The organism is Paraburkholderia sp. GAS199, from assembly GCF_050436585.1.
In the GTDB taxonomy this organism is placed as follows: domain Bacteria; phylum Pseudomonadota; class Gammaproteobacteria; order Burkholderiales; family Burkholderiaceae; genus Paraburkholderia.
Genome location: NZ_JBNDMM010000005.1, coordinates 170614 through 559810 on the forward strand (window position 1 = coordinate 170614; position 389197 = coordinate 559810).

The 389197-nt window shown below is 62.4% G+C and carries 341 protein-coding genes, 2 tRNA genes and 2 pseudogenes (1 of these 345 cut by a window edge); 129 read left to right on the plus strand and 216 right to left on the minus strand.

Features of this window, described 5'->3' with window-relative positions; translation table 11 throughout:
* The 3 genes in view from P3T18_RS20295 to aepX are tightly spaced (at most 13 nt apart) and all read right to left on the minus strand, a layout consistent with a single transcriptional unit that may run on beyond the window.
* On the minus strand, window positions 1-106 hold the 5' portion of the coding sequence (locus P3T18_RS20295) for a 2-aminoethylphosphonate aminotransferase (RefSeq protein ID WP_429301749.1). It extends 962 nt beyond the left edge of the window; only the first 106 of its 1068 coding nucleotides appear in the window; it begins with the start codon at window positions 104-106; the stop codon falls past the left edge of the window.
* Between the two features lie 13 nt (window positions 107-119).
* On the minus strand, window positions 120-1292 hold the full coding sequence (gene aepY, locus P3T18_RS20300; RefSeq protein ID WP_429301750.1) for a phosphonopyruvate decarboxylase: 1173 nt from the start codon (window positions 1290-1292) through the stop codon (window positions 120-122).
* The gene (aepX, locus tag P3T18_RS20305) at window positions 1289-3010 is read right to left on the minus strand and encodes a phosphoenolpyruvate mutase (protein ID WP_429301751.1); all 1722 of its coding nucleotides are present in this window, start codon (window positions 3008-3010) and stop codon (window positions 1289-1291) included. The genes aepY and aepX overlap by 4 nt, the downstream gene beginning before the upstream one ends.
* Window positions 3011-3015: 5 nt before the next feature.
* Between aepX and P3T18_RS20310 the strand changes: the two genes are divergently transcribed.
* Window positions 3016-3441, plus strand: a complete 426-nt coding sequence (locus P3T18_RS20310) for a hypothetical protein (RefSeq protein ID WP_429301752.1) — start codon at window positions 3016-3018, stop codon at window positions 3439-3441.
* A 340-nt stretch (window positions 3442-3781) separates the two neighbouring features.
* Here the strand turns inward: P3T18_RS20310 and P3T18_RS20315 are convergent, their stop codons facing one another.
* Window positions 3782-4090: a hypothetical protein gene (locus P3T18_RS20315; RefSeq protein WP_429301753.1), complete on the minus strand. Its 309-nt coding sequence runs from the start codon at window positions 4088-4090 to the stop codon at window positions 3782-3784.
* Between the two features lie 68 nt (window positions 4091-4158).
* Here P3T18_RS20315 and P3T18_RS20320 point away from each other — a divergent pair, with 68 nt between their 5' ends.
* On the plus strand, window positions 4159-5700 hold the full coding sequence (locus P3T18_RS20320) for a methyl-accepting chemotaxis protein (RefSeq protein ID WP_429301754.1): 1542 nt from the start codon (window positions 4159-4161) through the stop codon (window positions 5698-5700).
* Window positions 5701-6021: 321 nt separating this feature from the next.
* Window positions 6022-7752, plus strand: a complete 1731-nt coding sequence (locus P3T18_RS20325) for a peptidoglycan D,D-transpeptidase FtsI family protein (protein ID WP_429301755.1) — start codon at window positions 6022-6024, stop codon at window positions 7750-7752.
* A 28-nt stretch (window positions 7753-7780) separates the two neighbouring features.
* Here P3T18_RS20325 and P3T18_RS20330 read toward each other — a convergent pair whose 3' ends face one another.
* Complete coding sequence (locus tag P3T18_RS20330) at window positions 7781-8896, minus strand: DUF484 family protein (RefSeq protein WP_429301756.1); 1116 nt, start codon at window positions 8894-8896, stop codon at window positions 7781-7783.
* Window positions 8897-9162: 266 nt separating this feature from the next.
* On the opposite strand from P3T18_RS20330, the gene P3T18_RS20335 reads away from it, so the two are divergent.
* A complete protein-coding gene (locus tag P3T18_RS20335) occupies window positions 9163-9420 on the plus strand; it encodes a DUF2866 domain-containing protein (protein ID WP_429301757.1) in 258 nt (85 codons plus the stop codon).
* A gap of 56 nt (window positions 9421-9476) precedes the next feature.
* Here the strand turns inward: P3T18_RS20335 and P3T18_RS20340 are convergent, their stop codons facing one another.
* Window positions 9477-10112 carry a 2-hydroxychromene-2-carboxylate isomerase gene (locus P3T18_RS20340; protein ID WP_429301758.1) on the minus strand — a complete coding sequence of 212 codons (636 nt, stop codon included), beginning with the start codon at window positions 10110-10112 and terminating at the stop codon, window positions 9477-9479.
* Window positions 10113-10414: 302 nt separating this feature from the next.
* Here P3T18_RS20340 and P3T18_RS20345 point away from each other — a divergent pair, with 302 nt between their 5' ends.
* The gene (locus tag P3T18_RS20345; RefSeq protein ID WP_429301759.1) at window positions 10415-10783 is read left to right on the plus strand and encodes a hypothetical protein; all 369 of its coding nucleotides are present in this window, start codon (window positions 10415-10417) and stop codon (window positions 10781-10783) included.
* Between the two features lie 40 nt (window positions 10784-10823).
* Here P3T18_RS20345 and P3T18_RS20350 read toward each other — a convergent pair whose 3' ends face one another.
* Entirely contained in the window at window positions 10824-11450 is a 627-nt protein-coding gene (locus tag P3T18_RS20350) for a LysE family translocator (protein WP_429301760.1), read from the minus strand.
* Between the two features lie 384 nt (window positions 11451-11834).
* On the opposite strand from P3T18_RS20350, the gene P3T18_RS20355 reads away from it, so the two are divergent.
* The 3 genes from P3T18_RS20355 to P3T18_RS20365 all read left to right on the plus strand — a co-directional run bounded on the left by P3T18_RS20355 (window position 11835) and on the right by P3T18_RS20365 (window position 14350).
* The gene (locus P3T18_RS20355) at window positions 11835-12419 is read left to right on the plus strand and encodes an IMPACT family protein (protein ID WP_429301761.1); all 585 of its coding nucleotides are present in this window, start codon (window positions 11835-11837) and stop codon (window positions 12417-12419) included.
* Between the two features lie 205 nt (window positions 12420-12624).
* Window positions 12625-13179, plus strand: coding sequence for a hypothetical protein (locus P3T18_RS20360; protein ID WP_429301762.1), 555 nt, complete (start codon window positions 12625-12627; stop codon window positions 13177-13179).
* A 193-nt stretch (window positions 13180-13372) separates the two neighbouring features.
* On the plus strand, window positions 13373-14350 hold the full coding sequence (locus P3T18_RS20365; protein WP_429301763.1) for a 2-dehydropantoate 2-reductase: 978 nt from the start codon (window positions 13373-13375) through the stop codon (window positions 14348-14350).
* Window positions 14351-14415: 65 nt separating this feature from the next.
* Here P3T18_RS20365 and P3T18_RS20370 read toward each other — a convergent pair whose 3' ends face one another.
* The 3 genes from P3T18_RS20370 to oxlT form a co-directional block, all read right to left on the minus strand.
* On the minus strand, window positions 14416-15867 hold the full coding sequence (locus P3T18_RS20370; RefSeq protein WP_429301764.1) for an aldehyde dehydrogenase family protein: 1452 nt from the start codon (window positions 15865-15867) through the stop codon (window positions 14416-14418).
* Window positions 15868-15942: 75 nt separating this feature from the next.
* The gene (locus P3T18_RS20375) at window positions 15943-16998 is read right to left on the minus strand and encodes a LysR family transcriptional regulator (RefSeq protein WP_429301765.1); all 1056 of its coding nucleotides are present in this window, start codon (window positions 16996-16998) and stop codon (window positions 15943-15945) included.
* A gap of 30 nt (window positions 16999-17028) precedes the next feature.
* Window positions 17029-18369, minus strand: coding sequence for an oxalate/formate MFS antiporter (oxlT, locus tag P3T18_RS20380; protein WP_429301766.1), 1341 nt, complete (start codon window positions 18367-18369; stop codon window positions 17029-17031).
* A 407-nt stretch (window positions 18370-18776) separates the two neighbouring features.
* On the opposite strand from oxlT, the gene P3T18_RS20385 reads away from it, so the two are divergent.
* Both P3T18_RS20385 and P3T18_RS20390 read left to right on the plus strand, forming a co-directional pair.
* Window positions 18777-19724, plus strand: a complete 948-nt coding sequence (locus P3T18_RS20385; RefSeq protein WP_429301767.1) for a LysR family transcriptional regulator — start codon at window positions 18777-18779, stop codon at window positions 19722-19724.
* A gap of 132 nt (window positions 19725-19856) precedes the next feature.
* Window positions 19857-20162 (plus strand): hypothetical protein, encoded by a 306-nt coding sequence (locus P3T18_RS20390; RefSeq protein ID WP_429301768.1) that lies wholly within the window; start codon window positions 19857-19859, stop codon window positions 20160-20162.
* Between the two features lie 71 nt (window positions 20163-20233).
* Here the strand turns inward: P3T18_RS20390 and P3T18_RS20395 are convergent, their stop codons facing one another.
* The 5 genes from P3T18_RS20395 to P3T18_RS20415 form a co-directional block, all read right to left on the minus strand.
* Entirely contained in the window at window positions 20234-21049 is an 816-nt protein-coding gene (locus P3T18_RS20395; protein ID WP_429301769.1) for an NAD(P)(+) transhydrogenase (Re/Si-specific) subunit beta, read from the minus strand.
* Between the two features lie 90 nt (window positions 21050-21139).
* A complete protein-coding gene (locus P3T18_RS20400; RefSeq protein ID WP_429301770.1) occupies window positions 21140-21958 on the minus strand; it encodes a fumarylacetoacetate hydrolase family protein in 819 nt (272 codons plus the stop codon).
* A 32-nt stretch (window positions 21959-21990) separates the two neighbouring features.
* A complete protein-coding gene (gene frc / locus P3T18_RS20405; protein ID WP_429301771.1) occupies window positions 21991-23238 on the minus strand; it encodes a formyl-CoA transferase in 1248 nt (415 codons plus the stop codon).
* 344 nt (window positions 23239-23582) lie between these two features.
* A complete protein-coding gene (locus tag P3T18_RS20410; RefSeq protein ID WP_429301772.1) occupies window positions 23583-24302 on the minus strand; it encodes a GntR family transcriptional regulator in 720 nt (239 codons plus the stop codon).
* The gene (locus P3T18_RS20415; protein ID WP_429301773.1) at window positions 24292-24501 is read right to left on the minus strand and encodes a hypothetical protein; all 210 of its coding nucleotides are present in this window, start codon (window positions 24499-24501) and stop codon (window positions 24292-24294) included. The genes P3T18_RS20410 and P3T18_RS20415 overlap by 11 nt, the downstream gene beginning before the upstream one ends.
* A 374-nt stretch (window positions 24502-24875) precedes the next feature.
* On the opposite strand from P3T18_RS20415, the gene shiA reads away from it, so the two are divergent.
* The 3 genes from shiA to P3T18_RS20430 all read left to right on the plus strand — a co-directional run bounded on the left by shiA (window position 24876) and on the right by P3T18_RS20430 (window position 28150).
* Complete coding sequence (gene shiA, locus P3T18_RS20420; protein WP_429301774.1) at window positions 24876-26195, plus strand: shikimate transporter; 1320 nt, start codon at window positions 24876-24878, stop codon at window positions 26193-26195.
* A gap of 412 nt (window positions 26196-26607) precedes the next feature.
* Window positions 26608-28011: an L-lactate MFS transporter gene (locus P3T18_RS20425; protein ID WP_429301775.1), complete on the plus strand. Its 1404-nt coding sequence runs from the start codon at window positions 26608-26610 to the stop codon at window positions 28009-28011.
* A 10-nt stretch (window positions 28012-28021) separates the two neighbouring features.
* Entirely contained in the window at window positions 28022-28150 is a 129-nt protein-coding gene (locus P3T18_RS20430) for an MFS transporter small subunit (protein WP_429301776.1), read from the plus strand.
* 200 nt (window positions 28151-28350) lie between these two features.
* Here the strand turns inward: P3T18_RS20430 and P3T18_RS20435 are convergent, their stop codons facing one another.
* The 4 genes from P3T18_RS20435 to P3T18_RS20450 form a co-directional block, all read right to left on the minus strand.
* Window positions 28351-31194, minus strand: coding sequence for a YadA-like family protein (locus P3T18_RS20435; RefSeq protein WP_429301777.1), 2844 nt, complete (start codon window positions 31192-31194; stop codon window positions 28351-28353).
* A gap of 360 nt (window positions 31195-31554) precedes the next feature.
* Window positions 31555-32772 carry a sensor histidine kinase gene (locus tag P3T18_RS20440; protein ID WP_429301778.1) on the minus strand — a complete coding sequence of 406 codons (1218 nt, stop codon included), beginning with the start codon at window positions 32770-32772 and terminating at the stop codon, window positions 31555-31557.
* A gap of 127 nt (window positions 32773-32899) precedes the next feature.
* Window positions 32900-33325, minus strand: a complete 426-nt coding sequence (locus tag P3T18_RS20445) for a DUF3830 family protein (protein ID WP_429301779.1) — start codon at window positions 33323-33325, stop codon at window positions 32900-32902.
* A gap of 519 nt (window positions 33326-33844) precedes the next feature.
* Entirely contained in the window at window positions 33845-34756 is a 912-nt protein-coding gene (locus P3T18_RS20450; protein WP_429301780.1) for a helix-turn-helix domain-containing protein, read from the minus strand.
* Between the two features lie 211 nt (window positions 34757-34967).
* On the opposite strand from P3T18_RS20450, the gene P3T18_RS20455 reads away from it, so the two are divergent.
* Window positions 34968-35969, plus strand: a complete 1002-nt coding sequence (locus P3T18_RS20455) for a helix-turn-helix transcriptional regulator (protein ID WP_429301781.1) — start codon at window positions 34968-34970, stop codon at window positions 35967-35969.
* Window positions 35970-36063: 94 nt separating this feature from the next.
* On the opposite strand, the gene P3T18_RS20460 is transcribed toward P3T18_RS20455, so the two are convergent.
* Together P3T18_RS20460 and P3T18_RS20465 are read right to left on the minus strand one after the other, a co-directional pair.
* Window positions 36064-36825, minus strand: a complete 762-nt coding sequence (locus P3T18_RS20460; RefSeq protein ID WP_323045436.1) for an ABC transporter permease — start codon at window positions 36823-36825, stop codon at window positions 36064-36066.
* Window positions 36822-37748, minus strand: coding sequence for an ABC transporter ATP-binding protein (locus P3T18_RS20465; RefSeq protein WP_429301782.1), 927 nt, complete (start codon window positions 37746-37748; stop codon window positions 36822-36824). The genes P3T18_RS20460 and P3T18_RS20465 overlap by 4 nt, the downstream gene beginning before the upstream one ends.
* A gap of 256 nt (window positions 37749-38004) precedes the next feature.
* Between P3T18_RS20465 and P3T18_RS20470 the strand changes: the two genes are divergently transcribed.
* On the plus strand, window positions 38005-38421 hold the full coding sequence (locus P3T18_RS20470; protein WP_429301783.1) for a hypothetical protein: 417 nt from the start codon (window positions 38005-38007) through the stop codon (window positions 38419-38421).
* Window positions 38422-38607: 186 nt separating this feature from the next.
* On the opposite strand, the gene P3T18_RS20475 is transcribed toward P3T18_RS20470, so the two are convergent.
* Window positions 38608-40278 carry a tannase/feruloyl esterase family alpha/beta hydrolase gene (locus P3T18_RS20475; protein WP_429301784.1) on the minus strand — a complete coding sequence of 557 codons (1671 nt, stop codon included), beginning with the start codon at window positions 40276-40278 and terminating at the stop codon, window positions 38608-38610.
* Window positions 40275-41381, minus strand: a complete 1107-nt coding sequence (locus P3T18_RS20480) for an OpgC domain-containing protein (RefSeq protein WP_429301785.1) — start codon at window positions 41379-41381, stop codon at window positions 40275-40277. The genes P3T18_RS20475 and P3T18_RS20480 overlap by 4 nt, the downstream gene beginning before the upstream one ends.
* Window positions 41382-41965: 584 nt before the next feature.
* On the opposite strand from P3T18_RS20480, the gene P3T18_RS20485 reads away from it, so the two are divergent.
* The 3 genes from P3T18_RS20485 to P3T18_RS20495 all read left to right on the plus strand — a co-directional run bounded on the left by P3T18_RS20485 (window position 41966) and on the right by P3T18_RS20495 (window position 44492).
* Complete coding sequence (locus tag P3T18_RS20485) at window positions 41966-43162, plus strand: acyltransferase family protein (protein WP_429301786.1); 1197 nt, start codon at window positions 41966-41968, stop codon at window positions 43160-43162.
* 208 nt (window positions 43163-43370) lie between these two features.
* Window positions 43371-44165, plus strand: coding sequence for a sulfite exporter TauE/SafE family protein (locus P3T18_RS20490; RefSeq protein WP_429301787.1), 795 nt, complete (start codon window positions 43371-43373; stop codon window positions 44163-44165).
* Between the two features lie 57 nt (window positions 44166-44222).
* Complete coding sequence (locus P3T18_RS20495) at window positions 44223-44492, plus strand: hypothetical protein (RefSeq protein WP_429301788.1); 270 nt, start codon at window positions 44223-44225, stop codon at window positions 44490-44492.
* Window positions 44493-44722: 230 nt separating this feature from the next.
* On the opposite strand, the gene P3T18_RS20500 is transcribed toward P3T18_RS20495, so the two are convergent.
* Window positions 44723-46627, minus strand: a complete 1905-nt coding sequence (locus tag P3T18_RS20500; protein ID WP_429301789.1) for an ATP-dependent metallopeptidase FtsH/Yme1/Tma family protein — start codon at window positions 46625-46627, stop codon at window positions 44723-44725.
* Window positions 46628-47194: 567 nt separating this feature from the next.
* On the opposite strand from P3T18_RS20500, the gene P3T18_RS20505 reads away from it, so the two are divergent.
* A complete protein-coding gene (locus P3T18_RS20505; RefSeq protein ID WP_429301790.1) occupies window positions 47195-47818 on the plus strand; it encodes an ATP-binding cassette domain-containing protein in 624 nt (207 codons plus the stop codon).
* A gap of 25 nt (window positions 47819-47843) precedes the next feature.
* Here the strand turns inward: P3T18_RS20505 and P3T18_RS20510 are convergent, their stop codons facing one another.
* Together P3T18_RS20510 and P3T18_RS20515 are read right to left on the minus strand one after the other, a co-directional pair.
* The gene (locus P3T18_RS20510; RefSeq protein WP_429301791.1) at window positions 47844-48851 is read right to left on the minus strand and encodes a zinc-dependent alcohol dehydrogenase family protein; all 1008 of its coding nucleotides are present in this window, start codon (window positions 48849-48851) and stop codon (window positions 47844-47846) included.
* Between the two features lie 139 nt (window positions 48852-48990).
* Window positions 48991-49950, minus strand: a complete 960-nt coding sequence (locus P3T18_RS20515) for a hypothetical protein (protein WP_429301792.1) — start codon at window positions 49948-49950, stop codon at window positions 48991-48993.
* A gap of 304 nt (window positions 49951-50254) precedes the next feature.
* On the opposite strand from P3T18_RS20515, the gene P3T18_RS20520 reads away from it, so the two are divergent.
* Together P3T18_RS20520 and copM are read left to right on the plus strand one after the other, a co-directional pair.
* Window positions 50255-50452 carry a heavy-metal-associated domain-containing protein gene (locus P3T18_RS20520; RefSeq protein WP_429301793.1) on the plus strand — a complete coding sequence of 66 codons (198 nt, stop codon included), beginning with the start codon at window positions 50255-50257 and terminating at the stop codon, window positions 50450-50452.
* A gap of 71 nt (window positions 50453-50523) precedes the next feature.
* Window positions 50524-50922, plus strand: a complete 399-nt coding sequence (gene copM / locus P3T18_RS20525; RefSeq protein ID WP_429301794.1) for a CopM family metallochaperone — start codon at window positions 50524-50526, stop codon at window positions 50920-50922.
* Window positions 50923-51063: 141 nt separating this feature from the next.
* On the opposite strand, the gene P3T18_RS20530 is transcribed toward copM, so the two are convergent.
* The 5 genes from P3T18_RS20530 to P3T18_RS20550 form a co-directional block, all read right to left on the minus strand.
* Complete coding sequence (locus tag P3T18_RS20530) at window positions 51064-52098, minus strand: NAD(P)-dependent alcohol dehydrogenase (protein WP_429301795.1); 1035 nt, start codon at window positions 52096-52098, stop codon at window positions 51064-51066.
* 58 nt (window positions 52099-52156) lie between these two features.
* Entirely contained in the window at window positions 52157-53137 is a 981-nt protein-coding gene (locus tag P3T18_RS20535; RefSeq protein ID WP_429301796.1) for a sugar-binding transcriptional regulator, read from the minus strand.
* Between the two features lie 25 nt (window positions 53138-53162).
* A complete protein-coding gene (locus P3T18_RS20540; RefSeq protein WP_429301797.1) occupies window positions 53163-54053 on the minus strand; it encodes a carbohydrate ABC transporter permease in 891 nt (296 codons plus the stop codon).
* Window positions 54050-54988: a carbohydrate ABC transporter permease gene (locus P3T18_RS20545; RefSeq protein WP_429301798.1), complete on the minus strand. Its 939-nt coding sequence runs from the start codon at window positions 54986-54988 to the stop codon at window positions 54050-54052. Before P3T18_RS20545 ends, P3T18_RS20540 begins: the two co-directional genes overlap by 4 nt.
* Window positions 54989-55067: 79 nt before the next feature.
* Window positions 55068-56420: an ABC transporter substrate-binding protein gene (locus tag P3T18_RS20550; RefSeq protein ID WP_429301799.1), complete on the minus strand. Its 1353-nt coding sequence runs from the start codon at window positions 56418-56420 to the stop codon at window positions 55068-55070.
* Between the two features lie 262 nt (window positions 56421-56682).
* Here P3T18_RS20550 and P3T18_RS20555 point away from each other — a divergent pair, with 262 nt between their 5' ends.
* Window positions 56683-57822 carry an ABC transporter ATP-binding protein gene (locus tag P3T18_RS20555; RefSeq protein WP_429301800.1) on the plus strand — a complete coding sequence of 380 codons (1140 nt, stop codon included), beginning with the start codon at window positions 56683-56685 and terminating at the stop codon, window positions 57820-57822.
* Between the two features lie 83 nt (window positions 57823-57905).
* Here the strand turns inward: P3T18_RS20555 and P3T18_RS20560 are convergent, their stop codons facing one another.
* The 4 genes from P3T18_RS20560 to prpC all read right to left on the minus strand — a co-directional run bounded on the left by P3T18_RS20560 (window position 57906) and on the right by prpC (window position 63549).
* Window positions 57906-58238, minus strand: coding sequence for a DUF2322 family protein (locus P3T18_RS20560; RefSeq protein WP_429301801.1), 333 nt, complete (start codon window positions 58236-58238; stop codon window positions 57906-57908).
* Between the two features lie 88 nt (window positions 58239-58326).
* Window positions 58327-59508, minus strand: a complete 1182-nt coding sequence (gene prpF, locus P3T18_RS20565; protein ID WP_429301802.1) for a 2-methylaconitate cis-trans isomerase PrpF — start codon at window positions 59506-59508, stop codon at window positions 58327-58329.
* Window positions 59509-59589: 81 nt separating this feature from the next.
* On the minus strand, window positions 59590-62187 hold the full coding sequence (acnD, locus tag P3T18_RS20570) for a Fe/S-dependent 2-methylisocitrate dehydratase AcnD (RefSeq protein WP_429301803.1): 2598 nt from the start codon (window positions 62185-62187) through the stop codon (window positions 59590-59592).
* A 192-nt stretch (window positions 62188-62379) separates the two neighbouring features.
* Window positions 62380-63549 (minus strand): bifunctional 2-methylcitrate synthase/citrate synthase, encoded by a 1170-nt coding sequence (gene prpC / locus P3T18_RS20575; RefSeq protein WP_429301804.1) that lies wholly within the window; start codon window positions 63547-63549, stop codon window positions 62380-62382.
* A 241-nt stretch (window positions 63550-63790) separates the two neighbouring features.
* Here prpC and prpR point away from each other — a divergent pair, with 241 nt between their 5' ends.
* The 6 genes from prpR to P3T18_RS20605 all read left to right on the plus strand — a co-directional run bounded on the left by prpR (window position 63791) and on the right by P3T18_RS20605 (window position 71468).
* Window positions 63791-65806, plus strand: a complete 2016-nt coding sequence (gene prpR / locus P3T18_RS20580) for a propionate catabolism operon regulatory protein PrpR (protein ID WP_429301805.1) — start codon at window positions 63791-63793, stop codon at window positions 65804-65806.
* A 57-nt stretch (window positions 65807-65863) separates the two neighbouring features.
* Window positions 65864-66952 (plus strand): tartrate dehydrogenase, encoded by a 1089-nt coding sequence (locus P3T18_RS20585; RefSeq protein WP_429301806.1) that lies wholly within the window; start codon window positions 65864-65866, stop codon window positions 66950-66952.
* Window positions 66953-66963: 11 nt separating this feature from the next.
* Window positions 66964-67953: a succinylglutamate desuccinylase gene (locus P3T18_RS20590; protein WP_429301807.1), complete on the plus strand. Its 990-nt coding sequence runs from the start codon at window positions 66964-66966 to the stop codon at window positions 67951-67953.
* Between the two features lie 312 nt (window positions 67954-68265).
* Complete coding sequence (locus tag P3T18_RS20595; RefSeq protein WP_429301808.1) at window positions 68266-69483, plus strand: porin; 1218 nt, start codon at window positions 68266-68268, stop codon at window positions 69481-69483.
* Between the two features lie 104 nt (window positions 69484-69587).
* Window positions 69588-70946 (plus strand): MFS transporter, encoded by a 1359-nt coding sequence (locus tag P3T18_RS20600; RefSeq protein ID WP_429301809.1) that lies wholly within the window; start codon window positions 69588-69590, stop codon window positions 70944-70946.
* Window positions 70947-71138: 192 nt separating this feature from the next.
* Entirely contained in the window at window positions 71139-71468 is a 330-nt protein-coding gene (locus tag P3T18_RS20605; RefSeq protein WP_429301810.1) for a hypothetical protein, read from the plus strand.
* Between the two features lie 75 nt (window positions 71469-71543).
* Here P3T18_RS20605 and P3T18_RS20610 read toward each other — a convergent pair whose 3' ends face one another.
* The 5 genes from P3T18_RS20610 to P3T18_RS20630 form a co-directional block, all read right to left on the minus strand.
* Window positions 71544-73529 (minus strand): beta-galactosidase, encoded by a 1986-nt coding sequence (locus P3T18_RS20610; RefSeq protein ID WP_429301811.1) that lies wholly within the window; start codon window positions 73527-73529, stop codon window positions 71544-71546.
* 59 nt (window positions 73530-73588) lie between these two features.
* Window positions 73589-74440, minus strand: coding sequence for a carbohydrate ABC transporter permease (locus tag P3T18_RS20615; protein ID WP_429301812.1), 852 nt, complete (start codon window positions 74438-74440; stop codon window positions 73589-73591).
* Between the two features lie 19 nt (window positions 74441-74459).
* Window positions 74460-75365: a carbohydrate ABC transporter permease gene (locus P3T18_RS20620; RefSeq protein ID WP_429301813.1), complete on the minus strand. Its 906-nt coding sequence runs from the start codon at window positions 75363-75365 to the stop codon at window positions 74460-74462.
* 66 nt (window positions 75366-75431) lie between these two features.
* Window positions 75432-76691: an ABC transporter substrate-binding protein gene (locus tag P3T18_RS20625; protein WP_429301814.1), complete on the minus strand. Its 1260-nt coding sequence runs from the start codon at window positions 76689-76691 to the stop codon at window positions 75432-75434.
* 100 nt (window positions 76692-76791) lie between these two features.
* A complete protein-coding gene (locus tag P3T18_RS20630; RefSeq protein ID WP_429301815.1) occupies window positions 76792-77931 on the minus strand; it encodes an ABC transporter ATP-binding protein in 1140 nt (379 codons plus the stop codon).
* 203 nt (window positions 77932-78134) lie between these two features.
* On the opposite strand from P3T18_RS20630, the gene P3T18_RS20635 reads away from it, so the two are divergent.
* Window positions 78135-79157 carry a LacI family DNA-binding transcriptional regulator gene (locus P3T18_RS20635; RefSeq protein ID WP_429301816.1) on the plus strand — a complete coding sequence of 341 codons (1023 nt, stop codon included), beginning with the start codon at window positions 78135-78137 and terminating at the stop codon, window positions 79155-79157.
* Here P3T18_RS20635 and P3T18_RS20640 read toward each other — a convergent pair.
* The 4 genes from P3T18_RS20640 to P3T18_RS20655 form a co-directional block, all read right to left on the minus strand.
* A complete protein-coding gene (locus P3T18_RS20640) occupies window positions 79145-79879 on the minus strand; it encodes a haloacid dehalogenase type II (RefSeq protein ID WP_429301817.1) in 735 nt (244 codons plus the stop codon). The two genes, P3T18_RS20635 and P3T18_RS20640, sit on opposite strands and share 13 nt — an antisense overlap.
* A gap of 79 nt (window positions 79880-79958) precedes the next feature.
* A complete protein-coding gene (locus P3T18_RS20645; protein ID WP_429302085.1) occupies window positions 79959-80726 on the minus strand; it encodes a hypothetical protein in 768 nt (255 codons plus the stop codon).
* 181 nt (window positions 80727-80907) lie between these two features.
* Complete coding sequence (locus tag P3T18_RS20650; RefSeq protein ID WP_429301818.1) at window positions 80908-81498, minus strand: tetratricopeptide repeat protein; 591 nt, start codon at window positions 81496-81498, stop codon at window positions 80908-80910.
* Between the two features lie 208 nt (window positions 81499-81706).
* Window positions 81707-82750, minus strand: a complete 1044-nt coding sequence (locus P3T18_RS20655) for a helix-turn-helix domain-containing protein (RefSeq protein WP_429301819.1) — start codon at window positions 82748-82750, stop codon at window positions 81707-81709.
* Between the two features lie 276 nt (window positions 82751-83026).
* Here P3T18_RS20655 and P3T18_RS20660 point away from each other — a divergent pair, with 276 nt between their 5' ends.
* Complete coding sequence (locus tag P3T18_RS20660) at window positions 83027-83488, plus strand: TerB family tellurite resistance protein (protein ID WP_429301820.1); 462 nt, start codon at window positions 83027-83029, stop codon at window positions 83486-83488.
* Here the strand turns inward: P3T18_RS20660 and P3T18_RS20665 are convergent.
* Window positions 83464-84342: a LysR family transcriptional regulator gene (locus P3T18_RS20665; RefSeq protein WP_429301821.1), complete on the minus strand. Its 879-nt coding sequence runs from the start codon at window positions 84340-84342 to the stop codon at window positions 83464-83466. The genes P3T18_RS20660 and P3T18_RS20665 overlap by 25 nt on opposite strands.
* A gap of 143 nt (window positions 84343-84485) precedes the next feature.
* On the opposite strand from P3T18_RS20665, the gene P3T18_RS20670 reads away from it, so the two are divergent.
* On the plus strand, window positions 84486-85238 hold the full coding sequence (locus tag P3T18_RS20670; RefSeq protein WP_429301822.1) for a TerC family protein: 753 nt from the start codon (window positions 84486-84488) through the stop codon (window positions 85236-85238).
* A 65-nt stretch (window positions 85239-85303) separates the two neighbouring features.
* On the opposite strand, the gene P3T18_RS20675 is transcribed toward P3T18_RS20670, so the two are convergent.
* From P3T18_RS20675 to P3T18_RS20690, 4 genes are read right to left on the minus strand one after another with little or no spacing between them, the layout of a single operon-like run.
* Window positions 85304-86182, minus strand: a complete 879-nt coding sequence (locus tag P3T18_RS20675; RefSeq protein ID WP_429301823.1) for an ABC transporter permease — start codon at window positions 86180-86182, stop codon at window positions 85304-85306.
* Window positions 86179-87027: an ABC transporter ATP-binding protein gene (locus tag P3T18_RS20680; protein WP_429301824.1), complete on the minus strand. Its 849-nt coding sequence runs from the start codon at window positions 87025-87027 to the stop codon at window positions 86179-86181. Before P3T18_RS20680 ends, P3T18_RS20675 begins: the two co-directional genes overlap by 4 nt.
* Before the next feature lie 40 nt (window positions 87028-87067).
* Window positions 87068-88120 (minus strand): ABC transporter substrate-binding protein, encoded by a 1053-nt coding sequence (locus P3T18_RS20685; protein ID WP_429301825.1) that lies wholly within the window; start codon window positions 88118-88120, stop codon window positions 87068-87070.
* 56 nt (window positions 88121-88176) lie between these two features.
* Complete coding sequence (locus P3T18_RS20690; RefSeq protein WP_429302086.1) at window positions 88177-89016, minus strand: TauD/TfdA dioxygenase family protein; 840 nt, start codon at window positions 89014-89016, stop codon at window positions 88177-88179.
* 341 nt (window positions 89017-89357) lie between these two features.
* Between P3T18_RS20690 and P3T18_RS20695 the strand changes: the two genes are divergently transcribed.
* Together P3T18_RS20695 and P3T18_RS20700 are read left to right on the plus strand one after the other, a co-directional pair.
* On the plus strand, window positions 89358-89996 hold the full coding sequence (locus P3T18_RS20695) for a TetR/AcrR family transcriptional regulator (protein ID WP_429301826.1): 639 nt from the start codon (window positions 89358-89360) through the stop codon (window positions 89994-89996).
* Between the two features lie 42 nt (window positions 89997-90038).
* Window positions 90039-90530, plus strand: a complete 492-nt coding sequence (locus tag P3T18_RS20700; RefSeq protein ID WP_429301827.1) for a hypothetical protein — start codon at window positions 90039-90041, stop codon at window positions 90528-90530.
* Between the two features lie 45 nt (window positions 90531-90575).
* Here the strand turns inward: P3T18_RS20700 and P3T18_RS20705 are convergent, their stop codons facing one another.
* Entirely contained in the window at window positions 90576-91982 is a 1407-nt protein-coding gene (locus tag P3T18_RS20705; protein ID WP_429301828.1) for a sugar porter family MFS transporter, read from the minus strand.
* Window positions 91983-92219: 237 nt separating this feature from the next.
* Between P3T18_RS20705 and P3T18_RS20710 the strand changes: the two genes are divergently transcribed.
* Together P3T18_RS20710 and P3T18_RS20715 are read left to right on the plus strand one after the other, a co-directional pair.
* The gene (locus tag P3T18_RS20710; protein ID WP_429301829.1) at window positions 92220-92504 is read left to right on the plus strand and encodes a hypothetical protein; all 285 of its coding nucleotides are present in this window, start codon (window positions 92220-92222) and stop codon (window positions 92502-92504) included.
* 103 nt (window positions 92505-92607) lie between these two features.
* Entirely contained in the window at window positions 92608-92988 is a 381-nt protein-coding gene (locus tag P3T18_RS20715) for a hypothetical protein (protein ID WP_429301830.1), read from the plus strand.
* Here the strand turns inward: P3T18_RS20715 and P3T18_RS20720 are convergent.
* The 3 genes from P3T18_RS20720 to P3T18_RS20730 all read right to left on the minus strand — a co-directional run bounded on the left by P3T18_RS20720 (window position 92985) and on the right by P3T18_RS20730 (window position 99859).
* Window positions 92985-95945 carry a bifunctional diguanylate cyclase/phosphodiesterase gene (locus tag P3T18_RS20720; RefSeq protein WP_429301831.1) on the minus strand — a complete coding sequence of 987 codons (2961 nt, stop codon included), beginning with the start codon at window positions 95943-95945 and terminating at the stop codon, window positions 92985-92987. The two genes, P3T18_RS20715 and P3T18_RS20720, sit on opposite strands and share 4 nt — an antisense overlap.
* Window positions 95942-97237 (minus strand): ABC transporter substrate-binding protein, encoded by a 1296-nt coding sequence (locus tag P3T18_RS20725; RefSeq protein ID WP_429302087.1) that lies wholly within the window; start codon window positions 97235-97237, stop codon window positions 95942-95944. Before P3T18_RS20725 ends, P3T18_RS20720 begins: the two co-directional genes overlap by 4 nt.
* 315 nt (window positions 97238-97552) lie before the next feature.
* On the minus strand, window positions 97553-99859 hold the full coding sequence (locus P3T18_RS20730; protein ID WP_429301832.1) for a hypothetical protein: 2307 nt from the start codon (window positions 99857-99859) through the stop codon (window positions 97553-97555).
* A gap of 1273 nt (window positions 99860-101132) precedes the next feature.
* On the opposite strand from P3T18_RS20730, the gene P3T18_RS20735 reads away from it, so the two are divergent.
* Window positions 101133-102374: an NAD(P)/FAD-dependent oxidoreductase gene (locus P3T18_RS20735; protein WP_429302088.1), complete on the plus strand. Its 1242-nt coding sequence runs from the start codon at window positions 101133-101135 to the stop codon at window positions 102372-102374.
* 17 nt (window positions 102375-102391) lie between these two features.
* Here P3T18_RS20735 and P3T18_RS20740 read toward each other — a convergent pair whose 3' ends face one another.
* The 9 genes from P3T18_RS20740 to P3T18_RS20780 all read right to left on the minus strand — a co-directional run bounded on the left by P3T18_RS20740 (window position 102392) and on the right by P3T18_RS20780 (window position 111663).
* The gene (locus P3T18_RS20740) at window positions 102392-103603 is read right to left on the minus strand and encodes an ABC transporter substrate-binding protein (RefSeq protein ID WP_429301833.1); all 1212 of its coding nucleotides are present in this window, start codon (window positions 103601-103603) and stop codon (window positions 102392-102394) included.
* Between the two features lie 106 nt (window positions 103604-103709).
* Complete coding sequence (locus tag P3T18_RS20745) at window positions 103710-104423, minus strand: ABC transporter ATP-binding protein (protein WP_429301834.1); 714 nt, start codon at window positions 104421-104423, stop codon at window positions 103710-103712.
* Window positions 104420-105253 carry an ABC transporter ATP-binding protein gene (locus P3T18_RS20750; RefSeq protein ID WP_429301835.1) on the minus strand — a complete coding sequence of 278 codons (834 nt, stop codon included), beginning with the start codon at window positions 105251-105253 and terminating at the stop codon, window positions 104420-104422. The genes P3T18_RS20745 and P3T18_RS20750 overlap by 4 nt, the downstream gene beginning before the upstream one ends.
* The gene (locus P3T18_RS20755; RefSeq protein ID WP_429301836.1) at window positions 105250-107193 is read right to left on the minus strand and encodes an ABC transporter permease; all 1944 of its coding nucleotides are present in this window, start codon (window positions 107191-107193) and stop codon (window positions 105250-105252) included. Before P3T18_RS20755 ends, P3T18_RS20750 begins: the two co-directional genes overlap by 4 nt.
* A 174-nt stretch (window positions 107194-107367) precedes the next feature.
* Window positions 107368-107757: a 4-carboxymuconolactone decarboxylase gene (gene pcaC, locus P3T18_RS20760; RefSeq protein WP_429301837.1), complete on the minus strand. Its 390-nt coding sequence runs from the start codon at window positions 107755-107757 to the stop codon at window positions 107368-107370.
* A complete protein-coding gene (gene pcaD / locus P3T18_RS20765; RefSeq protein WP_429301838.1) occupies window positions 107754-108545 on the minus strand; it encodes a 3-oxoadipate enol-lactonase in 792 nt (263 codons plus the stop codon). Before pcaD ends, pcaC begins: the two co-directional genes overlap by 4 nt.
* 5 nt (window positions 108546-108550) lie before the next feature.
* Window positions 108551-109930 (minus strand): 3-carboxy-cis,cis-muconate cycloisomerase, encoded by a 1380-nt coding sequence (locus P3T18_RS20770; protein WP_429301839.1) that lies wholly within the window; start codon window positions 109928-109930, stop codon window positions 108551-108553.
* A gap of 358 nt (window positions 109931-110288) precedes the next feature.
* On the minus strand, window positions 110289-110948 hold the full coding sequence (locus P3T18_RS20775) for a 3-oxoacid CoA-transferase subunit B (protein WP_429301840.1): 660 nt from the start codon (window positions 110946-110948) through the stop codon (window positions 110289-110291).
* 10 nt (window positions 110949-110958) lie between these two features.
* Window positions 110959-111663, minus strand: a complete 705-nt coding sequence (locus P3T18_RS20780; protein ID WP_429301841.1) for a 3-oxoacid CoA-transferase subunit A — start codon at window positions 111661-111663, stop codon at window positions 110959-110961.
* 393 nt (window positions 111664-112056) lie between these two features.
* Between P3T18_RS20780 and P3T18_RS20785 the strand changes: the two genes are divergently transcribed.
* Window positions 112057-112986 (plus strand): LysR family transcriptional regulator, encoded by a 930-nt coding sequence (locus P3T18_RS20785; protein WP_429301842.1) that lies wholly within the window; start codon window positions 112057-112059, stop codon window positions 112984-112986.
* Window positions 112987-113116: 130 nt separating this feature from the next.
* Window positions 113117-113773, plus strand: a complete 657-nt coding sequence (gene folE, locus P3T18_RS20790; protein WP_429301843.1) for a GTP cyclohydrolase I FolE — start codon at window positions 113117-113119, stop codon at window positions 113771-113773.
* A gap of 64 nt (window positions 113774-113837) precedes the next feature.
* On the opposite strand, the gene P3T18_RS20795 is transcribed toward folE, so the two are convergent.
* The gene (locus P3T18_RS20795) at window positions 113838-114752 is read right to left on the minus strand and encodes a DMT family transporter (RefSeq protein WP_429301844.1); all 915 of its coding nucleotides are present in this window, start codon (window positions 114750-114752) and stop codon (window positions 113838-113840) included.
* Between the two features lie 306 nt (window positions 114753-115058).
* On the opposite strand from P3T18_RS20795, the gene P3T18_RS20800 reads away from it, so the two are divergent.
* The gene (locus P3T18_RS20800; protein WP_429301845.1) at window positions 115059-116147 is read left to right on the plus strand and encodes a VTT domain-containing protein; all 1089 of its coding nucleotides are present in this window, start codon (window positions 115059-115061) and stop codon (window positions 116145-116147) included.
* A 128-nt stretch (window positions 116148-116275) separates the two neighbouring features.
* Here the strand turns inward: P3T18_RS20800 and P3T18_RS20805 are convergent, their stop codons facing one another.
* Together P3T18_RS20805 and P3T18_RS20810 are read right to left on the minus strand one after the other, a co-directional pair.
* Window positions 116276-117847 (minus strand): sensor domain-containing diguanylate cyclase, encoded by a 1572-nt coding sequence (locus tag P3T18_RS20805; RefSeq protein ID WP_429301846.1) that lies wholly within the window; start codon window positions 117845-117847, stop codon window positions 116276-116278.
* Between the two features lie 149 nt (window positions 117848-117996).
* A complete protein-coding gene (locus P3T18_RS20810; RefSeq protein ID WP_429301847.1) occupies window positions 117997-118905 on the minus strand; it encodes a CHAD domain-containing protein in 909 nt (302 codons plus the stop codon).
* A 307-nt stretch (window positions 118906-119212) separates the two neighbouring features.
* On the opposite strand from P3T18_RS20810, the gene P3T18_RS20815 reads away from it, so the two are divergent.
* Window positions 119213-120799 carry an inorganic phosphate transporter gene (locus tag P3T18_RS20815; RefSeq protein WP_429301848.1) on the plus strand — a complete coding sequence of 529 codons (1587 nt, stop codon included), beginning with the start codon at window positions 119213-119215 and terminating at the stop codon, window positions 120797-120799.
* A gap of 187 nt (window positions 120800-120986) precedes the next feature.
* Here the strand turns inward: P3T18_RS20815 and ppk2 are convergent, their stop codons facing one another.
* Window positions 120987-121913, minus strand: a complete 927-nt coding sequence (gene ppk2 / locus P3T18_RS20820; protein WP_429301849.1) for a polyphosphate kinase 2 — start codon at window positions 121911-121913, stop codon at window positions 120987-120989.
* A 200-nt stretch (window positions 121914-122113) separates the two neighbouring features.
* Window positions 122114-122542: a VOC family protein gene (locus P3T18_RS20825; protein WP_429301850.1), complete on the minus strand. Its 429-nt coding sequence runs from the start codon at window positions 122540-122542 to the stop codon at window positions 122114-122116.
* Window positions 122543-122768: 226 nt separating this feature from the next.
* Between P3T18_RS20825 and P3T18_RS20830 the strand changes: the two genes are divergently transcribed.
* On the plus strand, window positions 122769-123821 hold the full coding sequence (locus P3T18_RS20830) for a S1C family serine protease (RefSeq protein WP_429301851.1): 1053 nt from the start codon (window positions 122769-122771) through the stop codon (window positions 123819-123821).
* 124 nt (window positions 123822-123945) lie between these two features.
* On the opposite strand, the gene ggt is transcribed toward P3T18_RS20830, so the two are convergent.
* From ggt to P3T18_RS20860, 6 genes are all read right to left on the minus strand, one after another.
* The gene (ggt, locus tag P3T18_RS20835) at window positions 123946-125679 is read right to left on the minus strand and encodes a gamma-glutamyltransferase (protein ID WP_429301852.1); all 1734 of its coding nucleotides are present in this window, start codon (window positions 125677-125679) and stop codon (window positions 123946-123948) included.
* A 230-nt stretch (window positions 125680-125909) separates the two neighbouring features.
* Window positions 125910-127313 carry an MFS transporter gene (locus P3T18_RS20840; RefSeq protein WP_429301853.1) on the minus strand — a complete coding sequence of 468 codons (1404 nt, stop codon included), beginning with the start codon at window positions 127311-127313 and terminating at the stop codon, window positions 125910-125912.
* A gap of 149 nt (window positions 127314-127462) precedes the next feature.
* On the minus strand, window positions 127463-128227 hold the full coding sequence (locus tag P3T18_RS20845) for an NTP transferase domain-containing protein (RefSeq protein ID WP_429301854.1): 765 nt from the start codon (window positions 128225-128227) through the stop codon (window positions 127463-127465).
* Between the two features lie 24 nt (window positions 128228-128251).
* A complete protein-coding gene (locus P3T18_RS20850) occupies window positions 128252-129271 on the minus strand; it encodes a flippase-like domain-containing protein (protein ID WP_429301855.1) in 1020 nt (339 codons plus the stop codon).
* Window positions 129268-130125, minus strand: coding sequence for a HalD/BesD family halogenase (locus P3T18_RS20855; RefSeq protein WP_429301856.1), 858 nt, complete (start codon window positions 130123-130125; stop codon window positions 129268-129270). The genes P3T18_RS20850 and P3T18_RS20855 overlap by 4 nt, the downstream gene beginning before the upstream one ends.
* Entirely contained in the window at window positions 130122-130820 is a 699-nt protein-coding gene (locus P3T18_RS20860) for a CDP-alcohol phosphatidyltransferase family protein (protein ID WP_429301857.1), read from the minus strand. The genes P3T18_RS20855 and P3T18_RS20860 overlap by 4 nt, the downstream gene beginning before the upstream one ends.
* 245 nt (window positions 130821-131065) lie before the next feature.
* Between P3T18_RS20860 and P3T18_RS20865 the strand changes: the two genes are divergently transcribed.
* The gene (locus tag P3T18_RS20865) at window positions 131066-131500 is read left to right on the plus strand and encodes a hypothetical protein (protein ID WP_429301858.1); all 435 of its coding nucleotides are present in this window, start codon (window positions 131066-131068) and stop codon (window positions 131498-131500) included.
* A gap of 68 nt (window positions 131501-131568) precedes the next feature.
* On the opposite strand, the gene P3T18_RS20870 is transcribed toward P3T18_RS20865, so the two are convergent.
* Window positions 131569-132147, minus strand: coding sequence for a hypothetical protein (locus P3T18_RS20870; protein WP_429301859.1), 579 nt, complete (start codon window positions 132145-132147; stop codon window positions 131569-131571).
* 638 nt (window positions 132148-132785) lie between these two features.
* Between P3T18_RS20870 and P3T18_RS20875 the strand changes: the two genes are divergently transcribed.
* The 3 genes from P3T18_RS20875 (at window position 132786) to P3T18_RS20885 (ending at window position 135272) form a co-directional block, all read left to right on the plus strand.
* Complete coding sequence (locus P3T18_RS20875; RefSeq protein WP_429301860.1) at window positions 132786-133937, plus strand: porin; 1152 nt, start codon at window positions 132786-132788, stop codon at window positions 133935-133937.
* A gap of 323 nt (window positions 133938-134260) precedes the next feature.
* Complete coding sequence (locus P3T18_RS20880; protein WP_429301861.1) at window positions 134261-134614, plus strand: sugar ABC transporter ATPase; 354 nt, start codon at window positions 134261-134263, stop codon at window positions 134612-134614.
* Window positions 134615-134756: 142 nt separating this feature from the next.
* On the plus strand, window positions 134757-135272 hold the full coding sequence (locus P3T18_RS20885) for a metal-dependent hydrolase (RefSeq protein ID WP_429301862.1): 516 nt from the start codon (window positions 134757-134759) through the stop codon (window positions 135270-135272).
* A 15-nt stretch (window positions 135273-135287) separates the two neighbouring features.
* On the opposite strand, the gene P3T18_RS20890 is transcribed toward P3T18_RS20885, so the two are convergent.
* The 3 genes from P3T18_RS20890 to P3T18_RS20900 form a co-directional block, all read right to left on the minus strand.
* Window positions 135288-136109 (minus strand): AraC family transcriptional regulator, encoded by an 822-nt coding sequence (locus tag P3T18_RS20890; protein ID WP_429301863.1) that lies wholly within the window; start codon window positions 136107-136109, stop codon window positions 135288-135290.
* A gap of 120 nt (window positions 136110-136229) precedes the next feature.
* On the minus strand, window positions 136230-137156 hold the full coding sequence (epsC, locus tag P3T18_RS20895; RefSeq protein WP_429301864.1) for a serine O-acetyltransferase EpsC: 927 nt from the start codon (window positions 137154-137156) through the stop codon (window positions 136230-136232).
* A gap of 138 nt (window positions 137157-137294) precedes the next feature.
* Window positions 137295-137528 carry a hypothetical protein gene (locus P3T18_RS20900; protein WP_429301865.1) on the minus strand — a complete coding sequence of 78 codons (234 nt, stop codon included), beginning with the start codon at window positions 137526-137528 and terminating at the stop codon, window positions 137295-137297.
* A gap of 294 nt (window positions 137529-137822) precedes the next feature.
* Between P3T18_RS20900 and P3T18_RS20905 the strand changes: the two genes are divergently transcribed.
* On the plus strand, window positions 137823-138263 hold the full coding sequence (locus tag P3T18_RS20905) for a DUF3005 domain-containing protein (protein ID WP_429302089.1): 441 nt from the start codon (window positions 137823-137825) through the stop codon (window positions 138261-138263).
* A 286-nt stretch (window positions 138264-138549) separates the two neighbouring features.
* Window positions 138550-139155, plus strand: coding sequence for a short chain dehydrogenase (locus tag P3T18_RS20910; protein ID WP_429301866.1), 606 nt, complete (start codon window positions 138550-138552; stop codon window positions 139153-139155).
* Here the strand turns inward: P3T18_RS20910 and P3T18_RS20915 are convergent.
* A pseudogene (locus P3T18_RS20915) lies at window positions 139152-139311 on the minus strand (spermidine/putrescine ABC transporter ATP-binding protein); the annotation flags it as partial. The gene P3T18_RS20910 and the pseudogene P3T18_RS20915 overlap by 4 nt on opposite strands.
* Window positions 139312-139324: 13 nt before the next feature.
* Complete coding sequence (locus P3T18_RS20920) at window positions 139325-140263, minus strand: SMP-30/gluconolactonase/LRE family protein (protein WP_429301867.1); 939 nt, start codon at window positions 140261-140263, stop codon at window positions 139325-139327.
* A 630-nt stretch (window positions 140264-140893) separates the two neighbouring features.
* Between P3T18_RS20920 and P3T18_RS20925 the strand changes: the two genes are divergently transcribed.
* On the plus strand, window positions 140894-141598 hold the full coding sequence (locus P3T18_RS20925; protein ID WP_429301868.1) for a LuxR family transcriptional regulator: 705 nt from the start codon (window positions 140894-140896) through the stop codon (window positions 141596-141598).
* On the opposite strand, the gene P3T18_RS20930 is transcribed toward P3T18_RS20925, so the two are convergent.
* Both P3T18_RS20930 and P3T18_RS20935 read right to left on the minus strand, forming a co-directional pair.
* Window positions 141582-141899 (minus strand): XRE family transcriptional regulator, encoded by a 318-nt coding sequence (locus tag P3T18_RS20930; RefSeq protein WP_429301869.1) that lies wholly within the window; start codon window positions 141897-141899, stop codon window positions 141582-141584. The two genes, P3T18_RS20925 and P3T18_RS20930, sit on opposite strands and share 17 nt — an antisense overlap.
* A 161-nt stretch (window positions 141900-142060) precedes the next feature.
* The gene (locus tag P3T18_RS20935) at window positions 142061-142750 is read right to left on the minus strand and encodes a FadR/GntR family transcriptional regulator (RefSeq protein ID WP_429301870.1); all 690 of its coding nucleotides are present in this window, start codon (window positions 142748-142750) and stop codon (window positions 142061-142063) included.
* Window positions 142751-143057: 307 nt separating this feature from the next.
* Between P3T18_RS20935 and P3T18_RS20940 the strand changes: the two genes are divergently transcribed.
* Window positions 143058-143405: a DUF4148 domain-containing protein gene (locus P3T18_RS20940; protein WP_429301871.1), complete on the plus strand. Its 348-nt coding sequence runs from the start codon at window positions 143058-143060 to the stop codon at window positions 143403-143405.
* Window positions 143406-143457: 52 nt separating this feature from the next.
* Here the strand turns inward: P3T18_RS20940 and P3T18_RS20945 are convergent, their stop codons facing one another.
* From P3T18_RS20945 to P3T18_RS20955, 3 genes are all read right to left on the minus strand, one after another.
* Window positions 143458-145659: a PAS domain S-box protein gene (locus tag P3T18_RS20945; RefSeq protein WP_429301872.1), complete on the minus strand. Its 2202-nt coding sequence runs from the start codon at window positions 145657-145659 to the stop codon at window positions 143458-143460.
* Window positions 145660-145886: 227 nt separating this feature from the next.
* Complete coding sequence (locus tag P3T18_RS20950) at window positions 145887-146285, minus strand: response regulator transcription factor (RefSeq protein WP_429301873.1); 399 nt, start codon at window positions 146283-146285, stop codon at window positions 145887-145889.
* Between the two features lie 163 nt (window positions 146286-146448).
* Window positions 146449-147114, minus strand: coding sequence for a response regulator transcription factor (locus P3T18_RS20955; RefSeq protein WP_429301874.1), 666 nt, complete (start codon window positions 147112-147114; stop codon window positions 146449-146451).
* A gap of 446 nt (window positions 147115-147560) precedes the next feature.
* Between P3T18_RS20955 and P3T18_RS20960 the strand changes: the two genes are divergently transcribed.
* From P3T18_RS20960 to P3T18_RS20970, 3 genes are all read left to right on the plus strand, one after another.
* Window positions 147561-148025, plus strand: coding sequence for a universal stress protein (locus tag P3T18_RS20960; RefSeq protein ID WP_429301875.1), 465 nt, complete (start codon window positions 147561-147563; stop codon window positions 148023-148025).
* Between the two features lie 105 nt (window positions 148026-148130).
* On the plus strand, window positions 148131-148925 hold the full coding sequence (gene fnr, locus P3T18_RS20965) for a fumarate/nitrate reduction transcriptional regulator Fnr (protein WP_429301876.1): 795 nt from the start codon (window positions 148131-148133) through the stop codon (window positions 148923-148925).
* Between the two features lie 131 nt (window positions 148926-149056).
* Window positions 149057-150376 (plus strand): SUMF1/EgtB/PvdO family nonheme iron enzyme, encoded by a 1320-nt coding sequence (locus P3T18_RS20970; RefSeq protein ID WP_429301877.1) that lies wholly within the window; start codon window positions 149057-149059, stop codon window positions 150374-150376.
* A 52-nt stretch (window positions 150377-150428) separates the two neighbouring features.
* On the opposite strand, the gene P3T18_RS20975 is transcribed toward P3T18_RS20970, so the two are convergent.
* From P3T18_RS20975 to P3T18_RS21005, 7 genes are all read right to left on the minus strand, one after another.
* Complete coding sequence (locus tag P3T18_RS20975) at window positions 150429-150752, minus strand: hypothetical protein (protein WP_429301878.1); 324 nt, start codon at window positions 150750-150752, stop codon at window positions 150429-150431.
* Between the two features lie 68 nt (window positions 150753-150820).
* Entirely contained in the window at window positions 150821-152077 is a 1257-nt protein-coding gene (locus tag P3T18_RS20980; RefSeq protein WP_429301879.1) for a hydantoinase/carbamoylase family amidase, read from the minus strand.
* A 10-nt stretch (window positions 152078-152087) separates the two neighbouring features.
* Window positions 152088-152822 (minus strand): amino acid ABC transporter ATP-binding protein, encoded by a 735-nt coding sequence (locus tag P3T18_RS20985; RefSeq protein WP_429301880.1) that lies wholly within the window; start codon window positions 152820-152822, stop codon window positions 152088-152090.
* Window positions 152803-153456: an amino acid ABC transporter permease gene (locus P3T18_RS20990; RefSeq protein ID WP_429301881.1), complete on the minus strand. Its 654-nt coding sequence runs from the start codon at window positions 153454-153456 to the stop codon at window positions 152803-152805. Before P3T18_RS20990 ends, P3T18_RS20985 begins: the two co-directional genes overlap by 20 nt.
* A 4-nt stretch (window positions 153457-153460) precedes the next feature.
* The gene (locus tag P3T18_RS20995; RefSeq protein WP_429301882.1) at window positions 153461-154204 is read right to left on the minus strand and encodes an amino acid ABC transporter permease; all 744 of its coding nucleotides are present in this window, start codon (window positions 154202-154204) and stop codon (window positions 153461-153463) included.
* A gap of 122 nt (window positions 154205-154326) precedes the next feature.
* Entirely contained in the window at window positions 154327-155142 is an 816-nt protein-coding gene (locus P3T18_RS21000; protein ID WP_429301883.1) for a transporter substrate-binding domain-containing protein, read from the minus strand.
* A gap of 4 nt (window positions 155143-155146) precedes the next feature.
* Window positions 155147-155917 (minus strand): alpha/beta fold hydrolase, encoded by a 771-nt coding sequence (locus P3T18_RS21005; RefSeq protein ID WP_429301884.1) that lies wholly within the window; start codon window positions 155915-155917, stop codon window positions 155147-155149.
* A 139-nt stretch (window positions 155918-156056) separates the two neighbouring features.
* Between P3T18_RS21005 and P3T18_RS21010 the strand changes: the two genes are divergently transcribed.
* From P3T18_RS21010 to P3T18_RS21020, 3 genes are all read left to right on the plus strand, one after another.
* Window positions 156057-156926: a helix-turn-helix domain-containing protein gene (locus P3T18_RS21010; protein ID WP_429301885.1), complete on the plus strand. Its 870-nt coding sequence runs from the start codon at window positions 156057-156059 to the stop codon at window positions 156924-156926.
* Window positions 156927-157033: 107 nt separating this feature from the next.
* A complete protein-coding gene (locus P3T18_RS21015) occupies window positions 157034-157621 on the plus strand; it encodes a TetR/AcrR family transcriptional regulator (RefSeq protein ID WP_429301886.1) in 588 nt (195 codons plus the stop codon).
* Between the two features lie 133 nt (window positions 157622-157754).
* Window positions 157755-158270 (plus strand): hypothetical protein, encoded by a 516-nt coding sequence (locus tag P3T18_RS21020; protein WP_429301887.1) that lies wholly within the window; start codon window positions 157755-157757, stop codon window positions 158268-158270.
* Between the two features lie 25 nt (window positions 158271-158295).
* On the opposite strand, the gene P3T18_RS21025 is transcribed toward P3T18_RS21020, so the two are convergent.
* On the minus strand, window positions 158296-160491 hold the full coding sequence (locus P3T18_RS21025; protein WP_429301888.1) for a GAF domain-containing protein: 2196 nt from the start codon (window positions 160489-160491) through the stop codon (window positions 158296-158298).
* Between the two features lie 428 nt (window positions 160492-160919).
* On the opposite strand from P3T18_RS21025, the gene P3T18_RS21030 reads away from it, so the two are divergent.
* Window positions 160920-161531 carry a LysE family translocator gene (locus P3T18_RS21030; RefSeq protein ID WP_429301889.1) on the plus strand — a complete coding sequence of 204 codons (612 nt, stop codon included), beginning with the start codon at window positions 160920-160922 and terminating at the stop codon, window positions 161529-161531.
* A 14-nt stretch (window positions 161532-161545) separates the two neighbouring features.
* Here the strand turns inward: P3T18_RS21030 and P3T18_RS21035 are convergent, their stop codons facing one another.
* The gene (locus P3T18_RS21035; RefSeq protein WP_429301890.1) at window positions 161546-161947 is read right to left on the minus strand and encodes a hypothetical protein; all 402 of its coding nucleotides are present in this window, start codon (window positions 161945-161947) and stop codon (window positions 161546-161548) included.
* A gap of 224 nt (window positions 161948-162171) precedes the next feature.
* Between P3T18_RS21035 and P3T18_RS21040 the strand changes: the two genes are divergently transcribed.
* The gene (locus P3T18_RS21040) at window positions 162172-162579 is read left to right on the plus strand and encodes an MAPEG family protein (protein WP_429301891.1); all 408 of its coding nucleotides are present in this window, start codon (window positions 162172-162174) and stop codon (window positions 162577-162579) included.
* 121 nt (window positions 162580-162700) lie between these two features.
* The gene (locus tag P3T18_RS21045) at window positions 162701-163630 is read left to right on the plus strand and encodes a LysR substrate-binding domain-containing protein (RefSeq protein WP_429301892.1); all 930 of its coding nucleotides are present in this window, start codon (window positions 162701-162703) and stop codon (window positions 163628-163630) included.
* Here the strand turns inward: P3T18_RS21045 and P3T18_RS21050 are convergent.
* Complete coding sequence (locus P3T18_RS21050) at window positions 163609-164244, minus strand: cupin domain-containing protein (RefSeq protein ID WP_429301893.1); 636 nt, start codon at window positions 164242-164244, stop codon at window positions 163609-163611. The genes P3T18_RS21045 and P3T18_RS21050 overlap by 22 nt on opposite strands.
* Window positions 164245-164570: 326 nt before the next feature.
* Here P3T18_RS21050 and P3T18_RS21055 point away from each other — a divergent pair, with 326 nt between their 5' ends.
* The 3 genes from P3T18_RS21055 (at window position 164571) to P3T18_RS21065 (ending at window position 168078) form a co-directional block, all read left to right on the plus strand.
* Window positions 164571-165476, plus strand: a complete 906-nt coding sequence (locus tag P3T18_RS21055; RefSeq protein ID WP_429301894.1) for a DMT family transporter — start codon at window positions 164571-164573, stop codon at window positions 165474-165476.
* Between the two features lie 184 nt (window positions 165477-165660).
* The gene (locus P3T18_RS21060) at window positions 165661-166125 is read left to right on the plus strand and encodes an RcnB family protein (protein WP_429301895.1); all 465 of its coding nucleotides are present in this window, start codon (window positions 165661-165663) and stop codon (window positions 166123-166125) included.
* Between the two features lie 276 nt (window positions 166126-166401).
* Window positions 166402-168078: a rhodanese-like domain-containing protein gene (locus P3T18_RS21065; protein WP_429301896.1), complete on the plus strand. Its 1677-nt coding sequence runs from the start codon at window positions 166402-166404 to the stop codon at window positions 168076-168078.
* Between the two features lie 61 nt (window positions 168079-168139).
* Here P3T18_RS21065 and P3T18_RS21070 read toward each other — a convergent pair whose 3' ends face one another.
* From P3T18_RS21070 to P3T18_RS21100, 7 genes are read right to left on the minus strand one after another with little or no spacing between them, the layout of a single operon-like run.
* Complete coding sequence (locus P3T18_RS21070) at window positions 168140-169585, minus strand: NAD(P)-binding domain-containing protein (RefSeq protein WP_429301897.1); 1446 nt, start codon at window positions 169583-169585, stop codon at window positions 168140-168142.
* 3 nt (window positions 169586-169588) lie between these two features.
* The gene (locus tag P3T18_RS21075; protein ID WP_429301898.1) at window positions 169589-170443 is read right to left on the minus strand and encodes a transporter substrate-binding domain-containing protein; all 855 of its coding nucleotides are present in this window, start codon (window positions 170441-170443) and stop codon (window positions 169589-169591) included.
* Window positions 170444-170453: 10 nt separating this feature from the next.
* Entirely contained in the window at window positions 170454-172106 is a 1653-nt protein-coding gene (locus P3T18_RS21080) for a rhodanese-like domain-containing protein (protein ID WP_429301899.1), read from the minus strand.
* Between the two features lie 44 nt (window positions 172107-172150).
* Entirely contained in the window at window positions 172151-173341 is a 1191-nt protein-coding gene (gene metC / locus P3T18_RS21085) for a cystathionine beta-lyase (protein WP_429301900.1), read from the minus strand.
* Entirely contained in the window at window positions 173341-174003 is a 663-nt protein-coding gene (locus tag P3T18_RS21090) for a cysteine dioxygenase (protein WP_429301901.1), read from the minus strand. Before P3T18_RS21090 ends, metC begins: the two co-directional genes overlap by 1 nt.
* A 51-nt stretch (window positions 174004-174054) precedes the next feature.
* Complete coding sequence (locus P3T18_RS21095) at window positions 174055-174876, minus strand: amino acid ABC transporter ATP-binding protein (RefSeq protein ID WP_429301902.1); 822 nt, start codon at window positions 174874-174876, stop codon at window positions 174055-174057.
* On the minus strand, window positions 174873-176132 hold the full coding sequence (locus P3T18_RS21100; protein WP_429301903.1) for an aminotransferase class I/II-fold pyridoxal phosphate-dependent enzyme: 1260 nt from the start codon (window positions 176130-176132) through the stop codon (window positions 174873-174875). The genes P3T18_RS21095 and P3T18_RS21100 overlap by 4 nt, the downstream gene beginning before the upstream one ends.
* Window positions 176133-176481: 349 nt before the next feature.
* Here P3T18_RS21100 and P3T18_RS21105 point away from each other — a divergent pair, with 349 nt between their 5' ends.
* From P3T18_RS21105 to P3T18_RS21115, 3 genes are read left to right on the plus strand one after another with little or no spacing between them, the layout of a single operon-like run.
* Window positions 176482-177336 carry a transporter substrate-binding domain-containing protein gene (locus P3T18_RS21105; RefSeq protein ID WP_429301904.1) on the plus strand — a complete coding sequence of 285 codons (855 nt, stop codon included), beginning with the start codon at window positions 176482-176484 and terminating at the stop codon, window positions 177334-177336.
* A gap of 2 nt (window positions 177337-177338) precedes the next feature.
* Entirely contained in the window at window positions 177339-178082 is a 744-nt protein-coding gene (locus P3T18_RS21110; RefSeq protein ID WP_429301905.1) for an amino acid ABC transporter permease, read from the plus strand.
* A gap of 4 nt (window positions 178083-178086) precedes the next feature.
* Window positions 178087-178920, plus strand: coding sequence for an amino acid ABC transporter permease (locus P3T18_RS21115; RefSeq protein WP_429301906.1), 834 nt, complete (start codon window positions 178087-178089; stop codon window positions 178918-178920).
* 59 nt (window positions 178921-178979) lie between these two features.
* Here P3T18_RS21115 and P3T18_RS21120 read toward each other — a convergent pair whose 3' ends face one another.
* The 3 genes from P3T18_RS21120 to P3T18_RS21130 form a co-directional block, all read right to left on the minus strand.
* Complete coding sequence (locus P3T18_RS21120) at window positions 178980-181100, minus strand: TonB-dependent receptor (protein ID WP_429301907.1); 2121 nt, start codon at window positions 181098-181100, stop codon at window positions 178980-178982.
* Window positions 181101-181479: 379 nt separating this feature from the next.
* Window positions 181480-181980: an MgtC/SapB family protein gene (locus tag P3T18_RS21125; RefSeq protein ID WP_429301908.1), complete on the minus strand. Its 501-nt coding sequence runs from the start codon at window positions 181978-181980 to the stop codon at window positions 181480-181482.
* Between the two features lie 42 nt (window positions 181981-182022).
* The gene (locus tag P3T18_RS21130) at window positions 182023-183675 is read right to left on the minus strand and encodes a methyl-accepting chemotaxis protein (RefSeq protein WP_429301909.1); all 1653 of its coding nucleotides are present in this window, start codon (window positions 183673-183675) and stop codon (window positions 182023-182025) included.
* A gap of 304 nt (window positions 183676-183979) precedes the next feature.
* On the opposite strand from P3T18_RS21130, the gene P3T18_RS21135 reads away from it, so the two are divergent.
* The 5 genes from P3T18_RS21135 to P3T18_RS21155 all read left to right on the plus strand — a co-directional run bounded on the left by P3T18_RS21135 (window position 183980) and on the right by P3T18_RS21155 (window position 188783).
* The gene (locus tag P3T18_RS21135; protein ID WP_429301910.1) at window positions 183980-184819 is read left to right on the plus strand and encodes an ABC transporter permease subunit; all 840 of its coding nucleotides are present in this window, start codon (window positions 183980-183982) and stop codon (window positions 184817-184819) included.
* Window positions 184816-185559 carry an ABC transporter ATP-binding protein gene (locus P3T18_RS21140; protein ID WP_429301911.1) on the plus strand — a complete coding sequence of 248 codons (744 nt, stop codon included), beginning with the start codon at window positions 184816-184818 and terminating at the stop codon, window positions 185557-185559. The genes P3T18_RS21135 and P3T18_RS21140 overlap by 4 nt, the downstream gene beginning before the upstream one ends.
* A 34-nt stretch (window positions 185560-185593) precedes the next feature.
* The gene (locus P3T18_RS21145; protein WP_429301912.1) at window positions 185594-186598 is read left to right on the plus strand and encodes an NrtA/SsuA/CpmA family ABC transporter substrate-binding protein; all 1005 of its coding nucleotides are present in this window, start codon (window positions 185594-185596) and stop codon (window positions 186596-186598) included.
* A gap of 11 nt (window positions 186599-186609) precedes the next feature.
* Window positions 186610-187824, plus strand: a complete 1215-nt coding sequence (locus P3T18_RS21150; RefSeq protein WP_429301913.1) for an acyl-CoA dehydrogenase family protein — start codon at window positions 186610-186612, stop codon at window positions 187822-187824.
* A 131-nt stretch (window positions 187825-187955) separates the two neighbouring features.
* Entirely contained in the window at window positions 187956-188783 is an 828-nt protein-coding gene (locus P3T18_RS21155) for a MetQ/NlpA family lipoprotein (RefSeq protein ID WP_429301914.1), read from the plus strand.
* Between the two features lie 69 nt (window positions 188784-188852).
* On the opposite strand, the gene P3T18_RS21160 is transcribed toward P3T18_RS21155, so the two are convergent.
* The 9 genes from P3T18_RS21160 to P3T18_RS21200 form a co-directional block, all read right to left on the minus strand.
* A complete protein-coding gene (locus P3T18_RS21160) occupies window positions 188853-190733 on the minus strand; it encodes a TRAP transporter large permease subunit (RefSeq protein ID WP_429301915.1) in 1881 nt (626 codons plus the stop codon).
* Between the two features lie 3 nt (window positions 190734-190736).
* Window positions 190737-191738 carry a TRAP transporter substrate-binding protein gene (locus P3T18_RS21165; protein WP_429301916.1) on the minus strand — a complete coding sequence of 334 codons (1002 nt, stop codon included), beginning with the start codon at window positions 191736-191738 and terminating at the stop codon, window positions 190737-190739.
* Between the two features lie 83 nt (window positions 191739-191821).
* On the minus strand, window positions 191822-192856 hold the full coding sequence (locus tag P3T18_RS21170; RefSeq protein WP_429301917.1) for a Gfo/Idh/MocA family protein: 1035 nt from the start codon (window positions 192854-192856) through the stop codon (window positions 191822-191824).
* On the minus strand, window positions 192853-193707 hold the full coding sequence (locus tag P3T18_RS21175) for a phosphoenolpyruvate hydrolase family protein (RefSeq protein ID WP_429301918.1): 855 nt from the start codon (window positions 193705-193707) through the stop codon (window positions 192853-192855). The genes P3T18_RS21170 and P3T18_RS21175 overlap by 4 nt, the downstream gene beginning before the upstream one ends.
* A gap of 7 nt (window positions 193708-193714) precedes the next feature.
* A complete protein-coding gene (locus P3T18_RS21180; RefSeq protein WP_429301919.1) occupies window positions 193715-194962 on the minus strand; it encodes a Tm-1-like ATP-binding domain-containing protein in 1248 nt (415 codons plus the stop codon).
* Window positions 194963-195000: 38 nt separating this feature from the next.
* Window positions 195001-195747 carry an SDR family NAD(P)-dependent oxidoreductase gene (locus tag P3T18_RS21185; RefSeq protein WP_429301920.1) on the minus strand — a complete coding sequence of 249 codons (747 nt, stop codon included), beginning with the start codon at window positions 195745-195747 and terminating at the stop codon, window positions 195001-195003.
* A 63-nt stretch (window positions 195748-195810) separates the two neighbouring features.
* Window positions 195811-196566: an SDR family NAD(P)-dependent oxidoreductase gene (locus P3T18_RS21190; protein ID WP_429301921.1), complete on the minus strand. Its 756-nt coding sequence runs from the start codon at window positions 196564-196566 to the stop codon at window positions 195811-195813.
* On the minus strand, window positions 196563-197468 hold the full coding sequence (locus P3T18_RS21195; protein WP_429301922.1) for a sugar phosphate isomerase/epimerase family protein: 906 nt from the start codon (window positions 197466-197468) through the stop codon (window positions 196563-196565). Before P3T18_RS21195 ends, P3T18_RS21190 begins: the two co-directional genes overlap by 4 nt.
* The gene (locus P3T18_RS21200) at window positions 197465-198529 is read right to left on the minus strand and encodes a LacI family DNA-binding transcriptional regulator (protein WP_429301923.1); all 1065 of its coding nucleotides are present in this window, start codon (window positions 198527-198529) and stop codon (window positions 197465-197467) included. The genes P3T18_RS21195 and P3T18_RS21200 overlap by 4 nt, the downstream gene beginning before the upstream one ends.
* A gap of 225 nt (window positions 198530-198754) precedes the next feature.
* On the opposite strand from P3T18_RS21200, the gene P3T18_RS21205 reads away from it, so the two are divergent.
* Entirely contained in the window at window positions 198755-199675 is a 921-nt protein-coding gene (locus tag P3T18_RS21205) for a DMT family transporter (protein WP_429301924.1), read from the plus strand.
* Window positions 199676-199703: 28 nt separating this feature from the next.
* Here P3T18_RS21205 and P3T18_RS21210 read toward each other — a convergent pair whose 3' ends face one another.
* From P3T18_RS21210 to P3T18_RS21235, 6 genes are all read right to left on the minus strand, one after another.
* Window positions 199704-201182 carry a YncE family protein gene (locus P3T18_RS21210; RefSeq protein ID WP_429301925.1) on the minus strand — a complete coding sequence of 493 codons (1479 nt, stop codon included), beginning with the start codon at window positions 201180-201182 and terminating at the stop codon, window positions 199704-199706.
* On the minus strand, window positions 201182-201682 hold the full coding sequence (locus tag P3T18_RS21215) for a DUF305 domain-containing protein (RefSeq protein ID WP_429301926.1): 501 nt from the start codon (window positions 201680-201682) through the stop codon (window positions 201182-201184). The genes P3T18_RS21210 and P3T18_RS21215 overlap by 1 nt, the downstream gene beginning before the upstream one ends.
* Before the next feature lie 276 nt (window positions 201683-201958).
* Entirely contained in the window at window positions 201959-202909 is a 951-nt protein-coding gene (locus P3T18_RS21220; protein ID WP_429301927.1) for a dimethyl sulfoxide reductase anchor subunit family protein, read from the minus strand.
* Window positions 202910-202938: 29 nt separating this feature from the next.
* Window positions 202939-203694 (minus strand): 4Fe-4S dicluster domain-containing protein, encoded by a 756-nt coding sequence (locus P3T18_RS21225; protein WP_429301928.1) that lies wholly within the window; start codon window positions 203692-203694, stop codon window positions 202939-202941.
* A 27-nt stretch (window positions 203695-203721) separates the two neighbouring features.
* On the minus strand, window positions 203722-206646 hold the full coding sequence (locus P3T18_RS21230; RefSeq protein ID WP_429301929.1) for a molybdopterin-dependent oxidoreductase: 2925 nt from the start codon (window positions 206644-206646) through the stop codon (window positions 203722-203724).
* A 216-nt stretch (window positions 206647-206862) separates the two neighbouring features.
* The gene (locus tag P3T18_RS21235) at window positions 206863-207012 is read right to left on the minus strand and encodes a hypothetical protein (RefSeq protein ID WP_429301930.1); all 150 of its coding nucleotides are present in this window, start codon (window positions 207010-207012) and stop codon (window positions 206863-206865) included.
* A 36-nt stretch (window positions 207013-207048) separates the two neighbouring features.
* Here P3T18_RS21235 and P3T18_RS21240 point away from each other — a divergent pair, with 36 nt between their 5' ends.
* Window positions 207049-207279, plus strand: a complete 231-nt coding sequence (locus P3T18_RS21240; RefSeq protein ID WP_429301931.1) for a UTRA domain-containing protein — start codon at window positions 207049-207051, stop codon at window positions 207277-207279.
* 36 nt (window positions 207280-207315) lie between these two features.
* On the opposite strand, the gene P3T18_RS21245 is transcribed toward P3T18_RS21240, so the two are convergent.
* The 10 genes from P3T18_RS21245 to P3T18_RS21290 all read right to left on the minus strand — a co-directional run bounded on the left by P3T18_RS21245 (window position 207316) and on the right by P3T18_RS21290 (window position 217549).
* Window positions 207316-208626 (minus strand): MFS transporter, encoded by a 1311-nt coding sequence (locus P3T18_RS21245; protein WP_429301932.1) that lies wholly within the window; start codon window positions 208624-208626, stop codon window positions 207316-207318.
* A gap of 101 nt (window positions 208627-208727) precedes the next feature.
* Window positions 208728-209792, minus strand: a complete 1065-nt coding sequence (locus tag P3T18_RS21250; protein WP_429301933.1) for an amidohydrolase family protein — start codon at window positions 209790-209792, stop codon at window positions 208728-208730.
* A gap of 9 nt (window positions 209793-209801) precedes the next feature.
* Window positions 209802-210347: a flavin reductase family protein gene (locus tag P3T18_RS21255; RefSeq protein WP_429301934.1), complete on the minus strand. Its 546-nt coding sequence runs from the start codon at window positions 210345-210347 to the stop codon at window positions 209802-209804.
* A complete protein-coding gene (locus tag P3T18_RS21260) occupies window positions 210344-210673 on the minus strand; it encodes a DUF4387 domain-containing protein (protein ID WP_429301935.1) in 330 nt (109 codons plus the stop codon). Before P3T18_RS21260 ends, P3T18_RS21255 begins: the two co-directional genes overlap by 4 nt.
* Window positions 210660-212057 (minus strand): acyclic terpene utilization AtuA family protein, encoded by a 1398-nt coding sequence (locus tag P3T18_RS21265; protein WP_429301936.1) that lies wholly within the window; start codon window positions 212055-212057, stop codon window positions 210660-210662. Before P3T18_RS21265 ends, P3T18_RS21260 begins: the two co-directional genes overlap by 14 nt.
* 189 nt (window positions 212058-212246) lie before the next feature.
* On the minus strand, window positions 212247-212972 hold the full coding sequence (locus tag P3T18_RS21270) for a GntR family transcriptional regulator (protein ID WP_429301937.1): 726 nt from the start codon (window positions 212970-212972) through the stop codon (window positions 212247-212249).
* 58 nt (window positions 212973-213030) lie between these two features.
* Window positions 213031-214272, minus strand: coding sequence for a CaiB/BaiF CoA transferase family protein (locus P3T18_RS21275; protein WP_429301938.1), 1242 nt, complete (start codon window positions 214270-214272; stop codon window positions 213031-213033).
* A 32-nt stretch (window positions 214273-214304) separates the two neighbouring features.
* Window positions 214305-215207, minus strand: a complete 903-nt coding sequence (locus P3T18_RS21280) for an HpcH/HpaI aldolase/citrate lyase family protein (protein ID WP_429301939.1) — start codon at window positions 215205-215207, stop codon at window positions 214305-214307.
* 21 nt (window positions 215208-215228) lie between these two features.
* Window positions 215229-216647, minus strand: a complete 1419-nt coding sequence (locus P3T18_RS21285; RefSeq protein ID WP_429301940.1) for an MFS transporter — start codon at window positions 216645-216647, stop codon at window positions 215229-215231.
* A complete protein-coding gene (locus P3T18_RS21290; protein WP_429301941.1) occupies window positions 216644-217549 on the minus strand; it encodes an HpcH/HpaI aldolase/citrate lyase family protein in 906 nt (301 codons plus the stop codon). The genes P3T18_RS21285 and P3T18_RS21290 overlap by 4 nt, the downstream gene beginning before the upstream one ends.
* Before the next feature lie 463 nt (window positions 217550-218012).
* Between P3T18_RS21290 and P3T18_RS21295 the strand changes: the two genes are divergently transcribed.
* The gene (locus tag P3T18_RS21295) at window positions 218013-219407 is read left to right on the plus strand and encodes an MFS transporter (protein WP_429301942.1); all 1395 of its coding nucleotides are present in this window, start codon (window positions 218013-218015) and stop codon (window positions 219405-219407) included.
* Window positions 219408-219425: 18 nt separating this feature from the next.
* Here the strand turns inward: P3T18_RS21295 and P3T18_RS21300 are convergent, their stop codons facing one another.
* On the minus strand, window positions 219426-220349 hold the full coding sequence (locus P3T18_RS21300; protein ID WP_429301943.1) for a LysR family transcriptional regulator: 924 nt from the start codon (window positions 220347-220349) through the stop codon (window positions 219426-219428).
* Between the two features lie 152 nt (window positions 220350-220501).
* On the opposite strand from P3T18_RS21300, the gene P3T18_RS21305 reads away from it, so the two are divergent.
* Complete coding sequence (locus tag P3T18_RS21305) at window positions 220502-221275, plus strand: SDR family NAD(P)-dependent oxidoreductase (RefSeq protein WP_429301944.1); 774 nt, start codon at window positions 220502-220504, stop codon at window positions 221273-221275.
* Window positions 221276-221303: 28 nt separating this feature from the next.
* Window positions 221304-222266, plus strand: a complete 963-nt coding sequence (locus P3T18_RS21310; protein ID WP_429301945.1) for a 3-hydroxyacyl-CoA dehydrogenase — start codon at window positions 221304-221306, stop codon at window positions 222264-222266.
* A 35-nt stretch (window positions 222267-222301) separates the two neighbouring features.
* On the opposite strand, the gene P3T18_RS21315 is transcribed toward P3T18_RS21310, so the two are convergent.
* The 7 genes from P3T18_RS21315 to P3T18_RS21345 all read right to left on the minus strand — a co-directional run bounded on the left by P3T18_RS21315 (window position 222302) and on the right by P3T18_RS21345 (window position 230691).
* Window positions 222302-223768 (minus strand): NAD-dependent succinate-semialdehyde dehydrogenase, encoded by a 1467-nt coding sequence (locus tag P3T18_RS21315; RefSeq protein WP_429301946.1) that lies wholly within the window; start codon window positions 223766-223768, stop codon window positions 222302-222304.
* A gap of 20 nt (window positions 223769-223788) precedes the next feature.
* Window positions 223789-224670, minus strand: a complete 882-nt coding sequence (locus P3T18_RS21320) for an MBL fold metallo-hydrolase (RefSeq protein WP_429301947.1) — start codon at window positions 224668-224670, stop codon at window positions 223789-223791.
* Window positions 224667-226031, minus strand: a complete 1365-nt coding sequence (locus P3T18_RS21325) for an MFS transporter (RefSeq protein ID WP_429301948.1) — start codon at window positions 226029-226031, stop codon at window positions 224667-224669. The genes P3T18_RS21320 and P3T18_RS21325 overlap by 4 nt, the downstream gene beginning before the upstream one ends.
* Window positions 226032-226102: 71 nt before the next feature.
* On the minus strand, window positions 226103-227446 hold the full coding sequence (locus P3T18_RS21330; protein WP_429301949.1) for an MFS transporter: 1344 nt from the start codon (window positions 227444-227446) through the stop codon (window positions 226103-226105).
* Between the two features lie 110 nt (window positions 227447-227556).
* Window positions 227557-228963, minus strand: coding sequence for an LLM class flavin-dependent oxidoreductase (locus tag P3T18_RS21335; protein WP_429301950.1), 1407 nt, complete (start codon window positions 228961-228963; stop codon window positions 227557-227559).
* A gap of 25 nt (window positions 228964-228988) precedes the next feature.
* Entirely contained in the window at window positions 228989-229327 is a 339-nt protein-coding gene (locus tag P3T18_RS21340; protein ID WP_429301951.1) for a DUF4387 domain-containing protein, read from the minus strand.
* A 2-nt stretch (window positions 229328-229329) separates the two neighbouring features.
* Complete coding sequence (locus tag P3T18_RS21345; protein ID WP_429301952.1) at window positions 229330-230691, minus strand: acyclic terpene utilization AtuA family protein; 1362 nt, start codon at window positions 230689-230691, stop codon at window positions 229330-229332.
* A 224-nt stretch (window positions 230692-230915) separates the two neighbouring features.
* Between P3T18_RS21345 and P3T18_RS21350 the strand changes: the two genes are divergently transcribed.
* The 4 genes from P3T18_RS21350 (at window position 230916) to P3T18_RS21365 (ending at window position 234163) form a co-directional block, all read left to right on the plus strand.
* Entirely contained in the window at window positions 230916-231893 is a 978-nt protein-coding gene (locus P3T18_RS21350) for a LysR family transcriptional regulator (RefSeq protein ID WP_429301953.1), read from the plus strand.
* Window positions 231894-232023: 130 nt separating this feature from the next.
* Window positions 232024-232533: a flavin reductase family protein gene (locus tag P3T18_RS21355; RefSeq protein ID WP_429301954.1), complete on the plus strand. Its 510-nt coding sequence runs from the start codon at window positions 232024-232026 to the stop codon at window positions 232531-232533.
* 26 nt (window positions 232534-232559) lie between these two features.
* Window positions 232560-233720, plus strand: coding sequence for an iron-containing alcohol dehydrogenase (locus tag P3T18_RS21360; RefSeq protein WP_429301955.1), 1161 nt, complete (start codon window positions 232560-232562; stop codon window positions 233718-233720).
* Window positions 233717-234163 (plus strand): 6,7-dimethyl-8-ribityllumazine synthase, encoded by a 447-nt coding sequence (locus P3T18_RS21365; protein ID WP_429301956.1) that lies wholly within the window; start codon window positions 233717-233719, stop codon window positions 234161-234163. The genes P3T18_RS21360 and P3T18_RS21365 overlap by 4 nt, the downstream gene beginning before the upstream one ends.
* A gap of 45 nt (window positions 234164-234208) precedes the next feature.
* On the opposite strand, the gene P3T18_RS21370 is transcribed toward P3T18_RS21365, so the two are convergent.
* Window positions 234209-235234, minus strand: a complete 1026-nt coding sequence (locus P3T18_RS21370) for a 2-hydroxyacid dehydrogenase (protein WP_429301957.1) — start codon at window positions 235232-235234, stop codon at window positions 234209-234211.
* A 158-nt stretch (window positions 235235-235392) separates the two neighbouring features.
* On the opposite strand from P3T18_RS21370, the gene P3T18_RS21375 reads away from it, so the two are divergent.
* Complete coding sequence (locus P3T18_RS21375; RefSeq protein WP_429301958.1) at window positions 235393-236364, plus strand: LysR family transcriptional regulator; 972 nt, start codon at window positions 235393-235395, stop codon at window positions 236362-236364.
* A gap of 70 nt (window positions 236365-236434) precedes the next feature.
* On the opposite strand, the gene P3T18_RS21380 is transcribed toward P3T18_RS21375, so the two are convergent.
* The 8 genes from P3T18_RS21380 to P3T18_RS21415 form a co-directional block, all read right to left on the minus strand.
* Entirely contained in the window at window positions 236435-236806 is a 372-nt protein-coding gene (locus P3T18_RS21380) for a BON domain-containing protein (RefSeq protein ID WP_429301959.1), read from the minus strand.
* 28 nt (window positions 236807-236834) lie between these two features.
* Window positions 236835-237980 (minus strand): porin, encoded by a 1146-nt coding sequence (locus P3T18_RS21385; RefSeq protein WP_429301960.1) that lies wholly within the window; start codon window positions 237978-237980, stop codon window positions 236835-236837.
* 88 nt (window positions 237981-238068) lie between these two features.
* Window positions 238069-239697 carry a 3-(methylthio)propionyl-CoA ligase gene (locus P3T18_RS21390; protein WP_429301961.1) on the minus strand — a complete coding sequence of 543 codons (1629 nt, stop codon included), beginning with the start codon at window positions 239695-239697 and terminating at the stop codon, window positions 238069-238071.
* Window positions 239698-239709: 12 nt separating this feature from the next.
* Window positions 239710-240270 carry an RBBP9/YdeN family alpha/beta hydrolase gene (locus P3T18_RS21395; RefSeq protein WP_429301962.1) on the minus strand — a complete coding sequence of 187 codons (561 nt, stop codon included), beginning with the start codon at window positions 240268-240270 and terminating at the stop codon, window positions 239710-239712.
* Between the two features lie 19 nt (window positions 240271-240289).
* Window positions 240290-241138, minus strand: a complete 849-nt coding sequence (locus P3T18_RS21400; RefSeq protein WP_429301963.1) for a TauD/TfdA dioxygenase family protein — start codon at window positions 241136-241138, stop codon at window positions 240290-240292.
* Window positions 241139-241148: 10 nt separating this feature from the next.
* Window positions 241149-242129, minus strand: a complete 981-nt coding sequence (locus P3T18_RS21405) for a quinone oxidoreductase family protein (protein WP_429301964.1) — start codon at window positions 242127-242129, stop codon at window positions 241149-241151.
* A 91-nt stretch (window positions 242130-242220) separates the two neighbouring features.
* Window positions 242221-243540 carry an MFS transporter gene (locus tag P3T18_RS21410; protein WP_429301965.1) on the minus strand — a complete coding sequence of 440 codons (1320 nt, stop codon included), beginning with the start codon at window positions 243538-243540 and terminating at the stop codon, window positions 242221-242223.
* 86 nt (window positions 243541-243626) lie between these two features.
* Entirely contained in the window at window positions 243627-244685 is a 1059-nt protein-coding gene (locus tag P3T18_RS21415; RefSeq protein ID WP_429301966.1) for a 3-keto-5-aminohexanoate cleavage protein, read from the minus strand.
* 144 nt (window positions 244686-244829) lie between these two features.
* Here P3T18_RS21415 and P3T18_RS21420 point away from each other — a divergent pair, with 144 nt between their 5' ends.
* Window positions 244830-245876: an AraC family transcriptional regulator gene (locus tag P3T18_RS21420; RefSeq protein WP_429301967.1), complete on the plus strand. Its 1047-nt coding sequence runs from the start codon at window positions 244830-244832 to the stop codon at window positions 245874-245876.
* Between the two features lie 20 nt (window positions 245877-245896).
* Here the strand turns inward: P3T18_RS21420 and gcvA are convergent, their stop codons facing one another.
* On the minus strand, window positions 245897-246823 hold the full coding sequence (gene gcvA / locus P3T18_RS21425; RefSeq protein WP_429301968.1) for a transcriptional regulator GcvA: 927 nt from the start codon (window positions 246821-246823) through the stop codon (window positions 245897-245899).
* A gap of 139 nt (window positions 246824-246962) precedes the next feature.
* Between gcvA and P3T18_RS21430 the strand changes: the two genes are divergently transcribed.
* Both P3T18_RS21430 and P3T18_RS21435 read left to right on the plus strand, forming a co-directional pair.
* Complete coding sequence (locus tag P3T18_RS21430) at window positions 246963-247739, plus strand: SDR family NAD(P)-dependent oxidoreductase (protein WP_429301969.1); 777 nt, start codon at window positions 246963-246965, stop codon at window positions 247737-247739.
* 56 nt (window positions 247740-247795) lie between these two features.
* Window positions 247796-248139, plus strand: a pseudogene (locus tag P3T18_RS21435) (carboxymuconolactone decarboxylase family protein).
* Between the two features lie 92 nt (window positions 248140-248231).
* Here the strand turns inward: P3T18_RS21435 and P3T18_RS21440 are convergent.
* Window positions 248232-248888, minus strand: coding sequence for a response regulator transcription factor (locus P3T18_RS21440; protein ID WP_429301970.1), 657 nt, complete (start codon window positions 248886-248888; stop codon window positions 248232-248234).
* 272 nt (window positions 248889-249160) lie between these two features.
* Here P3T18_RS21440 and P3T18_RS21445 point away from each other — a divergent pair, with 272 nt between their 5' ends.
* Together P3T18_RS21445 and P3T18_RS21450 are read left to right on the plus strand one after the other, a co-directional pair.
* On the plus strand, window positions 249161-249706 hold the full coding sequence (locus tag P3T18_RS21445; RefSeq protein WP_429301971.1) for an Lrp/AsnC family transcriptional regulator: 546 nt from the start codon (window positions 249161-249163) through the stop codon (window positions 249704-249706).
* Between the two features lie 176 nt (window positions 249707-249882).
* Window positions 249883-250278, plus strand: a complete 396-nt coding sequence (locus P3T18_RS21450; protein WP_429301972.1) for a response regulator transcription factor — start codon at window positions 249883-249885, stop codon at window positions 250276-250278.
* Window positions 250279-250372: 94 nt separating this feature from the next.
* On the opposite strand, the gene P3T18_RS21455 is transcribed toward P3T18_RS21450, so the two are convergent.
* The 4 genes from P3T18_RS21455 to P3T18_RS21470 form a co-directional block, all read right to left on the minus strand.
* On the minus strand, window positions 250373-250786 hold the full coding sequence (locus P3T18_RS21455) for a GFA family protein (RefSeq protein WP_429301973.1): 414 nt from the start codon (window positions 250784-250786) through the stop codon (window positions 250373-250375).
* Window positions 250787-250840: 54 nt separating this feature from the next.
* Window positions 250841-251683 (minus strand): SDR family NAD(P)-dependent oxidoreductase, encoded by an 843-nt coding sequence (locus P3T18_RS21460; RefSeq protein ID WP_429301974.1) that lies wholly within the window; start codon window positions 251681-251683, stop codon window positions 250841-250843.
* A 336-nt stretch (window positions 251684-252019) separates the two neighbouring features.
* Entirely contained in the window at window positions 252020-253015 is a 996-nt protein-coding gene (locus P3T18_RS21465) for an aldo/keto reductase (RefSeq protein WP_429301975.1), read from the minus strand.
* A gap of 216 nt (window positions 253016-253231) precedes the next feature.
* Complete coding sequence (locus P3T18_RS21470) at window positions 253232-254017, minus strand: enoyl-CoA hydratase/isomerase family protein (protein ID WP_429301976.1); 786 nt, start codon at window positions 254015-254017, stop codon at window positions 253232-253234.
* Between the two features lie 598 nt (window positions 254018-254615).
* Between P3T18_RS21470 and P3T18_RS21475 the strand changes: the two genes are divergently transcribed.
* From P3T18_RS21475 to P3T18_RS21500, 6 genes are all read left to right on the plus strand, one after another.
* Window positions 254616-255917, plus strand: coding sequence for an ABC transporter substrate-binding protein (locus P3T18_RS21475; protein WP_429301977.1), 1302 nt, complete (start codon window positions 254616-254618; stop codon window positions 255915-255917).
* A gap of 63 nt (window positions 255918-255980) precedes the next feature.
* Window positions 255981-256976: a carbohydrate ABC transporter permease gene (locus P3T18_RS21480; RefSeq protein WP_429301978.1), complete on the plus strand. Its 996-nt coding sequence runs from the start codon at window positions 255981-255983 to the stop codon at window positions 256974-256976.
* Window positions 256973-257794 (plus strand): carbohydrate ABC transporter permease, encoded by an 822-nt coding sequence (locus tag P3T18_RS21485; protein ID WP_429301979.1) that lies wholly within the window; start codon window positions 256973-256975, stop codon window positions 257792-257794. The genes P3T18_RS21480 and P3T18_RS21485 overlap by 4 nt, the downstream gene beginning before the upstream one ends.
* Before the next feature lie 4 nt (window positions 257795-257798).
* On the plus strand, window positions 257799-259859 hold the full coding sequence (locus P3T18_RS21490; RefSeq protein WP_429301980.1) for an alpha-amylase family protein: 2061 nt from the start codon (window positions 257799-257801) through the stop codon (window positions 259857-259859).
* Between the two features lie 25 nt (window positions 259860-259884).
* The gene (locus tag P3T18_RS21495) at window positions 259885-260919 is read left to right on the plus strand and encodes a LacI family DNA-binding transcriptional regulator (RefSeq protein ID WP_429301981.1); all 1035 of its coding nucleotides are present in this window, start codon (window positions 259885-259887) and stop codon (window positions 260917-260919) included.
* A 37-nt stretch (window positions 260920-260956) separates the two neighbouring features.
* Window positions 260957-261817, plus strand: a complete 861-nt coding sequence (locus P3T18_RS21500) for a type 1 glutamine amidotransferase domain-containing protein (protein ID WP_429301982.1) — start codon at window positions 260957-260959, stop codon at window positions 261815-261817.
* A gap of 23 nt (window positions 261818-261840) precedes the next feature.
* Here the strand turns inward: P3T18_RS21500 and katG are convergent, their stop codons facing one another.
* From katG to P3T18_RS21515, 3 genes are all read right to left on the minus strand, one after another.
* Entirely contained in the window at window positions 261841-264021 is a 2181-nt protein-coding gene (gene katG, locus P3T18_RS21505; protein ID WP_429301983.1) for a catalase/peroxidase HPI, read from the minus strand.
* 55 nt (window positions 264022-264076) lie between these two features.
* Window positions 264077-265189, minus strand: coding sequence for an alkene reductase (locus tag P3T18_RS21510; RefSeq protein WP_429301984.1), 1113 nt, complete (start codon window positions 265187-265189; stop codon window positions 264077-264079).
* A gap of 218 nt (window positions 265190-265407) precedes the next feature.
* Window positions 265408-267537 (minus strand): FUSC family protein, encoded by a 2130-nt coding sequence (locus tag P3T18_RS21515; RefSeq protein ID WP_429301985.1) that lies wholly within the window; start codon window positions 267535-267537, stop codon window positions 265408-265410.
* Between the two features lie 298 nt (window positions 267538-267835).
* On the opposite strand from P3T18_RS21515, the gene P3T18_RS21520 reads away from it, so the two are divergent.
* The 3 genes from P3T18_RS21520 to P3T18_RS21530 all read left to right on the plus strand — a co-directional run bounded on the left by P3T18_RS21520 (window position 267836) and on the right by P3T18_RS21530 (window position 270323).
* Window positions 267836-268765: a LysR family transcriptional regulator gene (locus P3T18_RS21520; protein ID WP_429301986.1), complete on the plus strand. Its 930-nt coding sequence runs from the start codon at window positions 267836-267838 to the stop codon at window positions 268763-268765.
* 144 nt (window positions 268766-268909) lie between these two features.
* Window positions 268910-269599 (plus strand): RibD family protein, encoded by a 690-nt coding sequence (locus tag P3T18_RS21525; protein ID WP_429301987.1) that lies wholly within the window; start codon window positions 268910-268912, stop codon window positions 269597-269599.
* 82 nt (window positions 269600-269681) lie between these two features.
* Complete coding sequence (locus P3T18_RS21530; protein ID WP_429301988.1) at window positions 269682-270323, plus strand: SDR family oxidoreductase; 642 nt, start codon at window positions 269682-269684, stop codon at window positions 270321-270323.
* A 15-nt stretch (window positions 270324-270338) separates the two neighbouring features.
* Here the strand turns inward: P3T18_RS21530 and P3T18_RS21535 are convergent, their stop codons facing one another.
* Window positions 270339-270611 carry a DUF1488 family protein gene (locus P3T18_RS21535; RefSeq protein WP_429301989.1) on the minus strand — a complete coding sequence of 91 codons (273 nt, stop codon included), beginning with the start codon at window positions 270609-270611 and terminating at the stop codon, window positions 270339-270341.
* 33 nt (window positions 270612-270644) lie between these two features.
* Entirely contained in the window at window positions 270645-273269 is a 2625-nt protein-coding gene (locus tag P3T18_RS21540) for an MMPL family transporter (RefSeq protein WP_429301990.1), read from the minus strand.
* 334 nt (window positions 273270-273603) lie between these two features.
* Between P3T18_RS21540 and P3T18_RS21545 the strand changes: the two genes are divergently transcribed.
* The gene (locus tag P3T18_RS21545; protein ID WP_429301991.1) at window positions 273604-274659 is read left to right on the plus strand and encodes an NAD(P)-dependent alcohol dehydrogenase; all 1056 of its coding nucleotides are present in this window, start codon (window positions 273604-273606) and stop codon (window positions 274657-274659) included.
* A gap of 64 nt (window positions 274660-274723) precedes the next feature.
* Here P3T18_RS21545 and P3T18_RS21550 read toward each other — a convergent pair whose 3' ends face one another.
* The 3 genes from P3T18_RS21550 to P3T18_RS21560 form a co-directional block, all read right to left on the minus strand.
* Entirely contained in the window at window positions 274724-280312 is a 5589-nt protein-coding gene (locus tag P3T18_RS21550; RefSeq protein ID WP_429301992.1) for a trifunctional serine/threonine-protein kinase/ATP-binding protein/sensor histidine kinase, read from the minus strand.
* Between the two features lie 444 nt (window positions 280313-280756).
* Window positions 280757-281095 (minus strand): BON domain-containing protein, encoded by a 339-nt coding sequence (locus P3T18_RS21555; RefSeq protein ID WP_429301993.1) that lies wholly within the window; start codon window positions 281093-281095, stop codon window positions 280757-280759.
* Between the two features lie 38 nt (window positions 281096-281133).
* On the minus strand, window positions 281134-281661 hold the full coding sequence (locus tag P3T18_RS21560; protein WP_429301994.1) for a DsbA family protein: 528 nt from the start codon (window positions 281659-281661) through the stop codon (window positions 281134-281136).
* Window positions 281662-282442: 781 nt separating this feature from the next.
* Here P3T18_RS21560 and P3T18_RS21565 point away from each other — a divergent pair.
* Entirely contained in the window at window positions 282443-283420 is a 978-nt protein-coding gene (locus tag P3T18_RS21565; protein ID WP_429301995.1) for an alpha/beta fold hydrolase, read from the plus strand.
* A gap of 91 nt (window positions 283421-283511) precedes the next feature.
* A complete protein-coding gene (locus tag P3T18_RS21570; RefSeq protein WP_429301996.1) occupies window positions 283512-283937 on the plus strand; it encodes a phosphate-starvation-inducible protein PsiE in 426 nt (141 codons plus the stop codon).
* A 33-nt stretch (window positions 283938-283970) separates the two neighbouring features.
* Here P3T18_RS21570 and P3T18_RS21575 read toward each other — a convergent pair whose 3' ends face one another.
* From P3T18_RS21575 to P3T18_RS21585, 3 genes are all read right to left on the minus strand, one after another.
* On the minus strand, window positions 283971-285200 hold the full coding sequence (locus P3T18_RS21575) for an MFS transporter (protein WP_429301997.1): 1230 nt from the start codon (window positions 285198-285200) through the stop codon (window positions 283971-283973).
* Window positions 285201-285517: 317 nt separating this feature from the next.
* The gene (locus P3T18_RS21580) at window positions 285518-286312 is read right to left on the minus strand and encodes an SDR family NAD(P)-dependent oxidoreductase (protein WP_429301998.1); all 795 of its coding nucleotides are present in this window, start codon (window positions 286310-286312) and stop codon (window positions 285518-285520) included.
* Window positions 286313-286449: 137 nt separating this feature from the next.
* Complete coding sequence (locus tag P3T18_RS21585) at window positions 286450-287472, minus strand: aldo/keto reductase (RefSeq protein ID WP_429301999.1); 1023 nt, start codon at window positions 287470-287472, stop codon at window positions 286450-286452.
* Between the two features lie 102 nt (window positions 287473-287574).
* On the opposite strand from P3T18_RS21585, the gene P3T18_RS21590 reads away from it, so the two are divergent.
* From P3T18_RS21590 to P3T18_RS21600, 3 genes are all read left to right on the plus strand, one after another.
* Entirely contained in the window at window positions 287575-288534 is a 960-nt protein-coding gene (locus P3T18_RS21590; protein WP_429302000.1) for a LysR family transcriptional regulator, read from the plus strand.
* Window positions 288535-288800: 266 nt separating this feature from the next.
* Complete coding sequence (locus tag P3T18_RS21595) at window positions 288801-289034, plus strand: hypothetical protein (protein ID WP_429302001.1); 234 nt, start codon at window positions 288801-288803, stop codon at window positions 289032-289034.
* A 69-nt stretch (window positions 289035-289103) separates the two neighbouring features.
* Window positions 289104-290213 (plus strand): NADH:flavin oxidoreductase/NADH oxidase, encoded by a 1110-nt coding sequence (locus P3T18_RS21600; protein ID WP_429302002.1) that lies wholly within the window; start codon window positions 289104-289106, stop codon window positions 290211-290213.
* Between the two features lie 53 nt (window positions 290214-290266).
* Here the strand turns inward: P3T18_RS21600 and P3T18_RS21605 are convergent, their stop codons facing one another.
* The 7 genes from P3T18_RS21605 to P3T18_RS21635 form a co-directional block, all read right to left on the minus strand.
* A complete protein-coding gene (locus P3T18_RS21605; RefSeq protein WP_429302003.1) occupies window positions 290267-291544 on the minus strand; it encodes a c-type cytochrome in 1278 nt (425 codons plus the stop codon).
* Between the two features lie 13 nt (window positions 291545-291557).
* Window positions 291558-293804 carry a molybdopterin cofactor-binding domain-containing protein gene (locus P3T18_RS21610; protein ID WP_429302004.1) on the minus strand — a complete coding sequence of 749 codons (2247 nt, stop codon included), beginning with the start codon at window positions 293802-293804 and terminating at the stop codon, window positions 291558-291560.
* 1 nt (window position 293805) lies between these two features.
* Window positions 293806-294261: a (2Fe-2S)-binding protein gene (locus P3T18_RS21615; protein WP_429302005.1), complete on the minus strand. Its 456-nt coding sequence runs from the start codon at window positions 294259-294261 to the stop codon at window positions 293806-293808.
* 141 nt (window positions 294262-294402) lie between these two features.
* Window positions 294403-295188, minus strand: a complete 786-nt coding sequence (locus P3T18_RS21620; RefSeq protein WP_429302006.1) for a type 1 glutamine amidotransferase domain-containing protein — start codon at window positions 295186-295188, stop codon at window positions 294403-294405.
* Between the two features lie 167 nt (window positions 295189-295355).
* Window positions 295356-296789: an aldehyde dehydrogenase family protein gene (locus P3T18_RS21625; RefSeq protein ID WP_429302007.1), complete on the minus strand. Its 1434-nt coding sequence runs from the start codon at window positions 296787-296789 to the stop codon at window positions 295356-295358.
* Between the two features lie 241 nt (window positions 296790-297030).
* Window positions 297031-297993: a biotin/lipoyl-binding protein gene (locus P3T18_RS21630; protein ID WP_429302008.1), complete on the minus strand. Its 963-nt coding sequence runs from the start codon at window positions 297991-297993 to the stop codon at window positions 297031-297033.
* A gap of 46 nt (window positions 297994-298039) precedes the next feature.
* Window positions 298040-298243 carry a DUF1656 domain-containing protein gene (locus P3T18_RS21635; RefSeq protein WP_429302009.1) on the minus strand — a complete coding sequence of 68 codons (204 nt, stop codon included), beginning with the start codon at window positions 298241-298243 and terminating at the stop codon, window positions 298040-298042.
* 256 nt (window positions 298244-298499) lie between these two features.
* Here P3T18_RS21635 and P3T18_RS21640 point away from each other — a divergent pair, with 256 nt between their 5' ends.
* Window positions 298500-298799 carry a DUF4148 domain-containing protein gene (locus P3T18_RS21640; protein ID WP_429302010.1) on the plus strand — a complete coding sequence of 100 codons (300 nt, stop codon included), beginning with the start codon at window positions 298500-298502 and terminating at the stop codon, window positions 298797-298799.
* A gap of 37 nt (window positions 298800-298836) precedes the next feature.
* On the plus strand, window positions 298837-299181 hold the full coding sequence (locus P3T18_RS21645; protein ID WP_429302011.1) for a DUF4148 domain-containing protein: 345 nt from the start codon (window positions 298837-298839) through the stop codon (window positions 299179-299181).
* A 413-nt stretch (window positions 299182-299594) separates the two neighbouring features.
* On the opposite strand, the gene P3T18_RS21650 is transcribed toward P3T18_RS21645, so the two are convergent.
* Complete coding sequence (locus P3T18_RS21650; RefSeq protein WP_429302012.1) at window positions 299595-300845, minus strand: MFS transporter; 1251 nt, start codon at window positions 300843-300845, stop codon at window positions 299595-299597.
* A 113-nt stretch (window positions 300846-300958) separates the two neighbouring features.
* Between P3T18_RS21650 and P3T18_RS21655 the strand changes: the two genes are divergently transcribed.
* A complete protein-coding gene (locus tag P3T18_RS21655) occupies window positions 300959-301840 on the plus strand; it encodes a LysR substrate-binding domain-containing protein (RefSeq protein ID WP_429302013.1) in 882 nt (293 codons plus the stop codon).
* A gap of 51 nt (window positions 301841-301891) precedes the next feature.
* Here P3T18_RS21655 and P3T18_RS21660 read toward each other — a convergent pair whose 3' ends face one another.
* The gene (locus tag P3T18_RS21660) at window positions 301892-302383 is read right to left on the minus strand and encodes a DUF3331 domain-containing protein (protein WP_429302014.1); all 492 of its coding nucleotides are present in this window, start codon (window positions 302381-302383) and stop codon (window positions 301892-301894) included.
* Between the two features lie 607 nt (window positions 302384-302990).
* Here P3T18_RS21660 and P3T18_RS21665 point away from each other — a divergent pair.
* The 6 genes from P3T18_RS21665 (at window position 302991) to P3T18_RS21690 (ending at window position 310448) form a co-directional block, all read left to right on the plus strand.
* Window positions 302991-304415: a cytochrome ubiquinol oxidase subunit I gene (locus P3T18_RS21665; protein WP_429302015.1), complete on the plus strand. Its 1425-nt coding sequence runs from the start codon at window positions 302991-302993 to the stop codon at window positions 304413-304415.
* Between the two features lie 40 nt (window positions 304416-304455).
* A complete protein-coding gene (gene cydB / locus P3T18_RS21670; RefSeq protein WP_429302016.1) occupies window positions 304456-305454 on the plus strand; it encodes a cytochrome d ubiquinol oxidase subunit II in 999 nt (332 codons plus the stop codon).
* 13 nt (window positions 305455-305467) lie between these two features.
* Window positions 305468-305611 (plus strand): hypothetical protein, encoded by a 144-nt coding sequence (locus tag P3T18_RS21675; protein WP_429302017.1) that lies wholly within the window; start codon window positions 305468-305470, stop codon window positions 305609-305611.
* A gap of 198 nt (window positions 305612-305809) precedes the next feature.
* On the plus strand, window positions 305810-308878 hold the full coding sequence (gene fdnG / locus P3T18_RS21680; protein ID WP_429302018.1) for a formate dehydrogenase-N subunit alpha: 3069 nt from the start codon (window positions 305810-305812) through the stop codon (window positions 308876-308878).
* 9 nt (window positions 308879-308887) lie between these two features.
* Window positions 308888-309811, plus strand: coding sequence for a formate dehydrogenase subunit beta (fdxH, locus tag P3T18_RS21685; protein WP_429302019.1), 924 nt, complete (start codon window positions 308888-308890; stop codon window positions 309809-309811).
* Window positions 309798-310448 (plus strand): formate dehydrogenase subunit gamma, encoded by a 651-nt coding sequence (locus P3T18_RS21690; protein WP_429302020.1) that lies wholly within the window; start codon window positions 309798-309800, stop codon window positions 310446-310448. Before fdxH (P3T18_RS21685) ends, P3T18_RS21690 begins: the two co-directional genes overlap by 14 nt.
* An 82-nt stretch (window positions 310449-310530) precedes the next feature.
* Here the strand turns inward: P3T18_RS21690 and P3T18_RS21695 are convergent, their stop codons facing one another.
* Window positions 310531-310950: a GlcG/HbpS family heme-binding protein gene (locus P3T18_RS21695; RefSeq protein ID WP_429302021.1), complete on the minus strand. Its 420-nt coding sequence runs from the start codon at window positions 310948-310950 to the stop codon at window positions 310531-310533.
* 291 nt (window positions 310951-311241) lie between these two features.
* Here P3T18_RS21695 and glyA point away from each other — a divergent pair, with 291 nt between their 5' ends.
* Complete coding sequence (glyA, locus tag P3T18_RS21700) at window positions 311242-312489, plus strand: serine hydroxymethyltransferase (protein ID WP_429302022.1); 1248 nt, start codon at window positions 311242-311244, stop codon at window positions 312487-312489.
* A 22-nt stretch (window positions 312490-312511) separates the two neighbouring features.
* Here glyA and P3T18_RS21705 read toward each other — a convergent pair whose 3' ends face one another.
* From P3T18_RS21705 to P3T18_RS21750, 10 genes are all read right to left on the minus strand, one after another.
* Complete coding sequence (locus tag P3T18_RS21705) at window positions 312512-313645, minus strand: NADH:flavin oxidoreductase/NADH oxidase (protein ID WP_429302023.1); 1134 nt, start codon at window positions 313643-313645, stop codon at window positions 312512-312514.
* A gap of 66 nt (window positions 313646-313711) precedes the next feature.
* Complete coding sequence (locus P3T18_RS21710) at window positions 313712-315295, minus strand: gamma-glutamyltransferase (RefSeq protein WP_429302024.1); 1584 nt, start codon at window positions 315293-315295, stop codon at window positions 313712-313714.
* 22 nt (window positions 315296-315317) lie between these two features.
* Window positions 315318-316226, minus strand: coding sequence for a polysaccharide deacetylase family protein (locus P3T18_RS21715; protein WP_429302025.1), 909 nt, complete (start codon window positions 316224-316226; stop codon window positions 315318-315320).
* A 62-nt stretch (window positions 316227-316288) separates the two neighbouring features.
* Complete coding sequence (locus tag P3T18_RS21720; RefSeq protein ID WP_429302026.1) at window positions 316289-317041, minus strand: SDR family NAD(P)-dependent oxidoreductase; 753 nt, start codon at window positions 317039-317041, stop codon at window positions 316289-316291.
* Window positions 317038-318057, minus strand: a complete 1020-nt coding sequence (locus P3T18_RS21725; protein ID WP_429302027.1) for a ketopantoate reductase family protein — start codon at window positions 318055-318057, stop codon at window positions 317038-317040. Before P3T18_RS21725 ends, P3T18_RS21720 begins: the two co-directional genes overlap by 4 nt.
* 18 nt (window positions 318058-318075) lie before the next feature.
* Complete coding sequence (locus tag P3T18_RS21730; RefSeq protein WP_429302028.1) at window positions 318076-319386, minus strand: MFS transporter; 1311 nt, start codon at window positions 319384-319386, stop codon at window positions 318076-318078.
* A gap of 57 nt (window positions 319387-319443) precedes the next feature.
* On the minus strand, window positions 319444-320241 hold the full coding sequence (locus tag P3T18_RS21735) for an IclR family transcriptional regulator (protein WP_429302029.1): 798 nt from the start codon (window positions 320239-320241) through the stop codon (window positions 319444-319446).
* Between the two features lie 239 nt (window positions 320242-320480).
* On the minus strand, window positions 320481-321944 hold the full coding sequence (locus P3T18_RS21740) for a mechanosensitive ion channel domain-containing protein (protein WP_429302030.1): 1464 nt from the start codon (window positions 321942-321944) through the stop codon (window positions 320481-320483).
* A 411-nt stretch (window positions 321945-322355) separates the two neighbouring features.
* The gene (locus P3T18_RS21745; RefSeq protein ID WP_429302031.1) at window positions 322356-327896 is read right to left on the minus strand and encodes a trifunctional serine/threonine-protein kinase/ATP-binding protein/sensor histidine kinase; all 5541 of its coding nucleotides are present in this window, start codon (window positions 327894-327896) and stop codon (window positions 322356-322358) included.
* A 423-nt stretch (window positions 327897-328319) separates the two neighbouring features.
* Window positions 328320-329819: an efflux transporter outer membrane subunit gene (locus tag P3T18_RS21750; protein WP_429302032.1), complete on the minus strand. Its 1500-nt coding sequence runs from the start codon at window positions 329817-329819 to the stop codon at window positions 328320-328322.
* Between the two features lie 319 nt (window positions 329820-330138).
* On the opposite strand from P3T18_RS21750, the gene P3T18_RS21755 reads away from it, so the two are divergent.
* Both P3T18_RS21755 and P3T18_RS21760 read left to right on the plus strand, forming a co-directional pair.
* The gene (locus P3T18_RS21755) at window positions 330139-330498 is read left to right on the plus strand and encodes a BON domain-containing protein (RefSeq protein ID WP_429302033.1); all 360 of its coding nucleotides are present in this window, start codon (window positions 330139-330141) and stop codon (window positions 330496-330498) included.
* A 379-nt stretch (window positions 330499-330877) separates the two neighbouring features.
* Window positions 330878-332149, plus strand: coding sequence for an ATP-binding protein (locus tag P3T18_RS21760; protein WP_429302090.1), 1272 nt, complete (start codon window positions 330878-330880; stop codon window positions 332147-332149).
* A 13-nt stretch (window positions 332150-332162) separates the two neighbouring features.
* On the opposite strand, the gene P3T18_RS21765 is transcribed toward P3T18_RS21760, so the two are convergent.
* Complete coding sequence (locus tag P3T18_RS21765) at window positions 332163-332810, minus strand: response regulator transcription factor (RefSeq protein ID WP_429302034.1); 648 nt, start codon at window positions 332808-332810, stop codon at window positions 332163-332165.
* Window positions 332811-332925: 115 nt separating this feature from the next.
* On the minus strand, window positions 332926-333588 hold the full coding sequence (locus tag P3T18_RS21770; protein ID WP_429302035.1) for a response regulator transcription factor: 663 nt from the start codon (window positions 333586-333588) through the stop codon (window positions 332926-332928).
* Between the two features lie 337 nt (window positions 333589-333925).
* On the opposite strand from P3T18_RS21770, the gene P3T18_RS21775 reads away from it, so the two are divergent.
* Window positions 333926-334297: a response regulator transcription factor gene (locus tag P3T18_RS21775; protein ID WP_429302036.1), complete on the plus strand. Its 372-nt coding sequence runs from the start codon at window positions 333926-333928 to the stop codon at window positions 334295-334297.
* A gap of 232 nt (window positions 334298-334529) precedes the next feature.
* Here P3T18_RS21775 and P3T18_RS21780 read toward each other — a convergent pair whose 3' ends face one another.
* The 4 genes from P3T18_RS21780 to P3T18_RS21795 all read right to left on the minus strand — a co-directional run bounded on the left by P3T18_RS21780 (window position 334530) and on the right by P3T18_RS21795 (window position 338492).
* Entirely contained in the window at window positions 334530-335540 is a 1011-nt protein-coding gene (locus P3T18_RS21780; RefSeq protein WP_429302037.1) for a helix-turn-helix domain-containing protein, read from the minus strand.
* A gap of 237 nt (window positions 335541-335777) precedes the next feature.
* Window positions 335778-336086: a putative quinol monooxygenase gene (locus tag P3T18_RS21785; RefSeq protein WP_429302038.1), complete on the minus strand. Its 309-nt coding sequence runs from the start codon at window positions 336084-336086 to the stop codon at window positions 335778-335780.
* A 66-nt stretch (window positions 336087-336152) separates the two neighbouring features.
* Complete coding sequence (locus P3T18_RS21790; RefSeq protein ID WP_429302039.1) at window positions 336153-338186, minus strand: FAD-dependent oxidoreductase; 2034 nt, start codon at window positions 338184-338186, stop codon at window positions 336153-336155.
* Window positions 338187-338270: 84 nt separating this feature from the next.
* Window positions 338271-338492 (minus strand): hypothetical protein, encoded by a 222-nt coding sequence (locus P3T18_RS21795; protein ID WP_429302040.1) that lies wholly within the window; start codon window positions 338490-338492, stop codon window positions 338271-338273.
* 290 nt (window positions 338493-338782) lie between these two features.
* On the opposite strand from P3T18_RS21795, the gene P3T18_RS21800 reads away from it, so the two are divergent.
* Entirely contained in the window at window positions 338783-339961 is a 1179-nt protein-coding gene (locus P3T18_RS21800; RefSeq protein WP_429302091.1) for a porin, read from the plus strand.
* Window positions 339962-340032: 71 nt separating this feature from the next.
* Here P3T18_RS21800 and P3T18_RS21805 read toward each other — a convergent pair whose 3' ends face one another.
* Window positions 340033-341430 (minus strand): NAD-dependent succinate-semialdehyde dehydrogenase, encoded by a 1398-nt coding sequence (locus P3T18_RS21805; protein WP_429302041.1) that lies wholly within the window; start codon window positions 341428-341430, stop codon window positions 340033-340035.
* A gap of 365 nt (window positions 341431-341795) precedes the next feature.
* On the opposite strand from P3T18_RS21805, the gene P3T18_RS21810 reads away from it, so the two are divergent.
* Complete coding sequence (locus P3T18_RS21810; protein ID WP_429302042.1) at window positions 341796-342119, plus strand: MoaF-related domain-containing protein; 324 nt, start codon at window positions 341796-341798, stop codon at window positions 342117-342119.
* Here P3T18_RS21810 and P3T18_RS21815 read toward each other — a convergent pair whose 3' ends face one another.
* The 5 genes from P3T18_RS21815 to P3T18_RS21835 form a co-directional block, all read right to left on the minus strand.
* On the minus strand, window positions 342120-343097 hold the full coding sequence (locus tag P3T18_RS21815) for a molybdopterin-binding oxidoreductase (protein WP_429302043.1): 978 nt from the start codon (window positions 343095-343097) through the stop codon (window positions 342120-342122). It lies immediately after the preceding gene.
* Between the two features lie 189 nt (window positions 343098-343286).
* A complete protein-coding gene (locus tag P3T18_RS21820) occupies window positions 343287-343709 on the minus strand; it encodes an SRPBCC family protein (RefSeq protein ID WP_429302044.1) in 423 nt (140 codons plus the stop codon).
* 9 nt (window positions 343710-343718) lie between these two features.
* Entirely contained in the window at window positions 343719-344735 is a 1017-nt protein-coding gene (locus P3T18_RS21825; protein WP_429302092.1) for an aldo/keto reductase, read from the minus strand.
* Between the two features lie 162 nt (window positions 344736-344897).
* Complete coding sequence (locus P3T18_RS21830) at window positions 344898-347138, minus strand: ATP-binding protein (RefSeq protein WP_429302045.1); 2241 nt, start codon at window positions 347136-347138, stop codon at window positions 344898-344900.
* A complete protein-coding gene (locus P3T18_RS21835; protein ID WP_429302046.1) occupies window positions 347056-347808 on the minus strand; it encodes a phosphate/phosphite/phosphonate ABC transporter substrate-binding protein in 753 nt (250 codons plus the stop codon). The genes P3T18_RS21830 and P3T18_RS21835 overlap by 83 nt, the downstream gene beginning before the upstream one ends.
* Before the next feature lie 320 nt (window positions 347809-348128).
* Between P3T18_RS21835 and P3T18_RS21840 the strand changes: the two genes are divergently transcribed.
* From P3T18_RS21840 to P3T18_RS21850, 3 genes are all read left to right on the plus strand, one after another.
* On the plus strand, window positions 348129-348938 hold the full coding sequence (locus tag P3T18_RS21840) for a helix-turn-helix transcriptional regulator (RefSeq protein ID WP_429302047.1): 810 nt from the start codon (window positions 348129-348131) through the stop codon (window positions 348936-348938).
* A gap of 97 nt (window positions 348939-349035) precedes the next feature.
* The gene (locus P3T18_RS21845) at window positions 349036-350451 is read left to right on the plus strand and encodes an NAD-dependent succinate-semialdehyde dehydrogenase (protein ID WP_429302048.1); all 1416 of its coding nucleotides are present in this window, start codon (window positions 349036-349038) and stop codon (window positions 350449-350451) included.
* A gap of 54 nt (window positions 350452-350505) precedes the next feature.
* Window positions 350506-351603: an alkene reductase gene (locus tag P3T18_RS21850; RefSeq protein WP_429302049.1), complete on the plus strand. Its 1098-nt coding sequence runs from the start codon at window positions 350506-350508 to the stop codon at window positions 351601-351603.
* Between the two features lie 36 nt (window positions 351604-351639).
* Here the strand turns inward: P3T18_RS21850 and P3T18_RS21855 are convergent, their stop codons facing one another.
* From P3T18_RS21855 to P3T18_RS21865, 3 genes are all read right to left on the minus strand, one after another.
* Window positions 351640-353049: an FAD-binding oxidoreductase gene (locus P3T18_RS21855; protein ID WP_429302050.1), complete on the minus strand. Its 1410-nt coding sequence runs from the start codon at window positions 353047-353049 to the stop codon at window positions 351640-351642.
* Between the two features lie 29 nt (window positions 353050-353078).
* Entirely contained in the window at window positions 353079-354383 is a 1305-nt protein-coding gene (locus tag P3T18_RS21860) for an MFS transporter (protein WP_429302051.1), read from the minus strand.
* Window positions 354384-354451: 68 nt separating this feature from the next.
* Window positions 354452-355882 (minus strand): sulfatase-like hydrolase/transferase, encoded by a 1431-nt coding sequence (locus P3T18_RS21865; RefSeq protein WP_429302052.1) that lies wholly within the window; start codon window positions 355880-355882, stop codon window positions 354452-354454.
* Between the two features lie 129 nt (window positions 355883-356011).
* Between P3T18_RS21865 and P3T18_RS21870 the strand changes: the two genes are divergently transcribed.
* The gene (locus P3T18_RS21870; protein WP_429302053.1) at window positions 356012-356962 is read left to right on the plus strand and encodes a LysR family transcriptional regulator; all 951 of its coding nucleotides are present in this window, start codon (window positions 356012-356014) and stop codon (window positions 356960-356962) included.
* Between the two features lie 130 nt (window positions 356963-357092).
* Window positions 357093-357734, plus strand: a complete 642-nt coding sequence (locus P3T18_RS21875; RefSeq protein ID WP_429302054.1) for a dihydrofolate reductase family protein — start codon at window positions 357093-357095, stop codon at window positions 357732-357734.
* A gap of 13 nt (window positions 357735-357747) precedes the next feature.
* Here the strand turns inward: P3T18_RS21875 and P3T18_RS21880 are convergent, their stop codons facing one another.
* Both P3T18_RS21880 and P3T18_RS21885 read right to left on the minus strand, forming a co-directional pair.
* Window positions 357748-358464 (minus strand): enoyl-CoA hydratase/isomerase family protein, encoded by a 717-nt coding sequence (locus tag P3T18_RS21880; RefSeq protein WP_429302055.1) that lies wholly within the window; start codon window positions 358462-358464, stop codon window positions 357748-357750.
* Between the two features lie 85 nt (window positions 358465-358549).
* Window positions 358550-359941, minus strand: coding sequence for an MFS transporter (locus tag P3T18_RS21885; protein WP_429302056.1), 1392 nt, complete (start codon window positions 359939-359941; stop codon window positions 358550-358552).
* Between the two features lie 277 nt (window positions 359942-360218).
* On the opposite strand from P3T18_RS21885, the gene P3T18_RS21890 reads away from it, so the two are divergent.
* Both P3T18_RS21890 and hpnR read left to right on the plus strand, forming a co-directional pair.
* Window positions 360219-361094: a LysR family transcriptional regulator gene (locus P3T18_RS21890; RefSeq protein WP_429302057.1), complete on the plus strand. Its 876-nt coding sequence runs from the start codon at window positions 360219-360221 to the stop codon at window positions 361092-361094.
* Between the two features lie 174 nt (window positions 361095-361268).
* On the plus strand, window positions 361269-362807 hold the full coding sequence (gene hpnR, locus P3T18_RS21895) for a hopanoid C-3 methylase HpnR (protein WP_429302058.1): 1539 nt from the start codon (window positions 361269-361271) through the stop codon (window positions 362805-362807).
* Here hpnR and P3T18_RS21900 read toward each other — a convergent pair whose 3' ends face one another.
* The gene (locus P3T18_RS21900) at window positions 362808-363506 is read right to left on the minus strand and encodes a maleate cis-trans isomerase family protein (RefSeq protein ID WP_429302093.1); all 699 of its coding nucleotides are present in this window, start codon (window positions 363504-363506) and stop codon (window positions 362808-362810) included.
* Between the two features lie 306 nt (window positions 363507-363812).
* Here P3T18_RS21900 and P3T18_RS21905 point away from each other — a divergent pair, with 306 nt between their 5' ends.
* Complete coding sequence (locus P3T18_RS21905) at window positions 363813-364718, plus strand: LysR family transcriptional regulator (protein ID WP_429302059.1); 906 nt, start codon at window positions 363813-363815, stop codon at window positions 364716-364718.
* Window positions 364719-364793: 75 nt separating this feature from the next.
* On the opposite strand, the gene P3T18_RS21910 is transcribed toward P3T18_RS21905, so the two are convergent.
* The 7 genes from P3T18_RS21910 to fdnG (P3T18_RS21940) form a co-directional block, all read right to left on the minus strand.
* Window positions 364794-364889, minus strand: a tRNA-Sec gene (locus tag P3T18_RS21910).
* Window positions 364890-364930: 41 nt separating this feature from the next.
* Entirely contained in the window at window positions 364931-366850 is a 1920-nt protein-coding gene (gene selB, locus P3T18_RS21915) for a selenocysteine-specific translation elongation factor (protein ID WP_429302060.1), read from the minus strand.
* Window positions 366847-368313, minus strand: coding sequence for an L-seryl-tRNA(Sec) selenium transferase (selA, locus tag P3T18_RS21920; RefSeq protein WP_429302061.1), 1467 nt, complete (start codon window positions 368311-368313; stop codon window positions 366847-366849). Before selA ends, selB begins: the two co-directional genes overlap by 4 nt.
* A gap of 101 nt (window positions 368314-368414) precedes the next feature.
* Window positions 368415-369422, minus strand: a complete 1008-nt coding sequence (gene fdhE / locus P3T18_RS21925) for a formate dehydrogenase accessory protein FdhE (protein ID WP_429302062.1) — start codon at window positions 369420-369422, stop codon at window positions 368415-368417.
* A 96-nt stretch (window positions 369423-369518) separates the two neighbouring features.
* Complete coding sequence (locus P3T18_RS21930) at window positions 369519-370202, minus strand: formate dehydrogenase subunit gamma (RefSeq protein ID WP_429302063.1); 684 nt, start codon at window positions 370200-370202, stop codon at window positions 369519-369521.
* Window positions 370189-371121, minus strand: coding sequence for a formate dehydrogenase subunit beta (fdxH, locus tag P3T18_RS21935; RefSeq protein WP_429302064.1), 933 nt, complete (start codon window positions 371119-371121; stop codon window positions 370189-370191). The genes P3T18_RS21930 and fdxH (P3T18_RS21935) overlap by 14 nt, the downstream gene beginning before the upstream one ends.
* Window positions 371122-371130: 9 nt before the next feature.
* Window positions 371131-374199, minus strand: coding sequence for a formate dehydrogenase-N subunit alpha (gene fdnG, locus P3T18_RS21940; protein ID WP_429302065.1), 3069 nt, complete (start codon window positions 374197-374199; stop codon window positions 371131-371133).
* Window positions 374200-374547: 348 nt separating this feature from the next.
* On the opposite strand from fdnG (P3T18_RS21940), the gene P3T18_RS21945 reads away from it, so the two are divergent.
* The 5 genes from P3T18_RS21945 (at window position 374548) to P3T18_RS21965 (ending at window position 378415) form a co-directional block, all read left to right on the plus strand.
* On the plus strand, window positions 374548-374796 hold the full coding sequence (locus P3T18_RS21945; RefSeq protein WP_429302066.1) for a beta-xylosidase: 249 nt from the start codon (window positions 374548-374550) through the stop codon (window positions 374794-374796).
* A 135-nt stretch (window positions 374797-374931) separates the two neighbouring features.
* Window positions 374932-375996: a selenide, water dikinase SelD gene (selD, locus tag P3T18_RS21950; protein WP_429302067.1), complete on the plus strand. Its 1065-nt coding sequence runs from the start codon at window positions 374932-374934 to the stop codon at window positions 375994-375996.
* A gap of 117 nt (window positions 375997-376113) precedes the next feature.
* Window positions 376114-377181, plus strand: a complete 1068-nt coding sequence (mnmH, locus tag P3T18_RS21955) for a tRNA 2-selenouridine(34) synthase MnmH (protein ID WP_429302068.1) — start codon at window positions 376114-376116, stop codon at window positions 377179-377181.
* A gap of 31 nt (window positions 377182-377212) precedes the next feature.
* Entirely contained in the window at window positions 377213-378277 is a 1065-nt protein-coding gene (locus P3T18_RS21960) for a permease (protein WP_429302069.1), read from the plus strand.
* A gap of 3 nt (window positions 378278-378280) precedes the next feature.
* Window positions 378281-378415, plus strand: a complete 135-nt coding sequence (locus P3T18_RS21965; protein WP_429302070.1) for a hypothetical protein — start codon at window positions 378281-378283, stop codon at window positions 378413-378415.
* A 255-nt stretch (window positions 378416-378670) separates the two neighbouring features.
* Here the strand turns inward: P3T18_RS21965 and P3T18_RS21970 are convergent.
* From P3T18_RS21970 to P3T18_RS22005, 8 genes are all read right to left on the minus strand, one after another.
* Window positions 378671-378747, minus strand: a tRNA-Val gene (locus P3T18_RS21970).
* Window positions 378748-378804: 57 nt separating this feature from the next.
* Window positions 378805-380295, minus strand: a complete 1491-nt coding sequence (locus P3T18_RS21975; protein WP_429302071.1) for a M81 family metallopeptidase — start codon at window positions 380293-380295, stop codon at window positions 378805-378807.
* Entirely contained in the window at window positions 380292-381584 is a 1293-nt protein-coding gene (locus P3T18_RS21980) for a Zn-dependent hydrolase (protein WP_429302072.1), read from the minus strand. Before P3T18_RS21980 ends, P3T18_RS21975 begins: the two co-directional genes overlap by 4 nt.
* 33 nt (window positions 381585-381617) lie before the next feature.
* Window positions 381618-382319, minus strand: coding sequence for an ABC transporter ATP-binding protein (locus tag P3T18_RS21985; protein ID WP_429302073.1), 702 nt, complete (start codon window positions 382317-382319; stop codon window positions 381618-381620).
* Window positions 382316-383083: an ABC transporter ATP-binding protein gene (locus P3T18_RS21990; protein WP_429302074.1), complete on the minus strand. Its 768-nt coding sequence runs from the start codon at window positions 383081-383083 to the stop codon at window positions 382316-382318. The genes P3T18_RS21985 and P3T18_RS21990 overlap by 4 nt, the downstream gene beginning before the upstream one ends.
* The gene (locus P3T18_RS21995; protein WP_429302075.1) at window positions 383080-384159 is read right to left on the minus strand and encodes a branched-chain amino acid ABC transporter permease; all 1080 of its coding nucleotides are present in this window, start codon (window positions 384157-384159) and stop codon (window positions 383080-383082) included. Before P3T18_RS21995 ends, P3T18_RS21990 begins: the two co-directional genes overlap by 4 nt.
* Window positions 384156-385016: a branched-chain amino acid ABC transporter permease gene (locus P3T18_RS22000; protein WP_106314729.1), complete on the minus strand. Its 861-nt coding sequence runs from the start codon at window positions 385014-385016 to the stop codon at window positions 384156-384158. The genes P3T18_RS21995 and P3T18_RS22000 overlap by 4 nt, the downstream gene beginning before the upstream one ends.
* An 89-nt stretch (window positions 385017-385105) precedes the next feature.
* Window positions 385106-386314 carry an ABC transporter substrate-binding protein gene (locus P3T18_RS22005; RefSeq protein ID WP_429302076.1) on the minus strand — a complete coding sequence of 403 codons (1209 nt, stop codon included), beginning with the start codon at window positions 386312-386314 and terminating at the stop codon, window positions 385106-385108.
* Window positions 386315-386561: 247 nt separating this feature from the next.
* Between P3T18_RS22005 and P3T18_RS22010 the strand changes: the two genes are divergently transcribed.
* A complete protein-coding gene (locus P3T18_RS22010) occupies window positions 386562-387407 on the plus strand; it encodes a FadR/GntR family transcriptional regulator (protein ID WP_429302094.1) in 846 nt (281 codons plus the stop codon).
* A gap of 910 nt (window positions 387408-388317) precedes the next feature.
* Entirely contained in the window at window positions 388318-388782 is a 465-nt protein-coding gene (locus P3T18_RS22015; protein WP_429302077.1) for a hypothetical protein, read from the plus strand.
* Window positions 388783-389197: the final 415 nt, after the last annotated feature.

Sequence of the window (389197 nt, forward strand, 5' to 3'; positions counted from 1 at the left end):
CCTGCAGATCGAAAAATTCGCTTTCGCGATGGCACAGGTCCGTTTGCAATAGCGCGTGACGCACGCGCTCGGTGAGCGTCACCGGACCGGGATTGAGCAGCAACATGAAGCGCTCTCCTTCAGGCGGCGCCGATGTGGCGCATCAAACGCGTCTTCACATCGGGCGGAGTAATGGTGGGACGCGGCAAGCCGTCGGGCGTGCCACGGCGGATCGCGAGCCGCGCGAAACGTGGGCCGCGTTGACCGTTCTGCGCCGGCGCGTCGAACAGCGCGTCGATCACGTTCAGGTCGTCGCTTTCCACGGCCGACGCATAACCGCACGCCGCCGCCACACCCGCGAACGACACCTGCGAAGACACCGTCGCCTGGCCGCCGGTCGAATCGTGCGCGCCGTTATCGAGCAGGATGTGCGTGAGATTCGCGCCGCCGTACGCGCCGAGCGTCGCGAATGCGCCCATGCGCATCAGCGCCGCACCGTCGCCGTCGAGCGCGACCACGTGCAGGTCCGGACGCGAGAGCGCCAGACCCAGCGCGAACGGCGTCACACAGCCCATCGAGCCGACCATGTACAACTGGTTGGGCCGGTCGTCGATCGCGTAGAGTTCGCGGCCGCAGAACCCGGTCGACGCGAGCACCACCGTCGATTCGAGCGGCGTGCGCGCGATCACCTTTTGCAAAGCCTCGTGCCGCGACGGCAATTCGTCCGGCGTCACACCGCCGAACTGCGCAAGCGGCGCGACCGGCGTGCGACGCGCGACGCTGCTGCCGTCCTTCAATTCGTAGGGCGCCACGCTGCCTTTTTGCATCACGAGCGCATACGGACGACCGGTTTCGTCCATGTGGGCGATTGCGCGATCCAGCGCCGGACCGATGGCATCCGCTTCGGTCGGGAAGGTTTCCCACGGAATTTCCATGGTGTCGAGCATCGCGGGCGTGACGGGTCCCATCAGCGCATGCTGCGGTTCGTCGGCGACACCCGGCTGGCCGCGCCACGTGACGATCAGCAATTGCGGCAGACGGAAGGTCCACGTGAGCGACGTCAACGGGCTCACGGCGTTGCCGAGGCCCGAGTTCTGCATCATGGTGATGCCGCGCCGGCCGTTCTGCGCGCCGAGCGTGACGCCGGCGATCAACGCCACCGCGTCGCCTTCATTGGCCGCCGATACGTAGTGCAGCGATTCGTCCTGCACCACGTAGTTGATGAACGGCGTGAGATACGAGCACGGCACACCGGCATACCAGTCGAAGCCGCGCTCGCGCGCCGCCTCGACGAACTGTGCTGCCTCGATCATTGTGCGGCTCCGCCCGCTGCTTCCGATGCGCCGCCGACGGCTGCCGCGAACGGCGCCTGTCCGTGAGCGAAATCGCCCGCGCGACGGAAATCTTCCAGGTCGTTCACACCGCGCCAGTGGCCGTGCACGTATTGCACCTCGATCGACTCGCCGGCTTCGATCAGCGCATTGAGCAGCGCCGGCATGTCGAGCGTGTCGAAATCGGCGCGCGTCTGCAACTGGCCGAGCACGGTCTGCAGACGCTCGCGGCCGGCTTCACGCACGTTCAGCAAACCGACCCAGCGGCCATGCGGCGTTTGCGAAGCAATGGCCGACGCGGCGTCCTGCCCGCTCGACACGTGACGCAAGGTGACCTTGTTGCCGAACAGACCGCGGTCGTCGGCGGCGGAGCACCACGCGAAATCGCGCACGCTGGCGTTTTCCGCGTCGGTGAGCGACGAATCGACCACCACGCTGAACGCCGCTTCGCTCTCGACCAGATCGCGCAGGATGTAGCTGCGGAACAGCAGATCGCCGTAGGAGACGACCGTGTCGCCCGCGACGTTGCCGATCGCACAGGCGAGCGACGCGAGTTCGCCGGTTTGCGCGTGGCGTTCGTTGACTACGAGCTTGATGCCGGCGGTGTCGATCGCATCCGCGCGATAACCGCCCACCACGGTGATGTCGTTCACGCCCTGCTTCTTGAACGCATCGACCAGCCAGCGCAGCAGCGGCTTGCCTGCGATCGGCAGCATGACTTTCGGACGGTCTTCCGTGACGGCTTCCAGGCCCGCGCCGCGGCTCGCCGCGAGCACGACGGCGGCGCTTGCCGCGCGGCCGCTCGTCAGGTAACGGTCTTCGGCTTCCGAGTATTCGTCGGCGTCCTGCAGGCGGAAAATTTCGTTGACCGAAGCAATGCTGTCTTCCACGTTGACGAGCGTTTCGCTCGAATGGATTTCCTTGGCAACTGCCTGCATGGCCGAGGTGGCCGCGCGGATCAGATGGTTGGCCCAGATCACTGTGCTGATGCCGGCTTCGCGGAACACTTCCGTGGGCGTGCTGTAGTACTTGGTCGGCACGATCACGAGCGGACCGCGCCCGGCCCATTCGCGCGCGAATTCGAGAATTTCGTCGGGACGCGAAAGCTTCGAGTGGATCAGGATCGCGTCCGCGCCGGCCTGGCGATACGCTTCCGCGCGACGCAGCGCTTCGTCCATGCCCCAACCGGCGATGAGCGCTTCCACGCGCGCGACGATCGAGAAGTTTTCATCCGACTGCGAGTCTTTACCGGCTTTGATCTTGCCGCAGAACTCGTCCATATCGGCGAGCGGTTGCGCTTCGCCGTTGATGAAGCTGTTCGTCTTCGGGAACTGCTTGTCTTCGATACAGACGCCGGCGATGCCGCGCTGTTCGAGCTTGCGCACCAGACGGCGCACGTTGTTGAAGTTGCCGTAGCCCGTATCGCCATCGAGCAGGATGGGCAGGTCGCTGGCGTCGGCCATGAATTCGAGGTTATCGACGACCTGGGTCCAGCTTGCTTCGTTGTTGTCGCGCACACCGAATTGCGCCGAGATCGCGAGCCCCGAACCCCAGATCGCCTTGAAGCCGGCTTCGCGGACGATACGCGCCGACAGACCGTTATGCGCCTCCATCATGAATTCGAGTTCGCTGCTGACGAGCATCTGGCGCAGACGCGCGCTACGGGAAGTGGGAACGAATGCAGGTTCGCGGGCGTTCATGGTTTGTGTCTACTCCTGTTGACGGGCTATTGATGTGGTCTTTGCCCGGCGTTTTGGCCCGGATCCGGGCCTGGAAAATGGCGACTATAGCGGAATTTATTTTTATTTGTCGTTTGGGTGACTTATTCGGTTTGATATGTGTTATTGCGTGGAAAAATGTGTTTATTTTTTGCAGTTGGATTGCGCGGAGCGCTGTTATTTTGTGCGTGAAGCGCTGTGGTTTTTTGTTTTTGTTTTTTGGCGTTTTGTGGCGTTGGGGCCTTGCCGGGGGCTGGTTTTGGGTTTTTGGATTTTCTGTTTTCATTATTGGTCTTTTGCTTTTCTTTATTTTGTTTATTCTGTTTTTTGGTTATCTATTGAGTTATTGGTCTATTAGTGTTGCCCCTGTGCGGGGCGGCACTTACTTTCTTTGCCGCGGCAAAGAAAGCTAAGCAAAGAAAGCCGCTCAAACCGCTAATGCTATTCGTTATCGGTGGCACTTCTCTGCGGCGGTGGCCCCGGAGCGTCCGGCGCGTCGCGCACTCCGCGTGAGTGACAAGGCCGTCATCAGTTCCGGCGGCGCTTCGCGCGCCGAGGGGCACATTAAGGGAAACCGAAGGTTTCCATTGAGCTTCTCGCCGAGGCAAAGCCGATGGCTGGTAAAGCAAAAAACGAAGTGATTGGTTTGGTGAAGTACCGCTCCGGCGCGCGCAGCGTCGCCGGAACGGATGACTGCTGTACCACTACGAATAACGATCCACGGTCGGCCCTATCGGTCTCCACTCCGTGTGGTTATGAGAGGTGCCCGCTTAGGGTTAGCGGTGTGAGCGGCTTTCTTTGCTTACCTTTCTTTGCCGCGGCAAAGAAAGTAAGTGCCGCCCCGCACAGGGGCAACACTAATAGACCAATAACGCAAAGAAAGAGCGCCGCCGCAGGCAAACAACAAAAACCAATAAGAAAAGAAACACCACCGCCACAGGCAAACAACAAAAAAACCAAAAAATGAGAAAAAGAAAAATATCTATATAAATCATACAAATACCCCAAGGGTTTTCCCTCCCTCCACCCCCAGCCTAACAAAGCCGTAAACACATCCAGCAAAGCCACTCGCTGCAAAGCGAAAAAACCCCCAGCAAAACCCCAGCCGCCACCGCGTAAAAAATCCCTTTATGACTTTGAATAAAAAACTCACATCGATGATCGCGGTCCTCTGGATTGGACTGATCCTGATCGGCGGCTTCGGTGCGTGGCAAAACCGCGCGTCGATGATCTCGGATCGCCGCGATCAACTCGCCTCGCTGATCGACCAGGCCAACCACGTAGTCAATCGCTATTACACGCTCGCGCAGCAACACGTCATCACCGAAGACGAAGCGAAAAAGCAGGCACTCGATACGCTCGCGGCCATGCGCTACGGCAAGGACGGCTACATCTCCGTCAACGACTCGCAGCCGGTCATGCTGATGCATCCGTTCAAGAAGGAAATGGTCGGCAAAAACCTCGCGCAATTCGCCGACCCCGCCGGCAATCATCTGTTCGTCGATATCGTCAACGCGGGCAATCACGACGGCGGCGGCTTCGTCGACTATCTGTGGGCCAAGCCCGGCAGCGAACAGCCGGTTGCGAAGACGAGTTTCTCCATCCGCTTCGCGCCGTGGGACTGGTACATCGTCACCGGCATGTACATGGACGACGTGCAGAACGCGTTCTACGCCAACCTGCTGCGCTGGCTGGTCATCACGGTGACGCTCGGCGCCATCGCCACGGCGGTCATGCTGATCGTGCTGCGCAGTATCCGCCGCTCGCTCGGCGGCGACCTGGAAGTGGCGGTCGAAGCGGCGCAGTCGATGGCGCGCGGCAATCTCGCCACGCGCGTGCCGGTGCAAGGCAACGACGCAGGCAGCCTGCTGCACGCGCTCCACACGATGCAGGCGGGCCTGGTGGACACGGTCTCGCGCGTACGTCTCGGCACGGACAACATCAACATCGGCGCGACCGAAATTGCCGCGGGCAATACGGACCTCTCGCAACGCACCGAAGAACAGGCGGCGGCGCTCGTCGAAACGGCGTCGAGCATGGACCAGATGACAGTGAACGTGAAGCAGAACGCCGACAGCGCCCTGCAGGCCGCGCAACTCGCCGGTCAGGCGGCGGACGTCGCCACGCGCGGCAGCCGCGTGGTGGACGACGTGGTGCGCACGATGGGCGAAATCACCCATAGCTCGCGGCAGATCGGCGACATCATCGGTGTGATCGACGGCATCGCGTTCCAGACCAATATTCTCGCGCTCAACGCGGCCGTCGAAGCGGCGCGCGCTGGGGAACAGGGACGCGGCTTCGCCGTGGTCGCCGCTGAAGTGCGCAGCCTCGCGCAGCGCTCGGCCACGGCGGCGAAGGAAATCAAGGCGCTGATCGAAACCTCGACCGATACCGTCGAAGCCGGCGCCTCGCTCGTCGCCAACGCGGGTTCGACGATGGGCGAGATCGTGCAGTCGGTGCGCCGCGTCAACGAGATTCTCGAAGAGATCAGCAATGCGTCGCGCGAACAGAGCGCGGGCATCGAGCAGGTCAATCGCGCAGTCGGCGAGATGGATCAGGTGACGCAGCAGAACGCGGCGCTGGTGGAACAGGCGGCCGCCGCGGCGCACTCGCTGAAGGATCAGGTGGGCGTGCTGCGCGAAGCGATTTCGAGCTTCGCCCTGCCCGCCTGAAGTTGCACATCGGCTGCCGATCGGCCGCATCGAAACAGAAACAGAGCCAGCAAAAAAAGAAGGCGCTCCACAGGCAGGGGGCGCCTCTTTAACACGCCGCGTCGGACTCGACGCATCAATCGAACGAATCAGCCGCGCGGATTTTGCAAAGTCCGCGCGGCTTTTTTTCGTGCCGGCGCACGTCCGGATGCCGCGCCTCTTACGCGAAGCTCGCCACGACATTACGTTATGTTTACAATCTGACCGTCACATCGAGCGTCGCCAGCCGTGCGGCGCGGACCAGTCCATCGTTTTTCCATCGGCAACCATGAGTCGGCTCACATGACCCAGAAGAAGCAATCCCAGTCGCGCGATCCGTACGCGCCCGTCACGAAGAATCCGCTGCTGAGCGCGCGCTTGCCGATGTGGCGCTCGAAGTTCGTCGTGCTGCTGGTGTTCGCCGCGTTCGCGTCGCTCGCGGGGCGCGCATTCTGGGTGCAGGTGGTCAACCAGGACTTCTACGTCGACCAGGGCCAGAAACGCTATCAGCGCACCCTCGAACTCGACGCGATGCGCGGGCGGATCGTCGATCGCAACGGCTCGATGCTCGCCGTCAGCCTCGCCACCTACGAAATCTGGGCGAGTCCGAAGTTGCTCGACGAAGCCGCCCTGCCGCCGCTGTCGAAGCTGCTGGACCTGCCGCTCGCGGAATTGCGCCGGCGTCTGAACGGCGACAAGACCTTCGTGCTGCTCAAGCGCCAGGTGGACGCGGAGACCGCCGGCCATCTCGGCAAGCTGGGTCTCGCGGGCATCACCCAGATCGCGGACTCGAAGCGCTTCTATCCCGAGGGCGAATCGGCGGCCCACGTGGTGGGCTTCACGGATATCGAGGACAACGGCCAGGAAGGGGTCGAACTCGCCGCCAACGAACAGTTGCTCGGCGTGCCGGGGCAACGCGAAGTGATCCGCGACCGGCTCGGCCGCGTCGTCTCCGAAACGCGGCCGCTGGTGCCGGCGCAGAACGGCGACACGATCCATCTGACGATCGATCGGCGCATCCAGCAACTGGCCTACGCGCAGCTCAAGGCCGCGATCGCGCAACACCATGCGGAAGCGGGCAGCGTCGTGGTGCTCGACGCACGCAACGGCGAGATTCTCGCGCTCGCCAACTATCCGAGTTTCGATCCGAACGATCGCGCGCGTCTGACTGGGCGGCAATTGCGCAATCGCGCGGTGGTAGACACCTTCGAACCCGGCTCGACGATCAAGCCGCTCGTCGTGGCGCTCTCCATCGACGAAGGCCGTGTGCGGCCGCAAAGCCTGATCGATACCGCGCCGGGCTGGTACAAGATCGGTCCGGCCGTAATTCACGACACGTCCAATCACGGCATGATGACCGTGTCCGAAGCGGTGCAGAAGTCGAGCAACATCGCGCTCGCCAAACTCGCGCTGAATCTGCCGGCCGAAACGATCTGGAACAAGTATCAGGAATACGGGCTCGGCGTGCGGCCCGAACTCACCTTCCCTGGCGTGGCGTCGGGAAAGGTGCGTCCGCATAAACGCTGGCGCCCGATCGAACAGGCGACCATGGCGTACGGCTACGGTTTGTCCGCGTCGCTATTGCAGATTGCGCAGGTTTATACGGCCTATGCGGGCGACGGCACGATGCATCCGGTGAAACTGCTGCGGCATGACGCGAACACGAACACGGGAAGCGGAACCGTGCCGCCAGGCCATGCGGTGACGACGCCGTCCACGGCCCGCGCGATCCGCTCGATGCTGGAAATGGCCACCGGTCCCGGCGGCACGGGACGCGCCGCCGCCGTCGAGGGCTACCGGATCGGCGGCAAAACCGGCACGGCGCGCAAGCAGGTCGGCGCGAGCTATGCGAAGAACCGCTATCGCGCGCTGTTCGTCGGCATGGCGCCGATGAGCGATCCACGCCTGATCGTCGCGGTGATGATCGACGATCCGGCCGGCAAGGCGTTTTATGGCGGCACCGTGGCCGGTCCCGTATTCGGTTCGGTGACGGGCGGCGCCCTGCAATTGCTCGGCGTGCCGCCGGACGCCTGATCGCGCCGGCCAGCACGACGACTCGCCATCAACGCTGCGCCGATTCGTCCGGCATTTTGACCAAAGCCTCGATGCGGTTACGGCCATTGCGCTTGGCCTGATACATCGCGCGATCGGCCTCTTCCATCATCGCGAGACCGAGCGTGGCCGCTTCGGCAGGCGTGCCGCTCACCGTGCGCGCCGCTACGCCGATCGACACCGTCAACGCGATGCGCTCGCCGTGATCGTCCTGTAGTTCGAGACGTTCCACCGCGAGGCGCACGCGCTCGGCCACTGTCAGCGCGTCGGCGCGATCTCCCTGCAGCAAGGCGGCGAACTCTTCACCGCCGTAGCGCGCCACCGTATCGCCCAGACGCACCTGTTGCCGCACACAGGCGGCGACGATTGCCAGCGCGCGGTCGCCGGTCTGATGGCCGTAGGTGTCGTTGATGCGCTTGAAACTGTCGATGTCGATAAACAGACAGGACACCGGCACGCCATAGCGAACCGCGCGCATGATCTCCTCGCGCAGCCGTTCGTCGAAATAGCGGCGGTTGGCGAGTCCGGTCAGCGAATCGGTCATGCCGAGTTGCTTGAGGCGCTCGCGATGCGCCACGTTGTCGAGGCTCGCCGTGACGATGCTCGCGAAACGCTCGAGGATGTCGGTGCCCATGCCCTCGGCGAAACGCGACGGGTCGTCGCTGCCGAGACACAGATAGCCGCTCACCGTGTTGCCCGCGGCGAGCGGCAGCAGAATCGCGCTTGCGGGCGCATCGGCGTTGCCGAAGAACGCGCGCGTGAGCGCTTCGTCGAGTTCGACGCCGCGACCGAGCCACGGACGGCCGTCGCCGCACAAACCTTGCGCGGCCAGGCCGCCCTCGCGCGACGTCTTCAGGCCGCTTCGGCCCAGCGCATCCAGTGCTTTGGGTTCGAGCAGTTCGAGCAGCATCGGCGCCCGGTCGTCGAGCCAGAGCGTCACGCCCGCCAGCGCAAACTCCTGCGGCAGATGACTGAACAGCGTGTCGAGAAACGAGGGGAAATCCTGCGCGCCGATCAAACGCAACTCGACGTTCTGGAAGCGACGCAAGGTGCGCTCGTTGTGCTGCACGGTATCGACGAGCGAGCGCAGGCGGTCGGAGAGCGGCGTTTGGGCGAGGTTCGTCACGTTTGAGTGTGCGGCCCGAAGGCGAAACGGGGCTGCGGCCCCAACCGCTTTAATAACGGCCGATTCGGCAAGCTCTTGAGGGTACGGCCGCGCGGTGCGACTCGACACACTCTTACGCGCTCTTAAGGCTGGCTTAATTCTTTGCTGCAACTATGGCGCACAACATCCCCTGTTGAAAGCCGCCAGAACATCGGCGGCGCTTTTTCTCCGGGATGTCGCCGACGCGCCGAGGATGCACTGCCTGCCAGCGAAGAAGGAGTAGAACAATGGTTGAAGACACCGTATTCGAGCATCTGCGCGCCATGCCCGGCAACGAATGGGTACGCCAGATCCACTCGTGCAAAGTCTCCGATCCGTTGCAACCGCCGTGGGGACGTTCCTATCGCCTCGTCGAATGGACCATGAAGCACGCGCCCGAAGCGAGCCGCCGCGTGGTGCCTGCCGAAAGCACGCCGCTCGAAATCGCTCAGGCCATGGCGTCGCACGTACCGGGACGCCGCTTCTGCCAGCACGGCGACGAATGATTTCCGCGGCTCTCTAGCGCGCAGATAGCCTGCCGCTTGCGAGGTGCCAGCTACCGCTATCCGGCCGTGGCGGGACGGCAGTATGCCAGCGCGTCGTCCAGCCGGTCGTCGCCCCAGAACATGTCGTCGCCGACAAAAAATGTCGGTGCACCGAAAATGCCTTTCGACGCAGCCTGCTGGGTTTGCTCGCGCAAACGCAGCTTGTTGGCGTCGCTTTGCGCTTCGCCGATGATCTGCGCCGCCGGCAAGCCGAGTTGATCGAGCGCCTCGCTAACCACATCGGCCGAGCCGATATCGCGGTCGTGCACGAAGTTCAGCTGCATGATGCTGCGGCAGAACGCCCCCATCCACGGTTGGTCCGCGCCGAGCAGCGCCACGCGCATCGCGAGCAACGCGGCACGCGGGAACGTGCTCGGACGCGTCAGCGCAAGGCCGTATTTGCGGCATTGCCGCTCCATGTCTTTCCACACGTACGCGCCTTTTTCCTTCTGCGAAACGAAGGGCGACGTGTCGTAGCCGAGCTCGCGAAAAATCGGCCCCAGCAAAAACGGCCGCCATTCGATTCGCACGCCTTGCGCGTCGGCCAGCGCTTCGATACGCATGGTGCTGAGGTAGCTATAGTTGCTGCCGAAATCGAACCAGAATTCGATTTCGTGCGGATGGGAAGCGCCGGAAAGCGCGGCGTCGTTCATGTGCGGGTCTCCCGTTGAAAGCGGCTGACATTGCTTGACAGTCGTGCCGCGGACTTCTGCCTATGATGGCTCATCCGTCAGCCACGCATTGGATCAGGACATGAGTTATCCGTACGACATCCTCACTGCAACCTGCCTTTTCATCATCGTGATTTCCACCTCGATCATGCTCGCTTTGTCGTGAGCGGTCGGTCCTGCATGGACCGCCTGCCCGCAGCCGCATGCTCTGAAACACACCAGACGCCCGCGCGAAAAAAGACGCGATATACTGTACAAATATACAGTACTTTTACGTCTGAGCAATGCGCCTTCCACCTTTCGAACCGCCCACGCTCGTCGAACTGCGCGCCTGGTGGCGCACGCGCGACGAACAGGCCGTGCAGCGGCTGATTCTCGAAATCCAGCGTCAGCGGCTCACGCTGCTGGAGCTACGCACGCTCATCGACAACGGCGTCCAGCAGGCGCGCGCCGCCGACCGTACGCTGGTGGAACGCGGCGAGCCGCTGATGACCCTGCGCATCCGGCTCGCGCAGGAAGTGCTACGTGTCGGTGAAATCGACGATACGCGGCGCCTGAGCCGCAGCGAGCAGGAACGGATTGCCGCGCGCATTCAAGGTCAGATGGAATATGCCGGCGAAGGCCGCCTCAAGCGACAGCGCCGCAACATCTGATCGCCGGCGCGGCCGTCAGGTCCGCGCCGCGCACCGACGTTCAGCGGGTTTGCGCCGCGACCCGCAGGCCGAGCGAAATGAACAGCACGCCGATGATCTTGTTCTGCCAGCGCGCCAGCCACGTCAAACGCTTGACGAAGCGGCCGAGCGGACGAATCGTCAATACGATGAAGGTCGTGTAAAGCGCGCTCATGCCGACGAAAATCAGCCCGAGCGTGGAGAATTGCAGGAAGGTCGAACCGTGTTCGGGATGAACGAACTGCGGCAGAAAAGCGAGAAAGAAAAGCGCCGTCTTGGGGTTCAGCACTTCGGCGGGAATGGCCTGAAAGAACGCTTTCGACGCCGACACCGGCGGCACGGTGGGCAGATGCGCACTCGTCTGCTTTTCGCGCAGTGCACGCACGCCCAGATAGATCAGGTATGCCGCTCCGACGAATTTCACCGCGTTGAACGCGAGCGCCGAGGTCATCAGCAGCGCCGACAGGCCGACCGATGCAGCCAGCGTGTGAACGAAGTCGCCCGCCGCAATGCCCAGACCGGTGAGGATGCCGGCCTTGCGCCCGCCGTGCACCGTACGCGTCAACACCAGCAGCACGGCCGGACCGGGAATCAGAAAGAGCCCGAGTACAACGGCAACGAAGGTTCCCAGCGTGGAAAGATCAAGCATGTCGTCTCCTTGATGACGCCTTGTGCGCGCCGTCGGCGCGGGCGCGTTCAGACGACGATTGTAGACGAATGGTGGGGAGGCGTTGCGGACCCTGCGTGCGGAAAAACGTGACGAACCACAGATGAGGAGTCTGGTTTCGCCCCAGCCGGGCTAGATCCGTCACGCAAGCCATTATGCGGCGCGGCGTGCGCGCCGTCATCGCATCGCTTTGCAATGGACCCTTACCGGATCGGCGACAATCGCGGGCAATCTTGTTGCACGAAGAACAACGAAAGACGCCCGCGCGCGTCCACGGAAGCTCGACGGTCCGCACGCAGCGATCCGTTACCATGACGGACACCGCGCGGCACGGCCGCGCCTTTCTCACCGACCAGACTCCTCGCTTTGCCCACCTACACCCTCCCCGCGGCGCTGACCGCGGAACTCGACATCCGCAAGAGCCGCTTCATCGCGTACGCGATTCCGGTCGCCGATCGCGATGCCGCGATGGCGGAACTGCGTCGTCTGCGCGACGAACATCCGGCCGCCACGCACGTCTGCTGGGCCTTGCTGGCGGGCGGCCAGTCGGGCATGTCCGACGACGGCGAACCGTCCGGCACGGCCGGCCGGCCGATTCTCGAAGTCCTGCGTCACCACGACCTCGATGGCGTGCTTGCCGCCGTGGTGCGCTACTACGGCGGCGTCAAACTCGGCGCGGGCGGCCTCGTGCGCGCCTACACCGACGCGATCGCTTCCGCCTTGCTCGACGCACCGAGAATCGAGCGGATCGCGCAGGTTTCGCTGACCGTCGAAGTGTCGTACGGCGACGAAGCGCGCGTACGCCGCTGGGTCGAAGCCGAGGCCTATGCGCTGCTCGAATGCACGTACGGCATGCTCGTGAAAATGACGATCCGCCTGCCCGTGAATGCCGTCGACGAAGCCAGGCTGGCGCTCGTGGACATGACCCAGGGGAAGGCCGGCTTCTTCTGAGCGGCGGCGTAAAAATTCGAAAACATGGCGCGGGAAAAATGTCCGGTGTCGGCGCACTGTTACCATGCTGTTCTGCAGAGGAATCACGCGTTCAACTTTAAAGGCACCCGCTCTGACATCGACTGCCGTTTCTTCCCGCACAGCGCCTGAGCCGCGTTCGCCCAGTCCGACTGCCCGGCAATCGCTCAACCCCGCACGTTCGAGCATGCGCGGCGTGGTGCTCAAGGGCTGCGGCGTGGTCGCGTTGCCGCTCATGCTGTCGGCCTGCTCGTGGTCGTGGTTCGGATTGAACAGCCACGCGCGCACGGCGCCCGTACATGCCACCGGCTCGCTGAGCGTCGCGCCCGCGCGCGATTTCGCCTATATGCCCGCACGCAACGGCCGCGTCTCGCCCAACCGGATCGAGAACAGCGCGATGACCGGTATCGTCCTGAAAACGGATATCAACGAAGCAGTGCGCAACAGCGTCGAGAGCCGATTGAAAATCGCCGGCTTTCATCTCGACGCGGGCACGAAAATCCTGAGCGGCAGCATCGAAGACTTCACGGTGGACGACGAACGCTCGCCGGCCTACTGGACCCTGAAAATGCGCTATGTCGTGATCGACGCCACGACGCGCAAAGTGGTCTTCGCGACCACCAAGACGGTGCGTCAGAAGTCGCCGAAATTCACCAGCAATACCGTGGCGATCGAAGACACGGTCAAGCTGAGCGTCGATGCGCTCATCGGCGATCCGGGCTTCGTCCGATCGGTGAACTGACTGTCAACCGAATGTTGCGCCGCGCGTCCGCCGTCGCACTGCGGATGCATAAGCAATGCTGAATAGCTCGGCGCAGAAACTTTAACTATCAGCAATCGTCCGACGCCCCTATGCTCGAACAATGACCCGCCGCCGCGCCTTTGTGCGCCGCGGTATCGGGCGAGCGACTTCTCATAGTCACAGGGGCGGCATCATGAAAATCTGTATCTTCGGAGCAGGTGCGATCGGCGGTCTGATGGGCGTGCAAATGGCGCGCGCGGGGGCGGACGTCAGTTTCGTCGCGCGCGGCGCGAATCTCGCGGCCATGCGCGAACACGGCGCGCGGCTCATTATGGATGGCGAAACAATTACGGCACCGGTGCGTTGCACGTCCGACCCGCGCGAACTCGGCGTACAGGACTTCGTGATCATCACGTTGAAGGCGCACTCGCTGCCGGGCGTGGTGGAATCCATGCAGCCGCTGCTCGGCAAACACACGGCCATCGTCACCGGCGTGAACGGCATTCCCTACTGGTACTTCTATCAGCACGGCGGCAAGTTCGCGGGCACGCGACTCACGAGCATCGACCCGGACGGCAGCCAGTGGAATCGCCTCGGGCCGGAGCGCGCGATCGGTTGCGTGCTCTACCCGGCTGCGGAGCTGATCGAGCCCGGCGTCATCAAGCACGTGTACGGCAAGAAATTCCCGATCGGCGAGCCGAGCGGCGAACGCACGCCACGCATCCAGCAGTTGCATGAAATCATGCAGGCCGCCGGTTTCGACGCGCCGATCCGCGACAATATCCGCGACGAAATCTGGCTCAAGCTGTGGGGCAATCTCTGCTTCAACCCGATCAGCGCGCTGACGCACGCCACGCTCGACGTCCTCACCAGCGATCCGGGCACGCGCGCGGTATCGCGCACGATGATGCTGGAGGCCAAGCGCATCGCCGATCAGTTCGGCGTGCATTTTCGCGTCGACGTGGAAAAACGCATCGACGGCGCGGGCGCGGTGGGCGCGCACAAGACCTCGACGCTGGTCGATCTGGAGCACCGTCGTCCGATGGAAATCGATCCGCTGCTGACGGTCGTGCAGGAGATGGGACGCCTCGTCGCCGAGCCGACCCCGACCATCGACACCGTGCTCGCGCTGATCAAACTGCGCGAGAAGATGGCATTGCAGGAAAGCTAGGCGGCAAGGTAAAAAAAGAGGCTCGGGTGCGAAAGCGCCCGAGCCTCTTTTGATTTGCGTAACGGCTATTGATCGATGGCGAGCCACACCGCTTTCGGTTCGGTGAAGTTCTCGATCGCGACGTCGCCGTGTTCGCGGCCGAAGCCCGAGTCGCCGGAACCGCCCCACGGCAAACGCACATCCGTGTAGCCGTACGTGTTGATCCACACGGTCCCCGCCTTGAGATCGCGCGCCACGCGATGCACGCGGCCGATGTCCGCGCTCCACACGCCGGCGGCGAGGCTGAACAGCGTGCCGTTGGCGATGCGCAGGGCGTCGGCTTCGTCCTCGAAACGGATGACGCTGGCCACCGGGCCGAAAATCTCCTCCTGCGAAATACGCATCTCGTGCTCGACGTTGGCGAACACCGTCGGCTCGACAAAGAAACCGCGCTCGCCGATGCGCGCGCCGCCGGTCACGAGCGACGCGCCTTCGGCCCTGCCCGCTTCCACGTAACCGAGCACGGTCTTCATCTGCGCCGCCGAAATCAGCGGACCCATCGAGGTTTCGCGCGACGCCGGATCGCCGATCTTGATCGACTTCGCGCGCGCAGCCAGCCGCTCGACGACTTCGTCGTACACGTCGCGATGCGCGAGAATGCGCGAGCCCGCCGAGCACACCTGTCCCGTGTTGAAGAAGATGCCGGACGCAGCCGCGCGCACCGCGTTGTCGAGATTGGCATCCGGAAAGATCAGGTTGGCGGACTTGCCGCCGAGCTCCAGCGTCACGCGCTTGAAATTGCCTGCCGCGCCCTGCAGAATGCCGCGTCCCACGGACGGCGAGCCGGTGAACGTGACCTTGTCGACGCCGGGATGGCCGACCAGCGCATCGCCCACCACGCGCCCTTTGCCGGTGACGATATTCAGCACGCCGGGCGGCACGCCCGCTTCGAGCGCGAGTTCGCCGATACGCAGCGCGCTGAGCGGCGTGATCTCCGCGGGCTTGACGATCAACGTGCAGCCGCATGCTAGCGCGGGCGCGATTTTCCACATGCCGATCATCAGCGGGAAATTCCACGGCACGATGGCGGCCACGACGCCGACCGGCTCGCGCAAGGTGTACGTCAATGCGTCGGGACGCGCCGGTATGACCTGGCCGTTGATCTTGTCGCACCAGCCTGCGTAGTATTCGAGCGTATCGATCGCGGCCGGCACGTCCTGGCGCATCACGGCCGCGATCGGCTTGCCCGCGTCGAGACTTTCGAGCGCGGCGATCTCGTCCTGGTTGGCGCGCAACAGTCCCGCGAAGCGCATCAGAATGCGGCCGCGTTCGGCGGCCCGCATGGCGTTCCACACTTTCAACGCGGCGCGCGCGGCGTGCACCGCCGTGTCCACGTCGGCGGCACTGCCCTGCGCGACCAGCGCGATCGGTTCCTCGGTCGCGGGGTTGATGTCGACGGAATATTCGCCTGTGCCGGGCGGCAAACGCTTGCCGTCGATCAGCAGGTCATGGCGCCTGAGGTCGGTGTCAGTTTCCATCTTGAGTCTCCTTGCATGGGGTATGACGTGAGCTGACCGGCTGCAATGCGGCCGGAGCCGGAGCGAGGGCTGTCGCTAGGGTTCGTGGAGTATCGGGCGGCCGGCCGGGGCAGCGGGCCACGTGGACGCGCGCGCGCCGCACGATGTCGACGCATTCAAACTGGCGGGCGCGCTGGAATCCGGATTGGGGCCTGGGTTCGTCCTTGCGCTCGGGCTGGCGCAAACTGTCACGCCCGGCTGCGCGCCGGCAAGGCTGCAGAACTGCGCCCAGACCGCCGCGGCGTTGGGCCGCAAAGAGCGGTTGCGGCGATGCACGAGCATCGTCGTCAGATGCATGGCGGGGACCAACGGACGGCTGACGAGCGACGTCTGCAGCGCCGGCCAGTGCGGGCCGACCGGCAAGACCCCGACGCCGAGTCCCAGTTCGACCATGCGCGACACGCCCGCCACGTGCCCCAGTTCCTGCACGGAACGCCGCTTCAACCCATGTGCATGGAAGGCGAGATCGAGCGCACTGCGCACGCCCGTGTCGGCATTCAGCGTGACCAGCGCCCACTCCTGCAAGCTGCTCCACGGCAAACTCGTGTGCCGCGCGAGCGGATGCGTGGGCGGCATCACGACCTCCAGCGGAGTCGCGAAAAGCGGTTGCGCGTGCAGCAGTTCGCTCGTGAACGGCTCGGCCATCGAGACCACGCCGAAGTCCACTTCGCCCTGCTCGACACTCGCCAGCACGCCGCTCTGTGGCTGGTCTCTCACCGACACGATCAGTTCGGGAAACGCGGATGCGCAACGCGCCAGTCCCTCCGCCACCCAGCCCGACGACAACACCGGATTGCTCGCCAGCACGACCACGCCGGTATGGCCTTCGTACGCGGCGCGCTCTTCCCGCAAGGTCAGTTCGATTTCATCCAGCAGACGGCCGATTCTGCGTTCGAGACTCGCGCCCGCATTGGTCAGTTCTACCTGGCGAGTCGTGCGGTCGAACAGTTTCACTTCCACTGCGTCTTCGAGTTCGCGCACGCAGCGGCTCACCGCCGACTGCGTGAGATCGAACTGGCGCGCCGCGCGCGTGAAACTCCGCTCACGCGCGACGGCGACGAAGACCTTGAGCTGCTGCAACGAAACATTCATGACGTCGCTGCCAGGACAACACGGTTCACGCTATTCACCTGTCTGCTCCGGCCAGTGGCTCATGCGCGAAGACTTGCTGCCGGCCACCGCCAGCACGCCTTGCGGCTCGTTGCTGGATTCGATCCAGCGGGCCCGCATCGGTGCAAGAATGAACTTGGCCGAGACGCCCGCCGCGATCGTCACGACAGCCGAGACGATGAACACCAGGTTCCAGCCGCCGGTTGCCGAGAGTACCGAAGCCACCGGCACCAGCAGCGAGGCCGTGCCCTTCGCGGTGTACAGCGTGCCGGCGTTGGCCGCGGCGTATTTGCTGCCGAATGTATCGGCGCAGATGGCCGGAAAGATCGAGAAGATCTCGCCCCAGAACAGGAAGATCAGCGCGGCGAAAGTCATGAACGCATACGGGTTGGTGCCGTACTGCATCAGACCCAGCAAGGCCAGCCCTTCGCCGATGAAGATCACGAACATCGTGTTCTCGCGGCCGAGTTTGTCGGAAATGAAGCCGCACAGCGGACGCGTGAAGCCGTTGCAGACGTTGTCGATGGAGAGCGTGGCGGTGAGCAGCGGCAAGGTCATGCCGAAGATCGTCATCGGGATGCGCGCGAGCCCCCAGTCCTTCGCGATCGGACCGATCTGCGCGGTCGCCATCAGGCCGCCGGCAGCCACGGCAACGAAGGAAACGTAAATCACCCAGAACACCGGCGCCTTGATCATCTGGCCAGGCGTGTAATCGACCTTGGTGACGGCGAACTTCTTTTTCGGCGCGGCCTGCGCACGCAGATTCGGTTTCTTCAGCAGCAGCGCGAGAACGAAAATGCAGGCGCCCTGCAGAATGCCGAAGAACAGGAAGGTGTGCTCGTAACCCGAGCGCGTAATCATGTTCGCAATCGGAATGACCGTCACCGCAGCGCCCGCGCCGAAGCCCGCCGCGGTCAGACCGGCAGCGAGACCGCGCCGGTCCGGAAACCATTTCAGCGCATTGCCCACGCACGTGCCGTACACGCCGCCCGCACCGATCCCGGCGATGACCGCCGAGACGTAGAGCATCGGCAAGGTGGTGATCATCGAGTTCATCACCCACGCGACACCGGCGCAGATCGCGCCGCCGGCCACCACCGGACGCGGCCCGAACTTGTCGACGAGCCAGCCTTCCACGGGCACGAGCCACGTTTCCGTCAGAATGAAAATGGCGAACGCGAGCTGAATGGATGCTTCGCCCCAGTGATGGCGCGAATTCATCGGCGTGACGAAGAGCGTCCATGCGTACTGCAGATTGGCGACCAGCGCCATACACATCATGCCGATGACTAGCTGCCACCAGCGGTTCGCCCAGAATACGCGGGCCGTGGTCTGCTGATTGATCTCGTCCATGAGCCTTGTCTCCGCTATCTATTAGCTATTAGCTATTAGCGCGACGGCAAAAAATGCCGCGCTGTATGTGTCCTACCTTATGGTCAAGACCCGGAAAGCCGTGCAATCCGGGAATAATCAATATCTGCCGCTTTAAAGCCGATTGCTTTTAAGACCACCATCCTCGTGATTCCCGGCTTTTTGCTTTTTGTGCCGATTTTTCGAAAAATTCTTTAATCCGATCAATTCAATTACCGGAACGTCCTTCTGGTGCGGCGTTTGCCGCTTTTCTACTGGAAAACAGGCGTTAACCCGAATGACGCACCGCTAATTCCCCTCTCTTATACGAGTCATGCTAGGGTCAATGCTGAATTACTAATAATTAAAGTTTGTTATTATGTCGATTCACGTTTGCTTATACATCGACCATGACGATGCGCAATGCGACCCTGCGGCAGTTGAAGGTTTTCGAAACGGTGGCGCGTCACCTGAGCTTTTCGCGCGCGGCCGAAGAATTGCACCTCACCCAGCCCGCCGTTTCCACTCAGGTCAGGCAACTCGAAGAACATGCGGGGCTGCCGCTGTTCGAGCAGCTCGGCAAAAAGATCTATCTGACGCCGGCCGGCACCGAAATGCTTCACTACAGCCGCGCGATCATTCAGCAGTTCCATGAAGTCGACGAGGCGATGGGGCAGCTCAAAGGCGTCTCGGGCGGCAAGCTGAATGTCGCGGTAATCAGCGCCGGCGACTACTTCTTCCCGCGCCTGCTGGCCGAATTCACGCGGCGCTATTCCGGTGTCGTGCTCAATCTCGCCGTGCACAACCGCGAAGAACTGCTGCATCAACTCGCCACCAATCAGACAGATCTCGCGGTCATGGTGCGTCCGCCGCACGAAACCGACGCGACCAACGAGCCTTTCGCGCCGCACCCGTATGTGATCGTGGCGGCGCCCACGCATCCGCTCGCGCACAAGCGCAACATCCGCATGAGCCAGCTCGCGAGCGAGGCGTTCATCGTGCGCGAGCGCGGTTCGGATACCTGGAATTCGATGGAAGAAGGTTTCGCCGGGCGTCTCGCGAATCTGAAGATCGCCATGGAAATCAAAAGTACGGAGACGATCAAGCAGGCCGTGATTGCCGGCATGGGCATCGCGTTTCTCTCCGCGCACACCATCAGTCTCGAACTGCAACTCGGCCATCTCGTCGTGCTGGATGTCGAGAGCTTTCCGGTCATGCTCAACTGGTACGTGGTGCACCGGAAGAACAAGCGTCTTCCGCCGGTTGCCGTCGCCTTCAAACGCTTCCTGATGGAAGAAGGCGCGAACCTGATCGAGAAGATCACGCGCGCGAAGGAATTGAGCGTCTATAAGCAGTAGGCTATGGCCATCCAATAAAACTTTAACTATTGGAAATCGGTTAGCGTCCCTATGCTGCAAGCGGGTTCCGCCGAACGTTCGCCCTGAACTTTCTCGCGGATTTTCTTCGCCTGTCAGCCGGGGAGGCCGATCATGAATCCCGTTTCGCACGCGTCGCACGTCGACGCACGCACCTCGCGTGTTGCCGGTGCCAGCGCCGACGACGCGCATCTGAGTGCCTATAACGCCGCGTTCAGCGATCTCGGACTGCGCTTTCGCTGGGACCAGGCCACGCTCGACGTCCTCAAGGAATTCCATAGCGAGGCGGCTCGCATCACCGCCTATATCGAGCGCTTTCACGCGCATCTGCATCGCGCCTACGACTCGGAATTTCTCGCCCAGATGATCCTGCAGAAGAAGGCGCGCTATTACAGCGAGTTTTGTACAACTGACGAATGAGCGGTCGAGCGAAAGCGGCGGCGATGCGATCGCGCCGCTTCGCGCATGGCCGGGTCGCGCGATTCGCGTGTTCATGATCGACGCGCTCCGGTGCCGCGAGTGGATGCGCGAAAGATGTGCGCTTGCATGCGCGCAGACGCATTGCCATAGCGGCTGCGATGTCGTGCTGCATGCGGCGCGCTATCCTGCCCGATTCGCCATTCGCTATGCCGATGCGTCGCCGATCGCACCGCCAGCGTCGGCGAATCCCGAAGCGGCCAGACGAACTCGCTCGCGTCCTGCTGATCGAGCCAGCCGGACGACGGATCGCGCGGTGGCGGCGCATAGCCATGCGAGCGTCCCGCAAATGCGAAGGTGGCGGACTGCGCGGCATGGCCCGCAGTTCTGCCGCGATCGACGAGCATCACATGCACGCCCAATGCCGCGGACAGCACGCTCGCCGCCAGCAGCGCCGCGAGACCCGAGGGCTGCGCCTGTCCGGTGATAAAGCCGAAGCCGAGCCACGCGCACAACGACAGCGCGAGCAGATTGACGCCGTCGTGGCCGGGACGTGCCGCTTCACGCGCACCGACGACATCGAACAGGCCGCGCAACTTGCAGAGCGCAACGAGCGATGTCGCGAACACGAGCGCGCCGCCGGACACCGCTGCATACAGTTCGGCGCGCGCCAGATTCGCGAACGCGGTTGCCGACAACAGATAGCTCGCCAGACCGCCGCCCATCGCAGTCAATCCGACGACGCTGCCGAGGGACGCGATCAGCCACGAACGCCGCGCCCTGCCGCGCACTCCGCCGCACGCGGCAACCGCCGCCATCAAGGCGATGGCAAGCAGGCCGGCCATCGGCACGGCGCCTGTCCACACGGCACTGTCAGACGCTTGCAGCATGCGTGCTCCTCCGTTCCGTGTTGCCCGTTGCAGTTCATGCGCTACGTGACGCTGTTCGACATCGCGCGATATCACGCGACACGTGAGCGTCTAGACAGCGCTCGCTGCGACCGCGGGCGGTAGTAGTGCTTCGGCGTCGCGCGTGGCGAGCAGGGTATTGCTGAGCGTGCCGATACCGTCGATGGTGATCGTCACGGTCGAGCCGTCCTTGATCGAGCCGACGCCGACCGAGGTGCCGCATGCGATCACGTCGCCCGGTTCGAGCGTGAGGTCCTGCGAGATCAGACTCACCTGCTCGGCGGGCGAAAACACCATGTCGGCGAGCGGATAGTTTTGCCGCTCGACGCCGTCGACTTTCGTCACGAGATGCGCGTGATGCCAGTCGAAACCGGAGACGATCGCGGGACCGATACAGCAGAACGTGTCGAAGCCTTTGGCACGGCACCACTGCGGAAAATGCGGGTTCTCGTTCAGCAGTTCGGCTGCCGTGACGTCGTTGACCAGCGTGTAGCCGAAGATCGCCTGCGCGGCCTCCTCGACGCTCGCATCGCGCACGCGGCGCCCGATCACGATGCCGAGTTCGCCTTCGTAGGCGATCTTTCCCGCGTAGCTGACGGGCCGATGAATCGCTTCGCCGGAACCGATCACGCTGCCCGCTGGCTTCAGCAAAAACAGCGGATGCGAAGGCACGGGTTTATCGAGTTTCGCCGCCAGCGCGTGAAAGTTATTCCACAGCGCGACGACCTTGCCGGGCGCGCACGGCGCGAGCGGCGTCAGCGCGCGAGTCGACAGAACCGCGCCGGTCGGCACCGGTTGATCGAGACCCGCGTATTCGTGCAGATAACCGCCTTCCACCCGTCCGAACACGATGCCGCCATCGCCGGACATGAACCGCATCCATGAATCCATACGTCGCTCCTCGATTGTTCTGTTGATGACGTCTAGATCGCGCCGGCCATGCGCAACGCGCTGATCTGCTCGACGGAATAGCCGAGTTCGGCCATCACCTCGTCGGTGTGTTCACCGAGCAATGGCGAGCGCGTCACTTCGGTCGGGCTATCGGATAATTTGATAGGATTGCCAACTGTCAGGTATTTGCCGCGAGTCGGATGGTCCACTTCGACGATCGTGCCGGTCTTGCGCAACGAAGGCTCTTCGGCAATCTCCTTCATCGAGAGAATCGGGCCGCACGGAATGTCGTACTTGTTGAGAATCTCCATGGCTTCGAACTTGGTCTTGGTCATGGTCCAGCGTTCGATCTCGGCAAAGATGTCCTTCAGATGCGGCAGGCGCGCAGCCGGCGTCGCGTAGTCCGGGTCGGTGGCCCACTCCTCCTTGCCGATCACGTTGCAGATCTTCGTCCACACCGGCGCCTGCGTGATGAAGTAGATGTACGCGTTCGGGTCCGTCTCCCAGCCTTTGCATTTGAGAATCCAGCCAGGCTGGCCGCCACCCGATGCATTGCCCGCGCGCGGCACGGCCTCGCCAAAGGTTCCGTTCGGGTATTGCGGGTATTCCTTCATCGTGCCGGTGCGCTCGAGCCGCTGCTGGTCGCGCAGTTTCACGCGGCAGAGATTGAGCACGCCGTCCTGCATCGCGGCCAGCACGCGCTGACCACGACCCGTCATGGTGCGTTGATAGAGCGCCGTGACGATGCCGAGCGCGAGATGCAGGCCCGTGCCGCTGTCGCCGATCTGCGCACCGCTCACCACCGGCGGGCCGTCGTCGAAACCGGTGGTGGAGGCCGCCCCGCCCGCGCACTGCGCGACGTTCTCGTAGACCTTGCAGTCTTCGTAGGGTCCAGGGCCGAAGCCTTTGACGGACGCCACGATCATGCGCGGATTCAGCTCCTGAATCCGCTCCCATGTGAAGCCCATGCGATCGAGCGCGCCCGGCGCGAAATTCTCGACCAGCACATCGCATTTCTGGATCAGCGCTTCGAGCACCAGCTTCCCTTCCGGATTCTTGGTGTCGATCGTGACCGAGCGCTTGTTGTGGTTGAGCATCGTGAAATACAGGCTGTCGACGTCGGGGATATCGCGCAACTGCTCGCGCGTGATGTCGCCGGCACCGGCCCGCTCAACCTTGATCACGTCCGCGCCGAACCACGCGAGCAACTGTGTGCAGGTCGGTCCCGACTGCACGTGCGTGAAGTCGAGAATGCGCACACCGTCGAGTGCTTTGCCCATTTCATGTCTCCTGAAGGTCCGCTCGTTTTGCTTGTGAAACGAATGCTGAGATCGCTTTAGCCTTGCCTCAAGTCAGCCTTGATACATACAGTATGTGGTATATCACATTCAAGCAAGCGCAATTTTGGACTGCGGGAAACCGCGGAGTTTGGCCGGAGAGCCTTGTCTGGCTTGGGGCTGGCGCGAGTTCGAGCTATTGCGCGGGAGGAAGGACGAGGGAAAACACCGAGGCGCGAACGCGCTCTCTATTACGGCCGGCCGTTCGCCACAGGACGAGAAAAAGGCCCATGGCGCGCGTTGCACCACGGGCCTTCTAGCCTTCTAATCAGCCATCCGGACGGACGTCAGTCGAGAAAGTCGCAGTTCGCTTCGACGAACGCCGCGAGATCGAGCGAATGCTGCCGCGTAAGACGCTCAGCCAGCTCGGTATCGCGCTGTTCCAGCGCTTCGATAATGCGCAGATGGTCGACGATCGAACGCGACGCGCGATCGCTCTGCGAAATCGTCATGCGGCGGATGGCGCGCACGTGGATGAAGATGTTCTTGATCGTGTCGAGAATGATCTGCGACTTCGACAATTCGACGATCGCCTGATGGAACGCAATGTTGGCGTCCGAGTATTCGGCGATGTGCTCGGCCGGCGTGGCGTCGCGGAAACTGTCGAACATGTGACGCAGACGGGCGATCTCCTCGTCCGTTGCGTGCAGCGTAGCGAGGCGCGCCGCCATGCTTTCGAGCGCGGCCCACATCTGGATCATCTCGACGATCTCGCGCTTGCTCTTGCGCACGATGTAGATACCGCGCCGCGGCACCATGCGCAGAAAGCCTTCCTGCTCGAGCAGCGTCATCGCCTCGCGCACCGGCGTGCGGCTGACGCCCAGCGATTCGCTCAGCACGCGTTCGTCGAGGCGGATTTCCTCGCGCGACTGATAGATGTCCGCGTCGGCGATGGCCTGCCGGAGCATGGCGTAAGCCTGATCGCGCAAGCTCGCGCTTGCGCCGATCGGCTGGAGAGTCAAGGTCAAAGGTGTAGCCATTGCTTCAGGTTGAAGTTCAGACGACATTCATCCCCTCTTGTGGAACACGCGCACGATACGGCGCCGCCGCGGACGCAACCGGCGGTTCGCCCAGACCGACGAAGCGGCCGTGTTGCGCTGCAAGCTGCGCGACCGGCTGCGGAATCCAGCGGGTGAGCAGAACGGTGGCGGCAGCGCCCAAGCCTACGAAAGCCACGGCAAACAGCGCGAGAGGAACAAATTCCATTTGTAACTCCGAATGATTGAGTGAAGGAATGACTCAATCATATGCTGCATTGCCGCATTAATCAATATTCAGTATGTGATATATCAAAGACTGTTGTTTTTAGGATTGCACGCTCAAGGTAGCACGGGACGACGCCTCGCGGGCTAACCGCACCTTCATCGCGACGTCGAGTGGCCGCGAGGCTCCGTGTAAACGCGCAAAACGCGCGCTATTCGCGCAGTTACGCGCGCCAATCGCGCAATTTTCGCTCGATGCGGATTGTGAGAACCGGCTCACATCATTAACCTTCGGGGATTCCTGCGTCGACACGCACGCCAGCAGATGGCCTGCGCCGCCGATCTCAAGCAGACCGAGCGTTCCAAGGAGACATCGTCATGAGCACTACCCTCTCGACAGCCGCCACGGCTGATAACCGCAAGGCGCGCAATCGCGCCCGCCAGGCCGCGCTCGGCAGTTTCGTCGGCGCCGTGGTCGACTGGTACGACTTCCTGCTGTACGGCATCGTCGCGGCGCTGGTTTTCAACGCCGAGTTCTTCCCCAAAGTCAGCCCGGCGATGGGCACGCTCGCCGCTTTCGCCACCTTCGGCGTAGGCTTCCTGTTCCGGCCGCTCGGCGGCTTCGTGTTCGGTCACTACGGCGACCGCCTCGGCCGCAAGCGCATGCTGGTGCTCACCGTGATGATGATGGGCCTCTCCACGGCGGCGATCGGTCTGCTGCCCGCCTTCTCCAGCATCGGCTGGTGGGCGCCGGTGCTGCTCGTCACCTTGCGCGCGATCCAGGGCTTCGCGGTCGGCGGCGAATGGGGCGGCGCGGCCTTGATGGCGGTCGAAAGCGCGCCGGAGAAGAAGAAGGCGTTCTACAGCAGCGGCGTGCAGGTCGGCTACGGTGTAGGGCTCGTGCTGTCCACCGGTCTGGTGGCGATCATCAGCCGTTCGATGGACAACGCTTCGTTCCTGAACTGGGGCTGGCGTCTGCCCTTCCTGTTTAGTGTGGTGCTGGTGCTGATCGCGTTGTGGATTCGTTCCAGCATGGAGGAGTCGAAGGAATTCGTGGAGAAGGTCGGCGAGAAAGGCGAGCGCAGCGTGCGTCTGCCGATCGTCGAAGCCTTGCTGAAACACCCGAAGGCATTTCTGCTGATCATCGCGCTGCGGCTTGCCGAACTCTTCACGATGTATATCGTCACGGCTTTCGCCCTGAACTACTCCACGGCCAATCTGCACATGCCGCGCGAGTTCTTCCTCTCGATCGGCCTGCTGGTCGGCGCGGTGAGTTGCGTGACGATCCCCTGCTTCGCCTGGCTCGCGGACCGCTACGGCCGCCGCCGCGTGTATATCGTCGGGGCGCTGGTCGGCATGTTCAGCGCGGTGCCGTTCTTCCTCGCGCTGGAAGCCCGCTCGACCGTCTGGATCGTGATCTTCGCGGTGATGTTGGCGAACGTCGCGCACGACATGGTGGTGAGTGTGCAGCAGCCGATGTTCACCGAACTCTTCGGCACCGAGTACCGCTACAGCGGCGCGGGCGTCGGCTATCAGGTGGCGAGCGTGGTGGGCGGCGGCTTCACGCCGTTCATCGCCGTGGCGCTGGTGAGCTTCGCCGGCGGCTCCTGGCATCCGGTGGCGGCGTATCTGGCGGTCGGCTGCCTGATCTCGGTGCTGGTCGCGGCCAGAATGAAAACCGGCCGCACGGTCTCCTGATCCACGGCGCGAGCGCCTGAATCCAGTACGAATCAAGAAGTGTCGGGAAGGGCCGGAGTGGCAATGCCACTGCCGGCCCTTCTTTTTTCCAGCGCATGGAATGCCGGCGACGCGCCATGCGTTTATGTAGCCATGCTGCAATGCCGCGTTCTGTTTCGTGCCATCGCGCGCCAATCGAGTTTACGGTCGTATTTCACCAGGCGTAGTACTTATGCATATGCATCTCATATTGCAAATGCGACTTTCGCGAACTATCGTTCGCCCAAGCAGGTTTCATACCGAACGGCCAGTCATCATATGAAACGCATAATCATATTTCGACATCGGAAAAACTTGCGAACTTTACGACGCAGCCCCTTCAGCATTTGTAATAAGCGCCGATAACAAAGACTTCGTTTTCTGGAGACCGACCATGAGTAGCATCACCGAGCCGACGGGTAACAACGGCTCTGCCCCATTCTTTTCCAAGCAGGCTACCGTCGCGAAACCGGGATTTTCGCGCTGGATGGTTCCTCCCGCGGCGCTCGCCGTCCACCTTTGTATCGGCCAGGCTTACGCGTTCTCCGTGTTCAACGGTCCGCTGACCAAGGTTATCGGCATCACGCAATCGAGCGCCGACGACTGGTCGCTCACTTCGCTCGGCTGGATCTTCTCGCTGGCCATCGTGTTCCTGGGTTTGTCGGCGGCATTCGCGGGCAAGTGGCTCGAACACGTCGGTCCGCGCCGCACCATGTTTACGGCGGCATGCTGCTTCGGCGGCGGCTTCCTGGTTTCCGCGCTGGGCGTTTATCTGCATCAGATCGCCCTGCTCTATCTCGGCTATGGCGTGATCGGCGGCATCGGACTCGGGCTGGGTTATGTGTCGCCGGTGTCGACGCTGATCCGCTGGTTCCCGGACCGTCGCGGCATGGCGACCGGCATGGCGATCATGGGCTTCGGCGGCGGCGCGATGATCGCCGCTCCCTTGTCCGTCGCGCTGATGAACCACTTCCGCAGCGCCACCAGCATCGGCGTGGCTGAAACCTTCATCGTGCTGGGCATTGCCTACTTCATTTCGATGTCGATCGGCGCACTGGCGATTCGCGTTCCGCCGGCCGACTGGAAACCGGCCGGCTGGACGCCGCCCGCGACCAATCAGAAGAAGATGATTTCGCGCAATCACGTGCACATCGATCAGGCGTTGAAGACGCCGCAGTTCTATCTGATCTGGCTGGTGCTGTTCCTGAACGTAACGGCCGGCATCGGCATTCTCGGCCAGGCCTCGGTGATGATCCAGGAAAGCTTCAAGGACTCGGTGAGCGCCGCCGCAGCGGCAGGCTTCGTCGGTCTGTTGTCGCTCTTCAACATGGGCGGCCGTTTCGTGTGGGCGTCCGCGTCGGACTGGGTGGGTCGCAAGAACACCTATTTCATTTTCTTCGCGCTCGGCGCGGTGCTGTACTACCTCGTGCCCGGCTTTGCGTCGTCCGGCCAGATCGCGCTCTTCGTGCTGGCCTACTGCGTGATCCTGTCGATGTACGGCGGCGGTTTCGCCACCGTGCCCGCCTATCTCGCGGACATGTTCGGCACGGCCTTCGTCGGCGGCATTCACGGCCGTCTGCTGACCGCGTGGGCCGCGGCCGGCGTCGCAGGCCCGGTGCTGGTGAACTACATCCGCGCCTATCAGGTGGCGCACGGCGTGGCCAAGGCCGACGCCTACACCATGACGATCCACATCATGGTCGTGCTGCTCGTGATCGGCTTCGTCTGCAACCTGCTGGTCAAGCGTGTGAACGAGAAACATCACATGACCGACGCACAACTCGCCAAAGGCGCCTAAGGAGATTCTCATGTCGACCGTTCAGACAGCGCACCCGACCAACAAGATCAAGCTCGCCGTCTTCTGGCTTTACGTGACGATTCCGCTCGCGTGGGGCGTAGTGAATACGCTTTCGCAAGCGCTCAAGCTGTTCAAGTAAGCGATGGAGCCGTATGCCGCGCGATTCGCGCGGCATACGGACGCTGCCGGCAACCGCAGCAGTAACAGCGGCTGTGACGATGGCAGTAACCGCAACAGTCACCACAGCGGTCACACCGGCAACCGTCACGGCCGTGACACCGCCTCTATGCGCGCAACTCAGACGCGCGCATCAGCCTTTCTCCCTTTTCCTGCCTCCACTCAGGACTGGTACGCGGCACCCGCGCCGACCGTCGTCGTGGCGGAGCTGATACCCGCGCCCACTTTGACCTTCAGACTCGGCGTGACACGCGCCGACAGGCCGACCGCCACCGCCTGATAGCCCTTGTAGCCCGCCGTACCGACGCCGATGGCCAGGTTCTTGCCCATGTCGACTTCCGGCACCATGGTCAGCGCGATTGCCGACGCCGTGCCCGAATAGGCGTTACGCGCGATTTCATTCATGCCGCCCTGAAACTGCTGCATATTGACGGCATCGGTCGGCGCCTGACCGGCCGCGACATTGGTGATGCGCCGCTCGCTGCCGTTCGAACCGACCGACACCGTGTTTACCTGATCGGCCACCGAACCCTCGCCGATCGCTACCGAGCCCGGCGCACTCGCCACCGCGCCGCCGCCAATCGCCACCGTGCCGTTACCGATAGCCTGCGCCGCGTTGCCCGTACTGTTGACGGAAACATACGCGCTGCCGGACACGGCATTGTTCTTCACGACCTGGTTGAGGTTGCCGATCTGCTGGTTGGTATCCCAGAGTTGCGCGCCCGTGACGGCGTCGGTGCTGGTGGCCGACAGTTCGCCGTTCTGCAGGTTGGTGAGCGTGACTTTCGGCGCGTTGGCCGCCGTGCCGCCGAGCGTCACCTTGTTATGCGCCGACGTGTCGTACTGCACGGCGTTCGCCACCGATCCGCTGATGGTGTTGACGGTGCTCTGCAGGCCGGCGATATCGCTCGTGTTCTGCGTCACGCGACCATCGAGATTGGTGATCGCGCTGCCGACGTTGTTCACCACCGTCCCGCCGACGCTGTACGACGGTGCGGCGATCGTGCCGTCCGCATTCACAGTCGAGCCGCCGCCGAGCGCCACCGCCGTACTCGCCGCGTGCGCGTAGAGTTGCGCACCGTTCACGGCGTCCGTGCTGGCCGCGCTGACCGCACCCGACGCCACGCCCGTCACGACGCGATTGCCCGCCGTGCCCGCCATGTCGACGAGCATGCCGTCCGTCGTGCCGCCGACGCTGATGACGCGCGACATCGGGTCTTGCGTCACGAGACCAATGCCGCCGGCTTCCACGTTTTTCTGCAAGGTGGAAAGCCCGGAGTCGAGCGAGCCGAGCGCATCGCCCACCGTGTTCTGTACGCCGCCTTGCACGTGATACGTGGGGCCGGTGACCGAGCCGTCCGCGTTGACCTGCGCGCCGCCGCCGAGCGCCGTCACCATCGGCTTCACCTGACCGAGATTCACCGCCGACGAATCCGCGGTGCCCGCCGCGATACCCGTCAACTCGCGCACGCCGCCCGAGCCGGTGAAATCGACACTGGCGCCGTCGCTGTCTTTGGCAACCGTGATCTGACGCGTGGCCGGGTCCTGCTGCACGAGACCGATCTCGCCGTTCGTGATGCGGTTCGTGATGTTGGTCACGTCGCCTTCGATCGACGTCGTGCGTGCATCGATGTTGCTGATGCTGGTGGTGTTGTCCGTCACACGCTGATCGATATTGTCGATTTTGACGGTGTTGCCGGCGATGTCGCTGGTGTTCTTCGCCACGTTCTCGTTGGTCGCGAAAAGCTGCGCGCCGTTGACAGCGTCGGCGCTGTCCGCGGCGAGATCGGCAGCCGCCACGTTGGTGATCCTGACCGCGCTGCCGGTCTTGCCGAGCGTGACGGTGTCGTGCAGGCTGGAGTCGTACTGGACTGCATCCGCCACCGCCGCCGCGCCGCCTGCGGAGAGCGCCGACAACGCGGAGCCCACGTCGCCATAGGTCGTGCCGCCGATCAGATACGCGGGTTTCGTGACACTGCCGTCCGCCGCCACCGCCGCGCCGCCGCCCAGCGCGGCCGTGGCGCCCTTCAGTTGCGCGACCGTCACCACGTCGTTGTTCTGTGTTCCGGCCGCGACGTTGACGATCTGACGCTGCGCACTGTCGTTGCCGACGGAAACCACGTTATCGCGCTCGGCGGTCGAATCGGCACCGAGTGCGACCGAGCCTGCTGCACTCGCCGAAGCTCCCGAGCCGAACGCGATCGCCTTGGTGGCGGCCGCCGCAATGAACGCATTGCTGCCGGCCGCGATGGAATCTTTTGCGTTGGTCTGCACGTTCGTGCCGAGCGCCAATGCATCGGCACTCTGCACATTGGCCAGATAACCGATCGCCACGCCGTTCTCGGCGGTACTGCTGGTCGACGCGCCCGCGCCGACCACGGTCGAGTTGACCGCCAGCGCGGCCGCCGCCGAACCCACGGCCGTGCTCATGTCGAGCGACGCGCCCGAACTCGCGCCGACCGCCAGCGCGCCGTTGCCCAGCGCGCTCGCCCCGACACCGACGGCCATCGCGTTCTCGCCATACAGCGCGGTGGTGGTGAGCGCCGGCGTCACGATCGGGCTGACGGCGATGAACTGGCCGGCCCAACTGCTATCGGCGCTCGTGGCGGGAGTCGTCTGCAATGCGCGGCTGCTCGCAGCGGAAACCATGGGCTGCGAAAGCGTTGCATCGGACGAGCGGTTCGCATACAGCGCGGCCGCTGCCGAAGGTGGTTTCTTGCCCGAAGCGGCGGACGCTGCGGCCTCGCCGTAAGTGGCGACATTGACGGCGGGCATGGCGAGCGCGGCCTCGATATCACCACATGATGCCGCGACATCGCACACGGCGGCCGTTGCCGGCAACGCGGGCAACGCAAAGACCAGCGCGCCCAGCACGCCGGCGCGAGCAGCCGTCAGCACCGAGCCCGCCGACGTGCCGCATGCCCCATGACCTGCCGATTTCTCCGATGCCGCGACATGCGTGCGGGTCGATTTATTCCAGACTGTCTTATACGTTTTGTTCAACATTCCTCCCAATTATTTTTTGCGATTCCATTCGCCGATATTTTTCTTATGCCATCCTAATTATTTGGCTTTTAATGCCACATAACTAGGAATGCATCGCGCCGCTCTGAATTGCAAAAACGCGAGCCATCAGTCTGCCGTGGCTTCGCAGCGAGACGAATACGAATAATCCTAAAAGCTAAAAGTTAGCCTGAATGCGCACAAACGGCATAATGGCTTTAAGGCGAAAAGTGCCAAATATCTGAATCACTTAACGCGACGATTAAGCCGCATTAAGACGATCTCTTGAGCACTCTTAAATTGGAAAAAATTAATCGGACTGACGTCGCGATTACGCAGCGTGCCGACGTGCCGGCGCGTCGTTCAGCTTGCGGACGGCAGGCGCATGGGGAAGGTGATCTCGAATACGGTGCCCTCGTCTTCGTGCGAATCGAAGCGAATCTCACCGCCCAGCATGCGGCATAGTTCCTTGACGATCGCGAGGCCGAGCCCGGCGCCCGGAATGTCTTCGTCGGTGGCGCGCTCGAATTCCTTGAACACGCGTTCGCGGTCCGACGACGAAATGCCCACGCCCGTGTCCGATACCCGCAAGCGCCAGTGGTCCTCGTCCACGGCGGCCATGGTCAGTTCGATCTGCCCGGCTTTGGTGTATTTCGCCGCGTTGGTCATGAGGTTCAACGCGATCTGTTTGAGCTTGAGCCGGTTGGACACTACATCGTCCAGGCCGCCGTCGAAGCCGGCCTCCAGACGCAGCCCCTTCGCTTCGATCACCGGGCGGCACGACGCCACGAGTTCGTCGAACAGTTCGCGCAGACTGAAGGTTTCGAGCGCGAGCGGATTACTGTCGCCCAGCACGACCGAGTATTCGACCAGTTCGTCGACCAGCGTCTTCATGTCGGCCGCCTGACGGTTCGCGAGCGCGAGCGCCGCTTCGAGTCTGGCGGGCGCGCGGCTCATCAGTTGCAGCGCCATGGAAAACACGTTGAGGAAGTTGCGCAGATCGTGCACCACGCTGCGCGTGATCTGCATGCGCGATTCGTAGAGATCGCCGACCAGCTTCTGCTTAAGCGTCAGTTCGTGATTGGCGTGTTCGAGCCGGCCGGTGTAGTCCTCGATCTTCCTGTCGCGCTCGCTGACAACTTCGCGAATCGACGTGAGCGTGACGAAGCTGACGGCTTCGTCGATGAAATGGCGGGCCCGTTCTTCGTGCCGGCGCGTGAAAAACGGCCGGTTTTCGCTGAATTCGACGATCGCGCCGGTCAGCATCTGGCGGAACAGATCGAGTTCGCGCACCAGTTCGTCGATCCGGTAGCCCTGCTTCCAGCGCAACTCGCCATGCAGACGCGCGTCGCGCTCGATCGCGGGCTCGGCGTGATCGAGATCCTGATGTTCGAGCACGCTGCAGATTTCGTCGAGGATGTTCGGAATGTGGTCCGCGAGTTGCTCGTAAGTCAGGCGGTCCGACTCGGTCAATTCGGCGTCGTGAAAGACGGCCTTCATCCAGCGCTCGGTCAGATCGACCTGACGCAGGCGCAACTGCGCGGCAAAGGCGGCCAGCGGAAGGAGATGCGAATCCGTCATGTAGGAGACCCGAACGCGAGCGGCCGACGAGCCGCTCCGGCGCCTCCAGTATGCTTGAATTACGCGGGAAAAATTAACCAGGGTTAGGACGCGTGGCGCTCAGGCGTCCTGCGGGTGCTGCGGCCGCCTAGATCTTTTCGAACAGCACGTCCTGCGCGCCTTCCCACAGCACCTTGGTGCCGAGTTCGCGCAATTTCTCCTTGCCTTCGACGATGGTCAGGAAGTGGTTGCCCGCGAGCTGCCCCATCTTGCTCGCGAAACAGCACGAGCCGTACGCCAGAATGATCTCGGTTTCGCTGTAGCCGCCCGGATAGAACAGGATGTCGCCCACGGACGGATGGCTGGTGTGATTCTCGAAGCCGACCGCCGCGCCGTCGTTTTCGAGCTTGAATTCGCCGAGCGGTACCCAGCAGCCCTCGCCGCTCCAGCGTACGTGGATGAGCTTCTGGCGGTACGGCAGCAGCTTGAGGAATGCCGCCACGGTTTGCGGCGCGTCGGGATGCGTTTCGGCAGTGAAAACGTGGCCGGCGGAGGTGATTCGGAGTCGGGTCATCGCTGGATATCCGGTAGACAGGTTGATGGAGTGGTCGGTCAGACGCCGGCTAGGGCCAAGCCATGGCGCGTTATTCTGTCGTCCCGTGCAAGCCTTCGACAGATACAGTTGCCGAGCATCCGGTCAGGCCAGTTCCCGGGCTGCGGCACGTGGGCGAGCGAGCCGTCGCGATACACGGCCTGGCGAAGGCAAAACAGCCCCTTGGCCCCGCCATGCCAGATGTGCAGAACCGCGCGCCACGAAAGTTCGTAGTTTGCAAGCCGCGCAATGCGCAGCACACTGCGAAAAGTGCGTGATCTCGCCTGTTGCGCGGTGCTGGTCGGCCGATGCCACTCTGTCGAACCTTACCCTCGATCGTCCGGCGTCACCAGTCACGGTTGGGCCGCGCGAACACCGCGAGGCTCATGCGTGTCGGATAGCGGCCCCAAACCTGCCTCGCATCCGGCCTTCATCCGCAACGCATCGGCGGTCGGTCCGCGCGCCGCACGAGCCGCGCAGGAATCCGCATGAAATCGATTCTCAGCCGCGCAGCCGGTATGCCAGCGGCGTCACCCCAAAACTACGCTTGAACTGCACGGAGAAATGACTGGCATTCTCGAAACCTACCGCAATGGCAATTTGCAGCACCGTTTGACGGGTGGTGCGCAGCAGCCGCCCCGCTTCCTCGAGCCTCAGGCGCGTCACGAACTGATGCGGCGTTTCGCCAACGGCCTCGCGGAACACGCGGGCAAAATGGAAACTGCTTAAGCCGGCTTGCGCCGCCAGTTCGGTGATGGACAGGTCGGCGGCAAGATTGGCCCGAATGAACTCCGTGACCCGGCGCACGCGGCGCGGCAGCAGCGGTTCGAGCGGCGTCGGCGAAAGCTTGCCGGCGCGGCGGCCGCGCGTGTAGTGCTGCAACAGGTGCGCGGCCAGCGCATGCACCAGAGCGTCGACGTAGAGCCGCGAGTCGGCGGGATCGCCCGCGGCGCGATGCAGGGCGCCGAGCGTGGCGGCAATCAGCGGGTCGTGAAACTGCATGGCGTCGCCGAGCGACAGCTCGCACGAACCGTCCAGCGCCATCTGCGCAGCGACACGGTCGATCAGGCTGCGTTCGATATGCAGATGCACCGTCGACAGCGGCTCGTCGGCGATGGAATGCCAGCGCCAGGAAATCGGCGCCGGCGGCACGAACCAGACGTCGCCCACGCGCAGATTCGCGCTTTCCCAGCGTCCGTTCAGGTTGCGCTCCAGATGTTCGGCGCCGCTTGCAAGCGTCATTAGCGTGACGTCCTGCAAGCCCGGCGCTTCCAGCAGTTCCCGCTCGGCCGGTTCGAGATACGAGCGCAGTACCACGTGCCGCCAGCGCCGATCCACGCTCGATACGAGCTTCTGCCCCGCCATGTAGCGGTCGTAAGCGAGCGTGGTGGTCTGCTTTGGAATTCTAGCCATCGCTTCTTCCAGGAGGTGCCCGATGCAAACGAATCAGCCTCGCCCATCCGTCAGGCTAATCGCGGATCGTCGCAAGATCCCGAAAATGATAGCAAGGAACCGGCTACCGGAATTTCGGGAAATCGCTAATCATTCAGCCTGTCGTCCCTGAAGTCTGCTCGAAGTGTGCTTATCGTCTTTCATGCGTCTCGAACGCCGGAGCTACCGTTTCATGGAACACGAATGCGATACGCTGCCGCATTGGCTGACCGGCTCGCCGCAAGGCGAAGCCGGCCAGGCGTCGGCGGCTTTCAAACCTGCTGTATCCGCGCAACCGGCCTACCCGGCCGGCATGCGGCACGGCGGGAAATCGGCCCACGCGGCCGAAGCATCCAGAACATCGACCCGCAACGCGCCCGGCGCGGCGCCGGCGGGCTTTCTCACGCTCTTTACCGAAGAGGAGATCGGCACACCTTCGCCGGCCGCGCGCCGGGCGGCGCCGGTTATCAGTCCGCTGGTGCGTTTCGGCAGCGCACAGGACCGCATCGAATTCGTGCGGCGGCGCATCAGGCAACTCGGTTTCGACTCGTTCAGCTATTCGGCCACGCGCACCACGGCTCACCACAAAACGATGTTCGTGCTGACCAGCTACGAGTCGCAGACATGGCTGACGCGCTATTTCCGCGAGCGCTATTTCGAACTCGATCCGCGCGTCGCGCTGGCATCGCCGACCGGCCTGCCGTTCCTCTGGAACACGGCCGACATGCGCGCCGATCTGCCGCGCGCGCAGTTGCGCAGCGAGCGTCTGTCGGGGTTGATCGACATGCTGGAGGCGACCGGTCGCAAAAGCGGCATTCTCACGCGCATGCCCTTGCCCGAGCCGGAACTGAGCGCGAGCCTGTGCTTCAACTCGGAGATCGGCAACCCACGCTGGATGACGGAATCGATCGTGGCGGAAACGCTGATGTTCGCGCACATGATTCACGAATTCATCTGGACGCATGCGCGCAGCGTGATCGGCATAGCGCCGCAGCAGACGCCGCGCGTGACGCTGAGCGAGTTGCAGCACGCGGTGCTGAAGGCCGTCGTGCAAGGTCAGCGCGACAAGGAAATCGCCTACTTTCTCGGGCTGTCGCCGCACAACGTCGACTATCACCTGCGACGCTTGCGGCAACTCTTCAACGTGCGCAATCGCGTGCAACTGATCAATGTCGCGCAGGCTTACGTGAGTTGAATGCAGGTCGATGGGATTGCTTCGAGGCCGTGGCGGCACGGCCTTGAAGCGATAAAACCGGGAGACCGCGCGAGCAATACGCTCGCACCGCCGCTCAACTCTTCAGGCGATAACCCGTCTTGAAGATCCACGCCACGATCACGAGGAACACTGCGAGGAACAACGCCGTCATGCCGAGACTCACGGCCACGTCCACATCGGCGAGACCATAAAAACTCCAGCGGAAGCCGCTCACCAGATACACGATCGGATTGAACAGCGTGACCACTTTCCAGAACGGCGGCAGCATGTTCACGGCGTAGAAACTGCCGCCGAGAAACGTGAGCGGCGTGATGATCAGCAGCGGCACGAGTTGCAGCTTTTCGAAGCTGTCCGCCCAGATGCCGATGATGAATCCGAGCAGGCTGAACGTGACCGCCGTCAGCACCAGAAACAGGATCATCCAGAACGGATGCTGAACCTGCAAGGGCACGAACAGACCGGCGGTGGCGAGAATGATGAGGCCGAGCAGGATCGACTTCGTCGCCGCCGCGCCCACGTAACTCACCACGATCTCCAGATACGAGACCGGTGCGGACAGCAATTCGTAGATCGTGCCCGTAAAGCGCGGAAAGTAGATGCCGAACGATGCATTCGAAATGCTCTGCGAGAGCAACGACAACATGATCAGACCCGGCACGATGAACGCGCCGTAACTGATGCCGTCCACTTCCTTGATGCGCGAGCCGATCGCCGCGCCGAACACGACGAAATAGAGCGAGGTGGAAATCACCGGCGCGATGATGCTTTGCATCAGGGTGCGCCACGTGCGCGCCATTTCGAACTTGTAGATCGCGCGAATCGCGTAGATGTTCATTGATTGCCTCGCAGCAGACTGACGAAGATGTCTTCGAGCGAACTCTGCGTGGTGTGCAGGTCCTTGAAACGGATGCCGGCGTCGTCGAGCGCCTTCAGCAGCGCGATGATGTCGGTGCGGCCGCCCTCGGCTTCGTACGTGTAGATCAACTCGTTGCCGCCCTTCGCCACGTCCAGTGCATAACCGGCCAGCGATTCGGGCACGCGTTCGAGCGGACTCTCCAGTTGCAAGGTGAGCTGCTTCTTGCCGAGCTTGCGCATCAGCTCGGTTTTCTCTTCCACCAGCATGATCTCGCCGGCATTGATGACGCCGATGCGGTCGGCCATCTCCTCGGCTTCGTCGATGTAGTGCGTGGTGAGGATGATGGTCACGCCGCTCGCGGCAAGGCCGCGCACCAGCTTCCACATGTCGCGGCGCAACTCGACGTCGACACCGGCCGTGGGTTCGTCGAGAAACAGCACGCGCGGTTCGTGCGAGAGCGCCTTGGCGATCAGCACGCGGCGCTTCATGCCGCCCGACAGCGTGATGATCTTGCTATTGCGCTTTTCCCACAGCGAGAGATCGCGCAACACCTTTTCGACGTACGCCGGATTCTTCGGCTTGCCGAACAGACCGCGGCTGAACGAAACCGTGGCCCAGACGGTTTCGAAGGAGTCCGTGGTGAGTTCCTGCGGCACGAGCCCGATCAGCGAGCGCGCGCCGCGATAGTCGGCCGCGATGTCGCGGCCGTCCACCGTCACGCTGCCGGTGCTTGCGTTGACGATGCCGCAGATGATGCTGATGAGCGTGGTTTTGCCCGCGCCGTTCGGCCCGAGCAGCGCGAAGATTTCTCCCCGGTTGATGGCCAGATTGATGTTCTTGAGCGCATGAAAACCCGTGGCATAAGTTTTCGACAGATTCGTGACCGAGACGATTGGCTGCATGGATTCGACGATGGCAGACACCGTTTGTTTGATTGGAAGGATCGGCGCGAAAGCGCCGCCGCACCCGCAATGTAATGGAAAGTGGCGAAGCGTGCAGCCCATCGTTGCTGCCGGGTACGCGCCATGCTCGACATCAGGTACACCGCAAGCGCGCCCGCTGAGGCACACCGCTTGCGGCAATCGAGGTGTGAGCGACTTGCGCTTGCGTGACATTCACAGCAATCAATCCGGTCATCCGGATCTTTGGAGGCAAATCATGAAACACATTACCAGGACGATTTTCGCGTCGGCGCTCGTGATGGCGCTTTCGGGCGGAGTCTATGCCCAGGCGGGCGGCGGGGGCGGCGCAGGTGCGGGTGCGGGCGGCACGGGCGGCGGCGGAACGGGGGTCGGCGCGGGCGGCGGCACGACGGGTGGCGCGGGCGGGACAGCCGCGCCGGGCGTCGGTGCGGGGTCGATGAAGAGCCCGAACAGCTCGGGCTATGGCTCGCCGGGCGTGACCGGTACGGGCGGCGGCATGGGAACGGGGACGGGCGCATCGCCCAATAGTCCTTCGATGAACCGCTCGAACGGCACCATGAGCAACGGCACCAGCAATGGGATGAACAACGGCATGAACAACGGGACCACCGGCAACAACATGAACGGCAATATGAAGAACGGCGGGCAATGACGGCCGCGTCAAGCGACGTAGCGACCGCGAACTCTAGCGGATCGCTGCTGCGGCAAAACCGTTGCATGAAGTATGAGTCACTGGATCATCAGTCACTCGCAGCCGGGCGGCGACGCATCGAACGATGCGCCGCCGCCCTTTTTCATGTGCAGAGGCTCAATGCGACCTGCCCGAGCGCCCAGACACTCAAGGCTCGGCGCAGACGAAGCTGCTGGCCAGATTCAGGTTGCCCTTGCCGCTATAGCGCGGAAACAGCGGATAGCGGCACAGCGGACGCGAGCGGCCGTTGGTGGCCGCGGCGATGTCGGTTGCGTTGAGCGTTTCGGGAGCCGTGCCGCGCGTCACCCAGTTATCGAGCGCGCCGAGCAGATCCACCGACGGAATGAACACGCCGCTGCCATGCTGGAAGCCCGGCACCATGTAGAGCCGCATGAATCCGTTCACCTCGCCGCTGCCGTAGCGGTCGATCAGCGCCTGGTAATAGGCGATGGTCTGATTCGGGCTGATGACTTCGTCGGCGAGACCTTGCAATGTAATGAGCTTGCCGCCGCGCGCGATGAAGCGTGTGAGGTCGGGGTTCATCGCGCCGATGGTCTGCGAAAGCGTCACCAGTTGCGCGCGATATTTACCGGGATGTTGCAGATCGAACCTGAGCGAATCGAAATTGGCGTCGTGCGCCACGAAGTAACGCAGATAACCGTCGCCTTGCGCGAACAGGTAGCCGTTGGCAAAAAAGGTCGGCACCGGCAGGCGTTCCGGCTGATGCGCCAGTCCGAGCAGGCCGGTCAGATGCGTGCCCTGGAAGATGTTGTAGCCGCTATAGCCCGCCACGTTCCATGCAAGCTTGTAGGGCAGCGACAGGCCGTCGCGCATCACGAGCAGCGTGGCGAGTTGCGCGTCGGTGAGGCATTCGTCGTGCGCCGGCGTGTGGCCGGTACAGCGCAACGAGGCAATGATGTCCGCCTCGTGCTCGCGACACGATGCGACGTCGCTGACAATGCCGTCTGCCGCGCCGTCGAGCCTGTCGCAGACGGCGAGCGTGCGCTGGTAGACGTGCTCCAGCAGCAAGGGCGGAATGAAGCCGCCCGGTGTCAGATATTCCGCTTGTCCGAGCTTCACGCCGATCAGACGCACGCCGGAAAAATTCAGCGCGGGGGAATTGGCGATCACGCCGTCGTAGTCGTCCGGATAGCGCTGCATGACGGTATAACCTTCCCGCCCGCCCGTCGAGCCGCCCGCGAAATACATGCGCTGCGGCGGCCGGCCGTAGGCGCGCGCGATCAGCGCGAGCGCGGCGTCGTGGGTCTTCTTCAGATGCGCGTAGCCGAAGTTCGTCACCGCTTCGTCGAGCAGACCGAACACCGCGAGCGAGGAGTCGCCCACGTGGCCGGAGTCGTCGCCGAATGTCACGTAGCCTTGCGCGAGCGGCGCGCGGTCCGGCGAAAACGGCATGACGCCGGTGCCGCTCACCACTACGCCGTTATAGCCTCCGCCGCCGATCTGCAGCGCGCGGCCGTTCCAGCGGCGCGGCAGATTCAAGTCGAAGCGGATGTCCGGCGTGGTGGCTTCGAGCGCCTTGATGCGCCCGGTGATGCGGCAGTATTCGCCGCCCTGCTGATTGCCCGGCGCGGTGGCGCCGACCATGCCGGCGGTCTCGATCTGCACGCCCGCCGTGGGCAAGGCGATCAGTTCGGGCGGCAGCACGGCGCCGGCCAGTTCGCCGCAGCGCATCGCCAGCGGCGCATCTTTCGGCGCGGCCTGCGCCGCCGGCGCGGCGAGCCAGAGCGCCGCGCCCGCCGTCATGACGACCAGGCGCCCGAGCACTGCCTTGCGCAGACCGCGCGGGCGCGCCCTCATCCGTAACCTGCGCCGTTCGCGGCGGCGCCCGGCTGATGCCCTTTCCAGTCGTTCCAGCCGCGCGCGATCATCAGCACCGCGCCGATCGCGACGAGATCGCCGCCGAGCCCGATCAGCACGCCACGAAAGCCGTGGAAGGTGTGCGGCGTGGCCGTATCGACGATCAGCGACACCAGCGTGCCGGTGACGAAACACACGAGCCCGGTGCGCCCGACCGTCACCACGGCAGGCAGACGCTGGGCGAGCCACGCAATGCTGCCCATGCGCACGAATTGCGCGGCCACCCAGGCAATGACGACGAAGTTGATCACACGGTCCACGGAAAGGTTCTGTTTGAGCGCGCCGGGTAAAGGTTGCGTGAGCACGAAAAGTTTAACGATAGCAAAGCTCAGCACCGCGACGACCGCGGCCCGCGTGAGCCAGTGCGCCGTGCGGCTCGCGTGAAAGCGTTCGCCGATGGGCTGCACGCGGCATAGTATGCCGAGTACGAACATGAGTTGCCAGGCAAACGGATTAAAAGCCCAGTCGGCGACGTCGTCAATGCTGAACAATGCGGCCAGCGGCCGGGCGAAGGCCCAGATCACGACGCTCAGGATGAGCGCGCTCAACCACGAGCGGCGCGCGAGCGGCACCGCGAACGGCACGCACAATGCGAAGATCACGTACATCGGCAACACGCTGGACAGATACGGTTGACGCCGCAGCAAGGCGATGTCGAGTGCCTGCCGCAGCGGCTGGATCGCGAACGGCGGCCAGCCGGTCAGCTCGACCATCGGCCGGTTCAGATGCAGCAAGGCCAGCACGGCGCCGGACACCAGCGTCAAGATCGCCGTCAGCAGATAGGCCCGATAGATTTCCCAGCAGCGTTTGACGAAGCGCATTTTCGCCGCGTGTTCACCGCGGCTCGCGAGCACCGCCGTATAGGCCGCGGCCGACGCATAGCCGCCGAGAAACACGAACACTTCGGCCGAGTCGCACAGCGCGTAAGCGTGCAACATGAGATGCGAAAGCGTGCTGCCTGGAATGTGGTCCAGCACGATGACTATCAGCACGATGCCGCGGAAAAAATCCACTTCGATCGAGCGTCCGCGGCGGCTGTCCATTCGAGTTCTCGCAAGTTGGCGCAGTAGCGTTGCGCCGTGGAAGGCGGTGTGGAACCGCTGTTCCTCGTAGGAACATAATGAGAATAAATCGTTCCCATCCACGCCGTGCGCGCCTCTCTCACACGCTGACAGGCGACTGCCAGACATGCCCTCAATGGCAGCGAGATGAAATGCAGTTGTGGGTCAGCGGTAAGACCGAGTCATTGTGTCCTGGCCTTTTCCGGAAAGTTTTGCGACTTTGAACACGGTGAGAAGAAACGAATCGGTAAGCCGCGTCGAAATAAATTTTTTGACTGCGATACACGATTTCTTTCCACTTTTTTTATCGTACGATGAGTCCATGTACGCCGCATGGCCATCGCATGTCGATGACTTCGACTCGATGTCACGCCTCTCGCGGCAACTCATGTGGACCGGGAATATCGGCCGCACGATCAACGATCGGCGGCCCGTCGATGCGAGCATCGCCTTGTGCATGCTCTATCTCGTTGCTGCCGGAACCGGCGTTCGGCCAGCCCTGGTCCTTCCACTATCGCCCTGAAGCGCAGCGTCTTGCACGCCGCCTTGCTCTGGAAGAAGACCACATGAATAAAAGGATTGCTGGTTTCGATGGACTGCGCGCGATCGCGGTCGTCATGGTGTTTTTTCAGCATCGCATCTTCGGTGACATCGGCGAGATCGGTCACCTCGGCGTATGGATTTTCTTCGCGCTGAGCGGCTTTCTGATCATCGGAATTCTGTCTGCGCAACGCGAGCGCATCGAGCAGCGCGCGAGCCGTTTCGGCGCCGAGCTCAAGCGCTTTCTGTTTCGCCGCACTGTGCGCATCTTCCCGATCTATTACCTGATGCTGATCGTGATGTGCGGGTTGATGGCATTCGGTTTCGGCAGTCCCGAACTCGCGGGCGGCATGCCGTATCACTTCGCGTACCTGTCGAACATCTGGATCGGCTCGGTGTTGCACAGTTGGCCCGGCCGATACTCGCATCTATGGAGCCTTGCGATCGAGGAGCAGTTCTATCTGGTGTTCGCGCCGCTTCTGCTGCTGCTTGCCACGCGGCGGCATCTCGTGGCGTGTGCGACGGTCGTGGTGACGGGACTCGTCGCGCTGGCGGCCATGCGCGCGGCGCATTATGCGGACATCACCATCTACACGAATCCGCTGACCAACTTCTGGCTGCTTGCGCTCGGCGGCATCGGCGGCCTGCTGATCGCCGACGACACGAGCCCACTGCGCGCATGGCTCGGCCACAGCCTCACGCTGCCCCTCCTGACGGCCTGCCTCGTCGCCTTCTGCGCGACCGAACCCGCATGGAGCCGCCTGCACGATCCGCTCGCCTTCACGGGCGTCAGCGCCGCATACGGTCTGTGCATCGCCGCGCTGGTGTGCGCCATTGCATGCTGCCGCAGCGCGCTGGTGATCGGCATGCTGGAAACGGGCTGGCTCGTGAGTTTCGGCCGCATCAGTTACGGCTTTTATCTCTATCACAACCTCATTCCCGATCCGAGCAGAACCCATCACGTCATCGCGCTATTCGGCGGCACGGTGCCAGCCTGGGCGCACGTGCTCGGCACAGTCGCGTCGTTCGTCATTTCGCTGACCATCGCGATCCTGTCATGGCGTCTGATCGAAGCGCCGATTCTGCGTCTGAAGACGCGTGGCGCCGCGAGCGGTCAAACGGCGCCGGTCAAGGCGCCGGGTCTTGCCAGCCGCAACGCGGCGGTCGATGCGCTTCGCTATGGCGCCCAGCGCGACGAGCAGACTGCCTCCGACGCGGTTTGAAGCGCGCGCTTGGTCGTCTTTGCGCGCGCTTGCATTTCGTCGGCGGGCAGCCTGGCGAGGCTCACGGTATGATGCGGCCTCACCTTGACCGGCTGCGTCAGCCCTCGCCGCGTACCGCGGTAGTGAAACAGCCGGGACCATAAAAATAGCCCGCGGCGTGCGAAGTCTGCTTCGCCCGTCCGCGCGGCCGGTTCGCGGACCTCGACCCATGTTGCATTTCAATTTCGCCGACGGCGTGCTCGGCTCCAGCCTGCAGGCGCTCGACCTCGCTGCGTTGCTCGGTATCGTTGCCGCCCTGCTGCTCGGCGGCATGGTGAAGGGCGTGGTCAGCATCGGCGTGCCGCTCGTGGCGATGCCGATCCTCAGTCACTTCCTGCCGATCAAACAGGCGGTCCTGCTGCTCTCGATGCCGATCATTCTCGGCAACATTCCGCAAGCGCTCGAAGGCGGCCAGATGCTGCCGACCATCAAACGCATCGCCGCGCCGCTGATCGGCACGATAGTCGGCAACATCGTTGGAGTGAGCGTGCTCATTTCGCTGGCGCCGCATCGCGCGCAGGCCGCCGCCGGCGCCTTGCTGATGCTCGCCGCCCTGCTGCTGCTCGCTTCGCCACGGCTGACGCTCTCGCCCACGTGGGCGAGGCCTGCCGGCTTCGTGCTGGGGTTCGGTGCGGCCGTGATGGAAAGCATCGCGTCGGTGCCCGGTCCGTTGCTCGCCATGTATCTGATCGCGACGGGCGCGACCGGCAAAGCCTTCACCAAGCAGATCGCGATCATTCTGGTGGTTTCGATCATTACGCTGGTAGCGGCATTCAGCGGCGGCGCGCATGCGAGCTGGAGCGATCTGGTGATTTCCGCGTGCGCCAGCGTGCCGGTCATCGTCGGCATGCTGCTGGTCAGGCCGCTGCGCGATCGCCTGCCGCCGGCCGCGTTCCGCATGCTGGTGCTGGTGTTCGTGGTCGCCGCGGCCGCACAGATGATCTGGAAGTCCGGCGTGCTCTAAAAGGAGTGGTATGCCGCTTGCTGCGGATTCCCTACGTTCCATCAACAGGGAGACGGCATGACGACCACGACCAAGCCCACGGCGGAACCCGCCAACGTGCCGGAAGAAGATCCGGGCGGCCCGCCCACCGAAGTCTCCAAGCCCATCGGCGATGCGATTCCCACGCCGGTCGAACCGGGTCTGGATCAACCGCTGCCGAAAAAAGGTGAGACCTTGGAGGGAGATGCCGGCGCGAAAAACCCGGCCAGCGGTCAGGCCGGCGCCGTGATCGGCGACACGGATACGCCGCCGGGCGTGCCGGAGCCGGGTCCGTCGGATTTTGCGTGAGATTGATTGCGCGTGTTTCGATTGAAGCAAGGCGGCGGCGCTCGTTTAGAGCGCCGCTTTGGATGGCATGAGGGAAAGCTGGCGAGTCTGCCGAGGAATGTTGCTGCGCAGTTGTTTACGGACTACGTGTGAAGCGGATACGTTGACCGGTTATTTAAAGCTGACCGTGCGGCGGAGCGACCTCGACGTCACATGACGCCGCGATGTCTGCTTGCCAGCTTCCGTTACCACTACGCCGCAGCCGGCTCGTGAACGATGGTCAGCGCGCCCTTATGCTCCTTGATCAGCCGATACACCGTCTCGCCAGGCACCGTCTCGTGTTCGAGCAATTCGTCGGCGATGGCGCGCAGCACGGGCTGGTAGGCTTGCAACAGCTCGAAACACTGCGTATTCAGTTCCTTGAGCAGGACGTTGGCGTGTTCGATCGCGCCTTTCATCTGCAAACCCGCATACTGCGACGGCAGCGCCGCCAGGCTGAACAGATCGCCGTCGCTATTGAAACCAAACTTCGACACCATATCCAGGCTGATGCGCGAGGCTTCCTGCAGATCGGACGCCGCGCCGCTCGATGCCTCGGAGAACGTCAGAATTTCAGCATTACGCCCGCCCAGCAGCACCTGAATCTCGTTGCGGATTTCGGTCTCGCGATAAAGATGCTTGTCTTGCGCCTTGGTGATGAGCGCCACGCCCAACGCGCCGCCGCGCGGCAGGATCGTGACTTCTTCCAGCACGCCGGTCCCGAGTACGGCGGCCACCAGACCGTGCCCCGCCTCGTGCACGGCGATGCGGGTGCGCTCGTCTTCGCTCAGCGCGCGCTCGGCGCCGCTGACGTCGCCGATACGGGCAATCTTGATCGCTTCCATGAAGTGCTTCGCGGCGATTTCCGTGTCGCCCGCCTTGCGCGCCACCAGCCCCGCCTGATTGACCACCATTGCGACAGTTGCCGGCGACAAGCCCGTGGTCAGGCGCGCCAGCTGGTCGTAGTCGATGTCGGCAGCCTTCGCTTTCAGCTTCTCGGCATAGAAACGGAAAATCTTCGCGCGATCTTCGCGGTCCGGCAAACGGACCTGCACCGTACGGTCGAAACGCCCCGGACGGCGCAGCGCTTCGTCCAGATTGTCGGGATGGTTGGTGGCCGCAACGATGATGACGCCCTCGTTCGACGCAAAACCATCCATTTCCGCGAGCAGTTGATTGATGATGCGGTTGCTTTCCGCTTCGACCGGGCCGCCGCCGGTGTCGGTGCGTTTGGCGAGGCCGTCGGCTTCGTCGATGAAGATGACCGTGGGCGCATTCTTGCGCGCCAGTTCGAACAGATGCTTGACCTTCTGGATACCGACGCCGTAGTACTTGGCGCTGAAATAGCTGCCGGTGATCGAGATGAAACTCGCGCCGCACTCGCCGGCGAGCGCCTGCGCGAGGCGCGTCTTGCCGACGCCGGGACCGCCCACCATCAGGATGCCGCACGGCGCACGCACGCCCATCGAGGTGAACTGCTTGGGGTCGGACAGGTAGCCGCGGATGTCCGCGAGCGCCGCCTTCGCTTCGCCCGCGCCGATCACGTCGTCGAAACACAGGGCGGGCGAGCGTTCCAGCAGCTTCGCGCCACCGCGCATTTCGCGGCGCATGAACCACACCATGCCGCCGATGAGGAACAGCGGCAGCAGCACGCTGATCGCGTCGCGCACCTGATCGAAAGCCTGGCCCCAGCGCGACGCGTTCGAACGGATATCGGCGTCCGGCAGCCATACAAGCTGATACGACGACGCCTGATCGGTCTTCGGCTCGCCGAGCAGCAAGGCATGCGAGAAAGTCGCGTTGTGGTCGGTGACGAAGTATTTGGTTCCGTCACGGCGGGACACCAGAATCGCATTCGGGCTGACGCCGATCGCGGCGACATTGGCCGCGTGAATGTCGCGTAGCATGGCCGACGCGTCTTTCTCGTCGTGGGTCCACGCCGAGGCGTCCTGACGCATCTGGCTCGCCACGCCCGTCAGCGCCGGCGCCGACTGCGCCTCGCGACGCTGATAATGCCACACGCTCAGCGCGAGCACGACGACGATCAACGCAGCGCCCGCCGCAATGGCAAGGTTGCGGACACGGCGGTTTCCAAGCGAATTCTTTCCCGGCTTCATAAGTCACTTCCAAAAACGGGCCGCGAGCGGCCCCGATACTGTCTGAATCAGAGGGTGGTAGGCGAGAGTAATTCGCTGGCGCGATGTCGTAATGGCACGCGAACCGGAAGGAAGGACACCCAAGCATGTGTCCCTTAAGACGATCCGCCCAATACGCAGTATGGCGGCCCGTCAAACATTCCAAATCACTGAAAAAGCCCTGTTCTACCGTCGAATCCGGCCTGTTGAAGGGTCCGGATTCACGGAACGAATCGTGCAGAAAAACGCTGTCCCTGCGCGCAGTTTACCAGCGCTAAATTCGCCGTGTATTTTGCACACCTATAATTAACCATACCCTAATTAAAGCGGTCAAAATTGCCGGAAAATGTGGGGAATTTGTGACGCCAATAAGCGCACACTTTGTTCAGCGGAATTCGGACAACACTCGGGAGAAAACAGGCGGCGCCGGTCATGCCGGCGAACGTAGGAGGCGCACTGGTAAACTGCCCACGCTCGTCATTGCCCTTATTGCATTTCACTCAGTCAACGAACTCGCGCCAGCGCGCCGCATCGCTCATTCCTTCACTCATGCTTCGATTCGAAAACCTGTCCAAACGTTACAGCGAACGCGTCCTGTTTCAGAATCTGCACTTCGACTGCACCACGGGCTGCGTGGCGCTGGACGACGAATCCGGCAGCGGCAAATCCACCTTGCTCGCGATTCTCTCGGGCACGCTCGAACCCGATTCCGGCGAAGTGTGGATAGGCGGACACTCGTTGAGCCGCGCGCCGCGCGAGTCTCAAGCCGGGCTCATGTTCGTTCCCGAAGACTGCATGATCCATCCGGACCAGAGCGGGCGCGAATTTCTCGCCCGCGTCGCGGCGGAACGCAATGTGTCGGTCGATGAACGTACCGACGAACTCGCCGGGCGCTTCGGCCTCGACCCGCATCTCGACAAGCGTTTCGAGCAGATGTCGTTCGGCACGCGCAAAAAGTTTTTCCTGACGGCCGCGGCGCTCGGCGAGATCGACGTGCTGATCGCCGACGAACCGGTCGGCGGACTCGATGCTTCGGCGCGCGCCGTGCTGGTCGATCTGTTCATCACGCTCGGCAAGACGCGCACCGTGTTTTTCTCGAGCTACGACGCGGCGTTCACCGAGGCGTGCGGCGCAAAAAAGATCAGCTTCGCCGATCTCGCCGCAAAGAGCTGAACGGGCCGCGCCGAACCGCAGCCACTCAGATCGTCACGCAGATCTTCCCGAAATGCGCGCCGGCTTCCTCGTGCGCGAACGCGTCGGCGAGTTTTGCCAGTTCGAAATGACTGTCGATGACCGGTTTGATGCCGGTCACTTCCAGCGCACGGATCATGTCCTGCTGATCCTGCCGGCTGCCGACGATCAATCCCTGCAGCCGCTGCTGCCGCGCCATCAGGGCGGCGGTCGGCACCGGGCCCGCGCGGCCGGTCAGCACGCCGATCAGCGCAAGGTGGCCGCCGATCCGGCAAGCCGTGATGGATTGCGGCAAGGTGCCCGGACCGCCCACTTCGATGACGTGATCCACACCGCGCCCGTTCGTCAACGCCCTGACCTGCTTGCCCCACTCCGGCTCGGTGCGATAGTTGATGGTGTGGTCCGCGCCGAGTTCGCGCAACTTCTCCAGCTTCGCATCCGACGACGACGTGGCGATCACGCTCGCCCCCATCGCTCTGGCAATCTGCAAAGCGAAAATCGATACGCCGCCGGTGCCGAGCACGAGCACGCTGTCGCCCGCCTTCAGCTGGCCGTCGACGATGAGCGCGCGCCATGCCGTCAGCCCGGCCGTGGTGAGCGTGGCGGATTCGGCGTGACTGTAGCCGCGCGGCGCCAAGGTGAAGTAATGACCCGGCAGAACCACGGTTTCGCGTGCATAGCCGTCCACGCCGTCACCGGGTGTGGTGGAAAAGTCGGCGATCGCGGGCGGTCCGTTTTCCCAGAACGGGAAGAAGCACGACACGACATGATCGCCGGCCTTGAAGCGGGTCACGTCCGGCCCGACCGCTTCGACGACGCCCGCGCCGTCGGCCAGCGGAATGCGGCCCGCTTCGGTCGGCAGATTGCCCGTGGCAACACCGTAGTCGTGAAAGTTGAGGGAACTGGCGTGGATGCGAACGCGGATCTGACCCGCCGCCGGCTGGCCGGGATCGGCGATATCGACGACCTCGAGCGTTTTCAGCGTGGCGGGTGAACCGACTTTGACGGCTTTCATGTGTTCCATCCTCTGTGAGTGACGTGGCACTTCACAGGGGCGCAGCCATGCGCGGCAAGCGCAATGGGCATGGTCACGGCCGCCTGCGAAGCGAGGTGCCTGCCAGAATACCGCAAGCCTCGCTCACGCAGGCGAACGCTCAAGCCGCCTTTTCCTGTTCTTCCTGTTCGAGCCAGAGCCGGCTGTCGGGAAACCAGAAAGCGTCCGGGCGCGGCGGCGACACCAGCTTCACCCGCAATTCCGGATTGAATATCTTCGACCACGCGGACAGATAGGACGGTGTCTTGACCAGCATGCCGCAACGCGCGAGCAGCAGACTCGACACCAGCGCTTCGCGGCCGATCGCAAGCCCTGGATAGCCGCTGAAATGCACCGGCGTCTCGCCGGTTGCGAGCCATTTTGCGGGCGCGACCTTGACCGGCCGGCTGAACGGCCAGGCCGCGAAGAAATCGAGGAAAGCCTGCTCGTCGCTGGAGATGAACAGATTCGTCAGGTGAGGATTTTCCGCGAGCGTCTGCTCGACCATGCGGCAAAAGTGTCCCCACGAAACCGGCACGGCTTCCTGTGCTTTGTCGGTGCCGCGAAAATGCGCGCCGAGCGTCGTCGCGCCGATGCCGAGGCGCTCGCAGTTCGCGTCGACCTCGTCGACGATATGCGCGGCCGGCCGATAGTGCTCGAAGAACAGCTCGCTCGCGGGCCGCAATTGCAGTTGCGATTCGTAGCGCTGCCGAAAACCGAGTTGCACCAGATCACGCACCGTGGACGTTCGCACCTTGTGTAACGCCGTGACCGCCGACGTTTTACCCACGGGTTCGAAAAACGCGGAAAACCAGTCGAGCTTGCCCTGCGGATCGCCATACAAACCGCCGCGCGCGCTGATGCACGGCGTCAGGCACTTCTCTTCGCAATACATCAGAATGAACAGCACCATTTGCATCACGGAGAAGAAGCCGGAGTTCTCCTGGATTTCAATGGCGAATACGCCGCGATTCAGACGCTGCGTGGCATGCAACGAGATGCGGCGAGGCGTGGCAACGGAATGCTTGAATCCTTCACTGCGTCGGATCTGCTTCGCCCGATCGACTACCCTTCTGAGCATGCCGCCTCCTAATTCATTAGGTATTCTTCGAAAAGCACTCGCTGGTTTTAAACCGCTTCGAGGTCAGTCGAGCATAACATTCAGCTTGCAGCTTTCGGGCAGAAGTAACCTGTCTGCGTGAGCTAGCGCACAGAGGCCCGGTAAGGATTTCCTGAACGACGTCCGGGCTCGCGCGCTACGACGGCCGGCGCATTGGTCAGACGCTTTCGTCGAGGCCGGATCGTTGACGACGCATCGACCTGCTTGACCTTCCCCCCGTGGGAAGGTCGAGACTCCTGTCATGGTCAACTGACGGAGGCGGCAAATGCAATTCGATATTCCCGACATGACGTGCGGCGGCTGCGCCAACGCCATCGCGCGCGCGGTGAACGCGCTGGATCCCGCGGCCACGCTGCGGGCCGACGTCCCCGTTAAAATCGTGTCGATCGACTCGACGCTGCCGCAGGCGAGGCTCGTCGAAGTCATCGAAGCAGCGGGCTTCCATCCGTCGCCGCGAGCCTGAGCCGTTCACGCGGAGCCGGCTCGCGAGAATCGAAGCCGGTTCGATACCTCTTCCAACCACGGGAACATCCCATGAAAAACCTTCGCGCATGGCGCGCTCTTTGTCTCTTCAGCGGTATGGCGATCACGGTCGCGGCGGCGCCCGTCCACGCCCAGCAGCATGCCTCGATGCCCGGCATGAGCATGCCCGCGTCAGCGGACATGGGCAGCGGCGACTCGACCCAGGCCTTCAAGGACGCCGACGAGAAAATGATGAAGGGAATGGATGCGTCCGCCTACACCGGCGACGCGGACAAGGACTTCGTCGCGCACATGATCCCGCATCACGACGGGGCGATCGCAATGGCGCAGGTGGAACTGAAGTACGGCAAGGATCCCGAGTTGAAGCGCCTCGCGCGCAACATCATCAAGGCGCAACACGACGAGATCGCGTTCATGCAACGCTGGCAGGCCAAGCACGCAGCGAAGTGAGCGTGCAATAAGGTCAATGCGGCGTGGAAGCGACGCAGAAGCAACGCCTGACTGAAAAAGCACAACGGGCGCGGCATGAATGCCGCGCCCGTTGTGCGTTAACTGCCTGAAGTCTTATCCCGGCGCGCCGACCTTAAAAGCTTATTCCAGCACGATCTGCACTTTCACGTCGGTCGGCTTGCCGCTCGCCGCTTCCTCGAATGCTTCGATACCGTCCGCGAAGGCGAACGAGCGCGAGATGAACGGCTTGATATCGAGCCGCCCCGAGGCGATCAACTGGATCGCGCGCGGGAACATGTTGGCGTAGCGGAACACCGACTCGATCCGCACTTCCTTGATCTGCACGGCCACGATGTCGATCGGCACGGCGCGCTGCGGCATGCCGACCAGCACGAGACAGCCCCCCGGACACAACAGGTCGACGATACCGTCGAACGCTTTCTCGTTGCCGCTCGCCTCAAACACGACGTTCGCGCCCCAGCCTTCGGTGAGTTCGGCCACCACGTCTTTCACCTGTCGGTCGCGGATATTCACCGCCGTCACACCCTGCACGCCGCCGATCAACGCCAGCTTCTCCGGCACCAGATCGCATACGATCGCGCGACTGCAACCGCCCGCCAGCGCCGCGAGCGCGCACATCATGCCGATCGTGCCCGCGCCGAGAATCACCGCCACGTCGCCCGGTTTGATCTTCGCCTTGGTGGCAGCCTGCATGCCGATTGCCAGCGGCTCGACGATCGCGCCTTCGGCGAAACTGACGTTGTCCGGCAGCTTGAACGTGAAGGCCGCAGGATGAACCACGAACGGCGTGAGGCAACCGTGAACCGGTGGCGTCGCCCAGAAGCGCACGCTCGGATCGAGGTTATAGAGCCCTTCACGCGACGCGCGCGATTCCATGTCCGGCACGCCCGGCTCCATGCAGACGCGGTCGCCTTCCTTCAGATGCTTGACCTCCTCGCCGACCTGCACCACCGTGCCGGCCGCTTCGTGACCGAGCACCATCGGCTCGTTGACTACGAACGGCCCGATGCGGCCATGCTGGTAGTAATGAATGTCGCTGCCGCAAATGCCGACCGTATTGATGCGGATGCGCACGTCGCGCGGACCCACGACCTGCGGCAAGGTGAACGGGCGCAAGCTGATGCGGCGCGCTTCTTCGAGAACCAGTGCTTCCATGATTGCAGCCCTCTGCCAGGGAATGAAGAAAATGGCGTATCAAAACGCTATCGTGTTTTTACGGTTCTTCGCACAGACGCTGCGCGGTTTCTTCGTCGGTGACCAGCACCGACGGATAGCGTCCACGCAACGCGGCGCGCGTCACCGCGAATTTTTTTGCGCCGCCGCTCACCAGAACCACGCGCTGGATCTTGCGCAGATCGTCGAGCGTGACGGCAACGGTGCGGCGATTCAACGGATGGTCGATGGCTTCGCCGTCGGCGTCCATGAAGTGACCGAGCATGTCGCCCACCGCGCCCGCCCGTTCCAGTTCGCGCACCTGTTGCGGATCGTTGATGCCGTACGTCACCACCAGCGACTCCGTCAGGTCGCCGCAGGTGAGCACCGCGAGATCCGACTGACGCGCCCGCTCGTAGGTCTCGCGCACGGCGTCTTCCTGCAGCAGCGTGTCGCGCACGGCCTGACTGCTGACGTAGATCGGCACCGGAAACAGAAAGCCGTCGGCCTGACACAGATTGGCGAAGTCGGAGACGATGTCGAAGGTATTGATGCTCGGGCAATGCGACAAGCCGCCCTGCAACGACACCGCCGCGAGCGGTCCGTACGCGCGTTGCGGCATGGCGCGCAACACGGCGCGTATCGTGCGGCCCCAACCCAGCCCGACGGTCTGCCCGGTCTCGATCTGCCGCGACAGATAATTGGCCGCGCCGATGCCGATCGCCGCCATGTTCGATTCGGTATCGGCACCGGCCGGCACCACCACCGCCGCTTCCAGTCCGAAGCGCTTGGCGAGCGCCTCTTCCAGCGCGACGCACGGCGCCAGGCGGCTATTGATGGTGATCTGCACCATGCCCGATTCGCGACTCGCGGCGAGCAGCCGGTTCACACGCACGCGGTTGCTGCCGATGCGATGCGCGATTTCCTGCTGCGTCAGATTGCCGACGTAGTAATGCCACGCCACGCGCGCCTGCAACTCCTCTTCGGTGTCGACAGGCGGTTCGGTCAAGGGCGTGACGGTGGACGGTGCGGATCGGTTCATAGGCTTGATGAGTGGTTCAGTGTTGTCATTTCACCGCGCCCATTGTCAGGCCCTGAACGAGACGTCCCGACACCGCCAGCGCGAACACCACCATCGGCAGGACGATCAGCGTGCCGGTGGCCATGATCTCGCCCCACGGCAACTCGTAGCCGCTCATGTAACTCGTGGCGGCCACCGGCGACGTAATCGCGTCCGTGCGGGTCAGCACGAGCGCATACAGCAGGTCGTTCCACGAGAAAATGAACGCGAAAATCGCGGACACCACGATGCCGGGCATGGCGAGCGGCAGGTTGATACGCCAGAACACGCGCCACGGCGACGCGCCGTCCAGACGCGCGGCTTCGTCGAGTTCGACCGGAATATTGCGGAACTGGTCAGTGCAGATCCACACCACGATCGGCAGCGAAAACGTCAGATACAGCAGGATCAGGACGATGTGCGTATCCACGAGATCAAGCTTCGTCGCGATCAGGAAGAACGGCACCGCGAGCACCACCGGACTCACCATGCGGTTCGAGATGAACCAGAACCACAGGTCTTCCTTGCCGCGAAACTCGAATCGGGCCAGCGCGTATGCCGCCGGCGCGCCGAGCAGGATCGAGAGAAAGGTGGCACTGCTCGCCACGATCAGCGAATTCAGCAGGCTCGCCGCCACATCGTGCTCGAACAGCGCGTCGGTGTAGTGCGCGAGCGTAGGCGTGAAGAACCACACGGGCGGCACCGCGAGTGCATCGGCCTGGCTTTTCAGGCTCGTCGTCACCATCCAGTAGAACGGGAAAACGGAGGTGAGGAACACGATCAGCAAACCGATGGCATGCCAGACCGTGGCACGGCGGCGTGCATTTTTAGCGCGGCGCGCACGCGGCGAAAGCGACGCGGCCTGCGCCTGAATGGTGGTGTCCGTCGATGTACTCACACGGCCTCCCGATAGACGAAACGAATGTAGAGCCGCGAGAGCACGATCGTGAGAATCAGCAGCAGGATGGCCTGCGCCGATGCCATGCCCTGATCGAACAGACGGAAGGCGACGCGCTGGATGTAAATGCTGATGAATTCCGTCGCCGTGCCGGGACCGCCACGCGTCATGGTGAAAACCGCGTCGAACATCTTGAGCATATCGGCGGAACGCAGAATGAGAATGGCCGTGAGACCCGGCAACAGATACGGCCGTTGCAGATGCCACAGAATCTTGCTCCACTTCGGCGTTTCCAGACGCGCGGCCTCTTCCGCTTCCTTGGGCACCATCGCCAGACCCGCGAGCAGGATCAACGCGCAGAACGGCGTCCATTGCCAGATGTCCATGATCATCACCGACACCACGGCGAGCGTGGGGTCGGCGAGCCAGTCGAGCGGCGGCATGCCGAAGAAGCCGAGCAGATAGTTCACCACGCCGAACTGGCGGTTGAAGATCAGCCGGCCGATCAGACCGACCACCGCATAAGTGGTCGCCATCGGAATCACGAGCCCGACGCGCGCCGCGACCCGCAGCCATGGCAAGGCCGTGCGATGCAGCATCAGCGCCGCGAACAGCCCCAGCGCGACTTCGATCGGCAAGGTCATGCAGAGAAACAACACCGTTCGGCCGAGCGCGCCCCAGAAGGACGGATCGGTCAACGTGGCGATGTAGTTGTCGAGCCCGACGAAGGGCGTGCCGCCGGCGAGATCGGCGAGCTTGTAGCGGTGAAACGAGTTGTATAGCGCGAGCAGCAGCGGATAGATGCCGATGATCGCCAGCGCCGCGACGGCCGGAAACAGAAACCAGAACGCGGGCGAATGCGGCACGAAGCGAAAGCGCGCGCGCGGCCGCGGGCGCATCGCGCCGCTTGCGGGTGAAACCGTGGACTTCAGCATGAAACGTCTCCGCGGGTTGGAACTGCGGCGAGCGAGGCATCGCGCACGCTGCCTCGCTCGCACCGGTGCGATGCCGGTGTTATTTCAGCAAGGGCTTCTTGCCGTCGTAATAGCCCGCTTTCTGCAGAATCTCTTCTGTCTTGGTACCGATGGTTTGCGCGCCATCCTTCACCGAGACCTGACCGAGCATGATCTTGCTACCCCACTCGCCGATCACTTCGGACACCGCCGGCCATTCCGGGAAACGCGGACGGTAGTCCGGTACGCCGCCCTGCCACGATTCCACCATCGGCTTCACGAACGGGTACTTGGCCTGCACCGCCGGATCCTTGTACACCGACATACGTCCGCTCACGCCGCCGGCTTCCAGATACGGTTTGGCTTCTTCTTCGGAGGTGATCCATTGAATGAAGAGCCATGCAGCGGCCTGCTTCTTCGCATTCGACTTGGCGTTCACCGCGAGCGAGAAGCCGCCCAACGCGGGCTTCAACCCGGCCGGACCTTTCGGCTCGGTGGTAATGGCCAGACAGTTGCCGATTTTCGATTTGCTCGGATCGGTCAAGGTGGGATAGAACGCCGACCATTCGGTGATCATCGCGACCTGCCCTTGCGCAAGCGCATTCACCGACTCCGCGTGATCGAAGTCGACGATACCTGGCGGCATGTACTTCATCAGCTTCTGCCGGTATTCCAGACCCGCCTGCGATTGCGCCGACATCAGGTTGGACTTGAACTTCGCATCCAGCAGCGAGCCGCCGTTCGGCCACAGCATGCGCATGAAGCTGTCCGCTGATTGCGTTTCACCGCGACGCGATTGCAGCGCGAAAGCGAACTGGTTCTTGTCGGCCTTGGTGAGTTTCGGCGCGTAGACGTTGAGCAATTCGTCCCATGTTTTCGGCGGACCGCTGAAACCGGCGTCTTTCAACATGCACGAGTTGTAGAACATCAGGCCCGAGTAGTTATCGAACGGCAGGCCGTAAGTGGTTTTGTCCCACGTGCCGAACGAATCGAGCAGGATCGGGAAAAAGCCCGGCAGATTGAGCTTGGGGTCGGCGAGCTTGGGGTTGTCCGTGAAGGTCTTGATCGGCACCAGCCACTTGTTGCTCGCGAACTCGCCGATCCACACCACGTCGACCAGCACGATGTCCTGATCGCCGCCGCCGACGAAGTTCAACACCTCTTTTTCACGGGTGTTTTCGTACGGCACGACTTCTGTGCGTACCTTGATGCCGGTTTCCTTCTCGAACTGGGGAATCAGTTTCGCGGCCGCCTTGTAGCCCGGACGGTCGAGAAAAATCGCCTTGATGGTGGTGCCCGAATAGGGTTCCGCCGCCTCCTTGAGCGTCCATGCGTACGCGTTGGACGCCGCCAGCAAGGACGCCGTAACGCCCAGCAGCGCGAACGCCGCAGCCTGCGTGTAATGCTTCTTCATGCCTGTCTCCTGGGTAGTTCTTCTTGAGATGCCCAAAACGGTCGACGCCCGCCGGGGCCGTTCCACCACGCATGCTTTCCATGCGTCCCGCCAAGTTCGTTTCACTTGTAATTTCAGTTTTACAATTGTATATTTGGACGCGAACTGGTTGTCAAGAACAAATTCGATAAGGGGTCCATGCTGCGTTGCATGACGAACGCCCCATTGACCCGTTACCTTGTGCGCGCCGCGCGGCGAGCGCGCGCATCAGCAGGAGACACGCATGAGTGCAGTTCAGTTGCAGCAGATCCGCAAGGCGTTTGCCGGGACGGAAGTGTTGAAGAGCGTCGACATCTCGGTGGCCGACCGCGAATTCATGGTGTTCGTCGGGCCGTCGGGCTGCGGGAAGTCCACGCTGCTGCGCACCATTGCCGGACTCGAGCGCAGCGACTCAGGGCAAGTGCTGATCGGCGGCGAAGACGTCACGGAACTCGAACCATCGCAACGCGGCGTGGCCATGGTGTTCCAGTCGTATGCGCTGTATCCGCATATGTCGGTCTACGAGAATATTGCGTTCGGACTCCGTATGATCAAATTGCCGGAGGCGCAGATCAAGGAACGCGTGCAGCGCGCCGCGCAGATTCTGCAGATCGGGCAATTACTCGAACGCAAGCCGCGCGCGCTATCGGGCGGGCAGCGTCAGCGGGTAGCGATCGGACGCTCGATCGTGCGCGAACCCAAGGTGTTTCTGTTCGACGAACCGCTGTCGAATCTCGACGCCGCCTTGCGCGTCCAGATGCGGCTCGAACTCATCAAGCTGCACAAGCAGCTGAACGCCACCATGATCTACGTGACGCACGACCAGACGGAAGCCATGACCATGGCGGACCGCATCGTCGTGCTGAATCACGGCAAAGTCGAGCAGATCGGTTCGCCGCTGGAGTTGTACAGAACGCCGGTGAACCGCTTCGTGGCGGGTTTCATCGGTTCGCCAAAAATGAACTTCCTGCCGGTGAAGGTGGAACGCGCCGACAGCGCGGGCGTCACGGTCGGGCTTCCTGGCGGCTCGTCGATCACCCTGCCGTTCGTGGCGGGCGACCTTAAAGCGGGCGACACGCTCACGTTCGGCATTCGCCCCGAGCATCTGTCCGAAACCGTCACGGGCGACGTGGAAGGCAAGCTATCGGGCAGCGTGATCGTGGTCGAGCACCTGGGCGGCGAGACTTTGCTGCACGTGAATCTCGCTAACGACGTAGAAACTCAGGACGTGGTGATTCAGGTAAAGGGTTCGGGCGAGTCGACCACCTCCGACGGTCAAAGCATCGACGCGCATTTCGGCCTGCGTCATGTGCATCTGTTCCGCGAGAATGGCGACGCCTTGCAGCGTCTGCGAACCGTACGCGAAACCGCGGCGACCGCCTGAAAAAAAACAGGCCGGCAAAATTCACCGGCCTGCTTGCGGAAAACGAAGCATTCGCGCTTCGCTGCTCTATTCATCCAGCTTCTTCAAGCCTTCGCCACCACGTCGATACGCAGCGCTTCGCCGCCCGCGACGATGGCGAGCAAACGGTCGACGTTCGGGTGCGCGCCCGGACGATTGCGCGCGTCCGCCGTGTGCTCGGCGAACACCGCGAGGCCGTGTTCGGCTGCGGCCGCGTTCAGCGTGCCGAAGGCCTGCTGCAGATAGTTGTACACCGCCACCGAGCCCTGCTTGCCGGGTTGGTTTTCGATGCTGGCCACCACGGCGCCCTGTCCGTCCACCAGGTCGATATGGTCGATGTCGCCGATGGCCGGCAGTTGCGCGAGGTTGTCCTTGAATACGTTGCTCGGTTGAATCACTGAAAAAGCTCCTTCTGTTCGGATTGACGTGGCGGCCCGCATTTTATCCGATGCTTATCCGACGAGTGATCCGATACCGATGCGACACCTAGGCCGGCACCCGCACCCAGCCTTCCATCAGCACGCGCGCGCTGCGGCTCATGATGGCCTTGGTGACGGTCCACTCGCCGCCTTCCTCGCGCGCCTCGGCGCCCACGCGCAAGGTGCCGGACGGATGCCCGAAACGCACGGCCTCGCGCGCGCCGCCGCCCGCGGCGAGGTTCACCAGCGTGCCGGAAACGGCCGCTGCGGTGCCGATCGCCACGGCCGCCGTGCCCATCATCGCGTGGTGCAGTTTGCCCATCGACATCGCCCGCACCAGCAGGTCCACGTCGCCCGCCCCGATCGCCTTGCCGCTCGACGCCACGTACTCCGCCGGCTTCGCGACGAACGCCACTTTCGGCGTGTGCTGACGCGTGGCGATCTCGTCGAGATGTTTGATGAGGCCCATGCGCAAGGCGCCGTGCGCGCGGATCGTCTCGAACTTCGCGAGCGCTTTTTCGTCGCTATTGATGGCGTCCTGCAACTCGGTGCCCGTGTAGCCGATATCCGCCGCGTTCACGAAAATCGTCGGAATGCCCGCGTTGATCATGGTGGCCTTCAGCGTGCCGACACCCGGCACTTCCAGATCGTCGACGAGATTGCCGGTCGGGAACATCGCGCCGCCCGCGCCCTCTTCTTCCGCTGCCGGGTTCATGAATTCGAGCTGCACTTCGGCCGCCGGAAACGTCACGCCGTCGAGTTCGAAGTCGCCGGTTTCCTGCACGGCGCCGTCGGTCATCGGCACGTGCGCAATGATCGTCTTGCCGATATTCGCCTGCCAGATACGCACGATCGCCACGCCGTCGCGCGGCACACGGCTCGCGTCCACCAAGCCGGCGCTGATCGAGAACGGCCCGACCGCCGCCGAAAGATTGCCGCAGTTGCCGCTCCAGTCCACGAACGCGCGGTCGATCGAGACCTGACCGAACAGATAATCCACGTCGTGATCGGGCCGACTGCTCTTCGCGATGATGACCGTCTTGCTGGTGCTCGACGTGGCGCCGCCCATGCCGTCGATCTGCTTGCCGTACGGATCGGGACTGCCGATTACGCGCATCAGCAGCGCGTCGCGCGCGGCGCCCGGCACCTGCGCGGCTTCGGGCAGGTCCTGCAGACGGAAGAACACGCCTTTGCTGGTGCCGCCGCGCATGTAGGTGGCGGGAATGCGGATCTGGGGTCGATGAGTCATGAAGTGATGTCCTGGTGAAAACGGCCGGCAGGTTCGTTTATTCCGAAGCCCGACCGGCCGACACGGTTGCCAATCTGCGGATCAGGCCGCGGCCCGGGTCGATTCGAGGAAGTCCTGCGCGAAGCGCTGCAACACGCCGCCGGCTTCGTAGATCGAGACTTCTTCGGCTGTGTCGAGACGACACGTCACCGGCACGTTCACCTGTTCGCCGTTCTTGCGGTGGATCACCAGCGTGAGATCGGCGCGCGGTTTGCGCTCGCCGATCACGTCGAAGGTTTCGGTGCCGTCGATGCCGAGTGTCAGACGGTTCACGCCCGGCTTGAACTCCAGCGGCAACACGCCCATACCGACGAGATTGGTGCGGTGAATCCGCTCGAAACCTTCGGCGACGATCGCCTCGGCGCCCGCGAGCCGCACGCCCTTGGCCGCCCAGTCGCGCGACGAACCCTGGCCGTAATCGGCGCCGGCGATCACGATGAGCGGCTGCTTGCGCTCCATGTAGGTCTCGATGGCTTCCCACATGCGCGTGATCTTGCCTTCGGGTTCGATACGCGCCAGCGAGCCGGCCTTCACCTTGCCGTCTTCCAGCACCATCTCGTTCTTCAGCGTCGGGTTCGCGAAGGTGGCGCGTTGCGCGGTGAGGTGGTCGCCGCGATGCGTCGCGTAAGAGTTGAAGTCTTCTTCCGGCAGACCCATTTTCGCGAGATATTCGCCCGACGCGCTGTCCGGCAGAATCGCATTCGATGGCGAGAGATGATCCGTGGTGATGTTGTCGCCCAGCACGGCGAGCGCGCGCATGCCCTTGAGCGTGCGTTCGCCCGCCAGCGCGCCTTCCCAATACGGCGGACGGCGAATGTACGTGCTCATCGGCCGCCAGTCGTACAGCGGATCGGCCTTCTCGCCGGTATCGACCGTCACCGCGAACATCGGCTCGTACACCTTGCGGAACTGCTCGGGCTTCACGCTCGCCGTCACGATTGCGTCGATCTCCGCGTCGGAGGGCCACAGGTCTTTCAGGCGAATCTCGTTGCCGTTCGCATCCGTGCCAAGCACGTCTTTTTCGATGTCGAAGCGGATCGTGCCCGCAATCGCGTACGCCACCACCAGCGGCGGCGACGCGAGAAACGCCTGCTTGGCATACGGATGAATCCGGCCGTCGAAGTTGCGGTTGCCGGACAGCACGGCGGTCGCATACAGATCGCGCTCGACGATTTCCTTCTGGATGACCGGATCGAGCGCGCCCGACATGCCGTTGCACGACGTACACGCGTAAGCCACCACGCCGAAGCCCAGTTGCTCCAGTTCGGGCAGCAGACCGGCCTCTTCCAGATACAGCGTCACGGCCTTCGAGCCCGGCGCGAGCGACGTCTTGGCCCACGGTTTGCGCGTGAGCCCGGCGCGGTTCGCATTGCGCGCCAGCAATCCCGCCGCGATCATGTTGCGCGGATTGTTGGTGTTGGTGCAGCTCGTGATGGCCGCGATAATCACCGCGCCGTCCGGCATCAGACCCGGTTCGTTTTCCACCGTGCCGCTGATGCCGCGCGCGGCGAGATCGGCGACCGGCAAGCGTCGATGCGGATTGGACGGACCGGCGAGCGTGCGCACCACGGTCGAGAGATCGAACTTGAGCACACGCTCGTATTCCGCGTTCGCGAGCGTATCGCCCCAGAGCCCGGTCTGTTTCGCGTAGGTCTCGACCAGCTTGACGAGTTCGTCGTCGCGGCCCGTGAGCTTGAGGTACTTGATGGTTTGTTCGTCGATGTAGAACATCGCGGCCGTCGCGCCGAATTCCGGCGCCATGTTGGCGATGGTCGCGCGGTCGCCGAGCGTCAACCTGGCCGTGCCTTCGCCGTAGAACTCCAGGTACGCGCCCACCACTTTTTCCTTGCGCAGGAATTCGGTAAGCGAGAGCACCACGTCGGTCGCGGTGATGCCTTCGCCGGGCTTGCCCGTCAGTTCCACGCCGACGATATCCGGCAGGCGCATATACGAGGCGCGGCCGAGCATCACGCTCTCCGCTTCGAGGCCGCCCACGCCGATGGCGATCACGCCGAGCGCGTCCACCATCGGCGTATGCGAATCGGTGCCGACCAGCGTATCGGGAAACGCCACGCCGTCTTTCACCTGAACGACCGGGCTCATCCGTTCGAGGTTGATCTGGTGAAGGATGCCGTTGCCCGGCGGAATCACGTCCACGTTGCGGAAGGCGCGCTTGGTCCAGTTGATGAAGTCGAAGCGGTCTTCGTTGCGGCGATCTTCGATCGCGCGATTCTTCGCGAAGGCGTCGGGATCGAAACCGCCGCATTCCACCGCGAGCGAGTGATCCACCACGAGTTGCGTCGGCACCACCGGATTTACCAACGCCGGATCGCCGCCTTGCGCAGCAATGGCGTCACGCAGACCGGCGAGATCAACCAGCGCGGTCTGGCCGAGAATGTCGTGACACACCACGCGCGCCGGAAACCACGGGAAATCGAGTTCGCGTTTGCGCTGGATGATCTGTTCCAGCGAGGCGTTCAGCGTGGCCGGCTCGCAACGGCGCACCAGATTTTCCGCCAGCACGCGCGAGGTGTACGGCAGCTTGTCGTAAGCGCCCGGTTCAATGGCGTCGACAGCGGCGCGCGTGTCGAAGAAATCCAGCTCGGTGCCGGGAAGGCGTTTGCGGTTCGCAGTATTCATGGCTTGGGGACAACCTTAGGGGACAACCTCGGGGACCAGCAAAGGTCATGCGGGAACGATATCGCGGCGGCCGGGCTTCGCGGCAAGCGGCCCGGCTCTCTGGCCGCGTGTTCTTATGCAGTGTAGCGCGCTGCGCCGGAACTGCGCGACGCGTTACACACGCGCTTTACATGCGCGCTTTATATACGCGAGTTAAACACGCTTCGCGAGCGGCACGAACTTCAGATTGTCCGGCCCCGTGTAATTCGCACTCGGACGGATGATCTTGTTATCGACCCGCTGCTCGATGATGTGCGCGCTCCAGCCGGCCGTACGGGCGATCACGAAGAGCGGCGTGAACATCGCCGTCGGCACGCCCATCATGTGATACGAGACCGCGCTGAACCAGTCGAGGTTCGGGAACATCTTCTTCGCTTCCCACATCACCGACTCCAGCCGCTCGGCGATGCTGAAGAGCTTGGTGTTGCCCGCTTCCTTCGAGAGCTTCTTCGCGATGTCCTTGATGACCTTGTTGCGCGGGTCGGAGATCGTGTACACCGGATGACCGAAGCCGATCACCACTTCCTTGTTCTCGACACGCTTGCGAATATCCGCTTCGGCTTCGTCCGCGTTCTGGTAGCGCGACTGGATCTCGAACGCGACTTCGTTGGCGCCGCCGTGCTTCGGACCGCGCAGCGCGCCGATCGCGCCGGTGATGGCCGAGTACATGTCCGAGCCCGTGCCCGCGATCACGCGGCCGGTGAAGGTCGAGGCGTTGAATTCGTGCTCGGCGTACAGGTTCAGCGACACGTGCATCGCGTCGACCCACGCCTTCGACGGCTCCGTGCCGTGCAGCAGATGCAGGAAGTGGCCGCCGATCGAGTCGTCGTCGGTTTCCACTTCGATGCGCTTGCCGTTGTGCGAGTAGTGATACCAGTACAGCAGCATCGAGCCGAGCGAGGCCATCAGCTTGTCGGCGATATCGCGCGCGCCCGGCAGATTGTGGTCGTCCTTCTCGGGCAGCACGGTGCCGAGCACCGAGACGCCGGTGCGCATCACGTCCATCGGGTGCGCTGCGGCCGGAATCCATTCCAGCGCGGCTTTCACGTTGGCGGGCAGGCCGCGCATGCCCTTGAGCTTCGTTTTATAGGCCGTGAGTTCGGCCGCGGTCGGCAGCTTTTCGTGAACCAGCAGGTAAGCGATTTCCTCGAACTCGCAGGCGCCCGCGATATCGAGAATGTCGTAGCCACGGTAGTGCAGATCGTTGCCGGTCTTGCCGACCGTGCACAACGCCGTGTTGCCCGCGGTCACGCCGGACAGCGCGACGGACTTTTTGGGTTTGAATGCGCCTGCGGCCGGCGTGCTGTTGTCTGCTTCGCTCATGAGTTCGTCTCCAGTTGGCATGGCGGGAATCTTTTAACCGAAGGCTGAAATGCAAAGAACGGGCCAGCCGCACTGCCCAACGCTAAGTGTCTGATTTGATGAAAATCGCCACGCGGCGACGCAGTTCATTTCATTTCACATATGAAATTGCAATTTCAATATCGAAACGGAAGCGGGCATAATATGGCCTGATAGTGATTACTTCGCCATCCCTCTCACCCTTTCGCGCGAGCCGTCCGCCGTGAGCACACCGCCCTTCGAACCCGCCCAGCGCCCACGCATCTGGGCGGTCAGCATCAGCCGCCTGCGCGATCTGTTCTTCGACATCGCCGGAGAATACGTCGAGCGCGCGGACCTGCGTATCGTCTCGCACGGCTTCGAAGACGCCGTGCGTGAAATCGAGGCGGCCGGCGCCGGGCGGCCGGACGTCGTGATCGCCGGCGGCTCGAACGGCGCCTATCTGAAGACACGCGTCGCCGTGCCGGTCGTGCTGATCAGTCCGACCGGCTTCGACGTGATGCATGCGCTCGCGCGCGCCCGGCGCGACGGCGCCTCGGTCGCGCTCGTCACACACGGCGACACGCCCGACGAAGTACGGCGCTTCAGCACGGCCTTCGGACTCGACGTGACCTTCGCCTCGTATCAGTCGGCGCAGGACGCCGAAAGCGTCGTGCTCGATCTGCGCGATCGCGGCGTGGACGTAGTAGTGGGCCCCGGTCTCGTCACCGATCTCGCGGCCAGCGCGGGCATGGGCGCGGTGTTTCTGTATTCGCGTGCCTCGGTGCGCGCGGCCTTCGACACTGCGCTCGAAGTCGCCCAGGCCACGCGCCGCGAATCGATCCGCCGGCAACGTCTCGACAATCTGCTGCAGCATCTGCGCGACGGCGTCGTCGCACTCGACGCCCAAGGCCGCGTCGAGGCGATGAACCAGCGGCTCGCGACTGTGCTCGGCGTCGACGCGTCGAAGGCGCTCGGCCGGGTTCTGCTCGACCTCGCGCCCGATCTCGCGGGCGCCCTGCCCGACGCCGACGGCGATACCTTCAGCACGGTGCGTGGCGTCAGCTACGTCGTGCATCGCGGACCACTCGCCAGCGCGTCGGGTGCGGGCACCGTGCTGACGTTCCAGGAATCGCGCGCCGTCGAACGGCTCGACCGCACGCTGCGCTCGCGTCAGCGCGTGCAACAGTTCACCGCGCGCTACCGGCTCGACGACATCGTCGGCACGTGCGACTCGATCGAACGCGTGCGCGCCCTCGTGCAACGCTATGCACGGTCCGACGCGACCGTGCTGATTCTCGGCGAGAGCGGCACCGGCAAGGAAATGGTCGCGCAAAGCATGCATCAGCTGAGCGCGCGGCGCGACTTCGCCTTCGTCGCGATCAATTGCGGCGCGTTCCCCGAGGCCTTGCTCGAAAGCGAACTGTTCGGCTACGAGGAAGGTGCGTTCACCGGCGCGCGCAAAGGCGGCAAGGCCGGCCTGATCGAAGTGGCGCATCGCGGCACGCTGTTTCTCGATGAAATCGCGGAAATGCCGCTGTCGTTGCAAAGCCGGTTGCTGCGCGTATTGCAGGAACGCGAAGTGGTGCGGCTCGGCTCGACGGAACCGACGCGCGTCGACATTCGCGTCGTCGCGGCGACGCACCGCGCGCTGACCGAAGCGATTGCGGCGGGCCGCTTTCGCGCCGACCTCTACTACCGGCTGAACATTCTGAGTATCGCGCTGCCGCCGCTACGCGAGCGCGCGGCGGATCTATTGCCGCTCGCGGACGAACTGCTGCTGCAGGCGGCCGCACGTGAACCGCGACTGGCCGCGCGTTTGCCCGACGCCGCGGCCGCACGTCGCGCGCTCGTGAATCTCGGCGAACCCTTGCAGCATTACGCGTGGCCCGGCAACGTGCGCGAATTGCAGAACGTGATCGAGCGGATCGCGGTGGAACTGGCCGACGCGCCCGACGACGGCAATGCGGATAACACCCTCACGCGCGACATGCTGCGCGCGATCGCGCCGGAAATCTTCGCGGCATCGGCACACGCGGGACATGCCATGCAGGACGAGATGCATGACGAAGCGCAAGACCGTGTACACGCCGCGAACCGCGTCGCGCCCACCTTGCGCGAGCGCAGCCGTCACGTGGAAGCCGATCAGATTCGCGCGGCGCTCGCCACCTTCGACGGCGATCGCGACGCAGCCTGCAAGGCGCTCGGCATCAGCAAGACGACCTTATGGCGAAAACTGAACGCCGGCAAACGAAGCTAGCGCAGGACTAGAATAGGCGCGATCGAATCGTCTGGACATCCAACGGAGGAGCGGAACATGTCGAAGAAGTATCGGATTGCAGTCATTCCCGGCGACGGCATCGGTGTGGAAGTGATGCCCGAAGCCATTCGCGCGCTGGACGCCGTGCAAAAACGCTTTGGCATCGAACTGGAGTACCAGCACATCGAATGGGCGAGTTGCGACTACTACGCGAAGCACGGCAAGATGATGCCGGACGACTGGAAAGCGCAACTGCAATCCGCCGACGCAATTCTGTTCGGCGCGGTCGGCTGGCCCGACACCGTGCCCGACCATATTTCCCTCTGGGGCTCGCTGCTCAAATTCCGCCGCGAATTCGACCAGTACATCAATCTGCGCCCGGCGCGTCTGTTCGCCGGCGTGCCTTCACCGCTCGCGGGCCGCAAGGCGGGCGACATCGACTTCTGGATCGTGCGCGAAAACACCGAGGGCGAATACTCGTCGGTGGGCGGCGTGATGTTCGAAGGCACCGAGCGCGAATTCGTGCTGCAGGAATCGGTGTTCACGCGGCACGGCAGCGAACGCGTGCTGAAGTTCGCGTTCGACCTCGCGCAGCGCCGCAAGCGCAAGAAGATCACGGTTGCCACCAAGAGCAACGGTATCGCGATCAGCATGCCGTGGTGGGACAAAGTCGCGGCGGATATCGCCGCGCAGTATCCGGACGTCGCGTGGGACAAGCAGCACATCGACATTCTGTGCGCGCGCTTCGTGCTGAATCCGGATCGCTTCGACGTGGTGGTGGCCACCAATCTGTTCGGCGACATCCTCTCCGATCTCGGACCGGCGTGCACGGGCACCATCGGACTCGCGCCTTCCGGCAATCTGAATCCCGATCGAAAGTTTCCTTCGTTGTTCGAGCCCGTGCACGGCTCGGCGCCGGACATCGCGGGCAAGAACATCGCCAATCCGATCGCGATGATCTGGTCGGCGGCAATGATGCTCGACTTCCTCGGCAATCACGCAGGCAAGGAGCGCGAGGCGCACGACGCGATGCTTGCCGCGATCGAAGCGACCTTGATCGAAGGTCCGCACACCGGCGACCTCGGCGGCAAGGCGAGCACCAGCGAAGTCGGTCAGGTGATCGCGCAGAAACTCGCGCAAGCCTGAAGGAGCGATCGATGAGCGCCCAGACGAATAACCACGCCTATCCCATCGAAGTCGAATTCCCCGATATATCCGTGCACCGGCACGCCGCGTCGGGCATCGACTATCTGCATACGTTCGATTCGGGCCTGCCCGGGCCGCACGTCATGATCAACGCGCTCACGCACGGCAACGAAGTGTGCGGCGCGATCGTGGTCGACGAATTGCTGCGGCGTGAATTGCGGCCGCGGCGCGGACGCCTGACGCTCGGTTTCGCCAACGTCGCGGCTTATCTGAGCTTCGATCCGGCGAAGCCGGACGCGGCGCGTTTCGTCGATCAGGACTTCAACCGCGTGTGGACCGACACGGTGCTCGACGACACGTCCCGCACCTCCAGCGAACTGACGCGCGCCCGCGCGATGCGTCCGCTGATCGACACCGTCGACGCCCTGCTCGATCTGCATTCGATGCACGAAAAGAGCGCGCCGCTGATCGTCGCCGGACCGCTGCAAAAAGGCATCGACCTCGCCGCTCGACTCGGCACGCCCGCCACGGTGATCTGCGACGAAGGCCATCCGGAAGGCCGCAGAATGCGCGATTACGAAGGCTTCGGCCGCGAGTCGAGCCCGAAGAACGCCTTGCTGATCGAATGCGGCCAGCACTGGGAAAAGAGCGCCGTGAGCGTGGCGCGCGACACCACCGCGCGCTTTCTGCTGCTCGCCGGTGTGGTGGACGAAGCCGATCTGCCCGAGGGCTGGCTCGCGCCGTTGCCGCCCACGCAGCACATCGTTCGCGTGACGCAACCGGTGGTGGCGACCAGCATGGACTTCCGCTTCGCCGCGCCCTTCACCGGACTCGAAATTTTCCCCGACGCCGGCACGGTGATCGGCTGGTCGAATGGCGAAGCCGTCACCACGCCTTACGACAACTGCATGCTCGTGATGCCCTCGCTGCGGCAATTGCGCCCCGGCGTCACCGTCGTGCGGCTCGGCAAGGTCGAACAGACTCGCAGCAACCTCTCCTAAGCCGGGTCGGGCGTCGCGCCACGGCGCCCGATTCGCGCATCTCAGCAGCGTCTTTTCTTACCGTTTCTTGTGCACTGCGGCATCGCCTCTCGCCCTCGCCTCGCCTAATTCTGAAGTCCCTTAATTCCCGCTGACGCGCACCCGCAACATGCTGGGGTTATCCCGCGTTGTCCGTTCATAGCAAACTCCTTACAGTGCCGACTGTTCGCATAAAGAATCACAGTTCTATATGCGAACAATTTCCACCGATAAAAAACCACGATTACCGACCCGGTCGCCAGACTTCTCGCAGGTCGATTTGGAGAACAAGCTATGCCTCGCATCATCAGCCCGACGCGCATCGCGTGCGCGGTCCTTGCGCTCGCCAGCGCCCCGGTTTTCGCGCAAAGCAGCGTGACGTTGTACGGTATCGTCGATACGGGTATCGGCTATCAATCGAGCGCGAGCACGCTCGGTTCGACGTCGGGCGGAAAGTCCAAAGTGAACATGATCAACGGCGTGTGGGCGGGCAGCCGCTTCGGCCTCAAAGGCGGCGAAGATCTGGGCGGCGGCACCAAGGCCATCTTCCAGCTCGAATCGGGCTTCAATTCCAGCACCGGCGCGCAGCAATACACGAATGCGATGTTCGGCCGTCAGGCATGGGTCGGCGTGACGAACAACACCTACGGTACGTTCACGGCCGGACGTCAGTACACGGCCTATTACTCGCTGCTCTCGCCGTACAGCCCGACCACGTGGATCACCGGCTACTACGGCGCGCATCCGGGCGACGTCGACGCACTCGACACGATCTATCGCGCCAACAACTCGCTGGTGTACACATCGCCGAAACTGTACGGCTTCACGTTCAGCGGCTCGTATGCGCTCGGCGGCGTGCCGGGCAGCCTGAATCGGGGCTCGACGTGGAGCGGCGCCGTGCAGTACCTCAACGGTCCGGTCGGCATCGCGGTGGGCTTCATGCGCATCAATAATTCGACGCTGGGCGGCGGCGCCTACGGCGCGGACTCGACCGTGTCGAACAACGGCGCGCAGCCGGGCGTCTCGGCGGTCACCAATGGATACCAGACCGCGCAGGCGCAACAGCGCTTTGCCGTGACCGGCGGCTACAACTTCGGCAACGGCTGGGACGTGTCCGCCGTCTACTCGAATGTGCAGTACATTCCGGGTGTGGGATCGAGCTTCCGCGACACGGCGATCTTCAACACGGCCGGCGCCGTGCTGCACTGGAAGCCGACTGTATCGTGGGACTTCGCGACGGGCTACAGCTACACGCGCGCCACCAAAGCGAACGGCATCACCAGCTCGGCGCAGTACCAGCAGTTCAACCTGTCCGAGTACTATTCGTTGTCCAAGCGCACTGGCCTGTATGCGCTGCAGGCGTTCCAGCGCACCAACGGCAACACGCTCGGCACGGCGGGTTCGGGGCATATCATTGCCGCTACCGCCAGCATCGGCGACGGCTTCCAGAGCGCGCCGTCGTCGTCGCGCAGCCAGTTCGCGGCCGGCGTGGGCATCGTGCACCGGTTCTAGGCGGCGCACGAAAACACAAAAGAGGAAGGCTCGCCGCGCCGCAGCGCGGTGCAGGCGAAAGCCGAAGGCGAGACCTTCCATATTGCGAAGCAAGGAGACACGACATGAGCCGCAGTCCTGCTGTGAACGTTCAGACCTTCATCAACGAACACCCCTTCTCGCCGTTCCAGTGGCTCATCTTTTTCATGTGTTTCGTGATCGTCCTGCTGGACGGTTTCGACACCGCCGCCATCGGTTTCATCGCGCCCTCGCTGATCGCCGAATGGGGCATTTCCAAACCCGCGCTCGCGCCCGTGCTGAGCGCGGCGCTGTTCGGTCTCGCGTGCGGCGCGCTCGGTTCGGGTCCGCTGTCCGACCGGCTCGGCCGCCGCTCGATGCTGCTGGCCTCGGTGCTGCTGTTCGGGGTCGCGTGCCTCGGCTCCGCTTTTTCCAGCAGCATCGGCCAGCTCACGGTGCTGCGCTTCATTACCGGCGTGGGACTCGGCGCCGCCATGCCGAACGCGGTCACGATGATGGGCGAGTACTGCCCGGACCGCCGCCGCGCGACGGTCATCAACCTGATGTTCTGCGGCTTCCCACTGGGTGCGGCGTTCGGCGGCTTCCTCGCCGCATGGATGATTCCGCAGTTCGGCTGGCGCAGCGTGCTGATCCTCGGCGGCGTCACGCCGCTGCTGCTGATGATTCTGCTGTTGCTGCAGATGCCCGAGTCGGTGCGCTACATGGTCGCCAACAGCCAGCCCGTCGAACGGATTCGCGCGGCGCTCGCGCGCATTTCGGCCGAAGCGTCGCAAGCCGGCAGTTTCATGATGACCGAAACCGCGCCGCAAACCGGCGGCAAGGGACTCGGCGTGGTGCTCTCGCGCTCGTACATCATCGGCTCGGTGATGCTGTGGATCGCGTACTTCATGGGTCTCGTGATTTTCTACGCGTCGATCAACTGGATGCCGATCCTGCTGAAAGACGCCGGCCTCACGCCGCAACGCGCGACGCTGATCTCGGCGCTGTTCCCGCTCGGCGGCGTGGGCGCCGTGCTGTGCGGCGTGCTGATGGACCGCTTCAACGCCAACCGCATCATCGCGGCCTGTTACGCCCTGACCGCCGTGAGCGTGTACTTCATCGGCCAGGCGGTGGGCAACGTGGGCGCGCTGGTGTTCATCGTGTTCGTGGCGGGCGTGCTGATGAATACCGCGCAATCGTCCATGCCGGCGCTCGCCGCCGCGTTCTACCCGACTCAGGGCCGCGGCACGGGCGTCGCGTGGATGCTGGGCATCGGGCGCTTCGGCGGCATCGCGGGATCGTTCCTCGTCGCCGAACTGACGCGCCGTCACTTCACGTTTGCCGGCATCTTCGCGATGGTCGCGGTTGCCGGTCTGATTGCCTGCGTCGCGCTGCTCATCAAGCAGGCGGCCCGGCCGCACGTGGCGACGCCGGTGGCGTCGAAAACGGAGTCGTTCGGGCATTGAACGGCGCGCACGTTCGGTCGCGTCACACGTAAAAAAGCCGCCCTCGCCGGGCGGCTTTTTCGTTGGCGCTGCGCGGGCCGCAGCGCCTCGCGCGGCAGTTCCGATAAACTACGCGCTTATCGCGTCGCCGGGACGCCGTGACGACGGATGTCGTCTCGAACCCGGCGCCGCTCCAACAACAGGATTCGAGTAATGAAACGCGTAGTCGTATCGGCCATGCTTGCAGTGTGCCTCGCGCAGCCGGCCGCGCAAGCCGTCGCCCAGACGGTGAACGATCAATGCTTTGCGCTCGGCGACATCGCCGGGCAAGTGGCGTCGTGGCGCAGCCACAAGAAGACCAAGGCGCAAGCGCTGACCCAGGCCGCCAAGTACTATAAAAACGACGCGGACCGCGCGGCGATCAACGCCATCATCGAAAAGATTTACAGCCCGGATACGCCGAAAATGACGCCGGACCAGGCCAGCATGGCCGTGACCGCGGAATGCGCGAATCAGCACAAGACGCCGGCGCAAAGCCAGTAAAACGCCAGACTTTCCGCGGCGCCCGACGCTTGTCATGCAAGTTGCCGGGCGCCGCGCTGTTACTTCGAAATTTACTTAGGCATCCTTCCAGACACATAGCTCCGCTCTGTTCAGACGAGAGTTGCCGAGCACGAAGACCGCATTCGCGGGAACCGGCACGTCGACCTGCTGCTCGCCGAAATTGAACGCGAAACTCAGGCCGGCGCGGCGGCGAATGCGCAGTCCGTCGGGCAGGCGTTGTGTTTCGATGCCTGCTTCTTTCGCAATCTGCGCGAGCAGGCTGCGATGCAGATCGTGCGAGAGCCAGGCCGCCACGTAGCGAATCCGCCCGTGCCTGAGCACGGCAGGCCAGCCGTCGTGAGGTGTGACGCAAGCTTCGTCGAATCGTGTGTCGACTTGTGTCGCGCCGTTAGCGCGAACGTGTTCGCGCCAATGAAGCGCCGTCCCTTGCGTGTCGCCGATGCGCAAGGCAGGCGCGAGCGTCGGCCGCAGTGTTTCCACTTCCAGCACCTGCAACGGCAGAACGCGCTGCAACGCGCCCGGCGGCAGGTTGCCGGGAATCGCAAACCCGGTCGTCTTCGAGCCGCTGCGTGGGCCGAAAACCCATTGCGCCGTACTCTTTTCGATCTGCTCGACGAGTGAATCGCCGATCACCGCGAGACTCGGCACGACCACCATGCGATAGCCCGTCAGGTCGGCTGTTGCCGGCACGATATCGACATCGAGTCCGAGTTCGCGCAAGGCTTCGTAGTAGTCGAACACGAGCGTCTGATAATCGAAGCTCTTGCCGTGACGCTGGATCTCGAACATCCACTGCGTCTCGTAGTCGAAAAGAATCGCGACCGCCGCACGCGACGGCGCACCGAGCCCGGCAAAGGCCGCCGTCTCCGCAATCTCACGCGCCGCCTGCTCGACTTCGAGACCACCCGGCGACAACTCGTTATTCGGCAGATTGAGCCCGGAATGCATCTGCTCCTGCGCGTACGGACACTGGCGCCAGCGGAAGTACGACACGAGTTCCGCACCGTGTGCGAACGCCTCGTACGCCCACAGTCTCACCATGCCGCTTGCCGGAACCGGATTCCACGGCGCCCAGTTCACCGGACCGGCCTGCTGCTCCATCACCCAGAAGCGGCCACGGCCGATCGCGCGGTAGCGGTCGTGATCGAACGCGGACACATCGGGATGCGCGGTGCGCGCATAACGCGCCTTCTGTTCATCGGGCAGCGCGATCGACTCGGTTCGCGCAATCGGATAACTGTCCCACGCGGCGACGTCGAGCGCATTGTCCGCCGCGAACCGGTAATGGTCAAAGGTCGTGAAAAAACCCATGAAGTTGTGCAGCAGGTCTGCATGCGGTGCATGCTCGCGCAGCACGTCGATCTGTTCGCGATGAAAGCTCGCCACTTCGTCGGACATGAAACGGCGGAAGTCGAGCAGATGAATCGGATTGGCGTCGGTGGGCGTGAGGTTCGGCAGATTGATCGCGTCGAACGACGGATACTCCATGCTCCAGAATACGTTGCCCCAAGCTTCGTTGAGTGCCGCGACCGTGTTATAGCGATGCCTCAGCCAGACGCGGAAGCGTTGCAGCGCTGCCGGCGAATAGCTCGGCACGGTGTCGTGACAGCCGAGTTCGTTATCCGTCTGCCAGGCGACGATCGACGGATGCCGCCCATAACGCGCCGCCATCGCCGTGACGATGCGCAGGCATTCGCGCCGATACGTCTCGCTGGAAATATCGTAATGACGACGCGAGCCAAAGTTCCAGCGCGTACCGTCCGCGCGCACCGGCAAGACGTCCGGATGCGCGTCGATCAACCACTTGGGCGGCGAGGCCGTCGGCGTGCCGAGCACGAGTTTCAGTCCCGCTGCGGCCAGCGTGTCGACCGCCTCGTCGAGCCATTCCCAGACCCATTCACCGGCACGCGGCTCCATCCGGCTCCACGCGAATTCGGCGATCCGCACATGTGTAATGCCGAGTTCGACCATCCGTTTCGCGTCGTCGGCCCACATCGAGCGGGGCCATTGTTCCGGGTAATAGCAGACACCGAGTTGCATGAGTAAAGTCTCGTGAGAAGTTGAAGACGGACCAAAGGACTGTGAGCGCAGAGCTACATTCAGCCTTTGCTGGCTCCGAAGGTGAGGCCCGCGACGAAGTGCTTCTGCATCGCGAAGAACATCAGCACGGACGGCAGCGCGGCCAGCACCGAACCGGCCGCGACCAGATTCCACGCCGTGGTCCACTGCCCCTTGAGCGCGGCGACACCCACCGTAATCGGCGCAGCCTCGTCGCCTTGCGTCAGACAGAGCGCCCAGAAGTAGTCGTTCCAGACGAAGGTGAAAACAAGAATGCCGAGTGCGGCGAGCGCGGGCCGGATCAGCGGCAACACGATGCGCAGATAGATGGTCCACTCGCTCGCGCCTTCCACGCGCGCCGCCTCGATCATCTCGAAGGGCAACTGCTTGATGAAATTGCGCAGGAACAGCGTGCAGAAGCCGGTCTGAAACGAAACATGAAAAATCACCAGCGCCCACACGCTATTGAACAGCCCCACCTTCAGCGCCATGTCGCGCATGGGAATCATCAGGATCTGGATCGGCACGAAGTTACCGGCCACGAACGCGAACAGCACCAGCGTATTGCCCGGAAAACGATACGTGGCGAGCGCGAAGCCGGCCATCGAAGCAAGCACGATCGCACCAAGCACCGAGGGCACGGTAATCAGCACGCTATTGGCGAAGTAATGCAGCATGGGCGTTTGCGTCAGCGCGGTGCCGTAGTTCTCCAGCAGTGCGAAGTGCTTCGGCCAGCCCCAGTAGTCTCCGCGAGAAAGCTCGTCGGACGAGCGGATAGAGGTCACCAGAACGGCCAGCATCGGCAACAGCCAGATGAGCAAGGCGAGCGGCAGCGAGGCTTTGTAGAGCGCGCGATTGAACGGTTTCCAGCGTTCGACGGGAAGCGGATACATGACACGTACCTCCTGAAAATCAGCGTTCTTCGCGCAGCATGCGGCGCAGGTGGAACACGATGTAGACGAGCATGATGGCGAACAGCACGACCGCAATCGCGGCGGAATAGCCTTCCCGGTAGTATTTGATCGCCTGGTCGTACATGTAGTAGGCGAGCACGGTGGAACTGTCGAACGGGCCGCCGCCGCTCATCACCGCGATCAGGTCGAAGCTGCGCAGCGCGCCGATCACCGTCAGCACCACTGCCATGAAAGTGGCCGGGCGCAGTTGCGGAAGAATCACGTGCCACAGCAGGCGCACGCCGCTCGCGCCTTCCATGCGCGCCGCCTCCACCACCTCGGGATTGATGCCCGTGAGCCCGGTGAGATACAGCACCATGCAGAACGGTGTTTGCGGCCAGAGCGCGGCGAAGATGATTCCGAACGTGACCGTATGCGGGTCGCCCAGCACTGGAATGCCGTGTCCGACGATCAGCCTCAGCAGGCCGAAGCCGGGGTCGTAGAACCAGCTGAACACGAGCCCGACCACCACGCCCGAAAGCACGAAAGGCGCGAAAAACAGCGACTTCACGACACGCATGCCGCGGATGTGCTGGTTCAGGTACAACGCGAACACGAGGCCGAGCGGCGGCGCCAGCAGAAAGAGTGCGAGCCAGATCAGGTTGTTTTTCAGCGCCGTGTAGAAAGTGTCGGCATGAAACAACTCAATGTAGTTGTCGAAGCCCGCGAAGGTCTTCGGCGTCATGCCGTCCCAGTTATAGAAACTGAGCGAAATGCTGCTGATGATCGGATAAACCACGCACAGGCAGAACAGTACGCAACCCGGCAACAGGAAGAAAAGCGCCGCACGATGCTGGTGCCGGCGCGTCGTCGAGACGTGACGATGCCGGGCCGCGGGTAAGCGGCGCGCTGCGGAATGGGACATGATCGTGCCTCGTCGGAATTCGAAGGCGAGCGCCGGACATAGCCACCTGTCCGGCGCTGCGGGGACTTACTTCTTGTAGATGCGCTTGCGGGTCGCTTCGAGTCGCGTGAGTACGGCGTCGAGTTGCGACGGGTCGCTATAGAACTGCTGCATCGCCTTCATGCCTTCGTCGGCCATTTCCTTGGTCATGTCGCGGTCGTAGAACTGCGCAATACCGCCCTGCGTATTCGCGAGTGTCTGGAAGCCGACTTTCGAAATCGCGTCTTCAGGTTCGGGCGATTTGCTGTTCGACGGCAACTGTCCCCAGCCTTTCGCGAGATCGGCGTTGATCTCCGGGCTTTCCATGAAGGCCAGCAGCTTGTGGGCGTCGGCCTTGTTCTTCGCCTTGGCCGGAATCAGCAGGACGTTCACCGGACCGTCTTCGGCGAGCGGAACGCTGGCGTCGATCACCGGGAAACGGAAGAAGCCCGTCTCGGGTTTGACCGACGGCGGAATGCTCGCCGAGAAGAACGTGCCCATCAGCATCATCGCGGCCTTGCCGTTCACGAGAAACGGCGCGATCGAATCGAGATCGTAGGAGAGCGCGTTGTCGATGAAGTAATGATCGTCGATCAATGTCTTCCACGCGGTATAGACCTTCTTCACGCGCGGATCGGTGTACGGAATTTCTCCCGCCATCAACTGCTGATGAAACTTGTTGCCGTTGATACGCAGGTCCAGATAGTCGAACCATGCAGCCAGCGTCCAGCTGTCGCGCGCGGCCACGGCAATCGGTGCAACGCCGCTCGCTTTCAGCTTCTTGCAGGCGTCGAGAAACTCGTCCCAGGTTTTCGGCTCACCCTTGATGCCGGCCTTCTCGAACAGATCCTTGCGATAGAAGAACCCGTACGCGTCGTAGCCGAGCGGCGCGGCGTACTGCTTGCCCTTGAACGTCGATGCTTCCTTCACCGATGCGTACTGCTGCGACCAGCCATTCCTGCTCCAGTCCGGCGAGAGATCTTCGAGCAGGCCGCGTTGCGCGTAGTAGGCCATGCGCTCGCCGTCGTGCCACGACACCACGTCCGGCGGATCGGTAGCAAGCCAGCCGCCCATCTGCACCTTGTACGCTTCTTCGGTGATATAGGTCACTTTCAGATCGACATCGGGATTGGCTTTCTTGAACTTGTCGAACGCGTCCTGCCAGGTCGAGCGCTGGTTTCCGCGCGCCGACACGTTCACGTTCAGCGTGGCGGCGTCGGCCGCGCTGCCGGCAAGCACGCCGGCCACCAGTACCGCCGCCGCGGACAACTGCGCCAGCCGGTGAAAGCGAAGGCGAAAAGCAATCATGTTTTGTCTCCTTGACTACCTGTTGGCTGGCAGCACACCGCTGCCAGACGATGTAACCCGCTCTGTGGCGGAATCCGGTTGTGCGCTTGCTGTCAAGCTATCAAGCCGCGGCGCGCTCGGGCGCGAACGCATGACGCGGCAGCGCAATGCCGTCCGCGTCGAACAGATGACACGCGGACGGCGGAACGTGAATGCGCAGGCGTTCGCCCGGTCCGATCGGCGTATCGCCCTCGGCCTTCGCGACCAGCGAGCCGTCCGCGTGGTCCGCGTGAATGTAGCTGTGTTCGCCGAGCCGTTCGGACAGCACCGTGACGCACTGAATCGACTGATCGTCGCCGGCGAGACGCAGATGTTCGGGACGCACGCCGAGCGTGACCGCTTGCGCGCGCTGCAAACGCCGGCCGTCCACCGCCGCCGTGATCGTCTCGCCGCTTTTCGCGAGCCGGACCGTGACGCCGCCGGCGCCCGTCGCCTCGACGGTTGCGTCGACGAAATTCATGCGCGGCGACCCGATGAAGCCGGCCACGAAGCGCGACTTCGGATGGTGGTACAGATCGAGCGGCGCACCGCTCTGCGCGATGCTGCCGAAACGTTCCGCGTCGGCGCCGGCATGCAGCAGCACGATGCGATCGGCGAGCGTCATCGCTTCCACCTGATCGTGCGTCACGTAGACCACGCTCGCGCTGGCAAAGCGCTGATGCAGCCGCGCGATCTCGACGCGCGTCTGGCCACGCAGCGCGGCATCGAGATTGGACAACGGTTCGTCGAAGAGAAACACGCCGGGCTCGCGCACGATCGCGCGGCCGATCGCCACCCGTTGCCGCTGGCCGCCGGACAGCGCTTTCGGATAACGGTCGAGCAAGCTGTCGAGTTGCAGGATGCGCGCAGCTTCGCGCACTTTCGTGCCGATCACGTCTTTGGGTTGCTTCGCGAGTTTCAGACCGAAGGCCATGTTGTCGAACACGGTCATGTGTGGAAACAGCGCGTAGCTCTGAAACACCATGGCGACGCCGCGCTGCGCGGCCGGCACGTCGTTCACGAGACGGCCGCCGATGTGCAGTTCGCCGTCGCTCAGGTCTTCGAGTCCGGCGATCATGCGCAGCAGCGTGGACTTGCCACACCCCGAAGGTCCGAGGAACACGCAGAACTCGTGCTGCGCGATATCCAGGTTGACGCGCCTGATCACCGGCGGGTGGTCCCCGTATGACTTCTCCACGTTCGTCAAGCGAATCGTTGCCATGTCGCCTCCGGATTTAAACGCTTAAATTTTTTGCGAAAAATAACTGGCCGGCTCTTGTGCGGCAGGCATTTAATCGCTTAAATTCGGGAACGGTGTAAGAATTCATGATGGGTGTCTCCGCTGTGTTTTCAGCAAGGTATCACAACCCCGCCCACCGTTTGCAACATCTGAATGACATTCCCTAAATATGGGATAAAGCGAAAATGGTCACCCTTTCCGAAGTCGCCAAGCGCGCGCACGTCACGGCCGCGACCGTTTCGAACGTGCTGCGCAACCGCGAAAAAGTGCGCCCGGAAACCGCCGAGCGCGTGCTCAAAGCGATCGCCGATCTTGGTTATCGGCCGAACCTGAATGCGCGCGCGCTGGCGGAGGGACGCTCGTCGACACTCGCGCTGATGCTCTCGAACATCTCGAATCCGTTCTATCCGGAGTTCGTGCTCGCCGCCGAGCGCGCGGCCCGCAAAGCGGGCCACTTCCTGATGGTCTGCAACACCGACGACGACGCCGAGATCGGCCGCGCGTATCTGAACCAGATTGCGGGCACGCTGGCCGACGGCGTGCTCGTGATGAACACCGACATCACGATCAACGATTTGTGCGCGTCGGCCCTGCACAGCGCGCCGATTCTGCTGGCCATGTGGGAACACCCCGAGACGCCACCGGCTTTACCGTGCGTTGCCGTGGACTTCGCGCGTGCGGGTGAACTGGCCGCGCGTCATCTGCTCGAACTCGGGCATCGCGAGATTGGTCTTTTGATCGGCGATGGTTGCGGCGGATTGCAGGATGCGCGCTCCAACGGATTCCGCGCGGCAATGCGCGAGGCGCAAGTGGAAGCCGACGCCGGCGCCGTGCTGCAGATCCGCGATTCGATCGACGCCGGTTACGCGGCCTGTATGCAATTGATGGCTAACCGCCCTCACCTCACCGCCATTTTCGCGACCAACGACCTGCTCGCGATCGGCGCCGTGCAAGCGCTCATCACGCTCGGCCGCAAGGTGCCCGACGATGTTTCGGTCATTGGCATTACTGACATTCAACTGGCGCATCAGGTGCATCCGGCGCTCACCACGGTCGCGATCCAGACCACCGCCATTGCCGAATTGTCGATCGAGAGTCTGATCCGGCTGATCCACTCGCCGGCTCAGCAACCCTCGATGGTACTGGCACCGCCGCCGCAACTCGTCGTGCGCGCGTCGACCGGACCTCGCCCCCCTCAATCGCGATGATCGCCCTGCAGAGCCCGACGATGCGCATCGACGAAATCGGCCATGCTCTCGAAGCGAAAATCCACCTTCGGCTGCGTGCCGGGGTCCATGGTCGCGCCAAAACCTTGCTTGCCGTGCCGGCGATGAATCCAGCACGTCGCGAGGCCGAATTTTCCCGCCGGCTGATGATCGTGAAAGAGGCTTTCGGCGGTGTGCAGAATGCGGTTCTTTGCGATACCGCGCTCGCCCAGTTTCTCCAGCATGTACTCGAAATTGCGCGGCGACGGCTTGTATGAGCCGATGTCTTCAGCGGTCATGACGGCGTCGAATTCGACCTGCAATTTCGCGTTGCTATGAGAGAAACTTTCGTTGTCGACATTCGAGAGAATCACGAGCTTGTAGTGCTGCTTGAGATATTGAAGCGCCGCCGCCGAATCGGCGAATGCCGGCCAGTTGCGGATCGACTGGCCGTAGGCGATGCAGTCTTCGAGCGTGCACGGAACGCCCCATTCTTCGGCGAGACGCTTGTAGACCACCGGCAACAATGCCTGATAGCGCGTGGCCGGTGTATAGCGCTGCTGCGCCGACTCGTGCCGCGCATGAGCTTCCAGCACCTGATCGCGCGTGAGGGGCGGCTCGACGCGCGACAGAAGCGGTCGCAGCCCTTCGAAAATACCGGTTTCCCAGTCGATCAGGGTGCCGTAACAGTCGAAGGTCAGCGTGTCGAAATCGGTGAGATGCATGGCGGTTCCCTCTGTTGGTCTCGCGTCGAGATACACAGTGTAGGGACCGCGAGCATCGCAGTCGAGTTCACCGATGCGCTCAATTCACCTGCAACTGACCGCCGCGTCCGAGACCGCCCTTGACGTCCTGTGCCTTGTAGCTGCGCAGCGCAACGACCATCTTGTTGTACGCGTCGATGAACGCGGCGACCGTCGCCTTGCCTTCCGGCGTCTTCGAAAATCCGCCGAGGCCGCCGCCCGCGGTGCCGCCGAGGCCCGCGATGGCCGCGCCGTAGTTGGTCGCCGTGGAGTTGCCTTCGGCTGCGGAAATCTGCACGGCCGAGCGCACGTCGAACAGCGTGAGCGTGACCACCGAGGCCTTCGACTGCATGCCGCCCGCGATCTTGCCGAATGCGTTGCCGCCGACGAGTCCGCCCAGCACGCCCGTCACACTGCCGATAGCCGAATCGTTGATGACGATTTGCGGCTCCATGTAGTAATCCGCCGCGACCCGCTGTCCTTTCTGCTGCTTCGAGCCCGCGCGATATTCACCGGAATTGCGTTGCAGCGAGGTGATGCGCGAAAGCCGCGCATCGGTTTTCTGATTGCCCACCGACGTAATGACGAAGCAGTTGGATTGCTGGACCGCGAGTCGCAACAACGGCTCGATCGTGGTCACCTGCGTTGCGCTGCCGAACGGACCGAACCAGTCGGCGTTACGGCCGTCGTCTACGGCGATCGTGCCGAGCGGCGCGGCGCACCGTTCGAGCGTTTCGTCCGCGCCCGCACTGACTGCGCCGCCTGCGGCACCCGATACGCCCGCGCTTTGGCCGCCGGTCGACACCATGCCGCCGCACGCGGTCAGCATTCCAATTGAGAGGATTCCGAACAGATACCGAACACCCGATTGCTTCAGGATAATAGTCATAATTGTGCGTACGTAGTGAGTTTTACGAAGTGCGTGCCGGGTGCCGGCATGCAAAGCAGTTCTCTCAGGTTCTTCGCGCGGCTACCGTTTCGCCGCCGTCCGGTTATTGCGGGCGTGCTGCTTATTGCCAGTACCAGTTCCGTTCGCGCCAGTCACCCCGGTACGGATAGCCCGAATACCAGTAACCGTAGTAAAGCGAGCGCGACTCGTTTAGCCAGCGGTAATCGTCTTCGTCGGATTTCTTTGCGGCTCTGGCCTGTTCGAGCAATTTCTTCGACTCCTGATCGCCGCGCCCCGCCGCGATCGATAACCACTTTTCCGCTTCACGCGGATCGGAGCCCATCTCTTCGAGTCCGAACAGATAGAAACTGCCCAATGCTTTTTGCGCCTGCAAATCGCCACGCTCGGCCGCCTTGCGCATCCAGACCAGCGCCTGATAGCTGTCCTGCGGCACGCCGTCGCCGCGGAAATAGCGCAAGCCCAGATCGTAGGCCGCACGCGGGTTGGTCTCCCCGGCTTCTTTGAGCGCAGCGATGCGCCCGTCCGTGTCTGTTTGCTGTGCGTTGCCGGCTAGGTTGGCCGTAATCTGGTTCTTCGGCCGGTCAGCGCATCCGTGCTCGTCGCAAATCCGCACCAGCGGACTCGCCGACGGATTGTGCGCGCACGCGGCCAAGGCCAGAACGGCCCATGGTGCGAGCAGGCGGTACTTCATTCTCGATCCCCGATTCCAGTGGCGAATGGGCGTCGGCCATGCAGGCTGTTGTGTGAATAGAGCACGTGGCGACGCGGTTTTCCCGACCTGATTCGCTTATAAATCAGGCGAGAAAATGGTAGCAGTTGCGCGTTGCGCGCTTTTGCCCCAGCGTCTCCAATACTTGCCTGAGCGTCTCAGCGTTCACATCGCCGGACACATCGCGCGCTCATGGATCGAGTCTGTCGAGCACGTCGCGCAGCGAGCCGGCGGCACGGCCGGCCTGGCGTGCAGATGGCGCGCGGGTAGCCGGCGACGCGGCACGGTCCCGTGCTTCGCTTGGCGAATAGCCGAAGGCCTGTTTGAAGCTGCGGCTGAAGTGGGACTCGCTTTTGAATCCGTATTGAAACGCCAACGTCGATACGCGCTGTTTTCGCCCTGCGGCGCTTTCGAGAATCTGCCGGATCTTCGCGAGGCGGCGCTGCTGGATATACGCGGCAACGCCGCTTTCGCGCGAGAACAGCCGATACAGTTGCGCGCGGGAAATGCCGACGTCGCGGCAGATCTGCAAGGGCGTCAGGTCCGGCGAACTCAGATGCTGGTCGATATAGGCGCGCACGCGCTGCATTACCGCCTCGTTGATCTCGGTCTCCGCGTCCGCGAGTGTTTGCACCGAGGGCGCCAGCGCCGCCGACACCAGCGCGAGTGTCGCCTGCTCGATATACGGCATGTCGGCGGGCGTCAGGTGGGCCAACTGGCGGCGCAAGGCGAATAAATGATCGCCCAGCAGACTGCTTAACGGCCCCTGTAAAACCAGTCCGTGCAGATCCGCCGAACGAATAGCCGGCGCCAATGAATCGCGCGCAATGGTCAGAATCAGCGTATCACCGGCGACGATTTCCGAATCGAGTTCGCGCGCCAGATCGAGCACATAGATTTTCGAGGCTTCCGCATTAATCGGCGTACGCGCCGCATAACCGGCCAGTGAATGCGTAATGCCGAGGCAAAGATAATAATGATCGAGACCGTCGCGGCGAATCATCTGCGATGAACGCTTGACGCCGTAGGGAACCGGCTCGCGCTGACCGGCCCACGTTCCGCAGCCCATCAACAGTGAGCCGATATAACCGGTGGCAAGGTCGTAATTGAAGCTGGGCGATAAGCTCTTGTCGATTTCAACGTCGAATATCGCATTGACCTCGTCTCGCCACACTTCGAATCGTTGTTCAGTCGGGTATGCGTCCGTGCAAAAGCGATAGAAATAGGGATTCAATCTCGACACTCCATCCACTGGCCAGTTTTACCGCATTTATTATTAACGCCCGAAGAATGCGCAACTTTTACGGATTGAGGCGCATCACAAATGAATTAAACGCCGTAGATAATAAACTTTTCAATAAGACAGAATGCGACGCTCGCACGCACTTCGCGGAACACTCCGGTTTTTTCGAAGTATTCGTCCTGGAATAGCAGGTTTATCCGAGGTCATGTCTCACGCAGACTGAGGCTCATCACCACTGCGGACACCGTCCGCCACAGGAGCCCGACCATGCGAACCTATCCGCGCAACAGCCCGCAAGCCGCCGCACGAATCGTCGCCCTCGCGCTGATCTCCGATGGCCACGTGTGCAGTTCGGAAGAACGCGCGCTCGACAAACTCGACATTGCCGGAGAGCTCGGACTCGCGCCGACGCAGTTCGCGCAGATCGTACAAACGCTGTGCGAGGATCTTTCGATCACGCACGCCACCTTCGAACCGTCGGCGGGACGCATCGATCCGAGCATTCTCGGCCCGCTGATCGAGGAGATCGACGACCCCGTACTGCGCCGCAAGGTCGTACGTCTCTGCGTGGCGGTGACAGCCGCCGACAACTTTCTGGCCGACGGTGAACTCGCCTTGCTCGCTGCCGTGCTGGACGCATGGGGGCCTTCGCTGAAGCCCGCAGCGCGCCGCTCCGACGACGTCGTGCGCACCTTGCGCGCGCACTATCGCACGGCCGCGACCACCTGAGAGGCCAAAGCGTGATGCTGCCCGCGCCGCGAACGGATGGCGTGTATCTCTTCGAGCACGCCTTCCGCGCGGCCTAGCCAGCGCAAGCCTCGCAACAGGGACAGGTCTTCCGCGCCGAGTTCCGCGAGCGGAAACACGCCGAGGCCGCGCGCGGCGAACACGGCCATCAACGCACTGTCTTCGAATTCGCCGACGATGCGCGGCCGGATGCCGATCGTGTCGAACCAGCGGTCGAGTCGCGCGCGCAAAGCGCCGTGCCCGGTCGGCAGCAGCACGGGAATATCGGCGAGACATTGCGGGAATCCGGCGCGAGTCGCCTTGCGCACGATTTCCGTGGGACCGTACCAGTCGACCGGCGAACCGATGAGACGCTGGCTGACGAGACGCAGATCGGCGTTAGGCGGCGCCGGCTGACACGCCAGGACCAGATCGAGCCGGTGCAGCGCGAGTTCGGACAACAGCTGCGCGGGCTCGCCCTCGTGACACAGCAGCCTGAGCGACGGCGTGCCGAGCACCGGCGCGAGCAAGGCATGCGCCGCGAGCTTCGAGATACCATCCGATAAACCGACTGCAAGCCGTGCCGTGCGCTCGCCGCCGGCCTCGCGCATTTCGTCCAGCAACGCCTCGCCGATCTGGAAGATCTGCTCCGCGCGGCCGAAGGCCGCCTCGCCGGCTTCGGTCATGGCGACGCCGCGCCCGGCGGGTTTGAGCAACTGACGCCCGATCGATTTTTCCAGCTCACGCACCTGTGCGCTGATAGTCTGAACCGCCATGTCGAGACGTTCGGCCGCGCGCGCGAAGCCGCCCTCTTTCACGACGATCCAGAAATAGTACAGATGGCGATAGTTGAGCATGCCGACGACACTCGCAGAGACACTTGGTGACACTTCGAAAAATACGAAACGTGACTCAGCATATCACCTATTTATTCGAACCCCAGAACAGGCGATGATGACGCTAACCCAACGTCATTGCCTCTCTTTTCGCCACGCACGCCATGGACTATCTGCTCGCACTCGTCTCCGATCCCGCCGCCTGGGCGGCCCTTCTCACGCTCGTGGTGATGGAGGTGGTACTCGGCATCGACAACCTGATTTTCATCTCGCTGCTCAGCAACAAACTGCCGCCCGAGCAGCGCGCCCGCACCCAGCGCCTGGGCATCCTGCTCGCGCTGGTGTTGCGGCTCGGCTTGCTGGGTACGGTGGCATGGATCGCGCAACTCACCGAACCCGCCGTGACGCTGTTCGGGCACGCGTTTTCATGGCGTGATCTGATCCTGGTGGGCGGTGGCCTGTTCCTCGTCTGGAAGGCGACCACTGAAATGCACCACCACGTCGCGCCTGTCAGCGAAACGCGCAGCACCACGAGCAAGGTCGTGCAACTGACCGCGTGGGCGGCAATCAGCCAGATCCTGCTGCTCGACATCGTGTTTTCCGTGGACAGCATCATTACGGCAGTGGGCATGACCGAGCACATGCCGATCATGTTCGTCGCGGTTATCACGGCTGTTCTGGCGATGCTGTTCGCAGCGCAACCGCTGTCGCGCTTTATCGACCGCAACCCGACTATCGTCACGCTGGCGCTGAGCTTCCTGCTCGTGATCGGCATGACGCTGATCGCGGAAGGTTTCGGCACGCACGTTCCGAAGGCCTACATCTACGCGGCGATGGCGTTTAGCGGATTCGTCGAGGCGATGAACATGCTGTCCCGACGCGCGAAATCCAAACGTGTCGAAGGAAGCCACGAGTAACGCACAAGCAAAACGGCCCGCGGTGAAGACCGCGGGCCGCAAACTGTCGGCCAAAATCGAAGCGCTTATTGCTGCACGCCCCAGCGGCGCACCGTGACGCGTTCGAGCGTGTCGAATACCAGATGTTCGATCAGCAGACCGATCACGATCACGGCGGCAAGGCCCGCGAAAACGCGATCCGTGTACAACTCGTTGCGATTCTGGAAGATGTACCAGCCCAGCCCGCCGCTACCCGAACTCGCACCGAACACTAGTTCCGCGGCGATCAGCGTGCGCCACGCAAACGCCCAACCTACCCGCAAGCCCGCGAGTATCGACGGCAACGCGGCCGGCACCAGAATCAGCAGAACGTGGCGCATGCCCGTCAGTCCGTAATTGCGGCCTGTCATGCGCAAGGTGGCCGGCACCGACTGAAATCCCGAATACGTATTGAGCGCGAGTGGCCATAGCACCGAATGCACCAGCACGAACAGCAGGCTGCCAGTGCCGAGGCCGAACCAGAGCAAGGCGAGCGGCAGCAGCGCGATGGACGGCAGCGGATTGAACATCGCGGTGAGCATCGAGAGAAAATCGCGCCCGACACGCGTCGAAACGGCCAGCGAGGTCAGCACGAAAGCCAGCGCAGCGCCGAGCAGATAACCGCGCAGCAGTACGGACATCGAGACCGCTGTTTTCTGTAGCAACTCGCCTGACCAGACGCCTTGCACGAAGGCGCTGAACGTCGCGCCGAAAGTCGGCAGCAGCAGATCGTTGTCGACGGCGCGCGCGGCGATTTCCCATCCCGCGATCAACACGAGCGCGATCAGCGTCTTGCGCAGCCAGCCTTGCGCCATCAGACGCTTGCCAAGCGGCAACGGCGCTTCGAGCACCAGTTCGCCGAGTGGTTCGAGCGGCCTTTCGTATTCCGCGCGAACCGGTGGAAGCAAAGTAGCGGGAGCACTCATTGCACGGCCTCCGTGGTTTCGGCGGGTTCATTCTGTTCGAACAGCAGATGATGAATACGCGCGACGCTGTGCTGAAAATCGCTGCGCCCGAAACTGTCCTGCCCGTATTGATGACTGTTGAGTTCGGCGCGTACGCGGCCGGGATGCGGAGACAGCAGCAGAATGCGGTTGCCCACCACCAGTGCTTCTTCAATCGAATGCGTGACGAACAGCAGCGTGAAGTTCACCTCTTCCCATAGACGCAGCAACTCCTCCTGCATTTTGCGGCGCGTCAGCGCGTCGAGCGCGGCGAACGGTTCGTCCATCAGCAGCACGCGCGGTTGCATCGCCAGCGCGCGGGCAATCGCCACGCGTTGCTTCATGCCACCGGAGAGCGTGTGCGGATAGGCATTCGCAAACGAAGCAAGCCCGACCTTCTCCAGATAATGCAGCGCGCGCTCTTTGGCCTCCGCGCGCGAGAGTTTCTTCGCCACGCGCAGTGGAAACGCGACGTTCTGCAGCACCGTCTTCCACGGCGGCAACTGGTCGAATTCCTGGAACACGACGATGCGATCCGCGCCGGGGCCACGCACGATCTGTCCGTCGAGCGAAATACTGCCCGACGTCGGCTCGATAAATCCGGCCACTGCCTTGAGCAAAGTGGATTTGCCGCAGCCGGACGGTCCCAGCAGCACGAAGCGATCGCCGCCGTACACGTCGAAACTGACGTCGTGCGTAGCGCGAACGATGCGCTCGCGCGTGCGGTATTCGAGGTTCACGTTTTCGACTGCGAGCAGGCGCTCGCTGGTCGCGGCGCTGCTTTGTGCTGCCCGATCGGGAAACAGCAGCGTGGGATTGGCCACCATCAGATCACTCCGTGCAAATACGTCATGAAGTACGTCATGTTCAGCTTCCCGCGGCCGTGGCCGGGTCGTCGAAGAAATAGTCCTTCCATGATTTCGGCTCGTTCCGGATAGCGCCGACGCGATACATGAATTGCGCGAGTCCGAACGTATTCTGCGGCGCGACCTTGAATTGCACCTGCGGATTGCGGATGACTTTCAGCAGCAGATCGCGATCGATCTTCGACTGATTCGTGCGAATGTAGATGTCGGCGGCGGCGTCCGGATTGGCCGTAATGAAGCGGGCCGCGTCGGCGAGCGCGTCGACGAAAGCGCGATAGGTCTTCGGGTTGTTGTCACGGAATTTTTCGGTGGCGTATAGCACGGTTGCCGAACTCGGTCCGCCCAGCACGTCGTACGAATTCAGCACGATGTGCGCCTTCGGATTGCCCGCAAGTTCCTGTTCCTGAAACGGCGGATTACCGAAATGGCCCGTAATTTCCGTGCCGCCCGCGATGATCGCCGCAGCCGCGTCGGGATGCGGCAACGCCTGCGTGAATTTGTCGAGACGGTTGTACTCCTTGTCGCCCCACCGTTTGGCCGCTGCGTATTGCAGCACGCGCGATTGAACCGACACGTTGACGGCCGGCACCGCGATACGGTCTTTCGCGCTGAAGTCGGCAATCGTCTTCACGTCCGGATTGTTACTCACCAGGTAATACGGCAGATTGCCGAGCGACGCCACGCCCTTCACGTTCTGCTTGCCGTGCGTGCGGTCCCAGATGGTCAGCAACGGGCCGACGCCCGCGCCCGCAATATCCACTGCACCGGACAACAGCGCGTCGTTCACAGCGGCGCCGCCCGAGAGCTTCACCCAGTCGACCTTGATATCGAGGCCCTGTTTGCGGCCTTCTTTCTCGACGAACTGCTGGTCACGCGCCACGTTCAACAGCAGATAAACGACGCCGAACTGTTCGGCAATACGGATCTGCCCTTCTGCGTGTGCGGGCGTCGCGGCGCCCAGTGCGGCAGCAGTCACCGACACGGTGAGCAGCGTTGCAGTGAAACGGCGTGCAAAGGACGGCCGCGTGGCGGTCGGGCGAAACTTGGAGAACATCGAAACTCCGGTCGGCGTGAGGCGTGAAATTGAGTAAATAGCGGGCGCGCTTGCCGTCAGAACGGCACGTCGCCTTCGATCGTCGTGCGATACATCTTGCGGCGCAGTTCGTCGGGCGTACCGGCGGCAAGGTGCATCAGCGAGCGGTTGTCCCAGAAGACCATGTCGTGTTCGGCCCATTGATGCCGGTACAGATGTTCGGGGCGAACGCTATGCGCGAATAGTTCGTCGAGCAACTGCTTGCTCTCGTCTTCCGGCAAGCCGATCACGCGCGTCGTGAAATGCTCGCTGACGAATAGCGCCTTGCGACCCGTTTCCGGATGCGTACGCACGATCGGATGCTCGACCGGCTTCACCTGCGCGATCTGCTCGGCGGAAAGATTCGGCCGCCATGGACTGCGTTTCTGCAATTCCGCGTATTTCGCGAGGTACGTATGCTCTGCCGTGCGCCCGTCGATCGCGCTGCGCAAATGCGCTGGCAACGTGTCGAACGCGAGGTGCATGTTGGCGAATAGCGTGTCGCCGCCTTCGGCGGGCAACTCCTGCGCATGCAGCAGCGAGCCGAGGCTCGGCTTCTCCTTGTACGAGAGATCCGAATGCCAGAAATGACCAGCATCGCCGAGACCGATCGGCTTGCCGTTTTCGAGGATGTTCGACACGATCAGCACTTCCGGATAGCCGGCCAGCTGAAACTGATGCAGCACGTGAATCTGCAACGGACCGAAACGGCGGCTGAACGCGATCTGCTGATCGGGCGTGATGCGCTGGTCGCGAAACACCAGAACGTGATGGTCGAGATGCGCGCGGTGAATTCGCGCGAAGTCGGTTTGACTCAGCGGCTGGGCGAGATCGAGACCGAGTACTTCGGCGCCGACCGGTCCGTCGAAAGCGCGGATGTCGAGCTGCGGATTCGGGTTGACGTGGCCGGTATCGCTGCCGGCGGTGGATGCAAGGGGTGCAAATGCAGTCGTCACAGGAAACTCTTCGTCGATCTGTTCGGAGGACGCCGCGAAGGCGCAGTCAGACGAATTTACCGGCACGCACACGCGCCGACAACGAAGCAAATCCGATACGGTTATCTGCTGGAGTGATAAACCCGATGCTTTAACGCGCTGCGGCAGATTCGCATGCGCAAATCCGCGCGCGCGACGGTGTGACCACGATCCATTCCTCCGACAAAAAGTGGTGGTAACACCCCCACTTGACGGTGAATCTCTCACATGACAGCATCGCCGCCATGAATTCCACCATCGACGATGTGCAGCCACCCGGTCTGCGCGACCGCCATAAGCTCAGAACCCGCGAGGCGATTCTGGACGCCGTGGCACGCTGCCTCGAAAGCGACGGACTCGCCAATCTGAGCTTTGCACAGATTGCGCGCGAGGCCGGTGTGGGCGAGAGCACGGCGTTTCGCTATTTCCCGACCAAGGAAGCGCTGCTCGACGCCTTCTGGAAGTGGGCGCCCAAAGCGATCAGTCGCGACCAGTTTCCGCGTACGTACGAGGAACTGAGCGCGCGCCTCGGGCCAGATTTCGCCAGGTTCGACGCGCGCGAAACGCTGATTCGCGGCATGCTGGCTTCGCCCGTCGGCCGCGAGGCGCGGCGTCATGCCAATGCCGAGCGTCAGAAGGCATTCGCCGAACTCGTGGATCGCGAAGTCGGGCCGATGCCGGAGGCCGAGCGCAGGAATCTGTGCGCGGCCATGCAGTTGCTTTACTCGGCCAGCGCCTGGGCCGCATTCAAGGACTACTGGGATATGGACGGCCGCGAGGCCGCCGCCGCAGCGACCCAGGCGATCGGCGCATTACTGGACGACGCCCGCCGGCGCATGCGTCAACAGAAAAAGACCGGCTCGAAACCGGCTTGCAACACATAACGGGACCAAACTTTCCATGTAAATTTTCGACAGAGGTTTCTCATGCTGTTTCATGCTTCCATCCCTGCCCGACATCCGGAAAACGTCGCCCGCGTCATTGCCGAATTGTGGGGCGGATTTCACGCACCGTTTCCTTCCTTCCCGGATTCGTGGATGGCCATTGCGGGTGACGAGCGCGGCTCGATCATCGAGACCTATCCGAGCGACCGCGTGATTTGCCCCGGTGAAGCGCACAGCGCTTTCGTGCCGGGCGATAGCAAAACGGCGCAATACAGCGCATTTCATATTGCCGTTGCAAGCAGGTTGACGCCCGACGAGGTATTTGCAATCGGTGCGCGCGAAGGCTGGCGCGCGGTTCGCTGCACACGCGGCCAGAACTTCTTCGACGTGATCGAGTTGTGGATCGAAGACACGACACTGATCGAAGTACTCACCCAGGAAATGCAGGAACAGTACCTCGCATTCGCCACACCGGAGAACTTTCGTGCATTCGCCGCTGCCGCGGCAGCGCGGACAGCGGCGGTGAGTGCGTAAAACGCGCGGGTCGCGTCGCGGCTTATTGCCCGCATATTTGCCCGCTTATTGCCCGATGCGACGCAGCGCTTTGCCTGCCATCAGATTACGTTCGATCTGTTCGAGCGACACGCCCTTTGTTTCCGGCACGATCCAGAGTGTCATCAACAGGAATGCCGCGTTGAGCGCAGCATAAAGCCAGAACGTTTGCGCATGGCCCAGCGTATTCAGCAGCGTCAGAAACGTGGCGCCGGCAATCGTGTTGGCCACCCAGTTCACGAACGTCGAGACGGCAATACCGAAGTCGCGCCCTTTGATCGGCTGGATCTCCGCGCAGAGAATCCAGATCATCGGACCGGCCGACATCGCGAAGCCTGCGATGAAAACGAGCAGCGCGGCGACTGCGGCATACTGATGCGACGGTGACGTAATGCCGACATGCATGAGCGTACCGAGTGAAGCCAGCGCAATCGCCATGACGCTAAAGCCCGTGTAGAGAATCGGCTTGCGGCCCCAGCGGTCCACGAGACCGATTGCAACGAAGGTTGCGGCCACGTTGACGGCCCCCACGATCACGGTGCCCCACAATTGATCGTGCGCACTGCCATAACCCGCCAGACCGAAGATACGCGGCGCGTAGTACATCACTACGTTGATGCCGGTAAGCTGCTGCGCAATCTGCAGCAGCACGCCGAGCCACACCGAGCGGCGGAAGTTTTTGTTGCCGCGGAAAAGGCTCCAGCCTTCGAATTCGACTTTCAATTGCTCGTCGATTTCGCGCATTTCTGTCTGGATAGTCTGTTCATCACCACGCAGTTTCTTGAGTACTGCAAGTGCCTCTTCGCGTCGGCCGACACTCATCAGCCAGCGCGGACTGCGCGGCAAAAAGATCAGGCCGACCAGCATCGCAATCGCGGGGAATGCAATCACGCCGAGCATCCAGCGCCAGTCGCCCGCGCCGCTGAATGCCGTGTTCGACAGAAACGCGGCGAGAATACCGATGGTCACCATCAACTGATGCAGCGAAATCAGTGCGCCACGCATGGTGCGCGGTGCGATTTCGGACAGATAGAGCGGCGCCGTAAACGAGGCAATGCCGACTGCCAGACCGAGCAGCACGCGGCCCGCGATCAACATTGCGGGGTTCAGTGCAAATGCGCAGATGGCAGATGCGCCGGCGAACAAGGCTGCCGCGATCATCAGCGAAACCTTGCGGCCGATCACGCGCGACACCCAGCCCGATCCGAGTGCGCCCACTGCGGCGCCCACCATCATCGAACTGACGATCCATTCCTGCATCTGGTCGCCGACCTGAAAGTTCTTCGCGATGAACGGCAGCGCGCCGGAAATGACACCGATATCGAGGCCGAATAACAAACCGGCCAGTGCGGCAATCGCGCTGGTGAGCACAATATGAACGCGACTGTATGAACTCGCGCCGGAACGCGCGGTGGGGTGGAGTGTTGTCGACATGTTCTTTTTCCTTCCAGCTTTCTTGTTCGTTTCCTTGACGGCGGTTCTTTACGGTTTCATTTCGATCCGCTCGCCGCCCTGTACTGAGGGCCATTAGCACGCGACGTGCCCGAGTGCCCGAACCGCGCCAGTGCTGCGGTTCAGGTACATCGCCATCCAGGGAAGTTTTTATGGCCCGGCAAAAAATCGTCACATTCACTTGCTATACATGAATGGCAACTTTCATAGGAGACCAATTTGGACATCCGCAAGCCAGCGCTGCACGCCGGGGGCGCGACGAAACACCCTTTTGAAAGCTGCTTCGTCGATCTGGGCGGTTACTCGGCAGAGCGGGCGCTGTCGCTACTGACTGCCGCGGTGCATGCGTCCCAGCGCGAAATGAATGCGCTGGACTGGATTACCGGTGCATTGCCCGGCGCCACACTCAAACCCGCGCTGGCCATCGGCACGGTCGGCGAGTTGTATCGTACGTACACACGGCCGGCGGAGTTGGGTCGTTTGAAGGGCGTATTGCGCGTCTGACGCAGAAGCGGTCTCGTGGTGGGCATCGAGTATCGTCGTGCGCGTCGAGCAGGCCAGGTAAGATGGAGCTTCGACATTCGCACTGCTGCCGGGAGCGCCCTCCATGCCCTCTTCCGTCCGGAATTCGCTGCTCTGGATATTCGACGCCTTCGAGCGTGAGCCGACCTATGTCTGCAAGCGCATGTTCGGCTGTGACGCCGCCTACGTGGACGGTCTGCTGTGCCTGATCGCCGCCGATCGGGCCAAGCCCTGGAACGGCTTGCTGGTGTGCACCTCGCATGAACGCCAGGCTGCGCTCATCGAAGAATTGCCGGCACTGCGCGTGCATCCGGTGCTCGGCAAATGGCTCTACGTGCCGCAGGAAGACCCGGCCTTCGAAACGGCCGCCGAGGCCCTGACGACGCTCGTGCTGGCGCGCGACCCGCGCATTGGCGTCGAGCCCAAACCGCGCCGCGCGCGCAAGCAGTCGATGCTGCCGCGTTAGACGGTTTCGACGCGCCGGTTATCCGACTTCGTTGCGGATGCGGGCCACACGAGTCTTTCGAACTGATCGGGCGGTACGGGCATGGAGTACAGATAGCCTTGCGCGTAATCGCAGCCCACGTCACGCAGAAAATCGCGCTGCTCGACCGTTTCCACGCCTTCCGCAATCACTTTCAAACCGAGCTTGTGCGCCAGTACCACCATGGCCTCGCACAGCGCCTGGTTGTCGGCGTCGGTGCCGAGATTGTGAACGAACGAGCGATCGATCTTCAGATAGTCGATATCGAAACGCTTGAGATACGCGAGCGATGAATAGCCGGTGCCGAAGTCGTCGATCGACACGCGGATACCCGCGTCACGGAAAGTCAGCAGCTTGCCGTTCAATTCCGCATCCAGTAGCAGGCCCTCGGTGATCTCCACCGCAATGCTCTGGCCCGGCATGCCTTCCCGCAAAAGATAGTCCGACCACTGCTCGCATACCATGGTGTCCTGACGAATCTGCACCGGCGACATGTTCACGCTGATCTGGAAACACGAATGAAAGCGGCTGCGCCACTCGCGCACCTGTTGCACCGCCTGCCTGAACACCCAGTCGCCGATTGGCACGATGAGTCCCGTATCTTCAGCCAATGCGATGAAATCCAGCGGGCTGATCGTGCCGCGCTCGGGATGAATCCAGCGGATCAATGCTTCCGCCTTATAGATTTCACCGGATGCCAGATCGACGATCGGCTGGTAATGCACCTGGAACTGCTCGCCTTGCAAGGCGATGCGCAGATCGCTCGTCAAACGCAGGCGCCGCTCCGCCGCCACTTGCAGATCCGGCGTGAAGTAGCTGAAGCGGTTGCGCCCGGCATTCTTCGCGGCATACATGGCCTGGTCGGCGTTCTTGAACAGCACGTCGAGCTCGGTCGCGTCGTTCGGGTACAGCGTCACGCCGACGCTGGCCGAGATGAACGCTTCGTCCGTGCCGAAGCGGAACGGCTCGGCCAGTTTGTCGATGATCGCGCGGGCAATCCGTTCGAGTTTCTCGTTGCAATCGAGGTCGGGCAGAATCACCGTGAATTCATCGCCGCCAAGACGCGCCACCGTATCGGATTCGCGCACGCAGGCCGTGATGCGGCGCGCCGCCTCGATCAGCAGAATGTCGCCGGTATCGTGCCCGAGCGAGTCGTTGACCTCCTTGAAGCGGTCGAGGTCGATCAGCATGAGCGCCATCGATTGGCCGGAACGATGCGACATTCTCGCTTCATCCTCGAGGCGGTCATGGAACATCTGGCGGTTCGGCAAATGCGTCAAGGCATCGAAATTGGCCTGCCTCCAGATGGTCGCTTCGAAGGCCATACGATCGGACAAATCGCGCCCGACCGCCAGCACCGAATTCACCCTGCCCGTATGATCGATTTCCGGCGTGAGGCGAATGTGCGTGCATTGTTCCTGCGCGTCCTTGCTGAGCCAGCGCAATTCGAATTGCGCGCTCTTTCCGCTTGCAATCGCTTCGAGAATCTTTCGTTCGTAGATCAATGCATTCGAACCACCCGGAACCTCGGAAGGCCGCTTGCCGAGCGATTCGGCCAGACTGAATCCTGCCGACGTGCAAAAAGCCGGATTGGCGTAAGTACGGCGCATTTCGCGGTCGTAGCGCGTAATCGTGTCAGGCGAATTCTCGATCAACGTGCGCGACTCCTGCTCGCGGCTCACCAGCTCCGCCGTGCGCGTAATCACCGTCTGCTCCAGCGACGCATTGATCTCGTTGATCTTCTGGATCTTCTGCCCGATCGCCGTACTCATCCGTTCGAAACGCCGCGACAGTCGGCCGAGTTCGTCTTTGGCGCCGGACGTAGCCGTACTTTGCGCGAGTTCATCCTCCAAGCCGTCTGCTTTGGCGTCTGCTTCGGCGCCGGCATCGTTGCCGGTGGCGTGCATCTTTCGCACCAGTTCGATGAGGGGCGCGGAAATACTGTGAGAAATAAAGTACGCCAGAAAGATCGATAGCAGGAAGCCGGAAATGCCCACCAGCACGATCTGATTGCGCACCGACTGCACCTGCGCGGTCAGCTTCTTTTCGGGAATCGTGCTGACCACGTACCACGTGGTGCCGGGAATATTCGTGTACGCGGCGAGATAGCGGCCACCATGCCTGCCGTCGAAATCGACGAAACTGTCGGGCCGGTCGCTCGCGATCTTTCTCGCCAGATCGGGCTCGGCCGTTGCGTCGGCATCCGCTGAGGCGCCGTCGGGGCGCACGATCAGTTTGTTGTTGCTGGCGTCCAGCACGTAAATTTCGGTGCCGCTGCCGAGGGCGACGTCGTTGAAGATGGTCGAGAAATGTTCGGGGCTGATCACCAGCACCAGATTACCGATCTTGCGATTACTGCTCTTGCCGACAATGGCGCTCACCATGCCGATGTTCTGCTGCCCCACGCCGCTGTCGTAGCTTCCCCAATACGGTTTGGCGCCGCACTCCGGCGCCTGCGCGACGAGCCGCATCACACCTTGCGTCAGTTGCGCGAACGCCTGGGTATCCATGATGCGGTCGGTCCGGTCCAGCACGTATTTCTCGTTGATGAAATCGACCGATCCATAGTGCTCCAGAAGCAGGCGGGTCATATCCTCGCGCGCTTCGCTCTGCTCCTTCGGGCTGCCATTGGCCACTTTCGTGAGACCGCTCTGGATGCGCTCGGAAAGCGTCAGAAGATTGCTCTCCGTTTCGATCTGCTCCATGCGTAGCGAGATGTTTCTCGATACCTGCCTGACCACTTCTTTCGAAAAGATCTCGGCGTTTTCCTTGATAGCCGCCGTCGACTCCACATACGATATGTAGCCCGAAATAAGTATCGGGATCAGAGAAAGCAGAATGAACGCGGCAATCAGGCGATAGCGGATTTCGACCCGACGCAACAGGTCGAGCGAGAGATAAGCGAAGGCGCGTCGTAGCGGATCGATGAGCGATTTCATTTGTAGTGCATTTTCGCTTCGTGCTTGACGGACTCGTCGAGAAGGCGTGCGGCCTGGTTCGGGCTGATCTTCCTGAGCAGCACGTCCTGCATCAAACGATGCAGCCGTTCGATCGAGTTGGAGGGCAAGACCGAATAGTACGGGCTGGCAGTCACCGGATAATGACTCACCGTGTCCGTATAAGCCACGATCTCCTGATCGCTGACGATATCCCCGGGTGCCTGCTTGAAGGGCGCAATGTTGTGGCGCTTTCTCTGGAGAATCGGATAGCCGCGGCCGGTGATGAACTCCAGGAAGCGCATGGCTGCCGCCTTATTGGGCGTCTCGCACACCGCAAAGCCGGTCTCGCTGCCGATCACGGGCACCACTCGCTCGCCCGGCGCGTTCCATGGCGGAATGAACACGCCGGCGCGGAACCGGTTGCCGTGCAGCAGCAGTCCCGCGGCCCAGCTTCCGTGAAAAGCCATGGCGACCTTGCCCTGCTTGAATAGCCTGATGCCCTGATCGTAGTCGGTCGCCATGAATCCTTCCTGTACGAAACCGTGCTCCGGCATCGCCACGATCCGCGAAAAGATTTCCGCGACTTGCGGCGTGTTCAGATCCAGCGTGCCGTCGCCGATTTTTCGCTTCCAGTCGGGCTCATGCGCTACGACGTTATTGGCAAAGCCGGAACTGAACGGTCCATTGCCGAGCATGTTGGGAAAGCCGCCGTTCCACATGATCGGGGTGAAGCCGGCACGCCTGAGTTGCTCGCAGACTTTCAGAAACTCGGGGAAATTCGTCGGCAGATCCTTGATGCCGGCCTTCTCGAACATCTCCTGGTTGTAATAGATCAGCGTGGTCGCAACACCCGCGGGTATGCCGAAATTTTTCGACCGGCGACTGGTCCAGTCGTCTTTGAGCGGGTCGAGCATGTTGCGCCAGGCCGACGTGGCGCGCACGTCCGCGAGCAAACCCTGATCTGCCAGATCCGCAGCATAAGCGTTCGGGTTGACGCTCATCAGGTCCGGCAAGTTGCCGGAAGCAATGCGCGGCTTGATGTTCTCCTCGACCGAATTGCCGATCATGAACTGCACGTTCACGTGCACATCCGGATTGAGTTTGCTGAACTCGGCGGCGATCTGCAGCATTTCTTCGGGCCAGTCCGGCGCCCAGATCAACGCGGTAATCGTGGTTGCGTGCGGTTGCACCGCGCTCGCGGGCGCGTGATCCTGTTGCCTGCATCCGCATAGGAACAACAGCACAAGGCCGGCAAGGCCTGCAAGCAGGGAGGCAAACTCAATTCGTCGCACTTGCGGTTCACTCATCGGTTTCGGGACGGATCAGGCAGCCGGCGGCAGACCGGACGAACCGGCGCCTACTGCCTATATCGGCAAAACAGGTGAATTCTTTAGACCGCTAGCCGGCGGGGCTGGCTGGCGCGTGCGAGGCCTTCAAGGCCGGAGGATCGGTGCGGGGAATGGCGGAGAAGACGCGAACGGCATGCGGACGATGCGATGCGCCGGGTTGCCGCCGTGAGAATGGTGAGAAGACGGCGGGGAGAGAGATTGCAAAAAAAACGGCGCGCTGCGAACGAGGTTCGCAGCGCGCCGGCTCTTCAGTAAAGCTTACTGGCCCGTGTAACCGACCGGCGTCGTCGCGTTCGACTTCGCCAGCGAGGCGTTGTTGGACACGATGTACTGCGGCACTTCGGTCAGCGTCAGGTTGGCGACACCGTTGGTGTAGGCAACCGTGCTGATGTTGCCGTAGCCGTCGATCTTCGTCACGTTACCCGACGTACCCGGACTGTCGACCTGCAGCGAATAGCTGGTCGAGTAAGTCTGGCTATACAGACCGTTGCTGGCCGGCCATTGCGCGTTGCTATGCGCCCATGCCGCCGTCACGACCTTGCCGTTGCCGAGTTGCTGGAAGGCGTAGGCGTAGATGCCCGCTGCCGTACCCTTGACGCGGCCCAGCGTGTTCGTGCCGTCCAGCGCACGTGTCATCGCGGCGAATGCCATGGCTTCGGGCTTCGGCGAGAGATTGTTCGCACCGTAAGCACCTTGCGCGTCGTTCAGATCGAAGAACGAACCGTAGCCGACTTCGCCCGGATAATCCGCGCCGTAGAACAGCGTGGTCATCTGTGCACCGCCGCCGAGCACGATGATGTGCGAACGAACGCCCACCGCTGCATGCGCAAACAACTGGTTCTGCGACGGACCCGTCGAGCCGTAATTGATGCCCGGATCGTAGCTCGTGCCCGCTTCGGTGAAGAAGAGCTTCATGTTCGGCTTGCCGGCCTGCATCACCGAACGCAGCTGCGAAACGAGGTTGTCGAGCGCGTTAGCCTGATTGGCCGGATTCGGATCGGAATCCTGCAACTCGGGCGGATGCGCCGGATACGTACCCGCGTTCCAGTAGCCGTGCGTCGACACCGCGTCGATGTAATTCCACAGACCCAGCGCACCGAACTTCTGCAGATAGCCCGTGGTACAGGTGTCGCAATTCGCCGGGAACGGGTTGCCCGTGCCCATCACGATCGCATTCGGATCGGTCGAGTGAATGCCCTGATAAGCCGCCTTGTACATGGCGACGAAATTCGCGTCGCTGTCGGCCCAGCCGAGGCTCGGCTCCCACGTCACCTGGTAGTAGTTGCTTTGCTGATTCGGATAATACGCAGAGCGGATCAGGCTGGTATCCGTACCGACCTTGGCCATGAAGCTCTGGAACTCGGGCATGTTCGTCGGCGCGTAGTAGCTGTCGTTGAACTGACCGGTCTTCGAATCCCAAGCGGGAAGTCCGTCCAGACGAATGATGCGCATCTGATCCGGATTGGCCTTGTAGAACGGATCGAGGTCGTTCACGCTCGGCGTGTACGTGTTCGGACCATTGGGTTCCATCGCGGAAATCTGGCGGTCGTCGATCGTCCACGAAATACCGAGGTCGTGCAGCGCCGCGATATTGCCGTTGAAGCCTTGCATGCCGAAGCGATGCTGGTCCTGATGCGCGTAGCTGACCGTTCCGAGCACGGACGTCAGGTTCGGCAGCACGCCGAACGTCGCGATACCCGTGGGACGCGTTCCGCTCATCGGCAGCGTGCCGCCGTTCGTGCGCAATGTCGCGGTGAGCGCGCCATAGCCGGACCACGTCGACGTACACGGGATGGTGTTGGTCTGCACGCCGGCGCTGACGGCGAAATTGCCCTGCGCCTTGATCGCGCCATTCGAATCCGCGACGGACCAGACTACCGTGTCCGCGCTCGGTGCGTTCGTCGTGATGGCGAGCTTGAACGGTGCGTTGTTCTGGAAGATACGCAGGCCGTCGGTGGTCGGCGTGTCCGCACTGATGATGCCATTAGCCGTGCCGCCGGCCGTGTGAGTCGGCGTTCCGCACGAGAGCGTCGATGCACCCGGTGTCGGGGTGGGCGTCGGTGTGGGCGTCGGTGTGGGCGTCGGGGTTGGCGTGGGCGTCGGTGTAGGCGTCGGCGTGGGGGTCGGCGTAGGCGTCGGTGCAGGAGCCGGCGTGGGGGTCGGCGTAGGCGTAGGCGTCGGCGTCGGCGTCGGTGTCGGCGTCGGTGTCGGCGTCGGGGTGGGCGTCGGGGTGGGCGTCGGCGTCGCGGCGGTCGCTCTCACCCAGCAGGATTTGCCATAGCCGTACGCGGGATCGACCTGCGAAACCGCGCCGACGTAACAACCTACGCCATTGCTGAAAGTACGCGGAGCCGTCAGCATCACCGACGGCGAATTCGGCGGGACCGCGCCGAACACGACGGACCCCGTTCCAAGGAATTTACAGGTGCCGTTCTCTTGTCCGCACAACGTGTATTGCAGACCCGACACAGTGATGGTGGTCGATTGAGCCTGCGCGCTCTGCGCACCGAACCACGCGAATAGCGTTGCTGCCGCAACGCCCAGAATTTTCAAATTACTCGTCATTGACCGTCGTATCGCTAGGAAGCAGGTTATCCCCGAGGATGAGCAAGATCGATCTACGCCGTCCCGCTTTTGCGTTATTGATGACAAACAGAGGTGAAACACGACACACACGTGTCACCGGACTTCTGTCCGCAACGACGACCCGCGCAAACGGACCATCGCCTATTTATTACGGATTACTTACTATTAGGTCGCATGATGCACACGACCGCTTACGCGAAATGCCAGGCAACAGCTCGCCCGCGCTGCAAAAAGCAGCGTGATCAAACGCACATGCGAGTGAAAAACGGACAGAGAGGAAGAACGTTTCGCCGACGACACAGCCCTTGCATCCCGCACAAGGAACTCACCGGCAGTCCGGCCCGGACAAATGAAAAACGGATGTGACGGGCGTCTGCAAAGGGTGAGAAATTGGAGCGTTGCCGGAATTACGACAACCCTGCCGATTTCGTGTCCAGCGGTCCGCCTGCGGTTGAATCGGCACTGCAGATTCGCCCGCACGGTCGTTCGCCGGTGCAACGCTCGTGCATGCAAGCTTTACTGGAATCAATCCGCTACTGCGAAATCCCGGTACTACTTACAGCCCTAAATTTGGCAGACGAATTATAAACGTTTCATCCGTGTAACGTGGACGTGGCTCGGCACGATAAGTAGCAGTTCAAATAATATGAGATGGAACGCGGCCAGCGGTTTTTCGATGCCGGGCAAAAGAAAAATCTCTGCCTCAGTGAAGCGCGCAAAACGAAAATGTTTCGCTTTCTTACCTTGAAAAATAATTCGGACACAGGCGGCGCACGCCGCTTTTGTAATATGAATATCAATGCAAAATGGCGTCGGATTGGTTTTCGCGCTTCTGGTGCACGAGTGCACTTTTTTCTATTCTTCACACGAAGACTCGCACCAGTGCCAATGCGCGGAGAATGTCAGTCGTCAGTCAACAACGGGGTCGCGTTTGCACTCCTCCGCACTCGTCTGCGCACGACCGTGCGGCGCCAGAAATTGTGCATGATCTCCCGTAGTACGCCCATCGTAATAAATTTATTCAGTTCTGCTTTTCTAATTTTCCAGCCCTGAATGCAGCGCACTTATTCCTCTTCGAGTGCAAAGAATCCGTCCACGCGATCGACGCCAGCACCCCGATCCCGCCACGAAATAGCACACACCTATACACTGCTGAACGATGAATACAGAACCACCGTCGGTACACATACCGGATTGCGCAAGTACTCTGGAATCAGCGGACTTGAGTGGACAATAGAGCTCTATGAAACCGATCAGATTCGATACCGTTGTACTCGGCGCGGGGATCGTCGGCGTGTCCGTCGCGGTGCATCTTCAGAAGCGCGGCCGTGCCGTTGCGCTGGTGGATCGCAAAGCGCCGGGCAACGAGACGTCGTTCGGCAATGCCGGGTTGATCCAGCGCGAGGGCGTCTATCCGTATGCCTTTCCGCGCGATCTGGGCACCTTGTTGCGCTACGCGCGCAACCGGTCGCTGGACGTGCGCTATCACGCGGATGCCATCCTCCAGGTCGCACCGTTTCTATGGCAGTACTGGCGCAATTCGCATCCGGCGAGGCACGCGGCGATCGCACGCAGTTACGCCACGCTGATCGAACATTGCGTCAGTGAGCATCGCGCACTCGCGGCGGATGCGGGCGCCAGTGCATTGCTGCGCCCAATCGGCTGGATGAAGGTCTTTCGCAGCGAGTCGAAGCACGAGGCCGAATTGCGCGTGGCAGAAAAATGGCGCCGCGAATACGGCGTGGCATTCGAATCGCTCGATCCCCGTGCCTTGCAGCAAACCGAACCCGCGCTCGACAAAAAACTGATCGGCGGCGTGCGCTATCCGCAATCCGATTCCGTGAGCGATCCGAACGCGCTCGTCTCGGCCTACGCCAACTATTTCGAAGCAATCGGCGGACGCTTTTTCAACGGCGACGCGAATTCGCTGCGTCAGTCCGGCGAGCAGTGGCAAGTCGACACGACCGCCGGCACGCTCGCCGCTGCGTCGACGGTAATCGCTTTGGGACCGTGGTCGGATGTGTTGAGTGCGCGGCTCGGTTATCGCCTGCCGTTCGCGGTCAAACGCGGCTACCACATGCACTATGCGCCGCACGGTGACGCACGCCTGAACCAGCCGGTGCTGGACGCGGAGAACGGCTATGTATTAGCGCCCATGAGCCGCGGCATCCGGTTGACTACCGGCGCGGAGATTGCGCGATGCGATGCGCCGAAGTCGCCCGTGCAACTGGCCGAGACCGAGCCAGTCGCGCGTACGCTGTTCCCATTGGGCGAGCGCCTGGACGACGAACCGTGGATGGGCCGCCGTCCCTGCACCGTCGATATGATGCCGGTCATCGGACCGGCCAGCACGCGCCGCGATGTATGGTTCGCCTTCGGTCACGCGCATCACGGGCTCACACTCGGCCCGATCACGGGCCGACTGATTGCCGAGATGATGACGGGCGAGCAAACCATCGTCGACCCGACACCGTTCCGCGCAGACCGCTTTTAACGGGCGCAAATAAACCCTTACTGCCCCGCCGGCCTCAACTTCATCACCTCGGCGTCCGAGGGCTGCACGCTTGCACCGTCGACATACCGGTACGTCGTCATCACGCCCTTGCCGTCTTTCACGCCCGTCACGCCGACGTATTCGCCCATGGTCGACTGGTTGTCCTGCGCGCGGTAGCTGATCGGCCCGAACGGCGTATCCACCGCGAGGCCCTTGAATGCGGCAGCGAGCTTGTCAGGATCGGTCGTGCCAGCCTTCTTCAATCCGTTGGCAATCGACATCATCGCCGAATAGCCCACCACCGATCCGAGGCGCGGATAGTCGTGGTATTTGGCCTGATACGCGTCGACGAATTTCTTGTTGGCCGCAGTATCGATCGAATACCACGGGTAGCCCGTCACGATCCAGCCGGTCGGCGCTTCGACACCCAGTGGATCGAGGTATTCGGGTTCGCCCGTCAGCACCGAGACCACGCTGCGATCCTTGAACAGACCGCGCGTATTGCCTTCGCGCACGAACTTGCCGAGGTCGGCGCCGAACAGCACGTTGAAGATCGCGTCCGGCTTCGCGTCGGCAATCGCCTGCGACACCGCGCCGGCGTCCACGTTGCCGAGCGGCGTAGCCTGCTCCGCGACGAACTGCACGTCCGGTTGCGCAGCGCTCAGGAGCTTCTTGAAAGTGGCGACAGCGGATTGCCCGTACTCGTAATTCGGATACACGATCGCCCAGCGCTTTTTCTTCAGCTTCGCGGCTTCCGGCACCAGCATCGCGACGAGCATGTAGGTCGAAGGACGCAAACGGTACGTGTATTTGTTGCCGTCGGCCCAGACGATCTTGTCGGTCAGCGGCTCGGCGGCGAGGAAGAAAATCTTCTTCTGCTTCGCGAAGTCGGTGAGTGCCAGTCCGGTGTTCGACAGGAAGCCGCCGAACAGCAGTTGCACCTGTTCGCGCGCGATCAGTTCCTGCGCGACGCGAATCGTGTCGCCCGGATTGCCGTTGTCGTCGCGCGACACGACTTCGAGTTTTTTGCCCTGCACGCCGCCCGCCGCGTTCACCTGGTCGAGCGCCAGATTCCAGCCGTTCTTGTAAGGGCCGAGAAAGGCGGGCTGCGCCTTGTAGCTGTTGATCTCGCCGATCTTGATGGTCTGCTGCGCGTTCGCGCCCAAAGCCGTCAGCGAGACGACCGTGGAAACCGTGAGGCGAGAGATCCATCCTGCGCGCGTGGTCATGCGTTTCTCCGTGTCAGTGGATTGCGGAATTGGTGTAATAGGCCGGCATCGTACCGAGTTCGGGCGGGTTGCGTCGAGCGTCACACACTCATCTCACACACTCATCTCACACACTCAGATACGCGCGCCTGAGCGCTTCGTCGCGCGCCAGTTCGTCGATCGTGCCGCTAAAACGGATCTGCCCTTTCTCGAGCACATACGCGCGGTCGCTGACCAGTTCGGCAAAGCGCAGATTCTGCTCGGACAAGAGTATCGACAAACCCTCGCGTTTGAGTTCGAGAATCATGTTCGCCATCTGCTCGACGATGACCGGAGCCACGCCCTCGGAAGGTTCGTCGAGCAGCACAAGGTACGGATTGCCCATCAGCGTGCGCGAGACGGTCAGCATCTGCTGCTCGCCGCCGCTCATCTGTCCGCCGGGACGCGACGGCATTTCGCCGAGATTGGGAAAGAGGCGGAACAGTTTGTCGGGCGTCCAGTGCGGCGCATCTTCGCGCGGCGGCTGACGGCCGGTATCCAGATTTTCCATGACCGTGAGATCGGCAAACACGCGACGATCTTCCGGCACGAAACCCATGCCCATGCGCGCGATTCTGTACGGCGGCAATGCGGCAATGTTCTGACCGCGAAACTGCACGTCGCCATGGCAACGCGGCAGCAGGCCCATGATGGCCTTCATCGTGGTCGATTTGCCTGCGCCATTGCGACCCAGCAGCGCCACCACTTCGCCGCGGCCCACTTCGAGACCGACGTCGAACAGGATATGCGCGCGGCCATAAAACGCGTTGAGGCCGGACACCTTCAGCAGCGGCCCGCTCATTGCGATGCCCCACGTTCCGCGGACTCGCGGGCCGCGTCGTGCGGCGCGAGCGAAGCAGCCGACGCCCACGACGCCTGCGGCCGGAACGTCTTGCCCGTGCCGAAGTAGACCTCCTGCACGCGCGCGTCGTTGCGGATCGTCTCGGCGTCGCCCTCGGCAATCAGCTTGCCGCGCGCGAGCACGAGCATGCGATCGGCGTAGGCGAACACCACGTCCATGCTGTGCTCGGTGAACAGCACGCCGATCCTGTGTTCATTGACGAGGCGCCGTGTCAGCGCCATCAGCGCGTGGCGCTCCTGCGGCGCCATGCCGGCCGTGGGTTCGTCCATCAGGAGCAGCTTCGGCCGGTTGGCGAGCGCGATGGCGAGTTCCACGCGCTTCACGTCGCCATAGGCGAGCACGCCGCAGGCACGCTGCGCGTGCGCCGCCATGCCGACCTGCTCCAGCAACGCGAGCGCTTCGTCCGCGTAGCGCGAGCCGGCGGACCGCCACAGCGCGAAGGTCTTGCGTTCGCGCGAAACCAGCGCCATCTGCACGTTTTCGAGCACGGTCATCGAATTGAAGGTGGCGGCGATCTGGAACGTGCGCCCCACGCCGAGCCGCCAGATCGCGCGCGGACGCATGCCGACGAGTTCCTGTCCGTCGAGTTGGATCGAACCGGCGGACGGCGCCAGTTGCCCGTTGACCATGTTGAAGCAGGTGGACTTGCCCGCGCCGTTCGGGCCGAGCAGCGCGAGCAGTTGCCCGGCTTCGAGATCGAAGGAGACATCGTCGACCGCCTTCACGCCGCCGAACGATTTGCTGAGGCCCGCCACGCGCAGCAAGCTCATAGCCGCTCCTCGATTGCCGCAGCCGTCGCGGATGACGCGGCGCTGCCCACCTCGCCGGGGTCGGCGACGTGGTCGCCGAAACGCGTGCGCACGAAGCCGACGATGCCCTGCGGAAACGCGATCACCAGCAGCAGGATTGCGACGCCGAGCAAGGCCTGCCAGTAGTCGGTCTGACGCGCGACGGTGTCCTGCAGCCACGTGAAAACCGCCGCGCCGACGAGCGGCCCGCTCAAGGTCTGCAAGCCGCCCAGCAGCACCATCACGAGGCCGTCCACGGAACGGCTCACGCTGATGACCTCCGGCGAGATCGTGCCTTTCGAGAACGCATACAACGACCCGGCGAGACCGCAGAACAGCGACGCGATCACGAACGCCGCCCACTGCACGCGCTTGACGTCGATGCCGATCGCCTCGGCGCGCAACACGGAATCGCGCGACGCGCGCAACGCGTAACCCAGCGGCGAGAACAGCATCTTGCGCAGCAGCCACACGCCGAGCACGGCGCACACCAGCGTGACGTAATAGAAGGCCACCGGCGAGGCCAGCCAGTTCGACGGCCACAGGCCGAGGATGCCGTTGCTGCCGCCGGTGACATCGTCCCATTGATACACGACCGACCAGACGATCTGCGCGAACGCCAGCGTGAGCATGGCGAGATAGACGCCCGAGAGCCGCACGCAAAACCAGCCGAACACCAGCGCGCCGGCCACCGCGAGGAGCGGCCCGAGCAGCAGCGCGGCTTCCATCGGCAGATTCAGGACCTTCAGGAAAAGTGCCGCGCCGTAGGCGCCGAGTCCGAAGTAAGCGGCGTGTCCGAACGAATGCAGGCCGCCCGGTCCCATGATGAAGTGCAGACTCGCTGCGAACAGAACCGCGATCAGAATTTCGACGAGCAGCACCGGCACATACGGAAACGCGTTGGCCGCGAGCGGCGCCAGAACCAGCACGAGCAGCGTGAGCGCCGCCAGCCATTTGACGCGCTTGCCGGCGAGCCTGAGCGGCGTCTCCGGCGCGGCCATGCCGCGCACCGTCGCGCTCGCCTTGCCGAGCAGACCCCACGGGCGCACCACCAGCACCGCGGCCATGACGACGAACTCCGCCACCAGCGTGAAGCGGCTCAACGACAGCCCGACACCGAACAGCGTGACATGGCCGATGCCGATGCACAGCGCCTTGATCTCCGCGATGATGAGCGCGGCCACGAACGCCCCCGGTATGGAACCCATGCCGCCGACCACCACCACCACGAACGCATTGCCGATGGTCTCCAGATCGAGCGACAGGTTGGCCGACATGCGTGGCCCCTGCAGCGCGCCGCCGAGTCCGGCGAGAAAAGCGCCGGCGAAGAACACGCCGGTGAACAACCACGTCTGGTTGATGCCGAGCGCGCCGAGCATCTCACGGTCTTGTGTCGCGGCGCGCACCAGCGTGCCCCAGCGCGTACGCGTCAGCGCATACCAGAGCAGCAGCAGCACCAGCGGACCGATCACGATGAGCGCGAGGTCGTAAGTGGGCACGGGATGGCCCAGCAGATCGACCGCGCCGGCCAGATGCGGCGCGCGCGGTCCGAACAGGTCTTCCGGGCCCCACAGCCAGAGCGCGGCGTCGCGAAAGATCAGGACGAGGGCGAAGGTGGCAAGCAGATGAAACAGTTCGGGCGCCTGGTAAATGCGCCGCAGCACGACCGTTTCCACCAGCGCACCGAGCACGCCGATCGCCAGCGCCGCCGCCAGCACCGACAACCAGAAGCCGCCCGACGTGTGCCCGAAGCGGCTGGTCAGGCTGTACGCGACGTAAATGCCGAGCATGTAGAACGAGCCATGCGCGAAGTTAACAATACGCGTCACGCCGAAAATCAACGACAGGCCGGCGGCGACGAGAAACAGCGTCGACGCGTCGGCGAGTCCGTTGACCATCTGTACCAGCAGATTCGAAAGCATTGCAACCCTTGAATGACTTGGCGCGAACCGTCGTGCGCGGTGCCAAGAGTACCCAATTTTTTGCCGCTGACACTAGCAGCCGGGCATAAAAAAAACGCGCGCTGGAACCACCAGCGCGCGCTCTTCATATTACAACGCTAAAAAACAGTCTGCTGACCGCCTGAGCGGACAGGCTTACGGTTTGGCCGCGTCTTCCTCGCGGAACAGCTTGTCGGCCAGATGGAAAGCCGAATTGGCCGCCGGCACGCCGCAATAGATCGCGGTCTGCATCAGCACTTCCTTGATCTGCTCGCGCGTCACGCCATTGTTTTTGGCGGCGCGCAGATGCAGCGCCAGTTCTTCGCTGCGGTTGAGCGCCACCATCATCGCGATGGTCAGCAGGCTGCGCGTGTGACGCGGCAGGCCTTCGCGCGTCCAGATTTCGCCCCACGCATAGCGCGTGATGAGATTCTGGAATTCGTCGGTCAATTCGGTGCGGTTCGCCAGCGAGCGGTCGACGTGCGCGTCGCCGAGCACCGCGCGACGCACGCCGAGTCCGGCTTCGTAGCGGTCTTCGTCGTTCATTTCTGCTCCGTGAGGAAATCGAGCACGGTCTTCGTGAAGGCATCCACCTGCTCGATGTTGGAAATATGCGAGGCGTCCAGTTCGACGTAGCGCGCGCCGGGAATCGACTGCGCGAGTTCGCGGCCCTGCGCCGGCGTCGCCGCAAGATCGTGCGTGCCGCTGATGACGAGCGTCGGCAGCTTGATGCCGGGCGCTTCGGGGCGCAGGTCGGTGGCGTCGATGGCCTCGCAGTTCGACGCGTAGCCTTCCTTGTCCGTATGCACGAAGACATCGCGGATCATGGCCAGCACCACCGGCTCGCGCTGCATGTACTCGGCCGTGAACCAGCGCGGCAGCACGGCGTCGGCCAATGCATTCATGCCTTCCGTGCGGGCTTTCGCAGCGCGCGGCACCCACACTTCGGGCGAGCCGATGCGCGCGGCCGTATTGCACAGCACGACGCGCTCGAAGCGGCTGCCGTGACGTGCCGCGAGCGCCACGCCGGTCAGACCGCCCATCGACAGGCCGCAAAAATTCGCCCGCGCGATCTTCAACGTGTCCATCAGACCGAGCACGTCGCCGGCGAGCTGTTCGATCGTGTACGGTCCCTTGGGCGCTTCCGAGTGACCATGGCCGCGCGTGTCGTAGCGCAGCACGCGGAAGTGCTTCGCGAGCGCCGCGACTTGCGGCGTCCACATCGACAGATCGCTGCCGAGCGAATTCGACAGCACGATCCACGGCGCGTTGCCGTGACGGTCGCCGTCGATGCGATAGTGAAGCTCGGTGCCGTTGACTGCGGCGTAGGGCATACCGGTTACTCCTTTGAGGTCGCGCGGCTGGCGCGCGATTGATGAAGTGTCAGCGCGGCGTCTACGTAGGCATGCGCCTGGCCGACATATTGAGCGGGATCGAGCAGCTGTTCGAGACGCGCGGGCGGCAGATGCGCCGTGACCGTGGCGTCGGCGGACAACACTTGCAGCAGCGTCTTCCTGTCGGCAATGGCCGCTTTCGACGCGCGTTCGACCAGATGATGCGCGTCGAGCCGGCCGATGCTGTCGCCGAGCGCGAGCATCACGGCCTCGCCGAGAATCAGGCCATGCGTGGCGTCGAGGTTCTTCACGAGACCCGGCACGTTGACGATCAGGCCCACGGCGATCTGTTCGATGTTGGCGAGCGCGCCGCCCGCGAGGCGGGCGAGATCCGGCAGCGCGTCCCATTCGGCCTGCCAGCCGCCGAGCGCGCGCTCGTGCTCCTGCACCATGCCGGCGAACACCGTGGCGACCAGACCCGGCGCGCGCGTCGCGGCGGTCAGCACGGCGGCGCAGCCAACCGGATTGCGTTTGTGCGGCATGGTCGACGAACCGCCCTTGCCTGCCGCCGCGGGTTCGGCGAGTTCGTCCACTTCGGTCTGCATCTGCAGCGAGATGTCGCGTGCGATCTTGCCGAGCGTGCCGATCAGCATGCCGAACAGCGAAGCGGTCTCGGCGATGCGATCGCGCTGCGTGTGCCATGGCAACGTGGGCACGGCGAGCGAGAGTTCCTGCGCGAGCGCCTGCGTGACCTGCGGCGCGGCTTCACGCAGACTCGCCAGCGTGCCGGCCGCGCCGCCGAATTGCAGCACCAGCACGCGAGCGCGCAGCGCGTCGAGGCGGTCACGATGACGCAGCAGCGCGTCGAGCCATTGCGCGAATTTCAGACCGAGCGTGATCGGCAGCGCCTGTTGCAGCCAGGTGCGGCCGATCATCGGCGTGGCGCGGTGCGTGGCGGCGAGTTTCGCGAGCGCGTCGCAGGTTGCCGCGAGGCCGGCGTCGAGCAGGTCGAAGGTGTCGCGCAACTGCAGCACCGTCGCGGTGTCGATGATGTCCTGACTCGTCGCGCCCCAATGCACGTACTTCGCCGCTTCGGCGTCGGCCGCCTTGACGCGCGCGGTGAGTTGCTTGACGAGCGGAATCGCCAGATTGCCGCCGAGCGCCGCGTCGCGCGCGAGCGCTTCGGCGTCGAGTTGATCGGCCTGGCAGGCAGCCTCGATCGCCGGCACGGCGTCCGGCGGAATCACGTGATGCGCCGCCGACGCACGCGCGAGCGCCGCTTCGACGTCGAGCATGCGCTGCAGCGTGGCACGCGGCGCCCAGATGTCGTTCATCGGCTGCGTGCCGCAGAGAAGGCCAGTCAGGCGGGCGCTGGAGTCGAGCATGTTGGCGTCGAGGTTCGGGAGAGTCGGATTTGAGTTTCGTGGCAGGCCCGGATCGCGCCCGCGCCGATGTGTCGGGCGTTGCGGGCCGGCTCGGGCATGAACCGTCAACACGCGTCGCGTGGCTGACGTTGCGCTGTATTGTGCGCTGAACGCGACGAATCCGTCACGTCATGCGGCAAGCCGGGCCGGCTGGATGATGACGCGGGGCGACGCTGCGGGCCGTAGCGGCGGGCCGAAGCGAAGGCGTCCGGCGTGAGGTCGAGGTCGGCGCGCGGTGCAAAGTCCGCTGCCACGCACGACGTCACGTCCCGAGCCGCACTTCCCCCCTCGCCCGTGACCGCGCCCGCGATCGCCGCGTTCAGGCCGCTCGCGCGGCCTGGGTGCCGTCGATCAACGGCACGCCCGTCAGTTTGAGCAGCGCGTCGAAGTCGATGTCCGAGAAAATTTCCCGCACCACGAGTCCGTCCTGCGTCACGTCGATCATCGCGAGGTCCGTATAGATGCGATCGACACAGGCCACGCCCGTGACCGGATACGTGCATTCGGCAGCGATCTTGCTCTCGCCCTGCTTGGTGAGGTGCTCCATCATCACGTAGACCTGCTTCGCGCCAATCGCGAGATCCATTGCGCCGCCGACCGCCGGAATAGCGTCGGGCGCGCCGGTATGCCAGTTCGCGAGATCACCCTTCGCCGACACCTGGAACGCGCCGAGCACGCAGAAGTCGAGGTGGCCGCCGCGCATCATCGCGAACGAGTCCGAATGGTGGAAGAACGCGCCGCCCGTGAGTAACGTGACGTGCTGCTTGCCGGCGTTGATGAGTTCGTCGTCTTCCTCGCCTTTGGCGGGCGCCGGGCCCATGCCCAGCAGACCGTTTTCGCTGTGCAGGAAAATTTCCTTGTCGGCGGCGAGGTGGTTGGCCACCAGCGTGGGGACGCCGATGCCGAGGTTCACATAAGCGCCTTCAGGAATGTCCTGGGCAACGCGCTTGGCCATTTCATCGCGGGTCAGTTTTTTCATGTCGGTCTCCTCAGGCGGCTGTCGCGGATGCAAGTTCGGCTTGATGCGTCGCTTGCGGCACTTCGATCACACGCTGCACGAAGATGCCCGGCGTGACGATGTTTTCCGGATCGAGTTCGCCGAGCGGCACGACTTTCGACACCTGCACGATGGCGGTTTTCGCCGCGCTCGCCATGATCGGGCCGAAGTTGCGGGCCGTCTTGCGATACACCAGATTGCCCCAGCGGTCGCCCTTGAACGCCTTGATGAGCGCGAAGTCCGCATGCAGCGGCGCTTCGAGCACGTAATGCCGGCCGTCGATCAGACGGGTTTCCTTGCCCTCGGCCAGCTTCGTGCCGTAGGCGGTGGGCGTGAAGAAACCGCCGATGCCGGCGCCCGCGGCACGGATGCGCTCGGCGAGATTGCCCTGCGGCACCAGTTCCAGTTCGATTTCGCCGGCGCGATACAGCGCGTCGAAAACATAGGAATCAGTCTGACGCGGAAACGAGCAGATGATCTTGCGCACGCGCTTCGCCTTCAGCAGCGCGGCGAGGCCGATGTCGCCGTTGCCGGCGTTGTTGTTGACGATGGTCAGCTCGCGCGCGCCCTGTTCGATGAGCGCGTCGATCAGTTCGGACGGCATGCCGGCCGTGCCGAAGCCGCCGATCATGACGGTCGCGCCGTCGTGGACATCGGCGACCGCCGACTGAAGTGACTCGAAAATCTTGTTGATCATGTCGAATTTCCTTTTGGGGCGCTGCGAGCCGCCAGGTTGCCGCCCGCTGTGCGGGGCACCTCGCGGACGGTCTCCGGCCTGTTGCTGGCGGCGGCTCGCCGCACGGAGATGCAAGCTGGCGCCTTGGGTCGTCCGCTTCGAAATTTGTTCGTTATATGAACATGGATTCGTTTAGCGAACGTTCTCGCAGATTATGGTTGCGCTTCGGCCGCATTGTCAAGGCGGGGGATTTCCCTTAATCATAGGTTTTCGACGCGGCAGCGGCAGATCGCAGCACGGTTTTTATCCACCGGAGCGGCACGACCACTATCGGCAAAGCGCATTATTACGCTACCCTCTATCGACTTAGCCCATACGCCAATCTCCCGATCAACCCGAGTGCCGCCGCCGAACATGCCCGAGACAACCCTGGATCTGAACCTGATCCCTTATCTGGTCGCGATGGAGGACACCCGCAACGTCAGCCGCGCGGCCGAGCAGCTCGGCGTGAGCCAGCCGCGCGTGAGCACGGCGCTGGGACGGCTGCGCGAGTATTTCGACGACCCGCTGTTCGTGCGGACCTCGAAGGGCATGGAGCCGACGCCGCGCGCGCTCGCCATCCTGCCGGCCGCGCGCGACGCGCTGCTGCGCATCGAAAAAGGCATGCTCGAAGCGCAGCATTTCGACCCGGACACCAGCACGCACACCTTTTCCATCGCGCTTTCCGATGTCGGCGAGATCGTGTTTCTGCCGCGTCTTCTGCAACGGTTCGCCGAGCTCGCGCCGCACGCGAATCTGCGTTCGGTGTCGTTACGGCCGTCGGACGTGGAGCGCGGCCTCGAATCGGGCGACGTCGATCTTGCAGTCGGCTATTTCCCGGACCTGGCGGGCAACAACTTCTTCCAGCAGCGCCTCTTCACGCACCGTTTCATCTGCCTGATGCGCACCGGCCACCCACTGGCGCAGGCGCCGCTCACGCTGGCGCAATACGTGGCCGCCGGGCACGCGGTCGTGCGCGCCGAAGGACGCAGCCAGGAAGTCCTCGAGCACTATCTGGAAAAGAAGCGCATCAAGCGGCGCGCCGTACTCGAAACGCCGCACTTCATGAGCCTGCCGTTCATTCTGGCGCGCACCGATCTGCTTGCCACGGTGCCGCACGCCATCGGCTTCGCGTATGTGTCGGAGCATGCGTCAATCACGCTGGTCGAGCCGCCGCTGCCCTTGCCGCCGTTCGATCTGCGGCAGCACTGGCACCGCAAGTTTCATAACGACCCGCGCGGCACCTGGCTGCGCGGCGTGGTGGCCGAGCTTTTCAACGACGCCGAGGACGAGTGGCCAAAGTGAGCCCAAATGAGCCGGGCCCCTTTGCGCACAGGGACATCGACACGGCTCGTCGCAAAACATGGAACAATGGCCGCACTCATTGAACCCGCGCTGCGCGAAGCGTCGAGGCGCGATCCCGGAGGAGCGACGGATGCCCAGCAGTAAATCGAAGAAAACCAAACCCGCAGTCACGGCGGCGCCCGCAGACAATGTGGCCCGTCCGAGCCGCGATGAAGCTGAAGCAGCCGTACGCGTGCTGTTGCGCTGGGCCGGCGACGATCCCACGCGCGAAGGCCTGATCGACACGCCCGCACGCGTGGTGCGCTCCTACGAGGAGTTCTACGCCGGCTACCAGATCGATCCGCGCGAGATCCTGTCGCGCACTTTCTCGGAAGTAGACGGCTACGACGAAATGATCGTGCTGAAAGACATCCGCTTCGAAAGCTACTGCGAGCACCACATGGTGCCGATCATCGGGCGGGCGCACGTCGCCTATCTGCCGAACCACCGCGTCGTCGGCATTTCGAAGCTGGCGCGGCTCGTCGATGCATTCGCCAAGCGTCTGCAGATTCAGGAAAAAATGACGGTGCAGATCGCCGACACGCTGAACGACGTGCTGCAACCGGCCGGCGTCGGCGTGATTCTCGAGGCCGCGCATCAGTGCATGTCCACTCGGGGCGTGCACAAGGCCGGCGTGACGATGGTTACCTCGCGCATGCTCGGCACGTTCCGCACCGATCCGTCGACACGCCGCGAGTTTTTGTCGATCGTCGGCAATCCTGGCGTGGTGGCGATTGCCAACACCTGAGGCTCGAGGGTTTTTGCGTCACGCGACGCCGCTGAGTGTGCGTCACGCAACGATCGCATCGAACTCACGCGGCGGCCCGCAGCGCCCGCCTCTGGCCGAAACTCGCAAGCAGCACGGCGCCGAGCACGCACGCCACGCCCGCCAGTTGCGCGACACCGACCGGTTCGCGTAACACGCAGGCCGCCAGCGTCACCGCGCTCACCGGCACGAGCGCGGTCATCAGTCCCGCTTCGGCGCCGCTGATGCGCGCCGCGCCGGCATACCAGAGCGCGAAGCCGGCCACCGTCGGCACCAGCGCGTAGTAGAGCACGCCGCCGATCCCGGCCAGCAGGTTCGCGTCGAACGGCAGTCGCCAGGGCGCCTCGAAACACGCCGGCACGATGGCCACCAGGAAGCCGATCCCGCACATCAGCGCGGACAGCGGCAGTGGCGCGACCGGCTTGCGCAGTTTGCGGTTAAGCAGGATGAACACTGCCTCGCACACGATCGCGCCGAACACCAGCGCGTCGCCCGCGAGCGAATGTGCGCCGCGAGTCGACGCGGTCTCGTCGGGATGCGCGGTGCAGACGAGCACGCCCACGGTGGCCAGCACGACCGCACCCAGCACCGCTGGTTTCGGCCGCTCCCCCAGCGCCAGCACGGCGAACAGTGCGGACACGGCCGGCAGGCTTCCCGCGATCACGCCGGCGTCGGTTGCCGACGCGAGCTTCATGCCGCTGATGAGCAGCACCGTATAGCCGACACTGCCCGCGCCCGCCTGCGCGATCACGAGCCACGCATCACGCCCGCTGAGACGCGGCCAGCGCACGCCGCGCCAACGCATGAGCAGCGCGAATACCGGAAACGCCATGGCAAAACGCAGCGCGGTGGCGCTAAAAGGCGGCAGCGCCGCCGCGATCGTTTTGCTGACCACCACCGTGCTGCCGACACCGATCATCGCCAGCGCACAGAACAGGTATCCGACGTGTTTCGCATTCATATCGCTTGATCGCCGTCCAGGTTCAAATCGAACCCGCAGCTTAGGACCGGCGCACGGCGCGAGTCTTGAACGAAATTGCAGAAGCGGCGCGCTTTTGAATGGCGGATGCGACAGCGAGGATCCGCGCGAACCAATCGGGTATCCTCATCGACATGGATGGCCCGCGCACGAAGCGAAGGCGTCGGGAACGAACCTTGCGAGCGGTCACGATTGATGTCGCTATCGATGCGTCGGCAAGCCGTATGACCGCCGTGTGCTGGATCGCCCGCCGCCTGCCGGCCTAACCGCTTTTGCCAGGAGTCCCAATTGTTCGAGCTCCCGCCGTCGGCGATCACCACCTGGGGCGGCGCTATCGTATTTCTCAACGTCCTGCTGACCCGTCTTGGCGTGCCGATTCCCGCGGTGCCCATCCTGCTCTTCGCGGGCTCGGCCATCGCGGCCGGCACGCTCTCCTTCTGGCCGACGCTATGCGCCGCCGTGCTCGGCGCCCTGCTCGGCGACGCCGCCTGGTTCACCGCCGGCCGTATCTATGGACGCAAACTGATGGCCGCGCTCGGCCGTATCGCACCGGCCGCCGACGCCCGCCTCGACACGGCCCGCTCGATGTTCGAGCGTTTCGGTGTGCCGCTCGTCGCGATCTCGAAGTTCGTTCCCGGTCTCGGCCTCATCACGCCGCCGCTGATGGGCACGACGGCGGTCGACATTCGTATTTACGCGGCGTGGGACGTGGCGGGCGCCGTCGCGTGGGCGACTTTCTGGCTGCTCGGCGGCGCGGCGGCCGAACGCGAGTTGCACATGCTGCTCGCGTTCGTCAGGGCGCGCGGCGGCACGGTGGTCGATGTCCTGCTGGCCGTGGCGCTGCTCTATCTCGCCTACCGCCTGTATCAGCGACGCCGCGCCCGCCTGCACCCAACCGGCGCGGCAACCGAAACACGCGAAGCAACGACAGACGCCACAGTGGACACCGCAGCCTCGCGCGGCTGGCGCGGGCGGCGCGGCTGGCGGCAGCGGCGCGCGGCCATGCTGCCGCGCGTGCTCGATGCGCGTCCGCAAGCGCTGGCCAACGGCGCACGCAGCGGCATACCCGGCGCGCTGCCGCTCGATCCGCACTCGCCCGAACAGGTGAACGGCGCCTTGCACGCTTACGACATGGTGATCTACTGCATCTGTCCGGATAGCGCGACCGCCGTCGACATCACGCAATGCATGCGCCGCAACGGCTACACGCGAATCCGCGCCCTACGCGGCGGACTCGACGCGTGGCAACGGCGCGGTTTTCCGGTGACGTCGCTCTCGCCGGTGGACGAGATGATCGCGGGTCAGCCGTCGTGGGCTTCGGCCGGTGACGCGCGCGGCGCCGTCACGTTGCGTGGACTGGCGCCGAAGCGCGCTTAGGCTAGACCGCAGCGATGCGGGCGTCCGGTGGCGCCTCAAAGCTCGCCGCATGTCGATGCCGGGCAGCAGCCCGAACTGCTGCGCGCTCCGTTCGACACCCTGACTTCCGTCACGGCTCGCCGCCGCCATCAAGGCGCGTTCTGCGTTTCCGTCCCGACTTCCCAGACCGCAGCATGCACGCGATTGCGGCCGGCCGCCTTCGCCGCGTAGAGTTGCCGGTCGGCGGCGGCGAGCAGATCGAGCGCGCTCGCGCCTTCGGCCGGCACGCAGGTCGCGCAGCCGATACTGACCGTCACCTCGCTGGTGTCGCCGTCGCCGCGCACCACACCCGCGCTTTGCACCGTACGGCGAATTTTTTCCGCGACCACCAGGGCGCCCGCGCTCGTCGTTTCCGGCAGCACCACCGAAAATTCCTCGCCGCCATAGCGCGCGACCAGATCGACCGAGCGCCGCACCGTCGCTGAAATGCTCTCGGCCACCGCCACGAGCGCCTCGTCGCCGCTGGCGTGGCCGTGCGTGTCGTTGAACCGCTTGAAGTGATCGATGTCGATGAACAGCACCGACAGCGGATTGCCGTTGCGGCGCGCGCGCCGCCATTCTTCGTCGAGACGCTTGTCCAGCACGCGGCGGTTGGAGAGGCCGGTAAGCGGGTCGGTCGCGGCGAGACGCATGAGCGCGTCCTGTGCGCGCGATTTGTCACGCAGGGCGAACGCCAGCAGCCACGACACCATGATGAAGACCGCGCCGAAGGTGAAGGTCAGCAGGCCGGCGATCCGGCTGCGATGACGCCAGGGCGCGAGCACGTCGTCGACGGCCGGCGCGACCACGGCGATCAGCGGCGTGCCCGGCACGCGCGCATAGCTGTACATGCGCCGCACGCCGTCGAGCGCCGATACCGCGACGTACGAGCCGGACGTATGCGCCACCATGGTCTGGAAAGTCGGCGATTTCGCAATGCTGTTGCCGATATCGCGCGCGGCGAACGGCTTGCGCGCGAGCAGCGTGCCGTCTTCGGTGACGATGAAGACCGAGCCTTTCGCGCCGGTATTGATGCGGTCGAGCAGACGCTGGAAGTACTCGATGCGGATGGCCAGCAGCGCCACGCCGCCGAATTCGCCGTCGGGTTTGTCCACGCGACGCGTCAGGCCGATCGACAGTTTGCCGTCGCGCAGCCGCGAGCGGAACGGATGCGAAAAGTACAGGCCGGCATTCGCGCTGCGCTGATGCACCAGAAAATAATCGCGGTCGGCGAAACCGATCGTTTTATTCACGTCGCCATGTTGCGATGCAATGACGTGCGCGTCCGGTCCGATGACATACGCGCCGCCGAGATAGGCGGCCGTGGTGGCGCGATCGAACAGCACGGCCTGCCGCACATCCGCGGGCAAGGTCCACGTGACGGGATTACGCGCGCCGTCGGCCATGGCCTGCAGCGACAGATCGTAAATTTCGACGTTGCGTTCCAGGTCGGTCGAAATGATCGACACGAGGTTCTGCGCCGTTTCGCGCGCGTGATCGAGCGCATCGGTGCGGCCGTTGCTGAGTGCAAGGAGCGTGAGGCCGGCCATCGACACGGCCACCAGCGAGCCCGCCACGCCCGCGAGAAACGGATGATTGCCGACATAGCGCGACACAGCGTTGCCCGCTGCGCGCAAGCGCTTGCGCAACCGTCGGCGCAGCGTGAGCGTTCGATGTGCCACGTGCGCACTTCCTCCTTTACCGGTCATCTGCTTACCCGCCGATGCTGCCGAATTCGTGTCGAACGACAGCGGATTTTGTTATCAGGCGCGAGCGGCCGAAGCCACGATCTCGAGCCCGCGAGCGGCACTGGCCACGCCGCGTAGACAGTCTAGTGCTTGCGCAATAATCCGGCAGCCGCGCGCACACGGCGCTTGCGTTCCTTTGCAAGCCGCTGGAGCGCGCCGGCCGTGCCGTGTTCATCGGCTAGAAGACCCGTATTCTCGCGAAGCAAGGTTTCGCTCGCTACGATGTCGTTCAGCTTACCGAAGTGTTTTTGAATCTTCTTCAGACGCTTCAGGCTGCGTTTTTGGCTGCTCTTAGAACCGCCACGCAGGTCGGGACCAAAAAATTCCAGCAGATAGCGTAGCTTCTTGCCCGCTTTCCTGACGTCGTGAAAGGCGGCGTAGTTCGAACGCTTCGCCTTGCTCGCCCGCTTCATACGCTTTTTCAGCGATCGCCCGGACGCCGCCACGCGGCGCGTCGCAAACTTGCGCAACGCGACGCGCTCGTGCGAAGTATTGAGTTCTTTGCTGGTACTCGTGAGCGTGTCGTGCAGCAGATGTTTGACGTCCGCGTTGGCGAGGGTTTCGCGGCTCGTGGCGAGCGCGTCGCCACGCGCGGCTTCGAGTTGCGCGTGCAGCGGACTCTCGCTCTCGCCTTTGCCGTTCCCATCGCTGGCGACAAGTTCGATCAGGATGTCCCAATCGCGCGTTTTGCCCGCGGCCGTGGCCAGATATTTGTAGAGCGCCTGCTGACGGATATTTTCCGGCTTGTCGAGCAAGGGCTGGAACGCCCACCACAACGAACGCAGCCGGCGCAGCGAGACACGCAGCGCATGCAGGGCTTCGGGCGACGCATCGTCGCGCACCACGTCGGCGAACGCGATCGCGTGGTCGATCAGCGGCGAGGCGTACGACGCGAAAGCAGCCTGCGCGGTGCGGTCCTTGGCGGCTGGCTTACGTGACTTGCGCGGCTTTTGCGCAGCGTTTTTCGCGGCGTCGGCACTGTCCGGGTTCATCGAAGGTCCTTAACAATCCTTTAATCCAGAGTAGCAAATTAAGGACCCGATGAGTATCGGCGACAGCCCCACGCGGCCTGCTCACTATGTGGTCAGCGCATCTAGCCAAGGCGTCTAGTCACTATCCGACCGCGATTCGCCGGAACTCGCCAAAGCCGTTTTGCGCAACGCGCAAAAGTGGTCTCGCACGACCCGTGAAAAGCCCGCAAACGCCCGCCACGCATAAGCGTCATCGCGCTGTCATCATTGCGACACACACCGGCAGCAGGATCGGATGTTCCGCGACAAACTTTTTGGGGCACACGCCATGCCGGAACTTTCGTACCAACAACCGGGCGCAACAGGAGGGAAAGGGCGCAATATCGGCCTGATCATTTTCCTGATTGTGATCGTGATCGGCGCGGTCTATTGCGCCTCGCATCTGCTGGACGACCTGCAACCGGTCCGCGAAGGTTCGATTCTTCCTTATCTGCTGCTGGGCGTCGCGCTGCTCATCGCGCTGGGTTTTGAATTCGTCAACGGGTTTCACGACACGGCCAACGCGGTCGCCACCGTGATCTACACCCACTCGCTCGCGCCGAATATCGCCGTGGTCTGGTCGGGCGGCTGGAACTTCCTCGGCGTGCTGACTTCGAGCGGCGCGGTCGCTTTCGGCATCCTGCAACTGCTGCCGGTCGAACTGATCCTGCAGGTCGGCAGCAGCGCCGGCTTCGCGATGGTCTTCGCGCTGCTGATCGCGGCGATCATCTGGAATCTCGGCACCTGGTACTTCGGTTTGCCGTCGTCCAGTTCGCACACGCTGATCGGCTCGATCATCGGCGTCGGCCTGATGAACCAGCTGATGCACGGCGCGAGCGGCACCAGCGGCGTGGACTGGGGTCAGGCGCTCGGCGTGGGTAAATCGCTGCTGTTTTCGCCTCTGGTCGGCTTCCTTCTTGCCGGCCTGCTCCTGCTGATCCTCAAGGCCGTGGTCCGCGTGCCGGCGCTGTACGCCGAGCCCAAGGGCAAAGAACCGCCGCCGTTCTGGATCCGCTGCCTGCTGATCCTCACCTGCACGGGCGTTTCGTTCGCGCACGGTTCGAACGACGGCCAGAAAGGCATGGGTCTCATCATGCTGATCCTGATCGGCACGGTGCCGACCGCCTACGCGCTGAACAAGGCGGTCACGCCGGCCGAAACGCAAACCTTCCTCGCAGTGGCGCACGAAACGTCGGCCACGCTCGCCAAATACACTCAGGGCGCCGCGCCGTCGGCCAACCCGCGCGGCGACGTCGAAGCCTACGTGCGTACGCGCCAACTGACGCCGGCCACCCTGCCCGCCTTGCAGCAGCTCACCGACGGTATCGCCCAGCAGGTCGGCTCGTCGGGCTCGCTGGCGAACGTGCCGCAGAGCGTCGTCGATAACGTGCGCAACAACATGTATGTCGCGTCCGAAGCGATCCGTCTGATGGACAAGGCCAAGCAGCCGGCCTTCTCCGCCGACGACCGCAAGGTCATCGACAACTTCAAGGCGCAGACCGACCACGCCACCAAGTTCATCCCGACGTGGGTGAAGGTTGCCGTGGCCATCGCGCTCGGTCTCGGCACCATGGTGGGCTGGAAGCGCATCGTCGTGACAGTGGGCGAGAAGATCGGCAAGCAGCATCTGACCTACGGCCAGGGCGCATCGGCCGAACTCGTGGCCATGCTGACGATCGGTGCCGCCGACGCCTACGGGCTGCCGGTGTCGACCACGCACGTGCTGTCGTCCGGCGTGGCCGGCACGATGGCCGCCAACGGCTCGGGCCTGCAATGGGGCACGGTGCGCAGCCTGATCCTCGCCTGGGTGCTGACCCTGCCGGTTTCGATCGCGCTGGCGGCGGGCTTGTACTGGGTGTTCCGGATGGTGTTTTGATACGTCATGCCGGCGCTGTAAGCCGGCAGTGACGGTTTAATGTGTCGTACAGGATACGTTAGCGGACAAACGTCGGTTAATGTGCCTTATACGACACACGAAACAAGGCTTCAAACGAAAAAGGCGCGGACCCGGTCCGCGCCTTTTTTCTACCTCAAGCGCCCCACTCAGGCGCGCCCCAACCCGCTCAATACACTTCCGGCACGATCATCGAAGACGGCACCGGCTGACGGCTGTATTCGTCGTGATAAACGCGCGCCGGCAATTCGATCTGCGAGTGCTCGATCTCGTGGTACGGCACCTGGCTCAACAGATGTTGAATGCAGTTCAGACGCGCGCGTTTCTTGTCCACGGCCTGCACCACCCACCACGGCGCCTCGGGAATATGCGAGCGCTGCAGCATCACTTCCTTGGCCTGCGTATAGGCTTCCCAGCGACGGCGGCTTTCCAGGTCCATCGGACTGAGCTTCCACTGCTTCAACGGATCGTGGATGCGGTTCTGGAAGCGGATTTCCTGCTCTTCGTCGGTGATCGAGAACCAGTACTTGAGAATCTGCACGCCGCTGCGGGCCAGCATCTTCTCGAACTCCGGCACCGAACGGAAAAACTCTTCGTACTCTTCGTCCGTGCAGAAATTCATCACGCGCTCGACGCCGGCGCGGTTGTACCAGCTGCGGTCGAACAGCACCATCTCGCCGCCCGCGGGCAAATGCGACACATACCGCTGGAAATACCATTGCGTGCGCTCACGATTGTTCGGCGCGGGCAACGCCGCCACGCGGCACACGCGCGGATTGAGCCGCTGCGTGATGCGCTTGATCGCGCCGCCCTTACCCGCCGCATCGCGCCCTTCGAAAATCACCACGAGCCGGTGGCCGGTCTGCACGATCCAGTCCTGCAGCTTGACGAGTTCGCCCTGCAGGCGGAACAGCTCGCGGAAATACATCTTGCGCGCTTCGCGATGCTCCGCCGTGAAGCCTTCGGCGCCGTCGATGATGCGGTCGTCGACCTCCATTTCGAGTTCCTCGTCGTGGGCGTCGATGAGGTCTTCCTCAAAACGGCGTTGCCGTTCGGCCAGAATTTCGGCTTCAGGTCTCGGATCCAGCTCTTTCATTGCGCTTCTCCTGGCAACGGAAATAGATAGGCACGCGGCGCCTGCGCGCCACGATCGCGCTCCGATTATCGAAGCGCCAAATGTCAGCCGTGTTACCGGCGCGGCCGCGAGTGCGGTTGCGGCTGTCCGGCCGGCCGCCCGCGCGCCGTTTATGTGCCTCGTTGCCGATCATGATAGCGAGTTTTGCGCGGCATTCCGCGCTAACGCAGCGGCCTGGCAAAACTCAGTTCGTGGCCGTCCGGGTCGCTGATGTGAAAATAACGCTCGCCCCACGGGGCGTCCGCGGGCTCGCGCGAAGGCTTCAGGCCGGCCGCCAGCGCGCGACCGTAGAGCGCGTCGACATCGGACACGTAGACGATCACGCGGCCCCACCAGTTGACCGGCGCGCGCGTATCGACGATCAGATTCAGAAACGATCCGCCGAATGCGAACGACGTGAACGCCTCCTGCGGGCCGCCGAATTTCAGCGGAAAACCGAGCGCTTCGTAAAATTGCACGGCCCGCGCCATGTCGTGCGTCGCGAGCGTGATGGCGCTGAGCGATTCGATACTCGGCGCGGACTGTGGGTCGCGTGCGTCGTGTGCATCCGGCGCGGCAGCCGAAACCGGCTGATTCGTGGGCGAATTCATGGCAAAAGTCTCCTTTTTCGTGACTGGCGCAGCGTGCGCTTCACGTGTGATTTATTCAGACGACCGTGAAATTGAACGGACCGGCGCGCAGGCCCCGTGTTCGCAGTGTCGGCTTTCGCCATCATTCAAGCAAACGGCTCGCCAGCCCGACACGCGCGGCGCGGACCGCACTTGAAAACCCTCCGGCCGTCCCGCATCTCCTGATCCGTTTATCCGGAGCATCGCCATGGGAAGCCGCCCACGCTTCATCGATGACCTGTCGCGCGCCGCACCCGACGCCCCCGGTCCAGATCTGCTTACGTCACCGTCCGACGACGCCCTGCTCGACGCCTATTCCCGCACCGTGATCGGCGCGCTGGAACGCGTGCAGCAGGCGGTCGCCTTCATCTCCGTCGAACGCCGCCTGCCCGGCGCGAACGGCCAGCCCGCCGGCCGCGACGGCCATGCGCGCGGCGGCACCGGCTCGGGCTTCCTGTTCACGCCGGACGGCTATCTGCTCACCAATAGCCACGTCGTCCATGGCGCCACGCACATTCAGGTGACGCTCGCCGACGGCGCGAAATTCGACGCGGACCTCGTCGGCGACGATCCCGGCAGCGACCTCGCCGTGTTGCGGATCGGCTCGCCGGAACCGTTGCCGCACGTCGAACTCGGCGAATCGTCGAAGCTGCGCGTCGGGCAGATTGCAATCGCCGTCGGCAATCCGCTCGGGCTTGCGCAAACCGTCACGACCGGCGTGGTGTCCGCGCTCGGCCGCTCGCTGCGCTCGAATTCCGGCCGTATGATCTACGACGTGATCCAGACCGACGCCGCGCTCAATCCCGGCAATTCGGGCGGACCGCTGATCAATTCGGCAGGCCAGGTGATCGGCGTGAACACCGCGATCATTCCGGGCGCGCAGGCGATCTGTTTCGCCACCGCCATCGACACCGCGAAGTGGGTCATCATGCAAATCTTCGCGCATGGCCGCGTCCGGCGCGCGTACATCGGCGTGGCGGGCACCACGACGCCGATATCGCGCCGTGTGCAGCGCTACTTCGGTCTGAGTTCGGAAAGCGGCGTCTACGTGATGGAGGTCGTCAAAGGCAGCCCGGCCGCGCTCGGCGGCCTGCGCACCGACGACACGATCGTCGCCATCGATGCGCTGCCCGTGCAGGACGTCGACAGTCTGCAACGCGTGCTCGACGCCTCGCGCATCGATAAGCCCGTCAACGTGACGGTGCTGCGCGGCGCGCAGCGGCGCGAACTGACGCTCACACCGGTCGAGCAAACCAGCTGATTCAGCGCGGCTCGTCGAATTGAAAAGCCCATGAAAAAAGCCTCGCGCATGAAACGGCGCGAGGCTTTCGGGTTTGCGCGCAGCGCCTCTGCAAGCAGCGCGCCGCGGCGTGTCGATCGAACGCTTACTGGATGATGCGCGTCACACCGCGGCCGCGCGGATCGGCGGCGGCGTCCGGCGTATCGCCGTTGACCTTGATCGCCTGAATGTCGCCGCTGAAATCCTGACCCTGCAACTTGTAGCCCTTCGCTTCGATCTGCTGGGCGAGTTCGCCGTCGATCGGCTTGTACGGCTCCCAGAAAATCGTGTTCGGCGGCAACAGCTGGTGATGGAAGCGCATGGCGGCAACCGCATCCTGCAACGGCATGTTGAAGTCGTAGACGTTGTTGATGACCTGGAAGATCGACGTGAAGATGCGCGAGCCGCCCGGCGTGCCGATCACCAGCGAGACCTTGCCGTCCTTCGTGAGAATGGTCGGGCTCATCGACGAGAGCGGGCGCTTCTTCGGTTCGATCGCGTTCGCATCGCTGCCCACCACGCCGAACATATTGGCCACGCCCGGCTTCGCGGAGAAGTCGTCCATCTCGTCGTTCAGCACGATGCCGGTGCGGTCCGCCACCACGCCCGAGCCGAAGTAACCGTTGATGGTGTACGTGTTCGAGACGGCGTTACCCCACTTGTCGATCACCGAGAAGTGCGTGGTTTCGGCTTTTTCAGGCATCGACGTGCCGAGACCCGGCTGCACGCTCTTCGTGTCCGACGGCGTGTTCGGATTGACCTCGGCGGCGCGCTTGGCGATGTAAGCGTCGTCGGTCAACTGTGCGACCGGCACTTTGTAGAAGTCGGGATCGCCGAGATATTGCGCACGATCGGCGAACACGCGCTTTTCGATTTCCGCGATCAGGTGCACGTATTGCGGCGAATTGAGCGTCACGCCCTTGAAGTCGTCCGCGAGGTCCGCTTTCATTTTCAGCAGCTGGACCAGACCGATGCCGCCCGAACTCGGAGGCGGCGCGGTAATCACGCGATAGCCGTTCCAGTCGGCCTGAATCGGCTGACGCCAGACGGCCTTGTACTGCTGAAGATCGGCCTTCGTAATCAGACCGTGACCGCGCATGGAGGCGGCAATCAGATCGGCCGTCTTGCCCTGGTAGAAGTCTTTCGCGCCCTGATCCGAAATGCGCTGAAGCACGGCGGCCAGATCCGGCTGCTTGAAGTTGACGCCGTTCTTCAGGTTTCCGAAATAAGTATCGAAGTTGGTTTTGCCCGCGAAATCTTTCGCGGCGGCGTCGCGACGCGACTGCAACTGCTCGTCGACGATGAAGCCGTCACGCGCATAGTGAACTGCCGGCGCCAGCACCTGCTTCCACTTGAGTTTGCCGAAACGGCGCTGCGCCTGCCACATACCGTCCACCGTGCCCGGCACGCCCACGGCGCGATAGCCGAACAGGCTCATGCCCTTGATGACCTCGCCTTTGTCGTCGAGATACATGTTGCGGGTCGCGGCCAGCGGCGCGCGCTCGCGGTAGTCGAGAAAGTACGGCTTGCCGTCGACGTAGAGCGTCATGAAACCGCCGCCACCGATGTTGCCCGCTTCCGGATAGGTCACGGCAAGCGTGAAGGCGATGGCGACGGCTGCGTCGACGGCGTTTCCGCCTTCCTTGAAAATCTGCTCGGCGGCGTCTGCGCTGTATTTGTCGGCGACGGCAATGGCTGAAGCGGAGAGTACGGCCTGTTGCGCTTTGGCGGGTGCCTTGGCGAATGCGGGAGTGGCTTCGAGAAAGCCCGTGGATACGGAAACGAGTGCGACGATTGCGAGTCCGCTAGCGGACGTTCTGGCGTGTTGAAACAACTTCATTGACTATCCCCCAAGACGATTCTTTCATCCGACGATAATTCGAGCTGTCTTGGGCTTATATCATGGCCGGCGACGCGAGGCCAAGCCGCCGCACGAAAATGGTGCATGCCGCGGCGCACAAAACGCGGCAACAGCCTTTCGCGAAAATCGGGTTTCGGTGGGATTTGCAGCGCAATCAGGCCGTTTAAAGCGCGGGATTCGCTCTCTGTGCGGCGCATCATGCGCCGCACTCAGGCGCGGCCGCGGCTTCCGCGAGCGATCTCGTCGCCCGCGTCCTGCGGCAAACGCGCCGTGACCGGAATCGAAAGAAACGAGAACAGGCCGACCGCGAGAAAGGCCGGCCAGAAATCCGAGAACACGATGCTCGTATGACCTTGCACGTTATGCGAGATCTGCAGCACGATCCCGGCGATCGTCACGCCGAGGCCGAGCGAAAGCTGCTGGATCACGCTCGCGACACTGGTCGCGCGGCCGACGTCGCGACTCGGAATATCGGCGTAGGCCAGCGTGTTCAGCGACGTGAATTGCAGCGACGGGAAGAAGCCGCCGAACAGCACGACGAACCAGATCAGCCAATGCGGCGTGCCCGGAAAGAACAGGCCATACACCGCGATTGCCAGTCCCGCGCAACCCGCGTTGAACATCAGCACCGTACGAAAGCCGAAGCGGCCGAGAATGCGCGAGGCCGCCGCCTTCATGAAGATCGAGCCGAACGCAGACGCGCAGGTAATGGAACCGGACTTGAACGCGGTCATGCCCAAGCCTTCCTGCAACGCGAGCGGCAGCAGAAACGGCACGGCGCCGAGACCGATGCGGAACAGCGAGCCGCCCACCACGCTCGCGTGAAAGCTCGGAATGCGCAACAGCCGCAGATCGAGCACGGGCTTCTCCACGCGGTTCGCGTAGAACACGTAGAGCACCAGCAGCACGACGCCGAGCACGCACATGCCGAGCGACGTTTTGTTCGATACCAGTTCGCCGCCCACCAGCGACAGCCCCAGCATGAACAGCGATGCGCCGCTCGCCGAAAGCACGAAACCGGTCCAGTCGAGCCGGCCGGGATGCGCCTCGCGCACGTTGGCGATGTGCTTGTTGGCAAGCCAGATGCCGAGCAGCCCGATCGGAATGTTGACGAAGAAGATCAGCCGCCAGTGCAGATACGTCGTGATGAAGCCGCCGAGCGGTGGACCGACCACCGGTCCGAGCAGCGCGGGGACTGTCAGGTAATTGACCGCGCGGATGAAGTCCGACTTCGGCACCGAACGGAAAATGATGATGCGTCCGACCGGCACCATCATCGCGCCACCGATGCCCTGCACGAAACGCGCAACCACGAACATGCCGAGCGAAGTGGACGCCGCGCACATCAGCGAACCCGCCATGAAGACGCCGATGGCCGTGCGGAACACGGTGCGCGAACCGAAGCGGTCGGCCACCCAGCCGCAGATCGGGATGAACACGCCGAGGCCGATCACGTAGGCGGTGACGGCGAGCTTGAGTGTGATGGGATCCTGACCGAGGTCACGCGCCAGAACCGGCAGCGAGGTCACGATGACCGTGCCGTCCACGTTTTCCATGAACATCGCGCACGCGACGATCAGTGGAACGATGAATGCGCCTAAAGCCAGAGGCATTGTCAGGAGAGACCGGGGACGCCGGGGGAAGATGGTGAAAAGCCGCCCGAAAGCGGCTTCCCATGCGATGCTGATTCGCCAATTGCGTTGCCGACGCGTGGCAACACATCTGGCAACACGACCGGCGACCGGGCTTTCGCCCGGCAGCCTCAACGCGATGCGCTGACGAGCGGTTGCAGTTGCGGCAGGATTTCCGCGGCAGCGCGGGCGACGTCGTTCGGGAAGTCGATTTCGATCCACGGCGCGCCGGTCACGTCGGCCGTATCGAACACCTGGCTGCGCTCCAGCAGCAGGTCGCGCACGGCTTCTTCGTGCGGCATGTTGGAGCGGCCGCTCTCGACGTAGCCCGCCACGATCTGCGCGAAACGCTGCGCGGTTTCATCGCGGAAGCGGAAGAAACCCACCGATTCCCCGATCGTGTCGTAGTCGAGATTGACGGCCAGCTGCTTGCGAAGCTCGACCGGCACCCCGTCTTTCAGACACAGCTTGACGGGTTCGTCGCCGGCTTCGAAGTCGCGGTCGATCAACAGACGGTTGACCGTTTCGCCCGCCACCAGCGCGTTCAGAATGCGTTCGTCGTAGAGCACGTCGGCGTCCATCAGCAGGACATCGCCGCCGCGTGTGAGCGCGTCGGCCACCGTATGCACCGTCAACACGCTGCCCAGATCGAAGCGCGTGTTGATCACCGTTTCCACCGCGTGCGGCCAGTTGATGCGCTCCAGTTCCGCCTGCACCGATTCCGGCTGGAAGCCGAGCGCCAGCACGACGTCCGTCACGCCGGCGGTTTCGAGCATCTGCAGATGCCGTTCGAGCAGGCTCATGCCGTCGAACTGCAACAGGCATTTCGGGAACTGTGCCTGCGGCGGTTGCTGGAGACGCAGGCCGAGGCCCGCTGCGAGGATGATGGCACGCATGCGCGGTCCTTTCAAAAAGACGGATTAATCGGCAATCGAAACACGCCCGAGAGCGCGCCGCCGTTGCCAGCTTCGTTCGCTGAAATGCAAAACCAGCAGACCGGGCAAGCCTAGCAGGATTTCACGTGCGCGCTTGGCGAGCGACAACGCCAGCGCGGCATCGGGCGGCAAACCGACGAGCGGGGCGAGCAGCAGATAACCGCCCTCCTGCACGCCGAGCGAACCCGGAATCATAAACGCTGCGCCGCGAATTGCCTGCCCCAGACTTTCCAGCAGAAGCGCGTCGACCCAGTCGACCGGATGACCGAGAAAGCGCAGCGCGAGCCACACTTCCACCGTTCCGACGATCCAGCCGAGCAGGCTCAGCAGAAAGCTCACCGCGACGCGGCCGCGTTCGCGGTACATGGCTTGCACGGCGGCATCGACGGCTTCGGCGCGCGTCATGAGCGACGACCAGTCGCGCTTGCCGAACAGCCGCGACACCACGCCGAGCAGCTTGCCGAACAGGCCGCGCCGCTGCGCGTAATAGAAGCCGACGATCATGGCGCCGAGCACGCCGGTGGCGATCAGCGTCGCGGTCTGCAGATCGTGCAGCGCGCCGTGCGCGGCGTAGGCGCCGAACAGCAGCAGCCCGGCGAGCGCAAACAGGATTTGTGCGAGCGCCTGCGCCGTCGTGCTGACGGTGATCGCCGCGGCGGCGTCGCGCATGCGCATGCCACGCTGCGACAACTGGCGCACCATCACGACAGGTCCGCCGATCTGGCCGGCCGGCAAAAGACTATTGACCGATTCGCCGATCCAGCGCGCGAACAACGCGTCGCGCAACGAGAGCGCGCGCGGCGCGCCGTCACGTTGATCCTGGAACAGCACGGAGATGGCGCCCGCGTCCAGCACGAGCGGCACCACGTGGAACGCCGCGACGAGCGCGAGTCCCCAGCCGGCTGCGAGCAAGGTGGACGCGACCGAACCGAAACCCTGCCACGCGAGCAGTCCGACAAACAGCGCCGTCCCGATCGACAGCAGAATCAGGGCAGCGCGACTCATGCGCGATCCTTGCCGCGTGACGTCATCTGGCGGAACACCTGACGGAAACCGAAGTACGCAATCGCGTCCTTCATGTTCGAGATGAAGCGGCGCCACGGCCGCATGTTCGGATCGGTGACGTATTCGAACGTGAGCGACACGCGCATTTCGTTCGGACCGGCCGGCGTGATGCGATGGCGCAGTTTGTCGCCGTCGAAAAAGACCAGGCCGCCCGGCGGAATCTGCACCGAACCCGGTTGATCCGGCACGTCCGGATTGCGGGTATGAAGCTCGTAATCGAGTCGGCACGACGACTCGTCGATCACGCCGAGCAGCAGCGTGTAGCGGCGGCCGTCATAGTACGAAGTATCGTAGTGCCAGCCGATATGGTCGCCCGGCCGCGTGTAGTAGTAGAGCGCGTAAGCGTGCGGATCGTCGGCGGGCGAGACCTGCAGTTTGTCGCCGCTCAGCTGCTCGAGCCAGCCGATCAGTTCCTTCGAGCGATACAGCTCGGCGATGAACGGCGCGAGCTGGTCGATGGTATGGCGGCTCACGCTGCCGCCCTGCTTGTGGCCCGGCAGATAGTTGCGGTTCACTTCGTCGAGCAGCCCGCGGGCGCTCTGCACGAGTTGCGCGGTGACTTCAGGCGCGAGGAAGTCTTCCATGTACAGGAAGTCACCCTGCGACGCGAAATCTTTGCGCAGGCGCGGATTGTCGAAAGCGCGGGTACGGCTTGCGACAGCCTGATCGGCATTCGGCGCCGGGGTGGAAGCAAACGCGGAAGCAGAAGCAGAAGCGGAAACGGCCGGCGACATGCCCGGCACGTGTGCAGCGGAAACTGGCGAGGCCACGTCGTTTTCGGCGTGCGTACTCATTCACTGGCCCACATTTGACTGGTTTCGGAAGCTTTGGCGGTGACCGCCGGACGGGCCGCGCGGCGCGCGACACGCCAGTAATCGACCATGACCCACACGGCGAAGAGCGGCGCGCCGATCGAGGCGACCACCACGAAAGGCAGCACTACGCTCGTCAACGTCACGATGGGAAGCAGGTACAGCACGTCTTCGGTTTCGAATCCGCCCACCGATGCCTGCTTCGTGCCCGCCTTGCCCGCCATTTCTTCGATGCGCATGCGCAGGAAGAAAATCAATGCGATCGCGACGCCGGCCATGGCACCGAGCCAACCCGGTGCAACAGTCAATTCCCCAAAATGCGCTAATCCTGCACCGACCCCCATGCCGATGAACAGCGCAACGGTCACAATCGCGTCGCACGCAAGGTCGTAAAAATGACCGATACGGCTCGACTTGCCGCCGATGCGCGCGAGTTCACCGTCCGTGTGATCGACGAAGTTCGACAGGACGATCAGGAAGGCCCCGGCATTGGCCCAGGCGAACCCGCCGTGAGCCAGACACAGCGCGCCTGCGAGCCCGATCAGCAGACGCAGTGTGGTCAGGTGATTCGGTGTTACCCACGTGTTCACGAGTGGCGTAACGAGTCGGCGGGCGAGCCGCGCATCCCATGTTCTGGGCGGCGGAACGTTGATTGGAGTTTGCGGTCGCGAAGTCATAACCCGGAAATATATACGGGATCGAAAAAGATTGCTTTCTTCCCGCACGTTTCTTTGTGATTGCACGATTACCGACGCGTGGTAAGTGGAAAGCAAGATTTGCCGAATCAGGATAAAGTGCGAAGCCAGTTGCGCCTGTCACGCCTCATCGCTCGATGCGCAACGTTCTGCTGGGCCGCGCTCTCGCGCCGCCGCCCGTTGCGAACACACTACATCGATTCGATCACGGCTCGCCGTTCATGCACATGAAACGCTTCTTTTCGTTGGTACTCCTTGCACTCGCTGCCGCGGTGTTTCCCCTGACCATCCAGGCCGCCACGCTCGACGCACCGCTCGTCTGCAACGAGAGTGGTCATCAGTTCATCGCCGACCTCGCTCAGCAGCAGTTGATCGACCCGAAACCGATGCGCGTGGAAAGCAATTCGATCAACGCATTTTCACCGGCCCACGGCGCCGAACTCACCGCCTTCGGCTTCCGCGTATTCGCGGTGGTCGGCTATGAAAAAGACGACCCGATGTTTCGCGTCGGCGACGGCGAGCCGGTCGCGCGTTCGGCCTATGGCGTAGTGGTGTTCGGCGGCGAGACGAAAGTGCAGAACGCGATCGCGGACGCCGGCAGCACGGCCATCGTGCATCGTGTCGCGCCGCTCGTCACCGCGATTTTCTGCAAGCGGAGCTAAGGCGTAAGCGCAAGACCGCTTCGCTTCCTGCTTTCACGTTCTAACCGCCCGCCCTACTGCCCAACCCATCAACCCGGGCGGCGAAACTCGTTCTCCACCCACGCCGCCGCGCTCGCCTTGCTGAGCTTGAAATTCGGTGCGACCTGCACTTGCGCCAGCTGTTCGCCGAAGGTGTCGAGCGCCGTGAGCAACGCGTAGGGCTCGATTTCGTCCGGCACGATGTCGAGCGTGATGTCGAGTTCGTCGTTGCCGTCCGCGGTCGCCACGCGCACTTCCTTGTGCAGTTGCGCACGCAGTTGCTGCTCGTGCCGGCGCAAAACCTCGGACGCGGTTTTCACCAGCGTATTGAAGGCCGACGTATCGAGCGGCTTGGGATCCTTCTTGTTGCGGCCCATGGTCCACGGACCGACCAGCGCCGGTTCCGCCTCGCCATCCTTGATCATCTCCACCGCCCAGCCTTCGTCGTCCTCGTTCTTGATGACGCGCGCGGTCCAGCCGTCGTCGCGCCACAGACGCGCTTCGTGCTGCGTCTCGGGCTCAGCGTGTTCGACGTGGTCGGCGTGCTCGATCCCGGGCGCGCCAACCGGCGTGCCTTCCGTCGTGATATCGGTAGCGGCGTCGGACGATGGGAGGGAGGGTTGGGTCATTACAGGTTTACTCACGGTCGCAGGGCAAAAATACTTCTCGAACGCGCAATTCTACCTGCCTCGCACCGCTCGAACCCTGCCCTATGACGATCGGACAAGTCACGGGCCATCGGTCCGTCCGACAGTGACCGCATACGGCCTTTAATGCAAAAACCCAAAGCCGGATAAAAAAAACGCGGCTCGAAAGCCGCGTATGAGAAAAAACAAGAATGAAAAAGACAACCCCTGGTCGAGGGATAAACCCATTGTATAAGCGCGAATCACGCCGAAACACAACGCAATCCGGAACAATGATTTGCCGAAAAGCACGGCAATATAAATTGAACCAATTCCATTTTATAAATCATCCAAAACTCGCGCTTTCAGGCCGTCGCAAGCCAGCAACACAGTCGAATTGACATGACAACCCGCCATTGCCGGCCTCGCCTTTTTCCTCTTTATTTACGAGCACTTGCATCGCCCGCTCGCATCTTTCCTAATTCATAAATTCATTCTTGCGTTAATCGCAGTTATAGCGCGAATTAGCGGGAATACACTGCGCAGCGAGTTGCCGTCGAGAGCGCCATCCACGCAATCCATCGTATTGACGGCATTCACCGCAATTCGCTTCTCCACGCACAGTTTCGGAGTGAACCACCATGAAAAAAACTCTCATCGCAGCGGGTCTGCTCGGCGCATGCGCCATCAACGCTCACGCGCAAAGCAGCGTAACGCTCTACGGCACACTGGACGCCGGCCTCGTCTACTCGAACAACCAGGGCGGTCATAGCAACTGGCAGCAAGGCAGCGGCTCGGTGTCGAACACCTACTTCGGCTTGCGCGGCAGCGAAGACCTGGGCGGCGGTCTGCACGCCATCTTCACATTGGAAAGCGGCTTCAATCTGAACAACGGCCGCTTCTCCGAAAACAACACGATGTTCAACCGTCAGGCTTTCGTCGGTCTGAAGAGCGATCAATACGGCACGCTGACGCTCGGCCGTCAGTACGACTCCGTGGTCGACTATCTCGCGCCGCTCTCCGAAGCGGGCGCGGGCTACGGCAATAACCTGGCCGCGCATCCGTTCGACAACGACAACCTCGACAACTCGTTCTCGGTCAAGAACGCCGTGAAGTACACGAGCGCTAATTACGCCGGCCTGAAATTCGGCGGCCTCTACGGCTTCAGCAACTCGGCCGGCCAGTTCTCGAACAATCGCGCGTGGAGTGCCGGCGCTTCGTACGACAACGGTCCGCTGAGCGTAGCCGCCGCCTACCTGCAACTGAACAACTCCGGTAGTGCGAACCTCGGCGGCGCAGTGTCGCAAGGCGATGGCACCGCGGCCGTGGCGGCCAATCTGCAGCGCACGTTCGGCGCGGGTATCAACTACACCTACGGTCCGGCGACGGCCGGCTTCGTGTACACGCACACGCAACTCGACGGCATCACCGGCGTGGACGTCGGCGGCGCGACGCTGCCGGGCGTGGCCGGCACCAATCTTCATCTCGACAACTACGAGCTGAACGGCAAATACGCGCTCACGCCGGCACTAAGTCTCGCCGCGTCGTACACGTTCACGGACGGCAAGATGTCGGGCTCGAACGGCTCGGGCGATCCGAAGTGGCACACCGTCTCGCTACAAGGCGACTACTCGCTGAGCAAGCGCACGGACGTCTACGTGGAAGGCGTCTATCAGCACGCGTCGGGCGAACTCGGCAACTTCGGTTCGAACGTGGCCGCGATCAACACGCTGGCGCCGTCGAGCACGGGCAACCAGGTCGCCGCGGCCGTCGGTCTGCGTCATCGCTTCTAAGCCCGCGCTTCTAACCCACGTTTCTAAGCCCGCGCTTTTAAGCCCGCTCGCTGCACGCGCGGTGACCCACCGCGCCGTGCAGAAAAAACCCGCGCCCGATCGTGCACGGGTTTTTTTCATCGCAGATACGTTCGGTTACGAAGCGCGTGACGATTCCAGCAGGCGCCAGGTATACTGAGTCGCGCTGCCTTCCTCGCTGCTTCTGCGCGGCGGCTGAACGGCGGCTTCGTCGCGAAGCACGACCTCATACGCAGTTGCGTCGCGTTGCGCTTCGCCCGCGCCCCAAGTTCCCGCACCTGACCGGGGACGCCGACGACCGGACCATGAAACGAATCTTCCTTGCTGTTCCCGTTGTTGCACTCACCGCCGCACTCGCCGCTTGCGGCTCTTCCAGCGGCCCCGCCCGCGACGCCTCCTTACCGCTGGTCTACGTGTCGTCGCAACGTACGCCGGCCTACATCGCGAACTGTCTGCAGGACCGCCTCTCGCGCGTGCGCGCGTCGAGCGTCGGCGGCGCAACCGAACTGGCCGTCGGTTCCGATTCGAACAACTCGTATTTCGTCACGCTCACGCCGTCCAACTCGGGCTCCGTCATCAAGGTAATGCATCCCGCGAATGCGCCGGACGATCCACCCGAGCCGGAAATGCGTTTCGACATTGCACGCTGCGCGACCTGAATTTTTAATCTCGCTGTCGGGCTGTTGAAGGCCACGCCGATGCGCATTTTTTTATCTTGCGCATCGGCTATTTTTTTATCGACGCATCTGCGAACATAGCCGCCCTTTGTGTTTCGGGCGGCACGTTCAGCCGCGAGTTTCGATGGCATCCAGCAAGGCACATCACGCGACGGGTTTCGCCGCCGGCGCAATCGCGGCAGCAATCGTCGCGCGCATCAGCGGTGGCGGCGAATTTCATTTCGGCGTGCTGCTGAGTTTCATCGCCGGCGTGGCGGGAAGCACCGCGCCCGACTGGCTCGAAGTGGCGTGGTGGTCGCGCGCGCGGCGTCTGTGGATCACGCATCGAACCCTCACTCACTGGGGCGTGGGCTGGCTCGCGCTACTCGCGTTTTCCTATCACTGGCTGGGTCATTCGCTGTATGCCGCGCCCGCTTTCGGATTCGCGTGCGGCGGGCTGATGCATCTGCTCGCGGATTGGCCTAATCCACTCGGCGTGCCGTGGGTCGCGGGCCGTCATTCGCTCAATTTATGGAACAGCGGCCATTGCGATCTGATCGTCGTCGCGGCGTCGTGGGCGGCGGCGTGGTTCATCGGCCAGCACGTCTGGCTGCACGGCATGAGCGGCGCGTCGATACTGCATTACCTGCGAACCAGTTGAGGTGATCCCGTCGCGTCAGGCTTTCGCGGCCGCGTAGTTCGCGGGCGTGACGCCGAGCAATCTGACGAACGCGCGCGTCATGTGACTCTGATCGGCGAATCCCGCCGCCGCTGCGGCGTCCGCCAGCGGCGTGCCGCGTGCGATCAACTGTCTTGCGAGCGCCACCCGCCGCTGCATGCGATAAGCGTGCGGCGGCAAACCGGTTTGCTGCGCAAAACTTCGCAGCAACTGGAAGCGGCTCATACCCGCATCGCGCGCGAGATCGGCGAGCGTCAGCGGAGTGACAGGGTCGTCGTCGATACGCGCCTTCGCTCGCGCAACGGGGCTCGATGCTTCGGCGAAACGCGGCCTCGCATTTGCCGTGGCGTGATGCCGCAATAGATAGCCAAGCAGGTCGAGCAGGCCCTCTTCCTGCACGAGATTATCGAGCACACGAGGCGCCTCGACCGACACCGCAAAGACGCGCTCGAACAGCAGCTTCAACGCCGGATCGTGCGTAACAGGCCGCGTCAATTCGATGCCGCGCGCGCCCGCCTCGCCCAACTCGCGCGCCGCGGCTTCCACCAACGCAGGTTCGACGTACATCATGCGCCACGCGCGTCCGCGCTCGTCGAGCGGACTGCCGTCATGCACTTCGCCGGGATTGACCATGATCGCGTCGTTCGCACGCGCCTCGACCACGCCGCATCCGCTCGCAGAGCGATGACCGCCGCGCACGATCACGCCGATACCGTAGCGATCGTGTGAGTGACGGGGAAACGAATGCGCGGTTTCGGCGACGGTGGCCTCGACGCCGACGAGCGCGCAACGAGGCATGAGGACGCGGCCGCGTTGCATGGATCGGCGCCTAACCGAAATGCCGCACGCGGCGCGCGGCCGCGCAGGCCGGCCGGCGAGCGTGTCGGACGGCGCGATCGGAGCGACCGGCGCGATCGACACGACACGCCGGCGAGTGCATCAGCGGCCGCCTTCGTCCGAGCGCTCGCCTTCGCGAATCTTGCCTTGCGAGACGCTGCTGCCCGGCGGCACGCTATGCGTCAGCCAGACATTGCCGCCGATCACCGAGCCGCGGCCGATCGTGACGCGGCCGAGAATGGTCGCGCCCGCGTAGATCACCACGTCGTCCTCGACAATCGGATGCCGCGCGTTGCCTTTGATCAGCGTGCCGTCGAGGTCGGCCGCGAAACTCTTCGCGCCGAGCGTGACGGCCTGATAGACACGCACGCGTTCGCCGATGATCGCGGTCTCGCCGATCACGACACCCGTGCCATGGTCGATGAAAAAGCTCGGGCCGATCGTCGCGCCAGGGTGAATGTCGATGCCGGTTGCCGAATGCGCGATCTCGTTGATGAAGCGCGCGAGCAGCGGCACGCCGAGGCGATGCAGCGCGTGCGCGAGCCGGTGATGCGTCATGGCCCACACGCCCGGATAGCACAGCAGAATCTCGGTGATGTGCTGCGCGGCGGGGTCGCCGGTGAACGCTGCCTGAATGTCGCTGACGAGCAGCGCGCGGATGGCCGGCAACTGCGTGGCGAATTCGCGCGCGACGTCGAAGGCACTCTCCTTGAGTTCCGCGTCCGGCGTTTCGCCGAAGCCCGGCAGAAAACGCAGCGCACGGCGAATCTGCTCGGCGAGCAGACGCAGCGTGCTTTCGAGCGTGTGGCCGACGTAGTAGTCGACGGTTTCGTCGGTCAGATCGGGCGCGCCGTAATGCGTGGGAAACAGCGCCGCGCGCAGGCCGGCGACGATTCCCACCACCGCTTCACGCGACGGCAGTTCACGAATGCCGAGCGGATGCCGCGTGCGATGCAGTTGTTCACGCGAGGCACGCAGATCAGCGACGATCTGTTCGAGACCCCAGTTCTGGGAAGGCACGTTAGGCATAAAAGGACAGCGCCGTGCGGGAGCACGGTTCAGAGTGATTGTCCCGAGAGATTACCGCGTTTTGTCGAGGCTCGCGCAAGGTGCTCGCGCCGCGCCGACAGCAGATGCAGGCGCGAGCGCTGTACTTTGGCAGACGGTTCAGATGGTGACGCTGCTCGCGTCGATCCAGCGCACGGCCCAATCGCGCGCGTGGGCGATCGCGGCGGCTTCGTCGGGAAAGCGCAGTTCAGTGGGAAAGAAACGGTTGGCGACGAGTTCGCCGTCGCTCGAACGGGAGATGACCACATAAGGTTGCCAACTGCCGTCGCCGGCACGCGCCGGTGCGCAATTCAGCAAATAACCGCGATGTGTGAATGCAGCATCGAAGTGCATGTATCACCCGCCCTGACGGCCCCGTAAAGTTTTTGAGTAGCGCGGCCGTTGGAACCGGTCAGAAAAAATGACCGGCACGTCTCGTCAATTTAACCGCACTTCGCTCGTCGGAGTAAGATCATACTCTGTAGAAAATACGCGTCCATTAAAAAAATCGAAAAGAATGCGGGACGCAATCGCCATGCGAAAACACGCTGCATCGGCGGCAACGCGCATACTAAATGCAGTGCGCCGGCATGGCGGAACGAGTATTGCTGAGCTTCACCCATGTCCCTCTTCAACGGAGAACGCATGATGAACAGCACAGGAATCGACAAGCCAGCAGACGCGGCGTCCGGTCCGAGTTCCACGGAACTGCACAACGATCGCACGCACGACAGCACCGTGGACACCGACGGCAAGAACCTCGAAGCAGCCCGCATTGCCGGCTACAGTCCGATTGCGCCCGACGAGATCACCGCCTCCAACGCCACGCTCACCAACAGCGTGCCCGAAGCACGCGATGGTATGGCGGGTTTCGACAGCCGCGTCGGCGGCAATCATCTGCTGCTCGCGCTCGAACCTGGCTATGTCGTGATCGACAAAGGCATGGTCGAGCCGCAGGGAGCGGAGTCGACCGACCGGCTGTTCGACGACGCCGTGCCGATGGCATTTCATCGCGACCGCGGCCGCGTTCATTACGCGCTCAATCATCTACGGCCGACGCGCGTGATCGAATTACATCGGGTGAAATAAATATTCGCCCTTCGCGTATTGGCGCGGTTTTCAAGCATCGTTTTTACGCGCGGTTTTCGCGCCCGGCGTCTGTTTGAAGCGCGCCGCTCGCGCCGATTAACTGAGGAATACCCAGGCGCACGCCGTTTGAATAACGGCGTGCGCCTTGTCACGATTATTCGCGTGATTAGAAACCCGCAGTTGCAAGACCTGCTCGTCAGGACGCCTTTTTCAAAACGTCAAAACTCGGGACAATTCGGCCACGTTCAATCCGCAACGCACCATTGCACTCAAAACGGAGCAGCCTATGAAGAAGATCGTGGTGATCGGCGCAACCGGTACGCTCGGCCAGGCCGTGGCCGCCGAACTGAAGGCGCGGCACGAAGTCATCGAAGTCGGCGCGACACGCGGCCAATACCAGGTGGACAGCACCGATGTTGCCAGCGTCGAGCGGCTGTTTCGCGAGATCGGCAAGGTGGACGGCGTAGTGACGACCATCGGCAAGGTGCATTTCGGCCCGCTGCAGGACATGACGAGCGAGCAGTTCTGGGTCGGTCTGCGCGACAAGCTGATGGGTCAGATCAACGTCGTGCTTGCCGGCCGGCAGTACGTGAACGACGGCGGCTCGTTCACCTTGACGAGCGGCATCATCGCCGACGAACCGATTCGCGAAGGCACCAATGCGACCACCGTCAACCTCGCGCTGGAAGGTTTCGTGCGCGGCGCGGCGATCGAATTGCCGCGCGGCATCCGCATCAACGTGGTGAGTCCGACCGTGCTGAGCGAGTCGCTGGACGCTTACGCCCCCTACTTCCGCGGCTTCGAAGCGGTCACGGCGCAACGTGCCGCGCTGGCTTATCTGCGCAGCGTGGAAGGCGCGCAAACCGGCCGCGTGTATCGCGTGGGCTATTGAAACGAAGTAAAACGCGCGACGTGCAGCTCGCGTAATCGCTTCACCATCTCGATGGACGCGGCGACCTGTTTGCACGACGCCCTCTTTCATCACCACGATGCGATCGCCCATCGAAAGCGCTTCGTCCTGATCGTGGGTCATGTAGAGGGTCATGCGTTACAACCGCCGACTAGCCGCCCTGCACGCCCTGCGCGTTCACATAGAGCGAATACAGGCCGTGACTCGCCGCCATGAAAAGGCGATTGCGATGCCGTCCGCCGAAGCAGACGTTCGCGCAGCGCTCCGGCAACGCGATGTGGCCGAGCACCTCGCCCTGCGCGGTGAACACGCGTACGCCGTCGAGTTCGTCCGTGCCCATGCCCCAGCCGCACCACAGGTTGCCTTGCGTGTCCACGCGAAAGCCGTCCGGCGTGCCGGCGCCGGCGTCGATCAATACACGGTTGTTCGACAGCGTCACGCCGTCGCTCGCCACGTCGAACGCGCGAATCTTGCGCGGCTCGCCTCGCGACTCGACCACGTACAACACCGACTCGTCCGGCGAAAAAGCGAGGCCGTTCGGACCGAGCACGTCGTCGATCACCATCGTGATCTCGCCGCTCTGTCCGTCGACGCGATACACGCAGGCCGGCAACTCGGACACCTGGCGCTCGCCCTCGTAAAAGCTGTCGATGCCGAAGGTCGGGTCGGTGAACCAGATCGAGCCATCCGATTTGACGATCACGTCGTTCGGCGAATTGAAGCGCTTGCCGCGATAACGATCGGCCAGCACGGTGATCGAGCCGTCGTATTCGGTGCGCGTCACGCGGCGGGTGAGATGCTCGCAGGTGACGAGCCGGCCTTGCCGGTCGCGCGTATTGCCGTTCGCATTGTTCGACGACTGGCGGTACGGCGTGACCGTTCCGCTCGCTTCGTCCCAGCGCAGCATGCGGTCGTTGGGGATGTCGCTCCACAGCAGATAGCGGCCGTCGCCGAACCAGACCGGCCCTTCCGACCAGCGCGCGCCCTGATAAAGACACTCCACGGAGGCCGACGCCAGAATCAGCGACTTGAAACGCGGGTCGAATACGCGAATGGAAGGATCGGGATAGCGTCGGCTGTTGTCAGTCATGCGTGTGTGGTCGGCGTGTGGAGTCAGTGAAGGATCGAAGCCGCGAACCGTTGCCCGGCTTCGGACGGCGTGCGCGCGGCATTCGCGATCTTCGCACGATGAGCGGGCGGCGTCGAACCGGCCGGCCTCGCAACGCACCCGTTGGGATTCACCCTGATTTGTCAAACAACCCGGCGCTTGCTACTTTCCTGTGTGAATCGTGAGTGACAGCGCAAAGTAAAAGCGCTGCAAACACTCTTTCATATGACAATATAGGGCAGGTTCGAGGGGTGTACTTCGCCGGTGACGCGGTTCGTCATGCCGGATACAGCCATTCATATCGGCGAAAGACTCGATACAGAAAATATGCAAACCAGATGCATCATTATGTCGCGATCAGAAAATTAGCCGATCTGTTCACAGCTGATTACGAATTTCACGAAAGACCGGATATAAAGCGCAAATCGTGCGATGGGTCGAAGACGCACAGCCGGCGCGCTTTCTTTCGAAATGACCGGCTAATTTGTGAAATAATTTTTAGTGATAGATTGTGCGGAAAAACAACTGGCCGCAAGGCCGGATCGCGATTAACCGCAACGGGATGTTTGCGAGTCTGAGAGAACCAAATTGTCGCTACATTTTATCGAGCAGATGGCACCGTTACTGAACGCCGCGGACGAAGCGGAATGGTTCAGCAGAATCGCGGGCCTCGCCGACTCGTGGGGTTTCGACAGGCTGATGGTGGCGATGGTGCCGCGCCCGACAATCCGTCGCGAAGACGCCTACCTGCGCAGCACGTATTCGCCTGACTGGCAGCGCGCCTACGACGAACAGGGCATGGTGCATATCGATCCGACGGTTGCGCATTGCGCCACGCGTTCGTCGCCGCTGATGTGGGCGCCGGACATTTTCACGACCGAACCGCAGCAATCGATGTATGAAGTGGCCCGCGCGCACGGGCTGCGCGCCGGCGTGACCTTGCCGATTCACGGGCCGAATCAGGAGGCCGGCATGATGTGCTTCGTGAACGACTGCGAGCCGAACGAAGCCTTCTGGCGCCACGTCGACGCCGCCTTGCCGAAACTGGTGTTATTGCGCGATATGGTGATCGACACCGCCCAGCGGCATCTGGAATCGCACGCTCAGACCTTGCTGCCCAAGCTCACGCCGCGTGAGCGCGAATGCCTGAAATGGACGGCGCGCGGCAAATCCACGTGGGAGATATCCCAGATCCTGAGCTGTTCGGAAGCCGTGGTGAACTTCCACATGAAAAACATCAGGACCAAATTCGGCGTGAATTCGCGCCGCGCGGCAGCCGTGATTGCCACGCAACTCGGGCTTATTGACCCGGATTGAGCAGCGCCGCGGCGTCGCGGCTGAACAGCACGCGCTCGGCACGGCCGAGGTCGGCGTCGGAAACCGTCTTGGTGAAGTACAGGCCGAGCAGGATCGAGACCGGCGCCGGAATCTCCGCGCCCGATTCGAACCGGCTGCCGCGCGACTGCGTCACGCCGAAACGTGCCCAGAAGCGGCGCTGGCTTTCCTTCTTCTTCTTGCGATAAGCAATGATCAGAACGCGATCCACCGCGGAAGCAGGCTCAGCCACACGCGTGTGGAGGCCGGTTTGCGGTTGCCAATGATTTTCTAGGAGTTCCATGGTCGATCCCGTCGGTTGATTGCAAAGTGTTGGCTCATTCTGCGTTACCCGATAAGCATGCGCACCTATCCAGGTAGGTAGGTGGCAGAACCATTCAAATTGCATGAGTTTTCCCGCGGACCGGGCCATCCGGCCCAATCGGGCGACAGTGAAACGGGGTTTCAGGAACCGAACATCCGGTCCAGCGCGTTTTGCAGATGCGCCTGCATGGCGCCGGCGGCGCCCGGGCCATCCTTGCGCCGGATCGCTTCCAGCACGGCCAGATGCTCGCGTTGCACGAGCCGTTGCCGCTCCACGGTCTTGACCAGCGACAGGTTGCGCGACAGGTTCATGCTGAACATGATCTGCTCTTCGATGAACGACATGACCGTGATGAAAAACGGGTTCTTCGACGCCCGCGCCACGGCCAGATGGAACTGGAAATCGTCGGCGGCGCCGATGCCCTGCGCCTCGACGATACGCTCCAGTTCTTCCCACGCGTGCTGGATCGCGGCGATGTCGTCGGCGTCGGCTTTGAGCGCCGCCTGCGCGGCCGCACCCGCTTCGGTAACCATCCGGAATTCGTAGCAGCGACGGATATCGGAAAGCGTTTCGAGCGGCGCGAAACGGCGCACGTCCGGATCGGGACGCCGCGCGACCGTGGTGCCGGAGCCGTGCCGCGTCATGATGATGCCGTCGGCCCGCAACCGCGCCAGCGCCTCGCGCACCGTAGGCCGCGACGTGGCGAAGCGCTCCGCGAGCGCGTGCTCGGTCGGCAAACGCTCGCCCTCCTTGTATTCGCCCTCGAGTATGCGATTGAGGATATCGCCGTAAATTTTCTCGGGCAGACCGGTGGTTTTGCGCTCGTTCATCAGCGGACTGGAACTTGTCTGGTTAGCGTCCGATTGTAAGGCAAACATCACGCCGGTCGGCCCGCGAAACATGGCTGACAACGGCGTCGAAAAAAAATTGTGGATGGCGGGGAATAACGGCAATCGCGCCGTGTTCGCCCTCACATGAACCCAGACGTCCCAGACAGATTGATACGGACACCGAATCATACTTCGGTATGAAACTGTTATCGCAAGGTTTCGGATCACGCGATCGGGACGGATTCATCCGCATTGGGCAGCACGTGCTTTTTGCCCATCCACAACGTGTACTGAAGGAGTTTCAATCATGAAAAAGATCCTCGCTGGTTTCGCACTCGCCGCCGCTTCGTTGGCCGCTCCCGCTCTCAGCTTCGCGCAATCGAGCGCGCCGGTCAGCCGCGCCGAAGTTCGCGCCGACCTCGTGCGCCTCGAACAGGCCGGCTACCGCATCGGCGACGGCGACAGCACGACCTATCCCGCCGCCATCCAGGCAGCCGAAGCCAAGGTCGCCGCGCAAGGCGAGCAGTCCGCATCGACCAGCGGATACGGCGGCGTCGCGCAGCCCCGCACTTCGTCGGGCGCGCCGATGCGCACGAGCATGCAGCCGGCCTGCGTCGGTCCGGTCAGCTTCTGCAACATCTATGCGGGAAGTTAAGTGGTGCGTTGCCTCGCTCGTGCTGCCGGTCTGGCGGCACGGGCGCGCAAGCTCATAGCGGGTCGGCAGACGGCTCGTCGACGGGCAAAACGAATTGCATCAGCGTGCCTCGCCCTTCCTGCGATTGAGCCCAGATTCGCCCGCCGTGCGCTTCGACAATCGACCGGCAGATCGACAGGCCCATGCCCATGCCTTCGCTTTTCGTCGTGAAAAACGCATTGAACAGACGCTGCGCGTTTTCTTCGCTGATACCCGTGCCGGAATCTTCGACGATCACGGCGACGTGCTGCTCGTCGAATTGCTGCGTCTGAACGCGCAAACGACGCGCGCGGTCCGCGACGCCGGACATGGCCTGAATGGCGTTCATCATCAGATTGATGAGAACCTGCTGAAGCTGCACACGATCGCCGCAAATCTGCGGAGGCGGTGCGAGATATCGGGCATCGACTTCCACGCGTTGCCCCTCCAGTTCGCGTCGCAGCAGTTCGACGGTCTCCACCACGACGGCGTTCAGATCGAGCGGCACGCGGGTCGGATTGCGCTTCTGCGCCATCGCGCGAATCTGACGGATGATGCCGGTTGCGCGCCGCGCGTCGCGGGTCATCTGACCGATCGACTGCCCGACCTCTTCCAGCGCGGGCTGTGGCCGGTTGAGCCAGCGTAGCGCGGCATCGCCGGCCGTTGCGATGGCCGCGAGCGGCTGCGTCACTTCATGGGCGATCGAAGCGGCGAGTTCGCCGAGCATCGTGACCCGTGTGACGTGCTCCAGTTCGGCCGTGGAGCGATCGAGCGCCTGCTGCGCGCTCACGCGTTCGGTCACGTCCATCAGCGCGCCCACGTATTCGACTTCCGAGGAGCCGGGCGAAGCGAGATGCGCCACGTAGTGAACATATTTGATCGACCCGTCGGCCATCGACAGACGATGCTCCGTGTCGATATACGGCTGCGCGGCAATCGCCTGCTCGTAGGTTTGCCGGACGAGCGGCACGTCGTCGGGATGCGTGCGCGACAGGACGAGATCGATGTTCGGTGTGACATCGTGCGGCACGTCGAAAATACGATACGCCTCTTCCGACCACCACATCGCGCCGTCCGGCAGACGCGTCGCGATACTGCCCGTGTGGCTCAGACGTTGCGCGTCCGACAGAAACGCCTCGCTGCGTTCGAGCGCCTGCTCGGCCTGCTTGCGCTCCTCGATATCCGTATTCACGCCGTACCAGCGCAGAATCTGCCCGCCCGCGTCGCGCAGCGGCTCCGCGCCGATGTGCATCCAGCGGTACACGCCGTCGCTGCGCCGCATGCGCGCGATGCTTTCGAACGGGTCGCCGCTGGCGAGCGATTCGCGCCACGCCAGTTGCATGGCCGGGAAATCGTCGGGGTGAATGATCGAATGCCAGATGTCCTCGCCACCGTCGGCGAGCTTCACGCCATATTCGGTCCAGCGGCGGTTGATGTAGATGAGACGGCCGTCGTTCGATGCGCTCCACACCATGCCCGGAATCGCGTTGATGGTGGCGCGCAACTCGTCCTGCTGCCGTTGCAACTCGGCTTCCATGCGCTTTTGCGCGGTGATGTCGTTGTTGGTGGCGAGAATCGCCAGCGGCCGGCCTTTTTCGTCGCGCCAGAGTGTCCAGCGGCTCGACACGGTCACCGCCCCGCCGTCTTTGCGCGCGCGTTGCAACTCGCCCTGCCAGTGTCCGACCCGAACCGTTTCATTGCGGATTTCGTCGATCGGTTTAGACGCGTGAGTTTGCGTGAGTTCGTGAATCGGCTGACCCAGCGCCTGTTTCGCGCTCCAGCCATAGAGCCGCTCGGCACCCTGATTCCAGAACGTGATGCGATCGTTCATGTCGTACGCCACGATCGCATCGTGCGTGAGGTTGAGCAATTCCACCTGTTCGCGCAGCGTCTTGTTGATGCTCTGGTTTCGCAACGCGAGCACCGAGGTAGTGGCCACGCCGAGTATGCTGACCGCGCAGCGCGCGAAGGCGCTGCCTGAGTAATCGACGTCATGCGACAGAAAAAAACCCAGCACGGTGAGCGCCACGCAACCCCAGGCCGTCGCGATGGTCGCGGCACGCGAACCGGTGCTCGCCACCAGCAAAACCACTACCACGTAGAGCACGGCGATCGCGATATCGAGCGGCGTAAATGCGTCGATCACGAACACGGTCAACGCGACGACGAAAGCCAGCGAATACAGCGCGCGGACGTTCTTCCGCCACGGTTTTGCGGCGACCTGATCGAGCATCATGATAGAACTCGCGCGGCGCGCGACGGTGCGGGAAAGCCTGGAAACGGCCGGAAGAATGCGGCGCCTGGAGACGAGAATCTGACGACGCCCAGCACGCCCATGATCGGTTCCTGTCGCAATGATGTTGCGGGTTCTGACACGCGAAAAGCGGGACCTTGACGGGCCCCGCTTCGGGCGGTTCGAGTATTTGCCTCGCGGCAAACCGATGTGTGCAGACCCGCGAACGCTCAGGACGTCATGCCGCGAGACACGGGGGCGCCGCCCGCTTTCAGATCGTCCAGCCAGCCCGACACTTCCGTGGCGTCGATCGGTTTGCTGAGCACGCATAACGCGCCGGACGCAGCCGCCTGTTGCCGTACCGAGTCAGAGGCGAAAGCCGAGATGAAGATAATGGGCAACGTGACACCGCGCGCGAGTAGCTGACGATGCATCTCGATCCCGGACATGCCCGGCATCTGCACGTCCGAAATAATACACGTTATGTCCCCCATGTAAGCGGACTGAAGGAAGTCTTCGGCCGACGCGTAAAGCCGAACATCCCAGCCGAGCGAGCGGACCAGGCTCGAGGTCGCGACGCGGACGGATTCATCGTCGTCGATGATCGAAACGATTGAGTGGGTAGGCACGCTGCGGGTCCTCGGCAAAAAACGAAATGGCGGGAGCCGGCCTTCCGGCAAACTCACCAGTCCATCTTAAGTAAAAACGCCGTTCGCGAATATCATATGTGAGTATGGGCTGTCACACCGGAACGTGTTCCGCGATGCCGCCCGAGTTCGCGCAAGCGACCTGCTATTTGCGCGCTTGCGCCCCTGCACCCGGCGCTCCGTTGAGTCCGAGTGCTTCGGCTTTCAGCACGAAATCCGCCACCGAGCGCGATTCCATTTTCTTCATGGCCTGGCCGCGGTGAATCTTGACCGTGATCTCGCTCAGATTCAGTTCGGCGGCAATCTGCTTGTTCATCAGGCCTTTCGCGACGAAGGCCATGACCTCGCGTTCGCGCGGCGTCAGCAATTCGTAACAGCGGCGCAGATCGGCTTTGGAACGGTCCACGTTGCGTTGCGCCTCGTGCTGCGCCAGCGCGCCCGAAACGGCGTCCAGCATGTCCTGATCGCGGAACGGCTTGGCGAGAAAATCCATCGCGCCGGCTTTCATGGCCTTGACCGACATGGAGATGTCGCCGTGCGCCGTCATGAAGATGATCGGCACGCTCAGTTCGCCCGCCGCGATCTGCTCCTGAACCGCGAGGCCGCTTTGACCTTTGAGCCGCACGTCGAGAATCAGGCAACTCGGGACGTCGGGCTTGTCGAAGTCGAGGAAGGCCTGAGCCGTGGCGAACGCTTCCACCCGCAGTCCGACGGATCGAAGCAACAAGCTGACGGCGGCGCGCATCGAATCGTCGTCGTCGACGACATAGGCGATGGATTGCTCGGCCGTATTTCCCGCTTCACCCTGCATCGCGCATTTCCTTATCGAGCGTTGAGACGAGTTGCGCAAGCGGCGCCACGACGTTCGGCGAAGCTGCGATTTGTGCGGTGCGACATGTCGGACTGGAAACCGCGAGGCCGCAAGATCAAGCACGGCCGCCCCGGGCACGCCAACAATATATTCGAAATCGGCACGACGGCGCGCAGCGCCCGAGCCGTGACATGGAAATTAAAGGATGTCGCCGCGCATGCCTAGCCATACATCCGGCTTGACGCCGCGCCGGATCGGTGCGACGGATCATACGAAGGTTTAATCGGCCGCGTAGCCAGCGCTTCGCAAACTGTCAAGAGCGCTGTGTCAAGAACCAGGCGATCAAAACATGATCTATCGCAAGCTTCCGTCAACGTTCGGGAACTCATTCCGCCTGCTCCGCTAGAATAATTAAACAAACGGTTCGTAACGCGATAGGAGTTGATATGTACACACGCATCCTCGTAGCGGTCGACGGCAGCAACACTTCCCGCCGCGCGTTCGAAGCGGCGCTCGCACTGGCCAAGTCGAGCGGCGCAGTACTGCAACCGTTGTACGTCGTGGAAAACACGCCGATGTACTTCGAGGCGCCGGGTTACGACCCGTCCATCCTGCGCAACCGTCTGGTGGAAGAAGGCAAGGAACTCGGCGCGGAATTCGCGAAAGCGATGGCCGAGCAAGGCGTGCAAGGCGCACTCGTCGTCGACGACGCAAGCTCGCTCGACGACGTCTCCGTTGCCGTGCTGAAAGCGGCTGCCGCCTTCAACGCCGACCTGCTGGTCATGGGCACGCACGGCCGGCGCGGCTTTCAGCGTCTGATTCTCGGCTCGGTGGCCGAGCGCTGCATCCGTCAGGCGAACCTGCCGGTGCTGCTGATCCCGTCGGCGGCGGGCAAACCCGACGAGGCATGACCCGCGTGCGCGCCACGCCCACCGCGCTGGCGCGTCATTTTGACCCGGCTGGGACAAAATGCCCGGTGGGACAATGAATCACTCTCCTGACAACGGCTGCAGATCATGCTAACTCCAACCGCAGTGACCCGCACCACGCAGCCCGCCGCCAGCGTGGACATCGCCCCGTCGCCGGCGGCACGTCGGCGCACTTCACCGGTACGGGCAAGCTCGCGCAGTTCGGCGCATTGTTCCAGTTGTTCCATGCGCCAGCTCTGCATGCCTCAGGGCCTCGCGGGAGAGGAACTCGCCAAACTCGAAACGCTCATCTGCAGCGCGCGCTCGGTCCCGCGCGGCAAGGCGCTGTATCGCAGCGGAGATAGCTTCGAGAACATCTACGCCGTGCGCTCCGGTTCGATGAAAACCGTCATGGCGCATCGCGACGGCCGCGAACAGGTCACCGGTCTGCGGCTCGCGGGCGAAACGCTCGGCCTCGACGGCATCAGCGACGACGTCCACGCCTGCAGTGCGCTCGCGCTCGAAGACAGCACGGTCTGCATCGTCCCCTACACCGCGCTCAAAACGCTGTGCCGCGAAATCGGCTCCATGCAGGACCGTTTGCACAAGCTGATGGGCGAACAGATCGTGCGCAAAGATGCGCAGATGATGGTGCTCGGCTCCCTCTCGGCGGACGAACGGGTGGCCGCGTTTCTGCTCGACGTCTCGGAGCGCAACGCCCAGCGCGGTTATTCGTCGGCGGAATTCAACCTGCGCATGACGCGCGACGACATGGGCAGCTACCTCGGCCTGACGCTCGAAACCGTCAGCCGTACCCTGTCAAGATTTCAAAAGCGCGGCCTCATTGACACGCAGGGCAAACACATCCGCATCGTCGATCTGGAAGGCTTGCGGCAAATCTGAACGCCGTACGCCTGCCGCACCGCGCGCCGCCGGTTTGCGGCGCGCCGGCGTGGTGCATGCTTTCGTCTTGGCACGACCCGTGCAAAGGGGTTACAGTCTTTAGTCCGTCCCCCGCAAGGAGACCCGGCGAAATGAACCGCGACCCCGCTCCGCATCACCCGCTCGTCCAGCGTCTGATCGACGCGCGCCACGTTACCGACGCCCTGTTTTCCATCGTCAAGCCCGAGTTCCTGTACGAACGTCCGATTCGCGAGCGCCATCGCATCGTGTTCTATATCGGCCATCTGGAGGCTTTCGACCGGAATCTGTTCGACGGCCGCCTGTGCGACCTGCCCGCCTTCGACCCGCAACTCGACCAGTTGTTTGCCTTCGGCATCGACCCCGTCGACGGCGGATTCCCGACCGATCAACCCGGCGACTGGCCTTCGCTCGACACCGTGCGCGGCTACGCGCAACGTGCTCGCGAGCAGATCGACCGCGAACTGGATGCGCTGGGCGACTCCGGCCAGATCGGCCGCGACCGCCAGGCTGCCGGTGCCAACGCCGACGCGAGCGCCGAACAACTGCTGAACGTCGCGATCGAGCATCGTCTGATGCACGCCGAGACGCTCGCCTACATGCTCCATCAGTTGCCGCTCGAGCAGAAAATCGCCGCACCGCTCGCGCCGTCTTATGAGCGGCCCGAGCGCGACAACGCGCAACCGTCGATGGTCAGCGTGCCGGCCGGCACCGCCGTGCTCGGCATGACACGCGAAAGCGGCCGCTTCGGTTGGGACAACGAGTTCGGCGAAGTGCGCGTGGACGTGCCGGCCTTCCAGATCGACCGTCATATGGTGACGAACGGCGCCTTCCTCGGCTTCATCAACGCCGGTGGTTACAACGAACCGAAATGGTGGTCGGAGAAAGACTGGGCGTGGAAGGAAGCGGAACACATCGCGCATCCCGCCGGCTGGTCGAAACAGAACGGCGCCTGGTCGTTCAGAACCATGTTCGACGACGTGCCGCTGCCGCTCGACTGGCCCGTCTATGTGAGCCAGGCCGAAGCGAGCGCCTACGCGCGCTGGGCCGGCAAGTCGCTGCCCACGGAAGCGCAGTGGCAACGCGCCGCTCAGGGCGCGCCGCACGCCGCCTCGGGCAACTTCGATTTCCGCAGCTGGGACCCGTCGCCGGTGGATGTGCATCCGGAGAACGTCAGCGCTTTCGGCGTGGAAGGGCAATTCGGCAACGGATGGGAATGGACCTCCACGGTATTCGACGCGCTGCCCGGCTTCGAAGCGTTTCCGTTCTATCTGGGCTATTCGGCCAACTTCTTCGACGGTCAGCATTACGTGTTGAAGGGCGGCTCGGCGCGGACCGCGCAGTGCATGTTGCGCCCGGCATTCCGAAACTGGTTTCAGGCGCATTACCAGTACGTGTATGCGGGATTCCGCTGTGTGGGGCCCGCACAGTAAAGTCCAGGCCACGCGTTCTGACCTGCGCTCGCAGGTCAGAACGCCGCCGCCATCAGATCACCACGTCGGCCGAAAAGTCCACGCAAAAGGCGTTGAGCGCCGCGAGAAAGGCCGTGTCGCCTGAACTCGCTGCCTGACGCAGACGCTCCGCATCTTCCGCCAGTCGCTCGACGAACGCATGCAGCGCCTCGTTCGTCATGGCAATGCCTTCGTGACGTTCGAAGAAGCTCATGGCTTTTTCCGCCAGCAGAATGAGCGCGGCCGCCTCTTTCGGCTGGTCCGTCGCGGCGTCCCGGCATTGCAGCGCAAACTGCCGGACATCCGACAAGCCGAGTCCGCCTCGTGCCAGCATGGCACCCGTCAATTGCAGGTTCATCGTGTTTCTCCCTTGAGTTTCGGCTCGCATGACGAGCCACGTGCGTCACGATCGCGGATCGCGACCGCTCAAACGAACGCGTTGACGCCTTCGTATAGAAGCTCGACGCCGTCCATGAAATCGGCGAGGCGCATCGCCTCGTCGGGATTGTGCGAACCGTTCTGGTTGCGCACGAAAATCATTGCGCTGCGAATGCCGGCGTCGGCGAACATGGCGGCGTCGTGGCCCGCGCCGCTCGGCAAATGCTGCGTCGGCAGATCCAGTTGCGTGGCGGCCTGTTCGAGCACGGCGATCCAGTCGGCGTCCATCGTCGCGGGCGCCGTTTGCAACAGCGAGCCTGTTTCGAAGCGCACGCCGTATTCCTCCGCGGTCCGTTTCAGCGTGGCGTCGAACGCCGCCAACGCGCCCGTCAGAACGTCGTGATCGGCGCTGCGTGCCTCGAAGCTGAAATCGACCTCGCCCGGAATGCGTGAAATCGCGTGTTCCTCGGCGCGCGTACCGAACACGCCGCACGTCATCACCAGGTCGGCGCCCGCGTTCAGCATGGTCTTCCAGTACTCGTCGAGTTCGTTGATCACATGCGCGGCCGCAAACAACGCGTCGTGGCGATGTTCGCGCGGCACGGCGCCGGAGTGACCGGCCTGCCCGATGCAACGGATATTCCGGTAGCGCACATTGCCGCGAATCGACGGCACGATTGCCACCGCACGACGCGCGTCGTCCAGCACCGCGCCCTGCTCGATATGCAACTCGATGTAGCCCGCCACGGCGTGACTCGCCAGCAGAACCTCGCCGGCCGCGATTGCATCGACGTCGGCGCCGACCTCGCGCATGCACGCCGCGAGCGTCGCCCCGCTCGTGCGGTGCCGTGCGTCGAGCAGCGAACGCGGCAAGCGACCGAACAAGGCACTCGAACCGAGGTAAGCCTTGCCGAACCACGCGCTCTCTTCGCCGCGCAAGGCCAGCACGCGCAACGGATGCAAGCCGCGCCGCCCTTCGTCGCGTTGCCGCAGCAAACACAGCAGACCTGCGACGACACCCGCGAGTCCGTCGAAGTTGCCGCCTTCCGGCACGGAATCCATGTGCGATCCGCACAGAACCGGCCTTTCGCGACGAATCTCGGCCAGCGAGAACGTCACGTTGCCCGCGCGATCGACGTACGTGACGAAACCGTTGGCGCGCGCGAACTCCGTCAGGATGCCGATCGCGCGGCTTTCGCCGGCGCCGTACGACTCGCGCGTCACGCCGAGGCGACTGGCCGTCGCCGCGCGCACGTCGTCGAAAAGCCGTTGGGCGATGGGTGCGTAATGAGCCGATGCTTTCATACGATCGCGCTCATGCTGCGTGCGCCGCAGCCAGAAACTGGCGCAACTCGTCGGTCTGCGGACTACGGAAGAGCGCCTCGGGCGCTCCGCTTTCGTGGATACGTCCGCGATGCAGAAACACCACCCGGTCGCACACTTCACGCGCAAAGCGCATCTCGTGCGTCACCATCACGAGCGTCATGCCGCCTGCCGCCAGTTCCTTGATGACCGCGAGCACTTCCTGCACGAGTTCGGGATCGAGTGCGGAAGTGATCTCGTCGCACAACAGCGCTTTGGGTGACATGCTCAGCGCGCGCGCGATCGCCACGCGCTGCTGCTGACCACCCGAGAGCTGATCGGGGAAAGCGTCGATCTTGTGCTTCAGCCCGACCCGATCCAGTTGCATTTCGGCCTGCCGGCGCGCCTCGTCCACTTTCATGCCGAGCACGATCATCGGCGCGAGCATCACGTTGCGCCCGATCGTGAGATGCGGGAACAGGTTGAATTGCTGGAAGATCATGCCGACTTCCAGCCGCAGCCGCTTGAGCGCGGCTTCGTCGTCCGACAGACGCACGCCGGCCACGTCGATGCTGCCGCCGTCGATGGTTTCGAGTCCGTTGATACAGCGCAGCAGCGTGCTTTTGCCGGAGCCGCTTTTGCCGATCAGCGAAATCACTTCGCCTGCGCCGATGTTCAGGTCGATACCGTTGAGCACTTCGTTGTCGCCGAAGCGCTTGGTAACCCGGTCAATTTCGATAAGGGGCATTGAAATGGTTCTCCAGATGACGGCTCAGGATGGAAAGCGGCCAGCACAACAGGAAGTAAAGCAGCGCGACGAGTCCGAAGGTTTCGAGCGGCCGGAACGTGGTGTTGCTGATCATCGAGCCCGCCTTGGTCAGTTCGACGAAACCGATGATCGACGTGACCGAGGTGTTCTTGACGATCTGCACGCAGAAGCCGACCGTCGGCGCGATGGCGAGACGGCATGCTTGCGGCAGCACGATATGGCGGTATTGCTGCAAGCGTGTCATCGCCAGCGACGCCGACGACTCCCACTGTCCGCGCGGCACCGCCTCGATACAGCCGCGCCAGATTTCGGCCAGAAACGCCGCGGACCACGCCGTCACCGCCACGCCTGCCGCGAGCCAGCCCGGCACGTCGAGGCCAAACAGCGCCAGTCCGAAAAACACGATGAACAGTTGCATCAGCAACGGCGTGCCCTGAAACAGTTCGACGAAGCCCGCCGCCACGTAACGCGCGCTCTTCTGCGAAGCGAGCCGCAGCCAGACGATTGCCAACGCCAGCGCGCCGCCGCAAACGAACGCCACACACGAAAGCAGCACGGTCCAGCGCAGCGACGCGAGCAGCGCGCGAAGGATGTCCCACCAGGTAAAGTCCATTGCCTTATCTCCCTGCGCCGGCTGCGCCCGTCGCAGCCTTGCCACAACATGCACGGTCGGCGCGACGTTTTGCCAGGCGCGATTCGCCGCGCGCCGTCACGAACCGCGTGCCGAATGCGCGTAACGCCCGGCGCACCAGAATCGCCAGCAACAGATAGACGACCGTCGCCACCGCATACGTCTCGAAGGAGCGAAACGTGCGGCCCTGAATGAAGTCGGACACGTGCGAGATTTCCATCAGCGCGATCTGCGAGCACACGGAGGTGGTCAGCATCACGATCACGAACTGGCTCGTCAGCGCGGGCCAGACCTTCTGCAACGCGGGCCGCAGCAACACATGACGGAACGTCTGCATGCGCGTCATCGCGAGACTCGCAGCCGCTTCACGCTGACCGCGCGGTGTCGCGGCGATCGCGCCACGCAGAATCTCGGTGCCGTACGCGCCGAAATTGATGACGACGGCGATCAGCGACGCCTCGACGGCGTCGAGCTTGATATGCCATTGCGGCAGACCGAAAAAGATGAAACACAACTGGATCAGAAACGGCGTGTTGCGAAAGACTTCCACATACGCTCGCATGATCGAACGTGCCAGCGGGCTGCCTTCGGTGAAGACCCACGCGCCGGTTACGCTCAGCGCAAAGCCGCCCGCGCCGCCCACGACACTGATCACGAGCGTCATCAGCACGCCCTGGGCGAGCAACGGCAGATACGGCACGATGGCACCGAAATCGAATTGATAAGGCATGACGGATGGCGTCCGGTGACGAAAGCAGCGGGCAACGGTCCGCCGCCTCACTCTCCCATGCTGGCGAGCGAGGCAGCAACCGCAACGAACGGGTGGATCAGAAGCGTGCGGATCAGGTGCGATCAGTGCGCGGCGTCGAGCGGCTGTTTCAGCCACTGGCGCGAGAGAGCGTCCAGTTGTCCGCCCGACTTCTCTGCTTCGAAGACCTTGTTGACGGCATCGAGCATGGCGCTGTCGCCTTTGCGCACCGCTGCGCAGACGGGCGAATTCATCAACAGGAGCTTCTGCGCCAGATGTTTCTGCGGATTATCGGCAAGCAGTTTTGCCCCGACGATATTGCCCGTCGCGAGAAACTCCGTCTGCCCCGACAGAAACGCCGCGACCGCCGAACTGTTGTCCTGATAGCGGAAAAACTGCGTGCCGGCGCCTGCGTTCTTCGTGATGAAGAGGTCTTCCTGCGAGCCCGTGACGACACCGATCTTCTTGCCCTTCAACGCACCGACGTCCGCCAGCGGCTCGGCCTGCGGTCCGAACACCGCCGTGTAGTACGGCGCATACGGCTCGGTAAAGTCGATCACTTCGGCGCGTTGCGGATTCTTGCCGAGATTGAGCACGAGATCGACCTTGTTGGTGACGAGGTACGGAATCTTGTTGGCCATCGTCACCGGCACGATCTGCAGCTTCACGTGCAGCGCCGCGGCGGTCAGCTTCGCCACCTCGGCGTCGTAGCCCTTCAGTTCCATGTCGCTACCCACCGAACCGAATGGCGCGTAGTCCTGCGGAACGGCAATGCGGATCACGCCGGCTTTCTTGACGCTATCGAGCGTATCGGCTCGCGCGTCACGCGTATGAAACGCCACGCAGCTCAGACCGAGCGTGCAGACAATCGACAACATGAAGGCACCGGTGCGGCGCGCAAAATTGGCAGTGGATTTCATCGGGCTACTCCGGAATGGAATTCAGAAAGCCGTGGAATGCGGCGTCGAAAGCCTCGGGCGTTTCCAGCATGGGCGAGTGGCCGCTCTCGGTCATCTCGGCGAGCACGCTGTTGCGCAGACCGTCGAGCAGCCGCTGCGCATGTTCCATCGTACGTCCCGCGTCGTGTGCGCCCCATACGATCAAGGCCGGCAGGCCGACGTTGGGCAGATGCGGACGCATGTCGGTTTCGATCAGCGAAGCCTGAATATCGATCATGGCCGACAGCGGCGCCGCCTTGGCCCGCTCCACGTAGCCGTCGAAGAACGGCTGCGGCAGTTCGCGGAACCAGTGCGCGCTGATCTCGCGCATCGTGTCGATACCTTCGGTTTCCAGCTGGCCGAGCAACGCGCGGCCGAGCGCATGGTTGGTCATCGAGGGGCCCGTGCAGACCAGCACGATGCCGCCGAGCTTTTCCGGATAACGGACGGCCGTCATCTGGGTGACGACGCCGCCCATCGAGTGACCCACGATAATCGGCCGGTCGAGTTCCAGACGGTCGATGAAAGCCGCGACGCGGCAGGCGAGCGAGGTGATCGTGTAGCCGCCGGGAGGCGCGTCCGAGCGCAGGAAGTTGTCGATGGCGAGGCCGCGAAAACCGGACGGCAGCGCGTCGATCGTGCGTTGCCAGAGTTCCGACGAACTGCCGAAACCGCCATGCAGGAAAATAACCGGACGACCGGTACCGCCGCTATCCGTGTAGTGAACGCGGGCACCGTCGAGTCGAATGATAGGCATGTAGGGCTCCTTGTTTGGTTGAATCGAGTATCGGGTGGCAAAACCCTGGAGCCAACGCTCATTTTTATTATTTGACGCATATTTATGGTGTGTGTAACTTTTTTGAGTCACCACCGCGCACTCGAATGAGTCGAGCCAAATGGAAAGTTTTCGCGCCATCGGCGAACGCCTGAAAGCGTATCGCCACCAGCTGAACATGACCGCCGACGAAGTCGCCGAAGCGATCGGCGTATCGCGGGCGCTGCTGCATCGCTACGAGTCCGGCAATATCGTGAAGCTCGAAACGCTGGAGAAGTTTGCTCGCGTGTATGGCATGTCGCCGAGTACCTTGCTCGGTCTGGGCACCGAGTATCTGACCGACGGTTTCCGCTTTTTCGAACGCGTCGCCAACCTCGAAGAGCAGGCGGACCGGGTCTCCGTGGTGTTCGGTCCCCTCATCTACGTGCTGAGTTCGCCTGGCTACGACCGGTCGCTGGGACGCAGCCTGCACGATCCTCAAGATATCGATCCGCTCAGTCCCGCCGAAGGCAAACGTCTGCTTCAGGTGCTGGAGCGGCGCAAGGCGATCTTCCGTTTCAGGCAACCGTCGATGGTCAATATCGTGCCGCTCGGCAGCATCGAACGCTATCTGGCCAACGGGCTGGCCGTGACCGCCGACAAGCCTTACTCGGAGCGCGCCGAACTCAGGCGCGAGGCAGCGCGCGAGATCGGTCATATGGCCGAAATGATCGCGCACCCGCCCTTGCACGTGCAGATCGGGTTGACGCCGCGGCCCTTGCCCACCGCCGGGTATCAGATCATTCATGCGAAGGGACGCCGCTATCTCGTCAACAGCCCGTTCCGGATCGGCCAGCCGACCAATCTGCGTTACGGCGTAGGCACGATCACCGAAGATCCCGAGGCGCTGGAGAAACACGACCACCTGACGAGCACGCTCTGGGAGTCTGCGCTGAAGGGCAGCGAGGCCGTTCACGAACTCGAACGCCTGATCCGGCGCTACGCGGATTGATCGTCCGACGACATCGGGTTACTCGACGAAGCGACTTGACGCAACAACCATCCTACTAGTAGGATGCATGCAATTTCACGTGTGCATTGCTTTCAGGAGCCGTCGAGATGGACGCGGAGCTTTCCCCCAAGGCAGTCGAAATTGCCGCCTACGCCCAGTCGTTGCTGGCGGACGGCGGATACGACAGCTTTAGTTACGCCGACATCTCCGATCACGTCGGCATTACCAAGGCGAGTATTCATCATCACTTCCCGAGCAAGGCGGAACTGGTTCGCGTGGTGGTGGCACGGTATCGCGAGCAGGCACGCGAAGGTCTGGCCGCCCTCGACAAACAGATTGCCGATCCGCTCGCCGAGCTTCACGCGTATATCGATTACTGGTCCACGTGTATTCGCGGCAACGTCTCGTCGTTCTGTATTTGCGCCATGCTCGCCGCCGAAATGAAAAAGATTCCCGACGAGGTTGCCGGGGAAGTCCACGGCCATTTCGAAGATCTCGCGGCCTGGCTCACCTCGGTGCTTAAAAAAGGCGCGGCCAAAGGACAGTTCAGTCTGCAAGGCAGCGCGGCCGTCGAGGCCAAAGCGTTCATGTCTTCCGTACACGGCGCCATGCTCGCCGCACGAGGATTCGGCGACCCCAAAACCTTCGACGCCATCGTGCATCTGTCCATGAAACGACTGACTTCGCACAGCTGATTCGCCCTGCCCGGACCGGTCTTTCGAGGCCGGCTTTTTTTAAACCCGTTTATCTACCTACTAGTTGGTTGAATAAATCATTGTACGCGCACCACGGTGCCGATCTTTTCCCTTTCTTCAAGAAGGCAATGCCATGACCCACCCTATTACGTCTCTTGGTGTACTCCATACCGCCGTCAGCCTCGTTCCGATCATTGCGGGCATCTACAGCTTTGCCCGCTATCGCAAGATCGATCCGGCGAAACGTTCGGGGATGGTGTATCTGATCGGCACGACGCTGGCGGTCATTACGTCGTTTGGCGTGTCGAGTACCGGCGGCCTGAATGCCGGACATGCCTTCGGCGTTCTGGTGCTGATCGCCGCGCTCGGCGGTGCTTACGCACCCAACATCCGGTTCCTCGGAAAGGCTCGCCCCTATCTTTCCGTGTTCGGGCTGTCCTTCAGCTTCCTGCTCTCGCTGGTTCCGGGCACGAACGAAACGCTGTCCCGACTGCCGCCGTCGCATCCGTTGGCAAACGGTCCGACTTCGCCGGCGGTGCAGGCAACCTTGCTGGTCTGGCTGGTGATTTTCATTGCGGGATTCGCGACGCAATGCTGGCGCATCAAGTCGCGCAATGGGTCGGGCATGAACGGCGCAGCGCGCGGATAAAACGCGCGTCAGACGGAGGCGCCGCTCATCCCTCCGTCAACGTGATGAAAATCCGCGCGTCCGTCTCGGCAAAGCTGCCGCTCAGCTTCGCGTCGTGGCCTTTGATAATCGCGCTGGCGATATAAAGCCCGAGCCCGAGGCCGCCGCGATTATTCGGATTGTCGAGCGAGCCGCTTTTGAACGGATCGGTGAGCCGCTCGAACGAAGCCGTGGGCTTTTTCAGAAGACGGTTGCGCACTTCGATGGTTCTCGTCTTACCCTCGACGCTGGCCAGCAGTTCGATCGGGAAGCTCGTGTCGCCGTGCTGGCGCGCATTGCTGATGAGATTGGTCAGCGCCTGGTTGAAGCGGTCGGGATCGACCAGCACGTCGCCCAGATCGGCCGGCAACTGCGTGACGATCGTGACGTTGGGATGCGCCAGCCGGTTCTGTTCGACGGTCGATTCCAGCAATTCGCCCAGCGCCACGCGCTCGCGCGTGAGACCCAGACCCACGCCGGAACGGATGCGGCTCACGTCGAGGATGTAGTTGATGAGCGACTGCATGCGCCGCGTCGACCCTTCCACGCGTTTGGCCGTATCGTTCGACGTGGCGAGGCCGCGCCCCATCAGTTGCACGGCCATGTTGATCGCCTGCAACGGATTGCGCAGATCGTGACCCAAGGTGGCGAGCAAGGTGGTTCTCGCGCGCTCGGCCTCGCGCATGCGCTGCAAGGCGACGTCCTGCAAAATCACCCTGAGTTCGCGGGCCGCCGTGCGGTCCATCGACGACCACTCGCGGCTGCGGCCTCGCACGGTCTGCTTCCACACTTCGAACGACCCGCGCGGCGTGAGACGCGCGCCGTTCGGTCCCGACGCGATCACCTTGTCGGGCGGGCCGGCCCAGTTGATCGTCTCGACCAGTTCGCGCCGCAACCACATGATGGTGATGCGCGCATCGCCGACCATCTGGATGGCGAGACATCCGGCTATCGGCCCTTCCGACGTGCTGATGACCGGCAACTCCGGCAACTCGTTACTGAGCGATTGCGTGACGAGCGTATCCTGCCGCGTCGACGTCATGTGATCGGCAAGCGCCCGCAAGGCGTCGATGTTGGTGGCCTTGCTGCTGCCGAGCGCAATCACCTCGTGATCGACCACGGCCATGATGCACTCGCAGTCGATCAGCGAGGAAACGTCGGCCGACGCCGCCAGCAGACCCATCAACGCCTCTTCGGCATGCGCGAGTTCCGTCGCGATCTGGGCCCGCAACTCGTGCACGCGCCGCTCGTCGAGTGAACGCACGCGCGATTCGATCTGCGAAATCAGAATGGACACGACCTGCGTGAGCACCGTGCACGACAGGCGCACGGCGTGCGAGGTGCGATGCGCGGTCATGTGGTGACAGGCGAACAATCCCCAGAGCTGTCCGTCGACGACGATCGACACGCTCATCGACGCGCCCACGCCCATATTCTTCAGGTACTCGATGTGAATCGGCGAGACGCTGCGCAGCACGGCGTAGCTGAGGTCGTACGGCGCGTTCGTGTGCGGATGCAACGACGGCTGGATCGTGACCGCGCTGGCGTCGACCGAAGCGATCTGGCGGATCGGATTCAGCACGTACAGACGCCGCGCCTGCGCCGGAATATCGCCGGCGGGATAGCGCTGATGCAGATACGGCGGCAGGTCGTCGCGGCGCGCTTCGCCGATCACTTCGCCGCTGCCGTCCGAGAGAAAGCGATAACCCATCACGCGATCGAAACCGGTCATTGCGCGGATCGTTTCGGCGGCGGCCTGCAGGAGATCGTCGGGCTTCGAGAACTGGTTCGTCTGCAGGCGTTGAATGGCCCGCTGCGCGTATAACGCGAACTGCGAAGCGGGCGGCGCATCCGCCGCAACCTGCTCGAATTCGGCAATCAGCGTGTCGCCCGACCAATGCGTGATCAGGTCGAAGCGCTCGCCGTTCGCGCCATCGCATTCGACGGCGTCCGAGAGCCGGCTGGGATCGGCCAGCGCGTCGCGCACGGTCTGCAGGGCAAGCGGCGTTAAATGATCGTCCGACAGCAGACCGCCGGTTTCCGGCAGCGCGCCGAGCAGGGCCGGCGCGTTGGTGCTGGCGGCCACGAGGCGCCCCGCGCGGTCGAGGCAAAGCAGCGCGCCGTGCGGTTGAACCAGACCGAGTGCGTGAATCGGCTCCTGATCGCAGTTCGCCACGATTTCGGAAAGCGGTTTGTTTTCCATGAACAGCTCAGCCCCCGGCAACGCGCGCACGCGGTAGATATAGGCGCACAGTTTGCCACAAAGCATTGGGCCGTTTGCCGCGAAAGCGGCCGCCGGTGCTTATCGTCGGCAGAAGCGTCGTCCGATAAAGCGACGACGCAGCGACTCGCCGGCAGCGCGCGCGGCATCGATAAACCGCCGATTGCCTGTCCATTCTCGCCATGCCGTTAAGCCCGACGAGTTCCGCTCGTCCTGCTCCTGCATCGCGACTCGCTGCGACCCGCTGCGCTGCCATGCAATGGGTTCGCGGCTGCCGCGCGATAAAAAAGTTCTTTCGACAGCCGGGAATAAACGGCGGCGCCGTCCGGTCTTGCACTCACACCCGATTTGCCGGATGCGATCGCGTGCGAGACCGGTTCTTTGAATGAAGTGCTGTCACAGGAGCTGCCATGCTGACAAATCCGCTCATTTCGTTCGCGTTGGCATCGGCTGCCTGCACGATCTCGCCGGGGCCGAACGCCATGCTGATGATTCGCAACACGGCGGCATTGGGCGCGAGATCGATACTGCCGACACTCGCTGGCCAGCTCGCCGCGCGCCTGTTGCTGGCACTCGCCGTGGTGCTGGGACTGAGCGCCCTGCTGTTGGCGAATCCGACGATGGCAGGCGCGCTAAAAATCGTCGGCGGCGCCTATCTCGCGTATATCGGACTGCGGGCGCTCGCGGCCAGCGACGCGCCGCCCGCCCGGATTGCCGAACGCGAAACCGGGTCGCGCCGCGCGCTGGCACTCGAAGCCGCCCTGATCAGCGGCCTCAATCCGAATACGCTGGCCTTTCTCGCGGCGGCGCTGCCGCAAGTGCTCAATGCCGGCCAGCCCATCGCGAACCAGTTGCCCGCCATTCTGCTGATCGACGAGACGACGCTGCTGGTCGTGATGTCCGGCTATTCTGTATTGACTTGCATGGTGGCGAGCCGGCTCATGCACGGAAAATGGCGGCTCAAACTCAAACGGACCGGTGGCGCGGTCATGTTGCTGTTCGCAGCCGGCACGCTGGCCTGACAACAACGCTCACGTCATCCGACAAGCCGGGTCCAGATTGCGCGAAGCCGTCGCGCGCGGTCTTCGAAAAGAAAGGACGCGGCCAGCGCCAGCAGACCTGAAACCACACCCGTGAAGAGGTGCTCGACATAGGGATGGTGATAGTGACTCGCGTGGGAATATACGTCGCCAATGGTGGTGAGAATGCCGACAATCAGCGCATTGCCGTACCGGTTCGTGTAGAGCCTCGCCGCGGGCGTGAACGTCAGGAACACGGCGAGCAAGCCGGTGAGCAGACCGGTATGGAAAGCGATCGTCCAGTGACCGAGGCTCATGATGTTGCCCCAACTGCCGGGCATGCACGTCATGCAGGCGCTGGTCGGTTGCCAGAAACGCTGGATGAACAGCCGCAGGCGCCGCTTCCATTCTGTCGACATGACAAGTTTCCGATCGACGCCGTTCGGGCACGCGGCGCAGGGTAATCACACGGTCAGGAGAAATACTATACCGCGCGACCTGGCGCCTCGCGCCGCCGCAGCGCCGGTTTCATCAAACCGGACGCAAAGAGTGCCATACTTGAAGAAAGCGTCGAAGAACGCGTCAAAGAAAGCGGTTACCCGGCGCAGCGCGGCCGGCCAGCAGGAACCGGCGTGGAGACATCATGAAGCCGACATCCGAACTCTATTACCTGACGCTCGTCGCCATGGCCACCATCCTGATGTGGATTCCCTATACGCTGGCGAGAGTATTGACGCGCGGCCTGATGGCGACGCTCGGCAATCCCGACCCGACCCTGCCGCCCGATCCCGCCTGGGCCGAGCGCGCGCGCCGCGCCCACACCAACGCGATCGAAAATCTCGCCGTGTTCGCGCCGCTGGTTCTGGTCGCCGCGCTGATCGGCGTCAGTACGCCGTCGACAATCCTGGCAGCGAAGCTGTACTTCGGCGCCAGGATTGTCCACTACCTCGTCTATGCCGCGGGAATTCCCGTGATCCGCACGCTCGCCTTCATGACCGGCGTAGCGGCAACCATTGTCTTCGCGGTCGCGTTGCTCGGCTCTTTTGCGTAGCCGCTTCATGCATGCGCAGCGCGGTTTCACGATTGGAGGCGTTCGGGCAGAATTCGAAACGCGACGCGGTGCGCAATCGTTCCGCTCGCCAATGTGTTCGACGTTCTCACCGACACCTCTCATGCCCGAGCTGCGCAACCTGACATTCGAATATCTTCTCAACTACATCGCGGTCGTGGAAACCGGTTCGTTCACCCGAGCGGCCGAACGGCGCGGCGTGGGCAAGACGACCGTGAGCGACAGCATCCAGCGCCTCGAACTTCAACTGGGCGCGAGCCTCATCGTTCGCACCACGCGGCGTATCAGCGTGACGGAAGCGGGCGCGGCATTCTTCGAGACCTGCCGCGAGATCGTGCGTCTCGCCGACGAAGCCCTCGCCGCCGTCAGTCCTTCCACGGAAGACCTGAGCGGCACGTTGCGCGTCGCGTCGTCGGTCGAATACAGCGCCATCGTGCTCGCGCCGGTGCTGGCGCGCATGCGTGAAGCGCATCCCAAGTTGCGCATCGAAATGGTATCCGCCGACCGCACCATCGACCTGATCGCACAAGGCGTCGATCTCGCGGTGCGTCTCGGCGAACTGACCGACTCGAGCCATCGCGCCGTGCCCATCGGCAACTATTCGAAGTGGCTGGTCGCGAGTCCCGGCTTCGTCGCGCGCAACGCGATGCCGGCGGAGATTGCCGACTCGACCGGCCTCGCCTTCATCGGACTCTCGGTTCTATCGCATCCCACGCGCTTCACGATGCAGCGAAGCGATGGCGCGTCGAGCGAACTGAACTTCTCCGCTGTCGTGCTGGCCGACACGGTTTATGCGTGCCGCGCGGCCGCCGCCGAAGGCGCGGGCATCGCGTTATTGCCGGATTTCTCCGTGCAGGCGGACCTTGCCGCCGGCCGGCTGGTGCGTCTGTATGACGACTGGTCGACGGCATCGACCGCGATTCATGCGTTGTTGCCGCCAGGCAAACATACGGCGCCCAAGGTGCGCGCGCTGATCGAGATGCTCAAGGCCGACCGCGACGCCGCCCGCATTCAGTCCACCCCCGGCAGATGACCATGACGCAGCAGGATGGTGGTCGGCACGTCGGCGAAAGGCGCATGCGCCGCGCCCGGATGCAAACGTAGCCACGTTCCGGCGGGATAGCGTTCATCGGCATCGGCCAATTCGCCGCTCAGCACGAAAATTTCCTCACCATGGGGATGCGTGTGGGCGCGAGTTCGTGCATCCGGATTCCATGCGACGAGGCTGACATGATGCCGGCCACCCGTCAGCGCCGCCACGCGCATGCGGGCATTGACGCCGACATGCCACGTCCGTTCGCTCGCCGTTCCCAGCCGCGGACGGCACGGCGCATCGTCCGCCAACCCACTCGCCTGGCGATACAGAAGGACGCGCGCGCCCGCTTCGCCCGCGCTCAGGACCGACGCCGCGCACTGCGTCAGAAAGTCGTCGGCCACGAGTGCGTAGCCGCCTGCTCCGACCTTGCCTCGCAGGACATAGACATCGTGACGCATCCCCGCAGCGAGACGGTAGGTCGCGCCGGCAGGCAGCTCGACGATGCCGGTCCACTGCGCGGCAGCGGCATCCGTGAGATGAGTGACTGTTGAGTTGCCTCGCGGCGCGGCCTCGATATCGACCCATGCCCGCTCGATCAGGTTCGTTTGCATGATGCGCCTCTGATGGCTGATGCGATTCGCCAACCGGCTGGTTGACCGTCGATGCCATTGTGCGCAGTCGCCTCGCGCGGGAGAAGTGGGCGAGACCGCGATTCAGAATCCGCTCCATGCGGACAATGCCGCCGCGCTGATGGCCGCTGGCCGGCTTTGCTTTCCCGCATCTCGCGCCTCGCGCCTTGCATCTCGCTCGCGCCTTCAAACCCGGCATTGTCCGCATGGACCGGATTCTGTTTTGGCGTCCGCCTGCCTTACCGCGCGTGACCTCGTCGCACACAATCGGCTCACCCGATCACCCGATTCCATCACGGAGGAAGATCATGAGCACGTTGGCTTCACTGAAGGTATCCGGCACGCAGGCATCGATTCGCGCAACCGGGGCCGTGGCATTTACGATCCTCTCGTGGGCCGCGGCGTTTCCGTTCATCCGTCTCGGTCTGCACGGACTCTCGCCGATGCAGCTCGCCGCCGCGCGCTTCGCCACGGCGGCCGTTCTGGTGATCGCGTGGCTGATCTATCGACGGCCCACGCGGCCATCGTTGCGCGACACCCTGCTGTTCGCCCTATCCGGCTTTCTCGGCATCGCGAGCTACAACGCGCTGCTCAATACCGCCGAGTTGACGGTTGCGCCGGGAGCGGCCGCGTTCATCATGAGCACGTCGCCCATCTTCACCGCGATTCTCGCCACGGTGTTTCTGCGCGAAAAACTCAATCGCTGGGGCTGGCTCGGCTCGCTGTTCAGCTTTGCCGGCATCGGACTGATCGCCTGCGGTCAACCCGGCGGACTCGTGCCCGGCAGCGGCGCGACGCTGATCCTGCTCGCCGCGCTCGCGTCGTCCGCCTACTTCGTGTTGCAGCGACGCCTGATCCCGGTGTACGGACCGCTCGCGAGCACCGCCTACACGCTGCTTGCCGGTGCGTTGCTGCTCTCGCCATGGCTGCCGGGCGCCGTGGGCGCGCTGGCGGCGCCGTCCGCCGCGACCGCGACTTTCTTCGCCGTGCTGGTGCTCGGCGTGTTCCCGGCGGCCCTCGGCTACGCCACGTGGACCATCGGCCTCGGCTATTTCGGCGCCGCACGCGCGTCCAACTTTCTGTACCTCGTACCGGCCATCGCAACCGGATTGTCGATGTGTCTGACCGGCGAGCGCCCCGGCCTGAGCACCATCGCCGGTGGCCTGATGACGATCGCGGGCGTTGCCTTCGTTGCCTGGCGCGGACGTGGCTGAGCGTCAGCGCGACGCGCCCGTCCGCTCACGATGGCGGCCGACGCGGCACACGGTTTGCTACTACGTCATGGTTTGCTTCGACATTCCGGGCCATTCCCTTGCCGGATCTTTCAATCGCGAACCTGCGTCGTTGCCTCCGATCCAACCCGCATTGGCCCACGCTCAACCTTTCTCAGGACCCTGGATGAAATCAAGACTCGTTGCATCTCTGCTGATCGCTTCGCTGCTCGGCACTTCGGTTGCCGCAGTCGCGCAACAGAACCACGACGACCATGGCCCGAATCAAGGTCATTCCGACAATCGCGGCCCCGGCGGCCCAGGCGGTCATGGTCCGCAGGACAATCACGATCACGGCGGTCCGCCTTCGCACAACAACGGCCATGGCGGTCCGCAGGCGCGCGGCCACGGTCCCGCGCCGCGCGATGCCTATGCGGGCGGTCCCGGCGGCCCCGTGCCGCACAACGACTGGCACAAGGGCGAGCGCCTGCCGTCGGAGTATCGCAATCGCAGCTATGTCGTCGACGACTACCGCGGCCACGGTCTGCAAGCGCCGCCGCGCGGTTATCAGTGGGTCGGCGTGAACGGCGATTACGTGCTGGCCGCCGTCGCGACCGGCGTGATTGCGAGCGTGCTGCTTTCCACGCATTGAGTCAGGCAGCGGACGTGTTCCGTCCGCTCCTTGCAAAAAGAAGGGCCGACAAGTATTTGTCGGCCCTTCTTTTTTGCATGATCTGCGCGGGCAGCCCTGGGTCCGCTCGCCTCGCATGGCGCGCGCATTGGCGGATTTCTCGAAAGCTCAGGCGGATTTATTGGTTAGCGCGCCGCGTCCTCACTCGCATAATCGAAAAGTAAAAGAAATCTCCCATTTTCGACGGACGGTCACGCTTGCCGCGTGCGCGTCCCATGCAACGAGGACCCAGCCAGAATGAGTGCCCACGCTGTCCCTACCGTGTCGCCCCAGCAACTCAAGACTCTGCTCGCCGGCGGCCAGGAAATCGCCCTGCTCGACGTCCGTGAAGAAGGCGTCTCGGCGCGCAGGCGGTTGTTCTATTCGTCCGTTGCGCCAGTGGGCCGGCTCGGCTACGTGGCCGCGCGCCTCGTGCCGAAGCGGGACACCGCCGTCGTGCTGATCGACGAACGCGGTGAATACGCGCGCCGCGCGGCCGTGCTGCTGGGCGAGTTCGGCTACACCGACGTGTCGGTGCTCGACGGCGGCGTCGACGGCTGGGCGCGCGCGGGCTTCGAAGTGTTCAGCGGCACCAACGTGCCGGGCAAGGCGTTCGGCGAGATCATCGAAACGCGGCTGCATACGCCCAACATCGACGCCGTCACGCTTAAGGCGCGCCAGGATGCGGGCGACGACCTGATCGTGCTCGACAGCCGGCCGTTCGGCGAATATCACACCATGAACATTCCCGGCGGCGTCGAATGCGCCGGGGCCGAACTGGTGTATCGCGCGCTGGCGGCGGCGCCGTCGCCGGAAACACTGGTGGTGGTGAATTGCGCGGGCCGCACGCGCAGCATTCTCGGCGCGCAGTCGCTGATCAACGCGGGCATTCCCAATCCGGTTGCCGCGCTCACGGGCGGTTCGATGGCGTGGCTCCTGTCCGGTCTCACACTGGAACACGGCCAGACGCGCACCGCGCCGCGCCCCGATGCCGGGACGCTGTCCGCCGCGCGTCGGCTCGCACGAGCGGCAGCGGACAAAGCGGGTGTCCGTGTGATCGGTGCCGACGTGCTGAAGCGTTTCGAAGGCGAAACCTCGACGCGTACGCTCTACCGTTTCGACGTGCGTCATCCGCTCGAATACGAAGCCGGACATCCGGCCGACTGGCGCTCGGCGCCCGGCGGCCAGCTGGTTCAGGCGACCGACGAATACGTCGGCACCCTGCACGCCCGCGTGGTGCTTCGCGACGACGACGGCGTACGCGCGCGCATGACGGCGTCGTGGCTGATCCAGCTCGGCTATCTCGACGTCTATGTACTCGACGACGACGCGAGCGCGCAACTGGCCGGCGCGTCGCTCGAAAGCGGTCCGGAGCCGCGCCGTCTGCTCGGCGTCACGGGACGCGTCCGCTGGATCGAAGCGGACCACGTCGCACAGGGCGGCTACACGGTGATCGATATCGACCGCAGCCTCGCGTTTCGCGAGAGCCATATTCCCGGCGCGCATTTCATTGCAGCAAGCGCGCTCGACGACTACCTGGAGCAGTTCAGCGGCAAGGGCAGCATCGTGTTGACCTCGGAAGACGGCGCGCTCGCCGGACTCGTCGCCGCGAGACTGGCGAGCCGCGTGCCGGATATCGCCGCGCTGCTGGGCGGCACGCGCCGCTGGCGCTCGCTCGGTCTGCCGCTCGAACACGGCGACACCGGCAACCTCACCGGCGACGACGACGCCTGGTACAGCCCGTACCACGCCGCCCCCGATCAGGTGGTTGCACAGATGAACGCCTATCTCGCGTGGGAATTGCAACTGGTCGAACAGGTGGAGCGCGACGGCGTGGCCGCCATCGCCCCGCTCGATTTCGCCACCGCAACCGTCGATCGCAGCCGTGAGCGGCTGGCCTCGATCGCGGTTGAAACAGCGCAACCCGTGCGATAACGCCGGGCATGCAAAAACGGGCGCCGCGGCGCCCGTTTCTTTACCGCTCGTTCCCTACGACTCACGCGTTCGACGCCTCGCGCTGCCACAGACTCGACGCATAAGCCGACTCGTCGAAATCAGCCGGTACGTCCGCGGCCAGACGCGCCGCGTGCGAATCGAGGTCGGCGATAAACAGATCGCGGCTGATACGCCGCACCACGGCGGGAATATCGCGCTTCATGCTGGGCACGTCGCCCACCGGCACACCCGCGCTGACAAAGCCGGCCGGGTTATAGACGTGAATGTCCTGCAGATACGGCGCCGCGCCCGGCGTTTTCTCCAGGTATTCGAGCGCGGCACCGAGATACGGATGCGCGCCGAGTCCTTCGTCGGCGTCGTTCGAAGGCGGCGTGTACTGGTCGCGCCACAAACGGATCTGCGCGGCGAAATCCGCGAGTTCGGGCCTCGCCGACGGGTCGATGAAATAGCCCGTGCCCGCAATCGCGAAATCGAATTCGAAGGTTTCGTACGATACCTGCGCCACGATGCGTCCATTCGCTTCGTGCGCGCTTTGCCACTGCGCGCCGGTGTGCAGATGGAAGTTCGGAAAGCGCGTGACGCGTTGAATCGAATCCAGCGGCGCGGTCGATCCGGAGCGCTTGAAGCGAAGCGCCTGCGACCAGCGTAACGCGTCCGGCAGATCGAAGTAGTTGTCGTAGGCGCCGGGATACGCGCGGGCGCGCGAGACCGGCACGGCGGCCAGCGTCGTGCGGCGCACGAACAGATGCACACTGCCGGCTCCCGCTTCGAGCGCGGTGGCGGCAGCATCGAACGCGGAAGCCGCGCCGCCCAACACCGCAACCGACTTGCCGCGCAACGCCGCGAAATCGATGGCCTGCGAGGTGTGCGCAACATGCGTATCCGGCAAGGACGCCAGCACACGCGGCACGAAGGCGCCGCCGTTTCCCGCCACGCCATTGCACAGCAACACCTTGCGCGCCGTTTCGACGTGCGCGCTGCCGTTCACGTCGAGATGCAGACGAAAATGCGTGCCCTGCGGCTCGATCTTCACGAGCCGCGTTCCGTAGCGAACCGACACGTCGAGAAACTCGCGATACCACGCCAGATACCGCGCCCACTGCTCGCGCGGAATGCGGTCGATCTCGCGATACGACGCCGCGCCGAAACGCGCCTCGTGCCAGGCCTGAAAGCCGAGTCCCGGCAGACCGCCCTCCGGCCCGACCAGCGACTTCGGCGTGCGCAGCTTGTTCATACGCGCACGCGTGAGCCACACTCCGGCCTTCGACGCGTCCTGCGCCGCATCGATCACGCCGACGCGGCCGATGCCCGCCCTCCGAAGCGCAAACGCGAACGCCGAACCGGTCTGGCCGCCGCCGACGATCAACACGTTATGGTCGATGCCGGGACGGTCCGGCACCCAGTTGTCAGGAGCGGGACCGAGCAGTTCCAGTGTGCGGCGCGCTTCGTCGTCAGCGGCGTCATCGTGATGGAGTGTCTGTGTCATCGATCAGTTTTCCTTGTTGGCATATTGCCGGTGCAAATCGAGCAGACGATGCGACGGCGGCATGTGCCACTTGTTGCCCTCGTCGATCAGAAAGCCGGTGCGGTGCCAGTCCTTGACGATCGCGTCGAACGCCGTCACGGTATCGGTTTGTCCCTTGCGCACCCAGATCACCGAGGGCGAAGGAATCAGTTGCGTCGTGAAGGGCGACTCGTAGTCCTTCCACTCGCCCGAAGTGCTGGCGAGCCGTGCCTGAATGCCTGGCGTCACGTGCACCGACGCCACGCAACTGCCGCCGCGCAATGCGAGCAGCGCTTCGGGCATGCCCTTGAACGCCTTCACCTGCGCACCGTATTGCTCGATCAGCGGCTTCGTGTAGTTGCTGCCCTGCGAGACGCACACCGGCTTGTCGCGCAAGTCCGCCCAGTCGTGAATGCCCGACCCTTTGTGGATCATCGCGGAGCCGCCGATTTCTTCGAACGGTGTGGGGACGTAGCTGAGAATCTCGTCGCGTTCCTTCGTGTACTGCATGCTCGCGATCAGCGCATCCACCTTGCCCTGCTGGAGAAATTGCACGCGATTCGGCGGCGTGACTTCAACGGCTTCGAACTTCACGCCAAGATGTTGTGCCAGGCTTTCGCCGAGTTCGACGTTGTAGCCGATCGGCTTGCGTGTCACCGGATCGAGCGAGCCATAGGTGCCGTCGAGCACGACGCCGACCACGAGCGTGCCGCGCGCCTTGATGCGATCGAGCGTCGCGTCGGCGTGCGCCGTGTTGAGCCACGCGCTACCGGCGAGCGCAAGCGTCAACGCCACGAAAAGGGGGGAACGGTGCTTACTTTTGAAAAAACCGGATGTCATAACTGGCATGTCAGTGAGTGATTTCGGCGGCGGATGTCTGCGCTTCATCCGGCACGCCGATGCGGAAGTGGTCGAGTTCGTCCGGCGCGCATTGCGCGATCAGGCCGGTCTCCCATGCAAGGTAAGCACGCGCGGCGTCGAGATTGCCTTCGTGCCGGTCGTGGACGAAAAACAGATGATCGATACGTTCGCTGTCCGCCGGGCTATCCGGCGACGATGCGAGCGGCAAGCCCGCTTCGGCCCAGGTCGCGATGCCGTCTGCCGCGACCGACACCGCCGTAAAGCCCGCTTCGTGCAGATCGCGTGCCGCCAGTGCCGCGACCGCCGGCGTCTCGGCAAACAGCACGACTGCATCGCCATGATTCGCCCGTGCCAGCGTGTCGGGCAGCTTCGGTCGGATCGACCAGCGCGCCCCGGCTGCGTGCTGTTTGCGATAAGCCGCGCTCGTGCGCAGATCGACGAGATGCAGCGCGTGACCGTGTTTAGCGCTCAGATCGCGCAAACCGCCTGCGTCGATGGAAACCGGATCGAACGACACCGCATGACGTAGCGCGTTTTCCGACGCGGCGCGCTTCAGATGCGCGGCGTCGCGCGCGGCGACGAGTGCGGTCTCGTAACCCAGTTGCACGAGCCACGTCGCGATCACGGGTGCGCGCACCTCGTCATGATCCACCAGCAGCACGCGCGCGCGACGCACGCCGATGGTCTGATCCGTCGCCTGCAACAGTTGACCGCCCGGCGCATGCACCGCGGCCGGCACGCCGTCCTGCGCGTATTCCGCGGCGCTGCGCACGTCGAGCAGATAGGTGGTGCGTTCTGCCGCATCGAGCCACGCCTGCGCGTCGTTGCGATCGAGCGTTGTCAGAGCAAAACGCGTAGCCAGTTCCGCGGCACGGCGACGCGCGTCGGACAATGTGTCTTCACCGACCGCGTCCGGATAGCTGCGCACGCTGCCGTGCTCCAGCGTCAGACCGGCAAGCGCCCAGCCTTGGGTGCCGTTTTCGAGCGCCACCACCGGATTCGGCACGCCGAAACTGCGCAACAGTTGCGCCCCGATGATGCTGCGCGTACGCCCCGCGCAATGAATCACGATCGGCGTTTGCGGATTGGCGGCCAGTGCGCCGATGCGATACGCCAATTCGCCATTGGGACAACTCACCGCGCCGGGAATCGCCATCTTCGTGTGTTCTTCGAGCGTGCGGCCGTCGAGCAGAACGAGTGGCGTGCCCTCGGCCTGCTGCTTCGCGAGCTCCGCCGCCGAAACATGCGGCGTGCCGTAAGCATGCTCGACCAGTTCGCCGAATGTTTTCGACGGCAGGTTGACGCCTTTAAAAAGCGTATAGCCCGCTTGCTGCCAGGCGCGCGCGCCGCCGTCGAGAATCGCCACGTGCGTGTAACCCAGCGCGCCGAGGCGGCGGGCTGCGCGACGCGCAATGTCGTTGTCGTCGGCGCCGCTGTCGAGCAGCACGACGCGCACATCGCGGCGCGGCGCGAGTCGTTCGACATCGAGTTCGAGACGGCTATACGGCAACGGAATCGCGAAGAACGGATGGCCTTCGCCGAACTCGCCGGCTTCGCGCACATCGAAAAGCGCGATTTCATTCTGGTCGTTCAACCATGCGCGCACGGTCGTCGCGGGAATCAGCGTGAAGTTGTCTGCCATGGGGTATCAGTGAGCAACAGGAAACAGAGGGAAGCCGCGCGCGCTTATTTGAGTACGCGACGAAATGCTTGACGCAGATCGGCGATCAGATCGGCGGGGTCTTCGAGACCGACGTGAAGCCGCACGACCGGCCCGGTGCCGCGCCAGTAGCTGTGCTCGCCCAGGCGTGACGGCGGCGCGATCAGCGCGAGGCTTTCATAGCCGCCCCACGACGCGCCGATGCCGAAGAGCCGCAGGGCATCGACGAACGCGCTCGCCTCGGCTGCCTGCGCGTGACGGAACGCGAATGACACGAGACCGTTGGCGCCGCTGAAATCGCGCTTCCATAGCGCGTGACCGGGATCGTCCGGCAACGCGGGATGGAACACGCGTGCCACGACATCGCTTTCAGTCTGCAGATAGCGGGCAATGTCGAGCGCGTTGCGGCCGTGCTGCGCGAGCCGTACGGCCAGTGTGCGGATGCCGCGCAGCGCGAGGTAGGCATCGTCGGCGCCGACACTCAGGCCGAGCGCGTCGTGCGTGTCGAACAGGCGGCGGCCGAGTGCCGGGTTCGCGGTCGAGACCGAGCCCTGCATCAGGTCGGAGTGACCGCCGAGATACTTGGTGATGGCCTGGATGGAAATATCGGCGCCGAGCGCGAGCGGCCGATACAGCAATCCCGCGCCCCATGTGTTGTCGGCGGCGAGCAGCACACCATGCTCGTGGGCGAAGGCCGCGAGCGCGGGCAGATCGATCACTTCATACAGGAACGACGAGGGCGACTCCGCGTAGATGAGCCGCGTGGCGGGCCGCAGATGAGCAACCGGCACGCCTTCACTCGCGTTGAAATACGTGAAGGACACGCCGAGTCGTGTGAGCAGCGGCTCGATGCGTTCGCGCACCGGACCGTAGACGCTGTCCTGCACCAGCACATGATCGCCCGGCGACAACAACGCGATGAACACCAGCGACACGGCCGACAGCCCGGACGGTGCGAGCAGCACTTCGCTCGCACCTTCGAGTTCGCCGATCGCGGCTTCGAGCGCGCGATGCGTCGCCGTGCCGTGGCGTCCATAGGTGCTGACAGCCTCGCCCGCTTCGCGCCGCCGATGCAAGGCCACGCGGTCGGCGTTCTGCTCGAAGCGAACCGTGCTGGTCCGCACGACCGGCACGTTGACGGGCGCGGCGCCGTTCTCGAACGGCGGCGAGCCGGCGTGGATCACGCGCGTCAGCAAACCATCGTCGCGCGCCGACATCAGCCGACCGCCTGCGTGGCGCGCTGCATGTGCGTGGCGTTGTAACGCACCACGAGGCCCGTATCCGTTTCAAAGCCGAGACGGCCAGTGAGCGTTTCGAGCGGCCTTCCGTACAGATGAAAATGCAAGGTCGGTTCGGCGCCGCCCACGTGAATGCTGTGGATGTCGTCGGGCAAAAAGGCGATCGGCACACCGGGACGCACCACTACCTCGCGCGCCACTTCGAGCTTCGCGCGATCCGGATCGCGGCCGTCGTCGAGACGACGGTAGACGCGGTTGAGTTCCGCGCCGTCGATCGCCGCGATCACGGCCCACGTATCGTGATTGTGCGGAATCGTCGTCTTGCCCGGCAGCAGCGAATTCAGGTAAAGCGCGAATCCGTCTTCGCCGGGATTGAGCCGGTAGCGGGTCGATGTATCGCCGCTGCCCGCTTGCGGCGGCGGAAAATCGGCGGCATCGAACAGCGTGCGATGTTGCGCGAGTTCGAGGAGAAGCCCGCTGAGCACGTCGAGTGCTTCGCGCGTGACGCCTTTCTCTTCGATGGTCCGGCGCGCGTCGGCGAGCAAGGTTTGAACCGCTGCGCGCCGCCGGGTGGCAATGTCGTTCGTGTCGTTTTGCGCGGCTTCGTTGCCGGTGTTCGTGATGGTCTGGGTCGTCGTCATGATCGTGTGGATTCGATGAATTACCTGAAGAGAATTCGCGCGCGCGAACGTTCAAGCGCGGTCGCGCGCACGCGCCACGCGGTCTTCGCCGCGAGCGCGCTGCAGGAAGAGCCGCGTTCTGTCGTTGGCCGGATTGCCGAAAATGTCGGCCGAACTGCCGTGCTCCACGATCACGCCGCCTTCCGTGAAAAACACTTCGTCGCTGATGTCTTCGGCAAAGCGCATTTCATGGGTGACCAGCACGCAGGTCTGTCCTTCGTCGGCGAGTTCACCGATCACGTTGAGCACTTCGCCCACGGTTTCGGGATCGAGCGCCGAGGTGACTTCGTCGAACAGGATCAGATCGGGCCGCATGGCAAGCGTGCGCGCAATCGCCACGCGCTGCTGCTGGCCGCCCGACAACGCGCCCGGATAAGCGCGGGCCTTGTCGGCGAGACGCACTTTGGCGAGCAAGGCATGCGCGTCGCTTTCCGCTTCGGCGCGGCTGCGGCCGAGCACACGCATCGGCGCGATGGTCAGATTCTCCAGCACGCTCAGATGCGGAAACAGGTTGTACTGCTGGAACACGAAGCCGATGCGTTTGCGCAGCGCAATGCGCTGGGCGTCGGTTTTCTGCGCGCGCACATCGATCCCGTCGACCGTGATCTCGCCGCTTTGCGGGGTCAGCAGACCGTTGATGCAGCGCAGAATCGTGGACTTGCCGGAGCCCGAAGGTCCGATGATCGACACAGCCTGACCGCGACGAACCGCCAGATCGATGCCCTTCAGTACCGGCGTGCTGCCATACGACAGATGCACGTCGCGCAGCGAAAGCAATGCAGGCGTGGACGCTGCCACGAGCGCGGCACGCTCCTCCAGCGCTATACCGTTCATACCGCCTCCGTGAGGGTAGGTTGCGAACTGCTGAACCCGGCGTCGTGCCGCGTCAACGCGGCGACCGCGGCCGCCAGACGCGTTACGCCTTCGACGATTGCCTCGCGCCCGGCCACGAACGACACACGAAAATGATCGGGCACGCCGAACGAGGTGCCGTCGACCACCGCGAGTCCGTGTTCGTAGAGCAGGAAGTCGACCAGATCGACATCGCTGCGGATCGTGCGACCGTTCGCGGTGATTGCGCCGATCAGCGCGCTGCAATCGACGAACGCGAAGAACGCGCCCTGAGGCGCGACGCAACTCAGGCCGTCGATGCGGCTCAGTGCGGCGAGCAGCAGATCGCGGCGTTCGCGATACGCCGCCACCGAGTCGCGCACGAAACGCTGATCGCCGCGCAAGGCGGCGGCGAGCGCGGCCTGTGCGATCGACGAAGGCGCCGAACTCGATTGCGACTGGACGATCGTCATCGCCTGAATCAGTTCGACCGGACCGGCGCCGTAGCCGATACGCCAGCCTGTCATGGCGAACGGCTTCGAGCCGCCGTTGACGATCAGCGTGCGGTCGGCAAGATCGGGCGCGAGCGTCAGCAGATGCTCGCGGGAGCCGTCGTCGAAACGGATGTGTTCGTAAATTTCGTCGAGCAACACCCACACGTGCGGATGACGGCTCAGCACCGCGGCCAGCGCGAGCAATTCGTCCGCGTCGTACACCGCGCCCGACGGATTCGACGGCGTGTTGAGGATCAGCCAGCGCGTGCGCGGCGTGATCGCCGCGTCGAGGCGCGCCGGCGTCAGCTTGTAGCCGTCTTCACGCAGACCGGCGAGCAGAACGGGCGTACCGTCGTTGATCGACACCATGGCCGGAAACGATTGCCAGAAAGGTGCCGGGACGATGACCTCGTCGCCGCTGCGGAGCGTCGCGGCGAACGCGTTGTAAATGACATGCTTGCCGCCATTGCCCGCGATGATCTGCGCCGCCGGATACGACAAGCCGTTTTCGCGCGCGAGTTTTTCGCTGATGGCGTTGCGCAGATCCGCCGTACCCGCCTGCGCCGTGTATTTCGTTTGACCGGCGGCGAGCGCGGCAATGGCGGCGTCCTTGATCGACTCCGGCGTGTCGAAGTCCGGCTCGCCCGACGTCAGCTCGATCACCGTGCGGCCACTCTCGGCCAGCGCCTGCGCGCGCGCCTTGGCCGCGGCGTTGGGCGCGATGCCGATACGGGCCGCTCGCTCAGAGAGAATCAGTTTGCTCATCCGTTGTCCTGTCGTGTTGTGCGGCGGCGTAGCGTTGCAGCGCAGGGTTTGCGGCAGTGCCTTGCAGCGCATAGGGCCGAACGCCGGGCGTGGGAATTGCCCGGCCAGCAGCGAATCATTCTATGAACGCGGCCGGCATTCGCTAACCAATGAATGAGCGAAACCTTATCTACCGATCTGCTATGTGACCGGAAATCCTGCATCAACACGCCCGTCCACGCTTTAACGTCTCCGTGCTTTGCTTAGCAGATTCATTTCGTTTGTCGCCGGCGAAGTTTGCTCTAGGGTGTGCGCTGAAATGGCGTGGTCACACGACTCGCGCCCCACCACCCCCACTCTCCGATCGCTCATGACATTCCTGAAAGCGGCACGAAGCCAATCCATCGTCCGGCGCGCCTCGATCGCGGCCATCGTCACCGCTGCTGCCGTTGGCTCGCAGGCTTACGCCGACCAGACGCTCGACAAGATCGCGTCGCGGCATGAAATTTCGGTGGGTGTGCTGCTCGCCGGCAGTCCGTTCGGCTCGCTCGATCCGCAGACGCAGCAGCCGCGCGGCATGAACGTCGACCTTGCCAACGACATCGGCAAGCGGCTCGGTGCGAAGGTCCAGCTGGTGTCGGTGCAACCGTCGACGCGCGTGCAGTTCCTTCAGCAGGGCAAGGTCGACATCCTGATTGCCAACATGGAATACAACGCGCAGCGCGGCGAGATTCTCGATCACGTGGCGACGCCCTACTACCGCGTGGGCGGCACGGCCATCACGCTAAAAACGAGCGGTATCGGCAAGTGGGAAGATTTGCGCGGCAAGCCGGTGTGCATTTCGCAGGGCAGCAGCTATATCCGTCCGATCGTCGAGAAATACGGCGCGATTCCGCGTGCGTTTCCGGGCGCCTCGCAATCCTTGCTGGCACTGCGCGGCGGCAGCTGCGTCGCGGCCGTGCACGACGCTGCACCGTTGCTTTATCCGCTACAGCAGCATGATCCCGAATGGAGCGCCTACCGGACCATCCAGCCGGAGCTGGAACCCGCGCCTTCGGTCATCTGGGTTCGGCAGGGCGAGAAAGACACTGCGGCGAAACTCGACACCATCGTTCGCGACTGGCACAAGAGCGGCTGGCTGATCGAGGACGAAGCGAAAAACGGCCTGACGCCCGCTTCGCCCGCGCTGGCCGAGTGGCATCGTCAGTTGCCGGCGGAGCAATAAACATGGCCGCCTCGCTGAAGGCGCTGTTCGACGCCACCGCACATGCCGGACTCGACTTCCGCTTCCTGCTCGACGCCTACGAACGCGTGCCGTTTCTGCAGGGCATGGTGGTCAGCATCGAAATCGTGGTGTCGACCCTGCTCGGTAGTGCGCTCGCCGGCGTCCTGCTGTTGCTGGCCTTGCGCGGCGGCAACCGCTACATCGCGGGTGCGGCGCGCGCCTTCGTCGAACTCACACGCAACACGCCGACGCTCGTGCAGTTGTACTGCGCATTTCTCGTGCTCAACATGCTGATCACACAATGGCTGCGCGACGCTCACGTCGACAATCCATTCAAGCCGTTCTTCTGGGTCGTGCTGGTGCTGTCGCTGCACAAGGGCGCGTTTCACGCGGAAGCGCTGCGCGCCGGCTTCGACGCGCTGCCGTCGCAAACGCTCGAAGGCGCCGCGTCGCTCGGCTTCGATCGCAGCACGCGCTTCTGGCGCATCGAATTTCCACTGGCGCTGCGCACCGCGTTGCCGGCGCTCGTGAACAACTTCGTCGAACTCGTGAAGGCATCGGCGCTCGCGTCGGCGATCGCGGTGGGCGACATCACATATCAGTCGATCATGATCTGGACGCAACGCGACAACGTGCTCGCGCTGATGATCCTGATCCTCCTGTTCTTCGGTGTACTGACGTGGCTCGTCAGCCTCGCGGGGCGCTGGATCGAACGACGTCTCTGGATTCCCGGCTATGGCGCCTGAAACGATGACTAGTTCGACCCTTCCTGAAATCGTCGCGGCCCGCGACGAAGCAACGCGAGGCAGATCGCTCGCGCGCAGTCTGACGTCCGGCGCGGCCGCCGCATTCGGCGTGCTGATCGTGGGGGGTCTGTTGTGGGCGTTCGCGCCCGAAACCGGATCGCGCGGCGAGACGCTGGCGCGCTTCGTCGAATGGACGCCGGCGCTGGCGCACGGCTTCGCGCTCAATGTGCTGATCAGCCTCGGCGCCATTGCGATCGGCTCGGTGATCGGGCTCGCCATCGGCGCGCTGGCACTGTCGCAAACTTTCGTGGGACGCCTGGCGCGGCTATGGGTCCAGGCGTTTCGAAACGCGCCGTGGCTGGTGTTGATCTACTTCACCACCTACGTGTTTCCGTTCGAATTCACGCTATTCGGCACGACCTTTCCCTTCCCCGACTGGCTGAAGGTGACGCTCGGCCTGGCCTTGCCCGCCAGCGCGAATATTGCCGAAGTGTTTCGCGGCGCGGTGGCGTCCATTCCGACCACGCAGTGGGAAGCGGCGAGTTCGCTCGCTTTTTCGCGCGCACAGATTCTCTGGCACATCGTGTTGCCGCAATGCGTGCGACGCATGCTGCCGCCGTGGATGAACGTCTACGCGATCATCACGATGGGCACGGCATTGTCTTCGCTGGTCGGCATTCACGATCTGATCGACACGGCGCAGATCGCGAGCAGCACCGTGGCCCGTTCGAGCTTCACGGTGCTGAGTTATGTCGCCACGCTGGTGATATTTTTCGCGTACTGCTATCCGATATCGCAATTCACGCGCTGGCTGGAAAAGCGCTTCGTCGCGAGCTGAGTGTCGACGCATGAATTACCGTCCCGTCTCCCGCGAGGAGAGACGGGACGCGATTCCCATCAGAAATCGATTTGCGCGGACAGCAGCACGGTGCGCGGCGCGGCGTTCGTCACGTACGTGCCTTGCTGCATCCAGTAGCGGCTGCCGAAGAGGTTTTCGATGTTCGCGCGGAACACCACGTCTTTGCTGGCGACTCGCGTGCTGTAACGCAGGCCCACGTCGTAACGCGTCCACGCCGGCAGACGCAGCGCGTTGCTCGAATCGTAGTACTGCGCGCCCGTGTGAATGATCCGGCCGTTCACGCTCAAGCCTTGCAGCCACGGCAGATCGTAGTCCGCGCCGAGGTTGAAGGCGAACTTCGGCACGCCGCCCGGCGCGTTGCCGTCCTGCGTGCCGCCTGCCGTACCCGACACCTTCGGATCGTAGAACGTCGCGCTCGCCATCAGGCGCAGACTGCGGAACACTTCGCCATACGCCGCCAGTTCGAGTCCGCGAATACGCGTCTTGCCGTTGTAGCCGTAGAGGTTCGTCACCGGATCGGTGACGGCGTTCGGCTGCGCGATCTGGAACACCGAGACCGACGTCAGCACGCGTCCCCAGTCCGCCTTCACGCCCGCTTCGTACTGGTTCGACTTGTACGGCGCGAACGCCTGACCCGCGTTGGCGGTGCCGGCCGGCGCCGTGCCGCCGTTCGACAGGCCCGAGGTGAAATTGCCGTACACCGAAATATTCGACAGCGGCTTCACGACGATGCCGGCGAGCGGCGTGATCGCCTGCTGGTCGATCGAGCTTTGCTGCGCGCCGGAAGTCGGATCGTAGTTGTCCTGGCCGATCGTCTGGCGACGCAGGCCGCCGGTGATCAGCAGACGGTCGTTGAAGAACGACATGGTGTCGATGATCTGCTGGCTGTTCAGGCGCGTCTGGCTGCTGCGCTGCATGTCGCCGCGCGGCGTATCGACGGGTGCGAGCGGCGTCGGTGCATACAGGCTCGATGCCACCGCCGTCGATCCCAGCGCATAGAAATAGCCGACTTCCTGGTTCAGGCTCGTCACGCCGGTCACCAGCGTGTGCTTCACGCCGAAGGTATCGAAGTGAAAGCGCAGGCCCGCGTCGACAGTCTTGGTGCGCGTGTACTGGTCGTAGTAGCCGTTGTACACGTTGAACGCGCCCGCCGAGGTCATGTCGCTCGCGTACGGGAAGTTCTGCGCAGACGTGCCGTAGTGTTCGCCCGCCGCGCCGTACACCGTCACGTACTGGTTGATGTCGTATTCGGCGCGTGTCATGACGGCCGAATCGCGCAGCTTCAGCTTCGAGCCGGGATAGAGATTGCTGTAGCCCGACGGCGCGGCCGGTACGGAAGTCGCGCTGCCGAAGCCGATCTGCGAGCGGAATTCGTCCGTGTTTTCGGAGACGTTGTACGCGTCGAACGACCAGCGCAGTTTCTTGCCGCGATAGTCGAGGCCGATCGCGCTGTCGCCCTGCAACTGGTTGCCGTGCGCGATGCTCGTCTGGCCGTCCTTGATCTGGCCGTTGAAGCGGATGCCCCACTGGCCTTCGTCACCGAAACGGCGGCCGACGTCGGCCTCGACGCCGAACTGTCCGCGCGACTGATACAGGGCCGTGAGGCGCGTGAGCGGCGTGTCGTCGGCGCGCTTGGTGACGATATTGATCGCGCCGCCGACGCTGCCGCCGGGTCCCATGCCGTACATCAGCGAACCCGGACCTTGCAGCACTTCCACGCGTTCAAGCAGATTCACCGGCACGCGCGCCGCCGACACCATGCCGTACAGACCATTGAGCGCCACGTCGGTCGGCTGCACGTCGAAGCCGCGAATCTGGAATACGTCGCCGAAGCCGCCGCTGCTCTGCTCCGTGCGCACCGAGGCGTTGTTCACCACGAGGTCGCCGATGGTGCGCGCCTGGGTGTCCTCGATCATCTGCTCCGTGTAGTTGGTCGTGCTGAACGGCTGGCTCATCACGTTCGAAGTCCCGAGCACGCCGAGGCTGCCGCCGCGCGCGACCTGTCCGCCTGCATAGGCGGCCGGCAGATCACCGGCTTCCGCCGTGCCTTTGACCACGACCGCGGGAAGCGTTGTCGCTTGCGTCGCCGTGTCGGCCGTCGCCGGGGCGCTTTGTGCGTAGGCACTCGCCTGCAGGGCGGCCGCGGCGACCAGTCCCACGAAAAGGCGTTCGACTGCGCACGACACCGCGGTGCGCCGGCTGGCTCGTTGTTGTGTGTTCCGTTGCGACATAAGACTCTGACTTTCCCCGGTCGAAATGTGTGATGACCCAAAATGCACGAATGCGAATCATTTGCAATTGTAGGGTTAGTAATTAAGTGACCGCTACGAAATTCGTTTCTTTCGATTGGGGATCGTTGTAGCGATGCGACGCCGGAGGTCGCGCGTGGACGGGAAAACGCCGCGCCAGAACCGCTGATTCGACCTCGGCCGCAGCGCGGAAATCCTTGCTGGGCGGGGAAGATCGAGCTTTGGCGTGCTTGAGAAAAGCTAACGAAAAACGAGCCGCCGGACTTGCCTTACCGGGGCTTACCGCGACTTACCTGTGCTTGTCGTCACCGGATGATCGGGGCTTTCCGATCAGGCGAGCGCCTGAAAGAATCAGCAGCGCGAGCGCCAGACTGAGGATTGCCGTCGCTTCGCGGCCCATGCCGGCCGCCATGCCGATACCGGCGGCCATCCACAGACTGGCCGCCGTGGTCAGGCCGCGCACTTCGCGTTCTGCGTTGAGTTTGATGATCGCACCCGCGCCGAGAAAGCCGATGCCCGACACCAGCCCCTGCAATACGCGGCTCAGATTGTCTTGCGAAAATCCCGCCTGCAGCGGCACGAGCACGAACAGCGCGGACCCCACCGACACCATCATGTGCGTGCGAATGCCTGCATCGCGGCCAGCCATTTCGCGTTCGAAACCGAGTATGCCGCCGAGCGTCAGCGCCACCGATAGCCGGATAAAAAGCTGCGTCAGGTTCGCCGGATCGTCCAGATCGGCGAATTCGGCCTGAGCCGTTTGCCACACCGTTTGCCACCATCCGGTCATGGTTTGTCTCTGTGAGGACGCTTGTCGCGCAGACGGAAACGCTCAGAACGCGAGTCCGGCAACCTGCCCGCGACGAACCGCTGCGCGGGTAGTCGAATCTACCGCAAATCCGCCCGCACCCGAATCCGCCGAAGCACCGACCTTAAAGATCGACACGGCCACCTTCAGCGCTTCGGCCTGATCCGCCATCGCCTGCGCGGCGGCGGTCGCCTGTTCGACGAGCGCGGCATTCTGCTGCGTGACTTCGTCCATCTGCGTCACGGCCACGTTGACCTGCTCGATGCCGGTGGTCTGCTCGACCGACGCGGAAGCGATTTCGCCCATGATGTCGGTCACGCGTTGAACCGCGCGCACCACTTCGCTCATGGTCTGTCCGGCGTCGTGCACGAGTGCCGAACCGGTCTGGACATGCGATACGGACGTCTCGATCAAATCCTTGATCTCCTTCGAGGCACTGGCGCTGCGCTGCGCGAGCGTGCGCACTTCGCCGGCCACGACCGCGAAGCCCCGGCCCTGTTCGCCCGCGCGCGCGGCTTCGACCGCGGCATTCAGCGCGAGAATATTCGTCTGGAACGCGATGCCTTCGATAACCGCGATGATCTCCGCCACCTTCGACGAACTCGACGAAATATCGTCCATCGTGCTCACCACGCGATGCACCACGTCGCCACCCGTGGAGGCTGTCTGCGAAGCGGTACTTGCGAGCGTGCTGCCCTGGCGCGCGTTGTCGGTGTTGGCCTTGACGGTCGAGGTCAGCTCTTCCATGCTCGCGGCGGTTTCCTCGAGCGAAGCCGCCTGCTCTTCGGTACGTTGCGAGAGATCGAGGTTGCCCTGCGCAATCTCCGCGGCCGCCACCGAAATGGATTCCGCCGACGCCTTGATGCCCGTCACGATGGTCGTGAGACGTGCACGCATCGATTCGAGCGACGCCATCAGACTGTGCTGGTCCCCTTTCGCAAGCTCGACACGAACGAGCAGGTTGCCCGCCGCGATCTCGCCGGCAATGCGCTGGGCCTCGCTGGGTTCGCCGCCGAGTTGACGCAACACGCTCTTCGTCAGAATCACGGCCGTCGCGATCGCGACCAGCACGGACAACGCCACCAGAGAACCCACCAGCACGCGAATGCTGCCATACGTGCCGACCGCTTCTTTCTGCGCCGCGGCGTTTTCTGTTTCTTCCGAGTCCGCCAGTTCAGCCGCTTTCGCGAGCCACACGCGTTGAGGCGGCCGCGCGTCGTTCATGATCGTATGGGTCGCGCCGGTCACGTCGCCGGCGACGGCCTGATCGATGGCCCTGTTCATCGGCGGAACGGCAAGCGCCTCGGTCCGGTCGACCTCGGCCAGCATCTTGCGCTCGTTATCCGTGGTGCTCGCTTCCGTCGAGAACATGTCGTGCAACTGCTTCACGGCCTCGGCGTAAATCTGGTCCTGCTTCCTGATGCGGTCCACTTCGGCAAGCAACTCCTGACGATCCTGCAGGAACGCGAGGTTTCGAACCGCGATCGCGCGATCCTGAATCGACGACTTCAGCACATTGGCGAGACGCGTCTCGGCGTTGTTGACGCGCGCGATGTCGTCGAGGCGGTCGTTCAACTGCGATAAACCGTAGAAAGCCAGGCCGGCCACCACGACCAGCAATAAGGTCAGCAAGGAAAAGCCCGCCACCAGACGAGTCGACAACTTCATGTTCTTCATAGGACTTCCACGAGAAATGCGCGCTACACGGACGCACCGGCTGCGTCCGAGGCCATGTCTTTGCTTACGGCATCACGCGGAAGTTCTGAAGGGTTATCGAAAGCTATTTTTAACCGTCTGGAACAAAGCTTGATCGAGATCAAATTCCGATGCTGAGAAGCCGCGTTCACATGCGACGGGTAAGCATTCGCGCCGCCACTGAAAAGCTAAGCACAAAAAACTGTTTGTCAGTGCCATGGCGTTCAGCCTTTAATAGCTTTCTCCATGCTGGAGCAGCCTTCTTTACGACTCATCCGGAACCGATATGGCCGACGTCACCTATTCCCGCAACAGCCATGTCGATTCGAGCCGCCGCTTTTCCGGCGTATCGAAACGCACGCTGTACCGATGGCTTTCGTGGACCGTGCCCGTGCTGCTGCTCGTGGTGTGGCAGATTTCATCGAGCGCGGGACTGATCGCGCCGCAAGTGTTGCCGTCGCCGGTCAGCGTCGCCGTCACCGCGTTCGACCTCGCGCGTCACGGCGAACTGTTCGTTCACCTTGGCGTTTCGCTGCTGCGCACTGCCGCGGGATTCCTGATCGGCGGCACCATCGGACTCGCGCTCGGCATCCTGGTCGGCTTCTCGCCGCTGGCGCAGGCGCTGCTGGATCGTTCGATCCAGATGGTGCGCGCCATTCCTTTTCTCGCGATGCTGCCGCTCGTGATCGTCTGGTTCGGCGTCGGAGAAGTGGCGAAAATCTTTCTGGTCTCGCTCGCGGTGCTGTTCCCCATCTACATCAACACGATGCTCGGTATTCGCCAGATCGATCCGAAGCTGATGGAGCTGGCGAAAGTGGTGGGCCTGACATGGCGCGCCGTTGTACGGCGCATCATCCTGCCCGGCGCGATGCCGTCCATTCTGACCGGCGTGCGCTATGCGCTCGCGCATGCGTGGCTCGCGCTCGTCATTGCCGAAACACTCGCCACGACCCGAGGCATCGGCTTTCTCGCCATGGACGCCCGCGAATTTCTCCAGACCAACGTCATCCTGTTGACCATGATCATCTACGCCATCATCGGTGTCGCAGCGGACGCGCTGGTGCGTCTGCTCGAAGCGCACTTTCTCTCGTGGCATGCGAACTACGCCAAAGGAGCGCAGCCGTGAGCATCGATCTCGCCCTGCCCCAGCACGCCGCGCCTCCGGCGTCCGTCGCGCCGCGCGACATCCGCTCGCCGCTCGCCGTGTCGGTGCGCGGCCTGCAGCGCCGCTACGGCACGCGGATCGTCATCGACGCGCTCGATCTCGACATTCGCGAAGGCGAATTCGTGGCCCTGCTCGGCGAAAGCGGCTGCGGAAAGACCACGTTGCTGCGCGCGCTCGCCGGACTCGACCGGCCCGACGCCGGGCTGATCCGCGCACCCGAACGGCCCTCGGTCGTATTCCAGGAACACCGTCTGTTGCCGTGGGCGACCTTGTGGGAGAACGTCGCGCTCGGTCATGAAACGACGGTCGGCCGCGCCGGAGCCGCGCGTGCTCTCGCCGAGGTCGGCCTGTCCGGCCGCGAAGACGACTGGCCGCGCAATCTCTCCGGCGGCCAGGCACAACGCGTGGCCCTGGCGCGCGGCCTCGTTCGCGATCCCGCCTTGCTGCTGCTCGACGAACCTTTCGCCGCTCTCGACGCGCTCACGCGCATCAGGATGCACGGCCTCGTCAAGGAACTGGTGGCGCGCCATCATCCCGGCGTGCTGCTGGTGACGCACGACGTCGACGAAGCACTCAGGCTCGCCGACAGGATTCTCGTGATGCGCGCGGGACGCATCGCGGCTTCCTTCCAGCCCAAAGATCAACCATCGCAGACACTGCGACCGATTCTGCTCGAAGAACTTGGCGTTCAGTCTCACTGAGCGCTTTCTGCACGACACCAAGGACCTGATACGGATGAACGATTCTTCATTGAGCCGCCGCCAGTTGTTGCGCGCGGCGGGTGGCCTGCTGGCCGTCGCCGCAACCGGCACTCTGTTTCCGGCACGCGCCGCCGAGCCGCGCAAACTGACGCGTAACACCGACGTAGTGCGCGTGGGATGGGGCTACGGCGCGTTACCGGACATCGCGAAGCAACGCGGCGTGTTCGAAAAGACGCTGGCCGCCAAGGGCATCAAAGTGGAATGGGTCGGCCCGTTCCCGAACCACGCGCCCTCGATTCAGGCCGTGGTCGGCGGCAGCGCCGACTTCGGCTTCTGGGGCTCGACCACGCCGGCGCTGGCCGCGATGCTCGCGGGCTCGCCGCTCGTCTTCAACGCGTTCGACATCTATTCGCCGCGCTCCACCGCGATCATCGTGAAGAAGTCGAGCGGTATCAATTCGGTTGCCGACCTCGCGGGGCGCAAAGTCGCGATCAATCGTTCCGGGCTCGGCGAATTCCTGCTGATCGCCGCGCTGGAAAAGCATCACGTGGACCGCAGCAAGGTCGAGTTCGTCTATCTGAATCCGCCCGACGCAGCGCCCGCGTTTGCGCAAGGCGTGGTCGACGCCTGGTCGATGTGGTCGCCCGCGGTGGACATTGCGCGTCACGCCAACGACGCCAAAGACATTTTCAACGAAGGACGCGACCTCGATTTCCTGATCGATTACAGCTCGCTCGTCACGCGCCGCAAATTTACCGAGCAGAATTCCGAACTCATTCGCGCCGTGCTCGACGCGTATTACGTCGAAGGCGCGTGGCAATCGGCGCACTCCGCGGAGTCCGAGCAACTCGTGCAAAGGGAAGCGAAATACCCGGACCAGGTGCGCGATTATCTGACCAGCCTCAAACGCGTCAATCAATTCCACGAACCGGACGACGCCGCCTTCATCGCACAGTTTCAGCGTGCCGCCGACTGGCTCGCGGATCGCAAGATCATCAATTCGCGGATCAAGGTCGCGGACTACAGCGTCAAGGTTTGAGCGGGCACATCATGGCACTTACGCTTGTTTCACCTTTGTCCGCGAAACTCGGTTTCTCCGACCTCATCACAACGATCGCCTCGGGCGCTGCGGAGCGCGAACGTCATCACCGTTTGCCGCACGAGGAAATCGCGCTGCTCAAGGCGCGCGGTGTCGGCGCGTTGCGCCTGCCCGCCGACGCCGGCGGACGCGGCGTGTCGTTGAGCGAATTGCTGGTGGTCGCGCGCGACCTTGCCGCCGCCGACTCGAATATCGCCCACGCATTCCGCAATCACTTTTTTCAGGTCGAAGCAGCGCTCCGGCGGCAAGATCAGCCGTTTCACGCACATGTTCTCGACCTTACGCGGCAGAAGAAAACCGTCGGACTCAGCTTTACCGAAACCGACGCCGTGGCCGCCGGCGCACGACCCAGCCAGGTGCTGAGCCGGCTCGACTGGGACGCGGCGCGCGGCGCCTATACCGGCTCGGGCGTGAAGGTCTACGCCACCGGCAATCTGTACAACGACGCCTTCGTCGGACTTGCCGTGGAAAGCCGCGAGGGAAAAGCGGTGCAATACGTGCTCGACCGAAACCACGGTGTCGGCACCGAAGACGACTGGCAAGGATTCGGCCAGCAACTAACCGGTTCGGGCACGGCGCGCTTCGATGCGGTGAGCGTGCCTGCCGCTCATCTCTATCCCACCGACCCGCCGCGCACGGACGAAGCCGCGCCCTGGGGCTTCACGTTTCACCAGGTCTATCTGAGCAACTGTATTGCCGGCATCGTGCGGCGCGTCGCGTTGGACGCCGTCGATGTTCTGCGTTCACGTGGACGCAACTTCTATCACGGCGAGGCCGCCCATCCCACCGACGAGCCGGTGCTTCAGGCCCTGCTCGGCCGGATCCGGGCGTACTCGGCGAGTGTCGAGGCAAGCGTCGATCGCGCCGTGTCTGCGCTGCAACGTGCATGGGACGACTACGGCACGGCCGGCGAATACGACAGCACGCTGGCCGCCTCGCTCGCGGCGGCCGAAGCGAAAGTGGTGATAGACGATCTCGCGCCGCAGATCGCCAGTTGGCTGATCGACCTCGGCTCGGGTTCGGTGGTGTCGCGCGTGGGTGCACTCGATCGTCACTGGCGCAATATCAAGGTGATCGCTTCGCACAATCCGCGTCTCTACAAGGAGCGCTTTCTCGGACAGAACCTGCTGACCGGACAGCTTCCGCCGACCGGCGCGTTTTTCTAGGCGCGTTTTTTCAGGCACGTTCCGGGCGCACACGAGCTTGTCGTGCATATCGATAGTGCTGAATATTATTTGTGTCGCGGCGACCGACTCTCTACGATTCCCCGATCTTCTCTCTCGACGTTAAAAAAACGATGAAAACGACCACCACGCTCAAACGCGCCTTGCTGTCGATTGTTCTCGCCGCCGGCTTCACGCATGCCCTGCCGTCGCTCGCGGCCGAGCAGACTGTACGCGTAGGCATCATGTCCGGCGAAGACGAGGACGTGTGGCGCGCCGTGGCAGCCAACGCCGCCAAACACGGCCTCACCGTCAAGGTCACGACCTTCTCCGATTACACGCAACCCAACGAAGCGCTCGCACAGCACGACCTCGACGCCAATTCGTTCCAGCACAAGCCGTATCTCGATGCGCAGATTGCCGCGCGTCATTATCAGATCGTGCCCGTGGGCTATACCTACGTGCAGCCGATCGGCCTCTACTCCAGAAAAGTGAAATCGGTTGCCGCCCTGCCGCAAAACGCGACCGTCGGCGTTCCGAACGACCCGAGCAACGAAGGCCGCGCGCTCCTGCTGCTGCAGGCGAACGGGCTCATCAAGCTGCGCGCCGACGTCGGCCTGCTGCCGACCGCGCGCGACATCGCCGACAATCCGAAGCACATCCAGATCAAGGAACTCGACGCGGGTATCGTAGGCCGCGCCATCGACGACGTCGATGCGGCCGTGGTCAATACCGACTGGGCGATCAAGGCCGGTATCAAGATCCCGCAGGAACGCATTGCGCAGGAGAAGGTCCCCGGCAATCCGTATCGCAACTTCCTCGCGGTCAACGCTAAAGACGCGAAGGCACCGTGGGTGAAGACGCTGGTGGACAGCTATCAGCAAGCGAACGTCGCATCCGCGATCCTGACGGTTTATCACGGTGCGACGCTGCCCGCCTGGGAAGGCGCGCCGCAGCAGTAATCACGCTTTAGCGGCACGATTACCGCGCGATAGTCGGAGCGGCCACCAGGTGCGGGCCGCTTCGACGTCTTACAGGAATCCCACTGAAATCCACGGCACCGCGGCGACCAGAATCAATCCCGCGCCGAGCGCGAGCAGATACGCGATCATGGGCCGCATGCCGTCTTCCGGATTGATGCGGTTGATCGCGCAAGCCGTGTAGTAGCCCACGCCGAACGGTGGCGCGAACAGTCCCATGCCCATCGCGAGAATCGCGATCATCGCGTAATGGACCGGATGAACGCCGACCGTCGTCGCGATCGGAAACAGCAGCGGACCAAACAGCACGATGGCGGGAATGCCTTCGAGCAGACTGCCGAGCACGACGAACAGCACCATCGACGCAATCACGAACGTCACCTTGCCGCCCGGCAGTTGCGCGAAGAGCGTGGCGAGGTCGTCGGAGAAACCGGACTGCGTGAGGCACCAGGCCATGCTCGTCGCCGCCCCGATGATGAGCAGAATCGCACCGGATAACGCCGCCGTGCCGACCAGAATCGGCCACACGCGCCGCACGTCGAAACGACGATAGATCAGCAGGCCCGCCAGCACGGTATAGACGATGCCGATGGTCGACACTTCCGTTGCGGTGGCCACGCCTTCCACGACTGCAAGCCGGATCACGAACGGCAAGGCGAGCGCGGGCAACGCAATCCAGAAGCTGCGCAGCAGTTCGCGGCGCGTCGGCAGAACCGCGCGTGCGCCGCTTTCGGCGCCGTCCGCGGTCGCGACGTGACGATGCCGCCACCAGACCAGCGCGCACAGCATCAGTCCCACGACGAGCCCCGGCAACAGGCCGCCGGTGAACAGCGCGCCGATCGAAACGCTCGTGACCGACCCGAGAATGATGAGCACGAGACTCGGCGGAATGGTCTCGGTCTGAGCCGCGGTGGCCGACAGCAGCGCGACGAATTCGCCGGGCTTGGTGCCGCGCGCCTTCATTTCCGGATAGAGCACGGGCGCCAATGCCGCCATATCGGCGGACTTCGATCCGGAAATGCCCGACACCAGATACATCGCGCCGACCAGCACGTACGACAAACCGCCCGGCACATGGCCGAGCAGGTTGGCGAGAAACGCCACCAATGCCTTGGCCATACCCGTCATTTCCATCAGCATGCCGAGTATCACGAAGAGCGGCACCGCCAGCAGCACGATCTGCGACATGCCCTGGTCCATGCGGCTCGCCATCACGAGCAGGGGCAGATGCGTGGTGATCGCCAGATAGCCGAACGACGCCAGGCTGAACGAGAAGGCGATCGGCACGCCCGAGAACACGCACAAACCCACCACGCCGACGAAGAAAATCATCAGGTTCCAGCTGCCGATGCCGAGCAGCAGCGGTTGCAGCAGGAAGAGCCCGGCACCGACCGCGCCTGTCAGCGCAATCGCGCCGAGCACGGGCTTCCAGTGCTCCAGGCGCGCCAGCTGGAACAGCGAACTGGCGATCATCAGACCGATGCCGACCGGCATGGCCGCAGCCCGCCATGCGTTCGAGATATCGAGCGCGGGGTCGGTCAGATTCGCCTCGTCGATCACGTAATCGAGCGTCGCGCCGCACACCAGCACCAGAAACGCGAGCGGCGCGATCAGTGCAAGCGCGCGCCAGAACGCCTGCCACGAAGCCGGCGCCATTCTGACGAAGGCCGCCATTCGCATGTGTTCGTTGCGCTGGAATGCGATCACCGCGCCCATCATCGCGAGCCACAAAAACAGCAACGAGGCGAGCGAATCGGACCACACGAGCGAATGACGGAACACATAGCGCGACACGACGCCGATCAGCAGCAGCACGATTTCCGCGGCGACCAGCAAGCCGGCGATGCCCTCCGTGAAGAGCACGAGGCCGCGTTCGAGCGCCGTGAACAGATGCTGCAATTTCAGGCGGTTCTCAGTCAGAACGATACGCATGGTTCACCCCAGCGGACCCGTATATTTTTCGAGGAGCGCCCAGGCCTGCGGGCCGAATTTGTCGTGCCATTCCGTGTAATAACCGGCCTGTTTGAGCTTGTTGCGAAACGGCTCGCGATCGGGATTGATGATGGTGATACCCGCTTTGGTCATCTGGTCGGGTACGGCGGCGTCCACTTTCACCATATCGTCGCGCTGCGCGAGCACCGATTTCGTGAACTCTTCGGCAATCACGCCCTGCAGGTCTTTCGGCATCGCGGCCCACATGCGCTGGTTGCCGAGAATCCAGTAACCGTCCCACATGTGGTTGGTCATGCTCAGGTATTTCTGGATCTCGTAGAGCTTCATTGCGTAAAGCAGCGACGGATAGTTCTCCGCGCCGTCCACCACTTTCGTTTGCAGCGCCGTGTACAACTCGTTGATGCTGATCGGCGTCGGACTCGCGCCGAGCGCCTTGAATTGCGATACCCACATCGGGCTGATCGGCACGCGTATCTTGAAGCCCTGCAGATCGTCCGGCGACTTGATCGGTTTGTTGCTGATGATTTGCCGCCAGCCGCCCTGCATCATCGCGGGAATGGCGAAGAGGCCGACTTTCTCCATCTGTCCGCGCAAATACGCGCCCACGTCGCCGTCGAGCGCCTTGAATGCGGAAGGCGTGTCCTTCAAACCATAAGCAAGACCCGGCAGCGCACACGCGGGCACCAGCGGCACGGCGAGCTGCGACGAGGACAGAAAGAAATCCAGCGACCCGCTATGCACCTGATTGAGCATGTCGCTGCCCAGCTGGCTATTGGGGAACAGATTCATTTCGACGCGGCCGTTGGTGCGCGTCTTGATGCGCTCGGTCGCTTCCTTGATACGCACGTTCATCGCATAAGCCGGCGGCGTGTCGCTGCCAATCTTGATCCGGTACTCCGCCGCGTGCGCGAAACGCGCCACCAGCGGCGCGGCAAGCAACGCAGCACCGCTTTTCAATACGAGCCGACGAACTGGCTTGTCCATGATCCGCTCCCTCCTTTTTGTGTGTCTCCACGTCTCTACGTCTGTCTGTCTCTGTGTTTCTTTTTAGTGCTTGCCGCGCGGCGTCATGGCACCGCGTCTGCCGATTCCGTATCTTTCACCGCCCCTTCGAGCTCGACCGTGCGCCCGCTGCGCATGGCCTCGTGAACGGCGTCAAGCGTACGCATCAAACGGATGCCTTCTTCGGCGCTGACCGAATGATTCGGCTCGCCCGCGATCGCCAGCGCGAATTCGCGGAATTGCCGCTGGAATTCGACGGCTTCGTCGAGATAGTGGCGCTGCTCGTCGTCGCCCTGTCGCACCAGCATCTCGCCGTTGAAAGTGAGTTGCGTGTCGTTGTCGATCACGGCCGTTCCGCGCTCGAACACCAGCACCTTGCGGTTCTCCACGGGCTTCTGGTTGAACGAAAGATGGACCGACGCCAGCCGCTTGTGCGGATACGCGAGCAACATCATCGCTTCGTCTTCGCCGGCCCAGAAATCGTTGCGGCGCACCGCTTCGGCATGCACGCGCAACGGGTCGTCGCCCATTACCATCTGCACGAAATCGAGCACATGTGGGCCGTTTAGTGCGACCACGAGTCCGCTCGCCTTGTCCGCTTCGCGCCACCAGGCCGCCTGCGCTTCGGCCCAATAGACGCCGAGGCTCACCTGCGCGGAAATCAGCCGGCCGAATTGCGCATGATGTTCGGCGAGATAACGGATCGCGCGGAAATGACGACGGCACTGCGCGACGGCCAGCACGACCTGCCCCTCTCGCGCAGCCTCGGCCATCCGCCGTGCGTCGGCGGCATTGTCGGCCATCGGCTTCTCGACGAGCACATGCTTGCCGGCGCGCGCCGCCTCGATCGCCACGGGCGCATGCAGATGATTGGGCAGACAGATCACCACGGCGTCGACATCGTCACGCGCGAGTGCATCGGTCACGCTGTCGAGCGCCACTTGCGCGCCGTAACGCTTCGCCGCATCGAGGGCAAGGCCGATGTCGCTATCGACGGTGGCGATCAGCCGCGCCAGTTCCGGCTGCGACGAAACGGCCGCGAGATGCGAGCGTGAAATGCGGCCGCATCCGATCACTGCGATTCCTGTCACACGGCTCATGATGTCCTCCGGTTCGATGCGTCGCGCGAAATCGCCTTGAATTCTCGCGTGCGTTCGGTCAGCGCAATTTCCGTCGGCAGGCGCTCCATCGAACTCGCGCCGTAAAAACCGTGGCACGACGGGCTGGCTTGCAGCACGTAGGCGGCGTCTTCGGGCGTCGAGATCGGGCCGCCGTGACACAGCACGATGATGTCGCGCCGCACCTGTTGCGCGGCCCATGCCCAGGCTTCGATCAAGGCCGGGCATTCGTCCAGCGCGACACCGGTCTTCGCGCCGATCGCGCCGCCGCTCGTGAGTCCCAGATGCGCGACGATGATGTCGGCGCCCGCCTCCGCCATCGCCGCGGCTTCGTTCGCGTTGAACACGTAGGGCGTGGTGAGCATGTCCTTCTCGTGCGCCTTGCGGATCATCTCCACTTCGAGCGCGTAGCTCATGCCGGTTTCCTCCAGGTTCTGCCGGAACATGCCGTCGATCAGGCCGACTGTCGGGAAGTTCTGCACGCCGGAAAAACCCATCAGACGCAGTTCGTCGAGAAAGCGGTCCATGTCGATAAACGGATCGGTGCCGTTCACGCCCGCCAGCACCGGCGTCGATTTGACGACGGGCAGCACCTCGCGCGCCATGTCCTTCACGATCTCGTTGGCGTTGCCGTAGGCGAGCAGGCCCGCGAGCGAGCCGCGCCCCGCCATCCGGTAGCGTCCCGAGTTGTAGATCACGATCAGATCGATGCCGCCCGCCTCTTCGCATTTGGCCGACAGACCCGTTCCCGCACCGCCGCCGACGATCGGCTCGCGCCGCTCGATCATCTCGCGGTAGCGGGCCAGCAGTGCGCTTCGTTCGAAACGTGGCATGAGTGGTTCACCTCCTATCAGGGCGGTTGGCATGCGCGTCCGCCAGTTCGCGATAAGCCGCCACGATCGCGTCGGCGAACGCGGCGTCGTTGATGTGCAAGGGCAGGCGTTCGAGCCTGCGCCGGGACGTCGCCTGAAACGTCGAATCGATCGCGTCGAACAGCGCCCGATCGGCTTCGGGATCGTAAAAAGGCATACCCTCGGCGTCGATGGCCGACACGCCGCGCTCGGGAATCAGGAAACGCAGCGGTCCTTCACAGCGGTTGAGCTTTTGCGCGATCCATTCGCCGATGTACCGGCATTCCGCGACGGACGTTCGCATCAGCGTCACCTGCGGATTGTGGTGATAGAAAAGACGCTGCGCGTAGGCGGCCGGCACGGTTTCGGGCGCGCCGAAGTTGACCATGTCGAGCGCGCCGCACGATGCGACGTACGGCACTTTCGTGCGGGCAATCGCGCCGAAGCGGTCGGCGAGACAGGGAAACACGCCGCCTGCCAGAAAGTCCGCGACCTCGGTCGTGGTGAGATCGATCGCACCTTCGATCATGCCGCTGTCGATCAGCTTTTCGAGCGACTGGCCGCCGGTGCCGGTCGCATGAAAGACAAAGCATTCGTAGTCCGCCTCCAGCCGTTCGCGCAACTGATCGACGGCGGGCGTGGTCACGCCGAACATCGTGATGCCGACCGTGGGCTTCGACGGCGCTGCGTTCGCTGCAACGCCGGCGGCCGTGACGCCTTTCACCATGCCGGCCATCGCATGCGCCGCGTTCGAGAGAATGGTGCGGCTGATGCGGTTGAGCCCCGCGATATCGACGACCGAATACATCAGCAGCAGATCGCTTGCGCCCACATAGGGCGCGACGTTGCCCGATGCAACGGTGGACACCATCAGCTTCGGCAGACCCACGGGTTGGGCGCGCATGGCCTCGGTGACTAGCGCTGTATTGCCCGATCCGCCGAGACCGATCATGCCGCCCACGTCGTCGCGCGTCGCCATGAAGCGTGTCAGCGCGCGCCCCATCGCCGCGATGGCCGCGCCGCGCTCGGCGGCACCGCGCACCGCTTCGACGCCGTCCGGATGACAGGCCGCGACGATCTGCGCCGCGACATCCGGTTGCACGTCGGCGCGAGGCGCAGCGTGCGTGCCGACATCCACCAGCACCGTCGACACGCCGGCCGCGCGCAACTGGTCCCGCACGAAGCCCAATTCCGCGCCCTTGGTATCGCAGGTTCCGACAACGTACACCGTGGTCATGATGTCTCCCGTTTCATGACGTTCATCGGCAGCAAGGTCTAGATGGTCAGCACGCCGCCATTCACGTCGATCGTCGCGCCGGTGATGTAGCGCGCGCGGTCCGACAGCAGAAACACCGCGACGTCCGCGAGATCGTCCGCCGTGGTGAAGCGTCCGAGCGGAATGCCGGCCAGTTGCCGCTCGCGATCTTCCTGCGTGAGCAGACCCGCGACCCGTTCGCCTTCGGTCGTGCCAGGCGCGACGGCGTTCACACGCACGCCTTGCGCACCGAACTCCTTCGCCAGATGCCGGGTCAATCCGAGCACACCAGCTTTCGCCGATGTGTACGGCGAGCCGAGCGCGGGGCTCGTCTGCCGCCCTGCCAGCGAACTGAAGTTGAGGATCGCACCGCCGCCGCGCCCGATCATCGACGCAATCGCGGCCTGGCAGCATAGAAACGTGCCCTTCAGATTCGAGTCCATCACGAGGTCGTATTCGGCTTCCGTGATATCGAGCGTCGGCACGAGTGGCGCATAGCCGCCCGCGCAATTCACCAGCAGGTCCACGCCGCCCGCTTCTTCGTCCACGAGACGAAAGAAGGTCTTGACCTGCTGCGCCGACGTGACGTCCAGCGTCGCCGCCCGCGCGTTGTCGCCAAGCTGCTGTGCGGCCTGTTGTGAACGCGCGCTGTCCAGATCGGGCACGTAGACCGTTGCCCCCTCGTCGATCAGATAACGCGCGATCACCATGCCGATGCCGCGGCCCGCGCCCGTCACTACCCCGACCTTTCCTTTGAACGTGTCCATCTGCTGCGTCTCCTGTCTGCTTGCAAGGCCATTGCGATTGCACGCCGAGCCGGCGCGCGACGATTAATCGAGCACCACGCCGCCATCCACCATCAAGGTTTCGCCATAGACGAACGAGGCTTCGTCGGACAGCAGGAACAGCACGCCCGCGGCGATTTCCTCGGGCCTGGCGAAGCGGCCCATCAACACCGAGTTCTCGACGGTCGCGCGTTCCTCGGCGGTCATCCCGAGATGCATGTCGGTCCAGATCGGGCCGGGGCACAGGCAATTCACGCGAATCGCACCGTGATACGAGGCCAGTTCGCGCGCGAGAGAACGCGTCAGCGTGACCACGCCGCCTTTCGACGCGCCGTACGCGGAAGTCGATAGACGCCCCGCGCCGCGCTTGGCGGTATCGGACGCCACGGTGACGATGCGTCCGCGTTTGCGCGGCACCATCGCGCGCAACGCGTGCTGCACACAAAGAAACGTGCCGCGCAGATTGATGTTCATCACGCGGTCCCACTCGTCCACGCTGAGATCCAGCACGCGTGTCTTGCTGGTGATGCCGGCGCACGTCACGATGCCTTCGAGCACCACGCCGCTTTGCTCCGCCTGCGCGAATACGTTGGCAATCGACGCTTCCGAGGCGAGATCGGCAACGAGCGGCACGCAGCGCACGCCGAGATGCTCGGCTTCGCTCACGGTTTTGGCGAGCCCCTCCTTGTTGGCGTCGACGCAGATGCTGTCGATCCCGCGCGCCGCCAGATCGAGTGCCACCGCGCGGCCGAGTCCGCCCGCGCTGCCTGTCACCATCACGCCTCGCAGGTCGAAGTTCATGCGCGTGCTCCCGCGAATTGTTTGTGTTGTCCCGACGAATCGACGAGTGCGAGTGCCGACGCCGCCGCCCGCGCGGCAATCGACCCGGCCGCCTCGCTCGCGTACGCCGGGTTGAACAGTTCGACGGTCCACCAGCCGTCGTAGCCGTGCGCGACGAGCGCATCCACGATGGCGCGCACCGGCGCCACGCCCTCGCCCGGAAAAACGCGATCGGCGAGCATGTCCAGTTGGGCAACGGGTTTGTCTTTCGCGTCCGCAAGCTGGACGTTGAAGATGCGTTCGAGCGGAACGCGCGCGATATCCTCGACGCGCGAGCCGCCCTGGTGGAACAGGAACGTGTCGATCAACACGCCGCCGTTCGTGCGGTTAGCGGCAGTCACGAGTTCGGCGGCACTGGCGAGCGTCGAAATCTGCGGGGACGTCCCCATGAATTCGAGGCACAGGCGCACGCCGTATGGCCGCGCGAGATCGCACAGCGACGCGAACTCCTCGGCGGCGACGGCGAGATCGCCGGTTTCTCGCAACGCGGGAACGGCCGTCACGTTGGCACATTCGAACGCCTCGCAATGCTGCAGGAAGGTATGCAGGCGGCGCAGCAGGTGCTCGCGCGTTTCGTCCGCATTGCCGCTGCGTTGGCGGCGGCTGACCAGCGGCACGCCGCCGTAGTACTGCCATTCGGCGAGAAAAGCGGCTTCGGCAAAGCGCAAACCGTAGGCGCTCAGCCAGCCGCGCACTTCGTCCACGGTGCCGCCCTGCGCGAGATGGCGCTCGAACTGGTCGTAGCGCAGACCGATGCCGCTGAAGCCCGCTTGCGCCGTTTGCGCGAAGGCCTGCTCGAACGTGCATTGCGCGAGCGTGACGGGACTCAATGCGAGCCTGGGCGGCGACGACACGCGCTTCACGATATCGCTCCTGTCGTACGGGTTTTCGCCGTGGTGGCCCGTTTGGGAAGGACGATCTCGTTGGTCATCAGGCGCGTGGGCAATCGCACGATCTCGCTGCCGCTATCGTGACGGTCGATCAGACCGAGCAGCATGCGCACTGCGAGACGGCCGATCTGATGCGTGTCCTGCGCGATCACAGGCATCGGTGGATCGACGAGGCGCGCCCACGGCACGTCGTCGAAACCGATCACTTCCACATCGCGATTGCGTTGCAGGCCCAGTTCGCGCATGGCGAGCAGCGCGCCTTCGGCAATGGTATTGCTGGTGGCGAATAGCGCACTCGGGCGGTCGTCGGTATCGAGCAGCGCCAGCGCAGCCGCGCATGCCGAGTTGGCCTGCAAGCCGCCGAAGCGGATCCAGTCGCGGCGCACCGGCACGCGTGCGTCCTTGAGCGCCGTCTTGAAGCCCGCAATCCGCTCGCGTGACGTCATGAGTCCGCGCGATCCGGCGAGCGCACAGATACGCGTATGGCCGCGTTCGATCAGATACTGCACGGCAAGACGCGCGCCGCCTTCGTTGTCGCTCAGCACCGCGCCGCAGGGATAGTCTTCGATCATCCGGTTGATGGCGACGAGCGGAAAGCGCTCGGGCAGATCGCGCGACAGATAGCGATGTTCGCCCTCGGCCGGCGCGACGATCAGTCCGTCCACGCGCCGCTCCATCAGACCCATGACCGCCACGCCTTCACGCGCGAGGTCTTCGCCGCTGTTCGCGAGAATGACGGAGTAGTCGTTGAGCGCGGCCTCCGCTTCGACGCCGCCCACGACTTCCGCGAAAAAGAGATTGGCCACGTCCGACATGACGAGGCCGATGGTGCGCGAACGATTCGTGCGCAGGCTGCCCGCCACACGATTCATCCGGAAGCCGAGTTGCTGCGCTGCGGCGACGACCAGCTCGCGCGTGGCAGGACTGACCCGTTCGGAACCGTTCATCACGCGCGACACAGTCTGGTAAGACACGCCCGCCTGTCTGCCGACGTCTTTCAAGGTCGGCGCGCGATCGGTTTCGTCGGATTTCATTTTTCCCCGCCATGTGATCGTTCACATGAGCAAACTATAGAAAACGCTGCGCGGAAGTAAACCCGTTCATGCGAACGTTCACATGGTTTACGGGTAAACCTGATTCGTACAAGGAAAAGACCGCAAGCAGTGCTTGCCATGGCGTGCGCCATGAGTTGCAATCACGCCTGTTGCGTGCGTTATGTCGCTAAGCCGCTACGCAGGTTAAGCAGGAGATGAATCCGAATGGATCAGACCGCCGTCCGCGCGTCCTCACAGCAGCGCTGGCTCATCACGCTGGCGCCGGTGATCTTTCTCGCGCTGTGGTCGGCCGGCTTTCCGATTGCGAAGATCGGCCTGCGTTATGCAACGCCGCTCGCACTGCTGTCCATCCGTTTTGCGCTCAGTATCGGCGTGCTGCTGGTGGTTTGCGCATGGCGGCGACCGGCATGGCCGACGAGCGGACGCGCGTGGCTGCATCTCATCGTCACGGGATTTCTGGTTCAGGTGATGTACTTCGGGCTCAGCTATCTGTCGCTGACAGCGGGCCTTTCTTCGACGGTACTCGCGCTGGTGGTGTCGTTGCAGCCGATCATCGTCGGCGTGCTGGCTCCGGCACTCGTGGCCGAACGTGTCGGCGCGCGCAAATGGATCGGCCTGATTCTGGGGCTCGTGGGAGCGGTCGGTGTGATCGTCGCGCGTGGACCGCTTCAGGTCCAGTCGACGAGCGGCGTGCTGCTGGCCGTCGGCGCGTTGATCGGCATCACCGCCGCCATGCTCTACGAAAAGCGCTTCGGCACGCGTCAGGACCCGTTGAGCGCGAACCTGATCCAGTACACGGTCGGCCTGATTTTTTGCGCGCCCTTGTCTTTCGCCTTCGAGACCATGCACGTGCAATGGAGCGGCGCGTTGATCGCCGCCCTGCTCTATCTCGTGATCGGCAATTCCCTGATTGCCGTCACGCTGCTGCTTGCCATGACGCGCGCGGGCAAGGTCTCGCAGGTGGCGTCGCTATTCTTCTTCGTGCCGCCCGGCGCTGCGTTGATGTCGTATCTGCTGCTCGGCGAAGTGATGTCCGTGTGGGCGTGTTGCGCGATGGCGGTCGCCATACTCGGCGTGGCCATCGCGACGAGGTCGTCGCGGGCGCGTGAGCGGCCCGCGATGTGATCGTGATCGAGCGTGGACGGTTGGTGCGTTACAGCGCCTGCACCTGGACCGCCGCGCCCGGTTTGCCGTCCACCTGAGGCGCAATCACGAGATAGCGGCGCGCCCCTTTGGCCTGCGGATCGTTGACCGACACAACCTGCCTGATCTGACCGATCGCGTTGACGATCGCCGAGCCCGCCGGGTTCGACATGAAATTCGCCAGTCCCTCTATCATGCCGCTGCCGTCCGCGTTGTTCGACAGACCGAGAACATACGGCTGCTTCGGCTTCAGACCGGTCACGGACGCCTGCAATACCTGCAGCAGACCCTGATCGAAGAGCGCGACGCTCGTCGGCGTGGTGGACGTGCCAGCAGTGTCACCACCCACCGGCATCAGCTGAAGATGCGCCGTGTTTCCCGCGAGGCCGAGCGGTTGCAGGTTTTGCGTACCGTCGCCGTCCGGCACGGCGTTGGGCACATAGGCAACGGCCTGCGGCGCCTGGCCGATGGGCACTTGCGCAATGACCTTGTTGCTCAGCGTATCGATCGCCGCGAGCGCATCGCCGTTTTCCAGTCCCACGTAGACGCGCGAACCGTCGCCCGACGGCCAGATTCCGTGCGGCAGATTACCGACCGGGATCGTCGCCACCTGGGTGTAGTTGTCGGTGCGGAAAACCTTCACTTCGTTCAGGCCGCCCACCGTCACATACGCGAACATGCCATGCGCGTTCTTCACGATGTTGACGTGATTCGTGATCGGTCCCGTGTCGAGCGTCTTGAGCAATCGGAACGGAGGGGTCGCCTCGAATACCTGAGTGCGGCCCACGTCCTTGAGCGTGAACCAGACCTGCTTGCCGTCCGGCGTGGCCGCGATGTTCGGGCAGAACGGGCTGTCCTGTTTCACCTTGCCGACAATCTGATGATCCGCCACCGACACGATATCGGTCTCCGGATTGAACGACGAGCACACGTAGCCGTATTTGCCGTCCGGAGAAAAAATCTGCATGCCGGGACCGGCCGGTGTCGTGATGCGCGTTTTCTCCATGAACGTCGTGGCGTCGAGCACCGACACGTAGTTTTCACCACGCACCGTCACCCACACTTCTTTCCCGTCCGGCGTGAAAAAGGCTTCATGCGGCGAGCGTCCGACATACGTCGTGTGTTTGACCGCGTTCGTCGCGGTGTCGATGAAGGTGACGGAATTCGATCCGATCGACACCACCGCGAGCGTCTTGTGATCGGGGGAAAATCCCATGCCGTGCACCAGCACCTGACCGTGATACAGCGGACTGAAATTACCCGGCGACGGATCGCCCAGACGGATGACGCCGACCAGCCGGTTGTCGGCCGGGTCCGTCACGGAGACGGTATTCGAGAACTGTTCGGCGGCATAGACACGGTCGTGATGGCTGACTGGTATATCGGGCGTGGTGTCGGCGCCGGGAGCCTGACCGGCGAACGCCGCGCCGCACAGCGTCACGGCGAGCGCTCCAGCGAGCGCACTCAGGCGGAAAGTCTTTTGCATCATTATTGGTCCTCGTTGTTTGACGGCATGTGTCCTGACTGCATGTTCATGTGCATATGCATGGCGTGCGACGCCGCGGCCGGTGCTGCCGCCGCATCGCCGGAACTCGCCGCCATCTGGTCGGGCGAGGCCGCAGACGGCGGGATCGCCTGGCCGAGCGCCACGTGCATGGCGACGATTTCCTGCTGTTGTTCCACCACGATTTCCTGCGCGATGCGGCGAAGCTGTTCGTTCTTCCCGTAGCGCAATTCGGCCTGGGCCATGTCGATCGCCCCCTGATGATGCGGAATCATCATCGCCACGAAATCGTGATCGACATCGCCCGATGGATTCACCGACATGGCGGTCATCATGCGGTCCATGGCAGCGTCGTTTTCCTTCAGATAGGCGGCTTCCGTTCCGGTCGCGGCGCCCGCTGCATGGACCAATGGCGCGCAAAGAGAAAGCAGCAGCGCGGCGGCGCCCAACAGGGAAGGCCGTGGCCTGATGCGGTGAACTTGCATTCGTGATCTCCTCGATAGCGTGTCTACCTGCGTGAACACGGCCGGTTGGGCTTTATTCCGGAGGTGCGAAAAAAATCGGGGAGTGGGATGTCGCGGTCGTTGGGGAAACGAAGCGAAGGCGGGCGACCCGACGGTCGCCGCAGGTTGCGCGAGCGATGCCAGCGCGGCTATCGCATCACGATCTCAGGCGGTGTGCTCAGGCGGTGTGAATGGCGACCGGTCGAGTTGGAGCTCGACCGGGTATGCGGCGAATGAAGACAGCGAACTACCCACGCGTCAGCCGGTCCGCGCGTAATACAGGTTCTGCGGATGCTTCGCCTCGGCAAAGAAGAACCAGCGCTCCGCGACCAGCCCGGCGTATTGCACCAGACACGCGGCGGCCAGCGTGCCGAACGAAACACCGATCGAATGGAGATTCGCTCCGAGCGCCATCAACACGACGGGCGCCACGAAGGACATCGCGAGAAAGCCCCATTTGACGCCGCGCAGCGTGCCCGCCGAGCGACCGTGGAAGAACTCGCGCAGATTGAACGCCCCCGCGGTGAAGCCGCGCGACACCTGCGTCAGTTTCGCGTTGCGAATACCGGTCGCGCTCTGCACAGTCGATTTCGGCCGCAAGCGCGCATTGCGCACGAGCGACGCACTGCGGCTCACGCAACCGGCGAGCGTCAGCACGCAAGCACAGACGGCCAGCCCCACGGTCCACTCGGGCGCATACCAGGCCGACAAGGCCGTGGCCAGCGTGCAGCCCGAGGCGCAGCCTAGCAGCGCGAAATTGACCAGCGTGAGCGGCGTGGCCCACTCCTGCAGAAAGCGCAGGCACGCGTAGATCATCGCCGTGCAGACGAACAGCGCGGCACTCGCCAGCACGCCGAGCCAGCCGATCGCCAGCGACCACGGCGAGCCCAGCCAGTGCGCCGCGCCATAGAAAAAGGCGCAGGCGAGAAACGCCGGCAAACACAGACATTCGCGCGACAGCCATGACGTGCGCCACATCGCGATGGCGCGCCACGCCCGCTCGGGATGACCGAGATGGAAGAACGACGCAATGAGCCCGAGGCCACCGAGCACCACGGCAACCGCCGCCCCGGCGATATAGAACGCCGCTTCGGGCGAAGCGAGCAGGCCCCAGTGCGCGGCCGTTTCCACGCCGACCAGCGCCATCAGCAGGCCTTGCGCCGCGCCGCTCAGCGTCGTCAGAAAAACCACGGAAAATGCGGGATTCATCGTGAGGACCTTTGTGCAGATGCGGTTGATCAGACGCGCGTCGCCATCGACGCGAGATGCAGTTCGCCGCGCTCGAGTTGCGCGTCGAGCGATTCCGGCGACGCGCTGCGCTCCTGCTGCGAGCCGGACGTTTTGCACGAGCACGAACCGCTGCCACATCCCGCGGCTTCCGTTTGCACGCGCGGCAAATAATGATTCGCTGGCCGCGTATTCCACTCGGGCATCAGCTGATATCCGCCGCGCTCCTCGATGGCCTTCGACACCACCGACTCCGGATCGTGAATATCGCCAAAGAGCCGCGCCGAAGTCGGACACGCGAGCACACAGGCCGGTTGCCGGTCGCGCTCGGACAGATTCTCATCGTGGATACGATCGACGCAGAGGGTGCACTTGGTCATCTCCTTGCGGCTTTCGTCGAGTTCGCGCGCGCCGTACGGACACGCCCACGCGCAATATTTGCAGCCGATACAGCGGTCGAAGTCCACCAGCACGAGCCCGTCTTCCTTGCGCTTATAGCTCGCACCGGTCGGACAGACCGGCACGCACGGCGGGTCCTCGCAGTGCAGACAGGATTTCGGAAAATGGATGGTGTCGGCATGAGGAAACGTGCCGGCCTCGAAACTCTGCACGCGATTGAAGAACGTGCCCGACGGGTCCGCGTCGTACGGATTCATATCGGCGAGACTGCCCGATTCGCCCGACGTGTTCCACTCCTTGCAACTCGTCACGCAGGCATGGCATCCCACGCACACGTTCAGGTCGATCACCAATGCCATCTGTGTCATCACACGCTCCTTGCAAGTCTCCCGCTGCTATTTGCGCCCCGTGGCACCGCGCAGCCGCGCGGCAAATTCGCCGCGTCCCGCGAAGTAGGTCTGCACGATCCGTGAAATCACGCCGTTTTCGCCAGGTACGGCGGGCATCGCGGCGAATTGCGGCAGCGTGTGCCGCGCATCCGCCTCCGCGGGATAGATGCGCACGCGCACGTCGTACCAGGCGGCCTGGCCTGTAATCGGGTCCGAATTCGATATGCGTCGCGTCGCGTCCTCGTCGCGCTGGGGCAGTTCGTCTGTAATGAGGTGATTGAGCAGGAAGCCGCGCTGCGATTCGTTTGCGCCCGCACCGAGGTTCCATGCGCCCGACGCCTTGCCGATCGCATTCCACGTCCAGACGGTGCCGGGCTCGACGGTCTCGCTGAAGCGCGCCATGCAGCGCACGCGGCCCCATTGCGATTCGGCGTAGATCCATGCGCCGTCGGCAATGCCGTTCTCCGCGGCCATCAACGGGTTCATGTACAGATAGTTTTCGCCGTGAATCTGCCGCAGCCACGCGTTCTGCGAATCCCATGAGTGGTACATCGCCATCGGCCGCTGGGTGACGGCGGCGAGCGGAAACCGGTCGAGGTCGGTCGTCGCGCTTTCGAGCGGCGCATACCAGAACGGCAGCGGATCGAAGTACTTTTCCACGCGCGCGCGCAGATGATCCGGCGGTTGCCTGCCGCTCGTGCGCCCCTGCGCGGCCAGCCGGAACTTCTGCATGACGTCGGAGTAAAGCTGGATCAGGATCGGCTCGCCAAACTTGCGGAAACCGTTCTTCACCGCCCACTCGAGATACGGCCCGTTGCAATTGCGCATGTATCGCATCGACTCGGGCAACCGGTGATGAAACACGCAGTTGTTTTTCGCGTACTGCTCCCACTGATTCGGGTTCGGTTCGCCGACCAGCGCCTGATCGCCGTCCTTGCCGCGCCAGCCGATCAGAAAGCCCACGCCGGAATCGGGCGTGGTGGTGAAGTTGACGACGAAGTCGGGATAGTCGCGAAAACGCCGTGCGCCGTCCGGCGTCGTGAACGCGGGAAACTTCAGACGCGAAGCGAGTTCGATCAGCACTTCCTGAAACGGCTTGCACTCGCCCGTGGGCGGCACGACCGGGACACGCACCGAATCCACCGGACCATCGAATTCGGAGATCGGCCGGTCGAGCATCGACATGGCATCGTGCCGTTCGAGATAGGTGGTGTCGGGCAGGATCAGATCGGCGAAGGCGGTCATCTCCGACTGGAACGCATCGCAGACCACCAGAAACGGAATCTTGTACTCGCCGCTCTCCTGTTTGTCGACGAGCATCTCGCGCACTTTCATCGTGTTCATCGACGAGTTCCACGCCATGTTGGCCATGAAAATCATCAGCGTGTCGATCGGATAAGGATCGCCGCGCCACGCGTTGGTAATCACGCTATGCATCACGCCATGCACGGCCAGCGGATATTCCCACGAGAAAGCCTTGTCGATACGTACCGGGCCGCCCTGGTCGTCGATGAACAGGTCCTCCGGCGCGGCGGGCCAACCGAGCGGGCCGGTGGCGAGCGGCGTGTTCGGCTTGACGGCGTCGGGGCTGTTCGGCGGTTTCGCGGAGGGCGGCACGGCGCGCGGAAACGGCGACTTGTGGCGAAACCCGCCGGGCGTGTCGATGGTGCCGAGCAGCGACATCAGCACGGCCAGCGCGCGGATCGACTGGAAACCGTTGGAGTGCGCGGCGAGCCCTCGCATGGCGTGAAACGCGACCGGATTGCCGGTGACGGTTGCATGCGTCTCGCCCCAGGCATCGGTCCAAGGAATCGGCAGCGTGATGCCATGGTCGCGGCTCGTCTGGATCATTTCGCCCGCGAGACGGCGAATCGTGTCCGCTGCGATACCGGTAATGGCGGCCGCCCATTCCGGCGTGCAATCGGCCACGCGCTCGCGCAGCAAGGCGAACGACGGCGTGACCGGCGTGCCGTCGTCGAGCGTATAGCGGCCGTCGAGCGCGGGCGTGACGCCGGGCGTATGGTGAGGCACGGCGCGCCCCGCTTCGGCGTCCCACCACACGTGATTTTGCGGAAACAGCGGATTGCCGACCGGCTGCTGCGGGTCGCGCACGAACAGGCCGAAGTTCTCGCTGCTTTCGTCGAGATCGACGAGTTCCGCCGCGTTGGTGTAGCGGCGCACGAACTCGTGGTCCCATGCATCCGCCGCGATCAGTTCGTGCAGAAAGGCCATGAACAGCGCACCATCGGTGCCGGGCCGGATCGGCACCCACTCGTCGGCAATCGCCGCGTAGCCGGTGCGAATCGGATTGATCGCGATGAAGCGGCCACCCGCGCGCTTGAACTTCGAAATGGCGATTTTCAGCGGATTGGAATGATGATCTTCCGCCGTGCCGATCATGAAGAAGAGTTTGGCGCTGTCGAGATCCGGGCCGCCGAATTCCCAGAACGATCCGCCGATCGTGTAGATCATCCCGGCCGCCATATTGGCCGAACAGAAGCCGCCATGCGCCGCATAGTTAGGCGTACCGAACTGCTTGGCGAAGAGGCCGGTGAGCGCCTGCATCTGGTCGCGACCAGTGAAGAGCGCGAACTGTTTCGGATCGGTCGCGCGGATATGCGCGAGGCGCTTTTCGAGCACGCCGAACGCCGTCTCCCACGAGACTGGTTCGAACTGCGCGCTGCCCCGCTCGGCACCGGGCTTGCGCATCAGCGGACGAGTGAGGCGCGCGGGCGAATACTGCTTCATGATGCCGGAGGCGCCCTTCGCGCAGATCACGCCCTGGTTGAGCGGATGCTCCGGATTACCGTCGATATAGCGCACCTCGCCTTCACGAAGATGCACGCGGATACCGCAACGGCAGGCGCACATGTAGCAGGTGGTCGTTTTAACGTCGAGCCGTTCGTCCTGCGTGCGGGCGTGATGTTCCATGCGGATCTCCGGCGCTGCTCCGGTGGGGCCGAAGCGATGGTGATGCGATGCTGTCCATCCTAATCGTCGCGGGGCCACATAAAAAATCGCCATTTGCGAGGCGAACTATCCGCTGCGCCGATAGTTCGTCAAGATGTCTGCGTGTCGGTGCGGCTGGCGTGAGTTCGCTCGCCTGAGCCGGCGGATGGTCAGGCAAATGCAAGCCGGCGCGACGGTTCACGCCTTCGGCCGCATCCCGAGGGTTTCGCGCATGCACACGTCGTCGCGCTGGCGCTCCCAGTGGGCGACCGCCACCGTCGCCACCGCATTGCCGATCATATTGGTGGTCGCACGGATCTCCGCGATGAAGCGGTCCACGCCCAGCACGATGGCCGCGCCTTCGATCGGAATATTCGCGAAGAGATGGGAATAGAAGAAGGCGTGAAGGTATTCGTGTTCACCAACGCACTCGCCCTGCACGGCAAAGTCCTGATGGTCGATACCATCACGCTGCCCGAGAGCAAGTTTCCGGGGTTGAGCAAGACCATGCTGCGCGAGCGGCCGAACACGCTCTACAACTTCTATCAGGACGCGTTCGGCATCAATATCACGGGCACCGACGAGCGGCTGCGCGTGGCGCGCGCCAGGCGGTGAGCCGGCCGCCGCTTCGCGCTTGCCGCCTCGAAGGCTTTACCTCTCCTGACTCACCAGGCCGCTCGCAGACAGATCGACCGCAGCCGATTCTCCGGCCCGACGGATCGGCGTGCGGGTCATCAGCAGCGCGACCAGCGCACCCGCCAGCGCAAGCACGCCCGCGATGTAGAACGCGTTGTTGTAGCTATGCGTCATCGCAACCACGTAACCCGTCGCGATCGGCGCGATCATCGCGAACGAGGCACCGCCCGTGATAAGCAGGCCCGTGGCACGTCCCGCTTCCGCCGAGGACGGCAACAGGTCGCCGAGCAAGGCGATATTCATCGCGATGCCGGCTTGCGCGCCGGTCAGCGAAAGCGTGAAGACGGCGACCATGATCCACACGTTGTCCACGAAGGGCGTCACGAGAACGATCGCAGTGAGCAGCATCGACGCCGCCACCACGTTGCGGCGTCCACCGCGATTGCACGCCTCTGTCGTCAGCAGACGGTCGCTCAACCGGCCGATGGCAATCGCGAGAATCACGGAGAGCGCGTACGGCAGTGCCGTGAAATAGCCGCTTTTCACGATGTTCAGATGCCGCTCCGTTTGCAGATAGCTCGGCAGCCACGTGAGAAACAGAAACTGCGCGTACGAGCAGAACGCCTGCGTGATGAGCAATCCCCACACGCTGCCCGACCTGAGCAACTCGCCGATCGACAGCGTCGGCCCCGCCGGCATATCCGGCAAACCGCCGTTGCGCTCGCGCAGAATCAGCGCGCGTTCTTCGTCGTCGATGAAACTCGCCAGTTCGGGCTTGCGGAACCATTTGAGCCAGCAGGCCAGCCAGATCGCACCGGCGCTGCCCACCAGCACGAACCCGATGCGCCAGCCGAACAGCTGCACCGCGAACGAGACGATGATGGCGCCTATCGCCGGCCCCGCGTACGAGCCGCTATTCAGGGTCGCGGCGGCAATGCCGCGCTCGCGCGCGGGCATCCACTCGCGGATCACCTTGCCGCCCGCCGGATACGACGACGCCTCGCCCGCTCCCATCACCAGCCGCGTGAAGAGAATCGACATGTAGCTCCATGCAAAGCCGGTCGCGACCGTCGCGAGCGAGAAGATCGCCATGCCGACGGCGTTGACCCAGCGTGTGCCCCAGCGGTCGAGCGCGAGGCCCCATACGATCAGGCTCGCGAAATACGTCCAGATGAACGAGGACAGCAGAAAGCCCATCTGGATCGGGCTGATGCCGAACTCGTGCGCGATCGGCTGCGCCGCGACCGACAGCGCCACGCGGTCGATATAGTTGATGCTCGTGAGCGAAAACAGAAAAACATAGATGAATTTGCGGCGATTGCGCATGTGTCTCCTCCGGTGCCCCGTGCGCGCGTTGCCGCGCGCCGGTTGGTCTTTTGCCTGTACGGAAAAATGCAGTGCCAGTTCTTTCCACGCCTGCGCCGGCGTTACGGCGTCGCCTCCTTCGTCAGTTCTTCGACGCCGAGCGCGTACACGCGATTAGCGGTGCCGGCGAGCATCGCGCGACGCGCGTCGAGCGGATAGCCCGCGCTGATGAGCTTGAACGCGTTCCACACGGAGACGTAGTTGCAGCTGCCCTTGTCCACCGGAAAGTTGCTCTCGAACATGCTGCGCTCCGGCCCGAACAGATCGATGCAGATCAGCACGTAAGGCGTCCATCGCTCGACGAGATCCGCGCTGCCGGCCGGCTTGTCCGCCTCGGCGAAAGACAGGCCGGTGCGCGGCATCGCCAGTCCGCCGATCTTCACGACCACGTTGCGATGCGCGGCCACGCGCGCAAGCGATTGGCCCCACGCCTTGCGCACCTCGGCGCGACTGTGCGCATACGGCCCGATGCCGAGCGGTCCGCCGCAGTGATTGAGCACGATCGACAGCCGCGGATGACGCGCGGCCAGCGCGGCCGCCTGATCGAGTTGCGTGTGATACACCCACAGGTCGAGCACGAGTCCCATGTCGGCGAGCAATCCGCAGTAACGGTCCAGCTCGGGCGACGCGATGGTGTTGGCGTCCGGGCCGCCGGCGGGCGCGGCAAACGCCGGATCGGCGTGCCACGCCGCGCGAACCCGCACGCCGCGCACGCGCCCGGCGCCCGCTTCCAGATGCGCTTCGAGCACGCCACGCGCATTCGGCACGAACGGGTCGCCGTACGCCACGATGCCCTTCACGAGTCCCGCATGACCGCGCGGCAGATCGACCGCAGCGCGCGCCTGCGCCACGGCGAAACGGGTCTCGCCCACCGGCGCGAATCCGGCGGCCACGTCGCTGTCGAAATGCGCCTTGCACTCGACGAACACGGTCGCCACGACGCGATGCCCGCTGCTCACATCCGCGACGAACTCCGGCGCGTGATAAAACGCGCTTTGCACGTCCCACAGATGATGATGCGGATCGATCACGGCAAGCTCCGGTTCGATCGCGGGTTCCGCGACCTGCGCGAGCCAGTCGGGCCGCACGTGCGGAAAATTGCTGCGTTCGTAATTCGAATCGAACATGCGCGCTCCTCAGGCCGTCAGCGGCCAGAAACTGCCGAACTGTCCGCTCAGATAGACGAGCGGCGCGGCCGGCTGCGTGTCGACCTCGAGGTGTTCGACCGCGCCGATCAGGATCGCGTGCGTGCCGTATTCGACCAGATCGTGCAGACGGCAGGTAATCGACGCAACGCTGCCGTCGAGCGTCGGCAAGCCGGACTCGCCGGTGCGCCAGGCGCCGTTGCCGAAACGCGCATCGCCGTCGGGCTTGCGTGAAAACGCCACGGCGAGTTCCGCGTGCGACTGCGCCAGCAGATTGACGCAGAATCGGCCGCTCGCCACCAGCGCCTCGAATGCCGACGCGTGCCGGTTCACCGAGACGACCAGCGCGGGCGGCTCCATCGTCAGCGAAGTCACGGCGGTCACCGTCATGCCGTGACGCTCGCCTTCATGCACGGTGGAGACGAGCGCGACACCGCCCGCGAGCCGTCGCATGGCCTGACGGAAGGTGGCCTGCACGTCGTCCGTATCGTCAACGCGAGTTGCCGCGGGACGCGTCTGAAGGTCGGCGTCGCTCATCGCGTGTTCTCCAGTTCGATCGGAATGTCGATGTCGAGCAGAGGCGCGTGCTGCTGCGAGCCGTACACGTCGGTGTCGCCGATATCGCCCGACGAAACGAGGCGCGGCAAGGTCGCCTTGAAGGCGCGCGCGGCGCGATACGGCGTAAGTTGCACCTGGTCGGGACGCACGCCATAGAGCCGCGCGAACAGCTCGGCCTTCAGAATGCCGGTGGCCGCGACGCGGTCGTAAATAGCGTCCGTTTCGAACACGATATCCAGCGTGACCATGAACGGTCCCGCGTTCTTGCTGCGGCAAACGCTCGCGAAATCCTTAATGGCTGGCACGATGGTCTCCGATATTTTCGTAGCGGATCGGGAACAGCGCGAGCGCGTTCTCCGGTTCCAGCAGATGGCAAATGGAAAAGCGGTACACCTGGCCCAGATCCAGGTCGGACGGCGAAAACGGAATGGCCATGTTGCCTTCCTTGCACAGCCGCCCGGGAAACTCGGAGTGGAGAATGGTCGTGCGTGCAATCGCCAGCACGGCTTTGGCCGTCTCGCGATCCTGCGCGACCACTTCGGCCACGATGGCCGTTTCGTGAGGATGACGTTGCGCGAGCGGCAACGGTTCGCGCTCGCCCATCACACCGTTCTGTCCGTAGACGCGAAAGTTGAGCGTGTAGGTATCGGACGGCGCACCGAACGCGGCCGCTTTCTCCTCGACGATCTCGCGCGAGCGCACGAGGTAGCGATCCATCTGCGCCTGCAGAACCGGATCGCGCGTGGCGCACAGTGTGATGACACGATGCCCGCGCGCTTCCACGCCTTCGAGCTTGACCGTGTACGGCGCCGGACGCCAGCGCATGCCGGACACCCGCACGGCGCGTTCGGTCACGGCCTCGAAGCTGCATTCGGAGGTATCGAGCATGCCGCCCGGCTCGTGGTGATGAACCGGGCTGCTGTTTTCGTGCAGCGCAAAGTACGCAACCGAGCGCGGCGTGCACGCCTGCTCGGGATGCATCGGCTCCAGTTCCACATGATCCGCACGCAGCGTCGCGAGCAGACAGCCCTCGCGCTTGGGCAAGGCGGGTTCGGCGCCGCATTCGAGCATCTTGCCCGCGTACCAGCCGAGCGCCGGCGAAAAGCCGGCGCGGATCGCCACCGCCGCCCACGGTGCCGGGTCGGTGCTGCGGCCCGAGAGAATCACCTGGGCGCCCGCGTCGAGTGCCGCGATGTACGGCTCCGGTCCCATTGCGCCGACCACGCGCACGGCTTGCTGCACCAAGTCCGCCGTCATCGGCGGCAAGCCACATAACGGACGCGTCTTGCCGGCATTCACGTGTTCGAGCAGCACGTCTTTGGACACTTCCGAATTGATTACGGCCAGTTTGAACGACAGCTTTTCTTCGTTGGCGATTTCCTTGACGATCTCGACCATCATCTGCAGATGCGGATCACCGCCCGCGCCGCCGCACGTGCTGACGATCACCGGAATGCCACGCGGCACGGCCGCGGCGAGCATGATGCGCATGTCGCGTTTGGTCGCCATGCGCGAGGTGAACGATTCGCCCGACGCGAGGTAGTACGGGCCGGGGTCGGAGCTGCCGCCGTCGGCGCCGATGAGATGGGGATTGCGCGCGAGACCCGCTTCGAACGCGCTCTGCGCGAAGCCATAGCCGAGAATCGCAGTGGTACTGAGCAATCTGAGTTCTTCTTTGGGTTCTTCCATTACGTTGTCGTCTCCGTTGTGCTTCTGAATGACATCAAGCGTAATTTGACGGGCTGCGGGCTGCTTGCATATCTGTTATGCAGCGCGTGGGAATTGGTCCGGGAAAGGGAGTGGTGGACCGCGTGCGTGGTGGTCCGCAACGGGCGTGCGGTGCCGCGCGCAATCCACCACGATTCGACGCGTGGCGCGCTACGCGTTCGTGCCGGGAATCACGCTCATCGAGAGCATCGCTTCCGGCACGGGCTGTTCGAGTGCGCGAAACGTGGTGTCGGTGATGATGCCGCGAAACGATTGCTCCGCGAAATCCGGATCGCCCGATCTGAGCGCCTCCAGAAACGCGCGGTGATGATGCACCACGCTCTCGCCGCGCACTTCGTAACTCACATTGCTTTGCTGGTAGAGCCGCACGAGCGAACTGATGGAATGCCATGTGGTCAGCAGCATGGCGTTGCCGGACAGCGAGCAGACCAGCTCGTGAAATTCCCAGTCCACTTCGCGCAGCACGCTCGCGTCGCGCTGCGCTTCGGCGCGTTCGAGGTCCGCGAGCGACGCTTCCAGGCGCGCAAGCACATCGGGCTCGCGGCGGCAACGCACCGCCACGAGCCGCGCCGCAAAGCCTTCGAGCACGGCACGAACGCCCGTCATATGCAGGAAATCGTCCTGCGACACCTGCGCCACGTAGGTGCCCTTACCTCTGATGGTAAAGACGAGCCCGTTCGCCTCCAGCGACTTCAGCGCCTCGCGCAACGGTCCGCGGCTCACGTTCAGCCGCTTCGCCAGTTGCGTTTCGACGATCCGTTCACCTGCCTTCAAATCGCCCGCGCGGATCGCACCGACAATCCGCGCTTCGACGAGTTGCGGCAACGAGTGCTGGTGCGGCAGCTCCCAGTCCGCGCCGTTCGCATGCGCATTCATCGGCATGGTTCCTTTTCGACGTGATCGGCGCGCGCGGCACGATGGCGCCGGGCGTTCATCAGATCGCGCCTTCTTCCCTGAGCGTAGCCAACTGCTCCGTATCGAGACCGAGCAGGTCGCGATAGATCGAGTCGTTGTGCGCGCCCAGATCCGGCCCGAGCCAGTCGATGCCGCCAGGCGTCGCCGACAGACGCGGCACCACGTTCGGCACGGCCAGTTCGCCGATACGCTCGTCGCTCATGTACTTGATGTTCTCGCGCGCGGCGTATTGCGGGTCCTCGAAAATTTCGTCCACGGCGTACACCGGCCCGCACGGCACCTGAAACTGCTCGCAGCGCGCCAGCACTTCGTCGCGCGAGAACTGCCCGGTCCATTCGCCCACGGTCTGATCCACCAGCGCACGGTCGCGTTCGCGGCCCGAAATGTGCCCCCACTTGCCGGTGCCGGCCACTTCCGGCATGCCCATCGCTTCCGCCAGTCGCGCGAAAATCTTGTCGCTCGTGCAGGCAATGGCGATCCAGCGTCCGTCGCTGGTCGGATAGTGACTGTGCGGCACGACGTTCACCGTGCCCGGACCCATGCGTTGCCGCACGAAGCCGTTCTGCTGGAACGACGGCGCGAGTTCATCGAGGATGCGGAAAATAGGCTCGTACAAGCCGATATCGACGAACTGGCCTTCGCCCGTGCGCTCGCGCGCCTGCATGGCGAGCAGCGCGCCGAACGCGCCGTAAATGCCGGCCATATAGTCGGGAATGGTGGCCGAGCCCGGCGTGACCGGCGGACGGTCGGGATAGCCGGCGAGAAACGACAGTCCGCCGAACGCATTGCCGATGCGCCCGAAACCCGGACGGTCGCGATACGGACCGGTTTGTCCGAAGCCCGAGATGCGCACCATGATGAGCCGCGGATTCAGTTCGTGCAGCACGTCCCAGCCGAGTCCCCACTTTTCGAGCGTGCCGGGCTGGAAGTTCTCCACGAGGATGTCCGCGTCCGCGATTAGCTTCTTGAGCAGCATCGCGCCGCCGGGTTTGCGCAGATCGAGCGTGATCGACTTCTTGTTGCGGCACTCGGAGAGCCACGGCAAGGTCATGCCGGCGTCGGTCATCGAGCCGAAGCGGCGCAGCGCGTCGCCCACTTCGGGCAATTCCGCCTTGATCACTTCCGCGCCGAATTCGCCGAGTTGCGTCGAGCAGAACGGGCCCGCCAGAAAGCTCGACACGTCGATCACGCGGACCCCGTCGAGCGGGCGGACATTGCGCGCGCCGGTGTTGCCTTCGTTGGTGGTGGATGATGCAGTCATTCAGTGTCTCCTGTGAGAATGTCGATAGTTAGTCAGGCCTTGCTCGCGCGCGCGTCGATCTGCGCGGCGAAATCGAGCACGCGCCGCGCGCGATAGACGATGGGGTAATCGATGAAAGCGCCGTCGAGCCGGATCGACGCCACGCCTTCCGCTTCGGCGCGCGCGAATGCCTCGACCACGGCACGGGCCGAGACGATCTCGGCTTCGGTCGGCGAGAACGCGCGATTCACCGCTTCGCACTGCGCCGGGTGGATGCACAACTTGCCCTGAAAGCCCATGCCGCGCGCGCGGACCGCCGAGCGCGCAAGACCGTCGGCGTCGTCGAGACGAATCCAGACGGTGTCCACGGGCGCCTGCAATCCCGCCGCCCGCGAGGCCAGCACCAGCGCGCTGCGGTAGGCGTTCAGTTCCAGTTCGTCGTCGCTCCAGACGAGGTTCATGTCGAGACAGAAATCGCCTGCGCCGAACGCGAAGCGCTTCAGACGCGGCACGCGTTGCGCAGCAGCGGCGCACAACGCGCCGAGCGCGGCGAAACCCGCGCCGGTCTCGACAATCGGCATCAGTTCGACCGAGTTCGCTTCGAGACCGCGTTCGCGTTCGTGCTGCGAGATCAGCCAGTTCGCCGTATGCAACTGCTCCACGGATTCCAGCTTGGGCAAGACGATGCCGTCGACGCCCGCCGCCACCACGACCGCGAGATCGCCGAACGCGTAATCCGTATCGAGCGCATTGATGCGGACGTAACCACGGACATGCCGGGCGCGTCCGGCACGCCCGAGCGCCTCGACGACCTGCGCCCGGGTCGCGACCTTCTCGCTCGCGGCGACCGCGTCTTCGAGATCGAGAATCGCGGCGTCGACGTCGGCGGCGAGCGCCTTCTCCACGCGTCGCGCGTGATTGCCGGGAACGAATAGAAATGTGCGGGACAGCGCCATTCAAAGTCTCCTCATGAAAGTTCAGTCGAGCTCGGCTTCCAGGCTCTCCAGCGTTTTGCCGCGCACATTGGGGCCGATCGCGGCGAGCAGGATCGCCATCGCGACATACGCGACGCCGACCGACGACACCACATACAGCGGGTTCTTCAGCGTGAGCAGCGCGGCGGCGACCGCGAACGGCGTGATCGCGGAAGCGAGCCGCCCGATCAGCGCCGCCGAACCGAGGCCGCGCAGCCGCACGCCGGTGGGCAAAATCTCCGGGATATACGTCGCGAAGCCGACCGACGAGATGAAGAAAATCGCCGCGACGAGAACCAGCCCCGTCACCATCAGCCCCGTCGGCGTGCTCTGCTGGGCGTAGGCGACGCCGGCCGCCGCCGCGATCAGCGCGGCCACGACGAGCGCCCAGCGCCGCTCGACGCGATCCGCGAGCAGGATGCCGAGCAGCGGTCCGATGAAGCCGCCCGTGAAGCTGACGGCCGCGAACGTGAAGGTCGAGCCGAGCGTGAGACCGCGCGAGACGAACAGCGTCGGCAGCCAGCTGATCAGCACGTAGAGTCCGGTGAGGTGACAGATGTTGAAGACAATCGCCAGTGCGAAGCGCTTGCGTACCACCGGCGCGAACAGCGCGTCCCAGCCGAGATGCCGCACGGGGTCGCGGGTCGGTTCGGGGTCCGGCAAGGATTGGCCTCGCCGCACGATGTCCGCCTCGATCGCGTCGAGTACACGCCCCGCTTCCTCGTCGCGGCCCACCGAGGCGAGCCAGCGCGGCGATTCGGGCAACAGCCGTTTGTTCGCGAAGACGAGCAGCGCGGGGATCACCGAGAGCAGAAACAGAATGCGCCAACCCATCTCGACGCCCGTGTTCGGCACGATGAGACGCGCCATCAAGGCACCGAACGGCAGGCCGCCGTTCAGCAGCAACGCCACCGCCGACTGGAAGCGTCCCCGATAGCGCTTCGGCGTGAATTCGTTCAGATAGGCGTAGCCCGTGACGGTCACGGTGCCGATGGCGAACAGATTGAGCGTGCGGAACGTCAGCAGCATGCCGTAGCTCGTCGCCAGACCGCAGCCGAGGCTCGACAGGCTGTAGGCGAGCACGGTGGCCTGAAACAGGCGCCTGCGCCCGATACGGTCGCCCAGCACGCCCGCCGCGATCGAACCGAACGCGGCCGCAACGAGCGGCAACGAAATGAACATCGCCGTGGTGGCGGGCGTGAGCCAGCCGTGTTTGTGCAGCGCCGGAATCACGAAACCGGTGACAGTGAGATCGTAGCCGTCGAAGAACATCGCGACGCCCAGGATCGCGAACAGGGCCCAGTGAAATCGCGCGAGCGGCAGGCGTTCGAGCCGTCCAGCGATGTTCAGCGTCGAGCTGTGATCGTGCGCGAAGGCACGCGACTGTTGCGCCTCGTACGAGGCGAGCGTGGCCGGCTTCATGATGCCCTCCGCGCGGCGAATGCCGCAATGTCGAGCGTGCGTTGCATGCGCGGCACCAAGTCGATCGCGACGAATTCACCGTCGACGATGGCCGTCCCTTCGCCGCTTGCCTTGACCGTCTCGAACGCCTCGACGATGCGGTGCGCGCGTGCGGTCTCTTCCTCTGTTGGCGTGAAGGCGCGATTGACCGCGTCCACTTGTGCCGGATGAAACACCACCTTGCCGCTGAATCCCAGTTCGCGCGAGCGCAGCGCATCTTCATGCGTGCCTTCGGGATCTCGCAGACCATGCAGGTAAGGCGCGTCGATCGCGTCGCAGCCGATCGCGCCGGCTGCCGCGACGATCGTCGAGCGCGCCCACAGCAAGGCAGTCGGCGTGATTTCCGCGCCGGTTTCCATGGTGTAGTCGCCGGAGCCGAAGAAGAGCGCGCAGCAGCGCGGCGACGCGTCGGCGATGGCGAGCGCGTTGAGTACGCCACGCGGCGTTTCGAGCGTGACGATGATTTTCAGCGGCACCTCGCGTTTGTGCGACTGCCGCGCCTCGGCGGCGGCAAGCGCGTCGTCGAGCCGGCGCAATTGGTCCGACGTTTCTACTTTCGGCACCAGCAGCGCGTCGCAGGAGCCAAGCGGAATGCCGTCGAGATCGCGCCGGCCGTCTTCCGTGCCGATCGCGTTGATCCGCACGACGCGCTCGCGGCCGCCGAAGTCCAAAGCCGGCATCAGCCTCATCAGATTGGCGCGCGCTTCCTCACGACGGCCGGGCGGCACGCCGTCTTCGAGATCGAACACGAAGGAATCGACCGCGAGCTTCATGGCGCCTTCCATACGCTCGGGACGATGCGCGGGCGTGATGAGCATGGAGCGGCGAATGCGGCGAGTCATCTGTGACGGAGTGCTATTCATCGCGGCCTCCGCAGCATGGCATGCGGCTATTCGTGCGATGTTTGCACTCGGACCACCGGTATTGCACCGATGAATGGAATCGCGCCGGCGGGCGCGGATAGAGCACGCGAAAAGTCATTCGATCGTCTCCTGAAAGATCTCGCCGGGACATGGCCGGTGAGTCGTCGATTCATTCTGTCCTTCTGTCGACAGTCGGACGATCAGGGTTAACGCGCCGCCGCAGCGTGTCGCGCAGGCCGGCATTCAAGCCCTTCGATTCTCTGCGAAAGCGCGTGGCATAAGGCTTTCGCGCGTCGCCACACGGCGTTTCTCGCGCGCCGATATTCGCCCGCTGCATAACAGGTATCTGAGCGACCGGTCGAGGCGGTCAATACGCTTCAATACGCTTATTCAGGCGCCGACCCGTCATTCCGCAAGAACGGGACGCGCTTCATATCATTCGACCCATTGGCAGGAGACACCCATGAACATCGGCGCGGCCGACGGCGCTTCGGCGCATCGCATCGACGAGGAAAAGCTGTACAAAAAGCTCCTGTGGCGCATCGCGCCGATCCTGTTTCTATGCCACCTGTTCTCGTTTCTGGATCGCGTCAATATCGGCTTTGCGAAGCTCGGCATGCTGGGCGATCTGAAAATCGGCGACTCGGCTTTCGCGCTCGGGGCGAGCATGTTTTTCGTCGGCTATATCGCGCTGGAAATTCCCAGCAATATCGTGCTGCACAAAGTGGGCGCGCGCCGATGGATCGCGCGCATCATGCTGACGTGGGGCATCATTTCCGCAGGCACGATGTTCACGGCGGAACTCGCGCATTTCTTCGGTGTACAGAACGCCACCATGTTCTACATCTTGCGTCTGCTGCTCGGCTGCTGCGAAGCGGGCTTTTATCCGGGCATGCTGCTCTATATCGGCTACTGGTTTCCTTCCGATCGTCAGACCAAAGTGACCTCGGGGCTGTTGCTCGCCTTGCCGACCAGCCTCATGTTCGGCGGTCCGCTTTCCGGCTGGCTGATGTCGCACTCGCACGGCGTGCTCGGTTTTAGCGGCTGGCAATGGATGCTGGCGATCGAAGGACTGCCCGCCGTCGCGCTGGCGTTCCTCGTCTACTTCGGTCTGTCGGACAAGATCGCCGACGCAAAGTGGCTCACCGACGCCGAAAAGCGCTTACTGGAACGCAACGTGGTGGCCGAGCGCGAGCACAAGTCGTATCGTTTCGGCGTTGCGCTGCGCGACTACCGCGTGTGGATCGTCGCGGGCATCATCTTCACGTATGCGACGGGCTGGTATGGACTGTCGTTCTGGCTGCCGTCGATCGTGCGCGAATCGGGCGTGAAGGACACCTTCCAGATCGGGCTGCTCACCGCCATTCCCTTCGTCTTCGCCACCGCCGCGATGATCTTCAACGCGTGGCATTCGAGCAAGACAGGCGAGCGCCGCTGGCATGCCGCGATTCCCGCTTTTCTCGGCGGAGCGGGTCTGATACTCAGCGCGGTCTTCGCCGGCAACGTGCCGGTCGCGATCGTCTGTCTGTGCGTGGCGGCCTCGGGCGTGCTCGGACTCACGCCCGTGGTCTGGACGTATCCCAACAGCCTGCTGTCAGGCACGGCAGCGGCGGCGGGCATTGCCATGATCAACTCGTTCGGCAGCCTCTCGGGCATCGCAGGTTCGATGATCACCGGCGTGGTGAAGGAGATGACCGGCAACATCAATAACGGCACATTCGCGCTCGGGCTCGTGCTGCTGTGCACCGGCGTACTCGTGCTGTCGATACCGGCCGCGACTTTCGCACGCGGCCGGGCCGCCCAGGCTCGCGCGGACGAACAGCTCGCCGGCGACGTGCTGACCGACTCGCCTGCGTAAAACGGCGCGAAGCGTCGCTTACTCCACCGCGCGCCAGACGCCGTTTCGCACCAGCGATTCGGTTTCTTCGCGCACGATGCGGTAGAGCGCCTTCATCGCGAGCGTGGCTTCTTTTTTCGGCGAGAACGCGATGGAGAGCACGCCGGATAGCGCCGGATCGTGAATCCGCCGCGCCTTGAGCGTGCCGTTCGCGAGGCGCTTTTCGACGGCGGCGAACGGCGCGATGCTGAAGCCGTGACCCGCGGCGACCAGATCGAAAATGCCCGCCATCGCATCGACCTCGACCACCACGTTCAGCGACAGGCCGCGCTCGTTCGCGGCGTCCTCGGCGAGCGAGCGCAAACCATGCGGCCGCGGCGGCAAAATCCACGGCAGCCGCGCAGCCTCGCTGAAGGCGAGCGCCGCGGTGGGACTCAGCACCTGCGCGTCCGGCGGCCCGATCAGCAGCATTTCGTCGGCGAGCAGCGGTTCGACACCGATCGTGTTCATCGACGACACGTTATAGAGCACGCCGAGATCGAGCTTGCCGGTCATCAGCCATTCGAGCACGTAGCCGCTCACGGCCTCGCGCAACCGCAAGCGGACTTCGGGACATTCCGTGCGAAAGCGCCGCGTCAGCGGCACGAGCAGATGTTCGCCGAGCATCGGCGGAATGCCGATGGTCACCGTGCCGCCTGGGCTTGCGCGCAGCGCCTGCATCTGGCTCACGGCGCTATCGGTGCGCATCAGGATGTCGCTGGCGGAAGCAAGGAAGGTCTTGCCGCCTGCAGTCAACGACATGCCGTGTCCGTTGCGGTACAGCAGCGGCAGACCGAATTCCGCTTCCAGACTCTGGATATGGCGCGTGAGCAGAGACTGACTCACGCCGAGCAGCGTGGCTGCTCGCGAAAGACTGCCTTCGCGCGCGACGACTTCGAAGTATCTCAACTGTTTCAGTTCCAACTGAGCGTCTCCGGTCCGGGTGTGGCTCGACATGGGGCGGCTGGTGCGAATGCTCATGGCGTTGTCGACGACCTGAATAACAGGTATGCAAGCGATGCCCGGTGCCTCTGGCTATGCTCACACGGTTCCTGACGATAACAATGGGAGAACGAATGCTGCCAAGGACGCCGGGCTTTTCTCTGAACGGCAAGGCCGCACTGATTACCGGGGGCGGACGCGGCCTTGGCCTCGCCAGTGCGGCGGCGCTGGCCCAGGCCGGCGCGCATGTCACGCTCGTCGCGCGCTCCGCCGACGAACTGAAGCACGCCTGCGCACTCATCGCGGAAGACGGCGGCCAGAGCCGCTACATCGTTCTGGACATCACCTGGGCGCGTGATGTCGAGCGCGAGATCGAAAGCGCGCAAGAACGGCACGGACCGTTCGACATTCTCGTGAACTGCGCGGGGACCAATCGCCCGAAGCCGCTGGTCGACACGCAGGACGACGACATCGACGCCATTCTCGATCTCAACGTGAAAGCGGTGTTCCATGTCTCGCGCGTGGTGGCGAAGGGCATGTTGCGCGCCGCCCGGAGTGGCTCCATCATTAACGTATCCTCGCAGATGGGCCACGTCGGCAGCCCGGGGCGCACGGTGTATTGCGCGTCGAAACACGCGATAGAAGGCATGACGAAGGCGCTCGCGTGGGAACTGGGTCCGCACGGCATCCGCGTGAATACGGTGTGTCCGACCTTCATCGAAACGGCCTTTACGGCGCCGATGTTCGCGGCACCCGGCTTTCGCGACTGGGTTACCCAGCGCATCGCGCTCGGACGCGTGGGTCGCGTGGAGGAAGTCATGGGCGCGATCGTGTTCCTCGCCGGCGACGCGTCGACCCTGATGACCGGCAGCGCGCTCATGCTCGACGGCGGCTGGACCGCGGTCTGAACCAACACGAACAGGAAAGAGGAGACACATGAGCAGATCACCTGAAGTGACGAACGACCGGCCCGTTGCCATCATCGGCGCGGGTCTGGTGGGCGCGGGATGGGCCATCGCCTTCGCCCGCGCGGGACTCGCCGTGCGGGTCTACGACGCCAATCCGGACACGGCGGCGGCCGCCCTTCCGTGGGCCGCGAGCCAACTCGACGCCCTGCATCGGCACGGCTTGCTCGAAGAGGCGCCGCAGCAGATCGTTGCGCGGCTCACGCTGGCGCACTCGCTCGCCGAGGCCGTGGACGGCGCGGCCTATGCACAGGAATCCGTGCTGGAGCGCGTCGACGTCAAGCGTCGGCTCATGCAGGACATCGACGCCGTGGCGGACGAGACGCTGGTTGTCGGCAGTTCGAGCTCGGGCATCATGGCGTCGGATTTCGCACTGGACCTCGCCATCTCGCCGCGCGTGCTGATCGCGCATCCGGTCAATCCGCCCTACCTCGTGCCGGTCGTCGAACTCGTGCCGTCCAGGCAGACCGCGCCGCAAACCGTGGCGTTTGCCGACACGCTCATGCGCGGGATCGGCCAGAGCGTCGTGCATGTGCGCAAGGAAATAGAGGGCTTCGTGCTGAACCGTCTGCAGGCCGCGTTGCTGCGCGAGGCGTGGGCGTTGCAGCGCGACGGTATCGCCAGTTGCGAAGACATCGATAAAACCGTACGCGACGGACTCGGCTGGCGCTGGTCCTTCATGGGACCGTTCGAGACGATCGACCTGAACGCGCCGGGCGGCGTGGCGGACTACGCGGCGCGCCTCGGACCGCTGTACCACTCGATCGCGCGATCGCGCATCGGCGACGGTCCGTGGGACGAGCAGCTGATCGCGCGTGTCGAACAGGACCGGCGCTCGCAACTCCCCGTCGACCAGCTCGCCGCTCGCCGCGACTGGCGCGAGGAGCGGCTGATGGAGTTCGCCGTCGCCAGGCGCGAAGCAAAGCGCGACTAGCGTGCTCTCCGGTGGGCGCCTGGCGTCATGAGACATCACACCGCCAGGCACAGATACTTGATGACCACGTAGTCGTCGATGCCGTAGTGCGACCCTTCGCGCCCGAGGCCCGATTGCTTCACGCCGCCGAAGGGCGCGACTTCGTTGGACAGCAAGCCGGTGTTGATGCCCACCATGCCGTATTCGAGCGCTTCCGCCACCCGCCAGACGCGGCCGATATCACGGCTGTAGAAGTACGCGGCGAGACCGAATTCGGTGTCGTTGGCCATGCCAATTACTTCGTCATCCGAACTGAAACGGAAGATGGGCGAGAGCGGCCCGAAGGTCTCTTCTTTCGCCACCTTCATCGCGGAGGTCACGCCGGTCAGCACCGTCGGCTCGAAGAAGCCGTGGCCGAGCGCGTGCCGTTTGCCGCCGGCCGCAAGCGTGGCGCCTTTGGCGAGCGCGTCGTCGATATGCGCCTCGACCTTGCGCACCGCCGCCTCGTTGATCAGCGGGCCCATCGCGACACCGCTTTGCGTACCGGCGCCCACTTTCAGCCGGCCCACTGCTTCGCTGAGTTTCGCGGCGAAAGCATCGTAGATGCGCTCATGAACGTAGAAGCGGTTCGTGCAGACGCAGGTCTGGCCGCTGTTGCGATACTTCGACGCAATCGCGCCTTCCACGGTGGCGTCCAGATCGGCGTCGTCGAAAACGATGAACGGTGCGTTGCCACCGAGTTCGAGCGTGACCTTCTTGATCGTCGGCGCGCTCTGCGCCATCAGCAGGCGCCCCACGGCGGTCGAGCCCGTGAACGAGAGCTTGCGCACGATCGGATTGCGCGTCATCTCTTCGCCGATTTCCTTGGGGTCGCCCGTCACGATGGACAGCACACCCTTCGGAATGCCCGCGCGTTCGGCCAGCACGGCCATCGCCAGCGCGGAAAACGGCGTCGCTTCAGCGGGTTTCACGACGATCGGACAACCAGCTGCCAGCGCCGGGCCCACCTTGCGTGTAATCATCGCGGCCGGAAAATTCCACGGCGTGATCGCGGCGCACACACCGATCGGCTCTTTCGTCACGACGATGCGTTTATCCGCGGCGGGCGTGGCGAGCGTGTCGCCCGCCACACGCTTGCCTTCTTCCGCAAACCATTCGATGAACGAGGCGGCGTAAGCGATCTCGCCCTTCGCTTCGGCGAGCGGTTTGCCCTGCTCGGTGGTCAGAATGAGCGCGAGGTCGTCCGCGTGCTGAAGCATGAGGTCGAACCAGCGGCGCATCAGAATGGCCCGCTCTTTTGCCGTCTTTTTGCGCCAGGCGGGCCACGCTGCGTTGGCGGCGTCGATCGCGCGCCGCGTTTCGGCCGCGCCCATTTTCGGCACGCTCCCGAGCGAGGCGCCGTTCGACGGATCGGTTACTTCGAAGGTCGCGCCATTGTCGGCGCGCTGCCATTCGCCGTCGATAAAAGCGTCATGCCGCAGCAGCGTCGGATCGTCGAGCAGGTCTTTCAGGTTCGTTGTCATGGAGTGTGTCGTTGGTACTGTCATTCGGTAGCGCGAAACGCGAAGCCGCCGTTCTCGCCTTCGTCGACATAGCCCGCATGCGGCGCCATGAAATGACCGGGCAGCAACAGCGCGCGATGCTCGCAGGTCGCTTCGAGCACGCGTCGGCGCGTGTCGGCGGACTGCTTCTGGTCGATACAGCCGAAGCAGCTCCACTGCGGATACTTCACCTGGATCGGGTGATGCAGGATGTCGCCGGTGAGCACGGCGCGCGCCTCGCCCGATTTCACCCAGATCGCCACATGACCCGGCGTATGACCCGGCGCCGGTTCGAGCACGAGGCAATCGGCAATTTCGGCGTAGTCGTCGACGATCAGCGCCTGACCCGCTTCAATCACCGGCAATACGCTGTCCTGATACGCGATCAGGTGCGGACCCTTGGCGTCGGCCGCGAGTTTGGCCTGCCAGAAGTCGTTTTCGCGCCGCGAAAACACGTACTTCGCGTTCGGGAAGGTCGGCACCCACCGGTCGCCGATCAGCCGCGTATTCCAGCCGATATGATCGGCATGCAGATGCGTGCAGAGCACGAAGTCGATGTCTTCGGGCGTCGCGCCCGCCGCCGCGAGCCGGTCGAGAAACGGCGTGTCGAGTCCGCACCAGTCGGGACGGCCTGGACGGTCCTTGCCGTTGCCCACGCAACCGTCGATCAGGATCTTGTGACGCCCCGTGTCGAGCAGCCACGAATGCATGCTGAGCAGCAGGCGGCCGCTCGCCGGATCGTAGTGGCCGGGGGCCATCCACGAGAGGTTTTCCGCGAGCGCTTCTTCAGTGGCAAGCGGGAAAAACCGGAAGAAGTCGAACATGCTGTCGACCATCTCCTCGACGAGTGTGACGCTCACCTTGCCGATCTGGAAGCGGATCATGCGGTCTGGTCTCCTCGTGCGCCGCTTGCGTGGAATCGTGCTTCTTCCTCGGCGCGCGCGTCCTCTTCGTCGAGACGCGCGAGCGGAATGCCGGCCGCTTCACGCAGCGGCACGATGGAGAGCACCGAGATAACCGCCAGCACGCCGATATAGCCGACGAGGGGCATGTAGCCGCCCGCCCACGCGATCAGCATGGCGGCGATCATCGGCGTGGGTCCGCTCCACGACACGGTGGCGAGTTGATACGCGAGCGACACACCGCTGTAGCGCACACCGGAACGATACTGTTCGGCAAAAAGGCTCGGCTGCGCGGCCTGCACACTGCCTTCGCCGATCGCCATCGCGAGGCTCATCGCCAGCACGATCAGCGGATAGCTGCCCGTGTTGAGCAACAGAAAATACGGGTAGATGAACAGCCCGAGAAAAATCATGCCGCCCATGAACACGGTCTTGCGTCCGATTCGATCGGACAACGCGCCGAAAGTAGGATGCGCCACCAGCGTGCAGGCCGCCGCGATCATCAGCGCACGCAATGCGTCGGTGCGCGCCATGTGCAGATTCTGCGTGAGATAAACCAGCGAATAAACCGCCACCACGTAAAACGCCGCGCACTGCACTGCCTGCGAAGCGACCAGCAGGAACGTCGTGCGCTTGTGGTTGCGCAGAATGGTGGCGAGCGGCACGGTCGGCGTTTCGTGCGAACGGCGCATCCGTTCGATGCTCGGCGATTCCGCGAGCCGCCGGCGAATCACGATGCCCACGATCACGAGAATGCCGCTCAGCAGGAACGGCACGCGCCATCCCCATGCGGCGAACTGCTCGGTGGTGGTGAGCGCGGTGGTGAGCGCCATCGCGCCCGTCGAAAGAATCAGCGCGCCGGGAATGCCCATCTGCGGCCAGCTGCCGTAAAAACCGCGCTTTTTTGCGGGTGCATGTTCGATCACCATCAGCGTCGCGCCGCCCCACTCACCGCCCACCGCGAAACCCTGCACGAAGCGCAGAACGGTCAACATGACCGGCGCGGCGACGCCGACGCTCGCATAGGTCGGCAACAGGCCGATCAGGAACGTGACGCCGCCCATCATCGTGAGACTGAGCACGAGCATCGCCTTGCGGCCGATGCGATCGCCGAAATGCCCGAACACGGCTGCGCCGACCGGCCGCGCGATGAAGCCCACCGCGAAGCTCGCCAGCGATGCGATGGTGCCCGCGACGGGGTCGAAGGTCGGGAAGAACAGCTTGCTGAACACCAGCGCCGCCGCTGACGCGAAGATGAAGAAGTCATACCATTCGAGCGTCGTGCCGATGGTGCTCGCGAGCGCGACCCGCCGGATGTCGGTGATGTCCGCGGTTTGTGCCATGTGTATCTCCTGAAAACTGCGTTTCCATTCTAGTTATGCGTGCCGGGCGAGTGCTGCCACGGCTCGATCCGTCAGGCACGCTGTCCCGCTGCGTGCCGGTCGTGCACGTCCGTCTCTTCCGCCGGCAGCGGCTCCAGGCTGCCGAGTTCGCCGCCCGCGGCTTCGCGCAAGGGCACGATGGCGCACACGGAAATCACCGCGGCAATGCCGACGTAGGCGACGAGCGGCCAGTAGCTGCCCGCCCACAGCACGAACAGCGCCGCGAGGATCGGCGTCGGCCCGCTCCAGATCACGGTGGCGAACTGATACGCCACCGAAACACCGCTATAGCGGATCGACGCGTGATACTGCTCGCCGAACAGACTGGGTTGCGCGGCCTGCGTGCTGCCCTGGCCGAGCGCCAGTGCCAATGTCATCGCCATCACGATCAGCGGATAGCTGCCCGTGTTGAGCATGGCAAAGAACGGATAGATGAAGAGGCCGAGGAAAATCATCTCGCCCATGAACACTTTCTTGCGGCCGATACGATCCGACAGTGCTCCGAACAGCGGTTGGGCGAGAAAAGTGAAGAATGCGGCGATCATCAGCGCGCGCAGCGCGAGCGGCCGCGGCACATGCAGATTCTGCGTCAGGTAGACGAGCGAATAGACCGCGAGAATATAGAAGCTGGTGTTCTCCGCCGCCTGCGACGCGATGATGAGCGCCGTGCGCTTTTTCTGCGTCCTGAACACGGCCGCAATCGGCAAACGCGCTTTGGCGTCGGCGCGTTGCAGGCGCTTGAAACTCGGCGACTCCGACACGTTCCTGCGAATCACGACGCCCACGACCACCAGCACGCCGCTCAGCAGGAACGGAATACGCCAGCCCCATGCGGCGAATTGCTCGGGCGTGGTGAGCGCGTTGGTCGCGGCCATGACACCGGTGGACAGCAACAGCGCGGCGGGAATGCCCATTTGCGGCCAGCTGCCGTAGAAACCGCGCTTTTTCGCGGGAGCGTGCTCGATCACCATCAGCGTCGCGCCGCCCCACTCGCCGCCTACCGCAAAGCCTTGCAGGAAGCGCAGCAGCGTAAGCAGGACAGGCGCGGCCAGACCGATGCTCTGGTAGGTCGGCAACAGGCCGATCAGGAAGGTGACGCCGCCCATCATCGTCAGGCTGAGCACGAGCATCGCCTTGCGGCCGATACGGTCGCCGAAATGGCCGAACACGATGCCGCCGAGCGGCCGCGCGATGAACCCGACCGCGAAACTCGCCAGCGACGCGATGGTGCCCGCAACCGCATCGAAAGCGGGAAAGAACAGCTTGCTGAAAACCAGCGCGGCCGCCGATCCGAAGATGAAAAAGTCGTACCACTCGAGCGTCGTCCCGATCGCGCTCGCGATTCCGACGCGCCGGATATCCGAATCGTTTGCCATGTCGTCTCCTGACTGCCTTGATATTTTTTTGTTCGATGGCGTGTGCACGCCGCTGCCGGCTGCGCACACGCTGTTCTCTACGTCTGACTACGCTTCACTGCCCAACTACCTCAACCCGCCTTGCGCAACGGCTCCGCGTTGACGCCCGCAAAAGCCTGCTTGCGCCAGTCGCCGGCATCGGGCTTCGGCAGGCCGATGTTTTCGCGCAAGGTCGAGCCTTCGTATTCCTTGCGGAACACGCCGCGGCGCTGCAATTCCGGCACCACCTGGCGTACGAAGTCTTCGTAACCGCCGGGCACGTGAGTCGGCGAAATCACGAAACCGTCGCAACCGCCTTCGACGAACCACTGTTCCATCTGGTCGGCAACCGTCTTCGCCGTGCCCGCGAACACCGGGAATTCGTTCAGACGCGCACGGTTGGAGAAGTCCACGAAATCGCGCACCGACGGGTTCGGCTTGCCCGAGAGCATCACCACGCGATCGCGGAAACCGGTCCAGCCGGAGATGGCCTTCATCTCGGCGTCGGTGAACGGCGCGTCGTAGTCGCGTGTGGAGAAGTCCGTGTTCAGCACTTCGCACAGCAGCGTGAGCGAGTCGATCGGTTTGGCGAGCGCGTCGATGTATTCCCGCTGCTGCTGCGCGATTTCTTCCGACTCGGCCACCACCGTATAGCAGGCCGTCGAAACCTTGACCTGCTCCGGATCGCGTCCGGCTTCCACCACGGCCTGCTTCAACTCCGCGTATTGCTTCTTGCCGGCCGCGAGATTCGGGTACACCACGAAAATCAGTTCGCCCCAGCGCGAAGCGAACGCGCGGCCGCGACCGCTCTGCCCCGCCTGAATCAGCACCGGATGGCCCTGCTGCGAACGCGGCACCGTGAGCGGACCGCGCGAGTTGAAGTACTCGCCGCGATGATCGAGGCGGCGCACTTTCGATGCGTCGGCGAAACGGCCGCTTTGCTTGTCGAGAATCAGCGCGTCGTTTTCCCACGAATCCCAGTGACCCATCACCGTTTCGAGAAACTCGTCGGCGCGGTCGTAGCGCAGATCGTGTTCCAGGTGCATGTCGCGGCCGAAGTTGGCGGCTTCCGAGTCGTTGAGCGACGTGACCACGTTCCAGGCCACGCGGCCTTTCGCCATCAGATCGAGCGTCGCGAAATGGCGCGCCACGTGATACGGCTCGTAGTACGTGGTCGAATAGGTTGCGCCCAGCCCGAGATGTGTGGTGGCCATCGCCATCGCGGTGATGATCGGCGTGGGGTCCATTTTCACGGCGCGAACGCCGTGCTCGACGGTTTCGACATGCGAGTCGCCGTAGAGGTCGGGCATTGCGAGACGGTCGTCGAAAAATGCCAGATGGAACTTGCCTTCTTCGAGCGTGCGCGCAATGCGCTGATAGTACTCGGGCGACATGAAGTCCTGCATCGCCGCGCTATGGCGCCACGAGCCCGGATACGTCGAACAGTTTTGCGCCTGCAGGAAGCCGATGAGCGTAAGTTGTCGCTGCTTGTTTGCCATGCTGTCTGTCTCCTTTTATAGCGTCTCAGACGCCGGGAATCTCGATGCTCAGAAGCGGCGCGTGCTGCTGCGCGCCGAATGTGTCGCGTTCGCCGACGCTGCCTTGCGCCCACGAGCGCTTGAGCGTCAGCTTGAAGGCGCGTGCCGGGTCGAAGAACATCAGCGTGACGATGTCGTCTTTCGTGACGTTGTAGAGCTTGCAGATCAACGCTTCGTCGAGCACGCCGCTCGCCTTCACACGCTCGTAGAGCGGCACGTCGTCGAAGATCACGTCGAAAGTGATTTCGAACGGGCCGGAATTCTTGCTGCGCACGACCTTGGCGAGATCGCGCAGCGTCTTGTTCTGGTTCTGGATCGCGGTCATGTTCAGACCTCCACGATATGAATCGGGAACAGCGTCTCGGCGGAATCGATCTTCATCACGTGGTAGATCGTGAATTTGCAGACCGGGCCGATCGGGTTCTCCGGCGGGTTGAGCGGGATCGCGAAGTTGCCGGCCGTCGCCACCTGGCCCGGATAAGGCGTGTGCAGCACGTCGATACGCACGCTGCTGCAGATCGCGTTGGCGAGTTCCTGCGTGGCCGCCGTCACTTCGCCGAGCAGGCCGATTTCGTGCGGCACGGTGCTCGCGAGCGGCTCGAAGCTGCCCATCACGCCGTTCTTGCCGTAGACGTGGAACTTGAGCGTGGCTTCGCCCGAGCGCAATTCAGCGTAGGTCTCGTGTGCATAGGCCGTGATGCGCGCCAGAAAATCGTCGATCTGTCCGATCAGGATCGGATCGCGGATACCGCCCACGAAGATCGTCCGCATGCCCACCACGCCCGCGCCTTCGAGCTTGACGGTGTAGTCTTCCGCTGGAATGAAACGGCTGCCGCGCACGCGTACGGCGCGTTCGGTGATCTGCTCGTAAGTCGCTTCACGCAGATCGAGCACGCCGCCCGGACCGGTCAGCAGGTCGGGACGGGTCTTTTCGTAGAGCGTATGCGCCGCCACCGAAGCCGGCGTGCAGCGTTCGAGCGGATTCATCGGTTCGAGATCAAAGCTGTCGCGGCGAATGGTCGCGAGAATCACCTTGCCCTTCGGCTCCGCGCAGTTCGCGCCGCATTCGACGATCTTGCCCATGTGCCAGTAGATGCCAGGCTCGATGCCGTGCAACATGCACAGACCTGCGAACGGCGCCGGGTCGTAGGCGCGGCCCGCCACGATGATGTCGAGATCCGGATGCTCGCGCAGCGCCTTGGCGAACGGCTCGGCACCCATCTGCGCGACGATGTGCGAGGACGCGCCGATGTCCGAAATCTGCAGTTGCGGCGCGGAGGCGCACGGCGTGATGCGGCCTTCGCCGAACGCATCGCGCACATAAGATGGATCGATGTCCGAATAGATTTTCGCGATCTTGAAGCGGTAGCCTTCCTTCTGCGCGATTTCGGCGATGACGTCGACCATGAAGTCGACGTGCTCGCGAATGCCGGGTCCGCCGGCGGAGCTGATATAGATCGGCACCTTGCGATTGGCGCAGGCGTCGAGCATCAACGAAAGATCGCGCAGATAGGCTTCGCGTGTAACGAGTGTTTTGGGCAGACCGAGCAGATAGGGACCGGGGTCGGTCGAGCCGCCGTCGACGATCATCGCGTCGGGTTGCTGGTCGATGCCGCGCCAGAAATCGGCGGCCGGAATGCCGTAGCCCAGAATGCCATTGGGCGTCAGGATCCTGATTTCATCCTTCATGGAGTCTCCTTGCGAGTCATTCGGTGCGCGTCGCGCCACGGACTTCTTCATGCTGCGGTGCACGATGCGTTGCGTCGTGGCGTGCACTGCGCGCGGCGCTCGTCCGCGGCGTTCGTCGTTACTTCGAGGTTGAAACGATTATGGCGAGAGGCAGGCGGCCACACTATTTGCTTTATGAGATAGACTCATAGCCATTCCTGATAAAACCAATGGAGACCCCCGTCATGACGGCTGACAAGCCGGATGGGAGCGCACAAGCCCCACAGGCCCTTGCCACGCAGGTGTTGCGCTTCGACCTGGTCGAACTCGAAACCTTTCTCGCCGTGGTCGAAACCGGCAGTTTCAGCGCCGCGGCGAAGCGTCTGCATATCTCGCAGCCTTCCGTCACGGGCCGCGTACAGCGGCTCGAATCCACCCTTAAAACACGGCTTTTAATCCGCACCACGCGTCACGTCGAGCCGACAGCGGCGGGCAAACGTCTGCGCGAACGCGCCGAATTCGCGCTGCGCGATCTGCGTCTCCTGATGCAGGAATTCCAGACCGAAGCCGAAGCCGCGCGTCTGCGCGTGGTGATCGCCGCCACGCCGATGATCTCGGCCGTGATGCTGCCGCCGCTGATTCATTCGTTCTGTCAGCGTTATCCCGACGTGCAGATCCAGTTGCGCGATCTTCAGTACGAAGACGTCGTCGCGAGGATCGAAGCCAACGAAGCCGATCTCGCCGTGGTGGCGTTCGACAACGACTCGGAAAAGCTCAGCTTTCAGCCGCTTACGGAAGAGGACATGCTGGTGATCGTCCCCAAGACGCACGTGCTCGCCGAAGCCGGCGAAGTGACACTGGAAGAACTCGCACAGGTGCCGCTGATGCTGCTCGACCGTTATTCGATGCTGCTCGACACGCTCGCCAGCGAGTTCGCCCGGCGCGGACTCACCTTGCGTCCGATGCACCAGGCGGCCAACCTGAGCACCCTGCTCGGCATGGTGGACGCGGGCGTGGGCGCGACCTTCCTGCCGCGTTCGATGGCCCAGCGCTATGCGCGCGACCACCGCGCGACCTTACGGGTGACCGACGTCAAACTCATGCGCAGCTTCGGCATCCTGCGCTCGCGCAACGCCGAGCTGAGCCCGTCCGCGTTGTCTTTCGTGCGCCATCTGCAGGCGAATTTCGGCGCGGCCATGGCGAGCGAACCATCCACGGCCTGAGCGGCGATCTATTAGATTTGCCAATCAATCCATCGCGACTTAGAAATTGTCCGGCGCAGAGGGCGCCTCTAGACTGACTGTCATGAATTCGATTCCGGGCACGCGCCCATCCGAACATCCGGAGACTTTCATGACAATAAAAGACAAACAGACGTTCCGCGACGCCCTTTCGGCGTTCCCGAGCGGCGTGACCATCGTCTCGACCACCGACGAAGCAGGCCGCCACTGGGGATTCACCGCCAGTTCGTTCTCGTCGGTCTCGATGGACCCGCCGCTCGTGCTGGTATGCATCGCCAACACCGCCGACTCTCACCCGGCCTTCATGAAGGCACGCCGTTACGCGATCAATATCCTCGCGCAGGAGCAGAAAGACATCGCGATGCACTTCGCGCGCAAGGGCGTCGACAAATTCGGCCCGCACGAATTTCACTACGGTACGGACGACAACCCTCATCCGCCGATGCTGCCGGGCTCGATGGCCTCGCTCGTCTGCACCGCCCGCGACGTGTACGAAGCCGGCGACCATACGGTACTGATCGGCGAGATCGAAGACGTGCAAATGGGCAGCGCCGTGCCGCTCGTCTATTTCAATCGCGGCTTTCGCAATCTCGAACTCGAAGCCGCCGAGTCGGTGTCCTGACCTTCCCTGACTGGTGAGCACTCTGCATGAACGCATTCAGCTTCACGACCGTCCCCTCGCTTCTGATCGAGTACGGCGGTGCGCGGCGGCTCGGCGCATTGTTGCGCGAGCGCTTTAGCGCGACGCGTCTCGTCCTCGTCACGGATCGATTCCTTCATTCGAGCGGCCTGCTGGCACCCGCGCTCGACAGCCTCGCTGCGAGCGGCTGGCAGGTCACGGTAATCGACGACGTGGTGGCCGATCCGCCCGACCACGTCGTACTCGACGCCACCGCGCGCGCCAAAGCACATTGCGCCGAGATCGTGCTGGGTCTCGGCGGCGGCTCGTCGATGGACGTCGCAAAACTCATCGCCGTGCTGTGCGCGTCCGACCAGCCGCTCACGGAGATGTACGGCGTGGGCAATGTCAAAGGACCGCGTCTGCCGCTGGTCCTGATGCCGACCACCGCGGGCACCGGCTCGGAAGTCACGGCCATCTCCATCGTGACGACGGGCGAGACCACCAAGAGCGGCGTCGTCTCGCCGATTCTTTATCCGGATCTCGCGCTGCTCGACGCGGAACTCACGCTCGGTCTGCCCGCGCAGGCCACTGCCGCAACCGGCATCGACGCGATGGTCCATGCGATCGAGGCGTATACGTCGGTGCGTTTGAAAAACCCATTGTCCGACATGCTCGCGAAGGAAGCCTTGCGACTGCTGTCGGCGAATCTGCTCGCTGCCTGCCGCGGCGGCAACGATCGTGCCGCGCGCGAGGCGATGCTGCTCGGCGCGACGCTGGCGGGTCAGGCGTTTTCGAATGCGCCGGTCGCCGCGGTCCACGCTTTGGCGTACCCACTCGGCGGCCATTTTCACGTACCGCACGGCTTGTCGAACGCGCTCGTGCTGATGCACGTGCTGCGCTTTAACGCGCCGGTTGCGGCGAAGCGCTATGCCGAACTCGCCGACACGCTCGGCTGGTCTCCCGCCGCCGACGCCAGCGACGAAATCAAGGCGGAAGCATTCGTCCGCAAGATGGAAGCGCTCGTGATCGAGACCGGCATTCCGCGCACGCTGCGTGACGTGGGCGTGAAGGAAACGCATTTGCCGATGCTCGCCGCCGACGCCATGAAACAGCAGCGCCTGCTCATCAACAATCCGCGCGAGATGACGGAAGCGTTCGCGCTCGACATTTACCGGGCGGCGCTATGAGTTCACCGCGTATTGCGTTCGTGCAGTCGTGCTGGCACCGCGATATCGTGGACCCGTGCCGCACGGCATTCGTCGACCGTCTCGCCGAACTCGATATCGAAGCGAGCCGGGTGACATGCCTGGAAGTACCCGGCGCGTTCGAATTGCCGCTGCACGTCAAGTTGCTCGCGAAGAGCGGTCAGTACGATGCGATCGTCGCGGCGGGCCTCGTGGTGGATGGCGGCATCTACCGTCACGAGTTCGTCGCGAACGCGGTGATCGATGGATTGATGCAGGTTCAACTCGATACGCTCACGCCGGTATTGTCCGCCGTGCTCACGCCGCATCACTTTCATGCGGGCGAAGAACATGTCACGTTCTTTCGCGAGCATATGAAGGTGAAAGGTCGCGAGGTGGCGGATGCCTGCGTGGGGACGTTGAGTAGTTTGGTGCGTCTGGGTTGAGGTCGAGGCGTCTCGGTGACTCACTCGCCTTGACGCCGCGTAGCCCTACAGAAAAACCCGGAAGCCCGGTTGAAACGCACGGCGCTTGTTTAGCGCCTCTGGGTTCAGCACGTTCGGCGGACGGCCGGCGCGCGGGCCCAGATCGAGCGCGGCAAGCAGATTGTCGACGGCGAGGTTCGCATTCGCGCGTCGGGTTGCCGTGGTGGCGCTGCCGGTGTGCGGCGTCATCACGAGGTTGGGTGCGTTCAGCAATGCGGCATTGACCGCCGGTTCGTTTTCGAAGACGTCGAGCCCGGCTGCGGCGATCGTGCCATCTGCGAGCGCCTGCGCCAGTGCACTGTCGTCCACGATACCGCCGCGCGCTACGTTGACGAGCGTCGCGGTGCGCTTCATTCGCGCGAGTTGCGGCGCGCCGATCATGTGAAGCGTCTGCGCGCTGTATGGCAGCACCAGAACGACGTGGTCCGCTTCGGCAAGCAACGTGTCGAGCGGCACATGACGCGCCCGGCCCGGCTGTTCAAGCTCCGGCGCGAGCCGCGTTCTGTTGCAGTACATCACGTTCATGTCGAATCCCGCCGCGCGGCGTGCGATGGCCTGACCGATGCGGCCCATCCCGACGATACCCAGCGTCGATCCATGCAGGTCCATTCCCAACATGAGGTCGTACGCGAAACCGCGCCACGCGCCGGACCGCACGAAACGGTCGCTCTCCACCATGCGCCGCGATGCGGCAATCAGCAAACCCCACGCGAGATCCGCGACGCTCTCGTTCGAGAGGTCCGGCGCATTCGTCGCGACAATCGCGGCGCGCGTCATGGCCGGCAGATCGAAGTTGTCGTAACCGACCGACGCATTGCACACCGCGCGCAAATGCGGGCAGTTGTCGATCAGCGCCTGATCGATCCGATCGGTGCCCAGCAGCAGCGCGCCGGTCTTGTCGGCCATGCGGCGGCGCAATTCGTCGGGCGTGAACGGCGTGTCGGTCTCGTTGTATTCCACTTCGACCTCTACCTTGAGCCGCTCGATCACGTCGGGAAAGGTTGCGCGCGGAACCAGAATCCTGTGCTTCATATGTTTAGCCTCGCTAAGAGTCATCGTCTCTGCGTGCTACTTTAGAAGTTCCGGTATCAATCAACTAGGCGATCAAGGATTGCATCCGTATCAACTTCAGGTTGATACTGACGGCCTCGTGCGCGCGTTCCGACCACACTTTCGCCGACCCATCGACCATGCCCATCAACGACTTCAAGGCCATCGCCACGTTCGCCAAAGCCGTGGAGCTCGGCAGCATCCGGCAGGCCGCGCTGGCGCAAGGCGTGACGCCTCAGGCCGCCAGTCAGAGCATCGCGCAACTGGAACAGCGGCTTGGCGTGCGCCTGTTGCACAGAACGACGCGCAGCCTCGCGCTAACCGAAGAAGGGCAACGCTTTCTGGACAATACGCTGCCCGCTCTGGCGGCACTCGATCGGGCGCTGGTCGTGGCACGCGAGTCGAAGGACGAAATCGCCGGTCCGCTGCGCATCGTCGGACCGAGGTCTTCATTCGCCGCCATCCTCATGCCGCTACTCGACGAGTTCTGCCGCGCGTATCCGGGAATTCAACCGGACGTCCAGCTCGATGACGGAATCGGCAATTGGGTCGTGGACCGGGTCGACGTCGGATTCCGCTTCGGTGCATCGGCTAGCGAAGGCGTGATCGGGAGGCAGCTCTTTCCGATCCAGATGATCGTGTGCGCCGCGCCCGAATATCTCGATGCGCACGGGACGCCGGCCACGCTCGACGATCTGGCGTCGCATCGCTGCAGCGTCTTCCGTCATCCGGTGACCGGCAAGGTATCGCCGTGGTACCTGACCGTGGACGGCAAGCTGGAACATCGTCAGATGGTGCCGGCATTCGCCACGAACGACACGGATCTGGAGGCGCTGGCGATCGTCGCCGGCAGCGTCATCGGGCAACTCGCGAGTTTTCTGGCGACGCCGCATATCCGCGCGGGACGACTGGTGCCGGTGCTGCTGCAACACGTGAGTGCGCACACTGGGCTGCATCTCTATTATGGCAATCGCACGGCTCTGCCCAGGCGCGTGCGGGCCTTTCTCGATCTGGCATTCGCCCGCCTGCATGATTGCAGCGACTACGTCCTCGCCGATAAAGAACTGGCGCGCTTCGAATCGCGGCCGCGAAAGGTCCGGCGATCGCGGTAGATGGCGTGGGTAGATTCGGCGAGACCGGCCGCTTCCGGCCTCGCCCTACTCAGTGCCCAACGCCAGTCACTCACATGCCGCCGAACGGCTTCTTCACCGTCAACCTGTTCAACACCGACGTCACGCCGGCAACGCCTTTGACGATTGCCTCGACCTTGCCGATCTGCGCCTGCTCCGTCACCGTGCCGTTCAGCGTCACCGCGCCGTCTTTCGCCACGACGCTGATGTCCCCCGCGCTGATTTCCTTGTCTTTGCCGATGGCGGCGTAAATTCTGCGACGTAAGGCGCGGTCCGCCTGACGTCCTGCGGGCGCCGCTATCGCAGACGCGCTTTGCGCGCTAGCCGCGACACTGGCGGTATCCGCGTTCTGCGGCCACGCCGCAGCGGACACGGTCACGACGCATGCGGCGAGCACCAGGTCGACTGCCGTGATTATTTTCATGGATCACTCCGGTTCAAAGGTGTCGCAATCAGAAACTGTGGCGAATGCCAACCATGGCCGCCGTGGTAGAGACGCCCGGCGCAACCGGCGCTCCGTAAATAATCGTCTGATTCATCGTCCCCTTGTTGTCGACATAACCGATCTGCGCGTATGCCTTGGTCCGCAAAGACAGGTTGTATTCCGCACCTACGGCGAATTCGCTCGAGTGGTTCGCCGAATGGTTGCGGTCTCTCAGGTAGTAGTAGCCCGACGTGATCTTGAAGCTCGGATTGAACTGGTAACCCAGACCGCCCGAGACCATTTCGAAGTCGGCAGTATTGCTCTTTGCCGGGTTTTTGCCGATCGCGTACGAAGCGGACACCGACACGCCGCGCGTCGTATACATTGCACCGAAATAGTAGAAGCGGTTGTTATTCAGGCCGGTCGCGGGCGCGGCCGGCGCGGCGGGATAAGTCAGCGGAAAAGGATTGGTGTCGTGGCCGTTGTAGTACACGGCAGACAGATTCAGGCCGTAGTTCGAGTACTTGAGCACGGCCGATTCGCGTGTACCACCCTGGAACTGTCCGCCGACGCCGCCCGGCGCATATTCGAGCGCAAGCGACGCGCCGTAAAACTTCGGCGACGTGTAGACCAACGCGTTGCTGTCGTACAGCGCGCCGATCGGTGCGTTGGTACTGGTGCCCGGCCAGTCGGCCGCCTGATTGATGCCGAGCCACGCAGTCAGGATGCTGCCGAAATACTGCGCGCCGCGTACATCGGTCTCCGCCATTGCGTAGATCATCGGGATGATCTGCCGGCCGGCGTCGATCGTGCCGAACGGCCCGGTTGCGCCCACCGTTGCATACTGGTTGAAGAGCGCCGTCGCGCCGGGCGTGTCCGACAAACCACTCTTGCCGCTGGTGGTGTTGAACGAGCCTTGCAGCCTGAACGTAATTTTATAGCCGCCGCCGATATCTTCCGCGCCCTTCAAGCCCCAGTAGCTCGAATAGATACCGCCGTCTTTGAGTTGATAGACATGCCCGAGATTGGGCGCGGTCGGCAGGAACGTCGCGGCCGACGTGCTTTGATAAAGTAATCCGCTGTCGAGCACACCGTATAGCGTCATCGACGATTGCGCATGGGCCGCCGCTGCAAACATGATCAGCACTGCAAAGCTACCTGACTTCAATTTCATTTTTTGTCTCCTCCAGATCCGGGTGCGCCGGGTGATGCCCCGGCGTCTGTTGTTCAAATGAAACCGTGCGCTTGCCACATCGGCGTTGTCAGGAAGCCAGGTAGTAGTCGCCGAACTGTTCGCGTAGCGGGTTCTTCAGCACCTTGCCGGTCGCGCCGAGCGGAACCGAATCGACGAACACCACCGCATCCGGCTTCCACCACTTCGCCACCCTGGCGTCGAAGAACGTGAGCAGTTCGTCCACGGCAAGCGCACTGCCCGGCTTCTTCACGACGAGCAACAGCGGCCGCTCATCCCACTTTGGATGCCGTGCGGCAATGCATACCGCGGTCGCGACCGAGGGGTGCAGGTAGGCGACGTTTTCGATGTCGATGGAACTGATCCATTCGCCGCCGGACTTGATGACGTCCTTGCTGCGATCCGTAATCTGCATAAAGCCGTCGGGATCGATCCTGGCCACGTCGCCGGTCGCAAACCAGCCGTCGCGCCAGGCCGTCGTATCTTCATGGCCGAAATATTCTCGCGCCACCCAATGTCCGCGCACGAGAAGATCGCCGGCTGCGACACCGTCCCAGGGCAATGGTTTGCCGTCGCCATCGACGATTTTCATATCGATGCCGAATACCGCGCGTCCCTGTTTCGCCTGAATAGCATGACGCTCCTGCACTGGCAAATACGCCTGATGCGCCTTGAAACTGCACACAGTGCCGACCGGGCTCAGTTCCGTCATCCCCCACGAATGCACGACATCGACTCGATAGCGCTCCTGAAATGCCGCCGTCATCGCAGTCGGACACGGCGCGCCGCCGATAATCGTGCGCCTCATCGAAGAAAACGACCCGCGCATCGTGTCGACATGCGCGAGCAGCGACTGCCAGACCGTCGGCACGCCGGCCGACAACGTGACCTGTTCCGCTTCGATCAGTTCATGAAGCGACTTGCCATCCAGCGCGGGCCCGGGAAAAACCAGTTTCGCGCCGACCATGCAGGCAATGTAGGGCAGCCCCCACGCATTCACATGGAACATCGGCACGACTGGCAGAATGACGTCGCGAGCGGAACAGTTCAGCGAATCCGGCAATGCCGCTGCGTAAGTGTGCAGCACGGTCGAGCGGTGGCTATACAGCACGCCCTTCGGATTGCCCGTTGTTCCGGACGTGTAGCACAGCGACGACGCGCTGTTCTCGTCGAGCATCGGCCAGTCGAATACATCGCTCTGAGCGTCGATCAGATCTTCGTAGCACAGCAGCGTTCCGGACAGTGCATGGTCTTGCGGCATACGTGCGCGATCGGCCATTGCAACGAAATACTTTGGACTTCTGATCAGTTTCGCGACGCTCTCGATCAGAGGCAGAAACGTCAGATCGAAAAACACGATGCGATCTTCCGCGTGCTCGATGATGTACGCGAGTTGATCGACATGAAGCCGGGGATTGAGCGTATGAAGTACGGCGCCCGCCCCCGACACCGCGAAGTACAACTCCATGTGCCGATAGCCATTCCACGCCAGGGTAGCCACCCGTTCGCCTCGCCCCACGTCGAGCCCCGTCAGCGCATTGGCCATACGACGCACGCGTTTCGCGAGATCACGGTAGCAGTACCGGTGAATGCCGCCCTCGAAGCGTCGCGATACGATTTCCTGTTCGCCGTGATGGCGTTCGGCGTGCGTCAACAGCGACGTGACCAGAAGCGGCTGTTGCATCATGAGACCTTGCATGTCGTCTCCGGGTCAAATGAGTTCGTCGATCAGGGTTCGCGCCATCGGCCACTCGCCGAATCCCGCAGCGGGATTCAGGTGGCCGACGTCGCCGAGGTCGACGAACCGACCTCCCCAGTCTTTCGCCATCGCCGTCACACGGTCGAAGCCGGCAAGCGGATCGTTACGGCTGGCAGCGACTATCGCCGGAAACGGCAACGGCGCGCGCGGAATCGGCAGCCAACCGTGTCGAGCGAGTACGTCGATTGGCGGATAGCCTTTGGGTAGCGGCGTTTCAAGGTCGGCGGGCGTGGCGAGCAGTGCGCCACGAATGGCGCGGGTGTGACGCTGCGCCCAGTGCACGGTGATCATCACGCCCGCGCTGTGTGCGACCAGCACCACGGGTCCGTCGATTTTCGCCAGCGCGGTGTCGAGCGCAGCCACGCGCGTTGCGCAATCCAGCGTGCCGTTTTCGAGCGGCGGGACCGAAACGGCATCGGGCAAGCTGTTTTCCAGCAAGGTCTGCCAATGGTCCGCGATATAGCCGCGCAAACCCGGCACCATCACGATGGTGGGCTTTTCGTCGAGAATCATGAAACGGTCTCCTGCCCGATCAATACGGCTTGTCGCCGACAATGCCGGCGCGCTCCATCTTGCGATGGCACGGCGGATAGTCCATCACCGCGTAGTGCTGCGTGCTGCGGTTGTCCCAGATCGCGATGCTGTTGGGTTTCCAGCGCCAGCGGACCTGATACTCGGGAATGTAGGCCTGACTGATGAGATAACGCAGCAGGTCGCTCGAACCCGGATTGGCGTCCTGCCCGAAACGTACGCGCGCCGGCGTGTGATAGTTCGTGAAGTGGGTCGTAAATGCGCTGACGAACAACACTTTCTCGTCCGTCTCCGGATGCGTGCGCACGACGGGATGCTCGGCATCCGGGAACTGCGCCTTTAGCGCGAGACGTTTCTCCACCGGCATCGCCGCACCGAAACTCGCTTCGATGCTGTGGCGAGCGCGCAGGTCTGCAATTTCTCCCTTGATGTGCGCCGGCAATCGCTCGTAGGCTTCGGCCATGTTCGCCCACATCGTGTCGCCGCCCACCGGCGGACACTCCACACAACGAAGAACCGCGCCGAATTGCGGTGCTTCGCGCCAGGTCGCATCCGCATGCCACGCGTTTTCATAGCGGTCGTTAGGCTGGTCCGGGTTCTTGTAGATTCGCACGAGGCCCGGATAGTCCGGGTCGCTGCCGGCCACGGGATGATCTTCGAGGTCGCCGAAACGACGCGCAAATGCCACGTGGTCGGCGCGCGAAATGTTCTGGTCGCGCAGAAACAGTACGCGGTGTTGCAGCAGCGCCGCACGGATTTCGGCAAACAGGCCGTCGTCGGCGATGGCGTCAGCCAGATTCACGCCGCTCAGTTCGGCGCCGATAACGCAGGTCAATTGTTCGACTCGCATGGCGATTTCCTCAGATAACGAAGACCGACGATCCAGTCGTCTTGCGCGATTCGAGGTCGCGATGGGCCTGCGCCGCGTCGTCCAACGCGTAGCGCTGATTGAGTTCGATCCTGATACGGCCCGCGGCCACGTGTCCGAACAGTTCGGCGGCAAGTTCGTCTTTCTCGGCCGGTGTGGCGATATAGTCCGCAAGCGCGGGACGTGTCATGTAGAGCGAGCCCTTCATGGCGAGAATCTGCGGATTGAACGGCGGGATCGGTCCGGACGCCGTGCCGACACACACCATCAGTCCGCGGCGTTTGAGCGAATCGAGCGAGGCCGTAAAAGTATCTTTACCGACGCTGTCGAATACGACGTTCACGCCGGCACCGTGAGTCAGTTCGCGCACCCGTTTTGCGACATCTTCGCAGCCGTAATAGACGATGTGATCGCAACCATGCGCGCGGGCCACCTCGCCTTTCGCTTCGCTCGAAACGGTGCCGATCACCGTGAGACCCAGCAGCTTGGCCCATTGCGAGACGATCAGACCGACGCCACCGGCGGCGGCGTGCAGCAGGATCGTGTCGCCGGCCTTGAAGTCGTGAATACGGCGCATCAGGTAGGCCGCCGTCAGGCCCCGCATGGTCATGCCGGCAGCGGTCTCACACGAGATCGCGTCGGGCAGCTTGATGAGCGGCGCCGCCGGGATCAGGCGCTCGGTACTGTAGGCGCCAAGCGTGTTGATAAAACCGGTATAGGTCACGCGGTCGCCCACGGCGACATGACTGACATCGGGCCCGATTGCCCGGACCACACCCGCCGCTTCGACGCCCATACCGGCAGGCAATGGCACGGGATAGAGGCCGCTGCGGAAGTAGGTGTCGGCGAAATTCAGACCCACGGCCTCGTGAACCAGGTGAACCTGTCCGGGACCTGGCTGGCCCACTTCCGCGTTTTCGACTCGCAAGACATCGGGGCCCCCGGTTTCGTGAAAACGCACTACTTTCGCCATGATGAAACTCCTGAATTTTATTCGTACAACGTAATGAAAAGCTTTCTCATGTTATTTCTTGCCATGCTCGCTGACACACACTGAAGTTCTGTCAGCGCACGGCCTGTTCGCGCAAGGCATTCACGCGATGGATGTCGACGCCATAGTTGCGCTTGCCGATTACGAACACGATCGCAGCCACCGCCGGTGCGAAGGGCACGAGTTGCAATGCACCGAGCAGACCGATGCGGTCAGCCACGAAACCCGTCAGAACAGCGGCAGGCGCAAGCCCCAGCAGATTGTTCGCCAGCGTCAGCGTGGCGAATGCCGACGCGTGAATCGACGGTGGCGTCAGATTGGCCACGACCGCACCCGACGGACCGGTCGCGCCGGCGCAGAAAAACATGCCGGCGCCAATCACGAGCAGTTGCGCCGTACCAGGTTGCATCCGGAAGCCGATCGTCAGCAAAGCGAAGCAAATCACGCAGAAAACGGCGGCCATGCTCCACCGTCTTTCCCGCTCGTGCTTGCTGAACCGGTCAGCCAGATTGCCGCATACGACCATCCCGACCGCCGTTGCCAGCACGAACATCGCCGCACTCATCGCAGCCTTGCCCGTGGGCATGCTGTAATAGCGGTTCATGAAGCTCGGCATCCAGGCCCACACGGCCGCCGGAGTCAACAGATGAATGCCGCTGCCGACATAGGCGCACACCACCGACTTCGTGGAAAAGAGCCCTTTCATCAGCGCACGAAAACTCATCCGCGCAGTTTTGCCTCGCACACACGGCCTCGCATCCGCAGGCCGCAAACACGCCAGCCTGGGCTCCGTCACGGAGAACCGATAGCAGACCAGCAGCACGATCCCGAGGCCGGCCATCGCGCCGAATGCCGCGCGCCAGCCGAGATGAGCCGCGACTGCGCCGCCGAGCGCCATGCCCAGCACCGAGCCAAATGCGCCGCCCGCCATGAAGGCGGCGGTGAGGGTGGAACGCAGCCGTGCCGGGAAGATGCTGAGGACCACCGCGATACCGACGCTCCCATAAGCCGCTTCGCCGATCCCGACGAACGCGCGCGCAACCAGCATCTCGTGATAGTTCGTCGAGAACGCACAGCCGAGCGTGGCGAGACTCCACATCGCCGCCATCAGGGCAATGCTCCGGATGCGTCCCCAGCGGTCGGCGAGCACCGACAGCGGGAACGTGAGCACGCCCACCATCAGCGCGACCACGCTGCTCAGCGATCCCAGATGCGTGTCCGAGAGATTCCACGCGCTCTTGAGCATCGGGAACACGGCATTCAGCACCTGCCGCGACATGTAGTCGGAGAGCAACAGGCCGACCGTCAGTGCGAAGACCACCCAGGCATAGGCGCCGATGTCGCCCTGCGTCGTCGAATCATGGCCCGTGGCGGGCTCGGCATGCGTGAGCATGAGTTGTCTCCTTCCTGTCCAGCTTCTTGATGTCGTCGCGGTTTCGTCGAACCTGCGCTCGACGTGACCGCTTGCCGGATACTGTCTCAGGCGGCCTTGCGCAAATGGCCTTGCTGACGGCCCACGCGATTAGGCGCGAAGCCGTTGGCCGCGAGCGACTCTTCCACGGTGTCGTAGAACACGCCGATTCTGGAGAGTTCGCGCGCCTCCTGCGCGGTGGCGATCGGGCGGCCGAATTCGCGTGAAATGCGTACCAGTTGCTCGATTTGCTGCACCGTGCTGAACTTCCCGCTGCGCTGCTGGTTCCAGATGTTGTCCTCGATGCCGCAACGCACGTGCAGCCCCATGGCGATACCCATCATGTTGATCGGCAGCACGTTGAGCACCGAGCTTTCCACCGTCAACACGGCGCCATCCGGCACGGCGCGCACGATGTTGGCCATGTTGTAGATGTTGGGTGCGTCCATGCCGCCGCCAATAGCGACCCAGTTCATCACCAGCGGACCTTTATAGATGCCCCTGCGCATCAGGCGTTCGACCGACTCGAAGCTGTTGATGTTGTAGCACTGAAACGCGCTCTGAATGCCCGCAGCGGATAAGCGCCGGACGTGCTCCTCGACCCAGCCCGGCTGCGCCGGCACGGTCATTTCCTTATACGCCTGAAACACGGCGGGATCTTCCATCGAGGTGCCGCGAATGTCTTCGAAGTCGAACTGCTCCATCACGTTCATCTGCGAAGTATTCACGGTCACCGTCACCTGGTCCGGCTTGGGGTCGAGATCGGCCAGCATGTGACGCGTGTCGTCGGAGAGCCATTTGGCTGCCGCGCCATCGGTCTCCGGTGCAAACGAAATCGAGCCGCCCACCTGAATGATCATCTCGGGCACGGCCTTGCGCACGCCGGCAATCAATTCGTTGAATTTGGACAGACGTTTGGAGCCGCGCCCGTCGAGTTCACGAACATGCAGATGTAGCACGGTGGCGCCCGCGTTGTAACAGTCCACCGCTTTCTGGATCTGCGCCTCCATGGTCACTGCGATGTCCTCGGGAAAATCGCCGGGTACATACGAGGGTGCATAGGGCGCGGCCGTGATGACGAGCGGCTGCTGGTTTTCGGGGAACAGATGTCCGTCGAGAAAATTCATGGCGTGTCTCCACCGGTTGGAATAGGAATAGGAATGGGGATGCGGTTGGTTTGAGCAGGACCACCGTGTAGAAGAAGACTATCGCTACGAGTCCGAATGCGATGTATTATTTGTGACATTCGATGTCTAAAGTGGGACATAGCGATGGGCGCGTATACCCCAAATACCCCGCTGATCCGCAGCGCGAGTCTGACCGGTTACGCCGAGCTGGCGCGCCATCACGGGCTCAATCCCGAGGCAATGTTGCGCAAGGTGGGCCTGAGCACGCGCAGCCTCGTCGACCCCGACATGCCGGTGAGTCCCGTGGCGGTGAGCCAGTTGCTCGAAAACAGCGCGTCCATGGCGCGCGTGGAAGACTTCGGCCTGCAACTTGCCGAACACCGGCGGCTGGCCAACCTCGGGCCCATCAGCTTTGTGATGCGCGAAGCGCCCAATACGCGGCAGGCGCTGGATAATCTGTGCCGCTACATGCGTCTGATCAATGCCGCGCTGCTGACCAGTCTCGAAGATTTCGACGACGCCGTACTGATTCGCGAAGAGGTGCTGCTGACCGGCAAGGGCTCGGTGCGGCAGTCCGTCGAGATGGCCGTGGGCGTGCTATTTCGCGCGATTCAGGAATTGCTCGGACCGACCTGGCGGCCGCGGAGCGTCGGCTTCAAACATCGTCAACCGTATGGCGCGACGCGTCACAAAGCGCTGTTCGGGTCGGCGGTCGAATTCAATGCGAGTTTCAACGGCATTGTCTGCAGCGCGAAAGACCTCGCGGCCCCCATTTCAGCCGACGACTACCGGATGACGCCCCATGTCCGTCATCTGCTCGATGACGCGCTCTCCGGCTCCGACACGAGCACGACGTACACCGTGCGGCAGGTCGTGGTCGCCATGTTGCCCGGCGGGCGATGCACGTCCGAACAGGTGGCAAAACACCTCGGCATGGATCGCCGGACCTTGCATCGGCATCTGTCGGCAGAAGGCACGAGCTTTTTCGATCTGCATCAGTCGGTGCGAGCCGAACTCGCGTCCCACCAGATTCTCGACAGCGATCGCTCGCTGGCCGAACTCGCGGACCTGCTCGGTTTTTCGACTCCCAGCGCGTTCGCCTTCTGGTTCCGGAAACAGTTCGGAACCACGGTTTCGAAATGGAAGCAGAGTGCGCAAGCTGCAGCCGATACAGCGCCCGAACGCCCCTGATGTGTAGCCACGACGCTCCCCTACTTCACATTCGCGTCGCGGGAAACCTCGTCACGAAGCCAATCGTGAAACGCCACGAGTCGCGCGAGGTCCGCACACTCCTTGCGATAAACGATGTAATACGCCAGCGCTGAAGGCTGTTCGATATTGGGAAATAGCCGGATCAGTCGCCCGGTTGCCATATCGTCACGAGCAAGAACACTTCGGGCCAGCGCGACGCCATGCCCGTCGATAGCGGCCTGCAGCACCGCTGCGGAGTTATTGATTTTCAGACTCGCCCGCGCCGATGCCAGCTTTGTTCCTGCACTTTTGAGCCACGCGTCCCACGTCACGAATCCGGTCTGCCGATCGACGGAGAGATCGTCGATCAATGTGACGCGGCCCAGATCGTCGGGTTTGCGCAGGCCGGCGTGCTGCTTCAGATAAGCCGGCGAACAGACCGGAAATACCTCTTCGTCCATGAGCTTTTCTGCTTCCAGACCGGGCCAGTGTCCCGCGCCATAGCGCACGCCGATGTCGATTCCCTGCGTCGCAAAGTCCATCAGCTTGAGACTGGTGTCGAGACGTATGTCGGTTTCGGGCCACGCGGTCTGAAACCGTTCGATACGCGGGAGAAGCCATTTCGCAGCAAATGCGGGGCTGACTGTCACCGTCAATACGCCGACAGCGGATCGCTCCTTGAGCCGCTCGAATCCGAGACTGAGGCGATCGAATCCGTCGCGGATGTCGGGAAGCGCCCTGAGGGAGACGTCCGTCGGCACCAGACGGGCGCGTCCGCCACCGCCACGATGAAACAAGGACACACCCAACCATTCTTCGAGACTGCGCACGAGTTGGCCGACCGCCGCGGGAGTCACATTCAGTTCGACCGCGGCGGCGGAGAAACTCTGGTGGCGCGCACTCGCTTCGAAGGCGCGCAGCGCATTGAGGAAGATGGGAGCGGTCATGGCGGTAAAGATTTTCTTCTAGAAAGAAGCAGAATAACTGATTTGTCAAGCGCGCGGCATGCTCCAACAATATGACTAAATAAGGCGGACATAAATCAGCTTCTGTTCTCACCGCCGCCTCGACTCAAGGAGTTGTGCCATGAATAGTTTTTCTACCAAGGCCGCCATCGTTACGGGCGGCGGCTCGGGCATCGGCAAGGAAGTCGCGCTTCGACTGGTGAAGCTCGGCGCTCACGTCGTGATTGGCGGTCGCGATGAAGCCAAACTGAAGCAGGCCGCCGCCGAGATCGATCCGAGCGGAAGCAGCGTTCGCACCTACGCCGGCGATATCGCTTTGCCTGCTACAGCGGCCGGTCTTGTCGATGTCGCGATACAAGCGTTCGGTGGGGTCGACATTCTGATCAATAACGCGGGCGTATTCCGGCCCAAGGATTTTCTGGAGATTAGCGAGTCCGAGTACGACTGGTTCCTCGACACGATCCTCAAGGGCAAGTTCTTCATGGCGCAGGCTGCCGCGCGCGCGATGAAACAGCGAGGCGGTGGCGCCATCGTGCAGACGGGGTCGCTGTGGGCGTTGCAGGCGATTGGCGCAACGCCGTCGTCCGCGTACTCGGCGGCCAACGCAGGCGTGCATGCGCTGACGCGCAACCTCGCCATCGAACTGGCCTCCGCCAATATTCGCATCAATACCGTAGCGCCAGGCGTGGTGGAGACGCCGGTGTACAACACGTTCATGACGGACGATCAGGTCAGGCAGACACTGCCGTCGTTCAACGCGTTTCATCCGCTCGGTCGCAACGGTCAACCCGCCGATATCGCGGAAGCGATTCTGTTCCTCGCGTCCCCGAGTGCTTCGTGGATCACGGGCACGGTGCTGCCTGTCGACGGCGGCGTGATGGCCGGCCGCCAGGCCTGAAGCGTCGACACGAAGCGGCATACGCCACGAATTCCCCTTTTTCTGCCGAGGTTTTCATGATGCAAGACTGGAATGCTTATCGCGACTCGTGCTGAGCCGCGTGGGCGACTACGCCAAACTGAGTCCGGATGTCATACGGGGCCTGCAGGTAATGGACGCAAGCGCGGGCAAAACCGGCCGGCTCGACGCGAAGACTCATGAATTGATCGCGCTCGCCGTAGCCGTGACGACGCGATGCGACGGGTGCATTGCCGTGCACACGAAAGCAGCGGTCGAGAACGGTGCTACGCGTGAGGAAATTGCGGAAGCGCTCGGCGTGGCCATCGCGCTCAACGCCGGTGCGGCACTGACCTACTCGGCTCGCGTACTCGATGCACACGCCGCGTTGCCGGGCAAATAAAAACGACTGCCGGCACGGCGAGCGTTCTGCCCGATGACCAGCGGTTGCGCGTTCCGATTGGTTGGCCTGCTTCCAATCGAGCCAACCGCTGGTCAGTTCATCTGCCAGCCAAGACGTTTTGCGTTATCCGCGAATTCGGCAATCGATTTGACGCCGAGACTTTTCATGCACTCGCCACGGTAAACCTTGACGGTAACTTCGCTCAGGCCGAGTTCGACTGCAATCTGATCCGTCACCATGCCGCCCGCGAGCCGGCGCATAACCTGCTGCTTGCGTGGCGTGAGTTTGAGCCAACGCGCTTCGAATGCCTGAAGCGGTTGCGCGTCGGCGCGACGCGAACGATCGAGATGCACCGCCTCGGCGATCGCATCGAGTACATCCTGGTGGCGAAAAGGCTTGGTCAGGAAATCGACCGCGCCGGCTTTCATCGCTTTGACGGTCATGGAGATGTCGCCATATCCCGAGATGAAGATAACCGGATGCGGAATGCCGCGCCGCGCCAGTTCCTGCTGCACCATGAGGCCGCTCAGGCCTCGCAGGCGAACATCCAGAAGAATGCATGCCGGTCCGTCTTTAACCGGACGGTCTTTCAACTCGTCGATAAGCGCTTCGCCATGAGAGAAGACGTTGGGCCTCAGACCCGCCGACCTCAACAGCTGATGCAGGGAATCCCGCACGTCTTCGTCGTCGTCCACGACAAACACAGTGGGCGCGCTCGCAGATGTCTGTCCACCAAGATCGATGCTCACCGTTGTGTCCTATGGAAGAAAGCGGAAGACTGCTTTGGGGGGAAGAGAACCTGAGAACTTTTCCCGCGAAAAGCGTCGCGGCCTGAGTTCACGAGCGGAAAAAATCGTGCGAATTTGAAATTGCAGTGCCTCCCATTTCTGTTCGAAAAAGCGATTCAAACACTACGCCGGGGAGAACTGTTAATAGTCTAAACACTCGACATCGCAATAGCTTTGCTTTAATCAGTGAAACCACCTACCCTTTTAGGCAATCTTTCTAAAGGTGGACAGTGATGAGCGCGAATCGCCCGATCGATATGGATGCCGTCGACCTTTCGATGCTTCGTCTGCTTCAGGAAGACGGCTCGCTTTCGAACGCGGCGCTAGGCGAAGAGTTGTCGCTTAGCGTGACGCCCTGTTGGCGGCGACGCAAACGGCTCGAAGATCAGGGCGTCATAAAGGGCTATCAGGCCAATATCGACCGGCGTGCAATTGGCCTCAAACTGCTGACGTTCGTGCACATCCGGTTCAACATTCACTCCGATAGCACGGCGGATAATTTCGAAGCCGTCATATCCGGACGTCCCGAAGTACTCTCGTGCCATAAGATCACGGGCGAGGCAGACTATATTCTGCAGGTGGTGGCCGAAGATCTGGACGCGTATGGCGAGTTCGTCGAACGCGTTTTGCGCCGGCAGCCTGGCATTGCGGCCATACAGTCCAGCGTAGCGTTACGCGAAGTGAAGTTCTCGTCGCGCTTCCCTATTCACAAGGTCGAGCACGAAACAACGGGCAAGCGTTCCTGTTCCGAACCGTCTGCCAAGGCTTTGAAGCCATAAGCATTCGTGCTTGAATGTAATCGTGCTTTCCCGCAAAAATCGGCACGCTGTACGGCTCTTGATCAGATCAATTTGGGGTCCGGTGGCACCGTATGGTTTGCGGGCAAATCCTGTAAGATGAGCTAAAACAAAATAGAACGACCAACTACTCACCGGGCAGCAGTAGGTTTTTGTCTGTGAGTTTTATTGCAAGGAATGCTGTGACTCCTGCCGCTCTCGTTTCCATCGTCGAAGACGACGAACAGGTTCGGAAGGCAACCGAGAATCTCATTCGCGCGATGGGATGGGAGGTGCTGTCTTTTGACTGCGCAGACGCATTTCTCGCGTCAGGAGAGGTGAGTCGAACGGCGTTGCTTATCTCAGACGTCACCATGCCGAGCATGTCCGGCATCGACATGCACACGCATCTGATCGCTCAAGGCTACGCGCCGCCCACTATTTTTATCACCGGCTTTCCGAATCCGCGCGACGAAGCATTCGTACTTGCCAATGGCGCACTCGCCTACCTGGAGAAACCCGTCGACTCGGCCATCATCATGGCGAAGATTCGCGAAGTAATGGGCAAGCCATGAATCAAGAAGAATTGCCGGCCAACGTGCCGGCAATTCAACGCGTAGCAAATTTACCTTGCCACCAGACGGACGCGGCGTGCCGCGAATAGCTCGCTCAAGTGGGCATATCCGTGAACTGCGGGACATCCGGATGCTTGACCCATTTGAGGCGACGCTTGGTGAATATTTCCAGTTTCGGCTCTATCCCTTCCGGATTGTCGAGACTGCCCAGTTGCACGAACACCATTCCCGGAAACGCGCCGAGATTGCTCGTAAACAGTCGTGATCCGCATTCCGGACAGAAATTGCGATCCAGAAACTTGCCCGAATCGGCCGTATAGCGGAATGATTTCGGCTTGCCGCTGGTCAGCGTGAAATCGGTTTCCGGCACGCCAAACCAGGTCGCCATCATTCCGCCGCTGGCTTTGCGGCAATCCAGGCAATAACAATCCGCAATAAAGTCGGGATCGGTGTCGAATTCAAACGTGATCGCACCGCAAGCACATCTCGCCGTATGTTTCTTCGCCATGGCTGGTTACTCCATCGAGTTGGGTCAATTCGTACATCGCACCGAAGCGGCAAATCACACGGGAATATCCGGACCCGCGTTGGGATAGCCCGGATACCAGTTGTTCCGCGCGCCGATCGTCCGCACGTCGTACTCGACGTCGCCTTCATAGCGCGGCGCGTATTTGGCGAAGGCAGCCTCGATCTCACGCCAGCGCGCACTGATCCGCACAAAATTGAAGGCGTGGGAAACGATATAGAACTCGCCGGCCACGATCTGATTCATGACGATCTCGGCGTACTTGTCGGTCGGCATGCCTTCCTGCGTTTCCTTGGCGAGTTCGGACAGCACGAGCCCCGGGCAGATGAGCGCAACCTCGACGTGTTTCGGTAGTTCCTCGCGCAACGCCACCGTCATGGCCAGCACGCCATGCTTGCTGATCTCGTAGCCCGCACCTTCCGGTATCGCGTTGAAAAACGAATTTTCGGAGCCGACGTTATAGATGGCCGCCGGCGTGCCTTGCGCGATAAACCGTTTGCCGAACACCGATACGCCATTCCACACGCCGAACAGATTCACGGCGAGGACGCTTTGCACGTCTTCGTACTTCGCGTCGATAACCTTCGAAGGAATCGGACCGACGCCGGCGTTATTGACGATGACATCGACATGCCCGAATTTTTCCCATGCATACGCCGCGAGCGCTTCCACCTGCTCCCGCTTTGTCACGTCGCACTCGAATATTTCGACACGGGAAGTCAGCGGCGACAGCTTCTCCTTTGCTTCTTCCAGCCGTTTCATCTGGATTGCCGCAATCAGGAGTTGAGCGCCTTTTTTCGCAAACTGCTTGGCCAGTGCGAAGCCGATGCCAGTGGCGCCGCCGGTTATCACCACGACTTTGCCGTTGAAGTCTTTCATGAAGCGTTCCTCTGCATTGAAGTGAACTGAATGCGGTGCGCAAGCACTGTCGGGAGTTTCGGCAATTCGACGCGACTACTGCGCGACGCTTCAACTGCAAACGGGCAAGGCACTACGTGCTTCACGCCGTAGCACTGAGCCAAACGCCCAGCAAGCGAGAATGCTTTCAGTTTGCCTGACGAGGAAAAACGCTTCTTTCTGGAATGCTATGTAATTTGCGCCTTCGCATTGTCCGGCGCGACTGGCATACCGGAATGGACCGGCAAATCCGATCTCCGTCCCGTGCGGCACGGAGATCGTTGAACGCGCGCGTGCACGACGCGCGCCATTCGATCCTCAACGGGGCGCGTCGCCCCATCGGTATTCGATAGTCACATCGTCGAGCTTCACCTTGATTTCCGGATCGAGAGGCTGATCGACGACCGCGAGTGTTTCCGTCAATTGTTCGGGACGGCTGGCGCCGATGATGGCCGACGTCACGGCCGGATTGGCCAGCACCCAGGCCAGCGAAGTACTGGCGAGCGAGCGGTCGGTGGCGCCGACAATCTTCCCGATCTCTTCGATGGTCTGAAACTCGCGCTCATGCCAGTAGCGCTTCGCGTACATCTCGCCCGCCTTGCCGACCTGGCTCGTGAAGCGCCCTTCACTCGGCGTCGCCTCGTATCGGTGTTTGCCGGTCAGCAAGCCGCCCGCCAACGGGTTGTACGGAATGACCGCGAGACCTTCTTCGGTCGCGAGCGGCAGCAACTCGCGTTCGATCTGACGAAACAGCAGGTTATAGCGCGGCTGAACCGAAACGAAACGTGCGCTTCGCAGAACATCGGACCGTCCCAGCGCGCGCGCCAGACGATAGGCAAGAAAGTTCGACACCCCGATATAACGCGCCTTACCCTGCTTGACGATGATATCGAGCGCTTCGAGCATCTCGTCGAGCGGCGTGTCGCGATCGTCGTTGTGCAGTTGATACAGGTCGACATAGTCGGTGCCGAGACGCTTGAGCGAGGCATCGATCGCATCGAGAAGGTGCTTTCTCGACGAACCTTTTTGCCAGGAGAGCGGCCCCATTTCGTGCGCGGCCTTGGTCGCGACGATGTACTGGTCACGCTGACCCGTGAGCCAACGACCCACGATTTCTTCCGTACGCCCCGCCAGGTCATAACCTGCGCCGAGCGGATAGACGTTGGCGGTATCGATGAAATTGATGCCGGCGTCTGCGGCCTTGTTCAGAATCGCAAGCGACACGCTTTCTTCGGACTGTAGGCCGAACGTCATGGTGCCGAGCGTGAGACGGGAAACGGTTAATCCTGTGTTGCCAAATTTTCGGTATTGCACGATTGCGCTCCCGGGAAGGAGAATGGACGTTGGAGGCGGCCGATAGAAGTTCAGGACCGACCGAAAGCATAGTCCAATTTCTTCCTGCAATGCGCGTGGGGCGATTGGCGTTGGATAGCGAAGGCGCGGCAGTGCGTTGCGAATGCAACTACTACCCGACGCCGCAGCGGCGTTTTCGCGCCGGTTCTTCTTATACCCGGATTATCCGGCGCGATGTCACTGCGTCTTGCAGCAACCCTGATCCGCCTCGTACCGCGCGCTCGAATCGCCAAGGTTCCGGTAACTGTATAGATCGGTTTCGATCTCTGGCGGCTGGGGCATGTCTTCTATGTCGTTCAGTAATTTTTTCGCCGCGCGTTGCGAGAGCGGCGAAACCGCAAGAAGCTCTCGAACCAACGCGTCAGTCACGCTCTCAAGTTCATTGTCGACAACGAATTCCGTTGCCATGCCCCAATCGTATGCTTGCACCCCGCGAATAAGCCGCGAGCGCATGACGATGTCTTTCGTGCGACCCGCGCCGATCAGTCTGCGCAGGCATGCCGCGCTGGCAAGATCGGCAATTTGACCGCCCTTTTTTGCCGGCAGGGCATAAAGCGTGGTCTCCGTCGCGATTCTGAAGTCGCACGCAAGCGACAATTCGAAAGCCGCACCGAAACAGTACCCGCGATTCGCAGCGATAACCGGCTTGCTGCAACGCCTCGGCGAACTCAGATTCCATCCGCTTCGCGAAACGTCGAGTGGAGACATATCGACCGCGTCTTCAGCGTCGCTTCCACGAGAAAAGTGCTCGTTCGCACCGCGCACGACGATGATGCGCACCGAGGGCGCCGCATCCAGTGCTTCGAAGACAGCCCGGATCTGCTCCTGCTGCCGCACGGAAATAAGATTGAAGGGTGGCCGGTCGAGGACGATATCGGCACGAGAATCCTGCGCGCTCAGCTCGACGCGAAAACCGTCGAGATTGGCCGGCAAGTCTGGAGCCCGATAAACGAACTGGGACATGAATTCCTCTGTGCGTGTCGTGCAATAAAGGTCCGCGCTCACCGGAAGGGAATCGCGGTACGGCCCCCTGAAGTTTTAAAGGCCCATCGGCGTTTCAACTTAATTGAAACGTTATCAAGTAAATTTCGATGAATCAATCAAGGGTTAACCCTCGGCACACCTCTCAGCCTTGCCGGGTCGGCCTCCCGGTCCTCCGACGTAAATTCGCGTATTAGTCAGCGGAATAAATTCTGGCGCAAACAGACCATTAAAAGCTGAAAAGAATGCTACGAACGTTCGGTTGACGGCGTCCTTCTATATGGGATTACGCTTTCTACGAACGAATTAACCGCATTCGCTTTTTCCGTTTCGCGCGGCAATTTGCAGGACCCGGCGCCGCGTCAAGGTGAGCAATCGAACACTCGTCCCGTCTCAACACAGGCGCTTTCTGCGATCATGATTATGTAAGCGCCGTCGCGCATTTTCTTTTCCCATGCACGTTTTTCCGTGCAGGTTCTTTGGGGTGATGGCGAAGCGAAAACTTCCGCCATGCCACTCGTTCCATCCGATATCGACGGAACGCTAACGCGATAAACGTGCACGCACGTGGAGATAGGCCATGCAATGTGTCGGCTCGGCGTCGTCCGATACGCGTCGGCGTTTGCCGTTCAAGCCAGCGCTCGCTGCGGTCTTTCTGACCGCGGTTTCGTGCACGGCCAGTGCGGCAACGGGCGAACTCGTTATCGTGAGCTGGGTGTCCGGCTCCGAGAGCGACATGATGCACGCCTTGGAGACCGCTTTTCAGAAGACTCATCCCGCCATCACGATCCGCGAAATCAGTCTGACCGTGCAGGGCGATCCTCGCGGCGCCATTCGCACGACGTTGCTGAGCGGCGAGAAGGCCGATCTGCTGATCAATACCTGGCCCGCGTTTCGCGCGGAACTGGCCGATGCGAATCTGCTTCGCCCATTGACCGCCGACTGGAATGCGAACCACTGGAGTGCAAATCTCGGCGACGAATGGAAACGCCTCGGTCAGTACAAGGGCGTGATCTATGGCGTCACCTACACCTTCGGCGATCGCAGCGGCATCTTCTATCGCACCGATGTTCTGAAGAAGGCAGGCATCGGCGCGCCGCCGAAAACATGGAACGACTTTCTCGCCACCTTCAAAAAGTTGCGGGCAATCGGCGTCACTCCGGTTTCGATTCCCGGCAAGACATGGGCTCACGCCGAATGGTTCGAGACGCTGCTGCTGCGCGTTGGCGGCATCGACGCAGCGTCGAAGCTGGCGGCGCACCAGATAAAGTGGACGGACCCCGTCGTCAAGACGGCCCTGCACCGCTACGCCGACATGCTCAAGGCAGGTTGCTGCGACAGCGCCGACCGCATGCTCGCCACGGAGTGGGAAAGCTCGGCCGACGAAGTACTCAAAGCCGGTACGCACGGCTACGAACTGATCGGCACGTGGGTCAACAATCGCGCAAAAGTCGATTACGGCCTGAAGGAAGGCGAAGACTATTCGCTGTTTCAATTCCCGTCGATGGGACTCGGCCACGACGACACGACGAGCGTCGATACGAAAGAATTCGTCGCGCTGCGCTCCGGTTCCAATCCTGCCGCCGCAGACGAATTCCTGACATGGGTCGGCAGTGCGCAAGCGGCCGCCATCGAAGCCCGCAGCGGTCTGGCCTCGCCGTCCAATCAGGCTGTGGGGTTACAGACAAGCCCGGTGACGACTGCCTCGCTCGCCGCGGTGAAATCGTCGAAAAGCCAGTTTGTTCTCGGCGACCTGTTGCCCGGCGACCTGGTCGACGAGTACCGCGTTCAGCTTCAGTATTTTCTTCAGGACCCGAGCGACGCGAATATCGACAAGGTTCTCAATGCTATCGAAAAGAAAGCCGGAGATTCATACCGGTGACTCTGGCCATCTGCGTCGAATCGTATGGGACAACGCTCGGCAACTCCAATGGAAACGGCCTTGATGAACGAGCACGATAACGGCTCTGCGCGATTTGGCGGCGTGGCGCAACGCCCATCGTCCATCGGTGACTCGCCGGCGCTCGCCATAGAAGGAATCGGATATGCGGCCGCACGCAGCGCGAAATTCCGCTGGCACGAAACGCAAGCGGCGTATCTGCTTATCGCGCCCGTTCTGATTCTGTTCGGCCTCGCCGTCGTGTACCCGCTCGTCGAGACGATCCGGCTGAGCTTTTTCGACATTAGAGGATTGGGCGCCGCGCACTACGTCGGCCTCGGCAACTACGTCACGCTCTTTCATGACGACGACTTCCGCCACGCCGTTTCGGTCACGCTCATCTGGACCGTTTCGACAACGGCGCTTTCCGTAGGCATCGGCTGGATACTCGCGCTGCTCTGCTCGCTTGCGCCAAGAGCCACCGCCATTCCGCGTCTGGCTATTTTCGCGGCCTACGGTATCTCCGAAGCTGTCACGGGCTTTATCTGGCTCGGCATATTCAGGCCGGATTCAGGCGGTCTGCTCAATGCCACGCTGCAAACCATCGGCCTGGGCCGGTTCACTCACGCCTGGCTCGGCGACCCGTCCACCGCGCTCGCCGCATTGATCGCGGCCTATACTTGGGGCCAGGTGGGCCTGCCTTTGATGCTGTGCTTCGCGGCCACGCAGACCATCCCGAAGCCGATACTCGAAGCCGCCCATCTCGACGGCGCCAGCGGCTTTTCCATTCTGCGCTATATCGTCATGCCGCTTTCGCTGACGGGCGTGCGGGTCGCCACGTTCGTCAATCTGCTCGTCAGCCTGCGAGCCTTCGACACCATCTTCGTCATGACGAACGGCGGCCCGGTTCGCTCGACCGAAACACTGGGCTTCTTCATGTACCGCGAGTCGATGACGCAATTCAAACTAGGCTATGGCGCCACCGCCACATTCGTTCTTCTGATCGTGGTTCTGGCCGTATCGATACCTGTCGTTATCCGACGCACGGCGGAGGACCGATGAAAGACGCGTCCTCACGCTGGGCAACGGCAATCGTCAGCGTCGTCGCGCTGATCTGGGCCGTACCGATCATCGGCATCGTGGTGACATCGCTGCGTCCCATGAACGAAGCGGTGTTGGGCTGGTGGACCACCAGCCAGTTCACATTGACACTGGACGCGTGGCGTTCGGTTCTGACGCGCTACCCGCTTGTGGAAGCATTCTGGGTCTCGCTGAAACTCGCCGGCATCTCGACGATCATGACGGCGCTGCTCACGCCCGCAGCGGCCTACGCATTCCAGTTTCTGCGCTTCCCATTGCGGCGGACGATCCTCGTCGTCATCTTCACCACGTTCGCCTTGCCGCAGCAGGTCGTCATCATTCCGCTATTCCGGTTATGGCGCGAAATGGGACTGATCGACCACATCGCTTCGATACTCATCCCTTACGTCGGCCTCTCTTTCGCGTGGTCGATCGTGGTGGTGAAGAACTTCTTGCGGGGCTTCCCGCGCGATCTCATCGAAGCCGCGCGTATCGACGGTTGCGGCCCGATCGCGATGTTCTTTTATATCGTCCTGCCGAACACGCTGGCCTCGATCAGCGCCATCGCGATCCTGCAGTTCTTGTGGTCGTGGAATTCGCTGTTGCTTCCATTGCTGTATCTGCGCACGCAAATCCCGTTGCCGGTGGCATTTGCGCGCATTGCCGGCACTTACGACCCCAACTGGAATCTGCGAGCGGCAGCCGCGATCATTACGGCCATCGCGCCGCTCACCATCTTCATCATTTTCCAGCGTCAGTTCGCGCGCGGCGCACTCAGTCGTAGCGGCAGCGAGGGATAACGCCATGACCCGATCTCCAGGGCGCGACGTCAGCCCCCTTCGCTACCGCCAGATTCATCTGGACTTTCACACGTCCGAACACATTCCCGGCATCGGAGAGCATTTCGACCCGGTGGATTTCGTCGACACGCTCAGGAAAGCGCATGTCGATTCCATCACCGTGTTTGCGAAGTGCCATCACGGCTGGTCCTACTATCCGACCACCATTGGCCACGTTCATCCGAATCTGCTGCGCCCCGATCTTCTGGGCGACATGATCCGCGCGCTGCAGGACGCCGGCATCGAAAGCCCCGTCTACCTCACCGTCCAGTGGGACGAGCGCACCGCGCGAGAACATCCCGAGTGGCGCGTTCTCAGCGCCACCAACGCGTTCGTTCACGAGAGCGCCGACGACCTGTCGAGCGCGCGGCAACTCAGTCCGGCCTGGCATGCGCTGTGTCTCAGCCATGCGCCGTTGCGCAAGCTGATTCTCGATCAGGCTCGTGAAATCGCGTCCCGTTACGCTATTCCGGGCCTGTTTTTCGACATCGTCATGGCACAGGACTGCGTCTGCACGGCCTGTATCGAGCGGATGCAGGCGCATGGACTCGACCCGAAAAACGCAGACGATCGCCATACCAACGACGAAGCCGTACTCGCACGATTTCGCGACGAAACCAGCGCCGCCTTATTTGCCGAGTTCCCGCACCTGCGCGTGTTCTACAACGCCGGCCATCTTCCCAAGGGCGGCCCGGAGCGATACAAAGACTACACACACCTGGAACTGGAAAGCCTGCCCACGGGTGGATGGGGCTACAACCATCTGCCGACGAATGCACGTTACGCCGCGTCGCTCGGTTTCGAGTACCTGTCCCACACTGGAAAATTTCATTCGGGCTGGGGCGAATTCGGCGGCTTCAAACATGCCGACGCGCTCGACTACGAATGCGCGCAAATGGCCGCACTCGGTTCGCGATGCCTGATTGGCGACGCATTGCACCCGAGTGCGGCGCTCGCTCACAGCACCTATGAACGCATCGCCCCGGCCTACGCCCGCATCGAAAAACTGGAACCGTTCCTGCGTGGCGCGCGGCAAGTCTCCGACATCGCGATCTTTTCCGCCGAGCACATGAATCCGGGCCGCGGACGTAATCATCCGAGCGACGACGGTGCCGTTCAGATGCTGCTGGAATCGCACCGCCCCTTCGACGTCATCGATCAAAGCGCGCGCTTCGAAGATTACCGTTTGCTGATCCTGCCCGACGAGATACCGGTCGATCGCGCACTTGGCCGCAGGCTCGATTCGTATATCGCGAACGGCGGCAAGCTCATTGCATCCTGGCATTCCGGCCGCGATATCGGCAACGCCTTCGCAATCGACTTCGGCATCAGGCTGGAAGCGGAAGCCACGGCATTCTGGCCGACCTACGTCACGATGCGCGAAGAACCGGACTCGCGCATTCCAGCGAGCCCGATCGTCTTCTACGACACCGCGCTGTGCGTTCGGGCTCAAGGCGCGGAAGTACTCGGCGAGATCCGGCCGCCCTATTTCAATCGCAGCTATCAGCACTTCAGTTCGCATCTGCACGCGCCCGACGACATTCACGCGAATCCGCTCGGCGTGGCCGTGTGTACTTATCAGGGCACGGGATACGTGGCCTATCCCATCTTCCGGTTGTATCGCGCGGTCGGGCAGCCGATCTATCGGGATATAGTGAGCGCACTGATCGACAGATTGATGCCGGATGCCGCCATCAGGTCCGATCTCCCGTCATCCGGCCGGCTTTCGCTAACTTACCAGGCTGACCGGAACCGGTACATCTTGCACCTCCTCTACGGCGCGCCGCAATTGCGGGGGCAGGCCATGCCGATGGACGGCGGCGCGACGAGGCCGATGGAAATCATCGAAGATATTCCGGCAATCGGACCCGTATCGGTAAAAGTGCGGCTTCCCGAAAAGCCCGTGCGCACATACGATGCCCTTTCAGGAATATCGCTGGACTGGACGTTGGCTGACGACGGTGCAATGCTGGTCACAGTGCCGAGAGTGCATATTCACACGGCACTGGTATTTGAACTTGAATAATTTACAAGCATTGACCGAGTGGTTTATGAACGACGATATTTCGAACGATAACGACAAACCGCGCGCCGCGACGATTGTCGACGTCGCAAAACGGGCAAACGTCGCCGTCGGCACCGTATCGCGCTACCTGAACGGCTTCTCGATCCGCCGCACGAATCGGGAACAGATCGAGGAAGCGATTCAGGCGCTGCACTTCAAACGCAACGCGGCCGCCGTTGCGATGAAGACCGACATTACGCATGTCGTGGGTCTGCTCGCACCGTCGCTCGATGAATTCCACGGGGTCATGATCGAGCATCTGTCGCGAGCACTGCGCCGCGACGGGCGGGCGCTACTGATCTACTGTCACGGCGGCGATACGCGTCTCATGGAAGACGGGCTCGACTATTTCTCGACGCAGCGTATCGATGCGCTGGTGATGTCCGGCGTCGAACATCTTTTCGATCGGGTCGACCAGGTCATCAACGACGGCGTGCCGCTGGTGCTTTACGACAACGATATCGGCGGCCTCAAGGCCGATCGCGTGTTCGTCAACAATCGCGAGGCCGCCACTACGGCTGTGCGGCATCTGCTCGATATCGGACATCGGCGCATCGGCATCGTGACCGGCGAAATGAGCGACAGCGCCGCCAAAGGCCGATACCTCGGCTATTGCGACGCATTGACCGAACGGGGACTCGCCGTCGACCCTCAGTACGAGGCCTCGGGACACTGGACCATGCTCGGCGGCAACGAAGCAACGCGACGTCTGCTGTCGCTGCCGGAACCGCCCACCGCTATTTTCTCGGTGAACTACATCATGGCGCTCGGCGCGCTGCGTTTTCTGAAGGACTCGAAGATTCGCGTGCCCGACGATCTCTCGCTTATTTCCTTCGACGACCCCGCGCTTTTCGGCCTGTACGACATGGGCATCACCGCTGTTGCGCAACCGATTGTCGGCGTGGCACAGACCATTGCCGACGTGGTCGAGCGGCGACTTCGCGGCGCGAAGGAATCGCCTTTCAGCACCACGAATCTGCGCTGCGACGTCATTCTTCGCGGGTCGACTCGCCCGGCTTGATGCACCGAACGGTACGCAATCAATGGCACATGTCCTCATGCCGCTCCCTTCGCTCGACTTCGACCCGACCGAGGTAGCGATCAGCTGGTCCATCCTCACCGCGGCGAGCCACGAGGTCAGCTTTGCCACGCCCGATGGTCGACCGGCCGAGGCCGACACCATCATGGTCTCCGGACGTGGACTCGATCCATGGAGTCCACTGCCGGGTTTGGGCAAGATCACGCTCATCGGCCATTTTCTTGGCGCAAACAGCGAAGCGCGCCAGGCCTACGCCAGCATGACGGCGACCGCGCGCTATCAACAGCCCGAACGGTGGAGCGAGCTTCGCGCAGATCGATACGATGCCCTGCTGCTCGGCGGCGGTCATCGCGCTCGCGGCATGCGGCAATATCTGGAAAGCGAAACGCTTCAGCAACTCGTCGCCGGCTTTTTCGAAGCCGGCAAGCCGGTTGCCGCCATCTGCCACGGCGTTCTTCTGGCTGCGCGCAGCAAGGCGCCGGACGGAAACTCGGTTCTGTACGGCCGCAAAACCACCGCGCTCACCTGGAAGCTGGAAAAGGCGGCGAGCGGCATTGCACGCTTCAGCCGGTTCTGGGATCGTGACTACTACAGAACCTATACGGAGAAGGCGGGCGAGCCCGAGGGTTACATGTCCGTCGAACACGAGGTTGGGCGGCACCTGGCCAGTCCGCGCGATTTCCTGGACGTGCCGCGCAACAACCCGCACTTCCGCAAGAAGACCTCGGGGCTCTCGCGCGACACGCTCAACGACGACTCGCCGGCGTGGGTCGTGGTCGATGGCAACTACGTCTCCGGCCGATGGCCAGGCGACGCCCACACCTTCGCCAGGACATTCGCCGAACTGCTCGCCGGCAACTCAAGCGTGTCATCGGACTGAGCCCTCCGGCAAATCGCAACGACTCACACGGCCGCGAAACGGTCGAGGTTCATCACCTTGTTCCAGGCCGCCACGAAATCGTGGACGAACTTCTCCTGGCCGTCGGCGCATCCGTACACTTCGGCCACGGCCCGTAATTCCGCGTTCGAACCGAAAACCAGATCGACGCGCGCGGCGGTCCACTTAAGTTCGCCGCTGAGCCGATCGTGGCCTTCGTACACGTCCTGTGCATCCGATACGGCCTGCCACTTCGTGCCCGTATCGAGCAGGTTGACGAAGAAGTCATTGGTGAGCGTTTCCGGCCGCGTGGTGAACACGCCGTGCTGGCCGTGTCCAAAGTTCGTCCCCAGAACACGCATGCCGCCGACCAGCACCGTCATCTCCGGAATGGTCAGCGTGAGCAATTGGGCTTTATCGACGAGCATGGATTCAGCCGGCAAACCGCAACCCTCTTTCACGTAATTGCGAAAGCCATCGGCAGCCGGCTCAAGTGCGCCGAAAGATTCGATGTCCGTTTGCTCCTGCAACGCATCCATGCGTCCCGGCGAAAAAGGCACGACTACCTCGTAGCCTGCGTTTTTTGCCGCCTGCTCGACACCCGTGCAACCCGCCAGCACGATCAGATCGGCAAGCGAAATCTTCTTGCCGCCCGACTGCGCACCGTTGAACGCCGACTGAATTCCTTCGAGCGTTTCCAGCACGGCCGCCAATCGCGCAGGCTGATTGATCTCCCAATGCTTTTGCGGCTCGAGACGAATACGCGCACCATTGGCGCCGCCCCGCTTGTCGGATCCGCGAAACGTGGAGGCCGACGCCCATGCTGTGGAAACCAGCTGAGAAACCGGCAGGCGCGACGCGAGAATTCTGTCTTTGAGCGCGAGAACATCACGCGCGTCTACCAGTTCGTGATCGAGCGTGGGAATGGGGTCTTGCCAGATGAACGCTTCAGCGGGAACATCCGGGCCGAGATAACGCACGCGCGGCCCCATGTCACGATGCGTGAGCTTGAACCAGGCGCGCGCGAATGCATCCGCGAATTGATCGGGATTGGCGTGATAGTGCCGGGAGATCTTTTCGTACGCCGGGTCGAAACGCAAGGCGAGGTCGGTCGTCATCAACGACGGTCCACGCCGCTTCGTCGGGTCACGCGGATCGGGCACGGTCCCGGCACCGGCGTCGTCCTTCGGCTTCCACTGATGCGCGCCCGCCGGACTTTTCGTCAGTTCCCATTCGTAACCGAACAGGCTCTCGAAGAAATTGTTGTTCCACTGCGTCGGCGTCGTGGTCCACGTGACTTCGAGTCCGCTGGTAATGGTGTCGTCGCCATTGCCGGTGCCGAAGGTATTCTTCCAGCCGAGTCCCTGCTCTTCGAGACCGGCGGCTTCCGGTTCGAGTCCGACGTGAGACGCGGGCGCTGCACCGTGGGTCTTGCCGATCGTATGTCCCCCAGCAATGAGCGCCACCGTTTCTTCGTCGTTCATCGCCATGCGAGAAAACGTTTCGCGAATGTCGGTCACTGCCGCGACCGGATCGGGGTTGCCATCCGGTCCCTCCGGGTTCACATAGATCAAGCCCATCTGAACAGCGGCGAGCGGCCTGTCGAGCTGACGTTCCCCGGTGTAGCGCGTGTCGCCCAGCCACGTCGTCTCGTTGCCCCAATATACGGACTCGTCCGACTCCCAGGCGTCGACACGTCCCCCGCCGAAACCGATGATCTTGAATCCCATCGACTCCAGAGCGACCGTGCCCGTGAGCACGATCAGATCGGCCCATGAGAGCTTACGCCCGTACTTCTGCTTGATCGGCCAGATCAACCTGCGCGCCTTGTCCAGATTCACGTTATCCGGCCAACTGTTGATGGGCGCGAAGCGCTGCTGCCCCGAACCCGCACCGCCGCGCCCATCGCCCGTTCGATACGTCCCCGCGCTATGCCAGGCCATACGCACGAAGAACGGGCCGTAATGACCGAAGTCCGCCGGCCACCAGTCTTGCGATGTCGTCATCAGCCGACGGAGGTCCTGCTTGACTTCGTCCAGATCGAGGCTTTTGAATTCATCGGCGTAATTGAATTCGCCGCCCAACGGATTCGACGAAACAGCGTTCTGACGCAGGATTTTCAGGTTAAGGCGATGCGGCCACCAGTCCTGAATGGTCGTTCCCGTGCCGGCGGCATGCGCGAACGGACACGTCGCTTCATTGGACATACGCTCTCTCCAGATGTGTGGGAACTTGGACGGCTCTATAAGCGTCGCTCGGCATTCAGCCTGCGACGCCTTCGTCCAATGTCCGGTAGTCGGTATATCCCGCCGCCGCGCCGCCGTAGAACGTCGCCTGATTGGGTTCGGTCAGCGACGCATTGCGACGGAAGCGTTCCACCAGATCGGGATTGCTGATGAACGGCCGACCGAAAGCAATCATGTCGGCATATCCCGATGCAATCGCTTCCATTCCCATCTGGCGGTTATAGCTATTGTTGGCAATGTATTTGCCGCCGAAAATACCGTGCAGCTTCTTGTAGTCGAATGCGCTTGCGGCGTTGTCGCCACGCGTCTGCCCTTCGATGCAGTGCAGGTACGCAAGTCCCAATTTACCCAGACGTTCCACGTAGAAGCCGTATGTGGTTTGTGGGTCGCTGTCCAGCGGTGTGTCGCCGACCGCGCGCGTCAGCGGCGAGAGCCGTACACCCACTCGCTGCGGGTCCCATATCTCGGACACCGCTGTGATTACTTCCACCGGGAAACGCGTGCGGTTCTCCACCGAGCCGCCGTATTGATCCGTGCGCTTGTTGGTGCTGTCGCGAATGAACTGTTCGAGCAGATAGCAGTTGGCGGAATGGACTTCCACGCCGTCGAATCCCGCTTGCATGGCGCAGCGCGCGGCGTTTCTGTAGTCGTCGACAATGCCGGGAATTTCGTCGGTTTCGAGCGCGCGCGGCATCGAGGGCGGTGCCTGCTTGCCTGTTTCCAGAAAGATGAGTTCGCCCGCCTGAATAGCGGACGGTGCCACCGGCGCCGCACCGTTTTCCTGCAAATCCACATGCGACATGCGCCCGACATGCCAGAGCTGGCAAACAATCTTGCCACCCGCCTTGTGTACAGCCTCTGTGACGGGTTTCCACGCCGCCACCTGAGCCTCGGTGTAGATGCCGGGCGTAAAGGCGTAGCCGCGTCCCTGACGCGAAATATTGGTGGCTTCGGTAATGATCAAACCGGCGGAAGCGCGCTGCCGGTAGTATTCGATGGCAAGCGGCGTGTGCACGCCGTCCATGTCCGCACGCGAACGCGTTAGCGGCGCCATGGCAATACGGTTGGCCACCTGGATCTTACCGATCGTAGTGGGAGAAAACAGAGTGGCTTCGCTCGTAATCGACATAATCGGAGATCCTCGATTCAGGTTGAAACAGCGGTCGTGCTTGCGTCTTTCTGTCTGCTATTCCGGTTCTTTTTCGTGGCGCTGACTTCTGCCGCACTCACGAAATGGCACGGTCAAAAAATGCGATCGGCTCATCCTACAGCGCGCGATCAGCAAATTCTTTCACTATTGCACGACGACGTTCGGGTGCCGACAGGCTTCGATATTCGCGTGGACGCCTAGGAAAGCAGCAGGCGATTGCTCATGGCGGCACGAGTCGAATACAGACTCGCGCGTATTCTGAACAACGCCGCGCGCTCGTCCGGCGGCCGGCTCGCGAACGACACGCCGAGTATCTCGAGGCATCGGTCTGTCGCCACGGTGGCCGTCTGGATCGCCGCGTCGTTTTTATCGCGCGCGTAATTCTCTACGGCCAGCAACCAGTCGCGTTCTGCGTCCAGCCAGGCTTTGGGCAATTCGTTGCCCGGTGACTCCGCCAGCGTGCGCATATCGACCAGCGTGCTCGCTATCCAGAACTGCACAAACGCGGAAGACGTAACTTTCTCCCGATACGCAGCCGATACGTTGGTGATTGCCAGCACGCGCAAAATCAGATCGCGAATCGCCGAGTTTATTTGCAGCGAGTCTCGCGGATCGAGATCGCTTCTCATGGCTTCCAGAAGCAGTTCGTGGATACGTTCGAGATCGCGCGCCGCCATGATCTCGTCTTCTCTCGGGACGACGAGAAAGAACGCCACGGCGGATATGCCGATGCCGAGCAGCAATGCGAAGCCGTGGTCCAGCAAATAAAGTGGATCGTAGACAGGCGGATTGGTGAGACTGAGCGTATAGCAAAAGTAGACGCTGAAAATCACGCCGAAGACCAGATACTTCGGGAAAGTCGTGACATAGCTTCCCCAGAAGATGACGATACCGAGCGCGATCGCGAACACCGTCACGTCTCCCAGCAGCGGCATGACAAAAAAATTGAATGCGAACGCTGCGATCACCGAAAAGCAGCACCCCACGAATGCTTGCCCACTCGCCCTCACCGGCGTGGGACTCAGCGAAAAAAATCCGCTCGTGATGCCCGCGCCCACCACGATGCTGTAGCCGTTCGTCCACCCGGATGCGAGCCAGATGAGGCTCGCTACCGCCAGGGCTGCCGTGGCGCGCAGTCCGGCCAACAGCGTGCCCGCTCCGCTAGCGCGAATCGGCGCACTCCGCATGAACGCGATGGCTTCGACTATCGGGAGCGAAATTCGCACGCCGGGTGGGTCGGGCGTGAATCTGCAATTGCTGCAGAACTCACGCAGAGAGGAGATGGCGGAAAATACTTCGGCTTCCACCATTTCGAGCGTCCGCATGGTGGCGGGATCGAAACCTTCGCCAGCACTGAGCTTTTCTGCGAAAAAGGCCTGCAAGGCATTTTCCAGTTCGAGCAGATTGCCGATCAGCCAGTCGAGTCCTTTCTCTGTTTGCAGGAAGTCGGGATCGGCCTGTGACGCAAGCGTCACGAGTTTGTCGAACATTCGATCGACCGGGACTCTGGCAGCGGCATCCAGAGTCATCGTTGCTTGCCGGGAGTTGTAGACAGCATAGATGCGCGCGATCACGTCGAGATACATCTGGTCGAGTTGCATGAGCGAGTCGTTGCGCAAGCGCATTTCCGGGTCTTCGAACACCGCGGCAGCACGCAGTCCTTCCACGGCGACGCTCTCGCGCAACAGATTGATGTAGGACGCGATAGGCGCTGGCCGGATACCTTCGTGCGCCGCCTCGCGAAGCGCCGGCAGCAGCGCCACGAGCGCCGTGCCACGCCACTTGACCAGCGCCGATACGACCTTTTGCGGGAATATCAGCGTACTCACCAGACTGCCCGTCGCGACACCGATAATCACTTCACTCAATATCTGGATATCGTTGATGGGGACGTCGTAGGGATTCGACCATTCGGGCACGGTAGTAATACAGGCCGCGTAACCCGACAGCACGAAGCCATACGACTGGTTGTTTTTATAGTAAGCAGAGCCTGCCACGAACAGTCCCACCCATACCGATAGTCCCGCGAGAAACAGTACCGGTTGCTGGGGAAACAATATGATCAGCATCAGTCCCGCGAGAATGCCCGCGCAAATACCCAGTGCGCGATAAAAGGCGCGCGCGATCGCCATGCCGCTTTGCTGACTCACCATCACGATGACGGCCGAGACCATCGATGTTCCCGGATTGCGCAGTTCGAGGCGCATGCAGATCAGCATGCTCAGAACCACTGCGAGAGTGGCCTTGAACGCGTGCACGAAACGCGGCGAATCGTCCTTGTAGTAGACGATCAGCTCCGCACGCAAGTCCTTGAAAAAAGCGTTCATGTTGGCTCGCCATTGCTTGCGCTTCAGGGTCGGAAGCTGCGCCGCTTGATCTTACAGGCGACCTTATCCAGACTCTTTCGACAACGCATCGAAAATTGCGCCTTAGCACGCATCGACAACGGGTACGGCGAAGCGCCGAAGACCGACATTCGTGCGCATTGGAAAAAGCACGTTCCCTTTGGTGTCGATAAGCCGCGATAACAATGGCACCATGACGCAAGCAGGCGAGCCCGCGCATTCCGACGGCAAATGCCAGTCCGTGCATTCGCGCAAGACCGCATAATCGACAAGGCGCCTCATGGATAAGCTACGTAACATGCGTGTCTTTGCAAAGGTGGTCGAAGTGAGCAGCTTCACCGCCGTCGGCAAATTGATGAACACCACGCCGGGCAATATTTCGCGCGCCATTGCCGAACTCGAACAGGAATTGTCGACCCGTCTGATTCAGCGCACGACGCGTCGCGTCGCGGTCACCGAATCGGGCAAACGCTACTATTTGCGGTGCAAGAAAATACTGGAAGAAGTCGATTACGCAGACGCCGAAGCGCGTGAGGCGTTGATAGAAGCGCGAGGGGTATTGAGAGTGCACGCGATACCTGGGCTTGGCCAGAAGCACGTAACACGAGCCATCATCGCGTACCGGAAAGAACATCCGTCGGTCAGCGTCGAGTTAGCGTTGTCGCAAGATATGCCCGACCTGGTCAGCAATCAGATCGACGTATCGATCTTTTCGGCGGTGGCACTTTCGGACTCGGCATATGTCACGCAGATCATCGGTTCCAGCCGCTCCATTCTCGTGGCGTCGCCGGATTACCTCGCCGCTCATGGCACGCCCCTCACGCTCGAAGCGCTTTCGCTGCATACGTGTGTGCGAATCAGCACGCCCGCATACCCTTCCGACGACTGGATTCTGTGCAACGAATCGGATGAATATGTCTTCACGCCGTCCGGCTCGTATTTCTCTGTCAACGATCATCAGGCCATGCTGGTGGCGCTGCGCACCGGCGCGGGAATTGGTCTGCTTTCGGTGTATTCCGTCATGGACGATCTGCGTCGCGGCACCCTCGTACGCGTAATGCCGAAGCTTTATACGCATACGCGTTACGTATACGCCATTTACCCGTCACGCCAATATCTCGATGCCAAGATCAAGACCTTTGTCGAGTTCATGAAAAAGAGCGTCGGGCAAAGTCTCGCCGACGAAGAAGCGGCTATCGACACGCTCTGAACTTCGACGCGCAACGTCTCTGTCTCGCGCGGCGAGCAATTAGCATGCCGCGTGATGAGTACGACCGCCACTTCCCCGCCATCGTGCGAGAAACCGGGCCTTGTTATAACATCGACTCGTCTACCTCATTTGGAGTTTGCCAGCATGAAACCTCATATCGTCGCGCTCATGATGTCGTCGCTGGATGGTCGAAGCCTGACCGACGGATGGCAACTCAAATTCGTTTTCAAACTGTACGAAGACACCGCCGCGAAATTCGAAGCAGACGGATGGATCTGCGGCCGCGTGACCATGCAGGAAGTCTCGCACGGCGAAGATTATCCGCGCGGGCTTGCAAAAGCTCCCGTGCCTCGCACCCATCATTTCGTGGAGCGCAACGCGAGCCAGTACGCCATTTCCATCGACCCACAAGGACGCGTGGCCTGGAAGAGCAATACCGCGCTCAACTCGCATGTCGTCGAAGTGGTGACCGAAGCCGTGTCCGACGACTATCTGGCTTATCTGCAGTCCATCGGCGTGTCGTACGTGTTCGGCGGTAAAACAGAAATCGACTTGAAACAGGTCGTGCAGACGCTGGCGGACGAACTCGGCGTCAAGAAACTGATTGTCGAAGGCGGCTCGCGCGTTAGCGGTGCATTCGTGAACGAGGGTCTGGTCGACGAGGTGAGCGTGCTGATCATTCCACTCGTGGACGGCCGCAGCGAGCATCCGTCTTCGTTCGAAATTCCGATGGATAAGTGGCGCGCGCCCACCTATCTCAGCCTGACGTCGATCGAAAAGCTGGAGCACGACGCAATCTGGCTGCGGTATACGAAGACCGACAAAGTAGCGTAACCAGCGTGGCGTAACGCGGCTGACAGCGCACCGATAACGGGACGCTGAAGGCCAATCCCCACCTTTACCCGGACAGAAGATCATGAGCATTCTCCTGATTGGCGCAAGCGGCAGGACGGGCTGGGACGTGGCCGAGAAATTGCACGGCGCGGGCATGGCGTTTCGACCGGTGATACGCAATCCGGCAAAAAGCGCCGCCTTCGAGCGGCTGGGTGCCGAGCCGCTCATTGCCGATCTCTCCGGTGACTTTTCGCATCTCTTCAGCGGCATGCATACCGTGATCTATGCGGCCGGGTCCGCCGAATCCGACGGCGCGGAGCAGGAACGTTCGATCGATCGGGACGCCGTCATCAAGTCGGCAGAATATGGCAAACAGAACGGCGTCGCCCTGCTCGTCGTTATCAGCGCCCTGGTGGCGTACGAACCGGAAAGCGCGCCCGCTGCCTTACTTCACTATGCGCAAATGAAGCGCGAATCGGACGACTACGTCATTGCCAGCGGGATGAACCATGTCATTCTCCGTCCGGGACCACTGACCACCGATCCGGGCAAGGGCACCATCCAGATTGCCTCGGATTCGAATTCGGAGTCGTCACGCATTGCGGTCGCGCGGCAGGATGTTGCCGAGGTAGTGATCGGCGTGCTTCAGGCCAGATTGATCGACAAGGTTATCGGCTTCACAGGCGGAGAGATTCCGATTCGCGAAGCCTTGGCGCACGTGTGATCCAGCTGCCGACTATTAGCGCTTGAGACGGAAGTCGTCGGCCGTCAGTCTGATAAATTCGCCGCGATGCAAACGGGACTTTCTTTCGGCCACGGCGAGAATTCGACGCCGACCGTCTGCGAACACTTTGAGCATGCGCAACTGGTCTGCGGTATTGGGTAGCCAGAAGTGCTCTTCGAGCGCTTCCCGCATGATCGCGCAAACCACCTCTCTTCGTTCCGCCGCTAGGCGAAAAACAATTTCACGTTGATCCTGCGCCACTTCCGGTGCCAGTTCGATTGCGTCCATATCAAGCCTCGTCCTTCGAGCCGTTTATCTTTTTCATGTAATTTCCTGCCGCACCTGTGCCGCGGGTTGAATCTGCGTCGAGCGCGGCCGCCCCATCAGTACCGGTTGAAACACCACGGCGCCGATGAGAGTCGACAGTAGCGATAGTGCCAGCAAAGCGCCCAGGCTGGATGTGCCGGGATGATGCGAGAACCAAAGACTGCCAAATGCCGCGCCCGTCGTTCCTGCGCTAAAGATGACCGCATACGTCAGGCTGGACTCCAGCAGGCGCGTCTGGCCGCCCCGCCATGCTATGACGTAGTAGATCTTGAACGCCACGCCTACGCCGAGCATGAGCGGCAGCGCAATAATGTTTGCAAAGTTCAGCTGCAATCCTAGTACTACCGACAGTTCCAGCGTCAGCAAGGCGGAAACCAGCAAGGGCACGATCGTGCGAAGTATGTCGTCGACACGACGCAGCGCGATCCAGAGAATCACGACTATCGACACCAGCGCGTAGACGCTCGCTTCGAGAAACGCCTTGATCACGAGATTGGCGGAATAAAGGATCGAAATCGGACCGCCAATCGCATCGGGCTGTGCCGCCGTCACTGACCTGGCGAAATTGCGCAGCAACGTGTCGTCGCCCGGATCGACACCGGCCGGCACTTTAGGCGATATTTCCACGATCGCCTTCCCGTCCGCACTGATCCAGTCCCTCGCCATGTCGGCGGGCAGATTGGCTCTCGTAATTTCCACGGGACTCAGCAAGGTCGCCAATTGCTTCAAGGCAATTTTCAAAGGCTCGCTCATTGCGTAGTCCGCGCGATCGCGCATTGCAACCGGACCGTCGGCGAGACGAGCGAGCGTTCGCGAGAGCCGCTTCGCTTCTTCCGCACCTGGGCCAGGGTTATCGCCAGCGGCGATATCCAGTTGATTGGCTGCGCGCCGCAACGCATCCACACGGACCGCATCGGTCGCGGCCGGCGCAGGACTCTGGTCGAGTGCGGGCGTCAGGACTTGTGCCGCGTTCGCAATCGCCGCTAGTTTTTGCGGCTGATCTGACGGAAGAAAAGTAGTCAGCGTGATCGTTCTGCCGACCTGCGGAAGCCGCGCCAAACGCGCGGCAATGGCGTCTGCCTCGCTGAGAGAGTTCGCCATGACGCGCACGTTGTTGACACCCGTCTCCGGCGAATCGCGCAAGGCCAGCAGAGTCGCCATCGACTCCGTGTGCGGATCTTTCAGGTGCAGCGGGTTAAAGTCGAAACGCAAATGCAATAACAAGGGCAACGCGCCGACAATGACAATAGCCGCGACCGCCAACATGGGTTTGCGATTGCGGTCGAGAAACTCGTCGACAGCCGCAAGTTTGCTGAATCCCGGCGCGCTCCTTTCTTTCCCCGGACGCAACACGCAGATCAGCGCCGGCAAAAGCGTCACGCTAGTGAGATACGCCACGACCATACCCACGCCCGCAATCTTCCCCAGTTCGGATACGCCACGGTAAGCGGTCGGGATAAACGAAAAGAAACTCAACGCGACGGCAAAAGCCGCAAGACGAAGGCGTGCGCCGATGGAGCGCGCCGTGTTCACCACCGCCGTGACGAGATCATCGTTATCGAAGCGCTCTTCGCGGTATTTCACCGTCACCTGCACACCGAAATCGACGCCAAGGCCCACGAACAGAACCATGAATGCGACCGAGATCATGTTGAATGCGCTGACCATGAAGAGTCCGATCGCCGCCGTCAACAGCAGACCCACGATCAACGTGACGAAGACGCTAAAAACGAGTTTCGCCGATCGGAACGCCAACCAGAGAATGCCAAGCACCACCAGAAACGTGATCACGCCATTGACGGCAGCACCGTCCTGTACTGATGCGAATTCCTCGTCGGCGAGTGGCTGCTCGCCCGTCAGACGAACCTGGGCACCATATCGGGATTCGAGGTTCAGCGAAGCCGCAGTCTTTCGGATCGAATCCGTCGCCGCGCCGCCCGCTTTGAGCGAGGCGTAATTCAGCACCGGTTGCACGAGAATGAAAGTGCGTGCGAGCACTTTCGTGTCGTGATCGGTCAGGGCGCGCCACGAAAATACGGCCGGCTGATTCGACTGCACGCGTTCGAGAACGCTTGCCGAGCGCTCGAGCAACGGCGCCATGTCACTGAGCTTGACCTGCCCGAGTTGCAACGGCAATAGCAGCGTCGTGGTGAGAAGATTGGCGAGGCCGGTGAGGCTCGGATCGTGAGCGAGCGAGTTGATCAGCGGCCGCGCTTTCGTTAGCTGGGTGGTTGTCGACCTCACGTCGTCGAGCGGCAGAAACAGCAGGCCATTTTTTGCGAAGAACGGCCCCGAGCCGGGCTGCGTCACGGCGGTAAAGCGATCGGATTCTTTCTTTAACGCAGCCGTGAGCGTGTTGGCAGCGGCGTCCGCGAATTCGGGTGCTTGTGCTTCGACCACCACGAGTATCGAGCCCCCACGTTGAGGGAAAGCGCGATCCATTGCGTTCGAGATGGCGCTCCATCGTTTATCGACCGTTAGCAGTCTTCTCGTGTCGGTGTCGATCCTGAAGTGATGCACGACGTAGTAGCCGCCCATCAACGCAAGGACGAGCGACAAGGCGATCACGCTCATACGGTGACGCATTGACCAGACGACGATGCGGACAGCCGACGACATGATTTGGCCTGAATCCGGATGTGACGGAAACCTGAGTGTAGCGGAGATATTGCAAGCGTGATGTCACGCCCGGATCGCCCATTCTGTAAGTGGATAAGACGTCTTCGCACGTCACGCAAAACGCTTGCGGGTTCGCCCGGTTTTGTGGGTCCGCATGGGTATCGACGCAATATTTCCAGATGCAATACCTTTCATATCGTCGGTTTCGCGGATTGCCTTTCGTACACGGTTCTCGATGTCACCTTCCATGGCGCATGAGCAATCTGCGGTTTTTGTCTTCCAGTTGCGCCGCACTTTTTCCGGCTTGCGCACTAACCCATGAAAGGACTCGCATATGAAAGCCGCACGCATGCATGAGTATGGTCAGCCTCTCGTCCTCGAGGACATTCCGATTCCCGAGATCAAACCGGACGAGATTCTTGTCGAGGTGAAGGCGTGTGGAATGTGCCGCTCCGACGTGCAACTGATCGACGGATATTTTCGCAAGTACGCCGACATTCCCACGCCGATCACACTGGGACACGAAATCACGGGCGTCGTGCATACAATCGGCAGCATCGTGCCCAAGGTGGCTGGTTTCGCCGAAGGCGATCACGTGGTCGTGGCGCCGGGATGGGGCGACGGCATTTGCCGCCATTGCCAGATCGGCAATACACATATTTGTCCGAACGTGCGTTGGCCAGGATTCGGGCCGGTTGGCGGATTTGCCGAGTTCATTCCGGTGCCCGCGCGCTACCTCATCCGAGTGGACAAGCGCCTGCCGTTCGAAACGCTTGCACCGCTCACAGACGCCGGCATGACGCCTTATCGCGGCATCAAGAAGTTACGCGATGCAGGCGCATTGGCGCCGGATCGCATCGTCGGCGTGTTCGGTGTGGGTGGCCTGGGCGGCTATGCGGTGCAATACGCCAAGATTCTCGGCAGCGGCGCGCGCGTCGTCGCGTTTGCACGCAATCCCGAGAAGCTGGCAATCGCGAAGGAATACGGCGCCGACCATACGATCGATATCAAGGGCAAATCTTCTGCCGATATCAGCAAGGAACTCGAGAAAGCAGTGGGTCGCACCGACCTCGATGCGGTGATCGACTGCGCGGGTGCCGAGCAGATGGTGCAACTCGCCCTGAGCCTGCTCTCCATCAGCGGACATTATGTCGACGTCGGCCTGGTGGGCGATCGCATCGACGTGCCTCTATTCCCGCGTGTTTCTCGCGAACAGACCATTGGCGGCTCGTTCTGGGGCAACAACACCGATCTCGCTGAGATCATGGCGTTGGCCGCGCAGGACAAGATTCGTCATAAGGTCACGACGTTCAAGTTCGAAGAGTTGAACGACTACATCGACCGCCTGCGGGTCGGTGAGATCGTCGGGCGCGCCGTCATGAAGTTCTGATCGGGCGATGGCGTAGACACTGGCGGCCAGTGTCTACGCCAATCGGCAACTGTGCCTCACCCAATCAACGGACGACACCAGCCAGAGGTAGAGTAAAACGGAATCGGGCGCCACCGTGCAGCGATTCATTGTCGGCCCAGATTTCCCCGCCATGCGCTTCGATGATCGAGCGGCAGATGGGCAGCCCCATACCCATACCATTCTCTTTGGTCGTAAAAAAGCTGTCGAAGAGACTGTCGAAATGTTCCCGCGCAATGCCGGCACCGCTATCTTCGACCGAGCAGCACACTATCCCTCCATCCTGCAACTCGACCTTGATGGTCAATTCGCGCTGCGGGCTCCGCGCCTGATCGAAAGCCTGCATGGCATTCACCGCGAGATTCACGATCACCTGCTGGAATTGAATGCGATCCGCGAGTACCTTCGGCGCACCGGCTGCAATCACGCGCGTCACTTTCACACGTCGCGACTGGACCTCGTGCCGCAGAAACATGAGTGCCTCGTCGATGACTTCATCGAGTGAAATCAGCGTACGTTCCGGCGCCCGCCGAACCGCCATGCCGCGAATGCGGCCGATAATTTGCACGGCGTGCTGCGCATTGGCAACGATTTGCATGTTGGTGGCACGCGCCTCCGCGATATCGGGAACCGCACGATCGAGCCAACCCAGGCCCGCCTGACCATTGACGGCGATCGCCGCAAGCGGCTGTTTGAGTTCGTGAGCGATCGAAGCGGTCAGTTCGCCGAGCATGGAAATTCGTGCCGCGTGCGCAAAGTCCGACTGCACGCGCTGCAGCATTTCCTGCGCGCGAATACGCTCGGTCAGATCGACGAGGCTGACCACCGACATACCCAGGTCGTCGTTCGGAGCCGGGCGTGCCACCGTAAAAAGCACGTCGATCACGCGCCCGTCGAGCGTGGGGAATCGGGTCGCTTCCTGAAACGTTTCTTCACCGCGATAGCGGCTTTCCAACGCGCGCCGCAATGTCTGGGGACTTTCGTTCCAGACCCACGACAGTGGGCCGAGCAGTTCGCGCCTGTCGCGCGCGCCGAACATTTTTACGGCGCAATTGTTCACGTCTTCCAGCACGAGCCTGTCACGCGCGATCGTGAGCCAGTCCGGATGGGCATCGATATAGGCCGCGAGATCCGTCACGCCCTGCGCGCGCAATTCTGCCAGCATGGCGATCAGCGGCTGCGTTCTGGTTTGCCACAAACCGACCGGCGTCTCGCTGAAAAGATGGCGATAACGATGCTCGCTACGCCGCAGGTCTGCATATAGCCGCGCGTTCTCCAGTGAGATGGCGGCCTGTGAAGCCAGCAGCCTCAGCACGGCAATCCGCGCCGACGTGAATACATGGGGCGTCAGCGTGTTCTCGACATACAGCACGCCGACCAGCGCGCCCTGCTTGATGAGCGGCAGGCAGAGAATCGAACGGCAACCGGATCGCGCGATATATTCGTCACCCGAGAATGGACTGTGGTCGGTGGCATCGTCCAGAACCAGACACTCCCGTGTGCGAATGACGTAGCGGAGAATCGACTCCGGAAACTCCACGGGAGAAACCTGTTTGCGAAGCAACTGAACCTCGACGCTGTCTCCCGCCGTGGCCGCTTCCGCCTCGATCCACAGTTCGTCGTCGCGCGGTAAAGCCAGCACGCCACGGTCTCCGCCAGCATGTTCGAGTGCCAACACCATCAGTGCACGAATCAACTCGTCGAGGCCGATTTCGCTGAATACCGCCTGCGAGACCTTCACGACCGTGCCCAGATCGAGTTGCTCTACCGATGTCGCGACGGTACTCTCGGCGTAAGGCGTCAATTCTTCCCGCAGCGGTGCATAGGCCTGGTCCAGTTGACGAACCTTGCCGAAAGCGCCCCAGCGCATGTAGCACAAGCGCGCATTACGAAGATACGTGCTGGCAATCGTCTCGAAGCCGCGAGCCGCGTAAGAGCGCGCGGCGAGTTCGTTGGCAAGTCCTTCGTTCTGCACGAAGCCATGCTTACGAGCCGACTTGATGGCTTCTTCGTAAAGCTGCATGGCGTCGACGTGCCGTTCCTCGATCCGCGCGACCTCGGCCCGAATGAGCGCCAGGCGGTTACGAAAGTTCTCCGCGCAGTGAGATGTCCAGAGTTCGAATTTCCGGAGTATCGCCTCGATTGCCACACGATATTCGCGCTGCTGCGCCGCGCTTGCCGCGGGATATAGCGCGGTCAGCGTGAGCGCATGGTAGAAGTGATAGGTTGCCTCGATCGGCATGCTCATCGCGGCAGGCAGCGCCGGCTCGGCCAGCATCGCACAGTCCAGCGCCTCGGCATAATCGCCATTCAGAAAGGCAAGGATCTGCCTCATGATGTGATAGAAAACGATGCCGCAGCCAAACGTGGCCGTTACGATGGTATTGAAGCTCGCGGCTTCGTCGAAGCTCGCATCACCCAACCTGAGCGAGTCGATCGACTTGCCTTGCAAGCTCGCAATGAACTGCTGCTCGATCCGGATCGTTTCATAAACGGCATCGTTATGGCTCAATCGGGCGAACTCCGCGTGTTTCTCGGACTGGCTTCGCACGTCTTCGAGCGCATCGCCTTTCTCGATGAGTTGCCACGTCGTTTCGAAAGCGAGAAAGCCGCCATAGACAAAATCGCCCACCTCGACACAGGCCTCGAACGCTTCTTCCAGAATCGGCAGGCCCGTTGCGAAGTGATGCCGCCAGAAATTGACGTGATCGCCATGCAGATGAAGCAAGGTGCCGCGCAAACGGCCGTTGCCTATCTTTTCATTCAGCCGCAGCGAAAACTCAGAGAACTGGAATGCGGACGCAATATCCCCGACCGCAGAGACCAGCCAGAGCGAATACACACCATAGGCGAAACTCGACTGATCGGTGTTTCCGTACTGCATCGAAAGATTGACGGCCTTCATCGTCACGAGCGGGAACAGCAGCGGCCGCCCGATATAGGCACACGGCACGGCATCGACCAGCAGGTTGATAATGGCCTGCATGGTGGGATCGACGGCCATCGGCGCGTCGAGCTTGTCGATAATTGGCCGGCCGCCCAGGTTGACTTGTACCTCGTTCAATTCGACCTGCACCGCGAGCAGAATGTCGTGTTCGGACTCCGGCAAAACCAGGCCGAAATCGCGAAGCGCGCCGACCGCAACGGAGAAACCCTCGTCGTATTTGCTTGCCACCTGATAAAGCCGGATACGCAAACCATAGACCTTGGCCCGATCGAGCTTGCAGCGCGCCCGCTCCAGGATCATGTCGAATAGCGCGTCTGCCGTGGCAAAGTTTCCGCCGAGGTACTCGCACTCGGAGAGTTCGAGATACAGATCGAACGTGCTTTGATACCGGCGCTCCCAGGCATCTTCCGATAAGAGCGCAGCGGCCTGCGCGAAATGGCTCCGCGCCGAAGAATAAGCCGTCGAATATTTGGCGCGCTTGCCGGCTATCACATTCAGCTCGACCACCTGCTCGCGTTCGTCCTGCGTCGTCACGAGGTCGAGACCGCGATTGAAATGATTCACGATGTCGAAGATGGCTTCTTCGATCTCGTCGGCCGCCGTATGTGATGCCAGCGCGCGGCCGATCCTGAGGTGCGCCGCAGCGCGCTCGCTCACGGGAATCAGCGCGTAGGCCGCCTCCTGCACCCGGTCGTGAACAAACTTGTAGCCGCGCTCAACGCGAAAAACCAGACCGGCCTTGACCGCTGCCAGCAACTCGGCGTGAATCGCGTCTTCGTCCGCGCCTTGAATGATGGCGAGCGTTGCACTGTCGGCGGCATTGCCCAGACAGGCCAACTGTTTCAACGCGACCTGCGTGGTGTCAGGCTGGCGACTGAGCTTGGCCGCCATGAGATCGGCCACGTTTTCCGTGAATCCCTTCGCGCGGATACGGGGCAGATCCCAGGTCCATCGGGCGGCGCTGCGATCGAATATGAGCAAGCGCTCCTCGCACAGCGCAGTCAGAAACTGAATCACGAAAAACGGGTTGCCGCCGGTCTTCTGATGCACGAGTTGCGCCAGCGGCCGGGCGCTGCCCAGGTCGCAGTGAAGCGAGTCGGCAATCAACTCGCCCACGCTTTCCGTCCCGAGTGGCGACAGCACGGTCACGTCCACGCGCGCGCCCGAAGCGCGGATCAGACTCAGCGTTCGCACCAGCGGATGCGATGGGCCAATCTCGTTGTCGCGGTAAGCGCCCACGAGCAGCAGATGCTGCACCTCGGGATGCGTCATGAGGTGTTCGATCAGGTCGAGCGTCGCGACATCGAGCCACTGCAAATCGTCGACGAATAGCGCGAGCGGATGTTCGGGTCGCGCAAATACGCCGAGAAACCGGCGGAAAACGAGCTGGAAGCGGCTTTGTGCGTCACGCGGCGGTAGCGATGGAACGGGCGGCTGCTCGCCGACGATCAGGGCCAACTCGGGAATGAGATTGACCATGAGTTCGCCGTTCGTTCCCAATGCGTCCATCAGCGCGCTCCGCCATACACCGACTTCCGCGTCGCTCTTGCCCAGCAATTCACGGATCAGCGACTGAAACGCCTGCGCCAGCGTCATGTATGGAATGTCGCGCTTGTACTGATCCACTTTGCCGGCCGCGAACAGGCCGCGCGGTGGAACCAGTACCTTGTGCAATTCATTGACCACCGACGACTTGCCGATACCCGCATACCCGGACACGAGCACCATCTCAGCCTTACCGCTTGCCACGACACGATCGAATGCCGTGACGAGTGCTTCGATTTGCGATTCGCGCCCGTAGAGCCGCTCCGGAATCAGCAGACGGTCGGATACGTCCCGCATCCCCAGCACGAACGTGGCGATCCGGCCGCGCGCCTGCCATTCGACCAGACATGTCCGGAGATCGGCCTCCAGGCCCGCAGCAGTCTGATAGCGACTCTCCGCCGACTTCGCCAGCAGCTTCAGCACGATATCTTCGATCGGCCCAGGAATGCCCGCGACTCTTTCGCTGGGTGGAGCCGGCCTGCGGGCAATATGGCAATGGATCCACTCCATCGCGTCGGAGGCGATAAACGGCAGCGTTCCCGTAAGCATCTCGTAGAGCGTGACGCCGAGCGAATAGAGATCGCTACGGGCGTCGATCGACCGGTTCATGCGGCCAGTCTGCTCGGGAGCCATATAGGCAAACGTACCCGCGATAATCTCCGCCGGCGCGGGTGTCTGTCGTTCGCGCTGCAGTTGGGACGCAATGCCGAACCCGGTCAGGCGCAGATTGTCGTTGTGATCGACCAGCACGTTGGCCGGTTTGATGTCTTTATGGATGAGTCCGCGTCGATGAACGTGGCCGACCGCAACCGCCAGATTGATACCGATACGCAGGAAACGCGTGATGTCGAGCGGATGGCCCAGCAGGCGATCGAGCGGTTCGCAACCGTTGTCGTCGAGTACCAGCGTAGGCAGCGCGTTATGACGACCCAGCGCCAGCGGCCGCGCCGCCCATCTGGAATCGAGCACACTCGCCAGCGAATACTCGTGTTCGAGACGCGTGATGCTTCTGGAGGCCGGTTGCGTGGCTACGAGCGTGAGCACGGAGACCGGATTGCCGGGCTGCCGGGCGCGGTACAACGAAAAATCCCCATCGGCGCGTAACGACTCCAGCTCGTATCCAGTGAGGTCCATGTTGTCCATGCCGGGTTGCTGCGCGTTTCACGGAGGAATTCGGTCAGCCTGAATTTCGACTGGCATCGGGGCTGCCGACTCGGACGGTACAAACCGGCGAAACGACTTGCACGTCGATTTGCGCCTGAGTTATTTTGCGCCAGGAGATTAACGATGGGCAAGGCATGATGGGCGTACTCGCCCCGCTTTCGCTGACGCGTCGGCAGAGAACCGTGGGCAAACCGCTTCACGACACTACCAGGTTCAGCGCCATGAACGGGTTTCATGTTCATGGCGCATTTAATGGCGTGTGCAATGGCGCGTGCAACGGCGAATGCAATGACGCGTGCCGATGACGCACGCTTATGCATCGACTGCAGAACTCCCCGTTTCCGGTTTCAACTGCGGAGTTCGATGCCCACTCTGCCTCGCATTCAATAGTATGAAGAGAGCGAGTCAATCGCGCCGCGCAGTTCAGCCATTGCCACCATGAAAGAGGGTGAGCTTGTTCGTGACTGACTGAACACCCTGCACGGACTGCGCAACGTCTTGCGCCTGCTGAATCTGCGCACCGCTCTTCACCGAACCGCTCAGCGTCACCGCGCCGCCTCGCGCCCGAACGAATACACCCGATACGTCGAACCCCGGCGCCTTGCTAAGCGCGCGACGCACGGATTTACCCAATGCGCGGTCCGCCGGTGTCGCTTTTTTCGACGCGGTAACGGCAGGCGTGCCGTCTGTCTGCGCATAGGACGGCACGGCCGTGATTGCTGCGATGCCTACCAGTACCGCGCACAAGATTTTTCTGTTCATCTTTGCCTCTCTCCAGACCAGTTCACCGACGATAGCGCTCACGCATGACTGATCGCCATTCGCAGCGCCGCACTAATAGTATGCGCCTCGGGCGGCCCCTCGTATCGCCGGCCATTCACAAACAGCGTGGGCGTGCCGCTGACTCCACTCTTCACGCCGCCGTTGAAGTCCTCTCGAATGATGTCGTCATACTTTCCTTCGAAGGCAAGCGAGACGTCGCGCACGGGGACATCGAGTCCGGTTGCATAGCGAACCAGGCTTTCATCATCCAGTTCGAACTGGTGTTCGAAAAGCGTGTCATGCGCTTGCCAGAATTTACCGAACGTCGCGGCGGCTTCCGCGAACTGCGCCGCATGCATGGCATGCTGGTGCAGATTGGTGAGCGGAAAGTGACGGAAGACAAACCGCAACTGATTGCCCATCTCCGCCTGCACTTCCTTGATGACACGATACATCTCGCCGCAATACGGACATTGAAAATCACCGTATTCGACTAGCGTTACTGCCGCGTCTTCGGCACCGGAGAGGTGATCGATATCGCCGACCGGATAAGTGAGCACTTTCATTGTCCATTCCATTTCACGAACACGGCGTTGCAAGTTGCACCGTCGAGAATGACATCCATTCCACGCTTGTAACGTTAAACCAAGCGATACGACTTCGCATACGTTACGTGGGATTTAGACAAAAACCGTTCGCTCACGCCATTTCCAAAATAAGCCATGACTCGTCCGCACGACTATCCTATGCTAGGCAAACAGTCCGACTCGAATCGTTCTTCCGCACCGGTTCAATGCCACTCTCAACACACTCCGTCAAACGAGGTATTCCATGAAAGCAACGGTTATTGGAGCTACGCTCGTTCTGACATGCATGGCGAGTTCTACTCTGGCGTACACAATCAAAACCTATCAGGGGAATGGCGCCAGTCGTATCGAGGCATGTACTCTCGCCAAAACAACGGCCGAATCTCCCGATCAGGAAACCGCACACGGCCATTTAATAAAAGTCAGCGCATGTAAATGCTCGTCAACGGAAAGCACCCACGACTCAAAGCAATGGCTCTGTCTCGTACAGGCCACTCACGACCGTTAGTGCCGAGTCGGTCTACGGTCAATACATGCCGATATATTCTCCTGATCGCTTCTCCGGTTTTCCGTGCGTTGCAGAAAGAAATACTTATTCCTGCACGCTAGGATGGCTACGCATTGTGATTTTTACTCTGCATGCCGAAGCCCCATAGGCCAGAGTCCGATTTACCGTGAGTTTTATCTCGGGTAGCGCAAATGCCGAATCGGAAACTGACCGGGCGTATCCCAGCTCAGCGCAAGAAGACCAGAGGACAAGATGACCGAACTCAGCACCCACACTCCGACCAATCGCCGTCATGTACTGGCAGCCGGTGCCGGCGCGGCAGTCGCAGCGATGACAGCACCGGCTATTGCAATGGCTGCGGCAACGGGAACCACACGCACTCATTCTGCTTCGCACGCCTCGCATGGCGAAGGGGAATATGTCACCGCGAAAGACGGCACGCGGATCTTCTATAAAGATTGGGGCACAGGCAAAACGGTCGTGCTCTCGCACGGCTGGCCGCTCGATGCGGATGCATGGGACGCCCAGATGCTCTTTCTGGTGCAGAACGGATATCGGGTCATCGCACACGACCGCCGCGGCCACGGTCGATCGGGTCAATCCGCGTCCGGCAACGACGTCGATACGTACGCCGAAGATCTCGCCGCGGTCATGAAAGCACTCGATGTGAAAGACGCCATGCTGGTCGGCCACTCGATGGGCGGCGGTGAAATTGCGCGCTATATGGGACGCCACGGTACGTCTCGCGTATCCCGAGCGGTTCTCATCAGCGCCGTCGTGCCGCTGATGCTCAAAAGCGACAGCAATCCCGACGGCTTGCCCGAAGCGGCATTCGACGGCATTCGCAACAACCTGACGGGTAACCGTTCAGTGTTTTATAAGAACCTTGCCATGGCTTTCTACGGCTTCAACCGGCCGACCGCAAAGGTCGAGCAAGGAACGATCGATGAGTTCTGGCGCGAAGGCATGGCCGGCTCCATTCTCGGTCAGTATCAATGCGTCAAGCAGTTCGAGGTGGACTACACCGAAGATCTCAAGAAGATCAACGTGCCCACGCTGATCCTGCATGGCGACGACGATCAACTCGTTCCCGTCAACGTGGCCGGACGCATGTCGGCCAAGATCATCAAGAACTCCACGCTCAAGGTGTATCCGGGCGCACCACATGGCATGTGCACGACGGAAGCCGACAAGGTCAATGCCGATCTTCTGGCTTTCCTGAAGAGCTAGGCACGCCACATCGAACAGAAGGTAAACAACAGGCGCGCGAACTCTGCGCGTCTTTCAGGGAACCGCACGAATACGCCGAACAGGTGACGACATGGAGTTGCCCCCCGACCATCTCACGACGGTTCGCGTGCGGTTCAATAAATACCTTCTGTTCGCGGAGTTCATCGGGCTCGTCGCGACCGCACTCGCTGCCGTGGCGGCAATGGGTCAGGAAATCAAGAACATGGTTCTGGTCGGCAACGTGACGCTGACCGACCTGCTGCTCATGTTCCTCTATCTCGAAGTACTGGCTATGGTTGGCCAGTACTTCAAGGCTGGACAGTTGCCCGTCCGCTTCCCGTTGTACATCGCCATGGTGGCGCTCGCGCGGGAATTGATCCTCGGCAACGGCACCGCCACGGGATCGCACATGCTGGAAACCGCCGGCGCCATTCTCGTTCTGGCGCTCGGCGTGCTGCTGATCCGGATCGGACAGGTCAAATTCCCCACGCAGGACGACAGCAAGTTCGAGAAGTAGCGGGCACGTACCGAAGCACGCAACGATATCGCGTCATGCCGGCACGGGCTGCTCCGCGCCGCCCAATGTCACCACGAATACGATCAAACCCGCAGCCGTCAGAATGAAGCCGGCCCAGACCGCTGACAGCAAGCCGTATCCCGCTCCGATCGCGAAACCACCGGCCGCCGCGCCGATTGCATTCGCCACGTTCAACGAGGCCAGGTTCATTGCGCCCATGAGCGTTGGCGCCTCGGGGGCGAATTGCGTGAGACGAACCTGAATGGTCGGGATAGCCGTCATCATGGTCATGCCGACGCCGAATAGCGCGATCATGAGCACCCATTCGTGCGCACCGAAAAGCGCGAGCAAGGCGAGCACCACGAGCGCACAACCAAAGCCGAGTATCACGCCAAGGGAAGCATGCGAGTCGGCAAGACGGCCGCCGATCAGATTGCCGAGCGTCATCCCGATGCCGAAGAGTGCCAGCGCGAGCGGAATGACCCTGGCGTGAAGCATCGCGACGTCGGTCACGAACGGACCAATGAAGGTGTAGACGGCGAAGATGCTGGCGACGCCGAGCGCGGCGACGATCATCGTGGTCCAGACGCGTGGTTTGCGCAGCGCGCCGAGTTCCTGCCTGAGCGGTCCGCCGTTGAGTGCTTCGTTGTGCGGGATCCACGCCCACAGCGCCGCCAGTGCGATCAAGGCAAGGATGGCGACGATCACGTAGGTTTCCCGCCAGCCGAGGCTCTGACCGAGCAACGTGGCCAGCGGCGAGCCGACAATGGTCGCGACGGTCAGCCCCGACATGACCATGGCGAACGCCTTGCCCGAGTTGCCTTCGCCGACGAAATACGATGCCACCACCGCGCCCGCACCGAAATACGCGCCCTGCGGCAGTCCGCTGATAAAGCGCGCGGCGACCAGCATGCCGAGATTCATTGCAGCCGCCGAGAGCAGATTGCCGACCACGAACAGGCCGATGAGGATGAGCAGCAAAGTGCGTCGATTGAGTCGCGCGGCGAGCAGTGTCACGAGCGGCGCGCCGATCACCACGCCGAATGCGTAGGCCGTAATTGCATGGGTCGCCTTCGGAATACTCAGGCCGAGACTGCCGGCGAACAGTTGCAGAACACCCATACTGGCAAACTCGGAAGTGCCGATGCAAAAGCTGCCGAGTGCCAGCGCGAACAGCGCGAGTCCCCGCTTGCGCGCCTCGGACGCTTTCGTGCAGTGCACCGTGACTTTCTCACATTGTGCTTCATAAGCCTTTTCAAGCATGTCTTCTCTCCCGATCACCGGAACGCCATCCTTACGATATTTAGGTTCATTGAAATCTGCTCAGGGACGGGGCAACCCGACAAGAAGTTCGTTCTCGCAATCGGCGCCCGTTGTGGGTGTTCGACGAGATCGACCGGCTCGTTACACGAGCGTCTTGTCCGCCGATGGCTGAATAACAGCATCGTTCTTTGCGGCGCCAGACAAGTGTTCTATTGCGCGATTTTTTATTCTTCGCCCATCGAATCCGTATGGCCGATAAACCGACATTGCGTCGGTTCGAGCGCGCCGTTCGGGCGAACGGCGCGCCAGCCGGATCGTTACGCGATCGTGTCGACGATTCCGCCGTCCACGCGAAGTGCGGCGCCTGTCGTTGCCGACGCCTGAGTCGAGCACACATACACCACCATATTCGCGACTTCTTCCGTCGACGCCGCGCGCTGGATGATCGAGGAACCGCGTGTGGCCAGCACGAATTCGTTCAGCTTCTGTTCGATCGTTTTGCCTTCGCTTTTTGCGGCATCCGCCAGCATGGCACGCACACCGTCCGAGAGCGTCGGCCCAGGCAGCACCGAATTGACGGTCACGCCACTACCCGCGGCAAACTTTGCGATACCTCGCGAAATGCCGAGTTGAGCCGTTTTGGAAAATGCGTAAGCCAGCATGTCGGGCGGAATATTGAGCCCGGACTCGGACGAAAGGAACACTACGCGGCCCCACTTCTTTTCCATCATGCCCTTGAGATAGGCACGAGTGAGTCGGACGCCCGACATCACGTTGATCTGGAAATAGCGTTCCCATTCCTCGTCTTCGGTACTGAAGATATCGCCCGGACCAAAGAAGCCGAGATTATTCACGAGAATATCCGTGGCAGGTACGGACTTCAGAAATGCATCGACGCCCGCGCGCGAGCCGAGATCACCGGCTACACCTCGAACTTTCGCTTCGGGTACGGTCTCGCGAATGGTGGCGATGGCACGATCGACGGCTTCCTGCGTTCGCCCATTCACGATGGTTTCGGCGCCCGCTTCCGCGAGACCCTTCGCAATCGCGAGGCCAATGCCTGCGCTCGATGCACTAACCAGTGCCGACTTGCCGGAAAGATCGATTTTCACTTTAGACTCCGCTGTAAAAGGGGCGCTGCTTCACCGCGTACTTTCTCGAGAAGCAGCGCTTGATTCTAGTTCGCTGACAGGCGATTTGTCAGAGAGGCCCGCCGGCGCGCACACAATGCCGCCGACGGCCAGTCTTTTTACGCCTTGTCGATGGGAAGCGGCGCATTCGCGGCAACGAGACCCTGCTCACGCATGTCGCTCCAGAATGCCGCCGGAATGACTTCCTTCACCGCGGCCTGATCTTCCGCAATACGCTCGGGACGGCTGGCGCCCGGAATGACCGCTGCGACCGCCGGATTGGCGAGTACGAACTGCAACGCCGCCGCCTTCACGCTCACGTCGTGACGCGCGGCAATCGCCTTGATGCGCTCTACTTTCGCGACGATCTCAGGCGCGGCTTTCTGGTATTCGAAATTCGGACCGCCCGCGAGAATGCCCGAGCTATACGGACCGCCCGCCACGATTTCAGCCTTGGCCGCAGCCGCCGCCGGCATCAGGCGCTGCAATGCGCGATTGTGATCCAGCAGCGAGTAACGGCCGGCAAGCAGGAATCCATCCGGCTGTGCTTCGGTGAGATCGAGCGCCAGTTCGCACGGCTCGACACGGTTGACACCGAGACCCCATGCCTTGATGACGCCCTCTTCGCGCAAACGCGTCAGTGCACGAAATGCGCCTTTGCGCGCGCTCTCGAATACGGAAAGCCATTCGTCGCCGTAGAAATCCTGCGCGACGTCATGCACCCAGACGATCTCGATGTGGTCGGTATTCAAGCGCTTGAGCGACTGCTCGATGGAGCGCAGCGTGGCGTCCGCCGAGTAGTCGTTGACGATTTTATTCGGGCGGCCGAACGCGAACACACCGCCTTTTTCGCCGAGGTCGCGGGCATTCACGTCTTCGATTTCATCGAGAATCACGCGCCCCACTTTCGTGCTCAGCACGTAGTCGCTGCGCTTGTATTGCGCCAGCGCTTCGCCAAGCCGGATTTCCGACAGACCGGCACCGTAAAACGGGGCCGTGTCGAAGTAGCGAACGCCCTGCTGCCACGCGGCCTGTACCGTCGCGAGCGCTTCTTCGTCGGGGATATTGCGAAACATGTTGCCCAGCGGCGCAGCGCCGAAGCCCAGCAGCGTACCTGCGGGCAATTTATCCTTGATGCTCATCGTTCTGTTCCCAGAAGAGGTAAAAGTGGATGCAAGTCTAGGTTGGCAACTTAAGTCTGTCCAAGACATAATATGGAACAACTAAGTCGCAAGAGGTCTTAAATGCTCGACATTCGTCAGTTGCATTATTTCGTTGCGGTCGCCGAAGACGAACACGTCGGCAAAGCGGCCGAACGTCTGCATATTTCACAATCGCCACTCAGCCGCCAGATCGCACAACTCGAAGAAAAGCTCGGCCTGACGCTGTTCGAACGATCGCAGCAACGTATTCGTCTGACCGTAGACGGCCGCACGTTTCTCGAAGAAACCAAAGCCTTTCTCACGCACGCGAGCCGCCTCGAATCGCTCGCGCGCCGGCTCGGGCGTGGCGACGAAGGCGGCCTTTGCATCGGCTATCTGGAGAACGCCATGCATTCGGGCGTGCTCCCCACCGCGCTGCGAAAGCTTCGTGAAGACAGGCCGGATGTTCATATCGCCTTGTACAGCTACAGTTCGACCGAGCAGATTGTCGGCGTACGGCAACGCAGCCTCGATATCGCGCTGGTCTGCGAGCCGCCCGCCGCGGACGACCCCGAACTCGATTGCGCCCGCGTACTCGACGATCCGATGCTGCTCGCTATTCCGAAAGGACATCCGCTGGCCACGTCGCGCAGTTTTTCCGCCGACGACCTCGCCGCACAGAAGTGGATCGGCGTCATGCACAAGGAAGGTCTGATACGTCACGACAACTTCATTGCGGCCTGCGCGAAAGCGGGATTCACACCCGACATTTCCATGGAAGCCACCGAACCGCTCGCGGCATTGGGGCTCGTGGCGGCCGGACTCGGCCTGACAATGGTGCAACGCAGCCTTCGCCATCAGGCGCCGGAAGGTGTGGTGCTGCACGAACTGCCATGGTTCGGCTACCGCAGCGCGCTGTGGGCCGTGTGGCATCGGATCAACTTACGGCCGCTGGTCGAGAACTTTCGCACTACCTTGCTGGCTTCGAGTGACCTACCGGCGAAAGCAGCAACTAAAGCCCCCACGCCGGCACAGCGAAAGCGCAAAGCTGTGGTCGCGTGAAGCGGTCAACATAACCGTCGATCAAATTTTTATTCCCCGCACAGGGCGAATCAAATAAATCCGTCGAATCGCGAAAGCTGTTGAAGTCCATCCAGGTCAACATGGGCCTGTGTATGGCGAGCTTTCGCTGCTGTGTCTCCTCGGGACAGATTACGGTCTGTCCTTCGTGCCCGCTGCTGCCGCGCGGGCACCTTTTCACCAGCGGCCAGTTGCCGGTATCCGGCCTGCAAAGCTCTGCCTTGTGTGGAAAGTCAACGGAGGTCGCCATGAAGCTCATCAAGCCTGGATTGCTCGCCTGCCTGCTGGTCTCGACATTGGTTTCGACGCTGGGTTACGCGCAAACTTCGTCGCAACCGGCCGGGCAGACTGCATCGCCCTCATCGTCCGGCCAGATCGACCAGGCTGGCAAACACCATCGCTTTCGCACCACCAATACTGATCAGGACCCCGACACGTGTGTCGGTCCCGTCAGTTTCTGCACGCCCTTTTTCGGCCGCTAAAACGGCCCGCATTCCATGGTCTGACGGTGTGCGCAATCCGCGAACACCAGCCAACGTCTGGAGGCTATCTTGGCGAAACCCGCTCTTTTCACGCCGATCAAGCTGGGAAAGCTGGACCTGAAAAACCGCATCGTCATTGCGCCGATGTGCCAGTACTCGGCAATCGACGGCTGCATGAACGACTGGCATCTCGTTCATCTGGGTCATCTGGCGATTTCCGGCGCTGCGTTGCTGACCATCGAGGCCACCGCCGTCGTTCCGGAAGGCCGGATCACCTACGCCGACGTCGGGCTATACGACGACCGAACCGAAGCTGCCATGCGCCGCACACTGGAAGCGATCCGCCACTGCTCGGACATACCGGTCGCCATCCAGTTGAGCCACGCAGGACGCAAGGCGTCGACCGAAGTGCCGTGGAAAAAAGCCGGACAATTCGCGCCGGGTTCGACCTTGGGATGGCAAACCGAAGGTCCCTCCGATGTCGCGTACGCCGAGGGACATTTCGCGCCCACTGCGCTGGACCGCGACGGCCTGCTGCGCGTGCGCGATGCGTTTGTTGCCGCGGCGCGCCGCGCGGATCGCATCGGTATCGACGCGATCCAGCTGCACGTGGGTCACGGCTATCTGCTGCATCAATTCATCTCGCCGTTGTCCAACCGGCGCACCGATCAATACGGCGGCTCGGTGGAAAACCGGATTCGCTACCCACTCGAAGTTTTCTGCGCCATACGGGACGCGTTTCCAGCCAACAAGACAGTCACGGTGAGAATTTCCGCGACTGATTGGGTCGAAGGCGGCTGGGACCTCGAACAGACCATCACGTTCGCGCAGGCAATCGAGAAACTCGGCTGCGACGCTATTCACATCACGAGCGGCGGTTTGCATCCGGACCAGAAGATTCCCGTGGGACCCAACTATCAGGTGCCATTGGCGCGCGCGGTTAAACAGGCGGTGCAAAAAATGCCGGTCATTGCCGTGGGACTGATTACGGAATTCGAGCAGGCGGAAGCCATCATCGGCACCGGCGACGCCGATCTCATCGCCATCGCCCGCGCGATTCTCTACGATCCCCGCTGGCCGTGGCACGCCGCCGCCGAACTCGGCGCGCGCATTCACGCGCCGTCCCCGTATCACCGCTCGCAACCGCGTCGCTTCAAAGATCTCTTCGAAAGCCAATAGCGCGCGGAAAGTGCGGTGACGTCCGGCCGGAAGACAGGGCCGAACGTCACCGCTCAGCGTGCCGCGTGCGTGTCCTTGCGCAGCTTCGCGACCTCGTCCGCCGTGACCGCCGGCGCACCGTTATTCCACCCTGCACGAATGAAGCTCAGTACATCGGCAATCTGCTGGTCGTCGAGTACGGACGCGTAGTTCGGCATCGGGAACGGCGCGGGAATGCCGTCCAGCACGATATCTTCCGTACCATTCAGCGTGACGTTGATGAGCGACAGGGAACTGCTCTGCAGCACGTTTGGGTTGCCTGCGAGAGGCGCAAGGAGCGGCGCGAAACCGCGTCCATCGGCGCCGTGACAATGCATGCAATAGGTCGTGTAGACTCGCGCGCCCGCGTCGTTGGCGGGACGCGTGAGAGAGACTTTCGTCGGCTTCGGGTCGTATGAATACGGCGCGCGGCCATTACCGCCGGCGGCCGGCAAAGACTTCAGGTAGCGGGACATCGCGCCGAGGTCGGCATCGGTCATCGCCTGGCTGCTGTTGTTGATCACGCTCGTCATCCCACCGAATGCCGACGCATGCTGATTAGCGCCGGTTTTCAAAAACTGGGTGATGTCCGCTTCGGACCAGCGTCCGAGGCCGACGTTGTGATCGCCCGTCAGGTTAGACGCAAACCAGTTGTCGACCGGACCACCGCTCAGGTACGCACTGCCGCTCTCGTCGAGCGCTTTCTCCTGAAAGGCGATACCGCGTGGCGTGTGGCACGAGCCGCAGTGTCCGAGCCCCTGAATCAGATACGCGCCACGGTTCCAGGCAACATCCTTACCGGATTTGTCCTGATACACGCCTTTGTCCAGAAACACCATGTTCCAGAACTTGAGCGGCCAACGCATATTCATTGGCCACTTGATATCGGACTCGCGATTCGGCTGCCGCACGGGCGCGACGCCATTCATGAAGTACGTGTACAGCGCGTGAATATCGCTGTCCGTCGTTTTGACATACGACGGATAAGGCATGGCGGGATACAGATTGTGCCCGTCTTTCGCCACGCCTTCGCGCATGGCGCGCGCAAAATCGGCTTCGCTGTAGTGGCCGATTCCGGTGTCCGGGTCCGGTGTGATGTTGGTCGAATAGATCGCGCCCATCGGCGTCAACATTTTGAATCCGCCGGCAAACGGTTTGCCGTTCGACACGGTATGACACGCCGTGCAATCGCCCACTTTGGCGAGATAAGCGCCGCGTCGAACGAGCGCGGCGTCGGCTGCGTGAGCGAGCGTCGCGAAACAGGCAGGCGCAAGTGCGCATGCGGCGGCAATGGCCTTCAGTGTGCTTTTCATCGTAGGGCTCCCGTTACGCGCTTTGCAACTGACTGCCCACGGGCAAATGGCGCAGCCGTTTTCCGGTTGCCGCATAGATGGCGTTGGCAATCGCGGGCATGGCCGCCGCCGTGCCCGGCTCGCCGATTCCACCCGGCGCTTCGCCGCTCCTGACGATGTGCACCTCGATATCCGGCGTCTCGTTGATGCGCAGTATCCGGTAGTCGGTGAAATTGTTCTGCTGCACGCGACCGCGTTCGATCGTGATTTCGCTATACAGTGCGGCCGTAATCGCGAAAATCACGCCGCCCTGAATCTGGGCTTCCACGGTATTCGGATTGACCACCATGCCGCAATCGACAGCGCACACGACGCGGTTCACTCTCACCTCGCCACGCTCCACGCTCACGTCCGCCACCATCGAAAAGAAGCTGCCGAACGCGTGCATCACCGAAACGCCGCGCCCCTGACCGCTGGGCAAGGTGGCGCCCCAACCGGCGGCCTGCGCGGCGACGTTCAGCACGTTCAGCGCTCGCGGCGACTTGCCGAGCAGATCGCGCCGGTATTTCACGGGATCGATCTTCGCCTGCGCCGCAAGTTCGTCGATAAAACTTTCGACCACGAACGTGCCGCGCGTCGGACCCACGCCGCGCCAGAATGCCGTTGGTATGGCATGCGGCTCCTCGCGGACATAATCGACCAGCTGGTTCGGCAAGTCGTACGGAAGGCTGGCGGCAACCTCCACCGCGTCCGGATCGACACCGTTCTTGACGAACGCCGGCGCGAATCGCGCGATGATGGACGACCCGACGATGCGGTGCTGCCAGGCAAGCGGCTTGCCGTTCGCGTCGAGCCCCGCCGAAATCTTGTCGTAGTAGTACGGCCGGTACATGTCGTGCTGGATGTCTTCCTCGCGCGTCCACGTCACCTTGACCGGCACGTTCAGCTGCTTCGCCACCTTCACGGCCTGCGTGATCGCATCCACTTCGAGCCGTCTGCCGAATCCGCCGCCCAGCAGGTGGTTATGCACGACTACACGCTCCGCCGGCAGACCCGTTACTGCGACGGCGGTATCGACAGCGCGAGTGGGCACCTGCGTACCGACCCAGATATCGCAGCCATCCGGCTTGACGTGCACCGTGCAGTTGATCGGCTCCATCGTCGCGTGCGCGAGAAAGGGCTGCTGATAGATCGCATCCACGCGCGTTTTCGCATTTGAAAATGCACTGCCTACGTCGCCGTCCTTGCGCGCGACCGCACCCTTGCGTTCGGACGCGGCCGCCAGATCGTCGACGATCGTTTTCATCGACACCGTTGCGCCCGCACCTTCGTTCCACACGATTTTCAACGCTGCCGCGCCGCGCTTCGCAGCCCACGTGTGATCGCCGACCACCGCCACACCGTTATCGATTTTCACGACCTGGCGTACGCCCGGAATTTTTTTCGCGGCGGTGTCGTCGACACTCGCCAACGTTCCGCCAAACACCGGGCAATTGACGATCGCGGCATACACCATGTCGGGCAGACGGACATCGAGCCCGAACAGCGCGCTGCCGTCCACTTTCTCCGGCGAATCCAGCCGTTTCGCCGACGTGCCGATCAGTTTGAAGTCTTTGGGATCTTTCAGGGCCGCGTTTTGCGGCGCGGGCAGCTTCGCCGCGATATCGACCAGCTCTCCATAGCCGACGCTACGCCCGCTCGCCGCATGAATCACGTGTGCGTTGTCGGCATGACAGGTGGCCGGATCGACTTGCCACTGCTGCGCGGCGGCATTGACGAGCAGCATGCGCGCGGTTGCGCCCGCGCGCCGCATCGGCTCCCACGCATAGCGGATCGAGGTCGAACCGCCCGTGAGTTGACCGCCGAGCAGCGGGTCCGTGAAGAGCTTTTCGTTCGGCGGGGCGTGATCGACGGTGACGGTGTCGAGCGGCACTTCGAGTTCTTCTGCGATGAGCATCGGGATCGACGTGTACACGCCCTGCCCCATTTCGACTTTCGGAATGACCAGCGTGACCTTGCCGTTCCGGTCGATCTGCACGAACGCGTTCGGCGCGAATACGCCATCCTGCGGCGTCTCGATTCCGTCGCCGCCAATCACGGTTTTGCGTATGTCGCCTTGTGCGCCCTGACTGCGAGCCGTCACGCTGAAGCCGATCAGCAGACCGCCGCCGGACACCGCCGCGACACTCACGCCGAACTTCAGAAAGGTGCGCCGCGACAGCCCCGTGGCAGCCGTGCCGGGTTGCTTGCCGTTCTGTGCATCGAGCAATCCCTGCGACATGTCACACCTCCTTCGCGGCCTGCCTGATCGCAGCGCGAATGCGGTTGTACGTGCCGCAGCGGCAGATGTTGCCCGCCATTGCCGCGTCGATATCGGCGTCGCTCGGATTCGGATTCTGCGTCAGCAGCGACGCTGCCTGCATCACCTGACCGGACTGGCAGTAGCCGCACTGCACCACGTCGATCTGGCGCCAGACGGCCTGCACTTTCTTGCCGGCCGGTGTGTCGCCGATACCTTCGATCGTGGTGAGCGATCTGTCGCCCACCGCGGCGACCGGCAGCACGCACGAACGCACCGCGACGCCGTCGAGATGAACTGTGCAGGCTCCGCACTGTGCGATGCCGCAGCCGAATTTCGTTCCGGTGAGCCCGACCAGATCGCGCAGTACCCATAGAACCGGCATGTCGGGTGGCGCGTCGACGGTGTGCGGCTGACCGTTGATGTTGAGTGTGGTCATGAATCCTCCGACGCGATGTGCCGATCGCGCAGAATGAGACGGATCGCCGCCCGCTGCGAAAGCCATGGCGTGCCGTCCACTCTGCGCGATCGGGTACTTCGCTGCCTGAATGCAAAGAGCCCGTTATCAAAGATCGACCGGTCAGCCGGCCAGCGCTTTGAGTAAAGCGTCGGCGATCGCATGATCCGAGCGCGGATTCTGGCCCGTAATGAGTTCGCGATCTTGCGTCACGTGTGGCTCGAACACTTGCGTATTGCTGGTCACGATGCCGCCTGCGGCCTGAAGCGCGTCGCCCACGTAGAACTTCATTTTTCCGTGCAGCAACTGATCTTCGGCAATCTTCTCTTCGTCATTGGAGAAGATCGTCATCTGATAGCCCGCGTATTGCCAGCCCTTGCCGGCTGTCTTGGCCGCCGTCATGTCGTCACGTTCCAATGCGGCGCGGAACGCCGTCATCTCGGGCACCGAGGCAATCAACGTAATGGGACCGTGACACAGCAGTGCAGTGGGCAGGCCCTTTTCGTGGAAATGACGCAGAATCGTGCCGACATCGGCGTTCTGCGAAATGTCGATGATCGGCGCGTGACCACCGGGAACGAACATGGCGGCATATTTATCCAGCCCTTCTTCCACAACCGAACTCAGCGTGCGCGGCTTGACGATGGCCGGATAGGTATTGAAGAACTCGAGTGCGGTCTGGAATGCTTTTTCGTCGTTGTTGAAATGCGATGCACTGACCGACACTTCGTCGAGAATCGGCCTCGCACCGGAAGGCGTCGCCAGCACGATCTCGTATCCGGCATTCACCAGCGCCATGACCGGCACCACCATCTCGTTGAGATACGTACCGATGGCGGCCGACTTGCCGTCCCGAAGCTCCAGCTTGTCGCCATTCGATCCCACTACCAAAACCGTTCCCTTACTCATAACGCCTCCGTTGGGCCCCGTCAGGAGCGATGACTCATGGGTGAATGCCGCGATCGCCGCTCGCACGAAGCCGTGCGAGGCTGCACGACCAGCCGGCGCACTGGTTCACATCGAATAATCCTGTTCAGCCGGGAACGCCGCGTCCGGTGAGTGACGCGTGCCCGTTCTCACATCTGGCGCATGACCATCAGGCGCAATTCGGTCATGTCCTCGATCGCGTAGCGGACGCCTTCGCGGCCAATGCCCGAGTCTTTCACGCCGCCATACGGCATGTTGTCGACACGGAACGACGAGACGTCGTTGATGACCACGCCGCCGACATCCAGTTCGTCCCATGACTGGTGAGCATGCATCAGCGAATCGGTGAATATGCCGGCTTGCAGACCGAAATCGCTGTCGTTGACTGTCGTCAGCGCTTTGTTGAAATCGTCGAACATCTCGAGAATCGCAATCGGGCCAAATGCTTCCTTGCGATAGAGATCGGTGTCGTGGCCGACGTTCTCGAGCAGCGTGGCCTCGAACATCGCGCCTTCCACCTTGCCGCCCGCGATGATCTTCGCGCCCGCCTTGACTGCCGCATCCATCCAGCCGGATAGCCGGCGCGATTCCGATTCGGAAATCATCGGCCCGACAAACGTGCTCTCGTCTTTCGGATCGCCCATCTTCAACGACTTGGTCTTGACGATCAGCTTCTCGCGCAATTCGTCGTACACGGACGAATGCACGAGAATCCGCTGTACGCCGATACAACTCTGCCCCGACTGATAGAACGCACCGAAGGCGATGCGGTCGACCACGTAGTCGAGTTTGTCGCGCTGATCGCTATCCACGATCACTGCGGCATTACCGCCCAGTTCGAGCACGACTTTCTTTTTCCCCGATCGTGCCTTCAGATCCCAGCCGACGGCAGGCGAGCCCGTGAACGACATCAGCTTGAAGCGATCGTCGGTCGTGAAGAGGTCCGCGCCGTCACGGTGTGCAGGCAAAATCGAAAAGGCCCCTTTCGGCAGGTCCGTTTCCGCCAGTACTTCACCGATGATCAACGCGCCGATCGGCGTGCGGCTCGCGGGCTTCAATACGAAGGGCACACCGGCGGCGAGTGCGGGTGCCACTTTATGAGCGGCGAGGTTGAGCGGAAAATTGAATGGCGAGATGAATGAACAGGGGCCGATGGGAACGCGCTTCACGTAGGCGTGGTAACCCTTTGCGCGCTGCGATATCTCCAGATTCAGAATTTCACCGCCAATGCGCACGGATTCTTCCGCGGCCACCTTGAACGTGTCGATCAGACGCGATACTTCGCCGCGCGAATCCTTGATCGGTTTGCCTGCCTCGATGCATAAGGCCATCGCCATTTCTTCGGCACGCTCGCCGAAGCGTTTGACGCAATGCTCCAGCACGGCCTGGCGTTTATACGGCGGAAAAACGCGCATCGCGGGCATCGCAGCCACGGCGAAGCCGATCGCCTGGTCGATGGCCTTGGCGTCGGCTAGCGCGACACGCGTCGCAACTTCACCGCTGTACTTGTCCGTGACGTCGAGATCCGTATTCGCGGCGACGGCCTCGTTAGCGATGTAATACGGATAGCTCTTTTGCAGCATGACAGGTTCTCCTTGATTTGACCTCGGGCGCGAATGGGCGTCTCTTCCGGCAAATGGCTAGCTGAATGGCGGACCCATTGCGCGATGAATCCACCGTGCCTCTCTCTACGGAAGGCAAACGGAATGCGGTCACACACGGATCGAGAATAGTCGGCGGACTGCCGGGAGTCTTTCCTGAAGCGACTGAAACTATCCGGTAAACACGACGTCATCCTTTTGTTCGGGATGCACGTCTGCCGTATTAGCGAACGGTCTTGTCTGGCGTCAGCACGATGGTGCAGGTCATGCCCATCGCGAGATGAACGCCGGGCGGCACACGGTCGAGGTGGATTCGCACCGGCACACGTTGGGCGAGGCGTACCCACGTGAAGATCGGATCGACATTCGCCAGCAGTTCGCCGGAGCCCGTGGGATTGTCGCGATCGACGATGCCGCTTGCGATGCTGTCCACGTGACCGCCGATATCGACATTCCCGCCGAGCAGCCGTACCGCGGCATGATCGCCGACATGGACCCGCTGAATTTTTGTCTCTTCGAAATACCCGTAGACCCAGAACGAGTTCGAATCGATCATCGCCATGCGCGCCACGCCGGCGGTCGCGAAGTCGCCGGGATAGAGATTCAGATTGGTGATGTAACCGTCAGTGGGTGCATGGACCTCGCTTCTCACGAGGTCCAGATGTGCCACGTCTGCTCGCACGAGCGAAGCCTTGAGGCTTGCCTGAGCCGCCGCATACGCCGCGCGCGCCGCATCCAGCGCCGATTGCGACTGGCGCGATTGCAGGTTGTAGTCGGAGCGTATTTCCTCCGAGACCACATCGCCAGCGAGCTTTTCGCGGCGCGTCGCCTGGTCCTTGCGCATCTTCGATTCGAACAGACTCGCGTTCATCACCGACTCGGCCTGCAGCAATTGCGCCCGCGCCCGCGCCGAGTCCGCATCCGCCTGGTCCACTGCGTACCTGAACCGGTCGGGATCGATGACGTACAGCACGTCGCCCTTGCGCACCCACTGATTGTCTTTGACGCGCACTTCCTTGACGAGCCCGGACACGTCGGCCGACAGATTGATGACGTTGGCCCGCACGCGACCGTCCCGCGTCCACGGCGAGTACATGTATCGCTGCCAGATTGCGTACGTCAATCCGAGGGCGACAGCGAGCACCAGCAGCGTTACGGCAATCCGAATGAAAGGCTGCTTGTTCATCTTCCGCCCCGTTGGCTCAGTCCACTCTACGTTGCACAGCCGGCAATCAGGTTTTCTGGACGATCAGCGCGGCGGTGCTGAACAAGGCAGCAAATAGCGCGACTCTGAAAAGGCCCGGGTGCCAGGCGAATCGATATATGCCCAACTTCGCGAGCAGCAGATCGAGCACGATGAACAGCAACACGCTCGCCACCAGAACGAGCAGCAGGACGGGGGCGAAGAAACCGAACAGTTCTATTTCAACGGGCATGGTCTTCACCTGAAATGGATGTTCGAGGGCGTGCGTCGTTACAGCGTTCCTCCCGAGTCGATTCAACCCATCCGTGCTTTGCGCCCCACTATGCCAGGCATGTTACAGCGATCCGACCCGACGCTCTTTCGACTACGCACTGTGATTTGCGAAGTGAAACTAACACTGCTCACGTTGCGAAAAAGAGGGTTATTGATTGGCAACGCAGCTACCACGCGTAGCTATCCAGCGTTTCGAAACCCCACTGGAGGTTGCCATGACGATGCCGTTGATTTCACTCCCTTGCGCTCGTGCCGTCCTGTTCGTCACGTTGACGGCGGCATCCACCGTCGCGTTCTGCCAATCCGGTTCGACGGTTTCCCGCGCCGAAGTGAAGGCCGAGCTTCGGCAACTGGAAGCAGCCGGTTACAACCCCGCCATTAGCGAAGACGCCGATTATCCCAACGACATTCAGGCCGCCGAGGCGCGTGTCTCGGCCACGGCAGGCAACCATGCCGCGAGTCGAAGCACGCCGGATTCGACCGGCTCGTCGCTTTCCACAGGACATGCGCTCTGAAGCGTGTCCACGTGGCCCGATTCGTAGGGAGGATGAATTGAAACGGCTCGCTTTATATGCGCTGACTACTGCACTAACTACTGCACTAACTGCCGCGTTGGTGGTCCGCGCACTGCCGGCGTTCGCGCAAGCGTCGAATGGTCCGCTTAGCCGCGAACAGGTATTGCGGGACCTCTGCGATCTCGAAGGCGTGGGCTATCGTCCCGCACAGGCGTCGAGCCTGCATTTTCCCGACGACATCGAAGCAGCCGAGCAACGCCTCGCGTCGCAGAAGCGTCAGCGCGCATCCGGCGACGGTAGCCGTTCGGCGCCGCAGCTCGAGTCGAAATCACATGTGCCGGCAGCGTGTGCCGCGCTGGCTGATCCGCCGTCCCCGCGCTGAATCGCCACGCGGGGCGCTATTGCATCGGTAACGGCGGGCGATCCGGAAAGACAGCCAGATGCAAGGTCGCGACAATGCAGTCGTGAACTGCTTCCATGCGAAGTCGTTCTGACCGACCGCAACGGGCCGCCCGAGTGAAGCGCGCGGCTCGCCGTTGCGGCGACAACCGCTGGAGGTTCACCATGAAGCGTCTTTCTATTGCGGGCATGCTCGCTGCGGCGAGTTTATCCGTCATGCCGTCCGCTTTCGCGAGCGGATACGGCCCTGCGCCCTTCTATCGGCCCGATGTGGGCGCACCCATCTCGCAGCGCGGCCTGAGTGCGGAAAACGAGCGAAGCGACTATCGGGCCGAGGGAATGACGGATGTCGGTGGTGCCTATCCGCCGGGTTCCGAGTTGGGCGAGCGCAGTGCTTCACCCCTGAAATTCTGGCGTCACCGCACTGCTGCCCCGACGTCGGCCGGGCAGGAAGTACCATAAAGCACCGAGTATTTGCAGCGCGATGAGACCAGCCCACACCGCCTGATGGGCCGCAGCCGGGTAATGTCCCTCGCTGACCGGCCAATGAGAAAGCGCTGCGCCGACCGCGATCTGCGTGACGAAGATCCCCACGAAAATCACGAGCGTGAACGTGGTATTCACGCGGCCGATCAGTCGAGCGGGAAAATGCTCGGCCAGTACCGCATAAGTGAGAATGCCGGTGCCGCCGAGCGCCCCGTAAGCCACCCACAACACAGGCTCGGGAAGAGGAATGCGCGCCGCCAGTAAAGCCTGAACGACCACGAAGGCCAGCATGGTGACACCGGAGAAGCTCTGAACCCGGATGCCGCGCCGCTCGAATGCCCGCGCCAGTGCGCCAAAACAGACGTTGCCGACAATGAAGGCACCGCCCAGCATCGAGATCAGCGAGCCGATACGCGCCGCGCCCGAGGTCGAACCGAGCGGCACCAGGTCGCGCAGGAATGCTCCCACCCACAACGATTGCATCGCATAGAACACGGCCTGAGTGAGCGCGGAGAAAGTTGCCAGTTTCCAGAATGCACGGCTGCGAAGAATGTGCAGCGTGCCTTTGAACTGGTCGGCGAAACTCGCAGCCGACGCTTTCGTTTCGCTGGACGGCGCGCCCAGCCAGATAATCGCGGCCACGCATGCCGTCAAAACAGCCAGTCCGACGCTGACGGTCCGCCATTGCGCGACGGTGAGCAGCAGAGAAAGCGGCGCACCCACGGCAACTCCACCGAGGCCGCCCACGGCCATCACGATACCGTTGACCAGGGTGAGTTGCTGAACCGGGAAATGTTGGGCCGTCGCCTTGAAGGCGCCGCCAAGACACACCGAGCCACCGATGCCGATCAACAGACGACCCGCCAGCATGCCGCCCATGCTGTGCGAGAGCGAGAACAGCAGCGATCCCGCGGCGGCGAACAGCAGGACGCCCGCCGTCACGCGACGCGCGCCATAGCGGTCGAGCAGCACGCCCGCGGGAATCTGCGCACCCGCGAAGCCGAGGAAATAAATACTCGTCAGCGTGCCGAGGTTAGGCGCGGTCAATCCCAGTTCGCGAGACAGAAACGGAGCGAAACCCAGGTTGACACCGCGAAACAGGAAGGAAATGAAGTAGCCGAGCGCGAAGACGGCCAGTACGCGCAATCTGAGTGCGGTCATATGCTGGCAAACACGGGTGCGAGAAGGTCTTTTTGGAGCGTCGATTATTTCTTATGACGCCGCTTCATGCCAGCGAGAGAATTAAGCGGCAATTGTGAGTAGAATTTGACTTCATGCCACGCTCCATTCCTCCCCTTCAGGCGCTGCGAGCGCTCGAAGCCGCCGCCAGAAGGCGCAGCTTCAGCCGCGCCGCAGAAGAATTGCATTTGACGCACAGCGCCGTCAGCCATCATTTGCGCGCGCTCGAAGCCGATCTCGGCGTCGAACTGTTCAAGCGCGTCGGCAGCCGCATGATTCCCACTGCGGCCGGCGCGCAGCTCGCCGACCGCGTCCGCCGCAATCTCGACGACCTGCGCGATGCACTCGACGCCACGCGTCCCGGCATGAACGGCGTGACGCGGCTCGAAGTCAGCGTCATGTCCGATCTCGCTTCGATGTGGCTGATTCCCCGTCTCGGCGATTTTTACGAACGCTATCCCGAGGTCGATCTCTCGCTGCACATGCATGCGGCCGTGTCGGCGCCCGATCCTTATCCGTTCGACGTCGGCATCTGGCATCGCCGTGTCGACGAACCCGGCTTCCAGATTCGCAAGCTGCTCGACGATCAGGTGGTTGCCGTGTGCAGTCCGGCGCTGCTCGCGCGCTATCCGGACTTCGAACTGAAAGAACTCGCGAGCATGCCGCTGCTGCGCTTTTCGCGCCGTGGCTGGCGTGACTTCTTCGAAGCGGCCGGCGTGGATGGATCGGAGCCGCTACGGGGTCCGATATTCGACGACGCCGGCCTGATGCTGCAGGCCACCGTCGCGGGGCAAGGCGTGGCGACCGCGCGCTTGCAACTCGCGCGCGATCTGATCGAGCGGGGTGAACTAGTGCAGTTGGGCCAGGTTCGTATTCCGGCCTCGTTCGAATATTTCTTTACCTGGCGCGACGGCCATCCACGTGAAGACGCCATCATGCAGTTCTATCGCTGGATAAAAACCCAGCTCGGCAAATAGCCGGAACGCACGGAGAATTTCCCGTTTCAGTGCCGCCGCGCAACGCCACGACTATTCGTCTTTATAGGCCACATATCGACGAAGCGGAACGATGACGACACCGCTCAGATTGCGGCTGACGCTCGGCTCGCTCGGCGTCGTGTCATGCGCGGCGCAGGCGTCCACGGCCGATGCGAGAACCATCGCGCCGACATTGCGGGGAGCCGGGCGCGCCGGACGCGGGCGGAAAATTGCGTCGCCGGGAAAAATGGCCGCACCGCTCATCGCGCATCGTCCGGACACACGCGCTTTCGCGGACACCCATAATTGTTCGCGATAGCAGCACTTGGTCGAATCGCGCCAGTCGAGCGTGACCGTGAGCGCGGTAGGCCGCTCGACCACTCGCACGGAGGGTTCGCGTTTCGAATCGCTGCTCTCCGGAAAGGCCCGGCGTCTCACAGCAAAGTCGAAAGCCTCTTCGGTTGAAATCGGCGAACCGGCGGGCAGCGATAAAAGATTGATCGTCCGGGTCCACGGATCGACGAGGGTCGTATCTAGCCGCATTTGCGCCTCCATTCGGCACTAACACTTTCACACCTGCGGACAGCAAACGCGCAAGCCGCCGGCACCTGTATCAACAGACTGGACGCCGCATCCGGATCGATGTGAATGCGACGGGACCAAGATATCGCCGCTTGGGCGGCCGAACCAGCCCTACAAAAGGTTGCGGGTCGTCAAAGAATCCTGTCCGGCCCTATACCTTCGTTTGGGGTGCCGGGCGAGTCGTGGTCCCGGAGATCATCCATTCCGGGCATTGAATGGGAATGACGCAGACCCGATCAGCCGGGAGACGCGGATACGCCGCATTGGCAAGGCGAACCGGACTCCGGACACGCCACGCAATGCGCTGCATTTCACGAGCGGCTTATACACGGGTATAGGGTGTTCCTGGTGCCCTATGCCCGGACCATACCCCGGTACGATGTTCGTGAACGGCGAGCCGCGCTAGTGTGCTGCTATCGGAAGCGTAGAGCGAACGCAGCACCAACGTGACCCGGATGCCGACCCAACGTTTTTATGCAGCGGTGCCGGCATGTCGAGGTGATTTCTTCAATCAAACCAGGGTGTGCGCGGCAACACCGCTCGCACGCCACACAGCAAGGTGATTGCGATGGACGCCAATGCGCTTGATCTGTCACGGTTCCAGTTTGCTATCACGGTTTCTTTCCACATCATTTTCCCTGCGCTCAGTATCGGACTCGCGAGTTTTCTGGCCGTCCTTGAAGGCTGTTATCTGAAAACCGGCAAGCCGCATTACAAGGAACTCTGCCTCTACTGGGCGAAAATCTTCGCTGTCGGTTTCGGCATGGGTGTCGTATCCGGCGTGGTGATGGCTTATCAGTTCGGCACGAACTGGTCAGGGTTCTCGAAGTTCGCCGGGCCGATCACGGGTCCGCTCCTCACTTATGAAGTCATGACCGCGTTTTTTCTCGAAGCGGGGTTTCTCGGCATCATGCTGTTCGGTTGGGAAAAAGTCGGACCCAAAGGACATTTCGCGGCCACGGTACTCGTCGCCATCGGCACGCTGATCTCGACCTTCTGGATACTCTCGTCGAATAGCTGGATGCAAACGCCGCAAGGCTTCCGCGTTGAAAACGGTCATGTGGTTCCGGTCGACTGGTGGGCCGTCATTTTCAATCCGTCGTTCCCGTATCGCCTCGCGCACATGACCATGGCCGCGTTTATCGTCGCGGCGCTCATCGTGGCCGGGACCGGCGCGTGGCATCTGCTGCGCGGGCGCCGCGATCCGGAAGTCAGGACGATGTACTCGATGGCGCTATGGCTGCTGCTGGTTCTCGCGCCGATTCAGGCATTCGTCGGCGATCAGCACGGCCTGAATACGCGCCACTATCAGCCGGCCAAGATCGCGGCCATCGAAGGTTTGTGGGAAACGGAAAAAGGCGGCACGTCACTCAACCTGATCGGCTTTCCCGACATGCAGGCCGAAGAAACGCGTTACGCCATCAAGATTCCCCATCTCGGCAGTCTTATCCTGACTCATAGCTGGGATGGCGAAATCCGCGGTCTGAAAGAGTTTCCCAAAGAAGACCGGCCGAATTCGTCGCTGATCTTCTGGACCTTCCGGATCATGGCCGGCCTCGGCGTACTGATGATTCTCACCGCCATTGCCGGCGTGCTGTTACGGCGCGGCGGACGGCTCTTCGAATTTCGTCCTTACAACTGGCTCACTGTTCTCATGGGACCCATGGGCATCGTTTCGCTCATCGCCGGCTGGATCACAACGGAAGCCGGACGCCAGCCGTGGGTCGTGTATGGCGTATTGCGAACCCGAGATGCCGTGTCGCCCATCACGGCGCAAAGCGCGGGTGTCTCGCTGCTGATCTTCGTGGTGGTGTATTGCCTCGTGTTCGGCACGGGCATTTACTACATCCTCAAGCTCATCCATGCGGGACCAGGCCAGGCGGCGAATCACGAGGATGTCGCAACGTCGCCTCATCCCGAGGACGCGACCGGCCGACGCCCGCTCGCCGCTGCCACGGCAACCGCGCCCGCTACCGCCGCCGCTACCGAATAAGCGCCCGCATACCGAGCCTTTCGAGGCCAAGGAGTATTGCATGGACATCACCGTGGTTTGGGCGGCGATCATCGCGCTCGGTCTCTTTATGTATATCGTCCTCGACGGATTCGATCTGGGCATTGGCATGATCTTCCCATTCTTCCCCGCTGAAGACGAACGGGACATGATGATGCATAGCATCGCGCCCGTTTGGGACGGCAATGAAACCTGGCTGGTACTGGGCGGCGCAGCGTTGTTCGCTGCGTTCCCGATGGTGTATTCCGTCGCGCTCTCGGGACTCTATCTGCCCATCATCTTCATGCTGGTCTGCCTGATTTTTCGGGGCGTTTCGTTCGAAGTGCGCGGCAAGGCGCGTCGAACCAAGAACCTGTGGAATCTCTCTTTCATCTGCGGATCGGCCGGCGCCGCCTTTTTTCAGGGCGTCATTCTGGGCGCCTATCTTCACGGCATTCCGGTCAAAGACGGCGTTTTCTCCGGCGACCCGTTTTTCTGGGTCACGCCCTTCAGCTTTTTTACCGGCATGGGACTGATGGTGACGTACGCGCTGCAAGGCGCCACCTATCTGGTGATGAAAACGGGCGGTGAATTCCAGGCCCGCATTCGCACGCTCGTCTGGCCGCTCACGCTTGCGCTGCTCGGCTTCATCATCGCGGTAAGCGTGTGGACACCCCTCACGGACGCACAAGTCGCGTCGCGCTGGTTCGATTCGACATTCCGTTATCGTCTTTATCCAGTGCCGATTCTCGTCGCGATCACCGCCGTGCTCATGTACGCCGCGCTCAAGCGCCGCGCCGAGGCCGCGCCCTTCGTGCTCTGTCTCGTGCTGATCCTGCTCGGCTACATCGGACTGCTGGTCAGCATCTGGCCATACGCCATTCCGAATAGCGTCACGCTGTGGGACGCTGCTGCGCCTCGCTCCAGTCAGATGTTTGCGATCGTCGGCGCGGTGATCATCATCCCGATCATCTGCGTCTACACCACGGCCGGCTATTGGGTATTCCGGGGGAAAGTGGAACCGGGAAGCCAGTATCACTAAGGAGGACCAGGTCATGCCCACTCCCTCGACTGAATCTGCGCCCACGCTCGGCAAACGCATGATGTGGTTCGTCATCCTCTGGCTGGTCGGCTTTGCCGGGACCATGCTGCTTGCCATGCCGTTTCATTTTCTCGCCAGCATGGCGATGAAGCACTGACCCTGCCGCCTCACGAATCGAGCGGCGCACGTCGAAGCGGAAAGAGTCCGTGCGTTGTCGAAATACACGGCGGGTGGAATGCGTAACCATATAGATGGCCGCGAGACTGTCTCGGGCCGGTCTCCTGACAGCTTTACAAGCGGCGCGGCGTCACCATGCCGTGAGCGCCGGCCTGACCAACATATGCGGGGAACGTCCATGGACAGCCTGACTCGTCGCCAGTTCCTGAAGATCTCCGCCGCCACGCTGGCGGGTTCGAGTGTTTCGCTGCTGGGTTTTTCTCCCACGCCCGCGCTGGCCGAAGTCCGGCAATACAAACTCAGCCGCGCCACGGAAGTCCGCAATACGTGCACCTATTGCTCGGTCGGCTGCGGCATCCTGATGTACGCGCTGGGCGATAACGCAAAGAATGCCAAGGGCAGCATCATTCATATCGAAGGCGATCCGGATCATCCCGTCAATCGCGGAACGTTGTGTCCGAAAGGCGCCAGCCTGCTGGATATCGTTCACAGTGAAGCGCGGCTCACTATGCCCGAGTACCGCGCACCCGGATCGGACAAATGGACACCGATATCCTGGAACGACGCATTCGACCGGATCGCAAAACTGCTGAAGGCCGATCGCGACGCCAACTTCATTCACAAGACGCCCGAAGGCAAGACCGTCAACCGTTGGGTCACGACCGGCTTTCTCGCCGCATCCGCAGCGAGCAACGAAGCGGGCTATCTGACCCACAAGGTGGTCCGAAGTCTGGGCATGCTTGCATTCGACAACCAGGCGCGCGTCTGACACGGTCCCACGGTGGCAGGTCTTGCCCCGACGTTTGGCCGCGGTTCGATGACGAATCACTGGGTGGATATTCGAAACGCGGACGTGATCCTCGTAATGGGCGGCAATGCCGCCGAGGCGCATCCGTGCGGATTCAAATGGGTCACGGAAGCCAAGGCGCACCGCGGCGCGCGCCTGGTCGTGGTCGATCCGCGCTTCACACGCACTGCTTCGGTGGCCGACTACTACGCGCCCATCCGCACTGGAACCGACATCGCGTTTCTCGGCGGCGTAATCAACAATTTGCTGAGCACGGATCGGATCCAGCACGAGTACGTTCGCAATTACACCGATTTCAGTTTTATCGTGCGCGACGATTTTCAGTTCAAGGACGGACTCTATTCCGGCTACGAAGAGGAAAAGCGCGCCTACGACAAAACCACGTGGGATTACGAATACGGCGAAGACGGCTACGTCAAAACGGACCCCACGCTCTCGCATCCCCGCTGTGTGTATCAGTTGATGAAGCAGCATTACGCGAGATACACGCCCGACATGGTAGAGAGAATATGCGGCACGCCGAAAGCCCGATTCCTCGAAGTCTGCGACATGCTTGCCAGCACGGCCACGCCCAAACGCGCCGGCACGCTGCTCTATGCATTGGGATGGACGCATCACTCGATCGGCGCGCAGATCATCCGGACCGGCGCCATGGTGCAGCTATTGCTCGGCAACATCGGCATATCCGGCGGCGGGGTCAACGCATTGCGCGGCCACTCGAATATTCAGGGGCTGACGGATCTCGGCTTGCTCAGTGAAATGCTGCCGGGCTACATGACCTTGCCCACGGAAGAAGACCAGGAATACGAGCGCTATATCCAGAAGCACGTATTAAAGCCGCTGCGTCCGAATCAGCTGAGCTATTACCAGAACTACCGCGCGTTCTTTGTCAGCATGATGAAATCGTGGTGGGGCGACGCCGCGACCCGGGAGAACGACTGGGCGTACGACTATCTACCGAAATTCGACCAGACCTACGACATCATCCGCAACGTGGACCTGATGACGCAAGGCAAGATGACGGGGTACGTCTGCCAGGGCTTCAACATGATTGCCTCCGCGCCGAACAAGGCGAAGGTTTTCGACGGCCTGTGCAAGCTCAAGTGGCTGGTCATCATGGACCCGCTCGCCACCGAGACCTCCGAGTTCTGGAAGAACTTCGGCGAGTACCACGATGCCAATCCGGCGGAAATACAGACCGAAGTTTTCCGTCTGCCCACCACCTGCTTCGCGGAAGAAAACGGGTCGGTGGTAAGTTCGTCGCGCGTGCTGCAGTGGCACTGGAAAGGCGCGGAGCCGCCCGGCGATGCATTGTCCGATGCCGAGATCATGTCGAACATTTTCATGCGCATGCGCGACATGTATCGTCGCGACGGCGGCGCATTCCCCGACCCGATACTCAAGCTGAACTGGTCGTATGTCGATCCGAATGCGCCCACGCCGGAAGAACTCGCGAAGGAATACAACGGCGTGGCCGTGACCGATCTGACCGACGCGAAAGATCCGCATCGCCCGGTCGTGCGCGCAGGGCAGCAGCTTGCCGGCTTCTCGCAACTCCGCGACGACGGCAGCACGGCCAGCGGATGCTGGATCTTCTGCGGCGCGTGGACAGAAGAAGGCAACATGATGGCGCGGCGCGATAACGACGACCCGACGAATATCGGCCAGTCGCTGGGATGGGCCTGGGCATGGCCGGACAATCGCCGCATTCTGTATAACCGTGCGTCGTGCGACGTCAACGGCCAACCCTTCGACCCCAGCCGCAAGATCATCTGGTGGGACGGCAAAAAGTGGGCGGGCGCTGATGTGCCCGACTACAAGGAAGACGAAGCGCCGAATCTCGGCATGGGTCCGTTCATCATGAACCCGGAAGGAATTGCGCGTTTCTTCGCACGCGCACAGATGAACGAAGGGCCCTTCCCCGAGCATTACGAACCGTTCGAAACACCCATCGGATTCAATCCACTGCATCCGAATCATCCGAACGTGACGAACAATCCTGCCGCCAGAATTTTTGCATCAGACCGCGCCAATCTCGGCACGGCGAAAGATTTTCCGCATACCGCGACGACTTACCGCCTCACCGAGCATTTCCATTTCTGGACCAAACACGCGCGCCTGAATGCGATTATCCAGCCGCAACAGTTCGTCGAGATCAGCGAAGAACTGGCGCTCGAAGTGGGCGTCGTGGCGGGCGACACCGTGAAGGTGTCGTCGAAGCGCGGCCACATTCTCGCCATTGCGGTTGTCACGAAGCGCATCAAACCGTTACTCATCGAAGGGAGGAAGGTTCATACGGTGGGTGTGCCGCTTCATTGGGGCTACAAAGGTTTGGCGAAACCGGGATATCTGGCCAATACGTTGACGCCGTCGGTGGGAGACGCGAACACGCAGACGCCCGAATTCAAATCTTTTCTCGTTAAAGTCGAGAAGGTATAAGGCCAGAATATGTCCCTGCAATCGCTCGATATCCGACGTCTGTCCGCCACCACGGTCGAACCACCGGGAGACCGTGTTCCGGTCACGGGTACGGTCGCCAAACTGATCGACGTGTCCAAATGCATCGGTTGCAAGGCGTGCCAGACGGCCTGCATGGAATGGAACGACCTGAGAGACGAGATCGGTGTCAACGAAGGCGTCTACGACAATCCACGCGACCTGTCGGAGCATTCTTGGACAGTCATGCGTTTCACCGAATACGTCAATCCGAAAGGCGATCTGGAATGGCTGATCCGCAAAGACGGCTGCATGCATTGCGAGGACCCCGGCTGTCTGAAGTCTTGCCCCTCGCCCGGCGCCATCGTCCAGTACACCAACGGAATCGTGGATTTTCACGAGGAAAACTGCATCGGCTGCGGCTACTGCATCGCGGGTTGTCCGTTTAACGTTCCGCGTTTATCGAAGACCGAGCACCGCGTCTACAAGTGCACGCTCTGCTCCGACCGGGTTGCCGTCGGCCAGGAGCCCGCCTGTGCGAAGACCTGTCCGACCGGCGCGATCATGTTCGGGACGAAAGAGGATATGAAGCAGCAGGCGGCCGATCGCATCGTCGACCTGAAACAGCGCGGTTTCGATCAGGCCGGCCTGTACGACCCCGAGGGAGTGGGCGGCACGCACGTGATGTACGTGTTACATCATGCGGATCAGCCTTCGCTGTATCACGGCTTGCCCGACAAGCCGAGAATCAACCAGATGGTATTGCTCTGGAAAGGCATCGCGAAACCGTTCGCGCTGGCCATTCTGTTCCTCACTGCCATCGTCACGTTTTTCCATTACATCAGGATCGGACCTAATCAGGTTCATCAATCGGACGAAGACGCCGCACGCGCCGACATGGAAGCCATTCAGGAGAGTCCAGATGAGCATCGTTAAAGAAGATCATCGTGTCTTGATCGAACGCTACAACGCCAACGAGCGCACGATCCACTGGATTACCGCGATCAGTTTCGTCATGCTGGCGTTGTCGGGTCTCGCGCTGTTTCATCCGGCCATGTTCTGGCTATCGGCTTTGTTCGGCGGCGGTCAATGGATGAGAGTGCTGCATCCCTTTATCGGGCTCGTGATGTTCTTCGGCTTTTCCGGTCTGGCGTTGCGCTACTGGCATCACAACCTGATCGAGATCGACGATATCCGCTGGCTCATGCATATTCTCGACATACTGAACAATCGTGAAGAAGGCGTGCCGGAAGTGAACCGCTACAACGCCGGCCAGAAAATGCTGTTCTGGACGCTGTTGCCCTGCATGATGATTCTGTTGCTGACGGGCGTGGTGATCTGGCGTCGCTATTTTTCCGGCTATTTTCCCATCGACATCGTTCGGCTCGCCGCACTCGCCCACGCCGCCACGGCCTTCGTGCTGATCGCGGCCATCATGGTCCACATTTATGCCGGGATATGGATTCAAGGCACGTTAGGCGCAATGCTTCACGGTTACGTGACGCCGGGATGGGCGAGAAAGCATCATCCCAAATGGTTCCGTTCGCTTCTGAAACCCCGGGACCCGCATTGAAGTACTGGCGCAGCAGCACTCAAACACTCCCCAGTCGAACCAGCGAGGAAGGCGTCGATGCGTGCCTTCCCGCTGTCGTACATCAACGCCCGAGCGCGGCCAGTCCGGCTTCGGCCACTTCGATATCCTGCTCCACTGTTCCGGCGCTGGTTCCGATTGCGCCGACAATCTTCCCGTTGACCACCACGGGAATGCCGCCGCCAAAGATCACCACTTTCCCCGCATTGCTTTCCTGAATGCCGAAAAGCGGCTTGCCCGATTGCGCCAGCGTGGCGAGGTCGCCCGTCGCTTTATCGAAGATTCGCGCGGTTGCTGCTTTGTCGATAGCGAGATCGATGCTGCCGATCAAGGCGTTATCCTGGCGCACGAAGGCGATCAGGTGCGCCCCCGAATCGACCACTGCAATGTTGTAGGCAATGCCCAGACTGGTGGCCTTTGCTTCCGCCGCTGACAACATCAGCTTGGCGTCGTCGAGTGTCAGGGTGTCGTACGATCGTGTCATATCATCCTCGCTAGGAAATCGAACTGCGAACTGGCTGCTTTCGTCACGCTGACGTTATTTGAAATTCCTCGATTGCGTCGATCGCCGTGTCGGTTCGACAAACTTGCGAATGGAAAACCATCATGCTATCGAGCCGATCTCGTCACGCGCGTGCGCTTGTCCGCACCGATCCGGGCGATCCCGCAAGCAACGGTGTTTTCCGAAAGCGGTGGCTAGATACATTGAGTCAGAATAGGCGAGGCGAGGACGCCCGATCAGCGAGCGAGCCGCACTCTAACGGACCCGACTCTCATGTTCGAACGCAGCCGCTACACACTCAAGCAGATCGACCCCGAAGTACTCGCCGCTATTCAGGGCGAGAACCAGCGTCAGGAAGATCACATCGAACTGATCGCGTCGGAGAACTATGCTTCACCGGCCGTCATGGCGGCGCAAGGCTCGCAATTCACCAACAAGTATGCCGAAGGCTATCCGGGCAAGCGTTATTACGGCGGGTGCGAATATGCCGACGTGGTGGAGCAGCTTGCAATCGACCGCGTCAAGCAACTCTTCGGCGCCGACGCCGCCAATGTCCAGCCAAACTCAGGATCGCAAGCCAATGAAGGCGTGTTCTTCGCCGTGCTCCAACCCGGCGACACCATCATGGGCATGAGTCTCGCGGAAGGCGGCCACCTGACTCACGGCATGCCTCTGAACGTGAGCGGAAAGTGGTTCAACGCGGTGAGTTACGGTTTGAATGCAGACGAAGATATCGACTACGACCAACTGGAAAGACTCGCGCACGAGAAGAAGCCCAAACTCATTATTGCGGGCGCGTCGGCCTTTTCGCTGCGCATTGACTTCGAGCGCATAGCCCGCGTCGCGAAAGCAACCGGTGCTTACTTCCTCGCGGATGTCGCGCATTACGCGGGCCTGATCGTGACCGGCGAGTATCCGAATCCCGTGCCGCATGCCGACTTCGTGACCACCACGACGCACAAAACGTTGCGCGGTCCGCGCGGCGGCGTCATTCTGATGAAGGCCGCGTATGAGAAAGCCATCAATTCAGCGATCTTTCCCGGCATTCAGGGCGGTGCACTGATGCATGTGATCGCTGGCAAGGCAGTCGCGTTCAAGGAGGCCGCCGCACCGGAATTCAGGCTATATCAGCGGCAGGTCATGAGAAATGCGGCCGTGATGGCCGACACGCTGACGGCGCGTGGTCTGCGTATCGTCTCCGGCCGCACGGAGAGTCATGTGATGCTGGTCGATCTGCGCGCGAAAGGCATCACGGGAAAAGATGCCGAGCGCGCACTCGGCGAAGCCAATATCACGGTCAACAAGAACGCGATTCCGAACGACCCCGAGAAGCCTTTCGTCACCTCGGGAATCCGTCTCGGCTCGCCTGCCATGACCACGCGCGGCTTCGGCGAAGAGGAAGCGCGGCAGATCGCCAATCTGATCGCTGACCTGCTGGACAAGCCGCACGATGCGGCCGCCATTGCCGCTGTGCGCGAACAGGTCGTGACGCTGACGCAGCGCTTCCCCGTTTATGGCTAAATCACGCGCTTAAGCCGCGCGCTTAGTCCGCCAAGGCTTCAGCGTTAGGGCGAAACATGGCGGCGCCCGGCCAGAGGCGTACGCTGCCGCGTTCGTACTGGCCCGGATAGCGAATCCGGTCGAGGTCGCCCAACTGTTCGGCCGCGTGCCACGGCCAGCGCGGATCGTCGATAAAAGCGCGGCCCAGGGCCACGCAGTCGGCCAGTCCATCGGCCAGAATGGTCTCGGCCTGCTGCGCTTCTGCAATCAGACCCACCGCACGCGTGACGATGCCCGTGCGCTTTTTCACCTCGGCCGCCAGATGCACCTGATAACCCGGCTCGACCGGAATGGTTGCGGGAGCCAGCGCGCCCGATGTGACGCAGGCATACTCGACGCCCAGCGCCTTGAGCGCCTGCGTGAACACAATGGCTTCTTCAGTGGTGATGCCGTCCGGGCGCCAGTCCGTGCCGGTGACGCGAAAGCCGAGTGCAACGGTGTCCGGCAACGCCTCGCGCACCAGCCTGGCCACTTCGAGAGGAAGACGCATGCGGTTCTCGAGACTGCCGCCGTATTCGTCGTCGCGCTGATTCGAGATCGGCGAGAGGAACTGGTGCAGCAGATAGCCGTGAGCCGCGTGAATCTCCACGACATCGAAACCCAGGCGCGCTGCGCGACGCGCCGCCGCTACGAACGCATCACGCACGCGCAGCACGTCGTCCTGGCTCATCGCACGCGGCGTATGCCATCCGTCGACAAACGGAATCGCGGAAGGCGCTTCCGTTTGCCACGGGTCTTCGTGACTCTCCAGCGCACCGCGACCTTCCCACGGACGCTGCGCGGAACCCTTGCGCCCCGCGTGACCCAGCTGAATACCCCAACGCGTGCCCGGCGCGGCGACCGTACGTGCCGACGCCATAACGCGCGCGAGCGCGGCTTCGTTCTCGTCGCTGTAAAGGCCGAGACAGCCGTGAGTGATTCGCGCGTGGCGTTCGATCGCCGTGGCTTCCAGCATGATCAGACCTGCGCCTGAGATAGCGAGCTGCATGAGGTTCATCACATGCCAGTCGCCGGCACAGCCGTCATTGGCGCTGTACTGGCACATCGGCGCCACTACGATCCGATTTTCCAGGTTGACCTGGCCGATCTGCAATGGGGAAAAAAGAAGACTCGTCATTCCATATCCTATGTTGCGTAAAACGTGATTTAACGACTTGCTGTGCGCGCGACCGCGCGCAGCACGTCAATTGAGCGAACCCAATGCGGCGGACCAGGGCGACAAGGCGTCGCTCACGCCGCGGGCCGTCACACCGTCGAAACGTTCGATGATGCCGGGACGCGCGAAGTTGATCGGCAGGACGCTGTGATCCACGACATCGCATTCGCCGAGCGCCTTCAGCGCAGCGATCACCTCGGACGGCAAGCGGCGGTCCGCGCTCACTTTGTCCGGACTCGATACGTCGATTCGAGGCCAGTGCGCCGCTTTTTCCACGTCCATGCCGAAGTCGTGAACGACGAGCAGCAACTGCGCAATCGCGGCCATGATCCGGCGGCCGCCCGCGGCGCCGCCCACCATCACAGGCCGGCCGTTGCGCGAGACGATGGCCGGGCACATGTTGGAAAGCGCCCGCGCGCCGCCGGCAATACTGTTGGATGTCCCCGGCCGCGGATCGAACCACATGACACCGTTATTCATGATGAACCCGGTGGACGGCAGCACCACGCGGCTTCCCATCGAGGAAAGCAAAGTGGTTGTCAGCGCCACCATCGACCCATTTGCATCGCAGACGTTGATGTGCGTGGTGCAACCCTTTTCGGCGTGCGGATCCTCGCCTTCGTCGAGCCGCTTCCGGTAAGCGGCTTTGAGTGCTTTCGCGATGTCCGCATACCACTGCGCCGACGGTTCGCCCGCACCGCCGCGTAGTGCGGGCGGCGGCAACATGGCAAGCACATCGGCGAGCGTCGAGCCCGCGTTCAGTCCCGCCGACAGTTGAATCGTCGAATCGCCCCATTGCACGGGCAGCGCGTCGGCCGTGTCGATTTCGTATTCCGCCATCTCCTCGCGGCCAATCACACCGCCGAGTTTTTCGATGTCCTCTACGATCGTCCTGGCCAGGTCGCCGCGATAGAAATCGCGCCAGCCCGCATGAGCGATCTGTTCCAGCGTGTCGGACAACCGGCCGAGCGGCATGAAGTCCGGCGTGCCCTGATACGGCGGAATGGGCGGCAAGCCGTCGCGCAGGAAAATGCGGGCCGACTCGGCGTAACGTCGCATCACGGGCGCCGCTTGCGCCAGCATGAGTGTAGTAAACCAGTCCGTCGTGAGACCGCGTCTGGCGAGCGCCAGCGCGGGCTGCATCACTTCGGCAAGCGGCATGGTGCCCCAGCGTTCGAGCATGCTGCCGTAACCGGCCACGGCCGTCGGCAGGCAGAACGACAGCGGGCCATGCGCATTCATGTCGTCCTGAACCTGCGGCCACCGAAACAGTTCGGTGCCCGGCCGGCCCGTGAGCGGGAACATCTCCGGACGCAACCTGCGCGGCGCGACGGGTCCAAAGTGGATGGACGTCGCCGCTTTCCGGTCGTGCGCGTGATGAAGCGCGAATCCGATTCCGCCCAGGCCCGAGTTCCACGGCTCGACCACCGACAAGGCAAACGCCACGGCCACCGCCGCATCGACTGCATTGCCGCCCGCGTCCAGCACGGCCACACCGGCCGCGGAAGCGTCGTATGCCTGCGATACGACGACCCCACGCGTGGACTCCGCCGCGGGCTTTCTCACGGTCCAGTGATGAACCGGATGGGTTAGCGGTTGCCATTGATTCATGTCGTCACCCCGCATGCCGTGGTCAAACGGCGTGCTTCTTCGCGTACGCCGCGACTTCCGCGTGCGTGGCGAACCAGACGTCTTTGGTTTCCATGTAGCGGATCAGTTCTTCGAGAATCCAGATACGCGAGCGCGCCGTGATGATGTGCGGGTGCATGGTCAACTGGAACAGGCCGCCGTGCTCGTACGCATAGTCGAATTCGCGACGGAAAATCTCGAAGACGTCGGTGGGTGGCGTATAAGGACGCAGCGACTGGAAGCGGTGCATGCTGAAATAGACCGCGTCGTCGCGAACCCATTCCACTGGAAGTTCCACCACGCCGGTCGGTTCGCCGTCGAGCAGCAACTCGTAGCAGTCTTCGTCGGCCATCAGCGAAGAATCGTAGAGCAGGCCCATTTCCTTCGCGATTCTCAGCGTATGAGGGCTGAAATCCCACGAAGGCGTTCGCATGCCGATTGGACGCACGCCGGTTATCTTTTCGAGCGTGTCGGCGGAACGCAGCATCAGATCACGCTCGACTTCATACGGCAGCACCGAATTCAATTCGTGAATCCAGCCGTGAATGCCGATCTCGTGCCCTTCTTCGATCACGCGCCGTTGCTCGTCCTCATGCAGAAGCGCCGCCACCGCCGGCACGTAGAAGCTCGCCTTGACGCCGTGACGGCCGAGCAGTTCCAGCAGGCGCGGCATGCCCACGCGTGCGCCGAACTGCCCCCAGCTCAGACGGCTGATCGACTTGCCGCCGTCGCGCAACTCGTTCGTCTCGTGGTCGCTGTCGAAAGAAAGCGCGACAGCGCAGCGCGCGTCCGCCGGCCAGCGCTGCGGTTTGAGCGCGCGTCCCGCACGGGCGCGATTGACCATCTTGCGCCACGTGTCTTCCGGCCATTGCCAGGGTTCGAGTTTTTGATCCGGAGTATTGGGTAGAGTCATGTCGAAGTCCTTTTACGGTTGACGGAGCCTGCTTCTCGCAGGCGTCGCAAAACACTGGCCGCTCAGCGGCCACCGTCCACGGAAAGAATCTGGCCATTCACGAAGCCGGCCAGGTCGGAAGCGAAGAAGATCACTGCGCGCGTGATGTCCTCGGGCGTACCGAAGCGCCGCAAAGCAATGCCGTCGAGCAAAGTGCGCTGGCGCGTTTCGCCCATCGCCGCCCACTGCTTCTCGGTGGCTTCGTTGGTGCGCACGAAGCCCGGCGCAACCGAATTCACGCGAATGCCGTGCGGACCGAGTTCATGCGCGAGTTGACGGGTCAACCCTAGTACGGCGTGCTTGGCCGAGCAGTAGGCCTGTACGCCCGTCAGCGATGCCTGCAGCGCGGCGCCCGAACTGATGTTGACGATCGCGCCGCGGCCCGCGCGCTTCATGCCGGGCGCCGCTGCGCGGCTCAGCGAGAACGTGGTGCCGAGATTGATTTCAATGACGCGGTCCCACTGCTCGTCGCTCACTTCTTCGATCGGCCGCGGCGCCTGCCCGGCCACGCCGCCCGCGTTGTTCACGAGCACGTCGATGGCCTGGCCGCTTTGCGTTTCGATGTGCCTGATCCAGTCCGCCGCCGCCGCGCGATCGGTCAGATCGACGACCTGCGTATCGACGTTTGGTGCTGCCAGCGTCGCCAGTTCTTCGCCGCGAATATCGCAGGCGAAAACACGCGCGCCGAGCGACGCGAATGTCGTGACGATCGAGCGTCCAAATCCGATCGCCGCGCCCGTGACGGCGACGACCTGTCCTTCGAATGAAATGTTCATGCGTTCAGCAGTTCGTTGAGGTTGTGGTCGGAAAGAGCGCGCTTGCCGTCTTCGATCTCGTTGATCGTGCGCACCAGCGCCTCCAGCTTCGTGCAGGCAATGCCATGCCTGCGGCCCGTATCCGCGACGGGTTTGATCTGCATGTCCACTTCAGTACGGCGTTTGCGCACGGCCAGGTCACGCCACACGCCCGAATGCGTCTTGGCATTCGGACGGTTGAACGCGACCATCGCGGCGACGCTTTCACGCGCCGCCGCTTCGCTCGCGCCGGGCACGAAGGCCGCCGGATCGAAGCCGTTGAAGCCACGCGGCCTGACGCCCTCGGCGCTGGCGACGCGCAATACTTCGCCCGCCATGTCGCGCCAGAGCGGCAGCAGTTCCGGGCGATCCAGACAATCTGCAATACCCAGCTGACCCACTGCCTGCGCGAATAGCAGCGACCCGTACGCGAGCTTGCCCCACAGGTAGGAGAAGATTTCGTCGGTCAGGATCGCGTCCGGCTCGAACACCTTCAGCTTTTCGTGCAACGCCCGCACGCGCAGCGTATTCGCACCGTCTATTTCGCCGACCACCACCGCGCCACGATTGCCGTAATGAATCTCGCCGGGCTCGATCCAGTCGGCCCCGAAATTGACGAACGCCCCCACGGTGCGCACCGTGCCCACTTTCTCGGCGATAACTTTCTCGCACAGGCCGTTCTGCAACGACAGCACGTAGCCGTCGGCGGCGAGATGCGGCAGCAGCGCCTCGCAGGCGTCGGCCGTGTGATGCGCCTTGACCGCGAGGAAGATGCAGGACCACTTGCCTTCCACTTCTTCCGGCAAAAATGCCGGGGCTCTGACGGTGAACTGATCCACCGGTCCGGTGATCTTCAAACCGCGCGACGGATCGCGAATCGCCTCGACATGCTGACGATCGATATCGACGAACGTGACGTCATGGCCAGCGCGAACCAGATACGCACCGATGGTTCCACCGATGGCGCCCGCGCCCCAGACTAATATTCCCTGATTCATGGACTTCTTCTCTCTACGTTAGCGAAGCCGCTCGCGAGCGGTTTCGCGGAAAGTTGAAATGACGATCCCGGACACGACGGCAGCCGCGGTGAGATAGAACGCCGGTGCAATCGGCGACCCCGTCGCGCCGATGAGCCACGTCGAAATGAACGGTGCGAAGCCGCCGAAGATGGCTGTCGAGAGGCTGTAGCCGATCGACATCAACGTGGTACGACCGTGAGTCGGAAAGAGTTCGCACAGTGCCGAAGGACCCGCGCCGGAAAACGCCGCGATAAACAGATTGAAGAAAATCTGCGTGGCGAGAATGCCGCCGAAACTGGCTCCGCCGAGAATGACGCGGAACAGCATGTACGAGAACACCAGAAAGCCGACGCAGCAGCCGAGCAGAAGCGGCTTGCGTCCAATACGATCGGAGAGCGCGCCGAAGAATGGCGTGGCGGCCACCAGCACTGCAAGTGCGATCGAATTCGACGTGAGCGCCTGAGTGGTCGTGAGGCCGGCATACTTGCTCAGGAACGTCGGCATATAGCTCAACATTACGTAGTACGAAACGGTCCAGATAATCGTAAAACCGAAGGCTTTGCTCATCATGCCGAGCGCCGCGGCCGTGCTCGTGCGTTCGAGCTTGTCCAGATTCGCCTGCGTCTGCGTGAAAGCGGGCGTCTCGACGATATTGCGGCGCATGTAGAGGCCGATCGGCAACAGGATGCCGCCGAACAGGAACGGCAAGCGCCAAGCCCAGGCATCGAGTTGCTCGGCGGAGAACGATGCGCTGATGATCGTCGCCACCACACTGCTTGCCAGCGACGAAGCCGCAATCGAGGCTTGTCCCATACCGCCGTAGAAACCGCGTTTGCCCGGCGGCGCCGACTCGACGATGAACGACGTCGCGCTGCCCCACTCGCCGCCCGCGGCGAGACCCTGAATGAGCCGCAGCGCGACCAGCAGAACCGGCGCCAGCATGCCGGCGGTGGCGAAGGTGGGCAGAAGGCCGATGCCTGCCGTGCCGACCGCCATACCGAAGATCGTGATCAGCAGCGCGGCACGGCGGCCATGCAGATCGGCGATGCGTCCGATGATCGCGCCGCCCACCGGCCGCGCGAGAAAGCCCACGCCGAATGCCGCGAAACTCGCCAGCAAACCGCCGTATTTGTCGCCCTGAAAGAAGTTGCGCGCGAGCGTGCCGGCAAGAAACGCGTAGACGATGAAGTCGTAGTATTCGAGCACGTTGCCGATCATGGCGGCCATCAACTGCTGGCGCGTGGAATGCCCACGCGGTGCCTCGATCGCGAACGACGCGGGGGTCTGCTGGGTATCAGCCTGGGTCATGATGAAGTGGTCCGGTTGAAAGACATGGCCGTGTGACCATGTCGGCGACAAAGTGGATTACACGGGCTCGCGCGAGGACGCACCGCGCGTCGACGTGAGCGCCCTGAAGGGCAGCGGCAGGCTCTCGATGCACGCCGCCATCGCGGCAATGATGTCGTCGCGCTTGGCGGCATAGCGGCTCGCTACGCAGCCCACGTCCAGCGCGGCAATGGGTTTTCCTGCGGCGTCGCAGATGGGCATCGCGATACCGACGCCGTCCAGTACGAACTCTTCTTCGACGACGGCATAGCCCTCTTCCGCGGCCTGATCGATTTTGGCCTGCACCGCGTCCAGTTGATAAACCGTGTACGGCGTGCGCTGTTCGAGCGGCGCACTGGCGAGAATTTCGTCACGGCGTTCGCGCGGCAAGCCTGCCAGCATCGCGCGCCCCATGGCCGAGCAATACGCCGGATGCGACTGGCCGAGTTCCAGGTCGTACCGGACCACGGCCTGCGCCAGCGACTTGGCGACCGGCTGCACGAGCCCGTCGTCGGTCAGCACACTGAGAATCACGGTCTCACCCACCTCGAGTGCGAGGTCGTCCATGGCCGGCTTGATGAGCGCGGTCAGACGCGCGGCGAGATCGCCGTTCCAGCCGAAGCCGCTGCTGCGGAACGTCGGATTCAGGCGGTAGAGGCTGTGATCGTCGCGTTCGATGTAGCCGCGCGAAAGCAGCGTACGCAGCAACGCAAGCGTGCTGCTCTTGGGCATGGCGAACATGGTCGAGATGGTCGTGAGCGCCACGCCCTGCTCCGTCGCCGCGAAAAACTCCAATAGATCGAGGACCCGTGCGGCTGATCGTACTGCGTCGTTCATATATATGAACCTCATTCAGATTTATGAATCTATTCTTTACAATCAAAATAGGAGAGACAAGTGCGGGAAAACCCTGGAGGAATGCCCGTGCTCGCCTGAGGTCGACGGCGAGCGGCGCGATGGGTTCGGATTAGGAAGACGAACGGCTCGGGGAGCCTGAAGAGGACGGCGGGGAATTGCCAGGCGATTCAAACTTTGAATCAAGCCGGCGGTGCGCGGCCGCAATTGCGACCGGCCATTCAGAACTTGATGTCGTGCAGTTTGCGCACACCGTCCATCAGCCATTCGAAGAACGACTGTTCCGACTCTGCGACGTGAGTCGGTGCGGCGACCTTGTCTAGTGTCTGCTGACGACGCGACATCAAACGGCACATCAGTTTGGCGACATCCGGATTTTTCTTCAGGACTCCGGTGAGATCCTGCGCCTTCAGTTGATACACCACCGTGTGAGTCAGGGTCGTGATCTTGACCCGCGCAGGCAAACCGGCGAGCAGCCCTGCTTCGCCGATCGTTTCGCCCGGACCGATCCGCCCAACTTCGATCGGATAAGACTCGTCGTTCGTCACGACGGAGAGGACGCCGGAATCGACGATGGTCAGGCTGTCCGGCACGGTATCCGGCGCGATCAGGACCTGGCCCGGATCGTATTCGTGACGGGTGAGTCTCGGCGCAAGTTCTTCGATCTCATCGAGCGCGAGCGGCGCGAACAGATCCACTCGCCGCAAGAGTCTGATTGACGTGGTACCGACGGGGCTTGGCGTTCTCGTCATGTAGGGTTCGCCGAGCGGTCTCAGTTCCACGCCTGCTGCGTCCAGATGCCGATAGCAGAGATCGTACAGATCGTTGGTGAGCGCGAGCTTTTTGCTCATGTCGTCGACATAAGCCGTCGCCTCGTATTTGACCGATTGGGCGCCGATGCTTTTCACGATGGCATACGAAGCCGGGTCCGCCAGCACAGTACGCACGTTTTCCAGCGCGCGGTTCAGTGCTTCGAGTACGACCTTCGGCCGGACTTCCGGCGAGATTTCCAGCGTGACGCTGACACCGTGCAGCGCGGCCGGCCGGCTGCTGTTTGTAATCTTGGCCTTGGCCGCAACGGCGTTGGGAACGATGACGACATCGCCGCGCGACGTCAGCAGGTTCGTCGCGCGCCAGTTCATTTCGAGAACCTTGCCTTCCACACCGTCGATCGAAACCCAGTTGCCGACTTCATAAGGCTCGGTCGAATTGATGACGATGCCCGCGAATACGTCGCTCAGAGTACTTTGAATGGCGAGACCGAGAACGATGGCGAGTGCGCCCGACGTTGCGACGAGACCGCGTATGGGCAGTTCGAGCACGAAGCCGAGCGACGCGACCGTGGCGGCGAGAAACACTAGGGCACCGAACACGTCTTCGAAAAGACGCTGGCGCCGCCATGTTTTCGGCAACAGCAGCGTATCGAGTACCTTGCTCAGCAGACGCGCGCCCGTGAGCCACCAGATGATTTCGAGAACCTGACCCAACAGGTGCAAAGCCCGGGAATCCGGGTACGGCGCCTGTGAAAACGGACTCAACCCCGAAGCAAACAGAATCGCGCTAAAGCCCGCATAGAGGCCGAGCCTCACGAGCAATCGCGCGACCTCGTTTTTAGGCACTGCGCAACGCCAAACCAGTACATCACATGCGACCAACGCAAATCCGAAAATAAGCGGATTGTTCACGCTGACTCCGATGCGGTGTGGAACAAACGGATTAACGCCGACAATACGCTCATGCGACTGCGCGGAGCAACCGCGCGAATCAGGCTCTATTGCAGGCAGACTTGCCGATAGTCGACGGTACGCCGATAAACGCTTTTATTCAGCCACGACACAAAAGTGTATTCAACATAGGCATTGCTGCACAGAATAATCCAGTTATGCAGTTCGTTCTTCATGGCGGCATCCTCTTCAGTTAAGGACGGCGCCGCTGCAGTACGCCACAGTGGTGAAGCAGCAAAACAGTCGCCCTACTGAACAGCGTAGTCAGCATAGCAGACCACCTCAATTCTACTGTGGCATATCAGGAAATTGAGGGCGGATAACAATGCTATACGTCGGTATGCCGAAGCTCTGCACAAACCCAATCGCGACTCAACCGTCGCCCTCGCGGATGTTCAGTTCGAACTGAAATACCGCGCCGTGCGGTTCATTTGAAAAAACCCGCAATGTGCCGCCGTGCGATTCGACAATCGAGCGGCAAATCGACAGCCCCATCCCCATGCCCATGGCCTTGGTGGTGTAAAACGGCTCGAATAGCCGCGCAATATCGGCGGCGGCGATGCCCGGCCCGGTGTCGCTGATCGTGATACGTATCTGATCTTCGCCCTGCAAGGCCGTGGCGATTTTCAGCTTGCGTTCGTTTTGCGGAGACGTATCCATCGCTTCCATGGCATTGACCATGAGGTTCATGATGACCTGCTGCAATTGAACGCGATCGCCCTGAATATCGGGCAAACTCATCTGGAAGTCCGTACCGATCGAGACCTGATGCTTCGACGCTTCGCTTCGCGCGAGTTCGATGACTTCGCGAATCACCTCGTTGACCACCAGCCGTTCACGCCGTGCAGGCGTTTTCTTCACCAGTGCGCGTATCCGGCGGATCACGTCGTTTGCGCGCGTGCCGTTGTTGACCACCCGCGCTAGCGCCGCGCGTACTTCTTCGAGATTCGGCGGCTGGGCGTCCAGCCAGTGCGTGGCCGCCTGCGCATTGAACACGGCAGACGCAACAGGCTGCCTGATCTCATGGCTGATGGAGGCCGTGAGCTGGCCGAGCGTCGCAATACGGTTTGCATGTGTCAGCTCGATTTCGATCTCGTGGAAACGCCGCTCGTTTTCTCTCGCGTTCGCTTCTGCCTGCTTGCGTTCGGTGAGATCGACCACGAAAGCCACAATCTGATCTTCGGCGCTGCCGAAAAGCGCCGCGCCCAACAGCACGGCGACGCGGCTTCCATCAGCGCGAATGTATTCTTTCTCGAACGGCTGGACGACACCGGTTCTGCGCAATTCGGCAATTGCCTGAACATCCTGATCGTGCCACTCCTCGGGCGTCAGCTGCATGCAGTTCACTCTGCCGGCCGCCAGATCGGCGCGGCTGTAGCCGATGATGCGCAGGAAGGCGTCATTCGCTTCGTAGATCGGACCACGCAGATCCCAGATGAACACGCCAACGATGTTGGCGTCCACGAGCCGGCGGATTCTCGCCTCCCGTTCTGCCAGGTCGCGATACAGACGCGAATTCTCCAGCGCAATCGCCGCCTGCGACGCCAGCAGTTTCAGCACCGCCACCCTGCTCGCCGTAAAGACATGAGACGCCAGGCTGTTTTCCAGGTAAAGCAGGGCAATCGGTTTGTCCTGCAGCAATAGCGGCATGCAAGCCAGCGACGACATACGATGTTTGCGGAGATACGGGTCGTCGCGAAACTCGTTTCGCTGCGACGAGCCGTTCAGAATGACGTTCTCGCCCGTGCGATGTACATACTGGATCAACGACACCGGCATGCGGTCCGCTTGCAGAACGGTGCCTCGCTCCAGACTGACCGTGAGCAGACCCGCCACGGTTGCCGCTTCGGCTTCGATCCACAAGCCGGTGTCGTTGCCGGCTATCAGCACGCCGCGCTCGGCGCCCGCGTGCTCGATAGCCGTGCGCATGAGCGTGCGCACCAGGTCGTCGAGCACGATTTCTCTCGATATCGCCTGCGACACCTTGAGCACCGTGGCCAGGTCCAGATGTTCGACCGAGGCGTCGATACTGCTTCCTGCCACCTGCCCTTCGCCTTGCCGGGAAAGCTGCGGAAAAAGGTCGTCCATTTGCCGGACCTTCCCTTTTGCGCCCCAGCGCAAAAATGCATGGCGAGCGTTGGCGCGGTACATCTCCGCTATTTCAGTCAGTTCCCGCCCCGCGTAATATCGCGCGGCGGCTTCGCAGGCAATGCCCTCGTTGTGCACGAAACCATTCATACGCGACGAACGGATCGCGAGATCGTAAAGCCGCTCCGCTTCTGCGATATCGCCTTCGATTCGCGCTATTTCCGCGCTCACGAGCGCCGCGCGATTTTCAAAATTTTCCGGACAATGCGAGGCCCAGATATCCAACTGCCTTCGGTGAAGGAGAAGCGCTTCGCGGTGCGATTGCCGCTCGTCAGCACCGGCGTCGTTCCAGCACGCCGCGTGACTGAGCGCGCCGTAGAAGTGGTATTCCGCCGTCTCGAACTGCGACGTCGCCACCCACAATAGACTCGCAGCTTTCGCTTTCGCGTCGAGCGCTTCGGCAAATTCGCTCGCCAGATAGCGCGCCTGCAGCTTTCTCGCCCAGTAGTCGAAGGCGGGCAATGCAAGCGTGGAGGAACTGGACAGATGCAGTTCGAACTCCGCCTCGTCGAACTGCGCGTCGTCGAAGCTGCCGAATCGCGGCGTCGATCCACGCAGCGTGCGCACGAGTCCGCGATAGGTTCGCAACATGTCGCTGACCAGACCGAACCGGACCCGGTCCGCAATGGCGACTGCCCGCTCCACTTCTATTTCCACATCGCCGAGCGCATCGCCCGCCGACATGAAGTTCTGGATCAGATCGCAGCAGGTGTAGAGCGAATACGTAAGATCGCCGGTCTGGTTGGCGATTTCGAAAGCGCGGCGAATCGGCTCGCGTCCTTCGAGTACATGTCTTGCCCACGGTATGACGATATTGCCAAACGACGTGTACGTCCTGGCTTTGAAGCGCGTCAGGCGGTGATGTTCGACGAGCGCGTAGCCGAGACGGCCAAACCGGTAACCCACCTCGTATTGATCGAACAGCGGGCCGGCATAGGTCGCGAACCAGACATAGGCGTAGCAGGACGCGTCGCAATTCCCGTGTTCGAGGCTGAGGTTGACCATCCGGCACAGCACGAGCGCGCAGAGATTCGGGTCCGTGAAAAACGCCGGCGTGACGATTTCCGTCAATACGTCGAGCACATCCTGAACATCGGGATCGTTCAGCAGGGGAAGACCGATCAGGTCTTCGATCTGCCGCTCACCCAATAGCGCGCCCGTACGCGAGTACTCGGCCTGCACGGCTTGCAGATCGGGATGGGCAGGCCAATCCGTGCCGCCGCGCCGCAGATAGTCGAGGCCGATATCGACAGCACGCTCGCTGCGGTCCAGGGTCGTATAGAGCGTGATACGCAGGCGCGTAACGATGGCAACGTGCTGGTTCTTTCTCGCGCGCCGGTCGAGATCTGCAAGGCGCGCCTCCGCCAGCGCGGTTTTCCCGTTCAGCAGTTCGCATTCGGCCAGTAGCGATTCGAGCGGGAAAATCAGATCGTAATTGCTGGTCCAGTCGTCGTCCGAAAGCAGGGAACGGCCGGCGGTGAGATAGGCAAGCGCCGATGTATAAGCGGCCGAAAACTTCGCGCGCTTACCGGCAATCAGATTCAACTGTGCAACCTGCTCGCGCTCGGAACGCTGGACGATCAGATGGGTGGCACGATTGAACTGACCAACGATGTCGAACACAGCCTCGTCGCGCTGCTCGAGCGGCGTTTTCGACAACAGCAGCCGCGCGATACGCAGATGCATCTCGGGGCGCGCGCTTTCCGGCACGAGCGCGTAAGCGGCTTCCTGCACGCGATCGTGTAGAAAGCGATAGCTCTGTCCCGTACCCAGCACGAGGCCGGCTCGCACCGCGTGTGACAAAGCCTCCCGCAGAGACTCCGGCGGCATCTCACAGATCGTTTCGAGAAGCGCGAAGGTCGATGCATTGCCGATGCAGGCAAAGCGCTGCAGCGCAACCTGTGTTTCGGCAGGCAAACGGCCGAGCCTGCCGAGCATCAACTCGACTACGTTCTCCGTATAGCCTTTGGCGTGGATGCGGCTGATGTCCCACGACCATCTGCCGGCGGCGTGATCGAATTTGAGCAAGCCCTCGTCGGCCAGAGAAGAAAAGAACTGCAGGACGAAAAACGGATTGCCGCCGGTTTTCTGATGCAGCATGCGAGCCAGCGGCACCGCCTTGGACAAGGGGCAATGCAGCGCATCGCACACCAGCGATTCGAGATGCTCGCTGGCAAGCGGCGCGAGCACGATTTCCTGCACGGGCACGTCGGACGCGCGAATCGTCTCCAGCGTGCGCATCAACGGATGCGCGGCGTCCACCTCGTTGTTCCGGTAGGCGCCCACTACCAGCAGATGGGGCAATCCGCCCTGCACGAAAAGATCTTCGAGAAAATCCAGCGTCGCGCTGTCGAGCCATTGCAGATCGTCGAGAAACAGGGCAAGCGGATGATCCGCGCGCGCGAAGACGGAGATAAAGCGGCAAAACACGAGATGAAAACGCCGCTGCGCATCTTGCGGCGACAGCACGGCAACGGGCGGTTGATCGCCGATCACCGTGGCCAGTTCGGGAACGAGTTCGACCACGAGCCGTCCGTTGCCGCCGAGTGCTTCGAGAAATGCGTGGCGCCAGCCCGCCAGTTCGCTCTCGCTCTTCGCGAGCAATGAACGAACACCTGCCTGAAATGCCATCGCGAGTGTCGCGTACGGAATATCGCGCGTGTACTGATCGAATTTACCCGCCAGAAAGAAGCCGGCGCGCGGCACCAGAACCTTGTGCAGTTCGTTGACCACGGCGGACTTTCCGACACCCGAATAACCGGTGACGAGTACGAGGCCGCCGGATTCGCCATTCACGACGCGCTCGAACGTGCCGAGCAGAATGCCGAGTTCGGCACTTCGGCCATACAGCTTTTCGGGTATCAGCAGGCGGTCGGAGATGTCGTATTGACCGAGAGCGAAGTCGCCGAAATCGCCGTTGGAATCGAACTGTGCGAGACAACGGCGTAGATCGTGCACGACACCGCTGGCGGTCTGATAACGATCCTCGGCGGTCTTCTCGAGCAGCTTCATGACGAGCGCCGAGATGGCGGGCGCAAGCGTCGGCACGAGCGACCTCGGCGGCAGTGCCTGCCGTGCGATATGACAATGCACCAGTTCCATCGGATCGGTTGCCTTGAACGGCAACTGGCCCGTCAGCATGCGATAGAAAACCACGCCAAGCGAATAGAGGTCGCTGCGCAAATCGATCGAACGATTCATGCGGCCGGTCTGCTCGGGCGCCATGTAAGCCAGCGTCCCGGCGATCAGTTCCGGCGCCTCGGGCGACTGCCGTTCGCGTTGCAGCGACGACGCAATGCCGAAACCCGTCAGGCGCACAGCGCTACCGGAACCGCTCACCAGAATATGGCTGGGATTGAGGTTCCGGTGAATCAGTCCCGACGCGTGGACTTTGCCGAGCGCCGAGGCGATGGCCACGGCCAAGCGCAGGAAAACCACCTGATCGAACGGCATCGGAAAAGCGTCGAGCGGCTGGCCGTCCCACTCTTCGAGCACCAGCATCGCCTCGCCGTCCATGCGCACGAGTTGAAGCGGACGCAAGGCGCCCGCGCGCTCCAGAATGTTCGCGAGACCGTATTCGTGCGAGAGGCGGTCCATGATCTCGGCGCGCGGATACGCGCCCGAAGGCCGCAGGACGAGCACCGGTTCGTAAGCGCCGCTATCGGTTCGGCGTCGCCCCCGCCACATCGCGTGCGGTCCGTCGTCCCATGCAACCTGGAGGAGTTCGATCGCCGCGTCATCCGACGGGGGGTTTAACCGGTTCAAACGACAACTCCCTCAAAAATACTTGCCAGACGATATCCGGCGCGTTAAGCATCGAGGCAGTCAGCTTCGGCGCCGGTTTTCGAAACCGATCGGGACGAACCGTGACTATCGGGGCAGATGTGTGTCGTCCGTACGATCGCCATGCAGGCAAATAACGCAGGCAATGCGTGGGATGGCGACAATGCTCCAAGCATACCCGTCAAGTTACATGGGCCTTAAAGGCTTCGCAACCATTGTGGTGCAGCTATCTTCACGAATTGAGTGCTTCGGGGATGGTGCGGGAAAAAACGCCTGTTCCAAAGACGAGTCGCGCCGCTTTGGTGCGCAACTGCACACTCCAGGAAGCGGACGTTCGAGCGTTTGCCGGAGCCGGGAGGAAACCGTGGACAGGTGGCGCATCGCGGTCGCGCGGCGACCGGATCGTCAGTGGATGCGGGCGCCTTCGGTCGATGTCACGTCCGTCGGCGATGCATCGAGGTCCGCGCCGCCGCCGAGGTCGCGCATGAGCAGGACCCACGCATCGACGCGCTGGGCGCGGATCAGGGCAAGGTCGCGTTCCTGCTGCAGCGCGACCTTCTGAACCACGAGCACGTCGATGTATTCGGTGATGCCGCCGCGATAGCCGCGATTGGCGAGATCGTATGAACGTTTGGAGTCGCTCAGGGCGGCTTCGGCGGAACGTTGCTGCGCTTCGAGCGATTGCAGCACGGTCACGTTTTGCGCGACGCTGCGCATGGCGGACAACACGGTTTCGTTATATCTGAGCACCGCGTCGTCGTACTCGGCGGTGGCCACGCCGAAATTACCGCGCCGCCGGTCTGCGTCGAAAATCGGCAGCGAACCGGCGAGGCCGACGCTATGACCCACGGCGTCGCTATTCAGGAAGTTCAGAAAGCCGCCGAAGGGTGTCACCGAGGCGAGCGACGCGCTAGCGACCAGATTGATGTTGGGGTAGAAATCCGCATGCGCGGCCTCGACTTTTTTCGCCGCCTGCGCCGCTCGCCAGCGTTGCGCGACCACGTCGGCACGATGACCGATAATCTCCGCCGGCAAGGCGCTCGGCAAAGCGATCCCGACATCGAGCGGCAACGACGGACGTGTCAGCGTATCGCCAAAGCCCGGCCCTGCGCCCACCAGATCGGCAATCTGCAGACGGGCCACCGCGATATTGGCACGCGCGCGCAAAATGTCGGTCACGCCGGCCTCGTATTGCGCCTTCGCCTGACTCGCTTCGATATCCGCACTGATGCCGGCATTGCGGCGCGATCGCGCAATGTCCATATTGCGGCGCTCTTCTTCGTTGATCGACTGGTAGATGTCGAGAAGCAAAGACTGAAGCGCCAGCTCCGCGTAAGTTCGCGCCACCGCCACCTGCAATTCGACCTTCGCGAATTGCGCGTCCGCGACGGACGCCTGAACATTGTCCAGCGCGCCCTGCTCGATAGCGCGATTTTTACCCCATAGATCGAGGTCGTAAGAGAGGGTGATGGCAGCCGAATTGTTCCAGACGGTCGTGCCGCCCGGCGGCGACGGCGTCGCGTAGCGCGGGAAACGTGTGCGCGCGAGATCGGCCGAGCCGTTCACGTTGGGAAGCTCGTCCGCGTGAAGCGCGCGAGCCTGCCAGATGGCCGCCGTGACGCGGGAGCGGACGATCGCCAGCGTGGGGCTTCCGGCTACCGCACGCGTCATCAGCATGTCGAGTTGCGGGTCCTTCCACGCCTGCCACCACCCGCTCGTCGGCCACTTCGCGTCGCCCGCCGCGGCGCGCAGGGCGGCGCCGGATTCGATGGTGGCGGGATCGATGAACGCAGCCTCGGGTTTGATGCCCGCGCCGCTGATACAGCCCGTCAGAAGTGCCGACGCCAGCCATGCAATGCGCCACCATCCGTTAGCGTGAAACGGCCGCGTAACCGATGTTTTCATGGCACAGTCGCTCCAGCTGTCGTGACGGCAGGCGGTCTAACACCTGAGCCTGGGAATCAGCTCATCGTACAGCGATCGGTACCGGAGCTCTTTCGGCAACCAACGGGGAATTGCCGGTATCAACGGCCGGAACGATTGGAGCGGCCAGCGTGGGCGCCGTAGCCTTGCCTTCAACAATGCGCCGAACCATAACACTCGATAAATAACATGTGATCCCGAAAGACAAACGCAATTCTCCGCAAGACAATGCAGACGCAAACCGGCCTTATGCCCCGATGTTTCGCGTCAACTCGCGCTGTCCAGACCAGGGAGAATAGTCATGTCCTCACACAAGAAATGGGTTGTCGCCACGTCGATTGCGGCGGCTTTGACGAGCTTTGCCTCCGTGCATGCCTACGCCGCCGACACCGCCGCGTCGAGCACGAGCGATGCGCCCGTCACCAAAAAGGAAATCAGGAAAGAGAACCGGCAACTGGCGTCGAAAGTGCGGCATGCACTCACCGTCACCAAACACCTCGATTCGTCGGGTATTACCGTTCTCGCGCGTGGCACCACGGTCACACTCGACGGCAATGTTCCAGACGACGGCCAGATTCAGCTGGCCGGCAACAGCGCCGCGAAAGTCGGCGGCGTGGGACACGTGACCAACAATCTGGAAGTACGCGAAGTCGGAAACTGACGCGCCGAGCGGCCACTTCGCTTTTCTCAACCGGCGAACCCGCTCCTGCATCCCCACTGAAAGACGCCATGACACGCGCCGCAGGCCGTGTCATGGCCCGACGTGCGCGCTCGGCTATCGTTCTCAGCTTGACCGATGCCACGCTGATCGCTTTGTCATAGTCATCGCGATGGGCGTAAACTCGGGATGATCGCGGTCGGCGGTTGGCGTCGCCGGTCCCGGTGCAAACGCCCGAAACAGATGATCAGGTCGCGCAATCGAACTCGAACGGCAGAGCAGTTGGCATCGCCATTGCTGTGCGGATAGAAGCGGCCTGCAAAATGGCCTTTCTATTGACTCCGCAATCCAATCGTTCAACCCTGGGGACGGCAACATGACGATGCATCGTGAAGAACATGACGTCAGAACTGTCGCTGAGGTTTCGACGGAGTCTTCACGGGAAGTCGTACTGGACAGCGTCATTGAAACAGCGATGCGGATGATGCTGCTGAGCGCCGGCGCTACCGGCGCTCAACTGATGCTCGCCGGAAACGGCGCGCTTACGGTACGCGCCCGCGCAGAGTTCGCGCAGGATCTCGTCGTGCAGCTGGGGCCCGCGTCCAAAAACGATCCGCTGGTGAGTCTGATCGCGAATACGGTGGAGCGCTCGGGCCAATCGCTGACACTCAACACCGCGAGCGACATGGCCCGCATGTTCACGCAACTCGACGCGCCCGCTCGCGTGCCGCGTTCGGTGTTCTGCCTGCCTCTGTTCATCGAGCGCCGCCTTGCCGCCGTGCTATATCTCGAACACGATCGCGTCGATCGGGCATTCCCGCCGAAAAAGCGCGCCCTGATCGAATCGCTTTCGTCGCAGATCGCCGTGGCATTCGCCAATGCTCGCCACCGGCAAACGCTTTACGACGAGAACCACCCGCGGTCTGCCGAAGCCGCTCCTTCCGCCGACGTTCAACTGGAGTTGATTCAGGCATCGAGAGCCGCGGCCATCGGAGAACTCGTTGCTTCGATCATCCACGAGATGAGTCAACCGTTGAGCGCGATCGACGCGTCATCGGGCGCCGCACTCAGGTGGCTGCAACGCGAAGTGCCGAATCTCGACGAAGCGGCCCTCAGTCTCGAGAAAGTGCGGGGCTGCACGGTGAAAGCAAAAGCGATCATCGACCGTCTTCGCGAGTTGAACCGGCAATCTCAGGTGCAATTCGCTTCCTTCGACGTGCATGCGGCCATTCGCGACGTCGTGGCGATGTCGCGCGCCCGGATCGAACAGTTCGACACGCAAATTACGGTACTGGGCATGGACGGCGAGCAACCCCTGTTCGGCAACCGTGTGCAGATTCAGCAGGTGGTCGAAAATCTGATCGCCAATTCACTCGAAGCCATGGTCGATACCACGTGCCGCGCCCGAACCATTCATATTTCGTCCGCGCGAACCGACTGTGAAATCGTGATTTCGGTGCTGGATTCGGGACCCGGTATTTCGCTCGCCTGCGAAAGCCGGCTATTCCGCCCTTTCGTCACCACCAAGCCGCAAGCCATGGGACTCGGATTAGCGATCTGCAAAAGAATAGTCGAGGCACACAGCGGAAGAATGTGGATGCAAAAAGGCGAGCCGTTCGGCATGTGCGTTTCATTCGCGGTGGAGTCCGCGTGAAACGGCGAAAGGCCTACCAGCCGAGAAGCTTGGCAGTTTGAACGAATTCGGCAATCGATTTAACGCCGAGACGTTTCATGCTTTCACCGCGATAGATCTTGACGGTAATCTCGCTTAAGCCGAGTTCAGTCGCAATCTGGTCCGCCACCATGCCGCTTGCGAACCGATGCATGACTTGGCGCTGCCTGGGCGTGAGTTCGAGCCAACGGTCCTGAAACGCCTGAAGCGGTTGCGCGTCGGCGAGTCGGGAACGATCGCGATGCACGGCTTCGGCAATGGCGTCGAGTACATCCTGATCGCGAAACGGTTTGGTCAGGAAATCCACCGCCCCGGCTTTCATTGCTTTCACCGTCATCACGATATCCCCATACCCCGTGATGAAAATGACCGGATGCGATATACCGCGCCGCGAAAGCTCCTGTTGCACCATCAGGCCGCTGAGTCCTTTCAGGCGAACGTCGAGCACGATGCAAGCCGGCCCGTCTTTGACAGGCCGGTCTTTCAGGGCTTCGATCAGGGCTTCGCCGTGGGAGAAGACGTTGGCCTTGAGGCCCGCCGATCTCAGGAGTTGCTGCAGCGAATCCCGCACGTCTTCGTCGTCGTCCACGACGAACACAGTGGGCGCGCTTGCAGCCAACTGTTCACAAGGATTGCTGCTCACCGTCGTGTCCTGTGCAAGGGAACAGAAATACTATAGATGCCCCGCGTCACGATAGCCATCCGAATCGGCCCGACCCGTTTGATACGACGAATCGGGCCAAGCTCGCGAGGCGACACTAGCGGCGCGTCGAGGCGCGCGGCTTGACGCCGAGCGTTTGCGCATGACGGACCAGTTCGACTACCGAGCGCACCGCCATCTTTCGCATGACCTGGCCGCGATGCAGTTTGATGGTGATTTCGCTGACGTGCATTTCGTCCGCGATCTGTTTGTTTAATAGCCCGGCTAAAACGAATTCCAGTACGTCGCGCTCTTTTGGCGTAAGCGATTCGTAGCGGCTGCGCAGTTCGGCGGTAGACGATTCGACCAGCAGCCGCTCTGCATCGCGACGCAGCGCCTGGGTCACGGCGTCGAGCATGTCCTGCTCGCGGAACGGCTTCGAAAAGAAATCCATGGCACCGGCTTTCATCGCCTTGACCGACATTTCCACGTCGGGGTATCCGGTAATGAACAGAATAGGAATATGCGGCGCAATGCCCGCGATAACCTGCTGAAAGGCTAGCCCGCTTTCGCCCTGCAATCTCACGTCGAGAATCAGGCAGCACGGAATATTTTCACGTTTCGATGCGACGAACTCCAATGGCGAACTGAAAACTTCGACACGATGGCCAACGGAGCGCAAAAGGCTGCCGAGCGACTGCCGTACGTCTTCATCGTCGTCGATGATATAGACGACCGACGGCGAGAGCGTGCCGTCGCTACTGTCCGCTGATCTCAGCATAACTGTCACCCGACTTCCCCTAAACCCGTTCCGGCGCAATAAGAACGCCATTGAAAGACCCGCTTACCGCGAGCCGGTTCGATATACGAACATCTGCGTGGCATCCAGACCACAGGGATTGAGCGCGGCCAGAACTCGCGCGTTGATTACATGCAGCCGTCGCAGGCGTTCTGTTGATCATTTGCCCGGAACTGACTTCGTCGAACAGACTCCGGGACTATTTTTATACCATTGTATGGTTATCGCCGTCTGGTGGACGGACTATCTTGAGAAAAGAAAAGCCAACTACCCGCTGAATGGCCGTGGGTTCAGATATTGAGTCCATCCGAGGATTCGCGTGACATCTGTCGCTCTCGTTTCGATAGTAGAAGACGACGAATCGGTACGAAAGGCATTGGAAAATCTCATCCGCTCAGTGGGATGGGATGTGCTGTCTTTCGAGTCCGCTGAAGCGTTTCTCGCCTCAGGTGCTGCGTCCCGGACGCAGTGTCTGATTTCGGACGTGACCATGCCGGGGCTGTCGGGCATCGAAATGCATGCGCAGTTGATGACGCAGGGTCTCGCGCCGCCTACGATTTTCATTACCGGTTATCCAACGCTTCAGGACAAGGCCACGGCTTTGTCCAACGGAGCCATTGCGTACCTTGAAAAGCCTATCGATTCGAATCTGATCTTAGGGAATGTCCTGCAAGTGATCGGCAAGCCATGAAGGACGGCTCGCCATAAGATCGCTGCGTCGCGCTTCGCCGGGACGATTTGCCGTGCCGTATGGCCGGCAAATCGCTCATGCAGAAAGGCCTCGCAGTGGGGATAAGCTCGCGTGATGGATTGATTGTCGTGCGATGCTTTTGCGGTATTTCCGGCAACGGCCCGGTCCGGCAGATTGCGTTTTCCCGGACCCGGCCGCTGCATTGCGTTGCCTGAAAAAGTGCCCCGTCAGTTCAGAGGCACGCCATGCCGCTCTGCATTGCGCCTTGCTTGGCACGCCAGCGGTGCGGCGTGTCGTCGACGTGGCGACGGAACACGGTCGTGAAATGCGCCTGCGTGCGAAATCCTACACTCAGGGCAATATCGGCAACCGTCGACCTGGTCGTGGCCAGCAGCGTCTGGGCGTGCTCGATCCGTCTGCGTAAGATGAACGTATGCGGCGAGATGCCCGTGGCCGCACGGAAACGCGCGGCAAAATGCATGGACGAGAGGCCGACCGCCGCGCCCAGTTCCGCCAGGGTCAAACTCCGGTCGATACGCTGATCGATGAAGTCGACGGCGATTTTCACGCGCCAGGCTTCGAGCGGCGACACCGACGAGCCGCGAACCGGTTTGACCGAAACGCGTGCGGCGATGATTTCCAGAAGCCGCGCCAGAATGGAGAGCGTGATGCCGTCGGCGTACATCGAACTCGTGGATGCGCGGCCGTGCAGGGCATGCAAAAGGGTTCCGGTGAGCTTGACAACGAGGCTGTCGCGCACATGTATCGGAGCGGCCGCAAGCGGCGATTGCGCGGCGCTTGCCTGATCGCTATCGAGCCATTCCGTCAGCCAGTAAGACGGCACGTAGACGTGCAGGAAATCGCTTGCCGTATGAAATGTTCCGCGAATTTCCTGGCCCGCCGGAAAGACCAGTATCGCGCCCCGGTCGATCACGCCGTCGTGAAACGGCACGCCGCCGACCGAGAAGCTCGACATGGCTTGCCGCAAGCAGATCGCAACCAGAAACTGCCGTGGCTCGACCGACGTGGCCCAGACTTCCGGCGCCTCGCTGGACCAGCGGGACACTTCGAACAATTTTGGCGCGGTGTCGGTGGAATCGCTGTTCTGTGCTTTTTCAGCGGTGACATGATGAGTCCGACCGTTGACCAGTTCGACGGTCGGGCGCTGCGCAAATGCCGCAGAAAGATACGAGACGACGTTGCCCGACGCTGCAACTCGATCGATGGAAGGCGAATCTTGCATGGATCTATCCTCGGTTTTCGCTCTCGCCCAAACATGTGTGCGGGCACTGAAAACCTCGCGTACACATGACGGATACACCGGTGAAACGCGAGGATGTGAGCACAACGATATAGCCCGAGGCGTCGCGCTGATAGTCTACGGCGGTATGCCGTTGCTCGAAGGAACCTTTTAGACCCTAAACGAAGGTATAGTCGAAAGCCGCCACGTCACGGCCGGCACCTGTCGATTTGCCCGCGCTCAGGCTCGCGCGCCCTTCGCATCCACGGCGTGCACCACAATGGGCATGCGCTCCGCCAGATCGTTGATATGCGCGACATAGTTCTGGAAATGGGGCGTAGCGCGGTGCGAATTCGCCGCGTCGCTGTCCCGATAGAGTTCTTCCAGAAAGAAACGGCCGGGGTTGTCCTTGTCCTGCCAGAGATCGTATTGAAGATTGCCGGGCTCGGCGCGCGAAGCCGGCACCATGCCGCGTAGCAAGGTTTCCAGTTCCGCTGCACGCTGCTCCCTGGCCGTCAGAACGGCGACGACTTTAACGGTTGCGCTCACTTGTCCTTCTCCTTTTTAACGAGAAATAACTTGCCGAACGCGTGTGAATGGTTCGGCCCTGGTGCGTCAAACATTCTGGGCGTGCAATTGCCGCTCGGCCAGTACCTGATGAATCTGCGACACGACGGCGGCGCCCTCGCCCACCGCCGCGGAAACGCGCTTGATGGAACCGGAGCGCACATCGCCGATGGCAAATACTCCACCCACGCTCGTCTCGAATGGGTGGCAGCCGTCTTCAACACCGGTGAGCGCCGTGCCGCCGGTCAGCACGAAACCCTTTGCGTCGGTCCTCACACCGCAGCCTTTCAACCATCCCGTGTTGGGCTCGGCGCCGGTGAAGAGGAACAGGTGGCGCACGTCGAACGAACGGGTGCCCTCTTCCACGTTGCATCTGACTTCCGACAATCCGGTTGCGTCGGTGCCCAGTGAGGTCACCTCGGTACGCGGATAAAGCGTCACGTTAGGCAGCCGCGCGACCCGCTCGACCAGATACTGCGACATATGCTCCTGAAGACTGTGTCCACGTATCAGAAGATGGACATGCTCCGCATGCGACGCCAGATAGACAACACCTTGCCCCGCCGAATTGCCGCCGCCCACTACCGCGATCTCGGCCCCTCGGCATAGCTTGGCTTCGACCGGCGAGGTGCCGAAAAACACGCCACGTCCCGTCAATTGAGAAAGTCCCTCGATGGACGGCCTCACATACGCCGCGCCCGAAGCAATGACCACGGTATGTGACGTCACACGCTTGCCGTTTTCAAGCTCGACTTCGAGTGGGTTCGCATCGCAATGGAGTACTTTGATTCGCGTTGGAATCGAGATGTGTACGCCGAATTTTTGCGCCTGAACAAAGGCCCGGCCCGTCAGGTCCTGCCCGGAAATGCCGGCGGGAAAGCCGAGATAATTCTCGATCCGCGAGCTGGTGCCTGCCTGACCGCCTGGTCCCCAGCTATCGAAGATCGCGACGGATAACCCTTCGGACGCCGCGTAAACGGCTGCGGCGAGACCGGCGGGACCGGCGCCGACGATCAGTACATCGTAAGTATGCGCAGGGTCGAATTCAGGCAGCCAACCCAGAGCGCTTGCCACGCGGTTTTCGTCCGGCGCGCGCAAAACCGTCCCGTCAGGACAGATCACAATGGGGAAGTCGGCTCTCGTTGCCGAAATGCGCTCCAGCAACGACACCGTCTCGGGGTCTTCGCGAGCGTCGACCAAAGAATACGGATAGGAATTGCGCCGCAGCAGATCCTGCAAGGCCATGAGGCGCGAATCGTTCGAATCGCCGATCAGGACAGGACCACTGCCTCGCTCGATCAGGCCCACGCGTCGCAGGATCAGCGCGCGCATGATCTTCTCGCCGAGTTCGGCTTCCATGACGAGAAGCCGGCGCAGTTCGGTCGAGTGGACCACGATCGCCGTCGTGTCTTCCACCACGACGCCGTCACCGAGACATGGATGGCCGAACAACTGCGCGATCTCGCCGAGAAACTGGCCCGCGTGGTATTCGAAGATGCGATGCACGCGGCCCAATGCATCGCGCCGTATCACTCGCACAAAACCGCTGAGCATGATGACGAGACCGGGACTCGGGCGGCCCATCGTGAACATGACGTCGCCCGCTTTCCAGTGCGTTTCCTCGCCGAATGCGCGCGTTCTGCCCACCTCCCGCTCGCGTAGTACCGGGAACATCAGTTCCTGCCGGCTGGACAGCACGGAAGCTGGAGCATCGGCCCCGATGGAATTGACGAAGTGCAGATTCGGGTCGGTCAGTTCGCCGTAATGCGGTCCGGCCTCAAGCGGGGTGGAGTTTTCCCACGGAAGGACGCCGATCTGAGGCGGCAGATCACTGTCGGGCTTACCGTCGCTATTCATGCATGTGTCTCCAGGAAAGCTTGCGGGTGACTCATTGCCGTGATCGGAACCCAACCGGCGGATCAGCCTCCCTTCGGGTGATTCGATATACCGGACTTCAAGCAAAAACGCGGGACTGACGAGCGCTGCCGCAAGCCCACCAGGGTACTTGCAAAAAACCTTATTCGAATCAGTGGAATCGTGTCGACGCGCGTGCGTTCCGGCCAAACCGTGCAAATCCGACATCCGAACCGCGCCGCGGATTGCGATCAAAACGCGAGTGCGTGCGAGGCATCGCCAATGCAATTAGCCGGACACGCACAGCGCGATTCAGGAGCCGAAATAAAGCCTGCAAAAACTGATTGGACCGACGCACGACTGCGGGTCCGCGTACGACCGGCCATCGCGGCGGGCATCGTGTTTATCCATCTGCATGCCCTGAGACCCTTGGGCCTGCGCCGCGCGCTCACTGCTGGACTGAGCGGGCGTCTGCGCGCAAGCCAGACCGGAGACGAACGACACCACGACAACCGCAGTCTTCATGTACTTCATTTCACACCTCCATGCATGAGCGTTCCTCGAGCCATGAATGACGTCTCGATCTTCGCAAGCTGATGCGTAGAACGCTCACTCATTCTCGAACGGATCACTGTCTCGCGGCTTCCGCCAAACATCGCAATTTGCCCATTCGCCCGTAACGGTGGGGCATGAATGTCTTTATTCCTCTTGCGCTTTATTCCGTTTGCACGCCATTGCCTGGTGACACGGAAGACAACGCGCTTCGCGGCGTTTCCGTTAACGTTGCCTCATCCTTCAACCGATTCGTCATGCTGGCCGAGTTCATGAAACGGTGTCTTTCGATAGCGTCGGCGACAGTTCTGGGTATGACCAGTCCGGTGGCCTATGCGCAAAACAGCGTCACGCTCTACGGATTGATCGATACCGGCCTAACCTACGCCAATCATGTCGCAACAGAAACCGGTCACGGCTCTCTCGTCCGATATGCCGACGGCGTCACCGGAAATCGCTGGGGCATTCGCGGCACCGAGGATCTCGGCAATGGCCTGAAAGCGATCTTTACGCTCGAAAACGGCTTCAGTTTGGGGAGCGGCTCGATCCTGCAAGGCGGCGCGCTATTCGGCCGTCAGGCATGGATCGGACTGCAGCAGCGAGAGTGGGGTGCGTTGACACTGGGACGCCAATATTCCATTTCCCGCGACTACATCCACAGTTATACGACTGCATTTCAGAGCCCCGCCGTCAATTACGCGTATCACATCAACGACCTGGATCAACTCGTCACGAGTCGCATCGACAATGCGGTCAAATTCGCGAGCGCGGATTTCGGCGGCTTCACCTTCGGCGCGCTGTACGGCTTTTCGAATCAGGCGGGCGCTTTCGCCGGGTCATCGCCTCCCGCAGCCGGTACAGACAGCAGTGCATCGGGATCGTCGAGAACCTATAGCGCGGGGATACACTACGCTTCGCATGTTTTTTCTGTTGGCATGGCGTATACCAACATCCGCTTTCCGGGCAGCGCGATGCCGGCGTTCTCGTCGAATATCGCCAACATCAGCATGGGACCCCAACGGACGCTGGCGACATTCGGCGTCGGCAGCAGCTACGTGATAGGCAAAGGCATGGTCTGGGGAAACTGGACCCACACCCAGCTCGTCCCGATCGTGGGCGGCCAATCCATCTTCAACAACTACGAAGTGGGCGGCAAGTACTCTTTGACACGAACCGTGAGTAGCGGAATCGGCTATACCTTCTCCGAGTTGTCTGGCCAATTTCACGGACGATGGCATCAGATCAATAGTTTCTTCGACTACACCCTCTCGAAACGCACCGACGTCTATCTACTCGCCATCTTCCAGAAAGCGGCGGGAAGTAATCTGATAGACGGGCAAGATGTGCCGGTGCAAGCCCAGATTGGCTCCAGTCCTACCTTCATCGGCAACTCCGGTACGGGCGCCAATACGCAACTCGTATTGCGCGTGGGTTTGCGGCACAGGTTTTAGGCCGGCGCCGTGCGCCGCTTATGCGCCCGCAACTCCGGCGCCGATCCAGACTGAGCGGCGACGCGAATGCGCTAAACCTTCTTGATCCAGACGCCTTGCGCATTGACGAATTCGCGAATGCCGAAATGCGACAGTTCTCGCCCATAGCCACTCTGCTTCACGCCACCCACCGGCAATTTAGGATTCGACGCACTGAACCCGTTGATGAACACACCGCCCGTCTCCAGACGGCGTGCAATCTTCGCGGCCCGGTCGAGGTCGGTGGTCCAGAGGTTGCCGCTTAGTCCATATTCGCTCTGGTTCGCGAGCCGGATGGCGTGTTCCACGTCGTCGGCAATCGTCATGGCGGCCACGGGTCCGAAAATCTCTTCGTCGAACGCGGCCATGCCGGGTGTCACGTCGCCGAGCACGGTAGGCTCGTAAAAATAGCCAGGACCTTCGATCTTCTTGCCGCCGAGCAACAGCTTCGCGCCGCTCGCAATCGAACGCTCGACCTGTTCGTGGATGCCGTCGCGAAGATCGTCCCGCGCAATCGGACCGATCGTGGTCGCCTCGTCGAGCGGATCGCCCGCTTTCACTTTTGCGGCGGCCTGTACGAATTTGCTCGTAAATTCCTCGGCAATCGGGCGCTCCAGAATAAAACGCTTGGCGGCGATACACACCTGGCCGGCATTCTGAAAGCGCGCTTCGATGCCGACTTCGACCGCCTTGTCGATGTTCGCGTCCGCGAGCACGATGAACGGGTCGGCGCCGCCCAGTTCGAGCAAACTCTTCTTCACGACGCGCGCCGCCGTCGAGCCCACTGCCGATCCCGCACGCGCGCTGCCTGTCAGCGTGACGGCTGCCACTCGCGGGTCCTCGATCGCTCTCGCCACCGAATCGTTGTCGGTGTTCATGTTGATGAAGAGACCCTTGGGAAATCCGCTTGCTTCGTACGCCTCCTGCAAGGCGAAAGCGCAACCGATCACGTTGGTCGAGTGCTTCAGGATAAAGCCGTTGCCGGAGAGCATGATCGGACCGGCTCCACGTAACACCTGCCAGAATGGAATATTCCAGGGCATCACGGCCAGCACGCTTCCGATCGGCAAGAACGAAACGTAGATGCGATCGCCGTTCTCGGCTTCGACAGGCTCGTCCGCCAGAAACGCGGGGCCATGCGAGGCCCACCATTCGAGTGCCGTCGCACACTTCTCCACTTCGCCACGCGACGACGCGATCGTCTTGCCCATCTCGCTAGTTGCCAGCAGCGCAAGCGTTTCCGACCGGCTGCGCAACGTTCCCGCGAGACGGCGATAGCACGCCACTCTGTCTTCCATCGAAAACGCCCGCCAGAGTTTTGCCGCGGCTGCGTTGTCGGCGAGAACTTTCTCTATTTCGTCGGCATTCAGGTAGGGATACTCCTTGATCAGTTCACCGGTTGCCGGATTGCGTGAAATAGCAGCTTTCGTCGATCTATACAATGAAGACATTGCTCTTCTCCTGTTTTTTCCAGCGGCCGGCTTGTGCGCCGGATTTCGTGTCGAATGAATTCTGCGTCATCGATGAGCGACGCGATTTTCCATCGACCCGACTTTTGTCCGTTTTCACCGATCGCGATCGACAAATATTTTCATCGCCCGAGATGTATCAATAGATTTCTACGGCGCTTCTGAAAAAACACGTGCGTAATATTTCTATGGATATATCTCCATGAATTCTTCGCGCAGTGGGATTCTCGATCGTTGCTTCCCGCAATTCCGTGAGCACGAAAAAGCCGCCCCGAGCGATCGGTTCGATAATGAATCGCGCGGCGAGTCGCAGGCTTGCCGGTTAATCAGAGATGGAGCGTATTGCTATGGACATGACACCCGAACTAGCGCCCTTCGCAGGCAAATCGTTCGAAGTGCGATATGAAGGACTGACAGCACTCAACATCTACGCCGACGACGGTGTGAGCATGCGATACGAGATCACCGAAGGACCCTATGCGGGCGCACAGGGTCACGTTCAATATACGTGGCACCAGGTGGCGCCGCGCACTTATGCAATCGTATGGCAGGAAAACGACCGATCCACCGTCGTGCACATCGACGACTTCGGCAACGGCACTTCCCTATCGTTCTTCACCACTGCGCAGCTCGATTTGCATCGACTGCAAGGCAGTCTGCGCCAGCTCTGATTAGCGCGGAGCCGACACCACTTCAAGAGCGACCAGATTGGATACGTAACGTCCCGCCTTGCCGTCATTCGGAATGACGAGCCGTGCAAAACCGTTTGTCGACAGGGAGCCGCCGTTGACGCCATAGGCGATGATATCCGGTTGATTGCCGAAATCCGGCGATAGCTCGGCCAGCGAAATGACCACGCGATAACCGTCCGTGCCCGTCGCGATCAGGTAAAAGCCCAGCAAGTCGTTCTTCACGCTCGCGTTGGTCTGGATACCCGCCGCGTTGATCAGATTCCACAGGCTCACGCCCGTATACGTGCTGCCGCCGGCGGTTTGCGTTACCACTGGCAACGCCTGCAGTGCCGTGAGGTCGAACGTCGCGGGCTTGCCCACCGCGCCCAGCAATCTGAACGACGTGCTCAATCCGCCGCCGCTCGCCGTCACCGTCGAGACAGCCGAATGAACTTCCAGCTTCACGAGATTCGATACGTAGCGGCCGCCCTTCACATCACCCGGCGCGGTCACGCGAAGCGGGCCGTCCGTGCCCGGCAATGCGCCAGCGACGCCGTTGTTCGTTTCGGAGTAAGCGACTTCATTGCCGCGATTGCCGAAGTCCGGATCCACTTCGCCCATTGCGAATAGCGAGCGGTAGTTATCCCCGCCGGTCGCCACGACGTATTTAGCCAAAATATCGTTCTTGACCGCCGGATTGGTCGTGATGCCGATATTGTTGAGCAACGTCCACAAGCTTGCGCCGGTGTAGACGTGTGTCTGCTGGGCGGTGCCGCTGGCGAACGAGACCGTTTGCGTTGTCGCCGGTAGCGCCTGGATCTGGGCGCGCGTCAGGTTCGCCGGCGCCGCAACATCGCCCGAGACCGACAGGGCCGGCGGCGGCGTATCGATACCGCCGCCGCACGACACGGTCGTCAGCGAAAGCAGGCTCAGTAGAAAGAGCGGCACGACTCGGCTTATCTGGCGGGGAAATCGCATGGCTTCGGATCCTTTCTCTCGTGGACGGGTGGCTACCCGCTGTATTCAGAAAGATATAACGAAACCATCGCAGAAACACTGCAATAATGCAATTCGGAGTATCAGCGTAGAGGTTTTCTCTCGTGTATGTGATTGCCGGGTGGCCGCTCACGTGGCGCACCCGGCAAAGTACTACTTTTCGACAACGCGCTACGCCTTCTTTTTCTCGATCTCCTGCACCAGAGCTTTGAGACCGTCTTCGTAGATACCTCGAAACAGCATGGACGCTTCCTGGTCGCTCACCGAGACCGGTGTAAAGCGGCCCGACCATTCCACTCTGCATGAACCGGCACCGGTCTCCAAGACGCTCAAGGTGGACTGGTAGTCTTTTACCGGGAACGGTGCCTGCAAAATGGCGTAGCTGTAACTGCGTTTCGCTTCATCGAACGCGATCAGTCTTTCGACGATCGCATCGCCGTTCGGATTGGCCAGATGCCGCACACGGCCGCCCTCGCTCAGCTCGCTTTTGGGGATGTACGGCAGCCAGTCCGGCAAGGAGCCGAATCCGCCGATCAATTGCCAGACTTCTGCCGCAGGCGACGGTATTTCGATGCTGGTAGATGCTTCAGCCATAACAGCCTCCTATTTCTGATCGATCGGCAACGGCGCAAGTGGCGACACGAGGTCGAGCTTACGCATTTCGCGCCAGAAGTCGGCCGGGATCGCGACCTTCAGCGCGGCGACATCTTCGGCGATACGCGAGGGATGACTGGCGCCGGGTATGACGGCCGCGGACGCCGGGTGCGCAAGCGCAAACTGCAACGCAGCCGCCTTGACGGGAATCTTGTAGCGTTCACAAATTGCCTTGATCTCGGCGACCTTGGCGAGCATTTCGGGCGGCGCCTTCTGATACTCGAAGTGCGTGCCGCCAGCCAGTACACCGGAACTGTATGGACCGCCAATGACGATATCCACCTTTTTTGCCTGCGCGGCGGGCATCAGACGCTGAAGTGCCGACTCGTGATCGAGCAGCGAATAACGGCCCGCAACCAGCATGCCGTTAGGCGTGGCTTCGTCGAGTCCGAGTGTCAGTTCGATCGGCTCGATCCGGTTGACGCCGAGTCCCCATCCCTTGATGACTTTTTCCTGCTGCAGTCTGGCGAGCGCCTTGAACGCGCCGGTGCGGGCGGCATCGAATTGAGTAATCCAGCCGTCCCCGTGAAAATCCTGAGCGATGTCGTGAATCCAGATGAAGTCGATACGGTCGACCTGCAACCGCTTCAGGCTGTCTTCAATCGACTTGAGCGTGCCGCTTTCCGTGTAGTCGTAGATAACCTTGTTCTTTCTGCCGTGCTGGAAAAGCGTCCCCTTCTCGCCGAACTCCTGCGGGCCTTTAACCACTTCGTCGAGAATGATTCGGCCCACTTTCGTACTCAGCACATACTCGTCGCGCTTTCTTTTCGCGAGTGCTTCACCAATCCTCAGTTCCGAAAGACCGGCACCGTAGAACGGCGCGGTGTCGAAATAGCGTACGCCTTGCTCCCAGGCGGCGTCGACCGTAGCCAACGCTTCTTCCTGCGGTATGTTTCTGAACATGTTGCCCAGAGGCGCTGCGCCAAATCCATGAGGACCATTCAACAAGCTGCTACGTACACTCATCATCGACTCCCGAGTCAGAATTAGTCTATCGCCGGTATAGGACTGCGCTGCTGTCCATGCGATTGCATACTGCACATTCTTTCCGACTATTTCTTTTCTCAACCACGTCTTTGCGAGAACGCATGCCCAGATCCAATTGCTGGATTGGTACTTCGTGTCGATCTATTCACCACCATTCATTGCGTTACTTCTCGCGTCCGCCAATTCCTCCACGCCGGAAGCAATCGGCAGATCGAAATAGAAAGTAGCGCCTCGCACGTCGTTGTTCGACACACCAATCTTTCCGTCGTGCTCGTGGATGATCGACCGGCATATCGAGAGGCCCAGGCCCATGCCGTCCATCTTGGTCGTGAAGAATGGCTCGAACACATGCTCGATTGCCTCCTTCGATAGTCCCGCTCCCGAATCCGAAACGGAGACACGCACGTGTCGGCTGTCGATGGCTCTCACCTTGATCAGGACTTCCTTGTCGCCCTCCGTCGACTGCTGCGTGGCGTGCAGGGCATTCATGATGAGATTGATCAGGACCTGCTGGATTTGTACATCGTCGGCGCGAATGGCCGTGCGCGACTCCACCACGGTGCGGATTCGCACTTCGCATTTTTCGGCTTCACGACGCACGAGAGAAATGACCTCCTCGATCAACTCATGAGGACTCACCGCCCGTCTGTTCACGCGAATCTTCATAAAAAAGACCCGTATGCGATTGATTACGTCGCTGGCGTGAACGGCCGATTCGACAATTGCGGTAAAGCTGTCCTTGGCACTATCGATAGACGGCACCGGCCGGTCGATCCAGCGAATACCGGCGCCGCCGTTCGCGGTGATACTCATTAACGGTTGTTTTATTTCGTTTGCGATGGAAGCGATCAGTTCGCCCAGAACGGACAAACGGGTGACATGCGCCAGCTTTTCCTGCGATTCCATCAGCGCAATCTGCGCGCGATGGTTTTCCGTAATATCGACCAACGCGCCAACGTACTCGGTCGTGCCGGTAATCGAGGTACTTGGGCTCGCCACCATCCTCAGGTACTGCACGCGGCCCGATCCCGTGATCAGCCTGAACTCCTGCAGGATGTTCTCGTCCGGCAATCCCGCTTGCGTCAGGGCCGCCTCGACGCTCGCGATGTCGTCCCGATGAACTTTTCGGAGTACTTCGTCGAGGCTCACATCCGCCTTGTCTCCTATGTCGAGAATCCGGCGCGCGTGAGGAGAACAATGCAACATTCCGGATTCAGGAATCCAGTTCAAGCTCCCGATGTTGCTGAGTCTTTGCGCCTCGGACAAATACATCTCGCTCTTGCGCAGCGCATCTTCCGAGGCCCGGCGCTCCGTTACATCGGTAGTGGTGCCGATATAAAGGCGCGGCCGCTCATGCGGCTTGCTCCACGGGCGAAGCACGAGTTTCAGGCGTCTCGAAGCGCCGTCAACATCGTTGATGGAAAACTCCGCCGTGGTGATCTGGTCCGTCACTTCGCTGGTCATCGCCTCGGTATAGGCGTCGATCAGCGCCTTCCTGTCCGAAGGCTTCACGCGTTGCATCAATTCGTCGAAAGCGGGCGGCTCTTTCGTGGGTGGCATTCCCCACACGGCATAGACCTGTTGCGACCAGACCATTTCGCCGGATTCGGCATTGAAGGTCCAAGCTCCCGTGCCGCTGATACGTTGACCTTCAGCGAGCAACGCTTCGCTGCGTCTTAGCTTCTCTTCGGTGATCTCCCGTTCGATGTTCTGCTTCTTGAGGCCGTCGAGCATTCTCACGCTTTCAAGCGAGACGATAGTTTGCGCGCCCAGCATGCTGAGAAGCCGCGCTTTCGGCCAGTCGAGTGACGACGAACTGGAGCGTTGCTCGGCGTATAAAATGCCTACGACGCGATCTTGTGCCAGCAATGGCGTCATCAAACAGGACTGCGGCTGCATGGTCTGAATGTAGCGATCGCCCGCAAAATCGTCCGCGCCGCTCGACTGGTCCATCGCCATCGTCTCGCGGCTTCTCTGGACGGCATAGACAATCGACACCGGAAGCAACGCGTCCGATAACACCTCGCTTCCGCATGAGACGTCGACACCTTCGCCGCTAATGCGCGCTGTCGATATGACCTCGAAGCCGCCGTCCGTCACTCGTACCAGCACGGCTCGCTCGGCACGCAGTTGCGCGAGCACGACGCGCATGTAATTCTCGATCAAGGCATCCGGCTCCGCCTCACGAGGAACATCGCGTGCCGAGAGGATCGCCTCGGCATCCGCGATGGAAATCAGCCCTTGTAGATCGTTTTTAGTTTTCATCTCGGCAGGAACGCCGGCCACGCGTCGAGGCCGGTCAGACTTCGTCGTCGGGAAGTTGGCAAAGCTGGTGAAAGAAGGTCTGGATATCGGCGAAATAGAACGGGCGAAACGCGCCATACACGTTGTTCCAATCGGGTCGGTAACTCAGCAGATGATCCTGGAACGTGGCGATAATTCCGGGGTTGAGATCTTTACGCACGATCAGCACTGCCGGCACGCACGCGTCATATTCGCCAATCACTTTGGTGGTCTGTTCGTTCGCCGGTGTCATTTTCCACACGTCGTCGAGAATCATCGTGGCGCGAACGGACTGTGCGATCACCGCGTCGACCCGTTCCTGCCATCCGGCCACCTGTTTGAGCTTGAAGAACGTGTCCAGCTTTTTCCCTTTCTCGTTCAGCATGATGGCGGGCGGAAAAAAACTGGAAGAACACGATCGGTTCAGATAACCATACGTCGACCCTTCGAGGTCGTCGAGCTTGCTGGCCGGATCGTCGTGACGCACCACGAGTAGCGTGCGCTGCGCAGGCCGGCCGGAGAACTTCGAGGTGGCAATGACGAGCGCGCGATAATGCGCATTACCCTTTCGCATCATCACGCAAAAACCCGCGCCCGGCACATAAGCCATATCGGGGCGACCTGCCTCGAGCAACTGGTTCATTCTGGGAATGTCCGTCGTCGCTTCGGCGTCCATGCCGGCCTTGGCGAGAAGGCTCGTCCACGGCTCGGCGGTAATGGGAAAGTCCAGATTCCTGTTCAGAAGGAACATCAGATTCTGCGTTGCCATGATTACCGCCTTCTTGATGTGACGACACGCGACGAGCCGGATGCCGGACGACATCGCGCGCCCGACATGCTTCGATCTCCGGCATGTCATCTTAGGCGGATCGACAAAGTTATGATGGCGGGAAAAACCGGCGTTTTACCGGAACGCACGAATGCATGAAAGCGGCGCGTCGAAGGTCGAAGCGGCGCTCGCCGCTCGAAGACGTGGCATGCCGTGCGCTATCCTTGGCGAATGACGGCAGGTTTCGTGCATTTACCCTTGACCGGGTTCATGCGTCACACTGCCAACTCCGGTATTCCTTTCAGGGCACTGCGCGTCATATGGTAAAGAAGGCATCTCCCGAACAGCGTCGAGAACTGGGCGTCTTTCTGTCGAGCCGGCGGGCGCGGCTGCACCCGAAGGAATTCGGCCTGCCCGAAGGGCCGCGCCGCACGCCCGGCTTGCGGCGCGAAGAAGTCGCCGTGCTGGCCGGTGTCAGCGTCAGCTGGTACACGTGGCTCGAACAGGGACGGGATATCCAGCCGTCCGCCGACGCGCTGCAACGAATCTCCAAAGTACTGAAACTGGATCGCGTCGAATCGTCCCATCTTTTTGCACTGGCGTCGCGGGAAGAGCCGGCCGTCGTTACCAGCGGTGCGGTGACGGACGGTCTGGAAATGCTGGTGCGTGCCATCAATCCGATTCCCGCCTACGTCCGCAATACGCGTCTCGACATACTGGCCTGGAACGATGCGATTGCCGACCTCTTCGTCGACTACGGCTCGCTGCAACCGCACGAGCGCAATACGCTACGGCTTCTGTTTCTCTATCAGCCGTACCGCACGATGATCCTCGATTGGGAACAGATGGCGCGCGGCATGATCTCCACCTTCCGCGCCTCGCGCGCGCACGCGCAAGACAAGGCGCCCTTCGACCGCCTGGTCGACGAACTGTCCGATCTGAGCCCCGAATTCAAGGAATGGTGGCAGGATACCGACGTGAAAGGTTTCGACGAGGGCAGCAAACGTCTGCAACATCCGGACTCCGGTCACATCGAATTCACGTACGTTGCGCTCACGCCCGAAGGCCGCCCCGACCTTTCGCTCGTGACTTACATCCCCCGTCACGCTGCCTATGACCCCGAGTCATAGGATCACAAGACGCCTTATTCCGCCGATCTGACTTGCCTACACTGACAGTCAAAGCAGTGCATCAGGTGCTGCTTCCCACGTCACGGAGGCAAGAGCAATGTCACATCCGAACACCCAGACCAGCGCGAATTCCACCCGCTTCGCGACCTCGCGCAACCCGGCAACCGGCGAACTGATCGCCACCTACGCATTCCAGACACCCGCCGAAGTGGAGCGCGTGCTCGACGAGAGCGCCGCCGCTTTCAGGATGTGGCGCGCGACGCCGATGCGCGAACGTGTCGCCGCTTATCGCCGTTTTTCCGCGTTGTTGCGCGAACGCTCGGAGGCGCTGGCGGCACTCGTCACCGCGGAAATGGGCAAGACTATCGGCGCGGCGCGTGCCGAGATCGAGAAATGCGCGGCCACGATCGACTGGATCGCCGATAACGGCCCATCGATTCTCGCGGACGAACCGGTCGCCGTCGACGGTGACGATCAGGTGCATGTTTCGTATCTGCCCATCGGCACCGTACTGGCCGTTATGCCCTGGAACTTCCCGTTCTGGCAGGTGATCCGCGCATCAGGGCCCGTCATGCTCTCCGGCAACGGCTTTCTGCTCAAGCATGCGCCGAACGTGATGGGATCGGCCCTGGCACTGCAGGCCGTGTACGAAGCCGCCGGTTTTCCCAAGGGCCTGTTCGCCAACCTGAACACCGACAACGACACCGTTGCCCGCGTGATCGAAGACGACCGGATCGCCGCTGTCACGCTCACCGGCAGCATGCGCGCCGGTTCCGCGGTCGCGGCGACGGCCGGCAAGGCGCTCAAGAAGAGCCTGCTGGAACTGGGTGGCGCCGACGCCTTCATCGTGCTTGCCGATGCGAACATCGACCTCGCCGTCAAGGCCGCCATCGAAGCGCGCTTCCAGAATGCGGGACAGGTGTGCCTTGCCGCCAAGCGCTTCATTCTGGAGAAGCCCATTGCCGACGAATTCACGCGCAAATTCGTCGCTGCCGCCGCGCAAGTGAAGGCCGGCAATCCGCTCGATTCCGCAAGCGTGATCGGACCGATGGCGCGTGACGACTTGCGCGACGAACTCCATCAGCAGGTCGAGCGTACCGTTGCGGCGGGCGCCACGCTTCTGCTCGGCGGCAAGAAGATCGAAGGCGCGGGCAATTTCTATGAACCGACCGTGCTCGCGAACGTCACACCCGGCATGGCCGCATTCGACGAGGAAACCTTTGGCCCGGTCGCCGCGATCACCGTTGCCGACAACGCCGAGCATGCCATCGTGCTGGCCAATACGAGCGATTACGGCCTGGGCGGCAGCCTCTGGACCAGCGACGTCGAACGCGCGCAGCGCATTGCGCGCCGCCTCGAAACCGGCGGTGTGTTCATCAACGGCTATCCCGCTTCGAACGCGCGCATTCCCGTTGGCGGCGTCAAGAAGAGCGGCTACGGACGCGAGTTGTCGCACTTCGGTTTGCGTGAGTTCACCAACGCCCAGGCAGTCTGGGCGAAGCAGGTGGACTAAGCGGCCGCGTCCAGCATCCAGAAAACCGTCAACCGATTCCAGAGAGAAATGATCATGTCCGACAATCAATCGAGTCCTATCCTGCAACCCGTCACGATTCGCGGGCTGCAATTGAAAAACCGCATCGTGATGGCGCCGATGACCCGCAGCCGTTCCGACGACGCCGGTGTGCCGCCCGATTACGCCGCCGACTATTACGCGCAACGCGCCGGCGCCGGCCTGATCGTCACCGAGGCCACCAATATTTCCGCGCAGGCGCGCGGCTATCCCCGCACGCCCGGCATATGGACCGAAGCCCAGATCGCCGCATGGCGACACGTGACCGATGCCGTGCATCGCAAGAACGGCAAGATCTTCCTGCAACTGTGGCACACGGGCCGCATGTCGCATCCGGACATGCATGGTGGTGCGTTGCCGGTCGCGCCGTCGGCGATCAAACCGCTGGGCCAGATCCGCGTTCACGACGGCATGAAGGATTTCGTCACGCCGCGCGCACTCGCCACAGACGAAATTGCGCCGATCGTCGACGACTATCGTCGCGCGGCGCAAAACGCAAAAGCAGCGGGATTCGACGGTGTTGAAGTCCACTCGGCGAACAACTATCTGCTCGAACAGTTCATTCGCGACAGCACCAACCAGCGCACCGATCAGTACGGTGGTTCCATCGAGAACCGCCTGCGCTTTCCGCTCGACGTGGTGAAAGCGGTAATCGAAGTCTGGGGCGCCGACCGGGTCGGGATTCGCATCTCGCCTGTCACGACCGCGCCGGGCGAGACGCCGCTCGACAGCACGACGATGGAAACTTTCGGCGCCTACGTGGACGAGTTGTCGCGCCTGGGCCTGCTGTATATCCACGACATCGAAGGGGTCACGCAGCTAAGCCGCGAAGCCACCGGCGGCATCAGCTTCACGGAACTGCGCAAGCGTTTTGGCGGCGCTTATATTGCCAACAATCAGTACACGCTGAGTCTCGCAGAGAAGACGCTGGCCGACGGCAACGCCGACCTCTTCAGCATCGGCCGGCCGTTCATTGCGAACCCCGACCTGGTCGAGCGCCTCGGCATGGGTGCGCCGCTGGCCGAAGCACCGAAGGAGTACTGGTACGGCGGCAATGCAAACGGCTATTCCGACTGGCCCAGCCTCAAGGCCTGAACTTGCGCGCGACCGGACATCGGCGATGTCCGGCCGCTAATTCAGCTTCAGGCCCGGCTCGGCCAGCGGCTCGCCGACAACCCGCCCGCCATTGAGTATCCCGCACGGGTCGAGCAGCGCTTTGAGTTTGCGCATCAGATCGGTTTCCTGCGGCGAGCGGCTCAGATGCAAGAACTCCTGCTTCACTACGCCAATGCCGTGCTCGGCGGAAATGCAGCCGCCCGCCGCCTGCACGGCTTCATAGACGAGTTGCTCGACCTCGTGCATGGCCGCCGGATCGGCATACGGACCCGACAGCAGATGCAGGTTTCCGTCGCCGAGATGACCGAAGAACAGATGCGTCTGAGCGGGAAAGCGCGACGTCAGCGTCTTCTTGACGCTGGTGACGAAGCGGTCCATGGCGATCATCGGTAAACCCACGTCGAACGCCGCATGGGGTTTGAGCCGTCCCAGCAATTCGCCGACGGTTTCGCGGTACGCCCACAATTGCCGTGAATGGTCGAGAGATTGCGCGACGATTACGTCTTCCACGATGTCGTGGTCGAGCGCAAATTCCAGTACTTCTTCGAGCGCGCGGCGCTCGCTTTCTTCCGACGCCCCCAGCGTTTCGACGATCACATAGACGGGCGAGCGTTTCGCGAACGGTGCCTTCAGCGCGCCGATTTCCATCGCCGCGCCCATGAAGTCGTCCCACATCAATTCGAACGACGACAGCGCCGGCAAACGGCGGCGCAATTCTTTGAGCAATCGCGTCGCGGCTTCGAAAGAACCGAGCGCGCAGAGTGCGGTATTCGCCACGGTCGGCTTCGGTTCGAGTTTCAGCACGAGCCGCGTGATGACGCCGAGGATGCCTTCGGAGCCGATGAACAATTGCTTGAGGTCGATACCCGTCGTGTTCTTGGTGACCTTGTTCATCATCGTGAGCACGGTGCCGTCCGCGAGTGCCACTTCCATGCCGAGAATCAGTTCGCGCATCACGCCGAAGCGCACGACGCGATTGCCGCCCGCATTGGTCGCGGCATTGCCGCCGATCTGACAGGAGCCGCGCGCGCCGAGATCGAGCGGAAAAAACCAGCCTTCCGCTTCCACGTGCGTCTGCAATTGTTCGAGCGCGAGCCCCGCCTGAACCGTGATCGTGCCGCCTACGCCGTCGAATTCTTCGATGGCGTTCATTCTGGCGAGCGACATCGCCACTTCTCCGGCTTGCGGCGTCGCGCCGCCCGCGAGTCCGGTCAGGCCGCCCTGCACGACGACTTTCTGCCGAAGCGTCGATAGCACGCCGAGCGCTTCGGCGACTTCCTCCGGTGTGCGCGGCATCAGCACGAGTTGCGGGCGGCGCTTTTCAGCGTCGCTCCAGTCGCCGGCGTGCGCGTCCAGAACGCCGGCGTCGAACGAGACGCACTGCTCGCCCAGTTGTTCGATGAGTGTCTGTTGAAGGCTCGTCATGGAATGAGTTTGCTGTGTTATCCGTCGAATCAACTTTGCGCGACGCGGCCGATCTGTCCGCCAAAACGTTTCAGCCCGAGGCCGGCCACCAGTGCAATCACGGCGACGCCGGTCAGAAACAATCCTGGCGCCGCCGTCGAGCCGGTCTTGTGCAATAGCTGCGTCACGAGAAGCGGCGTAATGCCCGTAAAGATCACAGTAGCAAGATTGAGCGATAACGCAATACCGCTAAAGCGTACGTTGGTCGGAAACAGATCGGCCAGCAGATAAGCGTAGGCGCCGTTGACGAGTCCGCCCACCAGGCCGATCACCACGAACGCCACGATCGGATCGATCTGATGGGCGGCGATCAGCCGGTAAAAAGGATAGCTGCCGAGCAGCATCACGAGCGAACCGAGACGATGCCAGTGCCGCGAAGCGACACGATCGCCGATCCACGCGAAGAACAGCAGCGACGCCGACATGCTCGCGATACCGATGTTCTGACCGGCGCTCGCGAGACCCGGCGAGATGTGCAACACGGTCGTCATATACGAAGGCAAGACCACGAACAAAAGACTATTCGACGCGTTCACGATACCCGCCACGCCCACGCCGATCGCCACCTGCTTCGGATACTCGGTCAGCACGATACGGAACGGCCGCTTGACCTTATGACTGCGCAAGCGCTGAAACTCCGTCGATTCTTCGAGCGACGTGCGCAGCCAGTACGACACGAGACCGATCACGCCACCGAAGATGAACGCGATGCGCCAGCCGAACGACAACACGGCTTCGGCGCTTAAACCCGCATGCAAGGCGAGACTGATGAGCGTGGCGGTCAGCACGCCCGAGTTCAGGCAGAAGATCACGAGACCGCTGACAAGACTCGCGCGTTGCGGAATTTCTTCCACTACGTACGTAATCGAGCAAGGCAATTCGCCCGCAAGAAAAAACCCTTGTGCAAGGCGCAACAGAATCAATAACACGGGTGCCATCACGCCGATGGATGCGTAGCCCGGAATCAGACCGATGCCGATAGTCGACGCCGACATGGCCAGCACGGAGACGAGAAACACGAGCCGGCGCCCGAAACGGTCGCCGAGACTGCTGAGTACGATGCCACCCAGCGGACGCGATATGTAGCCGATCGCGAACACGCCGAAGGTACTGATCAGCGAAGCAATCGGGTCCGCGGCCGGAAAGAACTGCAGTGCAATTTCACGCGCGAACACACCGTAGATGATGAAATCGTAAATCTCCAGCGAGCCGCCGAGGCTCGCGAGAATGACGGTCTTCCATCGGGTCTGGCGCGCGGGTTCGTGTGCCGCCGTTGCGAGTTCTGCTGAGGCCATCGCGTTGTCTCCATCGAATCGTTATCTTTTTCTGATTCACTGCCTGCTGCAATTCAGTCTGTTCCAGGCTATTCGACCGGAACCGGCGTCGCTGCCGGCGTGCCGGTTCGCAACGCCGCCTCGCGTCCGCCGAACGCCTCGACGAGCCGCGCCTGATCGGACTTGGCAAGCTGGTCTATGGCTTCGGGATCGAGCAGTTCACGCAAGTGCCGCTCGAACAGATCGACAATGCCGCGATATTCCGGCAGGCCCGCGAGGTCGTGCAATTCCTGCGGATCGCTGCGCAGATCGAATAGTTCGGGCTGCAAGCCGACGTAGTGATGGTATTTGTAGTCGGCATCCGCGAGCATATAGGCGGCGGTCTCCGAACCCACGGCGTGATATTCGCTGAACGCGAGACGCCGCGGTTGTTCCGGCGCATTGGCCAGTTTCGCCAGCGACTCGCCGGGACTCGCGTTGCCGGGCGCGGCGCAACCGGTACGCTCCAGAATCGTATTCTGAAGGTCGATCAGCGAAACCGGCGTTTCACATACCTTGCCTTGCGGAATGCCAGGACCCGCGACGATCATCGGCACACCGGTCGACTCGCGATACATCAGGCACTTGTTCCACATGCCGCGCTTGCCGAGGTTGTCGCCGTGATCGCTGCTGTAGATGATCGTGGTGGTTTCGTCCAGACCGCAGGCCTTTAGCGCATCGAGAATCTTGCCCACTTGGGCGTCCAGAAAGGTCACCAGCGCGAAATAACAGGCCATGGCAAGACGGCGGCGCTCGTCGCTGCCGATCGCCGCGTCGTGATCCATGTGGACGGCCTGCCGCTCCACCCACGGGTGCCGCACATAGCCGCTCGACGGATGCAGTAGCGGCAATTCCAGCGCGTTGGCATCGTACAGATCGAGAAATTCCTGCGGCACCACCAGCGGAAAATGCGGCGCGACGAGGCCGGCGAACAGCACCCAGGGCTTCGTGTCGTCACCCTGCTCGCCGAGCCATTCGACCGCCGTATCCGCCACCCGCATGTCGAAGCGGTTGTAGTTCGACAGACCTGCGCCGATCTTGTCGTAGAGCGGCGAGCGTCCCATGGTGCGCGGCAATGGATTGCGTACCGAGCCCCAGACCTGACCGATGCCGTCGAGAATATGAACGGGCAGATACTGACGACGCAAGCCGACCGGCGACTGCTCGCTTTTGTAATGGAGCTTGCCGATCGAGTCGGCCACCATGCCGTTTTCCGTCAGATACTGCGCCCAGCCCGGCGTGCTGCCTTCGTAGGCAATGGCGTTATCCCAGCAGCGGATGTCGTGCACGTAGCGCCCGGTTGCGAGGCTCGCGCGCGCCGGAACGCAGATCGGCGATGGCGTATAGGCGTTGCAAAAGCGCGTGCCGCGCGCGGCAAGCGCGTCGAGATTGGGCGTGCGGATAAAGGGGTGACCGGCGCATCCCATCAGGTCGTGCTGATGTTCGTCCGACAGAATGACCAATACGTTCGTGGCTTTCATGATGTTTTGTCAGGGCGCGCTGTGGGTGCGGCTGTCTCCTGACGCTAATGATGGTACGCACGCACATTACAAGCAATTGACATTTTGTCGAAAGCGCATAACCATGGGTTATTCGCTATAAGGAGTGTCGTGGACCCGATCGAGCGGTTTTTTCAGGCCGGACTCAAGCTCAACCACCTCAGATTGCTGATCCTGTTCGACGGCCTGGGGCAGATCCGGCTGGTCGCCGAGAAGCTGAATGTGACGCAGCCCGCGGTATCGAAGCAACTCGCCGAACTCGAAGCCGGACTCGGCGTCTCGGTCATGACGCGAGTGGGCAACCGTCTTCAGTTGACGACGGTCGGCGAGACGCTCACGAGGCACGCGCGCGAAGTGTTCCATCAGCTCGAACAGGCGCGTTATGAAGTCGACGCGCTCACCAGCGGCCTCTCCGGCAAGATCTCGGTGGGCGCGGTCGCTACCGTGTTGCCGGTGTTCGCACCCGAGTTGATACTCGAATTGAAGCGGCGCGCGCCGCACGTCAACGTTGCGTTGCAGGAGGCCACCAGCGACCGGCTTTTTCCGCTGCTCTCGAATGGCTCGCTCGATTTCGTGCTGAGCCGCACCGAGCCGGACGCGCTCGGCAGAAACGAATTTGCCTCGCGCGAGATCATGAACGATCCGATCGTGGTGGTGTGCGGGCGCGATCATCCGCTGGCGAGCCGCAGAAACATCGTCACGTCCGACGTCGCCGGTTCGCCGTGGATTCTGCCGCCCAAGGAGGCGCCGACCTACCTCGCCTTGCACGACTGGCTGGCCGAGTCGGGCCTCAGCTTCCCCGATGGCTGCGTGCAATCCATCTCCTTGCCGACCAACGAAGCCATGCTGGCAAACTACCCGTTTCTCGCGTTGATGCCGCTGGCCGTGGCGCGTAAGCGCGCCGGCCGCACGGGCCTCGCGATTCTCGCGCTGCCCGGCGCGAGCTTTCTCGAAACGGTGCGACTGTTCTATAACACCTCGTCGGTGAATCCCGTGTTGCCGGCGGCGCTCGAATGCGTCGGCGCGGTGCAGGAGTGGCTTAGCCGGTTCGCGGCCGATTGAGTGGCTAACAAGGGTTTTCACTGAGCGCCCGCGTTGTCGATTTGCCATCGCTTCGCGCGTCGTAGAGATGCGAACAGGACTATCAACTGGCTTCGATGCGGTATCCGTCGAAGCCCGGACGGAGACGTGAATGACGAAAGTAAAAGTGGCAGGATTCGGTGTCTCGCTCGACGGCTTCGCGGCGGGCACGGCGCAAAGCCTGGATCATCCGCTCGGTGTGCGAGGCGAAGAACTCTTTCAATGGTTTTTCCCCACGCAGACTTTTTGTCAGATGGTGGGGAAAGAAGGCGGCGAAACCGGCCTCGACGACTCCTTCGCCCGACGCGCCATGGAAGGTTTCGGCGCCTTCATTCTCGGCCGCAACATGTTCGGCCCCGTGCGAGGCGAGTGGCCGGACGATCAATGGAAAGGCTGGTGGGGCGACAATCCGCCGTATCACGCGCCGACCTTCGTCCTCACGCATCATCCGCGAGCGTCGATTGAGATGCAGGGCGGAACCACGTTTCACTTCATTTCGGGCGGCATCGAAGAAGCGCTGGAAAAAGCGCGCGCAGCCGCGGGCGATAAAGACATCAAGATTGGCGGCGGCGCCGAGACCGTGAGGCAAACCATTCAGGCCGGCCACGTGGACGAGATTCACCTCGCCATTGCGCCCGTTGCGCTCGGCCAGGGGGAACCGCTCTATAAGGGACTGGATCTTCGCGCACTGGGTTATCGAACTGTCGAACACGTGCCGACGGAGCGGGCCACGCATATCGTTCTGGCGAAGTAGAGTCGGCGTTTCGCTAGCGGGGCGGCTCCACTCCGTCGCCCTCCATCTTTCCGTCGAGATCGATCAACGCATTCTTCACCGCGCTATGCACGCACGCGGACGATTCAAGAAGTTCTCGAACCGTCGCGTCGGTCATTTCCTCCAGGTCGCTATCGGCAACAAAGTCCGTGGCGATTCCCCATTCGAATGCCTGTACGCCTGGAATGGGACGCGAGCGCAAAAGAATCTCGCGCATTCGTGCGCTGCCGATCAGCTTCAAAGCGTGTGACCATCCAAACGTCGCGCCGAGCGACTGATCTTTCTTGAGCGGAAATCCGTACTGGGTTGTTTCGGTGACAATCCGCAGATCGCACGCGAGCGACAGTGCGAAGCCCATTCCAAAGCAATGCCCACGATTGGCCGCGACGACCGGCTTGCCGCATCGAAGCGGCGCGTTGATGTTCCATGCCAGCCGGGACGGCGGCACATTGGCAATTTCGGTTTCGAGTTCGACGCTTCCCATATTGGAGAAGTGATCGCCGTCTGCCCTGAGAACGATCGCACGCACTCTGGGGTCGCTGTCCAGTCGCTCGAAGGCCATGCGCAATTGCTCGAATTGCCGGGGACTCAGGCAGTTGTCGGGAAGCTGAGAGAGTACGACGTCGGCGCGCGCCTGCCGTTCGTCGATCAGGACATGAAAGCCGTCTCTCCGCTCATCCAGCGAATGATGTTCAACAGGAACGTAACTCATGATCCCACGCGTCCAGCAGTCAAAGTGGTGTCGAGGCGAAGCGGCACTCGACCTGAGATAAGCGGCAATACAAATCCAGCAATCCCTATTTCATGGCGCCCTTGCACGAGAACGCGTGGCATCGATCTATCCGCTCGCGATCGGCTGACAGTTGTTTTCGTCCAGCACGAGTGGAATAGACGAGCGTGATCGAGAAGACGGCGGCAGCTACCAGATAAGTGGGAGGCACGAGGTTATTGCCCGTCCACTCTGTCAGCAGATTGATCGTGAACGGCGCCATACCGCCGAACAGCGTGACCGCCACGTTATAGGAAAGCGAGAGACCCGTTGCACCGGATCGCGAGGGAAAGAGCGTCGCGAGCATGCCGGCATGTGGGCCTGCGAGAGCCGTCTGAAAAAATCCGGCGACGAGTTGCATGCAGAGAAGCCGGGCAACCGACGGCGCTTCGACGATGAACAGAAACATCGGATAAGCGCAAAGCGCCCATGCGATCGCGACGGGAAAGAAGAGTCGATACGCGCCATAGCGATCGGCCAGCCAACCCGCCACGGGGAACAGCAGCGCATTCAACGCCTGAGAAAGTATGACGCCAAGCATGGCCGCCGCGATCGGCAGATTCAGATGCAACTCGACATACGCGGGCATATAAATGGCCCACAGATAATTCGACGCAGTCGCGATGGTGATGACACCTATCGCGCAAACGACGCTATCGGTATTCGATCTGACGAAGCTGGTCCACTGCGTCCACAGCGGTCCCTCTGCTGGAGCATGCCGACGACTTAGCTGTTCGACCCGACCGATCCGCGACGAGTTGTGCTTGAGGATCACACCAATCGGACCGATTATCGAGCCGGCCAGAAACGGCAATCGCCATCCCCAGCTTTTCAATGCATCGTCCGACAGGTGAGTGACGAGAAGATAACTGCACGTGGCGGCCAGCACAGCCGACAGCGCCTGTGCCGACATATTGAAGCTCCCGAAGAACATCTTCTTTCCGGCAGGCGCATGCTCGACGATGATCAGCGACGAAACACCGAACTGCGCGCCCACCGCAATTCCCTGAAGAATGCGCGCGACAATCATCACGATGGGCGCGGCAATGCCGATGTCTTTATAGGTTGGGCACACGCCCAGCAGTCCCGTTCCGATGCCCATCAGGATCATCAACACGGAGAGAACCCGGAAGCGGCCGAGCCGGTCCGCGTACAGCGCAAAGATGACGCCGCCCAGCGGCCTCGCCACGACGCCGATTGCGAAGGTGGCGAACGTGAGCGAGAGCCCGGCGGTTGCGTTATGTACCGGGAAGAAAACGCTGGCAATCGTTTTGGAAAGAAATATGTAAGAGAGAAAGTCGAACCATTCAAGGCTGCTGCCGACAACCGACAGGATGATCGGGCGCGCGGATACCTCGCTCGCCGGCATGTCGGCTGACGGGTTCGGCACACCTTGAACGGCCTCTCGGCGGGTTGACATGAAAACCTCTCGATGACTCCGGCTGCGGCGTCAGACGCCCCGGAATGGCTGCATTTCTCGCCTGCTCGGGTGAAATGCGATTGATCGCCGCGGCCGGAAATGCCGCGCGCGGTTGACCCCGTCATTCGCTCACTGACCAACTTTTCCCCAGATATTTAATTTCGCATATGGCGGCCAAAAAACAAGCCTTTTTTTGTTTTGCTCACGGTAAACGAAACGTTTAGTATTGGCCGAATCACTTCTCAAGTCCGCTACCCTTCTCGCGAGAAAGATTTCGATGAGCACAATCCGCTTTCTTCGTACTTTTCTTGCAGTCGAGAAATATGGCTCGATGTCGGCCGCGGCAGACCATGTGCGGCTGACACAAGCGGCCGTCGGTCAGCAGATGCGTGCGCTCGAAACCGAGCTTCGGCGTCCCCTGTTCGACCGGTCCGGACGAGGCAGCCGGATGACGGCGGCAGGCCGGGCACTCGTGCCCTACGCGCGCAAAATTGTTTCGGCATACGAAGAAATGCTCGAGACGCGCACGGAGTCATCCGAACTGACGGGAACGGTCACGGTCGGGGCCATCGTCTCCGCAACGGGTTTTTTGTGCAAAGCCGCGTTGAGTTTGAAAGAGCGGCACCCGGCACTCGAACTCAAACTGCTTCTTGGACACGACCTCGATCTGTGTGACCGCGTCAAAGCCGGTGAAGTGGACGCCGCCGTGGTGGAGCAACGGGAAAACAGCAAGGATCGGCCCGGTGTCTGGACGCCGCTCTATGTCGAGCCGCTGGTGATGATCGCCAACAGCAAGGCGGCTTCGAGAAATGCGAATGCAGAAGGATTGCTCGATTCGCAGCCGTTTATCCGATACGACCGCTCGACGGGAATCGGTCGGGAAATCGAACGTATCCTGCAGAAAATGCGTGTCAAACCAACCGAGATTCTGGAGGTCAACGCGATTGGAACGATCATGGATCTCGTCCGGCAAAACGTCGGCGTATCGATCATTCCGCAACTCAAGCACGTGGCGTGGGATCGGGAAAAGTCGCTGACAGTCTTGCCGCTGCTGGGCTCGACCTCCGGGCGCGTGATCGGAATCTATGAAAGCCTGAAGCAGCCGAAGAACGTCGCCGCGGTAAAACGTCAGCTCCTGCACGAACTGGGATGAGGCTTGCCTGGCAGCGTGAATGCACGCCGCCGGATCGGGCAGTAGAATCAAACAAGCCGCTTTGTCAGCGCAGCCTTCGCGTCTACCGCGGCCGCCGACCCGTAGTGATTCCAACGCGCCCGCTTCGCCGCGCGCGTATCTTGCACCGATGCTGCCGTGCCAGAGGGAGATCTCATGAAGGTACTTGCCGTTCATCCCAGCGGTTTGATGTACACACGGGTATTTCTGAGGCTCGAACCACTCGGCCTGGAGACGGTTGCAGCCGTGATCCGTGAGGCCGGACACGAGGTCCGGCTGCTCGACCTGCAAGTGGAATCGCATCGCGACCTCGAACGGCTGGTCCGAAAATGGCAGCCGGATGCCGTCTGTTTCTCCGGCAACTACCTCGCGAACATTCCCGAGATCATCGACCTGTCGAAGTCGATCAAAGTGCAGGCGCCGGGCTGTTTCGTGTTCGTCGGCGGACACAGCGCGTCTTTCACCGCGGCCGATATGCTCAGGCACGCCGATGGCGCAATCGACTGCATACTCAAAGGCGAAGGCGAAGCTCAGGTCGTCGCTTTACTCGATGCCGTGGCGCGCGGCTCGCAACTGCTGACCATACCGGGCGTCGTCACTGGCAATGGCGAAGGGCCGCCGCCGGGCTTTACCGAGAGTCTCGATCAGATACGTCCCGCGCGCGATCTGCTGCGGCATCGGCGCAAGTATTTCATTGGCGTGCTGGACCCTTGTGCGTCGATCGAATTCGCGCGCGGATGCCCGTGGGATTGCACCTTTTGCAGCGCATGGACTTTCTATGGCCGCAGCTATCGTTCGCGCAGTCCCGAAGTCGTGGCCGACGAACTCGCGTCGATCCGCGAACCCGGCGTCTTCATCGTCGACGATGTCGCTTTCGTGCACGCCGATCACGGCATGGCGATTGGCCGCGCCATCGAACAACGCGGCATTCACAAGAAGTACTACCTGGAAACGCGCGGCGACGTGCTGCTGCGCAATAAGGAAGTGTTCGAGTATTGGCGCAAGCTGGGACTGCAGTACATGTTCATCGGCATGGAAGCGATCGATGCCGAAGGCCTCAAGGCGTTTCGCAAGCGCATCGATCTCGACAAGAACTTCGAGGCGCTCGCCTTTGCGCGCTCGCTCGGCATTACCGTTGCAATCAATCTGATCGCCGACCCCGACTGGGACCACGATCGCTTCGAAGCAATCCGGCAGTGGTGTTTGGAGATTCCCGAGATCGTCAATATCAGCGTGAATACGCCTTATCCCGGCACCGAAATCTGGTTGCGCGAAAACCGTGAACTGACCAGTCTCGATTATCGGCTCTACGATATCCAGCACGCAGTACTGCCGACCAAACTGCCCTTGCCCGAGTTCTATCGCGAACTGGTTCGCACCCAGCAGGTGCTGAACCGTAAGCATCTCGGGTGGTCGGCCTTACGCGGGGCGGCGAGCGAAGCCGCGAGTCTGTTGATACGCGGACAGACCAACTTCGTGCGCATGCTCTGGCGCTTCAACTCGGTTTTCGATCCCAACCTGCAGTTGAGCGATCATGCGCGCGAGGTTCGCTACAAAATGACGCCGCCCGCCGCCCCTGGCCCGCAAACGAGCGCCAAGGTGCTCTACGTGCACGGACCGGCGGGACGCAAGGGCCGCAAGCTCGACGACGCGACCGAAAGTTTCGTCGACGAAACGCGCATGGGCACGAACTGATTACGCACCGGAAAGCAACGCACCCGCGTTCGGAACGATGGGTTCGAGGTTGAGACGATCGAGCATGCCTCGCGCGGTACAGACCGCAGTGGAAACCGTTCGGATGCCGAGCATGTCTTCGATGGGTTGAATCGCGGGCAGCGACGGCATCTGCACGCACGCGGACGCCACCACCACGTCCGCTCCCTTCGTATTCAGACGGCGCACATCCTCGACCAGTTTCATCGGATCGCGCAGGCCGACTTCGAGATTGTCGGCAATCTCGAAGCAGATCGAGTCGATTACTTCGATGCCTTCGTTTTCGATGTAGGAGACAACGAGGTCGGTCAATGGCCGCATGTAGGGCGCCATGAGCGAGATTCGCCGGGCGCCTAATGTCTTCAACCCTTCGATCAGTGCGCCGGCCGACGTCATGACCGGCGCGAGGCACTGGTTCGCCCGCGCGACTTCCGTGAGTTCGCGCTCGGTTTGCCGGTGATATCCGTGTCCCATCGACATGATGGCGACGAGGCAAGCCGTGCTCATGACATCCACTCGCGCGTCGGCGAGTTCGGCCGCGCAGCGAAGGCCCTGCTTGTTCATCTCCATCAACTCTTCTTTCGTTACCTTGTGCATCCTCATCCGGCTCGAATGGAAAGTGAAGCGCTCGGGCCGGATGGTTTCGCGGGCACGGAGCATCGCCGGTATTTCGGTTTCCATGGTGGTATTCGAGCTGGGCACGATTTGCCCGATGCGGAAATTCGAAGTCATATCAGTTCTCGACAAAAACAGCGCAACGCGGAATCACGGGCGAGTCAATGGATCGATGCGAACGGAGTCGTCACCGTGGCCAGGCACGCTGCACACAGTTGAATGGATGAAGTGTTTGCAGGTGCTCATCATGGCATTTGCCAAACTCAGCGAGAAGTTCCTATTCTTCAAGGTAGACATCGTCGAACGTGATGGATATAAACCTAGTCGATCGAGCCGAAATGCGTCACATCGCGACCCTTCAGGAAAAAACCGGTGAAACTGGATATCGAATCTCTCAGGATTTTCGTCGCCGTGATTGAAGAGGGCAGCATTGCCGCGGCTGCGGCTCGCACACACCTCGTTGCATCGGCTGTCAGCAAGCGCATTTCGGATCTGGAAGACGGCACGGGTACGTCGCTTCTTTACCGGCATAGTCGTGGCGTCCAACCCACTGCCGCGGGCGAAGCGCTCTATCACCACGCAAAACGACTGGGGCAATACCTCCAGCAGATTTCGGATGAGATGTCCGACTATTCCGCGGGACTGATCGGCCACGCGCGCATTTATGTGAATCTCACCGCAATGGTTCAGTACTTGCCCAATGTGCTGGGAAGTTTTTTGCGCGCCAATCCGAAGGTACAAATAGAGTTATTCGAGAAGTCGAGCGATGAAGTCGTGCGAGCGGTTGCGAGCGGCGTCGCCGATCTGGGCATCTGCTCGGCGGACGAAGAGTCGATCGGCGATTTGCAATGCCAGCATTACAGCACGGACAAACTGGTCGTCGTCGTGCCGGTGGATCATCCGTTAGCGCAAAAACAGAAAGCCGATTTCGCCGACTTTCTCGACGACGACATCGTCACGATGCCCTACGGGAGTTCGATCTCGAAGCTATGTCGCACAGCGGCCGAGCAGGCCGGCAAACGACTTCGCGTGCGGGTCGAAGTCACCAGCTTCGAAGTGATACGCAACATGGTGAGCGCGGGTCTCGGCATTGGCGTGCTTCCCCACGACAGCGTGAAACCCTACGTACTATCGGAGTCGTTTCGCGTCATCGAACTCAACGACGCGTGGTCGTTCCGTCCGCTGGTTATCGTGTCGCGCAATTTCGAGTTGTTGCCGGTGCCGGCGCGTATGCTGGTCGACCATATCAGGACGTATAGCGCGGACGGTTCGGCGTGATGGGTCGCGGCGGCGACATATGCGCCGCGCTTGTTGTTGTGGTGGTGGTGCATTGAAAACACCACGAAACGCTCGTGGCGGAAGGCAGCCGGAGTCGAACCGACCTGAGAACGTCTGACGCCCTCAACTGGGTTTGAAGCCCAGCCGCACCACCGGATACGAATGCCTTCCTACGGTGATTGCACTACCTGAATCGGGACGTTGCGAAACGCTCAAAGCCCTTCAATCCAGCGACTATCCGCGCGCACGAGGTGTACGTCACGGTGAAAGCGAGTATAACCAACCCGGTCGAAAAACTCTAAGACCTGGATAGCGCGTTTGCGCCCGAGCCCGGTTCTGTCGCGAAACGGCGCGGCGGCGACGGTGCCGCCGCTGTTCTGCGCTTCGTCGCCGGCAATCGTCGCCAGTTCGCGTATCGATTCGCGATGGTAGAAAAGATCGCGCACTACCTGAAACAGTTCGCCCTGCCGCGAGAGTTTGCGCAGCAGTTGCCGCACGCGGTCTTCGGCCAGTGCGTGTTTCGTGGCCAGATCGCGCACCCACGGCGGATCGAACCGCCCCGCTTTCAACTCAGGCAATAACACCTCGGCGAGAGCGCGCTCGGTGTCGTCGAGCGTGACGGCGTGGTCGGGGAGATGCAGCCACGATCCGTGTCTGACCAGTTCGCCACGCGCCGCCGCATCGTCGACCAGGGCGCGCCACAACGATTCGTCCGCCAGCGGCGCAGTCATGCGCCGCAAACGCGACACGTCGGGACCGATTTCGTCCGGCGAGCGTTCATGAAATTGCCGCAGCGTGGCGACGAGTTTCGCGGACAACGCGCGCCACGAGGCATCGGCGATCAGCAAAGCCTCGTGGCCCTGACCGGCGAGTTCTACCACGTGCGTGTCCGGCGGCAAGTCGAGCGCTTCGGCGCGCAGGCCCGTCAGCCGTTCCAGAAGCAGGCGCGACAAACCGTTCGGCGCGCGAGCCAGCATGGCGTCGAACGAGCCGGTGTCGAGCATGACCTGAATCGCGTCCAGCCAGGCCAGCCGTTCAAGCGAGCGACGCTTGCGCGACGGCGCGAACGGATCGAGCACATGACCGCCGCCGATCGTGCGGTTCGCCTGCGCATTGCGGACCACGAAACGATCGCCCGGCGCCGCGCACATCGGCCGTTCGAACACGAGTTGCACGCGAGCTTGCTGGCCGGCGCCGAGCGTGTCGCCGTCGAGCAGCGCGGCATGCGCGACCTGATGCTGCGTGCCGAGATGCACATGCAAGGGCGTCCAATGTTCCACGGCGGCGTTTGCGCCCGGCAACAGCGTCAGCATGACGTCGATGCGTTCGGATGCCTGCGAGAGGCGCGGGTCGACAATCCAGTCGCCGCGCTCGATCGCGCTCTTTTCGATGCCCGCGAGGTTCAATGCGCAGCGCTCGCCCGCGCGTCCGCTCTGCGCCGCGCGATTCTGCGCGTGAATGCTACGCACCCGCACCGGCACGTTTTTCGGCGCCAGCAACATCGTGTCGCCGACGTTCACCCGCCCCGCCACCACCGTGCCGGTGACGATGGTGCCCTGACCCGCCAGCGTGAAAACGCGGTCTACGGCGAGGCGAAAGAGGCCGTCGTCGCGCCGCATGTGCCACGCCTGCGCCGCCGCGTGCAGATGTGCCTTCAAGGCGGCGACGCCAGGATCGTCCGCGTGTATCGAGCAGGTGTCGAACACGGGCGCATCGTGCAGCACACTGCCGCCGAGGAAGGCCGCGATTTCGGCATGCACGTCGTGCAGACGCTGCGCGTCCACGCGATCGGTCTTGGTCAGCGCGATCGCGCCGCGCGTGATGCCGAGCAGTTCGATGATCGCCAGATGTTCGCGCGTTTGCGGCATGACGCCGTCGTCGGCGGCGATCACGAGCAGCGCGAAGTCGATGCCGCTCGCGCCGGCGGTCATGGTGTGCACGAGTTTTTCGTGGCCCGGCACGTCGATTAGCCCGAGCACGTCGCCGTTATCGAGCGGCACATAGGCGTAACCCAGCTCGATCGAAATGCCGCGCGCTTTTTCTTCCTTGAGACGATCGGTGTCGACGCCTGAGAGCGCCTTCACCAGGCTCGTTTTACCGTGGTCGATATGACCCGCCGTGCCGACGATCATGCGCGCGCGCCCTTCGAGCCGTCATCCGGATGCGCAGCCGCTTCGGCAGTGAGTTGCTGGATCAGTTGCGCTTCGTCGGCCGCTTCGAGGCAGCGCAGATCGAGACGTAGCGCGTCGTCGGCGATACGGCCGATCACCGGACGCGCCAGTTCGCGCAGCCGCTTTTCGAGCGCGAGCAATTGACGGCCGCCGCGTTTGCCGTCGGCGGTTCTGACGACGAGCCCGTAGCTCGGCAAGGTGTCGACCGGTAATGCGCCGCTGCCGATCTGGCTGAACATGGGTTCGGCGCTGACCTCGTAACGCGCGCCGATGGCGCTCTGCAGGACCGGCAGCACGCGTTCGGCGGCCGCCTGCATGTCGGCCATGGGGCGCGTCAGCAGACGCAAGGTGGTGAGACGCTCGGCGAGCCGCTCCGGCGCGCGGTACATCTGCAGCACGGGCTCGAGCGCGGCCAGCGTCAGCTTGCCGACCCGCAGCGCGCGTTTGAGCGGATGCTTCTTGATCTTCGCGATCAGATCGCGCCGCCCGACGATCAGGCCCGCCTGCGGGCCGCCCAGCAGTTTGTCGCCGCTGAACGTGACCAGGTCGGCGCCGGCTTCGATGGTTTCGCGCACGGTGGTTTCGCGCGGCAGGCCCCATTGCGTGAGATCGACCAATGTACCGCTGCCGAGATCCACGGCGACCGCCAGGCCGCGCACATGCGCGAGCGGTGCGATTTCGCCCACGCCGACTTCTTTCGTGAAGCCGTTGATGGCGTAGTTGCTCGCGTGGACTTTCATCAGCAACGCCGTGTTCGGGCCGATCGCTTCGTCGTAGTCTTTCAGATGCGTGCGATTGGTGGTGCCGACTTCGCGCAGCTTCGCGCCGGCGCGGCTCATGATGTCGGGAATGCGAAACGCGCCGCCGATTTCCACCAGTTCGCCGCGCGAGACGATCACCTCTTTTTTCGACGCCAGCGCCGACAAGGTGAGCAGCACCGCAGCCGCGTTGTTGTTGACCACGGTGGCAGCTTCGGCGCCCGTCAATTCGCAGATGAGTTCGTCGATCAGATCGTCGCGGTCGCCGCGTTTGCCGGTGTCGAGATCGAATTCGAGGTTGGCCGGTTGCGTGAGCGCCTGCATCACGGCTCGAACCGCTTCGTCGGGCAGCAGCGCGCGGCCCAGATTGGTGTGAAGCACGGTGCCGGTGAGATTGAAGACGCTGCGCAAGCGCGCCTGGTTGCGCTGCCGCAATGCCGCGTCCACGTTTGCGTGAAGCTGCGCCGTGTCGAGCGCGCTGACGGAGGCCGCGCCTGCCTGCGCGTGACCGCGCCAGTCGTCGAGCGCGCGGCGCAGCGCTGCCAGCACCTGCGTACGGCCGAATTCGCCGATCAGCGTCGCGAACTCCGTGGACGCCATCACTTTCTCGACCGAAGGCACACGCGCCATGAGGGCCCGCAATTCGGCGCCGGTTACATCGCTCACTAGACGATTTCCTGTGTTAATCGCACTGGGTTGCCGCTTTTGGGTGACGCTTTTGGGTGACGCTTTTGGGTGACGCTTTTGGCCGACGCTTCTGGCCACCGTTAGCCGGTGTGGCCGGATGCGTCCGGGTCCGCTTCGGCCTGATCAGCTTGCTCGGGCCACAACCACGGATGCGGCGACGCGCGCCGGTAACCCTCCGCGCCCATCAGCAGGTCGAGGGTGAGGCTGGCGAGATCGTCCGCGAACGGTTCGAAATCGTAGTCTTTCGACTGGATGCCGATCTTGCGATAAGTATGGCATTCGTCGCAGGATTCCGCCTTGAGGGGTGCCTTTTTAGACTCGGCTTCGCGCGTGGCGGCGTCGGCGTCGGGCGAGCCGAGCGCGTGATAGGCGATGCCCTTGGTCGAATCGCAATTCGAGCATTTCGAGCGCACCATATGCCATTCGGTCGCGCACAGCCCGCATTGAAGGTAGCGGTAGTTGTCGTACTGGCCGCCCACGCGCACCATGCTCGCGACAGGATGCGAGCCGCACACGGGGCACAGCCCGAGCGTTTCAATGTACGGCACTTCGCGTTTGTCGATGTCGGCCGCGAGGTCGGTCCACACCACCTGAAGCGCGGCGTTGATGAACGGCGCGGTGGCCGGATCGACCTCCGCGAAACGCTGCGCGAAGATGGCGTCGGCCTGGGCGTCGAGCGTGGCGGCGTCCATGTCACGCAGACGGGCGAACAGCGCTTCGAGCGGCGGTGTAAGCGGCCCGGCGGCTTGCACCTTGTCGAGCAATTGCAGCAGAACGGCGTGCCATGCCGGGTCGCGCGCGCCGGAGAGCGCGGGAATCAGCGGCATGGAGTGGCGTTGCGCACTGGCGATCAGTTCGGCGCTCGGCGGCTGCGCCTTGAATCCGCCCATCATCATGGCCTGCTGCGCGTCGGCGAGCACGGCCATCAGCCGGAGATAGCCGGCAATCGGATTGCTGAGCGCCGCAAGCTGGCGCAGACGCGCGGCGCGCGCCGAAAAAACCGCCAGGCGCTCGGGCGTGCGGATACGGGGAATCGCTGTCTGGTCGAGCGCTTCGATGTCGCCGGCTTCGAGAATACGTTGAGCCAAAGTAGCCACCTCTAAAAACTGAAGGGCCGCCGCAGTGTGCCTGAAACGGCTGCGGCGGCCCGGTGCAAGATGCGGCAATTCACGCCGCCTGCCATGCTACTTGCCGATAATTTCCTTGAACCAGTTCGGATGATGCTTTCTGGCCCAGCCGTAGGTGACGGTGCCGCGCGTCATCGCCCCGATCGAACCCTTGATCCACAACGCCGCATAGATATGCACGACGATGCCGACGATCAGCACGAACGCCGCAGCCGCATGAACGACCGCCGCCAGCCGGATGATCTCGATCGGAAAGTAAAACGAAAAGTAGCGCCGCCAGATCACGATGCCGCTTGCCAGCAACAGCAGCAGGCAGATCACCATGGTGAAAAATAGCAGCTTTTGGCCGGCGTTGTATTTACCTATGGCCGGGAGTCGCTCTTCGCGGTTGTTGAGCACGTCGCCAATCTGCTTCATCCACTGGATGTCGGCGCGGTCCAGATAGTTGTGATGCCAGAAACGCAGCGCAAGAATCAGGAACGAAATGAACATGACGCAGCCGACGAACGGATGCAGTATCCGCGTCCACTGACCACCGCCGAAAATGGCATAAAGCCACGACATGGCCGGATGAAACATGGCCAGGCCGGACAGCGCCAGCAGCACGAAGGTGATCGCCGTGATCCAGTGGTTGGTGCGCTCGTTGGGCGTGTAGCGCTGGATCAGGCCATTGCCCTTCACGTCCCTGAGCACGCCGTGCTCATGAGCGTGCCCGTCGAAACGATCGTCAGTGTGTTTCATCGGATGCCTCCCGCGAACGGCGTGCTTCTTCGGCTTCGTGCTGTGCCTCGGCTTCTTCCGCCTCCGTCACCTCATTCGGACCGACACGCGTGTAATGGAAGAAGCCTGCAATGGCCGCGAACGCGATGCCCGCCAGCGCCAGCGGTTTGGCGAGCCCCTTCCAGATCGCCACCATCGCGCTGATCTTCGGATTCTGCGGCAGGCCGTGGTACAGGTTGGCCTTGTCGGCGTGATGCAGCACGTACATCACGTGTGTGCCGCCCACACCCGCAGGATCGTACAGACCGGCGTTCTGATAGCCGCGCTCCTTCAGATCTTCGACGCGATCCGCCGCCTGCTGCTTCATGTCCTCCTTGGTGCCGAACATGATGGCGCCGGTGGGACAGGTTTTCACGCAGGCCGGCTCCTGACCGACGGCCACGCGATCCGAGCACAGCGTGCACTTGTACGCGCGGTTGTCCTGCTTCGAAATGCGCGGCACGTTGAACGGGCAACCCGTCACGCAGTAGCCGCAGCCGATGCATTTTTCCTCGTGAAAATCGACGATGCCGTTGGTGTACTGCACGATCGCGCCCGGCGACGGACAGGCCTTCAGGCAGCCGGGATCTTCGCAATGCATGCAGCCGTCTTTGCGGATCAGCCATTCGAGATCGCCTTCCGTGTTCTCGTACTCCGAGAAACGCATGACGGTCCACGAATGTTCGGACAGATCGCGGGGATTGTCGTAAATGCCCGTGGTCGTGCCGATCTCGTCGCGCAGGTCGTTCCACTCCATGCAGGCCGTCTGACACGCCTTGCAGCCGATGCATTTCGACACGTCGATCAGCTTCGCGACCGTGCCGGTGACCGGCTCGCGCACTTGCGGTTCAGGCAAGGTCGTGGCCGAGAGGCGTTTGATATCCAGTGATTGCAGTGCCATCTCTTTTCCTTATGCCTTTTCGACCTTGACGAGGAACGACTTGAATTCCGGTGTCTGCGAATTCCCGTCGCCCACGGAGGGCGTTAGCGTATTGACGAGATAGCCCGGCTTGGCGAGCCCCTTGAAACCCCAATGCAGCGGCAAACCGACCGTTTGCACTTTCTTGCCTTCGATCATCAGCGGCTTGATGCGCTTGGTGACGAGCGCCACCGCGACGATGTGCCCGCGATTGGACGACACCTTCACCCGGTCGCCCGCTACCACGCCGACTTCCTTCGCGAGGTCTTCGCCGATCTCCACGAACTGTTGCGGCTGCACGATCGCGTTCAGACGCGCGTGCTTGGTCCAGTAGTGGAAATGCTCGGTCAGACGATACGTGGTTGCCGTGTGCGGGAAATTTTCGTGCGTGCCGAACGCGGCGCGGTCGTCCGGGAACACGCGCGCGGCCGGACTGCTGACCACCGCCTTGTTGTCCGGGTGCATGGGGTTGTAACCGAGCGGCGTTTCGAACGGTTCGTAATGCTCGGGGAAGGGCCCTTCCACCAGACCGTCGCGCGAGAAGAAGCGCGCTACGCCCTCCGCATTCATGATGAACGGATTCATGCCGTTTTCAGGCGGCTCGTCGATCTTGAAGTCGGGAACATCCGGCCCGCTCCATGTCTTGCCGTTCCATGCGATCAGCTTGCGCGTGGGATCGAACGGTTTGCCGGACACGTCGCACGACGCGCGGTTGTACAGAATGCGACGGTTGGCCGGCCATGCCCACGCCCAGTTCAGCGTGTTGCCGATGCCGGTCGGGTCGGAGTTGTCGCGGCGGCCCATCTGGTTGCCCGCCTGGGTCCACGACCCGCAGAAAATCCAGCAGCCGCTTGCCGTGCTGCCGTCGTCGCGGAGTTGCGCGAAACTCGCCAGCTGCTCGCCTTTCTTCGCCAGCACTTTGGTTTTGTCGGTCGGGTCAGTGACGTCGGCGAGCGCCTTGCCGTTGAACTCCATGGCGAGTTCTTCCGGCGTGGGGCTTTCCGGGTTGGCGTACGGCCAGCTCATGTTCAGAATCGGATCGGGATATTTGCCGCCGTTTTCCTTATAGGCCTTGCGCATGCGCAGCCACAAGCCCGACATGATTTCCAGGTCGCTGCGCGCTTCGCCCGGACCGTCCGCGCCTTGCCAGTGCCATTGCAGCACGCGGCTCGAACTGACGAGCGAACCGCGTTCTTCCGCGAAGCAGGTGGTGGGCAGACGGAAGACTTCCGTTTGAATCTTCGACGGATCGACGTCGTTGAACTCGCCGAAGTTTTTCCAGAACTCGGAGGTTTCGGTGGCGAGCGGGTCCATGACGACGAGCCACTTGAGCTTGGCCAGACCCGCGCCGATCTTCGCCTTGTTGGGCGCCGCGGCGAGCGGATTGAAACCCTGCGCGAGGTAGCCGTTCATCTTGCCTTGAGCCATCAGCTCGAAGACCTGCAGCATGTCGTAGGACTTGTCGAGCTTGGGCAGATAGTCGAAGCCGAAATTGTTCTCGGCCGTTGCGTTATCGCCCCACCACGACTTCATGAAGCTGACATGGAACGCCCGATAGTTGCGCCAGTAGCTCAACTGGTTGGGCCGCAACGGCTGGCTCGCGCGCTTCTTGATGTACCCGTCGAAATCCTGCTCGGCTTCCATCGGCAAGGTCATGTAGCCCGGCAGCAGATTCGACATCAGGCCGAGGTCGGTCAAGCCCTGAATGTTCGAGTGCCCGCGCAGCGCGTTCATACCGCCGCCCGCGATGCCGATGTTGCCCAACAGCAATTGCACCATCGCGCCGGTGCGGATGATCTGCGCGCCGATGGAGTGGTGCGTCCAGCCGAGCGCATACAGGATCGTGCCGGCGCGTCCGGGCACGGCCGTCGATGCCAGCATCTCGCAGACCTTGAGGAATTTTTCCTTCGGCGTGCCACATACTTTCTCGACCTGCTCGGGCGTATAGCGCGAGTAGTGCTGCTTCATCAGCTGGTAGACGCAGCGCGGATGTTGCAAGGTCGGATCGATTTTCGCGTAGCCGTCGTCGCCGCGCTCGTAGTCCCACGTGCTTTTGTCGTAGCTGCGTTTATCGGCGTCGTAGCCGGAATACAGGCCATCGGTGAACGAAAAATCTTCGCGCACGATAAACGGCATGTCCGTGTAATTGCGGACGTACTCGTGCTGGATCTTGTCGTTGGTGAGCAGATAGTTGATCACGCCGCCAAGGAACACGATGTCCGAGCCGGTACGAATCTGCGCGTAATAGTCTGCCACCGAGGCCGTGCGCGTAAAGCGCGGGTCGACCACGATCAGCCTTGCCTTGCGATGCGCCTTGGCTTCGGTGACCCACTTGAAACCGCACGGGTGCGCCTCGGCCGCATTGCCGCCCATCACGAGAATCACATCCGCGTTTCTGATGTCGACCCAATGGTTCGTCATCGCTCCACGGCCAAACGTCGGGGCAAGACCTGCCACCGTCGGACCATGTCAAACACGTGCCTGATTGTCGAATGCGAGCATGCCAAGACTGCGTGCGGTCTTGTGCGTCAGATACCCTACTTCGTTGCTACCGGCCGATGCTGCGAGCATGCCGGTGGTCAGCCATCGGTTGACCTTCTTGCCGTCCGGCGTGGTCTCGACGAAGTTCGCGTCGCGGTCTTCCTTCATCAGCTTCGCGATGCGGTCGAGCGCGTCTTCCCACGAAATGCGCGTCCACTCGTTAGACCCGGCCGCGCGGTACTCGGGATACTTCAGGCGGCTCGGACTATGGATGAAGTCGATCAGGCTCGCGCCCTTCGGGCATAGCGTGCCGCGATTGACCGGATGGTCGGGATCGCCTTCGATGTGGATGATGCTGGCTTTTGCGTTTTTGGCGTTGTCGCCAAGGCCGTACATCAGGATGCCGCAACCGACCGAACAGTACGGACAGGTGTTGCGGGTTTCAGTGGTACGCGACAGTTTGTACTGACGAACTTCCGCTAACGCGGGTGTCGGGGAGAAGCCCATGAGGGCGAGACTCGATCCGGCAAGCGTGGTGGCGGAAACCTTCAGGAATTGTCGCCGGGACATGTGGGGCATGTTTTGGCCTCGGCTCTTTATGGGGTACTAGTCATGATTATAGAGGCCACTATGAAGTCATGCAGCGCAAACCTGCACCTAATTTGACACGCCAAATATGAAATTGCATTGCCGGTTTTGATTGGCTAGCGGGCACTCTTTCTGCTCACCTGTCCGATAGATGGCAAACATGTCAAACGCTCGATCGAACCCACTCACCCCTTACCTCGGACGCGTTTCAATCCTATGACTCAATCTGAATTCGCTATCGTTCGAACTGCAAATTGTTACGATGCAGCAAGCCGTCCCTTAGGTCCCGCCTACAGCCGGTTCGCCGCGCTCGCGGTGACCGCGGCCGCGCTTTGCGGTGTGAGCCCCGACAGCGAAGCGCAAATCCCGCAAGGGAATGGTTCGTCGCAGCAGGACAAGCGCACGTCGTCGGCTGGCGCCGCGCAGGAAGGCTCGGCGCCCGTGCTGCACGAATCGTTCAAACCGCAAACCAAAGATGGCGGCACGGCGAACGCACGCGGCAAGACCGCCGGCAAAGGTCATAAGACCGAAGGCGCGGGCGGCTTCGAAAACGGGCTTTACGGCACGGGCGCGGGCAGCAACAAATGAACTGCCGGCAGGGTTGATAGCGGAGTTGGTACCGGCTTGGGTCATCCGCGCTGACCCAAAAGCGAGCCCGGCACCCGGCGCGCGAGCCGAACAACCCGCATAATGCGGTCATTCGAAGCCTCTGAATTTGCGCTCATGACCGACATTTCCACGCCCTCCACGACGTCGCCGCGACTCACCAGCCTTTCGCACGGCGGCGGTTGCGGCTGCAAGATCGCGCCCGGCCTGCTTGCCGACCTGCTCAAACGCAGCGCGCCGTTGCCGTTCTTCCCCGACCTGCTGGTAGGCAACGACACCGCCGACGACGCCGCCGTCTATCGTCTGAACGACGAGCAGGCGATCGTGGCGACGACCGACTTCTTCATGCCGATCGTCGACGACCCGTTCGACTTCGGCCGCATCGCCGCCACCAACGCGCTGTCGGACGTCTACGCGATGGGCGGCAAGCCGCTGATGGCGCTGGCAATTGTCGGCATGCCGATCAACGTATTACCGCACGACGTCATCGCGGCCGTGCTCAAGGGCGGCGAGTCGGTGTGCGCCGAAGCGGGCATTCCGCTCGCGGGCGGTCATTCGATCGACTCCGTGGAGCCGATCTACGGCCTGGTCGCGATCGGCGTGGTCGATCCGCGGCGCGTCAAACGCAATGCGGGCGCGCGACCCGGCGACGTGCTGATCCTCGGCAAGCCGCTGGGCGTGGGCGTGCTGTCGGCCGCGCTGAAAAAGGATCGGCTCGATTCAAACGGCTACGCGGCGATGATCCGCGCGACGACCCAGCTCAACCGTCCGGGCGCGGCGCTTTCGGCGCTGGACGGCGTGCACGCCCTGACCGACATCACCGGCTTCGGCCTGCTGGGCCACACGCTGGAACTGGCGCGCGGCGCGAATCTCACGGCGCGCGTGCGCTACAGCGAATTGCCGTGGCTGCCGGAAGTGCTTGGTTTTGCTGAAGCGGGCATTTTCACCGGCGCGTCCGGCCGCAACTGGGACGCCTACGGCAAGGACATCGGCCTGGCGGCGTCGTTGCCGGCCACCGCGCGCACCCTCCTCACCGACCCGCAGACCTCCGGCGGCCTGCTGGTGTCGTGCGCTCCGGAAGCCGCCGACGAGGTGCTCGCGCTGTTCCGCGCGGACGGCTTCGGCGAAGCGTGCGTGATCGGCGAAATGGTCAGTGGAAATGCGCGCGTCGAGGTAGTCTGATCGCTCGTGCACGAAGGGGATCGGCAAAGGATCGGCAAACTTAGGTCTGCCAGGACGGAAAACCCGTCGCATGCGATAATTTCGAGTTCCCCGCCGTGCCACAGCGTCTGCAAGCCCTTGAAAAATCTACTCGTCACTCTCGACCACGCACGTGATTTCGATGAAATCATCGATGTCCGCACGCCGGCCGAATTTGCCGAAGACCACATTCCGGGCGCGCTCAACGCGCCGGTGCTGAGCAACGAAGAGCGGGTGCTGGTCGGCACGACGTACAAACAGGTGTCGCCGTTCGAAGGCACGCGCATCGGGGCGGCGCTGGTCGCGCGCAATATCGCGCACCATCTGGAAGTGACGTTCGCCGACCGTCCGCGCAACTGGCGTCCGCTGATCTACTGCTGGCGCGGCGGCAAACGTTCCGGCTCGGTCACCACGCTGTTCAACATGATCGGCTGGCCGGCACGTCAGCTCGACGGCGGCTACAAGGCCTACCGGCGCGCCACGCTCGATACGCTCGAAACCCTGCCGCGCGCGTTCCGCTATATCGCACTGGTCGGCCCAACCGGCAGCGGCAAGACGCGTCTGCTGTCGGCCTTGCGCGAAGCGGGCGCGCAGACGCTGGATCTGGAAGCGCTCGCCCTGCATCGCGGTTCGCTGCTCGGCGCATGGGCAGGCATCGCGCAGCCGTCGCAGAAACGTTTCGACACCTTGCTCGTCAGCGCGCTGCGCGACTTCGATCCGCAACGGCCGGTATTCGTGGAAGCCGAGAGCCGGCGCATCGGCTCGGTGGCGCTGCCGCTCTCGCTGCTGGAAACATTTCATCGCGGCGCCTGCGTCGAGGTGCTGTCGAGCCCGGCAGGCCGCGCAACGTTTCTGCTGCACGACTACGCGCATCTGTTCGACGACCCGGCGTCGCTCAAAGCACAGTTACAGCGAATGATCGGTCTGCACAGCCGCGAACGCGTCACGGGCTGGCAACAACTGGTCGATCAAAACAGCCGCGCCGAACTGGCGCGCGAACTGATCGAGCGGCACTACGATCCGGCCTATGCGCGCAGCAGCCGCCAGCACTTCGTCGAATTGCCGCATGCAACGCCCATGCATTTCCGCCCCAACGACGCCGACGTCGTCGAGCAAGCGCAAACGCTGCTTGCCGAACTCGACGAGCGCGCGGGCACTGTAATCTGAATTCCGAAAAACGAAGAAGGTCAAGACCACCATGCAATCAACCCTCCGGCAACCTCGCGTCGCGTTCGGCTGGATCGTCTTTCTGCTGATCGCAGTGGTCGGCCTCTTCTACGTGAAGTGGTTTCCGTACTACAACCGTGCCTTCGTCGCGGCGAGCCAGCATTCGATCGGCAAGTCGATTCTGATGGGCACGTCGGCGAGCGCGCCCGCGGCGTCATGGCAGGCTGCGGTCGACTACGCCATCGCGTATGGCAAGGCAATCTGGCAGGCGATGGTGCTCGGCCTTCTGCTCGGCTCCGCCGTGCAGGCCCTGATTCCGCCGCAATGGGTCGCGCGCGCGCTCGGCCGCAGCGACTTCAGCAGCGTGGTGAAAGGCGGTCTGATGTCGTTGCCCGGCATGATGTGCACCTGCTGCGCCGCGCCGGTCGTCGCGGGCTTGCGTGCGCGCCAGGCATCGCCGGGCGCGGCGATCGCGTTCTGGCTCGGCAACACCGCGTTGAATCCGGCCACGCTGATCTTCATGGGCTTCGTGCTGGGCTGGCAATGGATGGGCTTGCGGCTCGCGCTCGGCATCGTGATGGTGTTCGGTCTCGGCTACCTCGTAAACCGCATGATCACGCCAGCAGAAGCCGAAGCCTCGCGCAACACCATGGCGCAACTCGTCGCCGCCGACACGAGCGCCACGGCCGGCACGGCCTTCACACGCTGGCTCAGGATTCTCGGCGCCATGACGCTGCGCCTCGTGCCCGAATACATCGTGCTGGTGCTGATTCTCGGCGCGGCACGCACGTGGCTCTTTCCGCACATCGGTCCGAACATCGACAACAGCATCCTGTGGATCGTCGCGTTCGCCGTGGCGGGCACGTTGTTCGTGATTCCTACGGCCGGCGAAGTGCCGATCATTCAGGCCATGCTTTCCTTCGGGATGGCCGCCGGACCGGCCGGCGCCTTGCTGATGACGCTGCCGCTGGTCAGCGTGCCGTCGATGGCGATGTTGGGCCGCTCGTTTCCGAAACGCGTGCTGACCGTGGTGGCGCTGGCCGTCGCGGTATGCGGCGTGGTGAGCGGATTGTTGGCAATAGCACTGGGTTTTTAAAGCATGAAACGTATCGCTGCATTTTCCGTGGCCAGCTGGTCCGCCGCCGGCCTGCTCTACTTCGGACAACATTCGCTTGCCATGATCGCGCTGAGCGGCGTGGTCGTGCTCGCGGGTTTCGATCTGATGCGTCCTTGACGTAGAAGCTCGTACGGGTTGGCGCGAGTCGGTTTGAGTTCCCGCCAGCTTGCGCACGCCCGCGCTCATCCGCTCATCCGCAGTTGCGTTCAATGGACGCGACTACGCCGTGCCTGCGCACTAGAAACCGGTGTGACGTGGGATAAACGACAGAATGAAACCGAAGACCGCGTAGAGAACAGCGTGAAGCACTGCTATGCGGAAACATGACCGTAGACGAAAGCGGAACCGCCTTCGTCTACGTCAATTGTGCGTTGGTAGGCTCGATTGGATTCGAACCAACGACCCCCACCATGTCAAGGTGGTGCTCTAACCAACTGAGCTACGAGCCTATACAGAGGCGCGAATTATAGAGACTCCTTTCCAGCAGCACAAGCCCCGAGCGCGAGTTATATCGACGCTTTCCATTCGGCCTGCGGATCGAGCGGATACACCGGACGCGCAATGTGCTCGAAAGCGAACAGGCCATAGTCGGAACTCGTCACGCCACGGCTGTCGCACTCCACCAGCGCGGCGGAAATCGGCACGAAAACCGGACGGCAATACATGCGCGATTTGAGCAACAGAAAACGCGCGCGACGCGGATCGATGCCGACGCTCTCGAACACGCCGAGATCCCACGGCTCATGCGTGCGCTCGGTCATGACGAGCTTGACCGTGCCGGTGTCGAGCACGGCCGCGCGTCCCATGAAAGCGCGCTGGCCGGTGTAAGTGGGTCCGCTGATTACGTATTCGCCGTCCGTGAGCGCACGCACGACACCCGTGACGGCGAGCGGCGGCTGCGGCGTCACGGCCTCGCTCGCAATCTTGTTGCCGATGGTGATCGTGACGGTGCTGCCCACGCCGGCCGCCATCAGCGCGGCAACGGCCTGCGGATCGCACAGCGGTCCACTGACGATGTCTTCCAGGTTCTGCTTCAACGCTTCTTCGAGCAGGTCCATGGTGTCGCACGTACCGCCCGACATGCAGTTGTCGCCGTGGTCGAGCAGCAGCACGGGCTTGTCCGCCTCCCGCGCGAAAGCGGCAGCCTGCGCCACCGATTCCGCCAGCGGCGCACTGCGGTACACGAAGTCTTCGCGCTCGTCCCAGATCTGCCGCGCGATGCGCTCGGCCACCGCGTCGGCCTGCGCGCGATCGCCATTGCCCACCACGATCACGCTGATGCAAGGCGCGGCGATATCGGCGAGCGAAAAACCCGACAGCACCGACACCGCGAGCATGCCGTCGGCCTCGGCTTTGCGTGCGGCGTCCACGGCGCGCTTCATCGCGCCTTCCGCGGTGGCGCTGCGCAACGTGTGCGTGAGCAGCGGCGGCTGACGCCACGCGATCACGGGTTTCGCCTTGCCGTGAACCAGGTCGAACATCAGACGCGCGGCGTGTTCGCCGGTCTCATACATGTCCACGTGTGGATAGGTCTTGAAACTGACGATGACGTCCGCGTTGTCGATCATTTTCTGCGTCACGTTGCCGTGCAGATCGAGCGCGACGGCAATCGGCGCCTCGGGCAGCGCGGCCCGCACGCGTTCGAGCAGATCGCCTTCGCCGTCGTTCGAATTCTCCGCGACCATCGCGCCGTGCAGATCGAGCATCACCGCTTCGCAGCCTGCGGCAGCCTCCACGATCGCCTTGCAGATCGCGTCGTAGGCCGCGGCGTCCACCGGTCCGCTCGGATTCGCCGACGCGGAAATGGGCGTGACGATCTCCGCCTGCTCGCGTTCGGCTGCGTCGATGAAGGCGGCCATCGCCGTCTGCATGCCTTTGTTCTCGCGATATGCCTCGGCGCCATAACTCGGCCCGTTACGGCCGAAGGCCGCGAGCGGCGTGGCGACGGGCGAGAACGTATTGGTCTCGTGATTCATGCGGGCAATGAGGATTTTCATGCGCCTGCTGCCTCCGCCGTTTTATCGACCACCTGCGCTGCATCGAGCATGGCCTGCAACAGCACGTTGCAGCCGGCTTCGAGATGATCCGCGCGTGCGTCTTCGATTTCGTTGTGACTGATGCCGTCCTTGCAGGGCACGAAAATCATCGCCGCCGGCGCGACGCGCGCCAGATACACAGCGTCGTGGCCCGCGCCGCTGATCACGTCCATCGACGAAAGCCCGAGCGTGTCCGCGCCCGCCTTGACCGCCGCGACGAGATTCGCGGCGAACGGCTGCGGCGGAAAGTACACCACCGGTTCGACGTCCACCGTGATACCGGCCTTCGTTCCCGCCGCGCTGCACGCCGAACGAAGCGCTGCGTCCATCGCGCTGAGCGCGGTGTCGTCGGCGGCCCGCAGATCGACGGTGAGTGTGACGCGGCCCGGAATCACGTTGCGCGAATTCGGATGCACGTCCACCCAGCCGACCGTGCCGCGACCGTGCGGCGCGTGGTCGAGCGCGATGCGATTGACCGCGTGAATCAGATCGGCCGCGACGAGCAGCGCGTCGCGGCGCAATTCCATCGGCGTGGGCCCGGCGTGCGCTTCCATGCCCTGCACGGTCACGTCGTACCAGCGCTGGCCCAGCGCGCCCTGCACGATGCCGATGGTTGTGTCGTTGGCTTCGAGCACCGGACCCTGTTCGATATGCGCCTCGAAATACGCGCCGACCGCGTGCGGTGCAGCGTTTTCACCGGCGTAGCCGATCGCGCCCAACGCGTCGCGCACCGAGATGCCCTCGCGATCGCGCTGATCGAGCGCATGCTCCAGGGTAAAGGCGCCCGCAAACACGCCAGAACCCATCATGACGGGCACGAAGCGCGAGCCCTCCTCGTTGGTCCATACCGCGACTTCCAGCGGCGCCAGCGTGCGGATATCGGCGTCGACGAGCGTGCGCAGCACTTCGAGTCCGGCGAGCACGCCGTAATTGCCGTCGAATTTGCCGCCAGTGGGTTGCGTGTCGATATGGCTGCCGGTCATCACGGGCGGCAGGTCGTCGCGCAATCCGGCGCGCCGCGCGAAGATATTGCCGATCGCGTCGACACGTACGGTGCAGCCGATTTCCTTCGCCCAGGCCACGAAGAGATCGCGCCCCTTGCGGTCCAGTTCGGTGAGCGCGAGCCGGCAGACGCCGCCCTTTTCCGTCGCGCCGATCTGCGCGAGTTGCATGAGACTGTTCCAGAGCCGCGCGCCGTCGACACGCAGATTGGCGGGCGTCTGAACGCTGGTTGATTCACGAACTTGCATCGAAGCTTCCTCGTGTTGGTTACAGCATGCGCGTCAGACCACGCCGACGCCGAGATAACGGTCCTTGATCGAGTCATCGGCGGCGAAGGCGGCGTTCCCGCCTTCGTACACGATCACGCCCTGCTCGATGATGTAATGGCGATCCGCGAGTTGCGTACACACTTCGAGGTTCTGCTCGACCAGCAGAATCGCGACGCCGGCCTCGCGAATGAGTTTGAGTTGCGCGACGATTTCTTCGACGATCACCGGCGCGAGACCTTCGACCGGTTCGTCGAGCATCAGCAGGCGCGGATGATTCATCAGCGCGCGGCCAATCGCGAGCATCTGCTGTTCGCCGCCCGAAAGTTGCGCACCGCCGTTGGTGCGCCGTTCTTTCAGCCGCGGAAAGATGCGGTAGATGTCGTCGAGTTGCCAGGGCGAATCTTTGCGGGCGCCGAGCCGCAGGTTTTCTTCGACGGTCAGCAGGCGGAAAATGCCGCGATGCTCCGGCACGAAACACACGCCACGCGAAGCGATCTTGTGCGGCGGCAGCGCATGAATGGCCGCGCCGTTGAAGCTCACGCTGCCCTGCTTCGGCGTCACCACGCCGGCGATGGCTTTCAGCGTGGTCGATTTGCCCGCGCCGTTGCGCCCGAGCAGGGTGACGGTTTCGCCTTCGTTGATCTGCAGCGAGACGCCTTGCAGAATATGGCTCTTGCCGTAGAAGCCGTGAATGTGTTGCACGTCGAGAATCATGCGCGGCCTCCGGTGATCATGTTGCCGAGATAGACGCTACGCACGCGTTCGTCGCCGCGAATCTCGTCGGGACGGCCCTCCACCAGCACGCGTCCTTGCTGCATCACGGTGATGGTGTCGGAAATGTCCATCACGATGCCCATGTTGTGTTCGATCAGCACCACCGTGTAGTCGTCGCGCAGGCCGCGAATCAGCTGCTTCATGTCGTCGAGGTCGTCGATGCCCATGCCGGAGGTCGGCTCGTCGAGGAAGATCGCCTTGGGCCGCGCGGCGAGCGCCATGCCCACTTCGAGCCTGCGCTGCTGCCCGTGCGATAGCGCGCCCGCCGACACTTCGCTCAGGCGCTGCAACGCCAGCCGCTCCAGCACGCTATCGACGGTTTCCGTGTGCGCGAGCGCGCCTTGCGGCGGTGTCCACGTGTTCAGCGCGCGCACCGAATCGACACCTTGCGCGGCGAGCCGCAGGTTTTCGCGCACACTCAGATTGGCGAACAGACTCGTCACCTGAAACGAGCGCGCAACGCCGCGTTTGACGCGCTTATGGTCGGGCTCTTTAGTGACGTCGTGTCCGTCGAAAACGATCGACCCTTCGGTGATCGGCAACGTACCGGTGAGCACGTGGAACAGCGTCGTTTTACCCGCGCCGTTCGGCCCGATCACCGAATGAACCGTGCCGCGCGCAATGTTCAGCGTGACGCCGGAAAGCGCGGTGAATTTGCCGTAGCGCTTGGTTACGCCGCGCGCCTGCAGGATGGCGTCGCTCATACGTGCTCCTTGCTGGCGTCGTTGTTCGCGTTGTCATCGGTGCCGGCGGCCGGGTCGCGGCGCATCGCGCGCCAGATCCGCTCGCCGAGTCCCCAGAGTCCGCGCTGCATGAACAGGCTCACCGCGATCAGCACGATGCCGAGTAATAGCAACCAGCGCGGCCAGAGCGTGGACAGCCAGTCGGCGAACAGCACGTAGAACGCCGCGCCCAGCACCGAGGCGAACAGATTGCCGGTGCCGCCGATCACGGTCATCACGAGAATCATCTCGCTCGTGTGGTAGTCGATATTGGACAGCGGCGCGATGCCGGTCATCAGCGCATGCAAGGCGCCCGCCAGCCCCGTGACGCCGCCGGAGATCACGAACGCCATCAGCTTGAAGCGTTTGACGTCGTAGCCCACGGCGGCCGCGCGCGCTTCGTTGTCGCGAATCGCGAGCAAGGTGCGGCCGAATACGGAATGCGATACGCGCATGAGCAGCCAGAACACCACCAGAAACAGCACGGCGACGAAGCCGTAGTATTGCCACGGTGACGCGAGCGGCACGAGTGTCTTGCCGAACAGCCCGAGTGCCGGACGCGGAATGTCGAGCAGACCGTTGTCGCCGCCGGTGAGGTCCGGCGTGGTGTAGGCGAGGAAGTAGAACAGTTGCCCGAATGCGAGCGTCAGCATGACGAAATACGTGCCACGCTGACGGATCGAAAACCAGCCGACGAGCGCCGCGGCCGCCGCGCCGAGAACGATCGACGCCAGCAACGCGACCGGCACGGGCAGCGCCGTTTTGGTGAGCACGAGGCCCGCGCAGTAACTGCCGAGGCCGAAGAAGATGCCCTGACCGAAGGACAGCAATCCGGTATGGCCGAGCAACAGGTTGCAGCCGAGCGCGGCGAGCGCGAACACCAGGACCTCGGTGGCGAGCGATCCGGAGCGCAGCGTCAGCGGAAGCACACACACCACGAGCAACGCCAGCAACAGAAAGCGGTAGCGATACAACGAGTGCTTCTGACCACGCGTCTCGCGCTGCGTGGCAACCGGCGCCGTGTTTTCCGGCGCGGATTTCGAAGACGTGTCGATCATGCGGCTCTCCCGAGCAGGCCGTTCGGCCGCAGCAGCAACACGGCGGCCATCGCGACGTAGATCATCAGACGCGCGCCCTCGGGCCACAAGGTACTCATCACGCTTTGCACGATACCGACCAGCAGGCCGCCCACCAGCGCGCCGAGGAAGTTGCCCATGCCGCCCACCACGACCACCACGAAGGCGACGCTGAGCGCTTCGATACCCATGAACGGATCGACGCCGCGGATCGGCGCGGCCAGCACGCCGGCCAGCGCGGCCGTCGCCGCACCCAGCGCGAACACGAGGCTGAATACGCGCAGCACGTTGATGCCGAGCAGGGACACCATCTCCGTCGATTCACTGCCGGCGCGCACCGCGCTGCCGAGGCGCGTGCCTTCCAGCACCCACCACAGAAGCGCAGCGAGTACCGCCGTAAAGCCGATCACGAACAGCCGGTATTTCGGATAAACGAAACTGCCCCAGATCACCACGCCGTTGAGCACGTCGGGAACCGCCACGTTATCGCCGAGCGGTCCCCAGATCAGAATCGCGCACTCCTGCACGACGAGCGCAAGGCCGACCGTCACCAGAATATGGAACTCGTGCTGTTGTGCGTAGACGTGCCGCAGAATCAGCTTCTCGACCACCCACGCCAGCGCGCCGACCACGATGGGCACGACGACGAGCGCGGTCCAGAAGCTCATCGACCACTGCATGGCCTGATAGCAGAAGTACGCGCCGAGCAGGTAGAACGCGCCGTGCGCGAAATTCACGAACCGCAGCAGGCCGAACACGATCGACAAGCCGACGGCGAGCAGGAAATACAGCATCCCCACTCCGATGCCGTTGACGATCTGCAGGAGATAAACGTTCATGGCGTCCGTTCAGATGATGTAACTTCAGCGCGCCGCTTGAACGCACCGGTTTGCGCGTGCCGCCTTTACGCGGCACATGACTCGCTACGTCAGGCCATCTTGCAGCCGGTTTTGTCGAGCGGCAGGAAAGACTGGCCGGAGCTGACGATGTCGGCGTAGTCGTCGGCATTCTTCATTTTGCTCTTGGCCTTGCCTTTCAGCAGATAGTAGTTCTTCAACACCTGATGATCGCCCTTGCGGATTTCCTCCGCGCCCGTCAGGCCGTCGTATTTCATGCCTTCGAGCGCGGCGATCACTTTCTTCGGATCGACATTGCCCGCTTTCACGATGCCGTCGAGCAGGATCTTCGTGCAGATGTAGGAACCGGCAAGACTGTAGTTCGGATTCGCCTTGAACGCGGCGTTGCTGCGTTTAACCAGATCGCGGTTGAGCGGCGAGTCGATGGCATGCCAATACTGTGCGCCGAAATAGACGCCTTCACAAAGATCGGCGCCCAGCGATTCGAACTGCTCCAGACCCGAAGCCCAGGCCATCAGGATCGTGCAGTTGTTTTTCATGCCGAAGCTCACGGCCTGGCGCAACGTATCGGACGACTGCGAGCCGAAGTTCAGAATCAGGAGTACGTCCGGCTTGGCCGCTACTGCATTCGTCAGATATCCGCTAAATTCCTTTTCATTGAGCGAGTGGTAGCTGTTGCCCACGTGCTCGATGCCCTTCTCCTGGAAGATTGCCTTGGCCGCGGAGAGCAGACCATCGCCGAACACGTATTGCGGCGTGATGGTGTACCAGCGCTTGGCTTTCGGCATCATCTGGATCAGCGGACGCACCGTTTGCTCGATCGCGCCGTAGGTCGGAACGGACCAGCGGAACGTCGCGTCATTGCAGTCTTTGCCGGTGATTTCGTCCGCGCCAGCCGTGGTGATGAAAACACCACCGGCCTTCTGCACTTCCTTGCCCATTGCCAACGCTTCGGAAGACAAAATGCCGCCAGCAAAGAAGCGTGCGTTCTTCTGTTGAGCGATTTCCTGAACGCGACGCACCGCCGTTGCGGGCTTGCCTTCCGTATCGAGCACCGTGTACGCGAGCGGCTGGCCAAGCACCTTGCCGTATTGTTCGATGGCGAGCTTCATGCCGAGATCGGCGTACTTGCCATTTGCGGCGAACGGACCGGACATCGGCACCGGACACGCGAACTGCAGAGCGCCGGCCTGCGCGAACGCACTACGCGAGACAAGCGAGCCCAACGTCCCCGGAACGGCCGACAACGCGGCCAGCTTCAACATATTTCGGCGATTCAAAATGACGCTCCTTGAGAAGAGACACGCACTGAACGATTGCGAAAACTTGCTGGCCGCCGTGAAGTTTTCTACCACACCGGCTTTGTTCTATTTATCATGATAAATAGGTTGGACCTGATCGTATGTACAATAAATTCAGGTGTCAATAAGGCAAAATTCCTGGCTGCCGCGATCGGCATGGCATGCCGGTGCGGCCGGCCGGCGAGCCGACACGAGACTGTGCAGGGCAAAAATGGGAGCATCGAAGATGGCCATCGAGCGAGCCAAGGCTGGCGCTGCGATCGAGATCAAGCAGCAGAAACGCGGTGACCTCGTCGCGGAGGAAATCAAGCGGCTGATTACCGAGAAGAATCTGAAGCCCGGCGACAGGCTGCCGCGCGAAGTTGAACTGCAGCAGCTCTTTTCCGTAAGCAAGAGCACGATTCGGGAAGCGCTGAAGTCGCTCGAGGTGCAAGGCCTCATCAAGGTGACGACGGGTCCGAGCGGCGGCGGCATGGTGGTCGAAGTGCCCCTCGACCGCACGTTGCAGCTATTGCAGAACTACCTGTTCTTCAAGGATGTTTCGATCGACGACATCTATACGGTGCGCAAACTGCTGGAGCCCGAGCTTGCCGCGGGCGCCGTTCCTCACCTGACCGAACAGGATTTCGACGCGCTGGAAGCGAGTATTGCGTGTTGCGATCGACCGGCGTCGTCGCATGGCGGACAGGACATCGTTCGTCAGCGTCAGGAAGACGTGAATTTTCACGACATCCTCGCGGCCGCCAATCCCAATCCGTTCTTGCGATTCAGTTGCGAACTGATCAACGAAATGATCCGGCAACTCATCGAATTCCGTAACGACACGCCTCAGGCCGAGCACGAACGTTTCGGTCAGGCCAACGTAAAAATCCACAAAGCCATTACGAAAGCGGCGCGTGAACGTGACGTTGAAAAAGTCCGCGAGTTGATGATCGTCCATATGACCGAAGCGCCGCGGTACGTAAAGCGGATGAAGGGAAAGCTACGCGGCAGGCTGATTCTCGATTCGGAAATTCGTCGACGAGTGAGAGCGCGTAGCGTGGCTCCGGTGGATGAAAGTGAAGAGGAGTGAGGGGGTTTTGGGGTGTGGGGTATTTGAAGTTATTGTATTTCTTTAGTTTTGCTTAATGCTTTGCTTTTGCGTGGGCGTTATGGTGTTTTTTGCGTGGATGGCGTGACTGGATTTGATTGGTTCTTCGATCTTTTTGGCGAGGGTGGCGGAGTCGCGGTTTGATTGTTGTCGAAGCGCTGGGCGTTGTTATGCGGTGAGTTTGTTTGTTGACTTGAGTGTGTTAGCGGTCTGCACGGGTCCGTAGGCGAATGGTGCGGGGCGAGAGGTTTGGTTGGATTGGCCTGGGGTCCGTGCTGAGTAGTTGTATGGTTGTAGCTGTACGTAGCCTGGTTGAATTGCGGGTTGGGGTTGAGTTACGAGGTGACCTTGAGCTGTGGGTTGGCGTTGATTTGCGAGTTTTAGCTCATCATCAACCGTAGCTGAATTCAGCCTGCGCGTCCGCCCTTGTCGCCGCTTGTGCGGCCCGCCCGACGAGCAAACGGACACCCCGGGCTGACTTGCGGGCTGTGTTGATTGGCGAGTCGGATTGACTTGCGAGTTAGGGCAGCAAGATCGCGCGCGTTTGACCCGACGGAGTGTCCTGCGCGGATGGCGATTGGAAGTGCGTCGATTGCGTAGCAGAGCGCATGTGATTTATGCGCTTAGCATTAAACGAATGGCATAGGACGCGTGCCGTGTGACGCCTATCTTTTACGATCTGCGTTCACATGCGTTTCCTTCCGAGCTCTCTCAGCCTGATCTACAAAGCATGATTTGTCTGCCTCGGCATGCGCACGAGGCATTGCCGCTGCTAAATTTCCTGTGATCTGCGCGCAGACAAGGGCGTTTTACGGGGCCAGCGTCGATTTCCGCTCAACCTTTTTCCATGCGGGCCGTTATTGCATCTGCACAGGCATAAACATGGACCGTCATGGCACAAGCTATCCCCTTTTCCCGTAACGCTGGCGCAGCACGAGCTCGGCATAGCAAAGCTATGCTTCTGCCGATCGCCCGGCGGACGGCCGATGAACTGGCACTGCGAGTGCACCTTTCCGTCGATTCGTTGCGGCGCGGCGCAGGAAGCATCGGCGACGCCCAAGCGCTCACCCAGACTTTGCTGCTGACCGGATTTCTGGCCGAGTCAGGGTTTGGAGTGACAACTGCAGAGCAATTCGCGGCGGCAGAGCGATCTGTGTCGGCTGTCTTCGATATCGGCAGGGAAACCGGCGAATGGAAGCTGGATAGCGCCGGCTTTGCGCTTTTTGCCGAGATCGCGACGAACTATGACGAGCAGTTGCACAGCGCGCCGCTATGGGCAATCACCGAGGCCAGCGATCGACTGGACCGCTTTACAGCGGGTATGCCGTATCAGGCTCAGGTGAGGAAGCGGGCTTGAGTTTTGGGGATATGAAGCGGCGATGTGCGTCGGCGGATGGTTTGATTCGTCGCTTGGGGACTGAAAACCTGCGCTTCGCAGGAAGCTGAATGGTGCTTAGAGGGCATCCGTGCAAGTCTAATGATTGGCACAAAGCGTTCTATACGTGACGCTTTCTTTAGCTGATTGGGTGGGAGAGCTCGTTGCGCCTTGCGGAATAACGCATTCTGGATATGCGGATAAGCTGCGGATGGGTGTGGGACGGTGAAATCTGCTGCCAAGTCGATCACGTCGTTAAACTGTTTTTTCCGCTGCCCCAAACGCAAAAACCCCGCCTTTCTGGGCGGGGTTTCTGTCTGCTGCTAGGGAGCCTGACGATTACCTACTTTCACACGGGAATCCGCACTATCATCGGCGTGGAGTCGTTTCACGGTCC

Coding starts and splice junctions, on each gene's coding strand:
- aepY (WP_429301750.1), bottom strand. CDS start 1,292: ATGATCGAGGCAGCACAGTTCGTCGAGGCGGCGCGCGAGCGCGGCTTC.
- aepX (WP_429301751.1), bottom strand. CDS start 3,010: ATGAACGCCCGCGAACCTGCATTCGTTCCCACTTCCCGTAGCGCGCGT.
- P3T18_RS20320 (WP_429301754.1), top strand. CDS start 4,159: ATGACTTTGAATAAAAAACTCACATCGATGATCGCGGTCCTCTGGATT.
- P3T18_RS20325 (WP_429301755.1), top strand. CDS start 6,022: ATGACCCAGAAGAAGCAATCCCAGTCGCGCGATCCGTACGCGCCCGTC.
- P3T18_RS20335 (WP_429301757.1), top strand. CDS start 9,163: ATGGTTGAAGACACCGTATTCGAGCATCTGCGCGCCATGCCCGGCAAC.
- P3T18_RS20340 (WP_429301758.1), bottom strand. CDS start 10,112: ATGAACGACGCCGCGCTTTCCGGCGCTTCCCATCCGCACGAAATCGAA.
- P3T18_RS20345 (WP_429301759.1), top strand. CDS start 10,415: ATGCGCCTTCCACCTTTCGAACCGCCCACGCTCGTCGAACTGCGCGCC.
- P3T18_RS20350 (WP_429301760.1), bottom strand. CDS start 11,450: ATGCTTGATCTTTCCACGCTGGGAACCTTCGTTGCCGTTGTACTCGGG.
- P3T18_RS20360 (WP_429301762.1), top strand. CDS start 12,625: ATGCGCGGCGTGGTGCTCAAGGGCTGCGGCGTGGTCGCGTTGCCGCTC.
- P3T18_RS20365 (WP_429301763.1), top strand. CDS start 13,373: ATGAAAATCTGTATCTTCGGAGCAGGTGCGATCGGCGGTCTGATGGGC.
- P3T18_RS20370 (WP_429301764.1), bottom strand. CDS start 15,867: ATGGAAACTGACACCGACCTCAGGCGCCATGACCTGCTGATCGACGGC.
- P3T18_RS20375 (WP_429301765.1), bottom strand. CDS start 16,998: ATGAATGTTTCGTTGCAGCAGCTCAAGGTCTTCGTCGCCGTCGCGCGT.
- oxlT (WP_429301766.1), bottom strand. CDS start 18,369: ATGGACGAGATCAATCAGCAGACCACGGCCCGCGTATTCTGGGCGAAC.
- P3T18_RS20385 (WP_429301767.1), top strand. CDS start 18,777: ATGACGATGCGCAATGCGACCCTGCGGCAGTTGAAGGTTTTCGAAACG.
- P3T18_RS20390 (WP_429301768.1), top strand. CDS start 19,857: ATGAATCCCGTTTCGCACGCGTCGCACGTCGACGCACGCACCTCGCGT.
- P3T18_RS20395 (WP_429301769.1), bottom strand. CDS start 21,049: ATGCTGCAAGCGTCTGACAGTGCCGTGTGGACAGGCGCCGTGCCGATG.
- P3T18_RS20400 (WP_429301770.1), bottom strand. CDS start 21,958: ATGGATTCATGGATGCGGTTCATGTCCGGCGATGGCGGCATCGTGTTC.
- frc (WP_429301771.1), bottom strand. CDS start 23,238: ATGGGCAAAGCACTCGACGGTGTGCGCATTCTCGACTTCACGCACGTG.
- P3T18_RS20410 (WP_429301772.1), bottom strand. CDS start 24,302: ATGTCGTCTGAACTTCAACCTGAAGCAATGGCTACACCTTTGACCTTG.
- P3T18_RS20415 (WP_429301773.1), bottom strand. CDS start 24,501: ATGGAATTTGTTCCTCTCGCGCTGTTTGCCGTGGCTTTCGTAGGCTTG.
- shiA (WP_429301774.1), top strand. CDS start 24,876: ATGAGCACTACCCTCTCGACAGCCGCCACGGCTGATAACCGCAAGGCG.
- P3T18_RS20425 (WP_429301775.1), top strand. CDS start 26,608: ATGAGTAGCATCACCGAGCCGACGGGTAACAACGGCTCTGCCCCATTC.
- P3T18_RS20430 (WP_429301776.1), top strand. CDS start 28,022: ATGTCGACCGTTCAGACAGCGCACCCGACCAACAAGATCAAGCTCGCC.
- P3T18_RS20435 (WP_429301777.1), bottom strand. CDS start 31,194: ATGTTGAACAAAACGTATAAGACAGTCTGGAATAAATCGACCCGCACG.
- P3T18_RS20440 (WP_429301778.1), bottom strand. CDS start 32,772: ATGACGGATTCGCATCTCCTTCCGCTGGCCGCCTTTGCCGCGCAGTTG.
- P3T18_RS20445 (WP_429301779.1), bottom strand. CDS start 33,325: ATGACCCGACTCCGAATCACCTCCGCCGGCCACGTTTTCACTGCCGAA.
- P3T18_RS20450 (WP_429301780.1), bottom strand. CDS start 34,756: ATGGCTAGAATTCCAAAGCAGACCACCACGCTCGCTTACGACCGCTAC.
- P3T18_RS20455 (WP_429301781.1), top strand. CDS start 34,968: ATGGAACACGAATGCGATACGCTGCCGCATTGGCTGACCGGCTCGCCG.
- P3T18_RS20460 (WP_323045436.1), bottom strand. CDS start 36,825: ATGAACATCTACGCGATTCGCGCGATCTACAAGTTCGAAATGGCGCGC.
- P3T18_RS20465 (WP_429301782.1), bottom strand. CDS start 37,748: ATGCAGCCAATCGTCTCGGTCACGAATCTGTCGAAAACTTATGCCACG.
- P3T18_RS20470 (WP_429301783.1), top strand. CDS start 38,005: ATGAAACACATTACCAGGACGATTTTCGCGTCGGCGCTCGTGATGGCG.
- P3T18_RS20475 (WP_429301784.1), bottom strand. CDS start 40,278: ATGAGGGCGCGCCCGCGCGGTCTGCGCAAGGCAGTGCTCGGGCGCCTG.
- P3T18_RS20480 (WP_429301785.1), bottom strand. CDS start 41,381: ATGGACAGCCGCCGCGGACGCTCGATCGAAGTGGATTTTTTCCGCGGC.
- P3T18_RS20485 (WP_429301786.1), top strand. CDS start 41,966: ATGAATAAAAGGATTGCTGGTTTCGATGGACTGCGCGCGATCGCGGTC.
- P3T18_RS20490 (WP_429301787.1), top strand. CDS start 43,371: ATGTTGCATTTCAATTTCGCCGACGGCGTGCTCGGCTCCAGCCTGCAG.
- P3T18_RS20495 (WP_429301788.1), top strand. CDS start 44,223: ATGACGACCACGACCAAGCCCACGGCGGAACCCGCCAACGTGCCGGAA.
- P3T18_RS20500 (WP_429301789.1), bottom strand. CDS start 46,627: ATGAAGCCGGGAAAGAATTCGCTTGGAAACCGCCGTGTCCGCAACCTT.
- P3T18_RS20505 (WP_429301790.1), top strand. CDS start 47,195: ATGCTTCGATTCGAAAACCTGTCCAAACGTTACAGCGAACGCGTCCTG.
- P3T18_RS20510 (WP_429301791.1), bottom strand. CDS start 48,851: ATGAAAGCCGTCAAAGTCGGTTCACCCGCCACGCTGAAAACGCTCGAG.
- P3T18_RS20515 (WP_429301792.1), bottom strand. CDS start 49,950: ATGCTCAGAAGGGTAGTCGATCGGGCGAAGCAGATCCGACGCAGTGAA.
- P3T18_RS20520 (WP_429301793.1), top strand. CDS start 50,255: ATGCAATTCGATATTCCCGACATGACGTGCGGCGGCTGCGCCAACGCC.
- copM (WP_429301794.1), top strand. CDS start 50,524: ATGAAAAACCTTCGCGCATGGCGCGCTCTTTGTCTCTTCAGCGGTATG.
- P3T18_RS20530 (WP_429301795.1), bottom strand. CDS start 52,098: ATGGAAGCACTGGTTCTCGAAGAAGCGCGCCGCATCAGCTTGCGCCCG.
- P3T18_RS20535 (WP_429301796.1), bottom strand. CDS start 53,137: ATGAACCGATCCGCACCGTCCACCGTCACGCCCTTGACCGAACCGCCT.
- P3T18_RS20545 (WP_429301798.1), bottom strand. CDS start 54,988: ATGCTGAAGTCCACGGTTTCACCCGCAAGCGGCGCGATGCGCCCGCGG.
- P3T18_RS20550 (WP_429301799.1), bottom strand. CDS start 56,420: ATGAAGAAGCATTACACGCAGGCTGCGGCGTTCGCGCTGCTGGGCGTT.
- P3T18_RS20555 (WP_429301800.1), top strand. CDS start 56,683: ATGAGTGCAGTTCAGTTGCAGCAGATCCGCAAGGCGTTTGCCGGGACG.
- prpF (WP_429301802.1), bottom strand. CDS start 59,508: ATGACTCATCGACCCCAGATCCGCATTCCCGCCACCTACATGCGCGGC.
- acnD (WP_429301803.1), bottom strand. CDS start 62,187: ATGAATACTGCGAACCGCAAACGCCTTCCCGGCACCGAGCTGGATTTC.
- prpC (WP_429301804.1), bottom strand. CDS start 63,549: ATGAGCGAAGCAGACAACAGCACGCCGGCCGCAGGCGCATTCAAACCC.
- P3T18_RS20585 (WP_429301806.1), top strand. CDS start 65,864: ATGTCGAAGAAGTATCGGATTGCAGTCATTCCCGGCGACGGCATCGGT.
- P3T18_RS20590 (WP_429301807.1), top strand. CDS start 66,964: ATGAGCGCCCAGACGAATAACCACGCCTATCCCATCGAAGTCGAATTC.
- P3T18_RS20595 (WP_429301808.1), top strand. CDS start 68,266: ATGCCTCGCATCATCAGCCCGACGCGCATCGCGTGCGCGGTCCTTGCG.
- P3T18_RS20600 (WP_429301809.1), top strand. CDS start 69,588: ATGAGCCGCAGTCCTGCTGTGAACGTTCAGACCTTCATCAACGAACAC.
- P3T18_RS20605 (WP_429301810.1), top strand. CDS start 71,139: ATGAAACGCGTAGTCGTATCGGCCATGCTTGCAGTGTGCCTCGCGCAG.
- P3T18_RS20610 (WP_429301811.1), bottom strand. CDS start 73,529: ATGCAACTCGGTGTCTGCTATTACCCGGAACAATGGCCCCGCTCGATG.
- P3T18_RS20615 (WP_429301812.1), bottom strand. CDS start 74,440: ATGTATCCGCTTCCCGTCGAACGCTGGAAACCGTTCAATCGCGCGCTC.
- P3T18_RS20620 (WP_429301813.1), bottom strand. CDS start 75,365: ATGTCCCATTCCGCAGCGCGCCGCTTACCCGCGGCCCGGCATCGTCAC.
- P3T18_RS20625 (WP_429301814.1), bottom strand. CDS start 76,691: ATGATTGCTTTTCGCCTTCGCTTTCACCGGCTGGCGCAGTTGTCCGCG.
- P3T18_RS20630 (WP_429301815.1), bottom strand. CDS start 77,931: ATGGCAACGATTCGCTTGACGAACGTGGAGAAGTCATACGGGGACCAC.
- P3T18_RS20635 (WP_429301816.1), top strand. CDS start 78,135: ATGGTCACCCTTTCCGAAGTCGCCAAGCGCGCGCACGTCACGGCCGCG.
- P3T18_RS20640 (WP_429301817.1), bottom strand. CDS start 79,879: ATGCATCTCACCGATTTCGACACGCTGACCTTCGACTGTTACGGCACC.
- P3T18_RS20645 (WP_429302085.1), bottom strand. CDS start 80,726: ATGCTGACCGCGTGCGGCGGCATGGTGTCGACCGGCGGCCAAAGCGCG.
- P3T18_RS20650 (WP_429301818.1), bottom strand. CDS start 81,498: ATGAAGTACCGCCTGCTCGCACCATGGGCCGTTCTGGCCTTGGCCGCG.
- P3T18_RS20660 (WP_429301820.1), top strand. CDS start 83,027: ATGCGAACCTATCCGCGCAACAGCCCGCAAGCCGCCGCACGAATCGTC.
- P3T18_RS20665 (WP_429301821.1), bottom strand. CDS start 84,342: ATGCTCAACTATCGCCATCTGTACTATTTCTGGATCGTCGTGAAAGAG.
- P3T18_RS20670 (WP_429301822.1), top strand. CDS start 84,486: ATGGACTATCTGCTCGCACTCGTCTCCGATCCCGCCGCCTGGGCGGCC.
- P3T18_RS20675 (WP_429301823.1), bottom strand. CDS start 86,182: ATGAGTGCTCCCGCTACTTTGCTTCCACCGGTTCGCGCGGAATACGAA.
- P3T18_RS20680 (WP_429301824.1), bottom strand. CDS start 87,027: ATGGTGGCCAATCCCACGCTGCTGTTTCCCGATCGGGCAGCACAAAGC.
- P3T18_RS20685 (WP_429301825.1), bottom strand. CDS start 88,120: ATGTTCTCCAAGTTTCGCCCGACCGCCACGCGGCCGTCCTTTGCACGC.
- P3T18_RS20695 (WP_429301826.1), top strand. CDS start 89,358: ATGAATTCCACCATCGACGATGTGCAGCCACCCGGTCTGCGCGACCGC.
- P3T18_RS20700 (WP_429301827.1), top strand. CDS start 90,039: ATGCTGTTTCATGCTTCCATCCCTGCCCGACATCCGGAAAACGTCGCC.
- P3T18_RS20705 (WP_429301828.1), bottom strand. CDS start 91,982: ATGTCGACAACACTCCACCCCACCGCGCGTTCCGGCGCGAGTTCATAC.
- P3T18_RS20715 (WP_429301830.1), top strand. CDS start 92,608: ATGCCCTCTTCCGTCCGGAATTCGCTGCTCTGGATATTCGACGCCTTC.
- P3T18_RS20720 (WP_429301831.1), bottom strand. CDS start 95,945: ATGAAATCGCTCATCGATCCGCTACGACGCGCCTTCGCTTATCTCTCG.
- P3T18_RS20730 (WP_429301832.1), bottom strand. CDS start 99,859: ATGACGAGTAATTTGAAAATTCTGGGCGTTGCGGCAGCAACGCTATTC.
- P3T18_RS20740 (WP_429301833.1), bottom strand. CDS start 103,603: ATGACCACGCGCGCAGGATGGATCTCTCGCCTCACGGTTTCCACGGTC.
- P3T18_RS20745 (WP_429301834.1), bottom strand. CDS start 104,423: ATGAGCGGGCCGCTGCTGAAGGTGTCCGGCCTCAACGCGTTTTATGGC.
- P3T18_RS20750 (WP_429301835.1), bottom strand. CDS start 105,253: ATGAGCTTGCTGCGCGTGGCGGGCCTCAGCAAATCGTTCGGCGGCGTG.
- P3T18_RS20755 (WP_429301836.1), bottom strand. CDS start 107,193: ATGCTTTCGAATCTGCTGGTACAGATGGTCAACGGACTCGCCGACGCG.
- pcaC (WP_429301837.1), bottom strand. CDS start 107,757: ATGAACGACGAAGACCGCTACGAAGCCGGACTCGGCGTGCGTCGCGCG.
- pcaD (WP_429301838.1), bottom strand. CDS start 108,545: ATGCCCTACGCCGCAGTCAACGGCACCGAGCTTCACTATCGCATCGAC.
- P3T18_RS20770 (WP_429301839.1), bottom strand. CDS start 109,930: ATGCTCGACTCCAGCGCCCGCCTGACTGGCCTTCTCTGCGGCACGCAG.
- P3T18_RS20775 (WP_429301840.1), bottom strand. CDS start 110,948: ATGAAAAAACTGACCCGCGATGAAATGGCCAAGCGCGTTGCCCAGGAC.
- P3T18_RS20780 (WP_429301841.1), bottom strand. CDS start 111,663: ATGATCAACAAGATTTTCGAGTCACTTCAGTCGGCGGTCGCCGATGTC.
- P3T18_RS20785 (WP_429301842.1), top strand. CDS start 112,057: ATGCCCGAGACAACCCTGGATCTGAACCTGATCCCTTATCTGGTCGCG.
- folE (WP_429301843.1), top strand. CDS start 113,117: ATGCCCAGCAGTAAATCGAAGAAAACCAAACCCGCAGTCACGGCGGCG.
- P3T18_RS20795 (WP_429301844.1), bottom strand. CDS start 114,752: ATGAATGCGAAACACGTCGGATACCTGTTCTGTGCGCTGGCGATGATC.
- P3T18_RS20810 (WP_429301847.1), bottom strand. CDS start 118,905: ATGAACCCGGACAGTGCCGACGCCGCGAAAAACGCTGCGCAAAAGCCG.
- P3T18_RS20815 (WP_429301848.1), top strand. CDS start 119,213: ATGCCGGAACTTTCGTACCAACAACCGGGCGCAACAGGAGGGAAAGGG.
- ppk2 (WP_429301849.1), bottom strand. CDS start 121,913: ATGAAAGAGCTGGATCCGAGACCTGAAGCCGAAATTCTGGCCGAACGG.
- P3T18_RS20825 (WP_429301850.1), bottom strand. CDS start 122,542: ATGAATTCGCCCACGAATCAGCCGGTTTCGGCTGCCGCGCCGGATGCA.
- P3T18_RS20830 (WP_429301851.1), top strand. CDS start 122,769: ATGGGAAGCCGCCCACGCTTCATCGATGACCTGTCGCGCGCCGCACCC.
- ggt (WP_429301852.1), bottom strand. CDS start 125,679: ATGAAGTTGTTTCAACACGCCAGAACGTCCGCTAGCGGACTCGCAATC.
- P3T18_RS20840 (WP_429301853.1), bottom strand. CDS start 127,313: ATGCCTCTGGCTTTAGGCGCATTCATCGTTCCACTGATCGTCGCGTGC.
- P3T18_RS20845 (WP_429301854.1), bottom strand. CDS start 128,227: ATGCGTGCCATCATCCTCGCAGCGGGCCTCGGCCTGCGTCTCCAGCAA.
- P3T18_RS20850 (WP_429301855.1), bottom strand. CDS start 129,271: ATGAGTCGCGCTGCCCTGATTCTGCTGTCGATCGGGACGGCGCTGTTT.
- P3T18_RS20855 (WP_429301856.1), bottom strand. CDS start 130,125: ATGAGTACGCACGCCGAAAACGACGTGGCCTCGCCAGTTTCCGCTGCA.
- P3T18_RS20860 (WP_429301857.1), bottom strand. CDS start 130,820: ATGACTTCGCGACCGCAAACTCCAATCAACGTTCCGCCGCCCAGAACA.
- P3T18_RS20865 (WP_429301858.1), top strand. CDS start 131,066: ATGAAACGCTTCTTTTCGTTGGTACTCCTTGCACTCGCTGCCGCGGTG.
- P3T18_RS20870 (WP_429301859.1), bottom strand. CDS start 132,147: ATGACCCAACCCTCCCTCCCATCGTCCGACGCCGCTACCGATATCACG.
- P3T18_RS20875 (WP_429301860.1), top strand. CDS start 132,786: ATGAAAAAAACTCTCATCGCAGCGGGTCTGCTCGGCGCATGCGCCATC.
- P3T18_RS20880 (WP_429301861.1), top strand. CDS start 134,261: ATGAAACGAATCTTCCTTGCTGTTCCCGTTGTTGCACTCACCGCCGCA.
- P3T18_RS20885 (WP_429301862.1), top strand. CDS start 134,757: ATGGCATCCAGCAAGGCACATCACGCGACGGGTTTCGCCGCCGGCGCA.
- P3T18_RS20890 (WP_429301863.1), bottom strand. CDS start 136,109: ATGCAACGCGGCCGCGTCCTCATGCCTCGTTGCGCGCTCGTCGGCGTC.
- epsC (WP_429301864.1), bottom strand. CDS start 137,156: ATGCCTAACGTGCCTTCCCAGAACTGGGGTCTCGAACAGATCGTCGCT.
- P3T18_RS20900 (WP_429301865.1), bottom strand. CDS start 137,528: ATGCACTTCGATGCTGCATTCACACATCGCGGTTATTTGCTGAATTGC.
- P3T18_RS20905 (WP_429302089.1), top strand. CDS start 137,823: ATGAACAGCACAGGAATCGACAAGCCAGCAGACGCGGCGTCCGGTCCG.
- P3T18_RS20910 (WP_429301866.1), top strand. CDS start 138,550: ATGAAGAAGATCGTGGTGATCGGCGCAACCGGTACGCTCGGCCAGGCC.
- P3T18_RS20920 (WP_429301867.1), bottom strand. CDS start 140,263: ATGACTGACAACAGCCGACGCTATCCCGATCCTTCCATTCGCGTATTC.
- P3T18_RS20925 (WP_429301868.1), top strand. CDS start 140,894: ATGGCACCGTTACTGAACGCCGCGGACGAAGCGGAATGGTTCAGCAGA.
- P3T18_RS20930 (WP_429301869.1), bottom strand. CDS start 141,899: ATGGAACTCCTAGAAAATCATTGGCAACCGCAAACCGGCCTCCACACG.
- P3T18_RS20935 (WP_429301870.1), bottom strand. CDS start 142,750: ATGAACGAGCGCAAAACCACCGGTCTGCCCGAGAAAATTTACGGCGAT.
- P3T18_RS20940 (WP_429301871.1), top strand. CDS start 143,058: ATGAAAAAGATCCTCGCTGGTTTCGCACTCGCCGCCGCTTCGTTGGCC.
- P3T18_RS20945 (WP_429301872.1), bottom strand. CDS start 145,659: ATGATGCTCGATCAGGTCGCCGCAAAACCGTGGCGGAAGAACGTCCGC.
- P3T18_RS20955 (WP_429301874.1), bottom strand. CDS start 147,114: ATGCAGGGTGAAGCGGGAAATACGGCCGAGCAATCCATCGCCTATGTC.
- P3T18_RS20960 (WP_429301875.1), top strand. CDS start 147,561: ATGTACACACGCATCCTCGTAGCGGTCGACGGCAGCAACACTTCCCGC.
- fnr (WP_429301876.1), top strand. CDS start 148,131: ATGCTAACTCCAACCGCAGTGACCCGCACCACGCAGCCCGCCGCCAGC.
- P3T18_RS20970 (WP_429301877.1), top strand. CDS start 149,057: ATGAACCGCGACCCCGCTCCGCATCACCCGCTCGTCCAGCGTCTGATC.
- P3T18_RS20975 (WP_429301878.1), bottom strand. CDS start 150,752: ATGAACCTGCAATTGACGGGTGCCATGCTGGCACGAGGCGGACTCGGC.
- P3T18_RS20980 (WP_429301879.1), bottom strand. CDS start 152,077: ATGAAAGCATCGGCTCATTACGCACCCATCGCCCAACGGCTTTTCGAC.
- P3T18_RS20985 (WP_429301880.1), bottom strand. CDS start 152,822: ATGCCCCTTATCGAAATTGACCGGGTTACCAAGCGCTTCGGCGACAAC.
- P3T18_RS20990 (WP_429301881.1), bottom strand. CDS start 153,456: ATGGACTTTACCTGGTGGGACATCCTTCGCGCGCTGCTCGCGTCGCTG.
- P3T18_RS20995 (WP_429301882.1), bottom strand. CDS start 154,204: ATGCCTTATCAATTCGATTTCGGTGCCATCGTGCCGTATCTGCCGTTG.
- P3T18_RS21000 (WP_429301883.1), bottom strand. CDS start 155,142: ATGAAATCCACTGCCAATTTTGCGCGCCGCACCGGTGCCTTCATGTTG.
- P3T18_RS21005 (WP_429301884.1), bottom strand. CDS start 155,917: ATGCCTATCATTCGACTCGACGGTGCCCGCGTTCACTACACGGATAGC.
- P3T18_RS21010 (WP_429301885.1), top strand. CDS start 156,057: ATGGAAAGTTTTCGCGCCATCGGCGAACGCCTGAAAGCGTATCGCCAC.
- P3T18_RS21015 (WP_429301886.1), top strand. CDS start 157,034: ATGGACGCGGAGCTTTCCCCCAAGGCAGTCGAAATTGCCGCCTACGCC.
- P3T18_RS21020 (WP_429301887.1), top strand. CDS start 157,755: ATGACCCACCCTATTACGTCTCTTGGTGTACTCCATACCGCCGTCAGC.
- P3T18_RS21025 (WP_429301888.1), bottom strand. CDS start 160,491: ATGGAAAACAAACCGCTTTCCGAAATCGTGGCGAACTGCGATCAGGAG.
- P3T18_RS21030 (WP_429301889.1), top strand. CDS start 160,920: ATGCTGACAAATCCGCTCATTTCGTTCGCGTTGGCATCGGCTGCCTGC.
- P3T18_RS21035 (WP_429301890.1), bottom strand. CDS start 161,947: ATGTCGACAGAATGGAAGCGGCGCCTGCGGCTGTTCATCCAGCGTTTC.
- P3T18_RS21040 (WP_429301891.1), top strand. CDS start 162,172: ATGAAGCCGACATCCGAACTCTATTACCTGACGCTCGTCGCCATGGCC.
- P3T18_RS21045 (WP_429301892.1), top strand. CDS start 162,701: ATGCCCGAGCTGCGCAACCTGACATTCGAATATCTTCTCAACTACATC.
- P3T18_RS21050 (WP_429301893.1), bottom strand. CDS start 164,244: ATGCAAACGAACCTGATCGAGCGGGCATGGGTCGATATCGAGGCCGCG.
- P3T18_RS21055 (WP_429301894.1), top strand. CDS start 164,571: ATGAGCACGTTGGCTTCACTGAAGGTATCCGGCACGCAGGCATCGATT.
- P3T18_RS21060 (WP_429301895.1), top strand. CDS start 165,661: ATGAAATCAAGACTCGTTGCATCTCTGCTGATCGCTTCGCTGCTCGGC.
- P3T18_RS21065 (WP_429301896.1), top strand. CDS start 166,402: ATGAGTGCCCACGCTGTCCCTACCGTGTCGCCCCAGCAACTCAAGACT.
- P3T18_RS21070 (WP_429301897.1), bottom strand. CDS start 169,585: ATGACACAGACACTCCATCACGATGACGCCGCTGACGACGAAGCGCGC.
- P3T18_RS21075 (WP_429301898.1), bottom strand. CDS start 170,443: ATGACATCCGGTTTTTTCAAAAGTAAGCACCGTTCCCCCCTTTTCGTG.
- P3T18_RS21080 (WP_429301899.1), bottom strand. CDS start 172,106: ATGGCAGACAACTTCACGCTGATTCCCGCGACGACCGTGCGCGCATGG.
- metC (WP_429301900.1), bottom strand. CDS start 173,341: ATGTCGGCGCGCGACGATGGTTTGCTGACGCGCGTGATCCACGCCGGC.
- P3T18_RS21090 (WP_429301901.1), bottom strand. CDS start 174,003: ATGACGACGACCCAGACCATCACGAACACCGGCAACGAAGCCGCGCAA.
- P3T18_RS21095 (WP_429301902.1), bottom strand. CDS start 174,876: ATGAACGGTATAGCGCTGGAGGAGCGTGCCGCGCTCGTGGCAGCGTCC.
- P3T18_RS21100 (WP_429301903.1), bottom strand. CDS start 176,132: ATGAGCAAACTGATTCTCTCTGAGCGAGCGGCCCGTATCGGCATCGCG.
- P3T18_RS21105 (WP_429301904.1), top strand. CDS start 176,482: ATGACATTCCTGAAAGCGGCACGAAGCCAATCCATCGTCCGGCGCGCC.
- P3T18_RS21110 (WP_429301905.1), top strand. CDS start 177,339: ATGGCCGCCTCGCTGAAGGCGCTGTTCGACGCCACCGCACATGCCGGA.
- P3T18_RS21115 (WP_429301906.1), top strand. CDS start 178,087: ATGACTAGTTCGACCCTTCCTGAAATCGTCGCGGCCCGCGACGAAGCA.
- P3T18_RS21125 (WP_429301908.1), bottom strand. CDS start 181,980: ATGACCGGATGGTGGCAAACGGTGTGGCAAACGGCTCAGGCCGAATTC.
- P3T18_RS21130 (WP_429301909.1), bottom strand. CDS start 183,675: ATGAAGAACATGAAGTTGTCGACTCGTCTGGTGGCGGGCTTTTCCTTG.
- P3T18_RS21135 (WP_429301910.1), top strand. CDS start 183,980: ATGGCCGACGTCACCTATTCCCGCAACAGCCATGTCGATTCGAGCCGC.
- P3T18_RS21145 (WP_429301912.1), top strand. CDS start 185,594: ATGAACGATTCTTCATTGAGCCGCCGCCAGTTGTTGCGCGCGGCGGGT.
- P3T18_RS21150 (WP_429301913.1), top strand. CDS start 186,610: ATGGCACTTACGCTTGTTTCACCTTTGTCCGCGAAACTCGGTTTCTCC.
- P3T18_RS21155 (WP_429301914.1), top strand. CDS start 187,956: ATGAAAACGACCACCACGCTCAAACGCGCCTTGCTGTCGATTGTTCTC.
- P3T18_RS21160 (WP_429301915.1), bottom strand. CDS start 190,733: ATGCGTATCGTTCTGACTGAGAACCGCCTGAAATTGCAGCATCTGTTC.
- P3T18_RS21165 (WP_429301916.1), bottom strand. CDS start 191,738: ATGGACAAGCCAGTTCGTCGGCTCGTATTGAAAAGCGGTGCTGCGTTG.
- P3T18_RS21170 (WP_429301917.1), bottom strand. CDS start 192,856: ATGAGCCGTGTGACAGGAATCGCAGTGATCGGATGCGGCCGCATTTCA.
- P3T18_RS21175 (WP_429301918.1), bottom strand. CDS start 193,707: ATGCCACGTTTCGAACGAAGCGCACTGCTGGCCCGCTACCGCGAGATG.
- P3T18_RS21180 (WP_429301919.1), bottom strand. CDS start 194,962: ATGACCACGGTGTACGTTGTCGGAACCTGCGATACCAAGGGCGCGGAA.
- P3T18_RS21185 (WP_429301920.1), bottom strand. CDS start 195,747: ATGGACACGTTCAAAGGAAAGGTCGGGGTAGTGACGGGCGCGGGCCGC.
- P3T18_RS21190 (WP_429301921.1), bottom strand. CDS start 196,566: ATGAACTTCGACCTGCGAGGCGTGATGGTGACAGGCAGCGCGGGCGGA.
- P3T18_RS21200 (WP_429301923.1), bottom strand. CDS start 198,529: ATGAAATCCGACGAAACCGATCGCGCGCCGACCTTGAAAGACGTCGGC.
- P3T18_RS21205 (WP_429301924.1), top strand. CDS start 198,755: ATGGATCAGACCGCCGTCCGCGCGTCCTCACAGCAGCGCTGGCTCATC.
- P3T18_RS21210 (WP_429301925.1), bottom strand. CDS start 201,182: ATGATGCAAAAGACTTTCCGCCTGAGTGCGCTCGCTGGAGCGCTCGCC.
- P3T18_RS21215 (WP_429301926.1), bottom strand. CDS start 201,682: ATGCAAGTTCACCGCATCAGGCCACGGCCTTCCCTGTTGGGCGCCGCC.
- P3T18_RS21220 (WP_429301927.1), bottom strand. CDS start 202,909: ATGAATCCCGCATTTTCCGTGGTTTTTCTGACGACGCTGAGCGGCGCG.
- P3T18_RS21225 (WP_429301928.1), bottom strand. CDS start 203,694: ATGACACAGATGGCATTGGTGATCGACCTGAACGTGTGCGTGGGATGC.
- P3T18_RS21230 (WP_429301929.1), bottom strand. CDS start 206,646: ATGGAACATCACGCCCGCACGCAGGACGAACGGCTCGACGTTAAAACG.
- P3T18_RS21240 (WP_429301931.1), top strand. CDS start 207,049: ATGGGAATAGAAGAAGGCGTGAAGGTATTCGTGTTCACCAACGCACTC.
- P3T18_RS21245 (WP_429301932.1), bottom strand. CDS start 208,626: ATGCGCAATCGCCGCAAATTCATCTATGTTTTTCTGTTTTCGCTCACG.
- P3T18_RS21250 (WP_429301933.1), bottom strand. CDS start 209,792: ATGTTCGATTCGAATTACGAACGCAGCAATTTTCCGCACGTGCGGCCC.
- P3T18_RS21255 (WP_429301934.1), bottom strand. CDS start 210,347: ATGAGCGACGCCGACCTTCAGACGCGTCCCGCGGCAACTCGCGTTGAC.
- P3T18_RS21265 (WP_429301936.1), bottom strand. CDS start 212,057: ATGGAAGAACCCAAAGAAGAACTCAGATTGCTCAGTACCACTGCGATT.
- P3T18_RS21270 (WP_429301937.1), bottom strand. CDS start 212,972: ATGAATGCGCATGCGAACGGCGCGGACTGGGAGCTGCCGCACCAGCAC.
- P3T18_RS21275 (WP_429301938.1), bottom strand. CDS start 214,272: ATGACTGCATCATCCACCACCAACGAAGGCAACACCGGCGCGCGCAAT.
- P3T18_RS21280 (WP_429301939.1), bottom strand. CDS start 215,207: ATGGCGCTGTCCCGCACATTTCTATTCGTTCCCGGCAATCACGCGCGA.
- P3T18_RS21285 (WP_429301940.1), bottom strand. CDS start 216,647: ATGAAGCCGGCCACGCTCGCCTCGTACGAGGCGCAACAGTCGCGTGCC.
- P3T18_RS21290 (WP_429301941.1), bottom strand. CDS start 217,549: ATGAATAGCACTCCGTCACAGATGACTCGCCGCATTCGCCGCTCCATG.
- P3T18_RS21295 (WP_429301942.1), top strand. CDS start 218,013: ATGAACATCGGCGCGGCCGACGGCGCTTCGGCGCATCGCATCGACGAG.
- P3T18_RS21305 (WP_429301944.1), top strand. CDS start 220,502: ATGCTGCCAAGGACGCCGGGCTTTTCTCTGAACGGCAAGGCCGCACTG.
- P3T18_RS21310 (WP_429301945.1), top strand. CDS start 221,304: ATGAGCAGATCACCTGAAGTGACGAACGACCGGCCCGTTGCCATCATC.
- P3T18_RS21315 (WP_429301946.1), bottom strand. CDS start 223,768: ATGACAACGAACCTGAAAGACCTGCTCGACGATCCGACGCTGCTGCGG.
- P3T18_RS21320 (WP_429301947.1), bottom strand. CDS start 224,670: ATGATCCGCTTCCAGATCGGCAAGGTGAGCGTCACACTCGTCGAGGAG.
- P3T18_RS21325 (WP_429301948.1), bottom strand. CDS start 226,031: ATGGCACAAACCGCGGACATCACCGACATCCGGCGGGTCGCGCTCGCG.
- P3T18_RS21330 (WP_429301949.1), bottom strand. CDS start 227,446: ATGGCAAACGATTCGGATATCCGGCGCGTCGGAATCGCGAGCGCGATC.
- P3T18_RS21335 (WP_429301950.1), bottom strand. CDS start 228,963: ATGGCAAACAAGCAGCGACAACTTACGCTCATCGGCTTCCTGCAGGCG.
- P3T18_RS21340 (WP_429301951.1), bottom strand. CDS start 229,327: ATGACCGCGATCCAGAACCAGAACAAGACGCTGCGCGATCTCGCCAAG.
- P3T18_RS21345 (WP_429301952.1), bottom strand. CDS start 230,691: ATGAAGGATGAAATCAGGATCCTGACGCCCAATGGCATTCTGGGCTAC.
- P3T18_RS21350 (WP_429301953.1), top strand. CDS start 230,916: ATGACGGCTGACAAGCCGGATGGGAGCGCACAAGCCCCACAGGCCCTT.
- P3T18_RS21355 (WP_429301954.1), top strand. CDS start 232,024: ATGACAATAAAAGACAAACAGACGTTCCGCGACGCCCTTTCGGCGTTC.
- P3T18_RS21360 (WP_429301955.1), top strand. CDS start 232,560: ATGAACGCATTCAGCTTCACGACCGTCCCCTCGCTTCTGATCGAGTAC.
- P3T18_RS21365 (WP_429301956.1), top strand. CDS start 233,717: ATGAGTTCACCGCGTATTGCGTTCGTGCAGTCGTGCTGGCACCGCGAT.
- P3T18_RS21370 (WP_429301957.1), bottom strand. CDS start 235,234: ATGAAGCACAGGATTCTGGTTCCGCGCGCAACCTTTCCCGACGTGATC.
- P3T18_RS21375 (WP_429301958.1), top strand. CDS start 235,393: ATGCCCATCAACGACTTCAAGGCCATCGCCACGTTCGCCAAAGCCGTG.
- P3T18_RS21380 (WP_429301959.1), bottom strand. CDS start 236,806: ATGAAAATAATCACGGCAGTCGACCTGGTGCTCGCCGCATGCGTCGTG.
- P3T18_RS21385 (WP_429301960.1), bottom strand. CDS start 237,980: ATGAAATTGAAGTCAGGTAGCTTTGCAGTGCTGATCATGTTTGCAGCG.
- P3T18_RS21390 (WP_429301961.1), bottom strand. CDS start 239,697: ATGCAAGGTCTCATGATGCAACAGCCGCTTCTGGTCACGTCGCTGTTG.
- P3T18_RS21395 (WP_429301962.1), bottom strand. CDS start 240,270: ATGATTCTCGACGAAAAGCCCACCATCGTGATGGTGCCGGGTTTGCGC.
- P3T18_RS21400 (WP_429301963.1), bottom strand. CDS start 241,138: ATGCGAGTCGAACAATTGACCTGCGTTATCGGCGCCGAACTGAGCGGC.
- P3T18_RS21405 (WP_429301964.1), bottom strand. CDS start 242,129: ATGGCGAAAGTAGTGCGTTTTCACGAAACCGGGGGCCCCGATGTCTTG.
- P3T18_RS21410 (WP_429301965.1), bottom strand. CDS start 243,540: ATGCTCACGCATGCCGAGCCCGCCACGGGCCATGATTCGACGACGCAG.
- P3T18_RS21415 (WP_429301966.1), bottom strand. CDS start 244,685: ATGAATTTTCTCGACGGACATCTGTTCCCCGAAAACCAGCAGCCGCTC.
- P3T18_RS21420 (WP_429301967.1), top strand. CDS start 244,830: ATGGGCGCGTATACCCCAAATACCCCGCTGATCCGCAGCGCGAGTCTG.
- gcvA (WP_429301968.1), bottom strand. CDS start 246,823: ATGACCGCTCCCATCTTCCTCAATGCGCTGCGCGCCTTCGAAGCGAGT.
- P3T18_RS21430 (WP_429301969.1), top strand. CDS start 246,963: ATGAATAGTTTTTCTACCAAGGCCGCCATCGTTACGGGCGGCGGCTCG.
- P3T18_RS21445 (WP_429301971.1), top strand. CDS start 249,161: ATGAGCGCGAATCGCCCGATCGATATGGATGCCGTCGACCTTTCGATG.
- P3T18_RS21455 (WP_429301973.1), bottom strand. CDS start 250,786: ATGGCGAAGAAACATACGGCGAGATGTGCTTGCGGTGCGATCACGTTT.
- P3T18_RS21460 (WP_429301974.1), bottom strand. CDS start 251,683: ATGAAAGACTTCAACGGCAAAGTCGTGGTGATAACCGGCGGCGCCACT.
- P3T18_RS21470 (WP_429301976.1), bottom strand. CDS start 254,017: ATGTCCCAGTTCGTTTATCGGGCTCCAGACTTGCCGGCCAATCTCGAC.
- P3T18_RS21475 (WP_429301977.1), top strand. CDS start 254,616: ATGCAATGTGTCGGCTCGGCGTCGTCCGATACGCGTCGGCGTTTGCCG.
- P3T18_RS21480 (WP_429301978.1), top strand. CDS start 255,981: ATGAACGAGCACGATAACGGCTCTGCGCGATTTGGCGGCGTGGCGCAA.
- P3T18_RS21485 (WP_429301979.1), top strand. CDS start 256,973: ATGAAAGACGCGTCCTCACGCTGGGCAACGGCAATCGTCAGCGTCGTC.
- P3T18_RS21490 (WP_429301980.1), top strand. CDS start 257,799: ATGACCCGATCTCCAGGGCGCGACGTCAGCCCCCTTCGCTACCGCCAG.
- P3T18_RS21495 (WP_429301981.1), top strand. CDS start 259,885: ATGAACGACGATATTTCGAACGATAACGACAAACCGCGCGCCGCGACG.
- P3T18_RS21500 (WP_429301982.1), top strand. CDS start 260,957: ATGCCGCTCCCTTCGCTCGACTTCGACCCGACCGAGGTAGCGATCAGC.
- katG (WP_429301983.1), bottom strand. CDS start 264,021: ATGTCCAATGAAGCGACGTGTCCGTTCGCGCATGCCGCCGGCACGGGA.
- P3T18_RS21510 (WP_429301984.1), bottom strand. CDS start 265,189: ATGTCGATTACGAGCGAAGCCACTCTGTTTTCTCCCACTACGATCGGT.
- P3T18_RS21515 (WP_429301985.1), bottom strand. CDS start 267,537: ATGAACGCTTTTTTCAAGGACTTGCGTGCGGAGCTGATCGTCTACTAC.
- P3T18_RS21520 (WP_429301986.1), top strand. CDS start 267,836: ATGGATAAGCTACGTAACATGCGTGTCTTTGCAAAGGTGGTCGAAGTG.
- P3T18_RS21525 (WP_429301987.1), top strand. CDS start 268,910: ATGAAACCTCATATCGTCGCGCTCATGATGTCGTCGCTGGATGGTCGA.
- P3T18_RS21530 (WP_429301988.1), top strand. CDS start 269,682: ATGAGCATTCTCCTGATTGGCGCAAGCGGCAGGACGGGCTGGGACGTG.
- P3T18_RS21535 (WP_429301989.1), bottom strand. CDS start 270,611: ATGGACGCAATCGAACTGGCACCGGAAGTGGCGCAGGATCAACGTGAA.
- P3T18_RS21540 (WP_429301990.1), bottom strand. CDS start 273,269: ATGTCGTCGGCTGTCCGCATCGTCGTCTGGTCAATGCGTCACCGTATG.
- P3T18_RS21545 (WP_429301991.1), top strand. CDS start 273,604: ATGAAAGCCGCACGCATGCATGAGTATGGTCAGCCTCTCGTCCTCGAG.
- P3T18_RS21550 (WP_429301992.1), bottom strand. CDS start 280,312: ATGGACAACATGGACCTCACTGGATACGAGCTGGAGTCGTTACGCGCC.
- P3T18_RS21555 (WP_429301993.1), bottom strand. CDS start 281,095: ATGAACAGAAAAATCTTGTGCGCGGTACTGGTAGGCATCGCAGCAATC.
- P3T18_RS21560 (WP_429301994.1), bottom strand. CDS start 281,661: ATGAAAGTGCTCACTTATCCGGTCGGCGATATCGATCACCTCTCCGGT.
- P3T18_RS21565 (WP_429301995.1), top strand. CDS start 282,443: ATGACCGAACTCAGCACCCACACTCCGACCAATCGCCGTCATGTACTG.
- P3T18_RS21570 (WP_429301996.1), top strand. CDS start 283,512: ATGGAGTTGCCCCCCGACCATCTCACGACGGTTCGCGTGCGGTTCAAT.
- P3T18_RS21575 (WP_429301997.1), bottom strand. CDS start 285,200: ATGCTTGAAAAGGCTTATGAAGCACAATGTGAGAAAGTCACGGTGCAC.
- P3T18_RS21585 (WP_429301999.1), bottom strand. CDS start 287,472: ATGAGCATCAAGGATAAATTGCCCGCAGGTACGCTGCTGGGCTTCGGC.
- P3T18_RS21590 (WP_429302000.1), top strand. CDS start 287,575: ATGCTCGACATTCGTCAGTTGCATTATTTCGTTGCGGTCGCCGAAGAC.
- P3T18_RS21595 (WP_429302001.1), top strand. CDS start 288,801: ATGAAGCTCATCAAGCCTGGATTGCTCGCCTGCCTGCTGGTCTCGACA.
- P3T18_RS21605 (WP_429302003.1), bottom strand. CDS start 291,544: ATGAAAAGCACACTGAAGGCCATTGCCGCCGCATGCGCACTTGCGCCT.
- P3T18_RS21610 (WP_429302004.1), bottom strand. CDS start 293,804: ATGTCGCAGGGATTGCTCGATGCACAGAACGGCAAGCAACCCGGCACG.
- P3T18_RS21615 (WP_429302005.1), bottom strand. CDS start 294,261: ATGACCACACTCAACATCAACGGTCAGCCGCACACCGTCGACGCGCCA.
- P3T18_RS21620 (WP_429302006.1), bottom strand. CDS start 295,188: ATGAGTAAGGGAACGGTTTTGGTAGTGGGATCGAATGGCGACAAGCTG.
- P3T18_RS21625 (WP_429302007.1), bottom strand. CDS start 296,789: ATGCTGCAAAAGAGCTATCCGTATTACATCGCTAACGAGGCCGTCGCC.
- P3T18_RS21630 (WP_429302008.1), bottom strand. CDS start 297,993: ATGAACAAGCAGCCTTTCATTCGGATTGCCGTAACGCTGCTGGTGCTC.
- P3T18_RS21635 (WP_429302009.1), bottom strand. CDS start 298,243: ATGCCCGTTGAAATAGAACTGTTCGGTTTCTTCGCCCCCGTCCTGCTG.
- P3T18_RS21640 (WP_429302010.1), top strand. CDS start 298,500: ATGACGATGCCGTTGATTTCACTCCCTTGCGCTCGTGCCGTCCTGTTC.
- P3T18_RS21650 (WP_429302012.1), bottom strand. CDS start 300,845: ATGACCGCACTCAGATTGCGCGTACTGGCCGTCTTCGCGCTCGGCTAC.
- P3T18_RS21655 (WP_429302013.1), top strand. CDS start 300,959: ATGCCACGCTCCATTCCTCCCCTTCAGGCGCTGCGAGCGCTCGAAGCC.
- P3T18_RS21660 (WP_429302014.1), bottom strand. CDS start 302,383: ATGCGGCTAGATACGACCCTCGTCGATCCGTGGACCCGGACGATCAAT.
- P3T18_RS21665 (WP_429302015.1), top strand. CDS start 302,991: ATGGACGCCAATGCGCTTGATCTGTCACGGTTCCAGTTTGCTATCACG.
- cydB (WP_429302016.1), top strand. CDS start 304,456: ATGGACATCACCGTGGTTTGGGCGGCGATCATCGCGCTCGGTCTCTTT.
- P3T18_RS21675 (WP_429302017.1), top strand. CDS start 305,468: ATGCCCACTCCCTCGACTGAATCTGCGCCCACGCTCGGCAAACGCATG.
- fdxH (WP_429302019.1), top strand. CDS start 308,888: ATGTCCCTGCAATCGCTCGATATCCGACGTCTGTCCGCCACCACGGTC.
- P3T18_RS21690 (WP_429302020.1), top strand. CDS start 309,798: ATGAGCATCGTTAAAGAAGATCATCGTGTCTTGATCGAACGCTACAAC.
- P3T18_RS21695 (WP_429302021.1), bottom strand. CDS start 310,950: ATGACACGATCGTACGACACCCTGACACTCGACGACGCCAAGCTGATG.
- glyA (WP_429302022.1), top strand. CDS start 311,242: ATGTTCGAACGCAGCCGCTACACACTCAAGCAGATCGACCCCGAAGTA.
- P3T18_RS21705 (WP_429302023.1), bottom strand. CDS start 313,645: ATGACGAGTCTTCTTTTTTCCCCATTGCAGATCGGCCAGGTCAACCTG.
- P3T18_RS21710 (WP_429302024.1), bottom strand. CDS start 315,295: ATGAATCAATGGCAACCGCTAACCCATCCGGTTCATCACTGGACCGTG.
- P3T18_RS21715 (WP_429302025.1), bottom strand. CDS start 316,226: ATGACTCTACCCAATACTCCGGATCAAAAACTCGAACCCTGGCAATGG.
- P3T18_RS21720 (WP_429302026.1), bottom strand. CDS start 317,041: ATGAACATTTCATTCGAAGGACAGGTCGTCGCCGTCACGGGCGCGGCG.
- P3T18_RS21725 (WP_429302027.1), bottom strand. CDS start 318,057: ATGAATCAGGGAATATTAGTCTGGGGCGCGGGCGCCATCGGTGGAACC.
- P3T18_RS21730 (WP_429302028.1), bottom strand. CDS start 319,386: ATGACCCAGGCTGATACCCAGCAGACCCCCGCGTCGTTCGCGATCGAG.
- P3T18_RS21735 (WP_429302029.1), bottom strand. CDS start 320,241: ATGAACGACGCAGTACGATCAGCCGCACGGGTCCTCGATCTATTGGAG.
- P3T18_RS21750 (WP_429302032.1), bottom strand. CDS start 329,819: ATGAAAACATCGGTTACGCGGCCGTTTCACGCTAACGGATGGTGGCGC.
- P3T18_RS21755 (WP_429302033.1), top strand. CDS start 330,139: ATGTCCTCACACAAGAAATGGGTTGTCGCCACGTCGATTGCGGCGGCT.
- P3T18_RS21760 (WP_429302090.1), top strand. CDS start 330,878: ATGCATCGTGAAGAACATGACGTCAGAACTGTCGCTGAGGTTTCGACG.
- P3T18_RS21770 (WP_429302035.1), bottom strand. CDS start 333,588: ATGCTGAGATCAGCGGACAGTAGCGACGGCACGCTCTCGCCGTCGGTC.
- P3T18_RS21780 (WP_429302037.1), bottom strand. CDS start 335,540: ATGCAAGATTCGCCTTCCATCGATCGAGTTGCAGCGTCGGGCAACGTC.
- P3T18_RS21790 (WP_429302039.1), bottom strand. CDS start 338,186: ATGTCGGATTTGCACGGTTTGGCCGGAACGCACGCGCGTCGACACGAT.
- P3T18_RS21795 (WP_429302040.1), bottom strand. CDS start 338,492: ATGAAGTACATGAAGACTGCGGTTGTCGTGGTGTCGTTCGTCTCCGGT.
- P3T18_RS21800 (WP_429302091.1), top strand. CDS start 338,783: ATGAAACGGTGTCTTTCGATAGCGTCGGCGACAGTTCTGGGTATGACC.
- P3T18_RS21805 (WP_429302041.1), bottom strand. CDS start 341,430: ATGTCTTCATTGTATAGATCGACGAAAGCTGCTATTTCACGCAATCCG.
- P3T18_RS21810 (WP_429302042.1), top strand. CDS start 341,796: ATGGACATGACACCCGAACTAGCGCCCTTCGCAGGCAAATCGTTCGAA.
- P3T18_RS21815 (WP_429302043.1), bottom strand. CDS start 343,097: ATGCGATTTCCCCGCCAGATAAGCCGAGTCGTGCCGCTCTTTCTACTG.
- P3T18_RS21820 (WP_429302044.1), bottom strand. CDS start 343,709: ATGGCTGAAGCATCTACCAGCATCGAAATACCGTCGCCTGCGGCAGAA.
- P3T18_RS21825 (WP_429302092.1), bottom strand. CDS start 344,735: ATGAGTGTACGTAGCAGCTTGTTGAATGGTCCTCATGGATTTGGCGCA.
- P3T18_RS21830 (WP_429302045.1), bottom strand. CDS start 347,138: ATGGCGCGTTTCGCCCGTTCTATTTCGCCGATATCCAGACCTTCTTTC.
- P3T18_RS21835 (WP_429302046.1), bottom strand. CDS start 347,808: ATGGCAACGCAGAATCTGATGTTCCTTCTGAACAGGAATCTGGACTTT.
- P3T18_RS21840 (WP_429302047.1), top strand. CDS start 348,129: ATGGTAAAGAAGGCATCTCCCGAACAGCGTCGAGAACTGGGCGTCTTT.
- P3T18_RS21845 (WP_429302048.1), top strand. CDS start 349,036: ATGTCACATCCGAACACCCAGACCAGCGCGAATTCCACCCGCTTCGCG.
- P3T18_RS21850 (WP_429302049.1), top strand. CDS start 350,506: ATGTCCGACAATCAATCGAGTCCTATCCTGCAACCCGTCACGATTCGC.
- P3T18_RS21855 (WP_429302050.1), bottom strand. CDS start 353,049: ATGACGAGCCTTCAACAGACACTCATCGAACAACTGGGCGAGCAGTGC.
- P3T18_RS21860 (WP_429302051.1), bottom strand. CDS start 354,383: ATGGCCTCAGCAGAACTCGCAACGGCGGCACACGAACCCGCGCGCCAG.
- P3T18_RS21865 (WP_429302052.1), bottom strand. CDS start 355,882: ATGAAAGCCACGAACGTATTGGTCATTCTGTCGGACGAACATCAGCAC.
- P3T18_RS21875 (WP_429302054.1), top strand. CDS start 357,093: ATGACGAAAGTAAAAGTGGCAGGATTCGGTGTCTCGCTCGACGGCTTC.
- P3T18_RS21880 (WP_429302055.1), bottom strand. CDS start 358,464: ATGAGTTACGTTCCTGTTGAACATCATTCGCTGGATGAGCGGAGAGAC.
- P3T18_RS21885 (WP_429302056.1), bottom strand. CDS start 359,941: ATGTCAACCCGCCGAGAGGCCGTTCAAGGTGTGCCGAACCCGTCAGCC.
- P3T18_RS21890 (WP_429302057.1), top strand. CDS start 360,219: ATGAGCACAATCCGCTTTCTTCGTACTTTTCTTGCAGTCGAGAAATAT.
- hpnR (WP_429302058.1), top strand. CDS start 361,269: ATGAAGGTACTTGCCGTTCATCCCAGCGGTTTGATGTACACACGGGTA.
- P3T18_RS21900 (WP_429302093.1), bottom strand. CDS start 363,506: ATGGAAACCGAAATACCGGCGATGCTCCGTGCCCGCGAAACCATCCGG.
- selB (WP_429302060.1), bottom strand. CDS start 366,850: ATGATCGTCGGCACGGCGGGTCATATCGACCACGGTAAAACGAGCCTG.
- P3T18_RS21930 (WP_429302063.1), bottom strand. CDS start 370,202: ATGAAACACACTGACGATCGTTTCGACGGGCACGCTCATGAGCACGGC.
- fdxH (WP_429302064.1), bottom strand. CDS start 371,121: ATGGCACTGCAATCACTGGATATCAAACGCCTCTCGGCCACGACCTTG.
- selD (WP_429302067.1), top strand. CDS start 374,932: ATGACCGACATTTCCACGCCCTCCACGACGTCGCCGCGACTCACCAGC.
- P3T18_RS21960 (WP_429302069.1), top strand. CDS start 377,213: ATGCAATCAACCCTCCGGCAACCTCGCGTCGCGTTCGGCTGGATCGTC.
- P3T18_RS21965 (WP_429302070.1), top strand. CDS start 378,281: ATGAAACGTATCGCTGCATTTTCCGTGGCCAGCTGGTCCGCCGCCGGC.
- P3T18_RS21975 (WP_429302071.1), bottom strand. CDS start 380,295: ATGAAAATCCTCATTGCCCGCATGAATCACGAGACCAATACGTTCTCG.
- P3T18_RS21980 (WP_429302072.1), bottom strand. CDS start 381,584: ATGCAAGTTCGTGAATCAACCAGCGTTCAGACGCCCGCCAATCTGCGT.
- P3T18_RS21985 (WP_429302073.1), bottom strand. CDS start 382,319: ATGATTCTCGACGTGCAACACATTCACGGCTTCTACGGCAAGAGCCAT.
- P3T18_RS21990 (WP_429302074.1), bottom strand. CDS start 383,083: ATGAGCGACGCCATCCTGCAGGCGCGCGGCGTAACCAAGCGCTACGGC.
- P3T18_RS21995 (WP_429302075.1), bottom strand. CDS start 384,159: ATGATCGACACGTCTTCGAAATCCGCGCCGGAAAACACGGCGCCGGTT.
- P3T18_RS22000 (WP_106314729.1), bottom strand. CDS start 385,016: ATGAACGTTTATCTCCTGCAGATCGTCAACGGCATCGGAGTGGGGATG.
- P3T18_RS22010 (WP_429302094.1), top strand. CDS start 386,562: ATGGCCATCGAGCGAGCCAAGGCTGGCGCTGCGATCGAGATCAAGCAG.
- P3T18_RS22015 (WP_429302077.1), top strand. CDS start 388,318: ATGGCACAAGCTATCCCCTTTTCCCGTAACGCTGGCGCAGCACGAGCT.